Origin of the sequence: Mucilaginibacter jinjuensis, assembly GCF_028596025.1 — a bacterium.
GTDB lineage: Bacteria > Bacteroidota > Bacteroidia > Sphingobacteriales > Sphingobacteriaceae > Mucilaginibacter > Mucilaginibacter jinjuensis.
In genome coordinates this window covers 1669849-2131221 of record NZ_CP117167.1, presented here as the reverse complement: position 1 = coordinate 2131221, position 461373 = coordinate 1669849, and the positions used below count along the sequence as shown (strand labels likewise).

General features: G+C 42.1%; 413 protein-coding genes, 7 tRNA genes and 1 riboswitch (2 of these 421 cut by a window edge). Of the genes, 179 read left to right on the top strand and 241 right to left on the bottom strand.

Annotated elements, in window-relative coordinates; all coding sequences use genetic code 11:
- From PQO05_RS09685 to PQO05_RS09655, 7 genes are all read right to left on the bottom strand, one after another.
- Nucleotides 1–249, bottom strand: partial view of a MarR family winged helix-turn-helix transcriptional regulator gene (locus PQO05_RS09685; protein ID WP_273632537.1) — the 5' portion only. 183 nt of this gene lie to the left of the window's left edge; only the first 249 of its 432 coding nucleotides appear in the window; the start codon lies at nucleotides 247–249; the stop codon falls past the left edge of the window.
- A gap of 10 nt (nucleotides 250–259) precedes the next feature.
- On the bottom strand, nucleotides 260–3559 hold the full coding sequence (locus PQO05_RS09680; protein WP_273632536.1) for an efflux RND transporter permease subunit: 3300 nt from the start codon (nucleotides 3557–3559) through the stop codon (nucleotides 260–262).
- Between the two features lie 2 nt (nucleotides 3560–3561).
- Complete coding sequence (locus PQO05_RS09675) at nucleotides 3562–6816, bottom strand: efflux RND transporter permease subunit (protein ID WP_273632535.1); 3255 nt, start codon at nucleotides 6814–6816, stop codon at nucleotides 3562–3564.
- A 47-nt stretch (nucleotides 6817–6863) separates the two neighbouring features.
- Nucleotides 6864–8045, bottom strand: coding sequence for an efflux RND transporter periplasmic adaptor subunit (locus tag PQO05_RS09670; protein ID WP_273632533.1), 1182 nt, complete (start codon nucleotides 8043–8045; stop codon nucleotides 6864–6866).
- Between the two features lie 22 nt (nucleotides 8046–8067).
- Nucleotides 8068–9582, bottom strand: a complete 1515-nt coding sequence (locus PQO05_RS09665; RefSeq protein ID WP_273632532.1) for a TolC family protein — start codon at nucleotides 9580–9582, stop codon at nucleotides 8068–8070.
- Nucleotides 9583–10059: 477 nt separating this feature from the next.
- Nucleotides 10060–10578 carry a hypothetical protein gene (locus PQO05_RS09660; protein ID WP_273632530.1) on the bottom strand — a complete coding sequence of 173 codons (519 nt, stop codon included), beginning with the start codon at nucleotides 10576–10578 and terminating at the stop codon, nucleotides 10060–10062.
- A gap of 65 nt (nucleotides 10579–10643) precedes the next feature.
- Entirely contained in the window at nucleotides 10644–13214 is a 2571-nt protein-coding gene (locus PQO05_RS09655) for a BamA/TamA family outer membrane protein (RefSeq protein WP_273632529.1), read from the bottom strand.
- A 372-nt stretch (nucleotides 13215–13586) separates the two neighbouring features.
- On the opposite strand from PQO05_RS09655, the gene PQO05_RS09650 reads away from it, so the two are divergent.
- Nucleotides 13587–14669: a winged helix DNA-binding domain-containing protein gene (locus tag PQO05_RS09650; RefSeq protein ID WP_273632528.1), complete on the top strand. Its 1083-nt coding sequence runs from the start codon at nucleotides 13587–13589 to the stop codon at nucleotides 14667–14669.
- Here PQO05_RS09650 and PQO05_RS09645 read toward each other — a convergent pair whose 3' ends face one another.
- The 8 genes from PQO05_RS09645 to PQO05_RS09610 form a co-directional block, all read right to left on the bottom strand.
- Nucleotides 14670–15656, bottom strand: coding sequence for a 2-hydroxyacid dehydrogenase (locus PQO05_RS09645; protein WP_273632527.1), 987 nt, complete (start codon nucleotides 15654–15656; stop codon nucleotides 14670–14672).
- A 13-nt stretch (nucleotides 15657–15669) separates the two neighbouring features.
- The gene (locus PQO05_RS09640; RefSeq protein WP_273632526.1) at nucleotides 15670–16854 is read right to left on the bottom strand and encodes a helix-turn-helix domain-containing protein; all 1185 of its coding nucleotides are present in this window, start codon (nucleotides 16852–16854) and stop codon (nucleotides 15670–15672) included.
- 250 nt (nucleotides 16855–17104) lie between these two features.
- Nucleotides 17105–18535 carry an alpha-amylase family glycosyl hydrolase gene (locus PQO05_RS09635; RefSeq protein ID WP_273632525.1) on the bottom strand — a complete coding sequence of 477 codons (1431 nt, stop codon included), beginning with the start codon at nucleotides 18533–18535 and terminating at the stop codon, nucleotides 17105–17107.
- Between the two features lie 18 nt (nucleotides 18536–18553).
- A complete protein-coding gene (locus tag PQO05_RS09630) occupies nucleotides 18554–20995 on the bottom strand; it encodes a glycoside hydrolase family 31 protein (protein WP_273632523.1) in 2442 nt (813 codons plus the stop codon).
- Nucleotides 20996–21051: 56 nt separating this feature from the next.
- Entirely contained in the window at nucleotides 21052–22101 is a 1050-nt protein-coding gene (locus tag PQO05_RS09625) for a SusE domain-containing protein (protein ID WP_273632521.1), read from the bottom strand.
- Between the two features lie 13 nt (nucleotides 22102–22114).
- Nucleotides 22115–23707, bottom strand: a complete 1593-nt coding sequence (locus PQO05_RS09620) for a RagB/SusD family nutrient uptake outer membrane protein (RefSeq protein ID WP_273632520.1) — start codon at nucleotides 23705–23707, stop codon at nucleotides 22115–22117.
- Nucleotides 23708–23717: 10 nt separating this feature from the next.
- Complete coding sequence (locus PQO05_RS09615; RefSeq protein ID WP_273632519.1) at nucleotides 23718–26708, bottom strand: SusC/RagA family TonB-linked outer membrane protein; 2991 nt, start codon at nucleotides 26706–26708, stop codon at nucleotides 23718–23720.
- 210 nt (nucleotides 26709–26918) lie between these two features.
- Nucleotides 26919–28532 (bottom strand): DUF6377 domain-containing protein, encoded by a 1614-nt coding sequence (locus PQO05_RS09610; protein ID WP_273632518.1) that lies wholly within the window; start codon nucleotides 28530–28532, stop codon nucleotides 26919–26921.
- Between the two features lie 155 nt (nucleotides 28533–28687).
- Here PQO05_RS09610 and PQO05_RS09605 point away from each other — a divergent pair, with 155 nt between their 5' ends.
- Nucleotides 28688–29956, top strand: coding sequence for a Na+/H+ antiporter (locus PQO05_RS09605; RefSeq protein WP_273632517.1), 1269 nt, complete (start codon nucleotides 28688–28690; stop codon nucleotides 29954–29956).
- Here the strand turns inward: PQO05_RS09605 and PQO05_RS09600 are convergent.
- From PQO05_RS09600 to PQO05_RS09550, 11 genes are all read right to left on the bottom strand, one after another.
- Complete coding sequence (locus tag PQO05_RS09600) at nucleotides 29934–30497, bottom strand: glycoside hydrolase family 108 protein (RefSeq protein ID WP_273632516.1); 564 nt, start codon at nucleotides 30495–30497, stop codon at nucleotides 29934–29936. The two genes, PQO05_RS09605 and PQO05_RS09600, sit on opposite strands and share 23 nt — an antisense overlap.
- A gap of 183 nt (nucleotides 30498–30680) precedes the next feature.
- Nucleotides 30681–32024: a DUF5074 domain-containing protein gene (locus tag PQO05_RS09595; RefSeq protein WP_273632515.1), complete on the bottom strand. Its 1344-nt coding sequence runs from the start codon at nucleotides 32022–32024 to the stop codon at nucleotides 30681–30683.
- Nucleotides 32025–32057: 33 nt separating this feature from the next.
- Nucleotides 32058–32951 carry a cell surface protein gene (locus tag PQO05_RS09590; protein WP_273632514.1) on the bottom strand — a complete coding sequence of 298 codons (894 nt, stop codon included), beginning with the start codon at nucleotides 32949–32951 and terminating at the stop codon, nucleotides 32058–32060.
- 327 nt (nucleotides 32952–33278) lie between these two features.
- Nucleotides 33279–33474, bottom strand: a riboswitch (cobalamin riboswitch).
- Between the two features lie 74 nt (nucleotides 33475–33548).
- The gene (locus PQO05_RS09585) at nucleotides 33549–33950 is read right to left on the bottom strand and encodes a response regulator (RefSeq protein WP_273632513.1); all 402 of its coding nucleotides are present in this window, start codon (nucleotides 33948–33950) and stop codon (nucleotides 33549–33551) included.
- A gap of 5 nt (nucleotides 33951–33955) precedes the next feature.
- The gene (locus PQO05_RS09580) at nucleotides 33956–35800 is read right to left on the bottom strand and encodes a sensor histidine kinase (protein WP_273632512.1); all 1845 of its coding nucleotides are present in this window, start codon (nucleotides 35798–35800) and stop codon (nucleotides 33956–33958) included.
- Between the two features lie 176 nt (nucleotides 35801–35976).
- Nucleotides 35977–37821, bottom strand: coding sequence for a DNA topoisomerase 3 (locus PQO05_RS09575; RefSeq protein ID WP_273632510.1), 1845 nt, complete (start codon nucleotides 37819–37821; stop codon nucleotides 35977–35979).
- 17 nt (nucleotides 37822–37838) lie between these two features.
- Entirely contained in the window at nucleotides 37839–38069 is a 231-nt protein-coding gene (locus PQO05_RS09570; protein ID WP_273632509.1) for a hypothetical protein, read from the bottom strand.
- Nucleotides 38070–38226: 157 nt separating this feature from the next.
- Nucleotides 38227–40419 (bottom strand): glycoside hydrolase family 3 N-terminal domain-containing protein, encoded by a 2193-nt coding sequence (locus tag PQO05_RS09565; protein ID WP_273632508.1) that lies wholly within the window; start codon nucleotides 40417–40419, stop codon nucleotides 38227–38229.
- 48 nt (nucleotides 40420–40467) lie between these two features.
- Nucleotides 40468–41403, bottom strand: coding sequence for a helix-turn-helix domain-containing protein (locus PQO05_RS09560; RefSeq protein WP_273632507.1), 936 nt, complete (start codon nucleotides 41401–41403; stop codon nucleotides 40468–40470).
- Between the two features lie 440 nt (nucleotides 41404–41843).
- A complete protein-coding gene (locus PQO05_RS09555; protein WP_273632506.1) occupies nucleotides 41844–42437 on the bottom strand; it encodes a hypothetical protein in 594 nt (197 codons plus the stop codon).
- Nucleotides 42438–42917: 480 nt separating this feature from the next.
- The gene (locus tag PQO05_RS09550) at nucleotides 42918–43373 is read right to left on the bottom strand and encodes a Fur family transcriptional regulator (protein ID WP_273632504.1); all 456 of its coding nucleotides are present in this window, start codon (nucleotides 43371–43373) and stop codon (nucleotides 42918–42920) included.
- Nucleotides 43374–43563: 190 nt separating this feature from the next.
- On the opposite strand from PQO05_RS09550, the gene PQO05_RS09545 reads away from it, so the two are divergent.
- The 3 genes from PQO05_RS09545 to PQO05_RS09535 are packed head-to-tail and all read left to right on the top strand — an operon-like array spanning nucleotide 43564 to nucleotide 47322.
- The gene (locus PQO05_RS09545) at nucleotides 43564–45897 is read left to right on the top strand and encodes a TonB-dependent receptor (RefSeq protein WP_273632503.1); all 2334 of its coding nucleotides are present in this window, start codon (nucleotides 43564–43566) and stop codon (nucleotides 45895–45897) included.
- 31 nt (nucleotides 45898–45928) lie between these two features.
- A complete protein-coding gene (locus tag PQO05_RS09540; RefSeq protein WP_273632501.1) occupies nucleotides 45929–46570 on the top strand; it encodes a hypothetical protein in 642 nt (213 codons plus the stop codon).
- 20 nt (nucleotides 46571–46590) lie between these two features.
- Nucleotides 46591–47322 (top strand): outer membrane beta-barrel protein, encoded by a 732-nt coding sequence (locus PQO05_RS09535; protein ID WP_273632500.1) that lies wholly within the window; start codon nucleotides 46591–46593, stop codon nucleotides 47320–47322.
- 437 nt (nucleotides 47323–47759) lie between these two features.
- On the opposite strand, the gene PQO05_RS09530 is transcribed toward PQO05_RS09535, so the two are convergent.
- The gene (locus PQO05_RS09530; RefSeq protein WP_273632499.1) at nucleotides 47760–48662 is read right to left on the bottom strand and encodes an NAD(P)/FAD-dependent oxidoreductase; all 903 of its coding nucleotides are present in this window, start codon (nucleotides 48660–48662) and stop codon (nucleotides 47760–47762) included.
- Nucleotides 48663–49865, bottom strand: coding sequence for a GTP-binding protein (locus PQO05_RS09525; protein WP_273632498.1), 1203 nt, complete (start codon nucleotides 49863–49865; stop codon nucleotides 48663–48665).
- Nucleotides 49866–49943: 78 nt separating this feature from the next.
- Between PQO05_RS09525 and PQO05_RS09520 the strand changes: the two genes are divergently transcribed.
- Entirely contained in the window at nucleotides 49944–50327 is a 384-nt protein-coding gene (locus PQO05_RS09520) for a MerC domain-containing protein (protein ID WP_273632497.1), read from the top strand.
- Nucleotides 50314–50460, top strand: a complete 147-nt coding sequence (locus PQO05_RS09515; protein WP_273632496.1) for a hypothetical protein — start codon at nucleotides 50314–50316, stop codon at nucleotides 50458–50460. The genes PQO05_RS09520 and PQO05_RS09515 overlap by 14 nt, the downstream gene beginning before the upstream one ends.
- Before the next feature lie 133 nt (nucleotides 50461–50593).
- Here PQO05_RS09515 and PQO05_RS09510 read toward each other — a convergent pair whose 3' ends face one another.
- Nucleotides 50594–50773 (bottom strand): histone H1, encoded by a 180-nt coding sequence (locus PQO05_RS09510; protein WP_166587044.1) that lies wholly within the window; start codon nucleotides 50771–50773, stop codon nucleotides 50594–50596.
- 182 nt (nucleotides 50774–50955) lie between these two features.
- On the bottom strand, nucleotides 50956–52002 hold the full coding sequence (locus PQO05_RS09505; RefSeq protein WP_273632494.1) for a LacI family DNA-binding transcriptional regulator: 1047 nt from the start codon (nucleotides 52000–52002) through the stop codon (nucleotides 50956–50958).
- 360 nt (nucleotides 52003–52362) lie between these two features.
- On the opposite strand from PQO05_RS09505, the gene PQO05_RS09500 reads away from it, so the two are divergent.
- On the top strand, nucleotides 52363–52791 hold the full coding sequence (locus PQO05_RS09500; RefSeq protein WP_273632493.1) for a VOC family protein: 429 nt from the start codon (nucleotides 52363–52365) through the stop codon (nucleotides 52789–52791).
- Here the strand turns inward: PQO05_RS09500 and PQO05_RS09495 are convergent, their stop codons facing one another.
- Nucleotides 52792–54192 carry an alpha-L-fucosidase gene (locus PQO05_RS09495; RefSeq protein WP_273632492.1) on the bottom strand — a complete coding sequence of 467 codons (1401 nt, stop codon included), beginning with the start codon at nucleotides 54190–54192 and terminating at the stop codon, nucleotides 52792–52794.
- 1 nt (nucleotide 54193) lies between these two features.
- Between PQO05_RS09495 and PQO05_RS09490 the strand changes: the two genes are divergently transcribed.
- Nucleotides 54194–54316 (top strand): hypothetical protein, encoded by a 123-nt coding sequence (locus PQO05_RS09490; protein WP_273632490.1) that lies wholly within the window; start codon nucleotides 54194–54196, stop codon nucleotides 54314–54316.
- Between the two features lie 295 nt (nucleotides 54317–54611).
- Here PQO05_RS09490 and PQO05_RS09485 read toward each other — a convergent pair whose 3' ends face one another.
- Nucleotides 54612–56441, bottom strand: coding sequence for an ABC transporter ATP-binding protein (locus tag PQO05_RS09485; protein WP_273632489.1), 1830 nt, complete (start codon nucleotides 56439–56441; stop codon nucleotides 54612–54614).
- 302 nt (nucleotides 56442–56743) lie between these two features.
- Nucleotides 56744–57925, bottom strand: a complete 1182-nt coding sequence (locus tag PQO05_RS09480) for a coiled-coil domain-containing protein (protein ID WP_273632488.1) — start codon at nucleotides 57923–57925, stop codon at nucleotides 56744–56746.
- A 570-nt stretch (nucleotides 57926–58495) separates the two neighbouring features.
- Between PQO05_RS09480 and PQO05_RS09475 the strand changes: the two genes are divergently transcribed.
- The 3 genes from PQO05_RS09475 to PQO05_RS09465 all read left to right on the top strand — a co-directional run bounded on the left by PQO05_RS09475 (nucleotide 58496) and on the right by PQO05_RS09465 (nucleotide 61612).
- A complete protein-coding gene (locus PQO05_RS09475; protein WP_273632486.1) occupies nucleotides 58496–59878 on the top strand; it encodes an exonuclease domain-containing protein in 1383 nt (460 codons plus the stop codon).
- Between the two features lie 106 nt (nucleotides 59879–59984).
- On the top strand, nucleotides 59985–60521 hold the full coding sequence (locus PQO05_RS09470; protein WP_273632484.1) for a pyridoxamine 5'-phosphate oxidase family protein: 537 nt from the start codon (nucleotides 59985–59987) through the stop codon (nucleotides 60519–60521).
- A gap of 191 nt (nucleotides 60522–60712) precedes the next feature.
- On the top strand, nucleotides 60713–61612 hold the full coding sequence (locus PQO05_RS09465) for a cation diffusion facilitator family transporter (RefSeq protein ID WP_273632483.1): 900 nt from the start codon (nucleotides 60713–60715) through the stop codon (nucleotides 61610–61612).
- 232 nt (nucleotides 61613–61844) lie between these two features.
- Here PQO05_RS09465 and pyrF read toward each other — a convergent pair whose 3' ends face one another.
- Complete coding sequence (gene pyrF, locus PQO05_RS09460) at nucleotides 61845–62678, bottom strand: orotidine-5'-phosphate decarboxylase (RefSeq protein ID WP_273632482.1); 834 nt, start codon at nucleotides 62676–62678, stop codon at nucleotides 61845–61847.
- A 274-nt stretch (nucleotides 62679–62952) separates the two neighbouring features.
- On the opposite strand from pyrF, the gene rho reads away from it, so the two are divergent.
- The 3 genes from rho (at nucleotide 62953) to purS (ending at nucleotide 65679) form a co-directional block, all read left to right on the top strand.
- Nucleotides 62953–64629 carry a transcription termination factor Rho gene (rho, locus tag PQO05_RS09455; RefSeq protein ID WP_337943068.1) on the top strand — a complete coding sequence of 559 codons (1677 nt, stop codon included), beginning with the start codon at nucleotides 62953–62955 and terminating at the stop codon, nucleotides 64627–64629.
- Nucleotides 64630–64714: 85 nt separating this feature from the next.
- The gene (pssA, locus tag PQO05_RS09450) at nucleotides 64715–65428 is read left to right on the top strand and encodes a CDP-diacylglycerol--serine O-phosphatidyltransferase (protein WP_273632481.1); all 714 of its coding nucleotides are present in this window, start codon (nucleotides 64715–64717) and stop codon (nucleotides 65426–65428) included.
- Entirely contained in the window at nucleotides 65425–65679 is a 255-nt protein-coding gene (gene purS, locus PQO05_RS09445; RefSeq protein ID WP_273632480.1) for a phosphoribosylformylglycinamidine synthase subunit PurS, read from the top strand. The genes pssA and purS overlap by 4 nt, the downstream gene beginning before the upstream one ends.
- Nucleotides 65680–66148: 469 nt before the next feature.
- Here purS and PQO05_RS09440 read toward each other — a convergent pair whose 3' ends face one another.
- Both PQO05_RS09440 and folK read right to left on the bottom strand, forming a co-directional pair.
- The gene (locus tag PQO05_RS09440) at nucleotides 66149–66517 is read right to left on the bottom strand and encodes an Hpt domain-containing protein (RefSeq protein ID WP_273632479.1); all 369 of its coding nucleotides are present in this window, start codon (nucleotides 66515–66517) and stop codon (nucleotides 66149–66151) included.
- A 30-nt stretch (nucleotides 66518–66547) separates the two neighbouring features.
- Nucleotides 66548–67027: a 2-amino-4-hydroxy-6-hydroxymethyldihydropteridine diphosphokinase gene (gene folK / locus PQO05_RS09435; RefSeq protein ID WP_273632478.1), complete on the bottom strand. Its 480-nt coding sequence runs from the start codon at nucleotides 67025–67027 to the stop codon at nucleotides 66548–66550.
- Between the two features lie 86 nt (nucleotides 67028–67113).
- On the opposite strand from folK, the gene sppA reads away from it, so the two are divergent.
- The 7 genes from sppA to PQO05_RS09400 all read left to right on the top strand — a co-directional run bounded on the left by sppA (nucleotide 67114) and on the right by PQO05_RS09400 (nucleotide 74422).
- Nucleotides 67114–68883: a signal peptide peptidase SppA gene (sppA, locus tag PQO05_RS09430; RefSeq protein WP_273632477.1), complete on the top strand. Its 1770-nt coding sequence runs from the start codon at nucleotides 67114–67116 to the stop codon at nucleotides 68881–68883.
- 189 nt (nucleotides 68884–69072) lie between these two features.
- Entirely contained in the window at nucleotides 69073–70743 is a 1671-nt protein-coding gene (locus PQO05_RS09425) for a DNA polymerase/3'-5' exonuclease PolX (protein WP_273632475.1), read from the top strand.
- A gap of 37 nt (nucleotides 70744–70780) precedes the next feature.
- A complete protein-coding gene (rfaE1, locus tag PQO05_RS09420; protein ID WP_273632474.1) occupies nucleotides 70781–71767 on the top strand; it encodes a D-glycero-beta-D-manno-heptose-7-phosphate kinase in 987 nt (328 codons plus the stop codon).
- Nucleotides 71768–71810: 43 nt separating this feature from the next.
- On the top strand, nucleotides 71811–72311 hold the full coding sequence (gene rfaE2, locus PQO05_RS09415; protein ID WP_273632473.1) for a D-glycero-beta-D-manno-heptose 1-phosphate adenylyltransferase: 501 nt from the start codon (nucleotides 71811–71813) through the stop codon (nucleotides 72309–72311).
- A gap of 13 nt (nucleotides 72312–72324) precedes the next feature.
- Entirely contained in the window at nucleotides 72325–73305 is a 981-nt protein-coding gene (locus tag PQO05_RS09410; RefSeq protein ID WP_273632472.1) for a glycosyltransferase family 9 protein, read from the top strand.
- Between the two features lies 1 nt (nucleotide 73306).
- Nucleotides 73307–73939: a porin family protein gene (locus PQO05_RS09405; protein WP_273632471.1), complete on the top strand. Its 633-nt coding sequence runs from the start codon at nucleotides 73307–73309 to the stop codon at nucleotides 73937–73939.
- A 9-nt stretch (nucleotides 73940–73948) separates the two neighbouring features.
- Entirely contained in the window at nucleotides 73949–74422 is a 474-nt protein-coding gene (locus PQO05_RS09400; RefSeq protein WP_273632470.1) for a SixA phosphatase family protein, read from the top strand.
- 2 nt (nucleotides 74423–74424) lie between these two features.
- Here the strand turns inward: PQO05_RS09400 and dprA are convergent, their stop codons facing one another.
- Nucleotides 74425–75522 carry a DNA-processing protein DprA gene (dprA, locus tag PQO05_RS09395; RefSeq protein ID WP_273632469.1) on the bottom strand — a complete coding sequence of 366 codons (1098 nt, stop codon included), beginning with the start codon at nucleotides 75520–75522 and terminating at the stop codon, nucleotides 74425–74427.
- A 209-nt stretch (nucleotides 75523–75731) separates the two neighbouring features.
- Between dprA and PQO05_RS09390 the strand changes: the two genes are divergently transcribed.
- Together PQO05_RS09390 and PQO05_RS09385 are read left to right on the top strand one after the other, a co-directional pair.
- Nucleotides 75732–76094, top strand: a complete 363-nt coding sequence (locus PQO05_RS09390; protein WP_273632468.1) for a BlaI/MecI/CopY family transcriptional regulator — start codon at nucleotides 75732–75734, stop codon at nucleotides 76092–76094.
- A gap of 568 nt (nucleotides 76095–76662) precedes the next feature.
- Nucleotides 76663–76947, top strand: a complete 285-nt coding sequence (locus tag PQO05_RS09385; RefSeq protein ID WP_273632467.1) for an energy transducer TonB — start codon at nucleotides 76663–76665, stop codon at nucleotides 76945–76947.
- Nucleotides 76948–76951: 4 nt separating this feature from the next.
- Here PQO05_RS09385 and rsmG read toward each other — a convergent pair whose 3' ends face one another.
- From rsmG to PQO05_RS09370, 3 genes are read right to left on the bottom strand one after another with little or no spacing between them, the layout of a single operon-like run.
- Nucleotides 76952–77578 carry a 16S rRNA (guanine(527)-N(7))-methyltransferase RsmG gene (gene rsmG / locus PQO05_RS09380; protein WP_273632466.1) on the bottom strand — a complete coding sequence of 209 codons (627 nt, stop codon included), beginning with the start codon at nucleotides 77576–77578 and terminating at the stop codon, nucleotides 76952–76954.
- Nucleotides 77568–78176 (bottom strand): RNA polymerase sigma factor, encoded by a 609-nt coding sequence (locus PQO05_RS09375; RefSeq protein ID WP_273632465.1) that lies wholly within the window; start codon nucleotides 78174–78176, stop codon nucleotides 77568–77570. Before PQO05_RS09375 ends, rsmG begins: the two co-directional genes overlap by 11 nt.
- Nucleotides 78167–79288: a glycosyltransferase gene (locus PQO05_RS09370; RefSeq protein ID WP_273632464.1), complete on the bottom strand. Its 1122-nt coding sequence runs from the start codon at nucleotides 79286–79288 to the stop codon at nucleotides 78167–78169. The genes PQO05_RS09375 and PQO05_RS09370 overlap by 10 nt, the downstream gene beginning before the upstream one ends.
- A 117-nt stretch (nucleotides 79289–79405) precedes the next feature.
- Here PQO05_RS09370 and tgt point away from each other — a divergent pair, with 117 nt between their 5' ends.
- The 5 genes from tgt to PQO05_RS09345 all read left to right on the top strand — a co-directional run bounded on the left by tgt (nucleotide 79406) and on the right by PQO05_RS09345 (nucleotide 84452).
- Nucleotides 79406–80536 (top strand): tRNA guanosine(34) transglycosylase Tgt, encoded by a 1131-nt coding sequence (gene tgt, locus PQO05_RS09365; RefSeq protein ID WP_273632463.1) that lies wholly within the window; start codon nucleotides 79406–79408, stop codon nucleotides 80534–80536.
- A 4-nt stretch (nucleotides 80537–80540) separates the two neighbouring features.
- On the top strand, nucleotides 80541–81638 hold the full coding sequence (locus PQO05_RS09360) for an LptF/LptG family permease (protein ID WP_273632462.1): 1098 nt from the start codon (nucleotides 80541–80543) through the stop codon (nucleotides 81636–81638).
- The gene (locus tag PQO05_RS09355; protein WP_273632461.1) at nucleotides 81638–82543 is read left to right on the top strand and encodes a DMT family transporter; all 906 of its coding nucleotides are present in this window, start codon (nucleotides 81638–81640) and stop codon (nucleotides 82541–82543) included. Before PQO05_RS09360 ends, PQO05_RS09355 begins: the two co-directional genes overlap by 1 nt.
- Before the next feature lie 705 nt (nucleotides 82544–83248).
- Nucleotides 83249–83536 carry a hypothetical protein gene (locus PQO05_RS09350; protein WP_273632460.1) on the top strand — a complete coding sequence of 96 codons (288 nt, stop codon included), beginning with the start codon at nucleotides 83249–83251 and terminating at the stop codon, nucleotides 83534–83536.
- Nucleotides 83537–83564: 28 nt separating this feature from the next.
- Nucleotides 83565–84452 carry an NAD(P)-dependent oxidoreductase gene (locus tag PQO05_RS09345; RefSeq protein ID WP_273632459.1) on the top strand — a complete coding sequence of 296 codons (888 nt, stop codon included), beginning with the start codon at nucleotides 83565–83567 and terminating at the stop codon, nucleotides 84450–84452.
- Here PQO05_RS09345 and ispE read toward each other — a convergent pair.
- Nucleotides 84449–85252 carry a 4-(cytidine 5'-diphospho)-2-C-methyl-D-erythritol kinase gene (ispE, locus tag PQO05_RS09340; protein WP_273632458.1) on the bottom strand — a complete coding sequence of 268 codons (804 nt, stop codon included), beginning with the start codon at nucleotides 85250–85252 and terminating at the stop codon, nucleotides 84449–84451. The two genes, PQO05_RS09345 and ispE, sit on opposite strands and share 4 nt — an antisense overlap.
- Nucleotides 85253–85419: 167 nt before the next feature.
- Here ispE and PQO05_RS09335 point away from each other — a divergent pair, with 167 nt between their 5' ends.
- The 6 genes from PQO05_RS09335 to PQO05_RS09315 all read left to right on the top strand — a co-directional run bounded on the left by PQO05_RS09335 (nucleotide 85420) and on the right by PQO05_RS09315 (nucleotide 91777).
- On the top strand, nucleotides 85420–86214 hold the full coding sequence (locus PQO05_RS09335) for a thymidylate synthase (protein ID WP_273632457.1): 795 nt from the start codon (nucleotides 85420–85422) through the stop codon (nucleotides 86212–86214).
- Nucleotides 86215–86237: 23 nt separating this feature from the next.
- A complete protein-coding gene (locus tag PQO05_RS26755; protein WP_420490444.1) occupies nucleotides 86238–86411 on the top strand; it encodes a DUF2281 domain-containing protein in 174 nt (57 codons plus the stop codon).
- On the top strand, nucleotides 86408–86785 hold the full coding sequence (locus tag PQO05_RS09330) for a type II toxin-antitoxin system death-on-curing family toxin (protein ID WP_273632456.1): 378 nt from the start codon (nucleotides 86408–86410) through the stop codon (nucleotides 86783–86785). The genes PQO05_RS26755 and PQO05_RS09330 overlap by 4 nt, the downstream gene beginning before the upstream one ends.
- A complete protein-coding gene (locus PQO05_RS09325; protein WP_273632454.1) occupies nucleotides 86785–87273 on the top strand; it encodes a dihydrofolate reductase in 489 nt (162 codons plus the stop codon). Before PQO05_RS09330 ends, PQO05_RS09325 begins: the two co-directional genes overlap by 1 nt.
- A gap of 113 nt (nucleotides 87274–87386) precedes the next feature.
- Nucleotides 87387–90356 carry a protein translocase subunit SecDF gene (gene secDF / locus PQO05_RS09320; protein WP_273632453.1) on the top strand — a complete coding sequence of 990 codons (2970 nt, stop codon included), beginning with the start codon at nucleotides 87387–87389 and terminating at the stop codon, nucleotides 90354–90356.
- A gap of 95 nt (nucleotides 90357–90451) precedes the next feature.
- Nucleotides 90452–91777, top strand: coding sequence for an NAD(P)/FAD-dependent oxidoreductase (locus PQO05_RS09315; protein ID WP_273632451.1), 1326 nt, complete (start codon nucleotides 90452–90454; stop codon nucleotides 91775–91777).
- Nucleotides 91778–91985: 208 nt separating this feature from the next.
- On the opposite strand, the gene PQO05_RS09310 is transcribed toward PQO05_RS09315, so the two are convergent.
- Nucleotides 91986–92414 (bottom strand): GNAT family N-acetyltransferase, encoded by a 429-nt coding sequence (locus tag PQO05_RS09310; RefSeq protein ID WP_273632450.1) that lies wholly within the window; start codon nucleotides 92412–92414, stop codon nucleotides 91986–91988.
- A 72-nt stretch (nucleotides 92415–92486) separates the two neighbouring features.
- On the bottom strand, nucleotides 92487–93566 hold the full coding sequence (gene fbaA / locus PQO05_RS09305) for a class II fructose-bisphosphate aldolase (protein WP_273632449.1): 1080 nt from the start codon (nucleotides 93564–93566) through the stop codon (nucleotides 92487–92489).
- A gap of 202 nt (nucleotides 93567–93768) precedes the next feature.
- Between fbaA and accD the strand changes: the two genes are divergently transcribed.
- A complete protein-coding gene (accD, locus tag PQO05_RS09300; RefSeq protein ID WP_273632448.1) occupies nucleotides 93769–94614 on the top strand; it encodes an acetyl-CoA carboxylase, carboxyltransferase subunit beta in 846 nt (281 codons plus the stop codon).
- Between the two features lie 265 nt (nucleotides 94615–94879).
- Here the strand turns inward: accD and PQO05_RS09295 are convergent, their stop codons facing one another.
- From PQO05_RS09295 to glmM, 3 genes are all read right to left on the bottom strand, one after another.
- The gene (locus PQO05_RS09295) at nucleotides 94880–95407 is read right to left on the bottom strand and encodes a hypothetical protein (protein WP_273632447.1); all 528 of its coding nucleotides are present in this window, start codon (nucleotides 95405–95407) and stop codon (nucleotides 94880–94882) included.
- 126 nt (nucleotides 95408–95533) lie between these two features.
- Nucleotides 95534–96670 (bottom strand): cysteine desulfurase family protein, encoded by a 1137-nt coding sequence (locus tag PQO05_RS09290; RefSeq protein WP_273632446.1) that lies wholly within the window; start codon nucleotides 96668–96670, stop codon nucleotides 95534–95536.
- A 114-nt stretch (nucleotides 96671–96784) separates the two neighbouring features.
- On the bottom strand, nucleotides 96785–98176 hold the full coding sequence (gene glmM / locus PQO05_RS09285) for a phosphoglucosamine mutase (RefSeq protein WP_273632445.1): 1392 nt from the start codon (nucleotides 98174–98176) through the stop codon (nucleotides 96785–96787).
- Between the two features lie 114 nt (nucleotides 98177–98290).
- Here glmM and PQO05_RS09280 point away from each other — a divergent pair, with 114 nt between their 5' ends.
- Both PQO05_RS09280 and PQO05_RS09275 read left to right on the top strand, forming a co-directional pair.
- A complete protein-coding gene (locus PQO05_RS09280) occupies nucleotides 98291–98869 on the top strand; it encodes a phosphatase PAP2 family protein (protein ID WP_273632443.1) in 579 nt (192 codons plus the stop codon).
- On the top strand, nucleotides 98866–99576 hold the full coding sequence (locus PQO05_RS09275) for a ZIP family metal transporter (protein ID WP_273632442.1): 711 nt from the start codon (nucleotides 98866–98868) through the stop codon (nucleotides 99574–99576). The genes PQO05_RS09280 and PQO05_RS09275 overlap by 4 nt, the downstream gene beginning before the upstream one ends.
- Nucleotides 99577–99580: 4 nt before the next feature.
- Here PQO05_RS09275 and PQO05_RS09270 read toward each other — a convergent pair whose 3' ends face one another.
- The 9 genes from PQO05_RS09270 to PQO05_RS09230 form a co-directional block, all read right to left on the bottom strand.
- Nucleotides 99581–100027 (bottom strand): MarR family winged helix-turn-helix transcriptional regulator, encoded by a 447-nt coding sequence (locus PQO05_RS09270; RefSeq protein ID WP_273632441.1) that lies wholly within the window; start codon nucleotides 100025–100027, stop codon nucleotides 99581–99583.
- Nucleotides 100028–100065: 38 nt separating this feature from the next.
- The gene (locus PQO05_RS09265) at nucleotides 100066–100224 is read right to left on the bottom strand and encodes a C1orf53 family protein (protein ID WP_273632440.1); all 159 of its coding nucleotides are present in this window, start codon (nucleotides 100222–100224) and stop codon (nucleotides 100066–100068) included.
- Nucleotides 100224–101162 carry an MBL fold metallo-hydrolase gene (locus PQO05_RS09260; protein WP_273632439.1) on the bottom strand — a complete coding sequence of 313 codons (939 nt, stop codon included), beginning with the start codon at nucleotides 101160–101162 and terminating at the stop codon, nucleotides 100224–100226. The genes PQO05_RS09265 and PQO05_RS09260 overlap by 1 nt, the downstream gene beginning before the upstream one ends.
- Complete coding sequence (coaE, locus tag PQO05_RS09255) at nucleotides 101159–101758, bottom strand: dephospho-CoA kinase (protein WP_273632438.1); 600 nt, start codon at nucleotides 101756–101758, stop codon at nucleotides 101159–101161. The genes PQO05_RS09260 and coaE overlap by 4 nt, the downstream gene beginning before the upstream one ends.
- On the bottom strand, nucleotides 101758–102705 hold the full coding sequence (locus PQO05_RS09250; protein ID WP_273632437.1) for a CdaR family protein: 948 nt from the start codon (nucleotides 102703–102705) through the stop codon (nucleotides 101758–101760). The genes coaE and PQO05_RS09250 overlap by 1 nt, the downstream gene beginning before the upstream one ends.
- Before the next feature lie 77 nt (nucleotides 102706–102782).
- Nucleotides 102783–103112, bottom strand: coding sequence for a preprotein translocase subunit YajC (yajC, locus tag PQO05_RS09245; RefSeq protein WP_273632436.1), 330 nt, complete (start codon nucleotides 103110–103112; stop codon nucleotides 102783–102785).
- An 8-nt stretch (nucleotides 103113–103120) separates the two neighbouring features.
- Nucleotides 103121–103567, bottom strand: coding sequence for a DUF1573 domain-containing protein (locus PQO05_RS09240; RefSeq protein WP_273632435.1), 447 nt, complete (start codon nucleotides 103565–103567; stop codon nucleotides 103121–103123).
- A 7-nt stretch (nucleotides 103568–103574) separates the two neighbouring features.
- A complete protein-coding gene (nusB, locus tag PQO05_RS09235) occupies nucleotides 103575–104522 on the bottom strand; it encodes a transcription antitermination factor NusB (protein WP_273632434.1) in 948 nt (315 codons plus the stop codon).
- A 38-nt stretch (nucleotides 104523–104560) separates the two neighbouring features.
- On the bottom strand, nucleotides 104561–105649 hold the full coding sequence (locus PQO05_RS09230; RefSeq protein WP_273632433.1) for a Glu/Leu/Phe/Val family dehydrogenase: 1089 nt from the start codon (nucleotides 105647–105649) through the stop codon (nucleotides 104561–104563).
- Nucleotides 105650–105924: 275 nt separating this feature from the next.
- Here PQO05_RS09230 and PQO05_RS09225 point away from each other — a divergent pair, with 275 nt between their 5' ends.
- Nucleotides 105925–107709 carry an ABC transporter ATP-binding protein gene (locus PQO05_RS09225; protein WP_273632432.1) on the top strand — a complete coding sequence of 595 codons (1785 nt, stop codon included), beginning with the start codon at nucleotides 105925–105927 and terminating at the stop codon, nucleotides 107707–107709.
- The gene (locus PQO05_RS09220; protein ID WP_273632430.1) at nucleotides 107710–108657 is read left to right on the top strand and encodes a carbon-nitrogen hydrolase family protein; all 948 of its coding nucleotides are present in this window, start codon (nucleotides 107710–107712) and stop codon (nucleotides 108655–108657) included.
- On the opposite strand, the gene PQO05_RS09215 is transcribed toward PQO05_RS09220, so the two are convergent.
- On the bottom strand, nucleotides 108658–108870 hold the full coding sequence (locus tag PQO05_RS09215) for a cold-shock protein (RefSeq protein ID WP_273632429.1): 213 nt from the start codon (nucleotides 108868–108870) through the stop codon (nucleotides 108658–108660). It abuts the gene before it with no gap.
- A 267-nt stretch (nucleotides 108871–109137) separates the two neighbouring features.
- On the opposite strand from PQO05_RS09215, the gene PQO05_RS09210 reads away from it, so the two are divergent.
- Complete coding sequence (locus PQO05_RS09210; RefSeq protein WP_273632428.1) at nucleotides 109138–109464, top strand: DUF3276 family protein; 327 nt, start codon at nucleotides 109138–109140, stop codon at nucleotides 109462–109464.
- Nucleotides 109465–109534: 70 nt separating this feature from the next.
- Here the strand turns inward: PQO05_RS09210 and PQO05_RS09205 are convergent, their stop codons facing one another.
- Complete coding sequence (locus PQO05_RS09205; protein ID WP_273632427.1) at nucleotides 109535–110017, bottom strand: DUF5362 family protein; 483 nt, start codon at nucleotides 110015–110017, stop codon at nucleotides 109535–109537.
- 59 nt (nucleotides 110018–110076) lie between these two features.
- Nucleotides 110077–111438 (bottom strand): magnesium transporter, encoded by a 1362-nt coding sequence (mgtE, locus tag PQO05_RS09200; protein WP_273632426.1) that lies wholly within the window; start codon nucleotides 111436–111438, stop codon nucleotides 110077–110079.
- A 236-nt stretch (nucleotides 111439–111674) separates the two neighbouring features.
- On the opposite strand from mgtE, the gene ychF reads away from it, so the two are divergent.
- On the top strand, nucleotides 111675–112772 hold the full coding sequence (ychF, locus tag PQO05_RS09195; protein WP_273632425.1) for a redox-regulated ATPase YchF: 1098 nt from the start codon (nucleotides 111675–111677) through the stop codon (nucleotides 112770–112772).
- A gap of 277 nt (nucleotides 112773–113049) precedes the next feature.
- Here ychF and PQO05_RS09190 read toward each other — a convergent pair whose 3' ends face one another.
- Nucleotides 113050–113397, bottom strand: a complete 348-nt coding sequence (locus tag PQO05_RS09190) for a winged helix-turn-helix transcriptional regulator (RefSeq protein WP_273632424.1) — start codon at nucleotides 113395–113397, stop codon at nucleotides 113050–113052.
- 100 nt (nucleotides 113398–113497) lie between these two features.
- Between PQO05_RS09190 and PQO05_RS09185 the strand changes: the two genes are divergently transcribed.
- The 3 genes from PQO05_RS09185 to PQO05_RS09175 all read left to right on the top strand — a co-directional run bounded on the left by PQO05_RS09185 (nucleotide 113498) and on the right by PQO05_RS09175 (nucleotide 115441).
- On the top strand, nucleotides 113498–113884 hold the full coding sequence (locus PQO05_RS09185; protein WP_273632423.1) for a carboxymuconolactone decarboxylase family protein: 387 nt from the start codon (nucleotides 113498–113500) through the stop codon (nucleotides 113882–113884).
- 8 nt (nucleotides 113885–113892) lie between these two features.
- Nucleotides 113893–114489 carry a short chain dehydrogenase gene (locus PQO05_RS09180; RefSeq protein ID WP_273632422.1) on the top strand — a complete coding sequence of 199 codons (597 nt, stop codon included), beginning with the start codon at nucleotides 113893–113895 and terminating at the stop codon, nucleotides 114487–114489.
- 196 nt (nucleotides 114490–114685) lie between these two features.
- On the top strand, nucleotides 114686–115441 hold the full coding sequence (locus tag PQO05_RS09175) for a DoxX family protein (RefSeq protein ID WP_273632421.1): 756 nt from the start codon (nucleotides 114686–114688) through the stop codon (nucleotides 115439–115441).
- 114 nt (nucleotides 115442–115555) lie between these two features.
- On the opposite strand, the gene PQO05_RS09170 is transcribed toward PQO05_RS09175, so the two are convergent.
- The 4 genes from PQO05_RS09170 to PQO05_RS09155 are packed head-to-tail and all read right to left on the bottom strand — an operon-like array spanning nucleotide 115556 to nucleotide 118882.
- Complete coding sequence (locus PQO05_RS09170; protein ID WP_273632419.1) at nucleotides 115556–115693, bottom strand: hypothetical protein; 138 nt, start codon at nucleotides 115691–115693, stop codon at nucleotides 115556–115558.
- Nucleotides 115680–117305: a protein-disulfide reductase DsbD family protein gene (locus PQO05_RS09165; protein ID WP_273632417.1), complete on the bottom strand. Its 1626-nt coding sequence runs from the start codon at nucleotides 117303–117305 to the stop codon at nucleotides 115680–115682. The genes PQO05_RS09170 and PQO05_RS09165 overlap by 14 nt, the downstream gene beginning before the upstream one ends.
- A 54-nt stretch (nucleotides 117306–117359) precedes the next feature.
- Complete coding sequence (locus PQO05_RS09160; RefSeq protein ID WP_273632416.1) at nucleotides 117360–117806, bottom strand: protein-disulfide reductase DsbD domain-containing protein; 447 nt, start codon at nucleotides 117804–117806, stop codon at nucleotides 117360–117362.
- Between the two features lie 20 nt (nucleotides 117807–117826).
- Nucleotides 117827–118882, bottom strand: coding sequence for a PLP-dependent cysteine synthase family protein (locus PQO05_RS09155; protein ID WP_273632415.1), 1056 nt, complete (start codon nucleotides 118880–118882; stop codon nucleotides 117827–117829).
- 162 nt (nucleotides 118883–119044) lie between these two features.
- On the opposite strand from PQO05_RS09155, the gene PQO05_RS09150 reads away from it, so the two are divergent.
- Nucleotides 119045–119509 (top strand): Lrp/AsnC family transcriptional regulator, encoded by a 465-nt coding sequence (locus tag PQO05_RS09150; RefSeq protein ID WP_273632413.1) that lies wholly within the window; start codon nucleotides 119045–119047, stop codon nucleotides 119507–119509.
- Between the two features lie 47 nt (nucleotides 119510–119556).
- Here the strand turns inward: PQO05_RS09150 and PQO05_RS09145 are convergent, their stop codons facing one another.
- The gene (locus tag PQO05_RS09145; RefSeq protein ID WP_273632411.1) at nucleotides 119557–120426 is read right to left on the bottom strand and encodes an AraC family transcriptional regulator; all 870 of its coding nucleotides are present in this window, start codon (nucleotides 120424–120426) and stop codon (nucleotides 119557–119559) included.
- A gap of 162 nt (nucleotides 120427–120588) precedes the next feature.
- On the opposite strand from PQO05_RS09145, the gene fucP reads away from it, so the two are divergent.
- The 9 genes from fucP to PQO05_RS09100 all read left to right on the top strand — a co-directional run bounded on the left by fucP (nucleotide 120589) and on the right by PQO05_RS09100 (nucleotide 128253).
- Entirely contained in the window at nucleotides 120589–121863 is a 1275-nt protein-coding gene (fucP, locus tag PQO05_RS09140; RefSeq protein WP_273632409.1) for an L-fucose:H+ symporter permease, read from the top strand.
- Complete coding sequence (locus PQO05_RS09135; RefSeq protein ID WP_273632408.1) at nucleotides 121860–122189, top strand: L-rhamnose mutarotase; 330 nt, start codon at nucleotides 121860–121862, stop codon at nucleotides 122187–122189. Before fucP ends, PQO05_RS09135 begins: the two co-directional genes overlap by 4 nt.
- Before the next feature lie 11 nt (nucleotides 122190–122200).
- The gene (locus PQO05_RS09130) at nucleotides 122201–123865 is read left to right on the top strand and encodes a UxaA family hydrolase (protein ID WP_273632406.1); all 1665 of its coding nucleotides are present in this window, start codon (nucleotides 122201–122203) and stop codon (nucleotides 123863–123865) included.
- A gap of 9 nt (nucleotides 123866–123874) precedes the next feature.
- Nucleotides 123875–124639 carry an SDR family NAD(P)-dependent oxidoreductase gene (locus PQO05_RS09125; RefSeq protein WP_273632404.1) on the top strand — a complete coding sequence of 255 codons (765 nt, stop codon included), beginning with the start codon at nucleotides 123875–123877 and terminating at the stop codon, nucleotides 124637–124639.
- A gap of 103 nt (nucleotides 124640–124742) precedes the next feature.
- On the top strand, nucleotides 124743–125594 hold the full coding sequence (locus PQO05_RS09120) for a fumarylacetoacetate hydrolase family protein (RefSeq protein ID WP_273632403.1): 852 nt from the start codon (nucleotides 124743–124745) through the stop codon (nucleotides 125592–125594).
- Nucleotides 125581–126417, top strand: a complete 837-nt coding sequence (locus tag PQO05_RS09115) for an amidohydrolase family protein (protein ID WP_273632402.1) — start codon at nucleotides 125581–125583, stop codon at nucleotides 126415–126417. The genes PQO05_RS09120 and PQO05_RS09115 overlap by 14 nt, the downstream gene beginning before the upstream one ends.
- Before the next feature lie 14 nt (nucleotides 126418–126431).
- On the top strand, nucleotides 126432–127214 hold the full coding sequence (locus PQO05_RS09110) for an L-fucose dehydrogenase (RefSeq protein WP_273632401.1): 783 nt from the start codon (nucleotides 126432–126434) through the stop codon (nucleotides 127212–127214).
- Nucleotides 127215–127337: 123 nt separating this feature from the next.
- Nucleotides 127338–127409, top strand: a tRNA-Arg gene (locus tag PQO05_RS09105).
- A 424-nt stretch (nucleotides 127410–127833) separates the two neighbouring features.
- Nucleotides 127834–128253: an ester cyclase gene (locus PQO05_RS09100; protein ID WP_273632400.1), complete on the top strand. Its 420-nt coding sequence runs from the start codon at nucleotides 127834–127836 to the stop codon at nucleotides 128251–128253.
- Between the two features lie 80 nt (nucleotides 128254–128333).
- Here PQO05_RS09100 and PQO05_RS09095 read toward each other — a convergent pair whose 3' ends face one another.
- Nucleotides 128334–129143 carry a hypothetical protein gene (locus PQO05_RS09095; RefSeq protein ID WP_273632399.1) on the bottom strand — a complete coding sequence of 270 codons (810 nt, stop codon included), beginning with the start codon at nucleotides 129141–129143 and terminating at the stop codon, nucleotides 128334–128336.
- A gap of 245 nt (nucleotides 129144–129388) precedes the next feature.
- Entirely contained in the window at nucleotides 129389–129991 is a 603-nt protein-coding gene (locus PQO05_RS09090; RefSeq protein ID WP_273632398.1) for a TetR/AcrR family transcriptional regulator, read from the bottom strand.
- Nucleotides 129992–130152: 161 nt separating this feature from the next.
- On the opposite strand from PQO05_RS09090, the gene PQO05_RS09085 reads away from it, so the two are divergent.
- Nucleotides 130153–130863: a zinc-dependent metalloprotease gene (locus tag PQO05_RS09085; protein ID WP_273632397.1), complete on the top strand. Its 711-nt coding sequence runs from the start codon at nucleotides 130153–130155 to the stop codon at nucleotides 130861–130863.
- A 247-nt stretch (nucleotides 130864–131110) separates the two neighbouring features.
- Here the strand turns inward: PQO05_RS09085 and PQO05_RS09080 are convergent, their stop codons facing one another.
- From PQO05_RS09080 to PQO05_RS09070, 3 genes are all read right to left on the bottom strand, one after another.
- On the bottom strand, nucleotides 131111–131599 hold the full coding sequence (locus PQO05_RS09080) for an Lrp/AsnC family transcriptional regulator (RefSeq protein ID WP_273632396.1): 489 nt from the start codon (nucleotides 131597–131599) through the stop codon (nucleotides 131111–131113).
- 120 nt (nucleotides 131600–131719) lie between these two features.
- Nucleotides 131720–132577, bottom strand: coding sequence for a sigma-70 family RNA polymerase sigma factor (locus PQO05_RS09075; RefSeq protein ID WP_273632395.1), 858 nt, complete (start codon nucleotides 132575–132577; stop codon nucleotides 131720–131722).
- Nucleotides 132574–133716: a DUF1015 family protein gene (locus PQO05_RS09070; RefSeq protein WP_273632393.1), complete on the bottom strand. Its 1143-nt coding sequence runs from the start codon at nucleotides 133714–133716 to the stop codon at nucleotides 132574–132576. Before PQO05_RS09070 ends, PQO05_RS09075 begins: the two co-directional genes overlap by 4 nt.
- Nucleotides 133717–134153: 437 nt before the next feature.
- Between PQO05_RS09070 and fbp the strand changes: the two genes are divergently transcribed.
- Entirely contained in the window at nucleotides 134154–135164 is a 1011-nt protein-coding gene (gene fbp, locus PQO05_RS09065; protein WP_273632391.1) for a class 1 fructose-bisphosphatase, read from the top strand.
- Nucleotides 135165–135176: 12 nt separating this feature from the next.
- Nucleotides 135177–136787, top strand: a complete 1611-nt coding sequence (pckA, locus tag PQO05_RS09060; RefSeq protein ID WP_273632390.1) for a phosphoenolpyruvate carboxykinase (ATP) — start codon at nucleotides 135177–135179, stop codon at nucleotides 136785–136787.
- Between the two features lie 71 nt (nucleotides 136788–136858).
- Here pckA and PQO05_RS09055 read toward each other — a convergent pair whose 3' ends face one another.
- The 3 genes from PQO05_RS09055 to PQO05_RS09045 all read right to left on the bottom strand — a co-directional run bounded on the left by PQO05_RS09055 (nucleotide 136859) and on the right by PQO05_RS09045 (nucleotide 138153).
- Nucleotides 136859–137272 carry a hypothetical protein gene (locus PQO05_RS09055; RefSeq protein ID WP_273632388.1) on the bottom strand — a complete coding sequence of 138 codons (414 nt, stop codon included), beginning with the start codon at nucleotides 137270–137272 and terminating at the stop codon, nucleotides 136859–136861.
- Nucleotides 137256–137849, bottom strand: a complete 594-nt coding sequence (locus tag PQO05_RS09050) for an archaeosortase/exosortase family protein (RefSeq protein ID WP_273632387.1) — start codon at nucleotides 137847–137849, stop codon at nucleotides 137256–137258. Before PQO05_RS09050 ends, PQO05_RS09055 begins: the two co-directional genes overlap by 17 nt.
- A gap of 100 nt (nucleotides 137850–137949) precedes the next feature.
- Nucleotides 137950–138153 carry a hypothetical protein gene (locus PQO05_RS09045; RefSeq protein WP_273632385.1) on the bottom strand — a complete coding sequence of 68 codons (204 nt, stop codon included), beginning with the start codon at nucleotides 138151–138153 and terminating at the stop codon, nucleotides 137950–137952.
- A 406-nt stretch (nucleotides 138154–138559) separates the two neighbouring features.
- On the opposite strand from PQO05_RS09045, the gene PQO05_RS09040 reads away from it, so the two are divergent.
- The 7 genes from PQO05_RS09040 to PQO05_RS09010 all read left to right on the top strand — a co-directional run bounded on the left by PQO05_RS09040 (nucleotide 138560) and on the right by PQO05_RS09010 (nucleotide 154478).
- Nucleotides 138560–141094: a Kelch repeat-containing protein gene (locus PQO05_RS09040; RefSeq protein WP_273632384.1), complete on the top strand. Its 2535-nt coding sequence runs from the start codon at nucleotides 138560–138562 to the stop codon at nucleotides 141092–141094.
- A 268-nt stretch (nucleotides 141095–141362) separates the two neighbouring features.
- A complete protein-coding gene (locus PQO05_RS09035) occupies nucleotides 141363–144605 on the top strand; it encodes a SusC/RagA family TonB-linked outer membrane protein (protein ID WP_273632382.1) in 3243 nt (1080 codons plus the stop codon).
- A 14-nt stretch (nucleotides 144606–144619) separates the two neighbouring features.
- Nucleotides 144620–146551: a RagB/SusD family nutrient uptake outer membrane protein gene (locus tag PQO05_RS09030; RefSeq protein WP_273632381.1), complete on the top strand. Its 1932-nt coding sequence runs from the start codon at nucleotides 144620–144622 to the stop codon at nucleotides 146549–146551.
- Between the two features lie 9 nt (nucleotides 146552–146560).
- Nucleotides 146561–147316, top strand: a complete 756-nt coding sequence (locus tag PQO05_RS09025; protein WP_273632379.1) for a DUF3823 domain-containing protein — start codon at nucleotides 146561–146563, stop codon at nucleotides 147314–147316.
- A gap of 72 nt (nucleotides 147317–147388) precedes the next feature.
- Complete coding sequence (locus PQO05_RS09020) at nucleotides 147389–149569, top strand: hypothetical protein (protein WP_273632377.1); 2181 nt, start codon at nucleotides 147389–147391, stop codon at nucleotides 149567–149569.
- Nucleotides 149570–149616: 47 nt separating this feature from the next.
- Complete coding sequence (locus PQO05_RS09015; protein WP_420490441.1) at nucleotides 149617–151905, top strand: GH92 family glycosyl hydrolase; 2289 nt, start codon at nucleotides 149617–149619, stop codon at nucleotides 151903–151905.
- Between the two features lie 104 nt (nucleotides 151906–152009).
- The gene (locus tag PQO05_RS09010) at nucleotides 152010–154478 is read left to right on the top strand and encodes a glutaminase family protein (protein WP_273632376.1); all 2469 of its coding nucleotides are present in this window, start codon (nucleotides 152010–152012) and stop codon (nucleotides 154476–154478) included.
- 162 nt (nucleotides 154479–154640) lie between these two features.
- Here PQO05_RS09010 and PQO05_RS09005 read toward each other — a convergent pair whose 3' ends face one another.
- A complete protein-coding gene (locus PQO05_RS09005) occupies nucleotides 154641–154793 on the bottom strand; it encodes a hypothetical protein (RefSeq protein ID WP_273632375.1) in 153 nt (50 codons plus the stop codon).
- 138 nt (nucleotides 154794–154931) lie between these two features.
- On the opposite strand from PQO05_RS09005, the gene PQO05_RS09000 reads away from it, so the two are divergent.
- From PQO05_RS09000 to PQO05_RS08980, 5 genes are all read left to right on the top strand, one after another.
- Nucleotides 154932–155453, top strand: coding sequence for a hypothetical protein (locus PQO05_RS09000; RefSeq protein ID WP_273632374.1), 522 nt, complete (start codon nucleotides 154932–154934; stop codon nucleotides 155451–155453).
- A gap of 368 nt (nucleotides 155454–155821) precedes the next feature.
- Nucleotides 155822–156394: a phage tail protein gene (locus tag PQO05_RS08995; protein WP_273632373.1), complete on the top strand. Its 573-nt coding sequence runs from the start codon at nucleotides 155822–155824 to the stop codon at nucleotides 156392–156394.
- 53 nt (nucleotides 156395–156447) lie between these two features.
- On the top strand, nucleotides 156448–156999 hold the full coding sequence (locus PQO05_RS08990; protein ID WP_273632372.1) for a phage tail protein: 552 nt from the start codon (nucleotides 156448–156450) through the stop codon (nucleotides 156997–156999).
- 30 nt (nucleotides 157000–157029) lie between these two features.
- A complete protein-coding gene (locus tag PQO05_RS08985; RefSeq protein WP_273632371.1) occupies nucleotides 157030–157581 on the top strand; it encodes a phage tail protein in 552 nt (183 codons plus the stop codon).
- A gap of 132 nt (nucleotides 157582–157713) precedes the next feature.
- Entirely contained in the window at nucleotides 157714–157887 is a 174-nt protein-coding gene (locus tag PQO05_RS08980; RefSeq protein WP_273632370.1) for a hypothetical protein, read from the top strand.
- Between the two features lie 30 nt (nucleotides 157888–157917).
- Here the strand turns inward: PQO05_RS08980 and PQO05_RS08975 are convergent, their stop codons facing one another.
- Together PQO05_RS08975 and PQO05_RS08970 are read right to left on the bottom strand one after the other, a co-directional pair.
- Complete coding sequence (locus tag PQO05_RS08975) at nucleotides 157918–158817, bottom strand: SH3 domain-containing protein (RefSeq protein ID WP_273632369.1); 900 nt, start codon at nucleotides 158815–158817, stop codon at nucleotides 157918–157920.
- Between the two features lie 17 nt (nucleotides 158818–158834).
- The gene (locus PQO05_RS08970; protein ID WP_273632368.1) at nucleotides 158835–160007 is read right to left on the bottom strand and encodes a hypothetical protein; all 1173 of its coding nucleotides are present in this window, start codon (nucleotides 160005–160007) and stop codon (nucleotides 158835–158837) included.
- A 190-nt stretch (nucleotides 160008–160197) separates the two neighbouring features.
- On the opposite strand from PQO05_RS08970, the gene PQO05_RS08965 reads away from it, so the two are divergent.
- Nucleotides 160198–160611, top strand: a complete 414-nt coding sequence (locus tag PQO05_RS08965; protein WP_273632367.1) for a hypothetical protein — start codon at nucleotides 160198–160200, stop codon at nucleotides 160609–160611.
- Between the two features lie 14 nt (nucleotides 160612–160625).
- Here PQO05_RS08965 and PQO05_RS08960 read toward each other — a convergent pair whose 3' ends face one another.
- The 3 genes from PQO05_RS08960 to PQO05_RS08950 all read right to left on the bottom strand — a co-directional run bounded on the left by PQO05_RS08960 (nucleotide 160626) and on the right by PQO05_RS08950 (nucleotide 163082).
- Nucleotides 160626–161432, bottom strand: a complete 807-nt coding sequence (locus tag PQO05_RS08960; RefSeq protein WP_273632366.1) for a hypothetical protein — start codon at nucleotides 161430–161432, stop codon at nucleotides 160626–160628.
- A 428-nt stretch (nucleotides 161433–161860) separates the two neighbouring features.
- Nucleotides 161861–162157 carry a chaperone modulator CbpM gene (locus PQO05_RS08955; protein ID WP_273632365.1) on the bottom strand — a complete coding sequence of 99 codons (297 nt, stop codon included), beginning with the start codon at nucleotides 162155–162157 and terminating at the stop codon, nucleotides 161861–161863.
- A gap of 10 nt (nucleotides 162158–162167) precedes the next feature.
- Nucleotides 162168–163082 carry a J domain-containing protein gene (locus PQO05_RS08950; RefSeq protein WP_273632364.1) on the bottom strand — a complete coding sequence of 305 codons (915 nt, stop codon included), beginning with the start codon at nucleotides 163080–163082 and terminating at the stop codon, nucleotides 162168–162170.
- 228 nt (nucleotides 163083–163310) lie between these two features.
- On the opposite strand from PQO05_RS08950, the gene PQO05_RS08945 reads away from it, so the two are divergent.
- Complete coding sequence (locus PQO05_RS08945) at nucleotides 163311–163652, top strand: hypothetical protein (RefSeq protein ID WP_273632363.1); 342 nt, start codon at nucleotides 163311–163313, stop codon at nucleotides 163650–163652.
- A gap of 61 nt (nucleotides 163653–163713) precedes the next feature.
- Here PQO05_RS08945 and PQO05_RS08940 read toward each other — a convergent pair whose 3' ends face one another.
- Nucleotides 163714–164445 (bottom strand): acyl-CoA desaturase, encoded by a 732-nt coding sequence (locus tag PQO05_RS08940; RefSeq protein ID WP_273632362.1) that lies wholly within the window; start codon nucleotides 164443–164445, stop codon nucleotides 163714–163716.
- A 350-nt stretch (nucleotides 164446–164795) separates the two neighbouring features.
- On the opposite strand from PQO05_RS08940, the gene PQO05_RS08935 reads away from it, so the two are divergent.
- Complete coding sequence (locus PQO05_RS08935) at nucleotides 164796–165347, top strand: hypothetical protein (protein ID WP_273632361.1); 552 nt, start codon at nucleotides 164796–164798, stop codon at nucleotides 165345–165347.
- A gap of 75 nt (nucleotides 165348–165422) precedes the next feature.
- Here PQO05_RS08935 and PQO05_RS08930 read toward each other — a convergent pair whose 3' ends face one another.
- Nucleotides 165423–165869, bottom strand: a complete 447-nt coding sequence (locus PQO05_RS08930; RefSeq protein ID WP_273632360.1) for a carboxymuconolactone decarboxylase family protein — start codon at nucleotides 165867–165869, stop codon at nucleotides 165423–165425.
- A 71-nt stretch (nucleotides 165870–165940) separates the two neighbouring features.
- Nucleotides 165941–166513 (bottom strand): Crp/Fnr family transcriptional regulator, encoded by a 573-nt coding sequence (locus tag PQO05_RS08925; protein ID WP_273632359.1) that lies wholly within the window; start codon nucleotides 166511–166513, stop codon nucleotides 165941–165943.
- Between the two features lie 330 nt (nucleotides 166514–166843).
- Between PQO05_RS08925 and PQO05_RS08920 the strand changes: the two genes are divergently transcribed.
- Together PQO05_RS08920 and PQO05_RS08915 are read left to right on the top strand one after the other, a co-directional pair.
- Entirely contained in the window at nucleotides 166844–167356 is a 513-nt protein-coding gene (locus PQO05_RS08920; RefSeq protein WP_273632358.1) for a DinB family protein, read from the top strand.
- An 87-nt stretch (nucleotides 167357–167443) separates the two neighbouring features.
- Nucleotides 167444–167722 (top strand): (2Fe-2S) ferredoxin domain-containing protein, encoded by a 279-nt coding sequence (locus tag PQO05_RS08915; RefSeq protein WP_273632357.1) that lies wholly within the window; start codon nucleotides 167444–167446, stop codon nucleotides 167720–167722.
- Here the strand turns inward: PQO05_RS08915 and PQO05_RS08910 are convergent, their stop codons facing one another.
- The 3 genes from PQO05_RS08910 to PQO05_RS08900 all read right to left on the bottom strand — a co-directional run bounded on the left by PQO05_RS08910 (nucleotide 167723) and on the right by PQO05_RS08900 (nucleotide 169144).
- On the bottom strand, nucleotides 167723–168253 hold the full coding sequence (locus tag PQO05_RS08910; protein ID WP_273632356.1) for a ferritin: 531 nt from the start codon (nucleotides 168251–168253) through the stop codon (nucleotides 167723–167725).
- Nucleotides 168254–168357: 104 nt separating this feature from the next.
- On the bottom strand, nucleotides 168358–168726 hold the full coding sequence (locus tag PQO05_RS08905; protein WP_273632355.1) for a hypothetical protein: 369 nt from the start codon (nucleotides 168724–168726) through the stop codon (nucleotides 168358–168360).
- A gap of 160 nt (nucleotides 168727–168886) precedes the next feature.
- Nucleotides 168887–169144, bottom strand: a complete 258-nt coding sequence (locus tag PQO05_RS08900) for a hypothetical protein (protein WP_273632354.1) — start codon at nucleotides 169142–169144, stop codon at nucleotides 168887–168889.
- A gap of 225 nt (nucleotides 169145–169369) precedes the next feature.
- Here PQO05_RS08900 and PQO05_RS08895 point away from each other — a divergent pair, with 225 nt between their 5' ends.
- Together PQO05_RS08895 and PQO05_RS08890 are read left to right on the top strand one after the other, a co-directional pair.
- Complete coding sequence (locus tag PQO05_RS08895) at nucleotides 169370–170344, top strand: metallophosphoesterase (protein WP_273632353.1); 975 nt, start codon at nucleotides 169370–169372, stop codon at nucleotides 170342–170344.
- A 175-nt stretch (nucleotides 170345–170519) separates the two neighbouring features.
- Nucleotides 170520–171059 (top strand): OmpA family protein, encoded by a 540-nt coding sequence (locus PQO05_RS08890; protein WP_273632352.1) that lies wholly within the window; start codon nucleotides 170520–170522, stop codon nucleotides 171057–171059.
- A 176-nt stretch (nucleotides 171060–171235) separates the two neighbouring features.
- Here PQO05_RS08890 and PQO05_RS08885 read toward each other — a convergent pair whose 3' ends face one another.
- Nucleotides 171236–171991, bottom strand: coding sequence for an SDR family oxidoreductase (locus PQO05_RS08885; RefSeq protein ID WP_273632351.1), 756 nt, complete (start codon nucleotides 171989–171991; stop codon nucleotides 171236–171238).
- 130 nt (nucleotides 171992–172121) lie between these two features.
- Here PQO05_RS08885 and PQO05_RS08880 point away from each other — a divergent pair, with 130 nt between their 5' ends.
- A complete protein-coding gene (locus PQO05_RS08880; RefSeq protein WP_273632350.1) occupies nucleotides 172122–172541 on the top strand; it encodes a winged helix-turn-helix transcriptional regulator in 420 nt (139 codons plus the stop codon).
- Between the two features lie 292 nt (nucleotides 172542–172833).
- Nucleotides 172834–173709 carry an OmpA family protein gene (locus PQO05_RS08875; RefSeq protein WP_273632349.1) on the top strand — a complete coding sequence of 292 codons (876 nt, stop codon included), beginning with the start codon at nucleotides 172834–172836 and terminating at the stop codon, nucleotides 173707–173709.
- 174 nt (nucleotides 173710–173883) lie between these two features.
- Here PQO05_RS08875 and PQO05_RS08870 read toward each other — a convergent pair whose 3' ends face one another.
- The 9 genes from PQO05_RS08870 to PQO05_RS08830 form a co-directional block, all read right to left on the bottom strand.
- The gene (locus PQO05_RS08870; RefSeq protein WP_273632348.1) at nucleotides 173884–174501 is read right to left on the bottom strand and encodes an alpha-ketoglutarate-dependent dioxygenase AlkB family protein; all 618 of its coding nucleotides are present in this window, start codon (nucleotides 174499–174501) and stop codon (nucleotides 173884–173886) included.
- 198 nt (nucleotides 174502–174699) lie between these two features.
- A complete protein-coding gene (locus tag PQO05_RS08865; RefSeq protein ID WP_273632347.1) occupies nucleotides 174700–175461 on the bottom strand; it encodes a hypothetical protein in 762 nt (253 codons plus the stop codon).
- 132 nt (nucleotides 175462–175593) lie between these two features.
- Nucleotides 175594–176175, bottom strand: coding sequence for a carboxymuconolactone decarboxylase family protein (locus tag PQO05_RS08860; protein ID WP_273632346.1), 582 nt, complete (start codon nucleotides 176173–176175; stop codon nucleotides 175594–175596).
- Between the two features lie 85 nt (nucleotides 176176–176260).
- Nucleotides 176261–176644, bottom strand: a complete 384-nt coding sequence (locus PQO05_RS08855) for a DUF3037 domain-containing protein (RefSeq protein ID WP_273632345.1) — start codon at nucleotides 176642–176644, stop codon at nucleotides 176261–176263.
- Nucleotides 176622–177419 carry a HipA family kinase gene (locus tag PQO05_RS08850; protein ID WP_273632344.1) on the bottom strand — a complete coding sequence of 266 codons (798 nt, stop codon included), beginning with the start codon at nucleotides 177417–177419 and terminating at the stop codon, nucleotides 176622–176624. Before PQO05_RS08850 ends, PQO05_RS08855 begins: the two co-directional genes overlap by 23 nt.
- 73 nt (nucleotides 177420–177492) lie before the next feature.
- Nucleotides 177493–178743 carry a DEAD/DEAH box helicase gene (locus PQO05_RS08845; RefSeq protein ID WP_273632343.1) on the bottom strand — a complete coding sequence of 417 codons (1251 nt, stop codon included), beginning with the start codon at nucleotides 178741–178743 and terminating at the stop codon, nucleotides 177493–177495.
- A 112-nt stretch (nucleotides 178744–178855) separates the two neighbouring features.
- Nucleotides 178856–179221 carry a response regulator transcription factor gene (locus PQO05_RS08840; protein WP_273632342.1) on the bottom strand — a complete coding sequence of 122 codons (366 nt, stop codon included), beginning with the start codon at nucleotides 179219–179221 and terminating at the stop codon, nucleotides 178856–178858.
- Nucleotides 179222–179430: 209 nt separating this feature from the next.
- Nucleotides 179431–180075: an START domain-containing protein gene (locus PQO05_RS08835; protein ID WP_273632341.1), complete on the bottom strand. Its 645-nt coding sequence runs from the start codon at nucleotides 180073–180075 to the stop codon at nucleotides 179431–179433.
- Nucleotides 180076–180138: 63 nt separating this feature from the next.
- Entirely contained in the window at nucleotides 180139–180354 is a 216-nt protein-coding gene (locus tag PQO05_RS08830) for a hypothetical protein (protein ID WP_273632340.1), read from the bottom strand.
- 187 nt (nucleotides 180355–180541) lie between these two features.
- On the opposite strand from PQO05_RS08830, the gene PQO05_RS08825 reads away from it, so the two are divergent.
- A complete protein-coding gene (locus PQO05_RS08825; protein WP_273632339.1) occupies nucleotides 180542–181414 on the top strand; it encodes a class I SAM-dependent methyltransferase in 873 nt (290 codons plus the stop codon).
- Nucleotides 181415–181556: 142 nt separating this feature from the next.
- Nucleotides 181557–183188, top strand: a complete 1632-nt coding sequence (locus PQO05_RS08820) for a carboxylesterase/lipase family protein (protein WP_273632338.1) — start codon at nucleotides 181557–181559, stop codon at nucleotides 183186–183188.
- 158 nt (nucleotides 183189–183346) lie between these two features.
- Here the strand turns inward: PQO05_RS08820 and PQO05_RS08815 are convergent, their stop codons facing one another.
- From PQO05_RS08815 to PQO05_RS08790, 6 genes are all read right to left on the bottom strand, one after another.
- Nucleotides 183347–184219, bottom strand: coding sequence for an EamA family transporter (locus PQO05_RS08815; protein WP_273632337.1), 873 nt, complete (start codon nucleotides 184217–184219; stop codon nucleotides 183347–183349).
- A 69-nt stretch (nucleotides 184220–184288) separates the two neighbouring features.
- On the bottom strand, nucleotides 184289–185608 hold the full coding sequence (locus PQO05_RS08810) for an amino acid permease (RefSeq protein ID WP_273632336.1): 1320 nt from the start codon (nucleotides 185606–185608) through the stop codon (nucleotides 184289–184291).
- 68 nt (nucleotides 185609–185676) lie between these two features.
- Nucleotides 185677–186513: an ATP-binding cassette domain-containing protein gene (locus tag PQO05_RS08805; RefSeq protein ID WP_273632335.1), complete on the bottom strand. Its 837-nt coding sequence runs from the start codon at nucleotides 186511–186513 to the stop codon at nucleotides 185677–185679.
- Nucleotides 186510–187190 carry a molybdate ABC transporter permease subunit gene (modB, locus tag PQO05_RS08800; protein ID WP_273632334.1) on the bottom strand — a complete coding sequence of 227 codons (681 nt, stop codon included), beginning with the start codon at nucleotides 187188–187190 and terminating at the stop codon, nucleotides 186510–186512. The genes PQO05_RS08805 and modB overlap by 4 nt, the downstream gene beginning before the upstream one ends.
- Entirely contained in the window at nucleotides 187190–187945 is a 756-nt protein-coding gene (gene modA / locus PQO05_RS08795; RefSeq protein ID WP_273632333.1) for a molybdate ABC transporter substrate-binding protein, read from the bottom strand. Before modA ends, modB begins: the two co-directional genes overlap by 1 nt.
- A 1094-nt stretch (nucleotides 187946–189039) precedes the next feature.
- Nucleotides 189040–189507, bottom strand: coding sequence for an ankyrin repeat domain-containing protein (locus PQO05_RS08790; RefSeq protein ID WP_273632332.1), 468 nt, complete (start codon nucleotides 189505–189507; stop codon nucleotides 189040–189042).
- A gap of 145 nt (nucleotides 189508–189652) precedes the next feature.
- On the opposite strand from PQO05_RS08790, the gene PQO05_RS08785 reads away from it, so the two are divergent.
- The 6 genes from PQO05_RS08785 to PQO05_RS08760 all read left to right on the top strand — a co-directional run bounded on the left by PQO05_RS08785 (nucleotide 189653) and on the right by PQO05_RS08760 (nucleotide 194381).
- Nucleotides 189653–189892 (top strand): MoaD/ThiS family protein, encoded by a 240-nt coding sequence (locus PQO05_RS08785; protein ID WP_273632331.1) that lies wholly within the window; start codon nucleotides 189653–189655, stop codon nucleotides 189890–189892.
- 5 nt (nucleotides 189893–189897) lie between these two features.
- Nucleotides 189898–190308, top strand: a complete 411-nt coding sequence (locus PQO05_RS08780; RefSeq protein WP_273632330.1) for a molybdenum cofactor biosynthesis protein MoaE — start codon at nucleotides 189898–189900, stop codon at nucleotides 190306–190308.
- A gap of 3 nt (nucleotides 190309–190311) precedes the next feature.
- The gene (moaA, locus tag PQO05_RS08775) at nucleotides 190312–191304 is read left to right on the top strand and encodes a GTP 3',8-cyclase MoaA (protein WP_273632329.1); all 993 of its coding nucleotides are present in this window, start codon (nucleotides 190312–190314) and stop codon (nucleotides 191302–191304) included.
- Nucleotides 191305–191318: 14 nt separating this feature from the next.
- Nucleotides 191319–192425 (top strand): HesA/MoeB/ThiF family protein, encoded by a 1107-nt coding sequence (locus tag PQO05_RS08770; RefSeq protein ID WP_273632328.1) that lies wholly within the window; start codon nucleotides 191319–191321, stop codon nucleotides 192423–192425.
- On the top strand, nucleotides 192425–193612 hold the full coding sequence (locus PQO05_RS08765) for a molybdopterin molybdotransferase MoeA (protein ID WP_273632327.1): 1188 nt from the start codon (nucleotides 192425–192427) through the stop codon (nucleotides 193610–193612). The genes PQO05_RS08770 and PQO05_RS08765 overlap by 1 nt, the downstream gene beginning before the upstream one ends.
- 232 nt (nucleotides 193613–193844) lie before the next feature.
- Nucleotides 193845–194381, top strand: coding sequence for a hypothetical protein (locus PQO05_RS08760; RefSeq protein ID WP_273632326.1), 537 nt, complete (start codon nucleotides 193845–193847; stop codon nucleotides 194379–194381).
- A 14-nt stretch (nucleotides 194382–194395) separates the two neighbouring features.
- Here the strand turns inward: PQO05_RS08760 and tamL (PQO05_RS08755) are convergent, their stop codons facing one another.
- Nucleotides 194396–196765, bottom strand: coding sequence for a translocation and assembly module lipoprotein TamL (gene tamL, locus PQO05_RS08755; protein WP_273632325.1), 2370 nt, complete (start codon nucleotides 196763–196765; stop codon nucleotides 194396–194398).
- On the opposite strand from tamL (PQO05_RS08755), the gene PQO05_RS08750 reads away from it, so the two are divergent.
- From PQO05_RS08750 to PQO05_RS08740, 3 genes are all read left to right on the top strand, one after another.
- Complete coding sequence (locus PQO05_RS08750; protein ID WP_273632324.1) at nucleotides 196756–197505, top strand: TrmH family RNA methyltransferase; 750 nt, start codon at nucleotides 196756–196758, stop codon at nucleotides 197503–197505. The genes tamL (PQO05_RS08755) and PQO05_RS08750 overlap by 10 nt on opposite strands.
- A 47-nt stretch (nucleotides 197506–197552) precedes the next feature.
- Nucleotides 197553–197623, top strand: a tRNA-Cys gene (locus PQO05_RS08745).
- Between the two features lie 29 nt (nucleotides 197624–197652).
- Complete coding sequence (locus tag PQO05_RS08740) at nucleotides 197653–197829, top strand: spore protein (protein ID WP_273632323.1); 177 nt, start codon at nucleotides 197653–197655, stop codon at nucleotides 197827–197829.
- A gap of 115 nt (nucleotides 197830–197944) precedes the next feature.
- On the opposite strand, the gene PQO05_RS08735 is transcribed toward PQO05_RS08740, so the two are convergent.
- The gene (locus PQO05_RS08735) at nucleotides 197945–198988 is read right to left on the bottom strand and encodes a quinone-dependent dihydroorotate dehydrogenase (protein WP_273632322.1); all 1044 of its coding nucleotides are present in this window, start codon (nucleotides 198986–198988) and stop codon (nucleotides 197945–197947) included.
- A 159-nt stretch (nucleotides 198989–199147) separates the two neighbouring features.
- Here PQO05_RS08735 and PQO05_RS08730 point away from each other — a divergent pair, with 159 nt between their 5' ends.
- The 5 genes from PQO05_RS08730 to PQO05_RS08710 all read left to right on the top strand — a co-directional run bounded on the left by PQO05_RS08730 (nucleotide 199148) and on the right by PQO05_RS08710 (nucleotide 204101).
- Nucleotides 199148–199900, top strand: a complete 753-nt coding sequence (locus tag PQO05_RS08730; protein ID WP_273632321.1) for an SGNH/GDSL hydrolase family protein — start codon at nucleotides 199148–199150, stop codon at nucleotides 199898–199900.
- A 145-nt stretch (nucleotides 199901–200045) separates the two neighbouring features.
- Nucleotides 200046–201971, top strand: coding sequence for an ABC-F family ATP-binding cassette domain-containing protein (locus tag PQO05_RS08725; protein WP_273632320.1), 1926 nt, complete (start codon nucleotides 200046–200048; stop codon nucleotides 201969–201971).
- Nucleotides 201972–201981: 10 nt separating this feature from the next.
- Nucleotides 201982–203271, top strand: coding sequence for a type IX secretion system plug protein (locus PQO05_RS08720; protein WP_273632319.1), 1290 nt, complete (start codon nucleotides 201982–201984; stop codon nucleotides 203269–203271).
- Between the two features lie 50 nt (nucleotides 203272–203321).
- A complete protein-coding gene (locus tag PQO05_RS08715; protein WP_273632318.1) occupies nucleotides 203322–203465 on the top strand; it encodes a hypothetical protein in 144 nt (47 codons plus the stop codon).
- Nucleotides 203466–203573: 108 nt separating this feature from the next.
- Complete coding sequence (locus tag PQO05_RS08710; protein ID WP_273632317.1) at nucleotides 203574–204101, top strand: acyl-CoA thioesterase; 528 nt, start codon at nucleotides 203574–203576, stop codon at nucleotides 204099–204101.
- Nucleotides 204102–204300: 199 nt separating this feature from the next.
- On the opposite strand, the gene PQO05_RS08705 is transcribed toward PQO05_RS08710, so the two are convergent.
- On the bottom strand, nucleotides 204301–204711 hold the full coding sequence (locus tag PQO05_RS08705; protein ID WP_273632316.1) for an EVE domain-containing protein: 411 nt from the start codon (nucleotides 204709–204711) through the stop codon (nucleotides 204301–204303).
- Nucleotides 204712–204950: 239 nt separating this feature from the next.
- Between PQO05_RS08705 and PQO05_RS08700 the strand changes: the two genes are divergently transcribed.
- The 5 genes from PQO05_RS08700 (at nucleotide 204951) to PQO05_RS08680 (ending at nucleotide 210773) form a co-directional block, all read left to right on the top strand.
- Complete coding sequence (locus tag PQO05_RS08700) at nucleotides 204951–206336, top strand: DNA/RNA non-specific endonuclease (protein ID WP_273632315.1); 1386 nt, start codon at nucleotides 204951–204953, stop codon at nucleotides 206334–206336.
- Between the two features lie 126 nt (nucleotides 206337–206462).
- A complete protein-coding gene (locus PQO05_RS08695; RefSeq protein WP_273632314.1) occupies nucleotides 206463–207014 on the top strand; it encodes a hypothetical protein in 552 nt (183 codons plus the stop codon).
- Between the two features lie 100 nt (nucleotides 207015–207114).
- Nucleotides 207115–209301 (top strand): TonB-dependent receptor family protein, encoded by a 2187-nt coding sequence (locus PQO05_RS08690; protein WP_273632313.1) that lies wholly within the window; start codon nucleotides 207115–207117, stop codon nucleotides 209299–209301.
- 221 nt (nucleotides 209302–209522) lie between these two features.
- Nucleotides 209523–210518, top strand: a complete 996-nt coding sequence (locus tag PQO05_RS08685; RefSeq protein ID WP_273632312.1) for a PAS domain-containing protein — start codon at nucleotides 209523–209525, stop codon at nucleotides 210516–210518.
- A gap of 63 nt (nucleotides 210519–210581) precedes the next feature.
- A complete protein-coding gene (locus tag PQO05_RS08680) occupies nucleotides 210582–210773 on the top strand; it encodes a hypothetical protein (protein WP_174315073.1) in 192 nt (63 codons plus the stop codon).
- Nucleotides 210774–210932: 159 nt separating this feature from the next.
- Here the strand turns inward: PQO05_RS08680 and holA are convergent, their stop codons facing one another.
- Nucleotides 210933–211955 (bottom strand): DNA polymerase III subunit delta, encoded by a 1023-nt coding sequence (holA, locus tag PQO05_RS08675; RefSeq protein ID WP_273632311.1) that lies wholly within the window; start codon nucleotides 211953–211955, stop codon nucleotides 210933–210935.
- 185 nt (nucleotides 211956–212140) lie between these two features.
- Between holA and PQO05_RS08670 the strand changes: the two genes are divergently transcribed.
- The gene (locus PQO05_RS08670; protein WP_273632310.1) at nucleotides 212141–212620 is read left to right on the top strand and encodes a type I restriction enzyme HsdR N-terminal domain-containing protein; all 480 of its coding nucleotides are present in this window, start codon (nucleotides 212141–212143) and stop codon (nucleotides 212618–212620) included.
- Here the strand turns inward: PQO05_RS08670 and PQO05_RS08665 are convergent.
- Together PQO05_RS08665 and PQO05_RS08660 are read right to left on the bottom strand one after the other, a co-directional pair.
- Nucleotides 212603–214429: an ATP-binding protein gene (locus PQO05_RS08665; protein ID WP_273632309.1), complete on the bottom strand. Its 1827-nt coding sequence runs from the start codon at nucleotides 214427–214429 to the stop codon at nucleotides 212603–212605. The genes PQO05_RS08670 and PQO05_RS08665 overlap by 18 nt on opposite strands.
- Nucleotides 214430–214532: 103 nt before the next feature.
- On the bottom strand, nucleotides 214533–217166 hold the full coding sequence (locus tag PQO05_RS08660) for a valine--tRNA ligase (RefSeq protein ID WP_273632308.1): 2634 nt from the start codon (nucleotides 217164–217166) through the stop codon (nucleotides 214533–214535).
- 264 nt (nucleotides 217167–217430) lie between these two features.
- Between PQO05_RS08660 and PQO05_RS08655 the strand changes: the two genes are divergently transcribed.
- Nucleotides 217431–219491 carry a M13 family metallopeptidase gene (locus PQO05_RS08655; RefSeq protein WP_273632307.1) on the top strand — a complete coding sequence of 687 codons (2061 nt, stop codon included), beginning with the start codon at nucleotides 217431–217433 and terminating at the stop codon, nucleotides 219489–219491.
- 241 nt (nucleotides 219492–219732) lie between these two features.
- Nucleotides 219733–221793, top strand: a complete 2061-nt coding sequence (locus PQO05_RS08650; RefSeq protein WP_273632306.1) for a M13 family metallopeptidase — start codon at nucleotides 219733–219735, stop codon at nucleotides 221791–221793.
- Nucleotides 221794–221846: 53 nt separating this feature from the next.
- On the opposite strand, the gene PQO05_RS08645 is transcribed toward PQO05_RS08650, so the two are convergent.
- Together PQO05_RS08645 and PQO05_RS08640 are read right to left on the bottom strand one after the other, a co-directional pair.
- A complete protein-coding gene (locus tag PQO05_RS08645; RefSeq protein ID WP_273632305.1) occupies nucleotides 221847–222773 on the bottom strand; it encodes a DUF6438 domain-containing protein in 927 nt (308 codons plus the stop codon).
- Nucleotides 222774–222846: 73 nt separating this feature from the next.
- Entirely contained in the window at nucleotides 222847–223572 is a 726-nt protein-coding gene (locus tag PQO05_RS08640) for a hypothetical protein (protein WP_273632304.1), read from the bottom strand.
- 304 nt (nucleotides 223573–223876) lie between these two features.
- Here PQO05_RS08640 and PQO05_RS08635 point away from each other — a divergent pair, with 304 nt between their 5' ends.
- The 6 genes from PQO05_RS08635 to PQO05_RS08610 all read left to right on the top strand — a co-directional run bounded on the left by PQO05_RS08635 (nucleotide 223877) and on the right by PQO05_RS08610 (nucleotide 229894).
- Nucleotides 223877–225214: an MBL fold metallo-hydrolase gene (locus PQO05_RS08635; protein ID WP_273632303.1), complete on the top strand. Its 1338-nt coding sequence runs from the start codon at nucleotides 223877–223879 to the stop codon at nucleotides 225212–225214.
- 189 nt (nucleotides 225215–225403) lie between these two features.
- On the top strand, nucleotides 225404–226078 hold the full coding sequence (gene mnmC2, locus PQO05_RS08630; protein ID WP_273632302.1) for a tRNA (5-methylaminomethyl-2-thiouridine)(34)-methyltransferase MnmC2: 675 nt from the start codon (nucleotides 225404–225406) through the stop codon (nucleotides 226076–226078).
- Nucleotides 226079–226240: 162 nt separating this feature from the next.
- Complete coding sequence (gene mazG, locus PQO05_RS08625; RefSeq protein ID WP_273632301.1) at nucleotides 226241–227047, top strand: nucleoside triphosphate pyrophosphohydrolase; 807 nt, start codon at nucleotides 226241–226243, stop codon at nucleotides 227045–227047.
- A 120-nt stretch (nucleotides 227048–227167) separates the two neighbouring features.
- Complete coding sequence (locus PQO05_RS08620; RefSeq protein WP_273632300.1) at nucleotides 227168–227548, top strand: hypothetical protein; 381 nt, start codon at nucleotides 227168–227170, stop codon at nucleotides 227546–227548.
- 230 nt (nucleotides 227549–227778) lie between these two features.
- Nucleotides 227779–228336 (top strand): RNA polymerase sigma factor, encoded by a 558-nt coding sequence (locus tag PQO05_RS08615; protein WP_273632299.1) that lies wholly within the window; start codon nucleotides 227779–227781, stop codon nucleotides 228334–228336.
- Nucleotides 228326–229894 (top strand): outer membrane beta-barrel protein, encoded by a 1569-nt coding sequence (locus tag PQO05_RS08610; protein ID WP_273632298.1) that lies wholly within the window; start codon nucleotides 228326–228328, stop codon nucleotides 229892–229894. The genes PQO05_RS08615 and PQO05_RS08610 overlap by 11 nt, the downstream gene beginning before the upstream one ends.
- Before the next feature lie 232 nt (nucleotides 229895–230126).
- Here PQO05_RS08610 and PQO05_RS08605 read toward each other — a convergent pair whose 3' ends face one another.
- The gene (locus PQO05_RS08605) at nucleotides 230127–231347 is read right to left on the bottom strand and encodes an ABC transporter permease (RefSeq protein ID WP_273632297.1); all 1221 of its coding nucleotides are present in this window, start codon (nucleotides 231345–231347) and stop codon (nucleotides 230127–230129) included.
- Nucleotides 231348–231432: 85 nt separating this feature from the next.
- Here PQO05_RS08605 and PQO05_RS08600 point away from each other — a divergent pair, with 85 nt between their 5' ends.
- The 3 genes from PQO05_RS08600 to PQO05_RS08590 all read left to right on the top strand — a co-directional run bounded on the left by PQO05_RS08600 (nucleotide 231433) and on the right by PQO05_RS08590 (nucleotide 234839).
- Entirely contained in the window at nucleotides 231433–232800 is a 1368-nt protein-coding gene (locus tag PQO05_RS08600; protein ID WP_273632296.1) for an exo-beta-N-acetylmuramidase NamZ family protein, read from the top strand.
- Nucleotides 232801–232959: 159 nt separating this feature from the next.
- A complete protein-coding gene (gene fmt, locus PQO05_RS08595) occupies nucleotides 232960–233877 on the top strand; it encodes a methionyl-tRNA formyltransferase (protein ID WP_273632295.1) in 918 nt (305 codons plus the stop codon).
- 170 nt (nucleotides 233878–234047) lie between these two features.
- On the top strand, nucleotides 234048–234839 hold the full coding sequence (locus PQO05_RS08590; protein WP_273632294.1) for a DUF3050 domain-containing protein: 792 nt from the start codon (nucleotides 234048–234050) through the stop codon (nucleotides 234837–234839).
- A 167-nt stretch (nucleotides 234840–235006) separates the two neighbouring features.
- Here PQO05_RS08590 and PQO05_RS08585 read toward each other — a convergent pair whose 3' ends face one another.
- On the bottom strand, nucleotides 235007–235843 hold the full coding sequence (locus PQO05_RS08585) for an aminotransferase class IV (RefSeq protein ID WP_273632293.1): 837 nt from the start codon (nucleotides 235841–235843) through the stop codon (nucleotides 235007–235009).
- Between the two features lie 21 nt (nucleotides 235844–235864).
- Entirely contained in the window at nucleotides 235865–236908 is a 1044-nt protein-coding gene (locus PQO05_RS08580) for an RluA family pseudouridine synthase (protein WP_273632292.1), read from the bottom strand.
- Nucleotides 236909–237051: 143 nt separating this feature from the next.
- On the opposite strand from PQO05_RS08580, the gene PQO05_RS08575 reads away from it, so the two are divergent.
- The 5 genes from PQO05_RS08575 to PQO05_RS08555 all read left to right on the top strand — a co-directional run bounded on the left by PQO05_RS08575 (nucleotide 237052) and on the right by PQO05_RS08555 (nucleotide 242049).
- Nucleotides 237052–238125: a DUF6588 family protein gene (locus tag PQO05_RS08575; protein ID WP_273632291.1), complete on the top strand. Its 1074-nt coding sequence runs from the start codon at nucleotides 237052–237054 to the stop codon at nucleotides 238123–238125.
- Between the two features lie 7 nt (nucleotides 238126–238132).
- Nucleotides 238133–239017: a 1-aminocyclopropane-1-carboxylate deaminase/D-cysteine desulfhydrase gene (locus PQO05_RS08570; protein WP_273632290.1), complete on the top strand. Its 885-nt coding sequence runs from the start codon at nucleotides 238133–238135 to the stop codon at nucleotides 239015–239017.
- 272 nt (nucleotides 239018–239289) lie between these two features.
- On the top strand, nucleotides 239290–240621 hold the full coding sequence (gene lat, locus PQO05_RS08565; RefSeq protein WP_273632289.1) for an L-lysine 6-transaminase: 1332 nt from the start codon (nucleotides 239290–239292) through the stop codon (nucleotides 240619–240621).
- A 189-nt stretch (nucleotides 240622–240810) separates the two neighbouring features.
- Entirely contained in the window at nucleotides 240811–241248 is a 438-nt protein-coding gene (locus tag PQO05_RS08560; protein ID WP_273632288.1) for a hypothetical protein, read from the top strand.
- A 204-nt stretch (nucleotides 241249–241452) separates the two neighbouring features.
- Entirely contained in the window at nucleotides 241453–242049 is a 597-nt protein-coding gene (locus PQO05_RS08555) for an HD domain-containing protein (protein WP_273632287.1), read from the top strand.
- Nucleotides 242050–242163: 114 nt separating this feature from the next.
- On the opposite strand, the gene bshB1 is transcribed toward PQO05_RS08555, so the two are convergent.
- The 3 genes from bshB1 to PQO05_RS08540 are packed head-to-tail and all read right to left on the bottom strand — an operon-like array spanning nucleotide 242164 to nucleotide 244009.
- Complete coding sequence (gene bshB1, locus PQO05_RS08550) at nucleotides 242164–242886, bottom strand: bacillithiol biosynthesis deacetylase BshB1 (RefSeq protein ID WP_273632286.1); 723 nt, start codon at nucleotides 242884–242886, stop codon at nucleotides 242164–242166.
- A 17-nt stretch (nucleotides 242887–242903) separates the two neighbouring features.
- On the bottom strand, nucleotides 242904–243398 hold the full coding sequence (locus PQO05_RS08545) for a glutathione peroxidase (RefSeq protein WP_273632285.1): 495 nt from the start codon (nucleotides 243396–243398) through the stop codon (nucleotides 242904–242906).
- Entirely contained in the window at nucleotides 243398–244009 is a 612-nt protein-coding gene (locus tag PQO05_RS08540; protein ID WP_273632284.1) for a DUF4294 domain-containing protein, read from the bottom strand. Before PQO05_RS08540 ends, PQO05_RS08545 begins: the two co-directional genes overlap by 1 nt.
- A 103-nt stretch (nucleotides 244010–244112) precedes the next feature.
- Between PQO05_RS08540 and PQO05_RS08535 the strand changes: the two genes are divergently transcribed.
- The 4 genes from PQO05_RS08535 to PQO05_RS08520 all read left to right on the top strand — a co-directional run bounded on the left by PQO05_RS08535 (nucleotide 244113) and on the right by PQO05_RS08520 (nucleotide 249952).
- Complete coding sequence (locus tag PQO05_RS08535; RefSeq protein WP_273632283.1) at nucleotides 244113–246341, top strand: RelA/SpoT family protein; 2229 nt, start codon at nucleotides 244113–244115, stop codon at nucleotides 246339–246341.
- Between the two features lie 131 nt (nucleotides 246342–246472).
- Nucleotides 246473–246943: a Fur family transcriptional regulator gene (locus PQO05_RS08530; RefSeq protein ID WP_273632282.1), complete on the top strand. Its 471-nt coding sequence runs from the start codon at nucleotides 246473–246475 to the stop codon at nucleotides 246941–246943.
- 298 nt (nucleotides 246944–247241) lie between these two features.
- Nucleotides 247242–248519 carry an adenylosuccinate synthase gene (locus PQO05_RS08525; RefSeq protein WP_273632281.1) on the top strand — a complete coding sequence of 426 codons (1278 nt, stop codon included), beginning with the start codon at nucleotides 247242–247244 and terminating at the stop codon, nucleotides 248517–248519.
- 170 nt (nucleotides 248520–248689) lie between these two features.
- Complete coding sequence (locus PQO05_RS08520) at nucleotides 248690–249952, top strand: anthranilate synthase component I family protein (RefSeq protein ID WP_273632280.1); 1263 nt, start codon at nucleotides 248690–248692, stop codon at nucleotides 249950–249952.
- Between the two features lie 20 nt (nucleotides 249953–249972).
- Here the strand turns inward: PQO05_RS08520 and PQO05_RS08515 are convergent, their stop codons facing one another.
- The 3 genes from PQO05_RS08515 to nadC are packed head-to-tail and all read right to left on the bottom strand — an operon-like array spanning nucleotide 249973 to nucleotide 252321.
- Nucleotides 249973–250773 (bottom strand): M48 family metallopeptidase, encoded by an 801-nt coding sequence (locus PQO05_RS08515; protein ID WP_273632279.1) that lies wholly within the window; start codon nucleotides 250771–250773, stop codon nucleotides 249973–249975.
- Nucleotides 250774–250778: 5 nt separating this feature from the next.
- Nucleotides 250779–251429 (bottom strand): glycerol-3-phosphate 1-O-acyltransferase PlsY, encoded by a 651-nt coding sequence (gene plsY / locus PQO05_RS08510; protein ID WP_273632278.1) that lies wholly within the window; start codon nucleotides 251427–251429, stop codon nucleotides 250779–250781.
- Between the two features lie 43 nt (nucleotides 251430–251472).
- The gene (gene nadC / locus PQO05_RS08505; RefSeq protein ID WP_273632277.1) at nucleotides 251473–252321 is read right to left on the bottom strand and encodes a carboxylating nicotinate-nucleotide diphosphorylase; all 849 of its coding nucleotides are present in this window, start codon (nucleotides 252319–252321) and stop codon (nucleotides 251473–251475) included.
- Nucleotides 252322–252541: 220 nt separating this feature from the next.
- On the opposite strand from nadC, the gene gpmI reads away from it, so the two are divergent.
- On the top strand, nucleotides 252542–254065 hold the full coding sequence (gpmI, locus tag PQO05_RS08500; protein WP_273632276.1) for a 2,3-bisphosphoglycerate-independent phosphoglycerate mutase: 1524 nt from the start codon (nucleotides 252542–252544) through the stop codon (nucleotides 254063–254065).
- A complete protein-coding gene (locus tag PQO05_RS08495; RefSeq protein WP_273632275.1) occupies nucleotides 254052–254609 on the top strand; it encodes a hypothetical protein in 558 nt (185 codons plus the stop codon). Before gpmI ends, PQO05_RS08495 begins: the two co-directional genes overlap by 14 nt.
- A 279-nt stretch (nucleotides 254610–254888) precedes the next feature.
- Here PQO05_RS08495 and PQO05_RS08490 read toward each other — a convergent pair whose 3' ends face one another.
- Entirely contained in the window at nucleotides 254889–255515 is a 627-nt protein-coding gene (locus PQO05_RS08490; protein WP_273632274.1) for a tetratricopeptide repeat protein, read from the bottom strand.
- Nucleotides 255516–255885: 370 nt separating this feature from the next.
- Here PQO05_RS08490 and lon point away from each other — a divergent pair, with 370 nt between their 5' ends.
- Both lon and PQO05_RS08480 read left to right on the top strand, forming a co-directional pair.
- The gene (gene lon / locus PQO05_RS08485; protein WP_273632273.1) at nucleotides 255886–258360 is read left to right on the top strand and encodes an endopeptidase La; all 2475 of its coding nucleotides are present in this window, start codon (nucleotides 255886–255888) and stop codon (nucleotides 258358–258360) included.
- 100 nt (nucleotides 258361–258460) lie between these two features.
- Complete coding sequence (locus tag PQO05_RS08480; RefSeq protein ID WP_273632272.1) at nucleotides 258461–259474, top strand: lipid A deacylase LpxR family protein; 1014 nt, start codon at nucleotides 258461–258463, stop codon at nucleotides 259472–259474.
- Here the strand turns inward: PQO05_RS08480 and arfB are convergent.
- A complete protein-coding gene (arfB, locus tag PQO05_RS08475) occupies nucleotides 259471–259881 on the bottom strand; it encodes an alternative ribosome rescue aminoacyl-tRNA hydrolase ArfB (RefSeq protein ID WP_273632271.1) in 411 nt (136 codons plus the stop codon). The genes PQO05_RS08480 and arfB overlap by 4 nt on opposite strands.
- A 160-nt stretch (nucleotides 259882–260041) precedes the next feature.
- On the opposite strand from arfB, the gene cmk reads away from it, so the two are divergent.
- Complete coding sequence (cmk, locus tag PQO05_RS08470) at nucleotides 260042–260725, top strand: (d)CMP kinase (RefSeq protein ID WP_273632270.1); 684 nt, start codon at nucleotides 260042–260044, stop codon at nucleotides 260723–260725.
- On the opposite strand, the gene PQO05_RS08465 is transcribed toward cmk, so the two are convergent.
- From PQO05_RS08465 to PQO05_RS08455, 3 genes are all read right to left on the bottom strand, one after another.
- Nucleotides 260718–261197 carry a deoxycytidylate deaminase gene (locus tag PQO05_RS08465; RefSeq protein WP_273632269.1) on the bottom strand — a complete coding sequence of 160 codons (480 nt, stop codon included), beginning with the start codon at nucleotides 261195–261197 and terminating at the stop codon, nucleotides 260718–260720. The two genes, cmk and PQO05_RS08465, sit on opposite strands and share 8 nt — an antisense overlap.
- 177 nt (nucleotides 261198–261374) lie before the next feature.
- A complete protein-coding gene (locus PQO05_RS08460) occupies nucleotides 261375–262784 on the bottom strand; it encodes a sugar MFS transporter (RefSeq protein WP_273632268.1) in 1410 nt (469 codons plus the stop codon).
- A 212-nt stretch (nucleotides 262785–262996) separates the two neighbouring features.
- Nucleotides 262997–264628 carry an MFS transporter gene (locus PQO05_RS08455; RefSeq protein WP_273632267.1) on the bottom strand — a complete coding sequence of 544 codons (1632 nt, stop codon included), beginning with the start codon at nucleotides 264626–264628 and terminating at the stop codon, nucleotides 262997–262999.
- Nucleotides 264629–264784: 156 nt separating this feature from the next.
- Between PQO05_RS08455 and PQO05_RS08450 the strand changes: the two genes are divergently transcribed.
- The gene (locus tag PQO05_RS08450; RefSeq protein WP_273632266.1) at nucleotides 264785–265444 is read left to right on the top strand and encodes a LysE family translocator; all 660 of its coding nucleotides are present in this window, start codon (nucleotides 264785–264787) and stop codon (nucleotides 265442–265444) included.
- A 171-nt stretch (nucleotides 265445–265615) separates the two neighbouring features.
- Here PQO05_RS08450 and PQO05_RS08445 read toward each other — a convergent pair whose 3' ends face one another.
- The 24 genes from PQO05_RS08445 to PQO05_RS08330 all read right to left on the bottom strand — a co-directional run bounded on the left by PQO05_RS08445 (nucleotide 265616) and on the right by PQO05_RS08330 (nucleotide 292467).
- On the bottom strand, nucleotides 265616–267523 hold the full coding sequence (locus PQO05_RS08445; protein ID WP_273632265.1) for a class II glutamine amidotransferase: 1908 nt from the start codon (nucleotides 267521–267523) through the stop codon (nucleotides 265616–265618).
- Nucleotides 267524–268195: 672 nt separating this feature from the next.
- The gene (locus tag PQO05_RS08440; protein WP_273632264.1) at nucleotides 268196–269509 is read right to left on the bottom strand and encodes an ammonium transporter; all 1314 of its coding nucleotides are present in this window, start codon (nucleotides 269507–269509) and stop codon (nucleotides 268196–268198) included.
- A gap of 101 nt (nucleotides 269510–269610) precedes the next feature.
- Nucleotides 269611–271122 carry an NADH-quinone oxidoreductase subunit N gene (locus PQO05_RS08435; protein ID WP_273632263.1) on the bottom strand — a complete coding sequence of 504 codons (1512 nt, stop codon included), beginning with the start codon at nucleotides 271120–271122 and terminating at the stop codon, nucleotides 269611–269613.
- 4 nt (nucleotides 271123–271126) lie between these two features.
- Nucleotides 271127–272737 carry a complex I subunit 4 family protein gene (locus PQO05_RS08430; RefSeq protein WP_273632262.1) on the bottom strand — a complete coding sequence of 537 codons (1611 nt, stop codon included), beginning with the start codon at nucleotides 272735–272737 and terminating at the stop codon, nucleotides 271127–271129.
- A gap of 5 nt (nucleotides 272738–272742) precedes the next feature.
- Nucleotides 272743–274800, bottom strand: coding sequence for an NADH-quinone oxidoreductase subunit 5 family protein (locus PQO05_RS08425; RefSeq protein ID WP_273632261.1), 2058 nt, complete (start codon nucleotides 274798–274800; stop codon nucleotides 272743–272745).
- A gap of 2 nt (nucleotides 274801–274802) precedes the next feature.
- Complete coding sequence (nuoK, locus tag PQO05_RS08420) at nucleotides 274803–275108, bottom strand: NADH-quinone oxidoreductase subunit NuoK (protein ID WP_273632260.1); 306 nt, start codon at nucleotides 275106–275108, stop codon at nucleotides 274803–274805.
- A complete protein-coding gene (locus tag PQO05_RS08415; protein ID WP_273632259.1) occupies nucleotides 275105–275653 on the bottom strand; it encodes an NADH-quinone oxidoreductase subunit J family protein in 549 nt (182 codons plus the stop codon). The genes nuoK and PQO05_RS08415 overlap by 4 nt, the downstream gene beginning before the upstream one ends.
- Complete coding sequence (locus PQO05_RS08410) at nucleotides 275654–276235, bottom strand: 4Fe-4S binding protein (RefSeq protein ID WP_273632258.1); 582 nt, start codon at nucleotides 276233–276235, stop codon at nucleotides 275654–275656. It abuts the gene before it with no gap.
- Between the two features lie 10 nt (nucleotides 276236–276245).
- Complete coding sequence (gene nuoH / locus PQO05_RS08405) at nucleotides 276246–277346, bottom strand: NADH-quinone oxidoreductase subunit NuoH (protein WP_420490439.1); 1101 nt, start codon at nucleotides 277344–277346, stop codon at nucleotides 276246–276248.
- 338 nt (nucleotides 277347–277684) lie between these two features.
- Nucleotides 277685–278515 carry a glutamate racemase gene (gene murI / locus PQO05_RS08400; protein ID WP_273632257.1) on the bottom strand — a complete coding sequence of 277 codons (831 nt, stop codon included), beginning with the start codon at nucleotides 278513–278515 and terminating at the stop codon, nucleotides 277685–277687.
- A gap of 62 nt (nucleotides 278516–278577) precedes the next feature.
- Complete coding sequence (locus PQO05_RS08395) at nucleotides 278578–279090, bottom strand: OmpH/Skp family outer membrane protein (RefSeq protein WP_273632256.1); 513 nt, start codon at nucleotides 279088–279090, stop codon at nucleotides 278578–278580.
- 47 nt (nucleotides 279091–279137) lie between these two features.
- Nucleotides 279138–279668 (bottom strand): OmpH/Skp family outer membrane protein, encoded by a 531-nt coding sequence (locus PQO05_RS08390; protein WP_273632255.1) that lies wholly within the window; start codon nucleotides 279666–279668, stop codon nucleotides 279138–279140.
- 4 nt (nucleotides 279669–279672) lie between these two features.
- Complete coding sequence (bamA, locus tag PQO05_RS08385; RefSeq protein ID WP_273632254.1) at nucleotides 279673–282228, bottom strand: outer membrane protein assembly factor BamA; 2556 nt, start codon at nucleotides 282226–282228, stop codon at nucleotides 279673–279675.
- 61 nt (nucleotides 282229–282289) lie between these two features.
- Nucleotides 282290–283030, bottom strand: coding sequence for an isoprenyl transferase (locus PQO05_RS08380; RefSeq protein ID WP_273632253.1), 741 nt, complete (start codon nucleotides 283028–283030; stop codon nucleotides 282290–282292).
- 298 nt (nucleotides 283031–283328) lie between these two features.
- Nucleotides 283329–283862: an ExbD/TolR family protein gene (locus PQO05_RS08375; protein ID WP_273632252.1), complete on the bottom strand. Its 534-nt coding sequence runs from the start codon at nucleotides 283860–283862 to the stop codon at nucleotides 283329–283331.
- A gap of 119 nt (nucleotides 283863–283981) precedes the next feature.
- The gene (porG, locus tag PQO05_RS08370) at nucleotides 283982–284782 is read right to left on the bottom strand and encodes a type IX secretion system protein PorG (protein WP_273632251.1); all 801 of its coding nucleotides are present in this window, start codon (nucleotides 284780–284782) and stop codon (nucleotides 283982–283984) included.
- Between the two features lie 9 nt (nucleotides 284783–284791).
- Nucleotides 284792–285670, bottom strand: a complete 879-nt coding sequence (locus PQO05_RS08365; protein WP_273632250.1) for an NAD kinase — start codon at nucleotides 285668–285670, stop codon at nucleotides 284792–284794.
- Between the two features lie 9 nt (nucleotides 285671–285679).
- Nucleotides 285680–286339, bottom strand: coding sequence for a CBS domain-containing protein (locus tag PQO05_RS08360; protein ID WP_273632249.1), 660 nt, complete (start codon nucleotides 286337–286339; stop codon nucleotides 285680–285682).
- 1 nt (nucleotide 286340) lies between these two features.
- Nucleotides 286341–287108, bottom strand: coding sequence for an alpha/beta fold hydrolase (locus PQO05_RS08355; protein ID WP_273632248.1), 768 nt, complete (start codon nucleotides 287106–287108; stop codon nucleotides 286341–286343).
- 114 nt (nucleotides 287109–287222) lie between these two features.
- A complete protein-coding gene (locus tag PQO05_RS08350; RefSeq protein ID WP_273632247.1) occupies nucleotides 287223–287672 on the bottom strand; it encodes a GatB/YqeY domain-containing protein in 450 nt (149 codons plus the stop codon).
- A 96-nt stretch (nucleotides 287673–287768) separates the two neighbouring features.
- Nucleotides 287769–288527, bottom strand: coding sequence for an SDR family NAD(P)-dependent oxidoreductase (locus PQO05_RS08345; RefSeq protein WP_273632246.1), 759 nt, complete (start codon nucleotides 288525–288527; stop codon nucleotides 287769–287771).
- A gap of 43 nt (nucleotides 288528–288570) precedes the next feature.
- Nucleotides 288571–289317 (bottom strand): type IX secretion/gliding motility protein PorT/SprT, encoded by a 747-nt coding sequence (porT, locus tag PQO05_RS08340; protein ID WP_273632245.1) that lies wholly within the window; start codon nucleotides 289315–289317, stop codon nucleotides 288571–288573.
- Nucleotides 289314–290045, bottom strand: coding sequence for a bifunctional demethylmenaquinone methyltransferase/2-methoxy-6-polyprenyl-1,4-benzoquinol methylase UbiE (gene ubiE / locus PQO05_RS08335; protein ID WP_273632244.1), 732 nt, complete (start codon nucleotides 290043–290045; stop codon nucleotides 289314–289316). Before ubiE ends, porT begins: the two co-directional genes overlap by 4 nt.
- A 709-nt stretch (nucleotides 290046–290754) precedes the next feature.
- Nucleotides 290755–292467 (bottom strand): amino acid permease, encoded by a 1713-nt coding sequence (locus PQO05_RS08330; RefSeq protein WP_273632243.1) that lies wholly within the window; start codon nucleotides 292465–292467, stop codon nucleotides 290755–290757.
- A 77-nt stretch (nucleotides 292468–292544) separates the two neighbouring features.
- Here PQO05_RS08330 and PQO05_RS08325 point away from each other — a divergent pair, with 77 nt between their 5' ends.
- On the top strand, nucleotides 292545–293207 hold the full coding sequence (locus tag PQO05_RS08325; protein ID WP_273632242.1) for a phosphatase PAP2 family protein: 663 nt from the start codon (nucleotides 292545–292547) through the stop codon (nucleotides 293205–293207).
- On the opposite strand, the gene PQO05_RS08320 is transcribed toward PQO05_RS08325, so the two are convergent.
- The 9 genes from PQO05_RS08320 to PQO05_RS08280 all read right to left on the bottom strand — a co-directional run bounded on the left by PQO05_RS08320 (nucleotide 293204) and on the right by PQO05_RS08280 (nucleotide 302304).
- Nucleotides 293204–293866 carry a hypothetical protein gene (locus tag PQO05_RS08320; protein ID WP_273632241.1) on the bottom strand — a complete coding sequence of 221 codons (663 nt, stop codon included), beginning with the start codon at nucleotides 293864–293866 and terminating at the stop codon, nucleotides 293204–293206. The two genes, PQO05_RS08325 and PQO05_RS08320, sit on opposite strands and share 4 nt — an antisense overlap.
- Nucleotides 293867–293932: 66 nt before the next feature.
- Nucleotides 293933–295633, bottom strand: coding sequence for a M3 family oligoendopeptidase (locus tag PQO05_RS08315; protein WP_273632240.1), 1701 nt, complete (start codon nucleotides 295631–295633; stop codon nucleotides 293933–293935).
- Nucleotides 295634–295822: 189 nt separating this feature from the next.
- Nucleotides 295823–296752 (bottom strand): NAD-dependent epimerase/dehydratase family protein, encoded by a 930-nt coding sequence (locus PQO05_RS08310; protein ID WP_273632239.1) that lies wholly within the window; start codon nucleotides 296750–296752, stop codon nucleotides 295823–295825.
- 86 nt (nucleotides 296753–296838) lie between these two features.
- Nucleotides 296839–297438 (bottom strand): Crp/Fnr family transcriptional regulator, encoded by a 600-nt coding sequence (locus PQO05_RS08305; protein ID WP_273632238.1) that lies wholly within the window; start codon nucleotides 297436–297438, stop codon nucleotides 296839–296841.
- Complete coding sequence (locus tag PQO05_RS08300) at nucleotides 297426–298280, bottom strand: UbiA-like polyprenyltransferase (protein WP_273632237.1); 855 nt, start codon at nucleotides 298278–298280, stop codon at nucleotides 297426–297428. Before PQO05_RS08300 ends, PQO05_RS08305 begins: the two co-directional genes overlap by 13 nt.
- 5 nt (nucleotides 298281–298285) lie before the next feature.
- A complete protein-coding gene (locus PQO05_RS08295; protein ID WP_273632236.1) occupies nucleotides 298286–298720 on the bottom strand; it encodes an endonuclease domain-containing protein in 435 nt (144 codons plus the stop codon).
- Nucleotides 298721–298858: 138 nt separating this feature from the next.
- Nucleotides 298859–299482, bottom strand: coding sequence for a ribosome biogenesis GTP-binding protein YihA/YsxC (gene yihA / locus PQO05_RS08290; RefSeq protein ID WP_273632235.1), 624 nt, complete (start codon nucleotides 299480–299482; stop codon nucleotides 298859–298861).
- 74 nt (nucleotides 299483–299556) lie between these two features.
- Complete coding sequence (locus PQO05_RS08285; protein ID WP_273632234.1) at nucleotides 299557–301440, bottom strand: outer membrane beta-barrel protein; 1884 nt, start codon at nucleotides 301438–301440, stop codon at nucleotides 299557–299559.
- 69 nt (nucleotides 301441–301509) lie between these two features.
- Entirely contained in the window at nucleotides 301510–302304 is a 795-nt protein-coding gene (locus tag PQO05_RS08280) for a carboxypeptidase-like regulatory domain-containing protein (RefSeq protein WP_273632233.1), read from the bottom strand.
- Between the two features lie 163 nt (nucleotides 302305–302467).
- Here PQO05_RS08280 and PQO05_RS08275 point away from each other — a divergent pair, with 163 nt between their 5' ends.
- Nucleotides 302468–302962, top strand: coding sequence for a VOC family protein (locus PQO05_RS08275; protein ID WP_273632232.1), 495 nt, complete (start codon nucleotides 302468–302470; stop codon nucleotides 302960–302962).
- Nucleotides 302963–303138: 176 nt separating this feature from the next.
- On the opposite strand, the gene PQO05_RS08270 is transcribed toward PQO05_RS08275, so the two are convergent.
- A complete protein-coding gene (locus tag PQO05_RS08270; protein ID WP_273632231.1) occupies nucleotides 303139–305082 on the bottom strand; it encodes a KUP/HAK/KT family potassium transporter in 1944 nt (647 codons plus the stop codon).
- A 203-nt stretch (nucleotides 305083–305285) separates the two neighbouring features.
- Between PQO05_RS08270 and PQO05_RS08265 the strand changes: the two genes are divergently transcribed.
- From PQO05_RS08265 to PQO05_RS08200, 14 genes are all read left to right on the top strand, one after another.
- Nucleotides 305286–305798 (top strand): T9SS type A sorting domain-containing protein, encoded by a 513-nt coding sequence (locus tag PQO05_RS08265; RefSeq protein WP_273632230.1) that lies wholly within the window; start codon nucleotides 305286–305288, stop codon nucleotides 305796–305798.
- A gap of 244 nt (nucleotides 305799–306042) precedes the next feature.
- Nucleotides 306043–306654: a fumarylacetoacetate hydrolase family protein gene (locus PQO05_RS08260; protein ID WP_273632229.1), complete on the top strand. Its 612-nt coding sequence runs from the start codon at nucleotides 306043–306045 to the stop codon at nucleotides 306652–306654.
- A gap of 3 nt (nucleotides 306655–306657) precedes the next feature.
- The gene (locus PQO05_RS08255) at nucleotides 306658–308376 is read left to right on the top strand and encodes a M23 family metallopeptidase (protein ID WP_273632228.1); all 1719 of its coding nucleotides are present in this window, start codon (nucleotides 306658–306660) and stop codon (nucleotides 308374–308376) included.
- A complete protein-coding gene (gene bcp, locus PQO05_RS08250; protein WP_273632227.1) occupies nucleotides 308376–308840 on the top strand; it encodes a thioredoxin-dependent thiol peroxidase in 465 nt (154 codons plus the stop codon). The genes PQO05_RS08255 and bcp overlap by 1 nt, the downstream gene beginning before the upstream one ends.
- A 29-nt stretch (nucleotides 308841–308869) precedes the next feature.
- Entirely contained in the window at nucleotides 308870–309715 is an 846-nt protein-coding gene (locus PQO05_RS08245) for a transketolase (RefSeq protein WP_273632226.1), read from the top strand.
- A 97-nt stretch (nucleotides 309716–309812) separates the two neighbouring features.
- The gene (locus PQO05_RS08240; protein ID WP_273632225.1) at nucleotides 309813–310772 is read left to right on the top strand and encodes a transketolase family protein; all 960 of its coding nucleotides are present in this window, start codon (nucleotides 309813–309815) and stop codon (nucleotides 310770–310772) included.
- Between the two features lie 41 nt (nucleotides 310773–310813).
- On the top strand, nucleotides 310814–311368 hold the full coding sequence (locus tag PQO05_RS08235; protein ID WP_273632224.1) for an RNA polymerase sigma factor: 555 nt from the start codon (nucleotides 310814–310816) through the stop codon (nucleotides 311366–311368).
- A 51-nt stretch (nucleotides 311369–311419) separates the two neighbouring features.
- The gene (locus PQO05_RS08230) at nucleotides 311420–312325 is read left to right on the top strand and encodes a hypothetical protein (RefSeq protein WP_273632223.1); all 906 of its coding nucleotides are present in this window, start codon (nucleotides 311420–311422) and stop codon (nucleotides 312323–312325) included.
- A 16-nt stretch (nucleotides 312326–312341) separates the two neighbouring features.
- Nucleotides 312342–312845 carry a hypothetical protein gene (locus PQO05_RS08225; RefSeq protein WP_273632222.1) on the top strand — a complete coding sequence of 168 codons (504 nt, stop codon included), beginning with the start codon at nucleotides 312342–312344 and terminating at the stop codon, nucleotides 312843–312845.
- A gap of 196 nt (nucleotides 312846–313041) precedes the next feature.
- Nucleotides 313042–314229: an aspartate aminotransferase family protein gene (locus tag PQO05_RS08220; RefSeq protein ID WP_273632221.1), complete on the top strand. Its 1188-nt coding sequence runs from the start codon at nucleotides 313042–313044 to the stop codon at nucleotides 314227–314229.
- A 225-nt stretch (nucleotides 314230–314454) separates the two neighbouring features.
- On the top strand, nucleotides 314455–316731 hold the full coding sequence (locus PQO05_RS08215; protein WP_273632220.1) for a glycosyltransferase family 4 protein: 2277 nt from the start codon (nucleotides 314455–314457) through the stop codon (nucleotides 316729–316731).
- On the top strand, nucleotides 316732–317742 hold the full coding sequence (locus tag PQO05_RS08210) for a glycosyltransferase family 4 protein (RefSeq protein WP_273632219.1): 1011 nt from the start codon (nucleotides 316732–316734) through the stop codon (nucleotides 317740–317742). It begins immediately after the preceding gene.
- A 106-nt stretch (nucleotides 317743–317848) separates the two neighbouring features.
- Nucleotides 317849–318370, top strand: coding sequence for a type II RES/Xre toxin-antitoxin system antitoxin (parS, locus tag PQO05_RS08205; protein ID WP_273632218.1), 522 nt, complete (start codon nucleotides 317849–317851; stop codon nucleotides 318368–318370).
- A gap of 3 nt (nucleotides 318371–318373) precedes the next feature.
- Nucleotides 318374–318826, top strand: a complete 453-nt coding sequence (locus PQO05_RS08200; RefSeq protein ID WP_273632217.1) for an RES family NAD+ phosphorylase — start codon at nucleotides 318374–318376, stop codon at nucleotides 318824–318826.
- A 132-nt stretch (nucleotides 318827–318958) separates the two neighbouring features.
- Here PQO05_RS08200 and PQO05_RS08195 read toward each other — a convergent pair whose 3' ends face one another.
- The gene (locus tag PQO05_RS08195) at nucleotides 318959–320425 is read right to left on the bottom strand and encodes a glycoside hydrolase family 130 protein (RefSeq protein WP_273632216.1); all 1467 of its coding nucleotides are present in this window, start codon (nucleotides 320423–320425) and stop codon (nucleotides 318959–318961) included.
- Nucleotides 320426–320578: 153 nt separating this feature from the next.
- On the opposite strand from PQO05_RS08195, the gene PQO05_RS08190 reads away from it, so the two are divergent.
- Both PQO05_RS08190 and PQO05_RS08185 read left to right on the top strand, forming a co-directional pair.
- Nucleotides 320579–321256 carry a response regulator transcription factor gene (locus PQO05_RS08190; protein ID WP_273632215.1) on the top strand — a complete coding sequence of 226 codons (678 nt, stop codon included), beginning with the start codon at nucleotides 320579–320581 and terminating at the stop codon, nucleotides 321254–321256.
- 12 nt (nucleotides 321257–321268) lie between these two features.
- Nucleotides 321269–322591, top strand: a complete 1323-nt coding sequence (locus PQO05_RS08185) for a sensor histidine kinase (RefSeq protein WP_273632214.1) — start codon at nucleotides 321269–321271, stop codon at nucleotides 322589–322591.
- Nucleotides 322592–322698: 107 nt separating this feature from the next.
- Here the strand turns inward: PQO05_RS08185 and PQO05_RS08180 are convergent, their stop codons facing one another.
- The 4 genes from PQO05_RS08180 to PQO05_RS08165 form a co-directional block, all read right to left on the bottom strand.
- The gene (locus PQO05_RS08180) at nucleotides 322699–323619 is read right to left on the bottom strand and encodes a DUF58 domain-containing protein (RefSeq protein ID WP_273632213.1); all 921 of its coding nucleotides are present in this window, start codon (nucleotides 323617–323619) and stop codon (nucleotides 322699–322701) included.
- Nucleotides 323620–323686: 67 nt separating this feature from the next.
- The gene (gene trxA, locus PQO05_RS08175) at nucleotides 323687–324007 is read right to left on the bottom strand and encodes a thioredoxin (RefSeq protein ID WP_273632212.1); all 321 of its coding nucleotides are present in this window, start codon (nucleotides 324005–324007) and stop codon (nucleotides 323687–323689) included.
- 208 nt (nucleotides 324008–324215) lie between these two features.
- A complete protein-coding gene (locus PQO05_RS08170; RefSeq protein ID WP_273632211.1) occupies nucleotides 324216–324695 on the bottom strand; it encodes a nucleoside deaminase in 480 nt (159 codons plus the stop codon).
- 65 nt (nucleotides 324696–324760) lie between these two features.
- Nucleotides 324761–325372: an OmpH/Skp family outer membrane protein gene (locus PQO05_RS08165; RefSeq protein ID WP_273632210.1), complete on the bottom strand. Its 612-nt coding sequence runs from the start codon at nucleotides 325370–325372 to the stop codon at nucleotides 324761–324763.
- Between the two features lie 152 nt (nucleotides 325373–325524).
- On the opposite strand from PQO05_RS08165, the gene gyrB reads away from it, so the two are divergent.
- A complete protein-coding gene (gyrB, locus tag PQO05_RS08160) occupies nucleotides 325525–327483 on the top strand; it encodes a DNA topoisomerase (ATP-hydrolyzing) subunit B (protein ID WP_273632209.1) in 1959 nt (652 codons plus the stop codon).
- A gap of 273 nt (nucleotides 327484–327756) precedes the next feature.
- On the top strand, nucleotides 327757–329934 hold the full coding sequence (locus PQO05_RS08155) for an ATP-binding protein (RefSeq protein ID WP_273632208.1): 2178 nt from the start codon (nucleotides 327757–327759) through the stop codon (nucleotides 329932–329934).
- Here PQO05_RS08155 and PQO05_RS08150 read toward each other — a convergent pair.
- Entirely contained in the window at nucleotides 329924–330838 is a 915-nt protein-coding gene (locus PQO05_RS08150; RefSeq protein ID WP_273632207.1) for a LysR family transcriptional regulator, read from the bottom strand. The genes PQO05_RS08155 and PQO05_RS08150 overlap by 11 nt on opposite strands.
- Before the next feature lie 101 nt (nucleotides 330839–330939).
- Here PQO05_RS08150 and PQO05_RS08145 point away from each other — a divergent pair, with 101 nt between their 5' ends.
- Both PQO05_RS08145 and PQO05_RS08140 read left to right on the top strand, forming a co-directional pair.
- Nucleotides 330940–331575, top strand: coding sequence for an NAD(P)H-dependent oxidoreductase (locus PQO05_RS08145; protein WP_273632206.1), 636 nt, complete (start codon nucleotides 330940–330942; stop codon nucleotides 331573–331575).
- On the top strand, nucleotides 331541–331831 hold the full coding sequence (locus PQO05_RS08140; RefSeq protein WP_273632205.1) for a putative quinol monooxygenase: 291 nt from the start codon (nucleotides 331541–331543) through the stop codon (nucleotides 331829–331831). The genes PQO05_RS08145 and PQO05_RS08140 overlap by 35 nt, the downstream gene beginning before the upstream one ends.
- Before the next feature lie 181 nt (nucleotides 331832–332012).
- Here the strand turns inward: PQO05_RS08140 and PQO05_RS08135 are convergent, their stop codons facing one another.
- On the bottom strand, nucleotides 332013–332498 hold the full coding sequence (locus PQO05_RS08135) for a cupin domain-containing protein (RefSeq protein ID WP_273632204.1): 486 nt from the start codon (nucleotides 332496–332498) through the stop codon (nucleotides 332013–332015).
- Nucleotides 332499–332607: 109 nt separating this feature from the next.
- On the opposite strand from PQO05_RS08135, the gene PQO05_RS08130 reads away from it, so the two are divergent.
- Genes PQO05_RS08130 through PQO05_RS08120 form a run of 3 tightly spaced genes read left to right on the top strand, consistent with a single transcriptional unit; the run spans nucleotide 332608 to nucleotide 334308 of the window.
- Nucleotides 332608–332946 carry a PadR family transcriptional regulator gene (locus PQO05_RS08130; protein WP_273632203.1) on the top strand — a complete coding sequence of 113 codons (339 nt, stop codon included), beginning with the start codon at nucleotides 332608–332610 and terminating at the stop codon, nucleotides 332944–332946.
- The gene (locus PQO05_RS08125; protein ID WP_273632202.1) at nucleotides 332943–333614 is read left to right on the top strand and encodes a hypothetical protein; all 672 of its coding nucleotides are present in this window, start codon (nucleotides 332943–332945) and stop codon (nucleotides 333612–333614) included. Before PQO05_RS08130 ends, PQO05_RS08125 begins: the two co-directional genes overlap by 4 nt.
- A 7-nt stretch (nucleotides 333615–333621) precedes the next feature.
- A complete protein-coding gene (locus PQO05_RS08120) occupies nucleotides 333622–334308 on the top strand; it encodes a hypothetical protein (protein WP_273632201.1) in 687 nt (228 codons plus the stop codon).
- Here PQO05_RS08120 and tamL (PQO05_RS08115) read toward each other — a convergent pair.
- The 9 genes from tamL (PQO05_RS08115) to PQO05_RS08075 all read right to left on the bottom strand — a co-directional run bounded on the left by tamL (PQO05_RS08115) (nucleotide 334305) and on the right by PQO05_RS08075 (nucleotide 348933).
- Nucleotides 334305–336593 (bottom strand): translocation and assembly module lipoprotein TamL, encoded by a 2289-nt coding sequence (gene tamL / locus PQO05_RS08115; RefSeq protein ID WP_273632200.1) that lies wholly within the window; start codon nucleotides 336591–336593, stop codon nucleotides 334305–334307. The two genes, PQO05_RS08120 and tamL (PQO05_RS08115), sit on opposite strands and share 4 nt — an antisense overlap.
- 3 nt (nucleotides 336594–336596) lie before the next feature.
- Nucleotides 336597–341786, bottom strand: coding sequence for a translocation/assembly module TamB domain-containing protein (locus tag PQO05_RS08110; RefSeq protein WP_273632199.1), 5190 nt, complete (start codon nucleotides 341784–341786; stop codon nucleotides 336597–336599).
- Between the two features lie 217 nt (nucleotides 341787–342003).
- Complete coding sequence (locus tag PQO05_RS08105; RefSeq protein WP_273632198.1) at nucleotides 342004–343323, bottom strand: TldD/PmbA family protein; 1320 nt, start codon at nucleotides 343321–343323, stop codon at nucleotides 342004–342006.
- Between the two features lies 1 nt (nucleotide 343324).
- Nucleotides 343325–344959 (bottom strand): TldD/PmbA family protein, encoded by a 1635-nt coding sequence (locus tag PQO05_RS08100; RefSeq protein ID WP_273632197.1) that lies wholly within the window; start codon nucleotides 344957–344959, stop codon nucleotides 343325–343327.
- A gap of 156 nt (nucleotides 344960–345115) precedes the next feature.
- Complete coding sequence (locus PQO05_RS08095; protein ID WP_273632196.1) at nucleotides 345116–345889, bottom strand: AraC family transcriptional regulator; 774 nt, start codon at nucleotides 345887–345889, stop codon at nucleotides 345116–345118.
- A 27-nt stretch (nucleotides 345890–345916) separates the two neighbouring features.
- Complete coding sequence (locus PQO05_RS08090) at nucleotides 345917–346255, bottom strand: cupin domain-containing protein (protein ID WP_273632195.1); 339 nt, start codon at nucleotides 346253–346255, stop codon at nucleotides 345917–345919.
- Between the two features lie 8 nt (nucleotides 346256–346263).
- Nucleotides 346264–346647 carry a tautomerase family protein gene (locus PQO05_RS08085; RefSeq protein ID WP_273632194.1) on the bottom strand — a complete coding sequence of 128 codons (384 nt, stop codon included), beginning with the start codon at nucleotides 346645–346647 and terminating at the stop codon, nucleotides 346264–346266.
- A gap of 404 nt (nucleotides 346648–347051) precedes the next feature.
- Complete coding sequence (locus tag PQO05_RS08080; RefSeq protein ID WP_273632193.1) at nucleotides 347052–347519, bottom strand: CYTH domain-containing protein; 468 nt, start codon at nucleotides 347517–347519, stop codon at nucleotides 347052–347054.
- Between the two features lie 22 nt (nucleotides 347520–347541).
- On the bottom strand, nucleotides 347542–348933 hold the full coding sequence (locus PQO05_RS08075; RefSeq protein WP_273632192.1) for an MFS transporter: 1392 nt from the start codon (nucleotides 348931–348933) through the stop codon (nucleotides 347542–347544).
- A gap of 187 nt (nucleotides 348934–349120) precedes the next feature.
- On the opposite strand from PQO05_RS08075, the gene dnaE reads away from it, so the two are divergent.
- The 5 genes from dnaE (at nucleotide 349121) to PQO05_RS08050 (ending at nucleotide 357932) form a co-directional block, all read left to right on the top strand.
- The gene (gene dnaE / locus PQO05_RS08070; protein ID WP_273632191.1) at nucleotides 349121–352702 is read left to right on the top strand and encodes a DNA polymerase III subunit alpha; all 3582 of its coding nucleotides are present in this window, start codon (nucleotides 349121–349123) and stop codon (nucleotides 352700–352702) included.
- Between the two features lie 243 nt (nucleotides 352703–352945).
- Nucleotides 352946–355753, top strand: a complete 2808-nt coding sequence (locus PQO05_RS08065; RefSeq protein ID WP_273632190.1) for an ATP-binding protein — start codon at nucleotides 352946–352948, stop codon at nucleotides 355751–355753.
- A gap of 208 nt (nucleotides 355754–355961) precedes the next feature.
- Nucleotides 355962–356369 (top strand): hypothetical protein, encoded by a 408-nt coding sequence (locus PQO05_RS08060; RefSeq protein ID WP_273632189.1) that lies wholly within the window; start codon nucleotides 355962–355964, stop codon nucleotides 356367–356369.
- A gap of 152 nt (nucleotides 356370–356521) precedes the next feature.
- Nucleotides 356522–356935 (top strand): hypothetical protein, encoded by a 414-nt coding sequence (locus tag PQO05_RS08055; protein ID WP_273632188.1) that lies wholly within the window; start codon nucleotides 356522–356524, stop codon nucleotides 356933–356935.
- A gap of 106 nt (nucleotides 356936–357041) precedes the next feature.
- On the top strand, nucleotides 357042–357932 hold the full coding sequence (locus tag PQO05_RS08050) for a cation diffusion facilitator family transporter (protein ID WP_273632187.1): 891 nt from the start codon (nucleotides 357042–357044) through the stop codon (nucleotides 357930–357932).
- A 3-nt stretch (nucleotides 357933–357935) separates the two neighbouring features.
- Here PQO05_RS08050 and rpiA read toward each other — a convergent pair whose 3' ends face one another.
- From rpiA to PQO05_RS08035, 3 genes are read right to left on the bottom strand one after another with little or no spacing between them, the layout of a single operon-like run.
- Entirely contained in the window at nucleotides 357936–358622 is a 687-nt protein-coding gene (rpiA, locus tag PQO05_RS08045; protein WP_273632186.1) for a ribose 5-phosphate isomerase A, read from the bottom strand.
- Between the two features lie 11 nt (nucleotides 358623–358633).
- Nucleotides 358634–358999 carry a transmembrane 220 family protein gene (locus PQO05_RS08040; protein WP_273632185.1) on the bottom strand — a complete coding sequence of 122 codons (366 nt, stop codon included), beginning with the start codon at nucleotides 358997–358999 and terminating at the stop codon, nucleotides 358634–358636.
- 55 nt (nucleotides 359000–359054) lie between these two features.
- Entirely contained in the window at nucleotides 359055–360275 is a 1221-nt protein-coding gene (locus PQO05_RS08035; RefSeq protein WP_273632184.1) for a BamA/TamA family outer membrane protein, read from the bottom strand.
- Between the two features lie 384 nt (nucleotides 360276–360659).
- On the opposite strand from PQO05_RS08035, the gene PQO05_RS08030 reads away from it, so the two are divergent.
- A complete protein-coding gene (locus PQO05_RS08030) occupies nucleotides 360660–362282 on the top strand; it encodes an ArnT family glycosyltransferase (protein WP_273632183.1) in 1623 nt (540 codons plus the stop codon).
- A 58-nt stretch (nucleotides 362283–362340) separates the two neighbouring features.
- Here PQO05_RS08030 and PQO05_RS08025 read toward each other — a convergent pair whose 3' ends face one another.
- Complete coding sequence (locus tag PQO05_RS08025; RefSeq protein ID WP_273632182.1) at nucleotides 362341–364875, bottom strand: family 20 glycosylhydrolase; 2535 nt, start codon at nucleotides 364873–364875, stop codon at nucleotides 362341–362343.
- A gap of 430 nt (nucleotides 364876–365305) precedes the next feature.
- Between PQO05_RS08025 and PQO05_RS08020 the strand changes: the two genes are divergently transcribed.
- Nucleotides 365306–375172: a PKD-like domain-containing protein gene (locus PQO05_RS08020; protein WP_273632181.1), complete on the top strand. Its 9867-nt coding sequence runs from the start codon at nucleotides 365306–365308 to the stop codon at nucleotides 375170–375172.
- Between the two features lie 3 nt (nucleotides 375173–375175).
- Nucleotides 375176–376219, top strand: coding sequence for a PorP/SprF family type IX secretion system membrane protein (locus PQO05_RS08015; RefSeq protein WP_273632180.1), 1044 nt, complete (start codon nucleotides 375176–375178; stop codon nucleotides 376217–376219).
- A 153-nt stretch (nucleotides 376220–376372) separates the two neighbouring features.
- Here the strand turns inward: PQO05_RS08015 and PQO05_RS08010 are convergent, their stop codons facing one another.
- The 4 genes from PQO05_RS08010 to PQO05_RS07995 all read right to left on the bottom strand — a co-directional run bounded on the left by PQO05_RS08010 (nucleotide 376373) and on the right by PQO05_RS07995 (nucleotide 380903).
- Nucleotides 376373–377251, bottom strand: coding sequence for an alpha/beta hydrolase (locus tag PQO05_RS08010; protein ID WP_273632179.1), 879 nt, complete (start codon nucleotides 377249–377251; stop codon nucleotides 376373–376375).
- 94 nt (nucleotides 377252–377345) lie between these two features.
- On the bottom strand, nucleotides 377346–377942 hold the full coding sequence (locus PQO05_RS08005; protein WP_273632178.1) for a hypothetical protein: 597 nt from the start codon (nucleotides 377940–377942) through the stop codon (nucleotides 377346–377348).
- A gap of 70 nt (nucleotides 377943–378012) precedes the next feature.
- Entirely contained in the window at nucleotides 378013–378465 is a 453-nt protein-coding gene (locus PQO05_RS08000) for a hypothetical protein (protein WP_273632177.1), read from the bottom strand.
- A gap of 53 nt (nucleotides 378466–378518) precedes the next feature.
- Entirely contained in the window at nucleotides 378519–380903 is a 2385-nt protein-coding gene (locus PQO05_RS07995; RefSeq protein ID WP_273632176.1) for an ABC transporter permease, read from the bottom strand.
- A 244-nt stretch (nucleotides 380904–381147) separates the two neighbouring features.
- Between PQO05_RS07995 and PQO05_RS07990 the strand changes: the two genes are divergently transcribed.
- The 3 genes from PQO05_RS07990 (at nucleotide 381148) to PQO05_RS07980 (ending at nucleotide 382746) form a co-directional block, all read left to right on the top strand.
- Nucleotides 381148–381648 (top strand): GNAT family N-acetyltransferase, encoded by a 501-nt coding sequence (locus tag PQO05_RS07990; protein WP_273632175.1) that lies wholly within the window; start codon nucleotides 381148–381150, stop codon nucleotides 381646–381648.
- A 65-nt stretch (nucleotides 381649–381713) separates the two neighbouring features.
- On the top strand, nucleotides 381714–381902 hold the full coding sequence (locus tag PQO05_RS07985) for a hypothetical protein (RefSeq protein WP_273632174.1): 189 nt from the start codon (nucleotides 381714–381716) through the stop codon (nucleotides 381900–381902).
- 130 nt (nucleotides 381903–382032) lie between these two features.
- Nucleotides 382033–382746 (top strand): DUF4397 domain-containing protein, encoded by a 714-nt coding sequence (locus PQO05_RS07980; RefSeq protein ID WP_273632173.1) that lies wholly within the window; start codon nucleotides 382033–382035, stop codon nucleotides 382744–382746.
- A 107-nt stretch (nucleotides 382747–382853) separates the two neighbouring features.
- On the opposite strand, the gene PQO05_RS07975 is transcribed toward PQO05_RS07980, so the two are convergent.
- The 5 genes from PQO05_RS07975 to PQO05_RS07955 form a co-directional block, all read right to left on the bottom strand.
- The gene (locus PQO05_RS07975; protein WP_273632172.1) at nucleotides 382854–383768 is read right to left on the bottom strand and encodes a DUF4397 domain-containing protein; all 915 of its coding nucleotides are present in this window, start codon (nucleotides 383766–383768) and stop codon (nucleotides 382854–382856) included.
- Nucleotides 383769–383780: 12 nt separating this feature from the next.
- Nucleotides 383781–385361, bottom strand: a complete 1581-nt coding sequence (locus PQO05_RS07970) for a SusD/RagB family nutrient-binding outer membrane lipoprotein (protein WP_273632171.1) — start codon at nucleotides 385359–385361, stop codon at nucleotides 383781–383783.
- 8 nt (nucleotides 385362–385369) lie between these two features.
- Nucleotides 385370–388492, bottom strand: a complete 3123-nt coding sequence (locus tag PQO05_RS07965; protein ID WP_273632170.1) for a SusC/RagA family TonB-linked outer membrane protein — start codon at nucleotides 388490–388492, stop codon at nucleotides 385370–385372.
- A 201-nt stretch (nucleotides 388493–388693) separates the two neighbouring features.
- The gene (locus PQO05_RS07960; RefSeq protein ID WP_273632169.1) at nucleotides 388694–388912 is read right to left on the bottom strand and encodes a hypothetical protein; all 219 of its coding nucleotides are present in this window, start codon (nucleotides 388910–388912) and stop codon (nucleotides 388694–388696) included.
- A gap of 277 nt (nucleotides 388913–389189) precedes the next feature.
- Nucleotides 389190–389756, bottom strand: coding sequence for a histidine phosphatase family protein (locus PQO05_RS07955; RefSeq protein WP_273632168.1), 567 nt, complete (start codon nucleotides 389754–389756; stop codon nucleotides 389190–389192).
- A 206-nt stretch (nucleotides 389757–389962) separates the two neighbouring features.
- Between PQO05_RS07955 and PQO05_RS07950 the strand changes: the two genes are divergently transcribed.
- Together PQO05_RS07950 and PQO05_RS07945 are read left to right on the top strand one after the other, a co-directional pair.
- On the top strand, nucleotides 389963–391051 hold the full coding sequence (locus tag PQO05_RS07950) for a winged helix-turn-helix domain-containing protein (protein ID WP_273632167.1): 1089 nt from the start codon (nucleotides 389963–389965) through the stop codon (nucleotides 391049–391051).
- Between the two features lie 88 nt (nucleotides 391052–391139).
- On the top strand, nucleotides 391140–391667 hold the full coding sequence (locus PQO05_RS07945) for a DUF892 family protein (RefSeq protein WP_273632166.1): 528 nt from the start codon (nucleotides 391140–391142) through the stop codon (nucleotides 391665–391667).
- A gap of 17 nt (nucleotides 391668–391684) precedes the next feature.
- On the opposite strand, the gene cls is transcribed toward PQO05_RS07945, so the two are convergent.
- From cls to PQO05_RS07930, 3 genes are read right to left on the bottom strand one after another with little or no spacing between them, the layout of a single operon-like run.
- Nucleotides 391685–393127, bottom strand: coding sequence for a cardiolipin synthase (gene cls / locus PQO05_RS07940; protein ID WP_273632165.1), 1443 nt, complete (start codon nucleotides 393125–393127; stop codon nucleotides 391685–391687).
- On the bottom strand, nucleotides 393124–394068 hold the full coding sequence (locus PQO05_RS07935) for a metal-dependent hydrolase (RefSeq protein ID WP_273632164.1): 945 nt from the start codon (nucleotides 394066–394068) through the stop codon (nucleotides 393124–393126). Before PQO05_RS07935 ends, cls begins: the two co-directional genes overlap by 4 nt.
- Nucleotides 394069–394117: 49 nt before the next feature.
- Nucleotides 394118–394540 carry an RNA-binding S4 domain-containing protein gene (locus PQO05_RS07930; protein WP_273632163.1) on the bottom strand — a complete coding sequence of 141 codons (423 nt, stop codon included), beginning with the start codon at nucleotides 394538–394540 and terminating at the stop codon, nucleotides 394118–394120.
- An 87-nt stretch (nucleotides 394541–394627) separates the two neighbouring features.
- On the opposite strand from PQO05_RS07930, the gene PQO05_RS07925 reads away from it, so the two are divergent.
- The 8 genes from PQO05_RS07925 to PQO05_RS07890 all read left to right on the top strand — a co-directional run bounded on the left by PQO05_RS07925 (nucleotide 394628) and on the right by PQO05_RS07890 (nucleotide 402122).
- Entirely contained in the window at nucleotides 394628–395071 is a 444-nt protein-coding gene (locus PQO05_RS07925) for a hypothetical protein (protein WP_273632162.1), read from the top strand.
- A gap of 54 nt (nucleotides 395072–395125) precedes the next feature.
- Nucleotides 395126–395944 carry a 2,3,4,5-tetrahydropyridine-2,6-dicarboxylate N-succinyltransferase gene (locus tag PQO05_RS07920; protein WP_273632161.1) on the top strand — a complete coding sequence of 273 codons (819 nt, stop codon included), beginning with the start codon at nucleotides 395126–395128 and terminating at the stop codon, nucleotides 395942–395944.
- 203 nt (nucleotides 395945–396147) lie between these two features.
- Nucleotides 396148–397260 (top strand): glycosyltransferase family 4 protein, encoded by a 1113-nt coding sequence (locus PQO05_RS07915; protein WP_273632160.1) that lies wholly within the window; start codon nucleotides 396148–396150, stop codon nucleotides 397258–397260.
- Nucleotides 397253–397819 carry an L-threonylcarbamoyladenylate synthase gene (locus tag PQO05_RS07910; protein WP_273632159.1) on the top strand — a complete coding sequence of 189 codons (567 nt, stop codon included), beginning with the start codon at nucleotides 397253–397255 and terminating at the stop codon, nucleotides 397817–397819. Before PQO05_RS07915 ends, PQO05_RS07910 begins: the two co-directional genes overlap by 8 nt.
- A gap of 67 nt (nucleotides 397820–397886) precedes the next feature.
- Nucleotides 397887–399305, top strand: coding sequence for a CCA tRNA nucleotidyltransferase (locus PQO05_RS07905; RefSeq protein ID WP_273632158.1), 1419 nt, complete (start codon nucleotides 397887–397889; stop codon nucleotides 399303–399305).
- Between the two features lie 35 nt (nucleotides 399306–399340).
- The gene (locus PQO05_RS07900) at nucleotides 399341–400009 is read left to right on the top strand and encodes an IS1096 element passenger TnpR family protein (protein WP_273632157.1); all 669 of its coding nucleotides are present in this window, start codon (nucleotides 399341–399343) and stop codon (nucleotides 400007–400009) included.
- Nucleotides 400010–400051: 42 nt separating this feature from the next.
- Nucleotides 400052–400960, top strand: coding sequence for a tRNA (adenosine(37)-N6)-dimethylallyltransferase MiaA (gene miaA, locus PQO05_RS07895; protein ID WP_273632156.1), 909 nt, complete (start codon nucleotides 400052–400054; stop codon nucleotides 400958–400960).
- A 313-nt stretch (nucleotides 400961–401273) separates the two neighbouring features.
- Nucleotides 401274–402122 carry a DUF4114 domain-containing protein gene (locus PQO05_RS07890; RefSeq protein ID WP_273632155.1) on the top strand — a complete coding sequence of 283 codons (849 nt, stop codon included), beginning with the start codon at nucleotides 401274–401276 and terminating at the stop codon, nucleotides 402120–402122.
- Nucleotides 402123–402131: 9 nt separating this feature from the next.
- On the opposite strand, the gene PQO05_RS07885 is transcribed toward PQO05_RS07890, so the two are convergent.
- From PQO05_RS07885 to PQO05_RS07870, 4 genes are all read right to left on the bottom strand, one after another.
- Complete coding sequence (locus PQO05_RS07885; protein ID WP_273632154.1) at nucleotides 402132–402875, bottom strand: HAD-IIB family hydrolase; 744 nt, start codon at nucleotides 402873–402875, stop codon at nucleotides 402132–402134.
- A 143-nt stretch (nucleotides 402876–403018) separates the two neighbouring features.
- Nucleotides 403019–403879: a glucose-1-phosphate thymidylyltransferase RfbA gene (rfbA, locus tag PQO05_RS07880; RefSeq protein ID WP_273632153.1), complete on the bottom strand. Its 861-nt coding sequence runs from the start codon at nucleotides 403877–403879 to the stop codon at nucleotides 403019–403021.
- A complete protein-coding gene (gene rfbD / locus PQO05_RS07875) occupies nucleotides 403879–404733 on the bottom strand; it encodes a dTDP-4-dehydrorhamnose reductase (RefSeq protein ID WP_273632152.1) in 855 nt (284 codons plus the stop codon). The genes rfbA and rfbD overlap by 1 nt, the downstream gene beginning before the upstream one ends.
- Nucleotides 404734–404753: 20 nt before the next feature.
- Nucleotides 404754–405353: a D-sedoheptulose-7-phosphate isomerase gene (locus PQO05_RS07870; protein WP_273632151.1), complete on the bottom strand. Its 600-nt coding sequence runs from the start codon at nucleotides 405351–405353 to the stop codon at nucleotides 404754–404756.
- A gap of 119 nt (nucleotides 405354–405472) precedes the next feature.
- Between PQO05_RS07870 and PQO05_RS07865 the strand changes: the two genes are divergently transcribed.
- Nucleotides 405473–407803: a hypothetical protein gene (locus PQO05_RS07865; protein ID WP_273632150.1), complete on the top strand. Its 2331-nt coding sequence runs from the start codon at nucleotides 405473–405475 to the stop codon at nucleotides 407801–407803.
- 47 nt (nucleotides 407804–407850) lie between these two features.
- On the opposite strand, the gene PQO05_RS07860 is transcribed toward PQO05_RS07865, so the two are convergent.
- The 20 genes from PQO05_RS07860 to PQO05_RS07765 all read right to left on the bottom strand — a co-directional run bounded on the left by PQO05_RS07860 (nucleotide 407851) and on the right by PQO05_RS07765 (nucleotide 431076).
- On the bottom strand, nucleotides 407851–408831 hold the full coding sequence (locus tag PQO05_RS07860; protein WP_273632149.1) for a UDP-glucuronic acid decarboxylase family protein: 981 nt from the start codon (nucleotides 408829–408831) through the stop codon (nucleotides 407851–407853).
- 121 nt (nucleotides 408832–408952) lie between these two features.
- A complete protein-coding gene (locus PQO05_RS07855; protein ID WP_273632148.1) occupies nucleotides 408953–410266 on the bottom strand; it encodes a UDP-glucose dehydrogenase family protein in 1314 nt (437 codons plus the stop codon).
- A 51-nt stretch (nucleotides 410267–410317) separates the two neighbouring features.
- Nucleotides 410318–411262: a GDP-L-fucose synthase gene (fcl, locus tag PQO05_RS07850; RefSeq protein ID WP_273632147.1), complete on the bottom strand. Its 945-nt coding sequence runs from the start codon at nucleotides 411260–411262 to the stop codon at nucleotides 410318–410320.
- Between the two features lie 6 nt (nucleotides 411263–411268).
- Nucleotides 411269–412384 (bottom strand): GDP-mannose 4,6-dehydratase, encoded by a 1116-nt coding sequence (gene gmd / locus PQO05_RS07845; protein ID WP_273632146.1) that lies wholly within the window; start codon nucleotides 412382–412384, stop codon nucleotides 411269–411271.
- Nucleotides 412385–412448: 64 nt separating this feature from the next.
- Complete coding sequence (locus PQO05_RS07840; protein WP_273632145.1) at nucleotides 412449–413717, bottom strand: WcaI family glycosyltransferase; 1269 nt, start codon at nucleotides 413715–413717, stop codon at nucleotides 412449–412451.
- Nucleotides 413708–414274, bottom strand: coding sequence for a WcaF family extracellular polysaccharide biosynthesis acetyltransferase (locus PQO05_RS07835; protein WP_273632144.1), 567 nt, complete (start codon nucleotides 414272–414274; stop codon nucleotides 413708–413710). Before PQO05_RS07835 ends, PQO05_RS07840 begins: the two co-directional genes overlap by 10 nt.
- 20 nt (nucleotides 414275–414294) lie before the next feature.
- Nucleotides 414295–415083: a glycosyltransferase family 2 protein gene (locus PQO05_RS07830; protein WP_273632143.1), complete on the bottom strand. Its 789-nt coding sequence runs from the start codon at nucleotides 415081–415083 to the stop codon at nucleotides 414295–414297.
- Between the two features lie 113 nt (nucleotides 415084–415196).
- The gene (locus PQO05_RS07825) at nucleotides 415197–416333 is read right to left on the bottom strand and encodes an XrtY-associated glycosyltransferase XYAG1 (protein ID WP_273632142.1); all 1137 of its coding nucleotides are present in this window, start codon (nucleotides 416331–416333) and stop codon (nucleotides 415197–415199) included.
- A 38-nt stretch (nucleotides 416334–416371) separates the two neighbouring features.
- Nucleotides 416372–417532: a glycosyltransferase gene (locus PQO05_RS07820; RefSeq protein ID WP_273632141.1), complete on the bottom strand. Its 1161-nt coding sequence runs from the start codon at nucleotides 417530–417532 to the stop codon at nucleotides 416372–416374.
- A 198-nt stretch (nucleotides 417533–417730) separates the two neighbouring features.
- Nucleotides 417731–419053: a hypothetical protein gene (locus tag PQO05_RS07815; protein WP_273632140.1), complete on the bottom strand. Its 1323-nt coding sequence runs from the start codon at nucleotides 419051–419053 to the stop codon at nucleotides 417731–417733.
- A 171-nt stretch (nucleotides 419054–419224) separates the two neighbouring features.
- The gene (locus PQO05_RS07810; RefSeq protein WP_273632139.1) at nucleotides 419225–420391 is read right to left on the bottom strand and encodes a glycosyltransferase family 4 protein; all 1167 of its coding nucleotides are present in this window, start codon (nucleotides 420389–420391) and stop codon (nucleotides 419225–419227) included.
- A 31-nt stretch (nucleotides 420392–420422) separates the two neighbouring features.
- Entirely contained in the window at nucleotides 420423–421658 is a 1236-nt protein-coding gene (locus tag PQO05_RS07805; RefSeq protein ID WP_273632138.1) for a glycosyltransferase family 4 protein, read from the bottom strand.
- A gap of 29 nt (nucleotides 421659–421687) precedes the next feature.
- Nucleotides 421688–422776: an acyltransferase family protein gene (locus PQO05_RS07800; protein ID WP_273632137.1), complete on the bottom strand. Its 1089-nt coding sequence runs from the start codon at nucleotides 422774–422776 to the stop codon at nucleotides 421688–421690.
- A 26-nt stretch (nucleotides 422777–422802) separates the two neighbouring features.
- Nucleotides 422803–423969, bottom strand: coding sequence for a glycosyltransferase family protein (locus PQO05_RS07795; protein WP_273632136.1), 1167 nt, complete (start codon nucleotides 423967–423969; stop codon nucleotides 422803–422805).
- Nucleotides 423970–423993: 24 nt separating this feature from the next.
- The gene (locus PQO05_RS07790) at nucleotides 423994–425049 is read right to left on the bottom strand and encodes an NAD-dependent epimerase/dehydratase family protein (RefSeq protein WP_273632135.1); all 1056 of its coding nucleotides are present in this window, start codon (nucleotides 425047–425049) and stop codon (nucleotides 423994–423996) included.
- A 193-nt stretch (nucleotides 425050–425242) separates the two neighbouring features.
- Nucleotides 425243–426193, bottom strand: coding sequence for a glycosyltransferase family 2 protein (locus PQO05_RS07785; protein ID WP_273632134.1), 951 nt, complete (start codon nucleotides 426191–426193; stop codon nucleotides 425243–425245).
- 10 nt (nucleotides 426194–426203) lie between these two features.
- Nucleotides 426204–427298, bottom strand: coding sequence for an MATE family efflux transporter (locus PQO05_RS07780; RefSeq protein ID WP_273632133.1), 1095 nt, complete (start codon nucleotides 427296–427298; stop codon nucleotides 426204–426206).
- Between the two features lie 179 nt (nucleotides 427299–427477).
- Nucleotides 427478–429841 carry a GumC family protein gene (locus tag PQO05_RS07775; RefSeq protein WP_273632132.1) on the bottom strand — a complete coding sequence of 788 codons (2364 nt, stop codon included), beginning with the start codon at nucleotides 429839–429841 and terminating at the stop codon, nucleotides 427478–427480.
- Between the two features lie 11 nt (nucleotides 429842–429852).
- Nucleotides 429853–430653, bottom strand: coding sequence for a polysaccharide biosynthesis/export family protein (locus PQO05_RS07770; RefSeq protein WP_273632131.1), 801 nt, complete (start codon nucleotides 430651–430653; stop codon nucleotides 429853–429855).
- Nucleotides 430654–430764: 111 nt separating this feature from the next.
- Complete coding sequence (locus tag PQO05_RS07765; RefSeq protein ID WP_273632130.1) at nucleotides 430765–431076, bottom strand: DUF3467 domain-containing protein; 312 nt, start codon at nucleotides 431074–431076, stop codon at nucleotides 430765–430767.
- A gap of 264 nt (nucleotides 431077–431340) precedes the next feature.
- On the opposite strand from PQO05_RS07765, the gene PQO05_RS07760 reads away from it, so the two are divergent.
- The gene (locus tag PQO05_RS07760; RefSeq protein ID WP_273632129.1) at nucleotides 431341–431928 is read left to right on the top strand and encodes a hypothetical protein; all 588 of its coding nucleotides are present in this window, start codon (nucleotides 431341–431343) and stop codon (nucleotides 431926–431928) included.
- Nucleotides 431929–432138: 210 nt separating this feature from the next.
- Here the strand turns inward: PQO05_RS07760 and PQO05_RS07755 are convergent, their stop codons facing one another.
- The 23 genes from PQO05_RS07755 to PQO05_RS07645 form a co-directional block, all read right to left on the bottom strand.
- On the bottom strand, nucleotides 432139–433590 hold the full coding sequence (locus tag PQO05_RS07755) for an IS1182 family transposase (RefSeq protein WP_273632128.1): 1452 nt from the start codon (nucleotides 433588–433590) through the stop codon (nucleotides 432139–432141).
- 665 nt (nucleotides 433591–434255) lie between these two features.
- The gene (gene rpoC / locus PQO05_RS07750) at nucleotides 434256–438545 is read right to left on the bottom strand and encodes a DNA-directed RNA polymerase subunit beta' (RefSeq protein ID WP_273632127.1); all 4290 of its coding nucleotides are present in this window, start codon (nucleotides 438543–438545) and stop codon (nucleotides 434256–434258) included.
- A 125-nt stretch (nucleotides 438546–438670) separates the two neighbouring features.
- On the bottom strand, nucleotides 438671–442474 hold the full coding sequence (rpoB, locus tag PQO05_RS07745) for a DNA-directed RNA polymerase subunit beta (protein ID WP_273632126.1): 3804 nt from the start codon (nucleotides 442472–442474) through the stop codon (nucleotides 438671–438673).
- Between the two features lie 152 nt (nucleotides 442475–442626).
- Nucleotides 442627–443007, bottom strand: coding sequence for a 50S ribosomal protein L7/L12 (gene rplL / locus PQO05_RS07740; protein ID WP_273632125.1), 381 nt, complete (start codon nucleotides 443005–443007; stop codon nucleotides 442627–442629).
- Between the two features lie 59 nt (nucleotides 443008–443066).
- A complete protein-coding gene (rplJ, locus tag PQO05_RS07735; RefSeq protein WP_273632124.1) occupies nucleotides 443067–443588 on the bottom strand; it encodes a 50S ribosomal protein L10 in 522 nt (173 codons plus the stop codon).
- Between the two features lie 2 nt (nucleotides 443589–443590).
- Nucleotides 443591–444289: a 50S ribosomal protein L1 gene (rplA, locus tag PQO05_RS07730; protein WP_273632123.1), complete on the bottom strand. Its 699-nt coding sequence runs from the start codon at nucleotides 444287–444289 to the stop codon at nucleotides 443591–443593.
- A gap of 23 nt (nucleotides 444290–444312) precedes the next feature.
- A complete protein-coding gene (gene rplK, locus PQO05_RS07725) occupies nucleotides 444313–444756 on the bottom strand; it encodes a 50S ribosomal protein L11 (protein WP_273632122.1) in 444 nt (147 codons plus the stop codon).
- 174 nt (nucleotides 444757–444930) lie between these two features.
- Nucleotides 444931–445473, bottom strand: a complete 543-nt coding sequence (nusG, locus tag PQO05_RS07720) for a transcription termination/antitermination protein NusG (protein ID WP_074487947.1) — start codon at nucleotides 445471–445473, stop codon at nucleotides 444931–444933.
- 16 nt (nucleotides 445474–445489) lie between these two features.
- Nucleotides 445490–445687 carry a preprotein translocase subunit SecE gene (gene secE, locus PQO05_RS07715; protein WP_273632121.1) on the bottom strand — a complete coding sequence of 66 codons (198 nt, stop codon included), beginning with the start codon at nucleotides 445685–445687 and terminating at the stop codon, nucleotides 445490–445492.
- Between the two features lie 23 nt (nucleotides 445688–445710).
- A tRNA-Trp gene (locus PQO05_RS07710) sits at nucleotides 445711–445781 on the bottom strand.
- Nucleotides 445782–445852: 71 nt separating this feature from the next.
- Nucleotides 445853–447040, bottom strand: coding sequence for an elongation factor Tu (tuf, locus tag PQO05_RS07705; protein ID WP_166584404.1), 1188 nt, complete (start codon nucleotides 447038–447040; stop codon nucleotides 445853–445855).
- A gap of 68 nt (nucleotides 447041–447108) precedes the next feature.
- Nucleotides 447109–447180 (bottom strand) — tRNA-Thr (locus PQO05_RS07700).
- Nucleotides 447181–447296: 116 nt separating this feature from the next.
- Nucleotides 447297–447369, bottom strand: a tRNA-Gly gene (locus tag PQO05_RS07695).
- A gap of 111 nt (nucleotides 447370–447480) precedes the next feature.
- A tRNA-Tyr gene (locus tag PQO05_RS07690) sits at nucleotides 447481–447563 on the bottom strand.
- A 79-nt stretch (nucleotides 447564–447642) separates the two neighbouring features.
- Nucleotides 447643–447715 (bottom strand) — tRNA-Thr (locus tag PQO05_RS07685).
- Between the two features lie 170 nt (nucleotides 447716–447885).
- On the bottom strand, nucleotides 447886–448239 hold the full coding sequence (gene hpf, locus PQO05_RS07680) for a ribosome hibernation-promoting factor, HPF/YfiA family (RefSeq protein WP_273632120.1): 354 nt from the start codon (nucleotides 448237–448239) through the stop codon (nucleotides 447886–447888).
- 13 nt (nucleotides 448240–448252) lie between these two features.
- Nucleotides 448253–449143, bottom strand: a complete 891-nt coding sequence (locus PQO05_RS07675; RefSeq protein WP_273632119.1) for a tyrosine-type recombinase/integrase — start codon at nucleotides 449141–449143, stop codon at nucleotides 448253–448255.
- A gap of 81 nt (nucleotides 449144–449224) precedes the next feature.
- Entirely contained in the window at nucleotides 449225–449416 is a 192-nt protein-coding gene (rpsU, locus tag PQO05_RS07670) for a 30S ribosomal protein S21 (protein WP_074487938.1), read from the bottom strand.
- Between the two features lie 227 nt (nucleotides 449417–449643).
- Nucleotides 449644–450171, bottom strand: a complete 528-nt coding sequence (locus PQO05_RS07665; RefSeq protein ID WP_273632118.1) for an adenine phosphoribosyltransferase — start codon at nucleotides 450169–450171, stop codon at nucleotides 449644–449646.
- 60 nt (nucleotides 450172–450231) lie between these two features.
- Nucleotides 450232–450507, bottom strand: a complete 276-nt coding sequence (locus PQO05_RS07660) for a hypothetical protein (RefSeq protein ID WP_273632117.1) — start codon at nucleotides 450505–450507, stop codon at nucleotides 450232–450234.
- A gap of 64 nt (nucleotides 450508–450571) precedes the next feature.
- A complete protein-coding gene (locus PQO05_RS07655; RefSeq protein WP_273632116.1) occupies nucleotides 450572–452143 on the bottom strand; it encodes a glycoside hydrolase family 28 protein in 1572 nt (523 codons plus the stop codon).
- A 73-nt stretch (nucleotides 452144–452216) separates the two neighbouring features.
- Nucleotides 452217–453446, bottom strand: a complete 1230-nt coding sequence (locus PQO05_RS07650; RefSeq protein ID WP_273632115.1) for a DUF3179 domain-containing (seleno)protein — start codon at nucleotides 453444–453446, stop codon at nucleotides 452217–452219.
- 8 nt (nucleotides 453447–453454) lie between these two features.
- Complete coding sequence (locus tag PQO05_RS07645) at nucleotides 453455–454033, bottom strand: carboxymuconolactone decarboxylase family protein (RefSeq protein ID WP_273632114.1); 579 nt, start codon at nucleotides 454031–454033, stop codon at nucleotides 453455–453457.
- Between the two features lie 262 nt (nucleotides 454034–454295).
- Here PQO05_RS07645 and PQO05_RS07640 point away from each other — a divergent pair, with 262 nt between their 5' ends.
- The 3 genes from PQO05_RS07640 to PQO05_RS07630 are packed head-to-tail and all read left to right on the top strand — an operon-like array spanning nucleotide 454296 to nucleotide 456600.
- The gene (locus PQO05_RS07640) at nucleotides 454296–455132 is read left to right on the top strand and encodes a beta-1,6-N-acetylglucosaminyltransferase (RefSeq protein ID WP_273632113.1); all 837 of its coding nucleotides are present in this window, start codon (nucleotides 454296–454298) and stop codon (nucleotides 455130–455132) included.
- A gap of 11 nt (nucleotides 455133–455143) precedes the next feature.
- Nucleotides 455144–455518: a sugar 3,4-ketoisomerase gene (locus PQO05_RS07635; RefSeq protein ID WP_273632112.1), complete on the top strand. Its 375-nt coding sequence runs from the start codon at nucleotides 455144–455146 to the stop codon at nucleotides 455516–455518.
- Nucleotides 455515–456600: a DegT/DnrJ/EryC1/StrS family aminotransferase gene (locus tag PQO05_RS07630; protein ID WP_273632111.1), complete on the top strand. Its 1086-nt coding sequence runs from the start codon at nucleotides 455515–455517 to the stop codon at nucleotides 456598–456600. Before PQO05_RS07635 ends, PQO05_RS07630 begins: the two co-directional genes overlap by 4 nt.
- 8 nt (nucleotides 456601–456608) lie before the next feature.
- Here the strand turns inward: PQO05_RS07630 and PQO05_RS07625 are convergent, their stop codons facing one another.
- The 5 genes from PQO05_RS07625 to PQO05_RS07605 all read right to left on the bottom strand — a co-directional run bounded on the left by PQO05_RS07625 (nucleotide 456609) and on the right by PQO05_RS07605 (nucleotide 459555).
- Complete coding sequence (locus tag PQO05_RS07625; RefSeq protein WP_273632110.1) at nucleotides 456609–456851, bottom strand: hypothetical protein; 243 nt, start codon at nucleotides 456849–456851, stop codon at nucleotides 456609–456611.
- 30 nt (nucleotides 456852–456881) lie between these two features.
- A complete protein-coding gene (locus PQO05_RS07620) occupies nucleotides 456882–457034 on the bottom strand; it encodes a hypothetical protein (protein WP_273632109.1) in 153 nt (50 codons plus the stop codon).
- On the bottom strand, nucleotides 457024–458133 hold the full coding sequence (locus PQO05_RS07615) for a glycoside hydrolase family 26 protein (protein ID WP_273632108.1): 1110 nt from the start codon (nucleotides 458131–458133) through the stop codon (nucleotides 457024–457026). The genes PQO05_RS07620 and PQO05_RS07615 overlap by 11 nt, the downstream gene beginning before the upstream one ends.
- Before the next feature lie 186 nt (nucleotides 458134–458319).
- Entirely contained in the window at nucleotides 458320–459249 is a 930-nt protein-coding gene (locus tag PQO05_RS07610) for an RteC domain-containing protein (RefSeq protein ID WP_273632107.1), read from the bottom strand.
- Nucleotides 459250–459318: 69 nt separating this feature from the next.
- Nucleotides 459319–459555 carry a hypothetical protein gene (locus PQO05_RS07605; RefSeq protein ID WP_273632106.1) on the bottom strand — a complete coding sequence of 79 codons (237 nt, stop codon included), beginning with the start codon at nucleotides 459553–459555 and terminating at the stop codon, nucleotides 459319–459321.
- 380 nt (nucleotides 459556–459935) lie between these two features.
- Here PQO05_RS07605 and PQO05_RS07600 point away from each other — a divergent pair, with 380 nt between their 5' ends.
- Nucleotides 459936–460373 (top strand): helix-turn-helix domain-containing protein, encoded by a 438-nt coding sequence (locus PQO05_RS07600; protein WP_273632105.1) that lies wholly within the window; start codon nucleotides 459936–459938, stop codon nucleotides 460371–460373.
- 225 nt (nucleotides 460374–460598) lie between these two features.
- On the opposite strand, the gene PQO05_RS07595 is transcribed toward PQO05_RS07600, so the two are convergent.
- Nucleotides 460599–461373: the 3' end of a P-loop NTPase fold protein gene (locus tag PQO05_RS07595; protein ID WP_273632104.1), read on the bottom strand. The gene runs 1997 nt beyond the window's last position; 775 of the gene's 2772 nt are visible here — the last part of the coding sequence; its start codon lies off the right edge, out of view — the gene reads right to left on this strand; the stop codon is at nucleotides 460599–460601.

The following is a 461373-nucleotide window of genomic DNA, read 5'->3' as shown; positions in this document are numbered from 1 at the left end:
AGGGTTACGCTCAATGTAAATCAGCTTTCTTTGCTCCAGGTAAGATATAATACTTACCACACGCGATTTATCAACCTGTAATAGCTCCGCCAACTGGTTTTGGGTTATCGGCCGTTCCTGTATGGCAAGCATCAGCAAGGCCTCGAAATGATGGTCGAGTTCAAAGGCAGATAATTCTTTGGTCAGCATCTTTTTATAAAGATTGTTGATCTGCCTTAAGCTTCGTGAAATTAATTGAACTTGTTTCATAACGTTATATTTAAGGGGTATTAAATCCACTTCTGTTAAGCCTACCGTGCTTTTCCCGGTCGGCTTTATTTTCGCGATGCGATTGCTCTATCTCATATTCCAGCTCGGCATCAATATTTTGCTCTTCTACCTTCTTGGCTTTCTCCAGCAATTCTTCATGGTGTGCCTGTAGCCAATCCAGCTGCTTTTTACCATACGAGAACTTGGTGAACAACACAAACAGCACAGGCACAATAAATATCGATATGGTTGATGATGCAATCATCCCACCCAACACGGTAACACCAATAGTATTACGCGATGCAGCACCCGCACCTGTAGCCAGGGCCAATGGCAATACACCTAATATGAAGGCAAGTGATGTCATGATAATCGGTCGCAAACGCAGCTTCACAGCCTCGAGGGTCGATTTGATAAGCTCTTCTCCCCTGTCTACACGTAATTTGGCAAATTCCACAATCAGGATGGCGTTTTTGGCTGAGAGACCGATCAAAGTAATCAAACCAATCTGTGCATACACGTTGTTAGTTAATGTAGGCACGCAGGTCAACGCAAGGATAGCACCGAAGGCACTGATAGGTACCGCCAGCATTACAGAGAATGGTACAGACCAGCTCTCGTACAGTGCAGCCAGGAACAGGAACACAAACAGGATACTGAACATAAAGATGTATACTGTTGTAGAACCTGCCTTGATTTCTTCGTAACTAAGTCCCGAAAACTCGATGGTATAGCCTCGCGGTAAAACACGTGCGGCCAGTTTTCTTAATTCTTCCAAACTTTGCCCGCTGCTATAGCCCGGCGGGATAGCGCCATCAACTTCGGCCGAACGGAAAATGTTGAAGTGCGAGATGAGCGGTGCGGTAGAAATTGCCTTGTAACTGATCAACGTACTTAACGGCACCATATTACCAACCGAGTTACGTACATAATACTTGTTCATATCGCCAATAACTGCGCGATAAGTAGTATCAGCCTGGATAACGGTGTGGTAGGTACGGTTATAAAGCGTAAAGTTATTTACAAACGAGCTACCCATGTACGATTGCATGGTACTAAATACATCAGATATATTTACCCCCATCTTTTCGCATTTGTCACGGTCAACCGTCAATTGATAACTTGGGGTATGAGCCGAAAAATAACTGAATGAAGTTGAAATAGCAGGTACTTTATGCGCTTCGGCCACAAAGTTTTGTACTACCTTTTCAAAGGCGTGGATATCATCGCTCGAGTTACCCTGCTCAATCTGCATACTGAAACCTGCGGCCAAACCAATACCCCTGATAGGCGGCGGTTGGATAACCACAATGTTGGCATTCTTGATACCGGCTTTAGCAAAGCGGACTTTGAGCGCCTTGGTAATACCCTCAATCTGGGTGGCCGGTGTGGTACGCTGATCCCATGGGGTAAGCATACAGAACATGGAGCCGTTGTTAGAGTTAGCACCACCGTTCAGAATGTTGAAACCAGATATCGCCGTATAATGTAATATGCCCGGTGTCTTGGTTACAATCTTCATCATCTTGGTCATCACGTTAACCGATTGTGTAGTTGATGATGCCTCTGGTAACTGATACGTAATATATAAACGCCCGCCATCTTCAGACGGCACAAAGCCCGATGGTTTAAGCCTGAATAAAAGCCAGGTACCAATACAAATCAATAATAACAACAGTACAATATAACGTGCCCCCTTAATGCTCCGGCGAACGCCGTTGGTATACCTGAAGGTTATTTTATCAAAGATCCTGTTGAAATGGAAAAAGAACTTATCGAACCAGTTTTTGGATGTTTCATGATGGCTCGGCCTTAATAATAAGGTACACAAGGCCGGGGTTAATGACAGCGCAATAAATGCCGATACCACAACCGATATAGCAATGGTAATTGCAAACTGCTGGTACAACCTGCCCACAATACCCGGTATAAAGCCTACCGGCACAAACACAGATGCCAGGATCAACGCAATAGCCACTACCGGCGCCGAAATCTCTTTCATGGCATGGTAGGTAGCCTCCTTGGGCGACATGTGCTGCTCATCGATATAATGTTGCACGGCCTCTACCACAATAATAGCATCATCCACCACAATACCAATGGCCAGTACGAAACCGAACATGGTTAAGGTATTGATGGTAAATCCAAGTGGTATAAAGAAGCAGAATGTTGCCAGGATAGATACCGGGATGGCAAAGATCGGGATCAGGGTTGATCGCCAGTTTTGCAGGAACAGGAATACCACAATGGCAACCAGCCCTAATGCTTTTAACAGCGTCCCAATTACCTCATCCATTGAAACCTTGATGATGGTTACAGACTCGTAAGGCACAGAGTAATCAACATCAGCTGGGAAAGCCGTTTTTAATTTCTTTAACTCTGCGTATACGTTTTCGGCTGTTTGCAAGGCATTACTGCCCGGCGATTGATAAACCTGTATGGTTGAACAACGGTTACCATCAACAAACGCGTTGCTGGAGAAGGTAAACTTGCCCAGCTCAACCCGCGCTACATCTTTCAGATAAACTAACTGGCCCGTAGCAGGTATAGTACGCACTATAATTTTCTCGTAGTCTGATACCTTGCTCAGCATCCCGTTTACCAGGATCCCGGTTTCGTAGGTCTGCGAGTTTTGCTGCGGCGGTGCACCAACAGATCCGGCTGCCACGTATACGTTTTGGCCGTTCAGTGCGGCACTAACATCGCCCGGCGTTAAACCATACGAGGCCATTTTATCCGGATTCATCCAGATCCGCATACTGAAAACGTCGGTACGGGCACTTACGTCGCCCACGCCGGGTACACGTAGTATGGCATCCTTAATAAACGTATTGGTGTAGTTATCGAGGAAAGTAATGTTGTGCGATTTTTTCGGCGAGTAAATAGCAATCAGCATTAACTGATCGGGGTTACTGGCACGCACCGTTAAACCCAGCTTACTTACCACCGACGGTAATAACGGCGAGGCAATACCCACCCGGTTTTGCACATTAAGCGCAGCCACTTGTACGTTAGTACCTATTTTAAAGGTAACACGGATCCCCACACCACCGCTGTTGGTGTTGGTACTTTGCATGTACTCCATGCCGGGCGTACCATTTACCTGTTCCTCAATGGGTATGGCAACGGTTTGCTCAACCGTTTCGGCATCGGCACCGGTGTACGATCCGTTTACGGAAACACTCGGTGGGGATATATTAGGATATTGATCGACCGCAAGGTTGAAAAGACAGATTAATCCCGAGATCATTAATACAACAGATATAACGATCGCAGTTACCGGTCTTTTGATAAAAGTATTCGCTATCATGCTTAACCCTGTTTACTTAATTCACGTGATTTTTGTATTTCGTACTCCAGTTCAGGATCGATATTTTGTGCCTCTACCTTTTTGGCTTTGGCTATTAATTCTTCGCGGTTGGCCTGTAATGCTTCCAGTCTTTCTTTTCCGTAAGAGAAACGCGTGATCACCACATACAATACCGGCACTATGAAGATGGCTATGGTTGATGCGGCAAACATACCGCCCAATACCGTATAACCAATAGTTTGCCTTGCCACCGCACCTGCACCCGTTGCCAGTACCAGCGGTAGCACACCGAGGATAAAGGCCAGCGAGGTCATGATAATTGGCCGCAAACGCAGGCTTACTGCCTCGAGTGTTGATTTGATCAGCTCTTCGCCCATATCAACCCGCACCTTGGCAAACTCCACAATCAAGATCGCGTTCTTTGCCGCCAAACCGATGAGCGTTATCAAACCGATCTGCGCGTAAACGTTGTTGGTGAGCGTAGGCACAAAGAGTAAGGCCAGGATAGCACCGAATGCCCCGATTGGCACGGCCAGTAATACCGAGAATGGTACCGACCAGCTCTCGTACAATGCCGCCAGGAACAGGAACACAAAGGTGATAGAGAACATGAAGATATAGATGGTGGTTGAACCCGCTTTTTGCTCTTCATAACTTAGACCAGAAAACTCGAAGGTGTATCCTTCAGGCAATGTTTTGGTGGCTAGTTCTTGCAAAGCCTTCAAAGCATCAGTACTGCTATAGCCTTCGGCAGATGTACCATCAATCTCCGCAGTACGGAAAATGTTGAAGTGCGATACCAGCGGCGGCGCAGCAATCGGCTTATAGCTGATCAGCGTACCCAATGGTACCATGTTGCCCGCAGAGTTGCGCACATAATACTTATCCATATCCTCTATTTTAGTACGGAACAGGGTATCAGCCTGCACCACTACGTGGAAGGTACGGTTGTAAGTAGTAAAATCATTAATATACAAACTACCCATATAAGCCTGTATGGTGGTAAATACGTCGGCAATGTTTACGCCGAGTTTTTCGCATTTCTCACGATCAACAGTCAGGTTATAGTTTGGTGTGTGTGCCTGGTAATAACTGAAGGCTTTAGATATAGCCGGATTTTTATTGGCAGCGGCTAAAAACTTGTCGATCACCTTTTCAAAATCCTGCAGGTTATCGTTGGTGTTACGCTGCTCAATCTGCATACTGAAACCAACGGTTTGCCCCACACCCGGTAAAGGCGAAGGCTGGATTACCTGAACGTTGGCATTTTTAATACCTGCGTCGTTAATGCGTTTTTGCAATACGCCAACAATGCCCGGTACCTGTTCGCTCGATTTACCACGATCGTCCCATGGTTTCAGCTGGCAATAAATAGTACCGTTGTTAGAGTTACTTGCGTTAGTCACCACGTTCAATCCTGACAAGGCTGCATAGTGCGCCACACCCGGTGTAGATGCTATCACCTTCATTAAGCGCTGCATTACATCAACAGATTGTGCGGTTGACGATGCCGGAGGCAACTGGTAAGTAACGTATAAGTTTCCATCATCCTCAGAAGGGATAAAGCCCGATGGTTTAGCCTGGAACATAAAGTAAGCCCCGGCACAAATAGCCACCAGTAATATAATGATCAATCGCGATGACTTAATACTCCATTTAACACCATTGGTGTACTTGGCCGTAACCCTGTCAAACCAGTCGTTAAATTTGGCGAAGAACCTGTTCAAGGCGTTCATCTTTTTACCTTCAGGTGTAGGTTTCAGTAACAGCGTACACAAAGCCGGTGTTAATGATAAGGCGATAAAGGCCGAGATCATTACCGAAATTGCGATGGTGATAGCAAACTGTTGATATAACCTACCTACGATACCCGGGATAAAGCCTACCGGTACGAACACCGCCGCCAGAATTAAGGCGATGGCAATAACCGGTGCCGAAATATCTTTCATGGCCTGGTAGGTTGCTTCCTTGGGCGACATTTTATCATGATCGATATAATGCTGCACGGCCTCGACGACGATAATGGCATCATCCACCACAATACCGATAGCCAATACGAAACCGAACATGGTTAGGGTATTGATGGTAAAACCCAGCGGGATAAAGAAACAGAACGTACCGAATATGGATACCGGGATAGCCAATACAGGGATCAAGGTTGAGCGCCAGTTTTGCAGGAACAGGAATACCACAACGGCAACCAGTCCCAATGTTTTTAACAGCGTGCCCACCACATCCTGCATCGAAACTTTTACCACGGTAACCGATTCAAACGGAACAGAGTATTCAACATCCGAAGGGAATGATTGCTTTAACTTAGCCAATTCAGCATAAATACCGTTGGCAGTTTCCAAAGCGTTGCTTCCCGGTGCCTGGTAAATTTGCAGGTATGAAGCGCGGTGGCCATCCACAAAAGAGTTGCTCGAGAAGGTAAACTTACCCAGCTCTACCCTTGCAACATCTTTCAGGTAAATTAAAGCACCTGTGGTTGGGTTAGTTTTAACAATGATATTTTCAAACTCGGGCACCTTGCTTAAACGGCCGTTAACCAAAATACCCAGCTCATAAGTCTGGCTTGATGATTGGGGCGGCACACCGGCAGTACCGGCAGCAACCTGCACATTTTGGGCATTCAGCGCATTAATAACATCCGTTGGCGTTAAGCTGTAGGATGCCATCTTATCCGGGTTCATCCAGATACGCATACTAAAGTCGTCCGTAAAACGGTTAATGCTGCCTACACCCGGCACACGCAGCAAGGCATCCTGCACAAATATATTGGTGTAGTTATCCAGGAAGGTGTTGTTGTGCGTACTCTTTGGTGAATAGATAGCAACCATCATCAGCATACTTGGGTTTACGGCACGTACCGTTAAACCTAAACGGCTTACCACGGCAGGCAGTAAAGGTGTGGCAATACTCACCCTATTTTGTACATCCAGCGCAGCCACATCAATATCCGTCCCTATCTTAAACGTTACGTTCATTTGCATCAGGCCGTTGTTGGTGCTGTTGCTCTGCATGTATTCCATGCCCGGCGTACCGTTTACCTGCTCTTCAATAGGCGTGGCAACGGTTTGCTCAACAGTTTGGGCATCGGCACCAGTAAACTGGCCGTTTACCTGTACAACAGGCGGGGTAATATCAGGGTACTGGTCAATCGGCAGCAGTAAAATACTCACCGTACCGGTAATTACCAGTACAATGGATATTACTATAGCCGTTACCGGTCTTTTTATAAAGGTATTAGCAATCATATATTTTCATCTATCGTAAGATGCAGAAGCGCGTATGTAAATATCTATTAACCCTTACCACCTTTGCCGGTGCTTGGGCCTACTTTATTAGCAGTTGTAATCTGCGATCCGTCATGCAATGATTGTACACCATCCGTAACTACCCTATCGCCTTCATTAATACCGCTCTTAATCACCACGTTCGGGCCAATAGTCTGGCCAATCTGAACCTTCTTTTGTGCGGCAACCAAGGCTTTCTTGGTCTTAGCACTATCGGCAGGTGCTTTAGGGTTGGTAATGGTGCTATCTTTAGCTATGTACACAAAGTACTCGCCCATTTGCTCAACCACGGCTTTGTTTGGCAATACCAATTGTGGTTTGGTATCCTGGTTGTGCACACGCACCACGCAGCTCATACCCACACGCAGTAAGTTTTGAGCATTAGGGAATACCAGACGAACCCGGATAGAACCTGTTTGCGAATCAACCGCGCGGTCGATGATCGAGATCTTACCCTGTTCTGGATAAAGGGAACCATCAGGTAATAAAATGGTGAACAACGAATCTACCGGCGCTTTTTTCTCCATTTGCAGTTTCTCAAATTTCGGCAGTTGTTTCTCATTAATTACAAAGTCAACAGCCATTGGGCTATCGGTAGAGATGGTGTTTAACACCGTGCTACCCACTGTTACCACATTACCCAGTTTTACCTGGCTAAAGCCGATGGTACCAGAGAACGGAGCTGTTACAACTGCATAGTTCAAATTGGTTTTGGCTGTTTTAACAGCCTCATCCGCAGCCTTTACCTGGCTTTTTGAACTCTCGAGGGTGATCATCGCGTGATCGTACAATTGCTTGGCAACTGCATTGTATTTGTTCAGGTACTCATAACGATCTGCATCCTGTTGCGATTGTTTAAGTGTGCTTTGTGCCACACGCAGGTTAGCTACCGCAGCATCATAGTTGTTCTGATAAATGCGGGTATCAATTTCATACAGTTTCTGGCCTTTGGTTACGTGGCTACCCTCGGTAAAAAATATGCCGGTAATAGCGCCCTGTACCTGCGGCAACAAACTCACCTGGCTTAATGCAGCCGTGGTTGACGGATACTTGTCGAAATATAAAACAGACTGAGCTTTAACCTTAATTAAGTTTACAGGAACCTCGGTGTTAACAGGCGGCTGTTTTTTCTTACAGGCACCTAAAATGAGGCAGCTTATACAAATGGTATTTAAGAGTACTCTATTCATAGAGGTTGTTGATTTCATGGTGTTAATAAGTGATATTGCCCATTGCCTTTTGCAGATCTATTTTGCTTGAAAGGGTCTGGAACAGCGCGTTCAGATAGTTTATTTCGGATGTAATTAAGTTAGACTCGGCAGTAATTACGTTGAGGTAAGCCACAATACCTTGTTTGTATTGCAGGGTTACCACAAAATATACTCTTTTAGCCATTGCTACGTTTTTTTGCAGCAGCTGCAAATTGTACAGGTTGCTTTTGTAGTTGGCGTTTGCCGTGGTATATTCTTTATTGATCTGTAGTTTCAAATCCGTCTCGTCCCAGTTAAGCAGTTGCTCCTGCAGTTTTGATTTGCGGATGCTGTGCACACGGCCAAGACCTGTGAAAATTGGAATACTAACAGACAAACCTACGAGCGAACTTGGGTAAGAGCTATCAAAAACGTTAGAGAAATGCTGATTAGCAAACTGACGGTTATAATTGTAGAACGCCCCTACTGTTGGCAGAAAAGCCGACCTATAATAGGCGGTTTGTTGTGCCTGCAAAGCTTTCTCGGTACCCAATTGTTGAAACTCAATTCGTTTCTCGTAATTCAGTTGCTGGGTGGTATCAATGTAGATACCCTGCATCATCTGGTCGGTATTAAAGCTTACGTTAAACTCTTGTTCGGCAGGGAAACCCATCACCTGTTTCAATGTCGCAAATTGCGGAACTACGTTTTCATTAGCCTGTTTTAACTGGGCTTTTGAATTGTTTAGGGTGATGGTAGCCTCTTCGTAATCAGTTTCATCAACTATACCGCCAATATATTGGTGATAAGTATCGCGTACATTTTTACCTAAACGCGCGGTATCTTCCTTTAAAACATGGATCTGCTCCAGCGTAAGCAATACATTATAGTATGCTTTACTTACGGCCGATACCAGGAATATTTTAGTACTGTCTGTTACCTGCTGTGCCTGCTTTACATATAACGGTGCCGATTTAGCCGCATACAAAAGGCTCGGGCTAAATATAGCCTGCGATACGGCTAACTGCGGGATAAACGTATTTGCTGTACGAGTTGCAACTCCCGAAGTAGAAGTTGAGGTTGTGGTTCCGCCAGTTGTACCGGTACCTGTCGTTCCGCCTGTACCTGTACCTGTTCCTCCGGTGGTAGTACCGCCTGTGGTTGTTGTGGTACCGCCCTGGGTAGTAATAACCCCGTTTGCCGGAAACTGGATATAGTGCGTTAAGTTTCCACTTGCGCTAACCTGCGGTAACCAAGGCGCTAAATTAACTGCATTTGTTTCGTGGGCGATGTTTACATTGATTAATGCTTTGTTTAAGCCAGGTTGATGGATCATGGCATAATCGATACATTGCTGAAGCGACATAAATGCGCCCGCCACATTATGGCTGCTGTCGGCCTTTACCACAACACTGCTGGCATCGGGCATCGGCATATCAGGATCTACTATTGCCTGCTTACGCGGCGGCACCTTTTGTGCATATACTGTTGATGCACTTAAAATTGAAATAAGAAATACTAACCGGATTTTACCCATATAAATAAATATCAACGTCCCCTACCGGGACGGCGCATGTTCAAATAAAACTTCTATAATTTATTCCTAAAAATTTAAGCAGATAGCCTTGATACAAAAAACACAAGCGTGTCTCCGGTTAATTAATAGGGGTTGTCCAAAAATGATAAAAACATCCGTTATACCCGGTAACAATATTGTTAAATTGCCCAAATCAGTAACACATCGTTACTTTTACTGACTTAAAAGTATGTATTATCATACAATTAATACATCATTAAGTCGCTTCACAAGTATTTAACATGATACAGTTAATTTCGGCGCAAAATGGTTACCCGGTACACTGTTTGTTTTTATTATAAGTTATAGATGTCGTATTCCTCTATAAGCTATTGAAAACAAGTTAATTATACAAATTGTTTCTACTATCAATTATTTCGAAAAAACAAAAAAGGCCGTTTCTATTAAAGAAACGGCCTTTTTAATGATTTATAAAACTTACGAATTAAACGGTTCCATGTTGGCAAGCATTTTACGGCGTGCCCTTAGTACCAATACCTGGTATATTACCCCGGCAAGGAAAAGTACAAAGATCACCAGTAAACCCATTTTAACCAATGGGTCATCCGGGCCGGCTGCCAGCGGATGTGAGATTGGCAACCTGGTAAATGATTCGTTAACCGCCGGTACAAATGATAAAAACAAAGTGGCCGACATGATAATAACTTGCGCGTACTGCCATTTCTTCCCAAATACTTTTAATGATTTTGCATAAATACCGAGAGGTAATAACACAAGCACCATAATAGTAAGTGTATGCGCAGGCCCCCAATGCCCTGTACGCATAATAGGAAAACCGGTTACGCAGGTTAATACGGTCAGTATAATATACCATTTCCCAAATGTGCTTTTGGGTTCAATAACTCCACTTTTAATTAAGGCAATGATACCTGCAAATATGGCCAGGATACTGATTGCAGTGTGGATGATTCCGAGTACTGATAAATGATTTGGCATAACTGTGAGGTTTTAGTGAAACGTATATAACTATTTTATCATTAAGTTACTGTTTATTAAGCATATCACAATCTAAAATTCATAGAAATATAAGGATACCAGCCTTCATTAGAGTGCGCTGCTATTATTTGTATTACCGTTAAACTGGCCGGAGCAAAATATAAACCTCCGCCTGTACCGGTATGCCATAGGTTAGAGTGTTCGCCATCGACCCAAACACGGCCGGTATCGAAGAACCCTGTTACACCCAACTGACCCGGGATAATGTAACTGGCAATATCAGCCAGCTTTAACCTTGCCTGGAAGTTGTTGTACACCATATCATTACCGGCGAAGCGGTATTGCAGATAACCTAACAAGTTGCCCTGCCCACCCAAAAACATCGATTGATAAAAAGCAGGGTTCCCCACGCTGATACCACCACCAACACGGTCTGAAAGTACAAACGTACCCTTACTATCAAGTGGCTGATAATAGGTAAACTCAGGCTTAATCTGGCCAAATGCTTTTGAATTGCTGTTCAAACCTTCATATCCCTGCAAAATAACCTGGAAGTAATAGCCCGAATAAGGCAATATATTGTTGTTTCGTTTATTGGCGGTGTATATAGCCCGAAAGCCTAAATGTGCACGGGTTTTATCTGTGGTAAGGCTATCGTACGAGGTAATATGCGGCATGCTTACAATGTAACGGCCTGTATTATCCTCAGGGTCTAAATGATAGAATTGCAATGATGGCCCAACACTAAAAGTACTACCCTTACCGGTATGCCAGCGCAAAGCAGGATCGAACTGGTAAACATTATAGCGGGTGCGGTAATAGTGGCGGTAATCATCCATCTTAACCAAAGGTGTTTCATTACCCTGGCCAAAGAAGTTTACGGTGTTGCCCGGTGCCAGGATATAGGCATTCATGGTGAAGTCTGCTTTACCTACAGCCTGCATCCACTCACCTTCGTATTTTAAACGATAGGCTTTGGTTGCAAAAGAGTGCGTAAGCATTAAGGTTTGCTGGGTAGAATACGGCAGCTTACGGAAACCATCATAACCGGTATATTTAAAACCTAAGCCCAGCAAAAAGCCATCATCCTTATTTAATGCAGCGGTGGCCAGTGGCGCCCAAACATTATAAGGGTTGGTAGGCTTAAAACGGGTGGCATTGGTATCAGCAGAAATATGGTTATTCAATTTGCCAACCTTACCTGTAAACGTAAGACTATCCTGTGATCCATAAACCGGGATAACGCGTCTCGAATTTTTAACCTCGTAGGTCTTTTGCCCGGTACTATCTATAAACCTTAATTTGATAGAAGATTTGGTATCAACAACAATATGGTCATCTCCACCCGATACATACATCCTGATCTCTTTGGTAATATCGGGGTGATAAGTTGCGGTCATAAAATTGCCTTTTACCTCGCCGTGCTTATCCAGTTTATCTACAGAGATCTTTAAGGCATCATTCGGCGCATCTGTAACGGTGATCAGCTCATCTTTATCGGTAGTGTGAATATCAACAATACGGTTAATGAAGTGATAATATTCGGACATGGCAGCCGGGATATTGTCCCTGCGTTTCTTCAAAATATTCAGCAACTCATCATGGCGGAATTTATAGCTTTCTGCAGGCAGGCGTTTTAATCCGGCTTCCAACACCTCATCAGTTTCGGCTTTTACGAAGTCGTTAACCACTTTCATCCATTCATCATAGCTAAACTGATTATCAGGAAAACCTTTCATGAAACGGGTTTTATAGATCGAATACCTGATACGCGGAATATCACTGGTAAAATCTCCCAGCACAGGGTCTATCCAGGGCAAAGATGCCAGGCTTGGAAACACGCCCTCATTAACGTGGAAAACCTGGTCGCGGTCGCGGGGAACAGCTACATACATTTTATTTTTACCGTCTTTAGTATATGCCCAGCGCCATTGGTCTTCGTGGCGGTCCCAGTCGCCAACTAAAAGGTCTAATAAACGGGCACGTAAAAACTCACGGGCATCATAGCGATTATCGTAACTTTTAATCAGCTCATGCTCCATGTTAATGGTATTGTCCGATTTTCCGGTTGGCTCACGTTCTTCAACTAAAACTACCATGCCGGTAAAAATCTTATTGTACTTACCCAAAGCGCTATCGGCAGCCATTACGCCGATAACCGGATTGGCATGGGGTACATTTGCAGCATCGGCCAGCGGGGGTACTATTAAGGCCGAGTATGGGTGCTGTCCGCTAAACTCATCGCCCACCCAATCAACCGTAAATGTTCCTTTTAAATTATCGGGCAATAATTTATCCGGTGATTTCTCCACACTTCGGATCACCCATTCCCTGCCGCTTTTATCGCGCAGCCTTAATGATTTTGATTCCATACCGCCCCCCTCGCGCAGCGGCGTTAATCCGCCATTCAGTTGCGAGAGCTTAATGATGGGCAACTTAACCGGCATAGCCCAGTCCTTACGGTAGTTTTCGCCAAAAAGCCAGCGGTGTATGCCGCTCACGTTATCATACGAAGCATGCACTTTTACAACAACACTATCCGGAAATATTTGCCATGCAGCAGACTCAATTTTTTGGGCCCGGCTACCGTACGTCAGGAAGATTAAGAATAAAACGAAGAGTAACTTTTTAAACATATTATTAATTAAGTAGAGTCTTAAATTATGCCCCTTTTATTGTAAGGAGTTAACAATGCAAAGCCTTAAGCAGAGAGAATATTAAGCGCCCCTAAAAATATTCAATTATTTAAAGAAAGCTGTAATTAATACACAAGTAACATACCATCAACCAAAGCGCTGATTAATAGTATTTTACCTATTTAGCGACTGAAATTTATTTGCGATATATCGTTAGTTAAACTAAATATCGCTTTTATCCGCCAAAAATCGACATTAAGATAAAACATTGAAACCTGCGATGAAAGCGGTATACGTTATTGTTTCAATAAATGATGCGCAGCAAACATAACCCGTTCATCATTTGCACAATTTATAATTAATTTAGTACGGATGGATAGTAAACAGATAGCACATCTCCGCCTCATAAACCAGCAACTAACGCAACCACAATTAACTAAAGCAGCAGATCTCGTTAGCTGGATGGGCTGTATCCAGTCACAGGATTTTGCAGGCGCTAAATGGGCAATTGCAAACCGGGTGCAAGGTTTAACCGACCTGCAAATTGAGGCAGATTTTAACGCCGGTAAAATATTACGTACCCACATACTAAGGCCTACCTGGCACTTTGTATGCCCCGAAGATATTGGCTGGATGCTGCAACTTACCGCTCCACATATCAAGGCCATGAGTAAAAGCATGCACAAACAGCTGGACATTAACCAGGATACGCTTAATAAAAGTAAAGACATCCTGATTGAAGCCCTAACAGGCAACAAGCACTTAACCCGGCAGCAATTGTTACCCTATTATGCTGAAAAAGGGATTAATACAGATGACATCAGGCTCGGCATTATTTTGATGGATGCCGAACTGGACGGACTGATTTGCAGCGGCGCTAAGCAAGGTAAACAGTTTACCCATGCTTTATTGCATGAAAGAGTTAAATCCACATCGACATTAGATCGCGAAGCCGCTATTGCCGAACTGGCCAAACGATATTTTTACAGCCATGGGCCAGCCACCCTTCAGGATTTTGCCTGGTGGAGCGGGTTAAATTTAGGCGACAGCAAGCACGGCTTAGCAATGAATAAGGAGGCTTTAGCTTCTGAAATTGTAAACGGACAAACTTATTGGTTTTACGGTGAGGCAGAAAAGCAATCTAACAAAAGTAAATCTGCACAGTTACTACCCGCTTTTGACGAGTACACCGTTGCTTATAAAGATCGCTCGAGCGTGTTATCAACCGATTATAATAAAGCCACAGGTAATGGCATATTTAAACCGCTTATTATCATCGATGGCCAGGTAGCCGGGATCTGGAAACGCAGCCTTACTAAAAATAAGGTAATAATTGATCCCGAACTGTTTAAGCCCATCGATAAACGCGCTCAGCAGAAATTAATGTCAGAAGCCAGGCGGTTCGGCAAATATCTCGGATTAGCACCTCAGGTTAATGGATTCAATGAAGAATAATTACACCACCACTCTATTCACCAACTCTGCCTTATTGATAAAGGCCTCGATGTTATTGTAGGTGGTAGTAGCTATCTGCTCCATAGCTTCTTTAGTAAAAAATCCCTGGTGCGAGGTTATCAATACATTAGGGAATGAGATTAACCGGGTGATCAGATCATCCTGAATAATACCTTCAGAGTTATCTTTGAAAAACAAGCCACCCTCCTGCTCATAAACGTCTAAACCTAAATAGCCCAACTGGCAATTTTTTAAGGCTTCTACTACATCCTTAGTGTTAATAAGGCCGCCGCGACTGGTATTAATCAGCATGGCACCGTGCTTAAACAACTTTAAGGTTTCTTTATTGATCATGTGCTTGGTACTATCCATTAGCGGGCAGTGTAATGAAACAATATCGGCACCGGCCAATGTTTCTTCCAGCGTACCGTAAACTACGCCTAAAGCTTTCAGTTGCTCATCAGGGTAAATATCGTACGCACTAATCTGGCAGCCAAAGCCCTTTAATATATTGCACAGCGCCTTGCCAATATTACCGGTACCGATAACGGCTACCTTACGGTTATGCAGATTAAAGCCCATTAGTTTTTCGAGCGAAAAATTGCCTTCGCGTACCCTGTTGTAAGCTTTATGTGTTTTACGGTTCAGTGTTAGAATAAGCGCCATAGCGTGTTCGGCAACGGCTTCGGGCGAGTAGGCGGGCACACGCAGCACAGGTATATCTAAAGCATCAGCTGCCTTTATATCCACATTATTAAACCCGGCGCAACGCAGTACAATCAGCTTTACACCATTAGCTTTCAGGGTTTCTAAAACTGTTTTATTAACCACATCATTCACAAACAGGCAAATAACATCATAGCCTTTGGCCAGTATGGCGGTTTGTTCATTTAATGCATCAACAAAATAGGTGAGTTGATGGCCTGTATTAAACTCATTAAAATAATCCTGATCATATTGGCAGGCACTGAATAGCGCTATTTTCATGGCAGATGATGTTTTAGGCACTTACGTTTTTATTCTGGCTTTCAAGAGACTGCATGTACTCTGATGGTGAGATACCCGTTAACTTCACAAACGACCTGAAGAATGTTGTTCTGGAGTTAAAGCCAACTTCCCAGGCGATACCTTCTAACGATAATTTCTCCCATTCGGCACTGGTAATATTGGTTTTCATGTACTCAATACGTTTCAGATTAATAAAATCCTGAAATGGCAGGTTAAACTCGTGGTTAATGAGGTAAGAAAGGTGATGCGTTGGGATGGATGTTAACTGCGAAAGATCTTTGATGGTAAAGCCTTTTTTTAGAAATGGTTTCTGCTGGGTAAACAACTCATTTAATACTTGCAAATACTTTTCTTTTTGCTTGTCGCCAAACAATTGAGTTACACAGGGTACTTCTTCGTCTTTGTATTGAATATGGGCCTTTTCAATTGACTGAGTAGTACCGCTTGATTGGTTGATATTATAAAGAATAACCGGGTTTGACAACAAATAAAAAGCAGCAACCAGCAACATAAACGATAAGGTAAAGCCTTGTATCAGATCAGAATTACGGTTACTGTCGATATGCATTTTATTAATCATCGATAAAAAGAACACAATAACCAGCAGCAGGTTAAGAAATTTCAACCAATCTACCACCTTATAATCATAATAACTATCCGGTTTGTTTTTCTGCTGCTCAAACTTAAGGATACAAACTATCTGCATCCCGATATAGAACAGCCATAACAGCATATTTAACGAATATAAATTCTCGATATAATTGAAGGAGGCAACACCGTTATTATCGCGGTTCATTATAACCTTCATACACCCGTTAGGATCTGTAAGGCAAATATTAGTGGCAATGATGATAAAAAGTAAAAAGGGTATAAAATGAAGCAAATCGTACCGCTTTACCTTATGTATGGCGCCAAACGAATTACGGATATATAAATAGGAACACGGCGCTACTAAAAACATAACCGCACGCGACAAAATATACAAATAGGGTATACGGGCTATAAAGCCGGTAAGATAACACAGATCGTTAAATGCACAAATGGTGATACTAATTAAGCTAATGCTTAAAAACAATTTTTGACTAAAATAATTTTTAGTCAGTAATAAGATTAAGGACACTATCAGTCCAATTATTCCGGCAGCAAAAAAATAATAAGGTAAAAATTCAACAATCATAACTTTTGATATTCTTTAAAACAATAGAGGGGCTTATTGTCTATGGGTTTTAAAAACTTAATCAATAATTAGATACAGGCAATATAAGTAACAGTGTTTGAGATTACAAATAAATGACAGTTTAAATTTAAAACATATTTATATGAAGTTGCCGTAAACTCATAAAAAAGATAGCCCGGGTTTATACATAAATTATAAACCCGGGCTACATGTAAAATAACCCGTTGCAACATGCATTCCGTTACACGAACTATTTTTTCCGCAACACTAAATAAGTATAGGGTTGAAAGGTGTATTGGCTGGATAACGAAACATCAGCATTGGTTAAACCATTGGTCCAATTGGTGTTTTGCAGGGCTGTTGGTATGGCATAATTAACCACACTATTACGTGCATTTACTAAAACCAAAACATCATCGGTACCCGATTTTTTCTCGAAAGCAATAACATCAGTATTGTTGTAAACGGTTAATGCCCCGGTTTTAACAGCCTCGCTCCCGCTGCGGAAAGCGATGATCTTTTTGTATTCGGCCGTCATATCAGGGTTGGTTGTCCAGTCAATAGGGTCGGGGCCAAAATAGGTGGTCTTTTTGGCCGATCCTACCTCCTGTCCATCATAGATCATGGGTACGCCATTTAAGTATGCCGCCAAAACAAATGCAGCCAAAGCACCTTGTTTGCCGTTATAAATGGTAACCGTAGCGCCGTCAGACAGGGTTACATCGTGGTTGGTTGTGTAGTGCAGTTTCATACCACCAGCAGCCAGTGTATTATTCTCATTGGTATTGGTGGTGAATATACTGCTTGGCGCTTGTGTGCCTGCAAATATGCCTTTCAAGGTATTGTAAAAATCGAAACCGTAGTTTAACTGAAAGCCTGCAGTAAATTGCTCTGCCTTGCTGCCTTCAGCCAGGAAAATGTATTTACGGTTAGGTATTTTCTTCAATGTATCTAAAGTCTGTTTCCAGAAATCGGCAGGGATCGGGTCGGCATAATCGCAGCGGTAGCCATCTACGTTGGCGGTTAAAACCCAGTATTTCATAGCCCTGATCATGGCGGTACGCATAGCGGTGCTGTTGTAATTCAAGGCAACAACATCAGCATAATTAGTTCCCGGAGGCGGAATCAATGCACCTGATGAATTTTGCTGATACCAGGATTTATTGGCAGTCCAGGCATTATCGGGCGAGGTATGATCGGCCACCCAGTCCAGGATAACCGACATGTTGCGTTTATGCGCTTCTGATACTACCGAACGCAGATCGTCAATTGTACCAAAAGCCGGGTTTACGGCATTATAATCCTTAACTGCATACGGCGAGCCTTGTGGCGCTACCGCATTAACCACGCCAACGGGATAGACAGGCATTAACCATATTGTATTTACGCCAAGCGCTTTAATAGAATCCATACGGGCAATTACGCCCTGCAGGTTAGCTCCCTGACTAAAGGCGCGGATGTTTACCTCGTACATCACAATAGCCTTGGGGTCGGCAACACCGGTAAAAGGTGTGCCGTAAGCCGCAGGGTCTTTATAAGTATCGGTTGGCGGGGGCACAACCGGCGTTACCGGGGCAACGCTATCTTTGCTGCTTTTGCTGCAAGCCATTAATGAGCCTGCCAGCATTGCAGCCAATATAATATTGGGCATTTTAAGTTTTGTGTTTGTGTTGATCTTCATCTTCTAAATCCTCCTCTTCTAATATTTCAGCTGGATGTTACCAGATACATTGCCGATGGTTGCATACTTAACCGGGCAGCTATCGTTATAAAAATGCTCGTGCACATCTGTACTGGCCGCATTCAGGAAAGCATAAGTACCGCTTTTCAGTTTATTTGAGCCTAATGCATTTACGCCTTCAAAGCCATGCATTATCAGTTTAATGTATTTAAAGTGCGATTTGTAACTACCTTCGGCAGCCTTAAATTCAATAGTACGTTTCTGCGGATCGAAGCTGATAGCGCGTTTGTAGAAATCACCTTTCTGGTAATTAAAGCTTTTACCATCATCTTCATAATAAACAATGCTATTGGTTGTGCTGCCATTGTATATATGGATAGCAAGCGTATCGGTTGGTTGCTCGGCAGTAGTTTGTATTAATGACTGCATTGGGATAATGCTACCGCCTTTTACATACACCGGTAATTTGCTGAGTGTTAAAGGAACAATTTTTTCCTGACCGCCTTTTTCTACCGAACCATTGTACAGATCGTACCAGGTGCCTTGCGGCAGGTAAACTTTGCCATACTCTTTAGTGCTTTCGAAAGGCGCTACCAAAAATGCATGGCCAAATTCATACTCATTCTGATAAGTGGCATCCAGCACCTTAGGATCGAAGGTATAATCAATAGCCAGCGACCGCATTACCGGCATGCCTGTTTGGGTTGATTCATAAAACGCAGAATATAGATAAGGCAGCAACTGGTAACGTAAGCTAATGTAATTGCGTGATATATCCAGCGCATCCTCGCCCATCGTCCATGGCTCGGCAGATTTTGCCTGGTTGGCCGTATGATTACGATAGTACGGAATAAATGCGCCAAGTTCCATCCAGCGGGTAAACAACGGGATAGTTGGGTTACCGGTAAAACCGCCAATATCCATCGCCGCAAATGATACGCCGCTCATACCCAAACTGGTTAATAAACGCACGCCTTGCAGCATGTGATCTTCTTCGGCGCGGTTATCGCCCGTCCAGATAGCCGAATAGCGCTGCATACCCGCATAACCTGATCTACTCAGAATAAACGGACGCTCCGGAAAATGCTCTTTCGCACCTTCATAACTGGCACGCACCATCTGCATACCGAAAACGTTGTGTGCCTGTAGGTGATTGGTTTTCTTACCATCATAATCAAACATCACGTTATCGGGGATCTTTTGCCCCCAGGTCGAGAACTCGTTCATATCATTCCAGATCCCGCTTACGCCAGATTTGGCAAAGAAATCAACTTGTTTACGCCACCAGGTACGGCCTTTTTCGCTGGTAAAATCGGTAAAATTGCACCAGCCCGGCCACACTTGTGCAGTGTAGGGCTGACCATCAGGATAGGTAACATACACACTGTCCCTTAAGCCGCTTTCGTAAGCGGGTGCACCTTTTTCTACCTTAATGCCGGGGTCAACAATTACGGTGGTTTTAAAACCGAGTTTATTCAGTTCGGTATTCATGCCTGTCGGGTTAGGGAAACGATCCTTATTCCAGGTGAACAGCTGGTAGCGGTCCATGTAATGAATATCCAGCGTGATGCCATCGGCAGGGATACGTTTTTCGCGCAGGGTATGGGCAATGTGCATTACCTCGGCCTCCGGATAATAGCTGTACCTGTTTTGCTGGTAACCCAACGACCACATAGGCGGCATGGGCATACGGCCTGTTAAATAGGTATATGAGGCAATAATATCAGCAGCGCGTTTATGGTAAATGAAATAATAATTCATCTCCCCTCCCCGCGCACCGAATGATGAGAAACGGTTGTTGCTGGCGCCAAAGTTAAAATCGCTCTGGTAGGTATTATCCAGAAACACACCATAGTTTAAGCCATGGTGAATACCGATATAAAACGGGATGGTTGAATAAAGCGGATCCTGCGCTACGCTGTAGCCGTAAACGTCAGAGTTCCAATGGGTATAGCCGTTGCCTTTACGATCGAGGTTACCTGTTTTTTCGCCAAGGCCAACAAAGTGCTCATCATCCTGCATCTTTTTGTAGGTGGTAACCGAAGTGCCCACCCAAGATGTGTTGAGGCCGTGCTCATCTTCATTAATCACCTTGCCATCAGGCGTATAAAAAGCGATAGAGAATGGTTGTTTCTGGATAACAGCTTTTAATGAATCGGTAACTACATCAATCTCTTTATCGTTTTGTGTAATGTTAACTTTTGAAGGTACAACCTTGCCCACAACGGCATAAGAGAAATCTTTATCGAACGGTTTATTATCCATCCGCACCCTGATGATAGAAGGCGTATAAACGGTTACTTCGGCATAAGCATTACTGGTTTTAATATTAATCTTTTGTCCCTCTGTTTGTACCGAAACAACAGGCCCCGTAGGTGTTATGCCGTTTTGCTGGGAAAATCCCTGTTGTACACTTAATAAAGCAGCAAACAGCGTAGTAGCAAAGTAATGTATATTCATTGTTTAAAAAACGATTAGCAGCTTTTGGGCTGCTAATCGCGGGTTTTGATGGGTTATTAATTTTTAACTACCGTGTACAGGTATTTTTTAGGTGTGTTTTGGCTCATATCAATAGTCACGGTATAATTACCGGCGGTATTGATGGTAATTGCGCCATCGGTTTGAATGAGGTTACCGCTTAGGGCATTGCTATCGGCCGGGCCGTAGTTAATATCCCAGGCATCATTAGCGCGGAATTTTAACGCGCCCGGTACCAATGCAACCGTTACACTCCAGGTTTTAGTGCCCTGGTTATAAGTCATTGGGGTTGATGAATCCCAGGCATGCGGGGTAGCCGTACCAATAACACCGAACGAGTTAATTAAAACTGCCGAGTAAGTAAGGGCTGATATATCCACATTCAGTTTATAATAGCCTGCCTGCGCAACCTTAACACCATCGGCGTTACCATTGGTGGTCAGTTTGCCGCCACCTGCATCGCCATAGTTAATGTGGTTAAAGTCGGGCGCAGTGGTAAACTTAAACTGATTGGTATTTGTGATGTAAACATAACCTTCGTAAGCAAACGTAGTAACCGGGTATATCATCGCTGCAGCAGCCGGATTCCATCCCTGGTAATCGCCGGGCACATATAGCTGAGGCGGAGCCAGTTCTTTATAGGTGGTTACATTTAACTTGGTAGTTGCCGAGTAAACGGTATCCTTACCATAAATGGTCGACCCTACCCTCATTTCGATAGGCGAAGCTGCGTTGGCAGGCAAGCCCAAAGTGTTTAACACGGAGTTATTTAATGCCCCGTATGTGAAAGAAAGGGTATCAACATTGTTTGTACTGCCCAGAGTTGCCCTTTTAGCAAAATTAGAACCCGATGTACCTATTTGTACAAAGTAGGTTACTACTGCTTGCACACCGTAATCGGCGCTGCTCCATTTAACTTTGAGTTGTTGGGTGGAGTCGGCCGGTGTAACCACAATGGACGTACCCACTGTTGGGGCCGACATAACCGGCGCTTTTATATTTGATGATACCGTAGCCCGTTCTTCTTTTTTACAGGCAGCCAGTAATACAACAACCATAGCTGTTGTAAGTATGAATAGCTTTTTCATTTTAATTTGATGATTAATAGCCTGGGTTTTGTTTCAAATTAGTATTGATCTGACGGTCTGATGCCGGGATTGGGAATATATTAAGGTGCGCATCTGTTGCTGTACCGTTTTGTGTATTCCCTTTAAAATCCCACAGATAGCTACCGCCGGTAAACAAACCAAAACGGATCAAATCTGTACGTCTTAAAGCTTCCCAGTACAGCTCACGGCCACGCTCATCAATCAAGAAGTTTAATGTTAACTGTGATGCATTGATATCGCCTGTGGTGTTGCCATAAGCACGTTCCCTGATCTTGTTGATATAACTCAACGCTGTACCTGCATCACCGCCGCTGCCGCCACGCAATACGGCCTCCGCATAGTTCAGGTAAATCTCAGAAAACCTGAACAGCGGAAAGTCCGTATCAACAAAAGTGCCGTTACTACCCGGTACACCAGCCGAAGTCACGTTTTTAAACTTGGCACATAAATAACCTTGTGTAAAAATGGTTGGGTTGGTAATATTTAAGGTTTGGCCGGCAGTATAGAAAATAGCCCGTTTATCTGTATTGCCACTCGGATCAGCAAATTTGTTTACAAAAGTGGTGGTCATACGGTTACCCGCCCAGCCGCCTGATGCAATACCGAACATGTTGGTAGCATCTTCAGAACCACCAACCGCTGCGTGGATCACGAAGGTCATGTCGCCATAGCTTTGGGTATTTACGCCATCTTCGGCAATCGGCATAATAATTTCATCACGATAACCATTGTTATCAGCCAGGAAAAGATTAGGATAGCTGCTATGTAAAGCGTATTTATTTGCACTGATGATTTTGTTGCAATACGTAATACAATCGCTGTTACGCTGTGTTCCTGTGTAAACCTGTGCGTTCAGATATAACCTGCTTAGTAAAGCCCAGTCTGCGGCTTTATCGGCACGGGCATATTCGTTTGCTCCCGGGTCATATAGATCGCCCTGGATGGCAACCAACTCAGATTCTACATATTTAAACAGATCGGCACGTGCAATTTGTTTTGGTGTAAACGTACCCGGCAGGTCTGCTTCTGTAGCAAACGGCGGGTTACCAAACAAATCCATAGCGATGTAGTAGTAGTATGCTCTTAAAAAGCGGGCTTCGGCCAAATAATGGGTTACATCATCTTTTAACGGACTTTGTAACGAGCCTAATTTAGCCTGCACATCGCGGATGTACTCGTTGCAATAAGCAATATTGATAAACAATCGCTCGTACATCAATTTTACGTACAGGTTGTTATCAGACCAGATACCACCGTGGTACTCTACTAAACCACCATCGCCCCAGGCGTTAATACATTCATCTGTAGTTACTTCCTGTGCTGCCCAGTACTCGCGCAAAAATGCAGTTGTACCTTCGTCTGATGCCTGGATCTCTGGCAAACCTGCCTGTCCTTTCTGGCCGGTAAGCGCCAGTGAACCGTATAATTTGGCCAGGAATTGTTTATAAGATGCCGGATCATCAAACACTGTTGTAGACGTACTTACCAGCGGATCTATTGGTTTGGTATTAAGGTCTTTGGTACACGATGTGGTAACCAAAACCATTACTACCGCTTGTATAATTAATATTTTATAGCGTTTCATTTCTCTTTAATTAAAAGTTAGCATTTAAACCCAACTGGAAAATACGGGCACGTGGGAAGAAATTGTTATCTATACCACCTGCTATTTCCGGATCTAAGCCCTTGTAGCCTGTGATTACAAATACGTTTTGTACACCGGCCGTAACACGCAGTTTCAGTTTATTCTTTACGTAGTTAGGGAAAGTGTAACCCAGGTTCATGTTATCCATCCGGAAGAATGACGCGTTCTGGATGTAATAGTCTGAGTAAACGGTTTGCAGCGCGTTGGTAAATTTGGTATCGTCTGCAGCTTTTGTCTGGTTAGACAAGTAACCTAACGAAGAGTACAGACCGCGATAGGTACTACCCGCTGCAACGTTGTTATAGTTGTAGTTACCCAGGCTTAATCTGCCAGAGAAAGAGAAATCAAACCTTTTGTAGGATACACGCGAGTTGATACCCATTAGCACCGTAGGATCGGGCTTTTTATAAAGGTATTGGTCGGCGCTATTAATTTGGCCGTCTTTGTTACGATCTACATAACCGTCTTCAAGCGGTGTTCCGTTTGCATTGTAGATCTGCTGGAATACATAAAACGAATTGATTGGTAAGCCTACCTTATCTGCCTGTATAAGCCCCGATGTAGTACCTGCTATGTTTGAAAATTGATTAGTGTATATAAAATCACTATCACCTGAGCCAACCAGTTTGGTTACCTTGTTTTTATTGTAGCTAACGTTGTAGCCTAATTGCCAGTTCCAGTCTTTGGTATTAACAACTGTTGCATTCAGGTTTAACTCCACACCTTTATTGTTCATATCAGCAAGGTTCTGTAACAGCGTGGCAGAAAAGTTACTTAATGCCGCAACGTTGGTAACAATAAGCAGGTTAGAGGTATTTTTGTTATAAGCATCGATACTACCGGTTAAACGGTTGTGGAAGAAACCAAAATCGATACCGATGTTAGCTGTAGTGGTCGATTCCCATTTAATGCCCGCATCATAACCTTCTGGTCGTAATGTATTATAAAACGTTTGGCCGAACTGGTATCTCGAACCGTTATCACTTTTGGTGAAACGTGCCTGGTAAGGATAGTTGTTGTTATCGCCCAGATCCTGCTGACCGGTTTTACCATAACCAACACGGAATTTCAAATCAGAGAAAGTGTTACTGCCTTTCATAAAATCCTCATCAATTACACGCCATGCAAATGCACCAGCCGGGAATAATCCCCAACGGTTATCGGGCGAAAATTTAGAGGTACCATCATCCCTTAACGTTGCGGTTAAGATGTAACGGTTTTTATAAGTATAGTTTACCCTGCCGAAGAATGAAGCCAGGTAATACTCGGTTTTGTACGGCGCAGCCGGATTAAAAACAGTGCCATTGTAGTCTGACGACTGTGAATTACCCTCTGTATAGAAATGCGACCATGAGTAACCTCCCGTAGCATCCAAAGAGCTTTCGATCGATTTAAAATCTCTTTTATAATTCAGATAAGCATCAAACAGCTGGTTGCGGTTAGTAGTGTTGTAGGTAGATCGCTGACCGCCTGAAGCAACCGGGATATAAACCCATTGCGTACTATCCCTAACATTATTATGGCCAAAAGTTTCGGCATAATCATAACCTAAGTTTACATTGGCATGCAGGCCAGATACACCCGGAATTTTATAATCAAATTGTGCGTTACCAATACTTCTGCGCGAAGTTGATTTGTTATCGGTTAAATCCAAACGGGCTACCGGGTTGGCAGTAGCCAGTGTAACCGGGTCGCCGTTAATGTTGGTGTTGCCGTTGGTAGTCCAGGTGGTATAACCCCTCCAGCGGGTATTGCCATTATAAACAGTTTGGGTGGGGTCGTAATTAACCGCGCTGCCCACAGCAGCCTGATCGGCAAAGTTGTTGGTATTGTAAAGGCCTTTAATGTTGATGTGGATGTTCAGTGTATTTTTAAACAAGCTTGGGTCTAAACCAATAGCCGCTGTAGTACGCTGAAAATTGTAGGTTTTTAAGATACCATCTGAATTGTTGTACCCGATAGATACGCGGTAAGGCATATTTTTAGCCGAACCAGAGAAGCTCAGGTTTTGATCTTGCCCGAAAGCTTTTTTATAGATCTGATCCTGCCAGTTGGTATTGGCTTTACCCAGCAACGAAGTAACGGCAGTTTGCCCTGCATAAACGTTATTTACCAAAGCGCGAAACTCATCGCCGTTGTAAATAGAAACTTCTTTAGGCAAAACAGATAATGAAGTGGTTACATTATAACCTATTGTGAATTTTTTGCCGCCACGTTTAGTGGTGATTAAAATAACACCGCTTGAACCTCTTGAACCATAAATGGCCGTTGCCGAAGCGTCTTTTAACACAGTTACGTTCTCTACATCATCGGGGTTAACGGTTGCAAGCATATTAGATGTACCACCAATGTTTACGTTGCTCATTGGCACACCATCAATCACAATAAGCGGGTTATTGCTGGCACCGATAGACGTAGTACCACGTATTTTGATGGTAGATGTATTACCCGGCGCACCGCTGTTTGAGGTAATGGTTACACCCGGCAATTTACCTACAAGCGCATCCTGGATAGAGTTTACGGCACCTTTGTTAAGGTCTTTGGCAGTAACTACATCGAGCGAACCTGTTGCGTCGCTCTTACGCACCGTGCCGTAACCGATAACGGCCACCTGCTCCAGTAATACTGATGCCGATTTAAGTTGCAGGTTAACATTTGTTGTTGCTGTTACGGTAACCGGCTGCTCCATCTGCTGGTAACCTATGAAATGTACAACAAGTACCTGTGCGCCCATTGGCACCTTAACTAATTTAAAATAACCATTTGCATCGGCAGCAGCACTATTAGTGGTGCCTTTTAAAGTTACCGTAGCGCCCGGAAGGGGCAAATTTGATTCGTCGATTACCCGGCCTGATATTGCTCCTGTTTGGGCCATAACCCAGTTGGATAAGCAAATAAAAAGCACCAGAAATCCGTACCTTAATAAGTAAATCTGTTTCATTAATTGGTGTTGTTTAAAATTGGTTTTTCGGATCTGGAATTGGCGCCAAATCCGAATCAAAGAAAAGCTTGTAACATGCGAATTACAATACTGTAAAGGCGGAATATAGAAAATATAAGACTATTTATCGACTTAATTTATTGAATATCAAATACTTAATAACAATAAAAGAGAGGCGAAATATAGATTAAAAATAGACGATTTTAACGCTCAAACAGCTTCGATTTCCATTATGCGGGACTCGAATTCATCGTTGGAGACAAATGATTTGTTCTTGATCCGGTTTTTATAGGCGTAAATGGTGTTAACAGAATAGCCCAGTAATTTGGCAATCCGGTCGTTATCATGGATACCCATACGGATGAGTGCAAAGATGCGGTGCTCGGTACTCAATAATTGCCCGGTTGGTACAGCGATTTCTTCTTCGGGTTTAAACAGCTCGTTAAACTTGGTAATGAAGTTGGGGAACAGCCGCAGGAAAACTTTATCGAAGGTATCGAACAAATGCTGGCGTTCACTCTCGAGGTTGAGGCTTTTTACGGTAACCAAAGCATCCTCATAACGCTTGCTGGTGAGCTTCTTATCCAGCGATTTCTGGAAGTTCTCCAGCTTCTCGATATAAATAGAGTTTACGTTGAAGTAGTAACCGATGTACTCGTTCTTGATCTTGTTGGCTACACTCAGGTTCTTGTTCAGCTCTTCAAGCGATTTGTTATTTTCCTGTAATGTAATGTTGGTGGCTTTGATGATGTTGTCCGCAATCCGCAACTTCTTCAACTGGCGGAAGATGATGATGGCAAACGCAATCACAAAAAACACCAATACTGTAATAATAGACGAGTAGATGAACAGCGAACGCCTTTGCTCTTCTATCGTTTTTATCCGTTTAGCCTCAATAATGGGCATAATGCTGCTGATGGTTACCTGCCTGTGGCGGGCACCGTAGTAAGTAGCATCATCCATCGCCTGTTTGATGTAAACGAAGGCATTGTTAAGATCGCCTTGTTTATACAGGAAATCGGCCAGTTTGTAAATAGCCACGGTTTCTTTAGTGGCCGATTGCAGATCGGCAATGGCAGCTTTGATCAATAAGGCCACAGATTCATCTTTTTTGCCCTGGGTTTCGTAAACATAGCTTAAACTGCACGCACTAATGGCAAACTGATTGGCTGTTAAGTTGGGTAAGCTCAGAATCGCGGTATAGTCTTTCACCGCAGCGGGGAAGTTCCCGGTACGCAAATCTTTTAGGCCATGCAATGCTAAAAAGCGGTAAGTGCCTGGATTAGCCACTGCCAGCCCCGAATCAATGCATTGCGTGCCTGCCTGTACATATCGCCAGGTATAATCATTATTATGGTCGAAATCGGAAAGATCAAAATAACTACGGGCTTTCAGAAAATAATATTCGGCCTTGGTACTGTCTGATAAATTGTTGAGCGAAATGCCGTTCAGCGTTTCCAGCGTCTCTTTAAACATACCCGCTGAGATCAATGAAAAACCCAGCTTCATTTTAGCCGAAGCAATTAATGCCGGATTTTTTAACTGCACCGCTGCTATATCAGCCTGCTTGGCGTAGTTGTAGGCCGAATCGTATTGGAAGGTTTTATACTCATCGTACAAAGCCTGGTATAAATTATATTTATCTTCAGGCTTAGCGGTTCGGCCTAATTGATTTTTGAGCTTATCAATACCTTGTTGCTTTTTAACAACGTATTGTTCTTTATTGGCAAGCGCGTTATTAAGTTCGTTTAATAAGCTATCTGTAGCAGCACGGGTTTCGAGTGTAAGGCATAAACAGAAAACAATCAAAACCGAAAGTTTCATTATTAATCAGGAAAATAGTTTATAGAATGGTTTACAAAGGCACTAAAATAACAATCATTTAACAAAAAGCGCTTATTTAAATATGAGCACGAAAAACAATTTCGTAAGTAAACATTGTAAACTTAAATTTAGCCAATACAAACAATTACCGGTTAATGGAAAACTACAGCATTGTTATATTTATCATGGCCATTATGATCGGCCTTTCGGCAATTGCCGATTATATCAAACTGCCCTACCCTATTTTGCTGATTGTGGCCGGGATAGCGGTAGGCTTTATCCCCGATTTGCCTAAAATAGACCTGAATCCCGAGATTGTTTTCCTGATATTTCTACCCCCACTGCTCTATGATGCAGCCTTCAATATCTCGTACGAAGAATTTAGGGTGAACATCAATACCATCAGCACACTGGCTATTACACTGGTTTTTATAACCACCCTTGGTATAGCTGTTGTTGCGCATTATTTAATCCCGGATATGGGCTGGCCAATTTCTTTTGTACTGGGCGCTATACTTTCAGCAACGGATGCTGTGGCTGCCATGAGCATTACCAAAGGCCTGGGCCTGTCGCACAAAACAAACACTATACTGGAGGGCGAAAGTTTAATTAACGATGCATCGGCCCTGGTGAGTTACCGCTTTGCTGTGGCTGCTGTTGCAGGCAGCGCCTTTATATTCTGGAAAGCGGCATTGCAGTTTGCTGTTTTAATGGGTGGTGGTTATGTAGTTGGTTTCCTGATAGGGAGACTGCTGGCCCAAATCATTAAACGGACTCACAAAAATCGCCTGGTTACCATTAGTTTTATGCTGCTCGCACCCTTCGTAGCTTATTTGGTGGCCGAAGATCTGCACGTATCAGGCGTTATTGCCGTGGTGATACTGGGCCTTGGGATTGCACGTTTTGGCAAAGTGGTTTTCCCTGAAAATTTCAAACAGCAATCGAAAGCGATATGGGATATTATTATATTCCTGCTCAACGGATTGATCTTTATCCTTATCGGCCTGCAATTGCCGCACGTGGTAAAAACCGTTACACCCGCGCAAATATTACCTTATGTGGGTTATGGGTTAATAATCACTATTGTAGCGCTGTTACTAAGAATGGGCCGCGTGTTTATGCAGCAGGCTAATTTACAACAGCATTTTAAACAAGGTAAAGGTAAAATAACCGAACGCGCCCTGCTCGATTTTAAGAACAGCCTGATCATAAGCTGGTCGGGTATGCGGGGGATTGTTTCGCTGGCTATTGCCATTGGCTTACCACATAAACTAAATAATGGCGATCCGTTTCCTCAACGGAGCGCCATCATCTTTATATCGGTTGTGGTTGTGCTATTTACCTTAATTGGTCAGGGCTTAAGCCTGCCATGGCTAGTACGCCTCTTGAACAAAAAACAACCTACGCTTGCTGATAAGGCGTAATACGGCTAAACCACGAGGTAGCAAATTGCGCTTGTGATGGGTTAGCATCAATAATATTCTGGTACCTTGCCCTGCGTAACTGGCATATAGCGTTGTATAAATCTTCTGCGTTTTCGGCATTGGCTGCTGCTATCGTAAGCGGGCCAACTTGCCTGTCTACAGTTAATTTACCCGGCGATAAGGTATTTACGCCTTGTTGCAAAAACATAGCAGCTATCCCTGTGCCCATATTAACTGCGGTATCAAAAAGCTGGTTGCCAATTTGCTGATCATTAATACTGTCTAACGACTCAGTATCCCAGAAATTAGCCTTGTAGAATGATTGCACCAGTGTTTGCAGCTGTGCATTATTGTTTAAAACCTGGTTAATGCTGGGTGGATTAGAGGCAACTGCACTATCAACTGTTGGCCAGCCCGACCAGTTAGGCCAGTAATTTTTGGCTATACCCTTGTAGGTTTCGCCACCACTATCATTTGGATTGTTTGCATAGCCTCCCTCATTACCCATGGTAATTTGGAACGCCTGACTAAATTGTGCCATAGAGATAAGAATTTAAGATTTGTAATTAGGTTTTTTAAACTTAAAGCAAATTATCTTATAAAGCAATAGCAAATGGCAAAGGCTGCATAAAGCAGCCTTTGAACACACAGCATGTTCTGCCTCTCACCGCAGTTCATGTTTATTTTTAAAGCAGATCTGCGCAATTGCAGACCCGAAATTGATTTACTGATGAAATACAAATGTAGCAGGGAAATAATATCCGCTGTATGCAAAATCAGTTTTTAAAGCACCGGTGGTAGTGTCATAAAAATCAAGATCATTAACACTGTAGGCAGTGCCGAAACCCGATTGTACGGTGCTAACCACCAACTGATCTGTCTGCACATTATAACCAATACCTGCACCATATAATACTTTGCCTGTTGGCAGGGTAATAAACGGCGTTTGTAATGATGCTGCATTACCATCTACATATTTATAAATGGTTGTGCCACCGCTAAACGATGCATTCTTTGCCAAATATATAGTATTTTCTTTTGTTGATGCAGTAATTGATCCCGGGTGCCATGCGCCCCATGAACCGAAAACCGTAAACGGTACAGTAGTGGTGGTAACATCCAAAGTGGTTGGGTTAATTTTAACCAATGAGGTGCCTCCCGCTGCCCAAACCGAGCCATCAGGTGTTTTGGCAAATGCTACCAGCATAGACGGGATTTTTTTAGCTACCGAATAATCGCTCGCATTTAAGATCACCACACCTTGTGTTTGCGATAGTACAAAGATGTAATTGCCGGCTTTAATAACATCGCCTACAGAACCGGTAACGCTTGTTAGTTTAGCGCCTGCCGTGTAAGTTGTTAAATCGAACGGATATATCCCACTGCCTGAAGTTAATAAACCTTTGGTGTTATCAACCCCAACAAAACCCTGCCAGTTGCTGCCGCCCACTGCCGGGATACGGGCAATTTCTTTTAACGAATAAGCATCGGTAACCACCATCGGGCCGCCTACTTTGGCTACCAGGAACAGGTTGTTGTTAAAGATGGTAGCGTTCTCTAAAGTTGAAGTTGCCGGATCAAGCGTTTTGCCCGGGTTTTCTTTGGTGAAGATACTGTCCTCCTTAGTCTTGGTATCATACCTATAGAAACTCACGCTACCCGTACCATGGCCAAACCATCCCTCGTTAATAATAAAGAAACCGTTCTCATACTTGCCTAAAACGTGGATCTTGTAATCGGCAGATGAGTAACCGCCTGCTGTGCTGGCTTTAAAATTAATGGTATAATCGCCGCGGGTATCTGGTGTAAACGTAAATGTAGAATCGGTGCCTTTGTTGGTGCCATTTACCGTCCAGGTATATACTACGTTTTTCGTGTTCAGTTTAGGGTGTATGGTTAGCGATTTGCCAACGGTAACCGTATCAGCAAGCTTACCGCCGATAGATGAGATCTCCGGCCTTGCCGCAAAGTTGCCGTCACCAACGTTATCCTTTTTACAAGATGCCGCGGCCATCAGCAAAATGCCCAATGCGCCAATCCCTAATTTTAAAGTAATTGTTCTTTTCATTCTTAATGTATTATATGCGTGTATTTAATTTGTTTAGTTTTTAAGCAGGCTCAGATCGGCTGCGCCAGTAAACTCGGTCGATTGCTCGCCCAGCCAGCCCATGTTGTAAAGTATGCCTGTTTGCACTTTTATAAAGTCGATACCCTTGAGGTTTACCGGGTTCCCTTTGGTATCTACAGCCGTAGCAATGTCGATTTTATCGCCGCCGGCAGAGTTATCGGCGTAGCCATAATCAAAAGAAGCACTGGTGATGAAAGACGGGTTGCTGTCGTTAATATTAGTTGACGGCAGCAAAGAGCCGGTTAAAGTATAGGTATCGCCCTTAATGCCCTTAGGGAAGTAGGCTTGTGTATGGAATACATTGGTTTGCACCATCCCTGTTTTACCCAGGTTATCTTTCCAGGGCACACTACAGGTATCGCATTTGGGGCGGGTATAGGTTACCGAGTAATTGGCGTTATAACCTGGTTTACCATAAGCGCTGCCTTTAATTTCGTACCAGGTATCGTCGGGTTTGCCATTGCCGTTGGTATCCTGCATTACCCATATCACACCGGGTTCGGCAAAACTGGCGAAGGCGTTGCCGTAAACGATAAAATCGGTTTTGCCGCTAACATCCAGCACCGTATGATCAAAGCCTACAATTATGTAACCACCCCAGGCCCCCAAACTCACCAAACCCTGGTTAGTTTTCAGCGTACCTTTGGCTGCAACGGTATCGCCCAAACTGGTATTGGTAAACTGACCGGGAGCCGGGTTAAACTCAAACAGATTGCTTACATAAGCATTGCTGGTAGCGGTTACCGGCCTGGTATGGTCGGTTACCGGTGTTGCTGTATCGTCTTTATCCTTTTTACAGGATGCCCATAAGAGGCTTACAAGTGCGCATAATGCGATGAGCGCCTTTACATTTTTTTGCTTTACCATAAGTTTTTATTCGGGATTAATAGATGCGTGTGGAATGCCCTGGTAATGGGATTATTGAGACAAAGGTTTTGGGTTGAACCTGGTTTGAAATGAATAGCGTGCTCTTTTTGTGCTATTGGCGGGGTGCACAAAAGCAGCGTACAGCCCACTAAAGTGGACTGCCGAAAAAGCAAACCTGTATTACTACAAATGCATTTTACCGCACTTAGTAAAAATAATTTCATGTGTTTTGTGTGAGTTAAAACCCCACAGCAAACAGTATGACAGCACTAAAAAATGAAATACACGAAAGGTATCATCATTCCAGCTTCAATCCCCGAAAGCTATGAATCAATATGTGCGATGGCAGGTCTTCTGACTTACTCCCCTCGGCCCGGTCTTCCCACACCGATCAAAATCGGCACAGTGACTAAAAGAATGGGCTTTGGTATATGGAGCTTACAGCTGCGGGACAGTCCCGGATTTACACCGGCTTCCCTTTTAATCCCGGTTTTCACCGGGAACCAAAAGCAATGCAAACTTAAAAGAAAAATTACAGGATGCGAAATGAGTTTAAATATGTATTAATAGCCATTCCGCATCCTGTATTTGCGAGCTTTACGCAGCACTAATCTCAGCCATTATCTGGGCCAGATCATCGCGCGAGATGGGTTTGATATAGAAATTTGATATGGCTTTATAAGTTGCTGCTTTGGCATGGTCGGCTACATCTATAGATGAGCTTACAATGTAAACCGTAATTTTTTTGCTCACCTTAAATTTAATAAACTCATCTAAAAACTGCCAGCCATCCATCACGGGCATGTTTAAATCGAGCAGTATCACATCGGGCAATATTTCGGGCGATTCGAGGATGGGTTTAAGATATTTTATGGCTTCGAGGCCGTTATGAAACACCAGCAGGTTTTCACAAAAGTCAACCACTTTCATTTGTTTCGATAAAACATAGGTAAATATTTTATCGTCATCAATAATACAGGCAATGTCTAATTTTCTCATACGTATCAGCTAAATTCTATTTTAAAAGTAGTTCCTTCATTTACTGTGCTCCGGGCTTCAATTTTACCACCCATGGCATCAACCTGGTTCTTAACCAAAAACAGGCCTATTCCCCGCGCATCATTATTATCATGGAAAGTTTTGTACATGCCAAAAAGCTTGTGCCCGTGCAAACCAAGATCAATCCCTATCCCATTATCTGTTATTTCGAGCGTTACTATATTGTTCAGCTCGTAAACTTTAATATCAATATGTAAAGCCCTGTCGGGATGGCGGTACTTAATACTGTTGGTTAACAAATTTAATAAAATGCTCTCCAAATAAGCCGGGTCATATTGTATGCTGATGCCGGGATCAACATCAACAGATAGTTTTGCGTTTACCTGTCTTAAAGATAACGACAAAACCTCGAGCATGCGGTGAATTTCCTGGTGTAGGTTTAATATTTTTTTGCTGTACTCCTTGTTGCTGTGTACATCAACCACATCATTTAAATGGGCAAGCGTTTGCTGCAAATTGGCTGTATTAATCACCAGCATTTGCATCATCTTTTGCTTTTCCTCATCGTCGGTTTCGTGGGTTATCATATCCAGCAGCATTTGTATGTTACCGGTGTGCGAACGCAGGTTGTGCGATACAATATGTGCAAAGTTTAGCAAACGGCCGTTTTGCCCACTAATAACTTCCATAGCCTGTTTGCGCTCCTGCTCCATGGCTTTTCTATCATGGATATCGGCGTAGGTACCCAGCATCAGCAATGGCTTATCGTCATCACTCCATTTTACTACTTTGCCCCTTACCTCTACCCAAATCCAATCACCGTTTTTATGCATCATGCGGCATTCGCAGGCATAAAATTTCTCTTCCTTTTTAAAGCATTTTTCCAGCTCTAAAGCATTAATGTCCCGGTCATCCGGGTGGATCAGATCATGCCAGGCAGCCATTGTATCAGCCCCAAGCTCGTTAGGTAAATAACCTAATATAGCGGCCGATCTTTTATTATAAACAGTCTCATCAGTGGGTATGTGCCACTCCCAGGTACCAACCTGGGTACTTTTTAAAATATTATCGAGGCGCTGCCGTTCGCGCAACAGTATCTCCATCGATCGCTTGCGATCAGTTATATCCTTTATCTGGGAAACAAAATACAGGGGCACACTGTCGGCATCACGTACCAGCGTTACGCTGAGGTAGATCCAGATCTGGTGACCCAATTTATGGAAATACCTTTTCTCGATATTATAAGTAGTGATCTCGTTATTGAGCAGGCGGTACATGTGGCTCAGATCAAGGTCGAGATCATCGGGGTGGGTAAAATCCTGAAATGTGTGTTTTAAAAACTCTTCTTCATCATAGCCCAACAGGCTGCACAAGCTATTATTTACCTTAATCCAATGGCCATCCGGGGCTACGAGCGCCATCCCGATAGGTGCGTAATCAAAAGCCTGGTGAAATTTTTCTTCCCGCTCTTCCAACGCGCGGATCATATTAACCTGGCTGGTTATATCTTCAAGCGTACCATAAATAATGGTGCATTCGCCGTCTTCATAGTTGGCATGAATCCGCATTTTTACCCACTTAAGTACCCCTCTGGCGCTTCTAAGCCTAAACTCGCCAACCTGTGGCTCACCCGAACTAATACCATATTCTATTACCGAGCGTACAATATCCTGGTCCAGGTAAAATTCGGCGGCCTCTTCTAATGTAAGATATAATACATCGGGACCAACTTCATAAATATCCCTTACATACTGGTTCCAGTAAATTTCGCCCGTAACAAGGTTTCTTTGCCAAATACCAAGCTGCGCTAAAGGTGTTACCTTTTCGTAAAGTTCCAGTTTCTTATGCATCGCAGTTTCTAATGTATCAGCTACAGATATCGAGAACTATTATAAGGATAAAATAAGTATTATTAATATACTTACGTTTAAAAAGACTTATACGTAAGTAACAAATTCATATCAAAATATTTATGATATTATTAAGCAAATAAGCTTAACTGCTACGAAGATGTTTTTGTTCTGTTTTATTTAGATGCAACTGCTTCTTTGGCAACGGCGAGCCCTCTGCCCGATATCAGCAATTCGTTAGTAATGGTACGGGTATAGGTTTTAATCTCTTCCTGAAAATCAACCACCGATGCCCCCGAACGGATTTCTTCCAGTCGTTTTTCCCAGGTGCCTGTCAGTTCCGCCTGGGCTATTTTTTGATCTTTGACTACAGTGTATACTGCAAGACCCATTTTGGTAGGCAGCAGGTTCTTCTTTTCGCGCTGCACGTAATCACGTTTTATTAATGTTTCGATGATGGATGCGCGGGTTGCAGGCGTACCCAATCCGCTATCTTTCATAGCGTAACGCAGTTCCTCGTCGTCAATTTCCTTGCCTGCAGTTTCGAGCGCTTTCAATAAACTAGCCTCGTTGTAAAGCGGCTTGGGTTTGGTTTGCTTTTCGAGGATGGCTTTATTAGGCACGGGCAAATTTTCGCCCTGTACTACTTTGGGTAGCGAAGCATTTTCTTCGTCTTTCTTCTCTTCATCAGGCTCGTTAAATACAGCACGCCATCCCGGAATGCCGATCACTGTACCGCTGGCCATAAATTTACTGCCCGATTGTATCGTAATTTTGGTGATCTCCTTAATACAATCCTGGTGAAAGGCTTCGAGCATGCGGCCAACTACCATATCGTAAATGGCCTGTTTATCGTCCGAGAGTTGATACGGCACCTCACCCGTAGGTAAAATAGCGTGGTGATCCGTCACCTTTTTAGCGTTAACGCTGCGTTTACTCAGTTTATTTTCGGAGAGAAAAGTTGCCTGTTTGCCGAATTGCGGGTGATCTTTATATTTATCGATCAAGCTTGGTACGGTCGCAAAAACATCATCACCAATGTAGCGGCTGCCTGTACGCGGGTAGGTTACCAGTTTGCTTTCATAGAGATTTTGAAGCAGCGACAAGGTTTGATCTGCCGTAAAACCTTTTCGCTTATTAGCCTCTTGCTGTAAACTACTCAGATCGTGCAATAGCGGTGGCGGCTCTTTGCGGGGCTTGGCCTCCACGTTGAGGATATGACCTCCGGCAGGAAAACCGGCAGCAACATCCTGTACCTGATCCAGTATAACCTGGGCGTCTTCTTTAGTTTTATAATTTTCTGGTGATATAGCGCGGAACATTTGCCCGTCTTTATCAACCTGTATAGCAACCTGGTAATAAGTCTGCGGAACGAAGTTCTTGTTCTCCAGATACCGTGAGCAGATCATGGCCAGCGTTGGCGTTTGCACACGGCCCAGTGAAAGTACTGAACGTGTACCGGCAGAAAGACTCAGCGCCTGCGTGGCATTCATCCCCACCAGCCAGTCTGATTGTGAGCGGCAGTGAGCAGAGTTAAATAATGCATCGTAATCAGTCCCCGGTTTTAAATTGCGGAAACCTTCTTTAATGGCCTCATCGGTTTGCGATGAGATCCAAAGCCTTTTAAACGGCTTTTTGCATTTTAAATAGTAATAAATATAGCGAAAGATGAGTTCACCCTCGCGCCCGGCATCCGTTGCCACAATAATTTCGGTGGCTTCGTCAAAAAGTTTTTGGATAATGTCGAGCTGTTTGCGGACTGATGGATCTTCGATCATGCCATCCTTACTTTTTACCTTGCGGATAGAAAGCTTGAATTTGGCGGGCAGCATGGGCAGGTTTTGTACGCTCCAGCCATAAAAGCCGTACTCTTGCGGCGGGGCTAATTGCAACAGGTGGCCAAAGGCCCAGGTAAAGGTATAGCCCTTGCCTTCGATATAGCCTTCGCGTTTTTGGTTAGCGCCAAATACCTTGGCAATTTCGCGTGCTACCGATGGCTTTTCGGCAATAATTACTTTCATTAATCGCTGTTAGGTGATCAGATACGGTAACGTAAACGGATGCTTTTACCAATAGCATCGGCCAAACGGTTAAGACCTGCGTCTTCGTTTTCTTTAAATTTCCAAACCTTATCATTTAAAACCAAAGTCCTGTTTTCTTCCAAAACTTCAACCTCTAATTCGGTAGCTCCCAGATCAGGAGGGGTTGGTGATAATAACTTGATTGTGTAATCCTGTTGTTCAAAAGTGATGCGTAGCGCCTGTCCCATAAATCAGGCTGAAATTACGCAAACCCATTGGTATTACAACGTTTGTTGAAAAATCTTTGCTAATATATTTAGAGATTTAACTGAAACGTTAAATAAAAACAGCTCATTCTTTTTGGGAATGAGCTGTTTTTGATCTACTTAGTATTTAAGAAATGCCTTAATCTACCAATTCGAATTTTATTTTTTGGTTACCTGCCATAATCACAAAATCGCCAGATTCAAGATGTTTTTTACCATCTGCATCCGGGAAACTCAGGTCGCGCATGGGGTCAATCTCAAATTTGTACACGTATTTTCCACCTGCGGCAATCTCTTTTTTCTCAAAGTGTTTCAGCTCTTTCATCGGGCGAGAGATAGAGCTTGCGTGCGATGCGATATACCACAACGCAGTTTCTTTACCGGTAACACCACCTGTATTGCTCACCTCAACAGTAGCCACCAATTTTTGATTTTTGTGGATCTGTGCAGCCGATAAACTGATTGGCGCATACGTAAAATCGGTATAGCTTAAACCGTGACCGAACCAGTACAATGGATCAGTCGGGATATCCTGGTACTTGCCAGAATTTGGGCGCGCGCTCTGGCGCATATCATAATAAGTAGGGATCTGGCCTGTAGTCAAAGGGAAAGTAATATCCAGTTTACCAGATGGGTTTACACGGCCCGAAATGATGGAAGCCAATGCAGTACCACCTGCAACACCCGGTTGCCACATCTCTACAATAGCATCGGCCATAGGCTCCAGACGAACCAGCTCCAACGGGCGGCCGTTTGCCAGTACCAATACAATAGGTTTACCGGTTTTCTTTAACTCGGCAACCAATTTTTCCTGGATAGCAGGTAAGGAGATATTTGAACGTGAGGTATTTTCACCGCTCCATGTTTTCTTTTCGCCGAGGCAAACTACCACAACGTCTGATTTTTGGGCTGCGGCAACAGCTTCTGCAATGCCGCTTTCGTCTGTACCGTCAATCTCGGTTCCTTTAGCGTAGTTGATCTGCGCTTTTTGAGCGAACTCTTTATTGAAACCATCAATGATAGTCTCTGCATCTTTAGGATCACCCTGTGCCGACCAGTTACCGATCAGATCAGCCTGATCTTTAGCCAGCGGACCAACCAACGCAATTGACTTGATGTTTGAGCCTAAAGGCAATACTTTAGACTTGTTTTTCAATAACACCATTGATTCTGTAGCCAGTTTCGCGGCAACAGCCTTGCTTTCTGGTTGCAAATAACGTTCAGCAACAATTGGGGTATATGGATTATCGAACAAACCCAGACGGAACTTAATGCGCAGGATACGTTTAACCGCATCATCAATTTTAGTCATCGGCACCTTTTTTTCGTCGATGAGTTGTTTCAGGTTTTGGCCGTAAATGTCATCAACCATATCCATTTCAACACCGGCCATAAATGCTTTAAGTCCGGCCTCTTTGCGGTCTTTAGCTACGCCCTGTGCCATCAGTTGCTCTACCGAACCCCAGTCAGACACCACGAAACCGTCATGTTTCCAGCGACCTTTTAAAACCTCGGTTAAGGTATAAGGGTTAGCCGAAGCCGGGATGCCGCTGATATCGTTAAATCCACTCATTAAAGTAGCTGCACCAGCTTTTACACCAGCCTCGTAAGGCACCATATAGGTTTCCCAAAGTGATTGGGCAGAAATATCGGCATAATGATAATCGCGGCCACCTTCTGACATACCGTAACCGATATAGTGTTTCAGACAAGCAGCAATTGAATATTGCTCGTTCAGTTTTTTACCCTGGTAACCTTTAACCGATGCTACACCGAACATGGCGTTGGTGTAAGGATCTTCTCCATAACCTTCTGATACACGGCCCCAGCGCGGGTCGCGGGCAACGTCGATCATTGGCGAAAATGTCCAGTCGATACCAGATAATTTGGTTTCTTTGGCAGCAACCGCGCAGGCTTCTTCCACCAGTTCGGGGTTCCATGAACAACCTTGTGCTAGTGAAATTGGATATATAGTACGGAAACCGTGAATTACATCATAACCGAATAAAATAGGAATACCCAAACGGGTTTCTTCCATAGCGCGTTTCTGCACCGTATTACGGAATGCAGGATCGGCGCTGAAATAAATTAGTGAACCAATACCTGCCGGGAAAGTAGGCTTTTTATAACCGTTGTTGTTAGGGTTGTTATTATCCCCTACGGTTTGCTGGTTTAACTGCTCAATCTTCTCTTCAAGCGTCATACGTTTCAGCAAATCCTCTACCCTGCTTTCAACCGGTGCGTTTTTATCTTTATAAACCGGCACAGGCGGCTTGGCTGCCAATACTTGCCCACCAAGTATTAGCATAGTTACTAAACTAAAATATTTCATGCGCTAAATATAAGCGATGGTGTAATACTTACAATAACCTATTTTCGATTAAAGTACCGCACATTTAATGCGCTGAAATTCTGTAGGGTTACAACCCGCAAAATGTTTAAAAAAGCGGCTGAAATGCGAGCTGGTATCGAAGTTGAGCTTATCGGCAACTTCTTTTACGCTTAATTCCGACGAGCATAGCCAATATTTTGCCTCCTGGTAAATACGGTTATGGATCAATTGCAGCGGCGTTGAACCTGTTTCTTGCTTAACTACTTCGCTTAAATGCTTGGCGGTAACAAACAGTAGATCGGCGTATTCCTGCACGGTGCGCAATTGTAGAAAGTGCACTTCTACCAGTTTTTTATAGTGATTAACCAGTTGTTGGGTACGGCTTGGATGCGCAATTTGTATCGGAGGTACACTCTGACCAGTCACTCTTCTATTGGCTTCGAACAATAACTCGAAGAATAATAGCCGAAGCATTTGCCTGTGAAACGGTTGCTGGCTGTGAAATTCATGATCCAGTTTTTGAAACAGTGTGCCAATGGTATCGGCACTATCTTCTGGCAACAGGCAAACGGGTGGCTTCTCAGGATTGATATCTAACAGGCTATTTACTACGGCTTCCTGGATCATACCATCGGCCAGAAATTCTTTTTTAAAGAGGATGATGTAAAGATCCAAATCTTCTGATGCCTCATGCCAGGCGTTTAACGAATGCGGCGTGGCAATATGCATGCTATTGGCCGAAACTTCGAACCTAAACTGGTTAATGGTGCGTACTGAGTTGCCGGCAAGGCATAATACTAAGGCATAATGATCGGCTTTAAAGGGCAGCTGGGCTACCATGTTGCCGGTGTGACGGATGATGGCGAAGTTTTCTTCACTCACCAATTCATCTTTTAATTGAGGGTAGTTCTGTGGATCGCGATCTGCAGATGTAAAATGACGGATAGTAGTAGAAATGTCGAGTGTTTTTGCAAATTGTTCCATTTTTTAGTTGGGGTTGACTGCTGCAAAAGAAGGAATACTCTGAGCAAAAACTGTCACGGCAGTGTACAGGGTACACTTAGTGTATCAGGGGAAAGTCATAACATTAATTTAACATTGAAAGAGCCTGTATCAAACTTGTCATTTCGACGATAGGAGAAATCTTATGCGCCATGCTTAACTGCAAAGTTCTATCACATACTTATAAATAGCATAAGATTTCTCAGTCGTACCTCCTTCGAAATGACAAACTTGTGGTTACTATCTGCGCCATTGTTGGTGTTGTCACCAACAATTATCTATTTGCTAACTGCAAGTTGTTGGTGACAACACCAACAACGGCGCTGAACTTTTGGATATCACACTCACATAAAACAAAGCGGCCCGCTCCATTACGAAGCAGGCCGCTAATCCATCATCACTAAGCATTAAGTCGCTTTATATTATAAACCGAATGCGTAAGCAACACGCAGACCGAAGAAGTTATTGGTGCTGCCGTTGTCAACAAATTTGGTGTTGCTTTCGAAACGTACACCGGCATCCAGGTAGTTTTTACCACCCAATGGGAATTGGTAACCAATTTGAGGAGCGTAAACAAAGGCGGTTGATTTATCTGCACCAACTTTGTCTTTATCAGTTACAAATGAAGCACCTGCTTCGCCCTGAATGTAGAAGTTACCTACCGGATAGTATTTTAAACCGGCTTTAACCGGGATTAATTGTAAATCGCTGCCTTTAATGTTGGTTACATCATTGGTTTTAGCGAAGAAATTATCGAAACCTGCGTTAACGGTTACATACAATTGGTTTTTGTAGATCGGGAAATCTGCTTGTACAGATCCGCCTAAATTCCAGTTGTAAGCATTGTGGAGGCTACCTACCGGTACGCCGCCATCGGGGCCTACGCTTAATATAACACCACTACGTGTTGCAGATGCTGCAGGTGCAGTTGTTGTGGTAGTTTGTGCTTTAGTAGATAAAGTAAATATGCTTGATAATGCAAGTGTTAATACACTTAGTTTAATTGAAGTTTTCATTTTGTTATTATTTATTAGTGTAGAAATGTTTTTCATTTTTAGATGTTATCTGTAAATCTGGTGGTACAGTTCATAAGCCTGTTGGCACCAGTGCAGCAGCCTGCCTTTTAGTAATGCTTTGTGATGATCTTGTGTCTTCATTGTTTTTGTTTTCATTCGACAGGTCAAAGGTATGGCGGGTATCGGGGCGCATCAATTCCAATATTTCGGGTGATAGAACCAATTTTTCCTTTTTTGCGAGGAAAGCGGCTTTTTTAAAGCGTATTCGATATTATTGATGAAGATTGCGTGACAATAGCACACAAAAAAAGCGGCATTAACTTAGTTAATGCCGCTTTATAAAATGGATCTTGTCATTCTGAGTGCTAACGAAGAATCTTCTGCACTTTGCATTCTGTTAATTCTCTAATTCTGAAAATTCTGGTTCAAGACAGGGCGAAGAAGATTCTTCACTACGTTCAGAATGACAAGTGAAGTATTTTAGGCTTTAGCAGTTGCCGCAGCTTTCTTAGTGCATTTAGGGCAGGTGCCGTTAGCGTATAAGGTAAATCCTTGTGTAGTAAAACCTTCGGGCAGAGTTACCGGCGGCAGGTGCAGATCATCAAGGCAGTATACATTTTTGCACATGGTGCAGTTAAAATGCAAATGCTCATCGTGGTGATGATGCTCTCCGCAGTCAGACGAGCACATGGCATAATTTGCCGTGCCATTTAAATCAAATACTTTATGGATGATGCCTTTCTCTTCAAACGCATTTAAAATGCGGTATAAAGTAACACGGTCTATATCGTTCATCACACTTTCGAGGTCGGGCTGTGACGTAGCCGTACTCTTAGACGCCATCATAGACAGCACACGTAAACGCGGACTGGTTTTCTTTAAATGGTGTTTATCTAAAAGATCTTCGAAGTCGAATTTATTCCTGGTTTGTGCCATTAGAATGGTATAACGTAGTAAAGTACACAAAGTTACTAAGAACGATTGACTTTTAACAAAACGCCTTTACAAAATGAAGTTTTGATGAATAAGTTCATCAAAATTTAACCTATCCGCTTTTTTACAAATTCAATTGCAATATTATTGCATTTAAAATGCATCTTTGTTGCGTTAATTTTAAATTAAAAAGATGCGCATAGGTTTACTTTTATTTCTTCTATCTTTTTTCACGACATTAAGCTATGCCCAGCAACGCACTAAAACTACAGGCTTTACATTAAGCGGAAAGGTAAAAGATGCATCAACCAAAACACCTCTTAATGAGGCTACAATTTCTATTATAGGCACATCAACAGGTACACATAGCGATAGTACGGGTGTTTATCAACTGGCAGTTCCGGCAGGATTGCACAAGTTTAGATTCGAGTTTGTAGGATACGCGAATGTGGATACGCTATTGAACATCAGCAGCAATACCAAACTTAACATCAATCTGAAACCTTCAGATGACTTTTTGAAAGAGGTAAGTATAAATGCAACATCATCACATAAAGTAATTGAAACCCAAAGCCTCACCGTATTGCAGGGAACCGAGCTGGAACGTACCCGCGGTTTAAGCCTGGGCGAATCATTAAAATCAATAACCGGCGTAACCACATTTCAAACCGGGCCATCCATCGCCAAACCTATTATTCATGGTTTGTACAGCAACCGCATCCTGATTTTAAACAATGGTGTACGCCTGGAAGCCCAGCAATGGGGATCTGAACATGCGCCGGAGATTGATCCCTTCATCGCCAATAAAATAGAAGTGATTAAAGGTGCAGCGGGGATCCGTTATGGATCGGATGCTATAGCTGGGGTAATTCTGGCCGAGCCCAAAGCCTTACCAACTGCTCCCGGTACGATGGATGGCGAAGTTAATGCTGTGGGGATGACTAACAGTCGCCTCGGTGCATTCTCTGCCATGCTCGAAGGTTCACTCGGTAAAAAACTGGAAGGTTTAAGTTACCGCATACAAGGCAGCTACAAACGTGCCGGTAATACCAGTACGCCTAATTATATTTTAGGCAATACCGGATTAAGCGAAAACGATTTCTCGGCCGCCTTACAGTATTATCATAAAAATTATGGCATTGAAACCTATTACAGCGATTTCAATACCAAGCTGGGCATTTTATCAGGTACCGAAGTTGGTTCTATTGCCGATTTGCAGGCGCGCATCCAGGAAACTACTCCGATTACTCCTTCTGATTTTACTTATACCATCGACAGGCCTTACCAAACTGTAAACCATTCAACAGCCAAAGTGCGCGGCTTTTACAATTTTGATGATGGCAGTAAACTACAGGTACAATACGCTTATCAAACCAATAAACGATCTGAGTACGACCTGCTTTCGTTTTCGCCAAGCCTGGCTCCTGCTTTGTATCTAAAGATCAATACCTCTACTGCCGATGTTAATTTTGATCAAAAACCCATTGGCGGACTAACCGGCTCTATCGGCATTAGCGGCATGAACCAGGGCAACGTGCGTATGTACGAATACCTGATCCCAAACTTTGTTGATTATGACGGAGGGGCATATATCATTGAGCGTTATCGATATAAAAAATTGCTTTTTGAAGCGGGTATCCGTTACGATTACCGCTGGTTAAAGGCATACCGTTTTAACGATACCATTGCCAAAATAGAAGCCACAACCACACATTACCAAAGCAGCAGTTCAACCCTCGGCGCTACCTATAATATTACGAATGATCTTACACTGAGCGGCAATTTCGGTTCGGCATTCAGGGCACCTACGGTTAATGAACTTTATTCAAATGGTGTGCATCAAACCCTTATCTCGTATGAAGTTGGCGACCCGAATCTTAAAACCGAGCGGGCCAGCAATTTCAGTCTGAATTTAAATTACCAGTCGCACCGGGTGGCTATCGATGTGCAAGGTTATTATAATAACATCAATGATTTCATTTTCCTGCAACCAACGGGGCAATACATCCGGGTACAGAGCGGCTCATTGCTCGAGTTTAATTATACCCAAGCCAATGTATATTTCAGGGGCGTTGATCTGGGTGTGATTGTGAAACCAATCGACTCGCTGGAGATCAATTCTAAAACCTCGCTCATCTACGCTTATAACAAAACGATCCACGATTATTTGATCTACACCCCTCCCATGCGTTTGCAAAACGGGCTAACCTATCATTTTGGTAGTTGGGGTGCATTGAAGAATATCGCCGTAGGTGCCGAGAATGTATTTGTAGCCAAGCAAACCAAAGTGCCCGCCAACCAGGATTATGCACCGCCTCCGGGCGCGTACAGCTTATACAATGCGCACATCGGTTTCAGGCTGATTATCAACCATACGTTTGCCGACATCGATATATCGGGTAATAACCTGACCAACGTAGCTTACAAAGACTACCTGGACCGTTTCCGCTATTTCGCCGACGAACCGGGGCGTAACATCATATTCAGATTACGGGTGCCTTTCAGCATCCTGCAAAATAATAAGTAAATAAAAGTTAAACAATTTAATCAAAAACCCCATGCTAAAACTAAAACACGCAACGTATGCGCTGTTAGCAACAGCCTTATTTTATGCAAGTTGCAGTTCGAAATCAGAACAAGCGGTAGCACCTACCATCGCCAACGAACAGTTAACCTCTGCCTACCTGAAACTAACTAACGAAGCCAATCCATCAGATACAACATCTTGCAGATACAGGTTCCACTTAGATAATAACGGCAACGTTAAATCAACCGACTCAACTGCATTGGTATTGAAAGCCAACTCTAAGTATGATGTAAAAGTGCTGATGCTGGATACTACCCAAAGCCCAACCTTTGTGGTATCAGACGAGATTAAACAACGCCAGAATTATCACCTGTTCTTCTTCCAGCCTACGCCAATCAGCTCAGCTAATCTGGTTATCGGTACAGGTTCGCCTTACATTCCGGGTACGCCAACAAGTGCTTCGGGCCCCTACCTGAATTTAGCTATTGCCCGTACAGATCTGGATAGCAACACGCCGCCGTTACAAATTGGTTTAACAGACCTGTTTACCACCGGCGCAGCAAGCACAGGTAACTTAAGGTTTGTGTTACGCCACCAACCTAACGCCAAAAACGGCACTTACGCCCCTGGCTCAACCGACTTAGACGTAAACTTTAAAGTAACTATTCAATAAGACCCTACAATTACACCAACATGAAAAAAACTTTAATTATCATATCAACGGCTTTTATCAGCTTAATTTCTTTAAGTGCGAGCGCGCAGCTTAAAAGCTATTTGGGCGTATTTGGAGGGATCTCAACCCCTACCGGCGAATTCAAGAAAGCTGATTACGGCGAAATTTATCACGAAAATAACAAAGCGGGTTACGCCAAAAATGGCTTCACCATTGGTTTGGATGGCGCTTACTATTTCCACAAAAACTGGGCTGTTGCCGGTACCATTTCTTACCAGGACCAGGGCCAGCTGAACAGCAACGATGTGCAAAACCTTTCTGCAGGTTATACAGATGGTTTCGGGGTCGATCAATCTTCGGTTACATCAAGCAAACGTTACAAAAATCTCAACGTGTTGGTTGGTCCGCAGTATACGTTTGTGTTTAACAAGTTGTATATAGATCTGCGTGCCAATGCCGGTATCATCAAAAGCTTCTCGACACCAGAAATTGATGTGGTGCTGACTGATGATGATAAGGACTATCCGTTTACCCAGCACAGTTCAACCGCTACAGCTTTTGCCTACGGTGGTAATGTTGGCTTGCGTTACAGCTTCACCAAATGCATTGGCCTGGCCCTGAAAGAGAACTACATCAACTCGCCGGGTATCAAAATTGATAACGATAACCGCAACAATGCAGCCGGCCGACTGGTAACCAAACAACCGATCTCAGAGTTTCAAACTACACTCGGTTTAACCTTTACATTATAATACAACATCAATAAAAATCAATCCCCTTGCCCTTCTGGGGTATTGGTTAAAGGCAGCTGTTATGGCTGCCTTTTTTGTTGTGTAATGTCTAACATAGACTACCTTATCCACTCGCCATTGTTCTTACCAACAATGACTCAGAATTAAAAGATTTGTCATTTCGAGCGAACGGTTGAGGGGCTGAGCGCCGGGGTGAGGAGAAATCTTCTGCGCCTTTTCTTAAAGCTTTGCAAATGATGCATGTCGCATAAGATTTTTCACCTTTCCCACACAATTTGCCCACGCTTCAAAGGTTCGAAATGACAAATTCGTTTAGCTAAAATAATGACATAAAGAAATCACCCACCAACAAAAAAACGGCCCCCTGTTACCAAGGGACCGCATGGATTAAAACTAAACTAAACTTCTATCTCACCAGAAGCATCTTCTATTGCGCCTTAAAAATCGGCGTCAATTAACTCTTTATTGATCACAGCTGCCGAAAACATACCTGTAGATACGGCAGAGGTCACAGAACGCATAGGGGTAACAGCATCTCCTGCGGCATACACACCCGGGATTGTTGTGCGGCCAAATTCGTTAACCTTTATTAAGCCATTTTCTGTAAACTGACAGCCTAATTGCTGCGGAATATGGCAATGCTGCACCAAGGGCAGTCTGGTATATAAGGCATTGATATTTATAGTGGTATCGTCTGCAAATATTATCTTACTCATTTGCCCATTTTGGTGGATGATCTCTTTTACTTCAGCCTCAACCACATCAATTTGTTTAGCTTTAAGCTTTATCAACTGATCATCAGTTAAGGTCGATTTACCATTCGTAAACACGGTAAGCTGACCTGTCCAGTTATTAATGAGTTTGGCGAATTCAAATGCACCATCACCATTAGCCAGTATACCGGTAGGTTGATTACGAACCTCATAACCATGGCAATAAGGGCAGTGTAAGGCCGAAATACCCCAGCATTGCGCAAAACCCCTGATATCGGGCATGGTATCTTTAACACCCGATGCAAACAATAGCTTGCGCGCCGTAAATGACTTTCCCGACAGGACACCAACCTCAAATCCATCGTTATAAGGGATTCCATAAGCTGCCCTGTCTTCAAAAAAGCCAACAGTGGCATATTCCGCCAGTTGTTCTTTTGCTTTGGCGGCGATCGCAGCCGGTGGCTCCCCATCGCGGGTTAAAAAGTTGTGCGAATGCGGGGTTTGCTTGTTGCAGGGCTCAGCGCTATCAATAACCAATACTTTCCTTAACGAACGGCCAAGTGTAGTGGCAGCCTGCAAGCCGGCGTAACTGCCGCCAATAATTATTACATCATAATTAGTATCCATTTACAATACGGCGTTAAAAGGGTCATCAAATACCAATTGCTGGTCGTACATCAATTTTTCGAGGTCGGTGATGAGGCAGCTTTGCAAATCGGCTATGATTTGGGCCTTATCCAGGTCCTGGCCGATAAATACCAGCTCATTCATCCTGTCGCCATACGTGGCCGACCATCTCGACTCTATTTGCTGCTGGCTTAATACAAAATCACCATTCACAATTCGCTCTTTATAAGGCATGGAAGCCCACCAAACACCGGCATAATCAACTTTTAATGAGCCGCCAGCCTGCGAAAAGCTGAGCGCCTCATTGCGCCGTGAAGCCAACCAGAACATGCCTTTGGCACGGATAATATTGTTGGGGTAATCATCATTCAGGTATTCCCACAAACGCCCGGGGTGAAATGGTTTTTGCGAGCGGAATACCACCGAACTGATACCATACTCCTCAGTTTCAGGCGAATGATGACCGTCCAATTCCTTAATCCAACCAGCTGATTGTGAGGCTTTATCAAAATCAAACTTGCCCGTATTTAAGATCCTGTCGAGCGGCACTTTGCTGAACTCACTCTCTATCAGATCCGCTTCCGGGTTTAGTTTGTGGATGTATTCTTTGAGCAAACCAAGGTCGTTGGGCAGTATCAGGTCTGTTTTATTGAGGATGATCACGTTGGCAAACTCAATCTGATCGGTCAACAGGTTAACTATGGCGCGCTGGTCGCGTACATCGTCGGTCAGGTTTCTGTCGATTAATTTTTCATTACTTACATAATCCCTGAAAAAATTAAAGCAATCCACCACGGTAACCATCGTATCCAACGTACTGAAACGACTCAGGTCAATATCCTGATTATCATCAGCATAGGTAAAAGTTTGTGCTACAGGGATGGGTTCAGAAATGCCTGTACTTTCAATCAGCAGGTAGTCGAAACGATTCTCTTTGGCCAGGCGTTCTACCTCAATCATCAGGTCTTCGCGCAGGGTACAGCAGATACAGCCGTTGCTCATTTCTACCAGTTTTTCGTCCGTACGCGATAAGGTGTGCTCATTGGCTACCAGCTGGGCATCAATATTTACCTCGCTCATATCGTTCACAATTACGGCTACTTTGAGGTTGGTTTTGTTATGTAAAATATGGTTGAGCAGCGTAGTTTTCCCGCTGCCAAGGAAACCGCTTAATACGGTAACCGGTAATTTTTTGTCAGGCATGTATCAGTTTTATGGTGACAAAACTAAATATTATAATTTTAATTGCAACACAGTTGCAATTAAAATTATCTTTGTGACATGCTAAACACAAAAAATAACAAACTGGATAAAATAGGGATCTGCGTATCCATACTATGCGCAATACACTGCGCCTTGCTTCCGCTGGTTATTACCTTGCTGCCATTAATAGGTTTTGGTTTCCTGGCGAACAACTATTTCGAGATGGGTATTATTGCCACTTCCCTGTTTATCGGCTATACGTCATTGAGAGGATCGTACCGCAAGCATTATAACATGGGGCCGCTCATTATTATTACAGAAGGTTTTTTGGTGATCTTTATCGGGAAGATCCTCGTATCGCCACATTATGAATGGCTTTTTCTCACAACAGGCGGCCTGCTGATAGCCTCTGCACACTTTTATAATTCGAAACTAAGCATGCACGCACATGAAGAACATTAACAGCCTTAAAAGGTGGGTGGCCATTATTACATTATCCATGCTAAGCCCTGCCTGTTCGCACGAAACTAAAAGTAAAACATCGGTAACAGATAAGGACTTTAATATCGAACACCGAATGCCCAATATTAAATAATGAAGGAAATTTCGATGTTGGATATTCAAAATTCATTATTCGATATTATTCAAGCTCACCGGTAATTCACACCACCGGGCATAAAAAAAGCCTCCTGGTACACCGGGAGGCTTTTCTATAGAAAAACAAATTCTTACTTCTCTTTATTTTTCAATTCAGTAACACCTTGACGGATTTCTTGCGCCAGGTTTTTTACTTTTTGGAAACCGGTTCTAACACGAGTACCAGCTGCTTTGTTTCCTTTGCTATAAAAGCTTTCTGCATCTGCTTCTATCGAAGCGACCAGTTCTTTAAGTTCATTAAATTTGTCCATCTATATAAGTGATTTGAGTTTCAAACATAAATAAATTGATAATGTTTGCAGCAAATATTTTATAAATGACCCTATTTACCGTGATTTAACCCCCTTAGCTCCCCCGCTATTCACTATAAATCAACGCGCTACCAAATTAAGCAAGTCAAATTTTTAGTGTGTTTTTTTACGATTAATTGCGTTTATTCTGTCAATATCCGCTCTGCAGATTTAAGTCGTAACGACGATTTCCGCACAATCAGCTCAGGTTCCAGCACAATTTGGTGATGTATACCGGTTACATTTTCTTCATTAATGCTTTTAAAAAGGGTATCAATTACGGTTTCAGACAGCTGTTTTAAGGGTTGCGAAACGGCAGTGATGGGCGGATTAAACACTTTAAAAAACGTATGGTCATCAAAACTTACCACACCAATATCTTCGGCTATTTTTAAGTTTTGCCTGTTTAAGGCTTCAAAACCCTGCAATGTTAAATAGTTGGTGGCAAACATCAGCGCATCAATATTCTTGCTGTATTGCAGAAAATTACTGATCGAGTCAACAATAGATTCGGTATCGGTAGTAAAATTTACTTTCAGGATGTGTTCTTTTAAACCGGCCTCTTTAACTGATTCCGAGTAGCCAACCAAACGGGCAGCCATTTGAGTTTGGGTCGAATCGAGCGTTATAAAGCCTATATTCTGATAGCCCTGCTCTACCAGGTGGTCTACGGCCATCTTAACCCCCTTTTGGTTATTCAGCACCACATAATCGGCCGCCACATCAGGCAAATAGCGGTCGAACAGCACAACAGGGAGTTTTTCGTTCAATAAAGCCTTCACTTCGTTCTCAATACCCTTTGGTGGTGTAATAATATACCCATCCACGTTACGGCTTTTAAACATCTGGATCAGGTCTACCGTTTTTGCGGGTTTATCTTCTGTACTACAGTAAATAATTTTGTAGCCGTTTTTATAGGCATGCTCCTCGATATGCCGCGCCACGCCCGAGAAAAAGGCATCTGCGATATCTTCAACTATTAAACCAATAATCTTCGATTTACCGGTGCGCAGGCCCTGCGCCATAGAGTTGGGGTTGTAGTTACGCTCCTTCACAAAGTCCAGCACGCGATCGGCCAACTTATCGCTGATACGCATTTCTTTGGCCTTGCCGTTTAAAATGAATGATACCGTGGTTAACGATATATTGAGCTCACGGGCTATATCATTCATTGATATTTTCTTCTTCATAAATTTATAAGGCTGCCTGCTTTTTATACTGCATTGCGACCATGGTTTAGGATTATACTTGTTGCAACAAATATATGTTAATTGGCAGCTTTAGCTAAAAACAGCCATAATATTTTAACATTGCCTTTTTAAAAAAATTATATACGAAGCCCCAACCGGGTAGCATTACAAATTTACTACGTAATTTAAATGCAGCAAAATTGCAATTAAAACTTACTTAAATAAGGTATAAAAATAAGGCCATAAAATGTTAAAAGCAGACTATAAACCTTTAAACCGGGGTAATTTTCTGCAAATAATCTGTAGTTTCGGTCGAAGAAATTTTTTAGGCTAATCCCGACTTTTTAGAACCCAATCCGAATGACAAAATTGACACCTTTTCATGTTGCCGTACCGGTTTACGATTTGCAAAAAGCGCGCACTTTTTACCGCGAATTTTTGGGTTGTGCCGAAGGCAGGAGCAGCGAACAGTGGGTCGACTTTAATTTGTTCGGTCACCAGTTTGTGATCCACCTGAAACCCAAACCTGCTGACGAAATTTCGCACCACCATAACCCGGTCGATGGGCACGATGTACCCATCCCCCACTACGGTGTAGTTTTAGAATGGGATGCGTGGCATGAGCTGGTTGACCGCCTGAAAAGCCACGGCATACAGTTTGTGATCGAGCCCGGCATCCGCTTCGCAGGCAAACCCGGCGAACAAGCCACCATGTTTTTCCTCGACCCATCTGGTAACGCACTGGAATTTAAGGCTTTTAAGGATATGGGGCAGCTATTTGCTGTGTAATTACCGCCTTTCGTTATAAACTTCAAACTCGGCTATTGATGGCTGGCTGTTATACCCATCAATCCAAATCCTTACTTTACCGGCCCATACGCGGTTAAAACGGTGCACTTTAATGCGTGTGGCGTTATCACCGGTTAATAAAGGTTTCCATTCGCCTTCGGCATAGTACTCTAAGCGGTAATTTTTAATATTGGCTTTAGCCTCGGCAATAACTATGGTGTTGATGGCTTGCTCACGCTTGAAATCTACTTCATAGAATGGATTTTTAACGGTAGGGTTCGAAATCCACGAGGTGGTAAAATCATCGTCGTTCGCAAAATCCATAATATTCATATCATCGCTCCAGCTGGATGTAGTTGGCTGATTTTTAGCGAGATTAGAAGAAATGATCGGCGCATCCAAAGCTGGCAATGCAGCTACGGGGCCTTCGTTTTTCCACATACTGCCTATTTGTTTCAGGGCTGCAATCGCGTTATCATCAATCAGGCCATCGCGGTTTGGGGCCACATTGAGGATGAAGTTACAACGGGCATTATTAAGTGGCACCAGGATTTCATTAACCAGTTTCGGGATATCTTTTACCGGTGTGGTTGGGAAATCGGTTTTCCAGAACCAGGCACTGTTGATAGGCAAACAAGCCAATGCTGGCATGTGATTGCTTTCTTTCGAAATTCGCTGACCGGCTCCCATTTCGTAAGTCTTAATATCGCTATAATATAAGCCCTCGCCCGGGTATTTAGCGCCGTTTAAATCCATCAGCAGGCAATTGGGCTGTAGTTTTTTAACCAGCAGGTAAATGTCCTCGAAAGGAATGTCATCATAGCTAATCCGCGACCAGGGCGCATCCCAGCCATCGATGATCAGTGCCTCTATCGGTCCGTAATTACTCAGCAATTCGGTGATCTGCGCCTTTACCATCTCGAAATGTTTCGGTTGAATCTGGTTTGGGCGAAGCTTGTGGTGTGTATCCAGTATCGAGTAATACAACATCACTTTCAGCCCATTTTTGCGGAAAGCGTTTACATACTCGCGTACCACGTCCTTTTTAAGCGGACTGTTCATCACGTTGTAATCGGTGGTTTTGGTATCCCAGATACAAAAACCGCTGTGGTGCTTGGTGGTTAAGCAACCGTAAGTCATGTTAGCCGATTTTGCTGCCTTAGCCCACTGGTCGCAATCCAACTTCTTTGGGTCGAAGATCGAAGCCGGCGCATCGGGATCAGGCCAATCCTGGTTCATGTAGGTGGGGATATTAAAGTGGATAAACATCCCGAAACGCAGATCAACAAACTGCTGTTGTAGCTGCGCCAAGGGCTTTTGCTGAACGTTTTGCGCATTTGATATTAAGCTATTTAATAGCAGCAGGCAAAAAGAAAAGGTGAATATTTTTCGTAAAATCATAATGATGGTAGATGTATTTCAGGGGCCAATTTTATGCTTCAGCCAAAATAAAGATTTAGATTATTTTATCGGAAAGTATTTGTTAAATGCATTAGATGAGCAGGAAAAATTAAAACTGACGTAATACAAAGCGAGGGTGTCATGCTGAGGCACTCGAAGCATGCGGGCAAAGGCCTTTACTTCATGTTTTCCGTCAATGCATAATCGGCGATGCCCAACGCACATGCTTCGAGTGCCTCAGCATGACACCCTCTCTCGCTACCGTCCCGATTACCATCGGGATGGTAATACTAAGGTAAGGTTTCACCTTACGTAAGCTGAAAGCTTACACCAGACCAGTCACAAGTTACGCTGCGCTAAACTTGCGACAGTGATGATTAGAAATAATTGACAAATTACCGAATCAACAAATCGACAAATTATTGATACCCTGCCGCCTGCAACTTAAACAACTCAGCATAACGTCCATCGTTTGCCAGTAATTGTTCGTGAGTGCCAATTTCTAAGATAGTTCCTTTCTCTAATACTAAAATTCTATCAGCCAACCGCGCGGTGGAGAAACGGTGCGAGATCAGTACGGCCGATTTACCTTTGGTGAGCTCGGCGAAGCGCTGAAAAACTTCGTATTCGGCACGGGCATCGAGGGCGGCTGTGGGTTCGTCCAATATCAGCAATTGGGCATCTTTCATATAGGCGCGTGCCAGGGCCACCTTTTGCCATTCGCCGCCCGATAGTTCAACACCATCGTTAAAACGTCGGCCGAGCCATTGGTCGTACTGGTTGGGCAACTTTTCGGCCAGGGCATCGGCCAGGCTTTCGTGGGCGGCCTTTTTAATCAGTTCTTTATTATCGATCTCAGCAATATTACCTACGGCTATGTTTTGCGACAGGCTCATCTGGTAACGCAGGTAATCCTGGAAGATAACGCCCGTGTGATAGCGCAGGTCTTCGATGGCATAATCACGAATATCAACACCATCCAGTAAAATCCGGCCTTCGGTTGGGTCATATAACCGGGCGAGTAGTTTTACCAATGTGGTTTTACCTGCACCGTTCTCGCCCACCAAAGCCAGTTTTTCGCCGGGATGCAGGGTGAAGTTTAAATGCCGGTTAGCCCATTTATCTGAGTTATGGTAACGGAAACCAACATCTTCAAATGTAAAGCCCTGTCTAATAGGGTTTGGAAATGGTAATGGATCTTTAGCAATAACGATACGTGGTTTAATGTCGAAAAACTCGAGGAAATCATTGAGGTAGATAGCGCCCTGTGATACCGTGGTAAATCGGCTCAGGATGCCCTCCATCAGCGTACGTAACTGCCTGAATGAGCCTGCAAGAAATGTAAGGTCGCCTACGGACATGCTGCCATTTACCGTGCGCACTATAATAAATACATAGGCGCCATAGTAACCTAATGTACCCAGCACCGAAAAAAATGTACCCCAAACCGAGCGACTAATGGCCAGTTTGGTATTATCGATATAAAACTTGTTGGAGAGTTTGGTAAAACGGTCGATCACAAAATCAGCCAATCCGAAGGTTTTAATTTCTTTTGCCGTTTCGTCGCTGGCACCAAGGTAGCGCAGGTAATCCAGTTCGCGGCGCTCGGGTGTTTGGCCGCGGGTAAGGGCGTAGCTTTGATTATTAAAGTGCGATTCGCCCAGAAATGCGGGGAGGATGGCAATAACCAATAACAGGATCAGCCAGGGATTAAAAGCCAGTAAGCCGGTGATCAGAAAAGCCATCGAAATAATATCCTGCACCTGGCTCATTACCTGCGAGAGCAGCATGGTACGGCCAATGGTTTGCTGCCGGGCACGTTCCAGTTTGTCGTAAAATATCGAGTCCTCAAACTGGTCGAGGTCCAGCGTGGTGGCATGTTTCATGATGCGGATGGAGGTATAGTTAGAGAACTGGTCGCCCAGTAAACTATCCAGCAGGTTAATCATGCGGTTTAAGCCGTCGGTAAATATGGCGAGGCCAAATTCAAGCGCTACCAGTACCCAGATATGGTGATGATCTGTTACCGCGCTGTTGCGGTTCAGCAGTACTACTTCATCCACAATCAGCTTACCTACATATAACAAAGCCACCGGCATAGCCGAACGGATGAGCCTTAAAATGAAACTGAGCGTCGTTTTCCAGGGGCTGCTTTGCCAAACCAGCTTAAAAAACTGGGGCAAATTGCTTAATGCCGAAAGGCGTTGTTTAAAAGAAAGATCGTTGGTGTTTATTCTGTTTTTAGCCATTTAATATTTAAAGGTAAGGCTAAAATTGGCGAAAGAGATCATGGGAATGTCGGAATTTGGATCGAGGTACGAAGACAACCGATCGGAGGGAGCTCATTAATACCAATGAAAAAAACACATCATTAATAATCTCGTAGCTATACAGATCTCTTCATACCGTCATTGCGAGGTACGAAGCAATCGCGAACTTTACAGAGCCGCTCTGTAGGACGGGGATTGCTTCGTACCTCGCAATGACGGTAAAATTGATAAGGAGCTTAAGTCGCCGCCATTGATGGTGGCAACAACGACGGCGAGAGAAACTATTGCTGCGAGCTGTAGATCTTTAATCCAAAATCATTTGCAGTGTCATCGAACGAAGTAATGCTTCTGCCCTTTTGCTCGAGGTTACCTATAAAAACGGTTAATTCTTTAACAAATACATCGAGCGAAACTGCTGAAGTTTGCAGGTAATCCACCATTTTTTTCAAGCTCTCCGGCGAATTCAGAAACTGGTCGAGCATGCTGGAAAGGCCTAAAATATTGGCCACCGGCAGCCTTACTTTGTGCGAGGTAATAAACATCATTTCTTCCAAACCTGCTATATATTCTTTCAAATATTCCTCGGCTTTTTTAAGCTCCTGGTAAGCCAAATTCAGCTCTTCTGTACGTTTTTCTTTTTCCTGGCCCTGATACATTAATTCTTTATTGGCAATGGCCAGCTCTGCTGCGCGGTTCTCTTTTTCTGTATTCTGGAAGGCCAGTTCGTGGTTGGCCACAAAAAGCTCGGCAGCACGCTTTTCTTTTTCACTGTTTTGATAAGCCAGTTCGTGGTTGGCTATAATTAGCTCTGCTGCGCGTTTCTCCTTCTCTGCATTCTGAAACCTCAGTTCTTTATTGGCGATAATGAGCTCGGCAGCACGTTTGCCTTTTTCGGTATTCTGAAAAGCAAGTTCGTGGTTGGCAACAATGAGTTCGGCAGCACGCTTTTCTTTTTCACTGTTCTGGAACATGAGCTCCTGATTGGCAATGATCAATTCGGCAGCGCGTTTTTCTTTTTCTGTATTCTGAAAAGTAAGCTCCTTGTTTGCAATGATCAATTCAGCCGCACGGTTACTTTTTTCTTTATTTTGGTAAGCTAATTCCCTGTTGGCTACAATCAGTTCGGCAGCGCGTTTCCCTTTTTCTTCGTTCTGAAAAGCGAGTTCTTTGTTGGCAATAACCAACTCGGCGGCGCGTTTCTCTTTTTCCAGGTTCTGAAACCTGAGCTCTTCATTGGCAATAAGCAATTCTGCAGCACGCTTTTCCTTTTCGATATTCTGGAAGATGAGCTCTTTATTGGCTATCAGCAGTTCGGCGGCACGCTTCTTTTTTTCTACTTTTTCAAACGCAACTTCCTTATTCGCAGTAATTAAGGCTTTAGCCTGCAAAACGTGTTCTGTTTTTTGCTGCGCTGCCTCTTTATTAGTAAGGACATTATGACCAGATTTTGTTCGTTTTTCCATGCTCTTGCGATTCGGCTAATAGGTTTAAATGGAGGTACTAAAGCAGCAAACATTAATTAACAGCCCGCCCTGGTTACTATTGATAAATTTTTGTATCCGTTAAAATAGATCTGCCAGGATATTACAGATCGGTTTAGAAAAGTAAAGCGACCTTTAATTTATGATCACCATTTAGCAATATACCGAATTTATGATATAGGTTGTTTAATTTAAGACAGGGGCCTTGCCTTTGTTACATTTATAGACAATGCCACAGGTGTAATGTTTGGCTAACACCAATTATAAGCTGTAAGCTAATTGACAAATCGCCTAATTAACAATTTAGCAAATTAAAACTTCGCTACCCTAAACCCGGGTGAAGCGGATACCGGCCACGCGCCTAATGCCCGCGCAGTATAAGCGAAACACGGGAACAAACGTTGATAGCAGCACTATCCCTGCTTTTCTGAAAAAGCAAATTAACGCCCAACGACATTGACAAATTGCCGAATTAACAAATTGACAAATTGTTTACTTTTTCACTAAAATTATTAGCAAATAACTTACATTTGTATACAAGGGATTTACGACATGTATGCAATAGTTGATATAGAGACCACGGGGGGGCATGCCAGCGCAAACGGTATTACCGAAGTTGCCATTTGCATACATGATGGCGAAAAGGTGGTTAAACGCTTCCAGACGCTGGTTAACCCGGGCAGGGAGATCCCGATTTACATTAGTGCCTTAACTGGGATTACTAATGATATGGTGGAAACCGCACCTTACTTTAAAAAGGTAGCCCACGAGATCTATGAATTAATACACGACAAGATCTTTGTTGCCCATAACGTAAATTTCGATTACTCTTTCCTGAAACATCATCTGGCTTCGGCGGGGTACGATTTGCAGTGTAATAAACTGTGTACCGTGAGGTTGAGCCGCAAAATAATCCCCGGTTTGCCTTCATACAGTCTTGGTAAAGTTTGCATGCACCTGAGCATCCCTAATGAAGCGCGGCACCGTGCCATGGGCGATGCGGAGGCAACTGCTACCCTGTTCGGCATATTGTTGCAGAGCGATAAGGATAAGCATATTACACTGGCACTTAAACAGAAATCGAAAGAACAGGTATTGCCTGCCAACCTGCCCAAAAGCGATATCGATAGGTTACCGCTTACCGCAGGTGTATATTATTTTCATAATGATAAAGGCAAGGTAATTTATGTGGGCAAGGCTGTAAATATTAAGAAGCGGGTTTGCAGCCACTTTACCGGCAATAACCCCGGTCACCAACGGCAGGAGTTTATGCGGAACATCCACCGGATTACTTACCAGGAATGCGGTAATGAGCTGATGGCCTTTATCCACGAAACCATTGAGATTAAGCGGTTGTGGCCTGCCTACAACCGGTCGCAAAAGAACCTCGACTTTGCTTTTGGTTTATACACTTATGAAGACCAGCGCGGCTACATCCGCATAGCGGTTGATAAACGCCGTAAATACAGCACACCGGTGCATACCTGTGGGTCGATGGTGGAAGGCCGCAATTTGTTGTTGGATCTGATCGAGCAGTTCGGCCTTTGCCCTAAGCTGTGCTTTATCCAAAAAAATGATCAGCCCTGTACAGGAGCTAATGGTGCCCAATGTGCTTGCGAAGGCCATGAGGATGCTGATGCTTATAATGCCAAAGTGTATGCTGCTATCGCCGAGTTGAAACAGGCCCTACCAACCTTCGCCATTCGTGATGTGGGCCGTACCGATGATGAGCATAGCTGTATTTTAATTGAGGAAGGCCGTTTCTACGGTATGGGCTATGTTTCGCATTATTTTGATGCCGATAACATTCATCAGCTTAAAAACACGCTGACACCCTACCCCGGTAATGATTATATCCGCAACCTGGTGATCAATTATGCCGAACGCTACCCGCACAAAAAGGTAAGCTTTGGTGCAGAGGTAATTGCGGTATAATTTCTACAACCACACTATTTATTTCAAATTAATTAAATTTATTTCCACACAATATGGATTTGGATTGGTTTATGTTATATCATTTACCAAGACAAAAACATATATTATGGACAGCATTAATCAAAACCAGCCCGAGGATAATTTTAAAAACCTGGAAGGCGAAGACGCTAATAAAAAGATCAAAGAACTGGCCGAAAGTGCTGAGTCGTGTTTCTTTATCACCAATATTAAAACGGGGATCCCTTTGTCGGTAAGACCGATGTCGATCCAAAAGATTGACGATGAAGGTAATTTCTGGTTCCTGAGCGCTAATGATAGCCACAAGAATGCAGAGATCGGTACGGATCCTTTTGTACACCTGCTGTTCCAGGGATCTAAATACGCGGGGTTTCTGAACATCTATGGTATTGCCGAGATCAGCCAGGATAAAGAAAAGATCAAAGAACTCTGGGAACCCATCCTCAAAACCTGGTTTACTGAGGGCGAGGATGATCCGCGCATCAGCGTAGTAAAGGTAGAACCATCTGAAGGTTATTACTGGGATAATAAACACGGTGCCATGATCGCCTTCGCCAAACAAGCCATCGGCGCTGCCCTGGGCAAAACGCTTGATGATTCTGTTGAAGGCAAGCTGGTTGTATAGTACGTTTTACGTGGGACGTTATACGTGGGACGTTTTTTAAATCCGATAGAAAAAGGTGTTGTGCGAATTGCACGGCACCTTTTTTGTTTTACGTACAACGTTAAACGTATAACGTCCCACGTAAAAACTATATTTGTACCAACATCACCGCTTAACCATCCCCCTATCGTTGAGCCGACAAAATTTAATTCATGTCCTCATCTAAAACTCCTATTTATACCGCCCTGGCGGCCAATCTGGGTATTGCCATTACTAAATTGGCTGCTGCGCTTTTTACGGGTAGCTCGGCAATGGTATCAGAAGGCATCCACTCCCTGGTTGATACCAGTAATGAAGTGCTGCTGCTACTGGGCATCAGCCGAAGCCAGAAACCCGCGGATGAGAAACGCCCTTTTGGTTATGGCAGGGAGCTTTATTTCTGGTCGTTTGTAGTGTCTCTGTTGTTTTTTGCGATGGGTGGCGGCTTTTCTATTTATGAAGGTATCGAACACTTAAGAAACCCCGAACAGGTTAAAAACCCAATTTGGAACTACGCGGTACTTGCTATTGCATTTATATTCGATGGCTTATCGTTCATCACCGCCATGAAAGAGTTTAACCGCCAACGCGGCACTACCCCATTCTGGCAAGCCGTACGCGAAAGTAAAGACCCAACAACCTTTGTAGTACTGTTTGAAGATGCAGCCGACGTAATCGGGATTCTGATAGCTTTTACAGGTATCCTAATCGGCCAGTTATTACACAATCCTTATCTGGATGGTATTGCATCTGTACTCATCGGCTTATTGCTTACCGCAGTAGCCATAGTACTTGTCCGCGAAAGCCGCAGTTTGCTAATGGGCGAAACACCCGATGCTGCAGAGTTGAATGAGGTTGTTAAAATTGTAGAAAGTAACCCGGCGGTTAATAAGGTTGTTAAGCACCTGTCTAATTACCTGGCACCCGAGGAGGTGATAATTGCCATTAAGGTGAATTTTAAGCGGGATATTAGTAGCCAGAATGTGACTAAGGCGATTGAGCAATTAAGAAGTGATATACAAGAAAAATATCCGCATTATAAGCAGTTGTTTATAGAACCGGCTGAGTTATAAAGCTATTCCCGTCATTGCGAGGTACGAAGCAATCGCGAACTGTACAGAGCGGCTCTGTAAGTCGGGGATTGCTTCGTACCTCGCAATGACGTGTTAAGCTAAAACCCAAGTATAAGATATACCAATCGCCGACTTGTCCCGTGGGGTGCTGATCCCAACGATAGTCGGGACAGCATGACGTGCGTGGGGTTAATTCGCTCTTCGCGACTGCCGCTGCTACTAAAAACTGCAACTAAATAACAGAAGCTTTCTCTAACTCCTCCTCCATCTGCACCTGCAATTTCAATGCTTCTGCCCTTGCAGCATCGGCAAAATCTTCACCGTTAGAGGCGTAGATGATACCGCGGGATGAGTTAACCAGCAGACCGCAATCTTTGGTGATGCCGTATTTGCACACATCTTCCAGGCTGCCGCCTTGCGCGCCTACGCCGGGTACCAGTAAAAAGTTATCGGGTGCGTATTTGCGGATGTTGGTAAATTCTTCGCTTTTGGTTGCGCCTACAACGTACATAATCCTATCGGCACCGGCCCAGGTATTGGCTTTTTGAATTACAGCTTCGTATAAATGGCCATGCTCTGTGTTAAGGTATTGAAAATCCTTACTGCCAACAGATGAAGTTAGCGCCAGGATAATCACCCATTTGCCCTCATACTTTAAATATGGTGTAACACTATCGTTACCCATGTAAGGTGTAATAGTGATGGCATCGAAGCCCATGCCAGTTACTTCCTCATTAAAAAAGGCCTGTGCGTACTGATCAGAGGTGTTTCCAATGTCGCCGCGCTTGGCATCAATAATGCTGAGACACTCTTTGGGCAAATATTTGTAGGTATCTATTAAACTTTGCAAACCTTTTATGCCTTTACTTTCGTAGAAAGCTGCATTAGGTTTATAAGCCACACACAAATCTTTAGTAGCATCAATTATCCTTTTGTTGAATTCGAGGACGGGATCGGCGTATTGGTGTAAAAAAGCGGGAATTTTTTCGATATCGGGATCGAGACCTATACATAAAAATGTTTTTTTACGTTTGATCTGATCGATAAGCTGGTGTCTGGAAAGCATTTGAAAGAAATTTGTGTTTTTTCAAAGCACAAAAAAACTAAAAATAACCCGGAATGTTATCTGAATGTATATATTTTTCAAATATTTTGAATTAACTAATATTTATAGTACCATTGTATCGTTTTCCTGAAAAAGTTTTCTTGTATCTGAGAGACGATAAAAATATCCCGGTTTATACAGATTTACAAAATACGAATACTTGGTTTTTTGCTAAGCAAATTGCAGGCGGACTTCTTAATTAAAAAAATTTCCTTTTTGAACTATAATTCCTCTCATGTCGGATACAATTGAATTGAATGACAAACTCGTGTCTGAGTTACGCCTGATGGCAAAAAGTATGGGTATTAGCGAGGCTGACGAATTGCGTAAGCCACAGTTAATTATCCGTATTAACGAGCAGCATCAGCTTATAGAGCAAGCACGCGCCCAGCAAAGTGCTCTTTCTACTAATTACTCTGAAATTAACACAAACACCTCTGCTGATACTGCAACCGCAACGGACGACAGTGCAGAAGGCGATGACGATAAACCCCGTGGTAAAAGGGCCCGCAGCGTAAAAGCAAAAAAGGACGCTCCGCAGGATTCGCCTGTTGAGTCTACTTTGTTTGATGGTGATGGTAACTCTGAACCTAAAAAAAGCTATGATGCACCTGTAAGCGAAGCACCTGTTGCCGAACGCGAACCAGTTGCACCAAGACCCGAAGCCCCTGCACAGGAAGGCCGCCAGCCACGTTTTGAGAAACAACAACGTTTCCAGAACAATGGTAACGGTAATAATGGCAACGGAAACGGTAACAGCAACAACAAGCAGCAGGAACCTGCTATAAATCTTGATTTTGATAACGTTATTGTTAACGAAGGCGTTTTAGAAATTATGCCGGATGGTTACGGTTTCCTGCGTTCGTCTGACTATAACTACTTAACTTCTCCGGATGATATCTATGTTTCACAGTCGCAAATCAAACTTTTCGGCTTAAAAACTGGTGATACCGTTCGCGGAAGCATTCGCCCTCCGAAAGAAGGCGAAAAATATTTCCCTTTGGTACGTGTGGAAGCCATTAACGGCCGGATCCCTGCTGAAGTGCGTGACCGTGTACCATTCGACCACTTAACACCGCTTTTCCCGCAGGAAAGATTAAACCTGTTCACAGATCCGGGCAACTATTCAACCCGTATTATGGACCTGTTCTCTCCTATTGGTAAAGGCCAGCGTGGATTGATCGTGGCGCAACCTAAAACTGGTAAAACCATGTTATTAAAGGATGTGGCTAACGCGATTGCAAAGAACCACCCGGAGGTATACCTGATCATCCTGTTAATTGATGAGCGCCCTGAAGAGGTTACCGATATGGCCCGCAGCGTACGCGCCGAAGTAATTTCATCAACTTTTGATGAGCCTGCCGAACGCCACGTAAAAATTGCCAACATCGTTCTGGAAAAAGCAAAACGTATGGTAGAGTGCGGTCACGATGTGGTTATCCTATTGGATTCAATCACCCGTTTGGCACGTGCTTACAATACCGTTGCCCCGGCATCCGGTAAAATATTATCGGGTGGTGTTGATGCCAATGCATTGCACAAACCTAAGCGCTTTTTTGGTGCGGCCCGTAACATCGAAGATGGCGGTTCATTAACCATTATTGCTACTGCATTAACCGAAACAGGCTCTAAAATGGACGAGGTTATCTTTGAAGAATTTAAAGGTACCGGTAACATGGAGCTTCAACTGGATAGAAAATTATCTAACAAACGTATATTCCCGGCTATTGATCTTACTGCATCAAGCACCCGCCGCGATGATCTGTTACTCGATCGCGATACGCTGCAACGCATCTGGATTTTACGTAACCACCTGGCCGATATGAACTCTCAAGAATCAATGGAGTTTTTACAGGCACAGATCCGTGGTACAAAAACCAACGAAGAATTCCTGATTTCGATGAATTCATAAAAATATCAAAGGTTTTATGAGGATAAGATTAAAACCCTTAACTTCATAAAACCTTAATATTGGGTTGCTATATTTACAGCCGCGAATGAAACAACGAGTTAGAAAACACTTACCCAACGCCATTACCTGTTTTAATTTATTCAGTGGATGCGTAGGTATTGTATTTGCCTTTCAGGACAACCTGGTGGTGGCTGCCTATTGCATTTTCCTGTCGGCCATATTCGATTTTTTCGACGGACTGGCTTCACGTGTACTCCAATCATTTTCTGGTATAGGTAAAGATCTTGATTCACTTGCCGATATGGTAAGCTTCGGTGTTTTACCTTCAGTTATCCTGTACGAACTGTTTTTACAGGCTCCGCAGATTGAGCATATCAGCAACTTCTTAAACTTTATTGCCTTCTTATTACCCGTATTCTCGGCTTTAAGGCTGGCTAAGTTTAATATTGATACCCGCCAGGCCGAAAACTTTATCGGTTTACCAACGCCGGCTAATGCTATATTAATAGCATCATTCCCATTAATACTGCGTGAGCATAATTTAATCTTTACAGATTATATCCTCAACCCTTACTTCTTATCATGCTTTGTGCTGATAATGTGCGCTTTACTGGTTGCAGAGATGCCGCTGATGTCGCTTAAATTTAAGAACCGCGATTTCAATAAAAATATATTCAGGTATTTACTGCTGTTATTTTCGGCTATTCTGATTCTATTTTTTAAATTTGCTGCAATTCCGGTGGTTATCTTGATGTATATCACCCTATCAGTAATTCAATTCAGATTTATACCCAAATGACAAAGTTCCAGGCCGAAATCGACGTAATGCCAAAAAAAGAAATTCTTGACCCACAAGGAAAAGCAGTTTCAGGAAGTATGAAAAACCTTGGCTTGTCTGAGATCGATAATATCCGTATCGGCAAACACATTACTTTAGAGATCGATGCAGAAAATGCAGAGGTAGCCCACGCTAAAGTAGAACAAGCTTGCAAAAGCTTATTAGCTAACCTGATTATGGAAAGCTATACCTTCGAAATAAAAGCTATTTAATTTTTCTTAGAATCGTGATATTGTTGGTGACAACACCAACAATGGCGAAAGAATAAACAGTGCTGCAAACGTCCCTCCTCGGGAGGGGTGCGGTTGCCTGTGCCGTGGCAGGGAGGGGTCACTCGCATGCTAAGCTTGTATAGGCACAAGTACCCAGCCCACATTCTACAGCTACATTACTTGCGCCTATATGGGGTACCCACATCTTTTAACCTGCTACAATTTATACCCCTTATTAATGTTAGAAGTAGTAGCACAATCATTGCATTCCCCTAAATTAGGGGAACACTACTGTCAGTGCAATTTGCCAAAACGTTAATAAGGGGTAGAAATTTAGGCTGAGCTTTATATTTATTTCTATAAATAGGTAGCCCCGATGGGGCATCAAAAAATAACCTTAGCAGTATTCAAAATCTCTGACTTCTAACACTGCTAAGGTTATAAATTTCTATTTTTTTCCGGGAAAACACTAAAGCTGCGACGCAGCCTCTGTTTTTATTTGCTGTAGTTTACGCAGGTTTCCTGTAATTACACTTCTTACTTCATTAAAACGGGTAGTAATATCGTGTACATCCGGTGCGCCGGTTTTGGCCAGGTGCTCAATCTCCTGCATGGCCGACTGGCTGTCGATCATACCAAAGAAACCAAGGTTCGGTTTTAACTTATGTGCAGATGAGGCAGCCGCTGGCCAATCGCCTGCTGTAATGGCGGTATCTATCAGGTGTAATAGCTCTGGCGACTGCTGCATAAACATATCTATCGATTCTACAATAAACTCGTTGCTGCCGTCGGCTATTTCGTATAAAAAGGTCAAGTCAAGGTCTTGGTTATCAGCCATAAGATAGAAATATTAGTTAGTTACCCAAAGTTATAATTTTTTCACAATCAAGCTATCTGTAAGCTCATTTTTAAGCTGTAAAATAGTCTTTTTTAACACAGGATGGACAAATTGGTTGTCCAATTCTCCTAAAGGCTCTAAAGTAAACCTTCTTTCGTGCAATCTTGGGTGTGGAATTATCAGCTCCGGGTCATCATTTATAATCATCTCGCCGAAGAAAAGGATGTCAATATCAATAGTGCGCGATCCCCATTTTTCAGTCCGCTTGCGCCCCAGTGCTTTCTCCAGGTCCAATAGTTTCTTCAGCATAGCACGTGGCAGCATATCAGTTTTCACTAAAACAACCTGGTTAAGATAATTTGGCTGCCCTTCTACTCCCCATGCTTCGGTTTCGTATACAGATGATACCTGTACAACTTCGGCCATATTTTCTATGCCCTTAATGGCCTGTTTCAGAAAAAGTTGCCTGTCGCCCAGGTTACTTCCCAATAACAAAAAAACATTAATCATGTTGTAACAAATATTATGGACAGCATTCTAAACATTAACATAGCGAATTGCTAAGTTTGCATAGATAAAAAGATTTATACCACTTAATGAAACAATTTTTCAAATTTGTATTAGCCACAATAGTCGGGCTTATTTTTGCAGGCATCATTTTAGTTTTAATACTAATTGGTATCGTGGCATCAGCCAGTGGCGATAAAAATGTTACCGTTGAGAGCAACTCTGTACTCAATATCTCTATCGACCATCCTATTACCGAACGCACCCCCAATAACCCGTTGGCAGGTTTAAGCTTCCTGGGTTTCGATACCGATAAATCAATAGGGTTAAACGACATCCTGGCCAACATTAAAAAAGCCAAAACCGACGATAACATTAAAGGTATTTATCTGAGCGAAAGCTATATGCTATCTGGTCAGGCCACTACCGAAGAGATCCGCAAGGCATTGATCGACTTTAAAAAATCGGGCAAGTTCATTGTAGCCTACGGCGAAATCTATACACAAAGCTTTTACTACCTGGCTTCAGTAGCCGATAAAGTATATATCAACCCTAAAGGGATGTTTGATTTTAGCGGCTTCAGCTCACAGATCACCTTCCTGAAAGGTACGCTGGATAAACTGGGCATCGAAGCACAGGTTATTAAAGTAGGTACTTACAAAAGTGCTGTTGAACCTTTTATCCTCACCAAAATGAGTGATGCCAACCGCGAGCAGGTTACCTCGTACATGGGTTCGTTGTACGATTACTTTTTAACAGGCATTGCCAACAGCCGCCACTTAAATGTGGATACGCTGAAAGATATTGCCAACAACATGAAAATTCAGTATCCCGAGGATGCCTTGAAATATAAACTGGTTGACGGCCTTAAATATAAAGACGAAATACTGGACGACCTGAAAGACCGTACCGGCATCAGCCATAAAAAAGATGTTAAAAGTGTAAGCATTGATGATTACACCAAGAGCGAAGGCGACAAGAAGGACGATGAAGGCTCTTCAGACCGCCGTGTGGCTATCATTTACGCCTCGGGCGAAATAGGTGGCGGCGATGGCGATGATAACAGCATCGGTTCTGATAAAATTTCTGCCGCTATCCGCAAAGTACGTCTGGATAATAAAGTTAAAGCCGTTGTATTGCGTGTTAACTCACCGGGTGGCAGCTCAATTGCATCGGCTGTGATCTGGCGCGAAGTTATGCTGACCAAGAAAGTTAAACCGGTTATCGTTTCTATGGGCGATTACGCAGCTTCTGGCGGTTATTACATCTCATGCGCTGCCGATAGCATTATTGCCGAGCCGAATACCATTACAGGTTCAATAGGCATCTTCTCTATCCTGCCTAACATGCAGAAATTCTTTAACGATAAATTGGGTGTTACGTTTGATGGTGTAAAAACCGGTAAGTTCTCAGATCTGGGCGATATCAGCCGTCCGCTTAGTCCCGAAGAGCATTTGATCCTGCAAAACCAGGTGAACCGTGGTTACGATGAGTTTACCAAAGCCGTAGCTGATGGTCGCCACAAAACACAAGCCTACATCAACAGCATTGGCCAGGGCCGCGTGTGGACTGGTACCCAAGCCTTAAAATTGGGTTTGGTTGACCGCCTGGGTAACATCAATGACGCTATTACCTGCGCTGCTAAAAAAGCCAACGTAAAAGATTACAAGCTGGTAGCCTACCCAGAGCAGAAAAGCATATTCAGCAAATTTGGCAGCGGTTTAAGCACCGAGATGAAAACCCGCGCCATCCAATCAGAACTGGGCGAAAACTTTAAATATTACGAGCAGGTAAAAGGCTTACAAAGTATGATGCGTAACCCGCAAGCACGTATGCCTTACAACATTGTTATTAAGTAATACATAAATAGTTTGTTACAACAAAGCCACCTTTATTAAGGGTGGCTTTGTTGTTTTAAGCGCAATGCTGTAACAATTGACTATTTTTTTGAGGCTTTTATCAGCTAACAGAAACAATTACAGCCAGTAATTAATTATTAACTATAGCCGCTCAATTTGGGTGGCTTTCGTATTTTTACCGCCACCAATATGGAAAATAAACCAATAGCACGTACACTAAGGTTGCTTTCGCAGCTGATGGAATTGCATGACGAAAATCCGTTTAAGATTAAGTCTATTGCCAACGCCGCTTTTAAAGTTGATAAGCTACCCTTCCCTATAGCCGGCAAAAGCCTGGCCGAAATGGAAAAGATTGATGGCCTGGGCAAAAGCACCGCTGCTAAAATTGCCGAATTACTGGAGAAAGGTTCGATCACTGATTTAACCGACCTGCTGGCTGCTACGCCCGAAGGTATTGTAGAAATGCTGGGCATTAAAGGCATCGGCCCAAAAAAGATCGGTGTGATATGGCACGATCTGGGAATCGAAAATATTGGTGAGCTATTATACGCCTGTAACGAGAACCGCCTGATAGAGGCCAAAGGCTTTGGTTTAAAAACCCAGGAAGAGATCCGCAAGGTGTTGGAATTTCGTATGGCCAGCAATGGCAGTTTCCTGTATGCGCAGGTTGAGCCAGAGGCCGAGGAGCTGATGAACCAGATCAAAGCCTTTATGCCAGGTGCGCTGATTGAGTTTTCGGGACAATACCGCCGCCGCAATGATATAATTAATGAATTATCCATTGTTATCGGTACCCGCGATGCGGAAATTGGTATCGATGCTTTAAAAGGTGCAGGTTTACTGCAAAATTTAAAAGTTGACGATTGTCGCCTGAACGGTGAACTGGAAAACGGCCTGCTGGTTGAGCTAATCTGCGTGCCGAAAAACAAATATTTCAGAGAGTTATTTATCCAAACCGGTACAGAAGAACATGTGGAAGCAGTTTTCGCCCGGATTACGGATGACATAGATCAACCTACAAGCGAAGAGATCATTTATGAGAAAGCCGGCCTGCCCTGGATCCATCCCGAGCAGCGCGAAGGCGCTGATATATTAAATATCACCACCGAAGTTAAGCTGATTACCTTGGGCGATCTGAAAGGTTCGCTCCACAACCACAGTACCTGGAGCGATGGTGTAAATACACTGGAAGAAATGGCCCTGTACTGCCGCGACCAGCTAAAACTGCAATACCTGGGTATCAGTGACCACAGCAAGAGTGCCTTTTACGCCAAAGGCCTCAGCATTGAGCGCGTTCTGGAACAACATAAGGAGATAGATCAGCTCAACAAAAAGCTGGAGAACTTCCATATATTTAAAGGTATAGAGGCTGACATCTTATATGATGGCTCGCTGGATTACCCGGATGAGATCCTGAAAACCTTTGATTTCATTGTGGCTTCTGTGCACTCTAACCTAAAAATGGATGAGGCAAAGGCTACCGAGCGTTTAATCAAAGCCATCGAAAACCCGTATACTACCATACTGGGCCACCCAACCGGCAGGCTGTTGCTTACCCGCAAGGGATACGATATTGATTATAAAAAAGTGATCGATGCCTGTGCAGCCAATAATGTAGTGATCGAGATTAACTCAAATCCGCTGCGACTTGATCTTGATTGGCGCTGGCAAAGTTATGCACTTAATAAAGGTGTAATGCTTTCCATCAACCCGGATGCCCACCGTAACGAAGGTTTTCATGATATGAAATACGGTGTACTGGTTGGCCGTAAAGGCGGACTAACAAAAGAACATTGCCTCAATGCGATGGACTTAGCCCAGATCACCGAAGTATTTAATAATAAAAAGCCGAAAGCTTAGTTATTAGCGTTAACATTATTTACCCCAAACACATTAAATGCTTTTAGAGAAAGTTAACCACATTAAGCAAACCCAACAGCAACCCAAAGTGCTGGTTATAGGCGACCTGATGATTGATCAGTATATCTGGGGCGAGGCCACACGCCTTTCGCCCGAGGCGCCCGTGCCTGTGGTTAATGTAAAACGCGAAACTACCACACTTGGCGGTGCTGCCAACGTAGCCCAAAACTTATTGGCTCTCGGTGCCAAAGTTACCTTGAGCGGCGTAATAGGTAATGATGTAGCAGGCGAAGAATTACTGATCATCTTAGAAAAGCAAGGTGTTGATACAGGAGCTATCTTCAAAGATGATACCCGCCCAACCACACTTAAAACACGTGTACTTGCAGGCAACCACCAACTGGTGCGCATCGACCGAGAGGTGACTAATCCTATCAATCCTGACCTGGAAGAACAAGCTTTCGGCGTTTTGCAAGCACAGATCAGCGAAGCCGACATTGTACTTTTTTCAGACTATAATAAAGGTTTCTTCGCGCCAGCCTTAACCCAACGCCTAATTAAGGCAGCGAACGAGCAGGGTAAAAAAGTAATTGTTGATCCCAAAGGATTGGATTATTCTAAATATAAAGGTGCATTCATTATCAAACCCAACCGTAAAGAACTGGCCGAGGCGGCAAAATCTGAAAAGATCCATAACCTTGCCGATCTGCAAAAAGCAGGTAAAGCTATCTTTGCCGAAACCGGGGTTGAGTACCTTATCGTAACCCTGTCCGAAGAAGGGATGGTTATTTTAGATGAACTTGCCTATAAACTACTCCCTGTAAAAGCTACCGAAGTGTTCGATGTAACCGGTGCAGGTGATACCGTACTGGCAACTATAGCGTACTTTATAGCCCAGGGTCTCGAAGTGGAAGAAGCCTGCGAACTGGCTAACCATGCCGCCGCAATTGTGATCCGCCATGTGGGTAATGCAACGGCTTCGGTAGATAGTATTATCACAGACATTCAAAATTCAACAATTTAATAATCAGATTTATAATATCAACATATTAAACAATCAGTTTAACATGCAGCATATCGAAAGCACATTAGTCAATAAGATAAACAGCCTACCAGAGCTGCTGCAAAAAGTAGCGCAATGGAAAGCCGAAGGGCAAAAACTAGTGTTTACCAATGGCGTTTTCGATCTCATCCATACCGGCCATATCACCTATTTGGCACAGGCTGCAGAGCTGGGACATAAGCTCATCATCGGCCTAAATTCAGACGCTTCGGTAAAAAGGTTAAAGGGCGAAAGCAGGCCGGTTAACAACCAGGATAGCCGGGCGCTATTGTTAAGCGCTTTCTTTTATATAGATGCCATCGTTGTTTTTGAAGAAGACACCCCCGCCAACCTCATCAACGCGGTAATGCCCGATGTGCTGGTTAAAGGAGGCGATTACACCATCGAAAATATTGTGGGCGCAAACGAGGTGATGGCTAATGGTGGTGAGGTAAAAACTATTAATTTTGTGGAGGGGTACTCGTCTACCTCTATTATCAACAAAATCAGGAGCCACAGTTCCTGAGCGAATATAAAATATGAAGATACTGGTGATCCGGTTTAGCTCGATGGGCGACATTATTTATACCACACCGGTGGTACGTTGCCTCAAACAGCAACTGCCCGATGCCGAAATTCATTTTTTAACCAAGCCCGCCTTCAAATACATTTACGATGCCAACCCGCATCTGGATAAACTTTTACTGCTTCAGGAAAAGCTAAGCGATACCATTAAGGAGATTAAGCAGGAAAAATACGATTACATTATCGACCTGCATAATAACCTGCGCACCTCGCTTATTAAACTGCGTACGGGTATTAAATCGTCTACTTACGATAAGCAGCGCATCCGCAAATGGCTTAGTTTGAAGTTTAATTTAAAACTGGTTGAGCCCATTCATCTGGTAGACCGCTATCTGAAGACCGTGAGCTTTCTGGGTGTAAGCAACGATGGCCTGCCTATCGATTACTACATCAAAAAGAATTACCGCCTGGCCGATCTGTTGCCAGAAAGTCACCAGGCAGGTTATGTAGCCTTTGTTATCGGCGCTACCCACTTTACCAAACGGATGCCGAATAAAAAGATCATCAACATTTGCCGGGGCATTAACCAACCCGTTTTATTACTGGGCGGCATGGATGTAAAACAAAACGGAGAAGAAATTGCCGCTGCCCTGGGCGATAAAGTTTATAATGCCTGCGGGATCACCACTTTGGATGAATCTGTTTTCCTGGTATCAAAAGCCCAAAACATTATAGGGTTCGATACCGGCTTAACCCACATCGCCGAAGCGTTCAGTCGTCCAATAGCTTCTGTATGGGGCGGCACTGTACCCGAGTTACTGGGTGTACAACCTTACCAGGTTAAAGATGCTTTGGTGGCCGGCATAGATTTACCTTGTAGGCCATGCTCTAAATTCGGCCTCGAGAAATGCCCGCTTGGCCATTTTAAATGTATGAACGAAATGCCCGAGCAACCGCTTATTGACTTTGCTAATCAATCAACAATTGCTGATTAATATGATACGAATTAAATACCTGTTAACGATAGTATTTGCCACGCTAAGCATCAGTGCCTTTGGCCAAAAGATTAACTGGGGGCTAAAATTTGGCGGCGGTATAGCCAATCAAAGTGTTAAAAATAATGACATTATAGCTACCAACTCAACAATTACTTTAAATGTTGGCGGTTTTGTTAATTACAACCTGCCCGGCCAATGGGCGCTGCAATCGGGACTGGGCATAAGCAACAAAGGGGCCGAAATTGTGGAAGATGGCATTACCACCACCCCAAAGATCACCTACCTCGATGTGCCTTTAAACATTGCTAAAAAGTTCAACTTTCCGGGTTTGGGGATGTATTACTTTGGTGCGGGTGGCTATGCTGCACGGGCATTAAGCGGCAAGTACAAGTTTGAAACGCCCAACAGCGTATCATCAGAAAAACTGGAATTTGGTAACGGTGCCGACGTAAAAAGAGAAGATTACGGCCTTAATTTTACCACCGGACTGGAGCTAAACAACCATTTATTGTTTGATATCCGGTACGAATTGGGCTTAAATGATATTTCGACCCAGCCGCAAAAAGATACCGGCACCTCGTATATTCATAATCGCTTATTAACTGTAAGTTTAGGTTATATCTTTAAATAGTTACCTGCTATGAAAAAACTATTGCTCATCAGGCATGCCAAAGCATCCCACGAAACCGATACAGGCGACTTTGCGAGGCCGTTAAAGCATTCGGGCGAAAAAGACGCGCTGGAACTCGCTAAACGCTTAAAAGCAGCTGACCTGATCCCTCAACATGTATCTAGCAGCCCGGCTTTGAGGGCAAAAACCACGGCAGGCATCGTTACCGCATACCTCGGTCTACCCGAAGCAACTTATAACGAAGCCATCTATGAGGCCTATGACCCCACGCTGCTCAAGATCATCAACGCCCTACCCGATGAGTTCGATTTTATAGCTCTTGCAGGTCACAATCCTGGCTTTAGCAGCATCACTACCTACCTCACCGGCAAATACTGTAACATGCCTACCTGCGGTGCTGTGTTGATCAATTTCGAGATCGATAGCTGGAAAGAAGCCTCGTCTGGCACAGGCGATATAAGCTGGGTAAGCGAGCCCGATTGATTTTAGCTGATACAGTAAGCTTTCCCCGGCAGGGAGCGGATAAATCCCTGCATTTCGAGGTTCAGCAGGTTCATGCTAAGCAGGCTTACCGGCATGCCTATCTTCAGCGTAAGTTCATCTATCGCAATTGAAGCATTTTGCCTCAGCACATCCATAATCAGTCGCTCATCGGCTGTTAAATCCATCGCCAGCATCAGTTGATTAGGCTTCTTAGACTTTTTAGTATCCTTCTCCCATCCCAGCGTATAGGCCAAATCTGCAGCACTGGTAAGCAAACCCGCCTTATGGTGCCTGATGAGGTAATTGCATCCTTCAGAAAACTCGTCATTAACGCGCCCAGGGAACGCAAATACATCGCGATTGTATGAGTTAGCTATTTCGGCAGTAATGAGCGCACCGCCTTTAATTCCGGCCTCTACAACAATGGTAGCATCGGCCATGCCTGCCACAATGCGGTTACGTGCTGGGAAATTCTCCCTATCCGGTGTGGTTCCCGATGGAAACTCGGTTAATAAGCCGCCATTCAACAACATTTTATCGGCAATAGAGCGGTGTGCAGCCGGGTAAAGCCTGTCTAACCCATGCCCAAGTACACCAACCGTAGGCACATTAAGCTTAACACTCTCTTTATGGGCCATTACATCAATGCCGTAAGCCAGCCCGCTTACCACTAAGGCGCCATAGCTCTCCAGTTCTTCAATAAGCTCCTTACAGAGATCCTTGCCATAAGCTGTAGCCTTACGGGTGCCTACCACGCTGATAACACGCTGGGCGTTTAAGTCCATCTTCCCCTGGGCATATAATAGCACTGGTGCATCATTACAGGCCCTCAGGCGCTTTGGATAGCGTGGGTCGGTATAGAAGATCACATCGATGTTGTTTTTGGCTATAAAGGCAGCTTCTTCATGGGCGCGCTCCAGGGCCGATTCAAAGTCTAATTGCTGAATCGTTTTAGCTGCTATTCCAGGTACTTTTTGGAGCTTCGATGGGTCTATTAGGAAGACATTTTCTGCATTGCCAGCGTAGGCAACCATTGATTTTGCCAGTACGGGACCAATGTTTTTAATAAAGGTTAAAGCGAGTTGGTGGATAAGGGACATAGTAAATCCAATGTAAGTAATCGGTGTTTAAAAGTCAATTATTTTGCTAAAACATTGATTTACAAACATAAAACAGCATTGAAACTATATCAATAGTTCTTAAACTATAACAATAGTAGGAAAATCACTATTTGAAACTATAAAAATAGTAACGAAACTATTATTATAGTTTGATTAAACTATAATAATAGTTACTATTTTTGGGCCAAATGAAGGAATTAACCAGAGCCGAAGAGCAGGTAATGCAAATCTTATGGCAACTAAAAGAAGGTATTGTTAAAGACATCTTGGCTAAGATGCCGGAACCCAAACCGGCCTATACAACGGTTTCAACCGTGGTTAGGGTAATGGAGACTAAGGGATTTGTGGCCCACAAGGCCTACGGCACGTCGCACGTGTATTATCCAACGATAAATGAGGATGAATACAAGAAGCTGGCTTTTGATAAGCTATTGAAGACTTTCTTTAATGATTCGGTAAAGGAGCTTATCTCCTACCTCGCTAAGGAAAAGAAGCTGAATATCACGGATCTGGCAGAGTTGATACTGCTTTCGGAGCGTGGGAAGAAATAATGAAGCTATATTAAATGAAAGGTTGTCATTTCGACGAACCAGCGGGGAAATTGTGCGTTTGGGGTGAGGAGAAATCTTCTGCGACATGCGTAAACTTGCTAGTCGTATAAGATTTCTCCCCCTCGCCACGCTATTCCCTACCCTTCAAGGAAATGACAAATTTGTTATTGAAAGCACCGGCAACACTGCTGGTAAGCTTTTACCTTACGTAAGCTGAAAGCTTACAACAGACCTGTCACAAGTTACGTTGCGCTAAACTTGCGACAGCGAAGCAATAGGTAGAATATCAGATATTGATATATTGGCAGCTTAAAACCTAATTTATCATTATGCGTACTTCATCTACTTATTTTGCCTGTATTGGGATACTGCTTTGCAGCACTTTTATCGGGAAACAGCTACAGGGCTCACCAGTGAGCTGTAGCAAAACAATTAAACAAAAACTTCATATAATCGATTTATACGCCTACAGTACAGATCGGTTATCGAGTCAAAATACGGACAGTGTTGTTGTGAAAAATGATTTTTCGCCCTGTCTAAATTTTTGGCGATGAACTGCAGGTACCCGATGAATCCAAGGCGACAACATTTAACCGGCACGGTAATTATCAGTTTCGAAGTAAATGACAAGCAGGAAGTAGTAAATGCTAAGGTTAAAGAAGATAAGAGCTTCAACAGCGAATTTGCTGATGAGGTATTAAATAACTTCAAAAAGTTTAAAAACACAGTTAAAGCCGCCCCTGGTAGTTATGCCTTCCAGGTATTGTTCCGTTTTAGATACGACGATAACTCTGCTGATAAAAACCTGGATTATAAAAAATACGCAGGTACTGTATCTATAAATGCAATGTAAGGTATTAACCTTTAACGTAGATCACCTGCTTAGTTTCGAAGAACTCGCCGGGAAAGTAGTTCTTTAAATCGTAGCGTTTAACCGCCAGGCGCGATTCTGCTATCTCTTCAACCAGGTCTCCCCCTTTGAGGTACAGGATCCCGTTTGGTATGGTATTTTTAGATTCCTTTTTAAACTTATCCTTCACCCAGGGATAAAAGTCCTTTAACCGCGTTACAGCGCGCGAAACCACAAAATTAAACTGATCCTCAAACTGCTCGGCACGCATGTGTGCAGCACGTAAATTATTGAGGCCAAGTGCGTTGGATACTTCCTGCACTACTTTTATCTTTTTACCGATTGAATCGACAAGATAGAATTGAGTCTCCGGAAAAAGGATAGCTAACGGGATACCCGGGAAGCCCCCTCCTGTACCCACATCGAGCACAGATTCGCCAGGTAAAAACCTGACTACCTTGGCGATGCCTAAAGAGTGTAATACATGGCGCTCGTACAGTTGATCGATATCTTTACGCGAAATCACATTGATCTGGCTGTTCCAGTGCTCATACAAACCTTGCAATTGCGAAAATTGCTCCTTTTGTACCGGGGTTAAATCAGGAAAATACTGGAAAATTAAATCAGATGTCATTTCTGTTTCTGCGGTTTATAATATTGCCTAACAGGTATTTAGCCCTGAAAAGCTGTGCTTTAACGGTGCCAAGCGGTAAGCTTAGCTGGGTTGATATTTCTTCGTAACTCAGTTCATCAAAATAGCGTAGGGTAATGAGGTTGCGGTAACGTTGCGGCAAGCTCTCTACCAGTGCTTTAAGCTCCTGGGTTTGTTGTTTTTTGATCGAAAACTCTTCGGGATTCAGGTCGTCGGTTTTAATCTGCATCGGGCGCTCATCACCGTCATCGTCCACCATCCCGTGTAACGACATGGTATTGAGTTTTTTCTTACGGATAAAATCGATGCAATTATTAGTGGCCACCCTGAAAAGCCAAGTACTGAAGGCAAAATCGGGCTGGTACTTGTCCAGTTTATCAAACGCTTTGGCAAAGGTTTCAACGGTGAGATCCATCGCATCTTCCTTATTATTAACCATTTTAAGCGCCATAAAGTAGATCGAATCCTTATAGCGCTGCATTAAACTGGCATAAGCCTTCTGGTCCCCCTCCCGTGCTTTAACTACGAGCTGAAAATCGTTCTTTGCGTTTTCGGTGAAATGACTGTTATTTACTTCCACTGGTTAGTTTTTTTTAATGTGCCAACCAAACCAAAAATATTCAGATACAAATAGTACAGGGTGTCGGCTATGGGTATGTACCATATAAAATCTTTACCTTGTAAAGTAGTAAATTGTTTTTTATAAACCAATATCTGTGCCAACCAACGCACAATGAATAAACTGACTGCAATATACATGGCCGGCTCGGCAGCTAAGCAACTGAAAAACAACAGGTAAAATAACAATCCGCTTACAGCATCGGTGGCCAACATGCGTTTATGTTTGGCTTTGTACAGCTTACCGGCACCCGCATGGCGGCGTTTTTGCCTGCCCCAGGCACCAAAACTTGTTTTAGGTTCGCTAAAAATGAATGAATCCTGGTGTAATTCTATTACAGTATTGGCTGGTGTAGCGTTTTGATTAACAAACAGATCGTCATCGCCCGACATGATGTGCATGTGCGACGCAAAGCCTTTTACACTGAAAAATAGCTCCTTACGGTAAGCAAGGTTGCGCCCCACCCCCATATAAGCATTGCCGCGCATAGCTGCAGAAAGGTAATTAATCGCGGTTTTAATGGTTTCGAACCTGATCAATGAGTTTAAAAGCCCTCTTTTTCTATAATATGGCGAATATCCCAATACAATTTGCGTTTCAGGATTGGCGAAGTTGGCGGCCATAAAAGCGATCCAGTTATCAGAAGCAGGTACACAATCAGCATCTGTAAACAGCAAGCAATCGTTTTTTGCAGCTTTTATGCCCATGGTTAATGCAAACTTTTTGCCGGTTTTAAATTTACGGGTCTCGGTAACGGTAACCACTTTAAGGCGCGGATATTGGGCCTCAAGCTCTTCGAGCAACTGGGCCGAACCATCAAACGAGCAGTCGTTCACCACAATAACCTCAAAATCCGGATAGTTCTGGTTTAAAATGGCAGGCAGATTTTGGGTTAAATTTTCGATCTCATTGCGTGCGCTTATAACAACCGAAACCGGAATAACAGCCTCTGGCAACTCTGTGAGCGGGTTATAAGCATTTAATTTATTTTGATAGGCCAACAGGTAGACCATCTGAATGATAAAACAGATGCCCAGCAACCCTAATAAAACCTCTTGTATTTGTAAGTCCAAAATGAGAAAAGAAAAATATGCGCAAAAATGTTAAAAAAGCGCGAATATAATCCCGCGGAAGTGAAAATTAATGATACCCGATTAAAAGGCTGAAAATGTTATTTTTGTAACCTTATAATGAAATTTAATTTAACAGCTCAAGATCCGTTATCAAAAGCCCGTGCAGGCGAGATAACCACCGATCACGGAACCATAAAAACGCCCATATTTATGCCTGTAGGCACTGCGGGCACAGTAAAGGCAGTTCATCAGCACGAATTAAGGGATGACATAAAAGCACAGATCATTTTAGGCAACACCTATCATTTGTACCTGCGCCCCGGCCTGGATACGCTTGAAAAGGCAGGCGGACTGCATAAATTAATCGGCTGGGACCGCCCAATATTGACTGATAGCGGCGGTTACCAGGTGTATTCCCTGTCGGAAGTTCGCAAAATTAAGGAGGAAGGCGTAACCTTTCGCTCGCATATCGACGGATCGAAACATTTGTTTACTCCTGAGAATGCCATCGACATCCAGCGTACCATTGGCGGTGATATTATTATGGCCTTTGATGAATGCACGCCCTACCCTTGTGAATACAATTACGCACGCCGCTCTATCGACATGACGCACCGCTGGCTTAAACGCTGCTGCGACCGTTTTGATACCACCGAACCTAAATATGGCTACAGCCAAAGCTTCTTCCCTATTGTGCAAGGATCTGTTTATAAAGATCTTAGGGTAAAATCAGCAGAAGTTATTGCTTCTTTCGAGCGCGAAGGGAATGCTATTGGCGGCCTTTCTGTAGGCGAACCGGCTGAAGAAATGTACGCCATGACCGAATTAGTGTGCGATATATTACCGAAGGAAAAACCACGTTATTTAATGGGCGTAGGTACCCCGGTTAATATTTTGGAAAACATTGCTTTAGGTGTAGATATGTTTGATTGTGTAATGCCTACCCGCAATGCACGTAACGGCATGCTGTTTACTAAAGACGGGATCCTGAATATGCGCAATGAGAAGTGGAAAAATGATTTTTCGCCAATTGAAGCAGATAGCGATCTATGGTCTGACAGAGAGTACAGCAAGGCTTACTTACGCCATTTAATGGCTGCAAAGGAAATACTTGGCGCACAGATAGCCACTTTGCATAACTTGCATTTTTATTTATGGCTGGTTACAACCGCCCGCGAAAAAATTATTTCGGGCGAGTTTTATGATTGGAAAAACATCATGGTTAAGCGCTTAGCACAAAGATTATAATTATATGAAGTGGTTATTAGACCGTTATCTGAAGGTTATCGACTGGTATATTATCCGTAAATACCTGGGCACTTTTGTATTTACAATTGTGCTTTTTATGGTGATCATCGTTGTTTTTGACGTTTCTGAGCACCTGGATAACTTTTTGAAGCACAATGCTCCGCTTCACGCTATCGTATTTCAGTACTATGCGGGCTATTTGCCATTTTACACCAACCTGCTGCTGCCACTCATTAACTTCCTGGCGGTAATTTTCTTTACCGCAAAAATGGCTAACCAAACCGAGATTGTGCCCATACTAAGCGGCAAGGCCAGTTTTAACCGCTTTTTAAGGCCTTACTTTGTATCAGCGTCTTTAATATTCATCGTATTCTTTTTCGCTAATATTTTCCTGATCCCCTTTACTAATAAGCTGGATGTAACCTTCGAAAACGTATACTTTAACGAGGTTGACCCAAGCAAAAGCGAGGTACACATGCAGCTTAACAAAGGAACTTATGTATACCTGCAGGAGTTTAACCCCACCGAGCATGTTGGCTATAACTTTGTTTTAGAGAAGTTTAACGGCGACGAGATGAAAGAAAAGCTGATGGCAAACCGTATTAGCTACGATTCGCTTAAACATTTCTGGACTTTACAGGATTACAGCGTGCGCCGCGTTAACGGACTGCATGAGAAGCTGTTAAGTGGCTTTAAGAAAGATACTATCCTTGATATGCGCCCCGAAGACTTTCAAATTCACGATAACGTGTACCGGGCCATGTCAATGACCGAGCTTAACAAGAACATAGACCGCGAAAAAATCCGCGGAACGGGTGTTTTAACAGACATGCTGTTTGAGAAATACCGCCGTTTTGTGTACCCCCTATCATCGTATGTACTCACCCTTATCGGTGTTTCTATATCCTCACGCAAGGTGCGCGGGGGCATTGGCCTGCCATTAGGTATAGGTATATTTTTATGTTTTGCCTATATCATTGTAGACCGATTTGCTACCGTGTTTTCTACCAAAGGAGGATTTCCACCGCTAATTGCTGTGTTTATCCCTAACGTAAGCTTTGGTGCCCTGGGGTACTATTTGCTGCGCAAAGCACCAAAATAATGCAACCAACCGTACAACAAAATGCAGGTATAAACAAGAATTTGCTTATCCTGCATTTCACAGTTTTTATCTGGGGCTTTACCGGCATACTCGGTAAACTCATCCACATCAGCGCTATCGACCTGGTCTGGTACCGGGTTTTAATCGCCTTCAGCACCCTCTTTCTCTACTTCAAATTCAACAAAACAGTCTTTAAGGTCGATCGTAAAACGCTGGTACAACTGGCGCTTACCGGCGCTTTGGTGGGTGGGCATTGGATCCTTTTCTTTGGTTCTATCAAGGCCTCAACAGTATCTGTATCCCTGGTTTGCCTATCGTCCATCACCTTATTTACGGCCATTTTCGAGCCTATCTTTTACAAAAAGAAAACCTCAAAACTGGAAATTGCAGCCGGCTTATTGATCATCACCGGCATTGTTCTGGTTTTCAAATTCGAAACACACTACACTAAGGGTATCATTATGGGCCTGCTTAGTGCGGTATGTGCAAGCCTGTTTTCTATCATCAACAGCAAACATGTTAAGAAACTTGAAGCCCCTATCATTGCCTTTTACGAACTGGTTGGCGCCTTCTGCTGGATCAGTATTTTCATGCTGGCTACCGGCGGGTTCAACAATTTCACACTGCCCGGCAACTCAGATCTTGGCTACTTGCTTATCCTGGGTACCGTTTGTACCTCGCTTGCTTACGTTGCCGGGGTATCTGTAATGCGCGAGTTTTCGGCTTTCAAGGTTGCCCTCATCACCAACCTCGAGCCTGTTTATGGTATCATTATGAGCTTCCTTTTCTTTGGTGAAATGAAGCTCATGACCACCGGTTTCTGGATCGGGGCGATGATTATCCTCTCTACCGTTTTCCTGTTTCCGTTTGCACAAACGCAAATCGGCAAGTACCGTTCGCGCTAAATAAGCCCTTCAATCAATACACTTTCCATTTAACTTGTTGTTAAAAAGCCTCAATTATAACAATTGAGGCTTTTTCATTTATCGGCACTTTTAAGCATTCGTTCACCAATAAGCCATTATCCAAAAATAGCTTAGTGTATTATTAAAGCGTATGTCTATCCTACCAAAAGAGGCTAAATTCTATTTATAAACACAGCAAATTTCAATTATTTGGTATAAAATCAGAAGTTAATATTTTAACATAAATAATTATAAATCAAATGTTTATTTTAATTAAAAAAAGCTACGATTGAAGTTAAAATACTTAACAAAGAATATCAAAACTAAATATTTTAGCATTGTATTATTTATCAAACATATATTACATTTAATAAACTTATTATCAGATATATAAATATGTTTATATCAAGTAAATTTACGAATCGTAAATTTTAAAGAAACCCAAACAGATGGTGTATTGAACGATCAATCAGGAGTGAATTAAAACGGATCAAAAACTCAAAAATTTCGCGCAAAACAATGATTTATGAGTACTGTAGCGAAAGAACAGTTTTAACTACAAAGAAACAATACGATAACTATGCCAGAATTTGCTACACTATATCGCACTCCCCCACGTATCATTAAAATACCGATGTGCTAACAAAATGCCCTTTTTGCAGGTTAGAAAAAAAACTGATATTAGTAAGACAATAAAACATCATCATGAGATTATCAACCATAGCGCTCATCATCGTAATCGTTTTGCTAACCGTTATCATGATGCAAAACACCGAGCAGGTAAAATTCACCATACTGTTTACAAGTATCTACATGTCCAAACTGGTTATGCTAACAGCCTTCTCGGTGGTGTCATTTATTTTAGGCATCCTGGTTGCAAGACCGGGCAAGGTGAAACGTATCTCGGATTACGACTACTCGAACGATGAAGGTTCAGACATCCGCCCACCGGCAGGTACCCTGAGCGATGAGGACCGCGACTACATCAGCTAACATTTATCTACCCCAACATTTATACACTATGAAAACTAAGATTGGATTTATTGGTCTCGGCAACCTGGGTACCCCCATTGCCAAAAACCTGATAGCTGCAGGTTACCACCTGCAGGTTTATAACCGCACACTCTCCAAAGCCGACGAGCTCGATCAGGCATCGATCACCAAATGCCAGTCGCCCGCCGAGGCTGCCGATGGTGTTGATTTTTTATTGAGCGTTTTATCTAACGATGCAGTACTGACAGACACGGTATCGGGCGAAGAAGGCATTTTAAAAACCTTCCCTAAAAATGCGATCCATATTTCGATGAGCACCGTTGCCCCGGATACGGCCGATGCACTTGCCGAACTTCATCAACAGTCGGGCAGCCGTTACCTGGCCTCTCCCGTTTTCGGTAGACCGGAAGCTGCGGCGGCAAAAATGTTATGGGTATGTGTATCCGGCAACCCCGAAATTAAGGAAGCAGCTAAGCCTATACTCGAAAGTATCAGCCAGGGTGTGGTTGATTTTGGCGAAGGCATAAGTAATTCAAACGTAGTTAAGCTAAGCGGAAACTTTATGATCCAGGCTTCGATGGAGATGATGGCCGAGGCTTATACCATGGCCGAGAAGTTTGGTGTGGACCGCACCAAGGTTGCCGAGTTTTTTGGCAACACATTATTTAATGCACCGATATTTAAAAATTATGGAAAAGTAATTGCCGAACACAAATACCAACCGGTTGGCTTTACCACCGAACTCGGCTACAAAGATGCCAGCCTGGTGTTTAAACTTTCGCAGCAAAGCAAAACGCCGATGCCCTTTGCCGGCGTGATCCATAACCGCATGCTTACGGCAATGGCCAAAGGACGCACGGATAGCGACTGGGCAGAAGCTTTCGGTCGAGGTGTATCAGACGACGCCGGGATTTAAACGTTATAGAAAACACTGCTCTCCGCCTCGAGGTGTTTGAGCGAGGGCAGTGTTTCAAAAACACCAAACACAGAAGCCCCGCTCCCGCTCATGCTGGCATACAAAGCACCGGCTTCGTAAAGGGATTGCTTCACCTCACCAATCAAAGGATATTTACCGGTCACTGATTTTTCGAAATCATTTTTGATGCGATCTTTCCATTCAGTTACCGGGAGCTTGATCAGGTCTTTTAAAGATTCGGCAGCCTGCTCTGGTTTTACACCACTATAAGCATCCGCGGTTGATACATGTACAGGCGGCATCACCAATACAATTACATATTTGCTCAGGTCTAATTCTACCTGTTCAAACTGGTCGCCTTTTTCAAAAGCATATACCGGTTTGTTTTCGATGAAGAAAGCACAGTCGGCACCAAGCTGACGGGCGTAGTTTTGCATAGCCTCTACAGAAAGGTTCAAACCAAATTGCTGATTCAATAATTTAATAAAAAACGCAGCATCAGCCGAGCCACCACCAAGCCCTGCACCTATCGGGATGTGCTTATGAAGGTGAATATCAAGCGCCGGAAGGTTATGATCCAATTTAACGAGCTCATAAGCTTTGATACAGAGATTGTTCGCGCCATCGCCCGGTATATTTATCCCCGAAGAAGAAAAATTTAACTGAGGGGCTGTAATTGCCTCCAGCGCATCGTTGATCTTTACAGGATAAAAAACAGTCTCCAGATTGTGGTAACCATCGGCACGCTTTTCGGTAATATTTAAACCAATATTGATCTTGGCGTTAGGGAAAACGATCATAAACTTATTAACAGCTGCACGTTATATTATGCACAAGTATAGGATGTCAAATTTAGATTATTTTTATTTGTAGTTGGTTATTGGTTATTAAGTTACTAAGTTATTGGTTATGTGAATAGCCGACCACCTAATAACTCAGTAACCCAATAACTCAATAACTACAAACGATGAAACAATATCTCGATCTGATGCAGCATGTGCTCGATAACGGCACACAGAAACACGACAGGACAGGAACGGGGACGATTAGCGTGTTTGGCTACCAGATGCGATTTAATTTGCAGGATGGCTTTCCGCTGGTGACTACCAAGAAGCTTCACCTCAAATCGATTATTCACGAGCTGATCTGGTTTTTAACCGGTGATACCAATATTAAATATCTTAAAGATAACGGCGTTCGGATTTGGGACGAATGGGCCGATGCTGATGGCAACCTCGGTCCGGTTTACGGTTACCAGTGGCGCTCGTGGCCTACGCCCGATGGCGGGCATATCGATCAGATTAAACAACTGATCGACATGATCAAGAAAAACCCGGACTCGCGCCGCCTCATCGTATCCGCCTGGAACGTGGCCGATGTTAACCAAATGGCTTTGCCGCCTTGTCATACACTGTTCCAGTTTTATGTGCTGGATGGTAAATTATCTTGTCAGCTCTATCAACGCAGTGCCGATATATTTTTAGGTGTACCTTTTAATATAGCATCGTATGCCCTGCTTACCATGATGGTAGCCCAGGTATGCGACCTGCAACCCGGCGACTTTATCCACACCTTTGGCGATGCCCACATCTACAACAATCACCTCGACCAGGTTAAACTGCAACTAAGCCGCGAGCCACGCCCACTGCCTACCATGAAGATCAATCCTGAGGTTAAAGACATCTTTGGATTTAAATTCGAAGATTTTGAACTGGAAAATTATAATCCGTGGCCGCATATTAAGGGAGTTGTAGCGGTTTAATTTGTTTTTCGTATTTTTGAGATATGACGACGGTACAATTAAAGGTGGAAATTGAAAAGGAGCTTGATAAGCTCCCGGAGGAAGCGCTGTCCGAAGTTTTGGATTACGTGAAGAAGTTGCAACCGAAAAAGACTACAGATCACATTACAAGAATCATAAACGAAAATCTCGATTTGTTCCAGAAGTTAGCTCAATGATAGATTTAGAAACGGTTGAGCAGGCTCATCATATTTTAATAGAACGATTTGGCGGCAGCAAGGGTATACGTGATCAAAGTGGCTTAGAAGCTGCTATCAATAGGCCTTATGCTACTTTCGACCAACAAGATCTTTATCCAACAGCTTTAGAAAAATCAGTAGCGATATTCGAAAGCCTGATAATTAACCACCCCTTTCTTGATGGCAATAAAAGAATTGCCTATTTAATGTTCGAATTAATACTAGCAGAAGATAATTTCGGGATAAATGCCAGTCAGGATGAAAAATATGAAATGGTTATCTCTGCAAGTACGGGTGAGTTAAAATTCGACGGTATTTTACAATGGTTGAAAGACCGCATAATTAATATTTAATGAGCCAGTACGTTACGATAGTTGTTGCTATAGCACAAAATCACGCTATCGGGAAAGATAATCAACTTTTGTGGAACCTCCCCCGCGATCTTAAACACTTTAAAGATATCACCACCGGCCATACCGTTATTATGGGCCGTAAAACTTACGACTCTGTGGGTAAGCCCCTGCCTAAACGCCGCAATATTATCATCACCAGGCAAAACACTACCATTGAGGGTTGCGAAGTGGTAAGTTCTATCGAAGATGCGCTGGCTTTATGCGCCGATGAGGAAGAAGTTTTTGTTGTTGGCGGTGCCGAGATCTATCGCCAGGCGATGCATTTGGTTAACCGCATCTATTTAACTATTGTTAAAAAAGACTTCGAGGCTGACAGCTTTTTCCCGCCTATTGACGAGAAAGAGTGGAAAACAATAGCCCAGGAGGACTTTGAACCCGATGAGAAAAATCCCCTTCCTTTCTCATTTATCACACTCGAACGCATGTAACAGCACATCGTTTTTTTTGTTTCAATTAAAATTTTACGGTAAAAAAATATTATTAGATTTGCCGTCTTGTTATAAAATGCTTATAAACTAATTAATTATACATATTTAACACAATGCAAGGTAAAGGGGTTATTAAGTTTTTCGCCATATTGCTGGCAATAGTATGCTTGTACCAGCTATCATTTACGTGGGTAACCCGTAAGGTGGAAAGCGACGCCAAAGAGTATGCGAAAGGCGACACAGAAAAAGAAAAGGCGTATTTAGATTCGATTTCATCACAACCGGTTTACCCGTTGCTGAAACACACTTTTCAATATTGCAAAGAGCGTGAGTTAGCTTTGGGTCTCGACCTTAAAGGTGGTATGAACGTTACCATGCAGATTTCGTTAGGTGACCTGATCAAATCACTGTCAGACAACAACCAGGATCCTGCCTTTAAACAGGCATTATCACAAGCCGAGATTGATTCTCATACCAGTCCTGAAAACTACATTACGCTTTTCATGAATGAGTATAAGAAAATTGCTCCGGATGGTAAACTGGCTCCAATTTTCGCTACTAAAGAAAATCAGGAACACATTAAATTCAACTCAAGCAACAGCGAAGTTGAATCGTACCTGAAAGATCAGGCCAACACAGCTATTACTCAAACCTACAATATCCTTACTACCCGTATCGATAAATTTGGTGTAACTGCTCCAAACATTCAATTACAGGAAGGTACTAACCGTATTTTGGTTGAGTTGCCAGGTGTAACTGAAAAAGACCGTGTGCGCAAGTTACTACAAGGTTCTGCTAAATTAGAGTTTTACGAAACTGGCGAAAACGCTGAGGTTGCGCCATTGCTTACCAACATTAACAGCTTACTGGCTGCTAAAACTAAAGCACATGGTAAAGACACAGCAGCTACTGCCGATTCTGCTACTGCTAAGAAAGACACTGCTGCCAAAGGTAGCTCGTTATTAAGCAAGGTAGAAAAAAGCAAAACTAAAGATACTACTGCATTAGGCAAAACACAGGCCATTGCACAAAATCCATTATTTGCGGTATTAGCGCCTTCTATCTACCAAGGTCAAAACGGACAAGCTCAATACGGTCCGGGCCCCGTAGTTGGTCGCGCTGCACAAAAAGATACTGCTAAAATTGATGCTTACTTTAACTTACCAGAAGTAAAAGCATTGATCCCTCAAAACCTTAAATTTTTATGGAGCGTTAAGCCTATCGAAAAATCAAAGGTATTTGAATTATATGCTATCAAACTTTCTGGCGCTGCTAACGGCCCGGTATTAACAGGTGATGTTATTACTGATGCTAATGCTGACGTAAACCAGGCACAAGGCGGTTTTGAGGTTACGATGGACATGAGTTCTGAAGGTGCAACAAAATGGAGAGAAATCACCGCTGCTGCTGCCGGTAACCCTAACGACCAGAACGATAACCGTTCTATCGCTATCGTATTAGATGATAACGTTGTTTCTGCTCCGCGTGTAAACGGCGAGATTGCAGGTGGCCGTTCATCTATCTCTGGTAACTTTACACAAGAAGAAACTAAAGATTTAGCCAACATCCTGAAAGCTGGTCGTTTACCTGCTCCTGCCCGTATCGTGGCAGAAGACGTGGTAGGTGCATCATTAGGTGTTGAAGCTATTCATGACGGTTTAATGTCATGTATCATCGGTTTAATCGTTGTATTGGTGTTCATGGTTGCTTACTACAACCGTGCAGGTACTGTAGCTGTAGTTGCAGTATTTATCAACGTATTCTTCCTGATGGGTGTGTTAACCAACATCGGTGCTGTATTAACCTTACCGGGTGTTGCAGGTATCGTGTTGATATTGGGTGTTTCGGTGGATGCGAACGTATTGATTTACGAGCGTGTGCGTGAAGAGATGGCCCTGGGTAAATCATTGCGTTTATCTATCGAAGATGGTTTCAAACACGCTTTATCTTCAATCTTAGACTCTAACATCAGTACATTTATCACAGGTTTAATCCTGTTCATCTTCGGTACCGGCCCTGTACAAGGTTTCGCTACCACATTGATGATCGGTATCGTTACTTCATTATTCTGTTCATTACTGATCTCTCGTTTGATCTTCGAATGGATGCTCGGTAAAGGCTGGGATATTAAATTCTCTAACCCATGGAGCTCACATACCTTTAAAGGCGCCAACTACGCGTTTGTTAAAAACCGTTTCCGTTTCTACGCTTTCTCTGGTATTTTCATCCTTGCGGGTATCATCTCGATGTTTACACGTGGCTTTAGCTACGGTGTTGATTTCCGCGGTGGCCGTACTTATGTAGTACGTTTTGATAAGGAAACCGATGTTGAAAGTGTACGTAGTGCCTTAACTACTACTTTCGGCGAAGGTAAAACCATCCTTAAAACTTATGTAGATAACAAAAATCAGGTTGGTATCACTACCGATTACATGATTGATGATAACAGCACATCTGGTGATGGTAAAGTAGAGACTGTTTTACGCAGCTCATTAACTAAGGTTAACCCACACTTCCAGATTGTGAGCCAGCAAAAAGTTGGACCAACTATTGCCAACAGTATCAAAACTTCGGCTATCTGGACGGTTATTTTCGCTATCCTGGTAATCTCGGTTTACATCCTGATCCGTTTCCGCAGATGGCAGTTCAGCTTGGGTGCGATGATTGCAACCGCGCACGATGCCTTGCTGGTATTATCTTTCTTCTCATTGTTCTACGGTCTGTTACCATTCTCGTTAGATATCGATCAAAACTTTATCGCTGCCATCCTGACCGTAATTGGTTACTCGATCAACGATACCGTGGTAGTATTTGACCGTATCCGTGAGTTCTTAGACCAAAACAAAGGCAAAAACGAAGATCAGCAAGTGGTTATCAACCGCGCTATCAACAGTACATTAAGCCGTACCATTATTACTGCATTAACGGTAGTGTTTGTATTGGTGGTATTGTTCATCTTCGGTGGCGATGTTATCCGCGGCTTCTCATTCGCATTATTAATCGGTGTGTGCTTCGGTACTTACTCCTCGATCTGCGTGGCAACACCAGTTATCGTAGACTTTGGAAAGAAACACCTGAAATAAGATAATTTCAACGTAAATTAAAAAGGCTCCAAAGAACATTTGGAGCCTTTTTTGTTATATCACTACACAAACAACCTTATACTTAATATTAAGTTATGGCTACATCAGATCAATCAAAATTCCCAAAAGTAGTAATAGTAGGCGGCGGTTTCGGCGGTATAGAAGTTGCCCGGAAATTGGCAGACCAACCCGTAGAGGTACTCATGCTCGATAAACATAATTATCACGTGTTTCAACCCCTGCTCTACCAGGTAGCTACCGGAAGTTTAGAGTCCGAATCTATTGCCTTTGCTATCCGTAAAAACTTTGAAGGGCAAAAGAATTTCACCTTCCGTATTGCTGAAGTTAGCGGCGTAAATACCAATACTAATACACTGGCTACCACCATTGGTGATATTGATTACGATTACCTGGTAATAGCCACAGGATCAACCACCAATTTCTTCGGCAATAAAGACATTGAGCATTTTGCCATGCCGATGAAAAGTATCCCGGAAGCCCTTAACCTGCGTTACCTGATCTTACAAAACCTGGAAGAAGCTGTATTAGCTAAAACGCACGAAGAGCGTGAAGAATATTTAAACTTCGTACTTGTTGGTGCAGGCCCTACCGGTGTAGAATTGGCCGGCGCATTAGCCGAGTTACGTAACCACGTACTCAACAAAGATTATCCCGAACTAACCAAAGACCAGATGCAGGTTTACCTGGTAGATTTTTTACCAAAAGTATTAGGCCCATTCTCTGACGAAGCATCAAACGCAGCCAAAGATTTCCTGGTTAAAATGGGCGTTAAGGTGGAATTAAACGTTAAGGTGGAGAGTTATGATGGCAAGATCATTAAGTTCGCTGACGGGCGCGAAATACGCACTAAAAACGTAATCTGGTCGGCAGGTGTAATGGGGGTTGTGCCTGAAGGCATCTCAATAGATACTTTAGAGAAAGGTAACCGCATCCGCACCAATAATATTTGCGTAGTATTCGGCACAGACAATGTATTTGCCATAGGCGACGTATCTGCCATGATAACCGATGAAACCCCTAAAGGGCACCCCGGCGTAGCTCAGGTTGCCATCCAAATGGGTCAGAATGTAGGCGAAAACATCGGTAACATTGTTAACGGCAAGCCAACCAAGCCGTTTAAATATAACGACAAAGGTTCAATGGCTACCATTGGCCGTAATAAAGCGGTGGCAGATTTAGGTAAAATCAAATTTCAGGGCTTCTTTGCATGGCTCATCTGGATGTTTATTCACTTAATATCATTATTAGGCTTCAGAAACAAGGTAATTGTATTTGTAAACTGGCTAATCAACTATATGAACTACAACGGCGGTACACGCCTTATTATCCGCAGGTATGAGCGTGAAGCAGTGTCCCAGCCAACTGGTGAAACGGCTGATTTGCCGAAAAGCGACGCGTAAGTTTAGTTGTGAGTTTTGATTTAGTGAGGGAGTGAATAAAAAAGTATAAACCCGTCATTGTCATTGCAAGGAACGAAGCAATCGCGAACTGTACAGAGCGGCTCTGTAGGTCGGGGATTGCTTCGTACCTCGCAATGACGGGCTTTTTTGGCACTCACTCACTCACTCACTCACTCACTCACTCACTCACTCACTCACTCACTCAAAACTATTTCTTCAGCACCATTTTATAATGCTTAATCCCCGCCTCTTCAAACTCAGGGCCTGATTTCTCAAACCCGAATTTCTTATATAAGCCCACAGCTTGTATTTGTGAGTTGAGGTATACCATTGGCGCGTCGGCAGGCAGATCGTTCAGTACAGCCCTTACCATGGCTTGTGCTACACCTAAACCACGGTATTCGTCCAGTACGGCAAAACGTTCCAGCTTGTAGCCGTTTTCTGTCTGGCGCCAGCGGGCTGCACCAGCGGGTTCGCCATCCACAGTGGCCAGGAAATGGGTTGATACATCATTGTTCTCCATTTCCAGCTCAATGGGCACACCTTGCCCGGTTACAAATACCTGTTTACGTACGGCAAAGGCCTTTTCGAGATCGTCCTGATTGGTTACCTTTTTGGCTATTATTTCCTTGCTCATGGCTACAAATTAATTATAAAAAAAGCGGCTATGCAATTGCATAGCCGCTGTGTATGGGTTTCTTTACAGAAATTACAATTTGCTGTTAACGTCTAAGCAATTTAAATCTGCAAATGCTTGTGTTAAGCGTTTAACAAAAGTTTCTTCGCCTTTGCGTAACCAAACGCGTGGGTCGTAGTATTTTTTGTTTGGAGAATCATCACCATCCGGGCTACCGATCTGGCTTTGTAAGTATCCTTCTTTTGCTTTGTAGTAATCTTTAATACCTTCCCAGAAAGCCCATTGCATATCGGTATCAATGTTCATTTTGATAGCGCCATAAGAAATAGCTTCGCGGATCTCTTCCTGAGATGAACCAGAACCACCGTGGAATACGAAGTTGATTGGTTTATCGGCAGCAAGGCTATGTTTAGTTTTCAAAAACTCTTGTGAGTTGTGCAGAATTACCGGTTGTAATTTTACGTTACCTGGTTTGTAAACACCGTGTACGTTACCAAATGCAGCAGCAATAGTAAAGCGTGGGCTTACTTTCGATAAGTGCTCATAAGCATAAGCAACCTCTTCTGGCTGGGTGTATAAACGTGAGCTGTCAACATCGCTGTTATCAACACCGTCTTCTTCGCCACCTGTAACACCTAATTCAATCTCGATAGTCATGCCCATTTTGGCCATGCGCTCTAAATATTTAGCAGAAATTTCAATGTTCTCTTCAATAGGCTCTTCAGAAAGATCCAGCATGTGTGATGAGAATAAAGGCTTACCGGTTTCAGCAAAATGTTGCTCTCCGTAAGTTAACAAACCATCAATCCATGGTAAAAACTTCATAGCAGCGTGGTCTGTGTGTAAAATCACGGCAACACCATAATGCTCTGCCAGTAAGTGTACGTGCTTTGCAGCAGAAACCGCACCTAAAATACAAGCCTGAAGTTTTGAATTATCTAATGATTTACCGGCGTAAAACTGAGCGCCACCATTTGACAATTGAATAATAACCGGCGAGTTAACCACTTTAGCTGTTTCCAATACAGCGTTAACAGAATTTGTGCTGATAACGTTAACAGCTGGCAATGCAAACTGGTGCTTTTTGGCCGCTTCGAAAAGCTCCTGCACCTGATCGCCGTGCAGTACTCCTTTATAATTCTTTAAGTCCATTACAATTTTATTTGTTGGTGCCGAAGTTATAAAAATTATTTATTAAGCGATTAGTTGTCTTGATATTATACTGTACAAAATACACCCCAAAACACAAAGTATACCTTTTTGCTATACTAAATTAAAAATTAGGCAGCAGATCAAACATTTACGTTAGTTAATTTTTTTGTTTCTTTGCACCTACTACTAATTAAGGAAGATAATGGCGTGGTTTAAACGTGAATCAAAAGGAATAATAACTACTACCGAAGAAAAGAAGGAAGCTCCGGATGGTATCTGGAACAAATGCCCGAATTGCAAAAAACCATTACACTACTCAGAACAGGTTGAAAACCAGTACGTATGCCACTATTGCGGCTATCATTTACGTATCGGATCAGCAGAATATTTCTCTGTTTTGTTTGATGATAATGAGTTTACCGAGCTATTTGCCGACCTCCGTTCGGGCGACCCTTTGCACTTTGTAGACACTAAAAAATATACAGACCGATTAAAAGATACGATAGCTAAAACCGGATTAAATGATGCCATCCGCGCAGCGCATGGTAAAATTGGCGGCCAGGATATTATGATTGCCTGTATGGATTTTAACTTCATCGGCGGTTCTATGGGCTCGGTTGTGGGCGAAAAAATTGCCCGTTCTATCGATTACAGTATTGCAAACAAAGTACCGTTTTTGATGATCTCGAAATCGGGTGGTGCACGTATGATGGAGGCTGCTTTTTCATTAATGCAGATGGCGAAAACATCAGCCAAGCTGGCTTTATTATCGCAGGCCAAAGTTCCGTACATCTCTTTATTAACCGACCCTACTACAGGTGGTGTAACCGCATCTTACGCAATGCTGGGCGATATCAATATTGCTGAACCAGGTTCACTGATCGGCTTTGCAGGCCCGCGCGTTATTAAAGAAACCATTAAAAAGGATTTGCCTAAAGGTTTCCAAACTGCAGAATTTGTACAAGAGCACGGTTTCCTTGACTTTATTGTTGACCGCCGCGAGATGAAAGAGAAATTAGCTTCGTTTTTGAAGATGATGAAAAATTAAATTTAGTTGTGAGTGAGTGAATTTTGAGTGGTGATAATACAAGCTCCGTCATGCTGAACTTGTTTCAGCACCTCACTCGCTAAGTACAATATGTAAGTCGTCGACCTGTCCTGTGGGATGCCGAAATAAATTCGGCATGACGGGCGGGGATTCTTTAACTCATTAACTCACTCAATCACAACTCATAACTTTTAATAAAAAAGGCTGCTATCAAATGATAGCAGCCTTTTTTATTAAGCCTAAATCTCACGACTTTGGCTATTTCTTATATACCTTCGGTACCTGGTTCGTGGCCAACCATACGGCCGGTAGTGCGGCCATGTGAGCGGCTCTCGAAATCGGTTTTGGCATGGCCTACCGATGGAAATTCGTGCGGAGTAGGCGGTGTTACATCGTTTTGCTCGCTGTATGATGCATCACTCTCAGCCTCATCGGGGCGGGTTGGTGTTTCATCAGGGTAGCGTGCATCTTCTTTGCTTGCGCCTTCTTCTTCCGGTGTTTCGTTTGGATGGAAATCGGGTTCCGGTTCATCAATGTCGTCCTCGTCGCTGCTGGTTATTGCGGCTGCGCGGTCGTCAATCAACTCATCATCATCCAGATCTACATCGTCCAGATCCTCGTCGTCAAATTCGGTATCATCTTCATCCAGATCTACATCGTCATCCAGATCAGCGTCTTCATCCTCATCTTCAGGATCAGGTGTTGCCACGCTTTGAAAACGTCCGTAATTTATCTCGTCAGTTCTATACTGATTATCCCTTTCGTTAAGGAATGTGTCATTAAAAGCTGCCATAATCTTTGTTGTTTTGGTTTATTTATTAAACTCCCGCGATAGCGCTATTGTTTTTTAAAATGTACAAAAAAAGCACAAACCTTTTAGGGCCTGTGCTTTTTGTAATATTTCTATTGTCCTGTTTAATTATGCATTTACCAGGCAAATTTCGCGTACTTTATTTACAGTGTAATCAATCTCTTCTTTGGTAGTTAATTTAGAGAAAGAAAAGCGTACCGCAGGCCTATCCGGACTGGCACCGATAGCAGTTAACACATGCGAACCAATATTGCTCCCCGAGCTGCAAGCACTACCGCCCGAAGCCGAAATACCGGCAATATCCAGGTTAAACAATAGCATATCCGACATTTCCATCTCAGGGAATGATACGTTCAATACGGTATATAAACTCTTAGCCGGATCTGTTTCACCATTAAAATGGATGCCCGGTATTTGTGCCTTTAAGCTTTCCATCATATAGGTTTTCAAACCCTGGATGTGGTTTTTGTGCTCTTCCATATCGGCATAAGCCATCTCAACCGCTTTGGCTAAGCCTGCAATACCATAAATATTTTCGGTACCTCCGCGCATGTTGCGTTCCTGCGCACCTCCGTACAACAACGGATTAATTTTAACCTTATGGCTCACATAGATAAAGCCTACGCCTTTAGGCCCATGCAGCTTGTGGGCAGAGCATACCATAAAATGCACTTTAAGCTTGCTCACATCATGCGCATAGTGGCCGAACGTCTGTACCGTGTCGCTATGAAAAATGGCGTTATGCTGCTCGCAAAGGTCACCTATCAGCTCAATATTATTTAACGTGCCTAACTCGTTGTTAGCATGCATAATAGAAACCAGGCTGCGCTCATTTTCCTGCAGTAACTTCTCAAGATGTTTGTAATCAACCTCGCCGGCTGGGGCTATATCAACAAAGCTTAGTTTAATTAAACCCGCCTTCTCCATAGCTTCCAGGGTATGCAATACGGCATGGTGCTCTATACGGCTGGTTATGGCATGTTTAATGCCATAATCCATAATAGCACAACGGATGGCCATATTATCGGCCTCGGTACCACCAGAGGTAAAAAAGATCTCGGCAGGCGATGCGTGCAGCAAATTAGCTACGGTACGGCGCGCTTTCTCCAGCAATGAACGCGCTTCACGCCCATGAGCGTGTATTGATGATGGATTACCGAAATGGCTCTCCATAACTTTATACATTTCTTTCAATACCTCCGGATCCATCGGAGTAGTAGCGGCATTGTCTAAATAAACACGCATCTTAATTTGTTGATTTGTTAATGAGTTGATTTGTTGATTGAGTTGTCATTGGTCAATCGTCATTAGTAATTGGAGTTACTTCCGGACTTTCTGACTCACGGACTTCCGGACTCCTTAATCTTTCAACTGTAATATATCCTTAATATCTGCAATTATCTTGTTGGCGAGGCTATTGGCGATCTGCTCTGAATTACCTTCTGAGTAGATGCGGATAATAGGCTCGGTGTTTGACTTGCGCAGGTGTACCCACTCTTTATCAAACTCGATTTTAAGCCCGTCTATTGTGCTGTGGGGCTGTTTTTTGTATTTCTCTTCTACCTTTAACAACAGGGCATCAATATCCATTTCTGGTGTAAGGGTGATCTTGTTTTTAGAGATAAAGTAGCTTGGGTAAGTACTGCGTAAAACCGATACCGATTTACCAAACTTAGCCAGGTGTGTTAAAAACAAAGCGATACCCACCAGTGCATCACGGCCGTAATGTAATTCAGGATAAATAATTCCGCCATTACCTTCACCACCAATAACCGCATTGGTTTCTTTCATTTTGTTAACCACGTTAACCTCGCCTACCGCTGCAGCTTCATAAACACCGCCTGCTTTCTCTGTCACATCGCGCAGGGCACGAGTCGATGACAGGTTTGATACCGTGTTACCTACATTGTGTTTCAGCACATAATCGGCAACGGTAACCAGCGTATATTCTTCGCCAAACATGTTGCCATCTTCTGAAACGAAGCATAAGCGGTCAACATCAGGATCGACAGCGATACCCAGATCAGCTTTTTTGCTTACCACTTCCTGCGATAATGCACGCAGGTTCTCAGGCAATGGTTCCGGGTTGTGTGGGAATATGCCATCTGGTTCGCAATATAATTCGTGGATGGTTTTTACACCCAGAGCTTTCAACAAAGCAGGTACAAATATGCCGCCTGTTGAGTTAACGCAATCAATAACTATTTTAAAGTTGGCTTTAGCGATGGCTTCTTTATCAACCAAAGGCAATGCCAATATCATGTCGATATGTTTTTGCAGATAGCTATTATCCACAGTAACTGTACCTAAGTCATTAACATCTGCATAGTTAAAATCGCTGTTTTCGGCAATATCCAGTACCTCTTTACCGTCGGCATCGTTAATAAATTCGCCATCGGCATTTAACAGTTTAAGCGCATTCCATTGTTTTGGATTGTGGCTGGCTGTGATGATGATACCGCCCGCAGCTTGTTCTGCCGGTACGGCAACTTCAACTGTAGGGGTTGTAGATAAGCCCAGGTCGATCACATCGATACCCAAACCTTGCAGTGTACCTATAACCAGGTTGTTTACCATGCTGCCTGATATACGGGCATCGCGGCCTACAACAATTTTCTTTAAGCCCGATCTTTTTACCGCCCACGAGCCAAATGCCGACGTAAACTTTACAATATCTAACGGAGTTAAACCCTCTCCCACGCTGCCGCCAATAGTTCCGCGTATTCCTGAAATCGATTTTATTAGTGTCAAAACGCTATTTTTAGTTATCGGCAAAAATACAATAATTGGGTGATAGTAAGTAGCGATAACAACTGTTTTACACCACGCCGATAATGGCTATATTTGCACACCTGCTAAAAATCCATGTCCGAACATTTGTTACAGCTCGACCGGTATTTGTTTCATTTTGTAAATCACGATCTTAACAATCCGTTTTTCGACGTGGTGATGCCCTGGCTGCGCAACCCCAAATTCTGGATTCCGCTGTATGCCTTTATATTGATCTTCACTATCTGGAAGTATAAAAAGCAGGGCGTAATTATCATTTTATTATTTATCGCCACAGTTGGCACAGCCGATTTTACCAGCGCTACGCTGATTAAGAACGTTGTACAACGCGTTCGCCCCTGCCGCGACTCTGCCATGGCAGCAACTTTAATTAACCCTACAGAGGTTGGCTGCGGTACGGGATATAGCTTTCCATCTACACACGCCACCGATCATTTTTCGATGGCGCTGTTCCTAATCTTGGTTTATTGTAAAAAATGGCGATGGATTTGGTTTTGGGCGATATTGTGGGCTGCACTTGTTAGCTTTGCTCAGGTTTATGTGGGCGTACACTACCCTATTGATGTTACAGCCGGTGCGCTGTATGGTTCATTAATAGGTATATTGTTCGCGCTGCTACACAAAAGGATTCAACCTGCATTTTATACAACATGATCTGGAAATCGCTGCTCTTATTTTTCTGTGCCTTTTTAGGGGGCATGTCGGTATTTTTCTTCAAGGGCGATAACCATAAACAGTTAAGGCTGATATTATCTTTCAGCGGCGCTTATTTGTTTGCTATTACGGTTTTACACTTAATACCCGATGCTTATCATGGTAATGATAATTATGTGGGTGTATTTATACTGATTGGTTTTTTATTCCAGATAGGCCTTGAGCAGTTTTCGGATGGGATTGAACATGGACACATCCACGTAAATGAAGGCGGTGCTTTTCCGTATGGAATTATGATCAGCCTTTGCCTGCATGGCTTTCTGGAAGGTATGCCTTTAGCCGAAGGGCAGCATAACCAATTAATTTACGGTATTGCCCTGCACCATATACCAGCAGCCTTTGCGCTGGCCACGGTACTATTGCACAGTAAACGGGGTAAAGGTTCTGTAATATTTTATGTGGCTTTATTTGCCATTATGGCCCCGGCCGGATACTTTTTCAGCGATGCTTTAAGCCGTGGAGGTATCGGCAATCTGCAACATTATTTTAACCGGATAATGGGTGTGGTTATCGGGATATTCCTGCATATTTCAACCACTATCCTTTTCGAATCAGGGCCCGATCATAAGTTTAACGAGCGTAAACTGGTAGCTATACTAACAGGCGCAGGTATAGCATTGGCCGGTTTTTTAAGCGATGTAGCTTAATATATTAACCGCGCATTTTATCCAGCAAACTGCTAAGCTGGGCTGCATCTTCTTCCGTAAGGTTCTGTTTGATCAGGTCGCTTGTTTTAACCTCTTTATCCATTTTGCAAAGCGTGGCCAGGCCTTCTTCGCTAATGCGGATATCAACAGCACGGCGGTCTTTATTATTGGTGCAGCGCGATACCAAACCCTTTTGCACCAAACGATCTACAATACGTGAGGCATCCGACATTTTATCGATCATCCTGTCCTTCAACAAATTAACCGTAGCCGGATTAGGGTATTGCCCCCGCAAAATGCGCAGGATGTTAAATTGCTGACTGGTTAAATTATACTGTTCGAAATGGTAGCGTAAAAGATTATTAAGCCACCCGTAGGTATAGTTTAGGTTAACTACCGCGCGGTGGTAATCATCCTCAAACTTACCTTGTATCTCTTCATCTATTTGCATACTGTTCTTTAAAATAAAAAACGGCTAAATATGTTTGCTTATTTTTCCGCTTGTTGATCGGGCTTTTCACGGCCATAGTTCCAGGGGCAGTGCAGGCATTTGTTTTTACAACAATATCCCCTTTTTAAATGATATTCTTTGGTAAACACAAAATTACCATCCTCGTTGATATAGTAATCTATGCCTTCCTGCAACATCAGTTTAAAATTTTTACAAAAATACCATTCTTAAAGTAATTTTTAAGATGTTTTCCGTCACCATGTAAAGTCCATAGTTGCTGCGGCTCAACTTGCTTTACGGCTTCGAGGATGTCGTTCCAATCGGCATGGTCTGAGATAAACAAAGTATCCTGTTGGTTTACCTGCAAATTCTTCCAGCCCGAAGCAAACAGCCTTTTAACACCCGTTGCACGTACATAACTATCGAAAGTAAACGGCGGCACAATGTAAACAAACTCTTCCTGGTTTTTCATCAGCTTACGGCCATACATTTGATAGTTGCCTAACTTATAGCCCATCCGCTCGTAAATGAGATTTAAAGGCATTATTTTATGGTGAACCAGGATCTTTTTCTGCGGCGCATGCTCATTGATCAAATTAATCAACCGCTGGCTTTTACCCAACGCATAAGAACCCAGCATGATATTGATCTTAATATCATTCAGCTTTTTAATTTCCTCCACAGGATCTGGGTGCAATACGGCAGGATCGGCAAAGGTGCTTTCTGTGATCAGTACATCGGCTTTATGCCACTCAATTGGCTCACAGGTATTATCGGGCTGTAATTTAAAATCTCCGGTATACAGGTAGCTACTGCCTTGATATTCCATCAATATCATGGCTGATCCCAGCATGTGGCCTGCCGAAATAAAGGTGATCTGTACGTCCTTAATCTTAAAAGGTTGATGCCAGCCTACTAAATTAAAAACTTTGGCAGCCATTTTACCGTAACGCAACTGCATAAAAGCAGACGTAGCTTCGGTACAATACACCTCCTGGTTACCGCTAACGGCATGATCGGCGTGTGCGTGTGATATTACGGCAAGCGGGACCGGCTCTTTAGGGTCGATATAAAAATCGCCGTAAGGGCAGTAAATGCCTTTATCATCGAGGTAAATAAAATCGTCGAGTATCATTTGGTTTGGGCAAGCGCTAAAAACTGCTGATGAAGGGCAAGCACTTGCGGTATTACTAATTGGGTATCATCATTTTTAATGCGAAAGTTAGCCAGTTTAACCTTCTCTTCTTCGGGCATCTGGCGGGCATCGCGACTTTCTACTTCGGCTATACTGATGTTGTCGCGGGCTATTACACGCTGCATCCTAACTTCTTTTGGCGCGGTTACAATAATGCTGTAGTCGCAGAGTTTGTATGAGCCGCTTTCGAATAATATGGCAGCTTCTTTCATCAAATAAGGCGCATCAGGAAATGATTTTGCCCAATTATCAAAAGCCCTGAATGTGGCGGGGTGCACCAGCGTATTCAGCTTAGCCAATTCTGCAGGATCATTAAACACCTTGCCGGCAATGTATTTACGGTTGAGGCTGCCATCCTCAAAATAAGCTTCTATGCCGAAGGCTTGCTTTACACCGCTGATTAGCTCCTCATCATTGGTCATCACCTCTCTCGCCGCAGCATCAGCATAAAATACGGGCACACCAAGCAGTTCAAACACTTTGCTTACCGTAGTTTTGCCACTACCTATATTGCCGGTGATGCCTATTTTTAACATTACTTTTTCACAATAAAATCAACGTTCTGCGGCTCTATCTTCACTATTTTACAATACGGCGGGATGCGTTTAAGCGCAACAGGCAAAATACTGTAGTTGCGATCGCTCCAGAGGCTAAGATCGGCTGTGGCGTCAAAGAAATCCTCATCCAACTCATGGTATTTGGTTAACGATGTGGTAAAGGTAACCTTCACCTTTTGCGGAAACACCTTTACATCATAGTAATGCACATTACCGATAAGCTTTACTGGAATATCGAGCGTTTTCTCGGTGTACTCATCAACCGGGATACGTACCTGTACCGTTTTGGGATAAACGGTGAGGTTGGCTTCATGTACAGATTTTAAATCAACCCGGGTACTTACCGTTTCATCAACATCTTGCAGGTTCAGCGAATCTGTATTCCAACTGGTTATCTTGTCAATTACATTACTGGGGCCGCTAAGGGTTACGTAGGCAGGCGAAATAACAATATTGCCCGAATTGGCAAACTGCGGCTGATAAACAATATTGGATAACAGCTTAACCGGTACCTTTTTAGTACTGCGGTTTGTAAAATCAAAATACAGCGTGTCGGGATCAAAGCTGATGATCTTTTGCTCAGGCTCTTTTCGTTCGTTAATGTGCTCTAACTGGTCGTTTAAGGCTATGAAACTCTTACTTTCCAGCGAATGCAGATCGATATTAACGCGCTTATCAACCGGCTTAAATTTCGAGAAAACCATCTCCCAGCCGCTGCCCTCTACAATGGCATCAACCGTATCTGATTGTAATGCCCTGAAAGCCCTGCGCTGCGGCATATTGTTATAAACCAGCAAGCGTTTAACCTTGTAACTATAATTACGGTTTAAGGTGGTTAACATCCAGGCGGCAGCAGCAAGCACCAGGCAGGTTATAAACGCCGTAAGGCGCCTGCGCTCTGATGCTGATAGTTTTACAATTGCCATTGGATGATGATTATCTAAATTAAAATGCCGCTCAATTATTTACAACTGAACGGCATCTTATATAAAAAAGCTTTTAATTATGCTTTTACTACCGATGTTGTATTTAACGCTTTTGATGCATCTAATGATATAGATGATTTATCGAAACGTATTTTAACACCGTTGTCAACTTCAATTGTAAAGGTTGTATCGCCAATTTCGGCAATTTTACCGTGTATACCGGCTGTAGTAATTACCTTGTCGCCTTTTTTCAGCTCGTCAACATATTTTTTTTGATCTTTTTGCTTTTTCATCTGCGGGCGGATCATAAAGAAATAGAATACCACGATGATCAGTACCATTGGGATCAGTGAACCCATGCTACCTAAACCACCGCCTGCAGCTTGTAATAGAATTGTTGCTATCATTTTATAAATTAATTACTTGATGGATTGGTAACTTCACCTACCAGGTGTACCCTGGTTTCGGTTGGATTAGTGTTGGCTGTAACAGTAATTTGTTTATCCTGTAAACCCATTTTACCGGTGCTGTTAAAGGTTACCTTAATTACATCCGATGCACCGGGTGCAACAGGTGTTTTAGGGAACTCTGGTTTGGTACAACCGCATGTTGCAGTTGCATTGGTAATAATTAACGGCGATTTACCGGTGTTGGTAAATTTAAAGTCGTAATGTACCAGGTCGCCCCCTTTAATTTTGCCAAAGTCGTGGGTATCACGCTCAAACTTCATAACTGGTAAATCCCCCGCAGGTACGTTTGCAGTTTTAGCTGCTGTGCTGTCAGCAGACTTATTGTTTGAATTAGCTGAATTGCATGATGCCAATACGGCAATTGCTATCAGGCCTAAAAAAACTTTTTTCATTTTCTTATTATTCAATTAATCCTCTTCCGGTTTTACGGATCTTGTTTTCGGCTTTAAGTTCAAATAAAATCTTGTCCAATATACCGTTTATAAACGAATTACTTTTTGGCGTGCTAAACTCCTTGGCTATCTCCAGGTACTCGTTTATGGTTACCTTAACCGGTACAGAAGCAAAGTTAATAAATTCGGCAATGGCCATCTTCATTAAAAGCGTATCCATCATAGCAATACGCTCCGGCTCCCAATTTTGGGTTTTAGCGCCAATCAGCTCCTGGTACTGATCGTTGTGACGGATGGTTTGCTCAAACAGGTTCACAATAAAATCGCGGTCTTCTTCCCAGTTACCGGTAACTTCTGCCAAACGGTTTTTAGAAGGCTCATCGTACGAGAAGTTTTTGAAGGTTTTGGCGATAAGGGCCTGCAATACGTCCCTGTCAACCGGCCAAACAATAAATTTATCTTCAAATACCTGCTCGGCCAGAGATGATTTCAGGATCACCTTTTTGAAGATGAACTTGATAATGTCTTTATCTGTCTGGATGGTATCGTCCTTAAATTCTAAATACTCGGCATACTCAGGCGAGTTTTTAAGGATGGTAAATAAAGCTTTAGAAAGCTCGGGATCAAAATCCCATGATACTTTATAGCGTTTTACACCGGCCATATAATCGCCGTTTTGCGCCAGCGAAGTAAGGAAACGGTTTTCGGTAATTTTAAGATTTGGTTTCAGATCTTCTGCCGTGGGCAGGTATTTATTAGCGCGTTCTTCTGCATCTGTTATCGCATGGTTTGCCACTTCGGCAATAAGCGATAGCATCCAGATGTACATCTCGTAAACTTTATCAATACTCTGTAACAAACCCTTTTCGTGAAGCTTGAGGTCTGCTTTGTCTGTTTGGTAGTAGGCATATAATGCCTGTAATACTTTTACCCTAAGGTGCCTTCTGTTTAACATTTAATAAGAACGATTTTGGGCAAAGCCCGGTTTTGTATTTAATATGACGATTTGATTTTTCTAATATCAGTTATGCGCTTTTCGGCTATTTTGTTGGCAGCTTCAATAGTGCTTATGCTTTCGGCTTTCGATAGTTTTAATATGTTGCGCGTAGCCTCGTAAATGTTTTCGGTAAGCTGCAGCGTGCGTTGTTTGCTGAAACCCATCAGTTCCGAATAGCAGTTCATTAAGCCACCTGCGTTAATCACATAATCCGGCGCGTACAAAATGCCCTTCTCCAACAACATATTGCCGTGAATGGTTTCATCCTCGAGCTGATTATTTGCCGAACCTGCTATGATAGCACACTTCAACTTGGCAATGGTACTGGTATTAACCGTACCACCCAGTGCGCATGGTGCATAAATATCAGCGCTTAAATCAAAAATACTGTGGTTGGCTACTGCCTGTGCACCGTATTTTTTAGCTATCTGTATTACGCGCTCCTCGTTAATATCGCTGATGTAAACCTTTGTATTCTCCTCGCGAAGCAGTTTTACCAGGTTTTCGCCCACGTGGCCTATCCCCTGCACTATTACAGAACGGCCTGCCAGCGAATCGTTACCATAAAGCTCTTTAACCGAAGCTTTAATCCCCATAAACACACCTTTAGCTGCTATAGGAGTTGGATCGCCGCTACCGCCCATACTTTCCGGCAAACCGGTAACATGCTTGGTTTCCATACGGATATATTCCATATCCTTAGGGTTGGTGCCCATATCTTCGGCAGTGATAAACTCACCGTTAAGGTTGGTAATAAAGCGCCCAAACCTGCGCATTAAAGCTTCTGATTTATCTTTACGTGGGTCGCCGATAATTACTGCACAGCCGCCCCCAATGTTTAAACCAGAAATAGCTGCCTTGTAGGTATGTGCTTTAGAAAGGCGCAAAACATCCTTCAAAGCATCGTTTTCTGTTTTGTATGCCCACATACGCGTGCCGCCCAAAGCAGGGCCAAGCGTGGTATTGTGTATGGCGATAATGGCTTTTAGGCCGGTATCGGGATCATTGCAAAAAACAACCTTTTGATGACCGAACTCATTCAGAAGGTCAAACAGGGTATTAGGAGTAGCATCCGTAGATAACATTGCGTTCGGTGGTGAATAAGTTCTTTGCAAAAGTAGCGGTTTTTTTCATTGCAGCAAACTTATTAGTCCGGAAGTCGGAAAGTCCGGAAGTCGGGAAGAAATATCCATGAAGTAGCCTAATGAACTATGGCCACCGTATTTTATAGCTAAGTAAATCCATTTTTCGGACTTTCCGACTCACAGACTTTCGGACTTCTTACTAATCATGTACCTTTGGCTTTCGGGTGATCTCCTGCTTTCGGACTTACGGACTTCCCCGACTTACGGACTAATAAATGAAAGATCTCTTCTACCTCAATAAATTCTTTATCAAATACCGCTGGTACTTTGTGCCGGGTATTTTGTTTGTAATTATATCCAACGTTTTTGGTGTGCTGCCTGCGCAGGTTATCCGTGTGGCCTTTGATTTGGTTACCGAAAATATTGCCATATACCGTCTGTACTCTGGCTTTGGTAAGCAGGATGTGATTTACGACATCTTCGGCTCCAGCCTGCTCTTGTTTGGTGTACTGGTATTGGTACTGGCCTTATTGCGGGGTATGTTTCTGTTTTTTATGCGGCAGACATTGATCCTGATGTCGAGGCATATTGAGTATGATCTTAAAAACCTGATCTACCAACATTACCAGGCGCTTTCTTTAGCTTTTTACCGCCGCCACAGCACCGGCGATTTAATGAACCGCGCCACTGAAGATGTAAGCCGGGTGCGGATGTACCTTGGTCCGGGCATTATGTATACCGCCAATACACTAGCGGTTTTTGTATTAACCGTGGGCATGATGCTTACCGTTAATTTGCGACTAACGTTATTTTCTGTATTGCCGCTGCCTATATTGATATTCGTAATTTACTATGTAAACAACATCATTAACTTCCGGAGCGAGAAGATCCAGGAGCGCTTATCAGCGCTATCCAGCTTTGTGCAGGTCACATTTTCGGGCATCAGGGTAATTAAATCATACGTTCGGGAGGATTTTATCCGCGATAGCTTTACCGCCGAGAGTAACAGTTATAAAACACATTCTATGGCCTTGGTAAAGGTTCAGGCTTTGTTTTACCCGCTCATGTTGTTGCTTATCGGTATCAGTAATATCATTATTATTTATGTGGGCGGTGTTGAGGTAATGAAGGGTACAGTTACCCCCGGCAACATCGCCGAGTTTATTGTGTACCTCAATCAGCTTACCTTCCCGGTTATTGCACTGGGTTGGGTTACTTCGTTAATACAGCGTGCGGCAGCTTCGCAAAAGCGCATCAATGAGTTTCTGCATGAAAAATCAGACATTATTTCTACCGGTCCACCACACCATATAAGCGGGCAAATTGTGTTTGATAATGTATCCTTCACTTACCCGGAGACTGGCATACAAGCGTTAAAGTCAATTTCATTCACCGCCAACCCGGGCGAAATGGTGGCGATTATTGGCCGTACCGGTTCAGGTAAATCAACCATTGCCAATTTAATTATGCGGATGTATGATGTTGATAAAGGCCATATTATTATCGACGATAAAGCAGTTAATCAGATCGACCTGGAGAATTACCGTTCGCAGGTTGGATTTGTGCCGCAGGAAGTTTTCCTCTTCTCAGACACCATTGGCCGTAACATTGCTTTTAGTGCCGATGTGATGGACCAGCCGCGTGTTGAGCAGGCGGCAAAAGATGCAGCGGTTTACAATAATATTATTGAGTTTGAGGAAGGCTTCGATACCATGATTGGCGAACGGGGCATTACCCTATCTGGCGGACAAAAGCAGCGTGTATCTATCGCCCGTGCTATTTTTAAGCAGCCGCAGATTTTGATTTTTGACGATTGCCTCTCTGCCGTTGACACCCGTACCGAAGAAGAAATATTGAACAACATGGGGCAGATTATGAATGGCAAAACCAGCATTATTATAGCCCACCGAATATCGACCATTAAAAATGCTGACCAGATATTAGTGATGGACCAGGGTGAAATTATTGAGCGTGGTACCCACGACTTTTTGATGGAGCAACGTGGAGCTTACTTCGACCTGTACGAAAAACAACTTTTAGAAGAACAGGAGAACGCTTAAATGGAACTGAAAAAAGTAAAAGTTGGCGTAGTACAAGCCACCCCTGCCCTGTTTGATATCGACAAAACGATTGACATTGTTTGCGATTGGATTGAAAAAGGCGCACAGGCTGGCTGCGAACTTTTACTTTTCCCCGAATCATTTATCCCCTGCTACCCACGCGGACTAAGCTTCGACGCCGTAATTGGCAAACGTACCGACCATGGCCGCGAAGTATGGCTGGATTACTGGAACAATAGCCTCGATGTAACTTCAGATCATTTAAAGACCATTAGCGAAGCCGTAAAAAAAGCTGACCTGATGGTGGCACTTGGTGTTACCGAGAAAGAGAAAATTGGCGGCTCATTACATTGCAGCCTGTTGTATTTCGGTAAAAACGGTGCCTTATTAGGCAAACACCGCAAATTAAAACCAACCGGTTTAGAACGCTTTATATGGGGCGAAAGCGATGGCACAACACTCACCACATTGGATACTGACCTGGGTATCATTGGTGGCCTCATCTGCTGGGAAAACTATATGCCGTTGGCCCGAATGAGCATGTACAGTAAAGGTGTGGAGATTTACCTTGCACCTACTGCCGATGCCCGCCCGGCCTGGCAGGCTACCATGCAACACATCGCTCTGGAAGGCCGCTGTTTTGTATTGGCTTGCAACCAGATTGTTAAAAAATCCGACTATCCCGAACGCTACCAGGCCGAATTAGCCAACGAGCCCGAGATGATGAGCGCAGGTGGCAGTGTAATTATTTCTCCCATGGGCGAAGTTTTAGCCGGGCCATTGTGGAATGAGGAAGGCTTATTAACTGCCGAACTGGATTTCGAAGTATTAGCCAAAAGCAAGCTCGACTTTGATTGCGTTGGCCACTATGCCCGCCCCGATGTATTTAATTACAGCGTAAACAAGCAGCCCGAAACCATAAAAGTTGATAGTTCGTCAACCCAATAATTACGCCAGGATAACAACCGTAATATTGGCAGCCTCTTTGCCTTTGGCTGTAGTAATAAGATCGTAAGATACCTCCTGCCTTTCTTTCAATACCTTAACTCCCGGAATCCTGATTTGTGAATGATGTGCATAAACATCTTCGCTGCCATCGTGCGGGGTAATAAAGCCAAAGCCTTTAGCATTGTTAAACCATTTTACTTTACCTGTTGCCATATTTAGTTTTGATTAAAAATCTATTTATTATTAACTGTCGTTTTTACTGTTACACATTCAAATAATATCAAATAATACTTGCAATATAACTTAAGCGCTTTACTTAAATATTAATTAAATAAACCTTTACGGATGCCCAAGAAGCAATTCGTGAATTTAGTTTTTTGAAATTGTTTTAAAAATCTTCAACAATATTTTAAATATTACTTGCAGTTTGAAAATTTATTTATATTTATGCCAATCAAACTAATAACAACACTTTAAAACATGGGAGATTTTGACAATAGAGAGCGGGAAGAGGTTTTCTCAAAAAAGGTAAGGGCGGGTAAACGAACTTATTTTTTTGATGTTAAGGCAACACGATCTAACGATTACTATATTACCGTAACTGAAAGTAAAAAGCGCCTCGAAGATGGCGTTTTTGTTAAACACAAGATTTTTTTATACAAAGAAGATTTTGAAAAATTTGCGGAAGGCCTTAAAACCACTGTCGACTATATTAAATCTCACCAGGAAGTTGTTGAAAAACGTTATGAGTTTGGCGATGTTGAAGTTGCTAAAACTGCCGATGAAGATTTCTCTTTCGAAATATAAAAACAATCACTACTCATATAAAAGCCCTGCCCGGTAAACGAGCAGGGCTTTTTTGTTGTTAGTATTTAGTTTAATGCGAAAGATGGCTTAACGCTGTTAGCATACTAAGGAACCCCAGTACACTAAATGCCAGACCGATGATCATAAGCACCCCCCAAAACTTTAAGAATGATTTAAGTTTAGATATTGCGACAGTAATATCGGCAGATTCGCGCATTAGAATCCCTTTTTTTGCACCTGTACCAAACTTATAAATGTATAAGGACGGAAAGAAATAAAGCAAAGCTAAAAGCGCATAAATAAAGCCGAACACACCTCCTAATCCGGATGGGATGCCTGCAGGGTTGGGTGATAATCTTGCAGTCATGCCAAGAATGGCTCCCATTGAGAGCGCAATAATAAGGATGAACCCACAGCCTATAAATCCCATAATACCTAAAAATTTAGCCCAGCCGGCACCGTCATTAAGATAGTATTGAGCTTCGGGTGTTAGTACTAAATCGCGGGGATCTGACTTGTGTGGGTTTTCTTCGTGAATAACCGTTTCTTCCATGTTTAATTGTGTTTAAGAGTTTAAGCTTAAAGATATAAAACAGCAGGAAACGGGCAAGATTATATCCGCATTATTACAACTGCTATCGAGAAGTAAATGATTAGCCCGGTAACATCCACCAACGTGGCTACAAATGGCGCAGATGAGGTTGCAGGGTCTAAGCCTAAACGCTTTAAAGCCAGCGGCAACATAGAACCGGCCAATGAGCCCCAAAGTACGATACCCACTAACGCAATGCCTACGGTCAATCCAACCAGTATCCAATGCGGACCGTAAACGTTACTAAACATCGTCCAGATATAGATACGGAAGAAACCTATGGTACCCAGCGTGGCCCCTAGCATTAAGCCAGATACCAGTTCGCGGCGCATTACGCGCCACCAGTCGCGTACGGTAACTTCACCCAGGGCCATGGCCTGTATAATCAGCGTAGAAGCCTGTGAACCGCTATTACCACCGCTCGATATAATCAACGGAATAAACAATGCCAGCACAACTGCCTTTTCAATAGCGCCTTCGAAAAAGCCCATGGCAGTAGCGGTAAGCATTTCGCTTAAGAATAAGATAATGAGCCATCCTACGCGTTTCTTAACCAATCTAAGTAAGGGTATATCGAGGTAAGGTTCGTCGAGGGCTTCAGTACCACCTATTTTTTGAATGTCTTCGGTATATTCTTCGTTAGCAATCCAAAGGATATCATCAACGGTAACAATACCCAGCAAAATATTATCATTATCGGTTACCGGCAATGCCACCCGGTTATTCATCCTGAATATATTGATCGCTTCCTCCTGTGGGTCATTCACATTCAGCGCAATCAGGCGGCTATCCATCAGGTCGATGATCTTGGTTTCGGGCACTACTAATAAGATCTCGCGGATCCTGATATCATCCAGCAAAACACCGTTATCATCAATTACATAAATAACATCAATGGTCTCCGAATTCTTACCAAACCTGCGGATGTGGTTCAGCACCCGTTGCACGTCCCAGGTTTTTCTAACGGCAATATAATCGGGCGTCATTAAGCGGCCAACGCTATCTTCTTTATAACCCAAGAGCGAAAGCGCTTCTTTACGGTCGTTAGGCGGCAGGTGAAGGATCAAACTTTTTACCGTATCGCCATGCAGTTCCCCAAAAAATGCGGTACGGTCATCGGGTGGCAGCTCGTTGATCAGCTCGGCGATCTTTTTACCCGAAAGTTTTTTGATGATGCGTTCCTGCGTAGGGAAATCCAGGATGCGGAATACATTAACCGCACGGTTTAACGAAAGGGTTTCCAGAAACATGGCTGCGTGTTCGGGCAGCTCATCTATCAACTGTTCAACATCCGATATGTTGAGGTTATTCAAATAATCCTGTAACTGGTTTACATCACCTTGCTCCAGCAACGCTTCTACTTGCTCAACCATTTCTTCCATACCGGTAACTCCTTTTTACATTGGTGTATTTACTAAACTGCTAACGGTGGCAAAAGTCGTTTATTTTTTCAAATTATCACGATGAATTTTATGTTATCTTTGCGGGATTTTTGGGCGGAGTGGTGGTTATTGAGTTACTGGGTTATTAAGTTATTAAATCGCTTTATAAAACCAGTTGATAAATAACAGATAACCAATACACCATTAACTCAATACACTAATAACTAAGAAATAAAATGGGTTTACAATGTGGTATAGTCGGTTTACCAAACGTGGGCAAATCGACACTTTTTAACTGTTTATCAAATGCAAAGGCACAGGCGGCTAACTTTCCGTTTTGTACCATTGAGCCAAACGTGGGCGTAATTACCGTACCAGATGAGCGCCTTACCAAGCTGGCCGAACTGGTAAATCCGCAGCGTATAGTGCCTAACGTTATCGAAATTGTTGACATTGCAGGCCTTGTTAAAGGTGCCAGCAAAGGCGAAGGTTTGGGTAACCAGTTTTTGGGTAACATCCGTGCCACTAACGCCATTATACACGTTCTGCGTTGCTTTGATGATGATAACGTAATACACGTAGATGGTTCTGTTGACCCTATCCGCGATAAAGAAATTATTGATACCGAACTGCAATTGAAAGATCTGGATTCGGTAGAGAAGAAACTGCAAAAGGTAGATAAAGCTGCTAAGGTTGGCGACAAGGATGCTAAACGTGCGCAGGATCTTTTAAACATCTACAAGAACCATTTACTGGCCGGTAAATCTGCCCGTACTGCGCCGGTTGCTTTAGAAGATCAGGATGTGATCGAAGATCTTTGGTTGCTTACCGCTAAGCCGGTAATGTACGTTTGTAACGTAGAAGAAAAATCGGTTAATACCGGTAACGCTTACGTGGAGAAGGTTAAAGAAGCAGTTAAGGACGAAAACGCACGCGTGCTGATCATCTCGGCCCAGATCGAATCTGAAATTGCCCAACTGGAAACTTACGAAGAGCGCCAGATGTTTTTAGATGATTTAGGCCTGGAAGAATCGGGTGTAAACAAGCTGATTAAGGCTGCTTACCAACTGTTAAACCTGAGTACTTACTTTACCGCAGGTGTACAGGAAGTACGCGCCTGGACTATTACTCAGGGCTTTACAGCACCACAGGCAGCAGGCGTAATCCACACGGATTTTGAGAAAGGGTTTATCCGCGCTGAGGTTATTAAATACAACGACTTCGTGACTTATGGCTCTGAAGCTGCTTGTAAGGAAGCCGGCAAAATGGGTGTTGAGGGTAAAACCTACATTGTGCAGGATGGCGACATTATGCACTTCCGTTTTAACGTATAGCTTTTAGAAGCAAGAAACGAGAGACAAGAACTAAGAATCCCGGTATGCAGAACTAAGCTGTGTACCGGGATTTTTTGTTGAATGTTTAATAGATTTTTGTCATCCAGAGCGTTAGCGAAGGATCTTCTTCGCCCTATATTATGAGCTTGTTAATCGCAGAAGATTTCTCCTATCGTCGAAATGACAAAAGGTGTTTATAAATTCGAATTTGAACATTCGATATTCGAAATAACCCAGCAGTCTTGTCTCTTGTTTCTCGCCTCTTGTCTCTATATCTCTATTCCTTTCCCAGTATATTATCATTACTCCATACAGCCAGGGCCTGCATAATGGCCGTTAGCGACCGTCCTTTTTCAGTAAGGGAATACTCTACCCGTGGCGGCACTTCTGCAAATGCCTGCCGGATGATAATGCCGTCGGCTTCCATCTCTTTAAGGTGCCTCGATAAAACCTTTAGTGCTATACCGGGGATAAATTTGTGCAGTTCGCCAAACCGTTTGGTGTCCTGGATGAGTAGCCAAATTATAATCGGTTTCCATTTACCGCCTATTACATCTATGGTAGCCGCAATGGGGCAATCGGCAGCGGCATCATATTTTTTTTCTATTTTTTCTGTTGCTAACATACTGTAGATTAACAATAGTGACAAATTTGTCAATACTTGACAAAAGGGTAACTACTTGACAAAGGCAAAGTTAGCCCATAGCTTTGGTAAAAAAAACGCTATGGAAAACAATAAATCAGAAACCTACGAAAAAGGATTAGCCCTATTAAACCAGTTACACGGCGGGCAGGCCGGCGAGCAATTGGTAAATAACCTCAAAGATATTTGCCCCGATTTTGTTGACATGACCATTGAATGGGCCATGCAGGGAATTATGGCGCGCCCGGGTCTTGATTTGCTTACCCGCGAGTATTTGCTGATAGCCTCATGCACCACACTTGGCCACACGGTGCCACAATTAAAAGCGCATATAGATGCCGCATTAAAATTGGGTGCAAGCAAACAACAAATAGTAGAAGTTATTTTACAGATGACCTTTTATGCAGGCGGGGCAGCAGTAAGCAATGCGCTGAGCCATGCTAAAGAAGTATTTCAACAACATAATTAATCGTTACCATGAAAATAATTATTATTGGCGCATCAGGCACTTTGGGCAGGCCTGTAACCAGGGCTTTACAGCAAGACCATGAAGTTATTACCGCAGGCTCAAAAAGCGGCGATTTGCAACTGAACATTACATCTCCGGCTTCGATACAAGGCTTTTTTGAAAAGGTAAAATCTTTCGATGCACTTATCAGCACCACTGGACACGGGCATTTTGGGCCTCTAAATACGATGACAGATACTGATTTTAGGAAGGGTATCGACAATAAGTTAATGGGGCAAGTCAACCTCGTGCTTATCGGGCAGCATTTTATTAGTGCAGGGGGTTCGTTTACATTAACATCAGGCATTGTATCAGATGACCCCGTATTGCTAACGGCTAATTTAAGCGCCGTTAACGGTGCCCTTAATTCGTTTGTTAAAGCTGCTGCTATCGAACTTAAAAATGGTGTGCGCATTAACGTGGTAAGTCCCAATGTGGTAGAAGACTCGCCCGATTTCTTCCCCTACTTCCCCGGCCACACACCTGTTACTATGGAAAGCGTAAAACAGGCTTATTTAAAAAGCGTTTTAGGCGGGCAAACCGGCCAAACCATTAAGGTGCATTAAATACAGTACTATATTTTCGGGTGATTAATACTAACAACCGTTTACTACCCATTAATGTAGCGTTGCCATATACCAAATGGGTTTATTATTAAAATACCGTATTATGTGGGTAAACAACCTGCATAATACGGTATTTATAAGCAGCATAATAGTGTACACATAAATTTGGAATACTTAACCCGTAACCTTCAAATTCATGATTAGCAGTACAAGCTCTTCGGCCAAATGGCCGGATGCAACAATTAAACTGGGCCAATACCTTTTTGCCATCTCCTGGATTGTATTTGGGATCGAGCATTTTATCTACGCTGGCTTTGTAGCCACGCTTGTACCTCCTTATATGCCTGTACACATTTTCTGGGTATACCTTACTGCACTATCAATGATGGCTGCCGGTGTTAGCTTTATCATCAATATTAAAACCCATTGGGGGGCCTGGTTATTAGCAGCAATGCTAGGCATTTTTATACTGATGATCCATATCCCCTCGCTGATCATGAAACCGCATGTAGATACCAGCTGGACACGCGCCATACAAGATGTTTCGTTAATGGCGGCGGCCCTGATGCTAACCGGCAACCTAAAGGCAGCCAATATCGGGCGTATAATTTTCGCCATTGCTGTATTTGCCCTGGGCTGTCAGCATTTTGTGCATATAGACTTTGTTACGGCCAGAATATCACCCAACCTGCCTGCCTTTAATATCATTGATGATATAGTTGGCGCTATTATTATACTAACCTGCGCCTGCATTATAGCCCGATGGAACGTTTTGATTTCAAGCACATTTTTGGGTTGTTTTTTATTGCTGCTTACCCTGCTGTATTATTTACCGCTGCTCAATTTTACGCTGCAAGCCGGTGGCGTATGGACAGCCTGTATGCTAAATATTGCCATTAGCGGCGGTGCATTTCTTATGGCAATACAGGTATTTAAACCTATTAAATATTAGAGATGGGCTAAACCTTAAGCCACTATACATTGCCACAAAAAAAGCGCCCACTTCAAAGGCGCTATTTCTATAAAACTTAACTAAACAAACTGACTGAAGAACGATTGAAGATTTTTATAATAGCCCGTCAAGATCATCTCTACCATTACAACGGTTAACGAGCATCCGCACTATTACATATATGGCGATGATGCCAACCAGCATCATCACCAAAGTAATTATTTTAATAATTAACTGATTATAAAGCGCCATAGGCCTTTAATCCGCTATCCAGGTAGCTCAAATAGCTAACAGGATCAAAATCGGCCCCTTGCGGGCTAACCAATGGTGTTTCCTTATTGGGATCTAACAGCACATAAAAAGGCTGCGAATTGGCCTGAAACCTGGATGTTTGCAGGTAGCTCCACTTATTGCCAATCGTTTTAATGGTGCGGCCTTCTTTGGTTACTGCTTGCTCTGCAGCAGGCAGCTCTGTTTTATCATCAACATATAATTGAATCAATACATAATCCTGATTGATTCTTTGATAAACCTGTTTATCTGTCCACACGCTGGCTTCCATTTTACGGCAGTTTACGCAGGCATGGCCGGTAAAATCAACCACTACGGGCTTGTGCATTTTTTTTGCGTAAGCCAGGCCTTCGTCATAATCAAAATATGGGTTAAAGCCTTTGGGCTTATCAAACAGGTCTGCATATTTATGGGGCGTAGTATCTGTATTATTACTAACAGCAACACTACCGCTACCCAATGTAGACAGATCAAAATCCTGGGTTGATTGCGGCGGCAGAAAAGCACTGATTGATTTAAGCGGCGCTCCCCACAAACCCGGTATCATATACATAGAGAATGACAATATAATAATGGCCATAAACAAGCGCACTACAGAGATATGAGCAACCGGACTATCATGATTAAACGTAAGTTTGCCCAGCAGGTATAAACCCATCAAGGTAAAAATGACGATCCATAGCGACAGGAACAATTCGCGATCGAACCAATGCCAGTGATAAGCCAGATCTACATTGCTTAAAAACTTCAATGAAAAAGCAAGCTCCAGGAAGCCCAGTACCACTTTTACACTATTAAGCCAACCGCCCGATTTAGGCAAAGCATTTAACCAGCTTGGAAACATAGCAAACAAGGCAAACGGAATAGCTAACGCAAATGAGAAACCCAACATGCCGATGGCCGGACCAAGCAAGGCACCTGTGGTAGCGGCTTGCACTAATAAGGTACCAATAATTGGCCCTGTACAGGAGAATGAAACCAGCGACAATGTAGCCGCCATAAAAAAGATGCCCGCTAAACCGCCTTTGTCCGACTTCTCATCCATCTTATTTACCCATGAGCTTGGTAAAGTAATTTCGAATGCACCCAAAAATGACGCGGCAAACAATACCAGTAACAGGAAGAAGAAAAAGTTAAAAACGCCATTGGTCGACAGGCTGTTTAAGGCATCGGCACCAAAAATTATCGTGATAATTAGCCCCAGCACTACGTAAATAACCATAATGCTAATACCATATAACGAAGCCGCTTTAATGGCCTGTGCTTTATTATGCGCCTTTTTGGTAAAATAACTTACAGTAAGCGGCAGCATTGGGAATATACATGGCATTAGCAAAGCCGCCAACCCGCCTAAAAAACCGGCCAGAAAGATAGCTAAAAGCGTTTGCTGCGCGTGCTTTTGTGCAGGCTGAGCAACGGGTTTTACAACGGCATCTTTCGATTTTTCTGTTTTTACAGTAGCGGTAGCTGTCGGTGTAGTTTCAGGCGCAGGGCTAAATTCAACACCCGCGGTCGACACGGTATCCTGTGCTGTTGCCGGGGTAAGGGGTAACAGAAAGCCTATGATTAACATAACCACGAGGCTTATCTTTTTAATATGTTGCACGATGATATGGAGGCTTACGAATTATTTAACAGGGATGCTAAAATCAACATCATCCGGTGGCAGGCACTGGTGGTCGTTACAGGTCATATATTCTAACTGACCTTTCACAACGGTTTGTCCGGCTTTCAGCTTAATTTTTTGTTGAAAGATAACCGAGTGCTCAAAAAAGCTCACATTCATGCTAAAGGCTTTCTCGAAACGGGTTACCGGGGTTGGCTCAGCAGTAGCGCCATCAAGTGTGTACTCTTTTGATGGGGTAAATGTAATAGTTGTTTTTACCGGGCCGCCATCTTTTACGGTTTGTGAGTAAACGTGCCAGCCTTCATCAATTGTAGCCTTAAAAAATACTACAGCCTCTGTAGCGCTTACCTTTTTAGCGGCATAGCTCCATTTTACAGGGGTTAAAATTTGTGCTTGTGTGTTGATTGCAAATAGAAGAACGATGGCTGCAATTAATAGCTTTTTCATGTATATGGTTTTGGATATGGTTAATCAATAATAATAGGTTGTGTTAAACGCGAAATAGGGAAATAATCTGTCAGTACAACATCGGTTGATATATAACCGGGCTTAACCGGTTCTTCCTTCACCAGGTCTGTGCTCAGGTACTTTTTATTACTGTCTGATAGTATGGTTACTACTACCGCATCATCACCCAGTTGTTCTTTCATCTTAATAGCGCCAATCACATTTGCGCCGGATGATATGCCAACAGCCAAACCTAACTCGCGGGCCAGCATTTGCGCCATAATAATAGCGTCGCCATCATTAGCCTGTATTACTTCGTCCACATCATTCAGTTTCATAATAACAGGGATAAACTCATCAGAGATACCTTGTATGCGATGGCTGCCAACCTTGTGCCCGGTGGTTAATGTTGGTGATTCAGCAGGCTCTAAAGGATGGATTTTAATGGATGGGTCCTGAGATTTTAAGTATCTACCCACACCCATTACGGTACCTCCTGTGCCAACACCGGCAACAAAAGCATCCGGCTTAAGGCCTTTACTTTTTAGTTGTTGCCATATTTCGGGGCCGGTAGTCAACTCATGCGCTTCGGCATTATATTGGTTCTCAAACTGGCGCGGCAAAAAGTACTGGTCCGATGTATCAACCATACGCTCGGCCAGGGCAATACTACCTAAAAAGCCACCCTCCTGCTTACTCACCAAATGGATTTTAGCACCCAGGCTTGTAATAATATCCTTGCGCTCTTTACTCAGCCAATCGGGCATCATAATAATTACTTCGTGGCCCAATGCCTTGCCTATGGCCGAAAACGCGATGCCTGTATTACCACTTGTGGCTTCAACAATGATATCATTGGGTTTAATGCGGTTGTTTTTATACGCTTGATACATGATGTAAAGCGCCATACGGTCTTTAACGCTACCGGTAAGGTTATAATGTTCGCATTTAACATAAATGCTGCCGGGTTTGCCTTTGTATGTATAATTTAATTGCAGCATGGGTGTATTGCCAACCATGTGCCACAGGTTATCGAATTTGCTTTTCAATTCTGTGCTTATACAAGCTAATTCCATTGTCTCCACGTTAATAAATTTATGAAACAAAGCTGCGCATAACCGATATTTAATACAATCATTACGTTATATTCCATAAATATTACGGAATAATTGTATTTTTATATCAGTATTTATGGATTAGCTTACAGAACCAGTGTGTAACCATATCTTTTTTCACTTATGACCAACGAGCTCGACCCCACAGATATAGAGATTCTTAAACTGCTTCAGCAAGACGCGACTTTAACAAATAAGGAAATTTCCTTTAAGCTGCATAAATCTATAGCGACTATTCATGAACGCATTAAACGCTTAAAAGAGCAGGGTTACATTTTACGTACCGTAAGCATCCTCAATCGCAAAAAGATCAATAAAAGCCTGATTGCCTTTAGCCAGGTTCTTTTAAATGATCACGCAGCAGATACCCTGGCCGCCTTTGAGCGCGAAGTCTCCAAATTTCCGGAAGTGATGGAATGTTTCCAGATGACCGGCACCTTCGACTTTATTTTAAGAATTGCAACCAGCGACATGGATGCATACCACGATTTTTACCGGAACAAACTGGCAACACTGCCTAATATTACTACGGTACAAAGCTTTTTCGTGCTTTCAGAAACTAAAAGTGATACTGCCTACCCGCTATAGAATAGGTACTGGTGCAGCATGGGATTATTGGCTATGAAATAAAAGTATTAGCACTTGCTGCCAGACTTATGGTATTGCATCGGGCTTGTGCCGGTGAAGTATTTAAAATATTTATGAAAGCTTGTAAAATTGCTGAAGCCACTTTCATAACAGATCTCTTTTACCGGTAGTTCATTTTCCATTAATAGTTTACAGGCGTTACTGATCCTGATTTCATTAATGAAGTTCGAAAATGTTTTCCTGCTCTTTGCTTTAAAATATTTACAGAAAGCGCCAGGGCTGATATTAGCAACGGCAGCAATTTCGCACAGGGTAATTTGCCGTTTATAATTAGTTAGCGCATAATTGTAAATCGCGTTGATCCGGTCTTTTTCACCATCCGGGAAATTATGATGAAACCCCACAGAAGCGATGAATGAACGATCTGTCGATTCGGCAATATCCAGCAGCACATCCATCAACAACATTAGCTTCCGTTCGCCTTCTGTGCTGATAATCCTCTGAATTTTTTCGCCAATGATATGTCCCCCAGATCCTGTGATCTGGATCCCACGTTTGGCGTGATCTATCGTGCTTTTTATCGTTTTGTTTTCCGGCAGATCTAAAAACTTCGTCCCCCAAAACTCCTTCTCAAAGTGCACAACACCTACATCAACCACTGCCCCTGTTTCCTTCTTAAAATAACTGGCATCAAACTGCCAGTAATGCGGTAAATTAGAGCCCACCAGTATCACGTCTCCCTCAGAGAAAGGGCTTATCCTGTCGCCAATGTATTGGATGCCATGCCCTTTTTTGAAATAGATCAGTTCGAGTTCCGAATGATAATGCCACCTGTTATTAACATCAGGCTGGCAATCCCTTCTGGCACTGAAAGAATGGGTTAAATCTTTGGCAACTTTTAATAACTGTGGTTTCATTTATTGGATAGATCGTTGCTGGCACTTAAAGTTCAACGATAATGCCATGAGTTTGAAAATCATCTTACTAAAAGGACAATATCGCTTAATCATTGGCGCATATTAGCAATTTTTTAACAGATTATATTCAATTAATTTGTTTACCAATTATCCTAAAAAGCCATGCTGAAAAGCAAATACCTTTTCCCATTAATATTGGTTACGTCCCTGTTTTTTTTATGGGCGTTTCTTCACAATATTAATCCAATACTAATCCCGCATTTAAAAAAGGCCTGCCAGCTTAATGATACCCAATCCTCGTTTATAGATCTATCAGTTTACCTGGCATATTTTATCATAGCGGTGCCGGCAGGGTTGTTTATGCACCGTTACGGCTACAAAAAGGGCATTATCATCGGCCTGATATTATATGCTACCGGGGCATTTTTATTTATCCCCGCGGCTTCAACACGCAGCTATCCTTTCTTTTTATTCGGGTTATTTGTTATTGCCAGCGGGGCTACCTTTTTAGAGGCTGTAGCGAACCCATATATCACTTTTTTGGGAGATAAAGCCACATCGGCACAAAGGCTTAATATGGCACAATCTTTTAATGGTTTAGGCTCTTTTATCGCACCCATTATTGGCGGCAAATTTATATTAACAGGTATCGAGCATACACCGGCCCAATTAAAACTAATGAGTCAGCATCAATTCACCAGCTACCTGCAATCAGAAGCCGATACTGTTAAAATGCCCTATTTAATTATTGGCGTGGCCGTTACTTTACTCATCATCCTGTTTGTGATCACTAAGATTCCCGAGGTAAACGCTGATCCAGATGACCTGCACTCGCCCGCAACAGATTTCTCCGTTAAGGTGCTGCGTCATTCCCATTTCAGGTGGTCGGTAATCGCACAGTTTTTTTATGTGGGTGCGCAGGTGGGGGTTGGCAGTTTTTTTATACGCTATGCCAAATATGTGGCGGGGGTAAATGAGAAACAAGCAGCCTTTTTATGGGGTGGCATTGCCATGGTTGGTTTTATGGCAGGGCGCTTTATCGGCACCTTTTTAATGCGTTATGTAAAACCGTCGGTACTGCTCAGCATTTATGCAGCTATTAATATCACATTACTATTAATCGCTCTTAATGCTTCCAATCAAACGGCCTTATATGCCGTAATTGCTGTACCGTTTTTTATGTCGATCATGTATCCCACCATTTTTGCTTTGGGTATAAACGGACTGGGGAATGAGGCTAAGATAGGTGCATCATTCCTGGTGATGTCTATCATTGGCGGGGCGGCAGCACCTTTGCTGATGGGCGTAATTTCTGATCGAACAGGCAGTATCCAAAACGCTTATATCGTACCATTAATTTGCTTTTGTGTGGTGCTATACTATGGCCTTAAAGGACATCAAAGAGTAAATGTTACCCAGCTTAGCCAAACCCTATGAAAAGATATTGCTTAGCCCTGGATTTAAAAGACGATCCCCGCTTAATTGCTGTGTATGAAGAACGACACAAAGCAGTTTGGCCCGAGATCATCAAAAGCATTAAAGATGCGGGGATAGAAAGTATGGAAATATACCGCATTACAAACCGTCTATTTATGATCATGGACGTAAATGATGATTTCAGCTTTGAAAAAAAGGCCGCTGCCGACGAGGTTAACAGCAAGGTGCAAGAATGGGAGAAACTAATGTGGCAATATCAGCAAGCATTACCCAACGCCAATCCGGGCGAAAAGTGGATGTTGATGGAGCAGATTTTTAAGCTTTAATACCCAAAAATATGTCAGCAAATACGAGACATACCTATATACAAATTCACCCAACCGACAATGTACTGGTTGCACTGCAAGACCTGCCTGCGGGTACCTTAATTAACTTCGATGGGCAGCAGTTTGCATTGGCAGAAAATGTGGCCGCCAAGCACAAGTTTACTGTAACCGAATTACAGCCGGGTGCTCCTATCCACATGTATGGCGTATTGGTGGGCAAAGCCTCTGCCCCCATTGTACAAGGCGGCGCTGTTACGGTAAATAATATTGTGCACGCTGCAAGTGATTTTAAAATGGGCAGCCGTAAAACAGCCTGGCATAAGCCGGATGTAAGCGCTTTTGAAAACCGCAAATTTATGGGCTATCACCGGGCAGATGGCTCGGTAGGTACGGCCAATTACTGGCTGGTAATCCCATTGGTGTTTTGTGAGAACAGAAATATTAATGTAATGAAGGAGGCGCTTTCGGCCAAACTTGGTTTCACTAAACCCCGGGGATACGAAAGCGAAGTAGATAGCCTGATCGATATGTACCAGGCCGGTAAAAGCGTTGAAGAAATACTCCGGGCGGATCTTGAGCTCTCTCCCGAAAACGATACGGCACACCGCTTATTCAAGAACATCGATGGTATAAAATTCATCAACCACGATATGGGCTGTGGTGGCACCAGGACAGATTCTGATGCCTTGTGCGGCTTGCTTGCCGGTTATATTACCCATCCTAACGTGGCAGGCGCAACGGTGCTAAGTTTGGGTTGCCAGCATGCACAGGCCAGCATTTTGCAAGCCGAAATCATGAAACGTGACCCGGCATTCAGCAAACCACTGGTCGTGTTAGAGCAACAACAATCAGGCACCGAAACTGCCATGCTGCACGAAGCCTTAAAGCGCACCTTTGTGGGGCTTATTGAAGCTGATCAACACGAAAGAATACCTGCCCCACTATCCAAACTATGCATTGGGCTGGAGTGCGGCGGCTCTGATGGCTTTTCGGGAATCTCTGCCAACCCTGCGTTGGGCTACTTGTCAGACATGTTAGTTACGATGGGCGGCAGTGTGGTTTTAGCCGAGTTTCCGGAACTATGCGGCGTTGAACAAGAGTTGAGCGACCGTTGTGTAGATGAGGCTACCGCTTCCCGCTTTATGGAGCTTATGACCACCTATAACGCCCGTGCAGTGGCCGATGGTTCTGGTTTTTACGCCAACCCATCGCCCGGCAATATTAAGGACGGGTTAATTACCGATGCTATTAAATCTGCCGGTGCAGCCAAAAAAGGCGGCACCTCCCCTGTTACCGATGTGCTGGATTACCCCGAAAAGGTAACCAAACCGGGGCTCAATTTACTGTGTACCCCCGGCAGCGATATTGAAAGTACCACTGCCGAAGTAGCTGCCGGTGCCAACATTGTTTTGTTTACAACCGGGCTTGGCACACCCACAGGTAACCCGATAACCCCGGTGGTAAAAATCTCGACCAATACTAAGCTTTACCAAAAAATGCCGGATATTATTGATATTAACTGCGGAACCATTATTGAGGGTGAGGAAACTATTGCAGAGGCTGCATACCGTATGCTGGATTATGTAATTGAACTGGCCAGCGTTAAGCACAGAACAAAAGCAGAAAAACTGGGTCAGGATGATTTTATACCATGGAAAAGAGGCGTTTCATTATAATCATTAACTATGTTTAGTTTAGAAAATAAAATAGCGGTTATTACAGGCGGCGGCAGCGGTATAGGCAAGGCGATTGCTTTGTTGTTTGCCCGCCAGGGAGCTACAGTATATATTGTTGAGTTAAATTTGGAGGCCGCACAGCAAGTAGCTACCGAGATTAAACAAACGGGCGGTAATGCCCATGCTGTTGCAGCAGACGTAAGTGACCAGCAAGCTGTAGTTAATGCTTTTAAGCAGATTGGCAGGATTGATATTTTGGTGAACAATGCCGGGATAGCCCATGTGGGTAATGTTGAAAACACTGCAGCAGCCGATTTTGACCGCGTTTACAATGTAAATGTAAAAGGCGCTTATAATTGTTTATATGCCGCTATACCGGTTATGAAACAGGGCAACGGTGGTGTTATCCTCAATATGGCATCAATTGCCTCGCACGTGGGTATTACAGATCGTTTTGCGTATAGCATGAGTAAGGGTGCCATTTATGCCATGTCGATGTCTGTAGCGCGCGATTATTTGCACAGTAACATCAGGTGTAACAGTATTTCGCCGGCACGGGTGCACACCCCTTTTGTGGATGGCTTTATTACTAAAAATTATCCCGGACAGGAAGATGAGATATTCGCAAAGCTCTCAAAAAGTCAACCTATTGGCCGCATGGCTGAGCCTGAAGAGGTAGCTTCGCTGGCGCTTTACCTTTGTTCGGACGAATCTGGTTTTATAACCGGCGCCGATTATCCGATTGATGGCGGTTTTATTAAACTTAATAATTAAATTTCTATTCATATATAGCCCTGCATCTGCTTAAAATTAATCTATAACAATCCAGGTGCTTAATTTAATCAAATAAAAAGCTGACGATAAACTACTAAACAATATGAAATTAATAAGATTTGGTGAGGCCGGAAAAGAAAAGCCGGGAGTGATTATTGACGATATTAAATATGATGCATCTGCCTTTGGCGAAGATTATACGGAGACTTTTTTTGAAAATGACGGACTGTCCCGCTTAGCAGAATTTGTTAAACATAATAAACTTGACAAACTTGCCGAAGGAACCCGTTTAGGCAGCCCAATTGCCAGGCCATCAAAAATTGTATGTATCGGCCTAAATTACGCCGACCATGCGAAAGAGACCAATGCAGCTATACCATCCGAACCGATCATTTTCATGAAAAGCACCACCTCATTGGTTGGACCGAATGACGAGATCATGATCCCCAAGAACTCTGTAAAAACAGACTGGGAGGTTGAACTGGCTGTGGTTATTGGCAAAAAAGCATCGTATATAGAAGAGGCCGACGCAACAAATTACATAGCAGGTTATGTACTGCACAATGATGTATCCGAACGCGAGTTTCAACTGGAACGTAACGGTACCTGGGATAAAGGGAAAGGCTGTGATACATTTGCACCGCTTGGCCCCTTTCTGGCCACAGCTGATGAAATTGGTGATGTTGATAATCTGAACCTGTGGCTAACCGTTAATGGTAAAAGAATGCAGCAAGGCACAACATCCAATTTTATATTCAAAGTACCTTTTTTAATTGCCTACGTAAGCCAGTTTATGACGTTGTTGCCGGGGGATGTGATCTCGACAGGTACACCTGCGGGCGTTGGTTTGGGTTTCAACCCACCGGTTTATCTGAAAGCAGGCGATGTTGTTGAATTGGGGATAGATGGCTTAGGATCGTCAAGGCAAGCCGTAATAGCGTATGCAAAAAATTGATTCGCACCAGCATTTCTGGATTTATGATCCGGTAAAAGACAGTTGGATTACCCCGGAAATGGAGGTGATTAAGCACGATTTTATGCCGGGCGACTTAAAACCACTCCTGGAGCAGCACCAAGTCTCGGGCTGTATAGCTGTTCAGGCAGACCAATCTGAACAGGAAACGCTGTTTTTACTGGATCTGGCAGCCCACAACCCTTTTATTAAAGCGGTTGTAGGCTGGGTTGATTTACAGGCCGACGATATTGAGGAACGCTTAACTTTCTTCAGCAAGTATTCGCAGATAAAGGGATTCAGGCATATTATTGAAGCAGAGCCTGACCCTGACTTTTTATTAAACGAAAAGTTCAAAAACGGTATAGCTAAACTTGCTAAATATCAATTCAGTTATGATCTGCTGCTACGGCCAATACATTTGCCCGCTGCCATTCGGCTCGTAAAAGAATTTCCTGATCAGGCTTTTGTTATTGATCATTTAGCTAAACCCGAGATCCGGTCACAAAAAATGGCAGACTGGGAAAAAGATATAAAGCACATTGCCCGGTACCCGAACGTATATTGCAAGGTTTCGGGATTTTGTACCGAGGCCAACTGGCTAAATTGGCGCAGGGAAGATATCACCCCTTATTTAGATGTTGTATTTACCAGTTTCGGCCCCAATCGTGTGATGTTCGGGTCAGACTGGCCGGTGTGTTTACTCGCCGGTGGTTATGCAAAAACAATTGAGGTACTCGAGGATTATCTGACAGATTTCCCCCACTCTGCACAGGAAAACTTTTGGAATAATAATGCGGCCACTTTTTACAGGATATCGGACTAATAATTTTCATCAAAATGGATTTACAACTTCGGGATAAAGTAATTATTGTTACCGGCGGTGCCAGGGGCATTGGTAAGGGCATATCAGTTGTACTGGGCCGTGAGGGGGCGCAGGTTGTTATTATAAGCCGCACGGCTGCAGAAAACATTAAAACTGTAAATGAAATTGAGCTTGCAGGCGGTAAGGCGTTCCAGTTTGAAGCCAACCTGTCGGAACCGGAAGCTTGTGAACAAGCTATGAAAGCCGTGATTGATCGCTTTGGGCGTATTGATGGGCTTGTTAACAATGCAGGTGAAAATGACGGCGTAGGGCTACAAAGTGGCAATTACGAAAAGTTTATGCAATCGCTTCATAAAAACCTGGTCCATTATTACCTTATGGCACATTATGCCTTGCCCCAATTAATTAGATCACAGGGAAGTATATTAAATATTACCTCTAAAACGGCCGACACAGGCCAGGGTGGCACATCTGCTTACGCCGCTGCAAACGGGGGGCGTAATGCACTAACCAGGGAGTGGGCGGTAGAATTATTGCCGCACAACATCAGGGTTAATGCGGTTTCTGTGGCCGAATGCTGGACGCCGCTGTATGAACGGTGGATCAACACGGTAGAAAATCCACAGGAAAAACTAAAAACCATTACCGATAAAATTCCATTGGGCAAACGGATGACTACTGTTGAAGAAATTGCGAACATGGCTGCTTTTTTGTTGTCCCCGCTTTCCAGCCATACCACCGGCCAGATTATTTATGTAGACGGTGGTTACGTACACCTGGACCGTTCAATTACCTGATTTAGTATAATAATAACGACCATTGATTTATCTAACAATGGCGCAAATTTGTATCACTACAGGTCTTTGATCACTTATACATCCTGAAATAACACGGAAATATTCTATATTTGCGGCCACACTGCTCCCGTAGTTCAATGGATAGAATTATGGTTTCCGGTACCATCGATATGAGTTCGAATCTCGTCGGGAGCACTAAAGCGAGACAATGACAATTCAAAGTCACTTGTCTCGCTTTTTCATTTTATTACTTGCTATCAAGCAAATAGCAGATCTATGGAAAATAATCTGAAAACAAACGCTTATTGGATGTCGTTTTGAATGGCCAGGTTCAAAATAACATGAAACTTCTGCCTGTTGATTCTTATAAAGAAAGGATGGATAATAACACTGTTACTTAACATCCTAAAAAATGCATTTAGATGTAGCCTGGTCATCAGAATCTATACCGAGGCTATTTAAATGGATAAATTGATCCATGAGCCTTTCGGAAAAGCACTTTGAGCCTTTCAAAAAAACAACGTATAACTGCTTCGGCTGATCTTTGTACAGTTAATTTCAAGAGTGTGCAAATGAGCAGGTATAATGCAGTTGTTAAACAGAAGATTAATCAATATAAATGAGCATAGAAAAAAACATTGAAATCGTAAAGCGATTTACAGAGGAAGTGATCAATCAGCATAAATTTGAATTGATCGATGAGTTTTGGGCGGCCGACATGAAATGGCATGGGGGTTTTATGGGTGATATCGATGGAATTGAAAATTACCGCAACATGTTAACATCTGCCATAAATGGCGCTTTCACCAATATGAAACTGGAAATTATTTATACAATTGGGCAGGATGACAAAGTAGCCATGTTTTTTACCAATAGCGGGCGCAATTCTGGGCCCTTTCTGGGAAACGAGCCATCTAATAAAGATGGAAAATGGAATGGGATGAGTTTTTACCGTATCGAAAACGAAAAAATTGCCGAGGCCTGGTTTTCAGAGGATCTCCTTCAAATGTTTGTTCAATTTGGCTTTATCAAGTTTTAAAAACTTGGAGCGGTACAGAAAGAGAGGGAAACAATCCTATTACTTCCCCCTTTTACAATGCCTACTACACAATAAATTATTCAGTTGATATATTTCTTTTTAACCCAACAGTGTTTAACATTTATTCCGTCTTTTTGAATCAGATCAGAATTATAATAATCGATCAGTTTTTTCCCTTTAATTTTAGAATTTATTGAAAGTTTAACCTGGCTAAAATCACCTGTACTATCAGCTTTTTGCACTTCATTAATTTGATCGGCCACAATCTTTAAATCCGAATCTGTAATAGGCGTTGATATTGTCTTTAAACCGTTCACTTCTTTCAGCAGGATAGTATCCCGAAGGCGGGATTCATTTCTAACAGAATCGGGCTGCTCTAAAGGGGATTTTAACCTTGCTTTCTTTTGCTCAGTTTCAACAGGTGATTCTATGAGATGGCTGACATCATCGACGGAGATAGGTTGCTGATAGGATACACTAAGATGTTCTGCACCGGCCTCTTTAAGCACATCGTTCTTATATTTTTCATTCCTGGCATAAGAAAAGGCTTCGACTACGTGCCCCATGAGTCCAAAAAGAAGGATACCCAACCCAACTCCCATCAGGTAATTTTTTTTGGCAAAAATCAGTAAGCTTAATCCACTTAAAGCAACCACAGTCCAAACTAGCCTTACGCCAAACCAGGATTTGTGAATCTTTTCCACCCTGGGAACTTCGGCTTTAAAAAATGCCGGCTTATCATGTTCATACAACTTCAGTTTTTCAACAAATGAACGTTTTGTATAAACACCACTTGCTGCCCCGGCGATGCCGAAAAACAGGCCGCCAATGATTAGCGGTATCGTTAATCCTTTTAAAACAGACAACGGACCGGCCAGTTTCCAGCTCAAAAAAGCACCCAAAAAGAGCAGTAATACTGCGAGGCCAATAACTTTTAAACTATCATGCCCCGATTCGTTTTGGTAATAGTTTACCATCTTTTGATAAAAGTCCATGCAATTTGCTTAAATAACAAAGATGGTGATATAGGGCAATTGGCAGGTTTCTTTAGCAGCTCAATCTATGTTGTTGAGAAGCTCAACCATTGAGTACTTGTTGAAACTATGTAAGTGATTGATGTGGATAATTTCTGCGGCTATTCAAAATCTATAGAACTGATTATACCGCGAACTGCTCTTTTCAACACCGTGCAATTTGCAACCGGGTCTAAGTTTCTAAAGTAGAGATTTAGTGTAGCAAGGCCATGGGCAATGGATAGAAACGTTAGGTAATTACTACGGAAGGAACTTTCAGTAACTGAAATGTCCTTTCTTAACCCATTTAGTTCTTTTCGGAAAAGATTGCTGATATCTTTTAAAATAGGGAAAGTCTCCTCAACATCGGTGACATGGATACCTACAGTATACATTAATTGATACAATTCGCTTTCTTTTTGTGCAAATCTGATATGCGCTGTCAGCATAGATTCCATTCTCGCTTCTGGGTCAGTTAATCCGATAAGCGCCTTTTCTACGCAATTAACCAATGTCGCAAATCCCCTTCTCGATAATTCGATGAGAACTGCCTCCTTATTCAAAAAATAAGAATAGATCACCGGCACACTGTATTCTATCTTTTCTGCAATTTTCCTAACGCTTAAAGACTCGCATCCTTCGGTTTTGAGAATGTCCATCGCTGCATTAAGAATGCCGTTGTAGACTTTGTCCTTACAACGTTGCATCCGCTCTTTGCTGCCCATAATAATAATATTTGTTACATGAAAAAAAGCGAGGCACGGCTGAAGCCGGCCTCGCAAATAAATTTTAACGATCACCTTTAACACACCTGAAAAGACAGGCATTCATTAAGGCTTAACCTGAAAAAGCAAATCATTACGGCATTAAAAACCTGAAAAGAGTGATGAAAGGCCTGCCCGAATGGACAAAAGAGGAAGATGACTTTCAGGATAATTTATTGGGGATGTATAAAGCAGTAGAAGGTGAATATATTACATTTATGAATCACGTAGGCAGTTTTCTGGGGAAAAGATATATTAACTCCAAAACAGATCTGCAAAGCGGCCCTGTATTTATCCCTGTGCCCCGTATCCGGCAAAAAGAAGCCGTAACTTATTATGCCAGCGAAGTTTTCCAAACACCAAAATGGCTTATTGAGCCAATTATGGTTCAAAGGATCGGCATAAAACCTGTAGAAGAAATTAAAGGACTTCAGGGCCTTGCCCTTGCCACTTGTGTAAGTCCAAAAGTAATGCTCAACATAGTTTCTATCTCGCAAACTGCAAAAGACCCGTATACGCTGCCGGAATATTTGAAGGATTTAGAGCGCGGAATTTGGGAAGAGTTAAACACGCACAGTCCCATTGATATATACCGTCGTAACCTTCAAAAAATGTATATCAGTCAACTGGGTTTAATTGTAAAGCCTGGTGCAAATGTGCAAGGCCCATCCCCTACGACTGATAGCGATGTATCATCCGACTGTAGGGCTGATATTGCTGCACTGAAGAAAAGAATTGAGGGGGCATTACCTGCTATTCACGATCAGGCTACCCGATATCACCTGATAGATATTAATAGCCGTATCGCTAAAATTTTGAGCGATAAAGATTAACATATTTTTCAGTTTAGGCAGCCTAATAATTAATCAAAGAAGAGACTTTTCTCCCGGCCTCTTCTTTGATTAATTATTAACTTACTTCTTTAGCCATTTAGCAAGTCCAGACAGTAGGTCATATTCGTTCTTTATCGTTTTTCATTTCGTAAAAGTGAGTTTAGTTAAGTTAATAAAATGGCGGCTCCGCTTCAGTGGACCGCCATTTTTCGTATCATACTTTTACAAATCAATAAATTTCTACTTGCTATACCATCTGCTTTTTAGGCATACCTATAGGCAGGGTCCCCCCTGTTTTTACCTCTTGTAGCACAAATGTAGAGTACATATTACCCAAGGGCACAATTTTAGAGATCACATTAGCCAGAAAATCATCATAACTAGCCAGGTCCGGGGCCGCTATCCTGAGAATAAAATCAAACTCCCCGGATACTTTAAAACATTCCTGTACTTCGCCAAACTTTACGATTTCCTCTGCGAAGCGGCTTAAATTTTCATGCAGGTGATCTTTGATCTTGATATGGGTAAAACAAATCAGTCCCAGACCAACCTTATGATGATCGATTATGGCAACATAGCCCTTAATATATCCCTCTTTTTGCAGGCGTCTTACCCTTTCCTGTATTGTGGAAGGGCTTTTATTTAGTTTTTCACCTATATCTTTATGAGTCAGGTGGCCATTTTGCTGCAATAGCGTTAAAATGCCGGTATCTATTTCGTCAAACGTGTTTGGCATAAAAATAAAATGGTTTTGCAGCGGTACTGCAATAGAATAATTGGTTCACAATATTACTCAAAATAGTACGCATATTAACAAATTTTAACCTTGCTTACCGGCACTGCACAATTTAGAGAATCAATTATCAAACCAACCAGGGTGTGCGGCAATCATCGCGGCCATTTTTTGCACGCTGCTCCGTTTCAATTGCCTCACCCGCTCGGTTGTGATACCCAATTGCCCGGCAATATCTTCCGGCGTTAACTGCATCTGTCCGTTAAGCCCGTAACATAGTTCTACTACCTCCCTTTCCCTTGGGGTAAGCCGTCCGAGCAATTGGGCTATCGCTAAATGAGAAGATTCCTGTTCCAATAGCCGGTCGGCAAGGTGTTCTTCATTCCATAACTGATCAATTAGGGTATAATCTTCATTTGATCCAATCTGCACATCAAAGCTAATGGTGCGCCCGCTACTGCCTAACAGCTCATAAAGCTGCCCTTCCCTGGCTTCCATAAATTCTGCCAGCTCCCCGATTTCCGGCGTGCGGCTGAGCCTTTGCTCCAGCTCTGCGGCACAAGATTTCATCTTTGTCAGCAAATTAATCCTGTTCATGGGTAAACGAACCATCCGGGTCTGTTCTGCAATCGCAAGCATAATAGATTGCCGGATCCACCATACTGCAAAAGAGATAAAGCGAAAACCCCTTGTTTCATCAAAAAGGCGTGCCGCTTTAATCAGGCCGGCATTACCTTCGCTAATCAGGTCAGCTAAAGGAAGACCTTGCCCCTGGTACTTTTTGGCGACAGATATTACAAACCTTAAATTAGCCTTAATCAGTTTTTCGAGAGCGGCTGCATCTCCGGTCTTAATTCTACGTGCTAATGCGGCTTCTTCTTCGGGGCCAATCAGGTTAGTCCTGGCCACTTCCAGCAAATAGGTGCTCACTACAGATGATTCTGTATCCGTAATGCTATGGGTGATTTGCAAATTTCTCATAAGGGCATCGTTGCATTAATATTGCAAATCAGCACGTTCTCAGGGATTTTGGGTTCAATCCAGTTTGTCCCCGGCTCGAGCGTCCCATCAGTGTAGCCTACTGACATGATTAGATTTAAGGAGGCGGGATAAAGCGTAAAAGCAATCAGGCTACAGTCTTTAACCAGCAATCCGGTTAATTCCTGCAGGGCTTGCGCCCCTCCAATATGGGAAACTCCCTGCGCCGAACCCGGAAGCAGGTGCGTGGGTAAAAGAATATGGCTGTATAAAATATTCCCGTCGAGCCGGCCGGTAAACGAGGCGCCATTGAGTGCATGCTGCCTTAATATCAACTGGTACCATCTGCCATCCAGGTATAGGCCGAACCGGTGCGCCCGGTCCGGCTCAATCGGCATGTTACCTGGTGAAGCCATAATTTCAAAATTTTTCTCAATAACCTGAAGAATACTTTCCGGATTGATGGGATGCCCCGGTTTCAATAACTTGTGGCAAGGCAGAGACCTGAGTTGGTTTTCGGCCATATACAAAGTTGATAAATAAACGGACTGACCGACCAAGTGCAATTCATCATGATTGGGTTGCGGACCAGGCACGCTTGCCATCCCTGGTATACGATTATGCCCATCGGCAAGAAACACTGTACCCAATTCCCCAAAAGCCTTCACTAACTCTTCCATCAATGTAGGCTCGCTAACTGTCCAAAGCCAGTTTTCCTGTTCTCCCAAACTGATCATTTTCGGAGTAGTAGTCAGTTTTGCCCGGGCGATCAATTCCTCAATTTGGGGATCCGCCGGATAAGCGATCAATACGGGGCTGGCATCAGGATTATCCTCACCCCGGTGTACAGTCCTACCCCCACAATCATCAACACATTTCTGTTCACACCCTTTAATTCGTCCATTGTTGATATCCGCAAATGAGGTTAAGGCCCAAACACCTGTGTACGATTCGCCCTGTGCCCGCAATTCATAAATATAGAAAGCTGCCTTCCCGATTGCTTCAAGCTGCTGACTCTGGAAATGCTTGCCCTGGCGGTCTATGGATAAGTTACGGGAATACAGCGACTGGCCGGCTTCTATTAATTCTTCATCCGCATCCCAAAATGCGGTGTATGCACAAAAAGCTTTGATAGTTGGCATAATTATATAGGTTTAAAGATTATGGTAAGGACCTGCAGTACGCTGAACTTTGTTTGCACTGGCTGCGTTTATGGCAAAAGCAGTGCAAAAGTATAGCGGCCCGGCGGCCCTTAATTGGTTACATCAAATGTCTGTTTTCAGAAAAGCAAATGCTATGGGTATAGTGATTATCGGGGGATTATCCGATTTTTCAGGCTTTTCACCCTCATTTCAACGGATATTAAAGACAAAATGCAGGTTCGGCCGGAGAATTACCTGCTACGCGGCCACGAAAGTGTATTTCATACAATCTGTTACACTAAGCCACTTTTAATTTTTCCTATTCTCAAAAAAAATAAATTACACATAGGCCTTTCGTTTCACTATTAAGATCATTTAGTTTCGTTTATATCATAGGGCGACAAATAAAGAAACACCTAATAAATACACTAAGCAACATGAAAGAAGTTAAAACATTGGGACAGTTTATTATTGAGAAGCAGGCAGACTTCCCCTATGCAAAGGGTGAACTTTCCCGATTGTTGCGAGACATTGGCATTGCAGCCAAGATCGTAAACCGGGAGGTTAATAAAGCCGGGCTTGTTGATATTTTAGGGGGCACAGGAAATGGGAATACCCAGGGCGAACAACAGCAAAAACTGGATGTGTATGCCAACGAACAGTTTATTTCTGCGCTAAAACACGGGGGCGAATGCTGTATCGTAGCTTCGGAAGAAAATGAAGACATCCTATACCTGGATACAGGCGTATCAAAGAACGCCAGTTATATCGTGGCGATAGATCCGCTGGATGGCTCTTCCAATATCGACGTTAATATAGCCGTTGGTACCATCTTTTCGATTTGCCGGAAACGGTCGTCTGCCAGGGCAACGCTGGACGATGTTTTACAGAAAGGTACCATGCAGGTTGCCGCCGGTTATATCATTTACGGTTCATCTACCATGCTTGTTTACACAACAGGCAAAGGTGTGAACGGCTTTACGCTCGATCCCTCAATCGGCGAATTTTGCCTGTCACATCCCAATATGCAAATTCCCGAAAACGGGAATATTTATGCCATTAATGAAGGTAATTATGTGCATTTCCCTGATGGCGTGAAGAAATTCATCAAATACTGCCAGACAGAAGACCCGACAAGTAACAGGCCTTACATTTCACGCTACACCGGTTCTATGGTTGCAGACATTCACCGTACTCTAATTAAGGGCGGGATCTTTATCTATCCGGTTACGGCAGCATACCCAAAGGGAAAGTTACGACTGCTTTATGAATGCAACCCGATGTCGCTAATTGTAGAACAAGCCGGTGGGCGCGCAACTAATGGTTGCCGGCGGATACTGGAGCTCGAGCCAGAGACCTTACATCAGCGAACAGCAATTTTCATTGGCTCTACAGAACTGGTTTTAACTGCCGAGTTGATGACTACAGCGGCAGAATTTGTTTTTTAACTATAGACAAACATGATGACAAACGCATATACCCTAACCAAGTTTGACCTAACTTACCTGGGATTTCCCCTTAACACTACTTGCTTTTATCAGTTTTCTCCGGAACTCCTCACCCGTTATGCTGTTGAAAACAGGGAAGGATTGCTTACAGATCAAAATATACTGGCGGTAGACACAGGGGAATTTACAGGCCGTTCGCCCAAAGACCGTTTTATCGTCAAAGACGACGTTACAGCAGAAACGGTATGGTGGAATGACATCAACATCCCTTTTTCGCCGGAAGCATTCGAGCGACTCCAGTACCAAATGATCACCTATCTTAATGCCAGGCCTTTCTTTGTCCGTGACGCAGCTGCCTGTGCAGACCCCGATCATCAGATTTCTCTCCGGGTAATTACAGAAACCGCCTATCAAAGCCTGTTTGCATACAATCTGTTTATCAGCACAGAAGGAAATGTGGGTTTGCAACCAGATTGGACGGTAATTGCAGCACCCGGTTTCTGTGCAGACCCGAAAGAAGACCAAACCCGGCAACATAATTTTTCGATCATTAATTTCACCAGAAAAGTGATCCTGATAGGTGGAACGGGGTATACAGGAGAGATCAAAAAAGGCATCTTTTCTGTGCTTAACTTTTTGTTACCACAAAAAGGTGTTTTACCGATGCACTGTGCCGCAAATACGGGAACAGATGGTGAAAGTGCGATCTTTTTCGGGCTTTCAGGAACAGGCAAAACCACTTTATCCGCCGACCCTGAACGCAGGCTAATCGGCGACGATGAACATGGCTGGAGTAATAACGCGCTATTCAACTTCGAAGGTGGATGTTATGCAAAAACAGTTAACTTAAACAAGGATAAAGAGCCGCAGATCTATGCAGCGCTCAAACGTGGGGCACTACTCGAAAATGTTTCTTTTTATCCGGGAACACAAACAGTTGATTTTAATAATATTTCGAAGACAGAAAATACGCGGGTTTCCTACCCGCTCAATTTTATCCCGGGTGTGGCAAAACCAGCTGTTGGCCCTATACCCCGTCACATATTTTTTCTAACGGCTGATGCTTTTGGTGTATTACCACCCATTTCGAAATTAACCACAGAACAGGCGATGCACTATTTTATAGCCGGTTACACCGCCAAGGTTGCCGGCACAGAGCACGGTATAAACGAACCCACAGCTACGTTTTCTGCTTGTTTCGGCAAAGCTTTTCTTCCTTTACATCCTTTTCAATACGCCGGATTACTGGAGGAACGGATCAAAGAAAACAACGTACAGGTATGGTTGATTAATACCGGCTGGACAGGTGGCCCTTATGGGATCGGCGAAAGAATTAAGCTTCATTTTACACGGTCGATCATCAGCGCAGCAATCAATGGAAGCCTCTCCGGGGTAAAGTACGACAAATTGCCCCTGTTTGAACTGATGATGCCCCAAACATGCCCCGGTGTCCCCGATGCTCTTCTAAACCCTATAAAAACATGGCCAAGCGTTGCAAGTTATGAAGCAAAGGCCCGCCAGTTGTTCGAGCTTTTTAAAGAAAACATGAACCAATATAAGGGTATTGAAAACCAAGAGATTGCCAACAAGTTTGCGTCAGCGGCCATACATTCAATTGATTAACCGGGAATCAGATTTATATATAAAGAGCCGTCTCCTTGATGGCTACTTTACATTTTGCTTGGTTCCTTATGTTAATTAAGGGTCGACGTTTCCTTCGAGCCAAATTTATTATTGAGTATACCTACGGCAATGTAAATCACCGGCGAAATCAGAAATTCAAATAATGTATTGGCTATATTATGCATCTGTATGGATAGTTTGCCAAAACTCCAGTCGTAAAGGCCAAGCAATAGTAATAAAACGATAATAATGACATGGATGAGGTGCCAGATATACATCATCCACTCTGTAGTGGTACGGCGCAGCGCAAGCGTACCTGTGCCATATATGATGAGAATAGATAAAAATTTGCCAATATGCCTTGCTTTACGTGGGATGGACTGATAATACCCCACATCAACCAGGTAAAGGTTATACAATGAATAGATGATAACAATAATGATAAACCCTATCCAATAAATTTGGCGGTTACTCAGTTTGCGCATGCTCAAGATTAAGCTTTTTTGAGAAAATTAGCCACATACCAATTATAAAGCCATAAACTACAAAAGTGAATACGTAGTGATGTGCAAAATCGGCAAACTTTGGGTAATAAATAATGATGTAAGCCACGCCAGCGCAGCGCAGCACATTAACTACATAAATAAGCAAAGGGCCAATAATACCGAATATTACCTTTCTTTTGAGTGTAGCAGGCATACATACTATAAAGCCGATGTACAATACCATCAGTTCCAGCCCGTTACAACCATCTTCTATCGATACCACATTCCAATCATGAATATAGATATTTTCGAGCGGCGCAGCTGACGGGCCGCTATCTGAAGGAATAATACCCATTTGGCTTTTTTCACTAAAATCAGTGGAATGGCTGAAGGTATTGAGTGTCCAGGTGGTGCCAATGCCCACTGCGTAGCTGAGAGGTTTGTCTAATACACGTGCCGGAAGCAATAAAAGATATAACAGTTTCCATACAACAAGTATCAACAGCGCATGTAAAATAAAGCGCTTTACTGGAACAGGTATCTTGCCCCACTTATTTAGGTATAGATTTTTAGACAACGTTGGCTCTTATAATTAATAATATAAAAATATGAAATTAAAAAGGAGTTCCTGATGAACTCCTTTTATCTTATAATAAATTTAGGCCTTTCGGGGAAATTTATGCTTTAGCTAATTTCTTGTATTTTATTATAGCTGTAATACCTACTATAAGGCCGGCTGCCAATAAATATACAACACCTGAATTAATAGGCAGTGCAGTACCTGGAGTTGAACAGTTTCCACTTGGGCATGCTGGTGGATTTATAGCCATTACGCTGCTTGCAATGCTCAGGAATAAAGAAAGTAAAGTGTATTTTTTCATTGTTATAAGTGTTGAAATTTCTAATTTATATGTCTTTTTATTTGATCAATACAGGTTTTAACCTATTGTGCTATGAGCACTTTAAATACGTTGTATAAATATAGATACAATTGTTGTGCCCAATTAATTTAATATACCATTGATAAGGTTTTAGGCACTATTTAACATTTTCATTACTGTTTTTAGCCTTTTTGAGAATATCATTGTGGTATAAATTCCCCAAATTGGTGAATTGCTTACAGCGTAATATTTCCCCAAATGATTAACAATTTTTCGGTGCTTAATTGGTATTTCCAGACTTTCAGAAGCACCGGTATAGTTGCCGGCATATTGTGTTACCCGGAAAAACCGCTATTTTAGCACCATCTAATTATAAAAAAAACATATCAATTCTAATTTTACGTGGATGCCAAAGGCAAATAAATTTCTGTTTGTAGCAGCCGGGCTATTTTTTATTTTAATGTTATGCGCCCCGGTTTTAAGCAAAGCCGAAGGCCTGATGTTTTCATCAAATGATAGCCTGGTTGCCAAAAGGACTTCTTATGATGTTTTTAAAGCAACTACCCCGGTTTTTAAAGAACACCTGCTCATTGATTTCGACCTTGTACTTTGGGATAAAAACCATTTGGGTTATATTTTTAACGTATCAGACAAAAACAACTCCTATAGTTTAAGCTACATTAATACCGATAATACCAGCTATCTCAATTTTAACATCGATAGGGTAAGCAATAAGTTAAAGATTCCCCTACAGGATTCACAGCTAAAAAAACATAAATGGATAAAGGTTAAGGTTGATTTTAACCTGCTTAATAATACAGTAACCCTTTACATTGATAATAAACGCTACCAGGCTACAGATCTTGATTTCGGCGGCGAACTGCCCGGCAAGCTGATGTTTGGCAAAAACCAATATTATACCGAAGTGCCCAACATGGCCATCAGGAATTTATCGGTTAGCGATAACTCTTCCAAATATTTTTTCCCGCTTAATGAGTGGAAAGGTAATGCTGTACATGATGCAGATGGGGATGCTATTGGCTTTGTTGAAAACCCCATCTGGCTTATTAATGATTCGTACTTCTGGAAACCTGTTTACAAGCATCAATTTAACGAGGTTGCCGGGCTTAATTATGATACGCTGAAACAAAGGCTTTTTGTATACAAAACAGATTCACTCCTTACTTACGATCCACAGACGGGATTGTCATCATCCATTACTTACAAAAACACCCTGCCCGTAAAAATGGTGCTGGGCAAAAGCCTGTTTAACGCACGTGAAAACAAATGCTATATCTACGAAGCCTTTTACGATAAGCCTTACGGCAAAACAAGTATTGCCGCTTTAGACCTTAATACCCTATTATGGCAAAACATAGGCAAGGCTACTTTCCCCGAGCAGCGCCATCACCATAACAGTTTTTTCAATGGCAGCCAGGATAGCATTTACCTGTTTGGCGGTTATGGTTCGTTTAAATATTACAATACGTTCTTCAGGTACAACCAAAGTAAAGATGAGTGGGAAAACGTGCAATTTAAAGGCGACCGTATAAATCCGCGCTTCTTCTCGGCCAGTGGTGGTGCAGAAAATAAAGACGAAGTATTTCTGTTTGGTGGCTATGGTAACCAATCCGGCAACCAGATTATTGGCGGCAAGCAATTTTACGATCTGTACCGCATTAACTTAAAAACGCATACCGTAAAAAAATGCTGGAATATCCAGCCCGAGAAAGAAGTGTTTGTACCTGCCAACAACCTGATTGTATCTGCCGATAAAAAGTATTTTTATGTATTGTGCTACCCGCACGAGGTGGCTAAAACCAGCATCCGCCTGTATAAATTCTCCATCAAAGATGGTTCATACGAAGTGGTTAGCGCCCCGATACCGGTTACATCAGAAAAAATAGAAACAGATATTAACCTGTTTTACAACAATAAAGGCGACGAATTTTATTGCGCCATACAAGAGTTTACCAACCCATTAAATTCTACAATTAAGGTTTATTCATTAGCTGCACCTCCCGTAAGCACGGCCGATTACCTGGCAGCCATAACACCCAAAAAGAAAATGTCGGCTTCATTGCTTTATATAGCAATAGTATGTATTGTAATAGTTGCTTTATTGGTGCTTTTATACTTGTGGCGCAAAAAACAGCAACCGATCCTTAAGCCTGATATTGAAGAGGAAAGCGACAAGGTGCTGATCCCATCTGAGTATCGGGTTAAAACAAATGCGGTTTACCTTTTAGGCGAGTTTACCGTATTTGATAAAAATAGCCGGGATATCAGCTACCTCTTCAGCCCTAAAATAAAACAGCTGTTTTTGCTGATACTTTTAAATAGTAAAAACGGCAAAGGTATCGGCTCTAAAAAAATCTCGCTCACCCTATGGCCGGACAAGGATGTTGCCAAGACCAAAAACATTAAGGGGGTTACTTTTAACCATTTGCGCAACAGCATAGCCGATATTAAAGGCCTGCAGTTACTTTTTGTAAACGATACTTACGTATTTGAAACAGACGATACCTTTTTCTGCGATTATTTTGTGATCTATGATCAGTTAAATAATGCATCGGCAGAGCGCGATCAATTGATTGATGAGCATTATGATCTTATTTCCCGAGGAGGCTTATTATCAGAAATGGCCGACCAGTGGGTTGATGATTTTAAGCAGACCTATGACGAGCAATTGATGGATGCCCTATCGCCACAATTGGATAAGCTGTATAAAGAAAAAAATTTTAAGCTTGTTTTAGAACTCTCCAAGTTGATACTTCACATCGACCCGTTTAACGACAATGCTTTTAAATACGAACTTAAAAGTTATAAAACCACTAAGGGTATTGAGCACTCAAAAAAAATTTACGACCACTTTGCCCAGGAGTACAGTAAATCTTTAGGAGAAGATTACCCCATCAGTTTCGAGAAAGCGCTCCAATAGTTATTTCTGCCTGCACCTACCTGTTAAACACGATCCTTATTTTTTGATCTATGCCCATGCTATGTTCCATAATTTTTGCTAAATCGATTTTTTATACCCCAGCTATGTTTAATAATAGGGTTAAAACGCCGAGGTTAAGAAGATTTATATTGTATTAACCCATATTTTAACCCCTTTTTTAATACACTATCCTTTAAAATTGCTCAACCAATTAATTGCAGGGCGCAACCGTAGCCTGCAGTTTATTAAACCAATTAAACCATTATTTATGAAAAAAACTTTTACAAGTCATGGTAGGCTTTGTGTGTTTTATCTCAAAAAATCCCTAAGCCTCACATTTCTGGTTTCCCTCCTGATGCTCTGTTACCATACAGGCTTCGCACAATCATCGGGCAAAGTACAGGGAACCGTGTTAGATGAAAAAGGCGCCACACTGCCTGGCGTTACAGTTAAAATAAAAGGTACAAGCGTAGGTACAGTTACCGATGTAAATGGTAAATTTTCTATGAATGCTGATAAAGGCGCTATCCTTGTTTTCAGCTTTGTGGGTTACACCAGCAAAGAGATTACCGTTGGTGATGACAAAACAATTAACGTAAACCTTGCTCCTGCCCAGTCAAACCTTAGCGAGGTTGTGGTAGTAGGTTACGGTACACAGAAAAAGGTATCGTTAACCAGTGCAGTAACCTCTATTTCGAGCCAGGAAATTGTAACTACCAAAAACGAAAACGTTGAAAACATGCTTACCGGTAAAATTGCAGGTTTGCAGGTAATACAAAACACGGCAGAACCGGGCGACTTTGCTAACAACATTAACATCCGTGGCATGGGTAACCCGCTTGTGGTAATTGATGGTGTGCAGCAACCCGATTTTACAGTAACAGGTGGTAACGGCGACAATAGTGTAGGATCGAGCAATATTTTATCCCGGTTAAACCCCAATGATATTGAAAGCGTTTCGGTACTAAAGGATGCTTCTGCCGCCGTTTACGGCGTTAAGGCCGCAAATGGGGTTATCCTCATCACCACCAAAAAAGGTAAAGCAGGCACCCTGCAATTAAGCTACAATGGCACTTATGGCTGGCAGGTACCATCTGGATTGCCTAAACCGGTTAATGCAACTGATTATATGACGCTCTATAACCAGCAGGCACTACACCAGGCCAATGGCGGTAAAATTGTTTTTACCCCTGCAGATTTTGCAGCTTATGCCAATGGTACCAAGCAAAGCACAGATTGGTACGATGCTACCTTCAAAAAATCGGCGCCGCAACAGCAGCATAACCTAACGGCTACTGGTGGTAATGAAACTACACAATATCTGTTAAGCGGAAGTTTCACCGATCAGGACGGCTTACTACAAAGCAACGATTTAAACTACAAACGTTATAATGTACGTTCAAATATCACCAGTAAGGTTGGCAAAAACCTTACTGTAAACCTAAACCTTAGTGCAATTTCAGACGTTAAAAACTCGCCCGCCGAACCTTTCTGGTATACTACAAGGGAGGCATGGCGCGAGCTGCCAACTCAAACCATTTACGCTAATAACACAGCCCCATATTATTTAAAAGGGCAGGTTGACGGTGGAAACCCGATTGCGTATGGCGATGCCGACATTAACGGTTACAGCAAACAGGTTAACAAGTTTTTTGATGGGTCAATAAGCCTGGAGTATAAGGTTCCGTTTGTACCCGGCCTGTCATTAAAAGGCTTGTACAGTTACGATGAGCAGATACAGGATAACAAATTATACCAGAGCTCATACAATTTGTACGAATACAACGACGCCACTAAAACGTATACACCAACCCTTAATAATTCGCCGGCTTACGTTCAGCGTCAGTATTACGATTATCCAAAAAACACCGACCAGTTTTCTATCAATTATACCCATACTTTTGGCGGTGTACACAATCTGAGTGCCCTGATACTTTACGAAGGTAACCAGCAAAGCGGCGATAACTTTGCCGCCTACCGCCAACTGGCTATCCCTGTAGATCAGATTTCGGCTGGTAATGCTGCCAATCAGAATGCCTCTCAGGATAACAGCAACAGCGCATTGTATGAATATACCACCAATTCAATTGTGGGCCGCCTTACTTATGATTATAAAGGCAAATACCTCGCAGAATTTAGTTTCCGTAATGATAAATCATCTCGTTTTGCACCAAGCCAGGGCTGGGGATTTTTCCCATCGGCCTCATTGGGATGGCGTGTATCTGATGAAGGTTTCTGGAAAAATACCGCCGCTTTATCTTTCATAGATAACTTTAAACTGCGTGCATCTTATGGTGTACTGGGCGATGACGGTAGCTTATACTACCAATTCCTTACCGGATATAACTACCCGGCATACGGAATAGGCCAAACAGCACCATCACCCAATCAGCTGCCAAGCGGCGCTGTATTTGGCGGTAATTTTTATAACTCTGTTCAAAATAAAGGGATTCCAAACCCGGGCATAACATGGTCAACCTCGCATACATTTGATGCCGGTGCTGATCTTGATCTATGGAAAGGATTATTAAACGTTACAGTTGATTACTTTATCCGCGACCGTAAAGGCTTACTGGCCTATGCCACCTTGCAGGTGCCTGATGTTTTGGGTGCCCCGCTCCCACAAGCCAACTTAAATGGCGACAGAACACAAGGTATCGATTTTGAAGTTGGGCACCATGGCAGCATAGGTAAGTTCCGCTACAATGTTAAAGGTACCTTCCTTTACACCAATACCCGCAACACTACACGGGCAGAATCACCACAAGGAAACTCTTACCTCGACTGGTTAAACAACAGCGCCGGCAGGAACCAGGGTATCCAAATGGGTAACTCCGGTGCTGGCCAATACCAAAACTACCAGCAGATTGTTAACAGCCCGGTATATGTAAACCGTGGTACCGTAGTGGGTGACTACATTTACCAGGATTGGAACGGTGATGGCCAGATCGATGGAAACGACATCCACCCTATTGCCTATGGTAATGGTGCAAACGCAGGCCAAACTATCAATCCTAAAATTACTTACGGTTTAACGCTCGGTGGTTCTTACGAGAATTTCGACTTTAACATCCTGTTACAGGGAACCGGCATCTACAGCGTATCTTATGTTGAACAGTTAAATATCCCGCTATGGGGTGGTGGTAGTGCGTTAACCCAGTTTAACAACGACTGGCACCCGGCCGATCCTAATGCCGACCCATACAACCCGAATACAGTTTGGGTACCAGGCAAATTTGCTTATACCGGTACAACAGCTAACACCAACTCTACCTTTAACTATCAAAACGCTGCTTATTTAAGGTTAAAAAGCCTTGAGCTTGGCTACACCTTGCCAACACCGGTTTTGAAAGCAATAGGTGTTAAGGCTGTCAGGATCTTCGGCAGCGGTTATAACCTGTTCACCATTACCAGCGTGAAGTATGTTGACCCTGAGCATCCGACAGGTACTTATGGCTACCTGTACCCGCTCGACAAGTTGTATAACATTGGTTTAGACGTTAAATTTTAATTGAGAACATCATCATGAGAAAATATAAAATATTACTATTAGTAATTGCCCTCTTAACAGGAGTTTCGGCCTGCCGGAAGCTCGATATTCCGCCTAAAAACATTATTCAGGATCCTGATGTGTTTGGTTCTCCGGGTGGTATCACAGCCTACATGGCACGCCTTTACAGCGAATTACCTATCGAAGATTTCAGGTATACGCCTGATATGGGTTTAAACTTTTTCTGGATCATTAAACCAACATCGGCCACAACCGGGGAAGCTTTAAGCCGTGACCAGACAGGATCGTCATCTGAAAACTTTGGTGACTGGCATTGGGACGTATGGGGCGGTAATTATACCACTATTCACGATTGCGATTATTTTATCCAGACCCTACCAAAGTATGCCAGCACATTTAGCGCTGCACAAATAAATGCCTGGTTGGGCGAGGCCTACTTTATTCGTGGTATGACTTATTTTGCCCTCGTAAAACGTTTTGGCGGGGTGCCGATTGTTAATACAGTTTTAAATTATACACCGGGTTCAGATGTTACCGATCTTAACGTTCCACGCTCAACAGAGCAGGCCGTGTGGGATCAGGTAGCCAGCGACTTTGATTTTGCTATCACCAACCTACCGACAACCAATGCAGATAATGCTGATGGTAGCCGGGCTAATAAATATGTTGCAGCAGCATTTAAATCGCGTGCAATGCTTTATGCCGGTTCAATCGCAAAATACAATACTATCACTTTATTTGATGGCAACAACCAAATTTGCGGCTTACCGGCAAGTACAGCAGCAGGTTATTTCCAGAAAGCTTATGATGCAGCCAAATTGCTGGATGGGGCTTACAGCCTTTATCTTTCTGGCTGGTCGGCTACTGATAAGAATGCTCAGTACCAGAACTTCGTGAACCTGTTCTCTGATGCAGCAAGTAAGGAGAACGTTTTTGTACGTGAATACCAATATCCAAACTCGGTACACGGTTACGATGCATACTATGTTCCTCGTCAGTTAATGGGGCCAAATGGTTATTCATCAGAAGTAAACCCTACACTGGATTTCGTAGAGAAATTTGACGGCTTACCTAAAAACGCCAATGGCACCCTCAAAACACTGGATGCAAATGGTAATTACCTGTTGTATAACAACACCATGGACATATTTGCCAATGCAGAGCCACGATTAAGGGCTACCGTAATTTTACCGGGCGACGTATTTAAAGGACAGAACATTGAGATCCGCCGTGGTATTTACACTGGTCCAGCCTCATCAGGTATTAGTCCGCTGCTGCCTGCGGGGTCAAAATCTCAATATCCTACAACTAATTTGGTGGTATCATCAACATCGGGCCAAACCGCTTATAAACTGCCTGATGGTACGCTGATGAACCCAGCTGGCCTTAGCGGTATCTTCACCGGAGACCAAACCTGTGCAATTTCAGGTTTCTCGATAAGGAAATGGTTAAACCCTAACCTGGCTACTTCACAAGTGCTCGAAAACAATGAAACCCAAACCTGGATCGAGATGCGTTATGCCGAGGTTCTATTGAATAAAGCAGAAGCAGCGGTTGAACTGCAAAGCCTTGGTCAATCAAGCGGTGTATCAGCATCTGATGCGCCTACTATTATAAACCAGATCCGCTCACGTGCAGGCGCTAACCCATTAACCGGTATAGCTACTATTGATACCGTACGTGCTGAAAGAAGAAAAGAACTTGCTTTTGAAAACAAAACCTACTGGGATTTAAAACGCTGGAGGATCTTTAACAAAGAGCAAAACGGAACTATTTACAGGGTATTAATGCCGTTCTATTCTTCACAGGCAGGTAAGTACTTCTTCGATCAGCGTACTGACGAAAGAAATGACGTTTACACTTATGATACACGCTGGTATTACGAACAGATACCGGGCGGAGCCATTTCAAAAAGCAATAAAATAATACAGAACCCAGGCTATTAATATATAAACATGAAAAAGATATTTTATTATTCTGCGCTATGCCTGGCTATTGCCGCCGGCAGTTCATGCAGTAAAATAGATAATGAAGCGGCCCCATCATCTACCATCACAGGCAGTACAATTGATGAAGGAACCGGCAAAACCGTACAAACTGAAATCGGTGGCGGCGGTACACGTGTTAAGCTGCTCGAAACTAGTTACAGTGCCAATCCGGTGCCTATTTATTTCCAGTCGAAGCAGGATGGTACATTTGAGAACACCAAAGTTTTTGATGCCACCTACAAAGTTTCGGTTGAAGGTCCGTTTGTACCTGTGGTACAAACAAGCAGCAACGGGGCTTTATTATCAGATTCGAGCCAAACCATCGTATTGAAAAAACAAGCTAATGTTAATTTCAAAGTTCAGCCGTTTTTACGGGTTGATTGGGTAGGCACACCTGTAGTAAACCCTGATAACACAGTAACTGTTAAGGTTAAGGTTACGCGGGGTACGGCAAATCCAAGCTATTTGCTTGATGTTACCGACATTAACCTGTATGTAAGCAACACACAGTACGATGGCAGCAACAATTACGACCCAAGATACTCAACCCTTACCCAATACAGCGGTGCAACGGGTACCGGTTTGCTTGGGCAGGTAATTACTATCACTACTACCGGCGGCTCGCTTCCGGCACAGGATGTGTATTTCAGGGTTGGTGCCCGCATTAATGCCGGCCTTAACCAATACAATTACAGCACACCGGTTCTGGCATCGCACCAATAACTTATTTATAATTACCAGAGGGCTCAGGTTTTGAGCCCTCTTATTTTACATATATCTACCAATATATTTTAAATGAAAATACCTATTCTTTTTGGCGGTTTATTAGCGCTTTCTGTTTCGGCAATGGCGCAAAACACAGACCCTATTGTCTCTAAACAGAAAACTGCGTTTCAAACCAGCAGCCCCTGGATCCCTGAAATTGATGTACGCTCTGATATTGCTATCGTATACGGGGCAAATGACCATGGCAACCTCACTTTCGAGCAGCGCGTAAAATCATGGCGCGATCACGGCTACGAAGTCAACTTCATGACCGGCATTGCCTGGGGCGAGTACTACGACTACTTTCTGGGCCAGTGGGATGGCAAAAACCACCTGGGCGTTGGGCAGGTAACCAAACGGGGCGATACCATTATGCACGGCCATAACATGCCTTATGTGGTACCCGTGCAATCGTTTATCGATTACATGAAAGAAAGAGTTGTTAAACGGGTTATCGATGCCAACATCAGCACCATATTTTTAGAAGAGCCTGAGTTTTGGGCACGTGCGGGTTATAGCGCGCCCTTTAAAGAAGAATGGCAAAAGTACTACGGCTTCCCGTGGAAACCACAGGATGAATCGGCTGAAAATACTTACCTGGCCAATAAGCTAAAATATCATTTGTACTATGACGCTATTAAGCAGGTATCAGAATATGCCAAATCTTATGGCAAGAGCAAAGGGATGAATATCAAAGTGTTTATCGCGACGCACTCGCTTGTAAATTATTCATCGTGGGAAATTGTGAGCCCTGAAGCCAGCTTGGCATCACTGCCAAGTATTGATGGCTACATTGCCCAGGTGTGGACAGGTACCGCGCGCGAACAAACATTTTTCGACGGTAAAGCAAAAGAGCGTGTATTCGAGAACGCTTTTCTTGAATACGGTTCGGCTGTATCTATGACCGCGCCAACCAAACGTAAAGTATTTTTACTGACCGACCCTATCGAAGATCGTGTACATGACTGGAGCGATTACAAACGTAATTACCAGGCCACATTTACAGCGAAGGTACTTTACCCTATGGTTGATAACTACGAGGTAATGCCATGGCCGGAGCGTATTTATACCCACCCCTACCCTGTACCAAACAGTAACGAGAAAACGCTGATCCCACATTTTTATTCAACCCAGATGCAGATTATGGTTAACGCGCTTAACAGCATGCCTCTATCAGCAAATCGCGTATCGGGCGTAAATGGTATTGGTGTATTGATGAGTAATTCGCTCATGTTCCAGCGTTTCCCAACTCATAATGGGTTTGAAGATCCGCGTTTCTCTATTTTTTATGGGCAAACCATGCCTTTGGTAAAACGCGGCATACCTGTACAGACCGTCCACATGGAAAACCTGGGTTACCCGGCAACACTTAAGGATATTAAGGTTTTGGTGATGAGCTATTCGAACATGAAACCAATGACGCCGGATGTGCACACCAACCTGGCCAAATGGGTTAAAAATGGCGGCGTACTGGTATACATCGGTAAAGATGACGATCCATACCAAAACGTAATGGAATGGTGGGATACCAAGGGCAATAACTTTACGGCACCTTCTCAGCATTTGTTCAAATTACTGGGTATTGATACTAAAGCCGCTGATGGCTCTTTTAAAGTAGGCAAAGGCACCGTTTATGTGATGCGACAAAACCCGAAAGACTTTATCATGCAGCCCGGTAATGATAATGCCTATATCGATATACTGAAAAAGGCTTACGAAAAAGATGCACACGCAGGTGAGCTTACCTTCAAAAACAACTTCTACCTGGAAAGAGGCCCTTACGATATTATCTCGGTGATGGACGAAAACACCAGCACAGCACCATATAAAATAAAAGGCCCTGTAATTGATCTTTTTGACCCTACACTACCTGTATTGTCTGAAAAAGAAGTACAACCGGGCGAGCAATCGCTCTTGTACGCAGTAAATCGTGTAATTAATAAATCGCAGCCGCAGGTATTGGCCGCAGCAGCGAGGGTGTATGACGAAAAGGCAACAACCAACAGCTATTCATTCACCGCTAAAAGCCCGGCTAATACCGAAAACGTGATGCGTGTTTTACTACCGGCCAAGCCAAAAGAAACCGTTGTAAAGAATGCCAAAGGCGAAGTAATCAACGATGCTAAAACCTCGTGGGATGGATCTTCGAAAACTTTGTTAATCGGTTTCGAAAATAGTCCTGATGGTGTAGGCATAAATATCAAATGGTAGCTCTATACAGGTGTTGATCAGATCCTTAATACATAAATAATTTCTTAGTGAAAAAAACCTTAATAAATTTAACCTTACTGGCAGCTTTAAGCACATCTGTATTTGCGCAAAAGCCGGCCGGTAATTTGTCGCCTGTCGATTACATCAACCCGCTCATGGGTACGCAATCAAAGCCCGACCTATCTAACGGTAATACCTATCCGGCCATAGCCCTACCCTGGGGCATGAATTTCTGGACACCACAGACCGGCAAAATGGGTAGTGGCTGGCAGTATACTTACGATGCCGATAAAATTCGTGGCTTTAAGCAAACCCATCAGCCATCGCCCTGGATGAATGATTACGGGCAGTTTGCCATTATGCCGATGACTGGCCATCTTAATGTATCACAGGACGGTCGCCAAAGCTGGTTCTCGCATAAAACCGAGATTGTTAAACCCTACTATTACAGTGTTTACCTGGCGGATCACGATGTAACCACTGAGATTACCACTACCGAACGTACGGCACAGTTCAGGTTTACGTTCCCTAAAAGCGACAGCTCATTTATTGTGATCGATGCGTTTGATAAAGGTTCGCACATTAAGATCATCCCGAAGGAAAATAAGATTGTGGGCTACTCTACCAAATTTGCATCGGGCCCGCTTAAAAACTTCAGGAACTACTTTGTTATTTATGTAGATAAGCCATTCAACCTTACCCGTGTTTATAAGGATACCGTGTTAGCCGGTGATTCCCTCAGCGTTACTACCGACCATGCCCTTGCAGCCATTGGTTTTAAAACCACCAAAGGCGAAAAGGTTGGCATGCGGGTATCATCCTCATTTATCAGCCTTGAACAAGCCGAATTGAGTTTACAGCGCGAACAGGGACAGGACAGCTTTGATGTTACCAAACAAAAAGGCCGCGATACCTGGAACAAAACATTAAGCAGGGTTACAGTAGAGGGCGGAAATATTGACCAGATCCGCACCTTCTACTCCTGCATGTACCGCATGCTGTTTTTCCCGAACAAGCTTTACGAGATTGATAAGAACAACAAAATTGTACACTGGAGCCCTTACAACGGCAAAACCGAGCCGGGCTATATGTTTGCCGGTACAGGGTTCTGGGATACCTTCAGGGCGTTATATCCTTTCTTGAACCTTGTTTATCCATCCATCAACAAAGAGATGCAGGAAGGCCTGATTAACGATTACAAAGAAGGCGGCTGGTTGCCCGAGTGGAGCAGCCCCGGTTATTCGGACGTAATGGTGGGCAATAACTCGGCATCTGTAGTGGCCGAAGCTTATTTAAAAGGCCTGCGTGGTTATGATATTAGTACTTTGTACCAGGCATTACTGCACGATGCCAATAACGAAGGCCCGCGTGCAGCAGGCCGTCGTGGTGTGGAGTATTATAATAAGTTGGGTTATGTGCCTTACAATGTAAAGATCAACGAAAATGCTGCCCGTACTTTAGAGTATGCTTATGACGATTTTGCTATTTACCAATTAGGCAAGGCCTTACACCGCCCGGCAAGTGAAACTGATGTTTACAAAAAACGTAGCATGAACTACCGCAACCTCTTTGATCCTTCAACCGGGTTAATGCGCGGTAAAAACGAGGATGGTACATTCCAGTCGCCATTCAATCCATTTAAATGGGGCGACGCTTTTACGGAGGGCAACAGCTGGCACTATACCTGGAGCGTGTTTCATGATGTGCAGGGCTTAATTAATTTAATGGGTGGCAAAAAACAGTTTGTAACCAAGCTGGATTCTGTATTCAGCCTGCCCCCTACTTTCGATGACAGCTATTACCATTTTGTGATCCACGAGATCCGCGAAATGCAGATTGCAGGCATGGGTCAGTATGCACATGGTAACCAGCCGATACAACACATGATATACCTGTATAACTACGCCGGCGAACCCTGGAAAACCCAATACTGGGCACGCGAAACCATGAACAAATTGTACAAAGCAACACCGGACGGTTATTGCGGCGATGAGGATAACGGTCAAACATCGGCCTGGTATGTGTTCTCGGCAATGGGTTTTTACCCCGTTTGTCCGGCCAGCGGTCAGTATGTGTTGGGTGCACCGTTGTTCAGCAAGATGACTATTAGCCTTGAGAATGGTAAGAAGATTGTGATTAACGCACCAAAAAATAGCGCAAGCAACAAATACCTTAACAGCCTTAACTATAACGGCAAGGTTTACGATAACACCTGGTTAAGCCATAGTGCGTTACAACAAGGTGCTGTACTTAATTTCGATATGTCGGCAACACCAAATAAACAACGCGGAACAAAAGCCGAAGATGTGCCGTACTCTTTATCAACCGATAAATAAAAAATCAGTATAAAACTACAATACCAATGGCACAGTGGTATTGTAGTTTTTGTTGCAAAAAATGTAGTTTAGACAATTACCAAATCATAAAACCTATAAAAATCATGTATAAAACCATTAAACGTTTCGGGGCCTTTGTATTGATGGCCGTGGCGAATACGGGTTTCGCACAGGTAACCAAAGCACCTGCATATCCCTTAATTACCCATAATACTTATTTCAGTGTATGGTCTAATACTGATGACCTGAATGCATCAACCACGCATCACTGGACTGGCAAAGACCAATCTATGCTTGGCTTAATTAAGGTTGATGGCCAGGTTTACCGCTTTATGGGCAAAGAGCCCGTAAGCTACAGAACGATATTACCTGGGGCTGACGAGAAACCCTATACTGCCAAATACACCGAAACAGATCCAGGTAAAAACTGGGCTGATAATAGCTTTGATGATAGCAACTGGAAAACAGGCACAGCCCCTTTTACAGATGATAAAGCAGTGTCGAAAGAGCTATGGACAAGCCACGACATCTGGGTTCGCCGTACGTTTACCTATAGCAAAACCAATATCAATAAGCTATACCTGAAACTGCACCACGATGATGATGCAGAGGTATTTTTAAACGGTGAAAAAATAAACGCCAGCAGCGGCGCCAACGGAGATCTGCAAATGTTTGAGTTGAACAGCGACATAATCAGCAAATTAAAAGTTGGCGAAAACGTGCTGGCCCTGCATTGCACCAACACAGGCGGTGCCGCCTGGATTGATGCCGGACTTGCCGATGAATTAAAACCAACTGAGCATGCAGAACTACAAGTTGCTAAACAAACAAGTGTTGATATTAAAGCTACCCAAACCGTTTACAACTTTAAATGCGGCGAGGTTAATCTGCAACTAACATTCACTTCTCCCCTGCTGATGAATGATCTGGCTTTGCTGTCTCGCCCGGTATCGTACATTACTTACAGCGTAAAATCAAACAATGGTAAACAGCATAAGGTGCAGGTTTATTTTAGCGCATCTGCCGATCTGGCGCGTAATAAGCCTAACCAGGCAGTAACCGCTAAACAATATACCAGCGGTGCATTATCTGTTTTAAAAGTGGGTACTGTTGAGCAACCTATACTGCAAAAGAAGGGTGATGATGTACGCATCGACTGGGGCTATTTATATGTAGCTGCCCCTAAAACAACCGGTAGCACGCAATACATCAGCAGTAACGAGGCTGGTGTAAATTCATTCTTTAAAAACGAAACTAAGTCGACTACTACCGAAGGTACCGATGTAGTTTTGAATACCGTAATTCCATTTGGTTCGGTTGGTGCAACGCCAGTAAGCAAATTTGTTGAACTGGGTTATGACGATATTACTCCTGTACAGTATTTCCATACCGATTTAAAACCATGGTGGCAAACTGCACACCTTAAAACCATGGATCAGTTACTGGCTAAAGCTACAGCCGATTATGCTCCTGTTTTAAAGAAATGCGAAGCCTTAAATATTTCCCTGTATAATGATGCGGTTAAAGCCGGTGGCGATAAATATGCCAAGCTATGCGTATTGGCTTACCGTCAAAGTATTTCTGCACATGTATTGGTAAAAAGCCCGCAGGGTGAAATTTTATTTCTGTCGAAAGAGAACTTCAGTAATGGTTCAATCAATACAGTTGATATAACTTATCCATCTGCCCCTCTATACCTCATCTATAACCCCCAGTTGATGAAAGGTATGCAAAATGGTATTTTCTACTTCAGCGAAAGCGGAAAATTTGATCATAATTTTGCTGCGCACGATCTGGGTACTTACCCCATTGCCAATGGACAAACTTATGGCGAAGGCATGCCGGTTGAAGAGTCGGGCAACATGCTGATCGTTACCGCTGCCATTGCAAAGGCAGAAGGCAACGCTACTTATGCCAAAAAGCACTGGAAAGTTTTAACCGAGTGGGTTGAATACCTAAGTAAAGAAGGCTTAGACCCGGCCAACCAACTTTGTACCGATGACTTTGCAGGTCACCTGGCACGCAATGCCAATTTATCGGCCAAAGCTATTGTGGCTATAGGCTGCTACGCACACCTGGCTGATATGCTGGGCGACAAAGCAACTGCTACCAAATACCACACCATGGCCAAAGAAATGGTAGGCAAATGGATGAAAATGGCTGATGCCGGCGACCACTACTCGTTGGTGTTTGACAAGCCGGAAACCTGGAGCCAGAAGTATAATATTGTTTGGGATAAGATCCTGGGCTTAAACTTATTCCCGCAATCGGTTTATGACCGCGAGGTTAAGTTCTATCTGACCAAGCAAAAAGAGTTTGGCTTACCGTTAGACAGCCGTAAAACCTATACCAAAAGCGACTGGATTACCTGGACTGCAACCTTAGCCAAAAACCAGGCTGATTTTAAAGCGCTGATTGCCCCGGTTTATAAATACATGGAAGAAACCCCAACGCGTGTACCGATGAGCGATTGGTACGAAACTACCGATGGCAAGCAAGTTGGTTTCCAGGCACGCAGTGTGGTTGGCGGCTACTATATTAAAATGCTGGAGCAAAAATGGGCTGCTAAATAATATAAGTCTAATTCGATTTTATCGCCGGAGCACAAAAAAGGGTTTTCAATAAATATTTGAAAACCCTTTTTTATAAATTTATAAAGCATACCTGTATCATCGCAGTTGATGAAAAAACACAACGGCGCCAAACGTTATATACTACAATAGTAATTCCAACAATTATGATACATAAAGCGCTGTATCACCAGGTAAAGCATTTGCTTCGGTGTTTACATTTGAGAGGCCCGTTTCGATAGCAATAACTTCTACTTCCGGGTTTATCCATGATTTTCTTTCGCCGGTCTTTGATTTTGGAGTTAATTGGTTTTCCATAATACTAATATTATTCTCATTTACAACAAGTTAAAAACAATATATCACAATAACAAACTGTTATTTCATATTAACGATTTACAAAAACCATTTTCAACTAATTCTATTTGTGCTTAACTTAGTTTAAACCTAAATACAATGGATTATCTTTTTACCACATTTCTACCTTTTCTGGAGGCTATCGGCATCGATTACAGCCTTGAAACCATTAACGAAGACACCTTTTTACCTGGCCTGAAACTAAGAAGCGGTACTTTAGTTATTGATACCGAAAAGCTACTTTACCCAGGCGATGTGCTGCATGAAGCCGGCCACCTGGCCTGCGTACCGCCCGAGGTGCGCGAAAGCTTAAGCGATACCATTGAAAATAATGATGCAAATGCTGCTGTAGAAATGATGGCGTTGGCGTGGTCGTACGCAGCTGCTTTACACCTCGGCATCGACCCATATATTGTGTTTCACGAACACGGCTATAAGGGAGGGGCAAAAGGTATAGTGGAGGGCTACCAAAACGGCAACATAATGGGTATACCAATGCTGCAAATATACGGTTTGTGTTATGATTATAATATGGCAACACAATTGAATACCCTACCATTTCCATACATGCAGAAATGGGTATGTGAATTTAATCCGTTTGAAAAACCAAATATCATTTAGATAAGTAAATATTTTTCCAGCATCTCAAAAAGCGGCTAACCAATGGTTAGCCGCTTTTTTATTTATACAGTACTTATTTTAATTACCTCATTAACAAATAATATAATATTTACTTTAATTATTAACTCTTGAAAAACAATAAATTAGTTATAAACATAAACTATATCTATACATTTTATTCATATTAAAATAAGTTGTTTTCACCTATTGTTTTTATGTAAATATTTACCTTATTTGTGGTAACCAATACCTCAAATATCATGAATAAGTTTCTTTTCTATAACTATAGGTTAAATGCCCTATACATCTTCCAATTAGATATTCTAAAATTAACCTTACTAAAATAAATCACAAAAAACAAAAAATCTATGGACGCTTTTGTTGGAGAAATCAGACCTTATGCCTTCGGTTTTGCCCCGCGAGGATGGATGCCATGCAATGGACAAATACTACCTATTGCATCATACGCTCCGTTATTTAGTATTCTCGGTACACAATATGGTGGCAATGGCTCAACAACCTTTGCCTTACCTAACATACAAAGTTCGGTGCTTAACGGCTCGGGCACCTTGCTTGGTGGCGATACGTATACCGTTGGTGAAATGGCCGGCGTAAGCAATGTTACCTTACTTTCTACCGAAATGCCTGCGCATACACATACCGTAGATGGGGGCACCGCAACCAGTGCGATATCTGCGGTTACCGTACCTACAAATTCCAGCTATATAACAAACTCTTTTTCAAAAGCTACCCCGGGTGCCACAACCGGATTAAGCGGTAAAAGTTATATACCTGGCACGCCACCTCCTACCGGCTTAACAAATTTAAACCCAACCACAATTGGCATTTCGGGAGGCAATTTGGCACACAATAATATGGCACCGTATCTGGCTATTAGTTACTGTATATGCATTTCGGGTGTATTTCCAACCCGTAATTAAGCTGCCATATAACATATCAAATAAACTATTTACAATAATTAAAACAAACTAAAATGGATTATTATCTTGGCGAAATACGAACCTTCGGATTTGGAGTAATACCCAAAAACTGGCTTTCATGTAGTGGACAAATTTTAAGTATCTCGCAAAACCAGGCACTGTTCTCTTTACTTGGCACCACCTATGGCGGTAATGGAGTTACAACTTTTGCACTACCTAACCTACAGGGAACCGCACCTTTAGGTTATGGAAACGGCCGTGGCACATCAACTGTACTTGGTGAAACAGCCGGTACAGAAAATGTAACACTTATTAATAGTCAATTGCCAATGCACAACCATATTTTAGAAGCAGTAAATGCGCTTGGAACATCTAATATTGGTGCAGGCGTTAACTATCCGGCACAAATAGGTATACAAACAATAAGTACCCCACATACTGCTTTTGCTTCAAATGGGTATATTAATCAAATAGGTCCGGGCACTATACTTCATCCAAACTCTATTGCCCCAACAGGCGGAAATGCACCGCATGAGAACAGGATGCCTTTTTTAACACTCAATATTTGCATTTCCTTAAGTGGAGTTTTCCCATCAAGAAATTAACAGAAACCTAAACCATTAAAAAAATAAGATATGACACCTTATGTAGGAGAAATAAGAGCCTTCGCAGGAAATTTTGCTCCGGCCAACTGGCATATATGCGATGGCAGTTTAATGTCAATTGCAAGTAACGAAGTATTATTCACTTTATTGGGTACCACTTATGGTGGTGATGGGGTACAAACTTTTGGATTGCCCGATTTAAGGGGCCGTATTATAGTGAACCAGGGAAGAGCAAGATCAGGTACAAATTATCCTTTAGGTATGCCTGGCGGAGCAGAAACTGTTACGCTTACAACCACTACCATGCCAGGTCACAGCCATGCCGTTAACGTGAGTACCCAGGCCGGCACTACAACCAGTCCAGCAAATAATTTTTTTGCAGCACCAACAGATCCAACTGCTACCAATCCGCAAACTGTATCATTTTATATGCCAGCTAACGCCCCTGGCTTTACTGTGCATACGCTTGCGGCAGGCGAATTAACGCCGTCGGGAGGCTCGCAGCCGCACGAAAACAGGATGCCTTATTTAACAATAAGCTATATTATATCGCTGTATGGGGTTTTTCCATCATCAAACTAATTTCGCGTAACGAAATGTCAATTTAAATAAATAACAATAAGATTTTTTGGTAAAAGCTTATTGTTATTTATTTAAAAATATAAAATACAATATAAAATACCACATTAAGCTATAAATCAACAATTTAAATCAATGAAAAATAAAGAAGAAAATAAAAGCACAAATAAAAAGGAATGGATTACACCACTAATTGAAATAATTAGCAAGGACGCTATTGAAGGAGGAAAACATCATGGTGCGACCGAAAATCACTCGGGATATAAACTCCCCAGCAATCCAGGTCAAACAACTAATGGTTATTCTTAGTAAAATGTACAATTGGGAGTGTTAAGCATCTTAACAGTACCAATATCCATAACCTTTAAACTGCCCGGCCAGGTTAACCCACCATTTGTTATTGTTATAATAAGGCAGGTTTTTTGCGCCTGCTTGTGATAGTAAAGGGCAAACCACAACACCTGCTGACCGGGTTGCAGCCCGGTCGGCTTTTTCTGGTATCACACAGCAAATATGCCCGCTTTTTGCAGGGTTAATATTTGCTGCGCATATTACCCCTACCCGGCCTTCATTTACTTTGTTTTGCAGTTCGTCCAGGTCGTAAGTGCGGGTCCAGCCATAGTCATCGGCCCAGTCTTCCAGCCAGGCAAACAGGCCATTTGCACTAACCTCATCAACTGTAATACCATATAGGGGGCTTACAGTTTGCCCGGCTTTTAAATCGAGTAATGCTTTGCCACGCCACCATACACGGGGTAAAAATACACCTGCCAGGTAGCAATAGTCGTAGGCGTAAATATTACAATAGGTATGTGTATCCCTTTGGTAGCGTGCGCTTTTATCAACCTGTAAATAAGCTATGATATTATGCATGGTACTTATTTTATCGGCATCACCGGCAGCAGGGTCAACCCTGGGCATATTAGATTCGGTAAGCGGGTATTGCCATGCCGCATGGTTATCTCTTCGCGAGGCATAGTTACCCTTCAGGTTAACCGGCTTTAAATAGCCGGTATCGGGCGTAACAGGGGCTGCCGGCACCGGCGCCAGATACTTTTTTGCGGCATACCCATCAACAACCGGCTTGCGGTTAATGCAGGACACCTTATAAAAAGAATCGTTAGAGCCATCTGTTACTTCAACCACTTCCTGGTCTTTCAGCACCGTTATGATGTTGCCGGCGTTTATGATCGGCGCACTTCTTAAATTTAAAAACGAGGCTGTTACAAAGTATTGCATCAGTTTAGTATTTAAGTTTAACCTACAATATTCTCAGTAGGGCTGGTAGTTGCCGAGCTATCGCCGGTTGCCGGAGGGGTAGTGCCAGCCGGAGGTGCCGTTTTATTTTCGCCGGTTTTAAGGCCAACGTATGCCGCGGTACTTAACCCCATTAATGAAAGCTCCAAAGGCCCAAAATTAGGCATATTACCCGTGGCAAGTACTTTATAGAAAAATATAACCCCGAAAATAAGAGTGAATATAAGATTTTGGTAGCGGTGTACACTAATACCATCATCGTCTGATAATACATCCTGGACAAAGTTAACACCCGGCTGGTCCTGATGGCGGTCTTTATCACTCTGGCTGTAATCAACCACGGCAGCAAAACTGGTTCCGGCCACACTAATACCCAATAGAATCAGTGTCGACTGGCTCAGCAACGCAAAATCATCACGGATGGCAAACAACAGCATATAGCAGCTAATAATAATAACAGTCCACCACAGGAGTTGAAAACGAGACAGGCTATAAGGCTTATGGGTTGGTTGCGATGATTTATCTTTGATAAGATTGGTTTTAAAAACAAACGCCAGAAGTACCGATACAATTATTAATATAGCTACAGCTGCCCAGGCCCATAATAAACCTGCTCGGCTGTACATTTTTATAAATAAATTATTTTCTGTACTGCAGGTATACTGTTTTAGCCTGGTGCCAATATCAACTTTAACACCCAGGTAATCGTCGTTAAAACCATACCATTTGTTCCAAACGCTATCTTGCTTAGAGAGGTTGCAGGTTAGGGTAAAATATTTTATAGACGTGTCTTTAGCGTTTACACAGGGGCAATTATAATTTACAGCATAAGGCATCCTGATATTGTTAATATAGATGGCATCTTGCGTCTGATTTTCAAACGGGGTGTGCGAACCGGATACGTATATAACTATACGCTTGGTAAAATCTGTCCGCAAGGGTTTAATTTGGCCGTTTTTTGAAGTGTCCCCTTCGAGCTTTATAGAATCTATCGAAAAATTAGATGAAGGATAATCTTTAATAATTGGAGTAGTGTGTGCCTTTGAAGTATCGGCTGCTTCTGTATTAGGCAGCACGTTTACAGCTTGCGAAAATGCATTTACCGGCACTAAAAAAACGGCAGCTACCCAAATGGCAGTGCGCAAAAACAGAATTCTAATAAATGTAGGCATGATTTAAAGGCTTGGTTATCAAGCATGAATGTATGATATAAAATACTATTTCACAATAGGTTTAAATCATAATTTCATTTTTTTGTTATTAATCAGCCAACGTAAAATATGATGATGTTATTTACAATAATTACTTGCTTTTGATATTACAATGGCATCATTTTTAAATTAAGCATTGTAGCTTTACCCAATGAAAAACAAGAGGGCTATTTTATGGGTAGTAATAATAATTGCCCTGTTATTGGTATTATGGAACGTTTTTACCCAACCCGGCCCGGCAGATTTAAAAGGCAATTTTAAAGAAGTTGCTTTTACACGGAATGAACAAAATACCGGCCCTGTAATACGGGTTTATGCAGTTACCGTATCTGATACACTTTGGAAAGAAATGATTGATTATGGGAACTTTATGCCTTATAATAAATATGGTAACACCAAAGTTTATTTCTTTCTAAACAGAAACCCGTATCCCAAACAATTAACTATTGGCAATATTAATTTCGACAGCAGATTTAACAACTATTGCATTGGCCTATATCAAAAAGATGTAATGAGCCAGGTGAACTTAAAAAAGTTACCTTTTGCAGCAGAAAAGAATAAATAACCCATTCTGGCTTATTATTCTTTTTTAATAGATTGACGAGGAGTTTCAGCGATGTGGTGAAAGTTGTATTCTAAATTTATCTCAGCCGGGCTTGAAAATGAATTTCCTTCCAAAACTTTTAAAAATCTTTTTTTGTGGCTTTTTACCATTGATATTAAAAACAAACACATGGGCAATACCCACAACCAATGAGATAAAAATCGTGTAATGATATGGAACCAGCTAATCCGGGGAGCAGGGTCTGCATTTACTTCACCAGTTACGATGTGTTTAAACAGCGATGATATTTGAGCCGGGGTAAGTACGTTTTTATAATAGACAGCCATGTGATCGCCTTGCACCAAGTAATCAAAACGTTGCATGTTCTGATTTGTTTGAGGCTCGAGATTGGCATCAAAAAATATCCATTGTTTATTAATTTCTGCTTCAACGGCATAATGACCATCAAAGCCTACCTTACGATATGGGATGTTTTTAGCTTTAAAAACATTCATTAGTACAATACTTTGCTGGCTGCAGGCAGCCATTGGATATTTCAAAATATCATTGGCATCAACAATTGCCGAAACGTCGTACCAAACATATCGCCCACCCAATGCGGCAATCCAGTTTTCATTAAGGCTATAATGGCTATAACTATGAAAAAAGCGATCTTCAACCGTTTCTAATATTAAATACGCGTATAAATTAGTGTTTTGCCGAATCCCCTTTACAGCAGCAACAGAATCTATATAGGTTACAAGTTGATCAGTATTTTGAATTTTACTGGTGAGTTTTGCATCAAAACGTTCATTTTTTAACGGCTTTTCAGGCAGAATCATCAAGTGCCTCGACGACAAATTCGGGATAAATAAAATGGCTGATACAAACAATAGCCAGTATTTCATTTTGAGAAATTAGGTGTGTGAGGGGGTAATAACACAAGTTTAATTAATAAAAATTTAACATAAAAGAACCCTTTAAATTTTATTCAAAAATAATGCCTTTTAAGTCAGTATTTTAAATTGGCAATAAAACTGTAATTTATATGCTGAAAATGCAAGTATTTGCCCTGCCTTAAAATGAATGAATAAAATGATTGCCGGAAAATTGCTCGTATAACAAATCCGCCAATTTATAGAATTACAACAAATGCAATATATACCTACTAATCAATTAGTTAAGAGGTGTATTTTTTAATACATCTACGAAATAAACACTGGTGAGGTTTTATAAAATAAAGGATATTTAACATTTACGGTATTATTAATTAATACTGCCTGTACAAACTTAGCTTGTTTTTAAGATTAGTGTTTTGCCTTTGTAATTCTTCCATACGTTGCAGCATATTTACAACCACTTCTATACCAGCTATATTAATATCAAGATCATGATGCAAACGTACCATCTTTTCGAGTTGTTGCAATTGATCGCCCGCAATAAACCGCTGCTCATTTACAAGGCTTAAATGTATTAAACCATGCTCCTCGAGCTCACTGATAAAAGAATATTCAATTTCATGATAGGTGCAAAACACGCTTGCTTCTATTAAATTTTCTGTTGCCATTTTGGTGATGTTAAATAGATTGTTGTAGTTCCTTAAATAACTCTTTTTGTTTATCAGTAAGCTCTGTAGGTATAGCCACCTGATAACTGAGATACAGATCGCCAAACTCACCGTCTTTTTTATATACAGGCATTCCTTTGCCTTTTAACTTAACCTTGGCACCATTTTGTGTACCGGCTTTAACAGGCACTTTAACCTTGCCGGTTAATGTTTCGGCTATTACTTCGCCGCCCAATACGGCGGTGTACAAATCGATATCAACACTGGCATGCAGGTTGTTGCCATCTCTTTTAAACCTGGCGTCATCTTTAATTACAAAAGTGATCAGCAAGTCTCCGGCTGGCCCACCATTACTGCCTGCACCGCCGTGACCGGTAATTTTTATAGTCTGCCCATTCTCTACACCTGCCGGTATAGTTATTCTGATATTTTTGCCATTAACGGTAAGCGTTTGTTTTTGTGACTCAAGCACATCGCGCAAGTTTAAATGCAGTTCCGAGCTATAATCCTGTCCACGATATTTAGCCTGGCGGCCTCGCCCGCTGCCCCCCATATTGCCAAACATTGATTGGAAGTAGTCAGAAAAATCACCACCATCACCAAAGCTTTCATAATTGAAGCCACCATCGGTGCCGCCGCCGCTGTAGCCGCTATATGATCTGTTGCCAGCCTGCTGTTGGTGCGCCTCATAAGCATCGGCATGCTGCCAGTTTTCGCCATACTGGTCGTATTTTTTACGTTTATCGGGGTCGCTTAATACTTCATTGGCTTCATTAACTTCCTGAAACTTTTTATTAGCTTCATTGTCATTAGGGTTAACATCCGGATGGTATTTACGGGCTAGTTTACGATAGGCGCTTTTAATATCTTTTTCTGTAGCGTCTTTTTTAAGCCCAAGCACCTGGTAATAATCGATATATGCCATGGTTTAAGTGATTTGCTTTAATAAACAGTTTTATTGGCCGATGGTTCGGTTTATTTATTGTCAAAATTTATAGAGCTAACATTTCGGCAACAATTGCGTAAAACACCTTATCAACGATATAAACCTTGATTACTGTCTTACATATTCGTCATTTTTGAAATGATCTAAAAATGAATATGACCTATTTGTAAATTCATCATCATTTAATGATACCTTTACTGCCCATACATGGAACAAAGAACATATTTAGCCACCTGGAAAAAATACATCCCGGTAATCCGTTTGCATCTTAAGAAGAGCTTAACAGAAGATCAAAGTTTTAAATTGAATATCACAGACTTTGAGTCGGCCGGCGACCGTGGAAAATCTGGTTACACGTTTAACATACAGATGGAAAACGGTAAAGTAACCAATAACATCAGTGGCTCTGCAGTAGCCCGCGACCTCTACGAGGCGCTTAAGGCCGACGAAGCCATTAAAGCTTTACTGCAAGACAAAAGCGTAAAAATAAGTGTAGGTAAAACTTTTATGCTGAGCATAAAAACAGCGCACTTGTCTATTTATAAATAAGCTATTATATCCATACAAAAAAGCCCGTTAGGTAAACCTGACGGGCTTTCTTCTTTTAAGCTTAATAAGCTTTCCTCAGCTTAATTATTTTAAGCCGGTGCAACAATCGCATTACCGGGTACACCGGATCGATCTCGAACCATTTATTGCCGAAATTGGCGCTGTTAGGGTACCTGTGATGGTTATTCTGAAACAGCTCTCCCAGCATCAGAAAATCGAACGGTGTTGTATTTTTAGACTGATCGTTATTATCGAAATTGCTGTAGCCGTACTTGTGGCCGCACCAATTAACAATAGCACCTTGCAACGGCCCCATTAAAAAATGAATAGGCAAAAGCAAAAACATCCACCAATGCGTAGCAAATGCAATGTAAAACCAGGTATATAATGCGCCGAATGCCAATCTCGAAACGATAGAAGAACCAATCCTATCTATCAGCGGCCATTCGGGGCAATCGCCAGCGAAACGGGCTTCAGGGTCTTTTGTACGTTTTAAATGATCGCGAAAGGTAATGATAGTAGCCTTCATCATCTGAAAAACATCTGTAAAGAAGTGCGGCGAGTGTGGGTCTTTCGCGGTATCGCTATAAGCATGATGCTCGCGGTGCATCATGGCATAAGCGCGCGGGTTTAAAAAAGATGAGCCTTCAAACACATAAGCCATCAGGTAAAAAACACGCTCCCAGGCTTTGCTGGTAGTAAACATACGATGCGAAGCGTAACGGTGCTGAAAGAAAGTTTGAAAAAATAACGACAGGAACCAATGGGCAATAAAAAAAATGAGTATGGGCATAATTTAATTTGAATGTAGCGGAAGGGCAGGCATGATGATATTTGCATAGCCTGTTGCAAAGAAAAAGCAGAACCGGTGTGTATTATATTCTGCCCGTAGTATTAGCGGCGAAGGTACACTTAAACCGCATTTATTTATTACCGATAAACTTTTATTGAGCTAATTCGGGGTAGGAATCAATTAACAAATGTTGAAGGGATATATTATTAAACTCATAACCATCTGTTATGTTGCACTTCATCAATTATAAATAGCCACTATTCTATATTGTTAAAAGTCGATTACCAAAAACAACAAGTTGCTATTTTAATAGCATTACTATATCTTTAATTAACCAACCTTATTAAATTATGAAACTAAACCTAATCTGCGCATCAGCGATCGCGCTATTATTATTCTCTTGTTCTAATAACAATACCCAAATTGCAGAGAATACTTTTATTCACGGAAACAAAATCTACAAAATTATAGATAACGAACTTCGCGAAATAGGTGATCTTGATGCGAAGGAAATTAAGAAATTAGAGGTTTCAAAACCAAACCAACGAAATCTGGGTACTTCGAATCTAAGCTTTGTTAAGCCAGGCGCCTCTACCTCTTTAAAAGCGCTTTATAGAGGAAATTTTTTATATTACTCTCTTACTTTAAACGGGTTAAACGACTTAAGGGAAAATTATCAGACAGGCCGAATAACAATTGAGTTTGTTGATGAATTTGGATTTATACTGCATTCTACTGAAATTCCCACGACTGATTTAACCGGATTAGTTGGACCTGATGGCAAGCCGGATAGCTTTGTGTATAATGGTAAAACAGAAATGAGCACTGAAATCAACTCTGCAATTAAAACTTATAATGTAACTACCAGCATTAAAGCCAAATCACATTATAGTTATTATTAATAAGTATAATATATCCTCAACAAAAAAGGCGAGCATCCCTGTCCGCCTTTCTACAATTTTGAAATACTAATACTATTATTCTGCTTTCAGAAAATCTTCCATGTGGGTAGTTACCCCTATCCTGTTCCATGAATTGATAGCAATAATAGCCATCAGAATATAGGTTAAATAAGCAGGCTCAAACAGCGCTGCTGCTTTGTTATAAGTTTCGTCTGATACTTTACCGGTAATCAGCGTTACTTCTTCTGTAAGGGCAAGTATCGCTTTTTCCTGCTCATCGAAAAACGGCACATCCCTCCATGCATTAAGCGCATAAATACGTTGTTCGGTTTCGCCTGCTTTACGCGCATCGCGGGTGTGCATATCAATACAAAATGCACATTGGTTAATTTGCGATGCGCGGATTTTGATCAGGTCTTTATGTTTTGTAGTAAGCGGTGTGCTTGCTACATATTCTTCAAAAGCCATCATAGCTTTGTATGCGGCTGGGTCTCCCTGGTTTACTTTAATGCGTGTGCTCATTGTTTTATTGTTTTGATAAAACAAAGTTCGCCACAAACACCCTCCCGAAAAATGAACTGAGTTTAAGAAAATCAGATTTTCTTTGCCCGCAGCCTGCTCATAAACTGTGGGGTGAAGCCGAGGTAACTGGCCAGCATATATTGAGGTACACGCTGCAAAAAATCGGGGAATAGTTTGGCGAAATGGCGATATCGCTCTTCGTCATTCATATTAAAGATAAAGCCAATTCGGCGCTGTGATGCCACAAACGATTTCTGCATCATAATTAGAAAGTACGTTTCAAGCTTGGGCACCTTTTCAAACAGCAATTGCCTGTTATGCTCTGTCAGCAAAACCAGTTCCGATTCTGCAATGGCCTGGATGTAGCAACTGGATGGCTGTTTATTGAGCAAACTATCCTGATCGGCTATCCACCAATTCTCGAGCCCGAACTGAAGTATTTGCTCATTCAGTTTATTATTCACGATGTATAACCGCAAACACCCTTTCAGTACAAAATAATTGCCTTTACAGTGCTTACCCGGTTCGAGTAAAAATTGTTTCTTTTTAAGGTTAATCAGTTCGAGGTTATCACACAGCAATTGCTCTTCTTGTTCAGTTAACTGAACATATCTTTTAATATGGGCTAAAAGTTGCGGATACATGGTGTGCAAAATAAATGATAAAAGTTAATTATTATAATTGAACGAATACAGCTAATTAATCAACCTCAATTTTACCTCTTATTAAAGCAAGAAGTTTAGCACAGACACTGCATTCCCCTAAATTAGGGGAACACCACAGGCTTTGCAATTTGCAAAAGTGTTAATAAGGGGTAAAATTGAGGCAATGACAGCGATACCACTTCCTTTAATAAGGGGTATAATAACGTTCATAAAAACTACAAAAAAATTTCATTTCTCAATTTCCTGCTGACATAGGGCTGTCACTCGCCCCCGGTTTCTTTGCTTATAAATCATCAACACACAAACACAATGGAAAACCAACAAGCAATTGAAACCACAGTTCAAATCATCACTCCCGAAGAATTTCTGGAGCAATGGCTCGGCCATCGCTGGCTTACCAAACGGTTGATCGAAATCTTCCCGGAAGACCAGCTTTTTAACCATACCATCGGCGGCATGCGTCCTTTTGCAGACATGGCTAAAGAAGTGTTAGGCATTGCAGGTATCGGTATTAAAGCGCTTATCACCGGCGACTGGCAGTTTACACCCGAACTGGATTATCGCCAGGGCCGCTCTCCTATTAAAACCAAAGCAGAATTACTGCGTGTATGGGACGAAGTTACCGAAGATATACTGGCTTACTGGCCACAAATAACCCCGGAGCAATTTCACGAAAAGGTATTGGCCTTTGGCATGTACGAAGCACCCATCTATAACATGATTTTGTATTGGATTGATAACGAAATCCACCACCGCGGTCAGGGTTATGTTTACCTGCGTTCGCTGGGTATTGAGCCACCTGCATTTTGGGACCGCAGTTAAACAGATTTCTGTAATTAATCTTGCCACTGGTACACAACTATATAATAAAACGTAATTTTGCGTTAATATATAGCTAACATAAACAGCATGAGCAAGTTTACTATACCCGATAGAGTGCTTTACGTATGCACAGGCAGTAAATGCGCTAAACGGGGTGGCAAAAGCCTTTATAAGCTGGCAACATCATTTGCCAAATATCATGAAGGAAAAGAGGAGATTGAAGTATTAAGGATAGAATGCACAGACCGGTGCGATTATGCACCGGTCTGTACTATACAACCAGGTAATATCTGGCTAAAAGAATATTCGGAGAAAGAGGTTCTCAAGCTATTAAAATCGCTCGATAAATCTCCTGATGCTATTTAATTAAGCTTCACTATCGTATCTGATATCGCCAATGTGCTTATCAATCTGCCAGCGGCCGGTACCTTCTTCGCCAATAACTTCAAACAATTCGAGTGCTCGGCGTGCTTTGTATTCTTCTTCACGTTGTTCTTTCAGGAACCAGTTTAAAAATTCCATGGTAACGTAATCCTGCTCTTTGTGGCAAAGGGCTGCAATATTTTTGATGGCATTGGTTACACTGATCTCCTGGTCTAAAGCATCTTCAAATACCTCTCGGAACGAGTTGTACTCAATTTTGATACCGCTTACATCCGGAGAAATGGCCGTGGCACCCATATCAAGTACATATTTAAAGAATTTAAGCTGATGCTGTCTTTCTTCTTCGGCTTGTTTAAAAAAGTAGGTAGATGAGCCATCAAAGCCATTTCTATCACACCATGAAGCCATAGCCAGGTATATAGATGACGACTGTGCTTCTTTACGTATCTGTTGGTTTAAAATAGTCTCCATTTCGTTAGAAATAAGACATTTTATGCGCATTATATCTTTCATATCAATTTCGATTTAAGGTTAAATCAGGGTATCTATAGCAATTATAGTGCTATAAAATGATATGTGTATATATAAATATTAATATGAAATGAGTCTTAATACGCTTAAGCAGCCCAGCGGTACAGCCTTTCGTGCAAAATGTGGTTAAGCTCCAGCATGGTAAAGGTACCTTGCAGCAGCTCTTTCAGCGCAATAATTTCGAGGTGAGTAAGTATATAAGTATGGTCGCAGGCACAGATAAAAACGATTTCCATGTCGGCGCTGCGTTGGGGGTTAAGCAAAAGCGCCTCAACATCAATATGATATACAGCCTTGCGGAGTTTGTGCAGGCAGCGGTAATCGAAGCGGTTAAGCTTACCGGCAAAGTCAATATACCAGCAATTATCTTTATCGCACTGGTAAACAGCACCCGAAGCAGTTTTAAATACTTCGCTTATACTTGTACGGGTAGTAATAGTCTCTGTCGCTTGCATTAATGATCTATTGCAATGCGAAAATCAACATTATTTATAATTAATCCAAATAAACAGCAGAATTATTTTTCAACTATTGTTGGCTTTAATATACACGCAGCCAACGTTCAAGCGGGATACGCTTGAACGCAAACGCGGCAATTTATAAACTTATTGTTTATTAAACACTCTCAACTGCTGCTGCAGCTTTGGCGGTATCATTAGCTTGTACTAATGTAGCTTTATCTATCTTAATTTTTTGAGCTATTCTTTTAGCCACTTTTTTAGATTCTTTTGCGATAGCTTTGCTCAGACTTTCAACATCCTGGCCTAATTTACCGGCTGCAACTTTTAATTCGGCAGCTACAACAATCTGGATATCTTTTTGAGCGTTTTTACGGGCAGTTTTAACGAGAGATTTCAGCTTAGATTTTTTCATGAGTATATTTTGAGATTTGTGCAAAAATAGGTTATCATAAAGTTAATACAATATTATCATTATGTTAACAACTATCATCGCAATTAACATTAGTCGGCATTATCAACATTTCTCATTTACAATAACTTAAACATTTGATATTGCAACACAAATGCAACTTTGTGTATATTACATCGGTTTTAACGGCATATATCATTAACCCCTAACCATGCCGCTATTGAATATATGAAACGCAGAGATTTTGTAAGAAACACTACCCTAACCGCTTTAGGCGCAACAATTATCAGTCCGCTGGCCAGTTTGGCCGAAGGTGGCGTAACCCATTTAGAGAGCGAAGACTTAACCCATCAGGATAAAATAAACGACGATTATGCCCTGCACTTTATGGCCATAGGCGACTGGGGCCGCAACGGCGAGTATGACCAGGCCGAAGTTGCCAAACAAATGGGCCTCTGGGGTGCAGCACACCCTAACGATTTTGTGATTTCTGTGGGCGATAACTTTTACCCTAAAGGCGTGGTGAGCGAACAAGATCCGCTTTGGCATTACTCGTTCGAGAATATTTATACTGCCCATTCGCTGCAATGCGATTGGTTTTCGATACTCGGCAACCACGACTATTTGACCGATCCCGATGCACAGATCCGCTACAGTAAAATAAGCCGTCGCTGGAACATGCCTGCGCGCTATTATACCAAACAGGTATCATTGGGTAAGGATAAAGGCAAGGCCATGTTTATTATGATTGATACCGACCCTATGCTGCACGAAGCTCTGAAACCACAGGTTGATATCCAGATGGCCTGGTTAAAGGATACTTTGAAAAACACCCCTGCCGATGTAAAATGGAAAATAATAGTTGGCCACCACCCCTACTACACCGTTGGCCCGCGTATTAAAAACTATGATACCCTAACAGTACGCAAGGTATTGGCCGATGTGTTTGAACAATACAAGGTAGATGTTTACCTGTCTGGCCACGACCATTCACTGCAACATTTGAAACCCGAAGGTTATACCCACCAGTTTATCTCGGGCGCAGGTTCTGAGCTGACTGATGTTACCGCAGGTATTTCGTATAGCAAATTCGAGGCCTCACAGCATGGCTTTATGTATTTTGCTGTTGATGCCAACCGCTTTAATGTGAGAGCAATCAACAAAGAAGGTGCGGTTATTTACCAAACCGAACTGACTAAGTAAGCTACTGTAAACTAGATATTTTGAATCCTCTGAGGCTATTAGCCCGGGGGATTTTTTAGTTTAAAGACCCGTCCAATTCCATTTAAGCGCATCTTTTTTTAACAAACGGAATACTTTTCAAATCAAAAAATTGTTTTTATTCGTACAACGGTACACCTTAAAGTAATTTAAACCAATGAAATTTTTAAAAAGCAACCTATCAATTGTATTAGCCGCATCATTAATATTTAGCCTCGCAGCCTGCAAAGCAAAGAAAGCAGTAGTAAAACAAGAACCTGCTACCGATACTGTAAAACCAGCCCCAGCACCTGTTACACCAGCTCCGGCACCAGCACCCGCGCCAGAGAAGCAAGAACCAGCCCCGGCACCTCCACAACAGGATTTTCACTTCCCTAACGTGCAGTTTGAGCTTAACTCGGCTGTGTTAAAAACAGACTCATACCAAACGCTTGATCTGGTTGCCGGCTCATTAAAAGCAGCACCAACCACTAAATTAATTTTAAATGGTAACTCATCTGCCGAAGGTTCTGCAGAGCATAACATGTCGCTATCTGTAGATCGTGCTAACGCTGTGAAAGCATACCTGGTAAACGCAGGCGTAAATGGCGCCAACCTAACCACCAAAGGTTACGGCGAAAGTAAACCGATTGCCGATAACACAACCGAAGAAGGCCGCGCGCTAAACCGCCGTGTTGAAATAAAAGTTATTCAATAATAATAACCATAAATAACAGAAAGGGCCTTCAATATTTTATTGAAGGCCTTTTCTGCTATAATACTGTTGTCATTCTGAACGATAGTGAAGAATCTTCTTCGCCCGGCAAATCTGGCTTACATGCTACTGCTGTTCGAAGTCAGAGACATTCGACGATGCCGACAACTGACAACTACTTACAGCGTATACATACCACCGTCGGCCACCAACTCGGCACCCAATACAAAGGTCGAATCATCTGATGCGAAGAACAGCGCTATTTTAGCGATCTCATCTGCACGGCCAAACCTGCCGATTGGCAATTGGCTCAGTATACCTTGACCCATTTGTTCCAGTTGCTCGTTGCTGATATCCAATTTTTCGGCAGTATGCAATGGTGTAACAACCGGGCCGGGGCTGATAGCATTAACCCTGATGCGACGTGGCAATAACTCGGCAGAAAGGTTACGGATCAGTGATAATAAAGCTGCTTTACTTGCTGCATAAACACTTGCACCTGCCATGCCTATGTGGGCGTTGATAGAGGTGTTAAAGATGATAGAACCACCATCATTTACCAGTGGCAACAACTGTTGCAGAGTAAAGTAAGCACCTTTAAAGTTTACGTTCATAATTTCGTCGAACATCTCTTCGCTCATGTCGTCAACAGAGTTAAACTTGCCTAAACCAGCATTGATAAATATAATATCGATGTTAGGGGCAATTGCTTTTACCTGCTCTTGTATTTGTTTTACCTGTGCCATATCGCCTGCGTCAGACACTACACCGTAGGCATTATCACCCAGTTGCGCAACGGCCTCGTTAATTGATTTTTGGTTGCGGCCGGTGATGATCACTTTAGCGCCTTCTGCTATAAATTCCTGAGCGGTAGCGAAGCCAATGCCGCTGTTTCCGCCTGTTATAATTGCTGTTTTACCAGTTAACTTTTTCATATCTTTATGTTTGATACATCAAAGTGACGCATAATTTAACACCCCCACAAGAAGGCACTTTTTAGTGCGAAACGTACTTTTTGGTAGGTTATGGGCCGCTTTTATTTAAAGGGATTCAGCCATTTTTATTATGACAGAAAAAAGACATCAAAACTATCGCTGCGCTATGGAAGCGTCATTAAGCGTAATAAGCGGCAAGTGGAAAATGACCATTTTACAGAAAATTTTGGCCGGCCCCATCCGCTATTCTGACATTAAACACAACATCCCCGACATTACCGAAAAGATGCTCACCCAGCAGCTTCGCGAGCTGGAAGAGGACGGCATTGTAAAACGCAAAGTATATCCCGTAGTACCCCCCAAAGTAGAATACTCATTCACTGATCTGGGCCAGGGGTTAACACCCATCTTCCAATCGCTCGAAGTTTGGGGTGCGCAGTTCTTAACCAACAGCAATGGCGAATTGATTACCCCGGATAGCAGTTGTTATGTGGCGAAGAGCGAGGCTGTGGTTGGGGTTGATGGAAAGTTGGAGCCATCCAGATTATAAACTATCACGTCATTGCGAGGAACGAAGCAATCGCGGACTATACAGAACGGCTCTGCATATCGGGGATTGCTTCGTTCCTCGCAATGACGGTCAAGGTGACGATACCTTCAATACATCAATATCTCTCCTTCTTTTATCACTCTCACGCAATATTTCTTTTCGCCTAAGTTTAATAATTTTCAGCTTGTTGAAAATCAACCTTTTATAAATAATAAAACTTTAAATGTGTAGTTTGGTTATTATTCATTAACATATTTATGTTATACCTTTAAAAAAACAAATACAAGTATTTATGAAGTTTCCAATCATTATACCGGCACTGTTAGTAGTAGCAGGTTTAGCCACAAGCTGCGTAAGCAACAAAAAATACAAAGAACTTAACGACAATTACACCCAATTGCAAAACAGTACCCGCGACTTAAGCGTGAAGTACCAAACCAGCGAGCAGGGCCTTGCCGTTGCCAATAACCGTATTAAAAGTCTGGAAGAGCAAATTGCTTCAGAAAAAGCAAACACAATTGCTTTACAGGATGCCCTTAACAAGTGTTTAAACTCGAGCAGCCAGGGTAACGTAAACATTTCTAAACTGGTTGATGAGATTAACAGTTCTAACAAATACATCCAGCAACTGGTTAATACCAAAAACAAAAGCGACTCACTTAACATGGTGTTAACTAACAACTTAACCCGTTCATTAAGTCAGCAGGAAGTTAAAGACGTTGATGTACAGGTATTAAAAGGCGTAGTTTATATTTCGCTTGCTGATAACATGCTGTACAAATCTGGCAGCTATGAAATCTCTGATAAAGCAGGTGCAACTTTAGCCAAAATTGCTAAAATCATTACCGACTATAACGGCTATGATGTGCTGATTGAAGGTAACACTGATAACATTCCAATCTCTCAGAAAAACATCCGCAACAACTGGGATTTAAGTACGCTAAGAGCATCATCTGTAGTTATGGCCTTACAAACTACCTACAATGTTGACCCTAAACGCTTAACAGCCGGTGGCCGTGGCGAGTATAACCCAATTGCCGATAACAGCACCCCAGATGGTAAAGCTAAAAACAGACGTACCCAAATTATCATCACCCCTAAACTGGATCAGTTTATGGACCTGATTGGTAAAGCGCCTGAAAAACAGGATACAGCTCCAAAACAATAATATTAAATAGCGATGCTATGCAAGAAGGCCTTCCGGATGGAAGGCCTTTTTGTTTTGTATAATTAATTAACTTTGTCATTGCGAGATACGAAGCAATCTCGTAGCTGTTCAGATCGGACATACATGCGACGAGATTGCCACGCTATCGCTCGCAATGACAAATTTTATAAATGTTTATCCGATCTTATCACTCACCCTAAACGTCAAATTAACCCTTTCCTTCATTGGCTTAGATGATTTCGCAATTCGATGCTGCCAGTTTAGCTGAAAATCACCTTTCATTAGCAAATAAGAACCATTCTCTAAAGGGATAGAATACTTAACGGTATGGTCTGCCTTCTTCCTGATATCAAATGTACGCACCTGTCCAAAACTAACCGAGCCTACAAACATATTGCGACCGGGGATATTGTCCATATCATCGTGCCAGCTTACAGAGTCGTTCCCATCACGATAGTAATTAAGTAGTACGGTATTGAATGAGATGCCGGCAGCTGCTTCTACTCTTTGGCGAATCATGAGCAAATCCACCGTCCAGGGCAATGGTATTGCCCCCATGCCTGAGATGGAGTAGTCTGCATCAGGGTCTCCGTACCAGGCGGTAAGCCTGGGCGTAAGTATTTCTTTGCCGTACATCATTACAGAACGCTGCGTCCAGGGAGTTTCTTTGATCAGTTTTTGCAGCAGATCATCACTTTCGGCTTTGGTAAACATACCGGGTTGGTAATCAATTAAACCGGGAAGTAAGGGTTTATTGACTTCGGTGTCACCGAAAATACTGAGCTGATCCATAGGTTGGATAGAGCAAAAAGAATGCCGTGGCATTTTAAATCAAAAACGTCATGCTGAACTTGTTTCAGCACCCCACAGGACAAGCGAATATGCAGCGTTTGCAACCTGTCCTGTGGGATGCCGAAATAAATTCGGTATGACGGTTGAGAGACTTTCCTATTCACTCCTTCTATCATTCACTCCTTCACTCATTAAAAGCTACAGCTTCCTCACATTATATCCCAAGCCAATATTTAATGATATAAAAACAGCGCTCTGGCCTTTATCCGGGCCGTTATCTAAAGAATGGCTATCAACTTTCCAATCGCTGCGGGCGGCATTGATATAATAACCGGCACGGATCCCTATAGGGATGTTACGCTGAATCTCCACACAGTTATCAATCTTCTTGGTTTTCATTTTGATGAGGTAATCGTAGCCTGCACCTAACTCAATTCCAAAATTGCCCTGATATAGCGTTTTACTGTAAGTGCTGGTCAGCAACTCCTGCGAAAAATCTGAAGTGCTTTCCTCACGGCCTTTATCCTGTATTTTTAACATGGCAGCCGAGAAATTTAAGCCCACAAAGGGAAAGAAACGATAATCGGCTGTTTTGGCGATATTGTACCCCGCACGGAAATACAGTTGTCCCTGGCCGTATTTAGCTTTTACATTGTTAACACTTTCTGAACTCGAAAGTGGTGTAATACCTAAACCATCCTCAAAAATCCATTGCTTATGGATATGGCTCATGGATAGATTAATCCAAATATCATTGCCTCCAACAGAAGGGATATTGCTGTTGTTTAAAATACGGTTAACCTGGTCGAGGTTGGTATTACGATAAGTGATTTGTATTTGAGCCGCACCTGCAATATTATTGCTAAACCAGCTTTTGTTATCTGTGTTGGTTTGTGCTTTAGATGTACTTGCCCCAAACAAGGCAGTCCCTAAAATTACGAGGTAGAATAATTTTTTCATAAGTCAGTATTTAGATTATAACTTTAAGTTAAAAAACATATCTCTATAAGAATATTACAAGAGATTTTGTTCTGACTGACTTACGCTTTTATTACACCCGGAGTTTGTAAACCCGGGTGTAAGTTTTATATATTAAGAAGCTTCTGCCACTTCCCCGTCTTTCTTTAACTTCAGAGGGCCGCTATGGTAACCCTCACGTGCTCGCTGTGCTCCCATTTGGTCATAAAGTTCTTCATCATCAGGCTGGAAGGTGGCCAGGCCATCAACGTAGCGATTATACATACAAAAGGCAGCAGCAATCAGCACGGTATCATGGATCTCAATATCTGTTGCGCCTTGCTCACGCGCCTGGGCTACATCAGCTTCAGTTACATTTTTACCACCGCTTTGTACTTTGGCAGCTATACGTAAAAGGGCTTTCAGTTTATCACTAACGGGTGCAGTTTCCATATCTGCAACCACCTGTTTAACGGTTTGGCCATCGTTACCTAACTGGTGTTTGGCTATAGCGCCATGTATGGTTGAGCAATATTTGCAGTTGTTTAAGCTGGATACGTAAGTGGCAATCAGCTCGCGTTCGCCGGCGCTTAGAGTTGGATGTGGGTTATGCAGCAGGGTTTGGGCTAACAGGTTAAGCGGACCAGCCGTCTCAGGCCTGAACATAAATAAGCTTCTTATCCCCGGCGAACCCGCCGGTAAATTAATGTGTGGCATAATGATTCTATAATTGGTTAAATGGTATGTCAATATCCAAATAAAATCAGAAAATCACAACTCAAAGCTATAACCAAAGGTGATATTATGCTACCAATTGCAGGTATAATTTTTCCAATGTGGCGGCTGCATCGATACACAAACCGGGGTGTACTTTCGATGCCTGCACAACCGTACTGCGGGTAGCGGTAATCCACCGGAAACGTGAGGGTATATCCAGTGTTGCAATCGGCCCGCCAGCTTTGCTACCGAGGCAGATCTGTGTTAAGGCGTTCAGATTAGCGCTCAGAGTTTCGAGATCAAGGTCGGCACAAAAAGCAAGCAGGCGATCTTCGTTCACAATAAATTTGATCCCCAAAAACTGTTGTCGTTTGCAATATAAAATAACACCAACGTTTAAAAACTCCTCGCGCTCCACCCTGGGTACAACGCGTATAACGGCGTACTCAAATAAGTGATTCTCGGGCATTTTGGGCTTCTTTTACAAAAATGTCAGACGAGGCAATTCTCGTAGTTAAAAACTCGTAGTATACATTACGGATGGCATCCGGGGTTTCATCTTCAAAACCGGCACTCAGCCATTCATCAGGGATCAGATCAACTATTTTACGGATATGATCTGGCGTTAATATCGCTTTATATTCAGCATCAACTGCCTCCAGTTCGCTTGCACGGGGCAGTAATACATGGTCTTTCACATTTACGAAAGGCCGTTTGGCCTGCTCCTGCCAGTTATGCCAGGAGTGGTGGAAATATAACGAGGCACCATGATCTATCAGCCACAACTCTTTATGCCATATCAGCATATTGGTATTGCGTGGGGTACGGTCAACATTAGTCAGCAGGCAATCCAGCCAAACAATTTGTGATGATAATTTGGAATCGAGCGCCGTAACCACCGGATCGAACGTAATAGCTCCAGACAGGTAATGGATCGCCAGGTTTAAACCTACACTGGCTTTTAGTAAGTCCTGAATTTCTTCATCGGGTTCGGTACGGCCAAAGGCAGTATCCAGGTTGGCAAACACAATTTCGGGGATCTTGAAACCCAGCAAGCGGGCAATTTCACCGCCTATCAGTTCGGCGATAAGCGCTTTTACGCCCTGCCCTGCACCACGAAATTTCAGTACGTATAGAAACTCATCGTCAGCCTCGGCAATAGCAGGCAGCGAGCCGCCTTCGCGCAGGGGCGTTACATAACGGATAACGTTAACAGTACGTATCTGAGGTTGAAAATCGCTCACAGGATTATTTCTTAAATGATTTTGAAATCACCGCACGAAAATAAGTGGTTTTGCCCGAACAAATAAATTACGATTACGATTTCTTTCCCTGGCTCTGGCCCTTAACGCCACCACTCCGGTTGCCTTGCGGCTTCCTGTTATTGCGGCCGCCTCTGCGTTTGTTATTATCAAACTGCGGCTTTTGCTCGGGTATAGCGCCAATATCGGCTGGCAAGGTAATCTCTTCTATCTTTTTATCAATCAGCGATTGAATGTTAGTTAAACGGCGCTCATCATGCTTGTTAACCAATGTAACAGCTGTACCCGTAGTTGCAGCACGTGCTGTACGGCCAATGCGGTGGATATAATCTTCAGGGTCGCCCGGCACATCATAGTTAATTACCAGGTCAATTCCCTCTACATCAATACCTCGCGATAAAGCATCTGTGCCAATAACAACCGGCAACTGTCGGTTTTTAAAGCTTAATAACACCTCTTCCCGTTCGCCCTGGTTCATGTCAGAGTGGAAAGGTTCGGCATTAATTTGTGCATGCTTTAAATCTTTAGCCAAAGCTTTAACTTTCTCTTTGGTTGATGCAAATATGATGGTGCTGGTATATAAACCGCTTCTTAGTAAAACCTCAATCAGCTTGGTTTTTTGTGCATCGTGTACACGGTAAATCTGCTGACTAATCCCTACTGCAGGCTGTGAAAGTGCAATATTGATCTGCTCGGGATTTTTCAGTATAGAGCGCGCCAGTGTGCGAATCTTACCCGGCATGGTGGCCGAAAACAAGAGCGTTTGGCGATCTGTTGGCAGGTAGGTGATAATGCGCATAATGTCCTGAAAGAAACCCATGTCGAGCATGCGGTCGGCTTCGTCCAGTACAAAATGTTTAAGCTGGTCAAGTTTTAAAGCACCCGAAGTAAGGAAAGCAATAAGCCTGCCCGGAGTAGCAATTACAATATCAACTTTATTCTGGATGCCGCGTTTTTGCTGTTCATAAGCAATGCCATCACCACCGCCAAATACGGCCAGCGAGCTTACTTCTGTAAAGTAAGCCAAACCTTCAACCTGCTGATCTATCTGCTGTACCAACTCGCGCGTTGGCCCTAATATTAAAGTACTGATCTGATGGCCAGATCCCGAATTGCTGATGTCATTTAAAACCGGTAACAGGTATGATGCCGTTTTACCGGTACCTGTTTGCGCACAGGCTATAATGTCTTTACCTGATAGAATAACAGGTATTGCCTGTGCTTGTATGGCCGTAGGCGTATTGTATCCCATACTTTGGATACCTTCTGCCAACTGCTCGTTAAAATTAAAGTCCTTAAAAGTCACTTGTTGTGTATATCAATAAAAAGCACAAGTTAAGGAATAATGTTGTGGTTATTAGTATTGTGAGTAAAGATGACCTGTAATGTCTGTTTATTATCGGGGTAACCGTACGAGCTTACACCAGCAGTGCCGAAATCCTATTCTGCAAAACTTCCATATCAAAAGGCTTAGCCAAAAAATCATTAGCACCGGCATCAAAGGCAGACTGGCGTACGTTATGCCCTGCCGAAATAATGATAACCGGAATATTTTGGGTTGAAGCCTGCCTTTTTAACTGTTTGCATACCACTAAGCCATTATGGCCAGCCATGGCAATATCCAGTATTACCAGGTCGGGTTGTGCTTTTACCGATTCCATAACCGAAGTACCATCATATACATGCATCACCTCATAGCCTGCATAATTAAGTATGCTCGAAATTGATTCAACAATGGCTACGTCATCGTCTGCTACTAATATCGTTTTATGCCGTAATTCCATAAGTTTCAGCTCAGTAAATAATTAAAAGGTTATGTTAATTTAACGTATACTATTTATGCCGTAGTATGCCGTTTAAGCCGATATTTTAATAAAATATCTGTTACGTAACAGGGGTTTTCCTATAGGTTATTGTATTGGTTTATAATGGGGCCTTGTTTACCAACATTTACAATATACGTAAGGTTTTGCAGAATTGGCAAAAAAAGCGATTAATTGACAATATAAGGAAGCTCTATACGCTGATAAGCCGGATTTTGCAATTGTGTTTTTAATTTTTTAAAAGTTTGCATTGGCCCCTCGGCAGCAAATAAATTAATTAGCCAGGCCGGTACGTCGCCACCGGGGTCGAGCGCCAGGGTATATTCTATATCAAGCTTATCTTTACCTATAGGTGTAATAATCCACTTACCGACAGACTGTTTTACACGCACAATACCATCTTTCTCGGGTATGTAATCGCCCAGGCAGGGCGCATCTATGGTTACAACTTTGGTTTGCGGGTTTTGCTTCACCATTATATGGCATATAAAATCGCGGTTATGCACTGGCCAGGGCACTTGTACCTCAGAATAATAATAAAGTTCTGATGGTGAAACCTGTTTTAAAACCGTAGCCGATTTGGTATGGTAAGCCCAGGTTACACTGTTTTTAATATCCATTATCACAGCAACGAACTGCGATGCGTTTGCCGAAACCTGGCAGTTTACCTTAACTGCCTTAAAATTAGAATTACTTACCGCACGGGTATATACTTTGATACCTTCGTCTTCGGTTTTTAATTTCCAGTTTTCTTGTGCGTATGTAGTGCCTGCAAAAAATATAATGCAGGTTAGGGTTAACAATAACTTATTCATTAATCAATAGCTCAGATCGGGGTATTATATTACAAAGTAACAAATCTGAGACGAAGGATAAGTCTACTCTCCTTTTTTTGACGTTGCAACGATAATAATACCCCCAATAAGCAGTATCCCACCAACATAAGGAGGCCACACTACTGTTTTCTGTTTATCGGCCGAAACCTGGAGCGGGCCTGCATCAATTATTTTCTCTTTTTTGGTATAAGTGAAGCCGGTCCAGATCAGCATTACAGCGCCAAGAATAATTAATACAAAACCTATTATCTTTTTCATACCACATAAAGCATAATATGGCTGAAATGTTTGCGCTTTTGTCTGAAGTTAAAATTATGTTAATTAAGAAACCACAAATCGTTAAAGTATAAATATTTTAATAAAATATCATTTAAGTTAAACATTTGATTGCTTATATTCGTAAAAGCTATGAAAATAGTACCTAAACTAAATTTTAATACGTTCTATGAAAAACGATTTATCTTCTTTGCTGAAACCGGGCCATACTTTTGCTGATCGTGGTGCCTACTATGAATTCCCCATCCTGAATGTTTCTGAATCCTTACACGCCAACGCTTATTATTTCGGTAATAAAGAGTGGAGCGATGAATATCTAAAATATTGCCATCGCGAACCCACACTTGTCGACAGATGGCAAAAAGCCGCAGGCGACTGGAGTGATAAAACAGTAATTGATATTGGTTGCGGCCCCGGCAACATATTTGCCAACTTCGAAAAAAAGCCAAAAGTATTAATAGGTATAGATGTAGCCCCTGAATCATTAAAGAATGCTGCGAATCAAGGGTATACTGCTGTTTTGGCAGATGCCAACCACTTGCCATTTGAATCGGGCGTTGCGGATATTGTAACCCTTAACGCTGCACTGCACCATACCGATAATATGGGATCTGTACTAAAAGAAGCTGCAAGACTGGTAAAACCGGGAGGACTACTGATAACCGACCACGACCCACAACAAAGCGCCTGGGATTATAAAGGAATAGCTAAATTATTATGGAATGCGCGTACATGGTATTATCGCCTTATTGGGCATAGTTTTCATAAAACGAGCGAACAACAAAAATGGGGACTGGCATGTGAAACACACCATAAAGCAGGTGATGGCGTAACCAAATACTTATTTGATAGTATACTGAAACCGATGGGGTTCGAAGTAAATGTGTACCCGCATAATCACGATCTGGGAGCCGAAATATTTGAAGGTAAACAAGGCAAAGCCGGCTTAAAATACCGTATGGGCAACCTGCTTTCGGGCCGTAACCCATCAGCCTCTACAAGTGCTTTAACACTGATGTGTGTGGCGAGGAGAGCTGTTTAGCTTTAGTTGAATTGTGAGTGGTTGATTGAGTTAAGTAGTTGTTTCTTTCGGGAATAATTTACTGTAGAAAAAAACTTAATCAACTCAATCAACCATAAACTAATCAACCTATATTTAACTTCGATTATAAACCAATCTAACCATGAAGTCTTTACGAAGTTATTTATTACTGCTTACCCTGCTTATAGGTTTTGCGGCAACGGCCCAGCAAACCACACAAGTTAAAATTGCCAATGGCACCTTAGAAGGCATAGTTGTGCCATCCACCGATATCCGTTCATTTAAAGGGATCCCATTTGCACAGCCACCCGTTGGCGATTTGCGCTGGAAAGAACCGCAGCCTGTAAAAAACTGGGCCGGCGTTCGCCCGGCTAAATATTTTGGCCCCCGGGCTATGCAAAAACCAGTTTTTGGCGATATGGGTTTTCGTTCTAATGGCATGAGCGAAGATTGCCTTTATCTCAACGTATGGACGCCTGCTAAATCTGCCAATGCAAGCCTGCCTGTTCTGGTATATTTTTATGGCGGTGGCCTTGTGGCCGGCGATGGCTCTGAGCCCCGTTATGATGGCGAAAGCTTAGCCAAAAAAGGCATAGTAACTGTTACCGTAAACTATCGCTTAGGTATTTTCGGTTTCTTTTCGCACCCAGAACTTACTAAAGAATCACCTCACCAATCGTCGGGCAACTATGGTTATCTTGATCAGCATGCGGCATTGGTTTGGGTTCAGCAAAACATTGCGGCCTTTGGCGGCGACCCTAAACGGGTAACCATAGCAGGCGAATCTGCAGGCTCAATTTCTGTATGTGCACAAATGGCTTCGCCACTATCAAAAGACCTGATTGCAGGTGCTATAGGCGAAAGCGGCGCACCAATTAACCCAACATTATTCCCGATCCCTTTGGCTGATGGCGAAGGTAATGGTTCTAAATTTATGGCTGCTGTTAATGCCAGCTCATTAGCCGATCTGCGTGCCATCCCTGCTGCGCAATTACTGGATGATGCCTATAAACCTGGTATGCCGCCAAACTCGACTGTGGTAGATGGTTATTTTTTACCTAAAAGGCCTATAGATATATTTAATGCCGGCGAACAAGCCCATGTACCGTTATTGGTGGGATGGAACTCGGCAGAAGTACCTTACCAGGCTTTATTAGGCGGACAAGCACCTACGCCCGAAAATTATAAAAATGCAGTAAAAAATATTGCAAGTGACCATGCCGATGAAATATTGAAACTTTATCCGGGAGATACTGAAGCGCAGGTTATTAAATCGGCCACAGAATTGGCCAGTGATCGCTTCATTGCCTACAGCACCTGGAAATGGTCAGATCTGCAGGTTAAAACTGGTGGTAGTCCGGTTTACAGATATTTGTTTTCACGCAACCGCCCGGCCATGACAGCCAAAATGGGTAACGCAACAGCCGGTTTAGCCGGAGGCGTAATTAAGGGAAATGACGCTGCCCCTAAACCCAAACCGGTAGCTTACGATGGTGCTGCACATGCCTCAGAAATTGAATATGCACTCGGTAACCTGGCAACAAACACCGTTTACGCCTGGACACCGGAAGACTATAAAGTATCTGAAACCATGGAGAACTACTTTGCCAATTTCATCAAAAAAGCCAATCCCAATGGCTCGGGTTTGCCGAAATGGGCACCTAACACAGTTGGCAGCAAAGTACAATACATCAACATTAACGTAACCACCAAACTGGAACCGGATAATACGCGGGAGCGATATTTGTTTTTGGATAAAATGTATAATAAGTAATAAAGAAGGCCTCGATTGAGGCCTTTCTTATTTATACAATACGATCGTCATTGCGAGGAACGAAGCAATCCCCGACCTACAGAGTCGTTGCCTAAATAATGCAGAACCCGTTCATTAGCAGGATAAGGAAGCTATAGGGAAATTCATATTGCAAATCATCACGACTCTGGCGCAACCTGGGGCGCTTTCTTCGCGCTTAGCGTTGTACCGGCACTGGCAATAATAATTAATGCAATGGCCAGCCATTCGTAAAACGACAGATACTCGTGCAGAAAAATCAGACCCGAAAGTGCAGCCACGGCAGGTTCGAGGCTCATTAGGATACTGAAAGTCTTTGCAGGGATTTTCCTCAGTGCATTTATTTCTAACGTAAAAGGGATAGCGCTCGAAAGCAAGGCCAGTGCCACGCCAGATAGTAACATCCAGGGTTTTAGGTGAGTTATGATCCCATCGCCAATGGCTGCTGGTACCACAATTGCCGAAGCGAAGATCATACCGATGGTAACTGCAGTGCGGCCATCCATCATTTTAGAGATCCGACCGCCCAATACGATGTATGCCGCCCAAAAGCCACCTGCAAGCAGGGCCAGCAACATGCCGACGATGTTTAAACCATTGTTACTCCAGGGCGCAATAAGCGCGATGCCCGCAGCAGCAAGTATCACCCATAAAAAATCTATCTTTTGTTTAGATTTGGTTAGTGCCAATACCAAAGGGCCAACAAACTCGAGCGCAACGCCCAATGCAAGCGGAATGCGCGAAATAGCCATGTAAAAAATAATATTCATCGAACCCAAAGCTATACCATACAGGGCAGCGGCTTTCCACTGTGCTTTGGTAATGCTTCGTAGGTTTGGCCGGTTAACCAGTAGCAAGATTACTGCCGATAAACCAATCCGTAACGAAGACGTAGATATAGCACCCAGTAGCGGAAATATCCCTTTGGCAATAGCCGCACCACCCTGTACACTGATGATAGATAACAGCACCGCAGGTACCGGTGGGATCTCAATTCGTTTTTTAGTCTCCATTTATGTTTATCGGACTGCAAACATAAATGAATTTGCACTGAGAGGTATTGAAAAAAGCAATTCAGATTTTTAATCTTCCGAAACCTTTTTCTTATAAATCCCCCAAACATAAAAAGGCACACCAGCCATCAGCAGTATAAAGCCGTAGAAAACAGAACTTTGCCCGGCACCTGCAATTTCCCATAGGGTGTAAACAAAAGCAAGCATACCTAAAACAATAGCCGGTACCCATCCCCTGCTTTGCAGGGATTTTTTTTCGAGCCGGATGAGGATGTATGACGTTACCGAAAACAGGTAAGGTACCAGCATGGTAAACACTGACAGGAGCAACAGAAACCTGAATTGTTCTACCAGTGCCTTAGTATAGTTCATACTCATAAATAGGGAGATAATGATCCCGCTGATGATCATACCTACATAAGGCACACCTTTACTATTCAGTCGTGTAAAGATGGCCGGGAAAAGCTTATCCTTAGCAATAGCGAAAGGCACCTGGCCTTGTACCAGTGTCCAGCCATTAAGTGCACCAAAGGCGGCTATGGCAACACCTGCGCTTACCCAGTAGCGTGCACTTGGCCCAAACATAATAACCGCTGCATCAGCAAATGGGGTAACCGAGTGTTGAAGTGCTTTATTGGGGATAATACCCATCACACTTATGCTGCCCAAAACATAAACCAGTGTAGCAATCAATAAGCCCAGCATGGTAGCCCGCGAGATAGTTTTACCCGGATCGGCCACACTGCCGGATGGTATAGTTGCAGATTCGATACCGATGTACGAGAACATCGTCATAGTAGCAGTTGCTGTTATAGCTCCCCAAACAGATGTGTTTGTATTGTTAAAGGGATGAAAGTTTTCGGCTCTGATAAAAAACAAGCCGCCAATGGCGATAACCAGCAAAGGCAACAATTTTAAAATGGTAGTAGCCAGCTGTACTTTGCCCGATGTTGCCACACCGCGCGTATTTACCCAGGTAAGTAACCATATAGCACATAAACCGGTAAGCACTGCTGCCAGTGTATTGGTTGCCAATGCCGGAAAAAACGTACTTAGCGCACTTACAAATGAGATTGTGATAGCCGCATTGGCACATGATGTAGCGAGGTAATATCCCCAGGCTACTAAAAAGGCGGCAAAATCGCCCAGACCATGGCGTGTATAAGCATAAGGGCCACCAGTGCCTTGCGGAAGTAACTTGCTGAGGTTACTAAATACCCTCGCCAAAAAGAATGATCCGATAGCAGAAAACACCCAACCCAGCAAGCTCACGCTGCCGAATGATGCCATCGCCGCAGGCATTAAAAACACCCCAGCGCCTATCATATTGCCCACCACCAGCGAGGTGCTGGACCATAGGCCTAATTTCTTTTTGTCTGCTTCTGCCATGCTAAATTTAAATGCTTTAGGAGGGTGATAAAGATAGGCGATTAGGATGATACCTTGTAATGATATGCTTAAATCATCTTCTCTACATCTCCCAATTCCACACTAACCCTATCTCCTACCTTCAAGGCTTCCACTCTCTTTACGCGGTGTAATCGTTGGTCGAGCAAAACCGTCATCCAATCGCCGTCGGTACTGATAACTTGTCCAAAAAGTTTTATTGATTCATTCTCTGTCAACCCAAAAACATGGGCTGGCGTACCTGCTTTTAGAATTCTTCCCTTATCGATAGATAATATCCTGCTGGTTAAATGATAAACCTCGGCAATATCATGGCTTACCAATAACGCGCTGAACTTATATTCATCATGCAATTGCAGAAGTTCTTGTTGCAGTTGTACCCGGTTTTCATTATCCAGGGCAGATAATGGTTCGTCTAACAATAATAATGAAGGCTTTCTAATCAATGCACGTGCTAACGCAGTGCGTTGCTTTTGCCCGCCGGATAATGTTTCGGGTTTATGATTAGCGAAAGTGCTTAGCCCGGTTAAATTAAGCAAGTGGCTGATTAATGCTTCATCCGCATTTTTACCGGCAGCGTACCGCAGGTTTTGCCTTACAGTCATATTGGGGAACAAAGCGTAATCCTGAAAAACGAAGCCAATATTGCGTTGCTGTGGAGGCATACTGATCTTTTTTGAAGTATCCAACCACACCTCACCATTCACCTCGATGAAACCATCTTCGGGATGAATAAGCCCGGCAATAATTTTCAGCAAAGTGGTTTTCCCTGCCCCTGATGGCCCGTATAGCGCAGTTATATTTTGTAGCGGTAATTCGGCATCAAATATCAGGTTGGATGCACCGTCGGCCATGTTCAGTTTTTTGCGGATGCGGATCCTGATCATAGCGCCAAACGGTTTTTGATTAAACGTTTATTGATGATGTAAACCAACAGCAAAATGCAAAAGGAAATAACCAGCAACACGGCCGAGTAAACATGTGCTGCATGGAAATTCAATGCTTCGGCCTCATTATAAATAGCGATTGAAGCCACTTTTGTAACGCCGGGGAGGCTGCCGCCAATCATCAGCACTAAACCAAACTCGCCCAGGGTATGTGCAAATGTGAGTACAATACCGGTAAGCAATGCCGGGCGGATATTAGGCAGTAAAACTTTAAAAAAGGTATCCGTTTTTGATCGGCCCAAAGTCCAGGAGGCTTGCTGCAGGCTTTCGGGCAAGGCTTCTAAACCACCCTGTATCGGGTGAACCATAAATGGTAAACTGTAAATTATCGACCCGATCACCAACCCAGGGAAAGTAAATACCAACCGCACATTGAACCACGATTGTAGCAAGGCACCAAAGCCATGTGCCGGACTTAAGGCCAATAACAAATAAAAACCCAATACGGATGGCGGCAACACCAAAGGCAGGCTGATCAATGCTTCGGCAATTGATTTGAGTTTCCACCTGCTTTGTGCCAGTAAGGCAGCCAAAGGCAAACCAATAATTAGCAGGCAAACCGTAGTTATTGATGCCAGTTTAAAGGTAAGCCAAAGCGGTTGCAGATCAATCTCCATTATTTATAACCGTAGGCTTTTAAGATCTTCTTAGCTTTTGAACCGAATAAAAAAGTATAGAATTTTTGTGCTTCTTTCAGATTTTCACCTGATGATGCCTTCAATATTACTACCCCTTGCGCAATGGGTTGATAAAGCTTTTCGTTTACTGCTACCCACTTGCCTTTATCCTTCTGCTCAGGATCGAGCACAATAGATTTTGCCGTAAAAGCCACTTCTGTAGCCCCACTTAGCAGGTATTGGTTCACCTGGGCAATGCTCTCGCCATAAACTATTTTATCTTTAAGCTGCTCGGCTAGTTTCAGTTTGCCGAGGGCTTGCATAGTGGCTTCGCCATAAGGTGCCAGTGATGGGTTGGCTACTGCTATTTTATGAAAAACAGGCTGGGTTAAATCTGATGGCTGGCTCAGTTTAGCATCCTTATTGAGCGTCCACATAATCAATTGTCCATAAGCATAAATGCGCGGCTGATCGAGTGTCAGGGTCTTATCGGCCAGTTCTTGCGGGTATTTCATGTCGGCAGAAAGAAACACATCAAAAGGTGCGCCTTGCTCTATCTGTGTAGTTAATTTACCCGATGCACCTACAATTAAGTCGGCATCAACATTGGTCTCTTTTTTAAATTCTTCGGCCAGTTTTTTGGCTACATATTGCGCGTTGGCAGCTACGGCAATACGTAATTTGTGTGGCTGCGCGTAAGTTGAAAGACTAACGAACAAGCAGGTAATTAAAAGTAATATTTTGATTCTTGGCATTTATTGCAAAGTAATATTTTTTTATGCTGTTAACAATCATTCCGGCAATCCGTTTTTCATTAGGGAGGGTGGGGTTATATATGAATCGTCAGTGGATGTTCTTTTTCTTTTCTCTCAAAAGAAAAATGAACCAAAAAGAAAAGTCGCAGCCGGGCCTTGTTGCTATGAACTACCTGTGCTTTAGCAATACCTGTGGTTGCCGCAACATTGCCAATGCTGCATGAGTAAAAGGTTATGTTAGGATTGTAGTTGGGTCGGGGCAATCTAAAACTTTTCGTGTGGTGGCTCTGACGCAAAAGCGTGGCCGTGAAGTGGACTTGTGCGGTGGAGCTTTTTTGCGTCTTGATCTTTCGGTTACTTTTGGATCAAGCCAAAAGTAACAGCCTACCCGCGGCGATTGAGCGGGACTGACGTTGATAAAGCACAACACATTCATAATAGCTTCTGCGATATTAAAGGAAGTGCTGATCGATCTGAGATTGCTTCGTTCCTCGCAATGACGATAAAGTTAATTAATGCTTATTTTGTTTCCTGAATTTCGCTCTTACGCTAAAACAACGTACTGATTAATAGCTATAAAGCCAACGATTATAAAAGCCAGTATGGCTAACATTAAATAAATATGATCGACTGTAAATTTACCGTTGGCCTTTTGTTCGATGGAGAATGATCGCATAATTCTTTGCTGAGGCTTAGACGTTCGGAATTGCATTTAGTGATAGATTGATACCGCAAATTTAAGAATGCAGCCACTAAAAGCATACCGTGTTTTAACGGTATAGCCACGCTTTTTAAACGGGATACCCCCAGCCCCCTAAAGGGGAGCAAAGAACTTTTCTCAGTTATTTGTCATCTGAGCGATGACAAATAATGACAAATTATTAGCCCTCCCCTTCAGGGGGATAGCATGTACCCACATCTTTTAACCTGGTACAATTTATACCCCTTATTACTGCTAGAAGTGGTAGCACTGTCATTGCATTCCCCTAAATTAGAGGAACACCACAGTCATCGCAACTTCCCAAAACGTTAATAAGGGGTAGAAATTTAGGCTGAGCGAACTATATTCTTTAGGTAAGAGTTGGGTGGGGTTTTTACTTATTAACTTCTACCGCCATTAAATCAAACCCTTCATAATTCTTCTTCTCCAGGGCATAATCTATCGGGCTTTTGCCTGTCGCGTCTTTGAGTTGCGGGTCTGCACCGTGGGTTAATAAAAGCTTTATCAGCTCATTATGGCCAAACATTGCTGCAAAAGTTAATGCAGTATTACCATTGCCGTTTGTGGCAGCAACGTTAGCACCATGTTCTAAAAGTAATTTGGCGGTTTCGGTATAACCTTTAAAGCATACACCCATTAGCGCGGTATTGCCCATGCCATCTTTTAGTTCGGTATCAGCACCGGCTTCGAGCAAGGCTTTTACGGCATCGAGGTTATTATAGTAGGTTGCAACAATCAAAGGGGTTGAGCCACGGCCGTCCTTCACATTAGCATCGCTAGTTTGGAGGGCAGTTTTTAATTCTTTAATATTATTGGTACGGGCTGCTTCAAAGATATCCATAGTATTTTTCGGTTTTGATGATAAGCAAAGTTAAAGGACTAACTGATTAAACGTCATCGATTTAATTTATGGGCTATCAATGACATGAATAACACACCCGAAAACCATAAATGGGTATATTTGTTGGCAAGCTTATATACATATAATGGAAATACTGCTGTTTGGAATTACGCGCGACATTGCCGGTAAAGCGAAACTCACCATACCCACGGGCGAAGATTTGCAAACGGTAGGCGATTTAAGGATTTGGCTGGGGCAACAATATCCGGCTATGGCTGCTTTAAATTCATTGGCTGTGGCAGTTGATAGCGAGTATGCCGATGATAATACGTTTATCAACAGCGTTAGCGAAATAGCCCTTATTCCACCAGTTAGCGGAGGTTAATTAATATGCTGATCCGTATAGTTGAACATATTGATTTAAGCGAAGCCCCTGCTTATTTAGGCAGTGAGGAAACCGGTGCTATCAACCTGTTTGTAGGCATGGTACGAAACCACAGCAAGGGTAAAAAGGTACTTCATCTCGATTTTGAGGCTTATGAACCGATGGCTTTAAAGGAGATGGAAAAGCTGGGCTTACAGGCGAAAGAGCAATGGCCGCTTTACGAGGTGGCAATTATTCATGCTGTTGGTCATAAATTGCCGGGACAACCAGTGGTGATTATTGGTGTATCATCTGCCCATCGCGATGCTTCTTTCGAGGCATGCCATTGGCTGATTGATGAGCTGAAACGTACTGTGCCCATCTGGAAAAAAGAATTTTACGAAGACAATAGCGTTTGGGTTAATGCCCATCCATAATAAATGAAAGAAAGCTTATTAGTTGATCAGCATGGCCGCCGTTTAAATTACCTGCGGCTTTCGGTTACAGACCGGTGTAACTTCAGGTGCTATTACTGCATGCCCGAAGAAGGGATTAACTTTGCCCCGCGTAAGGAGCTGCTTTCTTTCGAGGAGATGTACCAGCTATCCAACGTTTTTGTTGGTTTGGGCATCGACAAGATCCGCATTACCGGCGGTGAGCCCTTTGTGCGTAACGGTATTATCCCTTTTTTATATAAACTGAGCGAGCTCGATGGCTTAAAGGAAATTGTAGTTACCTCTAACGGTACACTTTCAGCCAAACACCAATCTGCATTAAAAGAAATGGGTATCCGGAAGATCAATATCAGCCTTGATTCGCTGGATGCAGAACGTTTTCATCGCATTACCCGCCGGGATAGTTTCGATACCGTTTATAATGGCATTTTAGGATTATTGGATGATGGCTTCGAAATTAAACTCAACTGCGTTATAGCTGACAATAAGAACATCGAAGATATTATCCCTTTTATTGAGTTGACTAAAAATCATCCCCTATCCGTACGCTTCCTGGAAGAAATGCCTTTTAACGGAAGTGCTATTTCCGGCTATTCGGGTTGGGATTATCAACGGATTTACCAACACATCAGCCAACATTACACTGATATTAATAGGATAATCAGCGATGATAATTCTACCTCGGTTAACTATAAGATACCGGGATATGCAGGTGGCTTTGGTATTATCCCATCATTCAGCCGTACATTCTGCGGCACTTGTAACCGTGTTCGCTTATCAGCTACCGGCGAATTGAGGACTTGTCTTTATGGGCCACCCGTAGCCAACTTGCGCGATACATTGCGTAGTGGCGCCACAGGCGAAGGTTTACAGCAAATACTATTAAATGCAGTTGCTAAACGCGAGAAAGATGGCTTTGCGGCAGAAGCATTAAGCAACGGATCTATACACACCTCCATGTCGGTTTTGGGGGGATAAAAAATCATCAACTAATGAGTACTGAAAACAGATACAACCGGCAAACACAGTTGGCTAACTTTGGTCAGCAGGCGCAGGATAAGCTGAAACAAGCCAAGGTTTTGGTGATTGGTGCCGGAGGGCTTGGCGTACCTGTACTGCAATATCTTACAGGAATGGGTGTGGGCACCATCGGTGTAATGGATGGCGATATAATCAGCCTCAATAATCTGCATCGCCAGGTTTTATATGCCGAACAGGAAATTGGCAGATTGAAAGCCGAGGTAGCTGTAACCAAACTGAGCAGGTTAAACTCCGAAGTTCAATTTAAATCCTACACTCATTTTTTAAATACAACAAACGCCTTACAGATCATTAAGGAGTATGATCTGGTGATTGATGCCAGCGACAACTTCGGCACACGATATTTGGTTAATGATGCCTGTGTGATCTTGAATAAACCTTACATCTACGGTGCCGTACAGCAAATGGAAGGGCATGTAAGCGTATTTAATTACCAGGGCGGCCCAACTTACCGTTGCCTGTACCCTACACCGCCTTCGGCTAATGAAATACCAGATTGTAATACGGCCGGGGTATTAGGCATAACGCCGGGCATTGTGGGTTGCCAGCAGGCTTTACAGGCTGTTAAAATAATTACAGGTGTGGGCGAAATTTTATCGGGTTACCTGCAGATCTTCGACTTTGAGCGAAACGATCAGTATAAGATCAAACTTAAAGCCAACCCCGAATATCAAAATATTAAGCAATTGCAAAAAGATTATGATACACCATCTGCCCCGGCAGGCGGCAAATTAGAAATAGAAGAGCTTTACCAATGGTATACCGATGCCAAGCCGTTTTACCTGGTTGATGTTCGTGAACTAAAAGAGTTTAATGAAGAGCATCTGGAGGGCTCACACCATTTCCCCTTATCAACTTTAGCTGAACATTTGGATGAACTCCCCCAAAACATCCCCTTAGTGACTATCTGCCAGATTGGTGGCCGAAGTGCCAAAGCAGCCACTATCATTACCGATGCCTTGCCCAACAGCACAGTCTATAATGTAGTTGGTGGCCTGGAAACCTGGTTTGATGAGGTGGGCGAACAATTTGTGATCTATCCAAAACAAAACGCCTGATGATTTCTGTAGAAGAAGCATTACAATTGGTACGCGCACAGATTCGCGATTATGGGACGGAAGAAGTTGAACTGCTCCAATCAACCGGTCACATATTGGCACAGGATATTGTGGCCGACAGGGCTTACCCCCCTTTCAACCGCGTAACCATGGATGGAATTGCTATTAACAGCAAAGCCTTTTCGGCAGGGAGGCGATCATTTAAAATTGAGGGCGTACAGGCAGCCGGTCAACCGCAGCAAACTTTAGTTGATACAGATAATTGCCTCGAAGTAATGACCGGCGCTATGCTACCTTTAGGCACGGATGTAGTTATTCCGTATGAACAATGTGAGATTGTTGATGGTGTTGCCACAGTTAATATCGAAGAAGTCAGCACACTGCAAAACGTACATTTAGAAGGTACAGACAGCAAACAAGGTGATATACTTGTACAATCAGGCCACAAAATTACACCGGCTATTGTTGGCTTAATTGCAGCATCAGGATTAAGCAAAATATTGGTTAAACGCCTGCCTAAAGTTGCAGTATGTGCTACTGGTGACGAGCTGGTGGAGGTAGATGAACAGCCGCTCCCCCATCAAATCAGGCAATCCAATAGCTATATGCTGATTGCGGCCTTACATGCCGAAGGCATCCATGCACAACGTTACCATCTGCGCGATGATCCGCAGGTAATGCTCGAAGAGTTAACTACCATTACCAATTACTATGATGTGGTGCTGTTATCAGGCGCAGTATCAAAAGGCAAGTTTGATCATCTGCCAAACGTACTAAACCGCTTAAAAATGGAAGCTATTTTCCACGGTATTGCACAACGACCGGGTAAACCTTTTTTGTTTGGTAAACTGCCTAATGAAGTTTTAATCTTCGGTTTCCCGGGTAACCCTGCATCAACATTTGTGTGTTATCAGCTTTATTTTAAAGCTTGGTTGTATCAATCATTAGGCATTTCGTTGCCGGTTATGAAAGCATTTTTAAGCAGGCCTTTTAGCTTTAAGCCTAACTTAACCTTGCACGCACTGGTAACAATAACTTACAATGAAGGTAAATTGATTGCTACTCCTATTGAAACGTCAACTTCGGGCGATATGGTGAATTTAGCCCTGGCTCAAGGCATTTTAAGTTTACCTGCGGATAGAAATGAGTTTACTACAGATGAAGCTTTTGATTTGCAGGTAGTTTAAACTTTACGATCCTTCTGGTGTTCTATTTTTGTCATTCTGAACGTAGTGAAAAATCCTCTTTGCCCTGTGTTGCGGATTTGCATATTGAAGAAGATTCTTCGTTAGCACTCAGAATGACAAATGAACAGTATCCTAAAACCTCAAATAAGAATATTCACCATTTTAAGAATGGCAATTATAAATTACTATTTTTAACAGCGGATAAAACCCCAACCTGCTACCCGTATCAACCATGAAAATAAAATTCTTACTTACTGCGCTGTTGCTGTTAACAATTAGCTTTAGCTATGCGGACGCAATTGTTATTAAACACTTCATCGTTAAATCCAACCCCTTTGCTAAAGATGAAGTGGCCATTTTAGCTGCTGAAGACACTACCAATGAGATTAACGAGAAAGTAAGCGGCAATTTCGTTTTCACCGTAAATGGTTTCGAGGATACTTTAAAGTTTGATAAGGGCACTGCCTTTTATCACCATAAAATAATGCGCTCCAGCTTTATATATGTAAAGCACCATAACGATACCGGCACTTACGGCACATTATACTACCTGTATAAACACGCCGATGATATTACCCCTGTACACATCAGCTGGGTGTGGTTACTGGCTATACCTGCCGCTTTAATTATTATCGGTTACCTGTTTAAGCGGTTTATTATTATTGCCATTATTCTTTTTGTGATATTCCTGTACTTTAACCATTCAAACGGCTTAAGTATGCCTACGTTCTTCGAGAGTGTGTTGACTGGATTGAAGAATCTCTTTTAAGGAAGAATCAGATTTTAGAAAGGCAAACCAATACCGAAGTTTAACTGCATAAAGTTATATGATTCGCCGTTGAGGGCGCGGTAATTGTTCTTAAAGTCACCGGCCTTAAACAGCTCATTAAAGTGATTGATAAGCACCCACTGGTCGCTGCCGCTAAACTGCGGGTCTTTAAATTTAAAGGCCGCATCAAAACGCAGGATAAAGAAGGTTAGATCGAGTCTGAAGCCCGTACCAATACCCATTGCTGTCGACTGAAAGAGGTTATCCAGTTTAAACTGCCCGCCCGGATTTTCGCTTGCGCCTGCAACACCAGGCAAACGCCAAACGTTACCAAAATCTATAAACGTGGCCCCCTTAAGCTTCGAGCCGAAGAAGTTGTTGCTCACGTTATAACGGTATTCCATATTACCGATAATCTTAATTTCCCCAAACTGATCGAGGTATTTTAAATTATTTCGGCTGGCGGTATCAGTACCATAATATGTGCCCCTGTTAAAATTACCCGGCCCTAAAGTACGTGGCAGCCAGGCACGGATGTCATTAGCGCCACCGGCATAAAAATTTTTCTCAAATACCAGTTGGTTACTGTTACCATACGGTATACCTATGCCCGGGTTAAGCCTGAAAACAATCTGCTTCTCTCCGCCAAGGTGACGATACACCCTTATATCAGCCTCCAATTTAGTGTATTGCGAAAACGCGTAACCAAAAATTTCACGCTGCCCCAGGTCATCTTTAGGTGTGTTAAGCAATTTGGTAAGTAAAGCAAGCGTGTTACCACCAACATCTATAAAGCCGCGGAAGTAAGTAAAATTATCGAGCGTGTTAAGCTTATTGGCATTTTGCTGATAGGTATACTGGCTACCTATAGTAAACACGGTACGCCCGATCAAATAGATATAAGAATACCTTCCGTTGGCTTTTAATAGATCATAAGCTGAGGGCACGATTGAGCCTCTCGAAAACTCGATATTAATTGGCGTTAAGCTATGCAGTTTGCGGCTGGTTTCGGCCCAGTCATAAGTAAGCGAGTTAACAAGGCTCTCACGGGTTACCAGGTCTTTCTGATAAAACAACTGGTAACTGCTGGAGAAAGTAGTATGTGGCACCCCATACTTACCTAAAATTGGTAAATTAAAGGGCGATATAATCCGCGGATAAGTTAAACTGGCACCTACCTTAAAATCCTGATTTTCGATCCCGTTTGAGTTAACCGAGTTACGGCCGTTATCAAATAATATACTCCAGTTTATTTTTACCTGCAAGGCAGCTGTGGTTTTAAAGGCATTACGGTCTGTAAAGGTATTGCCGAAGTTATAACCATAACGGCCGCCGCTGAATAAGAACTCGCCTTCTACCCTGTCAGACATTTGTTTGAGCGGGATAATATCGATCTTGGTATCCAGCCGCCGGTTTACACTATCGGGCAATTTGGTGTACGTGGGGTTGGGCACGTTTTTAAATACATTGAGCTCCGAGAGCCGCGATGTGGTAAGCGTTTGCTGATCAATATTATAAAGCTCTCCCTTTTTCTGGAAAATGTAGGTGGTAACCGTTTTAGGTTTAAACCGTTTGGAGAAATCAACAAAACGAAATTGCGAATCGAGCTGCAGGGTATCGGCATGGCCGGGTGTACGGCCATTACTGTTAGCAATGGTGATCAGCGTATTATTGATCTTATAAACGGGGTGCTCTTTTTTACCGGCGGGGTTGCCGATAAGCACTTTCAGATCAACTACATTGCTGTTAAAGGTAGAATCATACTCGAAGGTGATATACTGGCGAAAGAAATCGAAGTATCCGTTACGCTTCATCACCAGGTAAAACTCATCCCTGTCGTAGGCTAAACTATCGGTATCAAAACGCCCGCCTGGTTGTATGTGCGAAAACCTGATGCGGTTGGCGCGATATAATGCCCTAACCTTAACGTCTTCAATACTATCCTGAAATTTGCGTATTTTAAAAAGCGGGCCTTCTTTCGCAGTAAAATACAAAGAAGCGCGTTTCTTTTTAATGGTAATAGAATCAGTTACCTGCGCTTTTAAATAGCCTTTATTATGCAGAAATTTCTCGATTTGTAACCGCGAAAATTCAACCAAATTACTATCCAGCAGCGATGGCGGGTCACCGATGTTTTTCTTTCCGTTTTTACTAAATGTTAAATAGAATTGCAGGTTTAGCCAGTTATTAGGCTGCTCGCCTTTGTCGATATAAGTTAAAGCTGCTTCAGAAAACTCCTTATCAATACCTTTTACCTCTACATGGCGTACAAGCGCCTGATTATCTTTAAGTTTACGGGTAAGGCTACATCCCGAAAGCAAAAACAAAAGTAAAATAGTTAATATTGTAAGGCGGTAATTGGCCGGCTTTATATATGCTTTCAAAATCTCAAATCAGTTTAATAACATCCTTACAACATAAAAAATTCCGCCATCAACACAACCTGTTTATTGTTGAAGGGCATAAATCTGTATCAGAGTTTGCACAATCAAGCTACCAGTTGGAGGCGATATATCATACACCCGAATTTGCCGTAAAATTGCTGAAATTATCCAATAAAATAAACTTTCAGGAAATTTCTGCTGCCGATATGGCCCGTATCACTTGCCTAAAAACACCAACCGATGTGTTGGCGTTGGTTAAGATACCTGTTTCCCCGGTATTAGATTACAGCTTACTAAAAGAAAAGTTTTCATTAGCCTTAGATGGTGTGCAGGACCCCGGCAATATGGGTACCATTATCCGTACGGCCGACTGGTTTGGCATCGAACATTTAATTTGTTCTGATGATACCGTTGATGCCTATAACCCTAAAGTGGTACAGGCTACAATGGGCTCACTGGCAAGGGTAAAAGTACATTATACCGATTTGCTGGAAACCCTGCCCCAATCGAAATTAAATATTTTTGGTGCTTTACTTAACGGAACAAACATTTATAATACTACCTTTGGTGCCGAAGGCATACTGATAATGGGTAACGAAGGCAACGGAATAAGGCCCCAGGTACAAGAAGTTATCAACACTGCGGTAACCATTCCACAGGCCGGAAAGGCTGAGTCATTGAACGTTGCGATGGCTACAGCGATCTTCTGTTCGGAGATTAAACGAAATACATTAAAATAAAAATTGTTCTGCAAAAATAAATTACTATTTTTGCAATCCCGAAAAATGGTCGGATGGCCGAGTGGCTAGGCAGAGGTCTGCAAAACCTTTTACAGCGGTTCGAATCCGCTTCCGACCTCACAAAGGAAAATTTAAAAAATTAAGACGATGAGTGTTACACGTTTAAAAAGAAAAGACAGAAGAAATAAAACTGTATCTCGTTTAGAGGTTCAATTTCTTAAATTAGCTACTAACCTAGAATTAGGTAGCCGTTCTAAAGAGAAAAAAAGCAGCCAAATTGCTAAAAACAATGCTGTTTTAGCTAAACTTGTTGCTGGTAAATAATTTACCGCTAAAAAGTATTTAAAATCCTGCTGACTTATCAGCAGGATTTTTTTATGCCCTATAAATAATAAAAGCGACTCATGGCCGCTTTTATTATTTATAAATCTTTGCTCTGTTACTTACTCAGCAGAGCCCTATTAATTCGTCCTATCAAGGCCGGGCCCTCGTAAATAAAGCCGGTATAAAGTTGGATAAGCGATGCACCTGCATTCAATTTATCAATGGCATCTTCGGCAGAGTGGATCCCTCCTGCCCCGATAATCGGGAAAGCATGGTTCGATTTCTCAGCCAGGTAACGGATCACCTCTGTTGACCGGTGCGTTAACGGCCTGCCGCTTAAACCACCTGCTTCTTTAACAATTTTTTCTGATGAAGTAAGGCCCTCGCGGCTAATGGTAGTATTGGTGGCAATCAGTCCGTCTATTTTAGTTTCGGCAACAATATCAATTATATCGTCCAACTGTTCGTTGGTTAAATCCGGAGCTATTTTTAGCAGAATAGGTTTACGTACACCGTTTTTATTATTGCGTTGCTGTAATGTGCTCAGAATTTCCGTCAATGGTTTTTTATCCTGCAAAGCACGCAAACCTGGCGTATTGGGCGAACTCACATTCACCACAAAATAGTCAACCACATCAAAAAGGCGGTCGAAGCACTTGATATAATCGCTTACAGCCTCTTCATTAGGTGTATTTTTGTTTTTGCCGATGTTACCACCTATCATCAAACCCTTTTGCGCTTCGGGCTGATTTTTGCGATAAGCAGCAATTCGCTCGGCCGCCATGTCAACGCCTTTGTTGTTAAAGCCCATGCGGTTAATCAGCGCTTCGTCTGCAGGCAACCTAAACATACGTGGCTTATCATTACCAGGCTGAGGCAAAGGGGTTACCGTACCAACTTCAATAAAGCCAAAACCAAGGTTAGCCATTTCGCTAATGTATTCGCCATTTTTATCAAAACCGGCAGCCAGGCCAACCGGGTTCTTAAACTTCAGCCCTAAAACTTCTCTCTCCAACCGTGCATCCTCAACCCGCCATAACGACCGGCTTAAGGCCGAACCACCGGGTGCATGATTAAAACGTTTCAGGTTTTTGGTTACAAAATGATGTACCTGCTCGGGATCGAACTTAAAGAGTATGGGTTTAATTAACGAATACATACTGCAAAGGTATCCATTTTTACTTTCGGCCTTTGAACTTTAAAAACAATATTTACCTTTAGTTCATAGATCATAGTTGATGGTTCATAGCCGAACCTGGGCTTACTATGATCTATCAACTATGACCTATGAACTACATAAACACCTACCCCAAAAAACATGAATAACCGTCGTGATTTTATTACTAAAGCAACAACTGCTACAGTTGCTGCCCTTACCATACCCAGCATTGTTACATCAGCACTTGCTGCATCATCAGGCAAAAAGAGAGTAAGTATAGAAGCCGGAAATACAATTTTATTTCAGGGCGATTCGATAACCGACTGGGGCCGCGATAAAAGCAAAAATGAGCCTAATACCAACGCTGCTTTAGGTGGTGGCTATGCTATGCAGGCTGCAGCCGGTATATTATTTAAATACGCCGATAAAAACTTACAGGTTTACAACAAAGGTATTAGCGGCAATAAAGTGTATCAGCTGGCCGATCGCTGGGATGCCGATTGCCTTAATATCAAACCCAACATATTAAGCATACTCATTGGCGTAAACGATTTTTGGCATACCCTAACCGGTGGCTATAAAGGAACTGTGGAAAATTACACTAACGATTATAAAAAACTGTTAGATCGTACCAAACAAGCCCTGCCAGATGTAAAACTCATTATCGGCGAACCCTTTGCCGTTAAAGGCGTAAAGGCGGTTGATGATAAATGGTATCCGGCTTTTGATGCCTACCGGGCATCAGCAAAAGATATAGCCAATCAATACGATGCCGTGTGGATTCCCTATCAATCCATCTTTGATAAAGCCATAGAACTTGCCCCTGGCAATTATTGGACAATAGATGGCGTACACCCAAGCGTAGCCGGTGCGCAGTTGATGGCACACGCCTGGCTGGAAACAGTGAAATAAGAAGGAGAAAGGACGAAAGGACAAAGGAGAAAGGAAATTACAACGATTAAAGACATGAAAGATGATAAAAGCTTAGTCAGCTGAGTGTTATCCTTTCTCCTTTGTCCTTCATCCTTTCGTCTTAAAACGGTATCTTTGCGCCTAAATGATTGCTATAAATAACCTTACGTTCGAGATTGGTGCAAGAGCCTTATATGATGAAGCTAACTGGCATATAAAACCGGGAGAGAAAATTGGCCTTATTGGTGCTAATGGAACCGGTAAAACCACGCTTCTCAAAATTATAGTGGGCGACTACTCCCCTACATCAGGCACCGTATCCAAATCCAAAGAACTTACCATAGGTTATTTAAACCAAGATTTGCTTTCTTACGCTTCTGACAAATCTATCCTGCACGTAGCCATGGAGGCTTTTGCCCGCCAAAATGAGCTGCATACCGAAATAGAGAACCTGCTTAAAAAGCTGGAAACAGATTACAGCGAAGAATTACTGAACAAATTGAGCGACAAACAACACGAGTTTGAAACGCTTGATGGCTACAACATTGAATATAAAGCACACGAAATATTAGCCGGTTTGGGCTTTACTGAAGAACAAACCCACCGCAAGCTTGCCGAGTTTTCGGGAGGATGGCGGATGCGTGTAATGCTGGCCAAGATACTTTTACAGGCACCAGACATCCTTTTACTGGATGAGCCTACCAATCACCTGGACTTACCATCTATCCAATGGCTGGAAGATTACCTGAAAGCTTTTGAAGGCGCGGTTGTTATTGTATCGCACGATAGATGGTTCCTTGATAAAGTTATCAACCGTACTGTTGAATCGCGCAAAGGCAAACTGACAGTTTACGCAGGTAACTATACCTTCTACCTGGAAGAGAAAGCCCTGCGCGAAGAGATTCAGCGTGGCGAGTTTAAAAACCAGCAATCGAAAATAAAGCAGGAAGAAAAACTGATTGAGCGTTTCCGTGCCAAGGCATCAAAGGCTAAAATGGCACAATCGCGTATCAAAATGCTCGATAAAATGGAGCGTATTGATGATGTGGATGATGATAACCCATCGGTAAACTTCAAATTCAGGTTTTCGAAGCAATCTGGCCGTGCAGTGTTTAACATCGAGCACTTAAGCAAAAGCTATCCTAATCTTTCGATCTTAAATGATACCGAAGCGGTTATTGAGAAAGGCGATAAAATTGCCCTGATTGGTGCCAACGGTAAAGGTAAATCTACTCTGTTACGTATAGTAGCGGGTGCCGATTTCGATTTTACAGGTAAGGCCGAAACAGGTTATAATGTAACCAAAACTTTCTTTGCGCAGCACCAGTTGGAGTCGTTACACTTAGATAACGAGATCCTGACCGAGCTGCAAACCTTCGCCCCTAAACATACAGATACTGAGCTTCGCTCTATTTTAGGTAGCTTCCTGTTTACAGGCGACGATGTGTTTAAGAAGATCAAAGTACTTTCGGGAGGTGAAAAATCGCGTGTGGCGCTTGCTAAAGCCCTTACTGCCGATGCTAACTTCCTAATACTGGATGAGCCTACCAACCACCTGGACATGGCTTCGGTAAACATCCTGATCCAGGCCTTACAGCAATACGAAGGTACTTTCATAGCCGTATCTCACGATCGTTACTTCCTTGATAATATTGCCAATAAGATCTGGTACATCGAGGATCAAAAGATCAAAGAATACCCGGGTACTTATGCCGAATACGAAGAATGGAACTCTAAACGCAAGTTAGAACCTAAAGCCGCCGCTGCTCCTCAACCTAAAAAGGAAGAGAAAAAAGAAGCCGCTCCGGCTAAGCAACAAGCTCCATCTGATGATAAAGCTAAGCAGATCAAAAAACTGAACAGCGATCTTCAGAAAATGGAAGAGCAAATCACCACGCTTGAAAAAGAAGTGAATCAACTGGAAACTAAACTGGCCGATCCGCAGGTGTACAATGATAAAAGCAGGCTGAACGATACCAACACACAGTACAAACAAAAGCAAAACCAGCTAAAACAAGTACAGCAGCAATGGGAAACCCTGGCTGAACAAATTTTAGAACTGGAAGCATAATAGAATATAGATGATGGATAAAAGACAAAGGATGAAGAGTTTGCTATTTAGTATTTCGATAGTCTTTTGTCTTTCATCCTTCGTCCAAAAGTCCTTTGGTCAATTTGTCTACGACAATCGCGTTTACAAACCGAGCATTAAAACTGTCCAGTTTTACAATGCTACTAAAGAAGGTGCGTTCCCGGTCATTAACCTTAACTCTAATGATCAGCTGCTGCTCACTTTTGATGAATTAGGCAGTAACACCCGCACCTATAATTACACCATAGAGCATTGCGATGCCCAGTGGAACCCATCGCGCATATCCCCTACCGAGTACCTGCAGTCGTTTACAGAAGACCGGATCCTGGATTATCGTTATTCGGTTAGCACTATTCAAAAGTATGTGCATTACGAGCTTACATTTCCTAACCGTAATATAGCGCCCAAAATATCCGGCAACTATCTGCTAAAGGTTTATGAGAATGGCGATTTCAATAATCCAATACTAACCCGCCGCTTTTACGTGGTAAACACCCGTGCTAATGTGCTGGCGCAGATTGTGCCATCGAACGATGTTTCCCTGCGCCAAACCAACCAGAAGATTAACTTCCAGGTTAATTTTAGCGGCATGGTGGTTCAAAATCCTTACAGCGATATTCGTGTACTACTGATGCAAAATGCCCGTAGTGAAACTGCACAGTTAAATAGTCGCCCGACTTTCATCAGGGGAACTTCTTTAGAATATAGTGATATCTCTATCAATGATTTCCCGGGAGGTAATGAGTACCGCCACGTGGATACGCGCTCGTTAAGGTTAAATTCGGAACGTATTGCGCGCATTTTCCGCGACACAGCCAATACAGTGCTACTCCTAGCCGACCGTAGCCGCGACCAGGAGAATTACCTGTTTACCTACGACAATAACGGTAACTTTTACGTGCGTAACCAGGAAGGCAGCGACCCTAAAATTGATGCCGATTATGCACAGATTTACTTCAACCTCGGTATCCCCGGAGCTACTGCCGATAACTCAGTTTACGTAGTTGGCAAGTTTAACGACTATGTTTTAGACCGGCGCAGTAAGATGGATTTTGATGCGGTGAAAGGCAGATACTTCTTTAACACATTACTTAAACAAGGTATATACGATTACCAATATGTGATGGTTGATCGCACAGGTAAAGCCGATTATACCACACTCGAAGGCAACCATTTCGAGACAGAAAACGACTACCAGATATTGGTATATTACCGCCCACCCGGTGCCCGCTGGGAAGAGCTGGTTGGCTACAGATTGTTGAACACTACGAAGCGATAATTTTTAATTGTGAATGATAGTTAATATATTTAACACTATAATTTCACGATATGCAAAAGCCACAGACTTACAAAACTAAACTTGCGACACTTATTTTAGTATCGATGCCTTTCATTTACCACTTCGGTAAAGACATCGTTAAAATGGGAATTAAAGACGGCAAAACTACCCGCGAAGCAATGGCTAAGAAGTGAGAAGGTTGATTAGATTTAATAGTTGATTAAGTTTTCTCATTTACTTAGATCAATTCTATCATTCTCTAATCCACTCATTCTATCATTAACTCTCCCTATATTTGCGGCATGCTAAAAAAGACATCCGCAGAGAGCTATACCATCATGAATGAACTGGTGTTACCCAATGATACCAACACCTTTGGCAACCTGATGGGTGGCCGTTTACTGTACTGGATGGATATTTGCGCCGCCATGGCTGCTCAGAAACACTGCGGACACGTGGTGGTAACAGCCTCTGTTGATAACGTATCTTTTAAACACCCCATTAAACTGGGTGATGCCGTAAAAATTGAAGGCAAGGTTACCCGTGGCTTTAATACCTCTGTTGAAGTAAGGCTTGATGTTTGGGCACAAGACCTGCCATCGGGCACTAAAATTAAAAGCAACGAGGCCTATTATACTTTTGTAGCTATCGACAAAGCCGGCAACACCATAAACGTTCCCGAACTCGCTCCGGAAACTGAACACGAGCAGAAGTTGTATGATGGCGCACTTCGTCGCAGACAGTTACGTTTAATTTTAGGTGGTAAAATGCAGCCTGATGATGCGACAGAGCTTAAAGCATTGTTTATGGAGAGTCAGAAAGAAGCGTAGAGGCATTTCAGATATCGGATTTTAGATTTCGGATGTAATATATTTTGTCATTGCGAGGTACGAAGCAATCTCGTAGCTATACAGATCGTAGAAGCCTACGACGAGATTGCTTCGTACCTCGCAATGACAACCATATTATTTGAATAAAGTCTTTCATCCTTTTTCCAAGAGAGAGGGTCTATTGTCCTTCTGTCCAATATTATTCTCCCGAGCCCAGCTCCACAATTCTGTCAAACTCTTCCTGTTTCATACCCATTACAGAGAGGCGTCCCTGACGCACTAAGCCAACATTCTGGAGTTGTTCATCGGCTTTGATGGTTTCTAAGGTAACGGGTACTTTAAGGGTTTCTACCGGAGAAAGATCAACCACTACCCAGTTCTTATCATCAGTGGTTGGATCCTGGTAGGCTTCTTTAACTACTTTGGCAATACCCACAATCTCTTTACCCTCATTACTGTGGTAAAACAGCACCAAATCCCCCTCTTTCATCTCACGCAGGTTGTTACGCGCCTGGTAATTGCGTACACCATCCCAAAAGGTACGGCCATCCTGATTAAATTTTTCCCAACTGTATTTAAATGGTTCTGATTTTACGAGCCAGTATTGCATATATAATCTGTATTTAAAGAATATTGAAGCCGTTTTTGCTTCTAAAAAACACCGTAAAGGTGACAAAATGTGGCGACAATTTAAAATATAAAAGGCAAGCTTCAATGTGTATTCGATAATCAAACTATCTAAATAACCTTTCACTTTATCCCCCTCCCTAAACATTTTAACAACTTAACATTATCTTAACAACCAAGCTGTTAGGTCTGCGTAAACATGTGCTCACTCAAATAAAACACATGAAAAAATTCAGACATTTAATCTACCCCGCACTTGCCATTACAGTGTTCCTGGCATCTTGTCGTAAGGATGAGAAAGCATCGGTTCCGCAAGATCTGGCAATTAACGGCGCTTCGGTTAAAACAACCAACACCATTACCCAAACTTTTGATGAGGGTTTTGAGTCGGGCAGCAAAACAGGCTACGCAGATGCCAATGTAACATTAAGCAGTGGCTCATGGGATATGAACGATGCTTTGATCGGCAACAGCACTTCAGATGCCAAAGTTGGTTCACAATCAGTACGGATCCGCAACACAGGTATCCTGGGTATGAACTTCAACGTTATCACAGGTGCATCAACCGTTACAGTTAAATATGCAACTTATGGTACCGATGGCTCATCGGCCTTCCAGTTATGGGTTTCATCAAACAGCGGCAGCACTTATACACAAGTAGGTACTACCAGCATCACGGCATCAAGCACTACGCTGGCTACGGCTACATTTACAGTTAACACAGCGGGTACGCTTCGTTTCCAGATCCGTAAAACTACGGGTGGCACTAACCGTATCAATATTGATGAATTCACGGTTAACAGCTACGATAGCGGTTCTACCGGCGGTGGCGGTACAGGCGGTTCGGGCGGTACAACAGGAGATAACACCAACATGCTTTTAGGTAATCCAAGCGGTGCCACAGCAAGTGTATCTAATCCTAACAACTATTTGTACGACCAAACTTATTACATCGAGAGCTACAACCGCACTAAAGGCGAGCCTAACTGGGTAAGCTGGTACGTTGGCAGCACTTCATTAGGTTCAACAGATCGTTCTGATGATTTCAGGGCTGATACTAACCTTCCATCTGGTTGGTACGAAGTTGGCGCAACAAGCTACTCGGGTTCAGGTTTCGATCGTGGCCATAACTGTCCATCTGCCGATCGTACTTCTACCCTGGCGGCTAACCAGGCTACATTCCTGATGGATAATATGATCCCGCAGGCACCAAACAACAATGAGCAAACCTGGGCTAACCTTGAAAATTACCTGCGCGGACTGGTTACTGCCGGTAACGAGGTTTATATTGTAATGGGCAGCTATGGCAGCGGCGGTACAGGCTCAAGCGGTACAGCTACTACCATCAACAGCGGCAATGTTAATGTGCCATCAAACATCTGGAAAGTGGCTGTAGTTATCCCTAACGGCAATGGCGATTTAGCCCGTATTACCAGCACTACCCGTGTAATTGCGGTTAATACACCAAACATTAATACCATTAGCTCTGACTGGACCCAGTACAAATGCACCGTACGCAGCATTGAGGCAGCAACAGGCTACAATCTGTTATCGGCATTACCTCAATCGGTTCAGGATGCAGTTGAAACCAAAGTAGATAATCAATAGTAATTAATTTTAATTGTGTACATGCAAAGGCCCCGGTAATTCGGGGCCTTTTGTTTTTATTTAGAATCCGTATAAATTACACTTGTCTTGCTGACATATTTTCGATAATATTGCTTCATAAACCCATTGAAGAAACTTATTGCCATAACTTTATTAAGTATACACCTGTATAATTTGGGTGGGTATATGGTATTGTTTCAGTATTTCATTTACCAATCCAATAAATTTAACGAAGAGCAGATCAGCAAAAACCTTTACAAGGCATCAGATTTGGTGGAGATTAAGATCCCGGTAAACCTACCCAAAATTACCAACTGGAATAGTTACGAACGCATTAGCGGCACCATTCAACTACAGGAAAATTGGTACAATTACGTAAAACTGAGAATGACGCGCGATACACTTTTTGTAATGTGCGTACCAAATTATAAAACCACCCGCTTAATAAACGCCAATATTATTTATGCCCGCGAAGTAAGCGAAGCCCCTTTAAACGCAAAAAAACAAGCTATACCATTAAAAAATATAGCTATGTTTAAATACATACCCTTAACCGCAACGGTTAAATTATTGCCTTCTGTAGCTATTATTAAGCCTGTACCCGCCAGGTTAAACGTAAAGCCGGTTATATCTCACATAGATATATTAAGCCCGCCTCCGGAAATGTTGCTTTCCTAAAACATCCCATTTTTTTCTAAACAGGCAAATCGGTTAAATACCTGCTGTAGCATCGCTATAGTGCCTGTGTATATTTTCATTTTTTTAAAGACAACATTACATGCAACACTTATACAAAAAAGCGTGTTTGGCATTGCTTATGGCCGGTACGGCACATGCAGCCAGCGCGCAAAAACATTCGTTAAAAGACACCATCACGCTCGATAGCGTACAGATACGCGAAAGCCGCATTAAACACCTGGCCGATGTAAGCGGTACTAATATTTTTGCAGGGAAAAGAACTTTTAGCATTACTCCCACCGATGGCAAAGCCAACCTGGCTACCAATAATGCCCGGATGATATTTGCCCAGGTGCCCGGCGTAAACATTTGGGAAATGGACGGAGCCGGTCTCCAACTCAACATTGGCACTCGGGGCACAGACACCCATCGTTCTATAGAGACCAATATGAGGCAGAACGGATATAACACCAACTCAGACATGTTTGGCTACCCCGAAGATCATTACACGCCTCCTATGCAGGGTGTACAAGAAATCCAGATCGTGCGCGGCTCAGCAGCTTTGCAATTTGGCAGTCAGTTTGGCGGGATGGTGAATTTAAAGATGAAAGAACCGGATAGCACCAAAAAGTTCGGTGTAGAAAGCGAGCAAACTGCGGGATCGAACAAGTTCTTCAACTCTTACAATGCCATTAGCGGCACAAGCGGCAAGGTGAGCTATTATGCTTATTACTCCAGCCGTACCGGGGATGGCTGGCGGCCTAATGCTGCATTTAACTATCAGGCTTTTTATGCGCACTTAAAATACCAGTTTAACCCGCAGGGAAGCTTAACATTCGAATTTTCGCGGATGAATTACCGCCAGCAAATTGCAGGTGGTTTAACCGATGCGCAGTTTGATGCAGATAACAGGCAATCTACCCGGGCACGTAACTTCTTTAATCCCGAGATCAATATCCCTGCGCTGATATTCAACTACAATTTCAGCCCGAATACTAAACTCGAGGTTACTTCGCACCTGCTTTGGGGACAGCGTAACAGCGTACAGTTTATCGCTAATGCCAATGTGCCTGATACCATCAACACCAAAACAGACAACTACAACCCACGCCAGGTTGACCGTGATTATTATAAAGGCTTCACCACAGAAGCGCGCTTACTGCATAGCTATCAACTGGGTAACCTTAAAAGTACCTTCACCGCAGGCGTACGTTACTTTACAGAAACCACTACCCGCGACCAAAAAGGCACCGGTACTACGGCATCAGATTTCGATCTGAGTCTGGTAAAACCCTACGGTATTGATCTGGATTTGCACACCGACAACTATGCCGTATTTGCCGAAAACGTGTTCAACATCACCTCTAAGTTCTCGGTTACACCGGGTTTTAGGTACGAAAGTATTAAGACGGATATGAGCGGTGTGATCCTGAATGCTACTTTCCCGGTAAACTACCAATCAAACCGTAACTTTCCGCTGTTTGGTACAGGTTTACAATATCAACTTACAAAATTGAGCCAGTTTTATGGTAATATTTCGCAGGCTTACCGCCCTTATATTTATGCCAACGTTACCCCCGCAGATCAATTAGGGGTGATAAACCCTAACCTGAAAGACAGTAAAGGTTATAGCGCAGACCTGGGTTACCGCGGCCATGCAGGTTACATCTTTAACTATGATGTGGATTTCTTTTATGTGTACTACGGCAATCGCGTAGGTAACCTAACCGAAACCAACACCAGTAACCAAACCTACCTGTATACTACCAACATTGGTAATGCAGTAGCTAAAGGGATTGAGGCTTTTGGCGAAGTTTCTTTACTGCGTTCGTTTAACCACTCATCACCAAGCGATTTGCGATTGTTTAACTCTTTAAGTTACGATCATGCCCGCTATACCAGTGGTTCTATAACACAAGGCACAACTAATATTTCGTTGGTGGGCAACTATGCCGAAGGTACCCCCGAGTGGATTGATCGTGCAGGCCTAACTTATTTAAATAAGCATGTTACCGGCACATTGCAATACAGTTATGTAGGCAAAAACTACAGCGATGCCAACAACACCAAATTTAACCCTACCGGGGCAAGTGGTTTGGTACCTGCTTATCACGTGTTTGATGCTTCATTTAACTACAGCTTTTTGCAGCATTATCACATCACCGCAAGTATGAACAACATCCTTAACGCCAAATATTTTACCCGCCGTATTAATATGTACCCTGGCCCCGGTATTTTACCGGCCGACGGACGTACATTTAACATAGGCTTCGGTATAAAATTATAAGTATTTCTTAATAATAGAAACGCCCGTGCATAGTATGTACGGGCATTTTTGTATTCAACTATTTTTCAAACGTTTAAACACATATTTATATTTACTTTGTTATCTAAATAAATGAAATTAACTTTATACTAAGCCTTAAAACCAGCCTCTCATTTTAAAGCTTATTCATACAATTTTTAGCCGAAACCACAGTTTACAAACTGCATTATCTTAATAGCCCAATGAGTGAGGAATTAGCCATAAACGAAGGCGATATCAGCTTCGAAATTCTGTTTCATCAAAACCCCCAGCCCATGTGGATTGTGGAGGTTGAAACGCTGCGTTTTCTACAGGTCAATGAAGCAGCCATAAATCATTACGGCTATAGTTACCAGGAATTTATGCAGATCACACTGGCAGATATCAGGCCACTTGAAGAGCATGAAAGTATGAAGGACCTGATTAAACGCATCAGGCATAGCGAAACAGTTGCTAAAAACATTACCCACGTTAAAAAAGATGGTACACTAATGCACGTGCAGATCACCTCGTACCGCATCATGTTTCATAACAGGGAATGCCGCATGGTATTGATTAACGACGTGACCGAACAAAGCCTCAAGGATCAAAAAATAACCGAAGCATGGACGCAGGTTTATCAAACCTTAGAAAGCATCACAGACGGCTTTATAACCGTTAACAGGGATTGGCGCATAACCTACTGGAATAAAGAAGCCGAAAGCACATTTAACATCTCTAAACAGAAGGCAATCAATAAACTGTTCTGGAAGGTTTGCCCGCATGGTAAAACTCATGACCTTTTTAAACGCTTAAGCCACGCCATGGATACCGGCGAGCGATCGACCTTTGAAATTTATCTCGAACATTACGACAAATGGCTTTGCATAACTGTTTATCCCGGCGCAAGCGGCTTAACTATTTACTTTCAGGATATTACCGGGCAAAAACGGGATGAAGAGCAGATCCACCTCAAAAACAAACATCTAGATGAGATTGCTTTTATCAACTCACACATCATCCGCAAGCCAATTGCAAACATTATAGGGATTGTAAATACACTCGAAGGCGACTTGACAGGCTACGAGTATTTTGAGAAAGCCTTAAACATGCTCAAAGCCAGCGCCGAAGAACTGGATAAAAACCTGATGACCATTAACAACCGTGTAGAACAGGTAAATACCGGCCCGGCTTCACGGAAAAAGCGGGTATCCCCATAATAAACATTTCCTTTTAATTAAACATTTTACCCCTACCAACAGTTAATCTGTCAAATACTTGTTATGAAAGACGGATTATTTGAGTACGGCGATGCAGTAATTATTGCCGCAACCGACGAAAAAGGAATAGTGAACATCCAGCAAATGAATGAAGACGATCTGGTCGAAGTAAAACTCGACTCAGGCCTCATTACCCAGTACGATGCCGACGATTTAGAATTTGACCTGGATTATCAGCCAGACACGGGAGAATAATGAGTGAGGGAGTGAATGGTGAGTAGTACCGATACTGAATAAAAAAAATTAATATCGAATATCGAACGCCGAATATCGAATAATTAAGGAAAACTTCGATGTTGGAGATTCAGAATTCATTATTCGATATTTCAGTCTCCTCAACTATTCAACTACTCGCTAATGTAATATCTTAAACAGCATTTCTTTCATCAACTCACCATGCGATGCGCCTGAATCAACGCCTTTACTTTTCAGATCATATTCGCGCAGCAGGCTGATGATGTCCATCGTTTTGCTGTAATTATAGCTGCGTACGGCTTGTTCGTAATCTTTTACGAAGTAAGGGTTCACCCCTATCTCTTTGGCAATGCTTTGCTGTGATTTATCCTTCAAATAATGGATCTGCAATATCTTGCTGAAATAGCTGTACAGGTTAGCCATTAACACCACAATAGGGTTAGCCTTAGGGTTAGCCTCGAAATAATTAATGATTTGATTGGCTTTTACCACATCGCGTTTAGCCAGGGCAGTTTGCAGCTCAAACACATTATACTCTTTACTAATGCCGATATTATCATGAATCTCTTTCATGCTGATCTCTTGACCCTGGGCTATGTTCAGCATCAGTTTATCGAGTTCGTTGGCTATTTTAGAAAGATCATTACCAAGGTATTCCGCCAACATAGCCGAGGCCTGGGCATTGATGCGGTAGTTTTTGGCAGTTACGTAACCTTCAATCCAACCGGGGATTTTGTTGTCATATAATGCAGCTGATTCAAAGATCAGCCCGTTCTTCTCAATCGCTTTATAAGTCTTTTTACGTTTATCAAACTTACCGTATTTGTAGCAGAATACGAGAATTGTGCTTGGTAAAGGATTATCGAGATAATTTAGTAAGGGGTTGATGCTTTTCTTGTCATCGTCATCCTTACCCCACTTTAAATCCTGCGCTTCTTTAACCATTACAACCTGGTAATCGGCCATCATGGGGTAGCGTTTGGCGGCGTTAAGCACGGCCATAATATCGGTATCCTTACCGTATAAAACAGTTTGGTTAAAACCCTTTTCGGCATCGGGTAATACCTGGTGCTCAATATAATTGCTCACCACGTCGATAAAATAAGGTTCATCGCCGTGTAGCAGGTATACGGGTTTAAATTTACGGGCCTTAAGGTCTTTTAAAATGTCGGGAGCAGTCATACCAATACAGGTGCAAATTACAAATAATGTAGCAGGATTTGGTAATTTGATTGCCGAAGAATAACCCTTATCAACAAGCCTGCAAGTTGCAAAGGCAGTGGTCTTCCCCTAAATTAGGGGAAAACAAAGGCATTGCTATAGCACCTACTTTAATAAGGGGTAAAAATTTTTGGTAATTTAGCAGCGTGAGTTTATTACAGCCGCTTAATTTGCCGCCCTACCCTTTCCGCATTACTGATGATAAGGGGCAACTGTTTGTGTTCGACGAGATCCGTAAGAAACAAATTATGTTGACACCCGAAGAATGGGTGAGGCAACATTTTGTGCAATACCTCATTAAGCAGAAAAACTACCCGCGCTCATTAATTAAACTCGAAGGTGGCTTGAAATTAAATGGCATGCCCCGTCGCTCTGATATTGTGGTGCACAATTCGGCAGGAGAAAAAATATTGTTGATTGAATGCAAAGCGCCCTATGTTGCAGTAGACCAGAAAGTGTTTGACCAAGCTGCGCGCTACAACATGGTGCATCGCGTACCTTTGCTGGCTGTGAGTAACGGATTGGTACATCATTGCTGCAAAATAGATTTTGAGCAAAACAGCTACGCTTTCCTGAAAGAATTACCCGATTATAAGCAGCTCGGCAGTTTAAACAATAGCCAGTAGGCCCTGCATTTTACCTTTCAGCTCGTCCGGTTTAAACGGTTTGGATACATAGTCATTCATACCCGAATTAAATACCTGCTCACGGATATCAAACAAGGCCGAAGCGGTTAATGCAATAATTGGAATGGATGATTTCTTGGTATCCGGCATTTTACGGATCTCTACTGCGGCTTCAAAACCGTTGAGTACAGGCATCTGTAAATCCATCAATATAATATCGAAGTTGCCGTATTGAACCAGCTCAACCGCACGGGCACCGTTCTCGGCAAAGGTTGGTACAAGATCCCATTTAGAGAGCAGCTTTTTCATCAGCATCACATTCACCGGGTTATCCTCGGCTATTAATACTCGGGTATCGGCAAAGCTGGTAACCGCATGTTGATCGGCTGGTAATGTTGGCACCTGTGGCTCGTTAACTTTGGTACGCTTAGTTTCAATCTCATCCGTAGGTACAGGGAACTCCATGTTGAACGAAAATTCAGAGCCTACGTCAGGTTTGCTTTCCACATACATATTAACGCCTTGCAGCTCCAGTAAGCGTTTCACAATGGCCAAACCTAAACCTGTGCCACCATATTGGCGGGTTGTGGTAACAGATTCCTGTGCGAAGGCCTCAAAAATGCTTTGTAGGTTTTCTTTCTGGATGCCAATACCGGTGTCTTTTACTGAGAAACTAATAGTTACCCGATTATGGCGGTCCTCTATACAAGTAACGTTAACCCAAATAGTGCCATGCTCTGTAAATTTAATAGCATTGCTAATCAGGTTATAAATAACCTGGGTAATGCGGGTTGGGTCGCCTATTATGGTACGATGTTTTAGCTCGTTATCTACATTCAGTTCAAAATCAAGGCCTTTTTCTGTGGCTTTAATATGCTGGGCACCGCAGATGTTATGCATCAACTCATCGAGGTTAAAACGCAGGTTTTCGAACACAATTTTGCCCGATTCGATCTTGTTAAAATCGAGCACATCGTTTACAATAGCCAGCAGGTTATTGGCCGAAAATTTCAGAATATCTAGGTTTTCCTTTTGATCGTGGCGCGGATTGCCCATCATCAGCAAGTTCGTCATTCCTATAACCGCATTTAACGGCGTACGGATCTCGTGCGACATGGTTGATAAAAACTCAGACTTAGCAATTGATGATTTTTCTGCCTTCGATTTGGCAACCTCCAGCTCATCATTCAACTTGCCTTGCGCAGCACCGGTTTGTTTAAGCTCCCTGATATTTTTTAAGAAGGCTGTATAAAAGTGGCTATGTATAAATATGATGAGTATAAAGTTGGTGAGTACTGTAATAATACCCACTGAACCATCCAATTTTTCGGGTTTAAAATTAATGATGTATGAACTGTGGTACTCCAATACCATAAAGGCAATTATGGGTATTAAATTCACCATAGAATAAAACATGCCGAAACTTTGACCCAGCATATAAAAGCTCAGCAATACCACAATAATCATGAGCTGTACAGTAGCCAGGGTTACGCTTTGTATAATAACGCAAACGTTGCTAAGGTTAATAACCGTAATGAGGATAAGCAGTACGTGCGATATCCGTCGCCAGTCGGGCCGCCAGGTTAAATATTTGAACAGCAGCACAATGGTAGCGTTAATACCTACCGTTATATAGAAATAAAGTGGGCTCTTCTGTGCGTACATCATTACCATGAGCAACCCATAAGCAACAAAGCCGAAACACAAGCCAAAGTACAGCAAGCGGATACGCGCCTGATCAAGTATTGACTGATCTTTACGTATAATCTTGCTTAATGAAAAATTTAAAAAACTAACTTCTTCGGGCATAATTGGTCGTAATCTGATATGTGAGGAATATCAAATTATTAAAAGTATGTTAACATTGCGATATCGTGATGTTAACATACCCTCACACCCTATTATATAGCAATTAACCTGCCAAACCGTCCAGGCTATCCTGTATCAGCTTCAGCTTGGCCTCTGCATCAGCCTTCTTTTTCTGCTCGTTTTCTATTACATCAGGCTTGGCATTTTGCATAAAGCGTTCGTTACCTAATTTGGCATTTACCGACTTCAGGAAGCCGTTAAGGTACTCCTTCTCTTTTTGTAAACGTTCGGTTTCTGCAACAGGGTCAATACTTTCTGCCAGCGGGATATAGAATTCATCAGTTAAAACCATGAAGCTTGCAGCGCCGCTTACCTGCTCATTTACAAAATCAATTTTATCAATATTACCTAACTTCACAACTATTGGGAGATACGACTGATAATTGATAGCCGAATTTGCCTTTAACGATAACGACAGGGCATCTTTTGGTGAGATTTGCTTGTTTTGACGAATATTTCTGATCCCGGAAATAATTTGCTTAACCGCTTCGAGTTCAGTATTTAACTGGGGATTAATTTGCCCAGATACGGGCATTTTTGCCACAATGCAGCAATCTTCAGGTTTGCGTGTACCGAAAATCTCATCATGCCACAACTCTTCGGTAATGAAAGGCATAAACGGATGTAACAGCTTCAAAACGTCTTCGAAGAAGCTTACGGTGGCTTTATAAGTCGCGCTATCAATAGGTTGCTGATAGGCAGGCTTAATCATTTCGAGATACCAGGCGCAAAAATCGTCCCATACCAATTTATAAGTAGCCATTAAGGCCTCAGAAAGGCGGTATTGGTCAAAGTTTTCTTCAATTTCTTTCAATGCCTCATTAAAGCGGCTGGCAAACCAATCAATAGCAACCTGGTTGTTATTTTCCAGGCTTTCATCTACTTCCCAACCCTTAACCAGGCGGAAAGCGTTCCACACTTTGTTGGCAAATTTGCTACCCTGCTCGCAATAGCTTTCATCGAACATCAGGTCGTTACCGGCAGGTGATGACATTAAAATACCTACGCGTACGCCATCGGCACTAAAGTTCTCGATCAACCCAAGCGGATCTGGCGAATTACCCAGCGACTTCGACATCTTACGGCCCAGTTTATCCCTAACTATACCGGTTAGGTAAACATTGGTAAACGGCTTTTGCCCGCGAAACTCGTGACCGGCCATAATCATACGTGCCACCCAGAAAAATAAGATCTCGGGCGCGGTAACCAAATCATTGGTTGGGTAATAATAGTTAATATCTGCCCCATCCGGGTTTTTAAACCCATCAAAAATAGAGATTGGCCATAACCATGATGAGAACCAGGTATCAACTACATCCTCTTCCTGGCGAAGGTCAGCAGTCGTCAGGTGTGAGTTTTCAGGTGCCAGTGCTTTGGCTTCTACTAAAGCTTCCTCTGCAGTTTTGGCAACTACAAATTTCCCGTTAGGTAAATACCAGGCCGGGATGCGCTGCCCCCACCACAATTGGCGACTAATACACCAGTCCTGAACGTTTTCCATCCAGTGGCGGTAGGTGTTTACAAACTTCTCGGGGATCAGTTTAATATCGCCATTCAATACATCTTCTAATGCAGGCTTAGCCATCTGGTCCATTTTGCAGAACCATTGCATAGACAATTTAGGTTCAATAACTGCATCAGTACGTTCAGAGAAACCAACCTGCGATTTATATTCCTCAACCTTCTCCAGTACACCTGCTTCTTGCAGCAATACCGCAATTTTTTTACGGGCGGCAAAGCGATCTTCACCTACCAGTATTTGTGCAAGATCATTCAGGCTGCCATCGTCATTTAAAATGTCGATCACCTGCAGGTTATGTTTCTGGCCAAGCTCATAGTCATTTAAATCGTGAGCCGGGGTTACCTTTAAGCAACCGGTACCAAAATCCATGGTAACATACCCATCCGTCTTAATTGGGATTACACGGTTAACCAATGGAATGTATACGCTCTTACCATGCAGGTGCGTGTAACGTTCATCATTGGGATTTACGAATACCGCAGCATCAGCCATAATGGTTTCAGGACGAGTAGTCGCAATAGTAACGTGTGCATCTTCACCAACAACCGGGTAGTTGATGTAATATAATTTCTGATTAACCTCTTTACGGATTACTTCCTCGTCAGAAACCGCAGTTTTACCTTGCGGGTCCCAGTTAACCATGCGCACACCGCGGTAGATCCAGCCTTTTTTGTACAGGTGGATAAAAGTATCTATAACGGCATCGCTCAGGTCGTCTTCCATCGTAAAACGGGTACGGTCCCAGTCGCATGATGCACCTAATTTCTTTAATTGTTCGAGGATGATACCTCCGTATTTCTCTTTCCAAACCCAGGCGTGTTTCAAAAATTCATCGCGGGTAAGGTCTTTTTTATTGATGCCTTGCTCCTTTAATAAAGCAACAACTTTAGCTTCGGTAGCAATACTGGCATGGTCTGTTCCCGGCACCCAGCAGGCATTTTTACCCTGCATACGGGCACGGCGGATCAGCACATCCTGTATGGTATTATTAAGCATGTGGCCCATGTGCAGCACCCCGGTGACGTTTGGTGGCGGTATCACAATGGTATAAGGCTCGCGCTCATCGGGCACCGACTTAAAAAATCCATTAGTTAACCAGTAATTATACCACTTAGTCTCCGCCTCCTGGGGCTGATAGGTCTTAGAAATACTCATAGTTTGCAAAAATAAGGTTTTTGGTTTAAATGTCCATTTGGTTATTAAGTTATTGGGTTATTAAGTTACTGAGGGATTAGCACCTTCCATTTCAGTATAAAGTATAGAGCTGCTAATAACTTATTAACCCATTAGCCAACTAACATCTTCCGCTACAACCTAATAACTTAATAACCCAATAACTTAATAACCACACACCACTAAATTGTTACTTGCACCTATCCTCTCCTTATTGTTAATTTCAAACTTTAATTAAACTGAACTATGAACTCAAAACTAACTAACCTAATGCTTGCAGGGGCGCTGTGCTTTACAGCAAATGCCTGGGCTGCAGGCCCAAACGGCAATGATGCCAAGGCACCAACGCCGCCTAAAAAGTATATCGATCCTGCCAATATGGATCCAACCGTTAAACCGGGCGATAACTTTTACGAGTATGCAAACGGTGCATGGCTTAAAAAGAATGTGATTCCAGCCAAGCAAACCCGTTGGGGTAACTTCACCATTTTGGCCGATGAAAATACCAAAAAACTAATCTCTTTATTGAATGATGCCGGCGCTGCCAAAGCTCCAAAAGGCAGCATTAAACAACGTGTAGGTGATTTATACGTGAGCGGTATGGACAGCGTTACCATCGAAAAACGTGGTTACGACCCAATTAAACCATCACTTGCCCGCGTTGCCAAAATAGGCGACCTGAATGGCGTTATCAACGAAATGGCTTACGAACGCAGCACAGGCGAAGGCAGCCCGCTGTTTAGCTTCGGTGTTGGTCAGGATTCTAAACACCCTACCCAGTACGTGGTAAGTTTAGGCCAGGGCGGTACCAGTTTGCCAGATCGCGATTACTATTTAAAAAGCGACGCACGTACTTTAAAGGTACAAGCAGCTTATAAGCAATACATCACTACCCTGTTTACCCTAACTGGCAGCAGCGAAGAGGTAGCCCAGAAAAATGCAGCGACTATTTTTGCGTTAGAGACCAAGCTGGCTACCATCCAGATGAGCCGTACCGCCATGCGCGACCCGAACAAAACTTACAACAAGTTTTCGGTTGCCGATTTCAGCAAAACTACGCCGCACTTAAATTGGGCCGAGTTAATGCCGAAAATGAAAGTTACCGGCCAGGATACCGTATTGGTTCGCCAGCCCGATTTCTTTAAATCTGTTGATGAAATTTTAGCAAGCACACCAGTTGAAGACTGGAAAGTTTACCTGCAATGGGAAATTTTACGCGGTTCGGCCAATTCATTAAGCTCACCTTTTGTTAAAGCAAGCTTTGCTTACAGCAGCGCATTAAGCGGCCAGCAGGTACAAACCCCGCGCGACGAAAGAATTTCTGGCCTGGTTAACGGCAGCCTTGGCGACTTGTTAGGTCAATTGTTTGTTGAGAAATACTTTACCCCTGCCGCTAAGGAATACATGGTTGGCTTGGTAAACAACCTAAAATCTGTTTTGGGTGACCGTATTAAACGTTTGGAGTGGATGACCCCAGAAACCAAAGAGCGCGCCCTTAAAAAACTGAATGCTTTTGGTGTTAAAATCGGGTATCCTGATAAATGGCAAACTTACCCGGGCTTAGTGATTGAGCGCGGGGATTATGCCGGTAACTTACGTCGTATTTCTGCATGGCGCTACGCCGAGTCTGTTGGCCATTTGGGCAAACCTGTTGATAAAACCCGTTGGGGAATGACACCTCCAACTGTAAACGCTTCATATAGCCCAACTAACAACGAAATTACCTTCCCTGCGGGCATCCTGCAGTTCCCATTCTTTGATTTTGGTGCTGATGATGCCATTAATTATGGTGGTATAGGTGCGGTTATCGGCCACGAAATGACCCACGGTTTTGACGACCAGGGCCGCCAGTATGATGCTGATGGTACCCTGCGCGACTGGTGGAAAAAAGATGACGCCGACAAATTTAAAACCCGTGCCGACATGGTGGTTGACCAATACAATGGCTTCACTGTGCTGGATACCATCCACGTAAACGGCCGTTTAACCTTGGGCGAAAACTTAGCAGACTTAGGTGGCTTGAACGTTGCTTACGAGGCTTTCAAGAAAACAAAACAAGGCCAATCTGAAACAAAAATCGATGGTTTTACGCCAGATCAGCGTTTTTTCCTATCTTGGGCACAAGTTTGGAGAAGCAACCAAAGGCCAGAGTCGGCATCGTCACGTATTTTGACAGATCCACACTCGCCTGAACAATATAGAACCAACGCACCAATTTCAAATATTGATGCATGGTACAAAGCATTTAACGTACAACCAGGCGACAAAATGTACAAGAAGCCTGAAGACCGCATTAAGATCTGGTAACAAGTCTTAATTTTTTAAATCCCAGAGCCCCCGACATGTCGGGGGCTTCTTTTTTGGCACAAAAATATTACAAAAGCACAGACCGATCTCTCAATCAGTACATTAAGGCGCATAACATCGATTTAGCGCACCTGTTTATTAAAAAATATTTTAACTAATAGTAACACAGTCGCCATTTAGGGGTCTACGTAATTTGCATACTTAGTTTATAAATAACTAAATTTCGAATCTCAATTAATTTATGAAATCAAAATTTACCCATTTAATGCTTGCAGGGGCGCTATGCTTTACTGCTAATGCATTTGCAGGCACCGGCAAGCAAGCCGCCAAAGGTGCACCTGCTCCTAAAAAATTCATCGATCCTGCTAATATGGATCCAACCGTTAAACCAGGCGATGATTTTTTTGAATACGCCAACGGTGGCTGGTTAAAAAACAACACTATCCCTGCAAAAGAAACCAGCTGGGGCAGCTTTTTAATGCTGCGCGATGATAACCGCAAAAAACTGGTTGGTATTGTTGAGGAAGCCAGCAAAGCATCCGGCCAGCCTAAAGGCAGTATCAAGCAACGTGTGGGCGATTTATACGCCAGCGCTATGGATACTGTAGCCATCGAAAAACGCGGCTATGACCCTATCAAACCAGACTTGCAACGTATTGATGCTATAACAGACCTGGATGGTGTTGTTAATGAAATTGTTTTTCAGCGTGCCAATGCTTTAGGTAGCCCGTTATTTAGTTTCGGTGTTCGCCAGGATTCTAAAAACGTATCCAAATATGTGGTTAGCCTGGGCCAGGGTGGCACAAGTATGCCAGACCGCGATTATTATTTAAAATCAGACCCGCGTACCAAGCACATCCAGGAAGCTTACAAGCAGTATATCACAGATCTTTTTGCCTTATCGGGTACTTCTGCTGATGCTGCCGCCGCCAATGCAGCAACCATTTTTGGGATAGAAAGCAAACTGGCCGAAGCGCAAATGAGCCGTGTAGCCATGCGCGATCCTATTAAAACCTACAATAAACTTACCGTTGCCGATTTAAGTAAAACCACCCCGCATTTAAACTGGGCTGCATTATTGCCTAAATTAAAAATCAACGGTCAGGATACAGTATTGGTTTCTTCACCATCATTCTTAGTATCTGCCGATCAGTTATTGGCAGCTACATCTGTTCAGGATTGGAAAACTTATTTAAAGTGGAATATACTGAAAGGTTCTGCAGGTTCACTGAGCTCTCCGTTTGTTAACGCACAATTTAAGTATAGCAGCGTATTAAGCGGCCAAAAAGTACAAACGCCACGCAACGAACGTATGACTTCGTTAGTTGATGGTTCATTGGGCGAATTATTGGGCCAGCTTTATGTAGAGCAATACTTTACCCCTGCCGCCAAAGCTTACATGGTAGGCCTGGTTAACAACCTTAAAGTTAGTTTAGGCGAGCGCATCCAACGTTTAGACTGGATGACGCCTGAAACCAAAGCCCGTGCGCTTAAAAAGCTGAATGCCTTTACTGTAAAAATTGGTTATACCGATAAATGGGAAACTTACACCGGCCTGGTTATCAATCGTAACGACTATTTTGGTAACATACGCCGCGTAGGTGCATGGGGTTATAATGATATGGTAAACCGTTTAGGTAAGCCGGTTGATAAAACCGAATGGGGAATGACCCCACCTACCGTAAATGCTTATTACAACCCGGTAAATAACGAGATCGTTTTCCCGGCAGGTATTTTACAGTTCCCATTCTTTGACTTTAAAGCTGACGACGCTGTTAACTACGGTGGTATCGGTGCCGTTATAGGCCACGAAATGACCCACGGTTTTGATGACCAGGGCCGCCAGTACGATGCTGATGGTACACTGCGCGACTGGTGGCAAAAAGACGATGCCGACAAGTTTAAAACCCGTGCCGATATGGTAGTAAACCAATACAATGGTTTTGTTGCTGTTGACACGATGCACGTAAACGGCCGTTTAACCCTTGGCGAAAACCTTGCCGATTTAGGCGGTATCAACGTTGCTTACGAAGCATTTAAGAAAACAAAAGAAGGGCAATCAAACACTAAGATCGACGGCTTTACGCCAGATCAGCGTTTCTTCCTGTCGTTTGCACAGGTTTGGAGAGGCTTGCAACGCCCAGAGGCTACTGCTCAGCAGGTACAAACAGACCCGCACTCACCAGGCAGGTTCCGTACCAACGGCCCTGTAACCAATGTGGATGCGTGGTACAAAGCCTTCAACGTACAACCAGGCGATAAAATGTACAAAAAACCTGAAGACCGGATTAAGATCTGGTAATAAGAGTTTCCATATAAAAGCAGAAAGCCCCGGCATGCCGGGGCTTTCTGCTTTTATAATCGCTTTTTCTTCCAGTTTTCGCTTAACCGTAATTGTGATACTAAGTTGTATAGCTGGCTTAGGCCAAATGTTCCCTGCATACCATAATCGGTTATTTCCTTAACGCTTCCATCGGTAAACTCAAAAGTAAATTCTACGGTTGGGGCATCTGTCCAGTTAACTGCATATTTATTTTTAAGTTTTTTAGCGCTTAAATAATTGGCCAGCCCCATAATTTCAGCAAATTTATCGGCGGCAATTTTAGTCTCAAAATCGCCCTTTTGAGTAGAGTAATCATCAGCAAAATACGATGCACCTGCTGTTTCGTAAATACGCAATTCAAATACCGGGCATGTACCATCACAGCCGGACGCTTTAACACGTATACTTTTAACTTTATAATTTGCAAGTTTTAAATTTCGCTCTATAAAATTACCGTATTTAAATACCAGCGTATCCATCTGTGGCCGATTGATATAATCATAAGCCCTTTTTCCCGGATCTTGCTTAACAGAATAAAATAATAATACAGGTTGCTTATTTATAAATGCAGGTTTAGCCAACTCGCAATCCTCAGATGGATCTTTAGATAGCCTGAACAATGAAAAAGCATTATTTCCCTTGTCTATTACAGCATATACATCAAAATTGTGATACCAACGCACGGTAACTATAATATCAGTTAGGCCATCTTTATTAAAGTCGGCTTTTTCCCAATTTTTGATATTCCACTTTTTGGCAATACCGTTGCAATCTAACTTTTTTATCAAGCTATCCGTCGGCATCACAGTCATCGATTGATAACTCTTTTGACCGGAATCTTTGTAAGCCTTATTAATAAATATCTCGACTTCTTTATCCGTTTTTAAACTGTCAATCGTATTGGCAAATAAGACTTTTGAAAAAAGAAGGCATAAGATGGCTGGTAACAGGTATTTCATAGCTTAGGTTGAATATAACTATACTTCATCATAATTAAATGAAGCAAAATCATACCTAATATAATGAATATTCCTACTTATTTGCCACCATCTTTTCTTCGGGTAAATTCAAATATCCGCGGGCTGCATTGCTGGCATCTTTAACTACTACTTTGGTACCTGCCAGTGTTTGGCTCTTATACCAATCGTAGCCGGCTTTAAAGGCCGCCATACGCTGCATTGGGGTGCCGTGGCAGGCAGGGTCGTTAATGGCAGCGTAATCACCTATACGCACTATCCAACGTACGTTGTGGCTAATATCTGTCCAGGTCTGGTTCGAGCTGTAGGCTATAAAACAACCGGCCATATAATCGGCATATAATTCCTTATATATAGGTGTGGATGGAGTTACCTTTAGGGTAAAATCAATAATATGGGCAAATTGGTGTGCAGCAACAATAGGTATCATGCTAAAGTTGCCCGAGTAGTTGTACATATTTTGCAGGTAGTTATATCCAAGAGCTACCGTACCATCGGGCGTATCGAGCGATTCGGGCACTGTTGATACACAAGCATTTGGTTTGTCTATCAACGAATCATCATACATCACCAGGCCGGGGTTAATACCGAAGAAGCTACGCAATACGTTACTCTCCCGGTCCAGCCAGTGGTCCATTTGAGGGTTGCCGGTGCCTTTGGTAAGGCGTACCTGTTTACTGATGGGCGCCGTCTCCTGGTTGGCGCAGCCACTAAAGTGCTGGGCTTTACTGCGGATAGTGCACAGCAAACCCATAGCAAGGGTTAAGAAAATTAACTTCATGACGTTGGAGCGTTTAAGTTGCTGAAATATAGCATTTTAAAAACTCGCCTACAATTTACAGGAGTAAATACCGTGTTAAAACCCTAAACTATTTTTCCACAAAGGTTATTTATAAAATAATTTAACATACGATTGAAAATTAGCTATTTACAACGCACAAATATTAAATAATACTATAATTTAGTTTCTGTTATAAATTAAACTATAGGCTTAAATTTTTCCTTTGCAGAAAGCCCGTTTATTATGACATTGCGCCTAAGCTTCTTCATTCAAAAAATATCATTAATCCGCTATCTTTGCGGCAATGTTTATCCATCAGTTTTACGATAAAGGCCTGGCGCATGCCTCGTATGCGGTAATAAGGGCCGGCAAAATGATTGTTGTTGATCCTGCACGTGATCCTCAACCTTACTATGACCTGGCATCTCAACACGAAGCCGACATTGTGGGTGTAATTGAAACCCACCCTCATGCCGATTTTGTAAGTTCGCACCTCGAAATTCACGAGCAAACCGGCGCTACTATCTATGTGAGCAAACTGGTGGGTGCAGGCTATCCGCATCAAACATTTGATGACGGCGATGTAATTAACCTGGCCGACATCAAACTAAATGCACTGAATACTCCCGGCCACTCGCCCGATTCTATCTGTATTTTGGTAGAGGACGAGAATGGCAAATCGCAAGCCATATTTACGGGCGATACCTTGTTTGCAGGCGATGTTGGCCGACCCGATCTGCGCGAAAATGCAGGCAATATCACCGCTAAGAAAGAAGAATTGGCCCGCCAGCTCTTCCACTCAACCCGCGAAAAATTGATGACCCTGCCAAAAGAGGTAATCGTATATCCGGCACACGGCCCAGGCTCGTTATGCGGTAAAAGTATGAGCCCTGATCTGCAAAGCACCATCGGTAAAGAACTGCGTGAAAATTACGCCCTGCAACTGATGGAAGAACTACAGTTTGTAGAACTCCTTACCGCCGACCAGCCTTTTATGCCACGCTATTTTGGTTATGATGTAGAGCTGAATAAACAAGGAGCGCCATCATTTGGTACAAGCATTGCATCTGTACCCAAATTAGGGAACAACGCCACCTTAGAGCCTGGTGTATTGATAATAGATACCCGCCCCGAGGCTGACTTTAAGAAAGGCCATCTAAAAGGGTCGATCAACATACAGCAAGGTGGCAAATTTGAAACCTGGCTGGGCTCATTACTTAACCCTGGTGAACAATTTTATCTGATCGCAGCCGATGAGGAAAGCCTTGATTCTGTTATCAACAAGGCAGCAAAGATCGGCTACGAAAAAAATATTAAAGGTGCGTTACTCCGCCCCGATCATGCTACTTACCATTCGGCTGTATTTAATGAGGAAGATTTTAAAATCAATCCCGAAAAATACACCATTGTTGATGTACGCAACTGGAACGAGATTAACGAACATAAGATTTTCGACAATGCGTTAACCATCCCACTGCCCGAAATCCGTGAGGAGTTATTAAAGATCCCAACAGATAAACCAATTGTAGTGCATTGCGCTGCAGGTTACCGTTCGGCAGCAGCCAGTAGCATTATTGCCGCACAGGTTACCAATGTACCGGTTTATGATTTGAGTGATTCGATTGTAGAATACGCGGGATAGAAACAAGAACCGAGAGTCAGGAAACAAGATAAAACCAAATTTGTCATTGCGAGGAGGTACGACGAAGCAATCTCGTAGCTATACGGATCGAATAATACTGGCGACGAGATTGCCACACTATTGCTCGCAATGACGAACAGGAGAAGAATATTCACTCATTCGCTCCCTCTATCATTCACTCATTAAAACATGAACTTAAGCATCGTAACCACAGCCGACGGCTCCAAAACCATTTATAACGAACAGGTAGGCGAGCACTATCATTCGCGTCATGGTGCTTTGCAGGAGAGCCGTCATGTATTTCTCAGTGCAGGATTACAGCATTTTCTGGCAGGTACAGATGTTAATAAGGTTAGCGTTTTAGAAGTTGGCCTGGGTACCGGCCTTAATTTTTTAATCACTGCCGATTATTGTACAACTAAAGAAATCAAGCTCAATTACACCGGCATCGAAGCCTATCCCCTTACCGAAGAAATGATAAGCCAGACCGGGTATGAAGAATATGTGTCTTCATCACTTTGGGAAAGTTTCTTAAAGCGATACCCGGCATCAATAGGTCATCAGGTCGAAATCAACCCGTACACACAACTGACAACCGACAACCGGCAACTGACAACCTTCACCAGCGACCAGTTATTCGATGTAATTTATTTTGATGCCTTTGCCGCCATCCACCAACCCGAAATGTGGAATGAGGAAGCCATTGGCCATACCATCAAATTCTTAAAACCCGGCGGTGTATTTGTTACCTATGCCATAACCGGCAACCTGAAACGCATGCTCAAAGCACTCGGCTTAAAAGTTGAAAAAGCACCAGGCGCACCGGGGAAAAGGGAGATGCTAAGAGCAATTTTGAATGAGTGAATGATAGAATGAGTGAGTAATCAAAAGCACATCATTTAATTTACGCTAACATTCTATAAAGGCATAGACGAGGTTATTATATTTAAAGGTCCGCATTCTATCATTCTCTCCTTCACTCATTCTATCATTGCTCTTTATTCTCTATTTTTACAAGAAAAAATTATGGCGCTTACCCCACCTGTTACTGCTGATACCGCTGGCGGTTCTTTCGAACGTTTGGTTACCATTATGAATGATCTTCGGGCCAACTGCCCCTGGGATATGAAACAAACCATAGAAAGCCTGCGCCACCTCACCATTGAGGAAACTTACGAACTCTCTGATGCGATATTGAGCAATGATATGGAAGAGATCCGTAAGGAGTTAGGTGATATTATGCTGCACCTTGTGTTTTATGCCAAAATAGGATCAGAAACCAACGATTTTAATATTACTGATGTACTGAATGGCATCTGCGATAAGCTGATTAACCGCCACCCCCATATTTATAGCGATACCACCGTTAATAACGAGGACGATGTAAAACGCAACTGGGAGCAAATTAAGCTGAAAGAAAAAGGTAATAAATCTGTTTTAGGGGGAGTACCAGCCTCTTTACCGGCATTGGTAAAGGCTGCCCGGATACAGGAAAAGGCACGTGGTATTGGTTTCGACTGGGAAAATAAAGACCAGGTTTGGGAAAAGGTTGAAGAAGAGATCCAGGAGTTTAAGGATGAGTTTAATGTGCCCGAAGGTGAAACTATTGATGCTGAAAAAGCAGAGGGCGAATTTGGCGATCTGCTGTTCTCGTTAATTAATTATGCCCGCTTTGTGGATATTAACCCCGAGAATGCGCTCGAAAAAACAAACCGTAAGTTTATTAAGCGTTTTCAGTACCTCGAAAGCAAGGCCAAAGAAAATAACCGCCAATTACACGATATGACACTGGCCGAAATGGACGTGTACTGGAACGAAGCAAAAAAGTTATAAAATATTTTTAACTGCTGTAACGTTTGTATCAAAAGCAACGTACCCCAAGTAAAGAATAAATTTTTTATGCGTAAATTAATATACTTACTACCTTTTGTTATTATGGCCCTAAGCAGCTGTATGAAAAACAACGACACGACTCCTACCCCGGTACCAACAGGTACATTTAGCGGCGAATTTAGAGTTGTGCACCTTAACCCGCTTACCCAAAAACTTGATACCACCAAAAGAAGCAACCTCACTTTAACCATTAGCCAGTCTACAGGTTATAAAGTTACCGGCGATACCGTACTTTACCATGCAGGCAGCTACGGCGATTTTGCTTTAAATGGTACTTACATACAATTTATTGATAAAACCGTACCGGCTAACGCAACAGGTACACTGCCTAAAATACACCTGGCAGGCACATACCAATATATTTATGATGGTACAAATTTTCAGTTCCAGGCTGCGTCTGATACTTTAGCGTATCAGTACATTCTTAAAAAGTCTAATTAAACTGCGTTTTAACTACTCCTTTAATTTTATAAAAGCCTTCCGAAAAATCGGGAGGCTTTGTCTATAATACCCCTTAAACTGTTTGTTGACAGATGCCGTTGCTATATATTAGAAAGCTGATATATTATTTTTGTGACATTTAAGTAATCTGTTGTATCACTATAAGCTCTTGATGCGTAATGCCCTTAATAACAAGTGCATAAATCATCAGCAGGGCCGAATTTTAATTAATGCAAAACACCCGTGGCATTGCTGAAGATGAACTGATCAGACAATGCAAAAAAGGCAGCCTTAAATACCAGGAATTGCTGTATAAGCAGTACTATGGCTATGCTATGGGTATCAGTTTGCGTTACAGCTTTAACCGAGACGATGCTTTAGAGGCTGTAAATGACGCTTTTATAAAAGTGTTTAATAACATCGGCAGTTATGATCAGGGTAAGGCATTTAAAGCCTGGCTGCGTGCAATTGTAGTAAATACAAGTATTGACAGGCGACGTAAGGATATGAAACACCAGCTAAACCTGGAAATTAATGACAGCATCCAGGTTTACACCACAACCAACCCGGCCGGGCGGTTAGATGCCGCTGATATTTTAAAGATGATGGAGGTATTGCCTCCTATACAACGTACCATTTTTAACATGTACGAAATTGACGGGTACTCGCACGATGAAATTGCCGAGACCTTAGAAATACCATCAAGCTCATCAAGGGTTTACCTGAGCAGAGCTAAAGAGAAACTGAGAAATATTATTAACGCAGAAGCGCAGCAACATGAGCGATAAACTGGATAACGACTTAAAAAACCGCATCCGGGAGGTGTTTGACCACTATGAGGATGATACTGCCAATGCGGGGTGGGAATTGCTGCGCCAAAGATTTCCGGAAGAAAAGAGACGCAGGGCTATAGCCTGGTGGTGGTATTCGGCCGCTGCAGTGGCATTACTGTGCCTGGGTACATGGTTCTTTTATCCGCAAAATACAATACAACAAACCGCTAGCAATCATAAAATAACCGGCAATAATATTACAGAAACTGTACCTGCAAATACAGGCGAGGCTGTCGCCGTTAATAAAAACACAGCAGCACAATCAACATCTGCTACAACCAACACATTAACATCTGATGCGGCTAATCAGCAGCAAGATCGGGTTGCTTTAAATGGTAAATTGAATCAGGTTGCCACAACCCGGAATAAAAAACATATTGATAAAAATTCATCTCAGCCTATAAACAGCTCTTTATATAGTGCCTCTTTAAACCCATCTAAACAAACTGCGCAGGGCAAACATAAAATAGCCTCATCTCAAGCCGAAATTATAATACCCGAAAAGGTTGCGGACAATGATTTATTTGAAGGTGCAAAAACTGATAAAACAGCCCAAAGCTTTACCAAAGTAAAACCACAACCTGTTGCAGCTTCTCAAAATACAGATGTTACAGACAGCGTTGAAATGCAGGCAGCCAAAGTGGCCGTTGCAAAACAACCAGAAAAGGCCACACAGGTATCAGTTGTGGTACAAAAAACAGACCCGGTTTTAAAAATGATAGCTGCTGACGATGCCCGCCGACAAGCATTGGCAAAAAACGCTACAACCAATAAAAAGAGCGAAACAGCAAAAAGTGATAAAGCTGTTATTATGAGTTTATACGCAGCAACTTATTTTAACTATGCCAAAGGCAGCCAAAGCCAGCTGGGCGTAGGCGGTGGTTTCTCGTCCGATTTTAGGGTAAGTGATAATTTCAAGATCAGCACTGGCATCTCTATCGGGCAAAACAGGTTAAGCTATAGCAGCGATAATAATATCCCTCAGCAAATCAGCAACCAGGCATTGGCAATGGTTAGCAGATCAGCATCAGTAATGGCCTCGTACAGCCTGATAACGTCGCTCAAAAGCGCTGCGCCCGAGGTTCAAAGTTACAATGCCAGCTTAGTGGGCCTGGATATACCCATCAATATTAAATACCAGTTTAATCCCAAAAAGAATGATACTTACATCTCGGCAGGTATAAGCTCGGGTACTTATATTAATGAAACATATCACTCTGCTTATACCAATGGCAATAATGTTTATCCATCGGTCAACAATTCGTTAAGCCTTAATGCGGTTAACAATGTGGCGCAACAAACGCAGGAAAATACTTCAAGCCAACATTTTGGTTCGTTTGATTTTGCCCGCACACTTAACTTCTCGTTCGGTATGGGTTATCCACTGGGTAAAAACCATTTGGTAATTGAGCCTTTCTTAAAATACCCGCTTAGTGGTTTGGGTTCGCAGGATATTAAGTTTGGTGCAAGCGGTATAAATCTTAAACTTAGCTTTTCAACCTCCAAAAAGTAATATAACATTACGTTTTTATTGCTCGGGAATGAAAGCTCATAAGAGCAACATTTATGAGGGCGTTGCCTTACAGGCCAGGCTATACGCTCATACTGCACTCCGTAGGAGTCCTTTGGACAGGCATTATCCGCCGATAGGCGGACGGTATCCGCTCCTATTCTTAACGCAAAACAGAATGTGATTCACTCTATGTAATAATTACATCAGTGCATCGCTATTCAGTTTACTCTTCTTATTTAAACCTGATAGCCTTAACCGGCGATATACGGGTTACCAGCAGCGACGGGATAATAAGCACCAGCAGGCAGATAGTTAAAGTACCTGCATTAAGCAACAATACGTCCTGCGCCGAAATTTCTACAGGTACAAATTTCATGTAATACGATGCTTGGTCGAGCTTGAAAAAATGTGTTTTAGACTGAAACCAGCCCAAACCCAATCCAAACAAATTACCCAACACCAAACCAACACCTATGAGATAGCTGGCGTTGTATAAGAAGATGCGTTGTATAGTCCAGTTGGTGGCACCGAGTGCTTTGAGCATGCCAATCATGGAGGTGCGCTCGAGTATCATTATCAGTAAGGCCGAAATCATGTTAATTACCGCCACAGCCAGCATTAATACCAGCATTACCTGGGCGTTTACATCAAGCAATTGCAGCCACTCAAATATGGTAGGATAAGTTTCGCTTACAGTGTATGAGCGCAGTTTAGCAGGTAAAATATCATTCAGGTGGTTAGATGCTTCCTGTAAGTATTCGAAGTCTTTTACACGTACTTCAAAGCCGCCCACATCATCTGGCTTCCAGTTATTTAAACGCCTGATAAGCGACAGGTCGGCAATAACGTATGTTTTATCAACCTCATCAACACCTGTATTAAATATCCCTTTAATAGTGAATTTTCGCTTGCGTAAGGGCTCCTGTACAAAATACATCACCATATCATCACCTGCTTTCAGTTTTAACCTATCCGCCGTATAACGCGAAATCATAATCTGTTTGGTAGCATCAGCAGAATCGCTGAAGTCCATTACGCTACCGGTTTCTAAGGCTTTTTTCAGAAAGGTCCAGTCGTAAGTTTTATCAACGCCTTTTAGTACTACCCCCTCAATTTCATCATTTGCTTTAATAATACCCGGTTTGCTGGCAAAGGGCATTACATTGGCAATATTGAAACTCTTTTTGGCGTGGCTGATAAACTGCTGATCGTTACTGAAAGGCGAGTTCTCGTACGAGTTATTGTTATCGAACTTAATCACCTGGATATCGCCAGAAAAGCCCCTAACCCGTTCCCTGATCTCCTGCTTAAAGCCTTTTACGATAGCTACAGAAAGGATCATCACCCCCAACCCCAGCATAATACCGATGATGGCGATGCGCACAATCAATTTAGAAAATGTGCGTTTTGATTTGAAAGAGATCCTGCCGGCTATGAATGATGAAAAACTCAAGTCAGTTCGTTTTTTTTGTACTTTCGCAAATATGCGCTTTTGCTATTAAATGCAGCAATTGCGCCATTGTTTTTAATACCAACCTATGAATAAAATTTTCAGCTTTATAATTGCACTTGGCCTGCTTAGCAATGCTTCTGCGGCGCAACATAAAAAGACGACTAAATATACCAGCACACATACTACAAGCAGTCATAAAACGAGTAGCCATAAATCAGTTAGTCACAAGTCTGTTAGCCACAAATCGGCAAAGCACAAAACAACTGTACACACTAATGTTAGCCACACCACTTACTTGCCTACACACAGGGTAACCCATTTGCATCATTACGGCTTAGGTGGCAACCCTATTCCGGGTGCAGATCAAACTGATCAATACCTGGGCTATCTGCAAGGTAAAAATATCGGCATGGTGGTTAATCAAACTTCGGTTATCGGTAAAAACCTTACGCCAAGCCCCGATAGTTTGTTGAAACTGGGTGTATCTATCAAAAAGATCTTCGGCCCCGAGCACGGTTTCCGTGGTAACAACAGCGACGGCGCTACCGTGAATAATGATGTAGACAGCAAAACCGGGCTACCTATTATCTCACTCTATGGCAAGCACAATAAACCTACTGCTGGCGACCTGAAAGGCATCGACCTCATGATCTTTGATATTCAGGATGTGGGCGCACGTTTCTATACCTATATTTCTACCCTGCATTACGTAATGGAGGCCTGTGCCGAAAACAACATCGAACTGATGATCCTCGACCGCCCTAACCCTAATGGCTACCTGGTTGACGGACCTGTTTTAGATACAGCCTACCGCTCATTCGTAGGCATGCACCCTGTTCCTATTGCACACGGCATGACTATTGGCGAATATGCCCAAATGATTAACGGCGAAGGATGGCTCAACAATCACGTACAGTGCAAACTTAAAATTATCAAAGTGGCCAACTATAACCACAAAATGGGTTACGAGTTACCGGTGTACCCATCGCCCAACTTAAATTCGCAGCAGTCTATTGCACTATATCCAAGCGTTTGTTTGTTTGAAGGTACAGTCATGAGTTTAGGTAGAGGTACTGATTTTCCGTTCACAGTAGTTGGTCACCCGGGTTTTAAGGGCACTTATAAGTTTACCTTTACACCTGTGAGCATGCCCGGCAAAAGTGATAACCCTCCTTTGAAAGACAGGTTATGTTATGGCATTGATCTGCAAAGCTATGATACCGATTTACTGAGAAGATCGGGCAAATTAAACTTAAACTGGTTAATAACATTGTACAAAAACTACCCCGATCAAACACATTACTTCAACGCCTACTTTACCAAACTGGTTGGGAATGAAACGTTGAGAAAACAGATTGAATCGGGATTGAGTGAGCGTGAAATCAGACAGAGTTGGGAACCAGCTTTAAGCGTATTTAAACAAACAAGAGAGAAGTATCTCTTATACCAGTAAACTGTTGTTAGCCTCCGCGCCGTCATTGCGAGGTACGAAGCAATCGCGAACACTACAGAGCCGCTCTGCCAGTCGGGGATTGCTTCGTACCTCGCAATGACGGGCTGGGTTGAGCGCACGGTTTAATGACTATTGACCAATGACTAATCATCAAACGATATGAGAATAATATTTATGGGCACGCCCGAATTTGCAGTAGCATCTCTTGATGCACTGATACAAGCGGGCTGCGAAGTGGTAGCGGTAATTACTGCACCTGATAAACCGGCCGGACGCGGGCAAAAGCTGAATGAGTCGGCAGTAAAAAAATATGCTGTTGTAAATAATATCAAAGTATTACAACCTGAGAAGCTGCGCGACCCTGATTTTTTACAGGAACTTCAGGCGCTGAAAGCGGATTTACAAGTAGTAGTTGCCTTCCGTATGTTGCCGGAGGTTGTTTGGAGTATGCCGCCTAAAGGAACTATTAATCTGCACGCATCGTTGTTGCCACAATACCGTGGTGCAGCGCCGATTAACTGGGTAGTTATTAACGGTGAAAAAGAGAGTGGTGTAACCACCTTCTTTCTGCAACAACAAATTGATACCGGCAACATCCTGTTTACCGAAAAGGTATCCATCCCTGAAGATTTTACAGCCGGAGACTTACACGATAAACTGATGAACAAAGGCGCCGGTCTACTGGTGAAAACCGTTAAAGCTGTAGAGAGCGATAAGTACACCGAGCAGCCACAGGAACACTTACTGGAAGGTGCAGAACCCAAACATGCCCCTAAAATTTTCAAAGAAGATTGCAAGGTTGACTGGAATAAGCCCGTTGAACAGGTGTATAACCTCATTCGCGGCCTAAGCCCTTATCCTACTGCGTTTACGGAACTGAATGGTAAGATCCTGAAAATTTACACCTCGACAAAAGAGGTTGCGACTGTTGATGCAATACCGGGCACTTATAGCACCGACAACAAAACCTATTTAAAATTTGCCTGCACAGATGGCTATATCCATGTAACCGATATTCAGCTGGAGGGTAAGAAACGGATGGGTGTTGAGGAATTTTTAAGGGGAGTGAGATTATAGCCCCCAGACCCGAAAAGTTCATTTGTTCACTGGTTCATTAGTTTATTGGGATATAAGCACCACTGAACAACTGAACCAATGAACCAGTGAACATCAATAGACCGTCATAAAACATAATAAACTATTACCTAATCAATTGCCTTTCTATTTTTGCGGCAAACTATAAGCAGATGATGACACCCGAGCAGAGAATTGAGCAGCTTAAAACAGCAATAACCCCATTTCGCGAAAAACTGACCAACCACCCATTGTATCAGCAAATTACTTCGCTTGATGATTTACATGTTTTTATGCAGCACCACGTCTTTGCCGTATGGGATTTTATGTCATTGCTTAAATCGTTGCAAATAGGCCTTACCTGTGTACAGTTGCCTTGGATCCCGGTTGGCAATGCCAATACCCGCTACCTCATTAATGAGATTGTAACCGGCGAAGAAAGTGATGTAGACCAACATGGCAACCGCGGCAGCCACTTTGAGCTTTATTTAAAAGCAATGAAACAAGCCGGTGCCGCAAGTGATGCTATCGACAGCTTATTATTCGAATTATCAAGCGGTAAGTTTATAGACGAGGCACTGATCATTGCCGACATTCCGGTTTCTGCCCGTAATTTTGTGCAGCATACCTTCGAGGTTATCAACACCAATAAGCCACACTTACAGGCAGCCGTGTTTACATTCGGTCGCGAGGATTTGATTCCGGGTATGTTCATCAGCCTGGTAAAAGAAATTAACAAGCAATTTCCGGGTAAAGTAGATACTTTCTTATATTACTTAGAGCGCCATATTGAAGTTGATGGCGACCATCATTCGCACCTTGCCTACCAAATGACTGCCGAACTTTGCGGCAACGACGAAACCAAATGGGCCGAAGCCGAAGTGGCAGTTACAGAAGCGCTGCAAGAACGTATTAACCTTTGGGATAGTATTTATGCCACGGTTAGTAAAGGGGAGTTTGTATAATTGATTTTCGATTTATAAAAAGCACGTCATTGCGAGGAACGAAGCAATCGCGAACATTACAGAGCGGCTCTTCAGATCGGGGATTGCTTCGTTCCTCGCAATGACGATCATAAAGTAACTTTAGTTAAGTTTCTGTCTTGATTCTTGACTCTCGATTCCTGATTCCTTTAGAGTTTATTCAACTCATCAACCAAACTTTTACTCAACGTATTAAAATAGCGTTTTACACCAAAACCCATTACCCATTGTATACCACAGGTGGCGTTGGTTAAAAACACTTCATCGGCTTCATAAAGTATATTGGGGTTTATCTGGGCTTCGGTAACGGGTATTTCCAGCTTAAGGGCCAGATCAATTACCACCTGGCGCATTATGCCGCCTACACAGCCTTCGCTTAAAGCAGGGGTATATAAATGGCTGTTATACCAAACAAATATATTAGAGCTAATGGCCTCGCACAAAAATCCATTCTGGTTCAATAAAAAAGCATCATCCAGTTTGTTTTGGCTTTTATAGATGCCCGCCATTACATATACCAGTGAGTTGCAGGTTTTATAGTTAGATAGGTAATTAAGCGGCTTGGCTAATTCTGTAAACACATCCATAATTAGGCCACGGTTATTCATCTCATAATAATCATGCTCAATCGGCTCCAGCTCCATGCAGTAACTTGCTTTGTTATCTGCTGGTGTATATAAACCTTCCGCATCACGGTAAACAGTTAGGCGGATGCGGCCATTTTTGATTTTATTACGGATAGCCAGATCGGCCGCTTTCTCTTTCAGAAACCAATCGTCCATTTGCGAATAGCCATCCATCTTAAGGGCTTTCATACCGGCCTGCAGACGGTCGGCATGTAATTGCGGAAATTGCAGCTGCCCTTTAAGCAGGCGCATACTCTCAAAAACACCATCCCCATACCTAAAGGATCTGTTGGTTACGGTAAGTACCTTGCTATCCGCAGGGATAAGTTCTCCGTTGAAATTGATGAAAAGAGGTTTCATTGATAAATGCAGAACAATAATTTAAGCGTTTTGATCTGCCGGAGTACCAATATATTTTCTCCACTTGTTTAAAACCGACTCAAAATCCTCTGGCAAAGCAGATTCGAAATGCATATATTCTTTTTTAGATGGATGTTTAAAACCTAAAGTCTGTGCATGCAAGGCCTGGCGTGGCATCAGTTCAAAACAATTTTCAACAAACTGCTTGTACTTACCAAACATGGTACCCTTTAATATTTTGTCGCCGCCGTACATGGCATCACTAAATAACGAGTGCCCAATGTGTTTCATGTGCGCACGGATCTGATGGGTACGGCCGGTCTCGAGCTGACACTCAATTAGGGTAACATAGGTAAAGCGCTCCAGAACCTTATAATGCGTTACAGACCATTTTCCCTTCTCAGGGTCGTCATATATCGACATCACCCTCCTATCGTTCACACTGCGGCCTATATAGCCTGTTACGGTACCATCTGCTTCCAGATCACCCCAAACTAAGGCTATATACTTGCGGGTAATAGTATGATCGTAAAACTGGCGCGCCAGGTAGGTCATAGAACGCTCGTTCTTGCTGATCAGCAATAAGCCCGAAGTATCTTTATCAATCCGATGCACCAATCCCGGTCTGCCATCGTTGCCCGGCAGCTGCGGTAATTGTTGAAAATGGTAAACTAAACCATTTACCAACGTGCCGGTATAATTATTATAACCCGGATGCACAACCATACCTGCAGGTTTGTTAATTACCAGCAGATCATCGTCCTCATAAACTATATTAAGCGGGATATTTTCGGGATAAACTTCGGTATCGCGCGGCGGGTGTGGCAATACTACCGATATTATATCATTAGGTTTAACCCTGTAGCTCGATTTAATTTCTTTCTGATTAACCAGTACGTTACCCTGCTCTATAGCATTTTGCACGCGATTACGGGTAGCGTTTTCAATGCGCGACATTAAAAACTTATCTACACGCAAAAGCGACTGGCCCTTGTCAACTATAATCCGAAAGTGCTCATACAAATCCTGTTCGTCCTGTTCGTACGAGTCTATTTCCTCTGTCATTGCAGCAAAAATACTCGTTTTTTAATAAGTACCTATTATCAGGTTTTTCATAATAAAATTATCTTTGCGCCTTTTTAATCGAACGTTAAATATTTTAAACCATAGTTACACACAAACGTTGTCATTACAAAACCCCTAAAACCATGAAAAACAAATTCTTAGCCCTTACTGCTTTCTTTTTATTAGCTGCAAGTATTACAAAAGCACAAAACGGATTCGATGAATTATTAAAGTCAGGCCCGGCGGATGCCACCAAACTGGTTGATGCCTACGGCAGGCCATTATTTAAAGGACTTGGCTTAGGCATGAACAGCGGTTGGACCAACACCGCGCAAACCAACGGACTACTACACTTCGACCTGCGGATTACCGCTACCGCAGTCTTCGTCCCCCAATCAGACCGAACCTTTGATGTTACAAAGATTGGCCTTTCTAACAGTGTAAGGCCGGATAATGCATCAAACACCATTGCACCAACCTTTAGCGGCAATACCAAAACAGATGGCCCGCTGATGAATGTTTACGATAATAACGGTAACAAAGTAACCTCATTTAACCTGCCAAGCGGCCAGCTATCATCAGTTGTTCCCGCACCACAGCTACAACTTACAGTCGGCCTCATTCAAAATACCGATGTTACAGTTAGGGCAATACCCAAAGTAAAAGTGAGCGATGATATTGGTTCTATATCGATGCTTGGCTTTGGCATTAAACACAATGTGATGAAGGATTTTTTTGGCTCAGCAGGTCAAATTGTCCCCTTCGATCTCGCTTTGGCATTTAGCTACAACAAGCTTAATTACAATAAATCACTCAACGTACAACCAGAGAATGGTGCAGTGCCTGCCGATGCGCAACAATCAAACGATTTTAGCGGCCAGGCGATAGACGGCCATGTGAACAGCTTTTTGTTCGAAGCTATTTTCTCTAAGCAAATCTTATTTTTTACACCTTACATCGCGGCGGGTTATAACACCGCCAAAACAGATGTGAGTTTGATAGGCAATTACCCCATAACCTCAAACACAGTACCTATTGTAAACCAGAAATTTTATACCACTTATAACAATCCGGTAACCATTAACGAGCGAAGTGTAAATGGGATGAGTGCCGAAATTGGTTTCCAGCTTAAACTGCCTATCTTTAGGTTTTATGCCTCGTACGGTGTAGCGGCAAGCTACAGCATGGTAAATGCAGGCATCGGATTCGGAATTTAGGATAAATATGATATTTGATTTAGAGATCTGCAGCCCGGTTCAGCAAATTAAACACCCTTTATTTGATGAAAAGGGCTTGCAGGTTTTTATCAAGCGCGATGATATGATACACCCGGTTATATCGGGTAACAAATGGCGCAAATTAAAGTACACATTGGCTAATGCTCACAATGCAGGGAAAACCCACCTCGTAACTTTTGGCGGTGCATATTCCAATCATTTATTGGCAACAGCTGCCGCCGCTGCAAAATTTGGTTTTAAGTCTACAGGTTTTGTTCGGGGTGAAGAGGTTACTAACGACACCCTGTTTCTATGCCACCTGCATGGCATGCAACTGATATTTGTGGATAGGGAAAGCTATCGTGATAAACAAACTTTGTTCGATCAGTATTTCAGCAACGATACCTCTGCGTTTTTTATTGATGAAGGCGGCGCTTCGGCAGCTGCAGCACAAGGTTGCAGCGAACTGGTGGCCGAACTCCCGCAAACCTACGATCACATCTTCTGCGCCTGCGGAACAGGCACAACCGCAGCAGGAATATTGAACGGCTTACAACACTTGCCCACCCTATTCCACGCCGTACCTGTACTAAAAGGCGGTGAATTTATTGCTGACGAAATTAAACAGTACACCACACACAATCCTATGTATGAGCTGCATACCCAATATCATTTCGGCGGTTATGCTAAAAGTACGCCTGAACTGATTGATTTTATTAAAGATTTTATCGCTTCAACAGGCATATTGATTGAACCCGTTTATACTGGTAAAATGATGTATGCGTTGTTTGATTTGGCGCGTAAAGATCATTTTAAACCGGGTAGCAATATTTTGGCGGTGCATACTGGTGGCTTGTTTGGGTTGTTGGGGATGAAGGAGAAGTTTTTGTAAGAGTTCTACGCCTACCGTCATGCTGAACTTGTTTCAGCACCCCACATGTAAAGCGACCTTGCGAGTTATACACCTGTCCTTTGGGGTGCCGAAATAAGTTCGGCATGACGTGTTTAGACTTAACAGTTCAACAAATTAAACTGAACCATTTCTCTCATCAGTATAAAAACCAACTTTAAACATTTTAAACATACTTTTCAGTTCAGCGGTTCAAAAAAGGCCTAAATACTTTATTTTGAGGGTTTTTGTTAGATTTGTATAAGCCATTACCTATGGAAACTATGTCAATAACACCACAAAACGTTCAAGCAACTTTAAGCAAACATATCCTGGCCGATGGGTTCGACCTTACTTTTGATATGGAGAAAAGCCAGGGCGTTTACATCTACGATTCGAAATACGACCGTACGCTGCTCGACTTTTTTACCTGCTTTGCATCCGTACCACTAGGTTATAATCACCCAAAGATGGTAAACGATGAGGCCTTTAAAAAAGACCTGCTCCTGGCAGCACTAACCAACCCTTCAAACTCGGATATCTATACTGAGCAATACGCCCATTTTCTGGAGGTGTTTGACCGTGTCGGGATCCCAGAATACCTGCCGCATGCTTTCTTTATCTCTGGCGGAGGTTTAGCCATTGAGAACGCCCTTAAAACTGCCATGGACTGGAAAGTGCAAAAGAACTTCGCCAAGGGCTACCAGGTTGAAAAAGGTTTTAAGGTGATCCATTTTGAGCACGCTTTTCATGGCCGTACCGGGTATACCATGAGCCTTACCAATACCCAACCGGTGAAAACACGCTGGTTTGCCAAGTTCGATTGGCCGCGTATCAGTACGCCATACATTAATTTCGACGATTTTAAATCGAATCCTGAAGAACTGTACAAACGTGAGGCTGCGTCTATCGCCCAGATAGAAAAAGCGTTTCAGGATAATAAGGATGATATTTGCGCTATTATTATCGAGCCCATCCAGTCGGAAGGTGGCGATAACCACATTCGTAAAGAGTTTCTGGAACAACTGCGTAAACTGGCCGACGAGTATGAGGCGATGTTAATTTATGACGAGGTACAAACCGGCGTTGGCTTAACCGGCAAATTCTGGTGCCACGAGCATTTTGGAGAAAACGCAAGGCCGGATATTATTGCTTTCGGCAAAAAAATGCAGGTATGCGGTATATTGGCTAGCCGCCGGGTTGAAGAGAACCCGGATAATGTGTTCACCGTATCTTCACGTATAAACTCTACCTGGGGTGGTAACTTAACAGATATGGTTCGCTCTGCCAAAATATTAGAAATTATTGCTGAGGATAATCTTTGCGATCAGGCATCGCAAACCGGGCAATATTTGCAAGATCAGTTAGTGGCCTTAAGCCAAACTACCAGCCTCATTTCTAACATCCGCGGTAAAGGTTTACTCACCGCGTTTGACTTTCCGGATAGTGATATTAGAAACAGTTTCATAAATATGGGATTAGAAAATAATACTATGTTTTTGGGCTGTGGCGAAAAAAGTATCCGTTTCAGACCGGCACTTATTATGCAGGAAAGCCATATTGATGAAGGTATAAAAACCATGTTTCACATACTTAAACGTTTGTAATTTGTAATAATGTTGCTACACGTGTCTTTTTAACACGTTCCTGAGAATCTTTTTAACACGCAGATACTATTATTGCCGTTTATCGTTTATTACTATAAACAATAATATTTTTTGATAGGGGGTAATATTGGGCTACTGGTTAAAAAGTGCTCAAATATTACTATTTTTAAATAGGGTTCTAAAACGTATATGAGCAAACACACTGACAAACTAAAACGACAGCTCCTGGAAATATCAGAAGTTGTAAATTCATTTCAATCTGAAGCTGTACAATTACGCATTGTTGAGAAGCTGTTAGACTCGATGATAGAGAACGACAGGAACGAAAACGAGGGTTACGACACCCAAAACAGAAGGGTACATAGAACAGAAAACGGTGAAGAAATAAGCTACGCACCCGCCAAAAAAAAACCGGGCGCTACTAAAATTTTATACCAACTGTTAAGCAGCGATTTTTTTGCAGAAGCACGCTCTATTTCATCTATTGCAGAATATTGCCGCGAACACTTTAATACCGACTTTAAAACATCTGAGTTATCAGGCATACTACTGAAGCTATCGAACGAGAACAAACTTATCCGCCAGCGAAGCCAGGACAATAACAGATTTGAATATATCAAGTCATAAAAATGAAAGGCCCGATATAATCGGGCCTTTCATTTTTATGGGTGAGTAGTTGATCCGATAGCTATCGGATGAGTTAAGCAGTGAGTGGTTCTTAGCAAACTTACAGAGTTAATAGTTGATTGAGTTAAGTGGTTTATTAGTTCTTTGCATTTTTCAACCACTCACTTAATCAACTACTCACCGCTCACTATTAATAAACATAATATGACAGAATACGAACATCTCTTAAAGCAGGTGTCATTCATCCACGAGATTGACAAGGTCAAATATATTCTCCGAAAAACCAAGCTATTTAACAGCGACCGAAATGAAAATGACGCTGAGCATAGCTGGCACCTGGCTATTATGGCACTTATACTTGCAGAGCATGCTAATGAGCCTGTAGACATTTTGAAAGTAGTAAAGATGCTGCTGATCCATGACGTGGTTGAGATTGATGCCGGGGATATCTTCCTCTACGATGCTGTTTTAAACCATACCAATACCCTTGCCGAGCAAAAGGCTGCAGAAAGGATCTTCGGGCTACTGCCAGATGAGCAAGCTAAAGAATATATAGCTATATGGGAAGAGTTTGAAGCATCTGAAACCCCCGAGGCCAAATTTGCCCGCGCTATGGACAGGCTGGAACCGTTATTGCAAAACATATCCAATAACGGCGGTACCTGGAAAGAATTTAATGTGAGTTACGAACAAGTTATCGGCAAAAAAAGCGTGATCAAGAATGGATCTGAAACGCTTTGGAAATTCGCCGAAAAGTTGATTAATGAAAGTGTGGAGAAAGGGATACTAAATAAGGGTTGATTGGTTGATTAGGTTAAGTAGTTGATTAAGTTTTACGCGGCTGCATAGTGTTCCAGTTAGAACAACTCACTTAATCAACTACTTAACTTAATCAACTACTTAACTTAATCAACCTCAAACAAGATCAAAAAGACTCTCAACCCCCAATAATTTGCGGCTTGTAAAACCTTCGGCAAAGCGGGCACCTATGCTTTTACCAAATTCACGGGCGCGGGCTTCTGTAACCTGTATAAACTCGGGCGACGAAATGTAGGTTTGTGGCTCATTCTCCCACTCGGGGTTATGGAACTGCGAACCGTAGGCATAAAGACTGGCAATTTTCTGGTCCCAGTACTCGGTAACATCAATGATAATGTCGGGTTTAATGTAGCGGTCTTGTATAAAATGCATTACCTGTTTAGGTCTCCACTCCTGCTGTATTTCACCATCAAGGGTAGTTTCAATTTTACGTAAGCCTGCCAAAAACGAAGCATCCTCAATAAGCTGGTTTGCACGGCCATGATCGGGGTGACGGTCGTGATAAGCATTGCCAATTACTATCTCGGGTTGATACTTACGGATCACTTCAATAATCTGCAACTGGTATTCTCTGGTATTGGCAAAAAATCCATCGGGCATACCCAAATTCTCGCGTATGGTTAAACCCAATATTTCACTTGCAGCAGCAGCCTCTTTATCCCTTATCTCTGCCGAGCCACGTGTGCCCAGTTCACCGCGGGTTAAGTCAACTACACCAACTTTATAGCCCTGGGCAATGTGTTTTAATATAGTGCCAGCACAACCTAATTCGGCATCATCCGGGTGTACGGCTAAAACAAGTATATCTAACTTAGTCATAAAAAGAAATTCAAAAATTATTGCGCCAGTAAATGAGCTATCTTCTTTTTTATTTTAGAAGCGCCTGGCTTGGTAAAGGGGTAAAAGAAATCAACCACCTTGCCATTTTTATCAACCAGGTATTTATGGAAGTTCCATCTTGGGGCAGCATTCACCCTGCCATTTTGTTTTTTGGTAGACAAAAACTGGTAAAGCGGGTCAGCATAAGTACCCCTTACGCGTATTTTATCAAACAGCGGAAAATTGGTATCAAAGCGTTCGCAAAAGGTAGCTATGGCTTCACCTTCTAAAGGTTCCTGACCGCCAAAATCATTTGACGGGAAGGCCAAAATTTCGAAATCTTTACCTAATAAAGACTTTTTCAGCTCAACCAGGTCGGCCAATTGTGGTGTAAAACCACATTGCGAGGCTGTATTTACAATCAATAAAACTTTATTTTGGTATCGATCGAGGCTTACTTCTTCACCATTTAGCTGTTTAACGCTAAACTGGTAGATATTGCTGTTGTCCATTAGTACAAAGATGAGGTATAACCTGCTTCGTGCAAAATGGTTTCTATATCGCGTTCGGTAGATGGATCGTATTCTTCTTTCAAATTATGGCCAAAAATACGGGCCACACTCTGGTACATAAAGGCATGAAAACCGCCTTTCAAATCCTTCGCCATAGCAAAGCTGGTACTATGTGTTTCGCGGCTTACCAGTTTAATTAAAACTTCGCCCTGCGTAATAGTCAGGTTTTTAATTTGTGTATTGAACAAATTTTTGATCTGGTCTTCACACAATTTGATCATCTCTTTCTGCTTGCTCTTGTCAGCTGTCGAAGCCAGATCGCGTTGTAACTGAGCATAACGTTCGCCTGCGTATTTAGCATAAGGCAGTACTTTCATTACGTTATATCTTAAACGGTAATAAGCCTGGCGATCAGCTTCACTGGCGAAGATGCGGGTATCAACAATTTTTACCTCAGGCGTAACCACCCAGGGTACCAGTTCACCGTCGAGCACGGTCATATATGTTTTTATTGTATCATTTTTTCCTAATTTAGGGTGAGGCAGGTCAGTTTGTGCATTACAAACAACCGCAAAACCACACATTAGAAGTAAAAACGCAAAATATTTCATATATTTACTATTAACAAAATTAATGCAATTTTTTTGTGATTTTCAACATAACCTATAATTATTTTTTGTGTTACCTGTTATATATTAGGAGCTGCGCAGTATTATGAAAGAATTAGTGATTGACCTGGAAGCGGAGAAAAATGAGATTCTGAAAAGATACCGTGCCCTGCTGCGTGCCTGTAAGCCTACCATGCAAAAAGGCGATAAACGCCTCATCCGTCTTGCTTTTGATATGGCCCTCGAAAGCCATAAGGATATGCGCCGTAAATCCGGCGAGCCTTACATATACCACCCCATTGCCGTTGCCCAGATAGCTGCCGAAGAAATTGGCTTAGGTACAACTTCTATCGTATGCGCTTTACTGCATGATGTGGTTGAAGATACCGATGTTTCGCTTGATGATATTGAACGTGAGTTTGGTAAAAAAGTAGCCAAGATCATCGATGGCTTGACTAAAATATCGGGTGTGTTTGATACGAACAGTTCGCTACAGGCAGAGAATTTCCGCAAGATGTTGCTTACCCTGGCAGATGATGTGCGGGTAATTCTAATCAAACTTGCCGACCGCCTGCACAACATGCGGACGATGGAGTTTATGCCGCGCGATAAGCAACTGAAGCTTTCGTCTGAAACGGTTTATCTTTACGCACCCCTTGCCCACCGCCTGGGTTTATACGCCATAAAATCTGAACTGGAAGACCTTTCTATGAAATACATGGAAAGCGAAACCTACCAGTTCATTAAAAATAAGCTCAATGAGAAAAAGGCAGAGCGCGAGCGCTTTATTCGTGATTTTATTGAGCCGATAAAAAAGACCTTACAGGTGCAGGGATTGGATGCAGAAGTTTTCGGCAGGCCGAAATCCATCCACTCCATCTGGAATAAGATGAAAAATAAGTCGATCCCTTTTGAAGAGGTTTACGATTTGTTTGCCATCCGTATTGTGTTGGACAGCCAGCCCGAAAATGAAAAATCGGAGTGCTGGAAAGCTTATTCTATTGTTACCGACGAGTACCGCCCAAATCCTGATCGTTTGCGCGATTGGATCTCATCACCTAAAGTAAACGGCTACGAATCACTTCATACTACCGTGATGGGTCCTCGCGGGCAATGGGTAGAAGTGCAGATCCGTACCAAACGGATGAATGAGATAGCCGAGAAAGGTTTCGCGGCACACTGGAAATATAAAGAATCGTCATCTGACAACGGCCTCGATCAATGGATCCACAAAGTGCGCGAAATGTTGCGCAACCCGGATAGTAATGCTTTAGACTTTTTGGATGATTTTAAAATGAACCTCTTCTCTGACGAGATCTTCATTTTTACGCCTAAGGGAGCATTGCTGCAATTACCACTGAATGCCACCGCGCTGGATTTTGCTTTTGAGATCCACTCTGATGTGGGTGCAAGCTGTATTGGTGCAAAGGTAAACCATAAACTGGTACCGCTAAGCTATAAACTGCAAAATGGTGATCAGGTAGAGATCATCACTTCGAGCAAGCAAACACCGAAGGAGGACTGGCTAAACTTTGTAGTTACTGCCAAGGCCAAAGCCAAAATTAAATCAGCCTTAAAAGAAGAGAAACGTAAAATTGCCGAAGACGGTAAAGAGATATTGGAGCGTAAACTGAAATCATTAAAGATCACTTACAACTCCGAGAATATTCATAAACTGAGCTATTATTTCAAACTCGGTTCAACCCAGGATTTGTTTTACAACGTGGCCAAAGGGTTGATCGATATGAAAGACCTGAAGGAGTATCAAATCTCTGAAAAGAGCGTTGAGAACAAACCACAGGACAAAATTGAGAACGATCAGGTACAAAGCTTACTTCGCAATATCAAAACCAAAGACAGTGACATACTGCTGATTGGTGAAGATATGCAGAAGATAGACTACAAGCTGGCTAACTGCTGTAACCCTATCCCCGGCGATGACGTGTTTGGCTTTATTACCATTAATGATGGTATTAAAATCCACCGCACCAACTGCCCTAATGCCACCAAGTTAATGAGTAACTATGGTTACCGCGTAGTTAAAGCCCGTTGGACTAACCAGCACGAACTGGCATTTTTAACAGGCTTGCGCATTACCGGTATCGATGATGTTGGCTTAATCAACAAGTTAACCACCGTGATTTCGCACGACTTTAAAGTAAACATGCGTTCTATTACAGTTGATAGCGATAACGGTATTTTTGAAGGTACCATTATGGTTTACGTAAATGACCGTGAGCATTTGGACAACCTCATTAAACGCCTAAAAACCGTAAAAGGAATAACCTCGGTAACCCGTTTCGATTCGGCCCCGGCGGTGGAGAAAGCCTCGTAAATTAGTTATTGAGTTATTAGGTTATTGGTTGTTATGTAATAGCAGAAACCCAATAACTTAGTAACCTAATAACTCAATAACCACACGCATTAACAAAATAATTAATACCTTTGAACTGCTAAATATTAACTATGCCTCAGCAGGAAACCATTGATATGGTGAAAAAAATTTTCGAGGCGTATCTCGAAAATAAAAGCCTCAGGAAAACCCCCGAGCGCTTTGCCATACTTGAAGAAATTTATTCCAGAAGCGATCATTTTGATGTGGAATCATTATATATCCACATGAAAAACAAGAAGTATCGCGTAAGCCGTGCCACGGTATACAATACATTAGAGCTATTGGTATCGTGCGATTTGGTTACCAAGCACCAGTTTGGTAAAAACATGGCCCAGTTCGAAAAATCGTACGGTTACAAGCAACACGATCATATTATCTGTATTGATTGCGGTAAAGTGGTTGAGTTTTGCGACCCCCGAATTCAGCAAATCCAAAGCATGATGGGCGATCTGCTTAAATTTGAGATCAAACACCACTCTTTAAATTTATACGGAAACTGTACCAAATTAAGAGAAGGTTTCTGCGACAGAAAGGTATCTTAAAGGATAAACTTAATTTGAATAAAGCTTAGGTTCACTAAGCTTTTTAAATTTTATACCAATAAATACATTGATGATGATACCTTTGCGTGGCTTTAAGCCAGGGTATTTTTAATTTGATAATATCCAGTAATCCACCCGTCATGCCGTCCCGACTTCTGTTGGGATCGGCATCCCATCAGAAAGGTAGACTTAGTACGAGTCGGCTATTGATAGGCAAACGGGATAACCCAGCGTGTGGGATGCCGAAACAAGTTCGGCATGACGTGCGCTTTTTTTAGTAAAGAATTATTTAAAAATAATGGCTGTTGATGTTTTATTAGGCCTCCAATGGGGCGACGAAGGCAAGGGAAAAATTGTTGACGTATTAAGTGCTGGTTACGACCTGATTGCCCGTTTTCAGGGTGGACCGAATGCAGGGCATACCCTTGAGTTTGATGGTAAAAAGTTTGTACTGAACACCATCCCTTCAGGTATTTTCTTCGAGAATACCATGAACTTGATTGGTAATGGTGTGGTGATCGATCCAATCACTCTGAAAAAAGAGCTGGACAAGCTGAAAGATGCAGGCCACGATTTGCTGGCTAAAAAGAACCTGCAGATTGCTAAAAAAGCACATTTGATTATCCCGACCCACCAGTTGTTAGACGCCGCTTCTGAAAAGAAAATGGGCGAAGGCAAAATTGGTTCAACTTTAAAAGGTATCGGCCCAACTTATATGGATAAAACCGGCCGTAATGGTTTGCGTATTGGCGATATTACTTTGCCTGATTTTAAAGAGCGTTACCAGAAACTGGCCGACAAGCATACTTCTATGCTACAAGCTTTATATGGTGAGGTCCCTGATTTTAGCGAGCGTGAAGCTTTATTTTTTGAAGCCATTGAATTGATTAAACAATTCCCACTGGTTGATTCTGAGCATTTGGTTAACAACTATATTAAAGAAGGCAAAAAGGTATTGGCAGAAGGTGCACAAGGCGCCATGCTGGATATTGATTTTGGCTCATATCCTTTTGTTACTTCATCAAATACAACTGCTGCAGGTGCTTGTACCGGTTTAGGTATTGCTCCTCGCCAGATTGGCGAAGTGATTGGTATCTTCAAAGCATATTGTACCCGTGTTGGCGGTGGCCCTTTCCCTACCGAGTTGGATAACGAAGTTGGTGAAGAACTGCGCAAAATCGGCCATGAGTTTGGTGCTACTACTGGTCGCCCACGCCGTACCGGTTGGATTGATCTTCCAGCTTTAAAATACGCCATTATGCTTAACGGCGTTACCGAACTGGTAATGACCAAGGCTGATGTATTAAGCGGTTTCGACAATATCTATGCTTGTACCCACTACAACTATAATGGCGAAGTGATTGACTACATGCCTTACGACATTTGCTCAATTATGCCAATCCCGGTTTACAAAGAAATTGATGGTTGGAACGAAGACCTGACAAGTATCACTGAGCTTTCTGAAATCCCTGCCAAATTAAATGCATATATCGAGTTTTTAGAGGCCGAGTTAGGCGTTCCTGTTAAGTATTTATCAGTAGGCCCGGATAGAAAGCAGACTTTAGTATTGCACTAAGAAATAACAACACCGTCATTGCGAGCGATAGCGAAGCAATCCCCTACTTACAGAGCCGCACTGTAGAGTTTGAACTGCATAGTCGGGGATTACTTCGTACCTCGCAATGACACAAATAATATTATAATGTAACAAGGCCGGCTTTGCCCGGCCTTTACTATTTTTGCACCGTGATCTTCCATCCCAATAACATCCATCAATTTAAACAAAACGCCCTGCACTGGGGCTCAACTTTTGATGTATGCTGTTATCTCGATTCTAATAATTTCAAAGATTCTTATTCCAAGTTTGATACATTAATAGCTATCGGTACAAGGTCAGAAGTTACGGCACAAAGTGGGAATGCATTCGAAGCCTTAGCCAATTTCAAAGCTCAGCATAACGAATGGATGACCGGCTTTTTAGGTTATGATTTAAAGAATGAGATTGAAGCTGTAAATTCTGCTAATCCGGATCATTTACAATTTCCTGATCTGTATTTCTTCGTACCGCAACATCTAATTATTATTAATGGGGATGAGGTGGATATCCAGTCTGACGATGCAGAAATAATCTTTCAGACAATCAATGCGTTTCAACCTAAAGAAGAAGTATCAACATCTGTAAACATCCAAACCCGTTTTAACAGAACAGAATATATTGACACTGTAAACGAAATTAAAGCCCACATTAACCGCGGCGATATTTACGTTACCAATTTTTGTCAGGAGTTTTATGCGGAAGATGCTTCAATCAATCCGGTTCATATATTTCAAAAATTAAACGAAGCTTCCCCTAACCCGTTTGCTTGTTTTTTCAAATATCATCAACAATACATTATCTGTGCTTCGCCCGAGCGTTTTTTAGCTAAACGTGATAACAAACTCATCTCCCAGCCTATTAAGGGTACCGCAAAACGTGGCTTGGATGAAGCAAGCGACAACGTTATTATCCAACAATTACGCAGCAACCCTAAAGAGCAGCAGGAAAACGTAATGATTGTAGATCTGGTTCGTAATGATCTGACGCGATCGGCTGTTGCGGGAACTGTTAAAGTTGAAGAGCTCTTCGGCATCTATAGCTTCAAACAAGTTCACCAAATGATTTCTACTGTGGTTTGCGAACTGGATCAGCATATCAGCACTGTAAAAGCCCTCAGAAACACTTTCCCAATGGGCAGCATGACTGGTGCACCCAAAGTAAGCGCCATGCAACTGATGGAACATTATGAACGAACCAAACGTGGTGTATATTCAGGTGCAGTAGGCTATTTTAGTCCCGATGGTGATTTTGATTTCAATGTAGTGATCCGCAGTATCCTTTATAATGAGATAGAAAAGTACTTATCTTTTCAAGCGGGCAGCGCCATCACCTACCATGCAGATGCAGCTTTCGAGTATGAAGAATGCCTGCTGAAAGTAAAAGCAATTATGGAAGTACTGGGACAGAATTAATTAGACTCCCCCAATACTTATTATTGATGATAATATTTCATAGCCTCCGGTATTGCATTCTGTATGGCTGCAATACGGGTAGCATCTGCCGGGTGCGTGCTCAAAAATTCAGGTGTATTACTGCTGGTATTTGAAGCAGCCATCCGTTTCCAGAAATCAACTGCATTATGCGGATCGTAGCCGGCCATAGCCATAAAGGTCAAACCTAACCTGTCAGCTTCGGATTCCTGATTACGCGAATATTTCAACAAAACCAATGAACCGCCCACACCATAAAGCTGGTTAATAATACCCAATGTAGCCGATGAAGAGTTTGCTGCACCTACCCCAATGGCGGTACCTACTCCCTGCGCTACATATTGCTGCGAAACCCGCTCGGCCGAGTGATGCGCTATGGCATGGCCAATTTCGTGGCCCAGTACAGTTGCCAGCCCGGCATCGTCTTTGGTATAAGGTAAAATGCCGCTATAAACGGCAACTTTACCACCGGGCATACACCAGGCGTTTACTTCGCTGCTTTGTATCAGTGTAAACTGCCAATCGAAATTATACTGGTTGGCATAACCATTTTGCTGTAAATAACGCTGAATGGCAGTAGCCAGTTGGTTGCCCACTCTTTGTACACGTTGTGCATCTGCAGTGCTGGCTACAACCTTAGTTTTAGGATCGCTCAATAACTGGCGATAACTGGCAGCGGCCGACTGGTTAATCTCGGCATCGCTTACTACATTAAATTGTTTGCGCCCCGTAATCGGCACGGTTGAACATGAAAAAAGTGCAACAGCTATTGCCATTGCACCCCAAAAGTTTAGTTTCTTCATTTAGGTCAGGCAGTTGCTTTTTTCTTAAACAGGTTAACTTTCGACTCCTTGCCTTTCAATAAACGTTCTATATTTTTTTGGTGTGTTACCAGTATAAGCACACACATACACATGCCATATATTACCACAGCCCTTATAGATACCGGGAAAACAAATGCTACAGCAATAGGATATGTAAAACCAGCCATAATAGAACCTAAAGATACATAGCGTGTTATTAGTAATACTACTATAAACACCCCTACGCACAGCAAGGCAGCCTGTAAGTGAACAGCCAAAACCATACCAAACAAAGTAGCAATACCTTTACCGCCCCTAAACCCGGCAAAAATCGGGAACAAATGGCCCATTACAGCCGCTATACCAAAGGCAAGCTCGTAATTGGTAAATACAATAGAGTTATGGTTACCCACCATATACATGGGTATAAAATAGGCCAGATTAGTAGCAGTCCATCCCTTTAATATATCAATAAGCATAACAGGGATACCGGCTTTTTTACCCAATACCCTAAAGGTGTTGGTAGCGCCTGCATTACCACTGCCATACTCCCTGATATCGATGCCATAAAATGCCTGGCCTATCCATACTGCAGTTGGTATAGAGCCAAACAAATAAGCCAGAATAAGCACTGAAATAGAATAAACAGATATCATTTCACCACAATATTACTAAAAGATATGTTAGTAATTAAGTTGTTCATTCTTTAATAGCTTTTAAGCTCAGGTCTAAACTGTTAACAGAATGGGTTAGCGCACCTATCGAAATATAATCAACACCGGCCGATGCATAATCCATAATATTATCAATAGTTATACCACCCGATGCTTCGGTAATATAACGGCCTTCGTTCATGGCAAGGGCTTGTTGTAAAACCTGTGGCTTAAAATTATCGAGCAAAATACGGTCAACACCGCCTACACGTAAAACTTCTTCCAGTTCTTCAAGATTCCGTACCTCAATTTCTATCTGTAAGTCTTTATTCTGCTCTTTTAAATATTGGTGGGTGTTGTTAATAGCATTACTGATACCGCCCGAATAATCCACATGATTATCCTTAATCAATATCATATCATACAAACCAAAACGATGGTTAACGCCACCGCCGATTTTAACGGCCCATTTCTCGAGGTAACGTACCCCAGGTGTGGTTTTACGGGTATCCAAAACTTTAGTACCTGTGCCCGCCAGCATTTTTACAATCTGATTGGTACGTGTTGCAATGCCCGACATACGCTGCATACAATTTAGTATCAAACGCTCTGCCTTTAATATACTGTGTACACTGCCTTCCAAATTAAAGGCTATATCGCCCGGTTTTACAGATGCGCCATCTTGTAAAAATATTTCAACCTTTAGCTCAGGGTCAACAATATGGCATATTTCTACAGCCAGTTCAACCCCTGCTAAAATGCCGGTATCTTTTACAATTAAGCGGGCTTTACCCTGTGTGCCGGGTAAAATGGTTGCTAATGATGTGTGGTCGCCATCGCCTACATCTTCTGCAAGGGCGTTTTTTATAAATGGGTCTACGAGTTCCTTATCCAAAATAGTGGTATTAAAAGATCAAAAGTAAAAACAATTGACAATAATTTAGTTTGATTTTTAGTTGAATAAGTTTCTTAAGGTTGATTTGTTGATTAAGTTAGGTTTAGTTAATTAAGTTTCAGCCTGATTGCCGTAACAGTTTTGTTATTTTAACAACCACTTAACCCAATCAACCACTCAACTTAATCAACTAAACCAACATAAAAATTATATTTGCACCGTGGAACAACAAAAAAAACTCGCTTTATTGATTCTTGATGGCTGGGGATACGGCCGTCGCGACAAATCAGACGCTATATTTAATGCCGAAACTCCGTTTTTCGACGAATTGATTAAAACCTACCCTAACTCAAAGCTCGAAGCTTCGGGTATGGCTGTTGGTTTACCAGACGGGCAAATGGGTAACTCTGAAGTAGGGCACATGAACCTGGGTGCAGGCCGTGTAGTTTACCAGGAGCTTGGCCGTATACACAAAGCGGTTGACGATCACGAACTGCCAACAAACGCCGTAATTAAATCGGCTTTTGATTATGCTAAAGCAAATAACAAAGATGTACACTTCATCGGCCTGGTATCAGACGGTGGCGTACACTCACATATTAAACACGTAAAAGGCCTTTGCGATGCAGCCGGCGAATTTGGTTTGAAGAAAGTATTTATCCATGCCTTTTTAGATGGCCGCGATACCGACCCTAATGCAGGTGCCGGTTACATCGCCGATCTGGAAGATCATATTAAAGGTACTTCGGTTAAAATTGTATCAGCTATTGGCCGCTATTATGCCATGGACCGCGATAACCGCTGGGAGCGCGTTAAACTGGCTTACGACCTAATGGTGCACGGTACCGGTAAAGCAACTACCGATTTACTGGGCGCTGTTAAACAATCTTATGCCGAGGGCGTAACCGATGAGTTCGTTCAGCCGATTGTGAATACTGATGCTGATGGTAACCCATTAGCTGTTATTAAAGATGGCGATGTGGTATTATGCTTCAACTTCCGTACCGACCGTGGCCGCGAAATTACTTTGGCATTAACGCAGAAAGAGTTCCATGAGCAAAACATGGTTCCGTTGAAACTGCGTTATATTACGATGACCACTTATGACGAGACGTTTAAAGGCGTTGACGTAATCTTCACCAAAGATGATTTAGTTAAAACCCTGGGCGAAGTTTTACAGGATGCAGGTAAACACCAGATCCGTATTGCTGAGACTGAGAAATATCCACACGTAACTTTCTTCTTCTCGGGTGGCCGCGAAAAAGAATTTACTGATGAGAAGCGTTTATTAGTACCATCACCAAAAGTTGCTACGTACGATCTGCAGCCTGAGATGAGCGCCGAAGGTATCCGTGATGCTATTTTACCAGAACTGGAAAGCGGTTGGGCCGATTTTATTTGCCTTAACTTTGCCAATACAGATATGGTTGGCCATACAGGCGTTTTCGAAGCTGTAGTTAAAGCTGCCGAAACTGTTGATGCCACTACCAAAGCAGTTGTAGAAACCGGTTTAAAAAACGGTTACTCATTCATCATCATTGCCGATCACGGTAATGCCGATTTTATGATCAACGAAGACGGATCGCCAAATACAGCGCACACCACTAATTTGGTGCCTTGTATTATAATTGATAAAGATGTTAAACAAGTAAAAGACGGTAAACTGGGCGACATTGCCCCTACTGTACTTACTATACTGGGAGTTGATATCCCTGAGGAAATGACAGGTAATGTACTTGTATAAATTACATAGCAGATGGTTCGCCATCTGCTATTCTTTTTTTATTTGCAGCGCATTGGTAGCTTGCCGCCCCAATGTAAAAGAAAATAAAAGCCAGTATAAATATTTCGACCTGAAAGGTTTTATACAGGCTGATTCTGCACGCTTAAACCGTAGTAATCCTACCATCAGCAAAACGGTTAACCATAACGGTGCAAGTGAATCGAAAGATTTAAAAATTGCCAACTGGGGGCATGAGTTGGGTTTATTTGCTTCATCCGATATTAATAAACCATCATGGCGCCAAAGCTATTTTGTAACTGCCAAAGGCGATAGTATCACCTACAAAGCCCTTACGCCCGACCTAAAAACTAGAGAACTTACCGTTACCAAAATTGCGGGTAAGGTTACTTCTATTCACGTCATCAATCACACAAAAAACCTGCTTTACGAAACCAGTGAGGCATTAACCTACCTGCCGGATTCGGTTTATACTATTGATAAATTTCAGCATGTGATATTACTGGGCGATAACAGGTATATTATTAAAGGGAAGTTTAAGAGATAACATTTCTCAGCTACACTTTTGCTTCTTTATCCAAAATCGGATTATCCCCAATTATACCCCTTATTAATGTTAGAAGCATTAGCACTGTCATTGCTTTCCCCTAAATTAGGGGAACACTACTGCCTGCACAACTTGCAAAAACGTTAATAAGGGGCAGAAATTAGGGCAGATCAAATTTGTAAGCATACAGTAACTCAATCGGGAGGACAAAGGCATTGTTATACACTTGCCTTAACAAGGAGTAAAATTTACGCTATAATAAAAAGGAGTTAAGAAAACTTATCTATGCCCCACCACAGTGGCCAGCTTTTCTTTAGAAATATCCAGTAGTGAGGCTATATCAGCCCGGCTTGGGTTATCATTCAACACCTTTTCCAGGTCGCCGATAGATGCTTTAAGGGCATTAATACCACGTACTTTATCGTAGGTAGATTTGCATGTGGGGTCAAGTTTAAAAACACCATATTCGCGGTAAGCAATACCACGGTTTTGGTAATATTTGGTATCAGTAGGTTCTAGTGTAACAGCCTTGGTAAAATCAACTATAGCACCGTATAAATACTTATCGCGCTCGGGAGCCGATAGCGTGTTATCTTTAGCCATATAGCTCTTGGCACGTGCACGGTAGTAGTATGATGTAGCATCGGTAGGCTTAATGGTAACTACGCGGGTATAAGTTGATATAGACTTTTTGTAGTTGGCGCTATGGTAATAGGAATAGCCAAGCATCCACAAAGCATCAGCATTGGTAGAATCAATAACACAGGCTTTTTCGAGCCGTTGTATCGCGACCTTAAAATCCCCCTCCATCAATGCCTGCTGCCCTAATTTCACATAAGCATTTTGTGCCGAAGAAACTTTAACTGACGTGATAGCTAATACAAATAGTATGACCGGTAACCTCATCAGGGATTAAGAGTGAACAAAATGAATATATCAATAACTGCCAATGTTAAACTTTATTATGCAATATGAGCAAATTATTGTGATTTTTTAGCAATAATTTAGTCAGAAAGCCCGTCGGACATACTGACTAATTTTCATATTTATAATTTTTTGCCGCAAACGGTCTTAACAAATAACTTACTCTTTAACGTTGTCAAAATCAATATATTATTAATGTTAAATGTTTATCACAGCCGATAATCGTATCTTGGCACATCTCTTGAAACATATACTACACAACAGCAAATTATTGTAATAACTGTTTTTATTCAGCTTTTATAATATAAAAGCTGACAACTTGACGTTAATAATTATTTAGAAAGGGTGCTTGATGAGCTATGATCCGTTTGATTTTAAAAATACATTACCGGTAATAAACGAAGATTCTGAGTTTTTCCCCCTAATGTCTTCCGAAGATGAGGAAGAAATGAACAATGAGCAGGTTCCCGAAGCTTTAGCTATACTTCCACTTCGTAATACTGTACTTTTCCCTGGTGTGGTTATTCCAATCACCGTTGGCCGCGATAAATCTATCAAGCTAATTCGTGAAGCTAATAAAGGCGAGCGCATTATAGGTGTGGTTTCGCAGCAGGATGTGAGCATTGAAGACCCCACTTTCAGCCAGCTTAATACAGTGGGCACCACTGCATTAATTGTTAAAATGCTGCAAATGCCCGATGGTAATACCACGGTGATACTACAGGGCAAAAAGAGGTTCCACCTGAAAGAAGAAATCCAGAGCGAACCTTATATTAAAGCTACGATTGAACCTTTTGAAGAGATAAGGCCAAAACAGGATAAAGAATTTAAAGCCATGGTATCGTCTATTAAAGACATGGCCATGAGCATTGTACAAATGTCGCCCAACATACCTACCGAGGCCGGCATTGCAATAAAAAATATCGAAAGCATTTCGTTCCTAATCAACTTCATATCGTCTAACATGAATGCCGATATGTCTGTTAAGCAGCGTATGCTCGAAACCGTTAACCTGCGCGAGCGTGCCAACCAGGTATTGGAGCATTTAACCACGGAGTTGCAGATGCTGGAACTGAAAAATCAGATCCAATCTAAAGTTCGTGTTGATCTGGATAAGCAGCAGCGCGATTATTTCCTGAACCAGCAGTTAAAAACCATCCAGGAAGAACTGGGCGGCAATACCCCAGATCTGGAGTTGGATAACCTGCGCGACCGTGCTACTAAAAAGAAATGGGCCAAAGAGGTAAGCGACCACTTTAACAAAGAAATGGATAAGCTTGCCCGCATTAATCCGGCCGCGGCAGATTATTCGGTACAGATGAACTATCTCGAGTTATTGCTCGATTTACCATGGAACGAATTCACCAAAGATAACTTCGACCTGAAACGTGCCCAAAAGGTATTGGATAAAGACCACTTTGGTTTAGATAAAGTAAAACAGCGTATCATAGAATACCTGGCGGTGCTAAAGCTGAAGCACAATATGAAAGCCCCTATCCTTTGTTTGGTTGGCCCTCCGGGAGTTGGTAAAACTTCATTGGGTAAATCAATTGCTAAGGCACTGGGCCGTCGTTATGTGCGTATGGCTTTGGGGGGCGTACGTGACGAAGCTGAAATTCGCGGTCACCGTAAAACTTATATCGGTGCTATGCCTGGCCGTGTAATTCAATCTATCAAAAAAGCAGGTGCAGCTAACCCAGTGTTTATTTTAGATGAGATTGATAAGGTAGGTAACGATTTTCGCGGCGATCCATCTTCTGCCCTGTTAGAGGTTTTAGATCCGGAACAGAATAGCACATTTTATGATAACTACGTTGAACTGGATTTCGACTTGTCGAATGTCATGTTCATTGCTACAGCTAACTCTTTAAGCACTATTCAGCCTGCTTTGTTAGACAGGATGGAGATTATCGAGGTTAACGGTTATACAATCGAAGAAAAAATCGAGATCGCTAAACAACACTTAGTACCTAAACAGCGCGAAGCCCACGGTGTAAAACCGAAACAGGTAACGCTGAAAAATGATGTACTGGAAAAAGTTGTTGAAGAATATACCCGCGAATCAGGCGTACGTAACCTGGATAAAAAAATTGGCTCTGTAATTCGTGGCGTTGCTAAAAGTATCGCGTTGGAAGAAGAATACAACCCTTCAGTTAGCAAAGCTGATGTTGAACGCATATTAGGTGCGCCTATCTTCGACAAAGACTTGTACGAAGGTAATAAGGTAGCTGGTGTAGTAACCGGCCTGGCCTGGACTTCTGTAGGTGGCGACATCCTGTTTATCGAAGCCAGCCTGAGCCCCGGTAAAGGCCGTTTAACTTTAACAGGTAGTTTGGGCGATGTAATGAAAGAGTCGGCTACTATTGCATTGGCTTACCTGCGCTCACACGCCAGTCGTTTCAATATTGATCAGCGTCTGTTTGAGCAATGGGATATCCATATCCACGTACCTGCAGGTGCTACGCCTAAAGATGGGCCATCGGCTGGTGTTACCATGCTTACTGCATTAACTTCTGCATTTACACAACGCAAGGTAAAACCTAATCTGGCTATGACCGGCGAAATTACCTTACGTGGCCGTGTATTGCCTGTTGGTGGTATAAAGGAAAAGATCCTGGCTGCCAAACGTGCCAATATTAAAGAGATCATCCTGTGTAAATCAAACCAGAAAGATATCCTGGACATTAAGGAAGATTACATTAAAGACATGAAGTTTAATTACGTAACCGAGATGCGTGAAGTAATTGATTTAGCTTTATTAAACGAAAAGGTTGAGGACGCCATTGACCTGACTATTAAAGAAGAGCCAAAGCCTGTACTCAACTAAACTTCTGGTTGTTAAAATTTTATTAAATAAAATGATTGAAGCCCCGATATTTCGGGGCTTTTTCTATTTTAGCTAAGTTTTGCAATTACCCCCTGATTTGATGAGAAAATTATTACCTATTGCTATTATACTGATACTTTGTTCATTATATACTAAAGCACAATACCGTACACAGGAAGCCGGTTTCCAGACTGATAATGATGGTTATTTAGGCCAGGGTTCAGATCGCTATTATACCAATGGGATTTTCTTTTTCTATCGCGAAGCCTTGCCATTTGACATTGAAGGTAAATTAGCCAATAAAGTGCTGGGCTTCGAGTTCGGTCAAAAGATGTACAACCCGCAATCGGGCAACATACAAAGCAACATACCCGATGATCCACGCCAGGACATCTTAAACATCGACAGGCCTTTTGCTGCCTATACCTATTTCGGTGCAACTTATAACCTACTGTATAAAAACCAAAGCAACATTAAGGTGGGCGCACAAATTGGTTTAATAGGCCCTAAGGCGCAGGGAGAGCAGATACAGAATTTTATACATAGCACATTCGGCTTCTACCCTCCTTTTGGCTGGGACCACCAAATACAAGGCGGCATCAAATTTACCTTAACCGGCGAGTACAATAAGATGCTGTTAAGAACCCCCATATTTGATGCTAACCTAAGCGCTTACGCCAACATAGGTAATGCCTTTACCGGGTTTGGATTTGGCCCTTTACTGCGCTTGGGACGTACAAATAAGTTGTTTAACTCCATCAGTACCCAAAGTACCATAACTAACCGCGACGGGGTTAAGGCTAACGATGAGGAGTTCTTCTTCTATTATAAGCCAATGATCAATATAGTAGCCCATGACGGCACGGTGCAAAGTAAATCGGGCCACTTACCGCAATATTACCTTACTGCAAACCCTAATGACCCAAGTTTAAGCACTGCCGAAATAACAGGCACGCCCGAAACATTGGTGATCAGCAACCAGATCGGCGCAGCCTATAATAGCGGCGACAGGTGGACTTTTGATTTATCGGCTGTATTTCATACTAAAGACACCAAAGAAATGCTGAGATCGCACCAATGGGGGTCATTGGCGGTAATGTATCACTTCAACTAATAGTCGAAATTCTTTTTACGGTTTTCTTTTTTGCCCGAGATTATTTTCTTTTGATCCAGGCGCGCTGCTTTGGCCGCCCTGCTTACTTTAGTTGCCTTACGCGGTTTTGGTTTTTCAAAGGCTTTGGCAATGATAATGTAGAGTTTCTCAAGCGCTTTTTCCCTGTTCAGATATTGGCTGCGTTCTTCATCGCATATCACCTGTACCAAACCATCCTTATTTAAACGTGCACCTAATTTGATGCGCAGTATCTCTTTTTCTTCGTCGCTAAACAAAACTGAATTATCGATATCGAAATTAAGCTCAACTTTACTTGATACTTTATTGACGTTCTGTCCGCCCTTACCGCCGCTGCGTGATGCCTTAAATGTGGTTTCGCGCTGTATATCGGCCTTACTAATATTCATATTATTGTTTTGATTACACTGATATGATTTCACCGATTTACTTATAAAACATTTCGGAAACTAAATTAATCATAATCAAATTGCTACCAACCTAATCGGTGAAATCATCTTCCTTATAATCGGTGGAATCATAAGTTAAAATCGTAATTTAGCCCCTCGAATGAGCACTAACATTGTAGTGGCTATTGATGGCTATTCATCATGCGGAAAAAGCACTTTAGCCAAGGCCTTAGCCAAAAAACTTCACTTTATATATGTTGACAGCGGGGCTATGTACCGCGCAGTTACCCTTTATTTATTACGCAACAATATCGATTTAACCAACGAGGAAGCGGTTAAAGCCGTACTACCTGATATCCACCTCAATTTCCACTCACGCGATTACCAGACGCATATTTTGTTGAACGACGAGGAAGTATCAGATGAGATCCGTTTGATGCCGGTATCGAACAATGTGAGTGCAGTATCAGCCATCAGATCTGTAAGGTTAGAGATGGTAAAACAGCAGCAACGTATGGGCAAGTCTAAAAATATTGTAATGGATGGCCGTGATATTGGCACTGCCGTATTCCCGGATGCACCATTGAAATTGTTTATGACTGCCGACCCAAAAGTACGTGCAGAACGCCGTTTTAAAGAACTGCAGCCAACCAATCCTGATATTACATTAGAAGAGGTATTTGAAAACATCGCCCACCGCGATTACTCGGATACTACCCGTAAAGAAAGCCCCTTGGTTCGCGCCGATGATGCTATTATTTTGGATAATACCAATCTTACGCCCGAAGAGCAGCTACAATTCGCTTTAAACAGGATTGAGCCTTTGCTTAAGAAAACTAAATAGGGAGATCGAGGTCAACAAGCGGCTCTTGAAATTTAGTCGCTTTAACACCAAACCGGTTTAAAAAGTCAACACCTTCGTCGCTCGGCAGGCCTTTATATTCGGCATACGAGTGGCGAAAGTATACTTCCTTTATCCCTGCCGAAAATATCAACCTAGCACATGGCAAACATGGCGATAGCGTGGTATACATGGTAGTGCCTTCCAGCCCAGCACCGTTTTTCATGGCATATAAAATGGCATTCTCTTCGGCATGCAATGCTAATGAGCAACTGCCCTTGGAGTCGCGCGGACAGCCTGTATCAGGCCATTCCTCATCACAGTTATGGGTACCTGCCGGAGGGCCGTTATAGCCTATCGATATAATCCGTGAATCCTTAGTCAGCACGGCACCAACATGCGCCTTAACGCAGTGGCTGCGCTTGGCCAGATCGGTCGCCAGGTTCATGAATATAAGGTCGAAACTTGGTTTCATGGTTTAAAGTTCATGGGTTCATTAGCTCATTGGTTCATTAGTATTGGATAAGTGGAGACTAATCAACTAATAAATCAGTGAAGCAAGCTTGGTTTATTCTTTTAGTTCAGCGGTTCATTAGTCTTAAATAGGTTGATACCAATCAACTAATGAACCACTGAACAAATGAACTAAATATTAATGCCCGCCTTTAGCAGGTGTATCTAACTCAATGTGGCCTAAATGTTTCCAGCAATAGTACCCAAAGTATACAATGTATAAATAACAAAGCACCGGCAGGAATAATGCTTTCTGTATCCCTACAGCATCAGCAACAGCACCCTGGATAACCGGCACAACTGCACCACCCAATATAGCCATTACCAATAACGATGAACCCTGACTGGTGTATTTACCCAAACCGGCAATGGCCAGCGTGTAAATGTTAGAGTACATAATAGAGTTAAATAAACCAACAGCCAGGATAGTCCACATAGCGATGTGGCCACCTGTAAAAATGGTAACCAGCAATAGACCTACGTTTACAGCCGCAAATAAAGCTAGTGTTTTGCCCGGTGAAGATTTGCCTACCATAAAGGCCAGCAGGTTCAGTACAATAAAGATCAGGAAGTAGCTGATCTGAGAAAATGACAGATCAACAATTGAAAGGATCACACCAAACACCGCCGCGGCAGTTAATATCATATAAATGGCCTTTTTACCAGCACCGATATTTCTGTTCAATGAGATAGCACCCAGGAAACGGCCAATCATAGCACCGCCCCAATATAAGGCTAAATAGTTTTTGCTGATGGCCTCGGTAAAACCTGCAATATCATGTTGCTTTAAAAAGCTTACAATAAAGCTACCGATAGCAACCTCGCCACCTACATAAAAGAAAATACCAAGTACGCCCAGTTTTAAATTGGTAAACTTTAAAGCGCCTAAACCTTTGCTTTCAATAGCTTCTGAAGTAAACTCCGGAAGTTTTACAAAAAAGATGATGATGCCTAACAGTATGAATAATCCTGCGAAAATCAAATATGGAATTTGGGTTGATTCGGCAGAGATAACACCATTCTTAGCGAAGAATTCTAAGATCAAATAACCACCCAAAACCGGCGCAATAGTAGTACCCAATGCGTTAAATGCCTGTGTAAGGTTTAAACGGGCAGAGGCACTATCTTCCGGGCCTAATAATGACACATAAGCATTGGCCGAGATCTGTAATAAGGTAAAGCCTAAACCCAATACAAATAATGCAGCAAGGAATAAGCCATAAGCTGCAAAAGATGCTGCCGGGTAAAACAAGGCGCAACCAATAGCTGATACTACAAGCCCTAACAAAATCCCGCTTTTGTAACCAATTTTATTGATTGGATCGCCTTTGTAATAAGAGATAGTGAAGTAAATAACAGACCCAATAAAGTAAGCTCCAAAAAAGCAAAACTGTACCAGCATAGCCTGCAAATAGCTTAATTGGAAAAGGTTTTTCAGGTGAGGGATCAGTACATCATTCATACAGGTGATAAAACCCCACATAAAGAAAAGTGATGTAAGCGTAATTAACGGCAAGGTGTAGTTTTTGCCTTTCAAATCAGGACTCATAAAATTGTATTATTAACAGTTGTGTTAGCTTAAAACGACATCGGCCTATAATTAAACGTACTTTACGTTCAATTATAGGCCGACTGCCAAGTTATAAAATATGTTCGAGAACAAGGGACATTTTGTTCATTTGTTCACTGGTTTATTTGTTCATTGGTATCGCTTTTTCAAGAGCAATCAACTAATGAGCTGGCGAACCAATGAACCCCAAATTAATGCCCTGCTCCTGCTTCAATATGATCGATATCGATACCTTGTTTGCGAAGCTCTGCTCCTGCTTTCCAGGCAAAGAATGCCAGGTAAGCAAAACCAATTAATGGGATAATATATGAGAAGTGGATACCACTCATGCCCGGGATTAGTTTACCACTGCCATCGGCAAGGATACCTTGTACCGGTGGAATGATTGAACCACCCAAAATCATCATGATTAAGAAAGAAGAACCCTGACTGGTGTATTTACCTAAACCTGCTAACGAAAGCGCAAAAATAGATGGCCACATGATAGAGCAGCATAAACCACCACTGATGAAAGCGTAAGTAGCAACAATACCTGTAGTAAGCATACCAATAGCCATAAATGCAGCCCCCATTAAACCAAATATGCTTAATGTACGGATAGGTTTTTCTTTACCTATTAAGAAGCCTACAACTAAAAACACAACACAAATAGCGTAAGGTGCTAATAACCCGATAGGTGCATGGCTGATGTAGTTAGCAAGTAGTACCACACCAAATGCGATAAAAGGAACTAATACAGTTAAAACTGTACGCGTAGTTTTTGATATGTTAAATACACCGATAGCACCCGTCCAGCGGCCTATCATCAAGCTACCCCAATAAAGTGAGATAAAAGGTGCAATATCTTTAGGAGCGTAACCACCAAATGCTTTGGTTTCTAATAACGCACCAAAATTACTTTGGATAGTTACCTCAACGCCTACATAAGTAAAGATGGCCAGCATACCTAAAATTAATTGAGGATATCTCATAGCTCCCCAACCTTCTTTTTGTTTGGTAGCTGTAGATGAAGCAATAATCAGCGATGCTAAAATAGCAACCAATGCCCCATATACAAAATATGCAGCAGATAAGCCAGTTGCTTTACTTAATGGCGTAGCAGCCAGGATTAGACAGAATGCAATAAAGATGATAAACAATGGGAAATTAGCTTTATTACTTGCTTCAATTTTCTCATCGCTGGTTACTTTAGGCAGTTTAGTTACCCAGAAGAATACAGCCAGCGCCAGGAATAATGCTGCTAATATGTAGTATAAGTTATTTACTGATGATATAGATACAACAGCATTGCTATTGCTTGCTGCTGAGCCAAATAACAGGAAGCTTACAACCACCGGGCCTAATATACTCCCGAAGTTGTTAACACCACCTGCCAGGTTTAAACGGGTTGAACCTGTTTCTGGCGAACCTAAAGCCACAATGAAAGGGTTAACCGCCGTTTGCTGTAAAGCAAAGCCAATGGCAATGATAAAAAACGAACCCAGGATTAAGCCAAACACCCCTGCGTTGATAGAAGGAACCATTAATAATGCCCCTACAGTTGAAATTACTAAACCTAAAACAATGGCGTTTTTATAACCGATCTTATTCAGGATATCAACCTTTGTAGCTTGCGATGCAAAATACAATACTAATGAACCAATGAAATAACCACCATAAAAGGTAAAGTCAATTAATTGTGATTCGAATTGTGTTAAGTGAAAGTGAGCTTTACAAAAGGGAATGAATACTCCGTTTGAGGCGGCCGAAAAGCCCCAGAAGAACCAAACGGTGATTAAAGAATAGAGCGCCGATCGATTACTGTTAGCGTTGTTTTTTTCCATTAATAAAAAGATAATTGGGTTTTGCGGCACTAACATAAAGTTTTTTTTTAATACAGAGCCACTTTGAAAAAATAAATAAATACAATTAGCGACTTTCTTTGTTAAATGCCTAAAATTGCATTGCTTTACCCTTGGGTAACGCATTAAACTGTATTAATGATAGAAGCTATATTTTCGGGCATCGGCATTGGGATTGTATTAACCTTCTTAACCGGCCCGGTATTTTTTGCGCTTATTAAAACCAGTATCGATAAAGGTTTTCATGCCGGAGTTGCCCTGGCACTCGGTGTGGTATCGAGCGATGTGGTATTTGTTGGCGCTATAATATTCGGTTCCCAGTTTTTTGATGTGCCGCCAAAGGTCAAGGTCTGGCTTGGGGTCGTCGGTTGCGTAATACTCTTTACCATAGGCATTTACTACATGTTTAAGAAAGCCGAGGTGAGCTATAATTCGCATACACCAGCCAGCGTTAACCGGGCAGGCTATTTTTTCAAAGGTTTTTTGATGTGCATCTTCAACCCCAGCCTGCTCTTCCATTGGATAACGGTTATCGGTACAGCCAGTACCATGTACCACGTTGGCGTACACAACAGGCAGTTAAAAATTGCCATTATGTTTGCCACCATCCTTGCGGTTCAATTCGGTATGGATACCGTAAAAGCCTTCTACGCCAACAAACTCCGCGACCGTATCTCAGTCACCTTCGTCCACAAACTTAACTACGTTGCCGGCATAGCCCTTATTATAGCCTCATTTGTAATTTTAGACAAGCTGGTTACCCACTTTGTATTTTCCCCAATACCGACTAATGATTGATTTCAAAGTCAAAAGTTAGAAGTCAAAAGTCAAAAACCTTTCTACACAAACTCTAAAGCTGAAACGCTGTTATTAAGGTGCGTTATTGTTAAAATTATCCTAAAACAAAAAAAGTCAAAAGCCGGAATCCCAACTTTTGACTTTTTACTTTAAACTTTTGACTTATCAGAATTACATATAAGCTCTTTGGTTCTTACCTTCCATCCAGTTAACAAAGGCGCGGTTAACAACTTTGTTACCACCCGGGGTTGGGTAATCGCCAGAGAAATACCAGTCGCCCAAATGATCAGGGCAAGCGGTATGCAGGTTATCAAGTGTTTGGTAAATCACTTTAATTTCTGCCTTAGTACCTTTAGGGGTAATGATCTTAGCAATTCTATCTGATATTTCCTGATCTGTAAAAGGCTCATAAATAGCTTTTACAAAGTTCTGTTCTTTCTCTGCCGGTGTACCTTTGCTGGCTACACATTTCTGGTAAACATCCAGAATCATATCTTCACGGCCACTTTCTTTCAATAAACTCACGGCTGCCTCAAAAGCAACAAACTCACCCATGCGCGACATATCAATACCGTAACAATCCGGGTAACGGATTTGCGGTGCCGATGATACCACAACAATTTTCTTAGGGCCTAACCTGTCCAGAATTTTCAGGATACTTTGTTTCAATGTAGTACCACGAACGATAGAGTCATCCAATACCACCAAGTTATCGGTCGAATTTTTAATCAATCCGTAAGTAGTATCATAAACATGTGCCACCATCTCAGTACGGTCGGCGTCCTGGGTAATAAAGGTGCGCAGCTTAACGTCCTTAATCGCAATCTTCTCAACGCGTGGGGCAAGCGCCAATACTTCGCTTAATTCGTCGTCGCTTATTTTATCCTCGCGGTTTAAAAGGCGCTCGCGTTGGTAGTTCTTTACATATTTATTAACACCCTCTACCATGCCATAAAAAGCAATCTCGGCAGTGTTGGGGATGTAAGAGAAAACGGTGTTCTTAATATCATTGTCAACAGCATCCAATATCTGTGGACAAAGTAACCTGCCCAATTGCTTACGCTCGCGGTAAATGGCGGCATCACTACCACGTGAAAAATAGATGCGTTCAAAAGAACATGCTTTTTTCACAGTAGGTTCGCTAAACTGCTCTTCGCTTACCTGACCGTTCTTTTTAACAATCAGCGCATGACCAGGTTGAATTTCTTTAACCTCCTCAAACGGAATATTAAAGGCTGTCTGGATAGCAGGGCGCTCTGAAGTAGCTACCACAAACTCATCATTAGCATAATAGAACGCCGGGCGGATACCTGCCGGATCGCGCATTACAAATGCATCACCGTGGCCCAGTATACCGGCAATGGTGTAACCACCATCCCAGTTTTTGGCCGATTTTTTCAATATCTTGGCCACATCCATATTATCAGCAATCATTTTGGTGATAGCGATATTATCGTCGTTACCTTCACGCTTAAACTGATCGAACAAACCCTGTACTTCGGTATCCATAAAGTGCCCGATTTTTTCCAATACAGTAACCGTATCGGCTTTTTCTTTCGGGTGCTGGCCCAGGTCGTATAATTGCTGTAGTAACTCATCAACATTGGTCATGTTAAAGTTACCGGCAATTACCAGGTTACGGGTCATCCAGTTGTTCTGACGAAGGAAGGGGTGACAGTTTTCGATACTGTTTTTACCGTGAGTACCGTAACGCAGGTGTCCGAGTAATACTTCGCCGGTAAAGCTCATATTCTCTTTCAGCCACTCGGCATCCTTCATCTTTTCGGGGTATTCTTTCTCTACCTCGGCAAACTTTTTCATGATGTACTCAAAAATGTCTGCCACGGCATTTTGTGCCATAGAACGGTGACGGCTTATATAGCGTTTACCAGGCTCAATATCTAATTTAATGGTTGCAACACCTGCGCCATCCTGGCCACGGTTGTGTTGTTTTTCCATCAAAAGATACAGCTTGTTTAAACCAAAAAGCGCGGTTCCGTATTTCTTCTGGTAGTAAGAGAGAGGCTTTAATAGGCGAATAAAAGCAACGCCACATTCGTGTTTTATCTGATCGCTCATGGTTGGGAATGAGACTGCAAAGGTATCATTTTAAAATGATGTTGCCACCTCTAATTTGTCATTTAAAAGCATTTTAAATTAACGATGAGTTAATGGGATTTTAACAGGGTTTTTAATAAGCAAATGGCTGTCATACTGAGCCCCGTCGAAGTATGGTGGGCTGGGATTATACGAGCGAGGTTATTAATAAAGTAGATAAGTTTGTCATCCAGAGCGATAGCGAAGGATTTTCTTCACCTTCTAAGTATTCGATTAACTTCATATAAGAGATAGCTAAATTTTCATAGCGTAGCGGCACAATATTTTATGTCGCCCGGATGATTTGAAAGCAATGCCACTACTACTATCAAAAGCTTCTCCCCGCTTTCCGTTCCAAATCCTCGCCTCCCCTACTCCATCCAACACACGCTGCGGGTTTTCCACTACAATCGGGTTTACATTGGCAAGTTTTGTGCTTTGTCATTTCGACGGTAGGAGAAATCTTATGCTATGGAAAAGCAAACTGTACAAGATTTCTCCTACCGTCGAAATGACAAAAGTCCCGATTCTTGTTTCCTGGCTCTCGTCTCTTGCTTCTCTTATTCCCCCTTCAGGGGGTTAGGGGATAAAAAAACCGGGCCCTTCACAAAGCCCGGTTTCGGAAACATGTATTAGATAATTAAAGGAAAGGCACTATAATTTTTCGCCATGCTGGCTAATATCAAGCCCTACGGCTTCCTCATCAACAGACACGCGTAACGGCGATATAATATCGGTAATTTTTAGCAATAATAACGAACCAAAAAATGCAAAAATTGAAACGCCTACTAAAGCCAAAGATTGTACTAAAAATAAATGCGTTTCGCCAAAAAACAAACCATTTGATGTAACAGCAGGATTTACGTTATGATGCGCAAAAACACCGGTTAACAGCATACCAACTAAACCGCCAACACCGTGGCAAGGAAATACATCCAGTGTATCATCTATTGAAGTGCGGGTGCGCCACTCAACCACCATATTACTCACAATAGCAGCAATAATACCAATGGCCAGTGAGTGCGGTACAGATACATAACCTGCAGCCGGCGTAATAGCCACAAGGCCTACCACCGCGCCAATACAAGTCCCCATAGCCGAAGGTCTGCGCCCGCGGAACATATCGAAGAAAACCCAGGTTAACCCGGCTGCCGAAGCCGCAGACGTAGTAGTAGCCAACGCAGTTGCTGCCAATGCCGAAGCACCCAGCGCCGAACCTGCATTAAAGCCAAACCAACCGAACCATAATAAACCTGTACCAATAATTACATAAGTAATACGTGCGGGTGTATGCGAAACATCTGCCCTACGCTTTAAAAACAAAGCTGATGCCAAAGCTGCCCAGCCTGCCGACATGTGTACTACCGTTCCACCGGCAAAATCCAACACGCCTAATTTATTCAGGAAACCATCCGGGTGCCATGTACTATGCGCTAAAGGCGAATAAACAAAAATAGCAAACAATACCACAAATATAAGATACGAGTTAAAACGGATACGCTCTGCAAACGCACCGGTAATTAGCGCTGGAGTTATAATGGCAAACTTTAGCTGGTACATGGCAAACAGTATTAGCGGGAAAGTTTTGGCAGCAGGCCACACCGCATTGCCAAGCATACCATGCATCATAAAATAAGTGGCGGGGTTACCGATTATACCGTGCACATCATCGCCAAAAGCTAAACTAAATCCAAATATTACCCACATTACGGTAACTATCACCATACAGATCAAACTCTGCAACATGGTAGAGATCACATTTTTCTTATTCACCATACCGCCATAGAAAAAGGCAAGTCCGGGTGTCATAATCAATACCAGGGCTGTCGAAACCAGCATCCAGGCAATGTCGCCGGTATCAAAATGAGTTGCATCACCAGGTGCTGCAACCTTAATATCAACCGAAGGATGGATAAATGTAAGTACTAGAATTACGATAATGAGAGAGAAAGGGAGATAACGTTTCATTAGTGTTTTAGCCAATTAAGATGGCTGAAAATACAAATAATTAACGTTTTATGTAATTATTTTAGAAAAAATATAAAATAATCAAGAATTTAATTCCCGATTTACAATATGCCTACTAAATAAGTAGGGAATACGCCCAATAAAAGCACTATAAATGTTAAAATAACAGAAACCACAATCAGCCATTTAACGCCTATTGAAGATGATGCAATATTATCTACTTCCTGCTTTTTCAAAAACAAGTATAAAGGGATCTTGATATAGTAAAACAGGGAAACTACCGTGGTTAATGCCCCTGTTACCATCAAAATAAGCAACCAAATATTGTGATTTTGCTCATAAACAGAGTAAACTGACGAAAACACCAGCAACTTTCCGTTAAATCCGGCGCTTACCGGCAATCCTGCTAAAGAAATCAGGATCACAACAAAGCTTATGGCAGCTACAGGATGCTTTAAACCTAAGCCTTTGTAACCATCCAGGTCTTCGGCACCGGTTACATCAGCAAAATAGGTAACCAGCATTAGGGCAGCTATATTGGCAAATATATAAGCTGCCAGGTAAAATAGTAAGGCAGATATACCCTGAGTTGTAAACGTAGCGACCGCCATCAGTGCAAAACCTGTATGCCCAATACTCGAATAAGCCAGAATACGTTTGATATTCTTCTGCCATACTGCGGCAAAGTTTCCCGCTATCATGGTAATGGTACCGATAACCGATAAAAACAATCTGAAATCAAAAGAAACCCATTTTACATTAAACGCAAATGGGATTAAAAAATTAATAAGCAGTGCAAAGGCTGCAACTTTAGGCAAGGTTGACAAATATGCGGTTACAGGTGTAGGAGCCCCCTGGTAAACGTCGGGAACCCAGAAGTGCATAGGTATAAATGAAAGTTTAAAACCGATACCCACCAACACCATTATTATAGCAACTGAAACGATTGCCGGGTTAGTTGCCATTAATCCAGGCACCAGGTTTCCGCCAAAATAATCGAGCGAGCCGGTGAGGCTATATAGCAATGAAATGCCATACAGCATAATTGCCGAAGATACAGCACCAAACAGTACATATTTTAAACCCGCCTCAGCACTAAAGCCATTCTCAGAACGGTAGGCTGCCAATAAGTATGATGCGAGCGAAACCATCTCGACTGCCAGATAAACAGCCAACAGGTTAACCGACATTATCATGATGTGCAACCCCAATACAGAAGCGATAACAATAGTATACAGATCAGATAAACCTTTGGGATGTGCTTTCAAGCGTTTATCAAGCCCGAAATATATAATGAGAATAAAAGCAAAAAAATCGATAATGAGCTTAAATGAAATCCCCGTTTTATGCAGCAGCAACATATTATTGAACAGAAAAACGGTATCTCCATGCAATTGCAATAACCTAATTTGTTGCAGATCTTTAAATAAAATTACCAACAGACCTGCGGCTGCTATAACACGGCATACCCAGTCAGAATAGCGCCCATAAATGAGATCTGTTATCAGCACCAGTAAAAAAAGTCCAGCCAGGTACAATTCCGGGTTAAAATATGGAAGGCTGCCTATAGTTTTACTAAGCTGATCGGGAAGTGACGCTAACAGATTGTTCATTAGTTTACCTGATGTATTGTTTAGTAAATTCAACCAATGCAATTACCGAATCATTGATCTTTCCAAACACCAATGATGGCATAACACCTAACAGTAAAGCCATTAAACCAAGTGGAACCAATGCGGACTTTTCACGCCAGTTAATATCTTTCAGTGCATGTTTCCAGGCATCACCACCTTTTAAACGTTCTGTACCGAAAAACATGCGTTGTAATGTCCACAAGAAATAACATGCGCTTAACAGGATACCCAGAGCTCCGCAAGCGGCCATCCAATGCGGTATCAAGCCATTTGTTGATCCTGATTTAAATGCACCTGCCAGAGTAAAAGCTTCGGCGATAAAAGCCGAAAAGCCCGGCAAACCTAAAGAGGCGAAAAAGCCGATCATTACAAACACCGTAAACTGCGGCATTAAAGTACCCAGCCCGCGGAAGTTATAAATATCACGGTCGTGTACCCGGGTATAGATCACCCCTACCAAAAAGAACAACATCGACGATAAAAAGCCGTGGCTCACCATTTGCATTACAGCCCCGCTGATACCTTCGGTTGTTAAGGAAGCAATACCCAACAGCACAAAACCCATGTGCGATACTGAAGAGTAAGCGATCATCCGTTTTAAATCGCGTTGAGCTAAAGCATTCAATGCACCGTATAAAATGGAGATCACACCTAACAGCCCCAATACGAAACTACCGGATACGGCAACATCAGGGAAAATACCTGCGCAGATGCGGATAATTCCGTAGCCTCCTATTTTCAATAGTACACCTGCAAGGATAATAGAAACAGGGGTTGGTGCTTCCACGTGTGCATCGGGTAGCCAGGTATGGAAAGGCACAACCGGCACCTTAATGGCAAATGCCACAAACAATACGATAAAGCCAACCGTACGTGCAGGGAACCCAAATATAGTTTGATGATTGATGGTTGAGAAGATCGAATGCGCATCGTAATTAGCCGGGTTCATCATTTGGATCATGTTGAAGGTATGGCTGCCCGTAGCAGGATCTTTAACCGACAGATACAAGCCCACCATCACCAGCAGCATAAACACTGAACCGAATAATGTGTACAGGAAAAACTTGATGGCTGCATACTCGCGCCTTGCCCCCCCCCACATGCCAATGAGGAAGTATAGCGGCAACAGCATCAATTCATAAAATATATAGAACAGGAAGAAATCGAGCGAGCAGAACACGCCAAACACCGCCATATCCAAAATGAGGAACAGCACAAAGAAACCTTTCAGATTCTTATTGATCTCCCACGAGGCAATAGCCGCAACCACCATCACCAGTGCCGACATCACCAGCAGCGTAATAGAAATCCCATCTACCCCAACAAAATAGTCGATCTGCATTTTGCCCATGCCACCGAGGTTCAAATTGATCCAAGGCAATTTTTGAATAAACTGGAACTGACTTTCGTGGTTAATACCAGCAAAGGCAGCACCTGTTTTAAACTGAAAGTACAATTGCAGGCTGATACCCAACTGCACCAAGGCAGCCAGCAAAGTAATATATTTATAGCTGTTGCGCAGCGACGAAGGCAGCACCACAATGAGTAAGCCGAATAAAAGCGGTATAAAAATTAAAAGGGTTAGCAGGTTCATCGGGCTCAGATCAAAGTTTTTAAAATAAACCAGGCAACAATAACAGCCAGCATACTCAGCAGGTAGTATTGCACCCGTCCGGTTTGAAAACTCCGGACAAAATTACCAATATACTGCACTATTGCAGTTAATAAATGCAGGAAGCCATCAATCACATAACGATCAAATACATCGGCCATTTTCGATAGCCATAACAATATGCTTTGCAGCAAGTGAATAAAGCCATCAATCACCTTACGATCAAACCAAAACAAACCGCTGCCCAAAGCCAGCACAGGTTTAACAAAAATATTATTGTATGCTTTATTGAAATACCATTGGTTGTACGAGAAATGAAATGCCCAATTGTTCTGTGCAAACGGAAGCATTTTGCGTTCCTGAACATAAATGGCATAAGCAAAATAAATGACCACAACGCTCAAAATATTCAGCCCTGCGGGGATAATGGTATGGTAGATGTTCATCCGTTCCAGATGATCAGCAGTAGTAAATGCTTTGAATAACCACGATTGCTCGTACAACAAAGGGTTCAACGAAAATACCGGAAACAAGCAGCATAGCGATAACAAAATCAAGGGCAAACGATATTGCCAGCCACCATCGCTAATGTGGCAGATCACCACTGGCTTAACATCCAATACTCTCAACTTACCAAAGAATACTTTAAAGATCAATCGTGCTACATAGAAAGCCGTAAGCCAACTGGTAACCAGCATCATGATGGGTACAATTTTGTAACCAATGCTCTTTGTGTCCGACCATTCGAAGGCTTGAATAAGGATACCATCTTTAGACAAATAACCCGAAGTTAAGGGCAAGCCAATCAATGCAGCGCCACCTATCAAAGCAGCAATAAATGTCAATGGCATTCTTTTTCGCAGACCACCCATATACAAAATATTCTGCGGATCAATATCCAGATGGTTTTCATCCTTCACATGGTGCATTTCATGAATTACCACACCGGCAACTAAAAACAACAAGCACTTAAAGAAAGCATGCGTAACCAAATGGAACAGTGAAGATGCATAGGCATTAATGCCCATCGCCATCACCATAAAACCCAGTTGCGATATGGTAGAGAAAGCCAGTACCCGTTTTAAATCGTTTTGTGTAAGCGCGATGGTTGCCGCCATAAAAGCGGTGAAGCAACCGATAATTGCCAGTGTATCCAGTTCGGCAGTATTAAACATTGGGTAAACACGACCTAAAAGAAAAATACCTGCAGCAACCATAGTGGCAGCATGTATCAGGGCAGATACCGAAGTTGGTCCTTCCATTGCATCGGGTAACCAGGTATGCAATGGAAACTGTGCCGACTTAGCGCAAACCGCCAGAAACACGCCACTGCAAGCAATATACTGCCAAACAGCAGGAATGCTTGAAGCAGGAGCTATCCACAATCCCTCTTTAATGTAAGATTGTGAAACCAAACCTCCCTGGCCAAAAAGTTTAATGAGATCGAAAGTATGGTATTGCGAATAGAATACCAGGATGGCAATCAGCAAGCCCACATCCCCTATCCTGTTCATAATAAAAGCTTTCTTATTGGCCTGGATAGCTACTTCCTTTTTATACCAGAACCCGATGAGCAGGTATGATGAGAAACCTACCATTTCCCAAAAAGCATAGAACAGCACCATGCTATCAACCACCACCAAAGCCAGCATGCTGAAACAGAACAGGCTGAGGCAGGTAAAATAACGGCCATAACGCTTATCGTGCCCCATATAGGCCATCGAGAAAATATGTACTGGTAAGGCAATCAGGTTTACCAGTAACAGCATGATGGTCGACAAGTTATTGAGCAATAGCCCGGCATATAACTGCGTATCGCCAATGGTAAACCAAACTCTGTTTAAGTGAATTATATCTGTATTAAAGGTGTGACTAAATACAACCACACTTACACCCGCACTTAACAATATGGCTATGGTAGAAACCCAACCCGTCGCTTTGCCTTTGATAAAGCAATTAATTACAAAGGCCAGCAATGGCAATAATACCGCTGCTAAAGCATGGTAAGCCATTTGGGTTTCCTCGTATGTTAATGTTTTATTCAAAATTAATCCTTCAGCTGGTCAACCTTATCCGGGTCGATGGTTTTGTAACGTCTGTAAACATTAAGTATAATGGCAAGGGCCACAGCGGTTGTGGCGGCTGCCAGTATAATGGCAAACAGGGCAAACATTTGTCCGCCGTTGTTTACTTTATCGTATTTACCGAAGGCTACGAGGTTTAAAATCGCGGCGTTCAGCATCATTTCAATACCTATTAAAATTTGGATAGCATTGCGTTTCACCAACACTACATACAGGCCGATGCAAAACAGCATACCGCTTACTACAAGGTAATTGGTTAAAGAGATCATACCTGCTGCTCCTTTCTCGACAGGTGCGCAGCACCTACCAATGCCATCATCAACAGTATCGAAACAATCTCAAACGGCAACAAGTAACGGGTCATCAGGTTAATACCGATGTTAGCCGTCATCTCGCCCGAATTAGTAATGCTATTTTTTGATTTGATAGAGTCTGTAATCCAACCCAAATGATCGGCATTGGTTTGCAGAATTACATTAATCAATATGATGAAAAACAAACCTGCAATCAGCATAGCAGGAAGATTCTTGATCTTCCAGATCGAACGATTTTCAGTTTGTAATACATCCAATGTTTCGCGGCCCGAAAGCATAAAAGCAAAGAGAATCAGCACTAAAATCCCACCCACATAAACTACAATTTGTGTTACAGCCACAAAATCGGCCAGTGATAAAACGTATAAGCCAGCCAACCCAAACAGCGTAACAAAAAACATAAATACCGAACGCACCAAATGCCTGCTTACCGCCACATATAATGCGGAAGCGAGCACGATAAAGCTCATGATGTAGAATAATATATTCGCTGCGTTCATTTAGTCGTTCTTCTTTTGCATAGCTGCCAGCTTGGCGGCTTGTTTTTCGGCATTCTGTTTCTCCAATAATGCACGTTTTTCAGCAGCATCCTCGGGTGTCATATCCGAAAATTCGTAAACAAGCTGATTAAGCTCGAAAACGGTTTTATCATATTGGTTAGTCATTACAATGCACTCTGTCGGGCATACTACGGTACACAACCCACAGTACATGCACTTGGCCATGTCGATATCAAACTTAGCCGCATAAAGTCGCTTGGTTGTACCATCTGATGTTTGACCGATAGCCTCTGTAGCCTTTATCGATTCGATATCGATACAATCAACCGGACAAATTTTAGCGCAAAGATCGCATACAATACAATCGTCCATTTCCACATCCAATTGGTAGCGGCCGACTTCTGGTATCGGCAGTTTTTGTTTAGGGTATTCTATTGTAGCAGTCGCATTTTGCTCCTCGAAGTAATTGGGCGATTTAATAGATTCTACCTCGCGCTTTTTAAAGGCAAAAGCATGCTTAAAGGTAAGGGTTAAGCCCTTCCATGCCGTAGTAAAACTATTTATCGTACTTTTTAACAACATTAATTCCCTCTTAATTCATTACCCAAACGCGCCATACTGCTGATATAATCATGCAGATAAATGCCAATGGGGTTAATACCTTCCAACACAGATCCATTAATTGATCAACCCGCAAACGGGGCAATGTCCAGCGGATCCAGATTTGTACAGTTACCAATAATAACGTTTTTACAAATATCCAAAATATTCCCCAAGGCACGTTGGTTGTCCAATCGGCTAAACGGATATTGCCAATATTGGGCAATGGTGTATTCCATGCACCTAAAAATAGTACAACACCCGCCATCGATACCAGGAACATCATCGAATATTCGGCTAAAAATATTAATCCGAAACGCATCCCTGTATATTCGGTATGAAAACCAGCTACCAGTTCAGATTCGGCCTCTGGAATATCAAACGGCGCACGATTACTCTCAGCAAGTGATGCTATAAAATAAATCACAAAAGCGATAATGAGATGCGGTGCCCGGAAGATGTTCCATGACATAATCCCTCCCATTCCGCTTACATCCCAGATGCCTAAAAATTTGGTTTGTTCTTTAAACAGGATGCCTTGCTGTATGGAAATCTCCTGCAAATCCAACGAACCGCAGATCACTACCACAGAGATCAGCGCAAAACCAGCCGGTATCTCGTAAGAAATAATCTGTGCTGCTGAACGCATCGCCCCCAAAATAGAATATTTATTGTTCGAGCCCCAACCGGCCATCAGGATGCCCAGGGTTTCGACAGAAATAATAGCGAAGATATAGTACAGCCCTATATTGATTTTAGACGGAACCAATCCCGGAGCCCAGGGTAAGGCTGCAAAACCCATATAAACAGCGATGAAAATAATGGCCGGCGCTAAAGCATATAACCATTTATCGGTAGCAGTTGGATTAATAATTTCTTTTTGAATAAGCTTAAGAATATCTGCAAGGGTTTGCAGACTACCGTACTTGCCGGTTTCGTTAGGGCCTATCCTATCCTGAATAAAGGCAGACAGTTTTCGCTCATAATAAACAGCAAACAAGGCAAACGTGGCCGCAAATGCAAATAAACCGATGGCGACGCCGATGTAGATTAAATAGCTAACCAATGCAATAACGTATTCAAGTAACTGCAAATCTACTTAATTACTAGGAATAATTTAGATTGATTCGTAATTAGTCCCCTTCACGTCATTGCGAGGTACGAAGCAATCTCAGACCAATTACCACTGACTTAGATATCGCAGACGCTCTATGAATGATTTGTGTTTTATTAATGCTAGTCCCGCTCAATCGCCGCGGGTAGGCTGTTACTTTTGGCTTGATCCAAAAGTAACCAAAAAATCAAGACGCAAAAAAGCTCCACCGCACATGCCCACTACACGGCCACGCTTTTGCGTCTGGGCCACCGCTTTTTATTGTCCTATTTGATACAATCCCGATTCTTGACTCCCGGTTCCTGATTCTCTTAAAACTATTTCAACGCTACATACTGCGATTGCACTTCCCCACCAAAAAATGAAGTAGCATATTTATCAAAATCTGCAGTATCATCCGTTGTAGTAAAAAACTCACGCGTAGCATTCTTGGTAATATTTTGTTCGATCTCGGTGTGGCGATTAAGGTAATCAACCAGACTTTTGGCAACGATATCTCCTTGCGGAACTACATTAATATTTGCAGGTAAATAAGCTTTGATCTTATCTTGTAATAAAGGGTAATGGGTACAAGCTAATAAGATAGTATCGATATTGGCTGATTTAGCCATGATGGCATTGAGATATTCTTTTACAAAGTAGTCCGATCCGGGTTTGTCGTGTTCGCCGTTCTCAATCAGCGGAACCCAAAGCGGACAGGCTTGCTGCTCAACTTTAACATCAGGAAAAAACTTGGCAATCTCCAGTAAGTACGATTCAGACTGTACCGTACCTTTGGTGCCCAGTACGCCAATCTCTTTGGTCGTTGAGTAATCTCCTATCACCTCGGCAGTGGGGCGTATTACGCCAAGCACACGCTGTGTAGGGTAGCCATTTTTAAGATCCTGTTGCTGGATGGTACGCAGGGCCTTTGCTGATGCCGTATTGCAGGCCAGTATAACCAATGGGCAACCTTGTGCAAAAAGCCATTGTACGCTTTCCCAAGTATACTCATGTATAGTTTTGAACGAGCGGTTACCGTAAGGCGCACGGCCGGTATCGCCAAAATACATATAATCATACTGGGGTAACTGTTCAACTATGGAACGAAAAACAGTTAAGCCGCCAAAGCCAGAGTCGAAAATTCCGATGGGATGTTTAGTAGTCACTTTTGTAAAAATAAAAAAAGCGCCCCAAATTGGAGCGCTTTTAAAATCATTTAAGGGTTAAATTATTTTAAACCTAATTTAAGTTTTACAGCTGCCATCAGATCATCAGTTGGTGGAGCAACGATTGGCTCGCCTTGGGTTGTATCTAATACATAAGTATAACCTTTTTCTTTAGCTACTGCATTAATTGCAGCTTTAGCCTGATCAACAACTGGTTTTGCAAGTTCGTTATATTTCTCTTGCACTTTTTGTTGTGCAGTTGTGTTATAATCTTGCATACGTTTGTTCAGATCCTGTAATTCAGTCTCTTTTTGGGCACGTATAGCATCTGTCATGGTTGCACGAGCTGCATCATAAGCCTGGCCTTTAGTGGTCAACTCTGTTTGCATACCTTGCAATACATCAACAAATTGCTTTTGATAAGCCTGCGCTGATGTTTGTACTGTTTTCATTTGCGGCATTTGGTCAATCAATTGGTTAAAGTTGATATAACCAATTTTAGTTTGTGCTTTTGCAAACCCACCTACCAGCAACATGCAACCTGCAACTAAAACAACCTTCAATAGTTTTTTCATTGTTCTTTTTTTGTTCTTTTTAATTATGCGATTTTATATAAAATTTTTCACTTTGCAAACACCCCAGGCTTTAATCCCATACGGGTAATTACATCAGCGCTTTTATCGTAACGGGGGTTAGCATATAGCATCATTACTTCGCTATTTTTATCAAATATCATATCCAGGTTTTCGGCTTCGGCAGTAGCTTGTACTGCTTTTGCCACACGGTCCTGAACGGGTTTAATCAATTGCGTACTGCGTGTAGCAAGCTCACCATCGGGGCCAAATTTCGAGCGTTGAAAATCCTTCGCTGCTTTCTCTTTGTCTACAATTTCTGCTTCGCGTCTTTTTTTCATATCGGCAGTCATTAAAACCTGATCGGCCTGATATGCTTTGTATAAACGGTCAATTTCCTGAAAACGGGCATCAACCTCTTTTTGCCATTGGTCCGACAGCGTTTTAAGCTGTGTTTGTGCTGCTGTATATTCTGGCACATGGCGTAAAATATACTCCGAATCTACAAAGGCAAAACGTTGTGCAAACGCACCTGCAAATGCTACAAACGTTAAAACTACTGTTAAAATTATCTTCTTCATAAAATTAATTAAAGCCACCGCTTAAACTTTGAGCAATTGAGAAGTGGAACTGGCCTTTGTTGGCATCCGGTATACCCGGTATTGCATCAAAGCCATAACCATAATCAAGCCCAAGTAAGCCAAATATAGGTAAAAATATACGTGCACCCACACCTGCAGAACGCCTAACGTTAAATGGATCGAAATGAGAGAAATCATTCCATACGTTACCACCCTCGGCAAAGGCCAGTACAAATATAGTTGCCGACTGGCTTGCAATAACCGGGTGTCTAAGCTCAATAGTGTATTTGTTATAGATTGGGCTACCTGGGTTAGTATCGGCAGTGTAGTTGGTACCCACCGGTATAATAGAGAAGTTTTTGTAACCCCTTAAACCGATGATATCACTACCCTGTAAGAACTGGTAAGTTTGCATACCATCACCACCCAGCTTAAAGCGCTCGAACGGAGACGGGCCTACTTCCTGGTTATACTCGCCAAGGAAACCGAAACGTACCTGCGACATTAACACCAGTTTACCAACTATACGCGAGAACCATTGCGCATCAAACTTCCATTTGTAGTACTCAACAAAATGGTAACGCTCTTCCTGCGTAGCTATTTTATAGTTTATGTTGTTAAATAACGAATATGGAGGTGTGCCCTGTATTGTTAATTTAATGTTTGAACCCGATGTAGGGAAAATTGGCGCATCTAACGAGTTACGGCTTAACTCCTGGGTAAGCTTAATGTTGTATGATGTACCGTTGCTGAAGATATAACCGGTATAGTTATCCAATGAGTAGTGATCGACGTTTAATGAATAGTTTAACTGGAAATAGTTATCCGGCCATTGTAAACGTTTACCCAAGGTAATACCCGCACCCACAATACGCAGGTAATTATAGTTAGGATCAGATTTTGGATAGTACTGCCCTGTTGAGCTTAACTGGGTATATGCAGTTAAACCAAAGTAGATTGGCTTTTTACCACCAAACCAAGGATCTGAGAACGTGAACGAATAGTTCTGATAGTTTTTACCGTTAGCCTGGCCACGTAAGCTCAATTTTTGTCCATCACCTTTTGGCAGTGGTTTGTATGATTTTAAGTGGAAGATGTTACGCAACGAGAAGTTATTGAACGTTAAGCCCAACGTACCCACCAGCTGCCCGCCACCGAAACCACCCGAAAGCTCGATCTGATCGGATGGCTTTTCTACCACGTTGTACAAAATATCTACTGTACCATCCTGCGGATTAATGTTGGTTGGTTTTGGCTCAGTTTTTTGCTCGTCGAAGTTTCCTAACTGAGAAATTTCGCGGGTACTGCGCATTACCAGATCCTTAGAGAATTTCTGACCAGGTTTAGTCCTGATCTCGCGCATTACCACTTTATCATTGGTTACATCGTTACCTTTTAACAATACACGGTTAATGGTGTACTGAGGGCCTTCATAGATCCTGATATCCAGATCAACGGTATCGTTATAGATTTTGGTTTGTACCGCATCTGCCTGGTAGGTTAAATAACCATCATTAAGATATAGTGATGAAACGTCATCGCTATTTGGTGTAGGGCCGCTTAAGCGTTTGTTTAATTCTTCTTCGCTAAATACATCTCCTTTTTTAATACGAAGGATCTTGCTTAATAAAGTAGTTGGATATTTAGCATTACCCGACCAGTTGATTTTACCGAAGTAATATTTAGGGCCTTCGTAAACTTTAATTTTAACGTTTACGCTTTCATCATCATGTTTCCAAACCGAGTCGCTTACAATTTCAGCATCGCGGTAACCCTTACCCTGCATTTTCTCAACAAGGCTTTGCTTATCTTCCTCGTATTGTTCCTGCTTAAATTTCTTAGAGCCGAAAATGTTATAGAACCTGCGCTGGCGGGTTTTAGGTAAATATTTTTTTAACTGGGCCGATTTAAAAGCTTTGTTACCTTCAAATATCACCTCGTTGATTTTTACCTTTTGATGCTTATCAATCGTAACATCCAAGATCACGCTATTGGCATCTCCCGGATCTTTACGTTGTTTAATATCAACAGTAGTATTTAAATAGCCCTTTTCATAATAGTGCTTTTTAATAATAGCAGTGGTGGTATTCAGTAAGTTTTCGTTAACAATTTTACCTGTTTTATCACTTAGCTTTTTCTGTATATCCTCTACCTCACCCTTGCGGATACCAAGTAAGTGTAAACGAGATAAGTGCGGGCGTTCTAATACTGCAATATCAAAGTAAATGGTATCGGCATTTATTTTGGTCACGTTTAATTTTACGTCATCAAAAAGGCCTTGCTGCCAAAGGTTACGGATTACGCTTGCCGATGCATCGCCCGGCAGGTTAATCTTATCACCCTTGTTTAATTTTGATATCTGTATCAATACGTCTTTATCCAGATATTGAGCGCCACTAACTGTAATCCCACCTATAATATAATCCTTAGGATTGAGGTAACTTAAACTATCAGCAGGTATAGAAGATCTGGAGAGGGCTGCCTGGGGCTGTGGAGCCACCTGCGCCATAGCCGCAGTACCAAAAACAACAAAAAGAATTGTAAAAAGAAATTTATTCATTCGAATATTTAAGTGGGCTAAAAATAGTTTAAACAGTTGTTAAAAATTGTTAAAAGTAAAATTAATTAACCTGTTCGCTGATCATTCCAAACCGGCGTTCTCTCTTTTGAAAATCCAGTATGGCTTCAAAAAGGTCATCCTTGCGAAAATCCGGCCATAGTTTGGGTGTAAAATAGAGTTCGGCGTAAGCGATCTGCCAAAGCAGGTAATTACTGATGCGATACTCGCCGCTGGTCCTGATCAATAATTCAGGATCGGGCATATCACCTGTGTACAAATTATCGGCAAACATTTTCTCATCGATATCTTCTGCCTTTATTAACCCCTGTTGTGCTTTTAATGCCAGATTTTTTGCCGCCTGTGTAATTTCCCTTCTCGAGCTGTAGCTCAGGGCAAGCGTTAAAGTTAAACCTGTGTTGTTTGAAGTTTTCTCAATCGCGTCTCTTAACTCACGAAGCGCCTTTTTAGGAAGCATCTCTATATCGCCTATTGTATTGAGGCGAACGTTCTTCTCCATCAGGTTTGCAATCTCTCTGTGGATGGTGCTGATGAGCAACTCCATAATAGCCGAAACTTCAAACTTTGGGCGGTTCCAGTTTTCTGATGAAAAGGTATACAAAGTAAGATACTTAATGCCCAGATCATCCGAGCCTTCAATAGCTTCACGAACAGAACGAACACCATTGGTATGACCAAAAATGCGTAGCTTCCCCTTACCTTTTGCCCATCTGCCGTTACCATCCATAATAATAGCGATGTGCTCCGGCAATTTTGATGTATCTATCTGCTCTATATAATTCATTTGCTACCTGATCAAAAGCCAGAAACCGGCTCATAATAGCGCGTAATATTACGCGGTTTGTTATTCGTTTTTTGCTTAACTGTTTTTAAATTAATCAGGTGTCCGGATACATTTAATACCCAATAAACCACAATTTTTCAGGGTACAAAGGTAAAACTTACTTTGGATTTTTTTATTATAAGTGTTTAAAGAAAAAAATCAAATATTTTATGCGCCAAACAGGGCTATATGACGTGTACAAAACAAAACAGCCCTGCATAAATACAGGGCTGTTTTGTAATTTATTAATTATCAGCTATTAGTAGGCTTTGTATTTTTTAAGCAGGTCTACATCTTTAGGCGAGATATCAACTATGGCATACCTGTCTACTTTGGATATATTAAGTTCATCAAGCGTACTTACCAGGTTATCATAAATACTGTGGGTGCTTGGCTTTACCAATACAATTAGATCTTTGCCGGTTTGGGCTTTAATCTGATTACGCTTATTAAGAATTGCTTCGCGTAAGCTGTTTTTACCGTAATTAACAATTTCGGGGTTAGATAATGGTGCATCTGCCATACCCATGTACCATAACACCTGGTTGTTTTTGCCAAGGCAAATAGTCATTGTACGGTTGGCAGGGGTGAAAGAATCATTAATAACATCGTTAGTCTTGTCGGGCATTGCTATTGCCATAGCTTCCTGCTTTTGCAACGTGGTTGTAAGCATAAAGAAGGTAATGAGTAAAAATGCAAGATCAACCATTGCGGTAAGGTCAACCCGTACCGGGATCCTTGTGCGTTTGGATTTGCCACCTGCCTTAGCAGGCGCAGAATTTAACTCGGCCATAATCGTAAAGTTTAAGGTAAAAACTGGTTTATATTACTAATGCAATATACAATTATAACGCAAGTTAATGCATCTTTGTTGCAAATAAATCAAATTTATATTGTATAAATCGAATAGAACTATCGCCTGCTATTATTTACAAAATAACAACGGTCTGAGATCCAGGTATAGGAGATAGAAATACTGAAAAACATATAGCTATCATGCGGGCGCAGATCGCCGCGTTGTGTACCTGTAGGGTCTAAGGGGTCTTTGACTATTCTCCGGTCGGCAAGCGATGCGGCAGTGGCATTGGTAAAACTGGCTGGGTTGGCATAAGTGCCACTTACATCATCCAGGTAATCTGTGTTGGTATAATGATAGGTAGCATCAGCCGTTAAACTAAGCTTGCCCAGAAAATTATATTTAAAACCAATACCATAAGGGATACTCAAGGCAATCTTTGAATAAGGCTTGGTCTCCCCTTCTGTACGGCCCGAACGCAGATCGTACCTTAAACCATCAGCAGCTTTAGCAGTAGGCGTATAATAAACCCCGCCTAAGCCCAAAAAGATATAAGGTGTAAAACTATTTTTAAATATGCCGGGGCGATACTCTAAAAAGTTAACCTCGGCCCTTGCGCTCACCTCGTGTAGGGTGGTTAAAAAGCTAAGGTTACGGTTACGGATATCTGGGTATGATGAAGTACTATCGGCAGCCTGGATCCAGCCGAAGGTATAAGAAAGCCTAGCCGATACATAAGGGCTATAATTTTTACGGGCGAAGATACCGATTGCGCCCCCGCTTACCTGCAATGGGTTACGGGAGTTTAAATCGCCCATATATCCCGAGCCGCCAATAAGGCCGCCCAGTTCCCAGGTTTGCGCATTGGCCGCAAGGGTTGCTGTTAGTAAAAGAAAAAGCGTAAATATTCTCCGCATCCAATAAATTTAATAGTTACGGGCATCTAAACCCCAAAGTAACTTGTTCCTTAACGTTTTCAGGTAACTTTCATTGTTCAACCGCACTAAGTTAAGCCCAAACCCTGCCTTTGAAATGCTGAATTTCATATTTTCTCCCAACACCGCTGTGCGCGAATCGCATGAGATGAGATAGTTTGCACCGCGGGTTTCTACATCAAAAGAAAGCTCGCTGCTATCCGGGAATACAATCGGCCGTACATTTAAATTATGCGGCGATACCGGCGTAACCACAATGGTATTTGCTTGCGGGAATATAATTGGCCCGCCACAGCTTAATGAATAAGCTGTAGAACCTGTAGCAGTTGAGATAATAATGCCATCGCCCCAATAAGTGTTTAAAAACTCATCGTTTAAATAGGCATGCATGGTTATCATGGCTGCATCATCGCGCTTGTGGATGGTAATATCATTTAGCGCAAAATTGCAGTCGCCAAATACTTCCGCGTCTGATTTTATGCAGATCAGCTCGCGGTTATCCAGCGTATAATCGCCATTAAGCACGGCCTGTATAGCCTCTTCAATATCACCTTTATTTACACTGGCCAGATAACCTAAGCGGCCAAAATTGATACCCATTACCGGGATGCCGCTATCACGAACCATCGTAACAGTATCAAGCAATGTACCATCGCCACCCAGGGTTAAAAATAAATCGATGTACCCTTTTAATGGTATCGATAAATCTAAAACGGGGTAATTAAAATCAGCTATTTTACCGTTCAGAAACTCATTAAGTAATGGGTGAACCAGAACCTCGGCATCGCTTTCTGCCAGGTGTTCAAATACTTTTTGTGCAAAGGGTAAAACGGAGTCGTTAAACTGTCGGCCGTAAACTACTATTCTCATACGGTGTTCTTAAAAATTGAGGTAGTTCATCAGCGAATCATAACGATCCCTGGTATCGTCATTATCATCAGTGTGGCCAAACACTGCTTTTACATCATATCCATAACGTAAAAAGGTAGCCGAAATACCTGATGTATCTTGTTTATTAATTTTGAGGGTAACCTCCATACGGGTCGAATCTGGAAATGTGCGCGCGTAAGAGCTTAGGATCTGTGCATTATCAGACTCTACAATCTGGGCCATGTGTGCCAGCGAATTATTTTTATTGGTGATTTCCAGCACAATAATTACACCCGGTTCGGTAGCTGAAGTGAGTTGCGCAATGCCGTTTACCATTGCATTAACCGTAATAACCCCCATGTAAGTTTTATTTACACTTAATACAGGTATTACACTTATTTGCCTTTGATATAGTGCGCTAATAACTTCATAGATATGCTGTGCTTCTAATACATAAGGCACAGTAAGCGTTAATGGCAACGAACTTAAAAGCGTTTCGTGATTAGGGTCTGTCAGCTCTTCTTCTGCAAGCAAACCCAGGTACTGATCGTCGTTTACAATGGGCAGGTGCCTCACCTTAAACTCGGCCATACGATCAAGCGCCTGCTGAATGGTATCAGAGGTGCTTAACGGTGGTATCGCATCAACAATCAGCTCTATTGCAAGCATATTATTTTTTATTTTTTACCTTCTGCAAAAACTCTTTCAAGTACATATTAAACTCTTCCGGGCGTTCCATCATGGGCGCATGGCCACATTTGTCAATCCAGTAAAGTGTGCTGTCGGGCAGTAGTTTGTTAAATTCAACGGCTACTTCCGGCGGCGTTATATGATCATTTCGTCCCCATATTAAACCTACGGGGATTTTTATCTTTGGCAAATCCTTACCCATATTATGCCTGATTGCCGATTTTGCCATGGCCAATATCCGTATTACACGGTTACGGTCGTTAATGGTGGCGTAAACCTCATCAACCAGGTCATCAGTCGCAATTGCCGGGTCGTAAAAAGTATATTCTACTTTCTCTTTCACAAAATCGCGGTTCTCGCGACGTGGGAATGATCCTCCGAATGCATTTTCATACAAACCAGAACTGCCGGTTAATACCAGCGTTTGGATCATGTCCGGATGTGCCAGGCAGTAAATTAAACCAACATGCCCCCCCAGGGAATTCCCTAATAATGTAATGTTAGTTAATTTTTTATACTTTATAAACTTATGCACAAATTTTGACAACGACTTAACACCTGTTGTTAGCAGTGGCAAGTCGTAAATTGGCAGTATTGGTAACACCACGCGGTATTCGTCTTTAAATGCATCAACAACATCTTGCCAATTACTTAAAGCACCCATTAAGCCGTGTAGAAGCAACAGCGTTTCGCCTTTTCCCTCTTCTATATATGTGAAACCGTTTTCTTCCCGAAGCGCGTAACTCATAAAAAACTCTATCTATTTAGTATTGTACCGATCTTTAATTCAGTATAAAAGCATTATTTATACGCTATAAAGATACTTTTAAGAAATTGAGTTGCAACAATTAAAGCAACTAAATTATGCCAGTAATTGTTTAACCACTTCTGATATTGTTTTGCCATCGGCTTTGCCTGCAAGCTCTTTATTGGCTGCGCCCATAACCTTGCCCATATCTTTAACAGAGGTAGCACCTACCCTGCTAATCAGGTCTTTCAAGTAAACTTCAACCTCTTCTTTGCTCATTTGCTTAGGCAAATAGGCCTCTATAACGGCTTGCTCCTGCGCTTCTATCTGATACAGATCGTCACGGTTCTGCGCTTTATAAATGTCTGCAGATTCTTTACGTTGCTTAACCAGTTTCTGCAACACTTTAATTTCTGTCTCACCGCTAATTTCTTCTGAAGCACCTTTTTCAGTAAGCGCCAATAACAATGCTGATTTTATAGCACGCAAGCCACGCAATTTATCTGCATCCTTAGCCAGCATGGCTGTTTTAATATCCTGGTTTATGGTTTCTATTAATGACATGTTTTTGGTTATTAAGTGTACTGAGTTATTAAGTTATTAGCTCTTGAATTACGGATAAAATACCCAAATAACTTAATAACCTAATAACCATAGTAACTATTTCCTAAATATATTTGTTGCCGTTGCTTGCGCAGTTGGCATTACTATTATTTCGTTTATGTTTACATGCGCCGGGCGCGATACTGCAAACCAAATAGTTTCTGCTATATCTTTTGCCACCAAAGGGTCAAAACCTTCGTACACCTTTTTAGCACGGGTTTTATCACCTTTAAAGCGCACTTCCGAAAACTCGGTTTCTACAGCACCAGGATGCACCGCTGTTACCCTGATGCCATGGTTCAATAAATCAATCCTCATCCCTTCACTTAATGAGCTTACGGCCGCCTTGGTAGCACAATATACGTTACCGTTGGCATAAACCTGTTTGCCGGCAATAGAGCCTAAGTTAATAATTTGGCCGAGCCCGTTTTCAATCATCCAGTTAGATACCACTTTGCTTACGTAAAGCAAACCTTTTATGTTGGTATCAATCATGGTATCCCAATCGTCATACTTACCATCCTGTATGGGGTCTAAACCCTGGCTCAGGCCTGCATTGTTAATCAGCACATCTATGTGTTTCCAATGTTGCGGTAAACTCTCCAGGTTGCTGATCACACTTTCGCGGTTACGCACATCAAAGGCCGAAACTGCAACCTCAACATTATATTTCTCATTAATATCTTTAGCCAGCTTCTCCAGGCGATCATGCCTGCGGCCAGTAAGCACCAGATTATATTGTTGAGCAGCAAATAAATGAGCACAAGCCTCACCGATCCCTGCGGTGGCACCTGTTATTAAAGCAATTTTAGCCATAGGTGTGTAACTACGGCAGCGAAATTATGTTTTTTTAATTTACTTATTCGAAGTATAAGCTAAAACTTATAGTATGGAGGAATAATTTACTTATAGGAGATGAATATGGGTGGCTCTCTGGCATTAACACGTTGTTAAACGAGTTGCTCACCTTTAGTTCGGGCGATAACTTAAAATATTCGAAATAAATATCGCAACCGATTGCTGCTTCCCAGGCATTGTAGTTACGTGTTAACTTTACCTTTTTATCATCCAGGCCGGCTTCGGTGTCGTCCGGTTTCTTATTGATGGCGAACGATGTTTTTACACCTCCTAATACGTAAAAGCGAAAATCGCCCATACGGTCTGATTTTAGCTTGAGTGAAAGCGGTATATCTACCGATGTGGTTTGTATTTGCTTGGTAATATTACCGCTCGAATCCTGGTAGGTATACCGAAGTTCTTTATCGGCAAATACCAGTTGTGGTGTTGTACGTATTTCGAGGTGATCGGTAATACTGTATCGCGTTACAAAGCCGATACCAAAGCCCGGTAAACTATTTGAGCTGATAGATGTAAGCGGTGTTTTGTAAGGCGCGTTATTATTGGTGGGATCTAAATATTGCTGTTGCCAGTTCGCTTTCTTAACAATTTTAAAATCACTGTTTACATATTGAAAGGTAAAACCGAAGCTCAGGTCGTTCTGATCGGCACCACCGCCCCATGATGGAACGATAGTATATTGCGCCCATGATTTAGAAGCGCAAAAGATCAATAAAAAAACGATCAGATACCCGGCTTTTCTTCTCATTTAATACCCGTGTAAATAGAACAGATGCCAAACGTTAACGATCTGTGCTTTGTTTGCTTATACCCTACCTTGTCCATTAATGTTACAAAACTTTTGCCATCCGGGAAGGCGGCAACAGATTCGGGAAGATAAGAATAAGCTCTTGAATCTTTAGAAAAAAGCTTACCAATTGAGGGAGTGATATAATTAAAATAAAAATTATACAACTGCTTTATCGGAAACGCTTTCGGTTTAGAAAACTCTAATATCACAGCCTTGCCACCTGGTTTCAACACGCGCAGCATATCAGCCAGTCCAGCCTCCAGGTGCTCAAAGTTACGCACACCATAGGCAACGGTTACTGCATCAAATTTATCTGCGCCAAATGGCAGGTTTTCAGAGTCGCCGGTGTAAACCTCAAACTTATCATTAAGGTTGCGTTTGGTGATCTTTTGTTTAGCCACCTCCAGCATCCCTTCAGAAATATCAACCCCGGTTATTTTTTTAGGGTGAAGCATACCCAGGGCTTCAAACGCAAAATCGCCTGTGCCGGTAGCCACATCCAAAATATGCTGGGGTTTATCTTTTTTTAATTCGTTGATTGCTTTTTTGCGCCAGATGATATCGATCCCTAACGACATAAAGTGGTTCAGGAAATCGTAAGTACCAGATATATTGTTAAACATATCGGCTACCTGCTCTTTTTTGGTAGCCTGCTGACTATTATAAGGAGTTACAGTTTTGCTCATATATTGAGCGCTAAAGATAAGGAGATATTTGTTATTTGCTGCTGTAGAATAGCCAAATCGTCATTGTGAGAAACGAATTTCTAATATTCGAGACTGCGCTTTAATTACAGAACAACACAATTATCTATAGTCAGTGCTATTATCAATGTCTGTCCCGCTCAATCGCCGCGGGAAGGCTGTTACTTTGGGGCGCCAAAGTAACCAAAGCGCTTTTCGGCAAAAGGCTTCTTTGCGCACAGGCCCTACCGCACAGCGTTCAGAACAACACAGGCCGGGATATTTTGCCCCACTCACGTTCGCTCAGGCCAACCCTTCTGCAAAATCTCCAATGCCTCTTACCGGCGCACGAGCCATCATTGTTCTGCCCGCTTTGGGCCGAAGCTGTTTGCCGACGTTAGAAGAGATGCAAGAACCGAGAGTCAGGAATCAAGACAAATGAAAGAATAAGGCAGCATCAGGACAATCAAAGGAAGCGGTGGCCCGGACGCAAAAGCGTGGCCGTGAAGTGGACTTGTGCGGTGGAGCTTTTTTGCGTCTTGATCTTTTGGTTACTTTTGGATCAAGCCAAAAGTAACAGCCTACCCGCGGCGATTGAGCGGGACAGACATTAATTAAAGCACAGCTCACTCATAATAGTTTCTGCATTAAACAAGCCGGTACTAATCGGTCTGAGATTGCTTCGTACCTCAGCAATGACGCGAGACGAGAATTACTTATCCAACCCCTCCATTTTCCCAATCCTGCTATGCTTATAGCTGTAGGTAAAGTAAATCACCAAACCTATAACCAGCCAGATTAAGAAACGCAGCCAGTTGGTATAACCCAGTTCTGTCATGAGGTAAAAACAGCTTAAGAGACCTAATACAGGTATCAACGAAAGTTTTTTAACAAAGGCCAATACACTTAAACCTGCTGAAAGAACAATGAACAGGAAGTATGGAAAATTCTCATGACTGTTAGTGCCTGAGAACAAACCCATGATCGGTTTCCAAAAGAAATATATGCCAAGTATAAATAGTGCCGGAACTATCAGTTGCGAATTAATATATGGGATCTGGAACTTCCCCTTTACAGATGCTTCTTTAGGCAACAAAAGCACACCACCACAAACCAGTACGAAGGCAAACAGGGTACCGATACTTGTAAGGTCGGTTACCTCGGTAAGGTTCATGAACAAGGCCGGTACTGCCACCACAAAACCGGTTACAATGGTTGCAAATGATGGTGTTTGATGGACTGGGTGAATGCGTGAGAAAGCTTTAGGCAATAAACCATCTCGGCTCATACTCATCCAGATACGTGGCTGGCCCAGTTGGAATATCAATAGTACACTCGCTGTCGCAATGACTGCGCTGATAGATATCACATAGCTAATCTTTTTCAAGCCAACGTGTGAGAATACAAATGCCAGCGGGTCTCCCACATCTAAACTTTTATAACTCACCATACCCGTAAGTACAAGGGCTATTAACACATATAATACGGTACAAATTACAAGGGAATAAATCATACCACGCGGCAAATCGCGTTGCGGGTTTTCGCACTCTTCGGCTGTTGTTGATATCGCATCGAAACCAATATAAGCGAAAAACACACCAGAAACACCTTTCATCACACCACCGAAACCGTTAGGTAAAAAAGGATGCCAGTTGGCAGGTGTTACATAGAAAAAGCCTAAAACTATAACAGCAATTACCACGGCGATCTTTAAAAGCACCATCGCATTAGTTACCTTCTTAGTTTCGCGGATGCCCACGTATACCAGATAGGTAATAATGATTACAATAAGCAAAGCCGGCATATTGGCAATTAACTTAAAGTTGCCTATACCCGGGGCTGTCGACCATGCAATGGCTTCACTACGTAGTTTATCGGTAATATCTGCCGCGTGCCCATTTGCGGTTAACTGGCTAATTGTACCTTCGGCGCGATAAGCACTCAGGTAATCCATCGTCAAATATTCGGGCATGTGGATGTGGAAACCTTCGAGCAGGTTAACAAAATATTCGCTCCATGAGATAGCTACCGCGATGTTACCAATGGCGTATTCCATCAATAAATCCCAGCCGATAATCCAGGCGATCAATTCACCAAAAGATGCATAAGCATAAGTATAAGCGCTACCCGCAACCGGGATGCGTGAAGCAAACTCGGCATAACACATGGCCGAAAAGCCGCAGGTTATAGCAGTTATTACAAATAAGATGGTTACACCAGGGCCACCATTAAAGGAGGCTACGCCAATAGTAGAGAAAATACCTGCGCCAACAACGGCGGCAATACCCATCAGGGTAAGGTCTTTTACATTTAATACTTTACGGAGGTGCGATTCTGTGCCAGAATGTTCGCTATCGCTGTAACCACTGGCAACATCAGCAAGTATGGTATCGATCGACTTTTTACGGAAGATATTTTTCGACATTAAATTTTAATCAATTTACGGAAGTCAAACATAACTATTTTTTCGGTCTAATTGGGCGCATTATCGTAATTTGCGCCATGAAGCTACGTATTACCGACGTATTATATCGATTACGGTTATTTTTTATTCCTTATTTGATTATTCTGAGCGCATGTTTGATCATAAAGCTCATCTATACCCGCGAAGCCATCTATTTTACAGTAAATAGCTACCACAACACCTTTGCCGACTACCTTTTTATCGGTGCAACCGATGTTGGCGACGGTTTATTTATGCTGTTTGTAGTTTTGATTTTAACTTTATTTAGTTATCGCAAAGCCTTTTTAATGGCAAGCAGTTTTCTTATAACTACAGTATTAGTGCAAATAGCAAAGCGACTGGTACATGCCCCCCGCCCTTCTGTTTACTTTACAGACCATGCCCACATTTACTACGTAAACGGCGTAAAACTTTTCACGTCAAACAGTTTTCCATCCGGGCATACAGTGCAGGCATTTACTATGGCAGTTGTACTGGCTTATCTGGCAAAGCAAAAAAGTTGGGGGTTTATCCTGTTGATAGCAGCTATCCTGGTTGGTTATTCGCGCATGTACCTGAGCGAGCATTTTTTTGAGGATGTGATGGCCGGTTCTATTATTGGCACTGTGGCAACAATAATATGGCTCACTATCATAGATAGCAAGCCATTTATACATACCCAAGCCTGGACCCGGGGACTTTTAAGTAAGAAAGATAATTAAGCTACTGCCTGTTTACGCTTACGGCTGCGTACCACCATTACAATAATAATGATGAGTATAATACCGCCTGCAACTAAAGCTATTTTTAATGCTTTGTGCATACCGGTAAATTTGCCATAAGTACTAAACTGATCTGTACCGTCAAAGCCTGGGGCAGTTTTTATAGAAGCAAAAAACTGATCGGCCTCTTTTTTAGCAATGTCTTCGCGCTGTTGCGGATACATGAACTGGAAGGTATAGGTTGCATCCTTGGTATACAGGATCCTAAACCTACGGATCTGTTCGCCTTGGGTATCATCGCTGGTGCTTAAGGCAAAATCACGCACCTCTACGTTATTAACAATGGTATCGTGGCTATTTAGGATAGTACCATTGCCTGATGATTTCTGAAGTTTGGTAATGTACTCCTTAAAAACCTTATTAAGGTCCTTCTCTTTTTTTAGCGGCTTATCAGTAGGGTTTGGTGCTTTTATAACCACCATGTACCCCAATGTACCTGTACCAGAAAATATAGTTTGACCGAGGGTGTCGCGTTTTTGAAATTCTGCCGGTAAGGAAACTGTTACCAGGCTATCTATTTTCACAGGTTTTAGTACCTGTGCATGGGCTGTTGCTATTGCAAGTATGGTTATGTAAAAACCTATCAGTATCTTTTTCATAGTTATTTGTTATAACTAAAAAAACACCGATAGGTTTTAAAGAAGGTTGGGGATTAACCTTAAAGATTACAATTTGGCCAGTTCGCTTTTTACAAAAGCAACCAGCTCTTTCACGTATTCGGCACTGAAATCGAATTTAATTCCTGCCGTTTCGTAAATCTCTTTAATGGTTTTGGTATAGCCCAGTTTTAAGGCATCCAAATATTGCTGAAGCCCTTTTTCTGGATTTTCTTTATAGTTTTTCCATACTGCAATAGCGCCTAATTGAGCCATACCATATTCGATATAGTAAAACGGCACTTCGAAAATATGCAGTTGTTTTTGCCATAGATTGGATTCTGCTTCTTTATAGTCGCTCCAATCTACAAAACTGGCACCAAAACGCTCGTAAATCTGCATCCATGCTTCGCGGCGTTGCTCGTCGGTATGGTCGGGGTTGGTATAAATCCAATGCTGAAACTGATCTACCACGGCTACCCATGGCAGGGTTTTAATTACATCGATCAACTGATCACGTTTAGCACGTTTCAGTTCTTCCGGGTTGCTGAAGAATACATCCCAGTTATCCATCGAAATCAATTCCATCGACATAGAAGCCAGTTCGGCAACTTCTGACGGACAATGTTTAAAGTCGTTCAGTTCCAAATCTGCAGTCAGGAAAGTATGAACCGCATGGCCACCTTCGTGTACCATCGTAGTTAAATCGCGGAAAGTATTGGCAGAGTTCATGAATATAAAAGGCGCACCGGTTTCAGCCAGCGGATAGTTGTAACCACCCGGGGCTTTACCTTTACGGCTTTCCACATCAAAAAGGTTATTCTCTTTCATGATCTCCAAACGCTCGCCCAGGTAACGGCTGATATTGCTGAAGCATTGGATTGATTTTTCGATCAACTCTTCTCCGTTCTGGAAAGGTTTCAGCGGGGCTTGACCTGTGATGTCAACATCAGTATCCCAAGGCTTCAAAGCTTCCAGACCTAAAGCTTCTTTACGTTTTTCAGCTTGTTCTCTCAACACAGGCACAACTTCCAATTCGATAGCTTCATGGAAACTATAGCAATCCTGAGGCGTATAATCAAAACGGCCCAATGCTTGGAACATATAATCGCGGAAGTTTTCGAAACCGGCATTCAAAGCCACTTTATGGCGAAGCACACGCAACAAATCGAACAATTTATCAAGCTCTTCTTTGTTCTCCAAACGGCGGCCAGTGATCTTCTCCCAAGCTTCCTGGCGTTTTTCACGATCAGGGCTTTTCAGTATCGCGGCGGCTTGTTCTAAAGTAAATTCTTTATCGCCGATGTGAACCGACATAGCGCCAGTGATCGACTGGTATTTCTGCTGCTCAACCTGTATCTCAGTCTGAATAGGAATATTTTCCTCGCGGAATAGTTCCAACGATTTTTTGATGCTTCGCAGATAAACAAAATATTTCTCGTTATCCAGTTGATCGAAGTATTCGCTTTCAACCAGTTTCTTATTCAGTGCGTTGCTGTAAGGCGCAATTTTCGGTTCGATTTCAGTAGCGAAATATTGGAAGTTCTGTAGCAACTCCTCGCTCACAGTATCGCAGGTCATGCGGATGTAGCGCCATGCAAAATCTTCTTCAATAGCAGCTTCAAATTCGCTGCGGTCGCGTAGCCATTGCTCTAATTCCTCAACCGAGTCAATCTGGCGATCACGCAATTCAATCAAAAGTGGTTCTAAATTTTCCCACTTCATTTCCAGATTTTCGGGTATATAATGTTTTGCTTTTTTATGGATCATGGTGTTTGATATGCAAATGTGCAGATGTGCAAATATGCAGATTATTGTGAGAATCAGAATTTACAGAATTCAAGAATTAACAGAATTATGGCATTCCATTATCTGAACCAAATTTATAGAATTCAGGAATTATGAGAATTTACATCAAGCATTCTGCTAATTTTTAAATTCTATAAATTCTGGTTCAAATTATTTCTTGAACAGTGTTTGCGAAAGCTCAACTATCCCATCCCTGTAAGTAGTTGGTTTTACATTGAAGTATTTCTCAAACTTGTCTGAATTAAAAATATAGTCATGATCATACTGATAATACATCTCAACAGAACCTTTAACCAGCGGGTTAAATAAACCTACCAACTGAAGCATTAGCTTGTTAATGGTACTATAACGGGGTTTAGTAGTGAATACATCAGCTGCCAGTTCCATAAATTGTACACCGGTTAAAGGCGTAGCAGTTGGCACATGCCAGATTTGATTATCGCTCTCAGGTTTTTGACCAAGCAGGTACATAGCGTTACCGCAATCAGGGATGTAAGAGAAAGAGTGCAGCATTTTCGGTTTGCCTATCCATTGGGCTTTATCACCTTTGGCATACTTGGCCAAAACCATACTATCGAAGAAACTATTCATGCTTTCAGCACCGTAAAAATCGGCACCGCGGAGAATGCTGGCTTTAATGTTTCCGCTTTGAGCTTCGTCCATTAATTGAGTGGCGATTTTAGCACGAACTTCTCCTTTTCCACTCACCGGGTTGTATGGTGTAGTTTCTAACATCGGGCCGTTAACCAAACCGTACATGTATACGTTATCGAAAAATATAAAGCGGGCACCAGTTTCTTTGGCTACGTTAATCATGTTTTGCATAATTACCGGCCATTGTTGTTGCCAAACTGTTACGCTGTACACTATGCCTGCACAGAGGTAAATTACGTCTGATCCTTTTGCGGCTTGCAATACTTCGGCATAGTTTAGCAAGTCGGCTTTATGCCAGCTTACGTTATTGCCTGCAGTTTCTAAAGGGCGCCTGCTAACTAAGCGAACTGTTTCATTTTGATTGATTAACTGACGGGTTAAAACATTGGCCACCGGGCCACCTGCTCCAAATATGGTATGTATCATTTTTTTCTGTTTTTGTATGATACAAACATACAAGCACCCTGAAACAGAAAACGTTATCTTAAGATAATAAAATCGAAGAGATGAAATTAGACTAAAATGCGCCTGCGGATACGCGAAAGTGAAACTGGTGTTATACCCAAAAAGTTGGCAATATAATGCTGAGGCATGCGGCGCAGAATATCCCTGCCTGTTTCCAGTAGTTTAAGGTAACGCTCTTCGGGCGATTGGGTGATGAAGGCCGTAACTCTATCCTCATAGCAGCACAAATAATATTCGGCTATTAAACGGCCAAAGCGTTCCATCTTGTGGCCCAGTTCCTTACTTGCAAGCATTTCCTGCAAGCTTTTATGGCTCATCAGGATGAGCTCCGTATCTTCCAGCGTCTGGATATAATTGAGTGATGGTTGGCGGGTTAAAAAACTCTTATACGAGCTCATAAACTCATTTTCGAAACTAAAGTAGCCGGTAATATCAGTACCGTCATTAGTCATGTGAAAATAGCGTACCGAACCTTTGTTAATAAAGCCGAAATGGTTACACACCTTTCCGGCTTCAGAGAAATAGGCTTTCTTTTTTAAGCTAACAAACTCCAGGTAGCTGCAAAACAAATCCCACTCGTCGTTAGTAAAAACGGCGAAAGGCTGCATATACTCCCTAAAGTTATATTTAGCTTTTAGCGTATCCATAATCTATCAACCAAAAATAAGGCGGCAAATACCACACTTGCAATACCGTTGGTAGTCATAAATGCGAAATTTACACGGCTCAGGTCGTTTGGCTTAACCAGGCTGTGCTGGTAAAACAGCATGCTGCAAAATACGCCAATACCCAAATAATAAGGTAAGCCTACATGCGTAAAAAACACCGGCATGATAATAAATGTTGCCGATAACACATGCAAGAAGCTCGACAGGTTTAAGGCCTTTACTTTACCCAAATAAGCTGGTATAGAGTGCAATTTTTCACTACGGTCAAAATCTTCATCCTGTAAAGCATAAATAATATCGAAGCCACTCACCCAACATAAAACAGATAATGAGAATAGGATTGGCAAAATGTTAAACTCGCCAGTTACTACTAAATAAGCGCCTATTGGAGCTAATGATAAGCCTAAACCTAATACCATGTGGCAAAGTGCGGTAAAACGCTTGGTAGCACTATAACCCAATACTACAAACAAAGCCACTGGTGCCAGATAAAAACATAAAGGATTAATAAACCAGGTAGCAGCTAAAAATAGTGCACAGTTTACCAGAGTAAAAGTCAACGCCGCAGCCGGACTAATTCTCCCCGCAGGAATATCGCGCACCTTAGTACGTGGGTTTTTAACATCAATATCCCTATCCAGATAGCGGTTAAAAGCCATTGCCGAGTTACGTGCAAATATCATGCACAGCACCATGAGCAAAAGTTTCTGCCATTCAAATTTGTGATCTGTAGTGGTTACTGCCAAAAAGAAGCCGATAAAGGCAAATGGCATAGCAAATATGGTGTGTGAAAAGGTTACTAAGGAGAAGTATTTTTTCATGTGTGTTATTGTAAATTTTGCTTCCCCTCTTGAGAGGGGTTAGGGGTGTGTTCTTCTTTATTATCTTCGGATGTAAAATCCAGTATATATGTTTCTATGGTTCTAAGCACATTATCCAGATCATGTATCACGTCTGATTCATCAAACCTGATTACTGCTAAATCATATTGGTTTAACTCCGTATCTCTAATTAAATCCTGATTATATTTTTCTTCATTACTATGATAACGGCCATCTAATTCAATCACCAAATTTAGTTCATAGCAATAAAAATCGACTATATAATTTAATAACGGTTTCTGACGGTGAAAATCATAACCGTAAAATTGCTTACTGTTTAAATGTCGCCAAAGCTTTATTTCGCCAGGCGTGCTATCATTTCGAAGCTTTTTAGCCAACTCCTTTAACTTGATGTTATATGGAATGATTTTTCGCTTCACTTAGTTTATGACTTGTATGTTGTAGTGACACACCCCTGACCCCTCTCAAGAGGGGAAGCATAGCGTAACGCTTTGGGAGCTTATTCCCCTCTTGAGAGGGGGTAGGGTGTGTTCTCTGCGTTATGCTGTTTTTTTTCTCTATTTATAATCCATATTATCAATGCCGGTAAACCTGGCATTAATACTATCAATAAAACCCAGCACCTCTTCGCGTCCTAATTTGCTTTCAGACGAGGTTACAAAATAATCGGGCATCGGGTCGAATGTCTCAGTCAACTTGCGTTTAAACTGCGCCACATTCTGATCGGTTTTAATGCTCGATTGCTTGTCGGCTTTGGTAAATATAATTACGAATGGTAAGCCGTGCTCGCCAAGCCAGTTGCAGAACTCCAGGTCGATTTTTTGCGGCTCTAGGCGGCTGTCTATCAATACCATTACGCATTGCAGGCTTTCACGTTTATCGAGATAAAAGCGGATAAACTTGTTCCAGTCTTCCTTTTTACTTTTCGAGATCCTGGCATAACCGTAGCCGGGTAAATCAACCAGGAACCATTCGTCATTAATTAAAAAATGGTTAATCAACTGGGTTTTACCAGGTGTTTGCGAAGTTTTAGCCAGCCCCTTTTTAGCCGTAAGCATATTAATAAGCGAAGACTTGCCCACATTTGAACGCCCTATAAAAGCGTATTCGGGTTTTTCTGGTGGGGGTAGTTTTGATACCTGCGTGTTACTGCAAATAAATTCTGCCGATTTTACAATCATACAGCAAAGGTAAGGTTTTTTGCTTAGTGCATCACTTATCGATAACGGAGTGGTATACTATCTGTTCTTACTGCTTATCGCATCATCAAAACAGGTTTCTTCTCCTCTTCTTTCGTTGTTGATTTGTTAAACTTAAATTGCAGCGTTAGCATAAAATATCGCTTAACCACTTCCGATTGCGTATCGGTAATAATATTCTCGCTTACATAACGGTAAGAGCTAATATTCTGGTTCAAAATGTCGTACGATGATAATTTAATCTCTCCTCTATCCTTTTTTAACAATTGGTGCGCAAGGCTTAGGCTAAGCAAATTACTACTCTTTTGAAAACCTGGTGCCACCAGCGGGTTGTACATATAGGTATAATAGCCTTCGATATTAAATTTCTGGGGCAGAAAAATGTTAAAGTGTGCATTTGCCGTATGCACCAGGGTATTTTGATTACTAAACGCACCACCACTATAAGTTATAAACGCTTTGCTCAGGGTATATTGAGGATCAATCTCAATCTTATCTTTCCAGTTTAACGACAAGCCTTCTGTAAAGTTGATATTGTAATTGTATTGATAACCGCTCTGCTGGTTCACTATAAAAAAGGTGCGACCGGTAGATAGGTTAATGTTGCTTCTGCTGCTCAACCTAAAATCCTTATTCTTCTTAATTTGCTTATTAAAGAACCCGCCGACATTGTATGTGTACCTGCCATTACGGTTAACAGGCATACTGGTTTCAACCAAATCAGCATTAATAGTTCGCTGCCTGAACACATTATTTTGTTCAAACGAAGCGCTGGCTGATACACTAAAACTTGAACCCGACTGGTAATTATACTTGTTAAAATTTATGCTGAAATTATCTTGGGTAGTTGGCTTCAGGTTGGGGTTACCAGTTACCGAGTATAGGGGACTAAATACTACCGTATAAGGGATCATGTCGCCGATATTAGGTAGTTGTACACTCCGGTTATAACTTATAGAAAGCCTGCTGATATTGAGATTAACAGATGGCAGTAAATAAAAGAAATGCTGATCAATATCGGCCGTGTTTCTTTTAAAACTATTATCAACTTGTTGCCACTGGGCGTTTAGGTGTGCCATTAGCATCACTTTTTGTGAGATATTATAAGTAATACCTGGCGTTAGGGCTTCTGTCCACTTATTACGTGTAAGGTCGCTGCTCAGCTCTAGTAAAAAGCTATCATATTGCCCGGTAATTGGGTTATAGTCGTATGTAGAAACCTTATCTAACTGATGGTTATAGCCGGTAGATGCTTTCAGATCGGCAATTAACTTTTTCACAATGGGTTTCCGGTATGTTGCCGATAAATTAACATCGGTATTTTGATTATCGTTATCGCCTTTTCGCTTTAACGAATACGAAGGGAAAGTGGGGATATAAGATGCCAGATTATCGTCGCTATAATTAAACCCGCTACCCGGACTAATTGACAAATTATGATCGACAGAGACAGACTCTCCTTTTTTATTGAACTGATGGTTATAGTTAAATGAGTGCTGAAACTGAAAGCTGTTACCCGATGAATTATTATCGCTCGTCCTGTTATTAATAGGGTTAATAAAATTGCTAAAACTATTACTGAGAATATTACCCATAGTTTCGTTTTGTCTGATATAAACCGAAGGGTTATATGTTAGTTGCGTAGTATCATTGGGGTGCCATCGCACACTGGCTGTAATATTGTGGGTATAAGAAGTATTGAGGCTATTATTGTTATTGTTGGTTGTGGTGGTGGTATCATTTAAAACTTGCTGCCTATTTATAAGCATGTTATATTCAGTTTTAGCACGGCTAAATACGTAAGATAAGTTAACCTTCAGCTTTTTACCATAGTCGGTATTAATGTTTATGCCGCCAAGTGTTTTGGTTTGCTTACCTGTAGCCCCAACGCCTAAAGTAGCACGAGAGAAAGCCGCGCCTCCGCGGTCCAGGCCGCCCATATTATACAGGTCACTTAAATCAAAACCCGTACTGTTAAGGTTATTGGTCGTCCCCAGTAAACTTACCTGCTAGGTATCTCTAAACATATTTGCCAGCCCGCCAACCTGGTAATGATCATTAGTACCAGCTCCGGCATAAACCTTACCGAAGATGCTTTTCTTTATCGCTTTCTTAAATTTGAGGTTAATGATCTTGCCCACCTGCGATTCGGGTATCAAATGGTTTGGGTCATTCTCACGGTCGTCGTAAACTTGTACTTTGTCTATCAGATCAGCATCCAGGTTTTTGGTAGCGATACGGATATCAGTCGGGAAAAATTCGCGGCCATCAACTAATACCTTCGATACCTTTTTGGCCATCACGGTAATATTGCCATCGTTATCAACTTCAACACCGGGCAGTTTCTTTAACAGATCTTCAACTACGGCATTAGGGCGTGTTTTAAAGGCTTCGGCATCGAAAATAATAGTATCTTTCCGTACCACAACAGGCATACGTTCGTCTTTAATAGTAACCTCTTGTAATTGTTTTGAGTTAAGGCCAATAGTGCCCAAATCAAATTGTTCGCCGGTTTTAAGGGTAAATAATTTGCGGTATGGCTGATAGGCAACGTAAGAAATTAAGAGTTTAACAGGTATCCCTCCCGGTATATTGTGCAGGGCAAACGCGCCTTCTTTGTTGCTGAGCGTGTAAGCTATGAGTGTTGATAGCGTGTCGCGCATATCAATAACGGCAACAGTGGCAAATTCAACCGGCTTTTTATCCAGCGAATCGATAAGCGTTCCCTTAATAGCAGCAGTGTTTTGACCATTTGCCCGCAATGCAGCCATTAATAAAACTGCAATCAGTAAAAATTTATTCATTAATTGTGAGAAGGCTTAGCCTTAACCCAAATATGTTGAAAAGAGTTTATTGAAACTATAAAATTAACTATTTTATTAGTCGGTTTAATGTTGCCATTTTTACAGTACCCAAACACTTAAATAAAATGTTAATATTAAATTTGAATGTTTAAACATATATTTTATGTCTGCTTATCAAATTCCGGCTCAAACCCGTATAGGGCACGTACATTTAAAGGTGAGTAACCTGCAACGATCGTTAGATTTCTATTGCGGACTACTCGGCTTTGAGCAAATGGTTAGTTATGGAGATAGTGCTGCTTTTATATCGGCAGGTGGCTACCATCATCATATTGGCTTAAATACCTGGCATAGCAAAAACTCGCCTCCTGCACCAGAGCACGCACCTGGTTTATACCATACTGCTATTTTATATCCGGAAAGAAAAGATCTGGCCGCTATATTGAAACGTTTAATCGATGCTAAATATCAAATTACAGGTGCATCAGATCATGGTGTGTCTGAGGCTATTTATCTGAATGACCCGGATGAAAACGGTGTTGAATTATACTGGGATCGCCCGCGCGACCAATGGCCAACTGACGAACAGGGTAATTTAACCATGTTTACCAAACGATTGGATATTGAAGGATTAATGGCGACGTTGGAAGAGAAATAATTCATCTATCCGTAGAGACACAATACCTTGTGTCTCGTACACAAATTATATAAACCTGTAAAGAGACACGAAGTATCGTGTCTCTACGAGATAAAAACATAAAAAAAGAGACACAAAATATTGTGCCTCTACAATAATTAACAAGAAAGGCCTCGTTTGAGGCCTTTCTTATTTTATTATTTAATGCGATGTATCTGCACTGTTTCTGGATCTGCCAACATCAGCGGTACCTTTTCTACCGTTACGAAACTCAGGTCGAGGCCAAAGTTGCGTTCTTCTGATAAGCTGATCTTTTTCAGTTGCGTGTATAATGCCATCACACCTTTTTCGTACAATGATAAATAGTGAGAGCGTGATACCACTTTCTCAATAACTACAAAGCGGAAGTCGCCTACAATTTTGTGTTTATTCAATGATTCGTACTTACTGGTAATATCAACCTCGCCTTTCTTAACCAGGTCTTCAACCACTTTTCTAAACAACAGGTTAATCTGCTGCTCAACGCGGAAACCTAGTTTGAAGTCGATACGGATCAGTTTGTTCGGCACTAAAAAGTCTACCTCGTACTCGCGGGTGTAAGGCTCGTCCATTACATCCACGTGTACCAGCCAATATACATCAGCTCGTTTAGGTTGCTTTTGCAGTATAGAATAAATAATCTTCGATTCAATCTCCGAGTTAAAGTTGGCACTGGTTAAATAAACCAGTTGCGATGCATATTTGCTTACACTATTATCGTCGCTTAGTTCTTTAATAATGGTGTAGTAATCTTCAATCTCAACAAACTTAACGTAGCGGTTACGGATTTTGCGGGCTGTGTGCCAGGTCCACATAATCCAGAACAATACTGCACCTATTGACAGCGTAAACCAACCACCATGTACAAACTTAACAAGGTTACCGAATAAGAAAGTACCTTCAATAACCAGGTAAACAGTAAGGAACAAGTTGATTATATATTGCGGAACCTTACGGCGTTTCAGGAACTTGGAAACCAATATCGTGGTCATCAACATGGCTACCGTGATACTTAAACCGTAGGCAGCCTCCATCCTGTCAGAAGCGCGGAATAATAAAACCACGCCAATACAACCGGCACAAAGCAGCCAGTTAACACTCGGTACATATAATTGCCCCTTTTGTTCAGAAGGATAATTGATCTTTACTTTTGGCCAAAGGTTTAAACGTACGGCCTCAGCAATAAGCGTAAACGAACCCGAGATTAAGGCCTGACTAGCAATAATTGCCGCGATAGTTGCAATACTGATACCGTAAATTAGAAACCAGGTTGGCATTATCTCATAAAATGGGTTATGAATATTTAAGTCTTTAGTCTGCCCCTGAAATTTCAGCAACCAAACTGCCTGGCCTAAATAATTTAATACCAAACAGCTTTTAACATATACCCAGCTTACGCGGATATTATCACGACCGCAGTGACCTAAATCAGAATATAAAGCCTCAGCTCCCGTAGTACACAGGAAAACCGCACCTAAAATAGTTAAAGCTTTAGGGCTGGTAGTTAACAGTTCGAAAGCGTAATATGGATTAAGCGCCTTCATTACATAAGGGGCCTGGGCAATTAAAACAACGCCTAAAACACCCATCATGGTAAACCACAAAAACATTATTGGCCCAAACGCTTTACCTACCAGTGATGTACCGAATTGCTGGATAAAGAACAGGAATGCGATAATCACAATAACAATTTGTACGGTTGGCAGGTTGGGATAATAGCTTTTTAAACCTTCAATAGCCGCAGAAATGGTAATAGGCGGCGTAATGATACCATCGGCCAATAGGGCGCAACCACCTAATACCGCTGGTACAATGAGCCATTTGGCCCTCCGGCGTACCAATGAAAAAAGTGAGAAAATGCCCCCCTCACCTTTGTTATCTGCCCTTAGGGTAATAACAACATACTTAAGCGTGGTTTGTAATGTTAACGTCCAGAAAATACAGGATACGCCTCCCAGTACCAGTACCTCTGAAATGTGCTGGCCACCTACTATAGCTTTAAAAACATATAATGGGGATGTTCCGATGTCACCGTAAATGATACCCAAACTGATAAGGATACCAGCGGCGGTGAGCTTGTTTAGATCTTTGTGTTGTGTCACTATATTGTTAAAAGATTCTGCAAAAGTATTAAATGTTTGCTTATAACATAACCCTCTTATTTATCGTATACTTAACACATAGACAGTTGAAGCAACGCAAAAGATTGACTTTTGTTAAAAATTGTTAAAATTATTAATAAAAACATATTGTACTTGGTACATTAAGCTTGTTAATTTATAGTTTTGCAATGTGAACTTGAATTATGAGGCAAAAATTTACTTTTAATTTTTTATGGATATTTTTAATTGCATCTGCAATATCCATAAATTTTGCCTTTGCTTTGGGTGATAAGCTAAAAACTGATACTGCTTACCTGCATATTAAAAACGCAAAGCCCAATACACGTACATCTTATTTAAAAGGTGGGTTCCATTTAAACTTTCCTTCATTATCATCATCATCAAAAGCCGGCATGGCCAAACCTGCAGATGATAAACCTGCGGATGATAGTAAGTTGTTAAGTAACGTAAGCATTTTCCCAAACCCGGTTACCGACCAGATCAATTTAAAATATACCATTACCCGCAATACCAACGTAACCATAAAAATCATGGACGTGCTGGGTAATAACGTGCTTACCCTCCTGTCGCAGCGCATGGAACCGGGCGAGCGAAAATTCTCCTACAACCTTAACAAACAACTCACCAGCGGCTTTTACTTTGTTCGCGTGGTTGTTGGTACAGAGTCTGTAATTAAGCGGATCTCGATATTGTAAGCCCAGAAAGAGAAGCCAGAATCAAGAGACAAGAATCAAGACAGGAAATTCCCTCCTGATTTTTTAGTTATGTCATTTCGACGATAGGAGAAATCTTATGCGTCAGAACTGCAAGTTGTACAAGATTTCTCCTATCGTCGAAATGACAAGCATCTTTAGGTATCCTCAAAGCAAAATTTTAATTACAGCCAACATCCTCGGCGTTTTAATGTTTAGCTTTGGCGTTTACACCTGTTTATCCGTTATGAAAATAATTGCCATCGGCCGTAATTATGCCGAACACGCCAAAGAGCTGAACAACCCTGTACCAACAGTACCTGTTATTTTTATGAAGCCCGATACCGCTTTATTAAAAGATAATAAACCTTTTTACCTGCCCGATTTTTCTGATGATGTGCATCACGAAATTGAAGTAGTATTAAAAGTGAGCAAGGAAGGTAAACACATCGACGAAAAATTTGCCGCCAATTACTTTGATGAGATAGCCATCGGTATTGATTTTACCGCACGCGATATTCAGCAGAAACATAAAGAAAAAGGCTTACCATGGGAGCTTGCTAAGGCTTTCGATAACTCGGCCCCAATCAGCAATTTTATTCCTAAGGATAAATTTGCCGATCTGTACAATATGAACTTTAAGTTAGATATTAACGGCGAAGCACGCCAGGTTGGTAATACAAAGGATTTGTTGTTCTCGTTCGAGAAAATCATTGCTTTTGTATCTAAATACATCACCCTTAAAAAAGGCGACCTGATTTATACCGGCACACCCGAAGGCGTAGCCAAAGTAAACGTAGGCGACCACCTGGAAGGTTACCTCGAAAATGAAAAACTTTTAGACTTCTACATCAAATAACGCATGCTGAAAAAACCTGTTGTCGCTTTATTATTTGCTCTTGCATCATTATCTACCGTAAATACAAAAGCGCAAACAACAACCATACAAAGTAAAACCTACCCGCAAAATATTTTCCGTTACCCGCTTGATCTACCGCCGAGCACTGCCGGCGGCTTTGGCGAACTGCGGGGTAACCACTTCCACTCCGGCTTAGACTTCCGTACTAACCAGCGCGAAGGTTACCCGGTGCATGCAGTGTACGATGGTTATATCTCGCGTTTAAGGGTACAGTTCGGTGGCTTTGGTAATGCGCTTTACATAACGCATCCCAACGGATATACCTCGGTTTATGGACACTTGCAAAGGTTCAGCCCCGAGATATTACAGGTATTACGCGACCAGCAACGTATTCAGCAAAAAGACCTGGTTGATGTTAGTCTCGACCCTATGCAATTGCCGGTTTACAAAGGGCAGATAGTAGCCTGGTCGGGCAATACAGGAGGTTCGGCTGGCCCGCATTTACATTTTGAATTGCGTGATAGTGAGAATGAACAAACCATCAATGCGCAATTGTTCGGTTTAACAATTCCAGATCGTGTGCCACCTACCATCTCGGCAGTAGCTGTTTATAAATTAAACGGCAATCCATTCAGCGAGAAAACTGGTCACAGCTTTTACCCAGTGGCGGGCGCAAACGGCCATTATCATCTGGTTAATCCGCAGATATTGGAGATTGGCAATGATGCCGGTTTAGGTATTGCATGTGTGGATCAAAACAGTGCTTCGGCTAACCGCAACGGCGCTTATTCTATCGAAGTAAAGCTGGACGGTACAACCATTTACACCATGGCCATGGAACGTTTCGCATTCGATCAAACGCATGCCATTAATGCTTATATAGATTACCCAACGGCCCAAACCACAGGTCGTATGATACAGAAGTGTTTCATATTGCCGGGCAGCAAGATCACTATCTATCCACAATCAATCAATCGTGGTATTATCAAATTAACTGATGATGCCGTTCATGATGTGGAGTACGTGGTGAAAGATGTAGCAGGCAATACATCAACCTTGGCTGTTAAAGTAAAAGCAGGGCCAGAGAGTAAATCAGTCGTTGCCCAACCTACTCCGGGTACCACTCGTTTTCATTACGATCAAATCAATGTATTTACCAACGATAACCTGAAAATCAGCATCGCACCCGGAAACTTGTATGATGATCTGGATTTTACCTTTGCCAAACTGCCTAAACATATAGGGGCGTACTCAGCAACCTATCGTTTACATAACCGGCTAACTCCAATTCACGATCAGTTTGATGTTTGGATTAAACCCGACAGCACCATCGGCAAATTGGTGGATAAAGCCGTTATTGTAGGTGCCGAAGATGCCATTTATGAGGATGGCTATGTGAAAGCCCATGCCAAAGGATTTGGCGATGTGTACGTTAGGGTTGATACCGAAGCGCCATTTATCCACCCGTTAAATATTATTAATGGCGGAAGTATGGCTCGAAAACCAAAAATTTCCTTTAAAATTGGCGACAATTTATCGGGCATCAAATCTTACATCGGTAAAATTGATGGTCAATGGGTGTTAATGGAGTGGGATTTTAAAACAAAGATCTTAAACTATACCTTTGACACCAGCATTACCCCTGGTAAGCATAAACTCGAATTAACAGTTACAGATAATAAAGATAACGCGGCTACATACATCGCCGATTTTTACAGATAATGGCAACTTTAACAGCAGGCACCAAAGCACCCGACTTTACCGCCAATGACCAAAACGGAAAAACAGTTTCTCTGGCAGACTTTAAAGGTAAAACTACCATCCTTTATTTTTACCCGAAGGATGATACCCCCGGCTGCACAGCCGAAGCCTGTGATTTTAGAGACAACTACCAATTTTTGAGCAGCCAAGGTTACGAGGTAATTGGTGTAAGTGTTGACGACGAAAAATCGCACAAAAAATTTGAGACCAAATACAGCCTGCCCTTTACCCTGATTGCCGATACCGACCACACCATTGTAGAAGCTTACGGCGTTTGGGTAGAAAAAAACATGTACGGCAAAAAATACATGGGTGTTGCCCGCACTACTTTTATTATCGATGCTGAAGGCGTAATTAGCAAAATCATCGAAAAAGTGGATACCAAGAATTCATCTCAGCAGGTGTTGGACCTGCTGAAGAACTAAAATATTATATTACCAACCTTCCTTAATTAATGACTACTGATATTTCTGAATTAAAAAATGTCGCGTCGCAAGTAAGACGCGATATTGTAAGAATGGTTCATGGTTGCCAGAGTGGCCACCCCGGCGGCTCTTTAGGCTGTACCGATTACCTGGTTGCCCTGTATTTCTCGGCAATGAAACACGACCCGAAGTTTAACATGGATGGCATTGGCGAAGACTTGTTCTTCCTGTCAAATGGCCACATTTCTCCGGTATTTTATAGCGTACTGGCACATGCCGGTTATTTTGATAAAGCCGAACTGGCTACTTTCCGTAAACTGGGTACACGTTTACAGGGCCACCCTACCACGCACGAGCATTTACCGGGTGTACGTATCGCCTCTGGTTCACTGGGCCAGGGTTTATCGGTAGCTATCGGTGCTGCGCAAGCAAAAAAATTAAATAAAGACAGCAGCCTTGTTTTCACCCTGCACGGCGATGGTGAGCTACAGGAAGGCCAGATCTGGGAGGCAGCAATGTACGCCCCTCACAATAAAGTTGATAACCTTATTGCTGCCATTGATGTTAACGGCCAGCAAATTGATGGTTCTACCAAAAATGTATTATCATTAGGCGATCTGCATGCTAAATGGGTTGCCTTCGGTTGGGATGTTTTGGAAGCCAAAGGTAATGATATGGAGGCTTTGCTTACCGTTTTAGCCGAAGCTAAATCTCGCACAGGTCAGGGCAAACCAATTGTAATTTTATTGCATACCGAAATGGGTTATGGTGTTGATTTTATGATGGGTACCCACAAATGGCATGGTACTGCACCTAACGATGCACAACTGGCACAAGCTTTAGGACAGTTAGAAGAAACTTTGGGAGACTATTAATTTGGTTGTCGGTTATCAGTTGTCGGTTGTCGGTATTAACTATCGAATAACAAGAGGCAGACAACTGACAACCGACAACTGACAACCAAAACACACAATGAAAAAATACACTTACACAGATAAAAAAGATACACGTTCGGGCTTTGGTGCCGGACTATTAGAAGCCGGTAAACGTAACGACCAGGTGGTTGCCTTATGTGCCGACTTAATTGGCTCATTGAAAATGCAGGATTTTATTGCTGCTTTCCCTGAGCGTTTTTTCCAAACCGGTATTGCCGAAGCCAACATGATGGGCATGGCTGCAGGTTTAACCATTGGCGGTAAAATACCTTTTACAGGTACTTTCGCTAACTTTTCAACCGGTCGTGTTTACGATCAGATCCGCCAGTCTATCGCCTATTCAAACAAAAACGTAAAAATTTGCGCTTCACACGCAGGTTTAACTTTGGGCGAAGATGGTGCAACCCACCAGATCCTGGAAGACTTAGGTTTGATGAAAATGCTACCTGGCATGACCGTTATTAACCCTTGCGATTATAACCAGACTAAAGCTGCTACTATTGCTATTGCAGAACATGAAGGCCCGGTTTACTTACGTTTCGGTCGCCCGGTTGTGCCTATCTTTACAGATCCTGATCAAAAATTTGAGATCGGTAAAGCATGGATGGTAAATGAAGGTGCCGATGTGAGTATATTCGCAACAGGACATTTGGTTTGGGAAGCGATACAAGCAGGTGAGAAACTGGCTGAAGAAGGCATCGACGCCGAGATCATCAACATACACACCATTAAACCGTTGGATGCTGAAGCTATTTTAGCATCGGTACGCAAAACAGGTTGTGTGGTAACTGCTGAGGAGCATAACCGTTTAGGTGGCTTAGGTGATAGCGTTGCACAAGTATTGGCTACCCAGTTGCCTACCCCACAAGAGTATGTAGCTGTAAACGACAGCTTTGGCGAAAGCGGTACACCAGAACAATTGATGACCAAATACGGTTTAGATGCCGATCACATTGTTGCTGCTGCTAAACGTGCTATTGCCAGAAAAACAAAGTAGGCTGATAAATGCTTTATAGAATAAACTATTAAATAAAATAAATGTCTGTACAGGTTGAAGATGCTGAAATACTAAGCAAGTTCCAGGATGTAAAAACCCGGAACGAAGCCTTTAATCTTTTGCTGAAGAAATATCAGCAGAAAATTTACTGGCACGTTAGGCGTATGGTTATAGACCATGACGATGCCGACGACCTGGTACAGGACGTTTTTATTAAGGTTTGGAAAAATCTCGAAGGCTTCCGCAGCGATGCCCAGCTTTATACCTGGATGTACCGCATTGCCACTAACGAATGCATTACCTTCTTAAACAAAAAGAAGCAAAAAAATAACATTTCGTTAGATGAGGTTTCTTATGAGCTGGCAGATACACTGGCATCGTCATCTTATTTTGATGGCGATAAGGCACAAATGAAATTACAACAAGCCTTGCTTACCCTGCCGGATAAGCAAAGGCTTGTTTTTAACATGAAATACTACGACGACATGAAGTACGAAGAAATGTCGGAAGTGCTGGGGACAAGCGTAGGTGCTTTAAAAGCATCTTTTCACCTGGCAGTAAAAAAAATCGAAAGTTTTCTGTTATCTCATGATTAATTTTAATTTTTGCTTTAAACCTTTGCTCCCTATTTATATCTATAATACGATATGACAAGCGATATAGACAATAAAGAATGGCCAGATGAATATCCGTCACTAAAACAGGTTAACCCAAATAACCCGTTTACCGTGCCTGGCGGCTATTTTAATGAGCTGGAAGGGAGGATTATGTCTGTCATTAATTTAAGTGAGCTTCCATCGTCGCAGCCTTTTGCTGTACCAGAAAACTACTTCGAAGAATTAAGCAGCAATATTGTAAGCCGAATCAATATTGAAGAAAAAATAAAAACCGATGAGCAAAACTTCACTGTCCCTCAAAATTATTTTGAGAACATGGAGCTGCAAATCAAAAGCCGTATTGCTGTTGAGAATGCTTTAAAAGCCGATGAGCAAACGTTCAGCGTTCCGCAAAATTATTTTGAGGACATGGCTGAACAAATTAAAAGCCGCATTGCTATTGAAGAATCCTTAAAGGCTGATGAGCAAAATTTTACAGTGCCTCAGAATTACTTTGAGGATATGGCAACACAGATAACCAGCCGTATTGCTGTTGAAGAAGCCCTGAATACTCAAACACCATTTACGGTTCCGGATAATTACTTTGAAAAATTAAATCGTAATATTTCAAACCAGGTTGCCGGTTTAGAGGCAGCTAACCGCCGTGGCGTGATCAGAAGGCTTGTATCAACCGCTGCATTTAAGTATGCTACAGCTGCTTGTTTTACACTGGTAGTGGGTACAGCTATTTTTATTGGCGAAATTAACAGCCCGTCTGCTAAGCATAACAGCTCATACCTGCACAAAGCTTTATCAGACATTCCGGCTAATGATATAGAAAGCTATCTGCAGTTGCACATGGATGCCGGGGATACTAAAAGTGTGATCAATCAGGCTGATCAAGGTAAAACTAATGACTCTAATGATGATCTCACCGATTATCTGAGCAGTTTATAATAATTTATAATACGGAATGAACAACCTGATAAAATACCTGTTTTTTGCGCTGTTGCTTTTTTGCATACGGCATGAAACGTGTGCACAGCCAGGCGCTTCTCCGTATCGCAGCACAACTGTGCCGAACTACCGTCCAAATTTTAACGGCCATAACAGGCCCGATGGTATGCGTAAGTTAAATGCAGTAAGGAACGATTATATTAATAAAAGACTGAACCTTACCCCGGAAGAAGCCGATCGTTTCTGGCCTGTTTACAACCAATACCAGGCTGAGCTGGGTAACGTACTGCGCCAGCGCCGCATTAATAATTCGAGCCCGCAAGCTAATGGTATTGACCAGGTTGATCGTGATATTAATTACGAACAACAGATATTATCTATCAGAAAGCGTTATAAAGACGAGTTCCTGAAAATACTCCCCCCCGAAAAGGTAAGCCTGCTCTACAAAAGCGAACGCGAGTTTAAAGACGAGTTGATTAAACAGCTCGGTGAACGCAAACAACAAGAACCGCAGAAATAATTTGACAATTCGGCAATTTGTTAATTTGTCAATTCAACTTGCTGATTAGATAATTTGTCAATTTGTTGATTAATCCCACTGAATAATTTGTCAATTTTGCGATGTTGCAAAGCCATTTACAAATTGCCGAATTAACAAATCGACAAATTGGAACTTCATTGACAAATCGACAAATTATCTAATTGACAAATTCCAGATGCTTACTCTTCGCCAGCTTTTCTTAGCCAATAACGCCCAAACCACCGATTTCCCTCTATTGCTGGAGTTTGAACGCGCTAAAGGTGTGTACATGTACAATGCCGAAGGCAAAGCTTATATGGACCTTATTTCGGGCATTGGCGTGAGTAACATCGGCCATAGTAATGATGAGGTTATAGCAGCCATAAAAGACCAGGTTGATAAATACATGCACCTGATGGTTTATGGCGAATATGTGCAAACGCCACAAGTACGTTTTGCAGAGAAACTGGTAAGCCTGCTGCCATCAACCCTTAATTCTGTATACTTTGTAAACTCTGGTGCCGAAGCTGTTGAGGGCGCTTTAAAACTGGCTAAACGTTATACAGGACGAAAAGAGATTATTTCATGCCATAATTCTTACCACGGGAGTACGCATGGTGCATTAAGCGTGATGGGTAACGAGCATTTTAAAACAGCTTATCGCCCACTGTTGCCCGATGTAAGTTTCATCAATTTTAACAACACAGATGATCTTGTTAACATCACAGAACAAACCGCTTGTGTAATCATAGAAACCATACAGGGCGAAGCGGGAATCCGGGTGTCCGATTTAGCTTATATGCAGGCGCTCAGGAAACGTTGCGATGAAACAGGAACATTATTGATCCTCGATGAAATCCAAGCTGCCTTTGGCCGCTCGGGTAAGCTGTTTGCGTTCGAGCACTTTGATATTGTACCCGACATTTTACTGCTTGCTAAAGCTCTTGGTGGTGGCATGCCTGTTGGGGCTTTTATTGCTTCGACAGAAATCATGTCCGCATTAAAGAATAACCCGATACTTGGGCATATTACCACATTTGGAGGTCACCCGGTTTGTTGTGCTGCGGGGCTTGCTGCTTTAAATGTTTTGCTCAATCAAAAATTGATTGATGGAGTTCAAGAAAAAGGTCAGCTCTTCCACCAGCTTTTAGTTCACCCTGCTATTAAACAAATCCGCGGTAAAGGTTTGATGCTTGCTGTTGAACTGGAGAGTTTCGACTTTAACAAAAAAGTAATTGACCGTTGTATCGAAAATGGCCTCATTGTAGATTGGTTTCTGCATTGCGATAACTCTATGCGAATTGCCCCTCCCCTCATCATCACCCACGACGAGATTAAACAAGCCTGTGCTATAATTCTCGAAGCTATTAGCTATTTCAGTTAAACAGTAGCGGGTCATCTTCCTATAATTAGCCTTATTACCTAGCTATCATAGTGTATTGGTATAGTTTATGCCTTATATTACATGCAAGTGTGCATTTGCTTTAAAAAGCAACGTAAAAGCACATTATCAACTTCACGTTGCCCTTTTTTTAAGTCATTCAGTGTCAGAAAAAGGAGAATTTGCTTCCACTTGCCAAATTTCAATATAAGACATCTTACTAAAAACATGAAAATAGCGTACATCTCAACCTATCCACCCCGCGAATGCGGTATTGCTACCTTTAACCAAAACCTGATGCGCGCCATCAGTGCAAACTTCCCCGAAAGAAGAAGTTTGTCGCAAAGTGGTTTTGTGGTAGCTGTTAACGATTCTGAAAACCTGCAGGAATATGAATATCCTGAAGAGGTAAAATATGTGATCCGCCAGAACCATCAAAAGGATTATATCCGTGCAGCCAACTACATCAATACCAGCAATGCCGATGCTTGTATCCTGGAGCATGAGTTTGGTATCTATGGCGGCGAGAGCGGCATTTATATTTTGCCTTTATTGAATCGTTTGGAGAAACCGCTTATTTCTATCTTACATACTATACTAAAAGAACCAAGCTACGTACAGCGCATTATTATCCGCGAAATTGCCGAGCAATCGTCGAAAGTAATTGTAATGAGCCAGCGTGCAGTTGAGTTTCTGACTACGATATATGACATCGCTCCTGAAAAAATTCAGATCATTGAGCATGGTGTTCCTGATCTGGAAGAACCAGAATTAAACCCTGTTCGCGAGCTATCTGCATTTAAAAACAAACGCGTACTACTTACCTTCGGTTTAATAAGCCGTAATAAAGGTTTAGAAACTGTAGTGCGGGCATTGCCTAAAATAGTTGAAAAACACCCGGATGTAATGTATGTAGTTTTAGGTAATACCCACCCCGGCGTTGTAAAGCATTCGGGCGAAGAATATCGCGACAGCCTGAAATCATTAGCAGCGCAACTGAAGGTATCGAATCATCTCGCCTTCATTAACAAGTTTGTATCAGAAGAAGAACTGATTAATTATTTAACTGCGGCTACAGTATATGTAACGCCTTACTTAAATGAGGCACAAATTACCAGCGGTACATTGTCTTATGCTGTAGGCTCTGGCGCGGCTGTAGTATCTACTCCTTACTGGCACGCAACAGAACTGTTAGCACATAACCGCGGTCGCTTATTTGATTTTAAGGATGCCGATGCGTTAGCTGATAGCGTAAATGACCTGTTAGATAATGAAGACACATTAAACACGCTTAAACAAAACGCTTACGAATACGGCTTACACCTGCGCTGGCCAAAAACCGGCGCCGAGTTTATCCGCGTAGCACAGGAATCATGCTTAAATCATGACTTTAGCGACAAGATCTTAAAAAACAGCATTGTTGACCCGGAAATACTGCCAAAGTTCAGCCTGGCGCACGTACATCGCCTTACAGACGATACAGGCATTGTTCAGCACGCTAAATATGGTATCCCCAACTTAAAAGAAGGATATTGCTTGGATGATAACGCCCGTGCTTTAATTATGGCATTGATGGCTTATCAGCGCAACAAAAGCCAGGAAGCTTTAGAGCTGTTGCCTATCTACCTGAGCTATATTCACTATATGCAATGCGACGATGGTAACTTCCGCAACTTCCTGAGCTTTGATCGTCGTTATTTAGACGAGGTTGGGTCAGAAGATTCATTCGGCCGTACTATTTGGGCATTGGGGCATTTAATCAGCTGCGCTGCCAATAATTCGTACCGTGAGTTTGCAATGGAAATTTTTCATAAATCGTATCCACACTTTAAAAACCTGCAGCACATCCGCGGTATGGCTAACACCATTATAGGGATTTGTTTATACCTCAAGGTTTACCCTACCGACGAAGGCATGCAGGCCGAAATGGTAAGATTAACCCAACCATTGATTGAGGCTTACGAAAAAACACAATCACCAGACTGGCAATGGTTTGAGGAAGGTATGACTTATGATAACGCCATCCTACCTTTAGCCTTACTACACTCTTGCGAGATTACCGGTGACGAAAATGCCAAACGCATTGCAATGAATACCATGGCTTTCTTAGATAAACTAACGCTATCTAATGGCTACTTAAGCCCTGTTGGTAATGATGGTTGGTATTATCGCGGTGGTGTATTCCCTACGTTTGATCAGCAGGCCATTGAAACGATGGCGATGGTGATGATGCACTTCCAGGCGTATGAAACCTTCCGCCAGCCGGAGTATATCGAGAAAATGTTTTTAAGCTACAAATGGTTCCTGGGTGAGAATACTTTACGAGCACCGTTATATGATTACGAAACTAAAGGCTGCTGTGATGGTTTGATGCCAAATGGTATAAACCGTAACCAGGGCGCCGAAAGTACCTTAGCGTATTTGATTTCGCACCTGACGGTATTAAAAGCGTTTGAGCTTGAGTACGAATACAAGAAATTTGATCAGGCTATCAAAGTTTGTTAAATGAAAGTTGCCGTTTTAGCCCCTGTTGCCTGGCGTACACCGCCCAGGCACTATGGCCCGTGGGAACAAGTAGCCTCAAATATAGCCGAAGGACTGATTAAGAAAGGTATTGAAGTAACTCTCTTCGCAACAGGAGATTCCATTACCGACGGTAAACTGGATGCTGTATGCGAAAAGGGTTATGAAGAAGATCGTACACAGGATGCTAAAGTGCTGGAATGCCTGCACATTAGCAACCTAATGGAAAAGGCCGACCAATTCGATCTGATCCATAACAACTTCGATTTTTTACCGCTTACTTATTCCGGGCTGATTAAAACACCGTTGATTACTACGATTCACGGGTTTTCGTCGCCTAAAATAATCCCGGTTTATAAAAAGTATAATGACAAGGGTTATTACGTGTCGATCAGTAATTCAGATCGTAGCCCGGAATTAGAATACCTGAGCACGGTTTACAATGGCTTAGATATCCGGGATTTTACATTTATCGAACAGCCGGAAGATTATCTGCTTTATTTCGGCCGCATCCATCCTGACAAAGGTACGGCTGAGGCTATCGAAATAGCCAAAAAAAGCAGACGTAAATTACTGATCGCCGGTATCATCCAGGATGAAGGTTACTACAAAAATAAGGTAGAACCTTTTATAGATAATGAACATGTTATTTATGTTGGCCACGCAGGCCCAGATAAAAGAAAAGAGCTCTTGGGTAAGGCTGTGGCTTTATTACACCCTATCAGCTTTAACGAGCCCTTCGGCATGAGTGTGGCCGAGGCTATGCTTTGCGGCACGCCTGTAATTGCCTTCAACCGGGGCTCAATGCCTGAGTTGATAAAGGATAAGCAAACAGGCTTTTTAGTTAACACCGTTGATGAAGCTGTTGAAGCCGTTAATCAACTATCATCTATTAATAGAAAAGACTGCTATAATTGGGCTTCAGCCAGTTTTTCGTGCGATAAAATGGTAGATGATTATTACCAACTCTATCAGCAAATATTGGCGAGCTGATCTTAGATAAATACAGACAAAGGCCGGAATAAATATCCGGCCTTTTATTTGAAACAAAATTTGGAAAAAATTCTTATAATCTTAGAAAATTTTCTAAATTTGAATTATGGAAAAAGGAAGTAAAAAAACAACAGCAAAAAAAGCTGTTTATAAAACAGAAACCCACATCAGCAAAAACATGGTAAATGATTATGCTGTGGCTTATGTAACTACTGACCCGGGCGTTGATGCTGCTGCTTATCATCCATTTTATGCCAACCAGGTGGCATTGCTTACCAGCTCTAAAAAAGGTTTAGAGGCCAAAGCAGCTCTTGATTTTTTAAACCTGTCGGGCTTTAGTCACCAACAGTTTCAGGATACTTTTAAAACCACGGTTAAAACCATACAAAATTATACCAATCAAGCCCAAAAGCTTGATGCCTCACTCAGTGAAAAAATTCTAAAAGCTTTTGCGCTATTTGAGAAAGGTATAGCGTTGTTTGGCTCTGCCGATGTTTTTTATAAATGGCTTCACCAACCGGCTTATGGTTTGGGCAACCAGGTCCCTTTTGATATTCTGGATACTTTTACCGGTGTTAGCCTCATCGAAGAAGAACTTATCCGCCTTGAGTACGGTGATTTAGCCTAAGCTATGCTGATCTACAGAATTACGCTTACCAAGTTTGCCGATAAGCTTGTGGCATCGGGCAGGGCCGCGCGCTGGAACCCGAATGAAACAGAAGTTATTTACACAGCATCATCACGCTCATTAGCCTGTTTAGAAAACGTAGTACACCGAAGCCAATTAGGACTTAACCAGCTTTTTAGTGTGCTGACCATTGAAGTACCTGATTCGGTTAAAAAAGAAATTGTAAAGCTTAGCGACTTACCACAGGACTGGCGAGAGTTTGCGCAAATGCCATTAACCCAAAGCATCGGCGAAAATTGGTTAAACAAAGCTCAAACTGTCATATTACAAGTGCCATCTTCCATTATTGAAGAAGAAGTTAATTATCTCATCAACCCGCAGCATCCTGATTTTAGGAAGATTAAGCTAATTAATACGGATAAGTTTGTGTTTGATATGCGCATAAAAACAGCATAAAGGCATCTAAACTATTCCCATCATTGCTTTGTTCCTCGTAATGATGTGCTTATGTAAAAAGAGCAAAACCGACTCGCGTCAGCTTTGCTGTTTATCCTTTCTCCTTGGTCCTTTATCTAAACGTCCAAAACTCTACGCTCCATCACTCAGCAACCTGTCGATCAAAGCATCAACTTCAACCTCAGCAAAGGAGGTAGAGTAATCTGATAAACCGTAAGGGATAATCAGTTTGTTATTATGGATGATAGAACCGCAAGAGTAAATTACGTTAGGAACATAACCTTCACGCTCTTCGCTGTTGGGCACCAGTAATGGCTCTTTCAAGCGGCCAATTTCTACGGCAGGATCATCCAGTTTCAGTAAGCTTACACTTAATACGTATTTACGCATAGGGCCAACACCATGAGTTATCATTAACCAGCCGTGCTCGGTTTCGATGGGCGAACCACAGTTACCAATCTGCACAAACTCCCAGCTAAATTTGGGTTTCTGTAGTTGGATCGGTTTTTCCCAGATATTGATCTTGTCCGAATACATGATGTAGTTGTTGCAACCATCAATACGGGAAATCATCACGTATTTACCATTGATTTTGCGTGGAAACAAGGCCAGGTTTTTATTCTGTGCACCATCGCCATACAAAGGCATAATGCGGAAATTGTAAAAATCGTTAGTCTGCAACAGTTTCGGCATAATCAGCGCACCGTCGTAAGCTGTGTAGGTAGCGTAATAAACCGGGCTGCCGTCATCGTTAATGAACTTCACAAAACGGGCATCTTCGATACCTTTGCGCTCATATTCAGAGATCGGGAATATTACCCGGTCGGATATATCGGTATCCATCGAGAATACGATTTCGTAGTACGAATCGGCCAGCCACAAGATCTTATCATACTCCAGCTTTTTCAGATCATCTTCCTGCAGCTTTTGCGAATCGATAAGGATCCGGCGCAGGTTAGCGTACTCGAAATGATGATCGAGTTTACCTTCAATCTCATTTAATACATCGATATTGATTTGCGTAACTATTGCCTTATCAAAAAATAGTTTTTTGTTATAAACCGCATTCCGCACTATTTCGGCTTCATCAATATAACTACCGGCAGGTATAACGGTGATATTGTTATAACGATCGATCAGTGCACGACGGAAAGTGATTGACGAAATGTGCCCCTCACCCACTGCCCTGAAACTGATAATTACCCGGCGTTCACCATCTTCAAGGTCGCTTTGGTCAGGGTCTTCAACAATTGATGGGTTAAAGAATGCAGCAGATTCGATAGAATATTCGTGGGTAAAATACGAACCGATCAGCAGTTTCAAATATACCGTAAGGCTATCGTAATCGATATTCAATTCTTCGAAAAGATTCTTCAGCTTACTGCAATGACGGTTTAAAACACGGGTAATATTACGGTGCCGTTTAGAATATTCTTGCAGCAGGGGCGAAATAATACCGAATGCTTCTTGTTCGGTTAACTCCATAACCCGTTGTATTACTTCTTTAGCACGGTCATTACCATTGAAAAAAAATCGTGCAATAACACGTTTCGGATCGGGATTTACTTTGACGGGCTTACGCTCAATAGAAAGTCTCATATAAAAACAGTTAACACATTAACAGCGGCACAGCGAAATTGATTGCAGCAATTTTATAAACCTTTAAACTATATATCCACATTTAAAGTTCTATTTATTCAAACACGTTTATTTTGAGGATAAGTTTTACTTTTTTGTAATTTGCCCATAATTATGAATGTTTTAATTGTTGAAGACGAAAAAAGTTTAGCCCTTGAGGTTGATGAATACCTTAGCCACGAAGGTTTTACTGTAGAACATGCCCGTACACGCAAATCGGCAGAGGAAAAGATCTTTGTTAATAACTACGATTTTATTTTGCTTGATTTGGGTTTGCCAGATGGCGATGGCTTTGAACTGCTGAAAATGTTTAAGCAATTAAAAGACCGCGACGATGCCGTGATTATTTTAACTGCCCGTGCCGCTGTTGATGACCGCGTACGCGGATTGGAAGAAGGCGCCGACGATTATCTGCCCAAACCATTCTCACTGAATGAGCTGCTGGCCCGCATGCACGCCATTACCCGCCGTAAACACAAACTAGAAAGCAATGAAATTACGGTTAAAGGCTTTAAAATAAACATCCAGAACCGCACGGTTAATTTTGGCACCGAACGCATTAACCTTACCCGCAAGGAGTTTGAAATTTTGAACTACCTGGTTTTAAATAAAAACCGTGTAATATCGCGTACCAACTTAACCGAGCACGTTTGGGGCGATGTGCTTGAAATAAATTCAGACTCGAACTTTGTGGATGTACACGTTAAAAACCTGCGTAAAAAGTTATCTCAGCACGCCTCTACCGATTGGTTCGAGACTGTACGCAGCATTGGTTATCGTATCAATATCTGATAAAACCGGATCATGAAACTGCAGTTTAAACTGGCTTTATATAATACGCTTACCAAGGTGGCCATTATATTTTTTACGGGCGGTGTTATTTTAATATCGCTCGAAAAAATTTCGTATCACCATATTTCGTTAAGGTTAGAAGCCAAGAAAAATGAGTTTCTAAGAAGCTTATCGTCAAAAAGGATCTCGCAGATACTGGAGCAAAACGAAAGCTTTACCGACTACAACATTTTAAAGGATGACTACATTATGTTAAAGCAGGTAAAGTATGAACCGATTACCACGGTAATTGATACCTTCAGCACAGCCCAGCGTACCATTGATAAAAGCATTGACACCTACCGTATTTTAACCTGCAAATTCAATTATAACAAACGAACCTATCTGCTAGAGGTGGGTAATACTATTGATGCTGTAGAGGAGCTTAAAAACACAATTAAAGGGTTCACTTTGGTGATACTGATCTTCGCTCTATCACTTACGTTGTTAAGCGATCTTATTTTTACCAAATATTTGCTCAAACCGTTTTACAATATTATAGAGCATAAACTCATCAGGGTAAACGATCCGCTTAATTTCGATTATCAGAAAGTAGAAACATCGACCCAGGATTTTAACCTGCTGGATGATAGCATCAACTCGTTGATGAAGAAAATAACGGATATGTTTATACTCGAGAAACAGTTTATAGCCAATGTTTCGCACGAGTTGTTAACGCCGATATCTATCATGAGCTCACGGTTAGAAAACCTGCTGCTACATGAAACATTGAGTGAAGAAGCCGAGAATAAGATCTTTGCCTCGCTGAAAACGCTGATCCGTTTAAAATCCATTATCAATAGCCTGTTACTGATCTCGCAGGTAGAAAACAACCAGTTCAACAAAAACGATATTGTTAAGATACCCGAAATTATTACTGAGATAAATGAAGAACTGGAAGACCGCTTAGAGGATAAAGAAATTACCTTCATCAACAACATTAAATATGAGCAGGCAATTATTGGCAACCGCAGTTTAATGCATACATTGTTGTTTAACCTCATTAATAATGCTATTAAGTACAATCATAATGGGGGTAGCATTACCATTGATGACAAGGTAGATAATGGCCTGTACCAGCTCGAAATTAAGGATACAGGCGTTGGAATGGACAATGCACAAATTGAAAAAGCCTTTACCCGTTTCGAGAAACTGGATACAGACGAGCGCGAGAGCTATGGCTTAGGCCTGGCTATTGTAAAGAGTATTGCAGCTTTCCACAAAATAGACATTGATGTGGTGTCCGAAAAAAACAAGGGCACTTTAATAAAACTTAAATTTAACGAACGCCGGTAACTTCACTAAATCTTCATATAGCATCCGCATCTTTGTGATGTAAAGTTTTAGTTTCGAGTTACCCCTATTTGGAGGCTGTTCGGTTTAAAGTTCCGGGCAGCCTTTTTTTATATCATCTTGTTCCGCTTGATGAGATAAGCCTTCAACAGATCGTAATACCCATTGTGTATTCCGGCATCAATCAGATCGATGTGATATTGGGCACATTTCAGTTCCAGCTCTTCGCGATAAGTTCTTAGTGCAGCTGTATAGCTATCACGGATTTTATTAGGATGCACCCTGATCTCCTCTCCATTTTCCATATCGATGAAATGGTGCGGGCGGTTATCAAAGTTAAAGTCGACCTCGTGCGTACGATCGTTTACATTAAAAATAATTACTTCGTGCTTGTTGTATTTTAAATGCTGGATGGCGGCAAACAGTTCGTTTGTTTTCTCTGCATTCATACTGTTCTCCAGCATATCGCTGAAGATAATAACCATCGATCTTTGGTGAATTTCCTCAGCCACGCGGTGCAGTACTTGGCTGATATTGGTACTGGTATTAATTTTAGGTTGATTATAGGCTTGTTCTAACTGTGCGTATAGGTGAAACAGATGTGTAGTGGTTGATCTGGCCGCACTCAACACCTCCAGTTCATCAGCAAACAAACCCAGTCCGAATGCATCACGCTGCTTTTTAAACAGATACATGAGCGATGCAATAGCGTAAACACTAAACTGCAGCTTACTCATTCCTTTTGCCGGGAAGTTCATGGATGATGAAGTATCCAGCAATAAATAACTGCGTAGGTTGGTTTCTTCTTCGTATTGCTTTACAAATAATTTATCCGTGCGGGCAAAGAGCTTCCAATCGATGTTTTTTACTGACTCGCCAGTATTATAGAGTCTATGCTCGGCAAACTCCACAGAAAAACCATGAAAGGGGCTTTGGTGCAAACCGGTAATAAAGCCTTCAACCACCTGCCGGGCCAAAAGTTCGAGGTTTGCCAGGTGCCTTACCTGCTGATCGCTGTTGAGTTGTGCCATGTTCTAAAATACAAAAAACGCCGTAACTAAGTTACGGCGTTCTCTATATAATATTGTTTTGGGGCAATTAAGCCAGTTGTTTTTCTAACTTACCAGACAATACCGATTTTGGCACTGCACCGATTTGCTTGTCAACAATTTCTCCGTTTTTGAAGAACAATAACGCAGGAATGTTACGGATACCGTATTTCATTGAGATGCCTGGGTTATTATCTACGTTAACTTTACCAACAACGGCTTTGCCATCGTATTCTTTTGCGATATCTTCAACTACCGGACCAACCATACGACAAGGACCACACCACTCTGCCCAAAAGTCAATTAATACGGGTTTATCTGATTTTAACACAAGCTGTTCGAAGTTTGCGTCTGTAATTTCTAAAGCCATGATATTTTTTAATTTAATTTCAACAAATATATACTATTCAAAATACTTGCCACAACACCAAGTATGACAATGTGACAATTATATTATCAGAATGTTTTCTTTTGACAATATATCACATTTGTCATTGCGAGGTACGAAGCAATCTCGTAGCTATACAGATCGAATATGCTTACGACGAGATTGCTTCGTACCTCGCAATGACAAAGTTTTAGTATTCGGTCTTATCTGTATTCTCTTCCCATTGCTTAAAGGCCTTTAAAGCCTCATCACGCAGCATTTGTACTATAGGCAGCTTGCGTTGTGCCATTGGCAGCTCGAGTTCGTCGTAAATAAAGTGATCATCGAAACCTATTGCGGCAGCATCGGCCTTGGTGTTGGCGTAGTACATCTTATCCAAACGGGCCCAGTAAATAGCTCCCAGGCACATCGGGCATGGCTCGCAACTGGTATAGATCTCGCAACCCTCTAAACTAAAGGTGTTTAATTGCTGACAAGCTAACCGGATAGCAGACACTTCGGCATGTGCCGTTGGGTCGTTTGTGGGTACTACTTTGTTGGCACTTGCGGCTACAATTTCTCCATTTTTAACTATTACGGCACCAAATGGGCCGCCTAATCCTTCCTGCACATTTTTTACAGACAGGTCTATAGCCATCTGCATAAATTTTTCGTGTTGTGTAATTTCCATATCTTCTATAAATACAAAAGCCCCAATCAAAAGATTGAGGCTCCGGCATATATTTTGATTAAAAATTATTTTTTGTCTTTCGCATAAGCATCGTTAAGGCCTTTCACAACTTCGGCAGTAACATCAAGGCTTGCATCACCGTAAAGCATATTAGCGTTACCTTTTTGGTAAGTTAATACCATTTTGTAGCCTTTATCTTTAGCGTATTGTTTTACAAATTCAGAGATCTTTTCGTACAATTTAGCTTGCTCAGCACCTTGATCATTTTGAACCTGTGCACCAGTGTTTTGCTGATAAGCTTGTAACTCCTGTTGTTTACGACCTAATTGTTGCTCTTTAGCCTGGCGTGCATCAGCAGCCATAGTAGCCTGATCTTTTTGATACTCGGCAACCTCACGCTGAAAAGCCTGACCTTTTGATTGCAGATCGGCCTGGGCAGCTTTGCCTTTAGCTTCTAAGCGGGCGGTCATATCTTTTACATAGTTATATTTAGTAAGGAGCGTATCCTGATTAATGTAAACAATCTCAGATTTTGCTGTACCTGTAGCGCTTGTTGATGCAGCAGCAGGTGTAGCGGTAGCCTTATCGGCAGTTTTGTTTTGGTTACAGGCAACAACCGCAGTTGCCAGCGTAACACCTAAAGTAAGTTTTGTAAAAACCGAACCCATTTTTTTCATTCTACGTTTATAAATTTTACCGACAAAGATAAAATTTCAATCTAATTATCCTAATCATTCAATTTGCTTATTCGCGTGTGCTTTTTTATCCACACGCCTGCCTTAATATGCTCAAAATTTCGTATTTTTGTTAGTTATTTTATTATTAACCAATGAGCGAAGAAAATCAGGACAGATCCAATTATTCAGCAGACAATATACAGGTTTTAGAAGGTTTAGAGGCGGTTCGTAAAAGACCGTCGATGTACATTGGCGATACCGGCGTTAAAGGTTTACACCACTTAGTTTATGAGGTTGTTGATAACTCGATAGATGAGGCTATGGCCGGCTATTGCGATACAATCAACGTAACCATCCATCCGGGAAATTCTATATCTGTAAAAGATAATGGCCGTGGTATCCCTACCGCCATGCACACTAAAGAAAAGAAATCGGCATTAGAGGTTGTAATGACCATCTTACACGCCGGTGGTAAATTTGATAAAGACACTTACAAAGTATCGGGCGGTTTACACGGTGTGGGGGTAAGTTGCGTTAACGCACTTTCAATCCACCTAAAAACTAACGTTTACCGCGAAGGCAAGATATTTCAACAAGAGTACGAAAAGGGTAAACCAATGTACGATGTGAAGGTAGTTGGCGAAACCGACCGTACCGGAACAACACAATGGTTTCAACCTGATGGCGAAATTTTCACCACCACCCTTGAGTATAAATACGATACCCTTGCTTCACGTTTACGCGAACTTTCATTCCTTAATAAAGGAATACGTTTAACGTTAACAGATGAGCGCGAAGCTTTGGAAGATGGCTCTTTCCGCACCGAAGAGTTCTTCTCTGAAGGCGGGCTAAAAGAATTCGTTAAATTTTTAGATGGTACCCGTACCCCTATCATCCCCGAGCCAATTTATGTAGAAGGTAACAAGCAAGGCATCCCGGTTGAGTTGGCTTTGCAGTACAATGACACCTACTCTGAAAACGTACACTCATACGTAAACAATATTAACACCATCGAAGGCGGTACACACGTAGCTGGTTTCCGTATGGGCTTAACCCGTACTTTGAAAGCTTATGCCGACAAGTCGGGCTTATTGAAAAACTTAAAGGTAGATATTACCGGTGATGACTTCCGTGAGGGGTTAACCGCTGTTATCTCAGTAAAAGTAGCCGAGCCTCAGTTTGAAGGCCAAACCAAAACCAAGCTGGGTAATAACGAGGTGAGCGGTGCAGTAAACGTTGCTGTGGGCGAAATTTTATCTATCTATTTAGAGGAAAACCCGAAAGAAGCACGCCTGATCGTAAACAAGGTAATATTGGCCGCTACTGCACGTGCAGCAGCCCGTAAAGCCCGCGAAATGGTACAACGTAAAAGCGTAATGAGCGGTTCTGGCTTGCCTGGTAAACTATCAGATTGCGCCAATAGCGATCCGGCATTATGCGAGTTGTTTTTAGTTGAGGGTGACTCGGCAGGTGGTACTGCAAAACAAGGCCGTAACCGCGAGTATCAGGCCATTTTGCCACTGCGTGGTAAAATCCTGAACGTGGAGAAAGCGATGGAGCATAAGATCTATGAGAACGAAGAGATCAAGAACATGTTTACCGGTTTAGGTGTAAGCATCGGTACGCCAGAGGATGACAAAGCGCTTAACTTAGCTAAGTTACGCTACCACAAAATTGTGATCATGACGGATGCCGACGTTGACGGTTCGCACATTACTACGCTGATCTTAACCTTCTTCTTCCGTTATATGAAAGAGCTGGTTGAGTTTGGTTATGTATACATTGCAACCCCACCGCTTTACCAGGTTAAAAAAGGTAAAGAGTTTGAATACTGCTGGACAGACGAGCAACGCGATGCTGCTATACAACGCCTTAAAGGTGCAGGTAAAGAAGATAGCGTACATACCCAGCGTTATAAAGGTTTAGGTGAGATGAACGCCGAGCAGCTTTGGGAAACTACTATGGACCCTGCGCGCCGTACCCTGCGCCAGGTAAGTATTGAAAACGCTGCAGAGTGTGATCATACCTTCTCTATGCTGATGGGTGATGAAGTTGCCCCTCGCCGCGAGTTTATTGAGAAAAATGCCAAATACGCCCGTATCGACGTATAATAAAGCATCAACATATTGCCGGCTTTATATAGCCGGTAAAACAGAAAAAGCCTTCGTAATTGAAGGCTTTTTCTGTTTATACCCATTTATAAAACCTGCGCAACTTTTTTACGTATATCATTTTAATTTATGATTAAAAACAGGCACCATTTAAAGGCAAATACCATTGATAATATTTAGCCGTAATAAAATTCTATTGCTTATTTTTTTGTAATATTAACTTTAAGAAAAGATAGCAGTGTTTGGCCTGTCCCTATTAAAAATATTAGCCCCTTGAAATATATTTTAACATTACTTCTTATATGCTTATATCTTACCGGCAACGCCCGTGTAGGTAATAGTAGTGTTGATAGCCTCAAAAAAATACTAACTCAAAATAACAAAACACCTGCAGATACATTAACAGTTAACCAGTTAAATAAACTGGCCGATACCTATTTTCAGTCAAACCCCGATAGCACCTATTATTACGGGCAAAAGGCGGTAGACTTATCGCGCAAAATACATTATAACTCCGGGTTGGCTAATGGTTTACTACAAACCGGGCATGTAGATTATTTTAAAGGAAAATCAACCGAAGCACAGCAGGAGCTTAACGAGGCTATCCGTATTTTCAAAAAGCTAAATGATAAAAAAGGCCTTGTTGCCTGCTACCAGGCATTCGGGGCGATGTATACCCTGTTGGCCGACTATCCATCAGCCATAAAGAACCTTAACCTGGCAATTGAAATTAACAGCCAGCTGGGAAACAATGAATTGATGCAAACCAGCCTGTATAAAAGTATGGGTAACGTTTACTTTAGTAAGGGCGAACTATCCAAATCACTCGATTATTATTATAAAGGGCTTTTTATAGCTATCAAAAATCATTATACCATACCTGCGGGTAATTTGTACAACAATATTGGGGTTGTGCTGCAAAACATGGAGGTTTACCCCAATGCGTTTGACCATTTTAAGAAAGCGCTCGAAATTTTAGGCAAAACAAATAACGCCCAGGCGCTTGGCACCATCAACCAAAACATTGGCGAAATATTGCTGGCCCAAAATGATCTGGATGGTGCAATCCGGTATTTAAACAAGGCCAACTACATAGTAAAGAAACAAAATGACAAGGATGGCTTAAGTTCTGTTTACGCTGATCTGGGCTTATGTTATGCAGCTAAAAATGATTTCGGCAAAGCTATTAGCTATATCGATACCTCTTTGCAGATTGCCCAAAAATACAAGATGATATACAACCAGGCTTATGCCTTAATTGGATTGGCCAATGTATATAATCAGCAGAAGGATTATCAGAACGCTTATAAATATGCCACAGCAGGTCAGCAATTATCTGTTAAACTGGGCAATTTATCGGTAAAGGCCAATGCTGCTTTGCAGCTAAGTAAATCACTGGCCGGCCTGGGCAAAGCTGCGCAAGCTTATGACTTTTTAAATCAATACATTGATCTTAAAAATCAGTTAAAAAGCAACGAAAGCATAGAGAAATCAACCTCTTACAATTTTGAGCTCACTTTTGCTTTAAAAGAACATCAGCTTAAACAACAGCAGTACGAAAAGGATCTCATCTATCAACAAAAGGCACATAGCCAGCGTTTAACCAATGTGATATTTGTGGTAATTATCCTGGCCATGATTTTAATATCAGGGGTTTATTACCGCGAGAAAAAGAAACAGCAAAACATTAACGTTATGCTGGAACATAAAAACCACGAGGTATTAAACCAAAAAGCTGACCTGGACGAACAGGCCAAAAAGCTTAACGACCTTAACACTTTAAAAGACAGGCTAATCTCCATCCTTGCCCATGACCTCCGTGCACCATTAAGTACACTGCGTGGGCTGTTTGGCCTGTTACAGGATGACAGCATTACACACCAGGAACTGGTTGAAATGATACCAAGCGTTTTGAAGAAGCTTGAATACACATCCGACTTTTTAGATACACTGCTGTTTTGGATTAACAGCCAGATGGAAAACTTTGATACATCAGTAAAAAAATTCTCTGTTTCTGAACTGGTACAAAATGAAGCAGAAGGTAACAAAGAAGAAGCCGAATCAAAGGAAATTAACTTTTTGATTGATATACCCGACGGCTTAACTGCCACAGCTGATCCCAATTCTATTCGCATTGTAGTGCGCAACCTTATAACCAATGCCATTAAGTTTTCTGACAGGAATGACACTATTCATGTTTCTGCATACCAGGAAGCTCAGAAAATTATTGTTAAGGTTGCCGATACCGGTGTGGGCATGTCGCCCGATCAGTTGAGTAAACTTTTTAAAAGCAAAGTAGACAGCAAAAACGGCACTAACAACGAGTCGGGTACGGGCATGGGGCTGCTCTTTTGTAAAGACCTGATCGAAAAATGCAACGGCGAAATATGGGCCACGAGTGAACCGGACGTAGGCACTGTGTTTACCTTCAGCATCCCGGTTAATTGCTAACTGGCAGGGCAACCATTTCTTTTTCAAATATTTCCTGTAACACCGCAATCTGCTCTGCATAAATCGTTTTTTTACGGGTACCGAAGTATAGCGTGTTTTCAATTATATTATTCCCCTGCCAAAGCAGCTTTACGTGGCCCGCATCCATTTCGCGTTTTGATAAAAAGTCAGGGATAACAGCCACTCCTTTCCCATCGCTCAGGCAACGTAGAATAGAACACATATTGGGGACAATGAAATTGGGTTTAAAATCGGGGCGTTTGCCAAAATTACTATGCCAAAACTTGCGCAAGTGTTCCATGTCGCCGGCTGTACCATACCAGGTCTGTGTTTTAAGCCATGCATAAATCCCGTCGGTATCGCCACGCTTTACAAGCTGGTCAAATTCGCTTGTATCAGTATTTGAACCCGCCACAACAACAATTTTTTCTTTAAAGAAGGGTTGATAGTTTAATCCTTTATAATCGCCTTTTTGCGGAGTGATGATCATATCCAAAACCCCGGCATCCAGGTCGCTCAGCATTTCGGGATATTCGCCAAACTTAATAAATACGTTAAATGGCAGGGTTGGCAAATAAGATTCTAAGGTGAACTGAAAAGTTTCAAAACACATCCCAATGCTAATAGTAGGTATATCTTTCTCAGTGCTTTTATGGAAATGACGTTCGGCATCTTCCAGCTTGCAAATAGCTTCCTGAACGTAATTATATAAGATTTTCCCCCGTTCGGTCGATACCATTTTGCGTGAAGTACGGTCGAACAATTTGTACCCCACATAGCTCTCCAGCGAACTTAAGTGCAAGCTAACGCCTGGTTGCGATATAAACAACGATTCGGCAGCGCCGGTAAGCGAACCTGTTTCATATATAGCTTTAAAGGTGCGGAACCATTCTAAGTTTACCATAACCTATCTATTATAATTATGATACAAATGTATCATTTATACTATTTTAATAGTCAATAATTAGCCGGTAATTTTGAATCATAATCAAATAGAAATAAGAAATGAAAAATATATTTGTAATTAACGGCGGCCAGGTATTCGGCCATTCGGGTGGTAAGTTCAATAAAACTTTACTGGATACCACGGTTGATTTTTTTGAGAATCAACCTGGTTTTGCTGTACGCTCCACAGACGTTAACAACCCTTACGATCCTAACCAGGAAGCTGAAAACTATAAATGGGCCGATGTTATTATCTACCACACTCCGATCTGGTGGTTCCAGGTACCGCACGATTTTAAGAAGTATATCGATACCGTATTTAGTGCAGGGTATCAGAATGGTATCTACAAAAGCGACGGCCGCTCATCAGCCAACCCGGCTATTAATTATGGCACAGGTGGGTTAATGCATGGCAAACATTACCTGGTAACTTCATCATGGAATGCACCCGAAGAAGCCTTTACCCTACCGGGCGAATTCTTTAATCAGCACAGCGTGGATGAAGGTGTGTTATTCGGGTTCCACCGTATGAATGCATTTACAGGTATGGAACAATTAGAGAGTATTCACTTTCATGATGTTATGAAAAATCCCGACATTGATACCCTGATGGGCCGTTATCGTAATCATCTAAATAAATTATTTATTAATAAAGAAAATCATGAGCATCTACCTCACAGCGCTATTGAAATTTAAAACCGGCGAAGCCGATACCGTAAAACCGCTATTGCTTGAATTAGTAGCAAATTCGCTTAAAGAAGAAGCCTGCCTGCAATACGAACTTTATCAGGACAGCGAAAATGAGAACCTGTTCATTTTCCACGAAACATGGAAGGATGCGGCCGGATTAGAACAACATACCCAGCAAGCGCATTACAAACAGTTCAGTCAACAGGCTGGGCCATTGTTAGAAGAAACCCCAACGCTGCATAAAACACAGCGGATTGCGTAAGTATATAAAGGTCCCACCTCAATATAAGAGGTGGGATTTTTTGTAAAATGATTTTAAAAATTTGTCATTTCGAACGAGGTACGAGGAGAAATCTTGTGCAGCGTAATTACCAGTAGTATAAGATTTCTCCCGATGGTCGAATGACAATATTCGTTATTGTCTCTCCCCTCCTCAATATTCCTTATTTTCTGCACAATCTTTCAAGCAATCCACTATGCTGCGGATACAGCATTCTCATTGTATCCACCTCCGCCATTTCAAATTCAGCAAACTCAAAGCCCGGAGCTACAGCGCAACTTACTAGTGTAAAACTTTCGCCTAAAGGTATTTCGGCAGCAAACCATAAACCGGCTTCTATCACTACTGATAAATTACCTGTATTGGTATCAGAAAGTTCATAACTATAATAATCTCCGGCTTCATTAATTACATGGATACATAGCGGTGTACCTTTATGGAAATACCAGATCTCATCAGAAGCCAGGCGATGAAATCCTGAATAATCCTTCCCTTCCAGCAAATAATAGATAGACGTACAGGCTTGTTTTAACAACGGGCCTCTATTAACTGTTATCCCCGAGCGGAAAACTTCTTTGTAAAAACCACCTTCGGGATGAGGCTGAAAATCGAGGTGCTTAATCCAGTATACAGAAGTATGAGTATCCATAAAGCAATGATATTGAAATAAATACCCGCTTAATAACAGAAAAAAAAATAATTTAATTTTTCATACATAATTTTCTTATGCATATAAATAAATTATATATATTTGATATATGAGTAGTAACCAACTGATAAAAGGCACTTTGCAAACCATTATTTTAAAGCTATTGGAAGACAATAAGCAGATGTATGGTTATGAAATAACCCAAAAGGTAAAGGAAACTACGTCGGGCGAAATTTTACTGACCGAAGGTGCCCTGTACCCTGCCCTGCACAAACTGGAAGCCGATGGCCTGCTGGAAACCCATACCCAGGTGGTTGATAACCGCGTACGTAAGTACTATGCCTTAACCGAAAAAGGCGGCAAAGAAGTAACCAGCAAAATAGAAGAAGCGCAAGCTTTTATGGATCAGCTACAATTATTGTTAAACCTAAAACCCAACCTGCAATGATCATTACCCAATCGCAAAGTCAAAACCTGTATCAGTACCTGAGCGGTATATTTAGCTATCGCGAAACACTGACCGAAGTTTACGATCACCTGCTTAGCGCGCTCGAAATTTATGATGGCTCCTTAACTTTTGATGATGCTGTAAATACCATTATCAGAACCGATTTTGGCGGGAAAGAGAAGTTTTACGAGCTAGAGAAACGGTTCAAAGCCACAACGTCTGACGAAATCAAATCGCAAATATGGGGAACATTCCGAAGCAACATTAAATCGTGGGGTGTTGCATTTGGTTTAATATTTTTCTTATTGGGTTTTAAATACCAGGTTGGCTTCAACAATAAAGACCTGGTTATGCTTGTAATGCTCCTCGCCTCAGCTCTGCAATTGTCGCTCGATGCTTTGCGCAGGTTCCGTTCAGGACGATTATACGGGAGTCAGAAAAAATCTGTTAAAGACCGCATCCTTTTAAATGTAACAGCCATCCCCATGCGGTTTATATTGGCCATTATATTATTAAACACAAAGTATGCCGGGCAGTTACTAAGCCTTATATCACCCGGTTTACAGTTTGGTATGATCCTAATTGTGTATACGGCCTTATTAACCTTTTTAGTATCTTACTATCAGTGCTTCCATAAAGAATATCGTTTCAAAGCCATCAACAATTAATACCTGTATGCCTTTAACCACCGACGAGCTAAACTGGGTGACCAAGTGTGTAAACATCTACAAAATCCCTTACCAGGAAGTTTATGACGAAGTGCTGGATCATATTTTAAGCGCCATTGAACAGGCACGTGATGCAGGTAATAACGAACCGATAGAAACCCTTTTTCAAAATGTAGTCGATGAGCATTTCAAGGGGCATGAAGGGGTTGAAGAACTTGCAAAAGTTCAGAATAAGCTATATAGAGAAAAGGTATACCGCATCTTGTGGCGTAATTTTCGATCTGTTTTAGACTGGAAAGCTATTTCATTTATTGCCATCATAGTGGTGATGGCACATTATCTCCCTGTTAAAGTTTTGGCTGCAAAATTATTGCTGATACCGATTTTCATCATAGTTTGTAGTCCGCTTGTTTATGCCTACACACAAACCCGTATCATCAAGGTAAATGAAGGCAAAAGCTCATTCGTGCGCGCCGGTTTAATCTCTATTGGCTATACATCTTTTATGTTGCTCAATATGTACCTGCAGTTACCCAATTGTCTTGATGCTATTAACGATAGCAATACCGCACATCATTTTATACTTACGCATCCCGAAATTTCCGCATTAGTAATGTCTTTAACGCTTGTATACAGCATCAGCAGTATTTATTTATGCCGGGGAGAATTACAGCCTTACAGGCTATCCGCTTAAAACGGATAACCTATAGCTAGGTTAAATATACCATTACCCAATTTTGGTGTAACCCAGTTGCTGCCCGGCTGCCATGGCCTGAGCACAGGGATACCATAATCTGTACGCAGAATAAGTATTGTAAGATCGAACCGGAAACCAAAGCCAACATCTGCAGCCAATTGTTTGTAAAAGTTTTTGCCGAACGTATCTTCTCCCGGTACGGGGTTACCATTTGTATCTGTCAATTTCTGGTGGTTGAGGTTCCACACGTTACCGGCATCTACAAACAAAGCCCCATTAACTATGCTAAAAAGCTTTGTGCGATACTCCACATTGGCCTCGATCTTAATATCGCCAGATTCATCTGGTAAAAAGCCATTGTTCCCCACAAAATAATAAGGATTAACCGTACCCGGACCTACAGACCGCGCCCTGAAACCCCTTAAACTGTTAGCGCCACCCGAGTAAAACTGTTGGCTGTAAGGCAGGTTCCGCGAATTACCATAAGCCAAACCAAAACCAGTAGAAAGACGTGTAGCTATCTTACTGTTTGGCCCAAGTTTGTGGAAATACCTGATCTCGTTTTCCAGTTTTACATACTGATCGAACGGCAGGCCGAACAGCTTGGTAGTATCGCCGCCATTTTTAATGTTGGCTCCGGATATCAGGCCATAAATATTATTTGATAAACTCACCTTTCCCGAATACAGGAAGGTGTTGGTGCGATAAGCATCAATCGTATTGTCGTAAGTAAAACTATAACTTGGGCCCCAGGTAAACTGCGGATTTATAACGTGTTGTAAAGTTGGGTTACCCGTTTTTTTAATACTATCCCTGTACAATTCTGTTACACTGCGTGGATGCGTATAGGTTACCTCCAATAGGTTCAACGCATGTTGTTTATATTGATTTTGTTTCCACTGATAACCGAAAGCTCCGTTATACGAATCTAAAGTGTATAGTTGGCTACGGATAACCAGCGACCCTCCCAGCGTTAACGTGGTGTGCGGTATATAAGCGTTATCTGCCTTAAAATTAAACGGGCTCACAAAGCGCGGCCAGCTTAACGAGGTTTGTACCCCTACCTGCGATACAGCATAGCCACCATTTGACTGCCCTACCTGCCCGTCATTGCTACCTATAAGGCTAACGGTTAATAGTTCGCCGCCCTTAAAGGCATTACGGTTTTTCCAGCTTACACTAGCCTGCACACCATTATAACTGGCCGAGGTAGTACGCCCAAGTAAATCAAACTGGATAGATTTTTTAGGATACTGCGTTAACTGGTAATATACATCCAACAAGGGCGAATCGGGCGTTACATCCTCAAAACGGTTTTTAACAAACTTAAACGGCCCCAGTTCAATAAACCGGTTTAATGATTTGGTATGGTCGGTACGGTTATAAACTTCGCCGGGGTGCAACAATACGGTGTTTTTAAATACCCAGGGCTTAACTGTTTCACGTTTACCCCGCACAATATAATACCAACGATATTTTTGGGCCGAATCGAGCTTTAAAGCCGTATCACGCAACGTATAGTTAGGGTAAACATAAATATTCCGAATACTGTAAATAGTCCGGGCTAATTGTGAGGTTTCTTCCTTTACCTTCACAAACATATCAACCTGGTGGCCTTCAATGGTGCTGTCAACCCTTAGCTTAATATCATCCGGCGCGAAATAAAAGAAACCCTCTTCTTTTAAGCGGGTATCAATCCGGATACGCTCATTCTTAATTACATCGAGGTTATAATTATCGCCAACCTTAAGCAAGCTTGCTTTAGCTGTACCGGCCACTGCAGTATCAATACCCTCGGGGCTTGTAGGGAAAACAACTTTCCTGATTTTATAGGCCGGTCCGGTAGTTGCGGTGTAAACAGCTTTGGCTGTGCGGCCTTTGCTCACTGTATCGCCAATTACCTGCGCCTGGAAATAACTTACATTTTGCAGGCGATTGGTTAGTATCTGGCTGTTTTTATCCAGGTCTACATCGCTTGCAAATACAGGCGGCTCCCCTTTTCTGTGCAGCCATGCCCTAAAGCCTTTTGTTTTTTTAGTTTGAGTGATGTTCCATAAATACAATTTGGGGCGTAAGCCCAAAAACGAACCATTTGGTTTTGGCCGAAGCAGAGCTTCTAAATCGGCAGTTAATGCCTTTGAATCTGCTTTCTTAATATCCTTATTAACAATTTTAACCTGCCCGCCGGTATACAATTTTTCGCCCTTGGGCAAATATTTAGTATTACTGCACGCATTTAGTACAATAGCCAATAGCAATAAATATGATAGATTTTTAGTCATGGTTTAGTATAAAAGTTCCTCTTCGTCCAGCTCGGGATCCTGTTGCTCTTGCGATTGCCCACTTCCTGTTGGCGTAACCGCTTTTTTATCATCAGCGGGTTGTTGTTTCGCATCATCTGCCGCCTTTTGTTCTTTCTTTTCCTCTTTCTGGTCTTTGTTGTATTTCTTTTGCAAAGCCTTATCCTGTTTACTCTTTTTAAACAGCTGGCTAAACCGGTTATAATCCATCGTAAGCGTAAAGCCTACGCCGGTTTCAATAACCTGGCCTTGTAGTACAATGTACTCATCGCGGCGATAAGCCCTCAGTGTATACCTGCCATCTTTACTCAGTTTGTAATTGGCCGATAAATTGCCTGCGATATTGCTTGTTTGTTCACCCTGTTGTGCACCCTCCAGGTTAAAGCTATTACCCACGGTTACCGTTAGCCTGTCATTAAGGAAGCGTTTGGATAGCCCGATGTTCAAATCCGTTCTGTTAGTTGCCTGCCCCGACGAATAATCTTCGCCCGATTGCAAATCGAAATTCAGGTCCACTCCCGCTATCAGGTTACCTGCTAAGCGGTTTAATTGATCAGATAGCAGGCTGCTTACCGTATTACGTACCAAACCTTCGGCCGTGGTGCTTCCGCCCTTGCTCTCCAGTGGATTATCGCCAATAAAATGCCCCAGTACTAATACACCAAGCACCTGTTTGTTCATCTCGTTCGGATCTGATCTCACCTGATCTAAACGGGTATTCACTATCGTGATAATGTTTGGAGATACGGTATAGTTACTATCCGGCAACACAATATCAAAACTAATAGCCGGCGACATGAGCTGATTTTTAAGGTTCAGGTTCACATTAAACGGCAGCTTTTGTTTAAGCATGGTGTTCTGTACGTCATCGCTCTGGTCTGCAACCAAGTCAATAGGCGGCACTTTGGCTATATAGGTTGCGGTCAGGTCAATGTTTGCTGTGGTTGGGTCGCCGGTCCATACAATGGTACTGCCCGGTTTAAAGTTAAACTTTCGTACAACACTGGCATAAGCAAGTGTATATGAACCCGAAGCAACGGTATAGGTACCTGTAAGGTTAACCTTACCACTTGGATCAATACCACCTTGCAACGCTGCCTCACCTTTAATATGCACCACATCTCCATTACGCTCATCAATCACAATATTAAAGTTGGCCTGCTTGCTGATGTTTACCACCATATTAATATCCATGCCGGTAACTTCCGATTTTTTGAGCGAATCCAACTGTTTGGCCAGCAGCACAGAATCTATCTGCGGTTCGTCCTGGTCAAAAAACTCTACTACCCCTTTCCGGTCTTCCACACTTGGGTCATCAGTAGGCAGCACAATGGTCATATCGGTTTTGTCGTTCACGTCCAGCGTACCATCAACAATAGGCTTGGCCATATCGCCACGCACCTTAATACGCGTATCAATAAACAGCTTACCGTAGTATAATTTATTGTCGGCATGGGTTGAGTTCATCACCCTGAAATTTTTGGCGTTGATATCCAGTCCAAATTTAAAATCGGTATAAGTAGTGGTGTAAACAGCACCGGTTACTACAGCTTTAGCCCCGGTAGAATCCACCATCGTAAAGTCGTTAAAATGGATCCCGTCATTGGTAAATGAGATACTCTCATTCGGCATCTGGAAGTATGAGTTGAGCATAGATACGTTAAACCCAACCTGGTTAAACTTAACATCGCCTATAATGGATGGCGCCGTTGTAGTTCCCGTTATTTTAAGCTGACCGGAGATATTACCCTTCGACCCTCTTATCGCACCAAATGTAAAGCCCTGGATACTCTTCATATTCAGTGTCACGATATTGAGGTTCATATCAAACCTGGCTTGTGGTGCAGTATAATAAACGCCATCCAGGTTTACTTCATTACCATCGCCTGTAATGGCTACATTAGCTGCGTAAGCGTTCTCTGTCTGGTTGTTTACTTTAATGGCAATATTACCCACGGTATCCTGCCTGAAACTAAATTCAGTCAGATTCAGATTAGCTGTAAACTTGGGCGATTTTTGAAAATCGCTTACCGTAGCATCGCCATTCAAAGTACCGCCTACCAGCGTAGAATCCTGGCGTGCAATCTTAGCTAGATCTTCAATATGGAAATTGGTAAATTTAACATTGATCGGCGCATTAAGCGTTTGCGGGTTGCTGTTCACACTTAATATTTGGCCGTTGTTTGATATGGTAAATTCGTGGGCTAAAATACCCTTTGCGCCAAATTGCAGTGAATTATCGGGATTAACCGCCCATTGCATATAGTTAAGCATTAAGCCGTTTTGCAGGAAACTAAACTGGTAACCGCCATCCAAAGCACTAAACACACCCGCCATTCTGAAACGTTCTTTTTTAGTAGCATCGCGCATTTGCACGCTGATATTCAGTTTATTGTTTTGGGCATTACCGGTAACGCTTGGATACAACAGATCGAGTGAGGTTCCCACCTTAATATCATCAAACGTTAGGCTATAGTTCAAAGCATTATTGCTTGTGTTGATGTTGAGCTTCCCGTTGCTTACATCGTTAGTACCGTAAATCACTTTTGGTATAGTGCCATTAACCAACAGGTCGCCGGTGGTGCTATTGAAATGGCCGTTAATTAATATCGGATCTAATCGTTTTAAATCGGGCACCAGTTGGCCTACCATTGGTGTTTTTACCGCGTGGATATCAAACGTAAATTGCTGTGGCGAATACTTTGGTTTGGCTTTCTGCTTCACCATGCTGGTGTTATAATACTTATCGATATTATCCTGCAAGGCGGTGGCAATCTCGGTCAATTTATATTTACCGCCGAGATGTGCAGTCAGCATCGGGATCTTCAAGCGCAAACTGCTGCTATCGGCATTGGCGGTTGATACCAAACTGATGGTATCCATCTTAATGCGCTGACCTTTGTTTACCAATACCATATCGGTAATTAATGCTTTACCATTCAGATAATCCGGATCGGCGGTTGGGAAGTTAGCCACCAGCTTACCATGGAAACGCATTTCATCTTTCACAAAATGCAGCTTTTGCAGGTTAATGCTATCGATCATTAAATTGGCAATAACAGATGGATATTTCTTATTCATATCCGCCTTAGCATCGAGGCTAAAATTGATATTGGGATCTTTCATTCTGGCTGTTGCTGCGTATTTACCGTTTACGGCACTGCCTTTCGCTACCAAGTTTTTATAGGTATAACCTTTTACCTGCGCGCTCGCCACGTTGGCATCAAATTGCAGGTTAAGATGTTTAGGATCTATACCATTACCCTTTACATTTGCGCTTAGGGTTAAGTTGCCCACCATTTGTGGCTGCTTGGTTAAAGCACCTGCATTAAGGTTGTTTACTTTAACATTGGCATTATAGGCCAAACGCTTCATGTCGTCAGCATTTTTTATATGGGCTGTGGCATCAATAGCGCCGAGGCTTGTGCGAAGTATAAGTTTAGTATTTAAATCCTTCATACTACCCTTTAGATTACCTTTTAAGTTTAACCTTTCGGGAATACTTACGCTGGCCGGGATCATCTTTTTATCAACCAGCTTATATATATCGCGGCGACTGGTGGTTATATCGGCAATGGTAACATCGAAAGCCGCTTTGGCTGGATCTGTTTTGCCATTTACGATCATGCCCTTTACTATTGCCGACGCTTTGATGTGGGTATCAGACAGTCCGCGGACTTCCATATTGTTAATGTGCAAATTGTTGGCAGTGCCTGCAATTTTACCATCGATACGGAACACTGCATTAGGCGAACTCTTAAATGGCTCCATCGACTTCATGGTTGGCATTACCAATAAAATATCTTTAAGGCCGATGTGCGTACCATCTAAATTAGCGTTGATGCTTAGTTTACCGAGATCTTTGGTAATGGCATCGATAGATGGGTAACCTACCTGTACATCTTTTTGCAATACCGAGTTAGGTGTTTGAATCAACAGATCTTTCAGGTACGAATTTTTCGGCCCATAGAAAAACGAGGTATGGAACTTTTGAAGCGCCAACCCGCTTTTATCGCTGAAAGTAAATTCGTTGATTCGGCCCGAGGTGCTATCGGCGCTGTAATTAATATTTTCAATATCTGTGTTAAGGTTGCGGATATCCATGTGTGCATAATCCAGCCCTTTGGCTACCGGTTTCTGTGCATCGTTATCAAACTTTATATTATCGTTGGTGAAAGTAATTTTACCAACCAAGGCACTCCAGGGCTTGGTAGATGTAGGCGGCCTCATCAGTGTATCTACTTTTTTGGCAGCTTTCACTACAGCCTTCTGCACACTTTCTGGTTTAGATAACCTCAACGCTGCATCTGTATTACTTAACTCAACAGATTTGATATCGATCTTCTGCTTAATCAGATCCAGCTTATTAAACTCTACCAGGAATTTACCCAGATCAACACTGGTTTTCATTTCCTTGGTCATATAATACACCTTAACCCGGTTTACATCTATGGTGCCCAGATCAAGTTGCATATTCAATGGTTTGATGGCTGTATCAACCGCTGCAGTTTGAGCAATAGACGAACCCGCGGGTGTCTGGATAATCCGTGCATTAACATCCGACAGATTAATTTTCGGGATGCTGAACTTCATTTTGTCCATATCAAAAGTTTTGATACGGGTATCGAAGTGGCCCAGCAACAACTTAATATCATTGCCGGTAGTAAGGTCTTTATACTTGATATTGATTTTATCGAGGATGATCTTATCCAGCGAAAACTTCATGGTAGAAGTGGTATCCGTTGGCTTTACTTCTTTCTTTTGCTCGCCTGCAAAGGCTTTGATAATATAATCGAAGTTAAAAACGCTGTCTTTGTTTTTGCTTATGTTGGCGGTAATACCATCGAGGTTAATTTCGTTCACCTCCAGTTTATGGTCCAGCAGTTTCAGCATGCTGATATCAACCTTCAGCGTTTTTCCGGCTATGAGCGTGTCCTTATGCTGATCCTCAAAGTAAACATCCTGTAAAACAAGCAATTTAGGCAGGCCGAGGGTGATATGGCCGATAGCAACTTTGGTATGTATTTTACCCTGTAAATAGTTAACAGCCTTGTCTTTCGCGAAGTTTTGGACGGCAGGTACCTGTATTAATACAAATACAAGCAGCACCAAAAAAATAACACTCGCAATAATCCAAAGAATAGTTTTTATAGCAATTCGTCCAAATCGTTCCAATTTTTTCTGTTTTCAAAGGGTGAAGATGATGTTACCGCCTATATTACAAACAGCCTGCAAAAGTTGTTTGGATTACAATACACTAAAGGTTTGTTTTTTATTATAAAGTAAATATTTAAGTTATTAATGTGGGTTGTAAGCGAGTATAAATAAAAAAGGTCTATCCCGATCAGATAAAACTGATTGAAACAGACCTTGATAAAAATATCTAAAAAGCCTAAACCGCGTCTGACAATGACGTAAACGTAAAGTCCCTGATGCGCATTGGCGGAACCATCATGTTGCTGTCTGTACGTTGTGGTATACCCAGCTCATCCAGGTTATTCAGCATAATTACCGGGCTTTCATTAAAACGGAAGTTTTTAACCGGGAACTTGATCTGGCCATTTTCGATATAAAAAGTACCATCACGGGTTAAGCCGGTATAAAGCTGTGTTTGTGGGTCAACTGCGCGGATGTACCATAAACGGGTGACTAGAATACCGCGCTCTGTTCCTTTTATTAATTCTTCCAGCGTGGCTTTACCGCCTTCCATAATCAATCCATCGGCAGGTGGTATTGCTTTTACACCTTTCTTATCGGCCCAATAACGAGAGTACGACAAGTTTTTTACCTCCCCTTTATCAATCCAAACTGTTTTCTCCAACGGGCGGCCATCGCCCGCCCAGGTACTGGTTGGCATTTCGGCATACATCGGGTCTGAGTAAATGGTTACTTTATCATCCACCAGTTTCTCGCCAATGCGTGTACCACCACCCGGTTTGCTTAAAAAGCTACGGCCTTCATCGGCGCTGCGGGCATCAAAGCCACGCATCATATTTTGAATTAATGTTACGGCAGCTTCGGGCTCCAGTATTACGGTGTATTTACCGGGCTCAATAGCTTTGGCCGTTATAGAATCTGTCGCTTTTTTTGCCGCGGTGCTTGTAGCCGCTTCTACATTAAGCTTAGCCACATCATTATAAGCCCTGGCAGCATAACCAGATCCTTTACCATCGGGCGTGCGCAAAGTGATATTAAAGCTTACATTAGTAAACGTATTATAAGCGAACAACCCTTTTGAGTTCATCATGGCCGAAAACCCAGTCACGTTATTGTAGAAACCTGCGGCACTTAACTTACCAGCATCGGCAATAGCCAAACTTTTGGCAACGGCTTGCATCCGTATTTCGGGATCGATAGCTGCTGTGGCCGGTATAAACATCTTAGACTCCTGGTACTGCTGCGGGCCAAGCATCGGCATGTGTTCCGAGTTTTCGGGAGCCAGTTGAGCCAGCTCTTCTGCCCTGCGTACACCTCGTTCTATGGCCGCATCACTCAGCTCATTAATGGTAGCTGAGCCTACCTTTTTACCGAACACAGACTCAATCTCGAGTGTCGTTTTGCTGATACCACCACTCGTAGAAACCGAGCTGAGCGCATAGCGAATATTACCACTATCGGTACCCGTAATGTTTACCTCGCATTCATCAGCTTTTGAGAAACTCAGTACCTTTTTTAATAAAACTTGAACCTGCTCTTTAGTCATTATAGCCATATCAGATTTTTCTTGAAGTGTTAATTACGTTAACCCCGTTAAAACGGGCAGTTGATGCACCATGCGATACCGAACTTATTTGCGCCGGCTGCCCCTTACCATCAAAGAATGTTCCGCCTAAACGGTAATCTTTTTCATCGCATATCGCAGTACACGAATTCCAGAACTCCTGGGTGTTTGATTGGTAAGCCATATCCTTAACCATACCGGTGATCTCGCCATTCTTAATTTCATAAAACAGCTGACCGCTAAACTGGAAATTATAACGCTGCTGATCGATAGAGTAAGAACCATCGCCAATGATATAGATACCTTTCTCTACATTCTTTATCATATCGGCAGGCGACATTGGCTTTTTGCCCGGTTGCAGCGAAATATTTGGCATGCGCTGAAACTGCACATTATCCCAGCTTTGGGCATAGCAGCAACCCTGCGATTCCTGTAAACCAATGATATGCGCCTGATCGCGGATGGCCTGGTAATTTACCAGCACACCGTCTTTAATAATATCCCATTTTTTAGCGCCTACACCTTCATCGTCATATCCTACGGCACCCAGCGATCCCGGCTGAACTTTATCGCCCACAATATTTACCAGGTTACTCCCGTAGTTGAATTTGCCCGATTTCCATTTATCTAAAGTAAGGAAACTGGTACCGGCAAAGTTAGCCTCATAACCCAACACGCGGTCAAGCTCCGAAGGGTGACCGGCTGATTCGTGAATAGTCAGGTAAAGATTGGTTGGATCGAGTACCAAATCATACTTACCCGGCTCTATTGATTTAGCGCTATGTTTTGCAGTTGATTGCTGAGCGGCAAGTTTAGCATCCTCAATCATATCATAGCGGTTGCGGTACAAGGTTGTTTGGCTATGTACTTTTTCTGATTCTTTGGGTGTAAGATATTCATACCCCATACCTACCGGAGCACCCAGCGAATTTCGGGTTTGAAACTTACCACTCGCCTTATCTATTTTGGTAACCTGGAAAATCGGCCACAGGCGGTGAATATCCTGATCGATGTATGAACCATCGGTAGATGCAAAATACTTTTCTTCCTTAATCACAAACATGGCCGAGTTAACAAAGCTGGCACCGTTTTGCAGTGCCGTATCGTTAACTTTCAAAAGCAGATCAATCTTATCCTTTATCGGCACGCTGAAAGCATCAATTTCAATTGGTGTTTTCCAGCTTACATCGCCGTATCCTTTTTGCGGGGCCAGTTGCACGGGCTGCTTCAGAATCTTTGAGTTTACCTTGGCAATTTGTACAGCTTGCTTGGCAGCGGCAGCGATACTCTCATTACTAATATCGCTCGAAGCGGCAAAGCCCCAGCACCCATTGGCAATTACCCGGATACCCACACCCGATGTTTCTGTGTTACCCACGTTTTGCACCTTATCCTCACGCGTGGCTATATTTTGGTTAAGCGTGCGCTGTATACGGATATCGGCATAAGTTGCTCCGGCAGATTTAGCCGCATTGAGTGCAACATCGGCCATTCGCTTTTTAATGGCAACATCTAAACCCGGTAAAACAACATCATTGGGGATTGGGGTACCAAAAACAGGCATTTTGGCAAGCATTGCAGCGGTAAAGCTCATGACCGAGAGATAAAGGAAGTCTTTTCTTTTCAAAATGGTAAGATTTGTTCCTTAAATCTATCTATTTTTCAACAAAAGCAATACTTTATTTACAATACAATACAGATTTTTAGCTATTTACATATAAAAGTTACAAACAGAAATAACTTTACTTACTGAAGAATCAAAAACAACAGCTACTCACTTCACCTAACCCACAAAACTACCCGGCGTAACACCGGTATAGTACAAAAAATTGTGATGAAAGTGACTTTGATCGTAAAAACCGGCTTCGAAAGCCGTTTCAACAAGCGAATGGTTTTGGTTCATCAGTCGCCGTGCACATTCAACCCTTAAAATGGTAAGATAAACATTGGGCGTAACTCCCGTATGCTTTTTAAACTGCCTGATGAGCTGAAACTTATCTATGTGAAATTTACCTGCTATGGTATCAAGATTCAATTTTTGAGTTATGTGATCTGCAAGATAGGCTTTGATCTCATCGAGCTTTTCTGATGATGAGATGACCGAAGCCTGTAAGCTATTATCGGTTGATCTTTGATATACACTGTATAGAAAAGATGTAATTCTATCTTCTACATCACTCTCCTTATTTTCATGGATATTAATGTAGTGGTTAAAAAGTTCTTCATCTTGTACAACGGGTACAAACGCACTATCCGCTTTTATTTCACTACCTTTTAACAGGTGATCTACAAAATCAGGACTAAGGTACATACTCTTAAAACTCCAGCCCAGATCGGCAATCGGGTGATGTGCATGCATTTGCCCCGGCTTAATTAAAAAGATGGAATGCGGCGCTACGATAAACTCTTTATTAAGCAGGTTAAATTGCTGGATCCCGTTAACCGATACCCCTATCGTATATTCTTCATGGAAATGATCGGGGAAACTGTGCGTAAAGTTTTCGCCGCTGGTAAAAGCGATGTTATCGAAACGGGTATTTTTCCAGCTGCTAATCATCTTTCAATTCAAAAATAACCAAAATTACTATAGCATTTTAATCAACTCCTGGTTGCCATTTAAAAGGTAAAAGGCAATAAATGTCATCGGTTCAGAATCGGAGTAATTGCTGAATTGCGCAATATGCACATCGGCAGGTTCGTAGAAAGCATCACCTGTATTCAGGATCAGCTCTTCCTCGCCTTCAACCTGCATAATGGCTGTACCTTTGGCAATATACCCGGTTACCGGGCATGGATGCAGATGCAGCCCGGCTTTCTGACCAGGGGCTAAAGTAATCTCTTTAATTTCTACTGATGTTACTGTACGCTCACCCAGGTTGGCAGTAAGCAGCGGTTTGCGTATAATGTTATTTGATTGTTCCATACTGTCAATTACTTTATCATTTGGGCAATTCCCCGACCGAAAGACCAATCTTCGAGCGAAGTTTCATTTAAAAATATGAGTACATCATCGGCATTCACCAATGTGCGTTCGCTTATCTTTTTCGCGATAGCCGCGTAGAGCGCTTTCTTCATCTCAACTGTACGCCCTTCCTTACAAGTGATATACACATAAACCAAATTAGCCGTATGCGGAATATCGAAGTATTCATCAGGAAAAATGAGATTGTCCGGTTCAACGGGATGGATTACCTGGAAATAATCCTTTTCGGGAACCGAGAAAATATCTATTAAACTTTCATGAACTGAAAACGAGATCTGCTGTTTTACATCGCGGGTAAAAGCAGCAGGCAGGTATATATTTACAAATGGCATAGCGAATATTTTTATACAAGATTAAGTGGTTTGGATATTACTGTCTTGTAAAATATTGCGTAGTGGAGGATTGTTTTAAGGAAGCAGAAGATATTAGAATAATTACATTTTGTACCCGAGCTTTTTAATAAACGAATTTGTCATTTCGAACTCTTGAAGGGTGGGGATTGTGTAGGGCAAGGGTGAGAAATCTTATACTACATACATTATTGCAGAACTTCAGGGCGCAGAAGATTTCTCCTCACCCCCAACTCACAATTCCTCGCTGGCTCGTTCGAAATGACAAAGTTTTTATGAACTACTGCGCCACTGTTGGTATTGTCACCAACAACCTGACTGAATTGAATATCTTATGATTGTTGGTAACAACACCAACAATGGCGTAGAAAATGAAGTCGATGCTATCACCACTCCAAAAACGGCCTAACAGCCAGATTAGAGTTAGCATAACGCATTTCATCTGTCACCTCATCGGTTATCCACGTAGGTTTCTCAAATACTTCGTGTTCATCTTCTAACTCTATCTCGGCAACAACCAACCCTTTGTTAGGGCCTAAAAATTCGTCTACCTCCCAAACCCGGTTTCCGGCAGGGAATTTATAGCGGATCTTTTCTGTACCGTTTTGGGTAAACTGATCAAGCATCGCTTTAGCATCAGCTAAAGGAATTTCATATTCAAACTCACTTCTGCTAATGCCTTTGGTTCTACCCTTCAGGGTGATATAACCATGTACACCTGCAATTCTAACCCGTACTGTACAATTATCATCACTTGGGATATACCCTTGCTGATAATGTAGCCCTTCTGGCTTTTCGAGTTTTTCCCAGGCTTTCTGGTCTACCAAAAACTTACGTTCTATTTCTACTCCCATTGCTTATCAATGTAAATTATTTTTACTCACTCGGGTGCGAATTCGCAACATCATGCTTAGCAGAAACCAGGTATTTAACTATCAGCGTCCCCACAATAATAAATCCGGCTACCGAAAGTAATGAACTCATGGTAATGGCATGCACAATTGCAGCCGCACCGCCATTGGCCATAGCGCCAAATACCGCAACACCGGTTGCTCCGGCTGCCTGCCGGGTGGTATTCAACACAGCCGATGCCGTGCCCGAACGTGTTTTGGCTACGCTGGCCAGTATCCCGGTAGTCATAGCTGGTACCGCCATACCCATACCCAGCGGAATGGTTATAAAAGGAAAAAACAGCTGCCAGTAAGGGGTATCAGCATGTGCAATTAACAATCCGGCGAAGCCTAAAGTAACAACCACCAGGCCAATTAAAACCGGTAAACGTGTACCGTGCGAGGTCATTATTTTACCACTAATCAAATTCGAGATAATAAAGCCCGCCGTTAATGGTAAAAATGCCATGCCCGCCGCCAACGACGAGTAATGCAACACATCCTGTAAATACAAACTCAGCACAAACACAGTACCGTAATAGGCACAGTTCAGCATCATGCCCAGTAACACCAGTACATTAAAATTGGAGTTGGAGAACAAATCGAGCGGTAATATCGGTGCTACGGCACGCTTCTCAATCCAAAGAAATAGCAGCAACATAACACCGCTGAAGATCAGTCCGCCAAATATCCATGGGTTATTAAAACCCAGGTGGTGCCATTCAATTATAGAAGCAATCAGCGCAGTAATAGTCAGCATCCAGGTAAACTGGCCGGGGATATCGAAACCTTTGTCTGGATGCTTTTCGCTTTCGTTTAGTTTAATGCTCAGCAATAAACCCAGCAGGCAAAGCGGGATGTTTACAAAAAATATCATGCGCCAGTTACTCACATGCATGAGCAGGCCCCCTAAAATTGGCCCGGCGGCAATGGATACTCCACCGGCTGCAGTCCACATGGCAACGGCGCGGCCACGCTGGGCTTTATCATGTTCGAAATTTTGATTGAGGATGGATAAGGAACTCGGGATCATGATGGCAGCACCTATCCCCTGTAACACGCGGAAGCCAATGAGGCTTGGTGCATTCCAGGCAAAACCGCAACCCACAGAGGCAATACCGAATATCAGTATACCCAGTTGAAACAATCGCTTGGCGCCCAACAGATCGGCCATACCACCAGCAGAAAGCATCAATACAGCAAATGCAATGGTATAGGCATCAACAATCCACTGTAATTCGCTTACATCGGCAGTAAATGATTTAGAGATTTGGGGCAGGGCAATGTTTACAATCGATACATCGAGCTGCGATACCACAAAGGCAAGGCTGGTAGTACCTACTATAAAGCCGAAAGATAATGCTGGCTTGTTAGTCATGTTTTCCACAGGGTTGGTAATGCGGGCAAAAGTAGAGTTTATAAATCCGTACAGCTAACCTATTCGCAATATTGACCTTGTAATGAGATTAAAAAAATGTTAAAAAAAACTCACGATTTAGTCGGCCTCATAGCTAACAAAATTGGTAAATTTGTTCTCTTCTTTTTTTGAACGACAGGGATTAGTTATGCCAGATTTTTCGCACTTACACGTACATACTCAGTTTTCATTGTTAGACGGCGCGGCCGACATTAGCAAGCTTTATAAAAAAGCTGCCGCTGATGGTATGAAGGCTCTGGCCATTACCGACCACGGTAACATGTTTGGTGTGTTTAAATTTGTGGCCGAAGCAGGCAAGCATAACGTTAAACCCATTGTAGGCTGCGAGTTTTACGTGGTTGAAGACCGCCACAAAAAGCAATTTACCAAAGAGAAAAAAGACGTACGCCACCACCAGCTCTTCCTGGCCAAAAACGCCGAAGGATATAGAAACCTAATTAAACTTTGCTCTTACGGTTACATGGAAGGCTTGTACAGCAAGTGGCCGCGTATTGATAAGGAGCTGATTTTAAAACACCACAAAGGCTTAATTGCTACCAGCTGCTGTATTGGTGCATCTGTCCCCCAGGCTATTTTAAAGAAAACTGAAGAAGAGGCAGAAAACGAGTTTAAATGGTGGCTGGATCTGTTTGGCGAGGATTACTACATCGAGCTGCAAAGGCACGAGATCCACGAGCAGCAGATTATTAACGATACCCTGCTTAAATACGCCAAAAAGCATAATGTAAAAGTAATTTGCTCTAACGATTCGCACTATGTGGATCAGCAGGATGCCAATGCACACGATATTTTGCTGTGCGTAAACACCGGCGATATGCAGAGCACCCCTATTGCGACTGACGAGGAAGGAGGCAAAGGCTATCGTTTCGGTTTCCCTAACGACCAGTTTTATTTTAAAACGCAGGCCGAGATGGGCAAGCTGTTTCATGACATTCCCGAATCGTTAGATAACACCAACGAGATTGTGGATAAGGTTGATGTGCTGAAGCTGAAACGCGACATCATGCTGCCCAACTTCCCTATCCCCCCGGAGTTTGCCATACACACCGGCCCCGAAGCGGATGTGATGAACCAGTGGGAGTTTCTGAAAGATATGACCTTCCGCGGCGCAAAAGAGCGCTACAAAGATATTACACCCGATGTTGAAGAGCGGATCAACTTCGAACTCTTCACTATCCGCACCATGGGTTTTGCGGGTTACTTCCTCATCGTGGCCGACTTTATTAAAGCAGGGCGCGACATTGGCGTGTTCATCGGCCCTGGTCGTGGTTCTGCTGCCGGTTCAGTGGTAGCCTATTGTACCGGGATCACCAACATCGACCCAATGAAGTACAACCTCCTGTTCGAGCGTTTCTTAAACCCGGACAGAAAGTCGATGCCCGATATTGATACGGATTTTGATGACGAGGGCCGCCAAAAGGTTATTGACTACGTGGTTGATAAATATGGTAAAAACCAGGTAGCGCAAATTATCACCTACGGCTCCATGGCTGCCCGTACTAGTATCCAGGACGTGGGCAGGGTGTTGGATATGCCGCTCTCTGAGGTTAACTTAATGAAAAAGCTGGTACCCGACACATTGGGCATCACGCTGAAAGCCGCTATTGAACAGGTACCCGAGTTACAGGAAATTTACAAAAGCCCTGATTTGCGCGGTATTGTACTTCGCGAGGCCGAAAAGCTGGAAGGTTCGGTACGTAACACAGGCGTACACGCGGCGGGTATCATTATTGCGCCTGACGACTTAACTAACATTGTTCCGGTTGCTACAGCAAAGGATTCTGACCTGTTGGTTACACAATATGATGGCCGTGTAATTGAGGATGCAGGTGTAATCAAGATGGACTTTTTGGGTCTGAAAACGCTGACCATTATTAAAGGTGCGTTACGGATGATTAAGCTGAACCACGGTGTTGATATTGATATAGATTATATTCCGCTGGACGATCAGCGCACTTTTGAGCTTTACCAGCGTGGCGATACCAACGGTACTTTCCAGTTTGAAAGTGAGGGTATGCAAATGTACCTGCGCGATTTGAAACCCGATAAGTTTGAGGATTTAATTGCCATGAATGCCCTGTACCGACCGGGCCCTATTGAGTACATCCCCAACTTTATTAAGCGTAAGCACGGCCAGGAACCCATTACCTTCGATTTGGCCGACATGGAAGAGTACCTGGGCGAAACTTATGGTATTACCGTGTACCAGGAGCAGGTGATGCTTTTATCGCAAAAGCTGGCAGGCTTTAGTAAAGGTGATGCCGACGTTTTGCGTAAGGCGATGGGTAAAAAACAAATTGAGGTTCTAAACAAAATGGAAGCCCAGTTTATGGATGGCGCTGTTGCCAAAGGCCACGCCAAAGATAAACTGACCAAAGTTTGGACCGACTGGAAAGCATTTGCCCAGTACGCGTTCAACAAATCGCACTCTACATGTTATGCATTTGTTGCGTACCAGACAGCCTATTTAAAAGCCCACTACCCTGCCGAGTATATGTCGGCGGTATTGAATAACCAGAATAACATTGAGAAGATCACCTTCTTTATGGACGAGTGCCGCCGCATGGGTATCATGGTGTTAGGGCCGGATATCAACGAGTCGGACATGGCATTTACGCCGAACAAAAAGGGTGAAATCCGCTTTGGTTTCTCAGGCATTAAAGGCGTAGGTGATAAAGCCATTGAAAGTATTATTGAAGAGCGCAATGAAAAAGGGCCGTATGTATCCATTTACGACTTCGCCAAACGATCAAATGGCCGAAACGTCAATAAAAAATCGTACGAAAACCTGGTTTACAGCGGGGCATTCGATGGCTTTAACTTGAAACGCGCTCAGTTTTTCGCTAAAACAGAGAACGGCCTGTTAACCGGCATCGAGCGGATGATCAAATTCTCCAACGATTATCAGAACACCCAAAACAGTTCGCAATCATCATTATTTGGCGGCTCTGTAGCCTCTTACATTCCTGAACCTCCTATGCCGGAGTGCGAAGAATGGCCGTTGATTGAAAAGCTGAAATACGAGAAAGATGTGATCGGTATCTATCTGACTGGTCACCCGCTGGATAACTATAAACTGGAATTACAGCGTTTCTGCAACAGTAATGTTCAGGATTTGAAACTGATGGTAAAGGCCCGCTCTGGTGAGGGTGGCGACGATATTCAACAAGCCTTTGCCGACCTCCGCAAAAAAGGCGAACTAAGCATTGGCGGGCTGATGGGTAACGTACAGCACCGTATGACCAAGACCGGCAAACCATTCGGCACCTTTGTGCTGGAAGATTATAACGAGTCGTACGAGTTTGCTTTGTTTGGCGATGATTATATCAAGTTCCGCAACCTGATGTCGGAGGGTTACTTTGTACATATTAAGGGTAACATTGAAGAAAAATTCCGCCAGAAAGATAACTGGGATTTGCGAATCGCAACCATTTCCCTGCTTTCGGAAATGCGCGATAAGTTTACCAAATCGCTTACCGTACACATCGATCTGCATAACCTTAACCAGCAATTACTGCAAGGCCTGCAACAAGCGGTTGATACCAATACCGAAAAGTATCCGTCTAAAAATTGCACACTCAAATTTTTAGTGAGGGATGACGAAGGATATAATATCCAGATGCCATCCAAATCAATCAAAGTAAACCCGAGCGATGATCTGTTAGAAGAGATCATGGCGTTAACTCATGTAGCACCAGTACTCGCGTAATCATTTCTATATCCTATTAAAAATAGCGCTTATCACCACAAATGATAAGCGCTATTTTTTTACCTTTTCTTAAAACGGCAGCACCATCCTGTTAACCCAAAAGAAAAGCCACCCTTTCGAAGTATAAATATTTATTAATAAGTAATTTAAGGCAAATATTTGCCGGTTTTGTTACTCAAGTTTTACACACATAGCAATACAGGATGCTTAATTTTAGGCACATTATAAACCATCCTGATATTTATGTTCCGCTCCTACCGTTTTAAAGGGTTTACGATCCTTTTTTTAAGCCTTTTTTTTACATTTTCTTCCGAAGCCAAAAACAAAGATTTAGACAGCCTCAAGAAGATCAAGAACCTGGATTCGGCCATGTTTTATGCTGATCAGCTAATAGCCAAAGCCCAAAAGAACCATGATCAGTTACAGCAAGCCCGCATCATTTACTTACAATCTAAAATTGCTTATAAACAAGGCAAAATAGCAAATGCATTAACTTACGCACAGCACGCCTTAAAGCTCACCAACCCTACAGACTCCAACACCTACGCTAATTCATCAACCATGATTGCCTATATGCTGAGCAAGCAAGGCAAAGATATAGAAGCCCTAAAAGTGGCCTTCAAAATTTTGAACGAGACAGAACAGCACGGATGGAAAAGATTAACAGTATTAAGCCAGGCTTGTATTGCCGATATATACCGCAACATGCACGATATTAAACAGGCATTGCCTTATGCAACTAAAGCAGCCGATGGTGCAATTGCGGTAAAAGATTCGTCATTGTATCTATTCAGCCTAAGTACTTTGTCTAACCTGTATTCAGACAAAACCATACGTACACCGGCCAATATGGTTAAGGCTATAAAATACATGGAGATTATTTTAAACCCACCGCTTGAGCACCTGCTTACTTCATTTGATAAGGCGCGTTACCTGAGTAACCTGGGCCGCCTATACGTTACGGTGGATGATAAACGTGACGAAGATGTATTGCGCCAATCACTTGCAATTTCCCAAAAAGAAAACTTTCCCTTGTTAGAAAAACCTGCACTCATTGAACTGCAAACGTTGTACGTACATCAGAAGCGCTACAAAGAGGCTATAGCTTACGGCGAAAAGGCTTTGGTGGTAGATTCGGCAGAGAGTGGTATCAATCAGCTCAATAACATTTACAATCATTTAAGCGAAGCTTATGAAGGCCTAAACAATTACAAACTGGCCTATCAGTATTACCGAAAAGCGACTATTTTAAACGACAGTATAACCTCTATCGAAAAAACAAAAAACGCTGCCGAGCTTGATAGAAAATACAATGCTGATAAACGTTTACTAATAGCCGGTGCCCAAACCAAATTATTTCAGCAACAACGTAACTATCTTATACTGCTTGCCCTGTTTATTGCCGTGGCTTTGGTTGCTACTTATTACTGGCTGGTTTCGAAACGAAAACGTGAAGCTGCCTTTATGATTAAAGAACGCGAACAACTCGAAAAACTGGACGAACTTAAAACCCGGTTCTTTGCCAATATAAGCCACGAGCTGCGTACGCCCTTAACTTTAATTATGGGGCCAGCCAGCCAGCTTTTGGAGCAAGATGTTAATGATAAAGTTGAAGAGAAACGTTACCTGCAAACCATCCTCCGTAACGGCAATAAACTTTTAAACCTGTTGAATGAACTGCTTGATTTAGGCAAACTCGAAGCCGGCAAACTACAGCTAAAATTAAAACCCGTTGCCTTAGCCTCTTTTATTAAAATACAACATGAGGGTTTTGCCTCTGCAGCAATTTACAAACAACTCAATTATGAACTGATTAGTGACATTGACGAAAGTTTATTTACAAATCTGGACCAGGAGAAATTTGAAAAGATAAGCAACAACCTTATTGGCAATGCTGTGAAATTTACGCCGTCAGGCGGCTCAATTAAAGTGACGGTAACAACCAATAACAATGCATTTATTTTCAGCGTAGCTAACACAGGTGATGGCATCCATCCCGACGATATGGCAAACATATTCGACCGATACTACCAGGGGCATAGTGAAGAACAACAAATACAGGGCGGCACCGGCATAGGCCTGGCAATAGTGCGCGAGTTTACAGAGTTAATGAATGGCAGTATTACCATTGATAATCATTGGAAAGAAGGTGTGACATTTAAAGTCACCATTCCGCTTGTTAAGCCGGGGATACAAATAGTTGCAACCCCTCCCGTTGTGATTGCGGGCGATGCAGTTTATACCCATCCTGTAACCACCGGCGATAAAACATTGGTGATGGTTGTGGAAGATAATCATGAAATGGCCGCTTACATTGCCGGCATTTTATCCTCTGCACATACCCTGATAATTGCCAATAATGGGTTACAGGCGCTTGATATGCTTAATGGCATGCAACAGTTGCCCAAGCTTATTATTTCAGACGTAATGATGCCCGAAATGGATGGCTTTACGCTTTTAGAGAACTTAAAGCAAAATGATACATATTGTACCATCCCGGTAATTATGCTTACGGCATTAACAGACCATCAGCATAAACTTAAAGCACTGCACATCGGTGTGGACGATTATTTAACCAAACCATTTTTTAAAGACGAGTTAATGGCCCGTGCAACAAACCTTATCCAAAACGCAGCTGCCCGGTTCGAAGCCACCGGCCCAAATACAGATGAATTGTTACCAGGAGGAACCGAGATAATTGCAGATGAAACCGGAACGCTGCATGTTTCACCAACCGATCTCCGTTGGCTTTCTGAATTGGAAACCGAAGTTAGAAAACACATCGGCAAAACAGACCTTAACCTGTACATGCTCAGCGATGCTGTTGCCATTAGCGAGCGTCAGTTGTTCCGGCGGATAAAAGCAATTACCGGGCTTACGCCAAATAAATATATCCGCACCATCAGGTTGCAAATTGCCCGCGAAGCTATCGAAAGCGGCAGGTACCGTACCCTTGCAGAGATCTCGTATGCGGCAGGCTTTGATACACCGGCATACTTCAGTAAATTATTTAAAGAACATTACGGCCGCGAGGTTGGCGAACTACTATAAAAAGCTTAGAAAAACATACAGAGAACCGTCATCGAGCGGTTTTTTTATGACTAAAATCGCCATTTAAGCCCTATTTGGCAGCTTTATCAATATCAATGTCAGTTTTGTTATGGGCAAATGACGGACTTTTGTTTGCAGAAATTAGCGCAGCAATTATGCAGTACTGCTTTCTTACTCAACCAAACTACATCTAATTGAACATCCTATCATGAACCAGGAACTAACCGGCACTTTAGTAATGGTGCATCCCGATTTAAAGGGAGACCCCATTTGCAAACAAGGTAATGTTGGCACCATTGTAACCGAAAGCATCGAGAACGATTATGTATGTGTAAGCTTTAGAACAGGCGAGCAGGGTTATTACACACACGATGTATTGCTTACATTAAAAAAGCCTGCTACTATTTATGCCGAGATATTAAAGAATGCTACCCTCCTGCCTTCGGCTGATTTCAAACAACTTTTAAGAATAAGCTTGCTTGTAGAGTCGGACGAATGCAAGGACAAACGGGCTGCGATGGAACTTGCCATCAGCAATGAAATGATACGTAAATATATTATGCTACCGCTTAAACAGCGCATCAAAATCAAGCAAAACACTCTCCTATACCAATAATAAATCACACTACCGATTTTGTGTCTGGTTGCAGGGCTCTTGATAAACGCTCCAGCCTGCGTAAACCTTCCCTCAACCAGGCGTTCGGTATCCTTGTAATTGGTAACAGTTGCACTTATTTAATACCATACTTACTTTATCAGCACAGTTAAATGGACACTGCAATAACCCAACATCAATCTGTTAATAACCCTTCCATAAACAAAGCAGTATGCACCCGTTGCGATGAACTCGACCTGGAATGTATTAAACCCGGCCGTATAACTAAGAAGCTATTATTAAAATTATCGCCAAAGCATTTTGCCCCTATTAATTGCCTTAGGCGGCAAATTATGTTAACGCTGCTATTTACAGCATTTCCACTTTGCGGTATATGCATTACAGACTTAACTTTTATTTTAATCACTCCGGCTTATGTTATACCCATTCTGCACATCATCATCTGCGCGTTTTTGTTATCGGTTATCATCTGCTCATATCTAATATTGCTACTCCATTCTATACCCAGGTCAGCTGCATCCAGATACCTCATGTCGGAATCAGAAACCAGGCCGGTAAACCGTTAATTCTAATACAGCATTATTATTTTTTTGATTTAAAAGGCGGCTTTTTATTTGAAGTAAAATCTAATATTCAACAATATGATTTTACCTTTGCAGCTTTAAACCCTCTATGGCTGTAGTTGACGTTCATCCTTCGGTAAAAGCAATACGTACCACACAAATTGGTATAGCCATTAGTATCATACTGGTTTTCCTGAAAGCCATCTCGGGCCACCTCGGCCATTCTTATGCCTTAATTGCCGATGCTACAGAGACAGGTGCCGACGTTTTTAGCTCTACCCTGCTTTGGATTGGCTTAAGAATTGCCACCAAACCGGCAGATTCTGAACACCCATACGGACATGGTAAGGCAGAGCCTATTGCTTCGATCATTATCTCTTTCTTTTTAATGGGTGCCTCTGTATGGATAGGCTGGCATGCATTAGAGTTGGCTATGGTACCCCATGAGATGCCCAAAAAGTTCACATTATATGTGCTTTTGGTGGTGATGATCATCAAAGAATCAATGTTTAGATATGTGCTGAAGGTAGGTAAGCAAATTGACAGCAGCGCTGTTAAAGCTGATGCTTATCACCACCGCAGTGACGCCATTACCTCTGTAGCAGCTTTTATCGGTATTGCCATTGCGTTATACATGGGTAAAGGTTACGAAGGTGCTGATGATTGGGCAGCACTACTTGCATCAGGACTGATTTTCTATAATGCCATTCAACTGTTACGCCCGGGTCTGGACGAAATTATGGACGCAGCGCCATCTGCCGAAATTGTAGAACAGATCCGCACTTTAGCAGCCGAAGTAAGCGAAGTTAAGCTGATTGAAAAGTGCTACGTACGCAAAATGGGATTCGACTATTTTGTTGATCTCCACATCGAACTTGATCCTGATCTTACTGTTGCCGAAGGCCATCGCATTGCCCACGTAGTTAAAGATAAACTCATTGGCAGCGGGTTAAGCATTAAGGATGTGCTGATCCACATTGAGCCTTTTGAGATCCGTTAAATTTCATTCCTGAGGTGTAATTATTCTTACGCCATGTTCCCCTGCTATTACCGCTTTGTGCGCCATTTTGTAGAACAATGAATGATCGACAATACCCGGCATCATTTTGATATAGCTGTTTAGCTCTGCCAGTTCTGGTAGTTCCATAAACTTCATATCGGCAAGCAGGTTTCCGTTATCAGACATTACCACACCGTCTTTACCTTTGCCCATTCGCAGTTCAATTTTGGCCGATGGAAAATCTGCCTGTAAGCGCGTTAACACGGCAGACTGTGCCTCTGGCAAGATCTCGATCACAACCGGGTACGTATAATCAAGCTCGGGCACAACCTTGCTCTCATCCCCTATCAATATAAAATGGTGTGCGATGGAGGCCAGTATCTTTTCGCTGGTATGGATACCGCCTCCGCTTTTCAGGGCATTTAATTCGGCGTCCAACTGGTCGCAGCCATCAAAATAAACATCGAGGCTGGATGTTTGCCAGGCCATTTTAACATTTAACCCCTTTTGATGCAGGTACTGCCTTGTTTGAAATGAGGAAGAGACAAACGTTAACGAATGCGTTAACTCATGAGGTTCTGCAATCATATTAACCAAATAGGTAACCGTAGTACCAGCCCCCAATCCTATGGTTTGTTGCGGTTTTAAAAATTGCAGGCAAGCCTTTGCTGCTTCTAATCTGTAATCCATTTCAAAAAAAATTAAACGGCAAAATAATCGATGAGTAATGCGCCGGTGATGATCAATAATCCAAAAAATTCGCGTGTTTTTTCAATATATGGTTTCTCTGCCTGCATAGTTTCAACAATACCGGGCCGCTTGTACACTACAATCCAGTCGCGCACGCCATCCTTCGTAAAAAACAAAATAACGGCGTAGATGAGGTAAAAAGTACAAAGGCTCAAATAAACCAGGGGATAATAGAGCTTAAACACCACCAAGCCACAGCAAATAGCCACGGCCATATAAATGCTTACCCAAAGCCATGCATCGTTATCATTGAGGTTAACGTAAGCAAAGGCAAGGAAAGCCAGACAGAAAACTATATTCAGGATAATCAGCAACATAAAAAGGCAGCAAATTTGCTGCCTAATATACTTAAATGAGTTTTATGCGGGTGGATTAAAACGACTCACCAATGTTAAATATAATTGCACTGTAACCCTTGCTAAAGCCATAATCCATGCCGATATTGGTATTAGACCCCTTGTTAAATTTAACACGTAAACCGGTACCGGCCGCAGGGTGCCACGAGGTGAACAAATTATCAGATCCGCTTACTGTAGTTGCATTGGCAAACACTACAAAACCTAACAAACCATTGCGGGTAATATCGCGCCTGTACTCACTTTCTAAATAAAATAACGACCGGCCACGGTAACGGTTCTGCTCTATGCCTTCGCCCGAACGGTTATATGGATCCCAGCCAATGCTTGGCAGGTTGAGATAGGGCGCATGGCTGCCCAAAACACTCCAGAAATAACTCCAGAACGCCAAAGTATTTTGCTGGGTTGGCCTTGTTGGGTTCATGGATAAGTACTTTCTGAAATCAATGTATATCGAATGCCAGTTCTCATTGCTGCCCATAAAGGTTGGGTTAACACGATAAACTATATTAGCGTAAGCACCCGGCAATGGGTTAAGTGAGTTGTTGCGGGTATCGTAAAGTAAATTAAACGACAAACCAGACGAGAATGAACTGTTACTTGTGCCATATTTATACCCGGTAAATTGCTGTGTGGTAGTGGCCGGGTCATCGGCTTTTATATTAAAGTAATAATCGAGATCGTACCCAATACCGGCAAATAAGTAAGGTTTAATCTGTTTAAGCGCAGCCTGGTAAAAGCGGATATAATTATAATCGAGCAATACTTTCTGATCATTATTGTTGGTGCTTCCCAGCCCCCAGGTATATTGCGGGTATACCAGGAAACGCATATCGCCCTGTATCAGCCATTTGTTATCTGCCAACCAAATATTTGACCGCAGCGGTAAGCCAAACCGGCTGCCCAAATTCCAGTAAGGTGCAAAGTTAACACTGGATAGGTAAGTTGTTTTACGGGGGCCCAGGTAAAAACCTGCAGTAGTGCTGGTTACCAAAGCCTTACCACCACCACCGGGAACATTGCTACTGGTGGGTAAAATAGAAAAGTATAATTTTTTACCTTCTTCCTGCTTTACAGTACTTGGGTGAATATGAAATACCTTTTTGCCAATATCTATCAAATCCACCTGATCGGCAGTATCTTTAGGTGCCGTTTTTTGAGGTAAAACACCCGATGCGTCCTGTGCAAACAACGAGGCCGGGAATAAGCAAAGTATAAACAGTAATCGTTTTAACATTATAGTTGTAAAGTTTATTTTGATATAGCCTTTATAAAAAATATTCCATCCTTTTTACAGGCCGCAACCTGTTTAAATTCCCGCAACATTAATTTAATATAAACCGCTCGTCATAAGTACTTTAATTTTCACTTTTTGTTTGTCCGCATAGCAACATTTTAGTTTAAAAAACTACAAAACAGTTACTTATATAATAAATGTTTGTTTTATAACCAGCCTGTTATTCAGAAAATCTTCAGGATTGACCCTTTAATTTGCAAGCCTGTGCCAACGGTTAAGCAGCACTACTTATTGTAAGGCCATTGTAATTTACTTGCAAACTCATTGAAAATTAGTTTTTTTTTAATCGATTTGCACTCTTAATTAATTTTCATTAAACCCCGAATGAATAAACTCTCCGAAAATAATGCAGCTAAATACACTGTTTATTTAATTGTAATTACCTTCATCTGCCGTGTATTAATTGCTGCTTATACCGGTTTAGGCGTGGGCGAATCCTATTACTTCAGAGGAGCCCTAAACCTTAACCTCAGTTACTTTGATCAGCCGCCTTTGTTTTTCTGGCTGGGTGCTTTAAGTACCAAAATATTTGGTTTAAACGCACTGGGCTTACGCCTTCCATCTGTATTGATGTTTGCAGGGATGACCTGGTTAACCTTCCTGATCACGCGTTTATTGTTCAATGCCAAATCTGCATTTTATGCGGCTTTACTACTTAATTTAAGCGCCGTTTTTACTATGCCGGTAGCCTGCTGGTTTCAACCCGATGCTGCGCTGATGTTCTTTTGGTTACTTAGCACCTATATCATCGTAAAACTGTTATTTACATATAACAACGGAGCTGATTTTAGCCGCCACAGCAGTAAAATATATAGCTTATGGCTACTTACAGGCCTAAGCATGGGGCTCGATATTTTAAGCAAGTACCATGTGTTGTTTTTATTTGCGGGCGTGTTTCTGTTTATCGCAACCAATAAAAATCAGCGCCATTGGCTAAGGCACCCGGGGCCGTACCTTGCGGTAATATTATCGCTTGTTATTGCCTTCCCTGTTATCTGGTGGAACTATCAGAATCACTGGGTATCCTTTGTTTTCCAGGGGGCACGTGCAGGTTCGGCGGGTAAATTTAAGCTGCATTTCGATTGGTTTTTCCGCAGTATAGCCGGGCAGGCTGTGTGGTTATTACCCTGGATCTGGTTGCCGTTGGTTATCCAATTGGTAAAAAGCTACAAACTAAGAATTACTTCACAAGCCTACAGCTTCATATTCTGGACATCGGTATTGCCTCTTATATTTTTCACCATAGTAACGCTCTGGAGCGATTTGCAATATCATTTCCACTGGCAGGCGCCGGGTTATATGATGCTGTTTATCCCATTGGGCTATGCGGTTGATCAGAGCATTAGTAACGTAAACAGCAAGTCGTACCGGCTTACCAAACGGTGGATCAACTTCTCCATTTACTTTACCATCATTGTGGTGGGCGTGGCCAATTTGCACATGGCTACCGGTTTCTGGCAATCTTACGGCCCCAAATGGGTGGTACAGTTAGGCGGAGGTAAATGGGACCCAACTATGCAGGGTGTTGATTATAACGACCTGCGCGACCGCTACCAGAAAGAAGGCTGGCTCAATAATAAAAAGATTTTTACCGGTAGTACCCGCTGGTGGCTTACCGGTAAAATAGACTGGGCATTACGCGGCCAGAAACCAATTGTTGTGTTTGATGAAGATCCACGAAACCTGGCTTTTTTGGTTGACCCCAAGACTTTAATTGGTGAAGATGCCATCATCATAGGGCAGGATCACCAGGCCAGTATCGATCCCAATATTAAACCGTTTTTTGATAGTGTAACCCAACTGCCCGATATTATTATCAGGAGACATGGTATTGAAGAAATGCACCTGCAGGTTTATTACTGTAAAAACTTCCATGTGAGTAAAGCCCCTCACGATGAATTCCCTGTTTACAGGCAGTTAACCGGACGGCCTCCATTCGGCAAATAATATTTAATAAAAAAGCCCCGGTATACCGGGGCTTTTTTATTATCCAAATCAAAATAGCTTATTGTACCGGCTCGGCAACATTGCCTCCTCTACCGGTGGTGTTAAACGCACGGAACCTGAGCAACTTACCATCGCCTGCAACAGGCTCTTTGTAAAGTTTACTTTTGGCATTAGGCTCTTTGCCATCCGTAGTGTACCTGATGGTAAGGCCCGGAAACTGCACGTTAGCCACATACTTTCCATCCTGTAAAATCACACCCGGTTTTGGCAGGCGGTAATCGTAGCCGCCGTGGTAGTTATCCAAACGTACCAACTCCCTTTTTCCTACTACACTCAGGAAGTTTGACCATGCTTGCTGATACAACTCCCTGCTTTGCGTAGTATCGCGTACAGTTGCCCACTCTGGGTCTTTAGCCCAGGCTCGTTCAGCCAAACCTAATAACGATGGGAAAATCATGTACTCCATACGCTGTGCATCGTGGATATTTTCGCCCCAAAGTGCACCTTGCAAACCGGCAATATTGGTTTTACCATAATCGGTTAAACGTTGCTTACCGATGAAGATAGCTTTGTTGATCGGCAACCCGTTTTTATCTACCGTAGTGTTCTTAAAATAGTCGTAAGGGATAAAAGAGAAAGGTTTATCAATATCCACAAAAGCGCCCCAGTAATAACCCGGCTCATCAAATGATTTGTAATGCGCCATATCAAAATAAAGGTGTGTTACCGAGGTTAAAATCACTTTGTAACCACCGTTGGCCAGCTTATAAGCCAAGTCTTCCTGTCCGCCGCCTATCGAGTTATTCCAAACTTCTGTTTGCAGGTGTTCTGGTTCAAAATCAGGGTTAGGTACATAAGTTGGTACGCCATCGATATTGGTTTTACGCAACCCCATCTCTTCCCAACCCGATAGATACAAACCTTTACCCTTAAGCATCGTGTTTAGGTTTCCGTAAAAATAATACCACAGGTCGCCTGTATTTTTAATCTCAGGGTGGCGGGTTTGCAGGATTGAATAAGCCGGAGATTTTTCCCACACGTGTGCAGGCACTTCATCGCCACCAAAATTGATGGTTTTTAACGGCGCACCGGCTTCTTTATACAGGCCGATGATGTCATTAATAACGGTTTCGAAAAAGTTATAGGTTGATGGCAGCGAAACATCGATCACATTGTCTTTCCAGTACTGTACCGATTGGTAAACCGATTGATCGTTCAAATCGCGTAGCAAATATTGCTCGGCCTCGGCCTTTTTGCCTTCGCCCATTAAACGATAGTAACGAGCGTCCATAGCCTTCACAGCAGAACGTGCATGACCGGGGGTTTCAATCTCGGGGATCACGGCAATATGGCGTTCGTTGGCGTATTTTAAAATTTCGATATAATCGGCACGGGTGTAAAAGCCGCTGCCTGCCAGCTTACCGGTATCGGGGCCCGAGCCATGTGATGGTGGCAGGTGATTTTTGCTATCTAAAGTATGGCCGCGTTGTGAGCCAACCTCGGTCAATTCGGGTAATGATGGCAAAGCTAAACGCCAGCCTTCATCATCCGTTAAGTGAAAATGGAAGGTATTTAATTTATAAAGCGCCATGGCATCAAGCAGTTTTAACACCTGTGCTTTGGTTTGGAAATTACGACCTACATCCAGTAAAAACGAGCGGTAGCCGAAGCGCGGCTCATCTTTAACTTCAACACAATTTACCGCAATTGATTTTGATTTAACGACCCATGCCGATGGCGCAATCAGTGTTTTTAAAGATTGGATACCGTAAAAAATCCCCGCCGGTTTGGTGGCGCTGATTACAATTCCCTGTGGTTTAATACTCAGTGTGTAAGCTTCATCTTTAAACCCGGCAACCAATTTTAAGCTGATATTTTTGACTGATGAAGCATTACTTGTTTTGACACCTAAACCCAACAATTCGGATGAAAGATAGGTAGCTTCGTTTTTAAATGCCGCATCGGCAACAATGCCGGTCTTATCATCTATGATGAACGAACCCGCTCCTGCAGTATACTCAACCGGGGTTGGGAAAACTTTGGTAAGCTGGCTTTCGGGCACATCCTGTATCGTTTTGTTTTGTTGATAAATTACTTCCGGCGTATACAAACCTGCATAAGTTGGCTTAAACGGTTTAATGGTAAACTTGCCGGTGGCATAACCTTTAGCCGGTTGTGCATCCCAAACGAGGTAAAAACCTTCGGGCGAATCTGACAAATTAACCACAGGTTCCCTGCCTATAAATTCAATGCGGGTGCTATCGCCGGGCTTAATTCCTTTAAAATTTCCGTTGAGTGTAAGGGTGAATAAATCGCCGTTTACAATTTCAATTTTAGCATTGCCGCTTACTGCATCTACCCCAATTTCGCGGGCCGAGTTAAAGTAAAATTTCCAGCCCGAAGCCGGCAATGCAGTATGCCCATTATTGGTAATAACCAATGCCTGCAGTGATAACTGCTTATTATTTTGATAATCGTTCTGCAGAGTTTCCCAACTGATCGACAGATCGCGGGCATTAAATTCTGGTTTGGCCGTTTGTGCCTGCGCAGCAAAAAAAGCGATTGAAAAAATAGCTGTCAAAAAGTAACGCATCGGGTAATTGGTTTTTCTTTAAAAATTGAAACTAATGTACAATTTTTAAAATGTTTATACCACTTTGTAAAAAAATTTAAAAAGAATTTTGAGTCAGATAATTTGCTGACAACGGGCTAAGTGTACCCCAAACACCCATTTTTTGCCTTAGGGTTAATGCATTTTTGAACTATTTTCTAAATAAGTATAAAGTTTATTTAACAAGATAACAGCAAGATAACCAATATTTTAAACAACTACAGGGAGTAATACAGAACGCGGAATAACAGTTTGTTAAAAGTTTTTCTGCAACCAAACTCAATTGCCCCCGTATAACGCCGTAGATTTTTGAAGAAAAATCAAATATTAAACAAATATATTTTCCTGGTACTAAAAAAAGTTGCATGCTTCAACCCGTGCAGCCTTTGAAAAACCTTATAACAGCAATTAAATGGATAAAAATTTTACAAAAATCCTATTCTTTTTACTGTTTATACTACTCGCCTCCACTCGTTCTTTTTCTCAAACTATCTCTACCGGAACCATTGACCCCGGCCCTTACGGGCAAGGCTCTACCATCGCCGTTCCGATCAGTGTAAACGATGCGTCAGGTTGTATTGCCCTCGGCAATACCTACACCCTGTATTTGTCAGATGCCTCTGGTAATTTTTCACCCGGCGCCGTAATCGGAACTTATTCAGGCATTTACACCCCCTTTATCAACGGCTTAATTCCCGCCAATGCACCGGCCGGCACCGGGTATAAAGTAAAAGTTACGGCCAGTTCACCTTCTGCAAGCGTTAGCGTAGCATCTGCTCCCTTTACCATTAACGCAGCTCCCGGGGTAAAACCTTCCGTTTCGTCAACACAACTCATTGGAGCTAACCCAGAAGTATTTGGTACGTGTGACCCAATTTATGATCCGGCAAATCCTACTTTCAACACTGTTTACCCACTTACTAATAATTCAGCAGCAGGTACAACCACTACTATTAGTATTTACGATGAATTAAACCGGACTGCCACAAATGCAAATATTTCTATTACTAATCCGGGGGATAAAGACACATTTAAACCCACCACTTTCTCCAACTTTACAGCCACTGTAAGAACAGTTAGTAATGGTATTATTGGAACATACGATTACCAGATCGTGAATAACCAAAGCGTTACAAACTTCGGGGCTGCCGGCAGCAGTTCTGTTTGCCTTCTTGGCGGAACTGGTATTTTAAAATATCACATTAATATCCCCGCAACCTCCGCAGGTATCGAGCTTAACTATCCCGGCGATGTTTATGTAGTTAACTGGGGCGATGGCTCAAGTACAACATTTACCTTTTGTGAGTTAAAAGCAAGCGATGGTTTTATACAACACGAATTTAAGTTGCCATCATGTACGGCAACGGGCAATGGGGTTGCCAACTCGTTTTATGTACAAAGCCAAACCATGGGCCAGTATTGCGGTGCAAAAACTGCACCTTCTGGTGTATCATCCAAAGTATTAATTGTACCTACAACCAGCTTTACCGGCCCAAGTGTTGCTTGCGTGGGCAGCACAGTTACACTTTTCAATACTTCACAGCCCGGTCCCGACCCTAACAGTACCAAAACCACTTGCGACAATAACCCGGGCCAGTTGTACGATTGGTATGTAGATAACGTGTTGGTTGGGCCAAATTATACACTTAATCAGCCATTTAAGCTACCCGTTTATACAACTCCCGGCCCTCACCATATTGTGCTGCACACACAGCCCATCAGCGGAGCCTGCCCTGCAACAGACTTCCCGATGGATATCTGTTTTGAAAACCCGCCTCAGCCGGCTTTTTCAATTACCCCAAGGGTGTGCGCATCTGCAACATCAGCTGTAATACCCGCCAATACATCAATTATTGACCCAACCTGCAGTGCCTACTCAACACATCAATATATCTGGAAAGTAAACGGCCCGGCAGCAGTTGGTTATACAGGTGGCACTGATGCTAACAGCCAGGTTCCTCAATTCTTATTCAGTACAGCAGGTACATACACGGTGCAGCTGAACATTAACACAAGTGGTTGCGGCGAAATTCCAGGACCAATCCAAACTGTAATTGTCGACGCTTTACCGGTTGCCAAACTTTCGGCAGATGCTGTATTTTGCGGTGCGCCACAAAGCCTGAAGTTCAACGCAACAACAACTTCAAAAACATACACCATACTATCAGGCTCTACAACAACAACCCCAACTACTTACCTCTGGGAAGTAACAGGTGGGGCTTATCAATTTGTTGGTGGCACTAACGCCAATAGCCAGTATCCGCAAATCAAATTTACAGAGGATAAAACCTATACGGTAAAGGTTACACATACAAATTCGTGTTCGCCCCCTGCTACAGATTCGCAGCAAATAACCATCCAGGAAGCGCCTGTACCAGTGCCGGGCAGCTACCCGCCTATTTGTTCAGATGGCAAGGTAACATTAGCAGGTTCGGTAAACGGTATCTATACGGGTTATACATGGGTAGGTGCGGGTACGTTTTCAGACAAAAACTCTTTTACTTCCACATATACACCCACCGCTGCAGAAATAAGTGCGGGAACGGCCACTATAGGATTACAAGCAACTTCATCATTACCGGCACCCTGTAATTCAGTACTGGTTAATACTACTATTACTATTAACCCTGTTGTTCGTGTAAACAGTCCGTTAGCGGTGGGCATCTGTTCGGGCACAAATATCGGCTACACCATTACTGCCGATCACAACCCTGCTACTTTCACCTGGTCGGCTTCTGTAAGCTCGGGTAACCCAACAGGCTTTACGTCAGCGGGTAGTGGCAACAGTATTAATGATGTGCTTATCAACTCAACCACCGGCAGCGCAAATCCTGTTGATGAAACGGTAACCTATCATATTACCCCTACTTATAACAATAATGGTTGCCCCGGCCCTATAGCTGATGTGGCTGTTACAGTACACCCCTTACCTACCATGTCGGCAGCACCTGCCACCAGCCCAATTTGTACCGGTAAGCCTGCTAATATTACATTTCAATCAAACATTGCTAATACTACTTACAGCTGGAGAACAGACCCCGTAACCGGTGTTACAGGTAACGTAGACCAACCCACCTTTATATCCGGCACAAATGGCATACAGGATGTTTTGGTAAATAGCACGCTTACTACACAAACCGTTACCTACCATGTTACACCGCGCAACGGAAGTTGTGACGGGGCAACTATAGACGTACACGTAGTTGTAGGCCCCGCCATTATAGCAGACGCAGGAAGTGACGATGAAATTTGCGGTGTAACATCGTATACATTGCATGGCAACACCCCTGTAGTAGGTACCGGTCATTGGCAGATCATACAGGGCCCTACCGATGCATTTATTGAAACTCCTGATAACCCCACCACATTAGTCAGCAATTTAAGGTTTGATCAGACTTATAAATTCGAATGGACCGTTACTGCTCCATCTGGAGTATGTTCTAATTTTAGTGATGTAACCATCCAGGTGGATGCGCTAACCGACCCGGGAAATACAAGTACCGGCGATCCTACCACCGTTTGTGCGGGTTCGGCTACAGGTACGGGTACAATAACACTTGGGCCACATACAGGCGCTATACTTGGCTGGGAATACTCAACTGATGGTAATAACTATTATCCGCTCCCGGCAAATACTACCAAATTTCAAACTTTTGGCCCGTTAACAGCAGGTACCTGGTGGTATCGTGCAATCGTTAAAAATGGTTTGCATTGCGATGTTTTAAAATCGGGAGCTACGCAAATTACGGCTATACCGCAGCCAACCATTCCTGATGCGGGTCCCGAGGAACGTATTTGTAATAAAACAGATTATAACTTACATGGTAATACCCCAATATCGGGTATCGGTACATGGACAGCGTCATTACCAGGTATTACCTTTGATAACCCCAATGACCCGCAAACCACAGCCCATCACCTGGTAGCCAGCAATACACCTATTGTGTTTACATGGAGTATCCAAACAGCTGCACCTTGCTCTGTACCACCAAGCCAGGTAACTATTCATGATGATCTACCGGCGGTTGCTGGCACGCTTGCCTCACCTATTACCACGGTTTGCGCCGGCGATGCAACGCAGCGAACCATTACCCTTACCGGCAATCAGGGCAATGTGGTTAACTGGGAATATTCAATCAATGGAACTGATTATACACCACTGTCAACACCAAATACAGGTGTTACGCAACCATTTAGCAATTTAACAACCAGCACCTTATACCGTGCCATTGTTAAAAACGGGGATGCCTGTGATGTGGCAGTAACAGATCCTATACTGATAACAGTGGTAGACCCACCATCAGTTGCTGTTGCAGGTAACCCCGATCATACCTGCACCGGCTCTTATCAATTGCATGGTAATACACCTGCAGTGGGTACCGGTACATGGCTACCTGTAGCAGGTATTAGTTTTGATGACCCTACCGACCCAACTACCACTGCTCATGGATTAGTAGCAGGCCCTAACGGTACCGACTATACTTTTACATGGCAGATCAGCACGACATCAACTTGCGAGCCTTCATCTGACCAGGTAACCATTACTGCCGATCCGCCCGCGGTTGCCGGTACGCTTTCGTCGACCGCAACTACGGTTTGTACCGACGATGCAGCAACGCAAACTATTACCTTAAAAGATAATGTAGGGCAGGTAGTTAACTGGGAATACTCTACCAATGGCGTGGATTATGCCGCTGTAATACCCACAAATACAAGCCTTACACAAACATTTAGCCATTTAACAACACCTACCTGGTTCCATGCCATCGTTAAAAATGGGGATGCCTGTTCTGTAGTAATAACAGACCCAATATTTATTGATGTTTTACAAAAGCCATCAGAATCACTACCAGGCCACGATGACCGTCTTTGTGCTCAGGATGTTTATACTTTACAGGGAAATACACCGGCTGTAGGTATCGGCACCTGGTCGGCAGTACCTAATGTTAATTTTGATGACATACACGATCCGGGGACAAGAGCAACCGGCTTAGTTGCCGGCACTACTTATAAATTTACATGGACCATTAATAATAAAGGCCCTAACGGCGAAGAACCTTGCGGTTACTCATCAAACTTTATAACCGTTATTGATGAGGTACTGCCTGTTGCCACAACATCGAGCGACGCAACAGTTTGCAGCGGATCTAACTCTGATGATATCAAAGTTGTTGGCCAGTTTGCAGCGGTTGACCATTGGGAACAATATACCGAAAGTAACCCTACATGGCAGGTAGTTCGGGGTTATATAGGTAACTCAATTCCTTACCGTAATTTAATTGAAACCACTAAATTCCGCGCCATAGTAGTTAATGGACCCAAGTGTGGGCTTACCCCATCTTCGGTAACCACTATAACTGTTGTGCCGCCACCGCCAAATGCAGATGCAGGTCAAAGCCGCGAAGTATGTGGCTCTACAACTTATACTTTAGAAGGAAACGACCCTGGAACCGGCAATACCGGTAAATGGACGCTTGTATCGGGCCCAACAACTGCCCAGTTTGATCATGACGATGATCCACATACAAAAGTTGGCCCACTAATACCTGGCAATACCTATGAATTTAAATGGACCATCACTTCACCGGGTTCTGCTTGTACATCGCTGCCGGGTACCGTTAAAATTACTGACGATCTGCCACCGGTTGGCGGGATTACCGAAGGTGATGCCACTATTTGTACCGGTGATAGTAACACAGGTAGTATAAAACTTAAAGATTGGTCTGGTAATATTGAATGGGAAGTATCTACAGATCAGGGCGGACACTGGTCGTCAACCGGTAACCCTAATAGTACTACGCAAACTTATAGCAATTTACAAACGGGCGAATACTGGTATCACGCCAAACTTACCAACGGGCTGATATGCGACCCGGCTTTTTCAACTGTTACCAAAATAATAGTAACACCAAAGCCAACAACAGCCATTGCAGGTGTAAGCCGCGAGGTATGTGGATATACCACCTATAACTTAGAAGGAAATGACCCGGGCGCAGGCAATACCGGTAAATGGACGGTGGTAACACCAGGAACAGGAATTACCATTATCCCTGATACCGACCCGCATGGAGTAGCAACAGGATTAATACCCGGCCATACTTACGAATTTCAATGGAGTATTACCGCAACAGGTTCTGCCTGCGGGCCGAGCTCAGATATTGTTAAGATTACTGACGATCTGAAACCTGTTGGCGGTACCACTGCTGGTGATAATACGGTGTGTACCGATGTTAATTCGGGCAGCATACAGCTGCTTCCGGGTTGGTCTGGCAGTATTGATTGGGAAGTGTCGACAGATCAGGGCGCTCACTGGTCGTCAACAGGTAACCCCAATAGTACTACGCAAACTTATAACAATTTAACAACCGGCGAGTACTGGTACCACGCCAAACTTACCAACGGGCTGATATGCGACCCGGCCTTTTCGACCGTTACCAAAATTATAGTAACACCAAAACCAACGGCAGCCATTGCGGGTACAAGCCGCGAAGTATGTGGCTACACCAGCTATACATTGGAGGGTAACGACCCGGGCGCCGGGAATACAGGTAAATGGACACTTGTATCCGGCCCTACGGATGCCCAGTTTGATCATGACGACAACCCGCATGCAACAGTTGGCCCTTTAACTCCGGGGCAGACCTACGAATTTAAATGGTCGATAACCGCAACAGGTTCTGCTTGCGGACCGAGCTCGGATATTGTTAAGATCATTAATGATCTTAAACCTGTTGGCAGCACCACCGTGGGCGATGCTACTGTATGTAACGGTATAAATTCGGGCAGTGTACAACTACTTACAGGCTGGTCTGGCAGCATAAATTGGGAAATGTCGACAAACCAGGGACTTAGCTGGTCATCAACCAATAACCCCGGTAGCACAATACAAACCTATACCAACTTAACAACAGAAACCTGGTACCGTGCTAAACTTACCGGTAGCTCATTTTGTGACCCTGCCTATTCAACAATTACTAAAATAACAGTTGGCCAACCTGCAGCCCCTTCAAGCGCAGGTACAGACCAATCTGTTTGTAATGTTACTACCTATACTTTACAAGGAAGTGATCCGGGGACAGGTACAGGTATATGGACGCTTGCTCCGGGATCTGACCCAGCTCATATCGATATGCCAGGCGACCCGCATACAACTGTAAGCGGTTTGGTCGCCGGTGGTATCTACTCATTTACCTGGACTACATACGGTGCTAACCCGGATGGTACGGTATCCATTTGTAACCCCAATCCGAGTACGGTTAAAATTACTAACGATAAGCTTCCTGTTGGCGGTACTACCGTTGGGGCGCAAACTGTTTGTGCCGGAATTAACAGCGGAAGTGTTACCCTTAAAGATTGGTACGGAACCATCCAATGGGTAAAATCGACCGATAATGGGGTTACATGGGTTTCAACCAACAATCCGGGCAGTACCATACAGTATTACTCAAATTTAACAGTTCCTACTCAGTACATGGCTATCTTGAGCAATGGTAGTTGTGGTATTGCAAACTCAACGGTTACTACTATTAACGTAGGCCCCGCACCAATACCTTCTGATCCAGGCAAGGATGATGAGGTTTGCAGCCTTACCACCTATCCGTTAAAAGCCGTTCTGCCTGCGGGTGCCACCGGTATGTGGACAATTGAATCGGGAGCGGGTGCCCGGTTTGATGACCTAACCAACCCGACTACCACTGTGCGGAATTTAATACCAGGCAATACTTACAAGTTCACCTGGACTGTTTCGGGTACCTCACCTTGTGCGCCAATACCGGGTACGGTTACCATTAAAGATGATTTACCTGCAGATGGCGGCGTAGCAACACCTGTGCCGGCTGTTATCTGTGCCGGAAGCAGTACGGTTGTTACCCTTGGTGGCCAGAGCGGTCACATCCTTCGCTGGGAATCATCAACAGACGGCACCAACTGGCAACCCATCTATGTTACAGGACAGCAACAAACATTTAGTAACCTAACGGTTCCAACCCAGTTCCGCGCTATATCAATTGGCCAGGGAATATGTGGTGAAGTACCATCGGCTTCTGCTATCGTAACAGTAAATCCAACAACTGTAGTTTCGAACCCGGGCAAGGATGATGAGGTTTGTAATGTAAAAACATACCCCTTAAAAGGTAACAGCCCACTGCCTAATACAGGGTTCTGGACTATTACAGGTGGCCCTGCCGGCGCTACGCTAGATGACCCTACCGACCCTAAAACCACCGCAAGAGGATTAGTAGCCGGCAACACCTATCAGTTTACCTGGACCATTACCGGTACTGCACCTTGCCCGCCAAGCGTTAATGCCGTAAATATTAAGGTTGACCTGCAAGCCCTCGGCGGAACAACCAATGGAGCAGCAACTGTATGCGCCGGTGCAAATGATGGTTTCATCTACCTAAAAGATTCATTTGGCAGCATCATTAAATGGGTGTCATCAACCAATAATGGCGCAAGCTGGACTGATCTTCCAAATACAGCCGGCGCAACCAGCTATCATTATAGTGGTTTAATGGTACCTACCCAATTCAAAGCGCTCCTACATGAGGATGGGATATGTGGCGATGACTATTCAACTGCAACCACCATTACGGTGAACCCGCAAACGGTAATTGCCAATGCCGGGCAGAACTTTAATATCTGTAATACCAACATAGCCAAGCTAAATGGCAACAACCTGGCTCCGTTTAACGGTATCTGGACACAAACCGCAGGGCCAGTAGTACATATAGATAACCCTGCCAGCTACCAGACCGTAGTAAGCGGTTTAGCTAAAGGCAATGTTTACACATTTGAATGGAAAATTATAGGTTTGCCTCCATGTGGCGATAGCAGATCTACAGTAACCATTGGGGCTTACGAAGATGTTACCCCAAGCTTTACCCAATCGCAAAGCCAAAGCTGCGGGCCGGTTAATGTAACGTTCACCAACACCTCTACCCCATCGCCTGTAGGTACATTCGAGTGGGATTTTGGCGACGGCACACCTATTTATACCGGTGTTAACCCGCCTACCCATAGCTTTGCGGCATCGTCAAACGGCAACGAGATAACTTATACCGTTAGGTTAACACCTGTAAGTAATTGCGGTGTACAAACACCTTATGTGGGTACTGTTAAAGTTAGCCCGGCAAAGCCAATTGCAAGTTTATTACCTGGCCAGATCTCTTATTGCGGTACGTTTAGCTTAACAGCCAAAAACATGTCGCCGGGCAATAATGCGCAATACGATTTTTATATGAAAGATGCCAAAGGCGGTATTGTACAACATGTACGCATGAATGATACCAGCACAGCGGTATTCCAGCCTATTACACCTACGGCATCAACGTATTACTCTGTTTATGTAGTAGCCACAGATTTTTGCGGAAACCAGGGTACATCAAGCGTTATCAATGTAGCTGTTGCGCCATCGTCGCTTGTTTCGGGCATACAAATTAAAGGCGGGCTCGAAAACATTTGTTTAGGAAGCCCAATCACTTTCCAGAACATCTCGACAGGTGGCGACCGCTTCACCATCACTGTTTATGATAATGCGCAAAAGGCAATATTAAGAATGCCATCGGGCACAGGCGAGCAGAACTACACGCCTACGGCAATAGGTACTTATTATGTATCTATAACAGCAGGTAACACCGGTTGCGGTGATGCACCGGCATCGGCACTAACACCATTTAATGTTTACCCGGCGCCTGATCCGGCCTTTAATTACACTGTCGATAATAATTATAATGTGTCGTTCTTTAATAACACACCTGATATTACCGGCATACCTGCGCCTTCATTAAACTACGTCTGGAACTTTGGGGATGGATCGGAAAAAGAAGGCGCTTATACACCTAAAGCGCATCATTTCGATGCCAGCCGGTCGCCTTTCACCGTTACGTTAACCGCTACCACGCCTGGTACCGAATGCTTTAACGTAGCCACAAAAACCATCGATATTAAATTCCATGGCGATTTATATGTGCCGAATGCCTTTATCCCGGCCAGCCAGAACAAGGAGCTTAATACCTACAGGGTTAAGGGTACGGGGATGAGAACATGGCACATGCAGATCTTCAACAACTTTGGCCAGTTAATATGGGAAAGCACCAAGCTCGATGCCAACGGCTCGCCTACAGAAGGCTGGGACGGTACTTACAAAGGTCAGATTGTAGAGCAAGGGGTTTACATCTGGCAAATATCAGCCACGTTGCTCAACGGCGAAGAGTGGAAAGGGATGTCGTACAACGGGTCGACACCAAGTAAAACAGGTCCAATACATTTAATAAGATAATCAATGAATACTTTGGCTCTTAGATGGCTTTTGCTTTTAATGTTATTGTTTAAAGGTTTAACAGGTGTGGCGCAAGATCACCTATATTCAGAATTCTTTAACTCGCCTTTATATTTAAACCCTGCCCTTACCGGGCAGTTTAAAGCCGACCTGCGTATGAACCTGATTTACCGCAACCAATGGACAGCCGTACCGGGAAACTTATCTTATTTATCGGCATCAATAGATTATAATGTACCCCAATTTGGTGGTGGTATTGGCTTATTATTTAACCGCAGTAGTGAAGGAACAGCATTTTTAACACATACTAATATCGCAGGGCTCTATTCTTATAGTGTGGGATCAGATGATTTTGTATTGTCGTTCGGCTTGCAGGCAGGTGTTACCAACCGGGTGATTGATTATAGCAAGTTGCTTTTCGATGATCAGATAGACCCTACGCTTGGTATCATTTCGGGGGCAACTTCGGCAGCCAGCCTTTTACCGTTTAACAATAAATTTTATTTCGACTCTGGTGCGGGTACCAATCTGGCTGTTGCCGATTTCAATATCGGTTTGGCCATACAGCACCTTAACCGCCCAAACGAATCTTTCACCGGTTTAACGGCTAAACTACCGATGCGCATTAATACACACATTAGCTACCGTTTAGACCTCGACAGTTATGAAAACAATATGGATGATGATGATAAATCATACGTAATACCATCTGTTGTTTATTATAAGCAAGATAAGTTTTACTCTTACAGTGTGGGCATGCAATATAAACGCCGCGGTGTTAACGTAGGTTTATCGTACCGCAGCGGCGATTCGACCCAGCCAAGCGCATTGGTATTATCCTTAATATTTGATGTATTTACCAACAGGGATGGCGGCGAAAAAGTGCGTTTCGGTGTAAGCCATGATGCAGCTATGAAAGGCCTTACCTACAGCAATACTGCGGGCAGCACCGAAGGTAGTTTAGGCTATGAAACAACCCTGCCCAACCGCATGGATGCCGGAACACCACGATTTGAAGGCGCAAGGCGCTGCTATGAGTTTTATTAATTGAAGTGTTTGTTTGAGCAGTGGCGATCTCAATTTGCTAAGTATTTCCTGATTAATCCCTTTGCCCCTGCCCCCCCTATATATAATGTTTAATGAAAAAGGCTTCCGTCTGGAAGCCTTTTTTGTATTTACGGGTTCTATAGTATACTAAACCTAAAGTTTCAAGAACCCTTCGAGGCCCAGCCATTCGCCAAAACGCTCAATCCAGTTATCAGTCGGCAGGTTTTGTTTGCGCATACCGAAACCATGTTTCCCCTTTGCATAAATATGTAACTCGGCAGTATGTTTTGAGGCCACCCATTTCTGATAAATGTCTACACTATGCGGGGCAAGCCCCAGATCATCATCGGTAGCCGCAGCGATAAACATGGGCGGAGCATCGGCTAATATTTCTGATTGTAATGCCGGCGGAAAGAATGGATATAATAAAGCCACAAAATTGGGCCTGTTGGCAGCGGTATATTTGTAGGCCGAGGCAGCAGCAAGTGTACCACCTGCCGAAAAGCCCATTATACCAATGCGCGATGGCGACAACTTGTACTCGGCAGCATGTTTGCGCACATAGCTTATGGCCAGCCGGGCATCGGCAATGGCGAGTGGCAATACCTGTGCAACTGCTTCAGCATTGCTTTTCGTACCCCTGTTGGCCAGCACTTCCTGCACAGGATCGTTAGTTAAACTGTGAATTACCCTATATTTAAGTACAAAAGCAGCAACGCCATGCGCATTAAACCATTTAGCTTCTTCAAACCCCTCATTATCGATAGATAATGTTTGAAAACTTCCACCCGGACAAATAACTACTGCCGTGCCTGTAGCTATTGCTGCATCGGGCAAAAAAATGCTGAGCGTTGGGTGTACCACGTTATAAACTTTACGGGTGTTCGCCGCATTATGTTCGCTTACCCCTTCTTCCCAGTTCCAGCTTTCTGAACCCGGCGCTGCGCCATTATAAAGTTGGATAACTTTTTGCTGGGCGTTTGCATAACAGGCAATAAACATCAATAAGGATACTAACAGGCGGGTTTTCATAGGGGCTGTTTTTGAAAACTAATGTACCTGCAGCTATCTTATCTTCAGAACATCATATCGTTAACAAATTGCTCTAAAAGATTAAATTTTTGATTTAGGTTGCGAGATACTCCCTGCCTATTTTAATCATATTTATACCGTATATGCTGGTTGCAATTGCCATACCCACACCTAATATGGCTTGCACCGGTACAATTAATTGAACATGCTTTAATGTCAAAACAATAGCACCAATGGCAATCAATGTGGCCCAACTGGCAAGATAGTAGTCTAACGTCCGGCGAAAAATTCTGGCCATGGGGTAGAAATGCAAGCCTACCACCAAAGCAATAGCAGGCAGCACCAACTGCGGGTAGCCTGATTTAACACAAATGAAGGCCGCAATTGGTATAAGGGTACCCTCCAAACCAAAGATGATACCGTAAGCAGTACCCATTTTTTTCCCTTCTTGCTTTTCTGCTTCAGTGATCGCGGTTTGAAATTGTTTAGCCGACCTGAAGAAGTAAATGGCATAAGCAACAAATATGATTGCGCCTCCCCAAAATAACAACAGATCAATAATCCGTTCAGTATTTTGCAGACTTGCCGACGCTATACCCGACCACATCACGGTAAAAAAGGCCATGAGCAGTAATCCGCCTGCAATGGACTGCATGGCAATTTTGGGTATTGGGATCAATCTTGCGTTCATAGGTTTAAGTTTAATAGTTGGATAAAAGCATCCCCATAATGTTACAAGTTGAAAATCTTTGTGTTATAATTCAATTTAACGCTTTAATATACCCCAGCCTAATCCAGGGGCTCAGAAAAATAGCGAGATAAATAAGGCTGATCCAGGGTTGGTACAATACATAAAACTCGTGGAATGTTAATGAGTATGGATTTTTGATCAGCACAAAACAAACCAGGTCAGTAATCATAGCTGCGACGAGCCAAAAGAAAGCGAGGCTGCGGGTTTCCTGTTTTACCTGTGCTGCGGCTTTCGGCCGTTTAAAATACAACCCGGCAAACAACGGCCAGATGATCAGCATAATTAAAACATGGTAAGGTACGGTTGCCGTAAACTCTTCGGCCTGTAAAACACTTTGCCCGGGTGCAGGGGGCGGTGTATGAAAAACAATGCCGTAAGTAACAGATGTTGCGCTGGCCAGTATGGTTACAATAATGTAAGCAGCAAAAAAGTAGCCGATTGCCCGTTTAAGGTTGAGTATCATATCGTCTTTAATTTAGTTGCAGATATTAACCTCAAGCTTGCAATTTGCCCGGTTTACTCGTTCCGCAAACTTTTGACCGGATTTGCCAATGCCGACCTGACCGACTGAAAGCTAATGGTAGCAAAAGCGATCAGAATGGCAACTCCACTGGCCATTGCAAACATCCATAATTGAATATGGATACGATACGCAAAGCCCTGTAACCAGGTTTGCATAGCCCACCACGCCAATGGCGAAGCGATAACTGCGGCAATAATTACCAGCTTGATTAAATCCTTCGACAACATGTTAACAATATTGGTTACACTGGCGCCCAGTATTTTACGGATACCTATTTCCTTATTGCGCTGCTGGGCAGTAAACGTAACCAGGCCAAATAAACCCAAACAAGCAATGCTGATAGCCAGCACCGTAAAGATGAGCAGCAAACTCCCCTGCTTTTGTTCTGACTGGTAATTACGTGCAAAGTTTTGATCCAGGAAATGGAATTCCGGTTTATCGGAGTCAAACGTATTGTAAACCTCAGTAATAGCTTGTAGCGCACCTTTCACATTATTTTTGTTGATGCGCACGTACAGGTTATCGGCATCCTTGGTTTCAACAGGTTGGGTTAATACCATTGGCGAGATTTTATGCTGTAGTGAATACGTATTAAAATCTTTGATCACACCCACAATGGTTTTAGAGATCACTACGCCATTATTCACATCCGTACGCACGCGTTTCCCTACCGGGTTTTTCCAACCCATTTCTTTAGCCAGGGTTTCGTTAATAATAATGGCATCTGTTTTATCGGTCGCAATATTGGGGTCGAAATTGCGGCCCTGTGCAACTTTGATCTGCATGGTAGGGATAAAATCCTCGTCAACCTGCAGGTTCTGCACCAATTTAGTATCCGGGCCAGAATTTCCGTTTACATCCACATTAAAGTCGCGCGTACCTAAGTCGTTATTACCAATAGGGTTACCCGCTACACCGGCACTCTGAATCAAGGGATTTTGAACCAGTTGTTGCTTTATAGCATCAACCTTAGCCCGGGTAGCTTTATTGTGGATATGGAAGGTAAGCACCTGGTCTTTATTAAAGCCAAGGTCTTTGTTCAACACATAATGCAGCTGACTGTAAATAACACACGAGCCGGTAATCATTACCATCGTGATAACAAACTGAAACACCACCAGCGATTTACGGAACAGTACAGTTGAAGCCTGGTTGCCCATCTGCCCCTTCATAGCCGGGATAGTTTTAAAACCCGATAAAAACAGAGCCGGATAGATACCGCTTAAAGCCCCCGTAATGATGGCAAATGCGGTGAATAAACTCACGGTTTGCCAGGTACCAAACTGCATCAGCACCAATGATTTGCCCGATAGCTGGTTGAAGAACGGCAATACCAATTGAACCAATACAACCGCCATACCGGTAGCCAGTGCGGCCAGTAGAATAGATTCTGCAAAGAATAGCAACATCAGCTGCCCCCTGCCTGAGCCTATCACTTTACGTACCCCAATTTCTTTTACCCTGATAGATGAGCGTGCCGTAGCCAGGTTTACGTAGTTGATAATAGCAATGGCCAATATCAGTAAGCCAATAACGGTAAATATATAAACGTAGGTGATGCTGCCATTAGTAGTATCATAATCTAATTTAGAGTGCAGGTGAATATCTGTAAGCGGCTGCAGCTCCATTTTAAAATGGACGTTTGCCATATCCTTTTTCAAATATTTGTTGTAAAACTCGGGGGTGCGGGCTTCTATTTTACGGTAATCGTCGTGATTTTTTAGCAGCACATAGGTGTACAGATCAGCACTTCCCCATGACTCTGTATATCCTGCAGTAAATGACCGCAAAGCTGTAAATGTTAAATGCGAATTAGCAGGTACATCATCAATAACACCCGATACCAGGTTAGGATAATTATTTTCGAAATAAATGGTTTTGTTCAGGGCATCCTCTACATTACCAAATATGCGGATGGCCAGGCTTTTGGTAAGTACGATAGACTGCGGTTTTAGTAAAGCTGTTTTAGGATCGCCGGATAAGAAATGGTAAGTAAAAACATCGAAGATCGAGTTATCGGCAAACACAACTCCTTCTGTATTGAGTTGTTTATCCCCATAAGAGATCCGCCCACTGGCATCTTCATTGATGCGTACAGTATTTTCAACTTCGGGGAAATCATTCTTCAGCGCTGCTGCATAAGGGGCTGATGTTATCGCCAGATCAAACTTACCGCCATTCCAGGTACCATGTTGGGTTACACGAAATATACGGTCGGCTTTGGTATTGAAGTGGTCGTAACTAAGCTCGTCAGTTACATAAAGGGCAATTACCCAAAACGATGCTATACCAATAGCTAAGCCGAATATATTGATCATTGAGAAAACCTTGTGCTTGCTCAGGTTTCGCCAGGCGATTTTGAAATAGCTCTTTATCATAGCTTTAACGGTTTATTGTAAGGATGATAACACTATAAATATAGAAACCGTGCCATTCAATTAATCAACTAATAATCAATAAGTTAATTAAATTAAAACCATCACCACTGTATCGCAACCGCACAGTTTTATGTATGCTAACGTTACAGGTAAAATTAACAATATTACACTGGTGCACAAGCTATTGCAGTGTATTGACAAATGCGCTTTAGATTTTTTACCCACAAAACCGATATTTGCCGCCATGCTTATAAGACTTGCCACCACTGCCGATGTACCTGCCATAATGCAAATGATTGCCAAAGTTGTACCCCTGATGCGTGCAGCAGGTAATTACCAGTGGGGCGATGATTATCCTAACCCGCAAGTATTTAATAAGGATATTGAGCTAAGCCAGTTGTGGGTAGCCGATATCGACGGCGCTGTTGCAGGTGTAAGCGCTATAACCACCGATCAGGACCCTGAGTATACCGATGCCGGGTGGGATATTACCGAACCTGCCATTGTTACCCACCGCATTGCCGTTAACCCCGATTACCAGGGCAAAGGCGTTGCCAAAGCCTTAATGCAACAAGCCGAAACTGTTGCCCTGCAACGTGGCATTACCATTTTACGTGTTGATACCAATAGCGAAAACCAGGCAACACAGGCACTTTTCCCAAAACTGGGCTATACCTACAGCGGAGAAATTGGTTTGGCTAAACGCCCTGGACTAAGATTTTTCTGCTACGAAAAGCGCATTTGATACTAAAAAGCCTATTTTTATAAAGTACCCCTATTATTTATTATCCACATAAATCAGGGCTGCGTATGATGACCTTTCTTAAAATCTCTGTTATTCTCGCTTTTCTTATTATACCATTAACAGGTGGGCGCAGATCAGGAGGTAATCAATCTAGGCACATACAACAAACCTATATGCGGTCGCGCTATGTGGTAAACCGCAGGGGCGAATTAGAGGATAGCGAGCGTAAAGAAGAAAACGGCGAGAAGAAATAATCTGCTGATATTTAACACTTTCCCATCAATCCATTCCGGGTTAAAATTGTTGTTGCTTAAAAAGTATCAATACGGAGTAGCATCTGCCATGCGCCGTACGTAAAGGCTTATATATACAATTATCAATTTTATGAAAAAGCTATTACAAAATTTAAAAGGATGGGCTTGTGTGACCGGGGTAGCCGTTATTGCGGCAGTGTCGTTTTCATCCTGTTTAAAAAACCACAATGATGATTATGTACCCCAGCAGCCGGTTGCCTTAATATCGGCTATCAATGCATCACCAGATGCGCAAGGTGTAGACTTCTTTTTAGACCAGAACCGCACCGCTCCTTATTCAATTACCAGCGGAAACAGCCAGGATTATATCCGGGCCTATACCGGTAAACGTAACCTTATCTTTTATTCAAGCGGCAATAAGATCGTATCAGACACCGCAACGCTAAAAGACAAAACCTTGTATTCGGTTTTCTTAGCCAACCTGGTGAGCAAGCCAGATTTAGTTTTATTAACCGATACCATCAAACAACCAGCAGCAGGCATGGCGGCTATTCGTTTTATTAACCTTAGCCCAAATGCGCCAGCTACAGACCTTGCCATTACAGGCGGCAATGTACTGGTATCTAACAAAAGCTATAAAGGTTATTCAGGATTTGTTACAGTACCGGTCAATTCAGCTTACAATTTCGAGATCCGCCAAACAGGTACTAACACTGTGCTTGCTACTTTGAGTAATATTAAAATCATCAACGGTTTATACACCGTCTGGTTGCAAGGCATCAGTGGCGCTACAGACCAAACCAAGTTGAGTGCGCATATTCAGAACAATGTTTTCTATTACTAAGGAGACAAGAAAACTTTCATCCCGATAGAGATGACCAGCAACCTATAAAGCAAAAGAGGCAGCCAAATGACTGCCTCTTTTTTGTTGAGATCTCAGTTAGTGCTCTACTACTTATTCACATAATAAGTAATGCCCGGTGGGTTAAAATATATCTCCGGATACTTGGTTGTAGGGTCAGTCACCGGCAAGGTTGGCCGGGCGCTGGCTTTAAGTGTGATGGTAGTTCCCGGTACGGCATAATCGGCAGCAAGTCCGCGGCCAATAATGGTATAGTAACGGCCGGGTGCCAGTGCAATAGCAGCAGATACTGCGCCCAACTTAGTAGTAGTACCGGCTAAATACATCTGAAATGTATAATTGGTAGTACTACTAGTTGCCAGATCAACAGGCACAAAATCGGTTACTGTACTATACGCTGTATTTGTTGTAAGCGTTTTGGTAGTAGCAGCACCACCGGTTGGTGTATAAGTACCGGCCAGATCTACAGGGGTGCCATTGGGTATCATGTAGGCCAGGCGTACATACGCTTTGGTAGCATCCCCGGCAGGGAATTTATCCTGCACAATTTGCGTAGTTAATCCATTTGTTGTTGCACCGGGTAGGCCCATAGTAAATACAGAATAGGCTGACCCATCAGTTGTGGCCTGGGTTATAGTGCCTACTGTCGTACCCGGGGTTACGGTTTGCGTGCTTTTTAAAGCTGGTACAGGTGTAGCAGCCACAATTTTAATATTGGTTGCCCCCGAAGGCACAACCGAATAATTACTGGCCGGGAATATATACAGATAGCTATACCCTGTTGTAATGGATGTGGGGATAGCATTATCTGTAACCGAATAAACAGTTAGGGGTGTTACTTTAGTATTGTTGATGAAGCCATCCAACGCAGGCACCCCCGGCGCCGCATGGATAAGCCTAATCTGTGCACCCGTTGCCGGGTTATTGATCTGAGTGATCTCGTTTTTGGTACAACCTGCCAGGGTTAACATAAGCAGGCCGAGCGTTTTATATATTTTTCTCATTGCTGTGCTGTTTTATGGTAAAATAAACCATGGTTTTTTGGTATGATAATCTGGTGCTGTTGCGCCGATAGCCTGTAAAGCCGGTATGTTCCAGATGTACTCCGAATTGTAACGTGGCCTTAACAGGTACACCTGCTTGCCTGCATTATCAGGATATAAAGTACTCGGTATGGTAAAGCCCTGAAAAATGGTTGGATCATAACCATACCTGCGTTCATCTGCCCATGCTTCAAATGCGCCCCATACAAACAGCGAGATAAATTTCTGCTGTAAAATATCGCTGAGCTGCAACGTAGCAGCCGATTGCCTTACACAGGCGCTTGCCATATAATTGTTAATAGCAGCGGTAGGGATATAACCCTGGGTACCGGTTAATGAACTTGCAATTGGCGGGTTACTCACAAAATCGAGGCTACCTAAAATGCCTTTTTTATAATAGTTATAAGCGTTTTGCAAATCTCCTTTTTTATACAAAGCTTCTGCCGCCATAAACTGCAGTTCGGGGTAAGTCATTAGTACACCGCGCGAATTATCATTAAAAATGTATTTGGTAAGCGTTCCTGCAATTGGTACAGAAGCGGTTCCCCATAAATAAGGTATAGATGTATTGGCATCGGCCGAGTTAGGATCACCCAATGGTGCAACTACACCGCGATAAACGCCATCCTTGCTTGCGGTAAGCAATAAAGGCAGGCGCGGATCTATCGTATTATTAGGGGTACTCGAGCCAGTAAATATGCGGCCATCTAATAAACGGACCATGTAATCTGACTGGCGGAAAGAGCTTAAATTGTTTCTCGCTGTTCCCCAGAAATTAGAATCACCCGATTGTGAACCGGTACATTGTACACTTGCATTATCAGCATTGCTTACAAATGAACTGTCAACATAAGTTTTTACAAGATCGGGATTAAAGGTTGATTTATTACTCTGATGCAAAGCATTTTGCGCCAGGATCGAATAAATAAATTTGATCCATTTAGAGCGGTCACCGGCATACATGTAATCGCCTTTGGCTAAAGTGGTTGATACGTTTAATCCGTCTGCAGCAATAGCCTGCCTGAAATATTGCAGCGCTAAACGACAATCTTTTACAGCTTCGGCATATACATAGTCGGGGGTATCGTAATCAAAGGTCAGGCGGGTTGGATCAAAGGCTTCCTTAACAATCATGTTGTTGTATAGGTCGCCCCCTGTTTGCCAGCCCCAGGCACGTAATGCGTAACCAACGGCTATATAATCGTATTTTTTATTAGGGATGGCATCCTGCCACATTACGTTTATGTTTTGGCCAAGGCTGAAATAAACGGTACGCCACATTTCGCCGCCCGAATCTGATGCCGGTACGTAACCTTCCTGATCCCAAACATTGTTAGCCGTTGGCGATGCCCAGATTTGCGCATACTGCCCAACATAACGGCTATCGTACCAGTTACCCCTTGCCATACCGGCCAGCATTGGCGGCAGTATGCTACTGGCATCAACTATAGTTGGCGCGTTAGGGTTGGTATTAATATCTATATATTTTTTACAACTGCTTGCCATGCATAAAGTAAGCAGTGTAGTTATGGATAATATTATCTTTTTCATCATTGATCTGCTTATAGTTTTACTCTTACACCGAAAGAAATTGTACGTGGGGTAGCCACCGTGCCATAATCAAAACCACCTGAGCCCGAACCTGTGGTTGATGAGTTATTGGCATTCACATCTGGGTCGGCACCAGAGTAATTGGTGATCATAAATACATCGGTAGCCGTAACAAATATGCTGGCTGCTTTAAACACTTTTTGGTGCTCGAGCATCTTAGCCGGGAAGGTGTAACTTAGGGTAATATCCTTCAACTTCACCCAATTAATATCGTGCTCCACAAAGTCAGATTCAATTGCAGTACTATAATAGGTACTTTGGTTGTAAGGTGTAATCTGGATAGTATTAGCAGTTGGGTTGGCCGAGTTTTCGTTGCCATCTTTCAATACACCGGGTACAATAATAGGGGTTTGCCTGTTCACGGTACGTTCGCTCAACCCGTAACGGGTCAGGAACAGTTCGTTGCCGTTAAACACATCGCCGCCTTTTCGGATATCGAAAAGGAACGACAGGTTAAAGGCTTTATAATTAAAGTTGTTACCAAAACCGATGGTGAATTTAGGCTGCCTGTCGCCCACGGTTACAAAGGTGTTGTTGGAGATAGGCAGACCACTGCTTGGGTCAATCAGTATCTGACCTTTATTGTTGCGTGCATAACTGTAAGCAGCAATGTTACTTAAACTGCTGCCGGGGAAAATACTTGCCCTTGCATTGGCATATACCCAAGTATCCGAGTTATAATACTCCGGCAAATCGCCCAGGTTAATAACCTTACCACGGTTCAGCGTAAAGTTTACATAGGTGTTCCAGTTAAAATTTGTGGTTTTAACCGGGATACCTGTTAATTGTGCCTCGAAACCACGGTTACGGATCTCGCCACCGTTTACATACTCAATTACATAACCCGATCCGTAGCTGATCCTCGGGTTAAAGATCTGGTCGGTAGCCTTGTACTCATAAACGCTGAAATCGGCACCCAATCTTCCGCCAAAGAACTGGAACTCGGCACCAAAATCCATCTGGTGATCAATCTCCGGCCTTAAATTCGGATTGTTACCGGTTACATCGTAAGCGTAGCCGCCACCGGTTGTGGTTTGCTGCAATAAGCTCGATTTAATAACATAAGGCATACCAGGGTCTTTACCCACCGATGCATAAGAGAACCTTAACTTACCATAGGTTAAAACCTTGTTATCTTTTAACGAAGGCAGCTCGGTAAAGATGAAACCCGCCCCTACCGAAGGGTAAAAGAAGTTAGATTTTGGTGAACCTACCAGGCGCGACGAATAATCATTTCTGCCGGTGGCATTCAAGATCACCATGTCTTTCCAAACCACATTTAACCTGGCAATTTCACCCACACGGCGGGTTTCGTACATATTGCTCGAACTGCGCTGGGTGGTAGGCGTGGTATTGTTAATGGTATTGAAATCGGGCTGAAGGAACTTTTCTCCATAGAAACCATTGATCTGGTCGCGGCCATCATAAACCTCGGCACCTGCTGCAAGCGTTGTCCTGAAATCGCCAAAGTTCTTATTAAAAGTGGCGAAGAACGATTCGTTGGTCAACAGGTTATTATCATTATAATTATCAATAATACCACCCGACGAGATACCGCTTGTAGAAGCAAAACTGTTTAATGCCGAGTTTTGATACGATGAACTGTACTGGCTCAACAGGTTATTACCATTAGTGGTGTAGAAATCTACCCCTACCAGACCTCTTAAATTTAACCAGCTAAACGGGTCGTAACTTAAATCAACATTGGCAATCATGCGGTTGGTTTTATCGCGGCTAATGTTGTTGTGCGCATCCCATAACGGGTTATCAAAGTCAATGCTGTTATCGGCTAAACTAGTTGTTGCGGGTAGTAAAGTTCGGCGGGTGCCATCGGGATTAGTATAGTTTCTTACATCATCATTAGTTGGCCAGGCCAATGCATCTATATAGGTTCCCGAGTTACCCTTATTAAGCTTGCGGTTATCAATATTAAAGTAGTTGAAAGTTGCACTACTATTCAGTTTTGGCGATAGTTTTGCCGTACCTGCAAAACGTAAAGACAGCTTGTTGTTATACTCAACAGGTAAAACCCCACCAGTGTGGCGATAATCGGCAGATACACGATAGGTTGCAATATCACTTCCTCCCTCTATCCCTAAATTATGTTGCTGAGAAAAACCAGTCTGGAAAATATCCTGCAGGTTATTATAGGTTTGCGTACCGGGTGCATAAGCAGGACCAAATGCAGTACGCTTTAAGGGATCTGCATGGCCATCGGTACCCGGGCCATAAACATCCTGTATTTTAGGAAAACGGTATTCGTTCGAAAAAGCGAAAGAATTATCGTAAGTGATAGCGCTGGCGCCGTTTTTACCTTTTTTGGTGGTAATTACAATGGCACCGGCAGCAGCATCAGAACCATAAACGGCAGCAGCATCCGCCCCTTTTAATACAGTCACGTTTTCAATATCATCGGGGTTAATATCTGCTATACGGTTGGTATAGTCAGACCGGCGGTTGTCGCCATTTGAGGTGAGCGAACTCTGGCTCATCGCATTATTATTTACGCGGATACCATCAATCACAAACAAAGGCTGGTTGTTGCCACCGATTGAGGTGATACCACGTAAAATAATAGATGAAGAAGCACCCGGCTGGCCGCTTGTACTGGTAACTGTTGCGCCAGCTACACGGCCCTGTAAGGAGTTTAAGAAGTTTTCGCGTTGTGTTTGCTGAATATCTGCACCTTTTACCACCTGTACCGATGAAGTTAGATCGCGTTTTTCCTGCTTCACGCCGAAAGCGGTATTAACAATGGTAACCTCTTTTAGCGATTGTACGTCGGATTGTAACTGTACATTGATCAGCATTTGTGACCCAATTACACGCTCGGTACTTATGGTACCTATAAAGCTAAAAACCAGTGTTTGCCCGGCCGAAGCTTTGATGCTGTATTTACCACCAACATCGGTACTTACAGCTGTGTTGGTGCCTTTAATTTTCACGGTGGCGCCCGGCAAGGCAGCCCCATCGTCGCTGGCGGTAACTGTACCTGTTATTGTTTGCACCTGCGCCATAACCTGCATGGCACAACAATAACTTACCAGAAGAAACAAGAGTAAAGTTTTCTTCATATACAATATTTAACTTAACAGAAATTTAACTATCTCTTGTTATACGTTAAGTTAATATATAGGTTGCAGTATGTCGATAATTGATTTATGAGATCAACTATTGCCCGTAAGCATTACTCCTCTTATTGATTTATACTTATTAATTCAGGTAGTCTGCATAACTCATTTTTCAAAATAATGATGAGTACGCTATACCCTTAATTATTTTATAAGCACCATAAAAACGGTAACCAGGAATAAAAAAGATATGCCCATATAGCAATACTCTTTTCTGTTTTCCCATTTCATTATTTCGGTAGAGCGGCCGCTGCCTTTGAGTTTTTTAGATAGCTTTTTGGCTTGTACAGAGTGGTAGGCTAAAAGTGTGATAATGATAAATGATACGTAAGTGTAAATAGGTAGATGAGCTAAAAACTTCATTAAGATGCATTTTAAAATACGCCTAATGGCGATGTAAATTGACGGGGTATCAAAAACACATGAACTATATCACAGGTAATTTATTAACGATTAATAATCTGGATTAGTTTACTATAGTTTACAATACCGTTTGTCGGAAGCAAAATTCAGCTATAACCAGTTAATAAAATTGCCATTAAAGTATACAAAAATGCCAAAATGGATGAATAAACATTTTTTTAAGATAATTTTAATATGTAAGAATTTAATTACAAAATGACTAAAAAGTAGGCAAACTCTAAAAACCGCAGTCAGCCTCAGGTGTAATACCTTCCTTGTCAACCGTTAGCACTGCTTTGTTTTTTGGATAAGTGATAATGTAAATGCTGTCATAATCATCTGCGCTCCATTTGGCTGGGAGGCTTTTAAGGCCAAGCAACTCTATGATGTCGCCCAGTTGTTTGTGCTCCCATACCACGAAGATGGTGCCTGTCTGTTTCCGTATTTTTTTTGCCAGCAGGTCGGTGGCGTCAACTGTATAGGCAGTGTTGATGGATAAATTATTTTTAATTGCAAAAGGCAAAATGGTTTGCAGCATACGGCAGTTTGAGGTATGCTTACCTGTTGATGGTGCGGGTACATAAATGTAATCCGGGATGCCAAACTTGGCCTTCAACACAGCAGGCAATTTAACAGAACGGTTAAAACCGGCGCATGATAAATTATCGCCATCGGCGGGCTTTTCGCCATGTCTTATCAGTATAATACGCAAAGCAGTACGATCGGCACCACCTTTACTGAAACCGATAAAAGGAATGCTTAAAAAAGCAATAAACAGTGTGCTTAAACAGATTTTTCTTAACATAGGATTGAGGATATAAGCTAATGTAGGGATAAAGAAATAAAACAACTTATTGTTTAAACAAAGAACAATAACAGGATATTTATTATTTTAACTCACAACATGAATCCGCTTTTACTCAGCAAATCAGAAGCCCGAAAAATTATTATCCATGCGGCCGGCCTGGCTCAAAGTGCACAATTTGGTACAGGCCCGAGGCCGTTTACCGGGTGATTGACCATCTTGGTTTTATCCAGATTGATACCAATTATGTGGTTGAGCGTGCCCACCACCATACACTTGCATCACGGATACCTGATTATGAGCCCAATTGGCTTTATGACTTGCAGGCAGAGGGAAGGATCTTCGAATTTTTTATGGCCGATTCGGGTTTTATGCCCATGCACGATTTTCGCTTTTCGCTGCCGGTGAAAGAAAGCTTCAGCATTAACAGGAAACCTATTACAAAGGCCGAGGTTAATTTGATGGATAATGTGCTGGACAGGATTGCACGCGAAGGCCCACTTATGATAACTGATTTTGAGAACGACCGGCAGGAAGCAAGCTCGGGTTGGTGGGATTGGCGGCCGGCTAAAATGGCACTCGAGCGTTTATACTTCGATGGCAGATTGATGACCACCCGAAAAAAAGACTTTAAGAAATTATATGACTTGCCCGAAAATTTAATCCCGGAGGATCTTAATACCGCCACGCCGGCCCCCGAGGAGTTTGCCAGGCATATCATCAGGCGCACTTTGCAGGCATTGGGCATAGCCCAGGTTAAAGAGATGAACTGGCGCTCCCGTTACATGAAGAATAACCTGATAAAACAGGAGTTAGGGAAAATGGTAACAGAGGGCGAAATTTGCACCATTGCCATCGACGGGCTTAAAACACCTCCCCTTTATATCCTGGCTGCTAATAAGGATCAAGAGATAAAACTTTCTGGCGATGCTTTTATTCTTTCTCCATTCGATGTGCTAAATGTGTTCAGGCACCGCTTACGCGATTTTTTTGATTTCGATTACCAGATAGAATGCTTTGTGCCCCAACCCAAACGCAAGTATGGCTATTTCTCATTGCCGATATTGATTGGTGATACTTTTGTAGCCCGGATGGATTCGAAAGCCGACCGGAAACAGAAAACATTGATCGTCCACAACCTCCATTTTGAGCCGGTGGAGTTAAGTAGCGAACAAATCGACAAGCTGGTTGATGCGCTTAAGAATTTTGTTCAATTTAATCAGTGCCGCGATGTCGTCATCAACAAATCAAACAATGATGCTTATGTAAAAAACATCATGGGTGCGCTTACCTGACATTCAACAAGAAAACCCAAACCCATTGTCGATAAATTAGACTATCTTTATTACGCGCTTCACATTACACTTTATCAACCCCTCAATTATGTCTTCGAACAAATCGAACATGCGGCTATTTAACGGCCATCTTAAAATGGATGAAGCATCGTTAAAGAAAGTTTTTATCATGCAGCTCAGCAACATTTATTGCGTACGCCAATACCTGGTTGATAACCTGCCCATCATGGCCGAAAGCGCATCATTTAACGATCTTAAACATGCCATACTGGAGCAGGTAGATGATATTAAACTGCAGTTGTTACGTATGCAGGAAATCTATAAAATTATTGAAGAAGATTATTCGCCGCAGCAATGCCTTGGTGTACGTTTTTTAACTATCGAAGCTTATGTAGCCATTAAAGCCGATGGCATGACTAAACTGGAAGCCGACCTATCGATGCTTTGCTATTTAAATGCGGTTGAAAGCCTGGAAATTTCGTGTTATAAGGTTCTTTGCGACATTGCTGAATCGCTACCGCAAGATGATATGCGGCTTTTACTTAAGCAAAACCTGGATATGGCTAAAGACAGTAAAGAGCTTTACGAACTGATTTCGAAAGAGTACATTAACTGATAGCTGGAAAACCATGCTTATAACAGCGGGGACAACAACCGGCACAATTTCTCGGGCAGTTGCTTTACCAAACTCCGGTTCTCCCATTTTTGTGGGTCGATCAGCATCGCATCTTTAATGTCATTTAAGAAAGCTTCCTTTAATTCTGTAGCAATAGCTTTATCATAAATCATGCTGTTGACTTCGAAATTAAGTTCGAAACTGCGGTGATCCATATTAGCTGTACCCACAATGGCCAACTGGCCATCGGCTACTATGGTTTTGGCATGCACAAAGCCTTTTTTATACAGATATACCTCTACGCCGGCATTCACTATTTCGCGATAGTAAGAACGCGCAGCAGCATTTACCAATTTAGAATCTGAATGGTGTGGCACCAGCAGTTTAATCTTTACACCGCTCATAGCGGCAATACATAGTGCATCGAGCACGCTATCACCGGGTATAAAGTAAGGCGAGGTAATCAGCAACTCTTCCTGTGCCATGGCAATCGTTTCCAACAAGGTAAACATGATGGTAGGCGTATCAGAATCGGGGCCGCTGGCTGCAATCTGTACAATGGCTTTGCCTTTTTTGCTTTGTGTATAAGTAAAATACTCTTCTGTTATAGGCAACCGCTGATCGGCGCAGAAATTCCAGTCGCCAATAAACAGGTATTGCAAATAGTACACGCCCGGGCCTTTAATCATTACGTGCGTATCGCGCCAGAATAATTGTTTAGGGTTATCGTTAATGTAACGGTCGCTTACATTTATGCCGCCAACAAACCCGGTATTAGCATCAATAACTACAATCTTACGGTGATTACGGTAATTGGTACGGTTTGATAAAGCAATAAACCAGATCTTATAAAACGGATACGCCTCCACTCCCGCTTCAATCATATCCTTTACAAATTGCCTGTGTATAGACCGGCTGCCAAAGTCATCATAAATAAAGCGCACTTTTACGCCCTCGGCTGCCTTTTGGATCAGGATATTCTTAATCTGGTTACCGATATTATCATTCTCAAAAATGTAATATTCGATATGAATGTGATGCTTTGCTGTCTTTAGGGCATCAATCAGTTCGGGGAATTTATTCTCACCATTCAACAACAACTTAACTTCGTTGTCGCCGGTTAGGGGGCTGTTATCATTCAGCAGCAGGTGCGCCAATTTTTTGTGCAGTTTAACTTCCTGCTCACCCGTATCCAATGTTTTTTCAGACTCGTGGACAATGCGTTTCCGGATATCGGCCCAAAGCTTACTATCGTTAATTATCTTTTTATTGTAGATCTTATTCTTGCGGTAATTTGCACCCACTGCAAAATAAATAACAATACCTACTGCCGGCAACAAAATAACAACCAACAGGTAAGCAAACGTTTTGGTGGTTGAACGGATATCATAAAGTACGCGGAGGCAAACAAAAATAGTTAGTAACACGTAAGCTATACTGCCTAATAAATACCAGTTCATTTACCTGCTATCCTTTCTAAATATTGTTTGATAGAAGTTTTATTCCACCCGCTTAAGCGGCCTTTTTGGATAATCATATTTTCGTCGCCCGTGCTGTTCACCGGGTAACTTAATGCAAATGGCGCCATATTGTTTTGCCAACCTTGTATTTGGCCGAAGCGAAGCACATTAAAATATAACTGGTTATGCGATTGACTGATGGTGTAATATTCATCGGCAAAGGCTTTTAAATCTGGCTGTGGTTCTTTAAGTAGTGAATCATTTTGTGGATAAAAACCATAACTGATAGGCGTATGATCAAATACAGATTGATACCCTGTATAATAGCCTTTATCCGTTTTAATGATGCAATACCATAATAAGGAAGTAAATGGCGCAGGTGTACTCAGAGTTGCTTTGGTTTTGCTATCGATATAAAGCTTACCAACACTTGCAATGCCTAAATAAATACCCGAAATAATTATAGCTATAGCCGCCCACTGGCTGCGTTTACGACGGCCCCATATTAAATAAGCCGAAGCAATAAGCAAACTAATGGTAAACAATGGGTCAGCCACATACAGCACCTCTATCGAGAAACGGGCATGACTAAAGGGCTCGAGCAAACCGGTACCATAATTGGTACAGGTATCCAGCAAATCATGCAGGATAAGTTGGAACAAAAAAAAGAAGACCAGGCTTCGCATTTCAATTTTAGGGTAAATGCGTTTCGCCAGAAAAGCGAGAAGCAGCCCTATAATTACAGCGAAAAGCAACGAGTGGGTTATTCCCCGGTGGATCATCAGCGCCCTGTCGCCATGCACAAAAAAACCTGCTACGGTATCAATATCCGGCAGGTTGGCGGCAAAGGCTCCCCAGAGCATGGCTTTCTTACCCAGTTTTTTGCCCAGGAGTAATTCACCTGTGCAAGCGCCAAGCGTAAGGTGGGTCAATGAATCCATTAAAATATCAAAGGTTTAAATTGGGTTATTGTTTCTGGTCAGCTTAATGTTATTCGTCGCTATGCTCGCTGTTCGTATTTTTCTCGAAAAAGTCCTGCTGCAGATCATCAATTTCACGGCGATCGCGTTTGGTGGGGCGGCCTGCGCCACGGTCGCGCCTTAACTGTGGTGCCTGGAACATCGATTGGAAACCTGCACGGTCTTCAACCGGGGTTTGGTCTTCGTAGTAGTTCACAGCTGTTTTGGCATCAACACGCATCTCCAGTAAACCGGTTACCATTATCACTTTGCGTTCGGGGCCTTTAGATATATTGTATACCTCGTTCAGCTTTACTTCGTGCGAAGGTTTGATGTTTTGTCCCGCCAATTTCACACGTCCTGCCTTACAAGCATCGGATGCCAGGGTACGTGTTTTAAAAATGCGGATAGCCCACAAGTATTTATCTATTCGTAATTTCTCTTTCTCTGCCATAAATATTAACTCTGTATAAACAGAAATACAAAATGGCTAAATAATTTGCACAGCAGCAAGTGTTTGTTTTAAATTATATTTGCACTAATGGAATTAAAAGAAAACGACGACTATACAGAAGACTCGCAAAGCGAGGATAATTACGATATTGAGATTTACTCTAAACGGGCTATCTGGGGATTTTCTATATTCTTCTCTACCATTTTTGGTGGCGTGCTCCTGATGAGTAATTTAAGATCGGCAGGTTACAGAAAAGAAGCGAACCTGGTTTTGCTGTTCTCTCTGTTATATACTTTTATAGGCAGCCTGCTGACGGCTTATATTGGTATGCAAGCCAGTATAGCTGCCATTGTATTTAACGGCATTGGCGCTGCTATATTAACCGAATATTTTTTCAACAAATATTTCCCGGAGAGCGATTATTACCCTAAAAGCATTATGAAGCCTTTGGCTATATCTTTAGCAATTTGCCTTATAATTGTGTATTTTGTATATGCTTACGCCCCAAAAGGAATATTGCCTGTTAAATAGCTTTTTAGGCCATAATTTTGCTTAAAAAACCTTTACTTTGCGAAAATTTTTATCATGTATTTAGATTTAAAAGAACTTATTGAACAAGCCTGGGAAGACCGTGCCCTGCTAAGTGAAAACGACTATATCAACGCTATTGAAACCATCATTGCCCGCCTTGATAAGGGTGAAGCCCGTGTTGCCGAGTGCATTGCAGGCCGCTGGCATGTAAACGAATGGATTAAGAAAGCGGTATTGATGTATTTCCCGATCATGAAAATGGAGGAAATTAAAGTTGGTCCGTTCGTCTTCCATGATAAAATGAAATTGAAAACCGACTACAAAAAAACCGGTGTTCGTGTGGTGCCTCATGGTATTGCACGTTATGGTGCTTATTTAGCTCCGGGCGTAATCATGATGCCATCTTATGTAAACATTGGCGCTTATGTAGGCGAAGGTACCATGGTTGATACCTGGGCTACTGTGGGTTCATGCGCACAAATAGGTAAGCATGTACACCTAAGCGGTGGTGTTGGTATCGGTGGTGTGTTAGAGCCGGTTCAGGCTGCCCCGGTTATTATCGGCGACAACTGTTTCCTGGGTTCACGCGCTATCGTGGTAGAAGGTGTACGTTTAGAGAACGAAGTAGTACTGGGTGCAAACGTAGTATTAACCGCATCTACCAAAATTATTGACGTAACCGGCGAAGAGCCCGTTGAATATAAAGGTTATGTACCGTCACGTTCGGTAGTTATACCTGGTTCATATACCAAAAAATTCCCTGCCGGTGACTACCAGGTGCCTTGCGCCCTGATCATCGGTAAACGTAAAGAATCAACCGACAAAAAAACCTCCCTTAATGATGCATTGAGAGAGAATAATGTGGCGGTGTAAATTAATTTTGAATGAGTGAATGATAGAATGAGTGAATATTTAACTCGCTATCATTAACTAACTCAAAAACAAAAAGAACGTCATTGCAAGAAACGAAGCAATGACGTTTTTCTTTTATTAGAATTTAAAATCAATTGGTATGAATGACAGAATGAGTGAATATAAACACTCATTCTATCATTCACTCCTTCTATCATTAAATAATGAAGATCGGCTTCGATGCTAAACGCGCTTTTTTAAACCGTACCGGCTTGGGCAACTACAGCAGGTGGCTTATTAATGCGCTGGTTAAGTATTACCCCGAAAATGAATACCTCCTTTATACACCCAAGGTTAAGCCGGGTATTTATACTCCACCTCAGTCTACGCAGACTAAAAGTCCCAAATTAAAATTCTTTACTTCTCGTTGGCGCACCAGTGGTATTTTGTACGATTTAAGGCGCGATGGTATTGAGCTCTATCACGGCCTTAGTCATGAGTTGCCTATTGGTATTGAACGCTGGGGGATCCGTTCTGTAGTTACGGTGCACGATCTTATTTTCATGCGTTTCCCCCAATATTTCAGCTGGATAAACCGGTACATCTACAAGGCAAAGCTTGTGGTGGCTTGCCGCGCTGCAGATAAGATTATTGCCATAAGTCAGAAAACTAAAGATGATTTGGTGGAGCTGCTAAATGTCGATCCTTCAAAAATTGTGATCATTTATCAAAGCTGCGATGCCTCCTTCAAAACAGAACAAACTGCGGAGCAAAAACAAACGGTAAAAGCTAAATATAATCTGCCCGATAAATACTTGCTTAATGTAGGCACCATTGAACCACGTAAAAATTTATTGTTACTGGTAAAAGCTTTAGGGCAGGTTGCCAATATTAAACTGGTTGTTGTCGGTAAACCTACTGCTTACCTGGATGAAGTAAAAGCCTATATCAATCAACACGAATTGACCGATAGGGTTATATTTCTACACGGAGTAAAGTTTGATGAATTACCCGCCATTTATCAGCAAGCGGGCTGCTTTATTTATCCATCAAGGTATGAAGGTTTTGGCATACCAATATTAGAAGCACTATGTTCTGGGGCAGCTGCAATTGGCGCAACAGGATCATGCCTGGAAGAAGCAGGCGGCCCTGATAGTCTTTATACTGACCCTGATAATGAGTTTCAATTAGCAGGCTTAATTATGCAGGTGTTGAGTGATGAAAACCTTCGCCAAAATATGATTACCAAAGGTTTGGCATATTCGCGTAACTTTGCCGATGATAAACTGGCTGCCCAGCATGCCGAACTATATAAAAACGTATTAAACCATGCTTAGAGACGAAGTAGCCAAAGCTTATAAAGTAATTCAGGAAGGTGGGATCATCCTTTACCCTACCGACACCATTTGGGGCATAGGCTGCGATGCTACCAATACCGAAGCTGTACAAAAGATCTTTGCCCTTAAACAACGCGATGAGGCGAAAAGCATGATTATACTGCTCGATGCCGACCATCAACTGGAACGCTACGTGGCCGAAGTACCTGCCCTGGCTTATGACCTGATTGAGTTTGCCGAAAACCCCTTAACACTGGTTATGCCGGGCGCTAAAGGCATATCTCCTGCTCTGATCGCTGCTGATGGAAGCGTTGGCCTGCGGGTGAGTAAACATCCATTTTGCCAGCAATTAATACAACGTATGCGCAGGCCATTGGTATCAACCTCGGCCAATATCAGCGGTGAACCTTCGCCTAAGAATTTCGGTTTTGTAAGTGAGGATATTATTAATGGGGTGGATTATGTTGTGGATGTTGATCAGCACAATATGTCTGAAAACAAACCATCAACCATTATGCGTTTAGAGCCAACCGGCCGCTTTGAATTTCTGCGCCGCTAATTTGTGTTGTTATAGCCAATCTATAATCACTAAATTTGTACCCGGCGGCATGCGCCAACGTATTTGAATGAAGAACCATCTTAAACATCCTGTATTTTCCATTATTTCTAAACTTGCGGGTAAAAGCAACTTACAGGTATATGCCATTGGTGGTTTTGTACGTGATATTTTCCTCGGCCGTCCATCTAAAGATATCGACATTGTTATTTTAGGTAACGGGATAGATTTTGCCGAACAGGTAGCAACTGCACTAAAAGTTAAGCTTTCGGTTTTTAAGAACTTTGGTACTGCCATGCTGCGTTACCAGGATGTTGAGGTAGAATTTGTAGGTGCACGCAAAGAATCATACCGCTCAGATTCGCGCAAGCCAATTGTAGAGAACGGCACCTTGGATGATGACCAGAAACGACGCGATTTTACCATTAATGCGCTGGCTATTTCACTTCACCCGGATACATTCGGTCAGCTGATTGATCCTTTTGAGGGTATTGTTGATTTGGAGAACAAACTGATCCGCACACCGCTTGATCCGGCTGAGACGTTCTCTGACGATCCTTTACGCATGATGCGGGCCATACGTTTTGCTTCGCAGTTGCATTTTGATATTGCGGAGAATGCGATTGAGGCTATTAAGTTGAATAAAGACCGTATCAAGATCGTATCACAGGAACGTATTACCGACGAACTGAATAAGATCATCCTTTCACCCAAACCGTCTATCGGTTTTAATTACCTGTTCGATACAGGCTTGCTGCATATCATCTTTCCGCAGATGACCAATCTGTTCGGCGTGGAGTACATTAACGGCAAAGGCCATAAAGATAATTTTTACCATACCTTACAGGTATTGGATAACATAACAATTGATACCCACGACCTTTGGCTGCGCTGGGCTGCTATATTACATGATATTGCCAAGCCTGCTACCAAACGTTTCGAGCCCGGCCACGGCTGGACTTTCCACGGGCATGAAGACCGTGGTGCGCGCATGGTACCCAAAATATTTGCCCAACTGAAACTGCCGCTTAACGAACACATGAAACTGGTGCAAAAGTTGGTGCAATTACACCTGCGCCCTATTGTATTGGCCCAGGATGTGATTACAGATTCGGCCGTGAGGCGTTTACTTTTTGAGGCAGGCGAAGACATTGAAAGCCTGATGATGCTTTGTAAAGCAGACGTTACTACCAAAAACGAGTATAAGGTTAAGAAGTATCGTAACAATTTTGAGCTGGTTCAGCAGAAATTAAAAGATGTTGAGGAGCGCGATCAGTTACGCAACTGGCAACCACCCGTAACGGGGGTTGATATTATGCAACTATTTGGTATTAAGGAAGGTCGGGAAGTTGGCATCATCAAAAATCAGATCCGCGAAGCCATCCTGGAAGGCGAAATACCTAACACCCGTGAGGCCGCAATTGCGTTCACCATTTCAAAAGGCGAACAAATTGGCTTAAAAGTTGTGGCAAACACAATTTTAAATTAAAGTATTATTTTTGGCAAAAATCCACAAGACACAAAATGGCTATATATAGATTCAAGGTTACATTTGAAGATTATGATGATATTTCAAGGGAGATAGATGTAAAGTCAAATCAAACCTTTGAAGAATTGCACCTGGCTATACACCAGGCAACAGGTTATAATCCCGATTATTCATCTTCATTTTATATAAGTAACGATCAATGGACTAAAGGTGAAGAAATTGCTTATAAGCCCAATGAGCGTAAAACTAATCGTGGTGTAGCATTGATGGAAAACTCGAAACTGAGCAACTTTATTGACGATCCACATCAAAAATTCTATTACACTTTTAATTTCGACAGGCCATTTGATTTCCATGTGGAATTAATGAAGATTCTTAACGAAACTCCGGGTTTAACTTACCCAAGTGTGTTTAAAAGCGTTGGTGAAGCGCCTAAACAATTTGGTAATGTATTGGGTACAACCGTAATACCGCCAACCAGCGAAGAATTTGATTTCCTGAACGAAATGGAATTTAACCCTGAGGATGCCGAAGACTTTTCTGAAGTTAAAGACCCTGCTTTAGGCTTGGGTGGTTCTGTAGATGAGGAAGAAGAAACCCATGAAGAAGAGGAAGACGAATTCGGCAATGAATTTTCTGACAACGACGGCTTTGAAGACGACGAATTTGGAGGCGGACGCAAAGGCGGCCACGACGATTATTAATTATACGGTAAATGAACCTGATGTTCATTTATCAACCTATAAATGAATAGCAATAAAACTTTAATTGTAGTAGCCGGCCCTACCGCTGTTGGTAAAACGGCTGCTGCAATTAAATTAGCCAAACACTACAATACGGTTATTCTATCTGCCGATTCAAGACAGTTCTTTAAAGAAATGTCTATCGGTACCGCCAAGCCATCGCCCGATGAGCTGGCAGCAGCCAAACATTACTTCATAGATTCTCATTCCATCACCGAAAACTTTAATGTTGGTGATTTTGAGACTGAAGGCTTAAAATTACTTGATGAGCTTTTTAAAGTGCATGATGTGGTTATTCTGGCGGGAGGATCGGGCTTATACATTAAAGCCATTTGCGAAGGTTTTGATAACCTGCCCACAGTTGAACCGGAAATTAGGGAACGCCTGAATATTGAGCTTACCGAAAAAGGGGTTGCTCATCTCCAGCAAAAATTAGCAGTTGCCGACCCGGAGTACTACTCTGAAGTTGACATCTACAATCCACAACGCCTGATAAGAGCTTTAGAGGTATTTGAGGGTACCGGTAAGCCTTTTTCCTCATACCGTACAGCAAGCACCCGCCAGCGGCCTTTTAATATCGTTAAGATAGGCTTAAACCTGCCCCGTGAGCAACTCTATAACAGGATCAATGAACGAGTAGATGTGATGATAGCCGAGGGCCTTGTTAAAGAAGCAGAAAACCTTATCCCCTATCGCGAAGTAAATGCATTGAAGACGGTAGGCTACAACGAGCTTTTTGATTACTTTGATGATAAAACTGATATGCACACCGCTATCGAACTTATTAAACAGCATACCCGGCAATTTGCCAAACGCCAGCTCACATGGTTTAATAAGGATAAAGAGATTGTTTGGGCTAACCCGTGTACAGATAATTTGGTTGAATTATCAGATCGGCTATTATCACAATAGTAACACTCTAATCATACTCTATCCAATAGGACTCTATACCCCATTTCCTAGGTATTGTTTATGCAATTTAAGGTCACTATCTTCAATTTCGTTCATTTTATGCATACAAAAGCAATAAACGAATGAACATTGTGAATAAAAGTTAAAATCAATCAAAAATTAGCAATGTTAAATTTATAAAAATTTAATTATCAGTATTTTATAAAGATAAAACATCTTTTTTAACGCTCAGTACTTTAATCTTTGGTTAATTTATTCAAAAAACCAGCCCGTTAAATCCACCCGTAAATCATAGAAATCGATCACCATTTCTATGAAAAATCTTTCAACTTTGGGTTTAATTGTATGGATGGCAGTTTCAACATCCTGCCAAAAGGGCGAGGTCCTTAACCCAATAAAATTAACTGATCAAACAAGTATAAGTACTGTTGTTCATGATTCAACTTATTATGTATATCCAGATGGATACACGGCCACAAACGCATTTATGGCACCTATAACCTTAGGTGTGCCGGTATATCTTGAAGCTAAAAATGATCTGTTTAGCAGCTTTTTGCGTTTTGTAATAAATCTCAATTTTGCAAGCACAAATTCAATACTTGATTCACATCCGCAATATCTGTCACCGGAAAATGTTAATACGATTAACATCGCGGTAAAATCAGAGTTGTATGTAACCTTCGTGTCTCAGGGCGCAAGTAATAAAAACACATTAGCGTATTATACATACCAAACCGGAAAACCTCCTGTTTCAACATCAGGCGGTAGCGATAACGGAGCGATGGATAAGATCACGTATATTTTCCCTAACGCTAGTTTAACCCCTGGAAATAAGATTAAATTAGGAATATTTAGCCCAGGTACTTCAGTTTCTTTCGTGCTCATATCAAATGGATGGACTGGAAATGACGTAAATATTACCAATGAAAAATTTTACAGTCAAGACAAACTAAATCCTGAAACAACTACTAGTTTAAAAAGACATTCGGTCATGCTATATGACGATATTGATCAGCTCTTTTTAATTGGTTTTGAAGACCGAAACAGACAAACTGGTTCTTCGGACAATGATTTTAACGACCTAGTTTTTTATGTGAGCAGTAATGTCAAAAATAGTATATCCAATCTTAATGTTGTGCCTGTTGACAATTCACGTAACTAACTTTTCACATTAAAGGCATGCGATAATTGTATCAATTAGATGCTTTGTTTCTTCAGGATCTTTGGTTTGAATACACTTAGCACCAGTGGTTGATGCAGGATAATCATTCCCTCCTTTAAATAAAGCATCGCCAATAAACAACATTTCATCAACACCAATATGAAGTACATCTCTTAGTTTCCGTATCCCATAAGCCTTATCAATACCTGGTTTGGTAATATCGATCGAGGTTGCCCCGCCCAATTGAACTGCAAATTCAGGAATCAGTTTATCAAGTAATGCTTTTATTTTTTTACGCTTCGCGAAATCCGGGTCCCAGGCCTTTTTGGGTTCAAGTGGCGCCTGTTGGCCAAGTGCAGAGAACGTGATCTGACTTTCCCTGTCTTCAATTTGCTCTCCCCACACTTTACCTGCTTTAAAGCCCGATTCTTCCACCGCTTTATTTAATGAGTCAACGATCTTTTTTTTCTCAGCATCGGTAAAGTTTTCTGAGTATAATTTATTCCATTCCGAGTCATCATATTGATAAAACTTGGTACCACAGGTAGGCAGAATAGAGAGTTTATTTAGTTTAGCGCCGGCTGGTAAATGGGCAATTACCTGTTTATCAAACTGAGGCCAATCGCCTCCTGAAATAATGGCGACCTGCGCGATATCCAACAATTGGCTAAACAGTTTAGCCATGTCAGCATCTATGGCAGCCTTACTTTCGGCTAATGTTCCGTCGAGATCAAATACGATAAGTTTTTTCATTCTACAATTACAACGCAGTAATACGCTTATATCAATGCATAATAAAGCTTATTGTTTTTGTTCAATGCAATTGATGATGTAAACTATACTGAGATAAAAAGGCCAGCTACAAGAGCCGGCCTTTTTTCGAAAATTAGCGGATGTTAATCCTGAAGCTTCAATAGATATTGTCCGTAACCGCTTTTTATATATTTAGCAGCAACAGCATTTAACTCATCGCGGTTTATAAAGCCACGGCGATAGGCTATTTCTTCAATACAACCAATTTTAGTAGCCTGACGCTTTTCAATTACACGCACAAACTCCGTGGCATCGCTCAATGAATCAAATGTACCTGTATCTAACCAGGCAGTTCCACGATCCATTACACCAATGTGCAGGTTATCTTGCTCTAAATAATATTTATTTACATCAGTAATTTCGTATTCGCCACGCGGAGATGGTTTAATATTTTTAGCTATCTCTACTACACTATTGTCGTAAAAATACAATCCGGGTACAGCATAGTTGGATTTTGGCTCTATAGGTTTCTCCTCAATAGATACAGCCTTATAGTCCTTATCAAACTCTACCACACCATATCTTTCAGGATCAGATACAGCATACGCAAATATCGCCGCACCATCAACATCATTAAAACTGCGGATCAGCTCGCCAAAACCGGTACCGTGGAAAATGTTATCGCCCAATATCAGCGCTACTTTATCATCACCAATAAATTCTTCGCCTATCACAAAGGCCTGTGCAAGCCCGTTCGGGTTTTCCTGCACCGCGTACTCAAAACGGCATCCCAGTTCTTTACCGTCGCCTAAAAGGCGCTTAAACCCGGCATTATCTTCTGGTGTGGTAATAATCAATATTTCCTTAATATCGGCCAACATTAAAACCGATAATGGATAGTAAATCATTGGCTTGTCATAAATAGGCATCAGTTGCTTACTTATGGCCTTGGTTATAGGGTATAAACGGGTACCAGATCCACCGGCAAGTATAATTCCTTTCATTATCTCAGTTCTTTAATACATGCTATTAAACTATCTCTCCAATACGGAATTGAGAGATTAAAAGTTGACTTTATTTTCGATTTATCCATTGCCGAAAATTTCGGCCTGGTTGCTTTGGTAGGATATTGCGAAGTTTTAATTGGGTTTACCTTGATTTTAACGTTTGCTATATCAAATATACCTACCGCAAAATCGTACCATGAGGTAACCCCTTCATTGCTGTAATGATAAATACCATATTGATGATTGTCATTATTGACAATGTGCAATATGGCCCCAGCCAAATCAATTGCATAAGTTGGCGTGCCCACCTGATCGGCAATAATATTCAATTCGCTTCTGTCTGCACCCAGTTTAAGCATGGTTTTAACAAAATTATTGCCGTATTCTGAGTATAACCAACTGGTACGTATGGTATAGTGTTTACTGGCATTAGCAGTAACTGCCTGCTCTCCCTCCAATTTAGTTAAACCATACACACTTATGGGCGAAGCCGCATCATCTTCATTAAGTAATTTGGGGATGTTGCCTTCAAATACAAAATCAGTTGAAATCTGTATTAGCGTGCAGTTAAACTTTGTACAAAGTTTGGCCAGGTTTTCGGCGCCGTCACGGTTTACCTTACGGGCTGCGTCAAGTTCATCTTCTGCTTTATCAACCGCAGTGTAAGCAGCACAATTAATGCTGTATGCGGGTTTATGTTTTTCGAACAAGATGGTTAAGGCTTCGACATCAAGAATATTGGCTTCGCCTTCCGGTGGAAATATGATTCCTTCAAAGCTAATTCTATTTGCTACAGCCTGCAAACAATGGCCTAATTGCCCCGAGCCTCCAAATACTAGAGTTGTATTCATTATTAATTTACGTAGTTTGATTATCCCTTAGATTTGGGATTAAGGTGCCCAAAAAGTGTTTCTTCGACAAGATAGCAAATTATGTGCCCTATTAAAATATGAGATTCCTGTATTCTTGGCGTTTCTGACGAAGGTACTTTAATACAGATATCACAAATGCTAGCCATTTTGCCTCCGTCCGCACCTGATAGGCCAATTGTTTTAATGCTCTTTTGTTTACATATTTCTAAAGCTTTTATAATGTTAGGCGAATTGCCTGAAGTGGATAAGCCGATAAACACGTCACCTTCATTTCCGTGCGCTTCAATCTGGCGCGAAAACAAATGTTCAAAACCATAATCGTTACCAATGGCTGTAAGGACAGACGTGTCGGTAGATAAGGCCATGGAAGATAGTCCAGGGCGGTCAAAATAAAAACGCGCTACTAACTCACCTGCGATATGCTGAGCATCCGCCGCGCTCCCGCCATTTCCGGCAACTAAAGTTTTATGCTTACTTTGATAAGCGCGAATAATTAGTTCTACAGCCTCATTGATTTGTCCTAGTAAATCTTCACTATCTAACAAGGCCTTTTTCGTATCGATGGATTTACTAATTTGTGATTTTATTAAAGATAACATGAAAATACGTTGACTCCGATATTTATAAACTTTATCAAATTATTTTCGAAAGTATGAAATAATTTCGGTTAGAAAATTAAGTTCTAAATAGAAAAGAATAAGATCGTTTAAACACATTTATGCTGAATTACAAATCATTTTTTATAACTCTCTCCAGGAGTGCATTCCATATTTCCACTCTCATCATATCATTTGTATTCCTGAATTTCAATGTCTGCGTTGCTCAAACTAACGGAGCCAACAGAACTTTTTCGTTTTCGTTAGCACAAGGAGCTAAAACTAGTGCTGGTGTTTTTGCAAAAGATAGCACACTGATCAGAACTCTTTGGAGCGGAACTTATTTTGACGCGGGCCACCATAGCGCTGATTGGGATGGAAAAGATGACGAAGGGCTACCCGCAAAACCTGGTACATATATAGTTAAAGTTTTGTCAAATAATGTTAAATACAAGTGGGAAGGTGTAATTGGTAACACGTCTGACTCTTTATCCGGGCCAAGTGTAATGCATTCAATGGATGCACTAAATTCAATCGCTATTGCAAATGGCGTAGCCTATTATACAACCCATTATAATGAGCAAAATACGGCAACATTTAAGTTTAATGTGGATAATCCATACAGTAAACAAGCCATATTAAATAAAGGTATTACTGCACTTTTTGTTGCCACAGATGGCAAAACAGTTTACTGGGCAGGCAACGATGCCAATATTGATAGCAACAGCTTTGTTTATGGTACTTATTGTAGTAATGATGCTGAAGCTAACTTTGAATTTGGTCAGATTGTGAAAACAAAATATGCGAGAACCTTCCAAAGTGCAATCGATGTTATCAAGAAGAATGGTTCGACTATTACCGGCCTAGCTGTACAAACAAGAAGTTCTTTTTTATTTGTGACACATCAGAAATTAAATACGATTGACGTACTGAATAAAACAAACGGATTTATCGTTAAATCTGTACATATTGATTCGCCCGGCTTAATCACTATAGATAACGATAATAACCTATGGCTACGTTATAACGCCAAAGGGCGGCGGGTAATCGGCAAGTTCAAAGTTGGCAAAGATGGCGATTTAATTAACACAAATATCGTAATACAAAACATAGAAAACCCGGTGGCAATGGCTGTCTCGCCGGACAATCGAATACTCTTAGTTGCTGATGCTGGAAATAGTCAACAATTAAAAGCCTTTGATATTAGTAATGCGGCACTCAAATGGACGTATGGAAAAAAAGGGGGATACTATGAAACGCCGGATGTAAGCAATGATAAATTCTATTTTAGTGATAAACGGGGGGAGTTCAGCTCAACTATCGCATTTGAAGCTAATGGTTCCTTCTGGGTCGAGGATGCTGGTAACTGCAGATTACAACATTATAGCAACAATTTAACATTTATTAATAACCTAATGTTTTTAAGCAGATCATATAGTATGGCTGTGGACTTCAATAATCCTACAAGAATATTTTCTGATTATCTTGAATTTAAAATAGATTACACAAAACCATTAAAGCCACGCAATAACTCTTGGACCTTAGTAAAAAACTGGGGAGCTAATATTCCAGCGAGCCTCGACGATAAATACAAACGTATGCATTCGGTTGTCACGCTAAATAATGGTCATACTTATTTTACAATATTTGATAATAAAAACAAAGATTGGCTTATAGCCGAACTTCCTAAAAAAGGAAATTTAAGAATTAGTAACACCGTATTAGGTAACATTAACAGTCAACTTTATCCAGACGGTTCAGTACGAACTGAAGTGCTAACATCAAATCAACAGGCTGCTTGGAAGAAAAGAGAACTTAAAGGATTTGACAGCGATAACAATCCGCTATGGGGAGATGATCAAATTCTCCTGTCGTTAACCATACGTAATGGGGATCCTATTAAGCGAACCAATTTGAATATTTACCATGCTGCCGATATTACTCAATCAAATATTTTAGTTGTATATGATAATACCCGCGCCGACACCAACCTACCTAACTGGCATTTAGGAGGTATTAAATTGGGGCAAAACAAATGGTTTTGGAAAACAGCCATTGGAACTCCCGCAAACTATAAAGGGATATACCCTTTGGATGGAGCATTTGACAATAGAAACACGCACTATTCCGGCAGCGTAACCCTCTTAATGACGAAAAATATATTTTGGGGATATTATGGTGAGGGTTGGCAGGGAACCCAAGTAAATAAATGGAACCATATTTATGATAATGGTTTGTTTGTAGGCCAGTTCGGCGTAACAGGGCTTGATAATAAAAATATCGAGGCGCCTCCAATGATGGCAGGTAATGCGTTTTCGGCTGCAATTATTAAAACTAATACCAATGAAGTGTATTTATATCACAACGACGAAAGCTATCACAGTGGCATTCATCGCTGGAAAATTATAAATCTTGATAGTATTAAAGAACAAAATATTAAAATTTCTTTATAATAAAAAAGCCCTGTATTACTACGGGGCTTTTTTATTATAAAGAAATTTTACTTGTTGTAATACGTAAAGTCCTTGTGCTTTATTTCGTGTTCAGGCAGTGATTTAAAGTACTCATATGTAATTTTTAAACCTTCCGCACGGCCCACCTTCGGCTCCCAACCCAGAATTGCTTTTGCCTTAGTAATATCTGGACGACGTTGTTTTGGATCATCTGTTGGCAATGGTAAACTGATCAGTTCCTGATCGGTACCAGTGAGCTTGATGATCTCTTCACCAAACTGACGGATAGTGATCTCATCAGGGTTACCAATATTCATTGGCTGTGCGTAATCACTATGCAGTAAACGGTAAATGCCTTCTACCAGATCATCCACATAACAGAATGAACGGGTTTGTGAGCCATCACCAAATACAGTTAATGGTTCGCCGCGTAAAGCCTGACCGATAAATGCAGGTAATACGCGTCCGTCATTCAGGCGCATACGTGGTCCGTACGTATTGAAGATACGTATAATGCGGGTTTCAACCCCGTGGAAAGTATGGTAAGCCATAGTAATAGCTTCCTGGAAACGTTTAGCTTCATCATACACACCGCGTGGGCCTACCGGGTTTACATTACCCCAATATTCTTCGGGTTGTGGGTTAACGTTAGGGTCGCCATATACTTCTGAAGTTGAGGCGATAAGCATACGGGCACCTTTGGCTTTTGCTAAACCTAATAGGTTATGTGTGCCTAACGAACCTACCTTTAAAGTTTGGATCGGGATCTTTAAATAATCAATAGGGCTGGCCGGTGATGCAAAGTGCAATATGTAATGCAAGTCACCAGGAACGTGTACAAACTTAGAAACATCGTGATTGTAAAACTCGAAGTTTTCTAATTTGAACAGATGCTCAATGTTACGTAGGTCGCCTGTAATCAGGTTATCCATCGCGATTACATGATAATCTTCTTTGATAAATCTATCGCACAGGTGCGAGCCTAAGAAGCCGGCAGCTCCGGTAATTAGTATTCGTTTTCTTGACATAGTTACCTTTTTTATGATTGGTAATTTGTTAATTTATTAATTAGTTTATAGCTAACAGATCATGGTTTATAGTAAAAAAGCCTTCGGCTAATCTGCTATGAACTATGATCTATACACTACACTATTTACCTACTACTTTTCTACCGATACTGTTGTAGTAAAAACCTAAATCAACCATTTTCTCAGTATCATAAAGGTTACGGCCATCAAAAATAACTTTACTGTTAAGGGTTGTGCTTAATTTATCAAAATCAGGGGTTCTGAATAATGACCACTCTGTTAAGATCAATAATGCATCCGCGTTTTCAAGTGTATCATAAGCATTGGTGCCATAAGCAATTTTATCACCTACTGTAGCTTTGATATTAGGCATAGCCTCAGGGTCAAATGCAGTAACAGTAGCGCCTGCATCAATCAGCTCATCAATGATGTACAATGCCGGTGCCTCGCGGATATCATCAGTTTCTGGTTTAAACGCTAAACCCCAAAGGGCAAAATGCTTGCCTTTGATATCGCCGTTGTAATATTTCTTAACTTTTTCAACCAGTACTTTTTTCTGGATCTCGTTAACACTCATTACAGAGTTTAAGATCTTAAAGTCATAGTTATGTTCTTCGGCCGATTTGGCAAGGGCCTGTACATCTTTAGGGAAACAGCTACCGCCATAACCGATACCGGCAAATAAGAAACGTTTACCTATACGCTCATCGGCACCAATACCACGGCGTACCATATCAACATCAGCACCAACAAGCTCGCACATATTAGCGATCTCGTTCATGAAAGATATTTTGGTTGCCAGGAATGAGTTAGCAGCATATTTGGTTAATTCTGAAGAACGCTCGTCCATGAAGATAACCGGGTTACCCTGACGAACATAAGGTGCATAAAGTTCACCCATTAATTTGCGTGCTCTTTCGTCTGTAGTACCAACAACAACTCTGTCTGGTTTCATGAAATCTTCAACCGCAACACCTTCTCTTAAAAATTCAGGGTTTGAAACTACGGCAAATTCTATACTTGTTTCAGGAGACATAACAGCTCTTACTTTATCGGCTGTACCAACTGGTACTGTTGATTTGGTAACGATAACTTTATAGTCAGTAATTATTTTGGCAATGTCTTTAGCGGCACCTAAGACGTAGCTCAGGTCGGCAGCGCCATCACCACCCGGAGGCGTAGGAAGCGCCAGGAAAATGATTTTTGCTTCGGCAATAGCTTCTGCAAGGTTAGTTGTAAAATGTAACCTGTCCTGGCTTATGTTGCGATGAAATAATTGCTCAAGGCCTGGCTCATAGATAGGCAGTTCACCTGCCTTCATTTTTTCTACTTTTTGTACATTAATATCTACACAGACTACATCGTTACCTGTTTCTGCTAAACAAGTACCCGTTACAAGGCCTACATAACCTGTGCCTACTACTGCTATCTTCATGATTGTTCGTTTTAAAAAAGGATATTTTTAATATTTAAATTGAATGTTGTTTTAATTTGCCGATGCTGTTTGCCATTTTGTTAAAAAATCCTGGTAAGCTAAAACAATTCCTTGTTCCAGTTCAATGGTATGTTTCCAGCCTTTGCTATGCAATTTGGTAACATCCATTAACTTACGTGGCGTGCCATCGGGCTTAGAGGTATCAAACTTAATTTCGCCTTCGTAACCCACAATTTTTTTAACCAGCAGGGCAAGATCCTTAATACTAATATCTTCGCCTGTACCGATATTTACGAGACCTTTCTCGTCATAGTTCTGCATCAGATAAAAACAGGCCTCAGCAAGGTCATCTGCAAACAAAAATTCGCGTTTTGGAGATCCTGTTCCCCAGATGGTTACATCAGCCGCACTATTTTCTTTAGCCTCATGAAAGCGGCGGATTAATGCAGGCAAAACATGTGAGTTTTGCGGGTGGTAATTATCATTATAGCCATATAAATTAGTAGGCATTACTGAGATGTAATTACAACCGAACTGATCGCGGTAAGCATCGCACATTTTGATACCAGCAATTTTGGCTATTGCATAAGGTTCGTTAGTTTCTTCGAGCGTGCCTGTTAGTAAATAGTCTTCCTTTAATGGCTGTGGCGCCATTTTAGGATATATACAACTTGAACCTAAGAACATTAGTTTTTTAACCCCATTTACATAGGCCGAATTGATAATGTTATTTTGGATCTGCAGGTTATCATACAAAAATTCGGCACGATAGGTATTATTTGCTACAATACCCCCTACTTTAGCAGCTGCTAAGAAAACGTAGTCAGGTTTTTCCTGTTCAAAAAAATCAGCTACTGCTTTCTGGTCGCGGAGATCCAGCTCTGACGATACACGTGTTAAAATATTGTGATAACCTTCTTTTTCGAGTTTGCGATATATGGCAGAACCAACCATACCACGGTGACCGGCAATATATATTTTGGCATTTTTTTCCATAAATGCTTATTCGTACTGGTTTTTAATGCTGTAGCCTGAGGCTTTTAATAATTTTTCGCGCTGGAATAGCTCAACATCAGATACTACCATTTCGCTCACTAAAGCTTTAAGATCGTATTTAGGTTTCCAACCCAGTTTTTCGTTACATTTTGTTGGGTCGCCAATTAACAGATCAACTTCAGTAGGTCTGAAATACTTAGGATCAACAGCTACCACTTCTTTACCGATCTCAACCTGATAGTCTGGGTTACTGCAGCTTACTACATAACCTTTTTCATCAACACCTTCGCCTTTAAATTCAACTACGATGCCTACTTCACCAAATGCCATACGTACAAAGTCGCGAACGTGAGTGGTAATACCGGTAGCAATTACAAAATCTTCTGGTTTCTCTTGTTGCAGTATCAGGTACATTGCCTCAACATAATCTTTAGCATGGCCCCAGTCGCGTTGTGCGTCAAGGTTACCCAAATACAGTTTATCTTGCAGGCTCAAAGCTATTTTAGCTACGGCACGTGTTATTTTGCGTGTTACAAAGGTTTCACCTCTTAACGGGCTTTCGTGGTTAAACAATATACCATTGCAAGCATACATATCATAAGCTTCGCGGTAGTTAACCGTGATCCAGTAACCGTATAATTTAGCTACTGCATAAGGCGAGCGCGGATAAAAAGGTGTGGTTTCTGACTGTGGAACAGCTTGTACCAAACCATAAAGTTCGGAAGTTGAAGCCTGGTATATTTTGGTCTTTTTTGTTAATCCTAACAAACGTACAGCTTCTAATACTCTTAATGTACCAATACCATCGGCATTAGCAGTATATTCAGGAGTTTCGAAACTTACCTGCACGTGTGACATTGCCCCGAGGTTATAAATCTCATCAGGCTGTACTTGCTGTACTATACGGATAATGTTAGTAGAATCTGACAAGTCACCATAATGAAGGAAGAAGTTTTTATTCGACTCATGCGGATCCTGGTACAAATGATCAATCCTGTCTGTGTTAAACAGTGAACTTCTGCGTTTGATACCATGCACTTCGTATCCTTTTGATAATAATAAATCAGCCAGGTACGCACCATCCTGGCCGGTTACTCCTGTTATTAATGCTATTTTTTTCATTTATAAGGTGACTATATTTTATAACAGCAACATGTAAAATGTTCTGTGTTCAAATTTATTCTATTTATGCAATTTCTTTTTCTGTAACAGATACATTATCGATAAAACTTTGCATAATACGATCGATATTTAAATACTGAATTGCATACTGACGCGAATTCGCCCTTTTAAGTTCAACATTTAAATCTGCTTTCACTTCCGTTATTTTATTGGCAAGAGCGACATGATCCTCGGGTGGTATAATATAACCTACATTATATTTCTCTACAACGTTGTGCAGTGATGTGTCTTGTGCTGCAGTAACAATGCTTACGCCGCCAACCGCCAGTATTGTTGTAAGCTTTGAGGGCATTACCAGATCACCGGCATTTGACTTTTGTAGTACAAGATGAAAATCGGCCATGTTCAGAAATTTATTGAACACATCTTTTTCCTGAACAGGTAAAAAACTGACGTTTTTTAATGCCCTTGCTTCGGCAAGTTCAATCAGTTTTTCTTTATATGGCCCCGAACCGCAGATTACGAATTTGATATGATTATCATGCTGAACTTGTTCGGCAGCAAAAATAATATTTTCGAGCCCCTGCTTTTCACCTATAGCACCCGAGTATAAATATACAACATCATCTGCTGAAAACCCCCACTTAGTTTTCAATGTTTGCCTGTCGTCAAGCGGATAAAAATAAGAGGTATCGGCCCAGTTAGGGAAAAATATCACTTTCTTATCAACCTTTTCTTCAATCTTTTTGATCATGCCGTCAGATATACTGCTTACATAATCAGCACCGTCCAAAATATTTTTCTCCATCTTGTACAAACGACTAAACATCGTTTGGTTAGACAGAATATTTAAATCCTGTGCCGCCTCAATTTGCAGATCCTGAACGTGGTAAATCAACTTACCACCGGTAAGCTTACGAACCATTAGACCTAAAAAAGCAAGATGAAATGGCGGGGCAACGGTAATAATCAGATCGAATTTCTTTCTCAATGCAACCAGTTTCAAAATCTGCCATATTTTGGAACTCCAAAATGACATATCCTGAATCATTCTTTTTTTGCCTGTCGGATCAGCAGGTGTGTAAGACGGGCAACGATAAATGGTAACATCGGTCTTACCCGGTTCTTTTAAAATCTCCTTTTTATACCACCACCATTTATTATGGTACGGGGCCTGCACTTTCCACTGCGGGTAGTACGGAAATGTGGTTACTACTGTACAATCATAGCCATGAGATGCCAGCCAGGCTATCATCTCACCGTTATACTTACCAATACCAGTAGGTTCAGGTGAAAAATTATGACCTATTAACAGAACTTTTTTTATGCCCATCGTTCTTTAATAAATACTGCCGGATTACCCTTATAAATACTATTAGAATTCAAATCGGATGTAATAACAGACCCTGCTGAAACTACTGTATCTACTCCAATAGTAACTCCAGGTGCAATAAAACAACTTGCACCAACCCATGAACCGTCTTTTAACGTTATTGTACCATTACGGTAAGGCATAGTTGGATCTTTGTAATTATGATTCCCCCCGCAAAGAAATGCCCTTTGCGAAACGCATACGTCATTGCCGATAGTTAATAATTCGAAATTAAGCAACATCGCTTCTTCACCAATCCAAACATCATTCCCAATATTAAGTTTCCACGGAAAGTGAATATTTACGCGTGGTTTAATTACCAACCCTTTACCCACCTTTGCCCCAAATAATCGTAACAATTTTACTTTAAAAGAACTGGGGTAAGGGAAAGCACTTAAAAAAAACAGCATCTTTAATAAATACCAAACCGTTTCTTTAGCCTTGCTCGCTCCACGGTTGAAGCCTTTACCTGTAAAGTTACCGAGTTGTACGCGTGATGTTAATTCTATTGAGCTCATTCGTTTTACTACACGGAAATTTATGTATTTTTGAGGTCTTCTGCTTCCATTAGTCGCAAGGCAAAAAGCATTTCTACCATGGTACGCTGCAGGGTATAATACCAGCCTGCCCAACCATTAAAAATAAGCCCTTTAACAAAAAGGCAATAAAAGAATACAAAAAATGGTGCCAGCACTTTAGTCCTCCTAAACCTGTTGATCAACGAATTGCCGCCGTTAGTATCCAGATTCAGCAATTTATCACATTCCCTAATCGAATAACCATCCTGGTTGCTAAGCCACCTGCTTAATGACTTTCTATCATCATGCAGTATTTTGCCTTTATAATCTCCAATTTCACCTTGTATCTCCAGCCGGTGTGCATGCCCATCATCGAAATAACTGCCATGTTGCTTTTTAAAAAGTACCGGCCGTGGGGTAGTATTGTTACTTAATAATTTTTTACCATAGATCAAAAATTCGAACCGGGTATTATAAGCAACCTTATTGGTATCTGTAGCCACAAACTGCTTAGTTTCTTCAATAAATTCATCCGTTAACACGTAATCGGCATCAAGGCTTAAAACCCATTCGCTATTAATTAAACCAAGACCGAAATTACATTGCTGAGCAAACGTATCAAACTTGCGATATTCAATCTGCACGTTTGGATAAGATTTTAATATGGAAATGGTTTGATCGTCACTGTAACTGTCTATCACCAAAATATGATCAATCCAAGTGAGCTTATCCAAAACTCTCTTAATATTGGGCTCTTCATTTTTGGTTAGTATGAGCGCCTGTAAAACTTGCTGCTTTACGGTTTCCATTCCCACCAAAGATAATTATTACGTTTCATTAATTATAAATATTTCAATTAAAAAAGCCATTAGTTATAAATACTAAACAGCTATGATTACTGCGTTATAATATTTACAAGATATTAATTTTTTGATAAGCAAATAGCATATTCGTTGATATAGTCGGCAATTAGCTTTTCAGCTGCAAAATTGTTTTCTATAATCAAATTGCCGGTTTGCCGTATTTGCAATCGTTTTGCTTTATTGTTTATGGCATTACTCAATTGTGCAACTACATTATTAACATCTAACGTTGTTACCCACCCCATATCTTTGGCTTTCACAAAATCAGACAGTGCCACATTTTCAGATACTAGTACCGGTGTGCCCACATGAAGAGATTCTATAACTACGTTCGCAAAATTTTCGTTAAATGAGATCAGCGTAAATAAATCAGCATGTATCAATTCAATAAATTTTTCTTCCCTGCTTTTCCACCCCAGCCATTCAACCTTGGAAGATATATTAAGTCTTTTAGCTAAACTTTTCAGTTCATCAATATAACTTTCTTCACCCGAGCCTGCGATTTTAAGTTTTACCGGATCCTTTAGCTGACTGATAGCGTCAAACAAAATTTCCAATCCTTTTTTAGGATGGATACGGGACATAAAAATCAATGTGAATACATCATTTTTATATTCATTTACCGGTACGGGTGGTAGAGAAAGTATGTTAGGAAGCATAAATCCTTTCCAACCGGGTATCAAGTCTATGCATTCCTTATATTCGGCATCAGATGTGGCGTGAAAGATCGCCTTGCTCAAAATAAACTTTCCAGCGACTTTATGAATAATTTTTTTTGCTTTACTTTTTCCAGAATTAATGATGTAATTGCTTAACATACCCCGAGGTGAAACTATAAGCTTTACGTTCTTGTGATAACAAATATAAGCCGCTACTATAACCAAAGGACTCCACCATGATTGAATATGAACAATATCATATTGTTTAACTGTACGGGCTAAATGCTGCCATAGTGCTGGTGAAATATGCGTATGATCTTTGGTAATACGTTTAAAGTAAGTCACCTTAACGCCATCGACACCTATTTTTTTGCCTAAGGTTACATCCAATTCGGTTTTTCCGTTTGCTGCGGTAGTGTATACTTCAACCTCGTGTCCCGCTTTAACAATCCCTTCGCAAAGTTTTGCTACAGATTCAATTGGTCCGCCGTAAACATAAGCGGGCTTGTAAGAAGGAACTATAAAAAGAATTTTCATGATTAACGGAGATTGATAATATTGATAATAGCTTATTTTTAGCCTCTGCCAAGAACATCTTGATAAATACCTTCGATTTGGCGAATAGCGATTTTCATATCAAATTGCTTTACATGTTCCAACCCCGCATCTATCGCATTTTCTCGGCCTGCTTCATTAAGTGATATTACATCGCTTAATATAGAAGAAGCATCCTCGGCCCATGCACCCGAATTAGTCAAAGGTCGCCTTGAAATATAAAATGCAGCGTCGCCACCCACCTCATTCATTGGCCCCTCGCTGGTTGTAATAGTGGGTATACCCGATGCCATGGCTTCTGCAATGGGCCAGCCGAAACCCTCTGCCAATGAGGGAAATAAAAACACCGATGCTCCAATATAAGCCTGCTTTACAAAACTGTCATCTTTGCCTGTTAACAAATAGATATCTTCAGAATAAGGAGATGCATTATAACACTCTTTTAATTTACCATTAGCGGGTGCGCCTATCATAACGAGTGGTAAATTGTTATTGCTATTTTTACGCCAGGCATCGTATATTTCTATAACACCGATCCGATTTTTATACCATTGGTTACCTCCAACGTGCAGCAAATAGCCATTGGTGAGGGTTACTCCTATTTCATTTCCAATTACTGCGCGCGCCTCAGATATATTTGCGGGTTTAAAAAAAGTATTTAAACCATTATAAACAACCTCTGAAACCGCGGGCACAAACCCTAAGAAACGATGTAAATCCTCCTGTGTTTTCCTGGAAACTGAAATAAAGTTCTTACCCGCTTTATAACCTTGTTTAATGTAAGACTGGTACTTTTTACCTGTGTAACTTGTCGGATTTTCCGCTATCTCACCCTGTGCAGACCGCTGCGCCAAAAAGTCGTGACAATGAATTACGTGAGGCCTGTTTGCAGCCAATGGCACCCATGGGCCTAAAGCATGATCAGTAAAAACGAACAAAGTATCAGCGTCATAATTTTTAATGGTCTTTTTCATCCAAGCCGGAAAGATGATATATTGATCGATATAACCCGCCCATTTTTTTAGAGAACTAGGTAAGGGCAAATCATAAACCTTGGGTTGGGGTGCCCAGACCTCTACCTTATGGCCAGCCTGCGTCATCCCATCTACTAACATTTTGGCAAACCGAGGCATACTTTGCGAGCCGAGAAAAGTTGGGTGTGTAAGGAAAACGATGTGCATACCTATATTCTACTTATTGATTCTTTATGAACCATATTTAACCTTAGAATTTTCTTAAAAACACAGCAGGTCAGCTTCAAATGACTTAACAAGTACATCAGAAAAAGATGCTATACGAAACAAACAACCCTATCAGTATCCATATCGTTTCCTATCACGCTGTCCTGGTTTTTAATGTAACTCGGTATCATGGTTAGCCTAACTTGTTTGTTCCACCTGCTTTTTTGTATTAAGCGATGCCATGGTAAGTCCTGCGATTAACACCCCGAATCCCAATGCGGTTGGTTGCGCCCATTGGCCTTGTGGAACAACTAACAAGGCAAAGCTTAACAATAGCCATGGTAATAAATCTCCGGTCTTCAATCGTGAAAAACCTTGAAAGAAATATTGTACACAAAGGCCAAGTCTTGTAAAAATGGCGATAAGTCCTAATCCGAATCCGAGCTCACCCATTATCCTGGTAAATTCATCTTCGATGTCAAATAATGCCTTAGTTACTCCTAATATCTTAAATCCGACCTGCGTACCTGAACCAAACCCATATCCCCAAAAAGGCAGCGCCCCGGCCCCGGTAAATGCTTCAATCATGTGCCCAAAATACCGATTTCCAACAACTCCATTTAAACCACCTTCAACCTCATTAGCACCTTCGAAGCGAGCCGTAAACGCCTCTGTAGCAGTTTGAAAGAAATCAAAATTATTAAGAATTACCAGAGAGATTAAAACTACAGCTACCGACCCTACAATTTTTCCGATAAATTGTGGTTTACTGGATAACGCAAGAACAGTAAACGCAAATGTTACAACAACCTCGAACAGCAATGTCCGACTAATTGAAAGTGGTATTGAAATCATCAACGCTATTGTAGCCCCAATTAATACCACCCTATTAATTGTTTTAGGATATATCCAAAACCAAAAAACGAAAGGCGCAAGAAAACCAAAAAATGAGCTTGTTCCATTTGTAAAGGAAAAAGTGGCGGGGGGCCTAAAAAAACCTAAAGCACCTGAAAATCCTCCGCCCGATTCATCTCCACCAACACCGCGATTAATCCAAGCTGTTTGTGGGCTGTAAAACTGAGCCGCAATTAATATAGCCATAGGTATAGAAATAAACATCACAACTCTGGCCATTTTTAAAATATCGTCTCTGGTAAATACGGATCCAATAACAAATATTAAAGGATAATGCATCAACCAAATTCGGGCACCGTATAACGCTACCCAGGCATTCCCATGTCCAAAAAGTATAGCCGTAAAAATCCCAATTGTTCCAACAGAAACCGATATAAATAGGAATGGACTAAATGGAACAAGTTTATTGCGCCATGCGGTAATAATTAACCAAAGAACGATAGGTTCCCTTACTAACAACAAAGGTGTAGCCAAACCTGGTAAGACCCATTTACGCAAAGCCCCCTCGAATATTAATAAGTAAAAATACACCCAAATAAATTGCTTTACCTTTTTTACGGTCCCTGTATCTGTAGAAATTTTATTTTGACGAATATTAAGTTGCATGCCTTAAATTTGAAGCCCAATTGATTTGTTAATACCGAATTAATTGAATTATTCGCTGTTTTCTTATAGCTATAACCATTTCACAATTTGTTCAGACAATACCTATGGACAGTATATTTTCGACTGATACACTGAGCAAAGTAAACAAAACTATATTTACTGTACCTATAATTATTTAGTCAATAAACTAAGATTTTCGGCAATGATTGCATAACTGTACTTATTAATGACATCCTTGGAGCTTAACGTCCGAGTAAGTTTGTTTTCATACAATACGTCATCAAGTCGTCTCGCTAATTCTTCCTCATCCCCGGTTTTAAATTTATAGCCATTTATACTGTCTTTAACCAAATCGCTCGAACTACCAGTCAAATCAGATAAAATAATAGGCATATTAAAATTCATTGCTTCATTAACAGAAAGGCCCCATGTTTCACCCACTCCCGAGCACATTACAAATACGTCCGCAATGGCATAATATTCTGAAATTTGTGATTGATTTACAAATCCGGTTAAAATTACATTCTTTAAGTCGTAATCCGTTACGAACTGCTCTAACTTTCCACGTAACTGGCCTTCGCCAACCATTATCAGCCAACAATCCTTTTTAGCAATATTTTTAAATGCCTTTAAAAGATCCATCGGTCTTTTTTTATCGATATATTTTCCCGAATATAAAATAACCTTATCATCAGCACCTATACCCATTTTTTTCCTGATGTCCACTACCGAGCCCCTTAAACGTGTAAACTCGCTCGCAAAACGATCATTGTCTACAGCGTACGGGCAATAAATCAATTTGGAATCATCAATATTATAACTTTTATAGAAAAGCCTGTTTTGCTCACCTATATACAGGAAAACGTCAGCTCTCGGGAACAGAATATTTTTAAGAAAAAAATATTTTAGTTTTTGCTTCCAATTTGCTTTACCTCGTTCATGACTGTATGGAGTTTCATTACGTAAACAAACTGTATGCCCCCTTAATCCGGCAAGCAATAATATCAAAAGATGTGTTGCATAGTGGTATCCATGAACAATAACTACAGACTTAGGCGCTTTAAAAATAGCTTTAACCATTTCGAAGCTTAGCAATCCAAAAAAACCATTAAAATGAGACGGCTTCCATGAGTTATTTTTAAAAAATCGATATTCATACCCTTCTAACAAAGGAACATCCCATTTAATTTCAACACCGAATTGTTTGTCTAACCCACCTTTTATCGATTCATCAGAACCATACCAAGCAGCAGTTTTAACACCATGCTGATTCAGGTATTTGTATAAAGGGGCAAAATACTGAATCGGGTGTGAGTTAATAAATATTACGTCTTTCATATCCAAGTATAATACACATCAGGGATTATAATTATATTAAACTAACCGCTTCTGCAATACTTTCAGAGTATACACTCCAAGGTCTTTGACGGGCGGTTTCCATGGCTTTGAAACCCACTTCTGCAATAGATTTCCGGTCGTCCAATAGCTTTTCAATCCCATCTTGAAGAGCCCTGGTTGACCCTGCTTGAATTAACCATCCGTTGTTCCCGTCTTTGATGAAATCTAACCCTATAGTCCGGTCTGTTGTAATTACAGGAGTACCTTGTGACATAGCTTCAGTAATTACTAAGCCAAAACCTTCAAATAAAGAAGGGAATACGAGTACATCGTGTTTTCTCATTAATTCCAATACCCCCTCATGTGACATACTTGAAATCCATCTGTGTTTACTTAACGCTAAATTTAACGGGGCACAATCTTCATGTTTTTTACTCCCTACAATTGTTAATTCAACCGCTTTTCCAATATTATCAACAGCTGCAAATAAATCGGCTATACCCTTTCGCTGGGAAAGGCTACCTACAAAAAGTATTTTCAATGGGCCGTTAATAGAATTACTGTATTCACGTTCCCGGCTTACTTGTGGAAAACCATAAGGAATAACCTCATACGAAGGCAGTTTCCCAGGATAATCTTTAAGTGTTTTTGCAGTAAAGGTACTTGCGACAAATATTTTATCGGCTAAAGCTATTTCCTCTTCTTTACGCTCCAACTTTTCTTCCGACTCATTCAATCCTCCTAATGTTGATACCCAGTCAGGCCACCGGTCCTTTTCTCCTTCAAGTAACCTGATTGAGCTTCGCCAATACCCTATTGGCAAATCATACAGTTTTCTCATTCCCAATTGTTCGGCTCTTCTAAACGTAAACAAGACCGTGTCTTCATATCCGTATACAGCATTTGCTCCATTCTTAACGGACCGGGTTAATTGTGAGGCAACATGAGCATCAAAATTCTTGACAACGCTATGTATATTAAAAAGTGATTTTGGAGGTTGAGTAAGTGACTTAATACCCGCTTTTAAAGAGATTATTCGTCCTAATTCAAACCAGGGCCACATTTTCGTACAGCTTTCTAATATAGGGTCGTGTAAACGCCTACGGATTTCTGACAACATACGTACAGAGCCCATAGAGTATAATAAACTATCAGGGAAAGCAGCCAGGCTTACATGGTATTCAGATAATATGCCACGTTTAGCAAAGCCATAAGCTGCATTTTTTACGTTAGCATTACCTGTAAGGTGTGATAGCACTAATTTCATTAAACTTACTAATTAAAACAATCGAATAATTAGCTGTTGCTTTTGAACATATCTAAAGCAAAGACGCGATCAAAGAAGAATCCCCAGTATTTTCTTTGTTTTTCCAATCCAATACCAATTATAACAGCCACAAAAAAAACGGTAATTATTGCATGAGTCATTTGCTCAGGGTTATTTATTTTAAAACCGAATATCCCTCGCCAAAACACTAGAAGTGGGTAATGTAAAATATAAATGGGAAAAGTAAGATCTGCTAATTGTCTGAAAACCTTAGCGGTAATATTATTAGATTGAATTTTGCTACCGCTTGGCAATAACCAAAGCGTTAAAGCGATAAAAAGGCCAATTACCCAGTCTGTCAAAAACTGACTAGCATAAAACAAGAAGTGCAATCGATTCATGCCAGGATAAGGCGGTAAAATCATGATGATTCCAATTGTAAGTCCGGCCAAAATAAAAACCAAAATCCAATTAACTCTTTTGTCTATCTGTAAGCCTTTAATAGTAAAAGCGAAATAACCCATTAACCATATTGGCATCATCAGAAGTATTTTAGCACCTGCAATCAGACAAACAATTATAGGTAACACGTACGCCTTAATGCCTTTTGCTTTAAAAAACCAAAAGCCAAAAATTGCATAATACCAAAATTCAAAACTAAGAGACCAAATCGGTATGTTTATAGGAGGTGCAGAAGAAAAGAACCATATTTCGTTACAGAAAATTGCAGACAAAAGATATCTAACAACAGAATTACCTCTTGAATATGACATTAATAAGCTATAATCTACTTGCCTCAGTATTAATGAGATAATAGCAGTAATAATTAATGCAGGAATTAGCATGGAACAAAGGCGACTAAGCCTTGCTTTAGCGTATTGAATCGGCCCTCTATTATTAGTATTAGTTGTGTATGCAATAACATACCCCGACAGAACAAAAAATGCAATTACCGCCGCATGCGACGGTTCTCCCGGCAAATTTGGGGCTTGCTTCTGGGCTGGGAACCATTGATCCTTTGCATGTATGTATAAAACTATTAGTGCCGCTGATAATCGAAGGCAGTCTAAAAATATGCTGGATCCCCCTGAAATAGTTTTTAAATTACTTTTATCCATTATGGTTGTGCAATGGTCATGCGCTCTTACTTAACAGTATCAATGCCATCTATTTTCAAACTTTCACGCATTACGTTCAAATTATTTTCTCCGAAATATTGATTCCTGGCGACCGCCCATTGTTCACGAGTTACTGATAATTTTAAAAGGTCTTCTAACACTTTAAAACCATCTTGTTGGTCTTTAGAATTCCAAAATAGCCCTGTTTGGGTTACAGACAAAAATTTGTCCAAAGTACAATTACCTGGGCCATGCCCTAATATAGGCCTTCCAGACTGAACATAGCTGGTTAACTTGGTAGGCAAGCTTGTTTCGCCAAACAGTTTCAATGAACTCTGGAAAGGATACATTGAGTATACAAATTCGCATTCAGCTAATTTGGGTATCACCTGCTCTTCAGGAAGTGTCTTATGAAAAACCACATTATTCCGTACCTCAGCCGGCAGGTCCTCGTTTTTCAATGAGCATCCCCACATTTGCACTTTAACTGTCTTACCATTTAACGAGAAGAAGGTTGACACCAATTTCAAAAAACTGAAGAAGTCTCTATTGCTATACAATGATCCTATATGTCCAATTTTAATCTCATTCCCTGGATTTTCATCTTTTGCTGCGTCAAGCAAAAGGTCCATCGATATGTATCTGTGGCAAACCTTTCCTTCAACACCCGACAATCTTTTGTAGTAATCTCTCATTCCTATGCTGATTACATCGAGTGAATTGACATTTTGTAGTGCTTTTGTCGTAAGACTATTTGCCAAATTACTAAACAATCTGTATCGATATGACCTAGCGCACAAAGCACCGGCCCAATCATCATGAACTGTCATGTGCACCGGGCGCGTGGATTGTCGTCTTTTTAACTCGAGGGCCACTCTCAATCCTTCATTATGAGAAACAACCCAATAACTATCGCAATCAACCTCTAATAAAATATCTACGATCTTATTAATTTTGTCAACAGGTGCATCAGATAGCATACGCCAAGTCTCCCACACATCATTTAATATCTTCCCCCCCATAACACCAGGGCCAATATATCCTTCCTCGTAATTTTTATCTACCGATCTGTTTGTATATTTCCAAGTTATTGAAATATCAGGGAGGTTTTCAATTAAACTCCTTAGGATTGTTGAACCACCGCCGATTGACGGGGCATGAGCAGTAAAAAGGCAAACCTTATTTAATTTCACTGTATATATAATATAAGCTTGTTACTATCTATCTTTCCAGGCTTCTACAATCTGACTGATCGTAGATTCTAAAGACTGAGTAATATCCCATTGAGGATAATGGTCTTTCATTTTACGAAGATCTGAATAATAACAAATGTGATCACCGATCCTGTTCTCTTCAACATAAGAGAAAATTTGAGCCTTTCCAGTGAATCCTTCAGTTATTTTAAAAGCTTCAAGTATAGATACGCTGTTATTTTTACCACCGCCAATATTGTAAACCTCACCAACACGTGGACTATCAACAAAAGCAGCCATAAACAGTGCCACATCAAGAGAATGGATATTATCTCTCACCTGTTTTCCTTTATAACCGAAAACCTTATACTCTATTCCTTCTAAATTACATTTAACCAAGTAAGAAAGGAAACCATGCAACTCTACACCGGAGTGTTTAGGGCCGGTTAAACATCCGCCACGTAAACAGCAGGTTGGCATATTAAAGTACCGACCGTATTCTTGCACCATGACATCAGCCGCGACCTTTGATGCACCAAATAAAGAGTGCTTTGACTGGTCAATAGAAAAACTTTCACTAATGCCATTATCATAATTGCTATCAGCATAATCCCACCGGGTTTCCAACTCTTTTAATTCGATCCTGTTAGGAGCATCACCGTACACTTTATTGGTTGACATGTGAATAAACGGCGATTCAGGACATGCCTGACGCGCGGCTTCCAGCATATTAAGTGTACCGACAGCGTTCGTGTCAAAATCGTCAAACGGAATTGCCGCCGCACGGTCATGCGATGGCTGGGCAGCAGCATGAACTATTACGGAAGGTTTTACAGTTTTTAATAATTCAAGAACCGCCTTACGATCCCTGATATCTATTTCATGATGTGTATAATTTGTAATTTCTTGTTGCAAACGTTTTTGATTCCATCTTGTATCACCATTAGGCCCAAAAAACACCGCTCTCTGGTTATTATCAACTCCGTGAACATCGTATCCCAGAGTTTTGGAAAAAAACATACAAACTTCAGAGCCTATCAAGCCCGATGATCCAGTGACCAATAATATGGGTTTCTTCATTATTACTTTTATTAAGGTTGAAAATATCTCAATACGATTATTAATATTTCAAATAAATTAACATTTTATATAATTAATCATCACAAAAACCAAATATAATTAAAAAAAAACCATTATAAATTAATATAAGATGAATTTTTATTTTTAAAATTTATGATAAATCAAAGCGATGTTACCGCAACTTGCTCAAGTTCTATTTATGATTTAAATCGTGCTTATTTAAGCCTAAAAATGCGCCCCGCATCGAGTACTTAAAATTTTGGAATGGTAGAAGTAACACACGTGGCCCGGCTTTATTGATTAGAAGAAACGCTCTAATGATTCCAGGTTCCTTGCGTGTGCCAATCAACAGCGTTCGAAACAGGTGAAAAATTAACTGATAAGCAGGCCTGAATTTAGCCATAACGAGAGCCTGGTTAAAAGTCCGGTTCTTAGTAGTTTCTGTGAATATATCATTCCGGTCGTCAGCCCCAACTCTTTGAGCCACAAAATGCAACAAATAGTTCTCATTGTCATATACAACTTTATATCCTGCTAATTTGACCCTTTGACAAATTTCAATTTCGGTGCAAATCTCTGCCCCTTTTGATTCAAGCCTACTATCAATTCCTTGGTAACCCAAAGCCTTTTTTCGAAAAGATAAGTTTACCCCTTTCAAAACGTCTACTTCAACAGGTGAGGTAAGGCAACCGCAATGGTGGTTCCCAACAAGTTTTCCATTCCATCGAAAGGTGCCGACGATAGCCGCCGGAGCTGGATCCATTAAGCCATCGACATCCAATTGTATCCTGTCCCTGCCTCCATAGGCACCAAGTAATTCATCATTTTTGTATGCAATATTGATTTTTTTAGCCCAATCTGCCGGTAACCAAACGTCGTCATCTAATAAGCAGATAACATCACCTTTAGCTTGAGCTATTCCTAAATTTAACGAATGGACCAAGCTGGGTTTTGTTGCAGACAGGGCTACTATCGAAGGCACTTTAATCTGACAGTCATCAACAATTTGTTTTGTAGGCAAATCGTTAGGCCCTATTACTATAATTATCTCATCCGGCTTTAATTCCTGTTTCGATAATGACTCAAGTAGTCGTTCCAGATCTTTCGCCCTACCATAAGTAGGAATTACAACACTTAAATTCATATAGTTAAGACTATTTCTTAAATATTTTCACAAATGTATAAGTTACTATTGCCAAAACCTGAAAGGCCGTAGTTATAATATTCAAAAGAAGTATACCATTTAATGAAGACACATCCAGTAAAAAAGCACAAGCAGCAGTTACAACCACGCTCATGGCTATATATATTATTGGATTAATTGCCCACCCTCTTACTGTACATAGAGAGAATGAGACCCCATACATAATACCGAGACAGGCAGCTATCGTAGATAACACTAATGCCGTATGCAAGTTCGAATACTTTGGCCCGATAATCCATAACAGCTGCGGGGAAAATAGATAAACTACAGCCACCACGAAGATACATATTAATATTAAGCCGAATTGCACCTGTAAATATCTGATCAAAAGATTTTTACCGTTGGCCAAGCGGGCAAATCGGGGATAAATTAAAGTAGAAAATAATATGCTTAATAAACTCAAAACGGTTGTTAAGCGGCTCAAAGCTCCTACGTCAGCTATGGAGCTTGTAGTCCCAAAAATAGAAATAAGCCAAATGGTGATCTGGCCAGATGCGCAATAGTATATGGATTCAGGTAGTAACCTTTTTACGCCAGACAAAATCCTTTTGCGGACTTTTAAATCAACTTTTTGATTCCAATTGACATGCTTTGTTGAAATCTTTCTTAATTTATAATTGCCCCAAGTTCTGGGAATGCTCGCTGCCAGAATTGCGATAGCTGTCCATGGAAATAAAAATATTGACAGGATTAATAATAACCTCAATAAATTAACCGACACCTGATTTTTCTGCAGGGGTAATATGTCTTGATGCAGTTTAAGACTGATTTCTAACAATGAATCAGATAATGCCGCTAAAAAAGCCGGTATGAGGCAGGCCACGATGATTATTGCCTTCAATACACCCGCTCCATGATGCAGCAACAAATAGAAAAGTATCGGCAAGGCAACAAGTAAACTCCCTATGGCAAATTTCCGTCTCAGATCTAAACCGGTAACCATTACTGCCCCAAGTCTGTCTTTATCTTGCCATACTTCTCCCCCCTGCGACATAACTCCGGCGCTAATTCCACCGTCAGCCAGAACCGTCATGGTGCCTAACATTGTATTAACTAATGTGTATAGCGCATATTCGCTTGTCGGAAGCATCCTTATAATTAAGATCCCACTCACCAGGCCTATTCCCTGAACTATAATTTGGGTAGATCCGGTAAGCGTAATAAGTTTAACCCAACTAAGTAGCTTAGAGTGCTTGCTGCTTTCTATAGACTTTACCATATGCGCTAGTTCCTATTTTTCAACCAGCTGAACCAATTTTTCTTTAAATCATTATTTTCTACGTAATAGCCGTAACCGTAGCTGTCGCCGTAGCCGTAGCCGTAACCATAGCCATAGCCGTTCTTATCAGTATTTATGGAATTAAAAACGATATTTAGATTTTTAAAGAATCCTTTCTTACGGAATTCTTCTAATAAATTAACGCTGTCTTTATGAGTATAACTATGCCTGATAACAAATAACGTAGCATCTGCATGCTTACTTAGTATTTGAGCATCTGTGAGAAGGCCTATCGGAGGTGCATCCATCAAAACATAATCAAACTCTTCGTTAAGTTTGTCTAATAAGCTTTCGATTCGCCCATTGAGTAATAATTCTGCCGGATTCGGAGGTATTGCGCCACTACTTATGATAGACAAGTTCGGTTGTTCCGGGTATATCTTTATAATATCTTTTAGCTCATCCCTACCAATAAGGTATCCGGACAGGCCTTTATCATTTTCAAGTCCCAACGAGACATGGAATCTAGGTTTTCTTAAATCTAATTCTAAAACAACAACTTTCTTACCTGTACTCGCTAAACTAGCGCCCAGGTTTAGACACACAAAAGACTTACCCTCTCCACTTATGCTTGAGGTGAAAAGTAAATTTCTACGTTTGACTCCAGGAAGTATAAAATCCAGATTTGTTCTAAGTGCCCGTATCTGTTCTGATATCATTGACCGCGGTTGGTTGATCACAACCATGGTATTGGGCTCTTTGGAATACCCTAGCTGGGCGATAATAGGGATGCGCGTTACACCTTCAATATCTTGTCTTCTTCTAACTGTAGAGTTTAGGGAGTCTTTAAGATAAATTATAAAAAATGGAATTAATAAGCCTATAAAGAAGAATGTTATATAGATAATATTCTTTGCCGGCTTAAAAAACATACCCGAACTTTTAGCTTTGTCGATAGTTTTGCTATCTGACACCGTGGAGGCTAAAGATATTTGAGTTTCCTCCCGCTTCTGAAGTAAAAATGTAAAAAGGTTGTTTTTTATATCCCTATCCCGCATTACATCAATAAGCCCCTTTTCCTTCGAAGGTACGCCTTTAATTAAGCTATTGTAACTTGCATTCTTATTCTGCAACTGTCTTTTACTATCGATTAACCCTGAGTTAACATTGACAACAGTCTTTAAGATTGTGCTTTTAAGGGATTGAATCTGATCATTGATAGAGTTTACAATCGGATTCGTTTCAGGGATTGTTCTTAATCTGCCTTCTTTTTCTGTTAATGCCTGGGCTAATTGTGTTACCAACCCTAACAGGGTTGGGTCGTCAACACCGAGCATTGAAGGAAGTTTAGACAAATCATTAGTTCCACTTTTTAAATACGACTCCAAATTTTTTAAGGCGCCAATCTCGAGGTCTATTTTTGTAATTTGAGCATCATTGGTTTGCACATTAGCTAGAAATATCGAAGATTGAGAACTTATATCAACAATATTATTACTTGATTTATAATTGGCAACATTTTTCTCTACACTATTAAGCTCCGAAGCAACAACCGACAATCGGCTCTCTATGAAATTAAGTGTGTTGGATGTGGTCTTGTTTTTATCATCGATTGACATCTGATTATACTCATCAACCAATCTTGTAAGAATATCTTTTCCTCTTTCAGGTATCTCATCTTCCATCGAAATAAACAAAACGGTAGCTAACTTACTCGCTGGGGTGATGACTAGTTTACTAATATAATTTTGGGCGGTTCCTTCCACTGTCCCAAATATTACATGTATTGGCTGGTAAATCTTTACCGCAACATTGTTGGGGGTTGCAATTATTAATCCTGCAGCTGTTTGCACAGGATGATTAAACGGTATTACTTTCCCATCAAATTCTATCTCTTTAGGATTAATGTATCGAACAATCCATTTTTTTGTACTGATTTGAGACGACGGGCTAAGAAGTTTTATTTTAAATGGGCAATACTTATTGTATAAAGTATACTTTGTAAAATTATTTTCAATTACATAAGTATTGCCAAGGTCTAATGCGCTGATGACTTTCTCCATCAGCATATTTGTCTTCAGGATTTGTATTTCATTGTCAATAATTTTATCGCTCGAATTTAGGTTCAGTTGATCTAAGAGATCCTTATCACCGTTACTTTGTTTATCTTTTATTAAGATTGCAATATCGATTTTATATTCAGGCACCTGTAATTTTGCAAAAAGGAAACCAACCGCTATAGCTACAATAATAGATAAGGTAAACCACCGCCAATATTTCAGATATCTGTGCACAACGTCCTTAAAGTTGACCCTTGAATCAATTTTATCGTTAAAAAACTCTTCAGAAATTTCTGAGGATGTATTCATTTAATTATTAATTATTTGATTAGAACAATGATTACTGATAATGCAGCTATAACAAGAGGAAGTATCCGCAATGTAATATCCGATTGAGCTACTTTACTCTTACCAGCTTTAACATATATGATATCGTTTGCGTGTAAGTAATAATACTTTGAAGAAAAAACATCTCTGGTGGTAAAATCAATTTCTCCAAATTCTTTTTTTCCATCTACATCTCTTATAATTTGGATGTCATTACGTTTGGCAAATGTGGTCAGGTCGCCTGCCATTGTTATCGCCTCTGGTAACGTAGTGCTCTCATTTGGTATCACATATACTCCGGGCTTGTTCACTTCTCCAAGTACCGATACCCTATAATTTAAAAATCGTACACTAACAGTAGGATCTTTCAAATAAACGGCTACGCGTTTTTTGATAACATTCTGAGCATCAACAATTGTGAGACCTCTTACAGGCACCTCACCCAATATAGGTAAGGTAATATTACCATTAACATCTACCAGAAATCCTGGAGAGGCAGTCTGACTTAAACCGGGTGATCCGGTCCCTGAACTCGAGCTCTCTGACGATGTTGTACTCGCGGAATAGGGATTAAAAAAGCTACTCGCTTCTATGCTTAATGAGTTTATATAAATGGATAGTATGTCACCTTCAGCAATTTTAGGTACATACATTTGAGCCACAGAGATTGTGTCCTTCCCTCCTTGAGCACCCTTTTGAAAATATGTTATCTTTTTCTCATTAAAACAAGATGAGATCGTTATTGCGACCAGAATTAAATATCCAGCAATCTTAGAGCTTTTTAATATATGCATTCGCGAAAATTTCTATTAACTTATGGCTATTAAAATTATAAATGAAGGTAAAAATGTATTTCTATTCTACGGTATAAACTTGGTAGAATATTACCATAAAAAAAAGCGTGTTTATGCCTGGCCGATTGTGCCTCCGAAATTCATTGAAAAACCTTTGTTTTCTTCTTGCGTTTTAATACGACCGTTTACCGCTTCAAATTTTTCGATATTTTCTTGCAAAGCTGCCAAAAAACGCTTGGCATGTTCAGGAGTAAGAATAATTCTGGACTTTACTTTTGCCTTTGGCACACCTGGTACAACCCGGATGAAATCAAGAACGAATTCTGCATTCGAATGTGTAATAATAGCTAAATTAGAGTATATCCCCTCAGCTATTTCTTCTGAAAGTTCAATATTTAATTGTGAATCGTTTAGTTCTTCCATAAATAGATAAACTGTATTGCAATAAGCATGTTTTGACAAATTTATTAATTTAAGTGAATATATTTTATAATTTCATTTAAAAATAGCTTTTTAGCAATGAAGATCACAAAATCGCATTCAAGATTTTAAAAAGTGCGCCCAAAGGTATAAAAAGCAATATTTCCAACATTAAAGCTTACATCTTAAAAAATTTTTATTTATTATTACATTTTATTTGCATTCCGTCATCTACATTATTAAAAACTTAACAATAAATTAATGCCTGTGAAAAAGTATTTACCTTTAGTTATCACTATCGCGTTAAGCGTTTTCCTTAATAAAGCTCAAGCGCAATATTATAACAATACCTATAGGGAGGACAGTTGGCACGTAACCATCGGACCAGATATTATGGGTGTAATAAATCCCACTCAGCAAGTTGATTTTACAAACCCTACTACGGGCAAGGTAGCCCCTAATTATGTAACGTATAGTCGTTTAAGTGCTGGGGGAAGTGTACATGCAGAATATTACCCAAATCCTTTTGTTGGACTTACTATAGGGGTGGGAGCAGATTTTATACCTGGAACAAAAAATGCTAAAAGTTTAGTTTTAGTGCCAATTACGATTGGTGCAAAAGCTTTTTTTTCTCAAACAATGTATTTAGGTGCAGAAGCCGGTTTAGGCTATTCAAGCATTAGTTATAAGGGATCACGTATGACAAAACTTGTGTCCCCAGCCCTTGGCTATAACAATAATGATAATGGCTTGGATATTAGCTTGCGTTACGAGGTTATGCATGGTTCGAATCAGTATTTAAGTATGATTGGTTTACATATTGCTTATTCATTCGATCTATCTCCGAGCTATTAAAAGCTGTTAACAATACTTTTAAAAGGCCTGTAAGCTGTTGCGAGGGCACTGAAAAAGCACCAGTTTTAACAACAGGACTTTAAAGCGGTCAAGTAAAAGCGATTTTTACTTGACCGCTTTTTTTATTGTAATAGATATTTTTCTGTGGATTATTCCGAGTTGACTTAGCTCGAAGGGAATGGAAATGCAAGGTTTGATCTGATGTTACTCTTAAGGGATCAGTTTGATAATCCTTTTGAGGTTGACAGTGAAGATGGCCAATGCTCCCTGCATCTGCATATTTTCGATCCCGTAAGCTATTGCCCGATCATAGCCATGAACATTTTTCAACTCGTTATTTTTAGCTTCGATCTTATATCGATGTTTAGCTTTGTCTTTGAAGTAGTGTGTTTCTTGAAAAGCTTGTTGTTCCTGGTGCATGGTTGATTTTATAGCTACTGCATAGGTTCTGGTTTTAGCTCCCGGCTTGTAACAACCATCTTTTAATGGGCATACCTTGCATTTTTCAATGTCAAAAAAGTAAATGTATGATTGGTTTCTCCCAACGTCTTTTTTTCCTTCTTTGGCTTTTCGTATAGCCAGATGCCCTGCCGGGCATACAAACATACCTGCATCCTTGTTATAATCAAACTTGTCTTCTTCTTTTCGGGTTCCCTGGGAGATCGCTGGCGTAAGTTTGGCCACGATCCTAATGTCTTGTTCAGCTGCTATCTTAAGATTGGTTTTCCCGCAATAGGCCGTGTCACCAATGATCGTTTCAACTTCAATGCCATTGCTTTGGCTGATCTCCAATAGTTTGGGAAGTTCCGGGCCATCGCCTTTTTCGCCCGAAGTGACCACGGCAGCGGTAATAATGCGTTCCTCGGTCATCGCCAAATGGGTCTTGTAACCAAAGAATGAACTATCGGCTGATTTATGACCGATTTTGGCATCCTTATCTTTGGATAATATATAGTGCTCCTGTGTATCTGCTACCGTCTCTTTCAGTAAGTTGAGTTTTTCTTTTACCGCAGGTATCTCGCTTAACGTTTGGTCAGCGTCGATATACTTTTCCAAGGCGCTGCAATAAGCCAGTTCCTGTTCCAATTCGTCTATACTATTCTTTTCAGGCATAGCGCCTTTCATATCCTCATCTATAGTATATACCGCTTTACGGAGCAGTTTTGAGCGCTCCCGTAATACTTCTAATGCTGAATAAGGATTTGATCTTGACAGCGAATGTGTGGCGTCAACGATGATGGATTTAGAGCGGATGATCCCTTTCTCAATCGCTATACTGACCGTTTTATTAATGAGCAAGTTTAAAAGATCGCTATCCTTCAGCCGCAACTTTCTGAACTTTGTCAATGAACTTGGATCGATAACGTCTTCTGCCGGCGACATACCCGAGAAATATTTGAAAGACATATCATAACGCGAACGCTCGACAACATCAACGTCCGATACGGTATAGATCGTTTTTAACAGCAGATATTTGAACATCCGTATGGCGCTCTCCGCCGTCCTGCCATTGTTAGGGCAATACTTGTTCGCCAGTTCATCATAAATGAAACTGAAATCTATCAACTCGTTGATTTTACGAAGGAGGTTATCTTTGGGAACGATCAGGTCATATAAACCCGAAAACGTACTGAACTGTATCTTCTGCTGTTGATTAAGCATCTATAGCGTCTTTCTTTCGACACCTTAAGATACAAAAAACGGGGTAGAAAACCTTGCTTTCTACCCCGTTTGCTTAAAAGACTTTTTCAGTGCCCTCGCTGTTGCTTATAGGCCTTTTTTATGAGCCATTATGGTTCTCACTTCTGGCTAACTAACCAAATTGTACTTATAATCGAGCAGCAGGCACAGATGAACTTATTAATAGTACGGCATTGAAACCTTTTATGGGAGTATAAGTTATTCCCGCGAAAAAACATGATGAACACTACAAGAGCCTTCATATTCCTACAAACGATCCAGGAAAAAAAATATTTAAGATACTATCAGATGCCGTGGTTTATTTGTTATTGGCATAGAAAATTAGTAATTGGGATAATTACGGTGTCGGCCCGGAGAAGAGCTGATGTGCACTTCTAATTGTCAAACGATTTATAGAACTGCCACTGTCAAAAAATTGGGCATGAGCCAAGCATAACTAATACAACCAAAACTATGCTAATACTATCAAGTCGCTTAATCAGTTTTATTACTATAAGAGCTAACGGGGCTATTTTATACATATTAACCGTAATCAAACAGATAAAATCCCCAATTATTATTTATGCTTTTAAAACAAAAAAGGCTCCCCAAAATTCGGGGAGCCTTTTCAATATAATCAGTTTTGATTATGCCTCGACGTCTTCTGTTTTAGAAGCCATCAGGCGATCAAATTCTTCTTGTGAACCTACACGTACGTTATCGTAGATACGCATACCTGTACCTGAAGGGATCAAGTGACCTACGATCACATTCTCTTTCAGACCAAGCATTTTATCACGTTTACCTGCGATAGCTGCTTCGTTCAGTACTTTAGTAGTTTCCTGGAACGATGCTGCCGAGATGAACGATTTGGTACCTAACGATGCACGGGTGATACCTTGTAACAACGGACTTGATGTTGCTGCAATTGCGTCGCGTACTTCAACCAGTTTCAAATCTTTACGTTTCAGTACAGAGTTTTCGTCTCTCAGCTTACGTAATGATACGATCTGACCGGCTTTCAGGGTAGATGAATCACCTGGCTCAACAACAACTTTCTTGTCAAAAATATCGTCGTTTTCCATCATGAAGTCCCAACCGTCAACTGCTTCTTTTTCTAAGAAACGAGTATCTCCCGGATCTTCAATCTGTACTTTCTGCATCATCTGGTGAACGATAACCTCAAAGTGTTTATCGTTGATTTTCACACCTTGTAAGCGGTAAACTTCCTGGATACCGTTAACAAGGTACTCTTGTACAGCAGCAGGGCCTTTAATCGCTAAGATATCGGCAGGTGAGATCGAACCGTCTGACAGTGGCATACCTGCTTTGATAAAGTCATTATCCTGTACCAGGATGTGCTTAGAAAGTGGTACCAGGTATTTTTTAACCTGTCCGTCTTTTGATTCGATAGTGATTTCACGGTTACCACGTTTTACACCGCCTAAGGTTACAACACCATCAATCTCGGTCACAACTGCCGGGTTAGATGGGTTACGAGCCTCAAACAATTCAGTTACGCGTGGTAAACCACCCGTAATATCTCGTGTTTTACCGGTTGAACGAGGAATTTTAGCAATTACCTGTCCGGTTTGTATTTTCTCATTCTCGTCAACCGCAATGTGTGCGCCTACCGGAATGTTGTATCCTTTAATTACGTTACCCATGGTATCAGTAATCTGTATCACAGGGTTTTTAGTTTTATCCCTAGTATCGATAATTACTTTCTCACGGTGACCGGTTTGCTCATCAGATTCTTCACGGAAAGTGATACCCTCTAATACTGCATCAAAGGTTGATTTACCCGCAAATTCTGAGATGATAACCGCGTTGTACGGATCCCATGAACAGATACGGTCGCCTTTGGTAACTTTGCTGCCATCTTTCACATACAGGTATGAACCATAAGGGATGTTATTGGTAACAATTACCTTGTTGCTGCCTTCTTCCAGGATACGGAACTCACCAGAACGGCCTAAAACAACCTGTACAGGTCCGTCTTCAGCTGTTTGGTACTCCACAGTACGTACGTTTTCAAATTCAATGATACCCTCGTAACGAGCATTGATCTGAGACTCTGCCGCGATGTTAGATGCGGTACCACCCACGTGGAATGTACGAAGTGTTAACTGTGTACCCGGCTCACCGATTGACTGTGCTGCAATTACACCCACAGCTTCACCGCTTTGTACACGTTTACCTGATGCCAGGTTACGTCCGTAACAAAGGGCACAAACACCGCGTTTGCTTTCGCAAGCTAATACAGAACGGATTTCGATACCTTCTAAAGGAGAGTTTTCAATCGCTTTACCAATCTCTTCAGTAATGTCCTGACCGGCACCAACTAATAAATCGCCGGTGATAGGGTCATGCACATCGTGCAGAGAGGTACGGCCCAGAATACGATCGTATAATGGCTCAACGATATCCTCGTTATCTTTTAATGCAGTTGTAAATATACCACGTAAAGTTCCGCAATCAGTTTCGCCAACAATCATGTCTTGCGCAACGTCATGTAAACGACGGGTTAAGTAACCAGCATCCGCAGTTTTCAACGCCGTATCCGCCAAACCTTTACGGGCACCGTGGGTAGAGATAAAGTACTCTAATACCGACAGACCTTCTTTAAAGTTTGATAAGATCGGGTTTTCGATGATCTCGCCACCAGAACCTGATTTCTGAGGTTTCGCCATCAAACCACGCATACCTGCAAGCTGACGGATCTGCTCTTTCGAACCACGCGCTCCAGAGTCAAGCATCATATAAACAGAGTTGAAGCCTTGGTTATCTGTCGACAAGATCTCCATTACATTCGCAGTTAAGCGGTTGTTGATACGGGTCCAGATATCGATGATCTGGTTGTAACGCTCGTTGTTGGTAATGAAACCCATGTTATAGTTACCCATAACCTCTTCAACTTCTTTAGTTGCTGATTCGATTAAAGTAACTTTTTGAGCAGGGATGTTAACATCCTGCAGGTTAAATGATAAACCACCACGGAATGCCATTTGGAAACCTAACTCCTTAATATCATCAAGGAACTGGGCTGCGCGTGCCATACCGGTGTTTTTAACAACTTCACCAATAATATCACGAAGCGATTTTTTGGTCAGCAACTCATTGATGTAACCTACTTCTTCTGGTACGTGTTGGTTAAACAATACGCGGCCTACAGTAGTATCAATCAATTTATTAACGATGCTGCCATCGCGTTCTTTTACGTTTGCTTTTACTTTAATAAAGGCATGCAGGTCAATTTCTTTCTCATTGTAAGCGATAATCACCTCTTCAGCAGAGTAGAAAGATAAACCTTGTCCTTTTACAACACGTTGCTCATCAGTTTTGCGGCCTTTAGTAATGTAGTAAAGACCTAAAACCATATCCTGTGATGGTACTGTAATTGGGGTACCGTTGGCAGGGTTTAAGATGTTGTGTGAAGCAAGCATCAGGATTTGGGCTTCCAAAATTGCAGCGTTACCTAGTGGTACGTGAACTGCCATCTGGTCACCGTCAAAATCCGCGTTGAATGCGGTACAGGTTAACGGGTGTAATTGGATCGCTTTACCTTCAACCAATTTAGGTTGGAAAGCCTGGATACCTAACCTGTGCAGCGTAGGCGCACGGTTTAATAACACAGGGTGACCCTTTAATACGTTTTCCAAAATATCCCAAACTAATGGGTCTTTACGGTCAACGATCTTTTTAGCTGATTTTACCGTTTTAACCACACCTCTTTCGATCATCTTACGAATGATAAATGGTTTAAACAGCTCGGCAGCCATATCTTTTGGTAAACCGCATTCGTGCAGTTTCAGGTTAGGACCTACAACAATTACCGAACGTGCAGAGTAATCGACACGTTTACCCAGTAAGTTTTGACGGAAACGACCTTGTTTACCTTTCAGGATATCTGAAAGTGATTTCAAGGCACGGTTACCTTCAGTTTTAACGGCGTTTACTTTACGTGAGTTATCAAATAAAGAGTCAACCGCTTCCTGAAGCATACGTTTTTCGTTACGTAAAATTACTTCCGGTGCTTTGATCTCGATCAAACGTTTTAAACGGTTGTTACGGATAATTACACGACGGTAAAGGTCATTCAAATCCGAGGTAGCGAAACGGCCACCCTCAAGAGGTACTAATGGACGTAACTCTGGCGGGATAACCGGAACGATCTTTACGATCATCCACTCCGGATTGTTATCTATACGTGTACGTGCATCACGGAAAGCTTCAACAACTTGTAAGCGTTTTAAGGCTTCGTTTTTACGTTGCTGAGAAGTTTCATTAGCAGCCTGGTGACGTAAGTCATAAGACTGTTGGTCAAGATCAAGGCGTTTTAATAATTCTTCTAACGCTTCAGCACCCATTTTAGCTACAAACTTTTGTGGGTCCTTGTCGTCAAGGTATTGATTTTCTTTTGGTAATGTATCTAAAACATCCAGGTACTCTTCTTCAGTCAGGAAATCCATTTTAGAGATTCCGTCAACTTCTTTAATACCCGGCTGAATAACTACATAACGCTCATAATAAATAATAAGGTCGAGCTTTTTAGTTGGCAAGCCCAGTAAATAACCGATCTTGTTTGGTAAAGAACGGAAATACCAGATGTGCGCAACAGGAACCACTAAGTTAATGTGGCCCATACGCTCACGACGTACTTTTTTCTCGGTTACTTCAACACCGCAACGGTCGCACACGATACCTTTGTAACGGATACGTTTGTATTTACCGCAATGGCACTCGTAATCTTTAACCGGACCAAAAATACGCTCACAGAACAAACCATCACGCTCAGGTTTATAAGTCCTGTAGTTGATGGTTTCTGGTTTCAAAACTTCACCGCTTGAACGCTCAAGGATAGACTCGGGAGAGGCTAAACTGATGGTTATGCTGGTAAAGTTACTTTTGATTTTATTATCCTTTTTGTAAGACATAGTCTCCCTTTGTTTTAATTTTTTAAATGACTGATTTAGTGAATGAGTGACCTGATCACTACTTGCACGTAGAAGTTAACAAAGGATTGGATAATTACTTATCCAATCCTTCACTAATTCATTCATTATTCTAATGTGATATCCAAACCTAAACCTCTTAATTCGTGAACCAATACGTTGAATGATTCAGGAACTGATGGTGTAGGCAGATTTTCGCCTTTAACAATGGCTTCGTAAGTTTTGGCACGTCCAATTACGTCATCCGACTTCACAGTCAGGATTTCCTGAAGGATGTTAGCCGCACCGAATGCTTCCAGTGCCCAAACCTCCATCTCACCAAAACGCTGACCACCAAACTGTGCTTTACCACCCAATGGTTGTTGTGTAATAAGAGAGTACGGACCGATTGAACGGGCGTGCATCTTATCATCAACCATGTGGCCCAGTTTCAGCATGTAGATAATACCTACAGTAGTTGGCTGATCGAAACGCTCACCTGTTAAGCCATTGTGCAGGTAAGTACGGCCTGTTGCCGGTAAACCAGCTTTAGCAATCCAGTCTTCCACTTCCTGATAGGTTGCACCATCAAAGATCGGGGTAGCGAATTTCATACCTAACTCTTTACCTGCCCAGCCTAATACGGTTTCGTAGATCTGGCCCAAGTTCATACGTGAAGGTACACCCAGTGGGTTCAACACGATATCAACCGGCGTACCATCTTCCAGGAACGGCATATCCTCATCACGTACAATACGTGCAACGATACCTTTGTTACCGTGGCGGCCCGCCATTTTATCACCTACTTTTAACTTACGTTTTTTAGCAATGTACACTTTCGCCATTTGAACGATGCCTGATGGCAACTCGTCACCCACGCTGATCGCAAATTTATCGCGACGGTAAGCACCAAGCTCTTCGTTTACTTTGATACCGTAGTTATGCAGTAATAATTTGATCTGATCGTTCTTGTCGTCATCAGTGGTCCATTTAGTTGGGTTGATGTTTTCGTACGCCAGTTCAACCAAAATTTTCTGGGTGAATTTAACGCCTTTTGGTACAAGAAGTTCTTTGTAAACGTTAAATACACCTTGTGATGTTTTACCGTTTACGATCTCGAACAATTTCTCGATCAGTGTATTTTTTAATTCTTTGATAGCTCTTTCGTGCTTGGTATCCAATTTCTCAAGCTGCATTTTTTCTTCAGATTTTGAAGTCTTTTTAGCACGAGAGAACAATTTGGTATCAATTACCACACCCGCGATAGACGGCGGGGTTTTTAATGATGCATCTTTAACATCACCGGCTTTATCACCAAATATGGCACGTAAAAGTTTTTCCTCTGGTGAAGGGTCTGATTCACCTTTAGGGGTGATCTTACCAATCAGGATATCGCCTTCTTTAACCTCGGCACCTACACGGATAATACCGTCTTCGTCAAGGTCTTTAGTAGCTTCTTCAGATACGTTAGGGATATCAGCAGTTAACTCTTCTTCACCGCGTTTAGTGTCACGAACTTCAAGCTCGAACTCTTCAACATGGATAGAAGTAAAGATATCCTGTGATACAACACGCTCAGAAATTACGATCGCATCCTCAAAGTTATATCCCTGCCAAGGCATGAACGCCACTTTTAAGTTACGGCCCAGTGCAAGCTCACCATTTTGGGTAGCATAACCTTCAGACAATACTTGTCCTTTTTGTACTCTCTCGCCTTTTTTAACAATTGGCTTTAAGTTAATGGTTGTGCTCTGGTTGGTTTTCTTGAACTTGGTTAAGCGGTAGCTTTTGCTATCGCCATCGAAAGATACCAAACGGTCATCCTCGTTACGATCATATTTAATACGGATCTCGTTAGCATCAACATACTCAACCACACCATCGCCTTCGGCGTTGATCAGGGTACGAGAGTCTTTTGCTACACGGCCTTCCAAACCTGTACCAACGATAGGAGCTTCCGGACGCAACAAAGGCACTGCCTGGCGTTGCATGTTCGATCCCATCAAGGCACGGTTAGCATCATCATGCTCTAAGAACGGAATCAGCGAAGCCGCGATAGAGGTGATCTGGTTTGGCGCAATATCCATTAAGTCCAGACGCTCTGGCTCAATAACCGGGAAGTCACCCTCGAAACGTGCTTTAACACGTGGGTTGGCGAAAACACCGTTATCATCATAATGGGCATTAGCCTGGCCGATGGTTTTACCATCTTCATCCTCTGCCGATAAATAAATTACTGGTTCGTTAACCTCAACTTTACCATCGGTAACACGTTTGTAAGGTGTTTCGATAAAACCTAAGTTGTTGATCTTAGCGTGTACACAAAGTGACGAGATCAAACCAATGTTCGGGCCTTCCGGAGTTTCGATGGTACACAACCTACCGTAGTGGGTGTAGTGAACGTCACGAACCTCGAAACCTGCACGCTCGCGCGACAGACCGCCGGGGCCTAAGGCTGACAGACGACGCTTGTGCGTAATCTCTGCCAGTGGATTGGTTTGGTCCATAAACTGTGACAACTGGTTGGTTCCGAAGAACGAGTTGATCACAGAAGATAGTGTACGTGCGTTGATCAGGTCGGTTGGTGTGAACACCTCGTTATCACGAATGTTCATACGCTCACGGATGGTACGGGCCATACGTGCTAAACCAACACCAAATTGTGCATAAAGCTGCTCGCCTACCGTACGAACACGACGATTTGACAAGTGATCGATATCATCCACCTCAGCTTTAGAGTTGATCAATTTGATCAGGTATTTAACGATTGCAATAATATCTTGCTTGGTTAAAACCTTAGTTTCGTTAGATGTCTCTAACTTCAACTTACGGTTGATGCGGTAACGACCAACATCGCCCAAATCATATCTTTTATCAGAGAAGAACAAACGATCGATGATACCACGAGCAGTTTCCTCATCAGGTGGTTCGGCGTTACGTAATTGACGGTAGATGTGCTCAACCGCTTCTTTCTCCGAGTTCGAAGTATCTTTCTGTAACGTATTATATATAATGGTGTAATCACCGCTGGTAGAAGCATCTTCCTTGTTCAGGATGATAGTCTTAACACCTGCATCGATGATCATATCTATATGGTCGTCTTCCAGTACGGTTTCACGCTCAAGGATGATCTCGTTACGGTCGATAGATACAACTTCACCTGTATCCTCATCCACGAAGTCTTCCACCCATTTTTTAAGCACCCTTGCAGCAAGCTTACGACCGATGAATTTCTTCAGGCCAGATTTGCTTACTTTAACCTCGTCGGCCAGTTCAAACAATTCCAGGATGTCCTTGTCTGAATCGTAACCGATAGCACGCAATAAGGTAGTAACCGGGAATTTCTTTTTACGATCGATATAAGCATACATCACGTTGTTAACGTCTGTAGCAAACTCAATCCATGATCCTTTGAAAGGGATAACACGGGCCGAGTATAGTTTGGTACCGTTGGTGTGGCGGCTCTGACCAAAGAACACACCTGGTGAACGGTGTAACTGAGATACAATTACACGCTCAGCACCGTTGATCACAAATGTACCTTTAGGGGTCATGTATGGGATAGTACCCAGGTACACGTCCTGTACAATTGTTTCAAAGTCTTCGTGCTCTTCATCATTGCATGATAAACGCAGCTTGGCTTTTAACGGAACACTGTAAGTTAATCCGCGTTCGATACACTCTTGTATATCATAACGTGGCGGGTCAATAAAATAATCAAGAAACTCTAAAACAAAGATGTTTCTTGAATCTGAAATAGGAAAGTTCTCAGCAAATACTTTAAATAAGCCTTCGGTATGGCGGTTATCTGAAGTAGTCTCTAACTGAAAGAACTCCCTGAAAGATTGCAACTGAACATCCAGAAAATCAGGGTAATCAATTACGTGCCTGCTGGTTGCAAAGTTTACTCTTTGATTATTGTTGTTTGCCAAGGGATTATAATTTAAGTTATATAAATTTCTTTTGCTCTGTGCAAAACTGGTTCTTAAACATTCAAGCAAAAAATGAGAACCATATAAATAGCAATAGACCCCGACCAAAAAAGGTCGGAGTCTTATGCTTTGGGCTATCGCCTGGGTTAAAGTTATTTAACTTCAACAACCGCGCCAGCTTCTTCTAATTGCTTTTTAAGTGACTCAGCTTCTTCTTTAGAAACACCAGCTTTTAATTCTTTTGGTGCACCATCAACTAAATCTTTAGCTTCTTTCAGACCTAAGCCAGTTAAATCTTTTACTAATTTAACAACAGCTAATTTCTGACCACCAGCTTCTTTTAAGATAACGTCAAAAGCGGTTTGCTCAGCAGCAGCAGCTGGAGCATCGCCACCAGCAGCAGGAGCTGCAACAGCTACTGCAGCAGCAGCTGGTTCGATACCGTACTCATCTTTAAGGATTTGAGCTAATTCGTTAACTTCTTTTACTGTTAAGTTTACCAACTGTTCAGCAAACGATTTTAAATCTGCCATTTTATTTTAAATTTTTCTTAATTACGTAATTTGTTTAATTCGAACTTTATAGGTGTTCGTTAACCTTCTCTTTCTTGTAATGTTTTAACAAGCCCTGCAATTGTATTTCCGCCTGATTGTAATGCAGAAATAACGTTTTTAGCAGGAGATTGTAATAAGCCGATGATCTCACCAACCAATTGTTCTTTAGATTTCAATGCAACTAAAGCGTTCAATTGATCGTCGCCGATGAAGGTTGATGAATCAATGTAAGCTGCTTTTAAAACTGGTTTGTCACCTTGTCTTCTAAGCTCTTTAATCAACTTTGCCGGGGCAGTAGCTGATTTTGAGAACATGATAGATGATGCACCTTTTAAAACGCCATACACATCGTCAAAGTCGCCACCAACAGCTTCCATAGCTTTACGGATAAGGCTATTTTTTGCTACTTTAATGGTAATGTCACTTTCGAAACATTTGCGACGGATTTTGTTGATCTTTTCAACTGACAGGTCTGAAGTATCGGTGATATAAAAATTACCGAACTCTCTCATCTGATCAGCAAGAGCAACAACTAAGTCGTTTTTTTCTTCTCTGTTCATGATTAAATTCCTGCTACTGATTTAGTTTCAACTGTAATACCTTGCGACATAGTAGAAGAGACGTGAATGCTCTTGAAGTATGTTCCTTTTGCTGAAGAAGGTTTTAATTTAGAGATTACTTGTAGGACTTCTAAAGCATTCTCATAAATCTTCTCAGGCGCGAAAGATACTTTACCTATTGAGGCGTGGATGATACCGGTTTTGTCAACCTTGAAGTCAATTTTACCACCTTTTACGTCAGTTACCGCTTGTCCAACGTTTGGAGTTACAGTTCCTGATTTAGGGTTAGGCATTAAGTTACGTGGACCCAGGATACGTCCCAGTCTACCTACTTTAGCCATAACGCTTGGCATAGTGATGATAATATCAACATCAGTCCATCCGCCTTCTATTTTAGCAATATAGTCATCCAAACCTACAAAATCTGCACCTGCGTCTTTAGCCTCTTGTTCCTTGTCAGGAGTACAAAGTACTAAAACACGTACAGTTTTGCCAGTTCCATGAGGTAATGTAGCGATACCACGCACCATTTGATTGGCTTTACGTGGGTCAACGCCTAAACGCACATCTATATCAACTGAAGCATCAAATTTGGTAGTGGTTATTTCCTTTACCAAAGCGGTTGCTTCTTGTAACGTATACGATTTGTTAGCCTCAATTTTGGAGAGTACTGCTTTTTGATTTTTTGTTAATCTAGCCACTTTCTTTAACTGATTTGTGTTAATTAATTATTCCAGGGTGCTGTACCAGATACGGTAATTCCCATACTGCGTGCAGTACCAGCCACCATTTTCATGGCAGACTCTACTGTGAATGCATTTAAGTCAGTCATTTTATCTTTGGCGATAGTTTCAACCTGGCTCCAGTTTACACTGGCTACCTTTTTACGGTTTGGCTCTGCCGACCCACTTTTTAAACCTGTTACCTCCAATAATTGGATTGCAACCGGTGGGGTTTTAATGATAAAATCAAAAGACTTGTCAACATAAACAGTAATAACTACAGGAAGCACTTTACCAGGTTTATCCTGGGTGCGTGCGTTGAACTGCTTGCAAAACTCCATGATGTTCACACCTTTCGCACCCAATGCAGGGCCGATTGGAGGAGATGGATTTGCCGCGCCGCCCTTTACTTGTAGCTTTACCAGTGCACCGACTTCTTTTGCCATTTTACTTTGATTTATTTGTTACTTAATGTTAGTAAGTGGAAGCTTTTGTAACATTTAACACTCTTCTTGATTTCGGATTTCGAATGTTCCATTTCGGATTTATCATTCTTAATAAGAAATCTATATTTTGATGTTTCTAAATCCGATATCGAAAATCCGACATCCGAAATAAAACTACTCTTTCTCTACCTGCATGTAATTCAATTCGAGCGGCGTACGGCGGCCGAATATCTTTACCATTACTTTCAATTTCTTTTTCTCTTCGTTCACCTCTTCAATCACACCGCTAAAGCCATTGAATGGACCATCCATTACCTTAACGTTTTCGCCAACGTAATATGGTACATTCATGGTTTCGCCTTGTGAGGTCATCTCGTCAACCTTACCTAAAATACGGTTAACTTCGGCCTGGCGAAGTGGTATTGCATTTCCGGCTTTATCACCCAGGAAACCAATAACGCTGTTTATATTTTTAATGATGTGCTCAAGCTCACCATCTAACGCAGCTTCCATTAATACATAGCCAGGAAAAAAGTTGCGCTCTTTTGCAATCTTTTTACCATCACGCATCTGGTAGTACTTTTCGGTAGGTATTAATACCTGTGGTACTAAATGCGAAAGGCCCAAACGATTAATTTCGGCATCTAAATATTGTTTAACTTTCTTTTCTTTCCCGCTAATGGCCCTAACCACGTACCATTTTAAATTTTCACTCATCCCTATATATCAAAAATTAAGTAAGTGAACTATAAAATTGTTTGATTAAATAACCGATTATCTGGTCCATACCAAAAACTACAAGAGCGATAATAATAGCCGCAACCAATACTAAAACTGCGCTGTTCTGCAATTCGCGGAAAGTTGGCCAGGTTACCTTTTCAGTTAACTCAATGTAAGATCCTTTAATATACTCAGCTACGTTGTTAGCCATCTTGTTAATTAATCAATGTTAAGCACGGGAACAAGGATTCGAACCCTGATCAAAGGTTTTGGAGACCTCTATTCTACCGTTGAACTATTCCCGTGTATTATAAGAAAACATAAGTCTGCAATTCGCACTGCAGACTTATGCTTCTAATTAACCTTTTGAAATTTCTTATTTCAAAATTTCAGTTACCTGACCAGCACCTACTGTACGACCACCCTCACGGATAGCGAAACGTAGACCTTTTTCCATTGCGATTGCGTTGATCAAAGAAACAGTGATCGTAACGTTATCACCTGGCATAACCATTTCTACACCTTCAGCTAAGGTGATTTCACCTGTAACGTCTGTAGTACGGAAATAGAATTGTGGGCGGTATCTGTTGAAGAATGGAGTGTGACGGCCACCTTCAGCTTTTGATAATACGTAAACTTCGGCTTTGAAATCTGTGTGAGGAGTTACTGAACCTGGTTTGCAAATAACCATACCACGACGGATAGTTTCTTTATCAATACCACGTAACAATAAACCTACGTTGTCACCTGCTTCACCTCTGTCAAGGATCTTGCGGAACATTTCAACACCGGTTACAGTTGATTTTAAGTTTTCTGCACCCATACCTAAGATATCCACAGCGTCACCAGAGTTGATAACACCACGCTCGATACGGCCTGTTGCTACAGTACCACGACCAGTGATTGAGAATACGTCCTCAACTGGCATCAAGAAAGGAAGGTCAGTTAAACGTGGAGGGATTGGGATGTAGCTATCTACAGCATCCATTAACTCCATAATTTTTTCAACCCATTTTGGTTCTGCGTTTAAGCCACCAAGAGCTGAACCTTGAATAACAGGAATATCATCACCAGGGAAATCGTAGAATGATAATAACTCACGGATTTCCATTTCTACTAATTCTAATAGTTCTGGATCATCAACCATGTCAACTTTGTTCATAAACACAACTAATGAAGGCACACCAACTTGGCGAGACAACAGGATGTGTTCACGAGTTTGAGGCATTGGACCATCAGTAGCTGCAACAACGATAATTGCACCGTCCATTTGAGCAGCACCAGTAACCATGTTTTTCACGTAATCCGCGTGACCTGGACAGTCAACGTGTGCGTAGTGACGGTTAGCAGTAGAGTACTCAACGTGAGCAGTATTGATAGTAATACCACGCTCTTTTTCTTCAGGAGCAGAGTCGATTGAATCGAATGAACGAGCTTCTGAAAAACCTTTGTCAGCCAAAACTTTAGTGATAGCTGCGGTAAGGGTTGTTTTACCGTGGTCAACGTGACCGATTGTACCGATGTTTAAGTGCGGCTTGCTGCGGTCAAACTTTTCTTTTGCCATGATTTATAAAATGTTTGTAGGTTAATTTTCTATTTAAATTGTCGTTTATATATTACTATAAAACTCCGAGCCAACGAAGGGATTTGAACCCTTGGCCTCTTCCTTACCAAGGAAGTGCTCTACCCCTGAGCTACGTCGGCTTATATTTTGATTTCGGATTTCGAATGTTCAATTTCGAATTTAGTATTCCGAAACCACCGATTTAAAGCCCTTAATCTAAGTCCGAAATCGAAAATTCGAAATCCGACATTTTATGAGCGGAAGACGAGGTTCGAACTCGCGACCTATAGCTTGGAAGGCTATCGCTCTACCAACTGAGCTACTTCCGCATTTTTTAATGAGTGAATGAGTGAGTTAGTGAATGATTGAGCTCAAAACTTTTTTATTTTAAACCTGTTCAATCACTAATTCACTCATTCTATCATTCACTCATTAGCCTGTGGGGGGAGGAGGATTCGAACCTCCGAAGTCGTAAGACAGCAGATTTACAGTCTGATCCATTTGGCCGCTCTGGAATCCCCCCATCGAAACATTTTGTGTGTTTCGGGTCGCAAATATGAACTTTTAATTTCACATTACAAACCGAAAATCAAAATTTTCTGAGCCTCCTATCGGGATCGAACCAATGACCTACTGATTACAAGTCAGTTGCTCTACCAGCTGAGCTAAGGAGGCTTTTATCAATAAATTTAAAGAACTCTTTTGATGCTTGTCTTCTACGTTGATGACCTTCTCAAAAGGGAATGCAAATCTACACATTTTTGTACCAGAACAAAATTTTTTTGCAAAAAAAATCCGCAGGCTTAAAACCTGCGGATTTTGGCCATTTTAAAGGCCTTTTATTGCTAAAATTCGTCTTCTAACTCGGCTTCGCTAAGTACCACTTTCGCGGCTGTCTCTGCTGCAGCGGCTTTTTTCTGCTTATGGCGTTCAATCTGCTTGCGTAAACTTTCAACTGCCAAATCAGTAGCTTCCTCAAAACTTTTGCACTTTTCTTTTACAAACAACTGGCTACCAGGTATCAGGCATTTGATCTCCGTTATTTTGTTCGATTCGTCTTCTACGTTCTCTAGTTTCAGGTACACTTCCCCACTAATTATTTTATCATAAAACTGATCCAGTTTATTTACTTTCTTCTGTATGAAGTCTAACAATTTTTTGTCGGCATTGAAATGAATTGATTGAACTGAAATTTTCATGATTCCTCCTGTTTTAGGCCTTTGGATGGGCCAGTTTATAAATAGATTTTAAACGTTCCACTGAGTTGTGGGTGTAAACTTGGGTTGCACTGAGGCTTGCATGCCCTAATAATTCTTTAATAGCGTTTAAATCGGCCCCCTTATTAAGCAATGTGGTTGCAAAGGTATGCCTTAGCACGTGGGGGCTTCTTTTATCCTGTGTTGATATGCCTGACAAATATTTATGCACTATTAAATATATTAGTTTCGGATAAGCATCGGCTCCCTTATTTGTAACGATTAGCGTTAACGATTTGTTATTAAAATTTTCACTTTTTTTTAACACCAGGTAATCGGCTATCAATAGCTTCAATTGGGTGTTTACAGGTACTATACGCTCTTTATTGCGTTTGCCTAAAACCTTAACCGTGCCTTCGTAAGCATTATAGTCGGTTTCTGTAATGCCCAGCAGCTCGGCCAAACGTATGCCTGTGCCGAACAACAGCTCGATAACCAATTTATCGCGCATGCCTTTAAAATCGGGCGTAAAGATGTCTTCGCCATCCAGCATTTTGGAGAGTTTCTCGTCTTCTACCACTACCGGCAGTTGTTTGGCAATTTTAGGTGCTTGTACCCGCGAAGCCGGGTTGGCCTCGATGAGTTTTTCCTGAACCAGGAATTTAAAGTATTTACGTAGCGTGGCAATCTTGCGGTTAACACTACGCGCGCTGCGCTCGTCATCCATCAGGCTCACAACCCATTGGCGGATGTGGTGATGCGTTATTTCATGAAGTTCGGGTATTTGATCGGTATCCTGGTTTAAGAAAGCAATAAACTGCTCCAGGTCGTTTTTGTAAGCGATTACAGTGTGCGCAGAGTAGCGCTTCTCGTGCTGTATGTATTGAATGAACCGCTCTAAAAACATAAAAACTATTTATACATTGTAGAATTCAATGTACAAATAGTTTTAATATAATGATAACAAAGTTTAACTTTTTTTCAAAAGTTACGCTTGGTCTAAATTCATATTTTGTTTGTAGATCGCATGTTTGATCTCGTGTCTGCGGGAAACAGATTTTTTCTCGAATGCTTGACGACTGCGTAGTTCGCGCAATACACCAGTTTTCTCGAATTTCTTTTTGAAACGTTTTAACGCTTTGTCTAACGATTCGCCGTCTTTAATATTTACTATAATCATATACCCTCATACCTCCTTTCAGGGACGGCAAAGATAAGTGAAATATTTGATTTTCAAAATAGTATTTGTAAAAGATGAAGGGGTGCGCCTATTTGTCATTCAAAGCTAAGAGCCCAAGCTATTACCGTCATTGCGGTACGAAGCAATTCCAGATTTTCAGAGCAGCTCTGTATCGTTTACGATTGCTTCATTCCTCGCAATGACTCATTCGGTGAAGATTCTCGTAATTAATACTCGGCCAGTACAATAATGTTATCACTTATTGGCGTAATGCGCTCTTTACCGTTCAGGAAGTTTAAACCTACCACAAACGAGAAACCCGCTATTATTCCGCCCATTTCCTGTATCAGGTCGCTGGCTGCACAAACGGTGCCGCCTGTGGCTAACAGATCATCATGGATTAAGATACGTTGGCCGGGCTCAAATGCATCGGTGTGCACTTCGATGGTAGCTGTGCCATATTCCAGCTCATAAACCTTTTGCTTAATAGTATAAGGTAGTTTACCAGCCTTACGTACCGGCACAAAAGGGACGCTAAGTTTGTTGGCCAGGGTTAAGCCAAATAAAAAGCCCCTGCTCTCTACCCCTGCCACTACATCAACGCGGGTATCGCCTAATTGCTCGATAAAAGCATCAACAATATCATTACAAAGCGGAGGTTCTTTAAGTATCGGTGTGATATCCTTAAATATTATTCCAGGTTTCGGAAAATCTCGAATATCCCGTATAACTGCTTTTATTTGTTGATCGATCATTATTTACTTACCTTAATATTCATCAATATTAGGCAAAAAAACGGAATGGTATTAATTCAATTAATTTTCGTTGCTCGTTAAATCGCTTTCCCCGGGGTTTAAAACGTAATCAACCATTTCACCGGAGTTTCTGATAATAAACTTCAACCGTTCTTTTGGCAAAGTAATATCTAGCGATACTTCAGCCAACACCAACTCCAGGTTATCTGCAAGTTCTTTAATGCTATGATTATCAGGTACGTGGATCAATATATCATTGTCCTGATCACTAATTTTCCAATTGGGTACATTGGCGTGTTGTAATACTTCTATCCATTTTTGCTGGTAGGCGCTCATATAAACTTTAATTAATTAAAATAATTAAAGCCCTTAAGTAGCAAAAAGGTTTTATAAACAGAGTTTACTTTGACACTTTAAACCCTGTAACATTAAACTGCGAAACATTTTTAACGTCCGTTTCTACCCCATTACCATTGCTAAGCGCCAATACAGCTACTTTTGTATTATGAGGTGCCGTCGAACCTTTAAAGTTGAGTATGGATAAGTTTTTAAAATGATCGGCTGAAATTCCGTTGGTAAAATAGGGTTGCGTAATCGTGCTATCCCAGGTCAATCTAAAGTTATTGATTGACAGGCCATCTACATAATGAGCCAGCAAACCGGAAATATCGCTGGAAAATAACTGATCTTTAGAATACAGTGCCCCACGCATATCGATATTGCCGCCTGCTACATCGTTCAGTTTGCTGTTTTGTATCTGGAAGGACACATTATTAAGGCGTACATCCTGTATCACGCTTTCAATACAGCCGTAGATCAGCATACCATTTTCGCCGGTACAGCTGATGTTGTTGAATTCGATATTTTTGATCACTCCCATCTTCACATGCTCTTTACCACGTACTGCCGAAATATGGATGGGTTCGCCATTGCCCCACCAGTCGCCGGTGTGCAGATGGGTTTCGATGTGCATATCCGAGAAGGTGATATTTTCCAGCGAGCCTTCATCACGCAGAAATATGCCAATACCACGGGTTGAGTTGGTGATGTTAACATGGCTTACATGCACATTGCGCACGGTATTTTGATCAAGAAAACCGATACGGAGACCGCTCGAATACGATTGCAGGTTACAATCCGAAATAACAACGTTTTCAGACACATGTTTAATGCGCTTAAAACCAGGGATCTCGAAATGATGATCATAGCCTGCCACAATAATGGCATCATCGCCGGCACGAATATCGCAGCCTTTAATCACTACATTGCTCGAACTGGTTACATCAATGCCATCGGCATTAGGCACCAGGATACCGCTCCATAAACGGATGTCAGAAATATTCACAGCATCGCAATCAGCAATGTGCAAAGTCCAGAATGGCGAGTTAATTAAAGATACATCGCGGATGTGTACATTTTTGCAATTAGAGAAGATCACCATCTGGTGTGGGCGGTCTTTATTCGGTACAACCGGGCCATCACCTATGCCGCTTTCTACATGGCGATAATTTTCTTTCTGGCGGGTTAGTTTGCTGCTTTCGGCATCAATCTTTTTTGCCTTGGTAAAATCATGAAAAGCCGGATTATTGCCATCGATAGTGCCTAAACCGGTTATCGAAACGTTTTCGGCATCGGTAGTATAAAGCATACCGTAATAGTTTAGGCCATAAACCGGCATGGTATAACTTACATAATCCTGCAGATTAGGGCTGCCTTTTAATACCGCACCGCTTTCGAAATTTAGGTTGATATTACTTTTAAGATGGATAGTGCCTGTTACAAAAATTCCGGCAGGTACATCAACAGTCCCTCCTCCATTTGCACTTGCCGCATCAATAGTTTTTTGAATAGCAATGGTATTAACCGTTTTGCCATCGGCAATGGCGCCGTAATCTTTAATATTAAATGTTTGCGCAAAAACAGAATGGGTAAAACATACCAGCATTGCAAAAAGCAAATTCAGCTTCATCATGGGTCATTAAATTGGTATTACTAAAATGAGCCTTGTTAATTATAGAAGCTAATAATATTATGCCCTTTAATGATTATAATTTAGCCAAATGCAAGGCCACATTGTTACCATGCCATAACGTAGTTGCCGGATGAAAGTGATGCCATGAATGCCAATACTCCTGGTATGCCTGCACAACCGTTAATTGTTTGCCTTTTAGTTTACCACCGGTACAAAGACCATCCCAGTTCCAAACAGATCCCGTTTCAGTATCAGTAAGTACATCTGCCGAACTCAGACTGAAATGCAGCGGCTTATTATCTACCACCCTATTCAGCACATGGAAATTCAGGCTGTCTCTTTCTACACTGATCAATAAACTGGCCTTACCTAAACTATCATTCAGTATGCCTTGTTTATGTAAGGCCCTCCAATCGTAAGCTTTTTCCTTGCCGTTTGTAATTACGCCAATTACCCAGCTCTTCCGCACCAACGAATCCTTGTTTTTCAACAGGCTGTCTTTATCCACAGGCTGCCGGCGGTCGTAGTTTTTAAGGTCAGCATAATCTTTAGCAAAAAAATTATCCGGCTGCATAATCAGCGATTCGGGATGCCTTTGCAGCCATGCCTCCAGCGTGGTTTGCTCGTAATTAAGTTCCTGCAGCGATGAACCTTTTAGTTTGCCCACAGCAGCTTTGCCCGTGGCCTGATACCACCAGCTACCTGTGCTTTCGTCTTCAATAACGGCATTATAGTGCCGCGCCCCTACCAATCTAAAGTTTTCACGTTTACCGTTAATAAGCGGACTATAAACCCTACCGGTGCGGCACATGGTACAGTAGGTTACCAATACTGGTTCATTCCCTACGTTATCCTGCACTTTATGGTGATAGCCCAGATAAACTAATGGGTAAGCCTTGGCCACACCGTTATGCACCACGCCCAATATTACATAGCCCTGAGGCACCTTATTTTGCAGGGCGTTGGCAAAAACTACAGCATGCGGCTCTTCGAACATTTTTTCGGCTTTATACTGCACATCGGTTATGCAATAAATAACAACACATACTAGCAGCGCCACCACTTTCCTCATCATTTGCCAGCGGGTATCTTTGCTAAAAAACACAATAAGATACCACAGCACTAACCCGCCGCCGAATATCCGTAAAGGCAGTACAATTTTTTCGAGATAATACGATACGGTGATCGCCTCCAGATCCTGGCTGCCCGGAAAAGGCATCAGTAAATAAGCATGCACTAGACCTGGTATCAGCAGCATTAAAATCCCTATCCAGAAGAGGCGGCTCTTGTTCTTAATCGTCATCACTTACATTATTGGGCCACAGGTTCTGCCTGTAAAGCCGCGTAGCGGTTTTCGAAAGGCAGATAACCGCTTGTTTTTAATATACCGCCCAGGCGATCGTAAAATCCTGATTCAACAGACGGTGTTACTGAGTTTAAACCATCAACATAACGGTTGTATAAGCTAAACAAAGCGGCAATCAGTACAGTATCGTGTATCTCCCTGTCTGTGGCACCAGCCTCTTTGGCTAAATCAACCAGCTCGGATGTTACGTTTTTACCGTTAACCTGCACTTTGCGGGCAATCTCCAGTAAAAATTTCATTTTAACGCTTACGGGCGCATAATCAGGGTCGTTCTTTACTTTTTCTGATGTTTCGGTTTCACCTAAAAACGCATCAGCCGCTGCGGTATGCGCAGCTGTGCAAAAGCGACATTCATTGCCATGTGAAACAACGGTGGCAATTAACTCGCGCTCGCCTTCGGTTAAGGTTGATTCACCGCGCAATAAAATCTGGGTAAGTTCTCGTATAGGCAATGCACTATCCAGCCTATAGTTTAATAATCCGGTAATTCCGGGTAGCTTATCATCTAATGGAATGTAAGGCATTTTCTTTCAATAATTAGGCAGCCCCGCTGTATTGGTTTAGCAAAGCATGGTTTATAATTATCTTAAAGATATAATATATCTGTTACATCCCAATAATTTAACATTGATTTCATTACTTCGACAACAAATTTTGTTCACTTTGTTCAATTTATCATCCCAATATCACGTGTTACAACTTTAATGATATTTGGCACGATATTGTTATCCATAGAGAGACTATTGCGAAAACCGCCGTATAAAATTTGTCGTACTATTAACTATAATGAAAGTCGCCCATCTGATACTTACTTACACTAACCCCAAACTGACTGAGCGCTTAATTAAACGTTTATCACATCCGGAGTTTGATTTCTATATACACGTTGATAAGAAATTCAGTATAAAACCCTACCTGTATTTACAACAGTACCCTAATGTTTTTCTGGTTCATAACCGCGAAGATGTACGTTGGGCTGGATACAATACCATTAAGGCTACTTTTAAATGTATTAAGGAAATTGCCTCTACAGGAATAAGTTACGACTATATTAACTTTATTAGCGGCCAGGATTATCCCATAAAATCGGCTGACTATATGGTCAACTTTTTTGAGCGCAACAAAGGAAAAGAATTTATTGAGTTTGAAAATATTGAAGAACAATGGCTGGAAGCATTGCCACGCATAACAAAATATCACTTTGTTAATTTCACTTTCAGGGGCAAATACAGCCTGGAAAGATTTGTTAACTTTTTTACACCTAAACGAAAATTGCCCGGAGATTTAAAGCCTTACGGCAAGTCGATGTTTTGGATGTTGAGTACAGATTGTGCAAAATATGTTGTGGAGTATGTGGAAAGCAGACCCCATCTTGAGCGGTTTTTTCTGTTTACCTGGGGAAGCGACGAATTTATTTTTCAAACCGTGTTGATGAATTCTGAGCATAAAGATAAATTGGTGAATAACGATTTCAGGTATATCGACTGGTCGGCAGGGGGTTCACATCCTAAAACATTAAACATACAAGACTTTGAAGCGTTGAAGAATACAGATGATCTGTTTGCACGAAAATTTAATGCAAATGCCGACAGCAAATTGCTGGATATGCTGGATCAATTGTAAATACCCTATAAATGGCCTACCTGATAAACATCCCCACCTTTAGCGACACCCGCGGTAACTTAACCGTGTTGGATGAAGCGATACCTTTTGATATTAAACGCCTCTTTTATATATATGGGGTTGACAGTTCGGCGCGCGGCGGGCACCGGCACCATAAAACCGTGCAGGCTGCAATCTGCATCCAGGGCCGTTGCACCATTGTAAATGATGATGGTGAAAAAACAGAAATCTTTAAAATGGACAGCCCGCACAAATGCCTGATACTGGAAACAAAAGACTGGCATGTGATGAAAAACTTTACCCCCGATGCTATATTATTAGTGTTGGCATCTACATCTTTTGATGCGACAGATTATATTTTTGATCCATACGAGCATAAAGAATGATCCCATACGAAAACCTGTTCGAGCTAAACAAGCCATTCAACGAAGCGTTTAAGCAACGTTTCAGCGATTTTTTAAACAGTGGCTGGTATATCTTAGGTAAATATACCGATGATTTTGAACAGCAATTTGCGCAATGGAACCAATCGGCCTATTGCATAGGAGTGGCTAATGGTTTGGATGCGCTAACGCTCTCTCTTAAAACTTTCGACTTTGAACCGGGCAGTGAAGTTATTGTACCATCAAATACCTATATAGCTACCATACTATCTATCACCAATAATAACCTGGTACCTGTATTGGTTGAACCCGATATTCATACCTATAATATTGAGCCGGCAGAGGTAGAGAAAGCCATCACACCCAGAACCAAGGCTATTATGATTGTGCACCTGTATGGCAAATGTTGCAATATGGATGCGATAATGGCCATTAAAGAAAAGTATAACCTGGTGCTGATTGAAGATTGCGCACAAGCACACGGCGCTATGCACAAAGGCAAAAAGGCCGGCACCTTTGGCGAATTTGGTGCTTTCAGTTTTTACCCCACCAAAAATTTAGGTGCTTTAGGCGATGCCGGAGCTATTACTACCGATAATATTGAATATGCCGATAAAATGCGTAAGCTCCGCAACTACGGTTCTGAAAAGAAATATTATAACGAGTACATGGGTGTAAACTCCCGTTTGGATGAACTGCAGGCTGCATTTCTGCAAATTAAGCTCGAAGCTTTAGATAGCATCAATGCGCACAAACAAAAGCTGGCAGGTATGTACCTTGATCAGCTTAAATCTGATTTTATATTGCCGGTTGTTGATGCCGATTATACCGATGTTTACCACATTTTCAATATAAGACACCCACGCCGCGATGAGTTGAAGGCTTATTTGCTAGAACAAGGTATTGGTACCGAAATTCATTATCCTGTACCGCCGCATCAACAAAAAGCTTTATCGCATTTATTAGCGGGACAGCATTTCCCAATTTCTGAAGCAATTCATCAAACCACGTTAAGCCTTCCTTGCTCGTATTGCCACACCGAAAAAGATGCGCAATTTGTGATCGATAATCTGAATGCTTTTTAAGCAGCTGCTTAATCTTCTTTCCCGTAAATTTTAATGGCTTTATTCAGCAGATCTTCTGCCTGGTGAAATTCGGCAGGGCACTTCGCTTTGTCGGTAATATAGAAATCGCCGGTTTGGTCATTCAGCTGCATGTGGAATCGAACTTGTTCGCCCTTGTGCGCGACGTAAACCTGGAAGGCCTGTAACCGCTTTATGTTCATGGTAAAAAAATCAAACTCTGCACCCTCCGCTTCTACCTTAAAATTTTTCATTGGGCAAATATAAACAAAGTACGATATTCATTATACCAAACCCCATTTTCCAAATAGACCAATAGCCTCTTCATGCGAAATTATTTCACCATTATCTGCTTGAGCTAACCCTTCTAAGACTTCTTTTTGTTGCTCTTCACTTAGCTCATCAAACCAGTCATCATATTTTCTACTATTTTCCATAAATCCCCAGTGGCGAAAGCCTGTTCTGGAACAATATATTCGGGCTGTTATAAAACTTAACAAAATCTGCTGCACTTTGCTGACCCGGATAGGGCGCGTAATAATGATTAGGATTACCATTACGCCAGGTAAGCAGGTACGATAATTTGTACTTCGATATTTCGGGTAGTAAAGTAACCGTCCACCAGTTGGCATCAGGTATGCCCTCGTAACCAATTTCTGGTATACAAGCTATTTTATGGTGATCATTTGCCACTTGTTGTAAAATGCTCAATTGTTTATCTAAGCGTTGCACAAACTTCTGCTTATTATCGAGGCAATACAGATCAAAGCCTACAAAATCAACATAGTCATCGCCGGGATAACGGGCCAGAAAATCTTCTGTCGAATTAAAATCAGCAGTCGAATACACGATTAACAGGTTATGTATTTTCTTTTTCTTTCTTAAATAATCTACAGTAAAGCGCCATATTGCTACCAGATCCTGTGGATCGGTAGTTTTACTTCCCCACCAGAACCAGCCGCCGGTTAATTCATGAAATGGGCGGAATAAGATAGGGATAGCCTCTCCATCATCGTCTTTCAAATTCTTCAGGTATTTGGCTGCTTTATCCAGGTACTCTACATATTTATCATGTGTAGGGCCATCCGCTAAAATTTCCTTTACGCTATTAGCAGTAGTATCCCAGGCTGTCTGATCGTTAAACGGGTTATCCATGTGCCAGCAAAAAGTATTTATTCCTCCACGCTGATAAGCTTCTTTAACCAGTGTACGCTGCGTTTTAAATGGAATGCCATTGATATCGGCCGTGCTGTCGTGCTCCAGCTTGGCTAAGTCCCAGCCATAAACCGCCGGGTACGATCCTGTTACGGCCTTTACATCAGAGCTATCATCCTGCAAGCGCCAGTTAACACCGTAGCCGGTATCATCATGGTGACCGAACATAATGTTCGAACCCATCAGTCGCTGCATGCTATTGTAGAGGTTTTGTGATCCTTTGGTCGCCTTTGGGTCGCTGGGCAGCTTAAACTGAGCCTGTGTATTCATTCCATAAAAAGAAAGGATAGCAGCGATGTAGCTAATCAGAATGTTTTTCATTAATACTTATATAGATAATATGGTGCTGTAAAATTGGCAAGTTTTATCTATAAAATCCTATGCCACTTCGGAAAATTGTATTAAAATCATATATCTGCCAATTACAACGATCGGCCACACTATCTTCATGTATTTTAACTACAATTACTATTCCATCAAGGTTGTAATAAAATCGACCAAAGATCATCAGCCGCCCCTGTTTCTTGTAGAACGTCGCCGGTTAGCTTTTAAATCATTTTCATCTTCTATCCTTTTATTGATAGAATCTTTCATTTGATCCAAATATCTGGTAGAACTAATCAGCTTTCTTCGTGAAATTTCAGTCCATCTACGATAAGCACGTCCAATTTTTAATTTAAAACCTGTTTCTAGCCAATGGATAATTTCAGAAATGGAGGCTTCACCATTGTTGATCTGCCCCGTAAGCCAAATGCCATAAGCTACTTCGACCAAATTAATGGCCTCGCCTGTCCAAGTCAGAGAATTATGCGTTATGTCGGTATCGCCTGGTGCCTCCTTCCGAATGCTCGACCGGCACCTTGTCAAATCCTTTAAGACATCCTGAACACGCTCAAATGCCATAAATTTTGCAAAAAAAGGATCAAGCATAGTTGAGAAACCGGGATCAGATAAAACCGAGTAATCAATCGTAGTCAGTGAAATGTCTTTGCGCCGGACAAATAGTAAATCGTCAAATTCTGTTGATTGCGATTTATAATATCGGTATTGGAAATTATTGATCACAAAGAACTTACGGTACTTCTCTGTAAAAGACGAATAGTAGGTAGCATCTGAATTTTCCAGGATTTCGGGGTTATTTAAAAAAATCCGGCTAAGCTCAATCTCTGAAATCAGATAAGAATAAATTAACGGTTTTACATGTTTAAAAAAATAAGCCTCATCTAAATTTTTATCAAATTGTGAATTTTCGAAAAGTGTCCTCAGCTCCAAGATAGCCTTTCGCACGAAAGGTAACGTATTTCTGAATCTCGCGGAATTAATCTCTTTACCCGAAACCTTATTAAATCCATTTAAAAATTCTTCAACAAAAGCATTAACCACTTTATATTCTGTATCCGCCTGATGCGAATACGTTACTTTAATAGATTTATCCATATCTCCTTCACTTACCGGCAACAAAATTATTAAGCAACACATTAAAACTTTTAGGAATACAACAACGTATTAAATGATACCTAAATCTGTTAATTCAATGATCAGCAACTGACCATGAAAGTCCGACAAAAGGATAACCTTGCCATCATTATTTAGTATCTGTGAAAGTAATACGTCAGGCACCAATTGCCCGATGGAAAGCGCAGTATTTTGCGATGCAACTGCCGGTAGTTTATGATTTTGTTCCTGCGCTAAAACCCGGAGAATTGGGCATAGGAATAACAGGAAGCATAATTTTAGCTTCATTACATGGTTAGGTTAAAAAAGGGTTAAAAGAAAGATGCAGTTCAGATTACAAACTGAATATTGTAATCACATGAATATTTTATTTAAACTGGCGCCTTGATGAGGTTTCTAAGGAAATGCTTAACAGAGAAATACCAAGATTTGCGTTGCCAGCAGATCGCTTCAATGAGAATTGGAGAACTCGCTATACTAATTAATGAAAATCTGTAACTGGATTGCATACTCGTATTTATAATGACGAGTCTTATGAAGAAAGCTTAATAAAAGTGGGCTTCTGCACACCGTAACTCCATTTAGTTTCTCACGCCTTATGTTGATACGGATTTACAGCAGAAACCCACTCTTATTAAGACCTGCAAGATACAAATCAATAACAAGAAATGGGCATATCTGCTGTCCTGCATCAACGGCGTGAGAAATTGGAGTTGCAAGACTCTTTTATACCTAAATATTTACCAAATATAACTTTTTATTTAAAAGTAAACAAATTTGTTGACCAGTATTTTTCGCAGATTCTTGAGCTTGGCTACATGACCCGAAAGCAGGTTGAGTTTAGAATTAAGTTTGGTTTAAGAATTAAACAGCTTAGAGAGCGTGAGAAACTTGCGCAAAATGAGCTCGCTGCCAAACTTGGAGAAGGGAAAGATAAGCAGACCATAAATCGTTATGAAACGCAAGGCGCCAATCCGAGTGCATATCAGATAGTGGAATTAGCGACGGCGTTAAAAGTAGACGTTGAAGAAATGTTCGATTTTTCCACCGTAAATCCCAAAGAAGTAGAACTACTGGTGAAAAAAGATCAGGAACGGCGCAAGTAGTGTTTATCAAAACCGGAAATATTTCCATAAACCATTTTTGTCTAATGCCTGAACAGTATATAGATAAAACGTCTTTAAAAATTATTCGTGAGAAGCTTTGGTCTATTTCTAACGCCTCTGGAATTACATTGGAAGACATTCAGGATAGAACTAAAATTTAGTTATAGCCAGTCTATTGAATAGTTAACCCAGTCGATAACACAGGTGCACTTTTATATGAGTGGATTAGTATGCAATAACGATAGCAAGTACCCGTAACAATTGCTGATAATCCAACCGGCTGATTACAGTGTCTTTCATTAACTGGACTGATTGCTGTTCGAGCACACTGTCTACAGATTCCGCCAAATGTTTTACTATGATATCCTCATCTTCATGAATTGTATAACTCACAATTAGTGTCGCCAGAATTCTACTGTGCGATTTCTTTTGCCATACGCTCGTCCGGCCAAGTTTTTTGTAATGCCGGATCAATAAATTTTTAGCGATGAGATAGCGGTAATAAAATATCCGGATTTGCCTTGGTGTCGCGCCTTTATATCTCGTAATGCAAACCCGTAAAATATCGGCTTCTTCATTCGTCAGGGAATTCAAATCCGGATTCGCCGAGGACAGCTCTCTCTCTGTAATGCTCTTTGATATGCTCTCTTCGTCTTCCGAATTTTCAAGATATTCGGTAGCGTAGTCCGGCTCTTCATATATGTCATAGTCTTCATAATTCGTTTCAGCATCAATGATATCCCATTCCATATTGGCATGAAGAGCACGTTGCGACAGTCTGGAATACTCTCGCTCCCGCTCCCTTATAAATAATTCTGACAGTGCAGGCAGCGCACCGTCTACCCTGTCCGGCTTCGTCAGAGCGATCAGAAATTCATCCGAATCGGCCATGGACAGTTCACCAAGTTTCAAGCCCGAGATGAACAATTTATCAATATATTCATTTGTCATCTTCGTCAGCATTGCCGCATGGTCCGCTTCCTTTTTGTCTACTGAAATT

What these genes read in the sequence shown, in the direction of transcription:
- PQO05_RS08285 (WP_273632234.1), bottom strand. Translation starts at nt 301,440, where the DNA reads ATGGGCGGCCTGGACCGCGGAGGCGCGGCTTTCTCTCGTGCTACTTTA.
- PQO05_RS08060 (WP_273632189.1), top strand. Translation starts at nt 355,962, where the DNA reads ATGAACCAGGAACTAACCGGCACTTTAGTAATGGTGCATCCCGATTTA.
- PQO05_RS09580 (WP_273632512.1), bottom strand. Translation starts at nt 35,800, where the DNA reads ATGCATAAGAAACTGGAACTTTACGAAAAGGTAACACCTTTAGCGCAG.
- PQO05_RS08760 (WP_273632326.1), top strand. Translation starts at nt 193,845, where the DNA reads ATGAAAATAAAATTCTTACTTACTGCGCTGTTGCTGTTAACAATTAGC.
- PQO05_RS08320 (WP_273632241.1), bottom strand. Translation starts at nt 293,866, where the DNA reads ATGAAAAAGATACTGATAGGTTTTTACATAACCATACTTGCAATAGCA.
- PQO05_RS09010 (WP_273632376.1), top strand. Translation starts at nt 152,010, where the DNA reads ATGTATAAAACCATTAAACGTTTCGGGGCCTTTGTATTGATGGCCGTG.
- PQO05_RS09205 (WP_273632427.1), bottom strand. Translation starts at nt 110,017, where the DNA reads ATGGAAGAAACGGTTATTCACGAAGAAAACCCACACAAGTCAGATCCC.
- PQO05_RS09120 (WP_273632403.1), top strand. Translation starts at nt 124,743, where the DNA reads ATGAAATTAATAAGATTTGGTGAGGCCGGAAAAGAAAAGCCGGGAGTG.
- PQO05_RS07635 (WP_273632112.1), top strand. Translation starts at nt 455,144, where the DNA reads ATGGCCTACCTGATAAACATCCCCACCTTTAGCGACACCCGCGGTAAC.
- PQO05_RS09040 (WP_273632384.1), top strand. Translation starts at nt 138,560, where the DNA reads ATGCCAAAGGCAAATAAATTTCTGTTTGTAGCAGCCGGGCTATTTTTT.
- PQO05_RS08830 (WP_273632340.1), bottom strand. Translation starts at nt 180,354, where the DNA reads ATGAAAAAGATAATAGGTTTTGTATTAATTATTCTTGGCGCTGTAATG.
- PQO05_RS07965 (WP_273632170.1), bottom strand. Translation starts at nt 388,492, where the DNA reads ATGAAGAAAACTTTACTCTTGTTTCTTCTGGTAAGTTATTGTTGTGCC.
- PQO05_RS08545 (WP_273632285.1), bottom strand. Translation starts at nt 243,398, where the DNA reads ATGGACAACAGCAATATCTACCAGTTTAGCGTTAAACAGCTAAATGGT.
- PQO05_RS08810 (WP_273632336.1), bottom strand. Translation starts at nt 185,608, where the DNA reads ATGGCAGAAGCAGACAAAAAGAAATTAGGCCTATGGTCCAGCACCTCG.
- PQO05_RS08925 (WP_273632359.1), bottom strand. Translation starts at nt 166,513, where the DNA reads ATGTATCCGCAACTTTTAGCCCATATTAAAAGATATGTTCAGTTAACT.
- PQO05_RS08395 (WP_273632256.1), bottom strand. Translation starts at nt 279,090, where the DNA reads ATGAAAAAACTATTGAAGGTTGTTTTAGTTGCAGGTTGCATGTTGCTG.
- PQO05_RS08705 (WP_273632316.1), bottom strand. Translation starts at nt 204,711, where the DNA reads ATGCAATACTGGCTCGTAAAATCAGAACCATTTAAATACAGTTGGGAA.
- PQO05_RS09350 (WP_273632460.1), top strand. Translation starts at nt 83,249, where the DNA reads ATGAGATTATCAACCATAGCGCTCATCATCGTAATCGTTTTGCTAACC.
- PQO05_RS08300 (WP_273632237.1), bottom strand. Translation starts at nt 298,280, where the DNA reads ATGAAAAAATACTTCTCCTTAGTAACCTTTTCACACACCATATTTGCT.
- PQO05_RS09520 (WP_273632497.1), top strand. Translation starts at nt 49,944, where the DNA reads ATGCTAAACACAAAAAATAACAAACTGGATAAAATAGGGATCTGCGTA.
- PQO05_RS08095 (WP_273632196.1), bottom strand. Translation starts at nt 345,889, where the DNA reads ATGATTAGCAGCTGGAAAAATACCCGTTTCGATAACATCGCTTTTACC.
- PQO05_RS08125 (WP_273632202.1), top strand. Translation starts at nt 332,943, where the DNA reads ATGATCATTACCCAATCGCAAAGTCAAAACCTGTATCAGTACCTGAGC.
- PQO05_RS08030 (WP_273632183.1), top strand. Translation starts at nt 360,660, where the DNA reads ATGAATAAACTCTCCGAAAATAATGCAGCTAAATACACTGTTTATTTA.
- PQO05_RS08015 (WP_273632180.1), top strand. Translation starts at nt 375,176, where the DNA reads ATGAATACTTTGGCTCTTAGATGGCTTTTGCTTTTAATGTTATTGTTT.
- pyrF (WP_273632482.1), bottom strand. Translation starts at nt 62,678, where the DNA reads ATGCTTTCCAGACACCAGCTTATCGATCAGATCAAACGTAAAAAAACA.
- PQO05_RS08600 (WP_273632296.1), top strand. Translation starts at nt 231,433, where the DNA reads ATGAATAAAATTTTCAGCTTTATAATTGCACTTGGCCTGCTTAGCAAT.
- PQO05_RS08145 (WP_273632206.1), top strand. Translation starts at nt 330,940, where the DNA reads ATGAAAAATATATTTGTAATTAACGGCGGCCAGGTATTCGGCCATTCG.
- rfaE2 (WP_273632473.1), top strand. Translation starts at nt 71,811, where the DNA reads ATGCAGCATATCGAAAGCACATTAGTCAATAAGATAAACAGCCTACCA.
- PQO05_RS08415 (WP_273632259.1), bottom strand. Translation starts at nt 275,653, where the DNA reads ATGAACGCAGCGAATATATTATTCTACATCATGAGCTTTATCGTGCTC.
- PQO05_RS09565 (WP_273632508.1), bottom strand. Translation starts at nt 40,419, where the DNA reads ATGAAATATTTTAGTTTAGTAACTATGCTAATACTTGGTGGGCAAGTA.
- PQO05_RS09575 (WP_273632510.1), bottom strand. Translation starts at nt 37,821, where the DNA reads ATGAAAGTAATTATTGCCGAAAAGCCATCGGTAGCACGCGAAATTGCC.
- PQO05_RS08645 (WP_273632305.1), bottom strand. Translation starts at nt 222,773, where the DNA reads ATGAAATACCTGTTACCAGCCATCTTATGCCTTCTTTTTTCAAAAGTC.
- PQO05_RS07800 (WP_273632137.1), bottom strand. Translation starts at nt 422,776, where the DNA reads ATGGATAAAAGTAATTTAAAAACTATTTCAGGGGGATCCAGCATATTT.
- fmt (WP_273632295.1), top strand. Translation starts at nt 232,960, where the DNA reads ATGAGAATAATATTTATGGGCACGCCCGAATTTGCAGTAGCATCTCTT.
- PQO05_RS08840 (WP_273632342.1), bottom strand. Translation starts at nt 179,221, where the DNA reads ATGGAATTACGGCATAAAACGATATTAGTAGCAGACGATGACGTAGCC.
- PQO05_RS08985 (WP_273632371.1), top strand. Translation starts at nt 157,030, where the DNA reads ATGACACCTTATGTAGGAGAAATAAGAGCCTTCGCAGGAAATTTTGCT.
- PQO05_RS08000 (WP_273632177.1), bottom strand. Translation starts at nt 378,465, where the DNA reads ATGATACTCAACCTTAAACGGGCAATCGGCTACTTTTTTGCTGCTTAC.
- PQO05_RS08085 (WP_273632194.1), bottom strand. Translation starts at nt 346,647, where the DNA reads ATGCCATTTGTAAATATATACCTGCCTGCTGCTTTTACCCGCGATGTA.
- PQO05_RS08860 (WP_273632346.1), bottom strand. Translation starts at nt 176,175, where the DNA reads ATGCCACACATTAATTTACCGGCGGGTTCGCCGGGGATAAGAAGCTTA.
- PQO05_RS07840 (WP_273632145.1), bottom strand. Translation starts at nt 413,717, where the DNA reads ATGGGCATAAAAAAAGTTCTGTTAATAGGTCATAATTTTTCACCTGAA.
- PQO05_RS08765 (WP_273632327.1), top strand. Translation starts at nt 192,425, where the DNA reads ATGATTTCTGTAGAAGAAGCATTACAATTGGTACGCGCACAGATTCGC.
- PQO05_RS07980 (WP_273632173.1), top strand. Translation starts at nt 382,033, where the DNA reads ATGAAAAAGCTATTACAAAATTTAAAAGGATGGGCTTGTGTGACCGGG.
- PQO05_RS08680 (WP_174315073.1), top strand. Translation starts at nt 210,582, where the DNA reads ATGAAAGACGGATTATTTGAGTACGGCGATGCAGTAATTATTGCCGCA.
- PQO05_RS09155 (WP_273632415.1), bottom strand. Translation starts at nt 118,882, where the DNA reads ATGGAATTAGCTTGTATAAGCACAGAATTGAAAAGCAAATTCGATAAC.
- PQO05_RS09280 (WP_273632443.1), top strand. Translation starts at nt 98,291, where the DNA reads ATGTCCGAACATTTGTTACAGCTCGACCGGTATTTGTTTCATTTTGTA.
- PQO05_RS08890 (WP_273632352.1), top strand. Translation starts at nt 170,520, where the DNA reads ATGAAATTTTTAAAAAGCAACCTATCAATTGTATTAGCCGCATCATTA.
- PQO05_RS07785 (WP_273632134.1), bottom strand. Translation starts at nt 426,193, where the DNA reads ATGAATTTAAGTGTTGTAATTCCTACTTATGGTAGGGCGAAAGATCTG.
- PQO05_RS08715 (WP_273632318.1), top strand. Translation starts at nt 203,322, where the DNA reads ATGCAAAAGCCACAGACTTACAAAACTAAACTTGCGACACTTATTTTA.
- PQO05_RS09560 (WP_273632507.1), bottom strand. Translation starts at nt 41,403, where the DNA reads ATGGAACAATTTGCAAAAACACTCGACATTTCTACTACTATCCGTCAT.
- PQO05_RS08040 (WP_273632185.1), bottom strand. Translation starts at nt 358,999, where the DNA reads ATGTTGCTGATTATCCTGAATATAGTTTTCTGTCTGGCTTTCCTTGCC.
- PQO05_RS09345 (WP_273632459.1), top strand. Translation starts at nt 83,565, where the DNA reads ATGAAAACTAAGATTGGATTTATTGGTCTCGGCAACCTGGGTACCCCC.
- PQO05_RS08375 (WP_273632252.1), bottom strand. Translation starts at nt 283,862, where the DNA reads ATGGCCGAGTTAAATTCTGCGCCTGCTAAGGCAGGTGGCAAATCCAAA.
- rho (WP_337943068.1), top strand. Translation starts at nt 62,953, where the DNA reads ATGTCGGATACAATTGAATTGAATGACAAACTCGTGTCTGAGTTACGC.
- accD (WP_273632448.1), top strand. Translation starts at nt 93,769, where the DNA reads ATGGCGTGGTTTAAACGTGAATCAAAAGGAATAATAACTACTACCGAA.
- PQO05_RS09390 (WP_273632468.1), top strand. Translation starts at nt 75,732, where the DNA reads ATGAAGGAATTAACCAGAGCCGAAGAGCAGGTAATGCAAATCTTATGG.
- PQO05_RS07920 (WP_273632161.1), top strand. Translation starts at nt 395,126, where the DNA reads ATGTATTTAGATTTAAAAGAACTTATTGAACAAGCCTGGGAAGACCGT.
- PQO05_RS07615 (WP_273632108.1), bottom strand. Translation starts at nt 458,133, where the DNA reads ATGAAAAACATTCTGATTAGCTACATCGCTGCTATCCTTTCTTTTTAT.
- tuf (WP_166584404.1), bottom strand. Translation starts at nt 447,040, where the DNA reads ATGGCAAAAGAAAAGTTTGACCGCAGCAAGCCGCACTTAAACATCGGT.
- PQO05_RS07855 (WP_273632148.1), bottom strand. Translation starts at nt 410,266, where the DNA reads ATGAAGATAGCAGTAGTAGGCACAGGTTATGTAGGCCTTGTAACGGGT.
- PQO05_RS07780 (WP_273632133.1), bottom strand. Translation starts at nt 427,298, where the DNA reads ATGTTAGGCACCATGACGGTTCTGGCTGACGGTGGAATTAGCGCCGGA.
- PQO05_RS09635 (WP_273632525.1), bottom strand. Translation starts at nt 18,535, where the DNA reads ATGAAGATCAACACAAACACAAAACTTAAAATGCCCAATATTATATTG.
- PQO05_RS09035 (WP_273632382.1), top strand. Translation starts at nt 141,363, where the DNA reads ATGAAAAAAACTTTTACAAGTCATGGTAGGCTTTGTGTGTTTTATCTC.
- PQO05_RS07600 (WP_273632105.1), top strand. Translation starts at nt 459,936, where the DNA reads ATGGGCATATCTGCTGTCCTGCATCAACGGCGTGAGAAATTGGAGTTG.
- fcl (WP_273632147.1), bottom strand. Translation starts at nt 411,262, where the DNA reads ATGGAAAAAAATGCCAAAATATATATTGCCGGTCACCGTGGTATGGTT.
- PQO05_RS08345 (WP_273632246.1), bottom strand. Translation starts at nt 288,527, where the DNA reads ATGGCTAAAATTGCTTTAATAACAGGTGCCACCGCAGGGATCGGTGAG.
- PQO05_RS08875 (WP_273632349.1), top strand. Translation starts at nt 172,834, where the DNA reads ATGAAGTTTCCAATCATTATACCGGCACTGTTAGTAGTAGCAGGTTTA.
- PQO05_RS09080 (WP_273632396.1), bottom strand. Translation starts at nt 131,599, where the DNA reads ATGCCAAACACGTTTGACGAAATAGATACCGGCATTTTAACGCTATTG.
- PQO05_RS09440 (WP_273632479.1), bottom strand. Translation starts at nt 66,517, where the DNA reads ATGGCTGATAACCAAGACCTTGACTTGACCTTTTTATACGAAATAGCC.
- PQO05_RS08660 (WP_273632308.1), bottom strand. Translation starts at nt 217,166, where the DNA reads ATGAGTATTTCTAAGACCTATCAGCCCCAGGAGGCGGAGACTAAGTGG.
- PQO05_RS09585 (WP_273632513.1), bottom strand. Translation starts at nt 33,950, where the DNA reads ATGAGAAAATTAGACATTGCCTGTATTATTGATGACGATAAAATATTT.
- PQO05_RS07790 (WP_273632135.1), bottom strand. Translation starts at nt 425,049, where the DNA reads ATGAAGAAACCCATATTATTGGTCACTGGATCATCGGGCTTGATAGGC.
- PQO05_RS09070 (WP_273632393.1), bottom strand. Translation starts at nt 133,716, where the DNA reads ATGCCAACTATCAAAGCTTTTTGTGCATACACCGCATTTTGGGATGCG.
- rsmG (WP_273632466.1), bottom strand. Translation starts at nt 77,578, where the DNA reads ATGACATCTGATTTAATTTTCCAGTATTTTCCTGATTTAACCCCGGTA.
- PQO05_RS09470 (WP_273632484.1), top strand. Translation starts at nt 59,985, where the DNA reads ATGGACAGCATTAATCAAAACCAGCCCGAGGATAATTTTAAAAACCTG.
- PQO05_RS08915 (WP_273632357.1), top strand. Translation starts at nt 167,444, where the DNA reads ATGAGCAAGTTTACTATACCCGATAGAGTGCTTTACGTATGCACAGGC.
- PQO05_RS09655 (WP_273632529.1), bottom strand. Translation starts at nt 13,214, where the DNA reads ATGTTTAAAAAGTTACTCTTCGTTTTATTCTTAATCTTCCTGACGTAC.
- PQO05_RS08570 (WP_273632290.1), top strand. Translation starts at nt 238,133, where the DNA reads ATGATATTTGATTTAGAGATCTGCAGCCCGGTTCAGCAAATTAAACAC.
- PQO05_RS07930 (WP_273632163.1), bottom strand. Translation starts at nt 394,540, where the DNA reads ATGGCAGAGAAAGAGAAATTACGAATAGATAAATACTTGTGGGCTATC.
- PQO05_RS09020 (WP_273632377.1), top strand. Translation starts at nt 147,389, where the DNA reads ATGAAAATACCTATTCTTTTTGGCGGTTTATTAGCGCTTTCTGTTTCG.
- tamL (WP_273632200.1), bottom strand. Translation starts at nt 336,593, where the DNA reads ATGACTAAAAATCTATCATATTTATTGCTATTGGCTATTGTACTAAAT.
- PQO05_RS08610 (WP_273632298.1), top strand. Translation starts at nt 228,326, where the DNA reads ATGAGCGATAAACTGGATAACGACTTAAAAAACCGCATCCGGGAGGTG.
- PQO05_RS07765 (WP_273632130.1), bottom strand. Translation starts at nt 431,076, where the DNA reads ATGGAAGAACTAAACGATTCACAATTAAATATTGAACTTTCAGAAGAA.
- PQO05_RS07825 (WP_273632142.1), bottom strand. Translation starts at nt 416,333, where the DNA reads ATGAAAATTCTTTTTATAGTTCCTTCTTACAAGCCCGCTTATGTTTAC.
- PQO05_RS09490 (WP_273632490.1), top strand. Translation starts at nt 54,194, where the DNA reads ATGATGGTAGATGTATTTCAGGGGCCAATTTTATGCTTCAGCCAAAAT.
- PQO05_RS08215 (WP_273632220.1), top strand. Translation starts at nt 314,455, where the DNA reads ATGAAAATAGCGTACATCTCAACCTATCCACCCCGCGAATGCGGTATT.
- PQO05_RS09650 (WP_273632528.1), top strand. Translation starts at nt 13,587, where the DNA reads ATGGATAGTAAACAGATAGCACATCTCCGCCTCATAAACCAGCAACTA.
- PQO05_RS09270 (WP_273632441.1), bottom strand. Translation starts at nt 100,027, where the DNA reads ATGCAAATAGATGAAGAGATACAAGGTAAGTTTGAGGATGATTACCAC.
- ispE (WP_273632458.1), bottom strand. Translation starts at nt 85,252, where the DNA reads ATGATCGTTTTCCCTAACGCCAAGATCAATATTGGTTTAAATATTACC.
- PQO05_RS07645 (WP_273632114.1), bottom strand. Translation starts at nt 454,033, where the DNA reads ATGCCTTACATTCCATTAGATGATAAGCTACCCGGAATTACCGGATTA.
- PQO05_RS08855 (WP_273632345.1), bottom strand. Translation starts at nt 176,644, where the DNA reads ATGCCCGAGAATCACTTATTTGAGTACGCCGTTATACGCGTTGTACCC.
- PQO05_RS09085 (WP_273632397.1), top strand. Translation starts at nt 130,153, where the DNA reads ATGAAAGGCCTGCCCGAATGGACAAAAGAGGAAGATGACTTTCAGGAT.
- PQO05_RS08455 (WP_273632267.1), bottom strand. Translation starts at nt 264,628, where the DNA reads ATGGAAAAAAACAACGCTAACAGTAATCGATCGGCGCTCTATTCTTTA.
- PQO05_RS09225 (WP_273632432.1), top strand. Translation starts at nt 105,925, where the DNA reads ATGAAAGATCTCTTCTACCTCAATAAATTCTTTATCAAATACCGCTGG.
- PQO05_RS08555 (WP_273632287.1), top strand. Translation starts at nt 241,453, where the DNA reads ATGACAGAATACGAACATCTCTTAAAGCAGGTGTCATTCATCCACGAG.
- fucP (WP_273632409.1), top strand. Translation starts at nt 120,589, where the DNA reads ATGCTGAAAAGCAAATACCTTTTCCCATTAATATTGGTTACGTCCCTG.
- PQO05_RS08065 (WP_273632190.1), top strand. Translation starts at nt 352,946, where the DNA reads ATGTTCCGCTCCTACCGTTTTAAAGGGTTTACGATCCTTTTTTTAAGC.
- PQO05_RS09510 (WP_166587044.1), bottom strand. Translation starts at nt 50,773, where the DNA reads ATGGACAAATTTAATGAACTTAAAGAACTGGTCGCTTCGATAGAAGCA.
- PQO05_RS08035 (WP_273632184.1), bottom strand. Translation starts at nt 360,275, where the DNA reads ATGTTAAAACGATTACTGTTTATACTTTGCTTATTCCCGGCCTCGTTG.
- plsY (WP_273632278.1), bottom strand. Translation starts at nt 251,429, where the DNA reads ATGATATCTGTTTATTCTATTTCAGTGCTTATTCTGGCTTATTTGTTT.
- PQO05_RS08640 (WP_273632304.1), bottom strand. Translation starts at nt 223,572, where the DNA reads ATGAAGTTAATTTTCTTAACCCTTGCTATGGGTTTGCTGTGCACTATC.
- bshB1 (WP_273632286.1), bottom strand. Translation starts at nt 242,886, where the DNA reads ATGACTAAGTTAGATATACTTGTTTTAGCCGTACACCCGGATGATGCC.
- holA (WP_273632311.1), bottom strand. Translation starts at nt 211,955, where the DNA reads ATGACTGCTCCCGACATTTTAAAAGACCTTAAGGCCCGTAAATTTAAA.
- PQO05_RS08975 (WP_273632369.1), bottom strand. Translation starts at nt 158,817, where the DNA reads ATGCAATACTTTGTAACAGCCTCGTTTTTAAATTTAAGAAGTGCGCCG.
- PQO05_RS07985 (WP_273632174.1), top strand. Translation starts at nt 381,714, where the DNA reads ATGATGACCTTTCTTAAAATCTCTGTTATTCTCGCTTTTCTTATTATA.
- PQO05_RS09025 (WP_273632379.1), top strand. Translation starts at nt 146,561, where the DNA reads ATGAAAAAGATATTTTATTATTCTGCGCTATGCCTGGCTATTGCCGCC.
- PQO05_RS09220 (WP_273632430.1), top strand. Translation starts at nt 107,710, where the DNA reads ATGGAACTGAAAAAAGTAAAAGTTGGCGTAGTACAAGCCACCCCTGCC.
- PQO05_RS08165 (WP_273632210.1), bottom strand. Translation starts at nt 325,372, where the DNA reads ATGAAAAAAATGGGTTCGGTTTTTACAAAACTTACTTTAGGTGTTACG.
- PQO05_RS07655 (WP_273632116.1), bottom strand. Translation starts at nt 452,143, where the DNA reads ATGATGAAGCTGAATTTGCTTTTTGCAATGCTGGTATGTTTTACCCAT.
- pckA (WP_273632390.1), top strand. Translation starts at nt 135,177, where the DNA reads ATGATGACAAACGCATATACCCTAACCAAGTTTGACCTAACTTACCTG.
- PQO05_RS08530 (WP_273632282.1), top strand. Translation starts at nt 246,473, where the DNA reads ATGCCTCAGCAGGAAACCATTGATATGGTGAAAAAAATTTTCGAGGCG.
- PQO05_RS09180 (WP_273632422.1), top strand. Translation starts at nt 113,893, where the DNA reads ATGAAAATAATTATTATTGGCGCATCAGGCACTTTGGGCAGGCCTGTA.
- sppA (WP_273632477.1), top strand. Translation starts at nt 67,114, where the DNA reads ATGAAACAATTTTTCAAATTTGTATTAGCCACAATAGTCGGGCTTATT.
- PQO05_RS07975 (WP_273632172.1), bottom strand. Translation starts at nt 383,768, where the DNA reads ATGAGAAAAATATATAAAACGCTCGGCCTGCTTATGTTAACCCTGGCA.
- ychF (WP_273632425.1), top strand. Translation starts at nt 111,675, where the DNA reads ATGGGTTTACAATGTGGTATAGTCGGTTTACCAAACGTGGGCAAATCG.
- PQO05_RS09675 (WP_273632535.1), bottom strand. Translation starts at nt 6,816, where the DNA reads ATGATTGCTAATACCTTTATAAAAAGACCGGTAACGGCTATAGTAATA.
- PQO05_RS08365 (WP_273632250.1), bottom strand. Translation starts at nt 285,670, where the DNA reads ATGAGAATAGTAGTTTACGGCCGACAGTTTAACGACTCCGTTTTACCC.
- PQO05_RS08740 (WP_273632323.1), top strand. Translation starts at nt 197,653, where the DNA reads ATGAGTGTTACACGTTTAAAAAGAAAAGACAGAAGAAATAAAACTGTA.
- PQO05_RS07995 (WP_273632176.1), bottom strand. Translation starts at nt 380,903, where the DNA reads ATGATAAAGAGCTATTTCAAAATCGCCTGGCGAAACCTGAGCAAGCAC.
- PQO05_RS09605 (WP_273632517.1), top strand. Translation starts at nt 28,688, where the DNA reads ATGGAAAACTACAGCATTGTTATATTTATCATGGCCATTATGATCGGC.
- PQO05_RS08490 (WP_273632274.1), bottom strand. Translation starts at nt 255,515, where the DNA reads ATGAGGTTACCGGTCATACTATTTGTATTAGCTATCACGTCAGTTAAA.
- PQO05_RS09595 (WP_273632515.1), bottom strand. Translation starts at nt 32,024, where the DNA reads ATGAAAAGAACAATTACTTTAAAATTAGGGATTGGCGCATTGGGCATT.
- PQO05_RS08225 (WP_273632222.1), top strand. Translation starts at nt 312,342, where the DNA reads ATGAACAACCTGATAAAATACCTGTTTTTTGCGCTGTTGCTTTTTTGC.
- modB (WP_273632334.1), bottom strand. Translation starts at nt 187,190, where the DNA reads ATGGAGATTGATCTGCAACCGCTTTGGCTTACCTTTAAACTGGCATCA.
- PQO05_RS08535 (WP_273632283.1), top strand. Translation starts at nt 244,113, where the DNA reads ATGAAAGAATTAGTGATTGACCTGGAAGCGGAGAAAAATGAGATTCTG.
- PQO05_RS09680 (WP_273632536.1), bottom strand. Translation starts at nt 3,559, where the DNA reads ATGATAGCGAATACTTTTATCAAAAGACCGGTAACTGCGATCGTTATA.
- PQO05_RS09075 (WP_273632395.1), bottom strand. Translation starts at nt 132,577, where the DNA reads ATGAGAAATTTGCAAATCACCCATAGCATTACGGATACAGAATCATCT.
- rpoC (WP_273632127.1), bottom strand. Translation starts at nt 438,545, where the DNA reads ATGTCTTACAAAAAGGATAATAAAATCAAAAGTAACTTTACCAGCATA.
- PQO05_RS08780 (WP_273632330.1), top strand. Translation starts at nt 189,898, where the DNA reads ATGCTGATCCGTATAGTTGAACATATTGATTTAAGCGAAGCCCCTGCT.
- PQO05_RS08730 (WP_273632321.1), top strand. Translation starts at nt 199,148, where the DNA reads ATGAATAACCGTCGTGATTTTATTACTAAAGCAACAACTGCTACAGTT.
- PQO05_RS08350 (WP_273632247.1), bottom strand. Translation starts at nt 287,672, where the DNA reads ATGTCATTAATAGAAACCATAAACCAGGATATTAAAACAGCCATGCTG.
- PQO05_RS09045 (WP_273632385.1), bottom strand. Translation starts at nt 138,153, where the DNA reads ATGAAAAAATACACTTTACTTTCTTTATTCCTGAGCATTGCAAGCAGC.
- PQO05_RS09275 (WP_273632442.1), top strand. Translation starts at nt 98,866, where the DNA reads ATGATCTGGAAATCGCTGCTCTTATTTTTCTGTGCCTTTTTAGGGGGC.
- PQO05_RS09630 (WP_273632523.1), bottom strand. Translation starts at nt 20,995, where the DNA reads ATGAATATACATTACTTTGCTACTACGCTGTTTGCTGCTTTATTAAGT.
- PQO05_RS08430 (WP_273632262.1), bottom strand. Translation starts at nt 272,737, where the DNA reads ATGAACCTGCTAACCCTTTTAATTTTTATACCGCTTTTATTCGGCTTA.
- PQO05_RS09115 (WP_273632402.1), top strand. Translation starts at nt 125,581, where the DNA reads ATGCAAAAAATTGATTCGCACCAGCATTTCTGGATTTATGATCCGGTA.
- PQO05_RS26755 (WP_420490444.1), top strand. Translation starts at nt 86,238, where the DNA reads ATGACGACGGTACAATTAAAGGTGGAAATTGAAAAGGAGCTTGATAAG.
- cls (WP_273632165.1), bottom strand. Translation starts at nt 393,127, where the DNA reads ATGAACTGGTATTTATTAGGCAGTATAGCTTACGTGTTACTAACTATT.
- PQO05_RS08615 (WP_273632299.1), top strand. Translation starts at nt 227,779, where the DNA reads ATGCAAAACACCCGTGGCATTGCTGAAGATGAACTGATCAGACAATGC.
- PQO05_RS09290 (WP_273632446.1), bottom strand. Translation starts at nt 96,670, where the DNA reads ATGCGTGTTTATTTAGACAATGCCGCTACTACTCCGATGGATCCGGAG.
- PQO05_RS08805 (WP_273632335.1), bottom strand. Translation starts at nt 186,513, where the DNA reads ATGATCAGGATCCGCATCCGCAAAAAACTGAACATGGCCGACGGTGCA.
- PQO05_RS08720 (WP_273632319.1), top strand. Translation starts at nt 201,982, where the DNA reads ATGATGGATAAAAGACAAAGGATGAAGAGTTTGCTATTTAGTATTTCG.
- pssA (WP_273632481.1), top strand. Translation starts at nt 64,715, where the DNA reads ATGAAACAACGAGTTAGAAAACACTTACCCAACGCCATTACCTGTTTT.
- PQO05_RS08235 (WP_273632224.1), top strand. Translation starts at nt 310,814, where the DNA reads ATGTCTGTACAGGTTGAAGATGCTGAAATACTAAGCAAGTTCCAGGAT.
- coaE (WP_273632438.1), bottom strand. Translation starts at nt 101,758, where the DNA reads ATGTTAAAAATAGGCATCACCGGCAATATAGGTAGTGGCAAAACTACG.
- PQO05_RS08935 (WP_273632361.1), top strand. Translation starts at nt 164,796, where the DNA reads ATGAAACTAAACCTAATCTGCGCATCAGCGATCGCGCTATTATTATTC.
- PQO05_RS07665 (WP_273632118.1), bottom strand. Translation starts at nt 450,171, where the DNA reads ATGATCGATCAACAAATAAAAGCAGTTATACGGGATATTCGAGATTTT.
- PQO05_RS07630 (WP_273632111.1), top strand. Translation starts at nt 455,515, where the DNA reads ATGATCCCATACGAAAACCTGTTCGAGCTAAACAAGCCATTCAACGAA.
- PQO05_RS09175 (WP_273632421.1), top strand. Translation starts at nt 114,686, where the DNA reads ATGATTAGCAGTACAAGCTCTTCGGCCAAATGGCCGGATGCAACAATT.
- PQO05_RS09330 (WP_273632456.1), top strand. Translation starts at nt 86,408, where the DNA reads ATGATAGATTTAGAAACGGTTGAGCAGGCTCATCATATTTTAATAGAA.
- PQO05_RS08185 (WP_273632214.1), top strand. Translation starts at nt 321,269, where the DNA reads ATGAAACTGCAGTTTAAACTGGCTTTATATAATACGCTTACCAAGGTG.
- cmk (WP_273632270.1), top strand. Translation starts at nt 260,042, where the DNA reads ATGAGCACTAACATTGTAGTGGCTATTGATGGCTATTCATCATGCGGA.
- PQO05_RS08895 (WP_273632353.1), top strand. Translation starts at nt 169,370, where the DNA reads ATGAAACGCAGAGATTTTGTAAGAAACACTACCCTAACCGCTTTAGGC.
- PQO05_RS09005 (WP_273632375.1), bottom strand. Translation starts at nt 154,793, where the DNA reads ATGGAAAACCAATTAACTCCAAAATCAAAGACCGGCGAAAGAAAATCA.
- PQO05_RS07915 (WP_273632160.1), top strand. Translation starts at nt 396,148, where the DNA reads ATGAAGATCGGCTTCGATGCTAAACGCGCTTTTTTAAACCGTACCGGC.
- PQO05_RS07835 (WP_273632144.1), bottom strand. Translation starts at nt 414,274, where the DNA reads ATGAGCTCAATAGAATTAACATCACGCGTACAACTCGGTAACTTTACA.
- PQO05_RS08310 (WP_273632239.1), bottom strand. Translation starts at nt 296,752, where the DNA reads ATGATACATACCATATTTGGAGCAGGTGGCCCGGTGGCCAATGTTTTA.
- PQO05_RS08735 (WP_273632322.1), bottom strand. Translation starts at nt 198,988, where the DNA reads ATGTATTCGTTAATTAAACCCATACTCTTTAAGTTCGATCCCGAGCAG.
- PQO05_RS09670 (WP_273632533.1), bottom strand. Translation starts at nt 8,045, where the DNA reads ATGAATAGAGTACTCTTAAATACCATTTGTATAAGCTGCCTCATTTTA.
- PQO05_RS07820 (WP_273632141.1), bottom strand. Translation starts at nt 417,532, where the DNA reads ATGCACATCGTTTTCCTTACACACCCAACTTTTCTCGGCTCGCAAAGT.
- PQO05_RS09135 (WP_273632408.1), top strand. Translation starts at nt 121,860, where the DNA reads ATGAAAAGATATTGCTTAGCCCTGGATTTAAAAGACGATCCCCGCTTA.
- porT (WP_273632245.1), bottom strand. Translation starts at nt 289,317, where the DNA reads ATGAGAAGAAAAGCCGGGTATCTGATCGTTTTTTTATTGATCTTTTGC.
- PQO05_RS07910 (WP_273632159.1), top strand. Translation starts at nt 397,253, where the DNA reads ATGCTTAGAGACGAAGTAGCCAAAGCTTATAAAGTAATTCAGGAAGGT.
- mnmC2 (WP_273632302.1), top strand. Translation starts at nt 225,404, where the DNA reads ATGAACTTAAGCATCGTAACCACAGCCGACGGCTCCAAAACCATTTAT.
- PQO05_RS08195 (WP_273632216.1), bottom strand. Translation starts at nt 320,425, where the DNA reads ATGAGACTTTCTATTGAGCGTAAGCCCGTCAAAGTAAATCCCGATCCG.
- parS (WP_273632218.1), top strand. Translation starts at nt 317,849, where the DNA reads ATGGAAAAAGGAAGTAAAAAAACAACAGCAAAAAAAGCTGTTTATAAA.
- PQO05_RS09130 (WP_273632406.1), top strand. Translation starts at nt 122,201, where the DNA reads ATGTCAGCAAATACGAGACATACCTATATACAAATTCACCCAACCGAC.
- PQO05_RS08380 (WP_273632253.1), bottom strand. Translation starts at nt 283,030, where the DNA reads ATGAATTATATAGAGCAGATAGATACATCAAAATTGCCGGAGCACATC.
- PQO05_RS07775 (WP_273632132.1), bottom strand. Translation starts at nt 429,841, where the DNA reads ATGAATACATCCTCAGAAATTTCTGAAGAGTTTTTTAACGATAAAATT.
- PQO05_RS08635 (WP_273632303.1), top strand. Translation starts at nt 223,877, where the DNA reads ATGTTTATCCATCAGTTTTACGATAAAGGCCTGGCGCATGCCTCGTAT.
- PQO05_RS09315 (WP_273632451.1), top strand. Translation starts at nt 90,452, where the DNA reads ATGGCTACATCAGATCAATCAAAATTCCCAAAAGTAGTAATAGTAGGC.
- PQO05_RS08665 (WP_273632309.1), bottom strand. Translation starts at nt 214,429, where the DNA reads ATGCCCGAAGAAGTTAGTTTTTTAAATTTTTCATTAAGCAAGATTATA.
- arfB (WP_273632271.1), bottom strand. Translation starts at nt 259,881, where the DNA reads ATGAATATTAGTAAGGCCGATATACAGCGCGAAACCACATTTAAGGCA.
- PQO05_RS09590 (WP_273632514.1), bottom strand. Translation starts at nt 32,951, where the DNA reads ATGGTAAAGCAAAAAAATGTAAAGGCGCTCATCGCATTATGCGCACTT.
- PQO05_RS07860 (WP_273632149.1), bottom strand. Translation starts at nt 408,831, where the DNA reads ATGTCAAGAAAACGAATACTAATTACCGGAGCTGCCGGCTTCTTAGGC.
- bcp (WP_273632227.1), top strand. Translation starts at nt 308,376, where the DNA reads ATGGCAACTTTAACAGCAGGCACCAAAGCACCCGACTTTACCGCCAAT.
- PQO05_RS08930 (WP_273632360.1), bottom strand. Translation starts at nt 165,869, where the DNA reads ATGAGCACACGCATTAAAGTAAACCAGGGAGACCCAGCCGCATACAAA.
- PQO05_RS08910 (WP_273632356.1), bottom strand. Translation starts at nt 168,253, where the DNA reads ATGAAAGATATAATGCGCATAAAATGTCTTATTTCTAACGAAATGGAG.
- yihA (WP_273632235.1), bottom strand. Translation starts at nt 299,482, where the DNA reads ATGATTGTAAAATCGGCAGAATTTATTTGCAGTAACACGCAGGTATCA.
- rpiA (WP_273632186.1), bottom strand. Translation starts at nt 358,622, where the DNA reads ATGGATTACAGATTAGAAGCAGCAAAGGCTTGCCTGCAATTTTTAAAA.
- PQO05_RS07605 (WP_273632106.1), bottom strand. Translation starts at nt 459,555, where the DNA reads ATGAAGCTAAAATTATGCTTCCTGTTATTCCTATGCCCAATTCTCCGG.
- PQO05_RS09295 (WP_273632447.1), bottom strand. Translation starts at nt 95,407, where the DNA reads ATGGCAGCTTTTAATGACACATTCCTTAACGAAAGGGATAATCAGTAT.
- PQO05_RS08700 (WP_273632315.1), top strand. Translation starts at nt 204,951, where the DNA reads ATGAAAAAATTCAGACATTTAATCTACCCCGCACTTGCCATTACAGTG.
- PQO05_RS09495 (WP_273632492.1), bottom strand. Translation starts at nt 54,192, where the DNA reads ATGATTTTACGAAAAATATTCACCTTTTCTTTTTGCCTGCTGCTATTA.
- yajC (WP_273632436.1), bottom strand. Translation starts at nt 103,112, where the DNA reads ATGATAGCAACAATTCTATTACAAGCTGCAGGCGGTGGTTTAGGTAGC.
- PQO05_RS08240 (WP_273632225.1), top strand. Translation starts at nt 309,813, where the DNA reads ATGAAAAAATACACTTACACAGATAAAAAAGATACACGTTCGGGCTTT.
- PQO05_RS08690 (WP_273632313.1), top strand. Translation starts at nt 207,115, where the DNA reads ATGCAACACTTATACAAAAAAGCGTGTTTGGCATTGCTTATGGCCGGT.
- PQO05_RS09250 (WP_273632437.1), bottom strand. Translation starts at nt 102,705, where the DNA reads ATGGCAATTGTAAAACTATCAGCATCAGAGCGCAGGCGCCTTACGGCG.
- PQO05_RS08090 (WP_273632195.1), bottom strand. Translation starts at nt 346,255, where the DNA reads ATGGAACAATCAAATAACATTATACGCAAACCGCTGCTTACTGCCAAC.
- rfaE1 (WP_273632474.1), top strand. Translation starts at nt 70,781, where the DNA reads ATGCTTTTAGAGAAAGTTAACCACATTAAGCAAACCCAACAGCAACCC.
- PQO05_RS09335 (WP_273632457.1), top strand. Translation starts at nt 85,420, where the DNA reads ATGAAACAATATCTCGATCTGATGCAGCATGTGCTCGATAACGGCACA.
- PQO05_RS09625 (WP_273632521.1), bottom strand. Translation starts at nt 22,101, where the DNA reads ATGAAAAAGCTATTCATACTTACAACAGCTATGGTTGTTGTATTACTG.
- PQO05_RS08140 (WP_273632205.1), top strand. Translation starts at nt 331,541, where the DNA reads ATGAGCATCTACCTCACAGCGCTATTGAAATTTAAAACCGGCGAAGCC.
- rplL (WP_273632125.1), bottom strand. Translation starts at nt 443,007, where the DNA reads ATGGCAGATTTAAAATCGTTTGCTGAACAGTTGGTAAACTTAACAGTA.
- PQO05_RS08360 (WP_273632249.1), bottom strand. Translation starts at nt 286,339, where the DNA reads ATGCTTGCAATAGAGCTGATTGTTGATGCGATACCACCGTTAAGCACC.
- PQO05_RS09385 (WP_273632467.1), top strand. Translation starts at nt 76,663, where the DNA reads ATGAATCCAAGGCGACAACATTTAACCGGCACGGTAATTATCAGTTTC.
- PQO05_RS07640 (WP_273632113.1), top strand. Translation starts at nt 454,296, where the DNA reads ATGAAAGTCGCCCATCTGATACTTACTTACACTAACCCCAAACTGACT.
- gyrB (WP_273632209.1), top strand. Translation starts at nt 325,525, where the DNA reads ATGAGCGAAGAAAATCAGGACAGATCCAATTATTCAGCAGACAATATA.
- PQO05_RS09150 (WP_273632413.1), top strand. Translation starts at nt 119,045, where the DNA reads ATGACCAACGAGCTCGACCCCACAGATATAGAGATTCTTAAACTGCTT.
- nusG (WP_074487947.1), bottom strand. Translation starts at nt 445,473, where the DNA reads ATGAGTGAAAATTTAAAATGGTACGTGGTTAGGGCCATTAGCGGGAAA.
- fbaA (WP_273632449.1), bottom strand. Translation starts at nt 93,566, where the DNA reads ATGGACTTAAAGAATTATAAAGGAGTACTGCACGGCGATCAGGTGCAG.
- PQO05_RS08710 (WP_273632317.1), top strand. Translation starts at nt 203,574, where the DNA reads ATGCTAAAAAAGACATCCGCAGAGAGCTATACCATCATGAATGAACTG.
- PQO05_RS09485 (WP_273632489.1), bottom strand. Translation starts at nt 56,441, where the DNA reads ATGGCTAAAAACAGAATAAACACCAACGATCTTTCTTTTAAACAACGC.
- PQO05_RS09360 (WP_273632462.1), top strand. Translation starts at nt 80,541, where the DNA reads ATGAAGTGGTTATTAGACCGTTATCTGAAGGTTATCGACTGGTATATT.
- fbp (WP_273632391.1), top strand. Translation starts at nt 134,154, where the DNA reads ATGAAAGAAGTTAAAACATTGGGACAGTTTATTATTGAGAAGCAGGCA.
- nuoK (WP_273632260.1), bottom strand. Translation starts at nt 275,108, where the DNA reads ATGATCTCTTTAACCAATTACCTTGTAGTAAGCGGTATGCTGTTTTGC.
- PQO05_RS09525 (WP_273632498.1), bottom strand. Translation starts at nt 49,865, where the DNA reads ATGCCTGACAAAAAATTACCGGTTACCGTATTAAGCGGTTTCCTTGGC.
- folK (WP_273632478.1), bottom strand. Translation starts at nt 67,027, where the DNA reads ATGATTAATGTTTTTTTGTTATTGGGAAGTAACCTGGGCGACAGGCAA.
- PQO05_RS08075 (WP_273632192.1), bottom strand. Translation starts at nt 348,933, where the DNA reads ATGACTAACAAGCCAGCATTATCTTTCGGCTTTATAGTAGGTACTACC.
- PQO05_RS08260 (WP_273632229.1), top strand. Translation starts at nt 306,043, where the DNA reads ATGAAAATAATTGCCATCGGCCGTAATTATGCCGAACACGCCAAAGAG.
- moaA (WP_273632329.1), top strand. Translation starts at nt 190,312, where the DNA reads ATGAAAGAAAGCTTATTAGTTGATCAGCATGGCCGCCGTTTAAATTAC.
- PQO05_RS08495 (WP_273632275.1), top strand. Translation starts at nt 254,052, where the DNA reads ATGTACTTGTATAAATTACATAGCAGATGGTTCGCCATCTGCTATTCT.
- PQO05_RS08900 (WP_273632354.1), bottom strand. Translation starts at nt 169,144, where the DNA reads ATGAAAAAATCTAAGCTGAAATCTCTCGTTAAAACTGCCCGTAAAAAC.
- miaA (WP_273632156.1), top strand. Translation starts at nt 400,052, where the DNA reads ATGAATAGCAATAAAACTTTAATTGTAGTAGCCGGCCCTACCGCTGTT.
- PQO05_RS09090 (WP_273632398.1), bottom strand. Translation starts at nt 129,991, where the DNA reads ATGGGCAGCAAAGAGCGGATGCAACGTTGTAAGGACAAAGTCTACAAC.
- PQO05_RS08150 (WP_273632207.1), bottom strand. Translation starts at nt 330,838, where the DNA reads ATGGTAAACTTAGAATGGTTCCGCACCTTTAAAGCTATATATGAAACA.
- PQO05_RS08820 (WP_273632338.1), top strand. Translation starts at nt 181,557, where the DNA reads ATGAAGTCTTTACGAAGTTATTTATTACTGCTTACCCTGCTTATAGGT.
- PQO05_RS08725 (WP_273632320.1), top strand. Translation starts at nt 200,046, where the DNA reads ATGATTGCTATAAATAACCTTACGTTCGAGATTGGTGCAAGAGCCTTA.
- PQO05_RS09475 (WP_273632486.1), top strand. Translation starts at nt 58,496, where the DNA reads ATGTATGCAATAGTTGATATAGAGACCACGGGGGGGCATGCCAGCGCA.
- PQO05_RS09405 (WP_273632471.1), top strand. Translation starts at nt 73,307, where the DNA reads ATGATACGAATTAAATACCTGTTAACGATAGTATTTGCCACGCTAAGC.
- PQO05_RS07755 (WP_273632128.1), bottom strand. Translation starts at nt 433,590, where the DNA reads ATGCTTAATCAACAGCAGAAGATACAGTTCAGTACGTTTTCGGGTTTA.
- PQO05_RS08170 (WP_273632211.1), bottom strand. Translation starts at nt 324,695, where the DNA reads ATGGAAATTACACAACACGAAAAATTTATGCAGATGGCTATAGACCTG.
- PQO05_RS08950 (WP_273632364.1), bottom strand. Translation starts at nt 163,082, where the DNA reads ATGGCATATATCGATTATTACCAGGTGCTTGGGCTTAAAAAAGACGCT.
- PQO05_RS08990 (WP_273632372.1), top strand. Translation starts at nt 156,448, where the DNA reads ATGGATTATTATCTTGGCGAAATACGAACCTTCGGATTTGGAGTAATA.
- PQO05_RS08865 (WP_273632347.1), bottom strand. Translation starts at nt 175,461, where the DNA reads ATGAAAAAATTATTCTACCTCGTAATTTTAGGGACTGCCTTGTTTGGG.
- ubiE (WP_273632244.1), bottom strand. Translation starts at nt 290,045, where the DNA reads ATGAGCAAAACTGTAACTCCTTATAATAGTCAGCAGGCTACCAAAAAA.
- PQO05_RS09500 (WP_273632493.1), top strand. Translation starts at nt 52,363, where the DNA reads ATGACAAAATTGACACCTTTTCATGTTGCCGTACCGGTTTACGATTTG.
- PQO05_RS07625 (WP_273632110.1), bottom strand. Translation starts at nt 456,851, where the DNA reads ATGAAAAATTTTAAGGTAGAAGCGGAGGGTGCAGAGTTTGATTTTTTT.
- rplJ (WP_273632124.1), bottom strand. Translation starts at nt 443,588, where the DNA reads ATGAACAGAGAAGAAAAAAACGACTTAGTTGTTGCTCTTGCTGATCAG.
- PQO05_RS08590 (WP_273632294.1), top strand. Translation starts at nt 234,048, where the DNA reads ATGATGACACCCGAGCAGAGAATTGAGCAGCTTAAAACAGCAATAACC.
- PQO05_RS08245 (WP_273632226.1), top strand. Translation starts at nt 308,870, where the DNA reads ATGACTACTGATATTTCTGAATTAAAAAATGTCGCGTCGCAAGTAAGA.
- PQO05_RS08515 (WP_273632279.1), bottom strand. Translation starts at nt 250,773, where the DNA reads ATGAAGAAACTAAACTTTTGGGGTGCAATGGCAATAGCTGTTGCACTT.
- PQO05_RS09600 (WP_273632516.1), bottom strand. Translation starts at nt 30,497, where the DNA reads ATGGCACAATTTAGTCAGGCGTTCCAAATTACCATGGGTAATGAGGGA.
- PQO05_RS07935 (WP_273632164.1), bottom strand. Translation starts at nt 394,068, where the DNA reads ATGGATTCATTGACCCACCTTACGCTTGGCGCTTGCACAGGTGAATTA.
- porG (WP_273632251.1), bottom strand. Translation starts at nt 284,782, where the DNA reads ATGCGGAGAATATTTACGCTTTTTCTTTTACTAACAGCAACCCTTGCG.
- PQO05_RS08650 (WP_273632306.1), top strand. Translation starts at nt 219,733, where the DNA reads ATGAAATCAAAATTTACCCATTTAATGCTTGCAGGGGCGCTATGCTTT.
- PQO05_RS09190 (WP_273632424.1), bottom strand. Translation starts at nt 113,397, where the DNA reads ATGTTAGCAACAGAAAAAATAGAAAAAAAATATGATGCCGCTGCCGAT.
- mazG (WP_273632301.1), top strand. Translation starts at nt 226,241, where the DNA reads ATGGCGCTTACCCCACCTGTTACTGCTGATACCGCTGGCGGTTCTTTC.
- PQO05_RS09400 (WP_273632470.1), top strand. Translation starts at nt 73,949, where the DNA reads ATGAAAAAACTATTGCTCATCAGGCATGCCAAAGCATCCCACGAAACC.
- PQO05_RS08230 (WP_273632223.1), top strand. Translation starts at nt 311,420, where the DNA reads ATGACAAGCGATATAGACAATAAAGAATGGCCAGATGAATATCCGTCA.
- PQO05_RS08785 (WP_273632331.1), top strand. Translation starts at nt 189,653, where the DNA reads ATGGAAATACTGCTGTTTGGAATTACGCGCGACATTGCCGGTAAAGCG.
- PQO05_RS07650 (WP_273632115.1), bottom strand. Translation starts at nt 453,446, where the DNA reads ATGACGATTAAGAACAAGAGCCGCCTCTTCTGGATAGGGATTTTAATG.
- PQO05_RS09540 (WP_273632501.1), top strand. Translation starts at nt 45,929, where the DNA reads ATGCTAAAACTAAAACACGCAACGTATGCGCTGTTAGCAACAGCCTTA.
- PQO05_RS07675 (WP_273632119.1), bottom strand. Translation starts at nt 449,143, where the DNA reads ATGTTTTTAGAGCGGTTCATTCAATACATACAGCACGAGAAGCGCTAC.
- PQO05_RS08255 (WP_273632228.1), top strand. Translation starts at nt 306,658, where the DNA reads ATGCTGAAAAAACCTGTTGTCGCTTTATTATTTGCTCTTGCATCATTA.
- PQO05_RS09055 (WP_273632388.1), bottom strand. Translation starts at nt 137,272, where the DNA reads ATGCGCAAACTGAGTAACCGCCAAATTTATTGGATAGGGTTTATCATT.
- PQO05_RS08560 (WP_273632288.1), top strand. Translation starts at nt 240,811, where the DNA reads ATGAGCAAACACACTGACAAACTAAAACGACAGCTCCTGGAAATATCA.
- secDF (WP_273632453.1), top strand. Translation starts at nt 87,387, where the DNA reads ATGCAAGGTAAAGGGGTTATTAAGTTTTTCGCCATATTGCTGGCAATA.
- PQO05_RS08265 (WP_273632230.1), top strand. Translation starts at nt 305,286, where the DNA reads ATGAGGCAAAAATTTACTTTTAATTTTTTATGGATATTTTTAATTGCA.
- lat (WP_273632289.1), top strand. Translation starts at nt 239,290, where the DNA reads ATGGAAACTATGTCAATAACACCACAAAACGTTCAAGCAACTTTAAGC.
- PQO05_RS07620 (WP_273632109.1), bottom strand. Translation starts at nt 457,034, where the DNA reads ATGGAAAATAGTAGAAAATATGATGACTGGTTTGATGAGCTAAGTGAA.
- PQO05_RS08005 (WP_273632178.1), bottom strand. Translation starts at nt 377,942, where the DNA reads ATGAACGCAAGATTGATCCCAATACCCAAAATTGCCATGCAGTCCATT.
- PQO05_RS09620 (WP_273632520.1), bottom strand. Translation starts at nt 23,707, where the DNA reads ATGAAACGCTATAAAATATTAATTATACAAGCGGTAGTAATGGTTTTG.
- PQO05_RS09325 (WP_273632454.1), top strand. Translation starts at nt 86,785, where the DNA reads ATGAGCCAGTACGTTACGATAGTTGTTGCTATAGCACAAAATCACGCT.
- PQO05_RS08410 (WP_273632258.1), bottom strand. Translation starts at nt 276,235, where the DNA reads ATGTTGTTAAAAAGTACGATAAATAGTTTTACTACGGCATGGAAGGGC.
- PQO05_RS09000 (WP_273632374.1), top strand. Translation starts at nt 154,932, where the DNA reads ATGGATTATCTTTTTACCACATTTCTACCTTTTCTGGAGGCTATCGGC.
- trxA (WP_273632212.1), bottom strand. Translation starts at nt 324,007, where the DNA reads ATGGCTTTAGAAATTACAGACGCAAACTTCGAACAGCTTGTGTTAAAA.
- PQO05_RS09265 (WP_273632440.1), bottom strand. Translation starts at nt 100,224, where the DNA reads ATGTTGCAGGAAGGCATAGATTACTATATCAACGAGGATGGTAATTTT.
- PQO05_RS08020 (WP_273632181.1), top strand. Translation starts at nt 365,306, where the DNA reads ATGGATAAAAATTTTACAAAAATCCTATTCTTTTTACTGTTTATACTA.
- PQO05_RS09230 (WP_273632433.1), bottom strand. Translation starts at nt 105,649, where the DNA reads ATGTTATCTACGGATGCTACTCCTAATACCCTGTTTGACCTTCTGAAT.
- PQO05_RS08010 (WP_273632179.1), bottom strand. Translation starts at nt 377,251, where the DNA reads ATGAAAACCCGCCTGTTAGTATCCTTATTGATGTTTATTGCCTGTTAT.
- PQO05_RS08305 (WP_273632238.1), bottom strand. Translation starts at nt 297,438, where the DNA reads ATGGATACGCTAAAAGCTAAATATAACTTTAGGGAGTATATGCAGCCT.
- PQO05_RS08275 (WP_273632232.1), top strand. Translation starts at nt 302,468, where the DNA reads ATGTCTGCTTATCAAATTCCGGCTCAAACCCGTATAGGGCACGTACAT.
- lon (WP_273632273.1), top strand. Translation starts at nt 255,886, where the DNA reads ATGAGCTATGATCCGTTTGATTTTAAAAATACATTACCGGTAATAAAC.
- PQO05_RS08460 (WP_273632268.1), bottom strand. Translation starts at nt 262,784, where the DNA reads ATGAGTCCTGATTTGAAAGGCAAAAACTACACCTTGCCGTTAATTACG.
- PQO05_RS08315 (WP_273632240.1), bottom strand. Translation starts at nt 295,633, where the DNA reads ATGATCCATAAAAAAGCAAAACATTATATACCCGAAAATCTGGAAATG.
- PQO05_RS09660 (WP_273632530.1), bottom strand. Translation starts at nt 10,578, where the DNA reads ATGCCAAATCATTTATCAGTACTCGGAATCATCCACACTGCAATCAGT.
- PQO05_RS08815 (WP_273632337.1), bottom strand. Translation starts at nt 184,219, where the DNA reads ATGGAGACTAAAAAACGAATTGAGATCCCACCGGTACCTGCGGTGCTG.
- PQO05_RS08450 (WP_273632266.1), top strand. Translation starts at nt 264,785, where the DNA reads ATGATAGAAGCTATATTTTCGGGCATCGGCATTGGGATTGTATTAACC.
- PQO05_RS09645 (WP_273632527.1), bottom strand. Translation starts at nt 15,656, where the DNA reads ATGAAAATAGCGCTATTCAGTGCCTGCCAATATGATCAGGATTATTTT.
- PQO05_RS08945 (WP_273632363.1), top strand. Translation starts at nt 163,311, where the DNA reads ATGGAACAAAGAACATATTTAGCCACCTGGAAAAAATACATCCCGGTA.
- PQO05_RS08440 (WP_273632264.1), bottom strand. Translation starts at nt 269,509, where the DNA reads ATGAAACGTTATCTCCCTTTCTCTCTCATTATCGTAATTCTAGTACTT.
- PQO05_RS07955 (WP_273632168.1), bottom strand. Translation starts at nt 389,756, where the DNA reads ATGTTAAGAAAAATCTGTTTAAGCACACTGTTTATTGCTTTTTTAAGC.
- PQO05_RS08220 (WP_273632221.1), top strand. Translation starts at nt 313,042, where the DNA reads ATGCTTACTCTTCGCCAGCTTTTCTTAGCCAATAACGCCCAAACCACC.
- gmd (WP_273632146.1), bottom strand. Translation starts at nt 412,384, where the DNA reads ATGAAAAAAATAGCATTAATAACAGGAGTAACCGGCCAGGATGGTGCG.
- PQO05_RS07945 (WP_273632166.1), top strand. Translation starts at nt 391,140, where the DNA reads ATGTCTTCGAACAAATCGAACATGCGGCTATTTAACGGCCATCTTAAA.
- dprA (WP_273632469.1), bottom strand. Translation starts at nt 75,522, where the DNA reads ATGTCCCTTATCCACCAACTCGCTTTAACCTTTATTAAAAACATTGGT.
- PQO05_RS08200 (WP_273632217.1), top strand. Translation starts at nt 318,374, where the DNA reads ATGCTGATCTACAGAATTACGCTTACCAAGTTTGCCGATAAGCTTGTG.
- PQO05_RS09185 (WP_273632423.1), top strand. Translation starts at nt 113,498, where the DNA reads ATGGAAAACAATAAATCAGAAACCTACGAAAAAGGATTAGCCCTATTA.
- PQO05_RS08980 (WP_273632370.1), top strand. Translation starts at nt 157,714, where the DNA reads ATGAAAAATAAAGAAGAAAATAAAAGCACAAATAAAAAGGAATGGATT.
- PQO05_RS08050 (WP_273632187.1), top strand. Translation starts at nt 357,042, where the DNA reads ATGGCTGTAGTTGACGTTCATCCTTCGGTAAAAGCAATACGTACCACA.
- PQO05_RS09410 (WP_273632472.1), top strand. Translation starts at nt 72,325, where the DNA reads ATGAAGATACTGGTGATCCGGTTTAGCTCGATGGGCGACATTATTTAT.
- PQO05_RS09210 (WP_273632428.1), top strand. Translation starts at nt 109,138, where the DNA reads ATGGGAGATTTTGACAATAGAGAGCGGGAAGAGGTTTTCTCAAAAAAG.
- PQO05_RS08480 (WP_273632272.1), top strand. Translation starts at nt 258,461, where the DNA reads ATGAGAAAATTATTACCTATTGCTATTATACTGATACTTTGTTCATTA.
- PQO05_RS08210 (WP_273632219.1), top strand. Translation starts at nt 316,732, where the DNA reads ATGAAAGTTGCCGTTTTAGCCCCTGTTGCCTGGCGTACACCGCCCAGG.
- tgt (WP_273632463.1), top strand. Translation starts at nt 79,406, where the DNA reads ATGAAATTTAATTTAACAGCTCAAGATCCGTTATCAAAAGCCCGTGCA.
- PQO05_RS08790 (WP_273632332.1), bottom strand. Translation starts at nt 189,507, where the DNA reads ATGGATATCTTTGAAGCAGCCCGTACCAATAATATTAAAGAATTAAAA.
- modA (WP_273632333.1), bottom strand. Translation starts at nt 187,945, where the DNA reads ATGCCAAGAATCAAAATATTACTTTTAATTACCTGCTTGTTCGTTAGT.
- PQO05_RS08445 (WP_273632265.1), bottom strand. Translation starts at nt 267,523, where the DNA reads ATGAGCGATCAGATAAAACACGAATGTGGCGTTGCTTTTATTCGCCTA.
- PQO05_RS09610 (WP_273632518.1), bottom strand. Translation starts at nt 28,532, where the DNA reads ATGAAACTTTCGGTTTTGATTGTTTTCTGTTTATGCCTTACACTCGAA.
- PQO05_RS09550 (WP_273632504.1), bottom strand. Translation starts at nt 43,373, where the DNA reads ATGGCACAAACCAGGAATAAATTCGACTTCGAAGATCTTTTAGATAAA.
- PQO05_RS08995 (WP_273632373.1), top strand. Translation starts at nt 155,822, where the DNA reads ATGGACGCTTTTGTTGGAGAAATCAGACCTTATGCCTTCGGTTTTGCC.
- PQO05_RS08685 (WP_273632312.1), top strand. Translation starts at nt 209,523, where the DNA reads ATGAGTGAGGAATTAGCCATAAACGAAGGCGATATCAGCTTCGAAATT.
- PQO05_RS08330 (WP_273632243.1), bottom strand. Translation starts at nt 292,467, where the DNA reads ATGTCGAAAAATATCTTCCGTAAAAAGTCGATCGATACCATACTTGCT.
- rfbD (WP_273632152.1), bottom strand. Translation starts at nt 404,733, where the DNA reads ATGAATACAACTCTAGTATTTGGAGGCTCGGGGCAATTAGGCCATTGT.
- PQO05_RS09145 (WP_273632411.1), bottom strand. Translation starts at nt 120,426, where the DNA reads ATGAAACCACAGTTATTAAAAGTTGCCAAAGATTTAACCCATTCTTTC.
- PQO05_RS07900 (WP_273632157.1), top strand. Translation starts at nt 399,341, where the DNA reads ATGGCTATATATAGATTCAAGGTTACATTTGAAGATTATGATGATATT.
- PQO05_RS08575 (WP_273632291.1), top strand. Translation starts at nt 237,052, where the DNA reads ATGAAAAACAAATTCTTAGCCCTTACTGCTTTCTTTTTATTAGCTGCA.
- PQO05_RS08025 (WP_273632182.1), bottom strand. Translation starts at nt 364,875, where the DNA reads ATGCGTTACTTTTTGACAGCTATTTTTTCAATCGCTTTTTTTGCTGCG.
- PQO05_RS09545 (WP_273632503.1), top strand. Translation starts at nt 43,564, where the DNA reads ATGCGCATAGGTTTACTTTTATTTCTTCTATCTTTTTTCACGACATTA.
- PQO05_RS07890 (WP_273632155.1), top strand. Translation starts at nt 401,274, where the DNA reads ATGAAAAATCTTTCAACTTTGGGTTTAATTGTATGGATGGCAGTTTCA.
- nusB (WP_273632434.1), bottom strand. Translation starts at nt 104,522, where the DNA reads ATGTTAAACAGAAGGCACCTTAGGGTAAAAGTATTACAGGCATTATAT.
- PQO05_RS09165 (WP_273632417.1), bottom strand. Translation starts at nt 117,305, where the DNA reads ATGTTAATCATAGGCTTTCTGTTACCCCTTACCCCGGCAACAGCACAG.
- PQO05_RS08825 (WP_273632339.1), top strand. Translation starts at nt 180,542, where the DNA reads ATGAAAAACGATTTATCTTCTTTGCTGAAACCGGGCCATACTTTTGCT.
- PQO05_RS08435 (WP_273632263.1), bottom strand. Translation starts at nt 271,122, where the DNA reads ATGAACAATCTGTTAGCGTCACTTCCCGATCAGCTTAGTAAAACTATA.
- PQO05_RS08135 (WP_273632204.1), bottom strand. Translation starts at nt 332,498, where the DNA reads ATGGATACTCATACTTCTGTATACTGGATTAAGCACCTCGATTTTCAG.
- PQO05_RS09355 (WP_273632461.1), top strand. Translation starts at nt 81,638, where the DNA reads ATGCAACCAACCGTACAACAAAATGCAGGTATAAACAAGAATTTGCTT.
- PQO05_RS09555 (WP_273632506.1), bottom strand. Translation starts at nt 42,437, where the DNA reads ATGAAAACTTCAATTAAACTAAGTGTATTAACACTTGCATTATCAAGC.
- mgtE (WP_273632426.1), bottom strand. Translation starts at nt 111,438, where the DNA reads ATGGAAGAAATGGTTGAGCAAGTAGAAGCGTTGCTGGAGCAAGGTGAT.
- PQO05_RS09570 (WP_273632509.1), bottom strand. Translation starts at nt 38,069, where the DNA reads ATGGGACAGGCGCTACGCATCACTTTTGAACAACAGGATTACACAATC.
- PQO05_RS07970 (WP_273632171.1), bottom strand. Translation starts at nt 385,361, where the DNA reads ATGATGAAAAAGATAATATTATCCATAACTACACTGCTTACTTTATGC.
- PQO05_RS09615 (WP_273632519.1), bottom strand. Translation starts at nt 26,708, where the DNA reads ATGAAACAGATTTACTTATTAAGGTACGGATTTCTGGTGCTTTTTATT.
- PQO05_RS08885 (WP_273632351.1), bottom strand. Translation starts at nt 171,991, where the DNA reads ATGAAAAAGTTAACTGGTAAAACAGCAATTATAACAGGCGGAAACAGC.
- PQO05_RS08965 (WP_273632367.1), top strand. Translation starts at nt 160,198, where the DNA reads ATGAAAAACAAGAGGGCTATTTTATGGGTAGTAATAATAATTGCCCTG.
- secE (WP_273632121.1), bottom strand. Translation starts at nt 445,687, where the DNA reads ATGGCTAACAACGTAGCTGAGTATATTAAAGGATCTTACATTGAGTTA.
- PQO05_RS09170 (WP_273632419.1), bottom strand. Translation starts at nt 115,693, where the DNA reads ATGGCGCTTTATAATCAGTTAATTATTAAAATAATTACTTTGGTGATG.
- PQO05_RS09215 (WP_273632429.1), bottom strand. Translation starts at nt 108,870, where the DNA reads ATGGCAACAGGTAAAGTAAAATGGTTTAACAATGCTAAAGGCTTTGGC.
- PQO05_RS09125 (WP_273632404.1), top strand. Translation starts at nt 123,875, where the DNA reads ATGTTTAGTTTAGAAAATAAAATAGCGGTTATTACAGGCGGCGGCAGC.
- PQO05_RS08190 (WP_273632215.1), top strand. Translation starts at nt 320,579, where the DNA reads ATGAATGTTTTAATTGTTGAAGACGAAAAAAGTTTAGCCCTTGAGGTT.
- PQO05_RS09100 (WP_273632400.1), top strand. Translation starts at nt 127,834, where the DNA reads ATGAGCATAGAAAAAAACATTGAAATCGTAAAGCGATTTACAGAGGAA.
- PQO05_RS08970 (WP_273632368.1), bottom strand. Translation starts at nt 160,007, where the DNA reads ATGCCTACATTTATTAGAATTCTGTTTTTGCGCACTGCCATTTGGGTA.
- PQO05_RS08960 (WP_273632366.1), bottom strand. Translation starts at nt 161,432, where the DNA reads ATGATTCTGCCTGAAAAGCCGTTAAAAAATGAACGTTTTGATGCAAAA.
- PQO05_RS08905 (WP_273632355.1), bottom strand. Translation starts at nt 168,726, where the DNA reads ATGCAAGCGACAGAGACTATTACTACCCGTACAAGTATAAGCGAAGTA.
- PQO05_RS07830 (WP_273632143.1), bottom strand. Translation starts at nt 415,083, where the DNA reads ATGGAAACCGTAAAGCAGCAAGTTTTACAGGCGCTCATACTAACCAAA.
- hpf (WP_273632120.1), bottom strand. Translation starts at nt 448,239, where the DNA reads ATGAAAATTTCAGTTCAATCAATTCATTTCAATGCCGACAAAAAATTG.
- PQO05_RS08105 (WP_273632198.1), bottom strand. Translation starts at nt 343,323, where the DNA reads ATGGCTATAATGACTAAAGAGCAGGTTCAAGTTTTATTAAAAAAGGTA.
- PQO05_RS09425 (WP_273632475.1), top strand. Translation starts at nt 69,073, where the DNA reads ATGGAAAATAAACCAATAGCACGTACACTAAGGTTGCTTTCGCAGCTG.
- PQO05_RS07870 (WP_273632151.1), bottom strand. Translation starts at nt 405,353, where the DNA reads ATGTTATCTTTAATAAAATCACAAATTAGTAAATCCATCGATACGAAA.
- rpsU (WP_074487938.1), bottom strand. Translation starts at nt 449,416, where the DNA reads ATGATTATAGTAAATATTAAAGACGGCGAATCGTTAGACAAAGCGTTA.
- PQO05_RS08055 (WP_273632188.1), top strand. Translation starts at nt 356,522, where the DNA reads ATGGACACTGCAATAACCCAACATCAATCTGTTAATAACCCTTCCATA.
- PQO05_RS08920 (WP_273632358.1), top strand. Translation starts at nt 166,844, where the DNA reads ATGGAAAACCAACAAGCAATTGAAACCACAGTTCAAATCATCACTCCC.
- PQO05_RS08870 (WP_273632348.1), bottom strand. Translation starts at nt 174,501, where the DNA reads ATGGATCAGCTCAGTATTTTCGGTGACACCGAAGTCAATAAACCCTTA.
- PQO05_RS08835 (WP_273632341.1), bottom strand. Translation starts at nt 180,075, where the DNA reads ATGAATAAGTTATTGTTAACCCTAACCTGCATTATATTTTTTGCAGGC.
- PQO05_RS07610 (WP_273632107.1), bottom strand. Translation starts at nt 459,249, where the DNA reads ATGGATAAATCTATTAAAGTAACGTATTCGCATCAGGCGGATACAGAA.
- PQO05_RS08390 (WP_273632255.1), bottom strand. Translation starts at nt 279,668, where the DNA reads ATGAAGAAGATAATTTTAACAGTAGTTTTAACGTTTGTAGCATTTGCA.
- PQO05_RS07815 (WP_273632140.1), bottom strand. Translation starts at nt 419,053, where the DNA reads ATGCAACTTAATATTCGTCAAAATAAAATTTCTACAGATACAGGGACC.
- PQO05_RS09665 (WP_273632532.1), bottom strand. Translation starts at nt 9,582, where the DNA reads ATGGGTAAAATCCGGTTAGTATTTCTTATTTCAATTTTAAGTGCATCA.
- PQO05_RS07960 (WP_273632169.1), bottom strand. Translation starts at nt 388,912, where the DNA reads ATGAAGTTTTTAGCTCATCTACCTATTTACACTTACGTATCATTTATC.
- PQO05_RS08080 (WP_273632193.1), bottom strand. Translation starts at nt 347,519, where the DNA reads ATGGGAGTAGAAATAGAACGTAAGTTTTTGGTAGACCAGAAAGCCTGG.
- PQO05_RS07660 (WP_273632117.1), bottom strand. Translation starts at nt 450,507, where the DNA reads ATGAGCGCCTACCAGCAAAAATGGATAGAAGTATTACAACACGCCAAT.
- PQO05_RS08770 (WP_273632328.1), top strand. Translation starts at nt 191,319, where the DNA reads ATGAGTACTGAAAACAGATACAACCGGCAAACACAGTTGGCTAACTTT.
- PQO05_RS08130 (WP_273632203.1), top strand. Translation starts at nt 332,608, where the DNA reads ATGAGTAGTAACCAACTGATAAAAGGCACTTTGCAAACCATTATTTTA.
- PQO05_RS08355 (WP_273632248.1), bottom strand. Translation starts at nt 287,108, where the DNA reads ATGAGTTACGCGCTTCGGGAAGAAAACGGTTTCACATATATAGAAGAG.
- PQO05_RS09240 (WP_273632435.1), bottom strand. Translation starts at nt 103,567, where the DNA reads ATGAAAAAAGTTTTTTTAGGCCTGATAGCAATTGCCGTATTGGCATCA.
- PQO05_RS08655 (WP_273632307.1), top strand. Translation starts at nt 217,431, where the DNA reads ATGAACTCAAAACTAACTAACCTAATGCTTGCAGGGGCGCTGTGCTTT.
- rfbA (WP_273632153.1), bottom strand. Translation starts at nt 403,879, where the DNA reads ATGAAAGGAATTATACTTGCCGGTGGATCTGGTACCCGTTTATACCCT.
- purS (WP_273632480.1), top strand. Translation starts at nt 65,425, where the DNA reads ATGACAAAGTTCCAGGCCGAAATCGACGTAATGCCAAAAAAAGAAATT.
- PQO05_RS07770 (WP_273632131.1), bottom strand. Translation starts at nt 430,653, where the DNA reads ATGCATATATTAAAAAGCTCTAAGATTGCTGGATATTTAATTCTGGTC.
- PQO05_RS08955 (WP_273632365.1), bottom strand. Translation starts at nt 162,157, where the DNA reads ATGGCAACAGAAAATTTAATAGAAGCAAGCGTGTTTTGCACCTATCAT.
- PQO05_RS08940 (WP_273632362.1), bottom strand. Translation starts at nt 164,445, where the DNA reads ATGCCCATACTCATTTTTTTTATTGCCCATTGGTTCCTGTCGTTATTT.
- PQO05_RS09310 (WP_273632450.1), bottom strand. Translation starts at nt 92,414, where the DNA reads ATGAGCAAGGAAATAATAGCCAAAAAGGTAACCAATCAGGACGATCTC.
- PQO05_RS07885 (WP_273632154.1), bottom strand. Translation starts at nt 402,875, where the DNA reads ATGAAAAAACTTATCGTATTTGATCTCGACGGAACATTAGCCGAAAGT.
- PQO05_RS09110 (WP_273632401.1), top strand. Translation starts at nt 126,432, where the DNA reads ATGGATTTACAACTTCGGGATAAAGTAATTATTGTTACCGGCGGTGCC.
- PQO05_RS08180 (WP_273632213.1), bottom strand. Translation starts at nt 323,619, where the DNA reads ATGGCACAACTCAACAGCGATCAGCAGGTAAGGCACCTGGCAAACCTC.
- rplK (WP_273632122.1), bottom strand. Translation starts at nt 444,756, where the DNA reads ATGGCAAAAGAAGTCGGTGCACTGGTAAAGCTACAAGTAAAGGGCGGC.
- dnaE (WP_273632191.1), top strand. Translation starts at nt 349,121, where the DNA reads ATGCCAGATTTTTCGCACTTACACGTACATACTCAGTTTTCATTGTTA.
- PQO05_RS08525 (WP_273632281.1), top strand. Translation starts at nt 247,242, where the DNA reads ATGGCTGTTGATGTTTTATTAGGCCTCCAATGGGGCGACGAAGGCAAG.
- PQO05_RS07810 (WP_273632139.1), bottom strand. Translation starts at nt 420,391, where the DNA reads ATGAAAGACGTAATATTTATTAACTCACACCCGATTCAGTATTTTGCC.
- PQO05_RS09030 (WP_273632381.1), top strand. Translation starts at nt 144,620, where the DNA reads ATGAGAAAATATAAAATATTACTATTAGTAATTGCCCTCTTAACAGGA.
- bamA (WP_273632254.1), bottom strand. Translation starts at nt 282,228, where the DNA reads ATGAATAAATTTCTTTTTACAATTCTTTTTGTTGTTTTTGGTACTGCG.
- PQO05_RS09640 (WP_273632526.1), bottom strand. Translation starts at nt 16,854, where the DNA reads ATGATTGTTGAATTTTTACCTTATTATTTTTTTGCTGCCGGAATAATT.
- PQO05_RS09465 (WP_273632483.1), top strand. Translation starts at nt 60,713, where the DNA reads ATGTCCTCATCTAAAACTCCTATTTATACCGCCCTGGCGGCCAATCTG.
- PQO05_RS08280 (WP_273632233.1), bottom strand. Translation starts at nt 302,304, where the DNA reads ATGAATAAATTTTTACTGATTGCAGTTTTATTAATGGCTGCATTGCGG.
- PQO05_RS09260 (WP_273632439.1), bottom strand. Translation starts at nt 101,162, where the DNA reads ATGATACTCGACGATTTTATTTACCTCGATGATAAAGGCATTTACTGC.
- PQO05_RS07905 (WP_273632158.1), top strand. Translation starts at nt 397,887, where the DNA reads ATGAAGAACCATCTTAAACATCCTGTATTTTCCATTATTTCTAAACTT.
- PQO05_RS08465 (WP_273632269.1), bottom strand. Translation starts at nt 261,197, where the DNA reads ATGAAACCAAGTTTCGACCTTATATTCATGAACCTGGCGACCGATCTG.
- PQO05_RS08585 (WP_273632293.1), bottom strand. Translation starts at nt 235,843, where the DNA reads ATGAAACCTCTTTTCATCAATTTCAACGGAGAACTTATCCCTGCGGAT.
- PQO05_RS09535 (WP_273632500.1), top strand. Translation starts at nt 46,591, where the DNA reads ATGAAAAAAACTTTAATTATCATATCAACGGCTTTTATCAGCTTAATT.
- PQO05_RS09160 (WP_273632416.1), bottom strand. Translation starts at nt 117,806, where the DNA reads ATGAAAAAGCTATTAATTGCAGCCATCGTTCTTCTATTTGCAATCAAC.
- PQO05_RS07805 (WP_273632138.1), bottom strand. Translation starts at nt 421,658, where the DNA reads ATGAAATTAGTGCTATCACACCTTACAGGTAATGCTAACGTAAAAAAT.
- PQO05_RS09505 (WP_273632494.1), bottom strand. Translation starts at nt 52,002, where the DNA reads ATGAAGAAGAAAATATCAATGAATGATATAGCCCGTGAGCTCAATATA.
- PQO05_RS07990 (WP_273632175.1), top strand. Translation starts at nt 381,148, where the DNA reads ATGCTTATAAGACTTGCCACCACTGCCGATGTACCTGCCATAATGCAA.
- PQO05_RS08325 (WP_273632242.1), top strand. Translation starts at nt 292,545, where the DNA reads ATGAAGCTACGTATTACCGACGTATTATATCGATTACGGTTATTTTTT.
- PQO05_RS08620 (WP_273632300.1), top strand. Translation starts at nt 227,168, where the DNA reads ATGAAAAACAACGACACGACTCCTACCCCGGTACCAACAGGTACATTT.
- PQO05_RS09530 (WP_273632499.1), bottom strand. Translation starts at nt 48,662, where the DNA reads ATGGATACTAATTATGATGTAATAATTATTGGCGGCAGTTACGCCGGC.
- PQO05_RS09515 (WP_273632496.1), top strand. Translation starts at nt 50,314, where the DNA reads ATGAAGAACATTAACAGCCTTAAAAGGTGGGTGGCCATTATTACATTA.
- PQO05_RS08750 (WP_273632324.1), top strand. Translation starts at nt 196,756, where the DNA reads ATGCTTTCAAAATCTCAAATCAGTTTAATAACATCCTTACAACATAAA.
- PQO05_RS07865 (WP_273632150.1), top strand. Translation starts at nt 405,473, where the DNA reads ATGCTGAATTACAAATCATTTTTTATAACTCTCTCCAGGAGTGCATTC.
- PQO05_RS08540 (WP_273632284.1), bottom strand. Translation starts at nt 244,009, where the DNA reads ATGAAATATTTTGCGTTTTTACTTCTAATGTGTGGTTTTGCGGTTGTT.
- PQO05_RS07925 (WP_273632162.1), top strand. Translation starts at nt 394,628, where the DNA reads ATGGAATTAAAAGAAAACGACGACTATACAGAAGACTCGCAAAGCGAG.
- PQO05_RS08880 (WP_273632350.1), top strand. Translation starts at nt 172,122, where the DNA reads ATGACAGAAAAAAGACATCAAAACTATCGCTGCGCTATGGAAGCGTCA.
- PQO05_RS08120 (WP_273632201.1), top strand. Translation starts at nt 333,622, where the DNA reads ATGCCTTTAACCACCGACGAGCTAAACTGGGTGACCAAGTGTGTAAAC.
- PQO05_RS09480 (WP_273632488.1), bottom strand. Translation starts at nt 57,925, where the DNA reads ATGGAAAAACGAACAAAATCTGGTCATAATGTCCTTACTAATAAAGAG.
- PQO05_RS08580 (WP_273632292.1), bottom strand. Translation starts at nt 236,908, where the DNA reads ATGACAGAGGAAATAGACTCGTACGAACAGGACGAACAGGATTTGTAT.